This window comes from Streptomyces sp. NPDC093600 (assembly GCF_044764755.1).
In the GTDB taxonomy this organism is placed as follows: domain Bacteria; phylum Actinomycetota; class Actinomycetes; order Streptomycetales; family Streptomycetaceae; genus Streptomyces.
The window spans coordinates 1-451,409 of record NZ_JBIWIU010000002.1 but is presented as its reverse complement, the minus strand read 5'-3'; the positions used below and the strand labels follow the sequence as shown (position 1 = coordinate 451,409).

Below are 451,409 nucleotides of genomic sequence, written 5' to 3'. Positions count from 1 at the left end.
GAGGGGGCGGCGGGCCCGTCGGGGTCGGCGCAGACGGCTTCGGCCGCTTCCAGGTCGCAGCCGCCCGTGAAGACCGACAGGCGGCGCAGGACCGCGCGTTCGGCTTCGTCGAGGAGGTCCCAGGACCAGTCGACGACGGCGCGGAGGGTCTGTTGGCGGGGCAGGACCGTGCGGGCGCCCGAGGTGAGCAGACGGAAGCGGTCGTCGAGCCGGTCCGCGATCTGACGGGGGGTGAGCATCCGCAGCCGGGCGGCGGCCAGCTCGATGGCGAGGGGAAGGCCGTCGAGGCGGCGGCAGATCTCGTCCGCCGCGTCCGGGTCGTCCTCGGTCCGGAATCCGGGCCTGGCGGCCGCGCCACGGTCGGCGAGCAGCCGCAGCGCGGTCTCCGGGGACAGCGGGCCGACCGGGCGGACCGACTCCCCCGGTACGCCGAGGGGTTCACGGCTCGTCGCGAGGACCGTCAGGCCGGGGCAGCGGGTCAGCAGGGTCTCGGCGAGTCGCGCCGCCGCGCCGACGACGTGCTCGCAGTTGTCGAGCAGGAGGAGCATCCTCCGGTCGGCACAGTGCTCGACGAGCCGCTCCAACGGATCGTCGACACTGCGGAGTTCCTCCGCCCCGGCACCCCGCAACACGGTCTCGCGGGCCCCGACGGCCCCGAGCACGGCCTCGGGCACCGCCTCGGGGACGGTGACGGGAGCGAGCTCGACCATCCACACCCCGTCGGGCCACCCCCCGGCCCCGGCCACACGCTCGGCCGCTTCCTGCGAGAGCCGCGTCTTCCCGGCCCCACCGGGCCCGAGGAGAGTCACGAGCCGGCCACGACGCAGATCGTCGCGAACGGCGCCGATGTCCTCCTCGCGCCCAACGAAACTCGTGAGCCGCGCACGGAGATTGCCGGTGGCGGGGCGGGGGCCGGGGGGCACGGGGGCGGGGTCCCGGCGGGGCACGTCAGGGGTTGGCGCGGGCGCGGGGCCCGGTGCGCTGTCCCCGACCGCCGGGATCGGCGCCGGGGCGGGGGCGCGGTCCTCGACCGCCGAGGTCGGCGCGGGGGCGGGTGCGCTGGCGGGCACACCGGACGCCGGCGCGGAGGCGGGTGGGCGGTCCCCGACCGCCGGAGCCGGCGCGGCGGGAGCACCCGAGGCCGACGGCGAGGTAGGCGCGTCGTAGACCGGCGCGGGGCCGGACGTGCGGCCTCCGGCCGCCGCGGCCGGCGCGGAAGCGGGTGCCCGGTCGGGCATGCCAGGGGCGGACGCGGGCGCGGGGCCCGGTGCGCGGTCCTCGACCGCCGGAATCGGCGCGGCGGCGGGCACCCCCCGTGCCGGCGCCGCGGCCGGCACCCCCGCCGCCGGGGAGAGGAGCTCCGCGTGGAGTGCTCGCAGGGTGGGGGAAGGCGGCGTGCCCAGGCGGGTCGAGAGGGTGCGGCGGATCGTGTCGTACGCCAGGAGCGCCTCCGCCGACCGGCCCGTGTCCCGCAGCGCGCGGATGCGGAGCGCCTGGAGGGGTTCGTCGAGCGGGTGGGCCTCGCAGAGGGCGATCAGCTCCGGGAGCGCCGAGGCCGCCTCGCCCAGGGCCAGGGCGGCCCCGAGGCGGGCGCGGCGGGCGTCCAGGCGGCGGGCCTCCCAGCGCGCCGCCTCCGTCGCGCGGTCCGGCAGGTCGGCGAGCGCGGGCCCCCGCCACAGTCCGAGCGCCTCGTCGAGGAGGGCCGCCGCCCGGCCCGGGTCGCCCGTGTCGAGCGACCGTACGCCCTCCGTCACCAGCCGTTCGAAGCGGTGCGCGTCCACGTCGTCCGGGCCCCCGGCCAGCCGGTAGCCGCCCTCCGCCGAGACCACGGCCTCCCGTCCGAGCACCCGGCGCAGCCGCCCCACCAGCGCCTGGAGCGCCGCGGTCGCGTCGGCCGGCGGTTCGCCGTCCCAGACCTCGTCGACGAGTACGGCGACCGGGACGGTCCGGCCCGCCCGCAGCGCCAGTACGGTCAGCAGGGCCCGGAGCCGGGGCCCGCCGACCGCGACGGACGTGCCGTCGGCGGTGTGGACCCGGACCGGGCCGAGGACGGAATAGCGCACAGGCCCTATTCTCCGTGAGCCGGGGATCACCTCAGGAACTCACCCCCGCCCCGGCACGTTCCCCGCACACACCCGCCGCGCCCTCAGGGAGCCCCACCCATGTCCACGGCCACCACCCGCAGCCACGAGCGCAGGATCAGCCCGGTCTTCCTGGCGATCCTCGCCGTCATGGCGGTCACCGGCTGGGCCGTGTGGACCGACTTCGCGGCCTCACCCGGGCTCGCGATCTTCCTCTTCGTGACCTCGGCGTGGATCGTCTCGCTCTGTCTGCACGAGTACGCGCACGCCCGCACCGCCCTGCACGGCGGGGACATCACGGTCGGCGCGAAGGGCTACCTCACGCTCAACCCGCTCGCGTACACCCATGCCGTGCTCAGCATCGTCCTGCCGGTGCTCTTCGTGATCCTGGGCGGCATCGGCCTGCCGGGCGGCGCGGTCTTCATCGAGCAGGGCCGGATCCGGGGCCGCTGGAAGCACAGCCTCATCTCGGCGGCGGGCCCGCTCACCAACGTCCTGTTCGCGATCGTGTGCACGGCGCCGTTCTGGCTGGACGCGCTCGACGGCGTCCCGCCCGCGTTCCGTTACGCGCTCGCCTTCCTGGCGTTCCTCCAGGTGACCGCCGCGCTGCTGAACTTCCTGCCGGTGCCGGGCCTGGACGGCTACGGCGTGGTCGAGCCCTGGCTCTCGTACAAGGTGAAGCGGCAGATCGAGCCGTACGCGCCCTACGGCTTCTTCGTCGTGATCGCGCTGCTCTTCGTGCCGGCGGTCAACGGCGCGTTCTTCGACACGATCGACGCGCTGATGCGGGCGCTCGGTGTGCCGGAGCTCTCCCGCTACTGCGGCTCGAACCTCTTCCGCTTCTGGCAGGAGACGCCGGAGATCTGCCAGGTCGCCTAGGCCTGTCTCCTAAGCCTGCGCCCCGGTCCGGGTCTCGGCCTTGGCGCGGCGGATGTAGTACCAGGCCATGTTGGAGGAGAGACCGGCCAGGAGCACCCAGACGATCCCGAGCCAGCTGCCCGCGACGAAGGAGACGACGGCCGCGGCCGCGGAGAGGGCGCAGACGGCGAGGGCGTACAGAGCGAGGCGGGGCATGGGGGTCGGCTCCTGTCCGGGTACGGCTGATCGTGCCCGTCCAGTGTCCCCCATGCCCGGAACCGCTCGTACGGCCGCGTCGCTCAGACGTCGGTGACGCGCAGGCCCGCGTGGGCCTTGTACCGGCGGTTGACGGAGATCAGGTTGGCGACGAGCGCCTCGACCTGGTGCGCGTTGCGCAGCCGGCCGGCGAAGACGCCGCGCATGCCGGGGATGCGGCCGGCGAGCGCCTGGACGATCTCGACGTCGGCGCGCTCCTCGCCCAGGACCATCACGTCGGTGTCGATCTCGTCGATCGAGGCGTCCTGGAGCAGGACGGCGGAGAGGTGGTGGAAGGCGGCGGCGACCCGGGAGCCGGGCAGCAGCGCGGCGGCCTGCTCGGCGGCGGAGCCCTCCTCGGGCTTGAGGGCGTAGGCGCCCTTCTTGTCGAAGCCGAGCGGGTTGACGCAGTCGACGACCAGCTTGCCGGCGAGTTCTTCCCGCAGCGCCTCCAGGGTCTTGGCGTGCCCGTCCCACGGCACGGCGACGATCACGATGTCGCTGCGGCGGGCGCACTCGGCGTTGTCGGCGCCCTCGATGCCGAGACCGAGCTCGTCGGCGGCGGCCTGGGCGCGGTCGGCCGCGCGGGAGCCGATGATCACCTTCTGGCCGGCCTTGGCGAGCCGGTAGGCGAGGCCGCGGCCCTGGTCGCCGGTGCCGCCGAGGACGCCGACGACGAGTCCGGACACGTCGGGCAGGTCCCAGGGGTCCTTGGGCGCGGTGGTGGGGTTCGAGGAAGTCATGGCCCCGACATTACTGGCCGGTCGCCGCGGAGGACCGGCCGGTGGTTCCGCTCCGTGCACCCTTCCCGCCCCGCGTCCCCTCCCCGCCCCGCGTCCCCTCCCCGCCCCGTGTCCCCTCCCCGCCCCGTGTTCCTTACGGGGGAACCCTCGGCAACCGCCCGCGCGCGAGGCCCCGGCTGCGGCAGGATGCGGACCCATGGATGCCGTTCGCGTCGCGTTGCTGCGGGAAGTGCTCGCCGGGACCGAGTGGCCGAGGGCGGCCCGGCGGTTCGCGGCGTCGCTGCGGTCCTCCGTCGTGCCGCACGGCGGCGGACTGCTGCTGGTGGGCACCGAGGAGTACGAGCCGTGGCACCTGGCGGCGCACCTGGTGGACGAGGCCGCCTGGTCGGGGCTGCCGGAGCTGGCGCCGACGCTGGTACGGCATCGGGTACGGCCGGGGGACCCGCCCCACCTGGCGGTGGGTCTCGGGCGGCTGGAGTCGGCGGGCCGGGGGGCGACGCTGCTGATGGTGGCGCCGGAGCGGCCGGGCGCCCGGGTCCTGGAACGCGTCCACCACGCCCGCCGCGCCGGGGCGACGGTCCTGTCCCTGGACGACGGCGACCCGGAGGTGCACGGCCTGGCCCACGAGGCGCTGACGGTGGACGGGGCGGCGGAGGTCGATCTGGACACGGTCCAGCACCTGGTGAGCGCCGCGGCCGGCGAGAACAGCCTGCCCTCGCCCCGTGGCCGCAGCCGCTTCCGCGACCGGCTCTCCCGTCTGGCGGACCATCTGACGGCCCCGCCGCCGCCCCGCTGGTAGGCCGGCCGGTGACGGGCCCGTAATTCGATTGCCACCACCTCGGCGCCGCCCCGAGCATGGCCCTTCGTGACCTCGAAGCCCTCCCCGAAACGCACCCACAAGCTCTTCTCGAAGCTCTCGTCCGTGCTGCCCGATCCCGCTCCGTGGCGGTCGTCGGCCGACTTCCGGCTGCTGTGGGTCCAGGGCCTGGTGACGTACTTCAGCAGCTTCATGGCGCTGATCGCGCTGCCGCTGCAGGTGAAGGAGCTGACCGGTTCGCCGTTGGCCGTGGGGGCGATGGGGGCCGTCGAGCTGGTGCCGCTGGTGGTGTGCGGCCTTTACGGCGGTGCGCTCGCCGACGCGGTCGACCGGCGCAAGGTGATCGTCGCGACCGAGGCGGGTCTCGGCGTGCTCGCGCTGATCCTGCTGCTCAACGCGGTGCTGCCGTCCCCCGCGCTCTGGCCGCTGTACGTCGTGGCGGCCGGTGTGTCCGCCCTGGCCGGGCTGCAGCGGCCGGCCCTCGACTCGCTCATGGCGCGGATCGTGCCGCACGAGCAGCAGACGGCCGCGGCGGCGCTGAACTCCCTGCGCTGGCAGATGGGAGCGATCGCAGGCCCGGCGCTCGCGGGGCTCGTGGTGACCTATGCCGGACATGCGACGGCGTACGGGGTGACGCTCGTCGGCTTCGCCGTCTCCGTCCTGCTCTGCCGCCGCCTCTCCCCCGCGCCGCCCGCGCGCGACGCCGAGAAGCCCTCTCTGCGCGGCATCGCGGAGGGCGCGCGCTACGCCTGGTCACGGCCGGTGCTGCTCGGCACGTACGCGATCGACCTCGCGGCGATGTTCTTCGCCTTCCCGAACACGATCTTCCCGTTCCTCGCGGACGAGCTGGGGGCGCCGTGGTCGCTGGGCCTGATGTACGCGGCGGGGTCGGTCGGCTCGCTCGTGCTCGGTCTCACCAGCGGCTGGACGTCCAGGGTCCGCAGACACGGGCTGCTCGTGGTGTGCGGCGCGGCGGGCTGGGGCCTGGCGATCGCCGCCGCGGGCTGGTTCTCGAACGTGTGGCTGGTCCTGCTCTGCCTGGGCTTCGCGGGCGCCGGCGACATGCTGAGCGGCCTGGGCCGCTCGACGATCTGGAACCAGACGATCCCGGAGGAGCTGCGCGGCCGACTGGCCGGCATCGAGGTCCTCTCGTACAGCGTCGGGCCTCAGCTCGGCCAGGTCAGGGCGGGTGCCATGGCGGGCTGGACGGGCACGCGCGCGGCGGTCTGGTCGGGCGGTGCGGCCTGCGTGGCCTCGGTCGGCCTGCTCTGTGTGGTGCTGCCGAAGCTCCTCACCTACGACTCCGAGAAGGACGAGGACGCGCTGCGCCGCCGGGCCCTTCAGCGGGCCCGGCGCGCGGAGCAGGACGGAGCCGGGGCGGCCGGGGCGGGGGCGGCCGGAGCCGGGGCGGAGGGGAAGACGGAGTCCCCGGCCTGACACCCGGCTCCCGGCCCGTGCCCGGCTCGCCGGGCCGGCCCCCCTACTCCTCGGCCGCGTCCGGCTTCGGGGCGTCGTGCCACTTCGGGTCGTTCTCCCACTCCAGGTTGCGTTCCCGCGCGGTCTCCATCGCGTGGGACGCCTCCTCCCGGCTGGTGTACGGGCCGAAGCGGTTCTTGGCCGGGCACTCGGGGCCCTCCTCGACCTTCCTGTGCTCCAGGCAGTAGTACCACTCGCCCGGTTTGCCCGCCGTGCGCTTCTTGAACAGGGCCATCGTCGGCTCCTTCCTCTGTCGCCATGCTGCCCCAGACGCGGTCGTTAGACTCGCTGACATGTCTGGCCAGTCGCTTCTCGTACCCGGGGAACTCTCCCCCCACCGCTCCGTTCCGGGAGCCATCCGCCGTCCCGAGTACGTCGGAAAGCCGGCGCCCGCCCCGTACAAGGGGCCCGAGGTGCAGGATTCCGACACCATCGAGCGGATGCGGATCGCCGGCCGCATCGCCGCCCGGGCGATGGAGGAGGCCGCCAAGCACATCGCGCCCGGTGTGACCACGGACGAACTGGACCGGGTCGCGCACGAGTTCATGTGCGATCACGGGGCGTACCCGTCCACGCTCGGCTACCGCGGCTTCCCGAAGTCGCTCTGCTCCTCGGTCAACGAGGTCATCTGCCACGGCATCCCCGACTCGACCGTCCTGCGGGACGGCGACATCGTGAACCTCGACGTCACCGCGTACATCCACGGCGTCCACGGCGACAACAACGCCACCTACCTCTGCGGCGACGTCGACGAGGAGTCGCGGCTGCTCGTGGAGCGGACCCGGGAGTCCCTGAACCGCGCGATCAAGGCCGTCAAGCCGGGCCGCCAGATCAACATCATCGGCCGGGTCATCGAGTCGTACGCCAAGCGCTTCGGCTACGGCGTCGTGCGCGACTTCACCGGGCACGGCATCAACTCGTCCTTCCACTCCGGGCTGATCATCCCGCACTACGACTCCCCGCACGCCACCACCGTCATCCAGCCCGGCATGACGTTCACGATCGAGCCGATGCTGACGCTGGGCACGCACGAGTACGACATGTGGGACGACGGCTGGACCGTGGTGACCAAGGACCGGAAGCGGACCGCGCAGTTCGAGCACACGCTGGTCGTGACGGAGAGCGGGGCCGAGATCCTCACGTTGCCCTGACGCGTCCGCGGGGTAGCGTTTTTACCGACAGGCAGTCGGGAACCGTTGACTTAGGTAAGCCTAAGCAGCAGGATCGGAGTGAGGTTCCCGTCGCATCGGTCACCGGCCCCGGAGGCACGCCTTGGACACGCCCTTCTCGACGCTCATCCGCACGGCCTCGCACGAGCAGCACACCGAGGCCGAGACGTCGACCTTCATGAGCGACCTCCTCGGCGGACGGCTGGCCGTGGACGCCTACGCGCGGTACACGGAGCAGCTCTGGTTCGTCTACCGCGCCCTGGAGCACGGTGCCGAGGCGCTGAAGGACGACCCGGTCGCCGGGCCCTTCATCCAGCCGGAGCTGTTCCGCACCGCCGCCCTGGAGCGGGACCTCGCCCATCTGCGGGGCCCGCACTGGCGCGCCGGGCTCTCCCCGCTGCCCGCGACGGCCGCGTACGCCGAGCGGGTGGCGGAGTGCGCGCGCGAGTGGCCCGCCGGGTATGTGGCGCACCACTACACCCGGTATCTGGGCGACCTCTCCGGCGGCCAGATCATCCGCGACAAGGCGGAGCGGACCTGGGGCTTCGCGCGCAAGGGCGACGGGGTCCGCTTCTACGTCTTCGAGGAGATCGCCAATCCGGCGGCCTTCAAGCGGGGCTACCGCGAGCTGCTGGACCGGGTGAACGCGGACGATCTGGAGAAGCAGCGGATCATCGACGAGTGCAAGCGCGCGTTCGACTTCAACGGCGCGGTGTTCCGGGAGCTGGGCAGCGAGTTCCCGCTGACGGCGTGAGGGGGCGCGCGACCGGTTCAGCCGCGTGAGGACGCGCGGGCCGGTGCAGCCCGACAAGGGACGTGCTGGCTCAGCCGAGGGGGGTGAGGGTCCGCTCCAGGCGGACGCGGCCGCCGAGTTCGATCACGCCGTCGGGGCCGGGGGCGGTGAGGATCTGCGACCCGCGGCCCTGCGTGATGTTCAGGGCCCGGCCCAGCTCGGCCGTCAGCAGAAGCGCCGCCGCGCCCGTGGCCTCGTCCTCGTCGATGCCGTCCCCGCGCCCCGGGAAGCCCCGCGCCCTGACGCGGCCGGCCGCCTCGTCCTCCCAGGCCCAGGCGTAGACCCACGTGCCCGGCTCGGGCACCTCCAGCGCGTCGACCTCGGCGGCGGAGCCGTAACGCCGCAGGACGCGCGGCGGCGCCCATTCGGCTCGGGCCTCGATCCAGGTGAACTCGCCGTCCCCGCGCACCCACACCTCGCCCGCCGGCGGACGGACGACCTCCAGGTCGAGCAGCCAGGCGGCGCCGACCAGGGGGTGCCCGGCGAACGGCAGCCGCACGCCCGGCGTGTAGATGTCGACGCTCCCGCGCTCGGGGTCGTCCACGAACACGGTCTCGCTGAAGCCGAGTTCCTTGGTGAGCGCCTGCCGGGACGCCTCGTCGGGGTGGCCGCGACCGTCGCGTACGACACCGAGAGCGTTGCCGTACCGGCCGTCGCCGGCGCAGAAGACGCGCAGGACGTCGATATGAGGGGTGGCGGCGCGGTCACGGGCGGTCGTGTTCATGGCGGAATTCAAGCATCCGAGGCGTCTGTTCGTCGGCTCCGTCCCGAATCGGCCGTCGCGAGGTCACGGTGTGGGCGCACTGTCCGGTCCCGGCGCACACCCTGTTCGCGGCCCCGGTAGGGTCGGGTCGTCCGTGCAGGGCGAGCGGGTCGAGGGGCAGAAGACAACCGATGAGAAGGCTGGGGCGGCGGCGACCGCTGACGGCGGTCGTGGCGACGACGGTGCTGGCGCTGACGGCGAGCGGCTGCGTGACGGTGCACGGCGAGCTGGAGCTGCTGCCGGCGGCGACGAGAGCCGAGGCCGAGCGCGCGCTCGCGGACTTCACGGTCGCCTACAACAAGGCGGACAAGGCCAACGACCCCGCCCTCTCCGCGGGCCGCGTCACCGGTCCGCTCGGCGAGATCAACCAGGCGGGCCTGAGGTCCCGTTCGGTCATCAGTCCGGGGAACAACGCGCGGCACCGTCCGCTGGAGCTGACGGACGTGAAGTTCGTCCTGCCCAAGAAGGCCGGCTGGCCCCGCTGGTTCGTGGCGGACACCGACTCCAACCAGGACACCGACCAGGGCCGGGGGGACAACCGCTGGCTGCTGGTCTTCGTGCGCAACGGCGCCGACCAGCTGTGGGAGGCCGCCTATCTGGCGATCCTGACGCCGGACGAGATCCCCGTGTTCACGATGGACGGCAGCGGATACGCGGTGCCGGTCGCCGCGGACTCCGGCCAGCTCGCGGTCGCGCCGAAGGACCTGGGCGATAAGTACGCCGCCTTCCTCGCGGGCGGGGAACAGGGCGGGGCGCAGGGGCAGTTCGCGGCGGGCCCGCACACGACCGTGTGGCGGGAGCAGCGGCAGCGGGCGGCGAAGCGGGCGGGGCTGGCGACGCAGTACGTCGACCGGGCCGAGAACTCCGGGGACTTCGCGCCGCTGGCGCTCGCCACGCGGGACGGCGGGGCACTGGTGTTCTTCGCGACGCGGTACTTCGAGCGGCAGACGGCCGCCCAGGGCTACCGGCCGAAGGTCGGGCCGGAGGTGAAGGCCCTGATGACCGGTGAGGTGAAGAACACGGTCACCAAGGAGTGGGTGTCGAGCCAGACGGTCCTGGTGAAGCCGGCGGGCGCGGAGCGCGACGGGGTCACGATCGCGGGCCGGCTCCAGGGCGTGACGGCGGCGGTGGGTTCCTAGACCGGGCCGCGGGAGGCCCCGGGGGCCGGGAGCCAGGGCCGCGGCCAAGGAGCCGGGGCGGATGGCCAAGCCCCACGAGCCTCACCACCCGGCGGTCTCACCGCCGAGCGGCCTCAGCGGCTCAGCGGCCAGGCCGACTCCTCGTCGGAGCGGCGCTCCTCCTCGGCCTGGACGGCCGCGTGGCGGGCGCAGGCGTCGGTGAGGGCTTCCAGCAGGTTCAGCGGGTCGGGAAGGGCGTGTTCGGGGCCGCGGACCCAGGCGACGGCCGGCTGCGCGTCCTCGTCACCGAGGAGTCGCGCCGGCGGTACGAGCACGTAGCTGCCGCGGCAGTGCCAGCGCAGCCCCGGGTGCTCGTCCATGGTCTCGGGATGGCAGTCCAGCTCGCAGGGCCACCACTCGTCCTCGTCCTCGGGGGTGCCGCGGGTGGCGGTGAAGAAGAGCATCCGCCCGCCGTCGCCGGCGCTCTCCGCGGCCTCGGCGACCGGGCCGACCTCGACGTCCTCGGAGAGGAGCCGCCGCAGGGCGGCACGGCCCGCCTCCAGGGGGACGTCGAGGACGTCGTGGACCATGCCGGTGGCGGTGATGAAGTTCGCCGCGGGCTCCGCGTCGGCCCAGCGCTGGATCTGGGCGCGGTCCGTCGTGGACTGGGTCTGCCAGGCGAAGGAGACGGGGTGCCGGGCGGGGGTGGGACAGCCGACGCGTTCACAGGAACAGCGGTAGCCGACGGGGTACGCGGCGGGAGCGAGGGGCAGTCCGGCCGCGGCGGTGGCCAGGAGGAGCGTCTCGCGGCGGTTCTCGTCGTCGGCGGCCGCCGCGCGTTTGGGGCGCCTGCGCAGCCAGTGTGCGAGTTTGCTCTCCGTGCCGCGGTAGCGGCCGATACCGTCGCCCATCTATCCCCTCACACCTCATGCTCGCCCGTTCGGCTCTGCCCATCGTCCCACCATCCTGCGCTCCGGGTGACCGGACTCCGCAACCGGGGGCCGATCCGGGGCCCGATCCGGGGCTCAGCCCCGGGGTGCGAGTCCACGCAGCGCGTAGTCGACGACGGTGTCGGCGTAGGCGTGGGTCAGCGGAAGCGTGCGGTGCAGCCAGCGGTGGTTCAGGGGGCCGACGAGGAGTTCGAGGGCGATCCGCGGGTCGACGGCCGGGTCGATGTCCCCGGCGGCCTGGGCGGCCTCGATCCGGCGTACGTAGTACTGGAGCTGGGGTTCCAGGAGCCGCTCCACGAACGTGGCGCCCAGTTCGGGGTTGACGATGCCCTCGGCGGCCAGGGCGCGGGAGGGGGCGTCGTAGGTGGGGTTGTTCAGCTCGTCGACGGTCGCGCGGAGCACGTGCTTGAGGTCGGCGGCGAGGTCGCCGGTGTCGGGGATCTCACTCTCCCCCTCCCCGCCGGGGGCGTCGTCGCGCCGGGCCGCCTCGTGGGCCTGGGCGGCGAGGTCGAGGAAGGCGTCGAGGAGGACGGCGGCCTTGGAGGGCCACCAGCGGTAGATGGTCTGCTTGCCGACGCCGGCGCGGGCGGCGATGCCCTCGATGGTGGTCTTGGCGTAGCCGGTCTCGGAGACGAGGGCGAGGGCGGCGTCGAAGATGGCGCGGCGGGAGCGTTCGCTGCGGCGGGAGGCGTCGGGGGCCTTGGTGTCGGACATGGAGCCAATCTAGCAGCAGGCGAGACGCCACGTCTCGCCTGCTGGGGGTCGGGGCGCCCCGGGCCTGTCCGGCGGATCAGGACCGGTCCCGGACGAGCCCGTACGAGATCCGCCGGACGCGCCCGTACGCGACCCGGCGGCCCGGTCCGCGCCGGGAACCACCCGAACGGCCCACTGCGCGGACGCCGGAGAGGGCGGACCATGGGGTCCACCCGACCCACGTCCGTGAGGAGCCCTCATTGCGCCAGACTCCGCGCGAGGCTTCGCCCCGCCGTTATCTGATGTGCCCACCCACGCACTTCAAGGTGACGTACTCCATCAACCCCTGGATGGACCCCACCAAACCGGTCGACCTGCCGCTCGCCCTGGCGCAGTGGGAGGACCTGCTGGACCGCTACCGCTCGCTCGGCCACACCGTCGAACTGCTCGACCCGCGCCCCGGTCTGCCGGACATGGTCTTCGCCGCCAACGGCGCGACCGTGGTGGACGGGCGGGTGCTCGGCGCCCGGTTCGCCCACCCGGAGCGTACGGACGAGGCGGCGGCGCACCTGGACTGGTTCCGCGCGAACGGCTTCACGCGGGTGCGGGTGCCCGACCACGTGAACGAGGGCGAGGGCGACTTCGCGGTGACCTCGTCGTGGATCCTGGCCGGCCGCGGCTTCCGCTCCAGTCCGCTCTCGCACGACGAGGCACAGGAGTTCTTCGGCCGCCCCGTCATCGGCCTGGAGCTGGTGGACCCGCGCTACTACCACCTGGACACGGCCCTGTGCGTCCTGGACGCCGCGCGCGACGAGATCATGTACTACCCCGGCGCCTTCTCCCCCGGCAGCCAGGCCGTGCTGGCCCGCCTCTTCCCCGACGCGCTGCTCGCGACGGACGAGGACGCGGCCGCCCTGGGGCTGAACTCGGTGAGTGACGGGCGGCACGTGCTGCTGCCGCAGGCGGCGGTGGGACTCTTCGCCCCCCTGCGGGAGCGGGGCTTCGAGCCCCTGGGCATGGACCTCTCGGAGCTCCTCAAGGGCGGCGGCAGCGTCAAGTGCTGTACGCAGGAGCTGCGCTCCTGACACGCGACGGCGGCGCCCGGCCTCACTCCGGAGGCCAGGCGTCGCCCCACTCCGCGTCCCGCGCCGCCTTGTACAGGGGCCCGTGCCGCTTGGTGACCGTCTCCTTGGCGAGACCCTCGGGTCCACAGAGGTCCAGGAGGACCTGGCCCTTGCGGATCTGCGGCCTGCGGGTGACGCGGGAGACCGCCGGGACCACCGGAATCACCGGAGCCGCCGGGAACCTGGTCGCCGCGACGTAGCTGAACTTCTCGTCCTCGTACGGCAGCGTTCCGCCCTTCACCTGCCGGTGCAGCGACGACCTGCTCACCCGCGCCGCGAAGTGGCACCAGTCGGTGCCCGGCTGGATCGGGCAGGCTCCGCTGTGCGGGCAGGGCGCCGCCACGGTCAGTCCCGCCTCGACGAGCAGCGTGCGCGCCGCGATGATCCGTTCGTAGCCGTCGGGCGTGCCCGGCTCCACGATCACGACCGCCCGCGCCACCCGCGCCGCCTCGGCCACGACCGCCGCGCGGTCGGCCTCGGTCAGCTCCTTCAGGACGTACGACACCGTCACCAGGTCCGTGTCGTCGAGCCGCAGCGTGCCGCTGATCCTGGCCCGCCGCCACTCCGCGTCGAAGACGCCGTCCGCCAGCTCCCGCCCGAGGGCGAGGGCCGGCTCCGCCCAGTCGAGCACCGTGGTGCGCGCCGTTCCGTCCCAGGCCTCCGCGACCGCCCAGCTCGCCGCGCCCGTGCCGCCGCCGATGTCGGTGTGCGTGGCCGGCTCCCAGTCGGGCGCCGCGTCCCGCAGGGCGCCGAGCGCGGCCCGTACCGCCTCGAACGTCGCCGGCATCCGGTAGGCGGCGTACGCGGCGACGTCGGAGCGGTCGCGCAGGACCGGGGCGTCGGTCGGGGTGGTCCCCCGGTAGTTGGCGATCAGCCGCTCGACGGCCTGGGTGGCCTGGCGCGGCGGCAGCCCGTCGAGGAGCCCGGCGAGGGCGGCGCGCAGTGCGTCGGCGGAGGGGAGGGAGGTGGCGTTCACCTCCATATTTTAGGCGGGGTCACGCGGGCGGCGTGTGCGGCGGCATGCTCAGGCGGCGTCCCGGGCCCGCCACGGTCGGCACATTCCCAGGAAGCAGGCGACGGCGAGGGCCGCGCACACCAGCTGCACCACCGCCATCGGCACCGCCGTGGCCTCCCCGGCGATCCCCACGAGCGGCGAGGCGACCGCCCCGACCAGGAAGGAGGAGGCACCGAGCAGCGCGGAGGCCGAACCGGCCGCGTGCGGGGTGCGCATCAGCGCCTGCGCGTTGGTGTTGGGCAGAGCGAGACCCATCGCCGACATCAGGACGAACAGACCGGCGGCGACCGCCACCAGGCCCGGCTCGCCGAACACGCCGCTGGTCATCAGCACCAGCGCCACCGCCGCCAGCAGGATCACACCGAGACCGAGTCCCAGCGCCTTGTCCAGGCTGATCCGTCCGACGAGCAGCTTGCCGTTGATCTGGCCGACGGCGACGAGCCCGACGGAGTTCAGCCCGAAGAGGAGGCTGAAGGTCTGCGGCGAGGCGCCGTAGATCTCCTGGACGACGAACGGTGAGGCGGAGATGTACGCGAAGAGCGCGGCGAAGGCGAGTCCGCCGGAGAGCATGTAGCCGGTGAAGACACGGTCCGCGAGCAGGCCGCGCATGGTCCGCAGCGCCTGGCCGACGCCGCCCGCGTGTCGGCGCTCGGGCGGCAGTGTCTCGCCGAGGAACCTCCACACCACCAGGGTGAGCAGGATGCCGACGACGGTGAGGACGTGGAAGACGCCCCGCCAGTCCGTCGTGCGCAGGATCTGTCCGCCGATGAGGGGCGCGATGATCGGGGCGACGCCGGAGATCAGCATCAGGGTGGAGAAGAACCGGGCCATCTCGACGCCGTCGTACAGATCGCGGACCACGGCCCGGGCGATCACGATGCCGGCCGCGCCGGCCAGGCCCTGGAGCAGCCGGAAGGCGATCAGCAGCTCGGCGGAGGGCGCGAGCGCGCAGACCGCGGTGGCGGCGACGTACACGATCATGCCGATGAGCAGCGGGCGGCGGCGTCCCCACCGGTCGCTCATGGGGCCGACGACGAGCTGGCCGAGCGCCATGCCGGCGAGGCAGGCGGTGAGGGTGAGCTGGACGGTCGCGGCGGGGGAGGCCAGTGACTCGGTGACCTCCGGCAGGGCGGGGAGGTACATGTCCATGGAGAGCGGCGGCAGGGCCGTCAGACCGCCGAGGACGAGGGTGACGAGCAGCCCGGTGCGCCGAGCGGCGGTGACCGGGGCGGTGGCTATGTGTCCTTGCGTCGTGGTCTGGCCGCTCTCCGGCATCGACTGCCCTCCCTTTCGTTGAATCCTTGCCTATGCTCTCAGCTCGTCCGGAGTGGTCGAGACCTTTTGGGGTGGGGCATGAGCGGAACCGTGCGGTGGGGCGTGCTGGCGACGGGTGGGATCGCGGAGCGGTTCACCACCGATCTCCTGGCGATGGAGGACGCGGAGGTCGTCGCCGTGGCGTCCCGGACGGAGGCGTCGGCGCGGGCCTTCGCCGACCGCTTCGGGATAGCGCGGGCGTACGGCTCGTGGGCCGGGCTGGCCGCCGACCCGGACGTGGACGTGGTGTACGTGGCGACGCCGCACCACGCGCACCGGGCTGCGGCCGGGATCGCCCTGGAGGCGGGAAAGGCGGTCCTGTGCGAGAAGGCCTTCACGCTCCACGCGGGCGAGGCGGAGGAGCTGGTCCGGCTCTCCCGGGACCGTGGCCTCTTCCTCATGGAGGCCATGTGGATGTACTGCAATCCGCTGATCCGGCGGATGCGGGAGCTGGTCGCGGACGGGGCGATCGGTGAGATCCGCACCGTCCAGGCGGACTTCGGGCTGGCGGGCCCGTTCGCACCGGACCACCGGCTGCGCGACCCGGCGGTGGGCGGCGGGGCGCTCCTCGACCTCGGGGTCTATCCCGTCTCGTTCGCGCACCTGCTGCTCGGCGAGCCCGACTCCGTGCAGGCGCACGCCCTGCTCTCGCCGGAGGGCGTGGACCTGAACACGGCTGTGCTGCTCGGCTGGTCGGACTCGGGGGCGTCCGCGCTGCTGTCCTGCTCGATCGTCGCGGACACTCCGGTGACGGCCTCGGTGACGGGCACGCGCGGGCGGATCGACCTCCCGCGCGGCTTCTTCCACCCGGAGCGCTTCACGCTGCACAGGGACGGCCGGGACCCGGAGGAGTACGTGATCGAGGGCCACGGGCCCGCCGAACGGTACTCCTTCCGGTACGAGGCGGCGGAGGTCATGCGGTGTCTCCGGGCGGGCGAGACGGAGTCGCCGCTGGTGCCGCTCGACGGTTCGCTGGCGGTGATGCGGACGCTCGACGCGGTACGGGACCGCGTCGGCGTCCGCTACCCCGGCGAACACCGCGCCGAACTGGCGGCTACGCGGGCGTGAGGCCCGGGTTGCCCGCCTCGGTCACGAAGGACCCGGCGGTGGTGACCGGGGCGCCCGGGGTCGTCACCGCCGAGACCGTACGGAAGTCGGCGCGGGCGCTCTGCTGGCCGAGCGCGACCGTCACATAACCGCGCCGCCCGTTGTAGAACCGCATGTGCGGGTTGGCGGTGGTGAGGTCGTCGTAGTTGGGCGGCCGGTCGGTGCCGTCCCTGCCGCTGCTGATGGAGGTGGTGACGATCTCGGTGCCGACGGTCCGGGACGCCGGGTCGCGGAAGTCGGCCTTGATGTCGAGGCCGTAGCAGACGTGCACGTCGCCGGTGAGCACCATCAGGTTCTCGACGCCGGCGGCGGCCGCGCCGTCGAGGACGCGCTGCCGGGAGGCCGGGTAGCCGTCCCAGGTGTCCATGGAGACGGTGTAGCCGGCGGTCGGGTTGCTGCGGCGCTCGGAGAAGACGACCTGCTGGGGGACGACGTTCCATACGGCGTCCGAGGCTTGCCAGCCGTCGAGCAGCCAGCGCTCCTGGGTCGCACCGGTGAGGGTGCGGCTCGGGTCCTGGGACTCGGGACCTGGCGGCCGCCAGCCGTCGCCGTACGCCTGGTCGGAGCGGTACTGGCGGGTGTCGAGGATGTCGAACTGGGCGAGCCGGCCGAAGGTGAGGCGGCGGTAGAGCTGCATGTCGGGGCCCTGGGGCTGCTGCGCCGTGCGCAGCGGCTGGTTCTCCCAGTAGGCGCGGTAGGCGGACGCGCGGCGGAGCAGGAACTCCTCGGGCGGCACGCCGTTCTCGGGGATGTCGTCGGCGTAGTTGTTCTCGGTCTCGTGGTCGTCCCAGGTGACGACGAAGGGGTGCGCGGCGTGCGCGGCCATCAGGTCGGGGTCCGACTTGTAGAGGGCGTAGCGCAGCCGGTAGTCCTCCAGGGTGACGGTCTCCCGGTTGAAGACGGCGGGCAGCACGCGGTCGGTGTAGTTGCGGGCGCCGCCGGTGGCGTTGACGGCGTACTCGTAGAGGTAGTCGCCGAGGTGGAAGACGACGTCGACGTCCTCCTCCGCGAGGTGGCGGTAGGCGGTGTAGTAGCCGTCGTGGTACGCCTGGCAGGAGACGGCGGCGATCTTGAGTTCGGACGTCAGGGTGCCGGCGGCGGGTGCGGTGCGGGTGCGGCCGACGGGGCTGATCCAGGCGCCGGTGCGGAAGCGGTAGAAGTACACCCGGTCGTGGCCGAGGAGGCCGATCTCGACGCGCAGGCTGTGGTTGTACTCGGGGTGGGCGGTGGCGATGCCGCGTCGGACGATCTGGGTGAACGCCGCGTCGTGGGCGAGCTCCCACTGGACGAGGACCCTCTCGGCGGGCAGTCCGCCGCCGGGCTCGAAGGGCTTGGGCGCGAGCCGGGTCCAGAGGAGGACGGAGCCGGGCAGGGGGTCGCCGGATGCCACCCCCAGGGTGAACGGGTTCTCGGTGATCCGGCGGCCGCGGAGTTCGGCGGCGGCCGCCGTGCCGGTGGCGGGCAGGTTGACGGCGAAGGCGAGGGCGGCGGCGGCCGCCGTGCCGGTGAGGAATCGGCGGCGGCCGAAGTGTCGGGCCGCGGCGCGGAGTTCGGGTGCGTGCTGCGGTGCGGTGGTCATGTACCCCTCCCCAGACGGATGTGGTCCCCCCGGCATTGCAGCGGGGCGGCGAGGCCCCAGGTTGTCGGGTACAGAACATCCGCGTGTCGGACAGATGAGTTCCCTGTGCACCGATCTGCCGTACGCTGCCCGCCCATGAGCATCGCTGTAGTGACGGGAGCAGGTTCGGGCATCGGTCGGAGCGTGGCGCTGGCTCTCGCGGAGGCGGGCTGGTCGGTGGCGCTCGCGGGCCGGCGGGCGTCGGCCCTGGAGGAGACGGCCGCGTCCGTCCCGTCCGCGGACGTCCTGTGCGTCCCCACCGACGTGACGTCACCCGACGAGGTGGCGGCGCTGTTCGACGCGGTACGGGACCGGTTCGGCCGGGTCGACCTCCTCTTCAACAACGCGGGGACGTTCGCGGGCGGCGGGGTCCCGGTCGAGGACCTGCAGTACGAGACCTGGCGCTCGGTCGTGGACGTGAATCTGACGGGTGCTTTCCTCTGCGCCCAGGCCGCCTTCCGGGCGATGAAGGAGCAGGACCCGCAGGGCGGCCGGATCATCAACAACGGCTCCATCTCCGCCCATGTGCCGCGCCCGCACTCGATCGCGTACACGGCGACGAAGCACGCCATGACCGGGATGACGAAGTCCCTTTCGCTCGACGGGCGGCCGTACCGGATCGCCTGCGGGCAGATCGACATCGGCAACGCGGCGACGGAGATGACGGCGCGCATGCGGACAGGGATCCTCCAGGCCAACGGCGAGCTGGCGGTCGAGCCGGTGATGGACGCGGCGGACGTGGCGGCGACGGTGGTGCACATGGCGAGTCTGCCGCTGGAGGCGAACGTGCAGTTCGCGACGGTCATGGCGACGGCGATGCCGTACATCGGGCGGGGCTAGGGGGTCGGGCGGGGGCCGTGTTCCGCGGGCCCCGCCGCCACGCGCCGGTTATGCCTGGCCCGTCTCGAAGCGGACGACCTTCCCGCCCTCGACGACGAAGCGCCAGCGGGTACGCATCTCGCCCCACGTGTCGTTGCGGAAACGGGCGACGAGGACGTGCCCGTCCTCCTTCACGGACTCGATCTCCATATGGCCGCGCGAGGCGAAGATCTCCTTCTCGGTCCACTCGTCGAGGTCGCGGTCCGAGCCGTCGTCGGACATGGTGGCGCCGGGGGCCAGGGTGGCCATGAAGGCGTCGCGGTCGTTGGCGTTCAGCGCGCCCACGAAGGCGCGCACGGCGGGGTCGCTGAGCTTGTCCACGGGGATGGTCATGGGCTACCCGTACACCGGACGACGCCGATCCCCGTGGAGCCCGGCCGGAGTGTGGCGCGCGTCAGTGGACGGACTCGGCCACCTGGGCGAGCGGAGCGTCCGCATCGGGCCCCAGGCGGGCGCGCCCGCCTGGCACGCTGAGTCTCATGACCGACACCTGGGACACCGTCGACCGCCTGTACGCGTGGATCGCCGCGCACCGCGACCTTCCGCCGCAGCAGGACGTCCTGTTGCGCATCCTGAAGCTCTCCGAGGAGGTCGGCGAGGTGGCCCAGGCCGTCATCGGGGCGACGGGCCAGAACCCCCGCAAGGGCACCACGCACACCTGGCAGGACGTCGAGGCCGAACTTTGCGACGTGATCATCACGGCGATGGTGGCGCTGCGGACGCTGACACCGGAGCCGGCGGAGGTCTTCGCGGGGCATGTACGGCGGGTGGCGGAGCGGTCGCTGGAGCGGTGAGTGGCGAGACCGGTCGGGGCGGGGTGCGGCGGGGCAGCCGATTCACGCCGAATTCGCGCCGCGACCGGCATGCCGGGGTTGCACCGGCGGCCATCGGCACTCCATAAATGATCGCGAGCGCTATCTTTCTTATGCGGGGTCAGCGGGTTCCGCGCCCATCGAACGTGCGGAGGCCAGGAGTCAATGGTCAGTCAGGAGCGTGCCGAGCGGACGCGGCAGCGTCTGCTCCAGGCGGCTGCCACGGAGTTCGCGCAGCACGGGTACGGCGGCACGTCGCTCCAGCGGATCAGCAGCGCCGCGGGGGTCACCATGGGCGCGCTCACCTTCCACTTCCCCACCAAGATCGACCTGGCCGGGGCCGTGCACGCCCATGGGTCCGCACTCACGCGGGCGGCGGTGGAACACGTGGCGGCGGCCCAGGCCGACGCCACCGACGGCGACCACGACACCACCCCTGTGCTCCAGCGGGTCATCGGTGTCACGCACGCCCTGGCGCGCCTGCTCCACGAGGAGGCGACCGTCCGGGCGGCCGGCCGCCTCAGCCGGGAGCGGACGCTGGGGCAGGTCGACTGGAACGACTCCTGGCTGCCCTGTGTCGACGAACTGCTGGAGCGGGCGGGCAGGAAGAAGGAGTTGCGGGCCGGCGTGGACCCCGCGATCGTGGCGCTCCTGACGCGTTATCTGGTCTCGGGCCTGGAGGCGTCGGCACAGCCCGCAGGGGGCTGCCCGAGCCATCTGCGCAAACTCGGCGAGGTCTGGGACGTGGTGCTGTCGGGGGCCACCTGAACCGTCAGACCGCGCTGCAGCCGCCGTCCACCGGAACCGCCGCGCCCGTGACGAAGGACGAGTCGTCGCTCAGCAGCCAGGCGGCGGCGCGGGCGATCTCCAGCGGCTCGGCCATGCGCCGCTGGATGGTGCGGGCGACCGCCTGCTTCTCCACCTCGGGGTACCGCTCGATGACCCCCTCCATCAACTCCGTACGCGTCGTGCCCACCACGAGCGCGTTGACCCGGATGCCCTGCTCGCCGTACTCGGCCGCGGCCGCCTTCGTCATACCGATCACGGCGTGCTTGGCCGCGACATAGGGGGCCGCGGCACCGGTGGCGAACTGCCCCGCGATGCTGGAGGTGTTGACGATGGCGCCGCCCTTCCCGGCCAACATCACCGGGATCTGCTGACGCAGGCAGTTCCACGTGCCCCGTACGTTGACGTCCATGATCTGGTCGTAGACCTCCTCGGGCAACTCGTGCAGCCTGGCGCCCGCCGTCCCCCAGCCCGCGTTGTTGAACGCGGCGTCCAGGGAGCCGAAGGTGTCGACGGCGGCGGCGACCACGTCCCGTACGTCCCGCACCGATGTCACGTCCCCCGGGCGGGCCAGGGCCCGCCCGCCCGCGGCGGTTATCTCACCGGCCAGCGCCTTCAGCGCGTCCTCGCGGCGTGCCATCAGCACCACCGCCGCGCCCTGCGCGGCGACGTACCGGGCGGTGGCGGCGCCGATCCCGCTCGACGCCCCCGTGATCATGACGGTCCTGTCCTTCAGCACTGCGCATCCCCTCCCTGTCACTTCGGACCACCCCGCTCGGTACCGGCGCGGAACGCCGGTACCCCCCTAGGGAGTGTCCGGAAAGTCTCGCCGTCCGCCCGGAGGGCGGGGTCTGCGGCGTCCGGTGCGTGCGATCGCAAGGCGGCCGGAAGCCCTCGTAGCGGAGCTACTTGGGCTTGTGGCCAACGCAGCGTGGGGGCGCCTCCCGTGCCCGAAGGGCTACGGGGGAGTGCGTGCAGGGCGTCGCAGACCAGGCGAGACTCTCCGGACACGACCTAGGTCGTGGGTCAGCCGAAGAGTCCGGCGTGGTCCGCGGCCCATGCGGCGAAGGTCGCCGGGGGCCGTACGATCAGTCGCTCCAGTGTCCCGTCGCCGCGGCCGGCCGCTCCTCCGGCCCGCCGCCGGGCGCCCTCCAGCAAGGCCTGGGCGATCCGGTCGCCGTAACGCCGGCTCCATCCCGCCCTCGCCTCCTCCTCCGTGATCTCCTCGAACACCAGCCGTCGGCCGAGGACTTCGGCGAGGATGTCGGTCTGCTCGCGTGGCGAAAGCGCCTGAGGGCCCGTCAGCGCGTAGACCTGGGAGGCGTGCTCGGGTTCGGTCAGCGCCCGCACCGCCACCTCGGCGACGTCCCGGGGGTCCACGCAGGCGGTGCGAGCGTCGCCGCCGAGGGACCGCACCACGCCGTGCTCACCGATCGAGGGCGCCCAGGCGAGGGCGTTCGACATCGGCGTACGGATGCGCAACACGGTCCAGGACAGGCCGCTCTCGCGCAGCGCCTGCTCGCTCCGCAGGTTCCAGCGGGCGACCAGATCGTCGGCGCCCGGGTCCGCGACGCCGAGCCAGGAGAGTTTCACGGCGTGCCGTACCCCGCCGGCGCGGGCGGCGGCCAGGATGTTCTCGTCGTCCTCGGGGCGCAGCGGGTTCGCCGTCACGACGAAGACCGCGTCGGCCCCTTCGAGCGTCTCGCGCAGCCGGTCGCGGTCCTGGTAGTCGCCCTGGACGACCGTTCCGGCGAGTCCGAGCGCGGCGGCCTTGTCCGGGTCCCGCACGAACAGGGTCGGGGCCGCGGGCCCGGACGCCCGGGCCGCGAGGAGTCGTGCCACCTGGCGCCCGACGGCTCCGGTGGCGCCGGTGACGACGATCTTCGGATGCGCCGCGCCGGAGGACGTGGCGGGGGCGGGGGTCACTCGGACCTCCCTCGCGAGACGTCGAGTACGAGACGCTTCATCGCGCTCGGTGTGGCGATGGTGGGCAACAGCACGTTCCACATCTCTCTCACTCGCTCGGGCAGGTCCTCACGGCCGCTCTCCAGATGCGCGTGCATCTGCGCGCCCGTACAGGCGTTGACGACCAGCCGCGCCACCGGGAGGACATCGACGTTCGCGCGCACCTCGCGCTCGCGTTTCCCGACGGCGAGGTCCTCGGCCATCACCACGGTCCACTGCTGGTGCGAGTTCTCCGCGGGGCCGACGAAGGAGTCCTGCTCCATGACAAGACGGGCACCAGCCAACAGGAAGGGATCATCGAGGAGTCGGTGCGCCCAGGTCAACGTGATGTCGATCGCATGCTGGAGCCCCTGCGACTGATGGGGCGGTGCCACCCGGACGGGCTGGTCCCGCACGATCTCACGAGCGAGGGCTTCCTTGCTCTCGAAGTGGAAGTACATCGCACCGAGCGTCATCCCGGCCCGCTGCGTGATCTTCGTGACGCTCGCGCCGGAGAACCCGAACTCCGCGAACACCTCTGCGGCGGCACGGGCGATGACCGCCCTCGTGCGAGCGGCGCGCTCCTGCTTGATCTCCCGCTTGCCCATCAGGTCGGCCATGGACGGCTCCTTCTTCGCTCGAGAAAAAGAATAATCTCTCTTATGGTCATGGCGCCGACGGCCCTCGAGCCGTTCTGACGCCACGTCAACATCCTTACGGAGGAATCGGATGGCTTCGCGCACCCTGCACAGAATCGTCGATCTCGATCCCCGCTCCCCCGCCCCCGAGCCCGCCTCCGTACCTGACGTGGCGCGGTACGTGGGCAAGGTCGACCCCGCCGAGGTGCTCGTCACCGGGTGGCGTCGACTGGGCGACCTGACAGACTTGGTGACGGTTCACTGGCCACGTCACCACGATTTCTACGCGCCCGCGCCGCACGGTTACGGCCTCATGCTGTTCACCGAGAGCGTCCGCCAGGCCCTGGCCATGGCCAGCCACGCGGGGCTCGACATACCCCTGGGCCACCGGATGGGCTGGGAGACGCTGTCCTGCGCGGTCGCGCCGGACGCCTTGGGCGGCGGACCGGGCCAGGCCGCCGTGGAGTTGACCGTCACCCACGAGACCGTCGACCGCCGCAGGTCGGGCCTGGTCCGGCTGATCGCCCAGGTGCGGGCCACCCGGGGCGGCGGGCACCTGGGGACCGCCCGGGTGCGGTACACCGCCTATCCGCCGTCGCTGTACGACCGGCTGCGCGGCTCCCACGCCGACGCCAAGGAGGCCTTCGCCCGCGCTCTGCCGCCGGGTCCCGCGCTCGATCCCGCGCTGGTGGGCCGTACCCACGCACGCGACGTGACGCTGGCCCCGGACACCTCGCGGGGCGTGGACGGCGCGCGGCGACGGTGGATGCTGCGGGCCGACACCACCCACTCCGTCCTCTTCGACCACCCCCACGACCACATACCCGGCATGGTCCTGCTGGAGGCGGCGAGCCAGGCCGTCCAGGCCGACGCGGCACCGACGCGCGTGGTCCCGATCGCGCTCGACACCACGTTCTACCGCTACGTCGAGTTCGACCTGCCGTGCACGATCGTCGCGGACGAGGCCGAGACCGATAGCGGGAGCGAGAGCGACGGTGCGGAGCTCCGCCGCCAGGTCGTCAGCGGAATCCAGGACGGGGAGACGGTCTTCACGACTCAGGTCACCGGCCTCACGCTCGCCTGAAGTGCGCGTATGAGGGCGAGTTGAGTCGGCGGCGGCTCCGACGGGGGCACCCGGCGACCAGCCGGGTGCCGAGGGAGGCCCCTCAGCCACACCTGTAGCCCGACACGACACGGCGCCGGCCGGCGGGCCGCCGCCCGTGCGGGCGGCGGCGCGCCAGTCGGCGCCGTGTGGCTACGCGTTCCCGGTGAGCCCTCGGAAGGGCTCGGTCAGCGAAGGGCTTCGTTGTTGCGGGCGGTCCAGATCGCCAGGGCGGCGAGCAGGGCACAGGCACCGCCGAGCCACAGCACGCCGTGGAGGCTCAGCATGTCGACGATGACGCCGCCGACCAGTGCGCCGAGGCCGATGGAGAGGTTGAACACCGCCACCCACAGCGAGGAAGCCGCTTCCACCGCCCGCGGGGCGGCCTTGATCATCCACGTCTGGAGGCCCACGGACACACCGCCGTACGCCAGGCCCCAGACGATCAGCAGGATGATACCGCCGACCGCGGTCTGGCCCAGCAGCAGGAAGAGCGGCATCGCGACCGCGAGGGCCACGGAGATGGCCAGCACGCTCCGGTGCATACGGCGGGAGAGCGCCGAGCCGGCGGCGAAGTTTCCGATCATGCCGGCCACACCGAACCCGAACAGCAGCGGACCGACGTAGCGCTCGTCGATCCCCGACAGCTTCTGCAGGGCCGGGCTCACGAACGTGTAGGCGGCGAAGTGGCCGAACACGATGAGCACCGTCGCGATGATGCCGATGCGCACGCCCGGGTTGCGGAACTGCTCCATCAGCAGCTTCGGCCGGATGGCCTGCGAGGCGGCCAGCCCCGGCAGCACCGCCAGCAGGGCGATGAGCGTGATGAGCGCCAGAACGCTCAGCGAGGAGAAGGCGATGCGCCAGCCGGTGAGGTCACCGACCAGGGTGCCGAGCGGGACACCGAACACGTTCGCGGCTCCGACGCCGCCGAAGATGACGGCGGTGGCTCGCGGCACGTCCGCGGGGGCGACGAGCCGGACGGCCAGGCCGCTGGCGACGGCCCAGAAGCCGCCGATCGCGATACCGACCAGCACCCGGGAGCCCACCAGGACGGCGAAGTCGGGCGCCAGGGCGGAGGCCAGGTTGGAGACGGTCATCAGAGCCATCAGTCCGATGAGCAGGATGCGCCGGTCCATCTGCCCGACGAGCATCGGGACCAGCGGTGCCGCGAACGCGGCCACGATGCTGGGCACCGTCACCATCAGCCCCGCCGTGCCCTCGGAGATCGACAGCGCGGAACCCACGGAGGTCAGCAGACCGATCGGCAGTTGCTCGGCGGTCACCAGCAGGAAGGTACCCAGAGCCACCGCGGAGACCGCCATCCAGCGACTTCTCTCCGGGGCCTCTGGTTCCTGTACCTGGGTGGGGGTCTGTTCTGCGGTCGTCAACGGAGTCTCCTTCAATGATTCGGGAGCGCTCGCTCCCATACTGCCCGACATTAGTATGGGAGCGCTCGCTCCACAAGTTGGGTAAGGTGAACACATGGCACGCCCCCGGCAATTCGACGAGAAGAACGCGGTCACGTCGGCGACCGAGCTGTTCTGGCGGCGCGGTTACCACGCCACCTCGGTGCGCGACCTGGGCGACGAGCTGAAGCTCACGCCCAGCAGCCTGTACCGGACGTTCACGGACAAGCACACGCTGTTCCTGCGTGCGCTCGACCATTACCGGGCCACCGAGTCGGCCCAGGCCCGGCAGCGGCTGGACACGTCGGACCGCCCCGTGCGGGAGGTACTGAGAGAATGGATGCTGTGGCTGGTCAGCTGCCCGGCCGGCGGCAAGTCCGGCCGCGGGTGCTTCGTGGTCAACACCGCCACCGAGCTCGGCACCACCGACGAGAAGGCCCGTCAGCGGACCGAGGCCGCCTTCGAGGTCACCCGGCAGGCCCTGCGCTCCGCGCTCGCCGTGGGCCGTGACCGCGGCGAGCTCTCCGCCGACCTCGACCTCGACGCCGCCGTGGAGCTGCTGTTCACCACGGTGCTCGGCCTGCGGGTGCGGGAGCGCGCCGGCCATGACATCGAGCGTCTGACCGCCGCGATCGATCTCGCGATCCGCACCCTGGGGCCGCCGCCAGCGGAAACCGCCTGACGGCACCGCACCGGCCTCTCGTTCGGATCATGCCGGGCGCGCGGGGTCCGGCGTGATCCGAACGCAAGACCCTAGGTCGTGTCCGGAAAGTCTCGCCTGGTCTGCGGCGTCCTGCACGCGCGGTCGCTGCGTTGGCCACAAGCCCAAGTAGCTCCGCTACGAGGGCTTTCGGCCGCCTTGCGATCGCACGCACCGGACGCCGCAGACCCGCCCTCCGGGCGGACGGCGATACTTTCCGGACACTCCCTAGGCCGGCGCGCCCAGCCACGCGGTGGCCACCTCGGCCAGGCCCGGTGATCCCGCCCCTCGCGACCGCCCGCTCCAGAGCACATAGCCGTCGGGGCGGATCAGGAGCGCCGGGGCCGGCATCGCGGAGGCGGACTCCGGTACGACTTCGACGATGGAGAGCCGGCCGGACCAGGGGGCGGCCAGTTCGGCCTGGTCGGCCGCCTGGGCCGTGTGGATCAGCAGCGGACGTCCGTCGTGCAGCAGGGCGGCGAGGCTCGTCATGCCCTGGGCGGTCTTCAGCCGGGTGTCCGGGGCGAAGGTGCCGGCCAGGGGGTCGCCTGGCACCCGGACGTCGTAGCGGATGTCGGTGCCGCTGAGCATTCCGGTGAGGAACGTGTTCACCTGCGGCAGGTGCATCGCCTCGCGGAACAGCTCCCGCAGCGAGTCCGTGAGCACCCCCGGGTGCATGAGCGCCACCTGGGCCCGTACGTTGTACAGGACGCGCGCCGCCACGGGATGCCGCTCCGTGTGGTAGGTGTCGAGCAGACCGGCCGGCGCCCATCCCTTGACCTCGGCGGCGAGCTTCCAGCCCAGGTTGAGGGCGTCCTGCAGGCCCGTGTTCAGCCCCTGTCCGCCCATGGGGAAGTGGGCATGGGCGGCGTCGCCGGCCAGCAGCACGCGGCCGCTGCGGTACTGCTCGGCCTGGAGGGCGGCGTCGCTGAACCGGGTGAGGTCGCGGGGCTCCGCCATCGGCACGGGGCGGCCCGCGATGCGCTCCATCTCCTCCCGCAACTCCTCGAAGGTCACCGGCGCCTGCCGGTCCGGCGCGGGACCACGGAAGTCGTACGTGCACACCCGGCTGTGTCCGCCGGGGTTCAGCCACACCAGGGTCCAGCCCCGCGGTGTGCGCTGCCAGCCCGCGGGAGCGGTCCAGGGGTCGAGCAGGCGCACCTCCCCCATCAGCGCCGACACGGTGGCGGGCGTGCCGGTGAAGGGGATGCCGGCGGACTGACGGACGACGCTGCGCACTCCGTCGCAGCCGACCACCCACCGTGCGGTGACGTGGTTCCGGGTCCCGTCCGCGCCCTGGAGCTCCACGCGGACGCGGTCGCCCTCCTCATGGACGCCGGTGCACTCCTGGCCGCGCAGGATCCTCGCGCCCAGGCCGACGGCCCGCTCGGCGAAGACGTGCTCGGCGTAGGCCTGCGGACTGCCGACGATGACCGGGCCCTCCGCGCTCACGTCGGCGAGGTCGAGGTCGAACATCCCCGCGAAGTGGAAGGGGACGCTGGTCCGTCCGCCGCCCGCCGGACGCGGCTGGACCGCCTCGCGTAACCCGCGGCGGTGCAGGCTCTCCACCGTCCGGGCGTGCAGCGTCCCGGCCTTCGATAGTCCGGTGGGCACCGGGAGTTTCTCCACCACCAGCGGCTGGACGCCCTGCAGCGCCAGCTCGTGGGCGAGCAGCATCCCGACGGGACCACCGCCCACGATGACCACGTCACAGGTGACCGGCTCGTCCGCGGGGGCGGCTGACGGTTGCTTCACTGTGCTTTCCTCACCTTCGTGCCGAGCGGGTGGGTACGGGCGCGGAAGCCACGCCCGCACCCACCTCTGATCGCCGGGTACGGCTGGGGGTTTTACCGCACCCGGACGGCGGTGGATTGGTACGCATCTACTCGTACCATCGTATGCAAGCGCTCCGCAAGGCGAATCGCACGACCAAAGCCCTACGGTCCGCGTATCTTCGTAATATGGCTGTCATGGCACTCCGTCACCCGAAGACCGATGAGATCCGACTCGAAGACGTGTTCACCGCCTTGAGCAACCCGATGCGCCTCAAGGTCGTGCGCGCGCTCGCCGAGTCCGGCCCGACCCCGTGCGGAAGCCTGCTCGACGGCGTCCCCAAGTCCACGCTCACCCACCACTGGCGGGTCCTGCGCGAGGGTGGCCTCATCTGGCAGGAGGCGGTGGGACGCGAGTACACCCTGACGCTGCGCGCCGACGACCTCGAACAGCGTTTTCCCGGGCTGCTGCCGGCCGTGCTGCGGGCCGCCCGGATCCCGGCGCCGCGGTGAGCCGGACACCGCGGATGCCCCGGGCTCGGCTGAACCCGGGGCATCTGCGGTGTGGATGTGTCAGGGCAGGCGGACCGACTGGCCGTGCCGGAAGAAGTCGGTCGGATCCCAGTACGCCTTGGCCTGCTGGAGGCGGGCGTAGTTGCCGTCCCAGTAGAGGTCGTGCCAGGGCACCGAAGAGGTGTTGTACCGCGCGTCGCTGAGGTCGATGTCGCAGTAGTTCACGAAGCAGCCCGAGGTCTGCTGGTCCGGAACCGGTACGCCGCCCTTGTCGGCGTACGTCTCCCGGTACAGGGCGCGCAGCCAGGCCAGGTTGACCGCGTCGTCCTCGGCCTCCGTCCAGTTGGTCTGGTACAGCACCTTGAACGTGGAGTCACGGTGCGCCTGCGCGGTGTCCCCGGACGCCAGCGCGTTCACCTGCGCGCCGTAGGAACTCACCACCACCTGCGCCATCGGGTTGTCCAGCTGCCCGGCCCGCAGGTGCTTGTAGAGGGTGGCGATCTGGGCCGTGGTGAAGCCGCGCCGGTGATAGGCGGACTTCTGGTCGCCGCGCAGCGTGGGGTTGGTCATCACCTGGTTGCTGGTGCCGAGGTAGTGCGTGGCCTTGAGCCAGCTCCAGCGCCGCGGCACGAAGAAGTTGGCCAGCGGGCCGTGGTCGCTCGAGTTCTCCGAGGGCCGCACGGGGGAGATGGACATGCCCCGGGTGACGTGGGCGAGGAAGTCCCTGAGCACGGTGTCGGCGTTCGGGGTGTCTCCGGTGATGTGCGTGAGCAGCCCGATCTCCCCGCCGGATATGTGGTTCAGGTTGAGCAGGGAGACCAGGCCCGGCGTGTCGCCCGGTTCGGCGTGCATCTCGTGCCAGGTGCCGAAGTTGCGCACCAGCGTGGTGAAGTCCGCCTGCGTCATCTTCGCCCACGGCCAGGCGAGGGCGCTGACGAGGACCTCGGCCGGCGGCTTCGGCAGGAGAGCGGAGGGATCGGTCCCCGTGGCGTTCGGGGAGCGGAACCAGTAGCGGGTGACGATTCCGAAGGTCCCGCCGCCGCCACCGGTGTGTGCCCACCACAGGTCGTGGAGGTGACCGGTGTCGTCGCGGGTGGCGACCACCGCCCTTGCCTTCCCGAAGCTGTCCACCGTCACGACCTCGACCGCGTACAGATGGTCCACGATCAGGCCGTCGCGGCGGCACAGCAGCCCCCAGCCGCCTCCGGCGACATGGCCGCCCGCACCCACCGAGTAGCACATACCGCCGGGAACGGTCACGCCCCAGCCGCGGTACAGACGGTCGTAGACGTCACCGAGATTGGCGCCCGGCTCGACCGCGAACGCGTTCTTCTCCGCGTCGAAGTACACGCGGTTCATCTCCGACATGTCGACGATCACATCGACGTCGGAGTTGTAGACGAACTCCTCGTAGCAGTGGCCGCCGCTGCGGACCGTCACTCGTCTCCTCGCCGCCGCGGCCTGCGCGACGACGGCGACGACCTGCTCCGTGGTGGACACCAGGTGGACGCGGTCCGGCGACGACGTCCAGCGCTGGTTCAGGCCGACCGTGAGGTCCGCGTAGCGGGGGTCGCCGGGCTGGATCGCGGTGGCGGCGAAGGGGGGCGCCTCCGTCGTCGTACCGCCGGCGGAGGCCAGGGCCGGCGGGGCGAAGCCGAGTGCGGAGACGCCGGCCGCCCCGCCCGCGGCGGCGAGGACGGAACGGCGGCTGGGCTGTTTTCCGTTGCGTGACATGAGAACTCCCGAGATCAAGGGTGGGACAGACCGTGCGCGCGCCTGTACAGCACTTCGCGCCGCGGGCTACTCCAGGTACTCGTCGCCGAATTCGGGGCCTACCTCATAGCCGTAGGCCACATCCTTGAGGCGCTGTTCCTCCGAGGGCGGCGGCGTGTCCCCGTCCGCGGGGACGCCGACGTTCAGGAAGAACCTGTCCTTCCCTCCGGGAAGGGTCATGAAGAGCATCTTCGCGGGCTCCGCGGTGACGTTCTTGAAGGCGTGCTTCGTGCCTCGCGGGACGTAGATGAAGGTTCCCGCCGGGGCCTCGTGCTTGCCGTTCTTGTCCCGGAACTCGACGGTGCCCTCCAGGACGTAGAAGGCCTCCTCCTCCCAGTGGTGGACGTGCAGCGGCGGACCGCCGCCCTCCGGGACGAGCGCCTCGATGAGGGTGAGCGTCTTCCCGGTGTTGTGTTCACCGGACTTCACGGTGTACCGGTCGCCGAACGCCCACCGGCTCGGCCCTTCGCCCGGCGGGACGATGACGACCTCGTTCTTGTTCTGGCCCGCGAAGAAACCCAGGCTCACCGGCCCTCGCCTCCGTACAGCGCGTCCAGCTCCTTGACGTCGGTCTCCGAAAGGCGCAGGCCGGCCGCCGCGATGTTCTCCTCCAGGTGGTCCGGGCTGGAGGTGCCGGGGATGCAGCAGATGTTCGGCGAGTGCTGCAGCAGCCAGGCGAGCGCCACCTGATAGGGGGTGGCCTCGAGCCGCTGCGCCACGGCGTGGATGACCTGGGCGTCCAGCGGCACGTGCTGCGGCACCTTCGTGTCCGTCGCCGTGTCCTTCTCGTGCTGGAGGGTGAACGTGCCCAGCGGGAAGAACGGCATGAAGGCGATGCCCGCCTCGGCGCAGGTCTGCACGAGGTCCTCGTGGAGGCGGCGCACGACGTTGTACTCGTTCTGCACGCAGACGACGGGGGCGATCTCCCGGGCCTCGGCGAGCTGCCGGGCGGTGACGTTGCTGACCCCGAGGTGCCGGATGAGGCCCTGCTCGCGCAGTTCGGCGAGCGCGCCGAAGGGTTCGGCGATCGAGTCGTCGGGGCCGAGACCGCCGGCCTCCTCCACGATCCGCAGGTTCACCACGTCGAGATGGTCGCGGCCCAGCCCACGGAGGTTGTCGTACACGGCCCGGCGCAGCTGTTCCGGCTTCAGCGCCGACGGCCAGGCCTGGTCCGGGGTGCGGAAGGCGCCCACCTTCGTCACGATGACCAGGTCGTCGCCGTACGGGTGGAGGGCCTCACGGATGACCTCGTTGGCGACGTACGGGCCGTAGTAGTCGCTGGTGTCGATGTGGTTGACGCCCAGCTCCACCGCGCGCCGGACCACCGCCACCGCGCGCGCCCGGTCCTTCGGCGGGCCCCAGACGCCGGGCCCGGGAAGCTGCATGGCGCCGAACCCCATCCGGCGGATGACGAGTTCACCGCCCAGTGCGAACTCCCCCGCCGCCGCTGCGGGCTCGGTACCTGCGATGGCGTGACTGGTGGACATGATCTGCTCCTTGAAGAGGTGAGGATGTCGGCTGTGTCCGGGGGGACCGGTCAGCCGCGGATGACGGTCTTGCTGCGCATCAGGAACTCGCCGAGATAGCCGTCGTGCGGCACGCCCCGGTCCATCCAGTGGGTGGGGTGGTCACCGACGTACACGTTGGCGATCGTCCGGTCGGCGACCAGCTCGTCGATCAGCTCGCCGTCCGACGGCGTGATCTCGTCGTCGGTCAGCACACCGACGACGAGTGAGTCGCCCAGGACGGCGGCGCCGTCGGCGCGGTTCCAGGGCACCACCCATACGCAGGGGAAGGGCAGTTCGGCGGTGTGCCAGCCGCCCTTCAGGTCGGGCGCCTCGAACACCGCGGGGCGCAGCACCGCGCCGCCGCCGGCGAGTTCGTCCACGACGCCGTCGCCGCCGAGGTGTGCGGTGGTTCCCTTGGCGCGCTCCAGGAGATGCCGCTCCAGGGCCCGCGCCCGGTCGAGCGGCTGCACCGGCAGCCCCGCCTTCTCGTCCTCGGCCGGCAGACTGGGCAGCGCGCCGAGACGCTCGGCCAGCGCACGGGCCACCGGCGCCGGATCGCCCTCGACGAAGACCGCGGTCGCGTTGACGCACTTCATGCCGCCGTGGTGCGCGATGGAGTCCACCATCGTGTCCAGGTGCGCGCGCCAGTCCGACTCGGCCGTGACCAGGATCTTCGCCCGGCCGGGCCCCTGTACCAGCACGTCGGGGTCGTCTGCGTACTTGCGGACGACGTCGTCGCCGCCGTACACCAGCGCCAGATCGGCTCCGGTGAGCAGCTCGCCGGCCACCGCGTGGTCGGTGGGCAGCAGCACCACGTGGTCGTCGCCGAACCCGGCGGTGCGCAGGGCGGCGACCAGCCGGTGCGGGGTGAACGGTTCCCGGCGCGAGGGCCGGATCGCGACGCGGAAACCCAGCGCGAGGGCCTCCAGCCACAGCGCGTGCGGCGCCGGGTGGTTGCCCGCCGCGTTCACGGCGAGCACCTCGCCGCGCCGGGTCCACACCGCGCTGCCGGTGCGGGTGCGGGCGTCCTGCCAGTCGAGCACGGCGCCGCCGGGCAGCGCGCCGTAGGCCCCGGCCAGGGCGCGGCGCGCCGAGTCGGCGATCTCGTCGGCGGCGGAGCGTACGGCGGGCAGCGGGATCCCGGAGACCCGGGCGACGGTGCGCTCGTACGCGTCGTACGTCAGCCCGTGCACCTCCTCCTCGCGGAAGATGCGGGCCGCACGGGCGAGGGCCGCCAGGCGCCGCTCGCGCGGCAGCGGCGTCGCCTTGTGCAGGGCGGCCAGGGCCCGGCTGACGAACAGCCGGGGTACGAGGCTGAGTTCGGCGACCGCCGTCCCGGCGGTGTCGGTGACGGTCTCGCGGTTGCGTGCGCGGTACGGCCCCCCGGGGCCCAGCGCGTCCAGTGCGTACGGCTCGGTCGTGGGCATCAGTAGACCCCCTCGATCACCTTCTGGTCGTCGAACTCGCGCACGGGGGCGATGTCCGCCACCGAGTCGCCGACCTGGCCCGGCAGGGGCCGGATACGGGTGGCGACGTCCCGCTCCACGTTGTTGGGCAGGAACAGGCTCTTGCCGACGTAGTGCATCACCACGCGGCCGCGCTCGCCGTACTCGACCGGCCGGCGCTTCTCCAGGTCGACCACGTTGTAGGTCATGTACGGCGAGAACGGGTCGTAGACGCAGGGGTCGTCGTCGCCCAGGCCCGGGCGCTCGGTGACGTGGCCGAGCGTCATGGTGTTGCCGAAGCCGCTGCACAGCACGGTGTCGGGGAACAGCTCGGTGCGGTACAGGTTCCGCGTGTCGGGGTCGAGCTGGGTGCCCACCCACATGATGGCCTTGACCTTCTCGCGGACGAGGTCGACGAGTTCGTCGCGGCGGCACAGACGCTCCAGGACGGGCGGCGTCAGCATGAGCACGCCGATGTCCTGGGAGCGCAGCGGATGCTGGAGCTGGTCGATGAGGTGCTCGGTGTACTGGTCGGACTCGGCCTGGTCGCCCCGCGCGATGATCTTCTTCACCCAGCGCGGGTCGACGTCGACGGCGAAGGACAGGCCGCCGCGCTGCGCCACCAGCTGCTGGAAGGAGGCGCCGACCATGTGCGGCCCGGACGGGATGGCCAGCAGCCAGTTCACGTCGCGCGGCACGCCGTGCGCGTCCAGCTGGGCGTTGCTGTGGGCCAGCAGCATGTCCAGCCACTCCTGGAGCATGACGACGCGCTTGGGCGCGCCGGTGGTGCCGCCGCTGTCGAAGACGCCGACGATCTCGGGGCGGCCGCCGTACCCCCGCGGGATCAGGTCCTCGGCACGCACGTCCCGCAGGTCGTTGGCGAAGTTCGGGAAGAGCTTCAGGTCGTCGAAGGTGCGGATGTCCTCGACGGGGTCGAAGTCCAGCCGGCCGAGGCGGTCGAGCCAGAACGGCGCGCCGGTCTCCTTGGAGAAGTGCCAGCGGATCGCGGCGCGGAGGAATTCGTCGGGGTCGGGCGTGGTGCCGTAGGGCAGTTCGAGAAGGGGGTCTGCAGCGGACATCGGAGAGCTTCCTTTCGGCCAGGTCCGGCGGAGGGCGTGTCGGGGCCCCGGGTTCAGTCGGCCTGTGGTGCCTTGGCGATGCGGTCGAGGAGTTCGTCGGCCCAGTCGCGCGTGTAGGAACGGAAGTGGGGGAATCCGCCGTCGTACGGGTCGCCCGTCCACACGAAGTCGGCACCGGGGTTGTGCACGTCGGTGCCGGACGCGGTGAAGAGGTGCGGGCTGCCCTGCACGCGGGAGCCGCGTGCCACGGCGAAGTCACGGTGGATCGCCGCGCGGGCCGTGCCCTGTGCCAGGGCGTCGGCCAGCGCCGCCTCGTCCACGAGCGGGCACGCGGCGGCCACGGCGAGGATCTCGGAGGTGAGACTGATGCAGCGGCCCTGCCCGTAGAAGGCGTGGCGCAGGGCGGTGTCCAGCTGATCGCTCGCGGGCAGCCCGCCGACGGCCGGTGCCTTCGCGGCCTGGACGGCTTCCAGCGCCGGCAGCGTCGTCACCGGATAGCGCGAGTCCGGGCCGGGCCACAGGCGCCAGCCGAGCGTGGGCACCAGCGCGCCGATCGCCACCGTCTCGGCGTCGATGATGGGCTTGGGTGTGGGTTCGGAGTTGAACAGTTCCAGGGGGAAGGCCCTGTGGTCGACCAGGAGCTCCTGGCCGCGTTCGGCAGCGGCGGTGTGCAGCGTGGCCAGCGCCAGCGTCGCCCACGGGCAGCCGATGTCCGACCAGACGGTCACGACGGCCTCGTCGGTCGCGTGGAGCGCGGCGGTGTCGGCCTGGATGGTCATGGGCGGGAACACTCCTGCTGATCGGCGCAACGGGCGGGCGGACGGCCAGCATTCTGGTCACAGGGGTGGTCGCCGCCGCACGGCTCGGCCGCGGACTCTGTCACACGCCGCAGACTTCGTCAGAAGCGCTCGGGCAAGGTGACGGAGTCGGCCGCCGCCGGTCGACACCCGGCCGGTACGCGGCGGATCATGACGCACCCGGTGGCTCGCGCGTCAGGCCGCCGCGTGGCCCGTGCGAGCGCCGCCGCATGACCGCGTCTGAGCGTCACCGCGTGGCCCCGTTCTGAGCGCGCCGCATGACCGCGTTTGAGCGTCGCCGCGTAGCCCCGTTTGAGCGCCGCCGGGACTTCGACCGTGCCGCGGGTCGATCGTGCGGCGCGTCCGATGCTCCGTCGCGGCGAGGGTGGCCTCGTCGCCGGCGCCGTTGTCGTACGAGACATGGCCGGTGCCGTACGGACCGCCGTACCCGACGTGGAACCGGACCGAGCCCGGGTAGCCGGGACGGGACGATGATCGCGCCCCCGTGGACGTCCTCCGTCCGCGCGTCGTGCGCGGCCCCCGCCGGGTCGGATGCGATGGCGGCCCTGTCGGCCGGCTCGGCCACCCCGCGCCGCCGTACCTCGGCGCCGGCCTTCCTGGCGGCGTCGGCCGCCGGCCCGGGCGAGCGGGGCGGACGTGGCCGGTGCAGCGGTCATCGATGACGGCGACGCCCGTCGTCACGGGCATTCCTTCTGCGTCGTCGCAGGCCGGTGGCCGGTGACCGACATCCCGGCGTCATGACGGCAGCGGAGCCTTCCGGAACCGGCAAAGAAGCGGCAATCGCGGCCGCGCGACTTCGTCAGCTGTCCCCGGCAGCGCCCCCGTGTCGCGCCAAGTTGACGGATTAGGCACCTTCGCGACGGACTGAGCGCCATCACGACGGACTACCCGCCGGTGCGTTGCCGCTCCGGACGCCCGCTTCCACAGTGGAGTCCGCCCGGCCAAGCCCGGATGCGAACCCGCTGGAGGACGCACGCCGGTACACCCGCAGCCGCGGCCCCACCGGGCAGAGACCCTGCCGGCGCGCACGTACGACCGTGCCCGCTTCACACACGGCCATGCCCGCCATCAGCCGGAGTTGCTCCGGCATGCCCCCGCCGAGGGAATTCGATGACCGACATTGAGTCCTACCTTCGCTCCCTGCCCGCTCTCCAACAACCCGACTGGGCGCACCACCCCCGTCTGGACACCGCCCGCGCCCACCTGCGGCGCATGCCCGCCCTCGTGGACATCGAGGCGGTGCACCGCCTCAGGTCCCTGCTTGGCGAGGCCGCGGCCGGCCACCTGCAGATCGTCCAGGCCGGCGACTGCGCCGAGGACCCGGCCGAGGCGACCCCCGAGGACGTCGCCCGCAAGACGGCGCTGCTCGACGTGCTCTCCGGGACGATGAAGCTCGCGTCCGGAAAGCCGGTGCTGCGCGTGGGCCGCCTCGCCGGACAGTTCGGCAAGCCCCGCTCGCGCCCCACCGAGACCGTGAACGGCGTCGAACTGCCCGTCTACCGGGGCCACCTGGTCAACCGGCCCGAGCCCGACCCCGAGCTGCGCCGCCCCGACCCCGACCATCTGCTCTCCGGCTACCGGGCCGCCAGCGACACCATGCACTACCTGGGCTGGCGCGGCTCCGCGGGCCGCCGTTCGGAGTTCGGCGTGCCGGTGTGGACCAGCCACGAGGCACTGCTGCTCGACTACGAACTGCCCATGCTGCGCCGCGAACCCGACGGCTCGCTGCTGCTGGCCTCCACCCACTGGCCGTGGGTGGGCGAGCGCACCCGGCAGCCGGACGGCGCCCACATCGCCCTGCTCGCCGCCGTGTCCAACCCGGTCGCCGTCAAGGTCGGACCGAGCATGACGCCCGAGGAGCTGCTCGCGCTGTGCGAGCGTCTGGACCCCGAGCGCAGCCCCGGCCGGCTCACCCTGATCTCCCGGATGGGTGCGGAGAACGCCCCGCGCAAGCTGCCCGCCCTGGTGAAGGCCGTCGCCGCGGCCGGCCACCCGGTGCTGTGGCTGTCGGACCCGATGCACGGCAACACCGTGTCCGGCCCGGACGGGCTCAAGACCCGCCTGGTCGAGACCGTGGTGTGCGAGATCCAGGCGTTCCAGGAGGCGGTGTGCGCGGGCGGCGGCGTCGCGGCCGGCCTGCACCTGGAGACGACTCCCGAAGCGGTCACCGAGTGCGTCTCGGACGCGGTCGAGCTGGACCGCATCGGCGACAAGTACCTGAGCTTCTGCGACCCGCGGCTGAACCCGCAGCAGGCCGTCGAGGTGACCTCGGCCTGGCGGGGCTGACCCGTACGGCGTCACTCGACTCGCCGCTGACACAAGGAGGTTGGAGACGTGCAAGGAACACTCGCCCTGGTCACCGGGGCGGCCGGCGGTATCGGAGAGGCGGTCGCCCGGCTGCTGGCCGAGCGCGGAGCACGGGTGGCCGCCGTCGACCTGGACGCCGAACGGATCGCCGCCACGGCCGCCGAGCTCCGCGCGGACGGCCTCGATGTGACCGGCTTCGCCGCCGACGTCACATCGAGTTCCGCCGTTGAGCGGCTCGTCGACGACGTCGAGACCCGGCTCGGCCCGGTGCGGCACCTGGTGAACGCCGCCGGTGTGCTGCGTCTCGGCCAGGCACGCGCCCTGACCGACCAGGACTGGAACGCCACGTTCGCGGTGAACGCCACCGGCGTGTTCCATGTGTCGCGGGCCGTGGTCAACCGCATGATCCCCCGTGGCACCGGCGGGATCGTCACCGTCGCGTCGAACGCCGCGGGCACCGCACGCGCGGAGATGGCGGCCTACGCGGCCTCCAAGGCCGCCGCGACCGCGTTCACCAAGTGCCTGGGCCTCGAAGTGGCGCACACCGGCATCCGCTGCAACGTGGTGGCCCCCGGCTCCACCGACACCCCGATGCTGCGCGGCATGCACACCGCCGACACCGCCGCCAAGGCGTCGATCGCCGGCAGCCCGGAGCAGTACCGGGTCGGCATTCCGCTGGGCAAGGTCGCCCGTCCCGAGGACGTCGCCCGGACCGTCGCCTTCCTGCTGTCGGAGGACGCCGGGCACATCACGATGCACGAGCTGACCGTGGACGGCGGAGCCACCCTCGGTGTCTGAGAACGAAAGGAAACACCCCATGCCCGGCATCCCCCCGGTGGAGTCCTACCCCCTGCCCACCGCGGAGCAACTCCCCGAGAACACGGTCGACTGGCAGCTGTCCCCCCGGCGCGCGGTGCTGCTCCTGCACGACATGCAGGAGTACTTCCTCAGGCCGTTCCCGCGCACCACCGACCTCGGCCGGTCCCTGGTGGACAACACGGCGCGGCTGCGCGACCAGGCCAGGGCCCTGGGCATTCCCGTCGCCTACACCGCGCAGCCCGGCAGCATGACGCCGGAACAGCGCGGGCTCCTCAAGGACTTCTGGGGTCCGGGCATGCGGGCCACGCCCGAGCACCGCAAGGTGGTCGCCCCGCTGGAGCCGGAAGACGGCGACTGGACGTTCACCAAGTGGCGGTACAGCGCCTTCTTCAAGACCGACCTGCTGGCCCGGATGCGCGCGGAGGGCCGCGACCAGCTGATCATCTGCGGCGTGTACGCGCACGTGGGCGTACTGATGACCGCGGTGGAGGCTTACACCAACGACATCCAGCCCTTCCTGGTGGCCGACGCGGTGGCCGACTTCTCCGCCGACTACCACCGGCTGGCCCTCACCTATGCCGCCGAGCGTGCCGCGAAGGTCGTGACGGCCGAAGCGGCACTGACCGAGCTCGACGCGGCGACCGCGGCAGCGCACTGAGCGCGCCCCTCCCCGGCGAAAGGATTCCCATGACAAGGCAGGACGGCGCGCTGGCGCTGCTGTCGCGCATCCTGGACGGCTCGACGGAGGCGTTCGCCCTGCTGCACCGCCCGGAGGCGGCAGGCGACGACACCCTCGAGGTGCTGACCGGTGAGATGGCGCGGGTCGGCACGCTCGCCGACCTCGAGTTCGACGAGACGCAGGACGCCGATGCCGGCGCCGGCCAGGAACTGCTGGTGCTCATCCCCTATCGGCAGCTGGCCGAACGCGGCTTCGCGGCCCCGGACGACGGCAGTCCGCTGCTGGCGATGCGGGTGCGCGAACAGGCGTCCCTCTCGCTGCGCGAGAACCTGGGACTGCTGCCCAACGATCCGGTGAAGGTGACCGGCGGCCACTTCGACATCGACGACGACACGTACGCCGAGACGGTGCGCCGCGTCGTCGCCGACGAGATCGGTACGGGCGAGGGCGCCAACTTCGTGATGAAGCGGTCCTTCACCGCCCAGCTGCCGGACTTCGGCGTGCCGGCCGCGCTGTCGTTCTTCCGCCGCCTCGTCGAACGGGAGGCGGGCGCGTACTGGACGTTCCTCATCCACACCGGCGAGCGGACCTTCGTCGGGGCCACCCCCGAGCGGCACATCAGCGTCCGGGACGGCCGGGCGGTGATGAACCCCATCAGCGGCACCTACCGCTACCCCGCGTCCGGCCCGGACCTGGACGGAGTCCTCGCCTTCCTCGCCGACACGAAGGAGGCCGACGAGCTGTACATGGTCGTCGACGAGGAACTGAAGATGATGGGCCGGATCTGCCCCGGGGGCGGCCGCGTGGTGGGGCCGTACCTGAAGGAGATGGCACGCCTCGCGCACACCGAGTACTTCATCGAGGGCCGGACCGACCGCGATGTGCGCGACATCCTGCGCGAGACGCTGTTCGCCCCGACGGTGACGGGCTCCCCGCTGGAGAGCGCCGCCCGCGTCATCAGCCGCTACGAGCCGGCGGGGCGCGGCTACTACAGCGGCGTGGCCGCACTCATCGGGCGGGACGCCGCGGGCGGGCGCACCCTGGACTCGTCGATCCTGATCCGTACCGCCGACATCGACCCCGCCGGGGTGATGCGGATCGGCGTGGGTGCCACGCTGGTGCGCCACTCCGACCCGGCCTCGGAGGTGCAGGAGACCCGCGCCAAGGCCGCGGGGCTGCTCGCGGCGCTCGGCGGGGCCGAACCCACCCGGTTCGGTTCGCATCCGGCGGTGCGCGAGGCGCTGGACTCGCGCAACGACGACATCGCCCGGTTCTGGCTGCGGGACACCGCCGGTGCCGCCCGGCCCACCGGCCCGCTGGCCGGGCGCAGGGTCCTGGTGGTCGACGCCGAGGACACGTTCACCGAGATGATCGCCCACCAGATCCGCTCGCTGGGCTGCGAGGTGGACGTGCGCCGCTTCGACGAACCGTACGACTTCGACGCCCACGACCTGGTGGTCATGGGCCCGGGGCCGGGCGACCCGCGGGACACGTCCCACCCGAAGATCGCCCATCTGCGCTCGGCGGTGACCCAGCTCCTGGAGGAGCGCAGGCCGTTCCTCGCCGTCTGCCTGAGCCATCAGGTACTGAGCACGCTGCTCGGCCTGGACCTGGTACGCCGCCCGGTGCCCAACCAGGGCGCACAGCACGAGATCGACCTGTTCGGCAGGGCGGCGCGGGTGGGCTTCTACAACACGTTCGCCGCCCAGTGGGACGCGGACTCCTTCGAGCACCCGGTGCACGGCCGGGTCGAGGTGAGCCGGAACCCGGCGACGGGTGAGGTGCACGCGCTGCGGGCGGCCGGGTTCGCGTCGATGCAGTTCCACGCCGAGTCCGTGCTGACCGTGGACGGGCCGAGCATCATCGGCTCGCTGCTCGAGGAGGTGTCCGGCGCATGCACGCGGTGATCGTCTGGTGGGATCTGGCGGGCTCGCCGCAGACCATCGAGTCGCTGCGCGGTTTTCTGCGCGACGAGGCGGTGGAACGCTTCTCGCACGTGCCCGGCCTGCGGCTGAAGTTCTGGATCTCCGACGCGGCCACCGACCGGTGGGGAGCGGTACTGCTGTGGGAGTCGCGGCAGGCGGCGCAGGCCGTTCTGCCCCAGCTGGCCGCCTCACTGATCGGTTACCCGCCGACCGAGCGCCACGCCTTCGACGTGGAGGCCACGGTGGAGGGCGAGTTCGCCCTGGCCGCGCTCGCCGGCCGCGGCCTGGCGCTGGAACCGGCCGGTCCCTGAACCGGCGCTGCAACCGGCCGGTTCCTGGACCCAAGATTCCTGAACCCCCCGGCCTTGAACCGCCGGTCCCTGAACCCACCGCCGCGCCGGGCGTCCGGCCCGGGCGGCCGTACGCCGGATGTGCTGCCGGAGAACGGCGAGGCGGCCTTCCGGCCGCGGGAGCATCATGCGGTCGTCGCCGCACCGGCCGGACACACCGGTGTCATCGCGCCGGACGGCGGCGCCGTCCCCCACGCGGGCACGCGCGTACGGCCGGCCGGGTGCCGCGCGGTGCACCTGCGGGCCGCCTCGACACGACCGCTCGATACGGCCACCCGACGCCCGGCTTCCCGTGACCCACGTGGCGGCCGGCCCCTCGACGAAGGACAGTAATGATCACCGCCATCGCGCCGCCCCGGGCGTTCGACGCCCGTATCCCCGGCTCGAAGTCACTCACCAACAGGGCACTGCTGCTCGCCGCCGCGGCCGACGCGACCAGCGTTCTCAGCGCTCCGCTGGTCAGCGACGACACCCTGGCCTTCCGCGACGCGCTGACCCGGCTCGGCGCCCGTGTCGAGCCGTCGGCCGACGGCACCGCCTGGCGGGTCACCGGCCTGGGCCGCGGCCCGGTCGGCTCCGGCCGGATCTGGTGCGCGGACGCGGGCACGGCCGCGCGCTTCCTGCCGCCGCTCGCGGCCACGGGCCACGGCGAATTCGTGTTCGAGGGCAGTGCCCAGCTCACCGCCCGCCCCGTGGCCCCGCTCGCCGACGCGTTGCGCCGGCTCGGTGCCGAGGTCACCACCGCTCCCGGCGGGACGCTGCCCCTGCGGGTGGCGGCGCGAGGGCTCGACGGCGGCGAACTGGACGTCGACGGCAGGCTCAGCAGCCAGTTCCTCAGCGGGATGCTCATGGCGGGTCCCCTGCTCGGCACTCCCCTGCTGGTCCGGGTGCGCGACCTGGTCAGCCGCCCCTACATCGACATGACACTCGCGCTGATGCGGCACTTCGGTGCCGAGGTGACCGAGGACGCCCCGGACGAGTTCACCGTCCGTCCCACCGGCTACCGCGCCGCCGATCTGCGCATCGAGCCGGATGCCTCCACCGCGTCGTACTTCTTCGCCGCGGCGGCGGTCACCGGGTGCGGTGTGACGGTGGACGGCCTCGGCCGGGAGAGCCTGCAGGGCGACGTGCGCTTCGTCGACGTACTGGAACGCACCGGGGCCCGGGTGCGCCGCGGCCGGGAGGCGACCACGGTCACCGGGACCGGCGTGTTCAGGGGCGGCTTCACGGTCGACATGGGAGAGATCTCCGACACCTTCATGACGCTGGCGGCCATCGCGCCGCTGGCCGACGCCCCGATCACCGTGCGCGGCATCGGCCACGCGCGGCTGAAGGAGTCGGACCGGATCGAGGCGGTCGCGCGGAATCTGCTGGCGTCGGGCGTGCGCGTCGAGACCGGCCCGGACTGGATCACCGTGCACCCGGGCAGCACGTCACCGGCGCGCATCGCCTGCCACGGCGACCACCGGATCGCCATGGCGTTCTCCGTACTGAACCTGCGCACCGGGAACCTCACCCTCGACGATCCCGGCTGTGTCGCCAAGACGTTCCCCGGCTTCCACGAGGAACTGCACCGGCTCTTCCCGCAGCACCCGCTGCCGCCATCCACCGCGCGTGCGCGGCACTGACTCACGATCGCACCCATCTGATTTCCGAAGGGATTTGACGGACCATGGCACACATAGTGATCGCCGGGGGCGGCATCGGCGGGCTCGCCACGGCGATGTCGCTGGCTCAGGCGGGACACACCGCGACGGTGCTGGAGCGCAGCGACACCTTCGCCGAGATCGGGGCCGGCATCCAGCTCGGCCCCAACGCCTTCCACGCCCTGGACCGCCTCGGAGCCGGTGAGAGCGTGCGCGAACGTGCCGTGTTCATCGACGAGTTGCGGTTCATGGACGGCACCACGGACGAGAAGGTCGCCGCCATGTCGCTGACCGGCGCCTATCGGGAGCGCTTCGGCAACCCGTACGCGGTCGTGCACCGGGGGGACCTGTACCAGCCGCTGCTCACCGCCTGCCAGGAGCTGGACAGCGTCGAACTCGTCGGCGACGCCGCGGTGCGGAGCTACGAGCAGGACGCCGGTGGGGTCACCGTACGGACCGCCGACGGGCGGACGTTCCGTGGCGCGGCACTGATCGGCGCGGACGGCATCCGCTCCACCGTGCGCGCGGCGATGCTGGGCGACGGTGAACCCCGTGTGTCGGGTCACACGATCTACCGCTCGGTGATCCCGATCGAGAAGGTGCCGGAGGAGCTGCGCTGGAACACCGTCACGCTGTGGGCCGGCCCCAAGTGGCACTTCGTGCACTACATCATCGGCGGCGGCAAGTACCTCAACCTCGCGGTCACGCGTGACGACGGCGCGACCGTGCCCGTGGCCGGGCGGGAGACCGAACGCGCCCATGTCCTCGCCCAGTTCCCCGGCATCGGCGCCACCGCCCGCCGCCTGCTCGAACTCGGCGAGGGTTGGCGCGAGTGGGTGCTGTGCGACCGTGATCCGGTCCGGTCCTGGACCGACCGGCGCGTCGTCCTGGTCGGCGACGCCGCCCATCCGATGCTGCAGTACGCGGCCCAGGGTGCCTGCCAGGCGCTGGAGGACGCCGTGGTCCTCGGCGACCTGGTCGACGGCATGGGCGCGGACGACGTCGTACAGCGCCTGGAGAAGTTCAACGCCGTGCGCCACGAACGCGCGGGACGCACCCAGTTGATCGCCCGGCGCATGGGCAGCGAGCTGTACCACCCGGCGGGTGAGGAGGCCGAGGCGCGCAACGCCATGCTCTCCGCGCTGTCGCAGGACGAGATGTACGACAAGGTGTCCTGGCTGCACGGTGACCGCGACTTCACCGACAGCGGGCTCGGGGGGACCCGTTGAGCAGGTTGCGTTGGCTGACCGCTGGGGAGTCCCACGGACCCGCGCTGGTCGCGACGCTGGAGGGTCTTCCCGCCGGTGTCCCGGTCACCACCGAGCTGGTGGCGGACCACCTCGCGCGGCGGCGTCTGGGCTATGGGCGCGGTGCGCGGATGAAGTTCGAGCAGGACGAGATCACGTTCCTCGGCGGTGTCCGGCACGGTCTCTCGCTGGGCTCGCCGATCGCCGTCATGGTGGGCAACACCGAGTGGCCGAAGTGGGAGAAGGTGATGTCGGCCGATCCGGTCGACCCCGCCGAGCTGAAGGAGACGGGCCGCAACGCGCCGCTGACCCGGCCCCGTCCCGGCCATGCGGACCTGGCCGGGATGCAGAAGTACGGTTTCGACGAGGCCCGGCCGATCCTGGAGCGCGCCAGCGCCCGGGAGACGGCGGCCCGGGTGGCTCTCGGCGCCGTGGCCCGTTCGTTCCTCAAGGAGGCGGCGGGTATCGAGATCGTCTCCCATGTGGTGGAGCTGGCCGGCGCGAAGGCGCCGTACGGCGTGTATCCGGTCCCGGGCGATGTGGCGAAGCTGGACGCCGACCCGGTGCGCTGTCTGGACGCGGACGCGTCGAAGGCGATGGTCGCGGAGATCGACCAGGCCCACAAGGACGGTGACACCCTCGGTGGTGTCGTGGAGGTCCTCGCGTACGGGGTGCCGGTGGGGCTGGGTTCGCATGTGCACTGGGACCGGCGGCTCGACGCCCGGCTGGCGGCGGCGCTGATGGGCATTCAGGCGATCAAGGGGGTCGAGGTCGGTGACGGCTTCGAGCTGGCGCGTGTGCCCGGTTCGAAGGCGCACGACGAGATCGTCTCGACCCCTGAGGGCATCAAGCGCACGTCCGGCCGCTCGGGCGGTACGGAGGGTGGTCTGACCACCGGTGAACTGCTGCGGGTGCGGGCGGCGATGAAGCCGATCGCGACCGTGCCGCGTGCGCTGGCCACCGTCGACGTCGTCACGGGCGAGGCCGCGCAGGCCCACCACCAGCGCTCCGACGTGTGCGCGGTGCCGGCGGCCGGGATCGTCGCGGAGGCGATGGTCGCGCTGGTCCTGGCGGACGCGGTGGTGGAGAAGTTCGGCGGCGACAGCGTCCCGGAGACCCGCCGCAACGTCCGCTCCTACCTCGACGACCTGCGGATCCGGTGAGATCGCGGCGGGCCGGGGTGGCCGTACCCCACTCCGGCCCCTGATCCGCGGTTGTCCCGGCACCACCCGCCCCGGCGACGCGGTGCGCCGCACAGGCCCGTACGGAAGGGCGGAAACACGCCGTTCACGTACGCCTGCGGCATGTGACCGTCGGCGCGTCGAGCCGTGAAATCAGGTGCCCGGACCACCTCGTGAGATCACGGTCGCCCAGCCAAGGTGGACAGGCAACACCGACAGTGCCGCCCCCAACGGCTGGAGCATCGTGAACACATTCATCCTCGGGACGGACGACCCCGCCGACACACGGGCAGTGCCTCGCCAGGGCGGCATCGCCTCCGGTGCCGACGTGACCGACGACATCGTCGCCGAGCTGTGCACCGTCCTGTTCTCCCTGCTGAGCCGAAGGAACCACCGGCTGCGCGCGGAGCAGTACCTGCGCGGTCTGCTGTCCACGCCGGGCCGCAAGTCCATCCGCAACATCGCCGCCCATCTGGGCGGACCGGCCGTGGAGCAGAGCCTGCACCACTTCATCGCCAGCTCCACCTGGGACTGGCGACCGCTGCGCATCGCCCTGGCCGAATACCTCGAACACACCGCGGCACCGCAGGCATGGGTGATACGGCCGATCCACATACCCAAGGCGGGCAAGCACTCGGTGGGCGTGGACCAGCACTTCGCGCCTCACCTCGGTCAGGTCTTCCGCGGCCAGCAGGCGCTCGGCGTCTGGCTCGCCTCCCCCGAGCTGAGCGCGCCCGTCAACTGGCGGATGGTCCTTCCGGAACCGTGGATCAGCGATCCGGAGCGGCGTGAGCAGGCCGAAGTGCCCGAAGGGCTCGGGGCGGAGAGCACGGAGGAGTGCGCCGTGTCCGCCGTCGTGCGGATGCAGCAGCGGTGGAGCATTCCGCGCCGGCCGGTCCTGCTCGACCTGCGGTGCGGCGGGATCTCCGCGGCGATCGACCGGCTGGCCGCGGGCGGCGTGCCCTTCGTCGCCCGGATCAGCCCCCTGGCCCGGATGGCCGTCGCCGACCCGTCTCTGCCCGGCTACCGGACCGGTTCGCTGCCCGCCCCGCGGATACTCGAACTGGTCAAGGGCCTGCGGGTCCCCATCGCCTGGCGGGACGCGGCGCACGGCAACACCCTGCGCACGACCCTGACCGCGGCCGTGCCGGTCACGCTGCCGGGCACGGCAGGGGCCGCACCCCGGCGTCTGCTCCTGCTCGGCGAGTGGACCCACCCGGCGCAGCCCCCCGCCCAGCTGTGGATCACCGGCATGACGCATCTGCCGATCGGCTCGCTGCTGCGGATCGCCAAGCTGAACGACCGGGTGGAGGAGGACTTCACACGCATCGGCGACCGGGCCGGCCTGCGCGACTTCGTGGGCCGCTCCTTCCGCGGCTGGCACCGTCACATGACGCTGGCGTCCGTGGCGCACACGGCGATCGCCCTGGGGGCCTCGGAGTGAGCCTCCGGGGGCCGGAGAGAGGGGCCGGAAAGAGGGGCAGACGAGTCGGGCTGTACGCCGGGGACTGTCGGCGCAACGCTATGACCTGCATAAACGTGCAGGGATGGTGCTTCCGTGGCTACTTTGATGGCTACGTAACAAGACGTCCCCCGCCCGGATTGGCCCGGACGGGGACGTCTTCGCTCCTGAGATTCAGACGGTCCCCTCGATGCGTTCGAAGATGTCCGCGTCCGTCTCCCGCTGCCAGACCGGCAGGTCGGACCAGTCGGCGACATATCCGGGCTTCGGGTCTTCGAAATGCCGGAACATCTGGGCGGTCCAGCAGATCGCGACGAATCGCCCCTTCTGCTCGCGGGTGAGCCGGGCCGCGTGCCCGCCGCTGACCTCGATGAAGTCGCGCACCTGCCCGTACACGGCGGTGGCCGCTTCGCGCTCCCACGCGGGCGTGTCGTCCCAGGGCGTGACGTAGCCAGGCTTGGGCTCACCGGGGTAATGCTTGTTCACACCGTCGATCCACGCCTCGCGGAAGATCCGGCCGTCATTCATGCGCGTGTCCCTCTCGTCATGCGGTGCGCGGAAGCGCCGCGATTCGGTGATCAAGAGTCGAGACTCGGTCATCGGACATGAGCGGGGCAAGACGCCCCCGAAGCCCGTCCAGCTTCTTGCCGAGGAATCCCGAATTCGACCGGTCGGCCAGTCCGAGTGCCTGCTCCGCGTAGTGCATGACCTGATCGATGTCCCGCCTGTGCGCCCCGAGCACGGCGAGGTCGCTCAGAACAGCAGCTCGGCGACGCAAGGACAGGGGTTGGGCAAGGGCTGCGGTGAGCGCTTCCTCGGCGAGATCAGGGCGGCCCAGCTGGAGGTAGCAGGCCCCTCTCTCCTCTGCCAGGCGGGAGCCGTCGAAGCGGAGCCAGCCGCCGTTGTGGGAGTGAGCGCTGTCGAGGGCGTGCACTTTCTCAGCTTCGTCAAGAGCCCGGTTGCACGCGTCGAGATCGCCCACGGCCGCGTACGCCTGCGCCTGGACGGCCGCGACCCAGTGACGGGTGGAGAGAGTGGCGTCGCCCCTCCGGGCGATGCGGAAAGCTGCCGCGAGCAAGGGCTGGGCAGCGTGCGCGCGGCGCGCGTACAGCTCGACGTACGCGTGGCGCGTCATGGCACAGGCCCACAGGTCGTGGTCGCCACCGGCGTAGGCCGCGTTGGCGGCCAATGTGTAGCACTGCGCGGCGTCGGTGTACCGGTTGGCGTCGAAGAACAGCTCGCCGACGAGCTGGTAGAGGTCGGCCGTCATCCGACACAATCGGGACCGATCCACAGCAGTACGGGTCTCGGTCAGTCCCTTCGCCATCACATCGAGCTGTGCGCGCACCGCAGGGAAGACAACATGCTTGGCGTCCGATAGCGCGTAGACCTGCCAGAGGCTGCGATGCAAGGCGTCCCCTGTCTCCAAGAGCGTCGACGCTGCACGCCCTCGGGCGGCATCACCGGGATCGGGAAGTGCGACCAGCGCACCCGTAACGGCGAGCAGACCCAGGACTTCGCGGCGCTTCATGTCGTCATCATCACCATGGAAGAGGGGTGGAGCAGCGGAGAGCCCGGCTGTCTCAGCCGGCTGTTCGTCGGAGAGAAGGGCTTCCAGCTCGGGGAGGGTCACTCCCAACAGCCCTGCGATCTTAGGCCGTTGATGAGGACGCGGGGTGGCACGACCACTTTCCCAACGGACCACGGTGGACGCGGCCACCGAGAGCACTTCTGCGAATTCCTCCTGAGAGTAACCCCGGGCTGCGCGTCGTTCCGCAAAGTGCCTTCGCCTCGACGTCATAGGTCTCCCCTCACGAGAACCCTTTCACGCACTCATACCCGCCACGCGCCAACGCCTGGAAAACGCCCGGGAATTGCGCGAGGTCCGCTCTGGGGGAAGGTAACGGATCGTCGTTGACTGGTCACACGCTGCTCGGAGGTCGAAAAGACCCTCCGGCGGCTCCCACGACGGAGAGGAGCGACCGAGTGACAACCTCCGGACTGCCCCACAGGAACTCTGGCGCCAGTGGCCGTACGTACACGCCGCCGGAGCCCCGGCCGGGTGCGCCGAGCCGGGCTCTTCGGGTGCGAGCGGCCGGCGGCTGGGAGAAGTTCATGCGCCGCATCGAGGCCCGGCAGGAGCCGGAGGAGTGAACCCGGCCGGTTCCGACGGCTACGAGCACCACCCGCTCCTGGACACGCTTGTCCGTGACATCGCCTCGCGTGGGGAGGGTGTGCTCGTCGCCGTCACACACGAGCTCCACAGCCACGGCACGGTCCGCATCGCGCACATCCGGCCCGCGTCCGGAGTCGAGTGGACGACCGCGGCCGACAACATCCAGGCCGCTCGCCCCTGAGCCGCGGCCCGCAGATCGCCGTCCGCGCCCCCTGGCGCAGACGGATTCCCGCACCACACCCTTCAACCCAAGGAGTCTCATGACCACCTCTGTTGCACCCCCCTCCCCCACGCGGCCGTGGGGTGCGGGCCGACTCGCGCCCTACCCGACGGTCATCCGCCGACCCCACGCCACGGTCGCCATCGACCCCACGACGCAGCTCGGGGTGTTCCGCGACCGCGTCGGGCAGGTGGTCGAGATGGGCAAGCACGGCACCAGCTCGGGCACCGAGACCTCCACGACGACGAACTCGGACTCCCGGAACGACCAGGGTCACGATCAGGACAGCACGCAGGACTGATGACCATGACCGAGGAGAGGCCGGTTCTGGTGGCCACCGAGGCGGACGACATCACCGCCGACATGGTGATCACCGAACTCAACCGGCGAGATGTGCCGGTGGTCCGGTTCAACCCCGCCGACATCGGCGAGAACCTCACGGTCTCGGCTCGGTTCGGCACCTGCCCGGCCCCGGTGGTCGGGCAGGTACGCACCCCGTCGAGAACCGCTGATGTGTCCCACGTCCGGTCGGTGTACTGGCGCCGCCCGGAATGGCCCACGTTTCCCCACCTGTCCGCTGACGACTCCCGGTTCGCGGCGGCGCAGGTCCGCTACGGACTCGGTGGCACCCTCTTCGCCCTGGGCGGCCCTCTCTGGGTCAACCACCCCCTGCGTGTTACCGCAGCCGACTACAAGCCCGCGCAGCTCGTTCTCGCCCAGCAACTCGGCTTCACCATCCCTCCCACCCTTGTCACCAACGACCCGGACGAGGCCCGCGAGTTCGTCCGTGCTCAGGGGCAGGCGATCTTCAAGACGCTGCGATGGACCCCCTACACGCGTGACAGCGTGCCGATGACGGGATGGACCGCCCCCGTCACCCCCGACGAGATCGACGACAGCGTTCGGGTCGCGCCCCACCTGTTCCAGGCCCGCGTGGACAAAGTCGCCGACGTTCGCGTACTGCTCGTAGGCCGGCACACGTTCGCTGTACGCATCGACTCCGACCTCCTGGACTGGCGCAAGGACTACAGCGCCCTGACTTACACCGTGGAGCACCTTCCCGACCGGGTGGCCAAGGGGCTGCATGCCTACCTGGACCGGCTGGATCTGGTATCGGGAAGCTTCGACCTCGCGGTCGACCGGGCGGGGGGCTACTGGTGGCTGGAACTGAATCCCAACGGACAGTGGGGGTGGCTGGAGACCGAGACTGGCCTCCCGATGTCCGCTGCCTTCGCCGACCTGCTCGCACAAGGAGACCGCCGATGACCGACCCGGCATCCGAGCGACGCCGCATGGCGACCGTTCTCATGAATGAAGGGGTCCTGCAATCCCCCTGGCTGCGTGAGGCCATCGAGTCCGTCCCCCGCGAGCGGTTCCTCCGCCCGGGAGTCTTCCTGAACGAGGGGCGGACCTGGCGGCCCATCACCGCCACCGACACGAATCCGGACGAGTGGCTGAAGATCGCATACAGCGTCGACACCCTCACCACCCAGCTCGACGGCCACCTCACCGCCGACCAGGCCGGCGGACCCGTCGTGGGCGTGCCCACGTCCTCCTCGACCGACCCGGCCACCGTCGTCGGCATGATCGAGACCCTGGACCTCGCGACGGGCCACCGAGTCCTGGAGATCGGAACGGGCACCGGCTACTCCACAGCCCTGATGTGCCACTACCTCAGCGAGGACAACGTCGCCACGGTCGAGGTCGACGCACAGGTGGCCGCACGCGCCGATGCCGCTCTCGAAGCCGTCGGCTTCTCGACGTGGACGGTGACGGGCGACGGGCTCCTCGGCCACCCGCACCGGGCACCGTACGACCGGGTCATCGCCACCTGCGCGGTTCGCCGCATCCCATACACCTGGATCAGGCAGACGAACCCTGGAGGTATCGTCCTCGGCACGGTCGGCTCGTGGCCGTGGGGAACCGGCCTCGCGAAACTGACCGTCGGCGATGACGGCACCGCCGAGGGCTCGTTCGTCGGGCGCTCCTCCTTCATGCAGGCGCGTGCCCAGGCAGTGGCCCCCGCGGCTGGCGATCTCTCCGCCCGGACCGCGTACGCGGACAGTGAGCGGCGTACTCAGGTATCTCCTCTTGTCCTGGAGGAGTGGATGCCAGCCTTCCTTGCGCAGTTGGCGGCGCCCGGCGTTCAGTTCGTCCGCGCGACGGGCGGTGACGGCTCGCCCTTGCGGTACCTGTTCGATCCGGAGAAGGAGTCGTTCGCCGAGTTCCTCGCCGATGGCGAGAACTGGACCGTCCGCCAAGGCGGTCCGGTGGCCCTGTGGGACGACGTGGAACGTTCCCTCGTCGCCTGGCGGGACGCCGGGGCGCCGGAGATCGACTCCGTACGGCTCCGCGTGACGCCCATGTCCCACCAGTACTGGATCGACCATGCCCCCTCCCTACGCTGGGAGCACCGGATCGCCTGACCCACTACGCTCCGGACATGGACGACGAACCGCTCTCCCAGTGGGCCGAGCGTCGGGACGCGAGGATCGGGCAGCTCCGCGCCGTCCCCCTCGTGACCGGCGACGGCCCGAGGGCATCGCATCTGAACCCCGATGCGCCGCGCGCGATCCAGCGGTGGAACGGCCATCTGTGGGAACCGCACGGCTTCGCGGCGAACCTCGCGGAAGCACGACGCATCCTGTTTCCCCACACCGAGGCTTCCTCCACCCGTGAGGCAACACCGAAGCTCGGCCCCGGGACCGGCAGACATCGGAAGCCTCCGACTTCCTCATGATTCTCTGGCGTCCAAGCCATACCTCTGAAACCGGCCCCCAGCCGGTAGACCACCTGCGGCACACTGGCGCCCGTGAGCAACGGCATATCCGATGCCCCATGGGCACAGCGGGTGTATTTGACGTGGCTGGCCCGCGATACTCGCTACGCTCTGGCAACCCTGAACGCCCTCATTGGCTATGCGCAGACCACTCCCGTGCACCAGCCGCCTGGGTCTACTTCGAGGACTTCCTTTCCTACGTGGGAAAGGTCTCCCGGGCTCGGTGGCCTGCCACAGGAAAGAGCCCGAAAGGGACCGATGAGGGCCTGGAGCGGCGGACGAAGCGAGGTCCGTTTCTACGAAGGATTCTTGAGGGGGAGGACTCGCCCCCACTGAAGGCCCGCGAAGACCGTAACGGAAGCGAGCACTTCGACGAGCGCCGAGTGGATCGTCAGCATGCCTCGCCCCACCGTCGAGGAGTGGCAGGCGGGCACCAAGCCCACATTCCCAGCTCCCCCCATGCGCCTCATCAACGTAGAGGCGGGAACGATCCAAGTCGCCGGCGCGGACCTGGATCTGCGTTTCATGGCTGCAGAACTTCAGCGACTCCTGACCAAGATCGAGGAGCCTGAGTCCTCGGTGGCCGCACTCCCCGCTGACATGGCGGCTTTGCTGTCCACCTCGCCCCCGTTTCCGATCATCCCGTTCGACGCACCCGCGCAGAACCCTGGCGGCATTCAAGCCTGGCTTGACGAGCAGAATTCGACCGGCCCCAGGACCGCAACAGAGGACACCTAGGCGTAAACGCATCACGCGGGGGGCCTCGGCCCAGCCAACACCCACATCAAGCCGCCCAACGTGGCTACCTTCATGGCTACCTTCGTAGCGGCGAGGTTCGGTCTGAACCGGTACGGAACGGGGTGAGCCGACGCCCACGATTCCACGAGAAAAGGCCCCTGGCCTGCGATATCGCAGGCCAGGGGCCTGAGGGGCAGACGAGTCGGGCTGTACGCCGGGTTCTGTACCCCGGGACCTCGCGGTCGTCGGGGTGACGGCCATCCATCTAGGACCGGTGTCGCCACCGGTCTCGTGCGGTCTACCCGCGAACTCGGGCGGGCAGCCCTCAAGCGTTCGCGCAGAGCCGCCTGTTGCCAAGCGGCCCCTCTTGACCTTGCTCCGGGTGGGGTTTACCTAGCCGCCTGAGTCACCTCAGGCGCTGGTGGTCTCTTACACCACCGTTTCACCCTTACCGAGGACCGAGGTCCCCGGCGGTCTGTTTTCTGTGGCACTGTCCCGCGGGTCACCCCGGGTGGCCGTTAGCCACCACCCTGCCCTGTGGAGCCCGGACGTTCCTCGGGAGGATCCAGGATCCCCACGCGGCCGCCCGCCCGGCTCGTCTGCCGTGCCGACCATGCTACCTGGCGCCGAGGAGGGAGAACCGCCGCGCTTGACCTTGTCGTAGCGTCAGGGTCTGTACTGGGCTCATGCGAATCGGCGAGATCGCCGCGCTCGTCGGGGTCACCCCGCGGGCCGTGCGGCACTACCACCGTCTGGGGCTGCTGCCCGAACCCGCGCGGCGGGCCAACGGATACCGGGAGTACGGCCTCCGCGACGCCGTGCTGCTCGCACGGGTCCGGCGCCTTGCCGAGCTGGGACTCGGGCTCGACGAGGTACGGGACGTCCTCGCCGACGACGAGGGCCGCGAACTGGTCGAGGTCCTGGAGGAGCTGGACGCCGATCTCGGGCGGCAGGAGGCTGTGATCCGCGAGCGGCGGACACGCCTCGCCGAGCTGCTCGGGGAGGCACGGGCGGGCCGGATCACCGCCGAGGGGCCCGTCTCCGCCGAGCTGGCCGGGCTGCTCGCGGGTCTCGGCGAGATCCCCGCCTCCCCCATGGCCGCCAAGGACCGGGAGCTGCTCGCCCTGCTCGACACCGTCGCCCCGGAGGAGGAGCGGGGGCGGCTGATGGAGGCCATGCGCGGCATGACCGAGACCCCTGAGGCGCTGGAGCGCGCCCACGACGTGTACGCCCGGCTCGACGCGCTCGCCGAGGCCGATCCGGACGACCCACGGGTGGCGGCGGCGGCCCAGGCCCTCGCCGACTGCGTACCGGACGAGGCCGTGGCGTCGCTGGACGACGGGGATCTGCCGGAGGGCGGGTTCACGGACGTGTTCCTCGCCGACCTCTCCCCCGCCCAGGCCGCCGCCGTCCGCCGCGCCCTGCGGCTGGTCCAGGAGCGTGCCCGATGACCGGCCCCACCGCACCCGGCGCCGGGTCCTCGATCCCGCCCGGCGACGAGTCCCGGGTCCCGCCCGGCGCCCCGCCCGCCGGCCGGTTCCGGGTGCTGCGCGCCGCCGCGTACGCGCTCCTTCCCGGCGAGATCGTCCTCGTCGTCTGCCTCGTCGCCGGGGTCACCGTCCCCGGTCCCGTGCTCGTCGGCGCCGAGATCGCCGTACTCCTGCTCCTCGTCGCGGAAGCGGCCACGTACGTGCGTCTGCGGCGGCGCGGTCTCTCCCGGCGCGAGGTCTTCGCGGAGCTGGTGCCGGAGCCCGTCCGCCGGCTCGTCGGGCACGAGCTGCGGCTGATGGCGAGCCTCGGCCTGTGGGTCGCCCGCCGCCGGCACGGGGTGCGCGCCGGCGGGCGGGCGTTCCCGCACGCCCGCGACCAGGCCGCCCTGATGTACGGCTTCGCCTTCGTCTGCCTCGTCGAGACCGTCGGGATGTCGTACCTGCTCGCGGATCTGCCGGCGGTCCACGCCGTCGTCCTCGTCCTGGACGTCTACACGGTGCTGTTCGTGCTCGGTCTGCACGCCGCCTCCGTCACCCGCCCGCACGTCCTCACCTCCGGCGCGCTCCGGCTGCGGCAGGCCGCTCACATCGATCTGACGATCCCGCTCGGCACGATCGCCGCCGTCCGGCACGAGCTGCGCTTCACGCACGAGAAGGCCGACGGCGAGCTGAACCTCGCCGTCGGCTCCCAGACCTCTCTCTCCATCGAGCTCACCGAATCCGTCGACGTGCCCCGGCTCCTCGGCGGCACCCGACCGATCCACACGGTGCGCTGTCACGCGGACGACGCCCGGGCCCTCGTCCAGGCGCTCCGGCCAGCCCTGACGCAAGCCCTCACGCAAGCCCTCACGCGGGAGCGAACAGCACCTTCGCCCGCCCAGGATCCGCCTGCGTCAGCCTGACCCGCAGCCAATCGCCCAGCGGCAGCCGCCTGTCGCCGCCCTCGACGCGGGCCACGACCGCGGGGTCCTCCAGGTGGACGGTGCCGACGGACGGATCACGCTCCTTCACATCGATCACGTACGCGTCGAAGACCTCGCCGATCCGCCCGCTCATCAGCGCGGCCTCCACGATGTCGACGGTCTCGCGCTCGACGGCGTTCGCCCGCCGCGAGCCCTCGGCCATCTCCTGGGGGAGGGCGTCGAGCGCCGCCCGTACCCACTCCGGGGGCTCCTGCCCCGCCACGGCCGCGACGCACAGCTCGCCCGCGTACCGGTCGACGAGCCGCCGCAGCGGGGCGGTGCAGTGCGTGTACTCGTCGGCGACGGCGGCGTGGACGGCGGGCGAGGGCACGGCGCCGTCGGTGAAGACCGTGTAGCCCGCGCCGCGCAACAGGGTGGTGCACTCCTGGAGGAAGGCGGCGTGGCGGGGGTTGGTGGGGTCGACGGAGCGGACGACGTCCGCGTACGAGACGTGGTGCGGCCAGTCGACCCCGAGGGCGTGCGCGGAGCGGCGCAGCCGGGCCACCGCCCCGTCGGGGGCGGTGGGCAGCGTACGGAGGATCCCGGTGCCGGCGGCCGTCATGAGGTCGGCGGCGGCCATGCCGGTCAGGAGGGAGATCTGGGCGTTCCAGCCGTCGGCGGGGAGCGGGGCGCGGTAGGCCAGGGAGTACGAGTGGTCCCGGTCGACGATCTCCTGTTCGGGAACGGTGAGGGAGATCCCGCCGCGCTCGGTCTCCAGGGCTTCGCGGAGCTTCCCGATCTCGCGCAGCAGGGCGAGGGGTTCCTCGGCCGTTCCGGAGTCGATCCGCCGCTGCGCGCCCGCGTAGTCGAGCTTGGCGCGGCTGCGGACGAGGGCCCGGCGTACGTCGGTGGCGACGCGGCGGCCCTCCGCGTCGAGGTCGATCCGCCACAGCAGGGCGGGGCGGGTCTCGCCGGGCAGGAGGCTGGCGGCGCCCTCGGAGAGGACGGCGGGGTGGAGGGGCACTTTGCCGTCGGGGAAGTAGAGCGTGAGAACGCGGCGGTGGGCCTCGGCGTCGAGGGCGGAGCCGGGCGCGACGAAGGCGGCGACGTCGGCGATGGCGTAGTGGACGCGGTAGCCGCCGTCGGCCCGGCGGGCCAGGTGCATGGCCTGGTCGAGGTCGGTGGAGGTGGGCGGGTCGATGGTGAAGAAGGGGAGGTCGGTGGCGTCGTGGCCGGGAAGCGTCGGCGCGTTCGCCGCGGCCTCGGCCTCGGCGAGGACGGCGGGTGGGAATGCTTGCGGGATCGTGAGCTCGGTACGCAGTGCGCGCAGGGCGGCCCGCAGCGGAGCCTCGGCTGCGCCGGTCACGTGAATGTGGCGGCGGGGCATGGACCGAGCCTAGGACGGAAGTGCCCGGCCCGGCACGTTGTGGGGCCGGCGTGAGACTTCGGGGGGCGGACGGGGGTCGGCGCGGGCTCGGGCGGTGTTCGGGGGTTTGTAGGCTGAACAGCCGGGGCCGCACCCCCACCCCGTACGTACGAAGGAGAACCGCCGTGCTCGTGCTGTTGCCGCCCTCCGAAGGAAAGGCCTCCTCGGGCCGCGGTGCGCCGCTCAAGCCGGAGTCGCTGTCGCTGCCCGGTCTTGCCGGGGCGCGGGCGGCGGTCCTGGACGAGCTGGTCGAGCTGTGCGCCGGCGATGAGGAGAAGGCCCGCGAGGTGCTCGGTCTGAGCGAGGGGCTGCGCGGCGAGGTCGCGAAGAACGCCGAACTGCGGACCGCCGGGGCCCGGCCGGCCGGTGAGATCTACACCGGCGTGCTGTACGACGCCCTCGGCCTGGGCACGCTCGACGCGGCGGCGCGCGAGCGGGCGCGGCGGTCGCTGCTGGTGTTCTCGGGGCTGTGGGGTGCGGTGCGGGTGGACGACCGCATTCCGTCGTACCGCTGCTCGATGGGCGTGAAGCTGCCGGGCCTCGGGGCGCTCGGGGCGCACTGGCGCGGGGCGATGGCCTCGGTCCTGCCGGAGGCGGCGGGTGACGGTCTCGTCCTCGACCTGCGCTCGTCGGCGTACGCGTCGGCGTGGAAGCCCAAGGGCGAGGTGGCGGCGCGGACGGCGTCGGTGCGGGTGCTGCACGCGCCGACCCGGAAGGTGGTCAGCCACTTCAACAAGGCGACGAAGGGGCGGATCGTGCGGAGCCTGCTGACGTCGGGAGCGGAGCCGGAGGGGCGGGAGGAGCTCGTGGAGGCGCTCCGCGATCTGTCGTACGTGGTGGAGGAGGGCAAGGCGGGGGTGCTCGACGTCCTGGTGGACGAAATCCACTGATCGTCGTTGCATCACTTGCAACGCTCGTTGCGTATGACGCTCGCCCTCGACAGGATGGGGCCATGCCGAGCGTGCTTGACCTTGCCCCCGAAGCCCCCGTCGTCCCGGTCGTCGTGATCGAGGACACCGCCGATGCCGTACCCCTGGCCCGTGCCCTGGTCGCCGGGGGGCTCCCCGTGATCGAGGTGACGCTGCGGACCTCCGGCGCGCTCGACGCGATCCGCGCGATCGCCGCCGAGGTCCCGGGCGCGGTCGTCGGCGCGGGCACCGTCCTCTCGGCGGCCGGCGTCGCGGACGCCGTCGGGGCGGGGGCGCGCTTCCTGGTGAGCCCCGGCTGGACGGACGGCCTCCTGGACGCCATGCGGGCGTCGGAAGTGCCGTTCCTGCCCGGGGTCTCGACCGCTTCGGAGGTGGTCGCGCTGCTTGAGCGCGGGGTGCGCGAGATGAAGTTCTTCCCGGCGGAGGCGGCCGGCGGCGTTCCGTATCTGAAGTCGCTCGCGGGGCCGCTCCCCCAGGCCCGCTTCTGCCCCACCGGCGGCGTCTCGCTCGCCTCCGCGCCGTCCTACCTCGCCCTGCCCAACGTCGGCTGTGTCGGCGGTACGTGGATGCTGCCGGCGGACGCCCTCGCGGCCCGCGACTGGGCGCGCGTCGAGACCCTGGCACGTGAGGCGGCGGGCCTGCGGACGGTGTCCCCGGAAGCGCCCGGGGCGTGAAGGGGGGCCAGGCCACGCGACGGGCGGCGGCGGGCAAGGCCACCAACTCGCCTGGCCCGGCCCGCCGCCCCGTCGCGGGTCACCTCAGATGCGAGGTGTCGTTCAGGAGTCGTACGGAGGCGTTGCCGTCGGCGTAGTACGCCACCGCCGACAGCGAGGCGGCCGAGAGCTCCATCCGGAACAGCGACTCCGGCGGGGCGCCGAGCGCCAGTCGGACCAGGGTCTTGATCGGCGTGACGTGCGTGACGAGCAGGACCGTACGGCCCGCGTACGCGGTCGTGAGCCGGTCCCGGGTGGCCGCGACGCGCCGCGCGACGTTCGCGAAGCTCTCCCCGCCGCCGGTCGGCGCGGCCTTCGCGGAGGCGAGCCAGGCATCGAGGTCCTCGGCGTACCGCTCCCGTACCTCGGCGAAGGTCAGCCCCTCCCAGGCGCCGAAGTCGGTCTCGCGCAGCCCGTCCTCGACGCGTACGTCCAGGCCCAGGCGGGCGGCGACGGTCTCGGCGGTCTGGCGGCAGCGCTTGAGCGGGGAGCTGACGATCGCCTGCACCGTGCCGCGCGCGGCGAGCGCGGCGGCCACCGCGTCGGCCTGCCGCAATCCGGCGGCCGACAGTTCGGGGTCGGTCCCGCCGCTCCCCGAGAACCGCTTCTCGGGGGTCAGCGCCGTCTCCCCGTGCCGCAGCAGCACGAAGGTCGCGGGAACCCCCATGTCGGCCGCACCCCAGCCGGGCGCGGCCGCGGCGGTCTCCCCGCGCGGGGCCGCGGGGGCCTGGACGGCGCCCCGGCCCGGATGCGCCGAGGCGCCCGCCTCGGCCTCGAAGTCCCCGCTCGCCACGGCGGACCCGCCCGCCCGCGCAGTGTCCGTGGCCGTGTCCGTTTCCGTGGCCGGGGCGGCCGCCTCGCGGCGGGGCGCTGTGCGGTCGCCGGTGGCCGTGTCGGCCGTCTCGCGGCGGGGTGCCGTGCCGCCACCGCTCGCATCGCGCTCGGCGGTGCCGGCCGCGGCGAGCGAGGCACGCGCCTGCGCCGCGATCGCCTCGTCGGCGGCGAAGAGCCCACCGTCGGACGGGGAGCCCGCACCGCCGCCCGTGCCTGCGCCGAGCCCGGCCGCGCCGCCCCTCACACCTGCGCCCGTGCCCGCCGAGCCACCGCCCGTACCTGCGCTGGGCCCCGCCGCGCCGCCGCCCGCGAGGGCGGCCCGGGCGCGGGCCGCGCCCGCCGTCGCGTCGCCGGGCGGGCCCGACGGGGGCGGCGTCGCGGCGTTGCGGGCCGCGGCCGCGTCGAAGGCCGCCGAGGAGGCCGCGGGCTCCCACTGCCTGCCCCGCTTGCCCGCGTCCATCGCCTCGTTCGCGAGCCGGTCCGCGTGCTTGTTCTGCTCGCGCGGAATCCATTCGTAGCGGACGCGGCCCGCCGGGAAGACCCGGCCCGCCTCCGCCGCGAGCGGCTTCATGTCGGGATGCTTGATCTTCCAGCGGCCGGACATCTGCTCGACGACCAGCTTGGAGTCCATCCGGGCATGGATCAGCGCGTCCGGGAACAGCTCGCGCGCCGCTTTCAGGCCGGCGATCAGGCCCTTGTACTCGGCGACGTTGTTCGTGGCCACGCCGATGTAGGCGGCCGCCTCGGCGAGCGTCTCGCCCGTCACCGGGTCGAGGACCACGGCGCCGTAACCGGCGGGCCCCGGGTTGCCCCGCGAGCCCCCGTCGGCCTCGACGATCAGTTCCCTCACAGGCGTCATTACAGGCCGGACTCCGACGTACGGACGAGGATCCGGCGGCAGTTCTCGCACCGCACCACCGTGTCGGCCGCGGCCGCGCGGACCTCGTTCAGCTCGGTGATGTTCAGCTCGATGTGGCAGCCCTCGCACTTGCGCTGGTACAGGCGCGCGGCGCCCACCCCGCCCTGCTGCTCGCGCAGCTTCTCGTACAGCTTCAGCAGGTCGGCGGGGATCGTCGCCGCCACGAGCTCGCGCTCCTTGCCGACGGACGCGGCCTCGCTGTCCAGCTCGGCCTGGGCGGCGTCGCGCCGGGAGGTGGCGTCGTCGGCCTTGGTCTGGACGGCGGAGGCGCGCTCGGTCAGCTCGGCCACCCGCTCCTGAGCGGACTCGCGGCGCTCCATGACCTCCAGGACGATGTCCTCCAGGTCGCCCTGGCGCTTGGCGAGGGAGGCGATCTCCCGCTGGAGGCTCTCCAGGTCCTTCGGCGAGGAGACGGCGCCGGAGTCCAGGCGCTGCTGGTCCCGCGCGGCGCGCTGGCGCACCTGGTCGACGTCCTGCTCCGCCTTGGTCTGCTCGCGGGCGCAGTCGCTCTCCTCCGTCTGCGCGGCGACGAGCAGATCGCGCAGCTGGGTGAGGTCCTTGTTCAGCGACTCGATCTCGGCGTGCTCGGGCAGGGACCTGCGCTTGTGGGCGAGCTGCTGGAGACGAACGTCCAGGGCCTGGAGGTCGAGGAGTCGGATCTGGTCGGCGGGCGCGGCATTCAGTTGGGGGCTCCAGAAGTGTGGTGGGAGGACCATGGGTCGGTGACCGTCTTCGAGACGTGGACGCGGAGGTCCCAGCCGTGGCGGTCGGAAATCTCGTCGAGCTGGGCGGCGGCCTGCTCGCACCAGGGCCACTCGGTGGCCCAGTGGGCGGCGTCGACCAGGCCCAGCGGGGAGTGCTGGGTCGCCTCGGACACCGGGTGGTGACGCAGGTCCGCGGTGAGGAAGGCGTCCACGCCCGCGGCCCGTACGGCGTCGAAGAGGCTGTCGCCCGAGCCGCCGCTGACGGCGACCCGGTGCAGGATCATGGTGGGGTCGCCCGCGACGCGGATGCCCTGCGCGGTGGCGGGGAGCCGCTTCGCGGCGCGGGCGGCGAACTCGCCGAGCGTCTCGGGGTGGGTGAGCTCGCAGATCCGGCCGAGGTTGTTCTCGGGGACCAGGGGGCCGACGACCCGCAGGTCAAGGGCGCCGGCGAGGGCGTCGGACACGCCGGGATCGGCGGTGTCGGCGTTGGTGTGCGCCACGTGCAGGGCGATGTCGTGCTTGATCAGACCGTGCACGACCCGGCCCTTGAAGTGGGAGGCCGCGACCGTCGTCGTACCCCGCAGATAGAGCGGGTGGTGGGTGACGATCAGGTCGGCGCCCAGCTCGATCGCCTCGTCGGCGATCTCCTGGACGGGGTCGACGGCGAACAGGACGCGGGTGACCTCGGCGTCGGGGTCGCCGCAGACCGTGCCGACGGCGTCCCACTGCTCGGCCCGCTCGGGCGGCCAGAGGGCGTCGAGCTCGGCGATGACTTCAGACAGACGGGGCACGGAGGAAAGGCTACCTGCCCTCCGCGCCCCGCCGCCCTGCCTGTGGGCAGGGATGATTCCGCTTGGCTTCCGCTCGGCTTCCGCTTGGCTCGCGCGGCCCGGCCCGTGGCCCGCGCGGCGCCCCGTCCAGGTCCGTCCGCCCGCTCCCGGACTACTTCTTCACGGCTGCTTCTGCACGGCTACTTCTTCACGACTGCTTCTTCACGAGGTCGGCGCGCAGGTCGTCGAGGACGCTGTCGGCCGCCGTCACGCCGAGGCCGAGGTACCAGGTCTCGTCCGGGACGTCCTTGGCCTGGCCGGCCTTGACCGCCTTGAGGTTCTTCCACAGCGGGTTGGCCCGGGCGGTGTCGCGCTTGGTGGCCTTCGGGTCGCCGTAGACGCCGGTGAAGATCCAGTCGGCGTCGGCCTGGTCGATCTTCTCGGGGCTGATCTCGGCGGCGAGCTCGTCGACCTGCTGGTTCTTCGGCCGGGGCAGGCCCGCGTCCTGGAGGATCGTGCCGATGAAGGACGCCTTGGCGTAGAGGCGGATCTTGCCGGGGAGGTAGCGGACCATCGAGATGGTCGGCTTGTCCGGGCCGACGTCCGTGCCGAGCTGCTTCGCCTTGGTCTCGTAGGCGGCGAGCTTCTCCTTCGCGTCGGCGGCCTTGTCCAGCGCGGCGGCGTTGAGGAGGTAGTTCTCCTTCCAGGTGAAGCCGGGCCGGATGGAGAAGACGGTGGGGGCGATCTTCGAGAGCTCGTCGTACTTGTCCGCGGCGCGCAGCTGGCTGCCGAGGATCAGATCGGGCTGCAGGTTGGCGATCGCCTCGAGGTTGAGGTTGTTGATGGTGCCGACGGACTTCGGGTCGCCGGCGTCCTTCTTCAGGTACGCGGGGATGCCGTCGTCGCCCTCGGCGGGGGCGTAGCCGACCGGCTTGACGCCGAGCGAGACGACGTTGTCGAGCTCGCCGACGTCGAGGACGACGACCCGCTTGGGCGCGGCCTTGATCTCCGTCCTGCCCATCGCGTGGGTGAGGGTGCGCGGGAACCGGCCCGGCGCGGCGTCCGTCCCCATGGCCGCGGTCCTGGCCGCCGCGTCGCCGAAGTCCTTGCCGCCGGCGGCGACGTCCTTCTTGGCGCCGCCCTTCTTCTCGGCACTGTCCGAGGAGCCGTCGCCGCTTCCGCAGGCCGCGAGGGAGAGCGCGGCGGCGAGGGCGACGGCGGCGGCTGTGCCGCGGCGGCGGAGGGACATAAGGGTTCTCCTGTACGGGTACGGGGACGGCGGCTCGTCGACCGGCACGGGGTCCCGTACCCGGAGCCACAGCGCCAGGCACGGGCTCCCGTACCCGGAGCCACAGACTCCAGGCGCGGGGTCCCGTACCGGAGCCACAGACTCCACTTAGGGTCGCCTTACTTTAGGCGGCCCGCGTCCGCCCAGCACAACCGCCCCCCTCACCTCAGTCGAATCGCGGTACAGCCACCCTTATGTGTGAAGTGCCATGGCTCGTGTTGTTCGGCTGGAAGTGCGAAAACTAGCTTCGGTGGCCGGAGGTGACGAGTCGATGACAGCCTGTGCCATCGAGACCGCGACGGAGGACGGCGGCGCGGTGTGGCCGACGGGGTTCACGATCACGGCGAACGGGGCGTACGCGGCCCGGCTCGCGGGCGCCGGGGACGCGCTGTACGCGGAGCGGTGGACGCTGGACGGGCCGGAGCCGTACGCCGTACCGCTCCCTCTCGACCAGCCCGAGGACCCCGGCGCGCGGCTGCTTCCGCTGGCGGACGGCCGGGTGCTGATCGGGCGGCGGGTGGACGGCCGCCGGCACACGTTCTCGCTGCTGTACCCGACCGGCCCGGCGACGGGGCAACTGCCCTTGGGGGCCGTCGAGTCCGTCGATCCGTCCGGGGAGCTGACCCTGCTGCCGCCGTCGCCGGACGGCATCTGCGCGTACGCGATGTGCGTCGGCCCGGACACGACCACGCTCTGGCTGGTGGCGGGCGGGGCGTTCGGTCCCGAGCAGGTCGCGGAGGTCCGGGGGCGCTGTACGGGCGGGGTCTGGCTGGACCGCACCGGCCGGATGCTCGCGCTCGACCGGCGGCTGGACGGCGGCCCGGTGAAGGCGGTGGCGGTCGATCTGGAGCGGGGCGGGGAGGTGACGCCGCTGCTCCAGATCACCGAGGGGAGCGACGACCGGCTGCTGCTGGCGGACCCGGACAGCGGGCTGCTGCTGATCCGCTCCGACGCGCCGTCGCCGGGGCACGACCGGCTGGGGTGGGGTGTGCTCGGCAGCCGGCTGCCGATCCGCTTCCCGGAGTGCCTGCGTCTCGACGACGCGGCGGTGACGCCGTTCGCGGTGCAGCCGGGGCAGGTGCTGCTGCCGGAGCACTGCGCGGTGGCGCTGCGGATCGACGCGGCGGCGGGCAGCTGGGTGGGGATGTGGCGCCCCTCAGAGCGCCGGATGCACCAGGTGGCGGCGCCGGCGGGGTGGCTGGCCGGGGCCGGCCTCTGGACGCAGCAGGGGGTGCTGCGGCTGCCGTACGCGACCCCGGAGGTGCCGTGCGGCCTCGCGGAACTGGGGGTGCCCCCCGAACAGGTGCCGGAACCGGAACCGGAACAGTCGCCGGCACGGGAAGCGGAATCCGCTCCCCCGGCGCGGGCCGTGTGCCGGCCGGTCCCGCTGCAACAGGCACCCCTCGCTGACCGGAAAGCGGCTGGTTAAACTCTTGTTCGCAGCACAACAGCGAACAGTACGGGGTGAGTTCCAGCATGTCGGAGGCACGCACGGACGGGTCGGAGCCGCACGGCTCCGGAAGGCATCGCGGCGAGGCGGCGCCGTCGGAGGAGGACTCCACGTCCTCCCCCGGCGGCCGCCACCGCCGCGACCCGCAGGCGCGGTGACACCGCATGGGCCCCGGGAGACCCCCGGGGCCCGTGCGTTTCCCGGCCCGTACGGTCTTTCTTGCGGCCTACGCGTTTCCCGGCCCGCGCGTTCTCCGGCCCGCCCGCACTCCGGCCCGTGCGTTTCCCGACCCATCCGCACTCCGGCTCGTCCGTTTCCCGCCCCCGCGCCGTACGCGTCCGTCTCAGCCCTTCCTCAGGCCGAGCACCTCCGTCGCCGCGAACGTCTCCCCCGCCGGGCGGCCCGCGTAGTGCGGGGTCAGCAGCCCGTCCAGCTCCTCGTACGTGAACGCGTCCTTCGCCGTGTCGAACTTCGCCGCCACCTTCGGCCGGTCCACGATCGCGACCATCCCCCCGTGCACGACGAGCAGTTGGCCGTTGACACCGCCCGCCGCCGGAGAGGCCAGATAGCCGACCAGGGGCGCCACGTGTTCCGGCGCCAGCGGGTCCAGCTCCCCCGCGCCCGGCTCGGCGCCCCCCTTGGTCGCTGGAACGGCCGCGAAGACGTCCTCCGTCATCCGGGTCCGCGCCCGCGGGCAGATGGCGTTCGCCGTGACGCCGTACTTCGCCAGGGCCAGCGCCGTCGACGTCGTCAGGCCCACGATCCCGCCCTTCGCCGCCGCGTAGTTCGGCTGGCCGGCCGAGCCCGCGAGGAACGCCTCCGACGAGGTGTTCACGATGCGGCCGTACACCCCGCGCTCCCCCGCCTTCGCCCGGCCCCGCCAGTGCGCCGCCGCGAAGTGCGTGGTGTTGAAGTGGCCCTTGAGGTGGACCCGTATCACCGAGTCCCACTCGTCCTCGCTCATCGAGAAGACCATCCGGTCGCGCAGGATCCCCGCGTTGTTGACGAGGATGTCGAGCTTCCCGAACTCGCGCACCGCCAGGTCGACCAGCCCCCGCGCCGTCTCGAAATCGGCGACGTCGCCCTGATGCGGGACGGCCCGGCCGCCCGCCGCGCGGATCTCCTCGGCGACCGCCTCGGCCGGGGCGGACGAGGCGGCCCCGGAGCCGTCGCGGCCGGCCTGGCCGTAGTCGTTGACGACGACGGCGGCGCCCAGGCGGGCCAGTTCCAGCGCCTCGGCCCGGCCGAGGCCCCGCCCGGCCCCGGTCACGATCGCGGACAGGCCCTCAAGAGGGAGTGACATCGCGTGGAAGTCCTCTCAGATCTCGACGCAGGTACGCAGCGCCTCACCGGTACGCATCTGCTCCAGCGCCTCGTTGATCCCGGAGAGCGGCACCCGGTGGGTGATCAGCGACTCCAGGTCGATGCGGCCCGCCCGCCACAGCGCGATGGCCCGCTCGTACGAACGCATCACGTCGCCGCCGCCGTACATCGACGGCAGGATCCGCTTCTCGTCGAAGAACAGCTCGAACATGTTGAGCTTGAGGTGGTCGTCGAGGGCGCCCGCGCCGACGACGCACAGCGTGCCGCCGCGCCGGGTCGTCTCGTACGCCGTCCGCGCGGTCGCGGACCTGCCGACGACCTCGAAGACGTAGTCGAAGCCCTCGCCCGCCGTGATCCGCTGCTTGGCGTCGGCGAGCGCGTCGGGGGCGACGGCCTCGGTCGCGCCGAAGCGCAGGGCCGCCTCGCGGCGGGATTCGACCGGGTCGACGGCGACGATCTGGGCGGCGCCCTGGAGCCTGGCGCCCTGGATGGCGGAGATGCCGACGCCGCCGCAGCCGATGACGGCGACCGACGAACCGGCCTCCACCTTCGCCGTGTTGATGGCCGCGCCGAGGCCCGTGGTGACGCCGCAGCCGATGAGCGCGGCGATGTCGAAGGGCACGTCGTCGGGGATCGGGACGGCGCAGCCCGCGTCGACGACGACCTCCTCCGTGAAGGTCCCCGTCCCGGCGAAGCCGAAGACGTCGCCGCCGGGGCGGCGGAAGTTGGGGGTGCCGGCGTTCATGAACCCGGCCAGGCACAGCTGGGTCTGGCCGCGCTTGCAGGCGGGGCAGCCGCCGCAGGCCGGCAGCCAGCACAGCAGGACCCGCTGCCCCTCGGCGAGGCCGGTCACCCCGTCCCCGATGTCGGTGATCTCGCCGGCGCCCTCGTGGCCGGGGATGAACGGCGCGGGTTGCGGGAGCACGCCGCTCATGGCGGAGACGTCGGAGTGGCACAGGCCGGTGGCCCGCACCCGGATCCGCACCTTGCCGGGGCCGAAGCCCACCGCCTCGACGTCGTCGAGGACCTCCAGACTGTCCTGGCCGATCTCGTGCAGCACGGCTGCGCGCATGGTGCGGCTCCCTTCGGGATGGCTACGAGTGTTCGACGATCGTGTCGGCGAGGACGGGGGCGTCCTCCCGCTCCACGGCGGTCACGGACACCTGGACGCGGCCTTCCCCGGTCCACATGCGGATGCGCAGGGTCTCGCCGGGGAAGACGACCCCGGCGAAGCGCGTGCGGTACGAGCGGACCCGGGCGACGTCCCCGTCGAGCACCGTGTCGACCACCGCCTTGAGGGTCATGCCGTACGAGCAGAGTCCGTGCAGGATCGGCCGGTCGAAGCCGGCCAGCTCGGCGAACTCGGGGTCGGCGTGCAGCGGGTTCCAGTCGCCCGACAGGCGGTACAGCAGCGCCTGGTCCTCCCGTACGGCACGCTCCACGGTCCTGTCGGGCGCGCGGTCGGGCAGTTCGATCCGCTCGGAGGGGCCGCGGTCGCCGCCCCAGCCGCCCTCTCCCCGGACGAAGATCTGGGCGTCGCTGGTCCAGAGGGGGCCGTCGTCGTCCGCGGCCTCGGCGCGCAGGACGAGTACGGCGGCCTTGCCCTTGTCGTGGACGGCGGCGACGCGGGAGGTGGTGCGGGCCCTGCCCTTGACGGGGATGGGGCGGTGCAGGGTGATCGCCTGCCCGCCGTGCAGGACGGCGGCGAGGTCCACGTCGACACCGGGGGCCGAGAGCCCGCCGACGATGCCCATTCCGGCGCCGGCGACGGTGGCGAAGCTGGGCAGCACGTGGAGCTTCGATTCGAGGGTGTAGCGGAGCTCGCCGGGGTCCGTGGCGGGGACTCCCGCGCCGAGGCCGAGGTGGTAGAGCTGGACGTCCTTGTGATCCCAGACGATCTCGGCACTGCGGGGCTCGGCGGCGAGGGCCTTGGCGGCATCAATGGGCATCGGGATGCTGCTCCTTGGAGATCCGTCGTGGATCCGTGAAGGTTGGAAGACCTCGGCGCGACCGTCCGCACCGTCGACCGCACCGAGGCCGCGCGGGACCGTCCCGTACGCGCCCGCCGTTCTCCTGGTTCTAGAACGCGTTCTAGGTCGGTTGGTCCTCATGTATAGCCCAGAGGGGATCACTTGAGAACCCCTCTGACGCTATGTCAGATTGCCGTGTCGCGGGGCAGGCATGGTGCACGGAGACACCGAACGGCAGGGCCGCATCCTGAGGCAGGCGACGCAGGCGCTGCCGATGCGTCGCGGCATCCGTCGCCGCCTACGTCGCTGCTGCAGCTCGGTGGCGTGCAGATCGTCGTGGGAATCTCCGTGAACGCTCTGATCACGCTGGGCGCAGCACGGGTGTCGGGTTCTTGGCTGCCCGGCCCCCGCGCATACCGGCACCGCGAACTCGGCAGCTACGCAGTTTCCGCACCGCTCAGTGATCAGGTGGATCTTCGAGCCGTACGTGCCCCGGTCGACAGGATTCGGACCTGTCAGGTCCACCCTCACGCAGGCACCGAACGGCACATGAGCGTCCGTCGCTCTGGCCCGGCCCGAAAAGCAGAGCCCCGGACCTCGGGTCCGGGGCTCTGCTGCGGCCGGCTGACACGAGGGCTGGCGGAACGGCAGGCAACCACTCAAAACACGGGGCTCCAGCAGCGAGTCGCCGAGCTTGAGGAGGACCTCGCAGCCGCCCGCACAAGCCTTCGCCGCATGATCCGCAACGAAAATCGGCTGCCACCGGAGCCCTGAATCCCGCCGATCATCGGTCCTGGAATCATTCGCGCATGGAATTCGAACTCGCACCGCCCACCGGTCTCGGTGCCCTGGTCATCGGCATGCCGCGCGAGGCAGCGGACCAGGCACTCGCCTCGTTCCGCGATCCCTCAGCGATCTCGGAATCTGACCAGTCGGGCAGGTTCGTCTTCCGGCCAAGCGGCTTGATGGTCAGCATTCACTGCTCGCGCGGCGAGCTCGAAGCAATCGAGTGGGCCGACCCGCCACCGGCCAGGACACCGTCCGGTTCCGCGGCATCGACGTCTTCGGTCTGCCCGCTGCCGAGGTGGTCACCCTGCTGCGAGGACTCGCCACGATCACCGAGGCCGAGGACGACCCGGCCTCCTTCATCGCACCAGACCTTCTTCTCAGCTTCTGGCGCCCCTTCGAAGCGGACGACGAACCCGACGAAGAACAGGGCTACTACTTCAGCTCGGTCCTCCTGGCTCGACCCGGCTACTACGACACACCCGCTGAAGCCGCTGCCAGACTCCGCGCGGCTGGACACCAGGAGCCGTGACCTGACGAGAGCTCGGCTGGGTGGCGATCCACCCAATACCAGCGCCTATCAGAGTGGAAGGGCCTCATCAACCACGGTCTTCAGGTCTGTCGGCAGATCAGGTGAGTCCCGCCAGTTCTGGGCGATCAGCAAGGACGCGACCCATGCGTCACGCGCCTCAGCGTTCGACCGCCCGGAAAAACCCGCGCCGGATCGTGCCGAGGGCCGTCACGAGGCCGGTCCCCTCACTGTTGCGGAATGGCCAAGGTGCCCGGCGACCAGCCCCCACTCTCCACCTGCCACATCAGCCTCCAGAGCAGTGACCTCACCGATGGAGTCGCCACAGAGCACCCGCGTGTTGCAGGTGCACCGGTGTAACCCATACCCGCATACGTCCCCACAGGTGATCATGGTCACTACCCCCCGAAATACCAAAAAGCGGCCCTAACGCCCACCTCGCCCCGAAACGTCGGCGTGGGCACACCAATCACCCATTAGGCTCACATTTCCTCAACCGATCTCCTGACCAAAGGTCGCGCACAACAACATGCACATATCTCCATCCGCTCCGGGGGAGCGGAAGCTCCGACGATCCTCCAGGCGGCTGCCGCGCACTGCCGCGGTCGTCGCCCTGTCGGCGACCATGCTGGGCGGCTACGCCGTGGCCCTGCCCCAGCCGTCCGCGGCGCAGCCCGCCGCGGCGCGGCAGGCGGCGGGGGAAACCGCCGCCCCACGCACCGCGCCTGACGTTCCGTCCGCCCGCGCCGGGGCCAAGCGCTCCGGGCACCGCGTGGAGGCGCTCTCCGAACGCACCGAGACCTCCACCACCTGGGCCGAGCCGGGCGGTTCGCTGACCACCGAACTCACCGCCGGACCCGTCCGCTTCGACCGCGACGGCGCCTGGGTCGCCGTCGACACCGACCTCACCGAGCGCCGCGACGGCACCGTCGCGGCCAAGGCCCACCCCGCCTCCCTCACCCTCGCGGGCAAGGGCGGCAGCCCGGCCGCGTCCCTGGGCCAGGCGCGCACCGCCGGCGCCCGGGACCTCGTCACGCTGGGCGAGGGCGAGCAGCAGGTGACCCTCCAGTGGAAGGGCGGCCTGCCCCGCCCCGTACTGGACGGCAACCGCGCCACGTACCCGGAGGCCGTGCCCGGCGCCGACGTCGTCGTGGAGGCGACCCGTACCGGCTTCGAGCAGTACGTGCAGATCAAGAAGCGCCCCGCCAAGGGCGACTACACCTACACCCTCCCGCTCCGCGCCAAGGGCCTGAGGGCCCAGCGGCAGGCCGACGGCAGCGTCCTTTTCACGGACCGCAGGACCGGCGTGCAGCGGGCCGTGATGCCGGCGCCCGTCATGTGGGACGCCACCGTCGACGAGCGGTCCGGCGAGCACACCCGCCGGGTCCCGGTGTCCATGAAGGTCCGGCAGAAGGGTTCGTCGGTCGACCTGGTGGTCTCCCCGGACCCCGCCTTCCTGGCGGACCCGAAGACGCGCTACCCGGTGACCGTCGACCCGTCGACCTCCGCCCTGAGCAACGTGTTCGACACGTACGTCCAGCAGGGCGAGACACGCGACTGGTCCACCGACACCGAGCTGGACTTCGGCAACCCGGGCACCAAGAACGCCGACGGCACGCCGCGCACCGCCCGGTCGTACATCACCTGGGGTACGGCGCCGATCGCGGACGCACTGGTCAGCAGCGCCAAGCTCAGTCTGTGGAACTTCCACTCGGGCAACCCGGACTGCAAGCCGCAACCGTGGGAGGTGTGGTCCGCCGATCCCGCCGGCCTCTCCAGCCGCTGGACCAACCGCCCCAAGACACACACCAAGCACGCGACCTCCACCGAGACCAAGGGCAACCCGGGCTGCGGCGCGGACGGCTGGATCAACGCCGACGTCACGCAGCTCGTGCAGTCCTGGGCCTCCGCGAAGGCCCCGAAGTCGTCCATGGCCCTGACCGCCGCCGACGACACGGCGGTCGCGCAGTGGAAGCGGGTCAACTCCGCGAACGCCACCGCCAATCCGCCGAAGCTGACGGTCACGTACAACTTCCGGCCCCGCTCCGGCAACAACCGCCAGGCCGGCCCGCCGTTCGTGAAGGACGCCTCAGGCACCTGGCAGGTCAACACCACGACGCCGACGCTGCGCGACACGTTCTCCGACAAGGACGGCGACCGCGTCAACGGCACGTTCGAGGTCGTCGACGCCGCGACCGGCAAGCGCGTGGGCGACTACCTCGTCTCCCCGTACGTGGAGTCCGGGCGCGCCGCGGCCGTGACCCTGCCGGACGGGCTGCTCAAGGACGGAGGGACGTACCGCTTCCGCACCAGCCCCTACGACGGCTCGCACTTCAACCTCGCCTGGTCCGACTGGTCCACCTTCACGGTCGTCACCGGCCGCCGGCCGGGTGGGCTGCCCGACATGCCGCAGGCACTGGAGGCGGGCGCGACGCGGACCCTCACCCCGCTGCTGTCCGGCGTGGTCTCCAGCCCCGGACAGGGGCGGGTGCGCGCCGAGTTCGAGCTGCGTGACACCGACGGCAAGCCGCTGACGGGCGTGAAGATGCCCGAGGCGTGGGTGGACAGCGGCCTGCGCGCCGCCGCCCGTGTCCCCGAGGGGGTCCTGAAGGACGGGGCGGCCTACCTCTGGGCGATGCGCGCCTGCACCGACACCGGGTGTTCGGCCTGGTCGTACGAGCAGGAGTTCACCGCCGACGCCGGAACCGCGCCCAAGGTGCCCGAGACCTCGTCCGTCGTCCTCAGCGGTGCCTCCCTGGACGACGCCACCGTCGCCGTCGGCGCCGAGGCCTGCGCCTCGGGCGGCTGCGCGGCCGTGAAGGACACCCGGCTGACGCTCGGCGGCGGCTCCGGTGCCGAGCGGGTCGTCTGGCTCAAGCCGGACCTGACCAAGGTGCCTGCGGGCGCCCGCGTCACCCGCGCCCGGCTCGTCCTGCACCCCGCCGAGTGTGGCGGCTCGGCCGCCTGCGCGCAGCGCCCGGTCGAGACGTATCAGCTCTTCGAGCCCTGGGCCGCTCCGCAGACCGGCACCGGTCTGCTCGGCGTCCTGGACGACGCGCCCTTCGCGGACGCGGCGCTCCCCGACGCGCAGGACCTCGCCCCGCTCGTGCAGTCCTGGTTGGAACAGGGCTCGTCCGAGGGCGTCGCCCTGCGGTCGCCGTCCGCGCAGCGCGACGCGACCGTCTCGTACCACTCCAGCCGTACGCCGAAGGCCGCCGAGCGGCCCCAGCTGGTGATCGACTACGTGGCCCCGACCGCGCCCGGCGCCCCGCAGGACGTGCGGGTGACCCCGGGTGAGGGCGGGTTGCTGGCGACGTGGAACGCACCGCAGGACCTGGGTTCGGCGACCGATGGCCCGGAGTACACCGTGGTCGTGAGGAAGGACGACGGCAGCGAGGCCGCGAAGCTCACCAGCCGTACCCCGCACGTCGTGGTGAACGGGCTGGCGAACGGCACCGCCTACCGCGTCGCCGTGTCCGCGCGCACCGCCCACGGCACGAGCCCGGCGGCCACCTCCGAGCCCACCACCACCGCGGCGGTACCGGGCGGCGCGGCCGTCTACCGTGAGATCGTGCAGCAGTACACGGACGCCCGCGGAGCCCTGCTGCGGGGCGCCCACCCGACGGCCGCGGCCGCCCTGGCCGCAAGCTCGCGGGGGACCTCCTTCCAGGACCTGCTGGGCGCCCAGGCCCCCGACCTGATCGCGTCGCGCGAGGCGCTGGCCCGGCACGACAGCCGCTACACGCAGACGGCCGCCACGCTGTCGGACGTGCTGGTCGGCACCGACGAGAACGGCACGGTGTTCCTGCGTGCGGTCGTCGAGGAGAAGGCCGTACTGACCCGGGGCTCCACGCCCGAGCCGGAGGAGGGCACGCGCGAGCAGCGGTTCACCTTCAGCACGAACAGCGGTGCGCCGATCCTCCACCTGGAGGCCGACGCCCCCGCGGCGGAAACGGTTCTGTCGGCGTCGGCGTCCACTTCGGCGGAGAACGGCCTGGAGGTCGCCGAGGAGGTCCAGGGCCCGATCAGCGAGGTCCCCGACGAGCCGATCGAGCTCGACGCGGACGGCTTCCCGGTCGAGACGGCCCCCGCGGGGGTGACGCCCGCGTCCGCCACGCGTGTCAAGCGCGCGGCCGTCAACGGTTCCGGCACGGCGAACTGGGCCTCGCGCAACCTCGGCATCAAGTGGGAGTACGGCCAGGACTGCACGAACTTCGTGTCCAAAGCCCTCTACTACGGCGGCGGCATGAAGAGCCGCGGCGGCGGCCGGAAGCACGATCGTGCCTGGTGGCAGCAGTACTACCTGTTCGGCACGGTGAAGAACAAGAGCTACACCTGGGCCGGCGCCGAGAACTTCCGCCGGCACATGATCGGTTACCGCGGCGCCCGGTACGTCAAGGCGCACGCGGCCAGGGCCGGTGACATCGTGCTGTTCAAGTGGAAGAAGGAGCGGGTGTACAACCACGTCGCCGTCGTCTCCGGCAACCGGCACGGGGTCCAGCTCCTCCAGCACGGAGGCACGGGCCGGACCAGCCTCGCCGCTGCCCTCAACCGGTACCGCCACAAGGCCAACTACATCGAGCGGGTCATCATCCTCCGCCCGAAGTCGAGGAACTGAGCATGCCGCTGAAGAGAACCAAGCTCCCCAGGCGGGCCACGGCCGGCGCCGGCACCGCGCTCACCGCGCTCGCCGTACTCGCCGGAGGAACCCTGACGGCCTGCTCGCCGGACTCGGACGGGTCGCTCTCGTACAGCAGCGACTACGCCGCCCACGAGCCGCTGCGGGTCGTGGGCTACCCCTCCCGGGGCAGCCTCGAAGTGGTGCAGAAGACCGTGTGGCGGCTCTCCGACGGTGACGCCGAAGCGCTGGCGGCCCTCGCCGCGGAGAAGGGCGACACCGCGGAGCCGACGGCACGCAACTGGGTCAAGGCATTCGGCGCAGCGGCCAAGGGCGAGGTGACGGCCGACTTCTACGACGAAGGCTCCACCCGGCAGGTCGTGGTGCTGTACTTCGCCACCAGCGGCCAGATCAAGGAGATCGAGGTGCGCGTCGGCGAGGACGACGCCTGGGCCGTCACGATGAACGAACCCGACCCGTCCGAAGCCTCGGCCAAGCCCACTTGGGCCCCGCCGAAGCCCGGCGGCACGGGCTCCCGCTCGTCGACCCGATAACCGCACACCGCATCACGACACCGCGCCCCCGGCTCCCCAGCCGGGGGCGCGGTCCGGCTTCCGTCCCTGCCATCGCATGCTGCCCGGGCGACAGCAGGTCTTACGAGCGGTCCGCGACCGATACTCATACGCAGTGGACTGTGCGCCACTTCTCGCGGGCCGACCCCGCCGGCCCCGGCTGCGGTAGCGTTCCGGCCCTCTTGCGGCGGCAGGCGGATTCCATCGAGGCGTTGGGTCCCGCCGAGATCCAGGACGTGATCATCGCGTCGGAGCAGGCCTCGGCAGCCACAGCAGCATCAGGACCGCGCCCGCCAGCAGCACCCCCGTCGCCGTCCGGAACGCCAGTGCGTAGCCCGCCGTCAGGGCCTCGGGGCTGGTGGCGCCGTCCGTGCGGGCCGCCGCGATCGTCGAGAGGATGGCGAGGCCGAGTGCGCCGCCCATCGTGCGGGAGGTGTTGACCAGGCCCGAGACGAGGCCCGCGTCGCCCGGGCCGGCGGCGCTGGTGGCGAGGGTGGCCAGGGGGGTGATCAGCAGGCCCATGCCGGCCATCATCAGGATGCCGGGGCCGAGGATGGTCGTCAGGAAGGTCCCGTCGGCGGTCATCGTGGACTGCCAGCCGAAGCCGGTCGCCGCGACGAGGGCGCCGATGACGGCGAGGTTGCGGGCGCCGGTCACGGGCATCAGGCGCGGGCCCAGCTTGGAGCCGACGATGACGCTGACCGAGCTGGGTATCAGGGCGAGACCGGCCTGGAGCGGGGTGTAGCCGAGGACGTTCTGGGCGTAGACCGTCATGAAGAACCACATGCCGAACGAGGTGGAGGCGCAGAGCAGCAGGGTCACGTTGGCCGCCGTGACCGCCCGCGAGCGGAAGACCTTCAGCGGCACCAGCGGCTCCGCCGTGCGGGCTTCGACGGCGACGAAGACGCCGAGGAGCGCGAGGCCGCCGAGCAGCGGGACCAGGGTGGCCGGGTCGGCCCAGCCCGCCTCCTCCGTCTGCACGATGCCGTACGCGATGGCCGCGAGGCCGCCGGTGACGAGGACCGCGCCCGGCAGGTCGAGCCGCCGCCCTCCCGGGCCCCGGCTCTCGCTCAGCCACAGCACCGCGCCCACCAGGACCAGGGCGCCGACGGGCACGTTGATCAGGAGCACCCAGCGCCAGGAGAGGAGGTCGACCAGCACCCCGCCGACGAACCCGCCCGCCGCGCCACCGGCCGCGCCGACCGCCGTCCAGGTGCCGATGGCCCGGGTCCGCGCGGGCCCGGCGGGCACGGTGGCGGTGACGATGGTGAGCGTCGCGGGCGCGAGGACCGCCGCGCCGAGTCCCTGTACGGCCCGGGCGGCGACGAGCTGCCAGCCGTCCTCCGCGAGACCGCCCGCCGCCGAAGCGGCGGTGAAGAGCCCGAGACCGAGCAGGAACATCCGCTTCCGGCCGAAGAGGTCGGCCGCCCGGCCACCGAGCAGCATGAACCCGGCGAAGGTGATGGAGTACGCGTTGAGGACCCACTGCAGTCCGAGGGAGGACAGCCCGAGGTCGGTCCGCATCGACGGCAGCGCGACGTTCACCACCGAGACGTCGAGGACGACGAGGAACTGGCCGGCGCAGGCGGCCAGGACGACGAGCCAGGTGCGGCGGTCGGGTCGTACGGACGCGGGCTTCTCGGTGACCGACTCGGTGGATGGCATGCCTGTCATGGTCGCAGAGCTGCTGCGGCCCGTACATCGGGATTCGGTCCTAGGACGCGAGTCTGGGGAGGACCGTCTGCGCTACGGCCTCCGCAGCATCGTCACCACAGCCGCCCCGCCGAGCCCGATGTTGTGCGCGAGGCCCACGCGCGCCCCCGGCACCTGCCGCGCGCCCGCCTCGCCCCGGAGCTGCCAGACCAGTTCGGCGGCCTGCGCCAGGCCCGTCGCGCCGAGCGGGTGCCCCTTGGAGATCAGGCCGCCCGACGGGTTCACCACCCAGCGGCCGCCGTAGGTCGTCGCGCCCGACTCGACGAGTTTCCCGGACGCGCCCTCCTCGCACATGCCGAGGGCCTCGTACGTCAGCAACTCGTTGATGGAGAAGCAGTCGTGGAGTTCGACGACGTCCACGTCCTCGATGCCGAGCCCGGACTTCTCGTACGCCTGCCGGGCCGCGGCCCGTGACATCGGCCGGCCCACCGCGTCGACGCAGGACCCGGAGGCGAAGGACTCCGCCGTGTCCGTGGTCATCGCCTGGCCCGCGATCTCCACGGCCTTGTCGTGCAGGCCGTGCTCGACGACGAACCGTTCGGAGACGACCACGGCGGCGGCCGAGCCGTCGGAGGTCGGCGAGCACTGCAGCTTGGTCAGCGGGCGGTGGACGGCCCTGGCGGCGAGGACTTCCTCGACCGAGTACACGTCCTGGAACTGGGCGTTCGGGTTGTTCGCCGAGTGCCGGTGGTTCTTGGCACCGACGGCGGCGAGCTGCGCCTCCGTCGTCCCGTACCGCTCCATGTGCTCCCGGGCCGCGTTGCCGAAGATCTGCGCGGTGGGAGGGCTCGCCTCGAAGCCGTGGGCGGCGGCCATGATGCCGTAGTGCCGGGCCACGGGCGACAGCTTGAAGTCCCCTCCCTCCGCGCCTCCTCCCAGCGCCCCGCGCGCCATCTTCTCGAAGCCCAGCGCGAGCACGCAGTCCGCGACTCCGCCCTCCACGAACTGCCGGGCCATCATCAGCGCCGTCGACCCCGTGGCGCAGTTGTTGTTGACGTTGTACACGGGGACGCCCGTCAGGCCCAGTTCGTACGCGGCGCGCTGCCCGGCCGTCGACGCCTGGAAGCAGTAGCCGACCGGCACCTGCTCCACCCGCTCGTACGGGATCCCGGCGTCGGCCAGGGCGGCCGTCCCCGCCTCCTTCGCCATGTCCCAGTACTGCCAGTCCCGGGTCTCGGGCTTCTCGAACCTCGTCATCCCGACGCCGACGACGTACGCCTTCATCCGCGACAACCCCTCAGTCTCTCGGCAGGCCGAGCAGCCGCTCGGCGACGACATTGAGCTGGACCTGTGTGGTGCCGCCGGCGATGGTCAGGCAGCGGGACATCAGCAGCCCGTGGACGGCCCGCTCCCCCGCCCCCTCCCGCACCGCGCCGGCCGGCCCGAGCAGTTCGAGCGTGAGCTCGGCGACCTTCTGCTGGTGCGTGGTCTGGACGAGCTTGCGGACGCTGGCGCCCGCGCCCGGTTCGAGCCCCGACACCTGGAGCATCGTCGTGCGCAGTCCGATGCAGGCGAGGGCGTGCGCCTCGGCGGCGAGCGCGCCGATGCGTACGCGTACGGCGCTGTCGGCGCCGGCCGCCCGGTCGATCAGCGCTTCGAGGCCGGTGTCGAAGGCGACCTGGTCGGCCATGTGGACGCGCTCGTTGCCGAGAGTGTTGCGGGCGACCCGCCAGCCGTCGTTCACCTCGCCGACGACGGCGTCGGCCGGCAGCGGTACGTCGTCGAAGTACACCTCGTTGAAGAGCGAGTCACCGGTGATCTCCCTCAGCGGCCGGATGTCGATCCCCGGGGTGTTCTTCATGTCGACGACGAAGTAGGTCAGCCCCTGGTGCTTGGGGGCGTCGGGGTCGGTACGCGCGAGGAGGATGCCGAAGTCGGCCCACTGGGCGGCGCTCGTCCACACCTTCTGTCCGTTGACCCGCCAGCCGCCGTCGGCGGCGCGTTCGGCCCGGGTGCGCAGGGAGGCGAGGTCGGACCCGGCGTCCGGTTCGGAGAAGAGCTGGCACCACAGCAGGTCGCCCCGGAGGGTCGGTCCGAGGAAGCGGTCCCGCTGCTCGGGCGTCCCGTACGCGAGGAGGGAGGGGACGACCCAGGTGGCGATCCCGAGCCCGGCGATCTTCACCCCCGCGTCGGTGGTCTCGCGCTGGACGGCGAGCTGCTGGAGCGGCCCGGCGCCGAGGCCGTGGGGCGGCGGAAGGTGCGGGGCGGCGTAGCCGGTGGGGGCGAGGACGCGGCGGGCGGCGGCGGGGTCGAGTCCGACGGCGGGGGCGATCGCCTGCCGCGCCTCGGTACGGTACGCGTCCGCCTCCGGCGGGAGTTCGAGGCGCAGTCCGCGCCGGGCGCCGCCGAGAGCGAGCCGGACGGCGTGGGCGCGATGGGTGTCGCCCGGGCCGAGGAGCTGGCGGGCGACGAGTGCCCTGCGGAGGTAGAGGTGGGCGTGGTGCTCCCAGGTGAAGCCGATGCCGCCGAGGATCTGGACGCAGTCCTTGGCGCAGCTGTACGCGGCGTCGAGGGCGGTCGCGGCGGCGAGCGCGGCGGTGAGGGAGCGTACGTCGGCCTCCGTACGCTCCTCCGTACCGTCCTCCGCGGCCGCGCGGGCGGCGTCCCAGGTGAGGGCGCGGGCCTGCTCGACCCGTACGAGCATGTCGGCGCAGAGGTGCTTGACGCCTTGGAAGCGGCCGATGGGCCGTCCGAACTGCTCGCGTGTCCTGGCGTGTTCGGCGGCGGTCTCCAGGGCACGGGCGGCGGTGCCGCAGGCGTCGGCGGCGTGGAGCACGGCGGCGAGGTCCTGGACGAGGGCGGTGTCGACGCCGAGGATCCGGTCGGCGGGCACATGGGTGCCGGCGGCGGTGACCTCGGCGGTGGGCCGGGTGGGGTCGGCGCTGTCGTGGACCCGGACGGTCAGGGTGTCGGCGTCCACGGCGGCCCAGACAGGGCCGTGCGCGGTGGAGGCCGCGAGGATCAGCAGCCCGGCCTCGGCGCCGCCGAGCACGGGCGGTGCGGTGCCGTCGAGGAGGAGCCCGTCTCCGGTCTCGACGGCGGTCAGACCGCCGGGCCCGAGGGCGACGGCACCGACGCGGCGGCCGGTGGCGAGTTCGCGGGTGAGGTCGCGGGCCAGGTCCGTGGAGGGATCGGTGGCAAGTGCGCTCGTTCCGGCCCGCCGCAGGAGTTCGGCGGCGAGGACGGTCGGGAGGTACGGCCCCGGCAGCACCGCCCGCGCGGCCTCCTCCAGGACGACAGCGAGGTCGTCGAGTCCGCCGCCCCCGCCCCCGTACTCCTCGGGCAGATGGAGCCCGAGGAGGCCCTGTTCCGCGGCGGCGTCCCAGTAGCCGGGCCGGCCGGTGGCGGTGTCGAGGACGTCGAGGTGCTTGCGCACCTCCTCGGCGGGGACGACGCGGGCGAACCAGCCCCGGGCGGATCGGGCGAGCTCCCGCTGCTCTGGCGTGATGGCGATGCCCATGGCACGGCAGACTAGAACACGTTTCAATGTGACGGAAGGTCAGATGCAGTGCGAGATCCGGACCGGAAGGGAGGCGGCTCACGGAACCCCCGCGGCCCCCGCGATAATCGCGCACATGTTCCGTACCGCACGCACACTTCTGATGGCCTTCCTGATGGCCGTCGCGGCGACCGCCGCATCCGCCCTGCCCGCCCAGGCGGCCGCCGAGCTGCCCGGCGGCAAAGCCAATTTCGTCGTCTCCCTCGGCCACCTGAAGGACGGCGCCCGCAACAACTGGGTCCGCCTCGGCACGTACGAGTTCGACGCCGCCGCCGGCACGGTCTCGGCCCGCATGTACGTCTGGTCACACTCCGAGCCGAAGGCGCGGGAGGGCACCGGCACCGTGCCCGACAGCAGTTGCTCGTCCACGGACCTGAAGAGCACCACGCACGTGCTCGCCTGCCAGATCAAGACCGCGGGCGGCTTCACCGACTCCCCCACCGAGCTGCGCACCGGCATCTACACGCTGCAGAACGACACGATCGACGGCGTGTCCACGCCGACCGTGTGGATCAAGTGGAACCACGCCACCGCCTGGACCGAGAAGTGGGCCGTCGAGACCGGCACGAACCTCGCCCGCCTGTCGTTCCTGCACAACACGAAGGCCACCACGGGTTACGGCTACGGCAGCAACGCCGCCCTCACCACGCGCCGCGCCATGACGACCGTGCAGGCCCACCCGTCGACGATCCGCCTCCAGGGCACTTCCTGGGCCAAGGACGCGACCGCCCCCAGCAGCGGTGCCTTCCACCACGAGAACTTCCGCACCTGTGAGACCACGACGTGGTGCCTCACCTACCTCCAGCCGACGTCGTCGACCGCCTGCCAGAAGGAGGGCGGCTGCCCGAACTACGGCGGCGGCACGGCGTCGAACATCTCGTCCATCCAGTACTACCTGCAGAAGCTGAGCAACACCGATCGCCGCGACACGCTGTGGCACTGGTGCACCTGCCTGGCCGTGGAGCGGAACGAGCGCTGCTACACCGGCAACTCGCACGTGAAGCCGATGTACCAGATCATCGACGACACCGGCACCTTCCGCGGCTGGGTCGGCGTCGAGGCGTCGTACTACCCCGGCAACATCACGGACCCGCGCGGGAGCGACATGTTCAGCGTCTTCCGCCTGGCCGACTGGACGTAACCCCGCCGGGGCGCAGTGCCAGCGCGGCCCACGCGGCCGCCGCCACCCGCGCGGCCGCGACGACCGCGAGCAGTACGGGCGCCTCCGGACGCCAGCCCAGGGAGACCCGGGTGCCGAGGAGGGTGAGGACGACCGCGATCCGGCCGGGGGCGTAGACGGGAACGCGGGCGGCGGTGGCGCGCAGCACGGCCGCCACCGCGACGCCCGTCGCCGTCCACGCGGCCAGGTACGGCCAGACGTCCCCCGGAGCGGCGGGCGGCAGGCCGTACTCCTCGGGGCCGATACGGAACAGGGCGCCCGCCCAGCCGAGGCCGACCCCGAGCACGGCGATCGCCGCCACCCACCACGCGTGCCGCCACCAGGGGCCGGGCGCCAGCCTCTCTTCGTCGTCGGCGCTGGAGAAGTCGAGAAGTTCCATCACGCCCTGAAGGACGTGGCCGAGCGGGCGGACGTTGCCTCCGTCCGCCCGCTCGCCTCACCGGCCGCGAAGACGCCCTTCGGCGGCGGCGGTGACGAACGCGGTGAAGGCGGCGGGGGCGGCGAGGAAGACGGGACCGTCGGGGTTCTTGGAGTCGCGGACGGCGACGTGGGCGGCGAGATCGGCGACTTCCACGCAGTCGCCCCCGCTGGAACCGCTGTACGAGGACTTGCGCCACATGGCGGTGCCGACGGGGGCGCACTCGATGCACTCGCCGCCGTCAGAGCCGCTGTACGACGACTTACGCCACCGCAGGACCTGGCTGGTGCCCATACCGTTCCTCCATCACGCGTGCGATCAGCGCCGCCGAGTCCTCCCGGGAGAGGGCCGTGGCCTGCAGCCGAGCGTAGCCGACGGAACGCTCCCTGATCACTTGCGGATTGGCCGTCATATGACCGGCGTCGTAGCTCTCGGCGTAGAAGAGGTCGGGGTCGTCCTCGAACCGCAGCAGGTTGAACGAGCCCATCATTCCGGCGTGCTGGCCGACCGTGAACGGAAGCACCTGGATCTGCGTCCACTGGCGCCGCATACAGCCCAACAGGTGCTGGAGTTGGCGGCGCATGACCTCCGGGCCGCCGATCTCCAGCCGCAGCGCGGCCTCGTCGAGCACGACGCACGTCACGGGCGGGTGCTCGCGGTCCAGAATGCGCTGGCGCTCCATCCGAGCCGCCACCATCTCGTCGAGCCTGTCCGGGTGGTCGACGCTCAGCACCGCCCGCGCGTACTCCGGCGTCTGGAGCAGGCCGTAGACGAGCTGCGACTGGTACGTCGAGATGTACGTCGCCCTCGCCTCCAGCTCCGCGTACGGCTGGAACCACGTCGGCAACTGGCTCTTCAGCACCAGCCCCACCAGCCGCGAGAACAGCCCGCCCGTCATCAACCCCGCGTCCAGCCGCTCCGAGAACTGGCGCGTCGGCACCTTCTTCGCCGTCTCGATCTGGCCCACCAGCGATCCCGTGCAGAACAGGATCTTGCCCAACTGATCCTGGTTCAGCCCCGCCTCCTCCCTCAGGCGGCGGAGTTCGGAGCCGTAGTAGTCCAGCGGGGACGCGCTGGGGTCGAGGCTGCGGATGTTGACCACGAGGAGGTCACCCCCAAGTTCACGCGGTGAAGCGTTGTATTCGGTCCGTAGCCGAGCGTAACGACGGCGCTCCATTCTGGCGGCATGAATCAGGTAACTGACCTCTATCCGGCCGAACTTCCCACGAGCTACCGCATGGGTTTCACCGTCGGTGAGCACTCGGCCGGTCACATGCGCCGCATCCTGCGCGTGTTCCTCACCCGCTGGGGGATGGAGCGGGTCACCGACCCCGCCCAGCTCGCGCTGACCGAGCTGGTCGCCAATGTCGTACGGCACGTGCCCGGCCGGCGGTGCACGGTGCTGATCCTGCGGGAGCCGTTCGGTCTGCGGGTGGAGATCGCCGACGCGGTGCCGGGGACGGTGGTGGCGAAGCCCGCCGGGGTGCTGGACGAGGGCGGGCGCGGGCTGGTGCTGGTGGAGGCGGTGACGGACCGGTGGGGGGTCGTGGAGTCGGGCGAGGGGAAGACGGTGTGGTTCGAGTGTGACGAGTAGGGCACGATGGGCGCTCGCACACGCGTACCCGTCAGTAGGAGGACCCGCCCATGGCCGCCGAGCCCGCCGCCGCGCCGAAGCCCGAGATCCTTGCCGCCTTCGAGGCCGCCAAGGGCTTCATGCCCGTCAGGGAGGGGCTCGCGCTGTACGAGGCGGCTGCCGAGGCCGCAACGCTCGGGCTGCCCCTGCTGGAGGTGGGGACGTACTGCGGGCGCTCCACGATCCTGCTGGCGGACGCGGCCCGGGCGGCCGGGACGGTCGTCGTGACCGTGGACCACCACCGGGGCAGCGAGGAGCAGCAGCCGGGGTGGGAGTACCACGACCCGACGGTCGTCGACCCGGAGATCGGGCTGATGGACACGCTGCCCGCGTTCCGCCGGACCCTGCACAGGGCGGGCCTTGAGGAGCACGTGATCGCGGTCGTCGGGCGTTCACCGCAGGTGGCGAAGGTGTGGGCGGGCGCGCTGGGCCTCGTCTTCATCGACGGCGGCCACACGGACGAGCACGCGACGGCGGACTTCGAGGGCTGGGCGCCGAAGGTCGCCGCCGGCGGTCTGCTCGTCATCCACGACGTCTTCCCCGACCCGGCGGACGGCGGCCAGGCTCCGTACCGGATCTACCTGCGGGCGCTGGAGTCGGGCGACTTCGAGGAGACCTCGGTCACCGACTCCCTCCGCGTCCTGCGCCGCCGCGCCTAGGACCGCCTCTCATCGGACGCCGAATCCACGAAAGCAGGAGAATTCCGAAGTGCGTGTGCTGTTGTCGACGTATGGATCGCGTGGGGACGTCGAACCGCTGGTGGGGCTCGCGGTGCGGTTGCGGGAGCTCGGTGCGGAGGTGCGGGTGTGTGCGCCGCCGGACGAGGATTTCGCGGAGCGGCTGGCCGGGGTCGGCGTCGCCATGGTGGGTGTCGGGCGGTCGGCACGCGCGCTGACGACCGCTGCGCCACCGCCGTCGAAGGACAATCTGCCCCAGCGCGCCGCCGAATTGATCGCCAGTCAGTTCGAGGTGATACCGGCGGCTGCCGAGGGATGCGACGTGCTGATGGCGACGGGCGCGATGCCGGCCATCGCCGGGGCGCGGTCGGTGGCCGAGAAGCTGGGCATCGGGTACGTGTCCGCGATCTTCCAGCAGCTGACCCTCCCGTCGCCGCAGCGCCCGCCGCTGGCGTACCCGGGGCGGCCGTTCCCGCCGGAGGTGACCGACAACCGGGCGCTGTGGGACCTGGACGCCCAGAGCATCGATGCGCTGTTCGGTGAGGCGCTCAACACCAACCGGGCGTCGATCGGCCTGCCCCCGGTGCACAACGTCCGCGACTACGCCTTCGGTGACCGGCCGTGGCTGGCGACGGACCCGGTGCTGGACCCGTGGCTGGAGACGCCGGACCTCGACGTCGTACAGACCGGCGCGTGGGTGCTGCCCGACGAGCGGCCGCTCCCGGCGGAGCTGGTGGCCTTCCTGGACGCGGGCGAGCCGCCGGTGTACGTGGGCTTCGGCAGCATGGCCGTACGCGCCGGGGAGGACGCGGCCCGGGTCGCGATCGAGGCGGTTCGGGCGCACGGCCGCCGGGTGCTCGTCGGGCGCGGCTGGGCGGATCTGGGCCCGGTCGACGACCGGGACGACTGCTTCGCCGTCGGTGAGGTCAACCACCAGCGGTTGTTCGGGCGGGTGGCCGCCGTCGTGCACCACGGTGGCGCGGGGACGACGACGACGGCCGCCGGGGCCGGCGCTCCGCAGGTGGTGGTACCGCAGTTGGCGGACCAGCCGTACTGGGCGGGCCGGGTGGCCGAGCTGGGCATCGGCGTGGCCCACGACGGTCCCGTGCCGACCGTCGAGTCGCTGACGGACGCGCTCAGGACCGCCCTGGACCCCGAAACGGGCGCCCGGGCGAAGGCCGTGGCGGGCTCGGTCCGCACCGACGGCGCGATGGTGGCCGCGAAACTGCTGCTCGACGCCGTCGGCTGACAACGGTCGGGGCGAATCCGGACGGTCGGGGCGAGTCCGCGAGAACCACGCGGACCCGTCCTGCGCCGTCAGGTCGCCGAGCCGCCCAGGCGGATGACCCAGCGGCGGGAGTTGTCGTCATCGCAGGTGAACTGGACCATGCGCACGTTGTTCTCGGTCGACCGGCCACCGGCGACCGTCGCGCACTTGTTCGTCTGGACGTTCACCACCTGGTAGGAGGTGCCGCCCCAGTTGGTCAGGCGCCAGCGGCGCGAGGGGTCGGAGTCGCAGTTGAACTGGACGAGCGGGTGGTTGTTGGCGGTGGACCGGCCGCCGGCGACCGTCGCGCACTTCCCGCTGTGGAGGTTGACCAGCTGGAAGGAGTCGCCGTTCCAGTTGGTGATCCTCCAGCGGCGTGACCGGTCGGTGTCGCAGTTGAACTGGAGGAGTTCGAGGTTGTTCTCGGCGAGTGTGCCGCCGCTGAAGGTCATGCACTTGCCGGTCTGCAGGTTCCGGAACTGGAAGGCGGCCCCGGAGATCCGGGCTTCCGAGGTGGTGGTGTCCGCCGCGGGGCGGGCGACCGCGGGGAATGGCAGGAGCAGAGTGCCTCCGGCCAGGAGGATCGTCGACGTCGTCAGGAGACGACGGGACCGCGTTTCCTTGCGTAGTCGCATGGGACCGCTCCTCTCGTGTGGATGAGAAGGGAGGGGACGGCGGCCGCCTTAACCACTATCAGCGGGTCCCGTTCACCGCGCAAACGCGGGGCACCGACCGTTGCCCGCTCAACCAGTCGGTCTCCACCAGCCGGTCTCCACCAGTCGGCCCCAATCGGCCTCCACCAGTCGGTCTCAACCAGTCGGTCCGGGGCCGCCGATACGGGCAATCCGGCGCCGGAACGCCTACAGTCACGGGGTGCCGTACGACCACCGCAAGCTTCTCGCCCTCCCTCTCGCCCTTCCCGTCGCCCTGACCGCCTGTGCCGCCCTCGCGGCCTGCGGGGGCCCCGGGTCGGCCGCGCAGTCCCCCCGTAGCGCCGACGCCAAGGCCACGGCGCCGGGCACCGGCGAGGCGACCGCCAGCGGCACCGCCACCGACCCCGCCGGGACGCCGCCGAAGGCGCTGCCGCTGGCGGGGCGGACGGTCGTCATCGACCCCGGGCACAACCCCGGCAACTTCCGTCACCCGAAGGAAATCAACCAAAAGGTTGATATCGGGACGCATCGCAAGGAGTGCGACACCACCGGCACCTCCACGGACGCGGGGTACACCGAAGCCGCGTTCACCCTCGACGTCTCCCACCGCCTGCGCGACCTGCTCAAGGCCCAGGGCGCCGAGGTCGTCCTCACCCACGACGCCGACCGCCCCTTCGGGCCCTGCATCGACGAGCGCGCCCGGACCGGCAACGCCGCCCGCGCGGACGCCGTCGTCTCCGTGCACGCCGACGGCTCCGCGGCCGGCAACCGCGGGTTCCACGTGATCCTGCCCGCCCGCGTCCGGTCCGGCACCGCCGACACCACGGCGATCGTCGGACCCTCCCGTACCCTCGGCGAGGACATCGCCCGGCACTTCGCCCGGGCCACCGGGACCGCGCCCGCCAACTATCTGGGCTCCGGCACGGGGTTGGACGTCCGCGACGATCTCGGCGGACTCAATCTCTCAACCGTCCCCAAGGTCTTCGTCGAATGCGGCAATATGCGTGATCCGAAGGACGCCGCACTGCTGACCGATGCGGCGTGGCGCCAGAAAGCGGCGCGGGGAATCGCGGACGGCATCAGGACCTACCTCAAGGGGTAGAACCGGCGGGCGATAGATTCGCTCCGTACGATGGGGCCGCCCCCGTGCTTCGCGCCACCCCGACGAGACGACCCGACGAAGGATTTTTACGTGAATATCCGCTCCCTCACTCGAGGCGATGGCGTGGTGATCGGTGCAGCGGTGGTGCTGTTCATCGCCTCGTTCCTCGGCTACTCCAGCTGTGAAGGCCCGTACTGCGACACGGTCGGCTCCCCGTTCTCCTGGGAGTTCTCCCCCCTGGGCTGGGGCGCCTTCCTCCTCGGCATCGTGGGCGCCGCTCTGGTGATCCTGTCCCACGCGCTTCCCCAGCCCCGCAAGGTCGCCGGCCTGGAGCTCGGTCAGATCGGCGTCGCATTCACCGTGGCGGCGGCCTGGACCCTGCTGATGTGGATCTTCGAGTCGGAGAAAGCCGGTGTCGGCCTCATCCTCGGCCTGATCGCCTCCCTGGTCCTCGCCGGTGCGGCCATCGCCGCTCCGCTGGTGCCCGCCCTGAAGAGCCCGCTGCTCGGCGCCCCGAAGCCGCAGACCGCGCAGCCGTACGGCATGCACCCCGGCCAGCCGGGCCCGCAGGGCGTCGCCGGGGGCTACGGCTACCCGGGCGCCCAGCAGCAGCCCTACGGCGCCCAGCCCCACCAGTCGTACGGCGGCCAGCCGCAGCCCGACCCGCAGGCCGCCCAGGCGCAGCAGCCGGCCCCGGTGCAGGCCCAGCAGCACGCGCCGGCGCAGAGCGAGCAGCCCGCGGCGGACTTCGCGCCGTTCTGGTTCGCCGTCCCGGTCGCCCGCCCGCTGTACGCGGAGGACGGCTCCCCGACGCCGATCGCCGAACTGGCCCCCGGTACGTGGTACCTGGCGGTCGAGCAGCGCGGTCCCGGCCTGGTGGCCCAGACCCAGGACGGCCGCCGCGGCGTCCTCCAGGACACCACCGGCATCCAGCGCGGCTGATCGCTCACCCCGCATCACCGACGACGGCCCCCCGCCCGGAATCCCTTCCGGGCGGGGGGCCGTTGCCGTACAGTCCCCCCATCCGCACCTGACGTACCGTCAGAAAGGTTGGTGGGGGCCATGCGGCTCGGACTCGCGCTCGGCTACTGGGGGCGCGGCCCCTCCCCCGCCCACCTCGGCCTCGCCCGCGAGGCCGAGCGGCTCGGCTACGACTCCGTGTGGACCGCCGAAGCCTGGGGTTCGGACGCGTTCACCGCGCTGACCTGGATCGCCGCGCACACGAGCCGGATCCGGCTGGGCACCGCCGTCGCACAGGTGGCCGCCCGGACGCCGACCGCCACCGCCATGCACGCGCTCACGCTCGACCACCTCTCCGGCGGCCGGATGATGCTCGGGCTCGGCCTCTCGGGGCCGCAGGTCGTCGAGGGCTGGTACGGCCGCCCCTTCCCCCGCAGCCCGCTGACGGCGACCCGCGAGTACGTGGACGTGATCCGCCAGGTCCTGCGCCGCGAAGGGCCGGTCGCGCTCGACGGGCGGTTCCACTCCCTTCCGTACGCCGGGGAGGACGGCACAGGGCTCGGGAAGGCCCTGAAGCCGATCACCCACCCCTTGCGCCGCGACCTCCCGGTCCTCCTCGGCGCCGAAGGACCGAAGAACATCGCGCAGACGCTCCGGATCGCCGACGGCTGGCTTCCGCTCTACTGGTCGCCGACGCGCCACACCGAGGTGTACGCGCTGCCCGAGCGGCTCCCCGAGGGCTTCATGGTCGCCCCCCTGGTCCGCGCCCAGGTCTGCGACGACCCGGCCGAGGGCCTGCTGCCCGTCAAGGCGATGCTCGGGTTCTACATCGGCGGCATGGGCCACGCGGCCCGTAACTTCCACGCCGACCTGATGGGCCGCATGGGGTACGAGCCGGCGGCCCGGCGCGTCCAGGAACTGTTCGCGGCCGGCCGCCGCGAGGAGGCCGTGCTCGCCGTCCCGGACGCCTTCGCGGACGAGATCTCACTCGTCGGCCCGAGGGAACGGATCGCCGAACGGCTCACGGAATGGCGCAAGGGCCCGGTGACCGACCTCCTCGTCACGGCACCGGACCCGGCCACGCTGCGGGTGCTCGCGGAGCTGAATGCCTAGGGTTTCGCGCCATCTCGTGTCGGAGGTCACGACTCCCCGACTGACGGCCAGTGGCAGCCCGGCTTGAAGTAGCCGGGCTGCCAGGTGCTCTATCCGAAGGACTTGATGCTGTTCCAGTTCACCCACAGGACGGTCCTGGCGGGTGCGTTGGTGTTGGTGGTGGACGGGTAGTAGACCGTGAAATGACCGTTGGAGGCGGTCCGGGCCCAGATGTCGGGAACGCCGTCGCCGTTGACGTCGGGGATGCCGACTGCCGCGGAGATGGCTGCCTCGGTCCAGCCGGTGCCGTAGGAGACGTCTCCGTTGAGGGAGTTGGAGGCGAGCATCAGTGAAGGAAGGCTGACGCTGCCGGATCCGGAGGCGCCGGGCCTGCCGTGGCGGACGTTGATCGCGCCGCCGTCCAGGTCGCGCCACAGAAGGTCGGGGGTGCCGTCCTTGTTGATGTCGGCGACGTTGACGATGTCGCGTCGGCCCCATGCGCCGCCGTTCATCAGGGTGGCTTCCTGGAAGGTGCCGCCGCTGTATCCGGACAGGAACCAGAATGCGGTCCCGGCGCGCAGGAAGATGTCCGGGAGCTTGTCTCCGGTGACATCACCGACAGCCTTGATCTGGGTCCACGTCGACGGGGCGGGCGCGTTGGCCGGCAGCTCGACTTCCAAGCGGTTGTCGACGTTGAAGCTGCCGTAGCCGTCACCGGGGTACAGCCAGAAGCTTCCGTCCGGAGTACGGGCGAACAGGTCGGTCGAGCCGTCGCCGGGGTAGGCGTCCTGGTAGTGGGAGATCAGGGCTGCCTTGCCGGTTGCGGGGTCGTACCAGTGGCCGGCGGGATTGATCTCCTTGTCCTTGCCTCCGTAGGAACCGGGCATGCCGGCGTAGAGCTCACCGCCGGCAGATCCGGACATGGTCTGGAGGTTGCCACTGGCGTCGATGATCAACAGGTCGACGATGTCGTCGCCGCCGATGTCACCGGGGCCGTCGGCCCTGTCACGCGGCTGCACGTAGAACGTGTAGTCCGCGCGGCGGCTCTGGTTGCCGACCGCGTCGAGCGCGTAGACCTGGAGGCCGTTGGGGCCGGCGTGCGGCGGTTTGAGCGCGGCCACCGTGGCCGAGCCGTTCGAGGCTGCCACTTCCTGGTAGCTGAGACCCTCGAAGCCGTACTTGAACTTGGTGGCCTCGGGGGACGTGAAGGTGATCGAGCCGGTACCGCCGAACTTCACCGTGGCCCACGTCGCACCGTCAGGGGTGGCAGCCGGGAAGGCGTCGCTGCTGACCTTGGGTTGGGACGGCGCGGAGGCGTCGATCGTGATGCGGCAGGGCTCGGTGCCTGCGGGGAACCAGGTGGACACGCTGCCGGAGGTGTCTTCGGCTCGTACGTCCCAGGAGTAGACGGCTTTGTCCTCGAGCGTGGTCGAGGCGACGATGAAGGTGGCCTTGCCGCTGGACAGGTTCGTCACGAGCGTGCCGGCGGGGACGGTGCCGCCGGTCTTCCAGAACCTGAAGCGCAAGCCCTTGAGGTTGCCGTCGGGGTCGGTCGCCGTGGCGGAGAAGGTGATGTTGGTTCTGCCGATGGTGACGCCAGTGTCTGGACCGGGGTTGCACGCGCCGCCGGGCGATGACGTTCCGCCGGTCGGCTCTTTGGGAGGCCGGTTGTAGTCGACTTCAAGGGTCGCGGACGTGGCCTTGAACTTGCGCCATGTCTGCACGTCGGACTCGCTGGTGGCCCGCATGCCGAAGGTGAGCGAGGCCCATCCGCTGTCCGCGCCCTTCTGCGCGGCGGCTCTGACGTCGAAGGCCTCGTACTCGTCGGGGCAGGAGGTCGACCAGCCATGGGCGAACGACTTCTTCTGAAGAAGGGTCGACCAGCTGGGTTGTGCGTTCCAGGTGGTGCTGGAGGAGATGGCGCCGGTCAGATAGAACTGGAACTCACGTGCCGTGCAGGACCAGGAGTGGTTGTTGAGGACCTTGAAGGTCGCGCGGCTGATGGTGGCGCCCTTCAGGCTGCTGGAATAGCCCATGCGCCAGAACGAACGGGCCGTACCACCGGTGTCGCTCTCATGACCGACACGGGCGTCGGAGGTGCCCGAGCTGAAGTTCGTGCCGTTGTAGAAGCTGGTGTTCGGATAGGGCTTGTAGGCAGTGGTCCATGCCTGCCAGCCGCTGATGAGGGTCGGGTCGACGAAGACGGGGAACTGCGCGTCCTTGTCGGCCAACAGCCCAGCGGCTGCCACGTCCATTCTGAGGCGCGCGACACCGGTACCGTCACCGTCGAGCCGGAGCGTCATCGGTGCGTGACGGGAACCGGGCTCCATCCCTGAAAGCCCAGGCAGCTTCAGGACGTCCTCGGGTGTTTCCACGGATGGTGCCGGCTGGTGCGTCATGGTCTCGGGGTCCCGGCCACTGGAGTCCCAGGTGAAAGGCGTCGGGACCGAGCCGATCTGGTGGCCTTCCTTGTCCTGCACGATCACACGGTCGATCTCGGCATCGTGCCGGAAGATCGCCGTGTTGGAGTGCAGTCCGTAGGAGACGGTGGCCAGTGCTGCGTTCTTCGCCGCTTCGGGGGTCTTGACGATGAGGAGCTGGGCGAAGCCGCCCTCCTCACGGGCTACGACAAGCAGGTCGACGCCGGGCAGCACCTCTGCGTACAGAGCGCGGGGTCCGTCGAGCACCGGCTCGGGCAGCGCACCTGGCCAGGTGTAACTGATGGTGTGCCCATCGAGCTCCACCTCGGCGAGAACGCTGCCGGCCGGGGTTTCCTCGGCCTGAGGGTTGAGGGGCGCACGGGCGTAGGAGCGGGAGACGCGGGAGTTGTCCTGGGCGCCGTTCGAGAACCGGACAGGGTGGACGGCGTTGACCGGTTCGATACCCAGTACGTGCGAGCCCTTGCGTGTGCGCTTGAGCGTGGTGTCTATGGGAGCCCACTGGCCGTCGGCGGTCTTCGCCCGCTGGGGAAGGGCGTGGATCTGGGTGCGGAGCTGGCCATTGGGCAGCGCCCAGGTCATGTGTGTCGCGGTGGTCGCCGCGTCGACCCGTACCTTCTTGCCGCTGCGTACAGCTTCCGCCATGGCCACGGCCTCGTCGCGAGGTGCGGTGGAACCCTGCTTCGCCTTCGTCGGCGGTTTCCCACCGGCGACTGACGGCTGGCCAGCTTGCCACCAGGGCAGGAGGGCGGTCGTGACGGCGGCGAGTACGAGGCCGATGGTCACGGACAGCCGCGTGCGCGTGCGCACGAAAGGACTGAGAAGACGAGGCACGGTCACGGCGGTCTACTCCCGTGGGGACCAGAGGGATTGACGACAACACAGCCAGCCCCGGGTTGAGCGGTCTCGGGACACGGGCGCCCACACGATCACATGTCCTGCGCAAGTCGTCCACAAGTGAAGAGGTTGTTAATTCGTTATGTGAAGACGGGAGCTTCTGTACCCCAAAGCCACTTATGGCGGAATCGCCCAATCCGCTGAGACGGTTTGCGTCTCATGCGGCTCACTTCCCGATACGACCGGTAGATCACCAGCAATGCGATCTCGACGGGTTGGTTCAGTGATCACAATCACTTCTCTCCCGCAATGGCGCCTGCCGTGACCTTGAACTACGCCGCTTCAGTGACGGAGAGTTCACGCGCGTATGCACTGGGGGCAGGCGTGCGCGCCGTGGTGTCCAGCGCCGCATTTCCTTCTTTTTCGTTCCTTTTGCTGGGGTGGGAGTAGCCGCTTATGCGTGCTTCAGATCCGCCGTCATGGCTCGGGCGTGGACGCCTGGTGTTGACGGAGTCAGTTCGACGGCGTCGGCGGCGAAGCCGCATGGCGACCGTCCTTTTGTTGTCGTCGGCACTGACCGTGTCGACCCTCACGGGGCAGGCTTGGGCTGTCCCGGACGACGGGATGAGCCGGACGGAGTCGACCGCCCAGGTCGACCTGCCTGAATTGCCCGAGGCGGATCCGGTGCCTTCCGATCCCGCTGGTGAGACGAATTTGGTCACGCCACCGGATGAGTCGGTGGTGACCTATGAGCCGAAATCGGTTACTCCGTGGCCGTCGGGCTCCGGCACCGCGACGCTGACGCCGGACATGACACCGGGAGGGTCGACGACGCCGGCGACCAACAATCTGCCGGTTGAGCTGGGTGTACCGGAGGGCGGCGACCCAGCGGGCGTCGCCGGTACCTGGACGATCGACGTCAAGCCCTCGGAGGCGTCCCAAGACGCGGGCGTCTCAGGCCTGGTCATGAAGGTGACCCCGCCGGATACGGTCGACCCGGCCGCCGAGGTCGCCCTGGCCGTCGATACGAGTGGCTTCGCCGACCTCTACGGACCGCAGGCCGCCGATCGCTTCGGTCTGATGTTGCTGCCCGAGTGCGTCTATTCCTCACCGACCACCGGTGACTGCGCAGACGGTGACGGCACCGAGACCATGTCGCTCAACGACGGCGACAAGGACGTCAAGAACGGCAAGGCCCACTTCCAGCCACTGGAATCATCCGTAGAGGTCGTGGCAGCGAAGGGCGCCCCCAAGACCGACACCGCGAAGAACTCGTCTCCCCGTAAGGTCCTCACGGGCACCATTCCCGTCTCCAGCCTGCTCGGCGAGGGCTTCACCTCCCGGACGAGCAAGGCCTCCTACCAGGGCGGGGTTCAGCCTGTTACCAACGTCCCCAGCGGCGCTGCGGTCGGCATGCTCGACACCGGTTCGTCGGTGCAGGGTGACTTCACCGCCTCGCCGCTGCTGTCGTCGGGTTCGTGGTCGGCGGGTTCTTCTTCCGGCGCGTTCACCTACGGCTACCAGGTGCAGGTCCCGGAAACCGCCGGCGGCCTGGCGCCGAAGATCAACCTGGGCTACTCCTCGCAGTCGGTGGATGGTCGTACGTCTTCCACGAACAACCAGGCTTCCTGGGTCGGTGACGGTTGGGACTACAACGCGGGTTCCATCACCCGTACGTACGCCAACTGCCGTCAGGACTCCAAGAAGGCCGGCTCCAACAACGCCACGCACCGCACCGCGGACCTGTGCTACGGCTCGGAGAACGCCACCCTGTCGCTGGGTGGCATGACCACCGAGCTGGTGTGGGACGCGGCCAAGGGCACGTGGTTCACCGCCAACGGTGACGGCTCGAAGATCGAGCGGATCAAGGACACCAGCCGCGACCCGCGTTCGGGGATGAAGGACGCCGACGGTGAGTACTGGGTCGTCACCACCAAGGACGGCACCAAGTACCACTTCGGTCTGAACAAGCTCCCGGAGTGGTCGGACAACGGCACCGCCGCCGACGACCCGTACACCGACTCGGTTCTGGCCGTTCCGGTGTACGGCAACCACGCCGGTGAGCCGTGCTACAAGGCCGGTGACTGGAAGAACTCGGCCTGCAACCAGGCCTGGCGCTGGAACCTCGACTACGTCGAGGACATCCACGGCAACGCGATGTCGCTGTGGTGGAAGCGCGATGTCAACTACTACGCGAAGAACTTCAACTTCAAGGCCCCGGTCGAGTACCACCGCGACGGCTACCTGTCCCACATCGACTACGGCCAGCGCAAGGACAGCATCTTCTCCGCGTCCGCTCCGGCGCGGGTGAACTTCTCCGTCGAGGAGCGCTGCTTCACCGAGAACACCCTGACCTGCACGGACGCGAACTTCGCGGACAAGGACCCGGGCAAGTACCGCATCTGGTACGACACCCCCGCGAGCCTTCGCTGCGTGGCCGGCAAGAAGTGCTGGAACGCCGGTCCGACCTTCTGGACCCGCAAGCGTCTGGACAAGATCACCACCTCCGCCCAGCGCCGCACTGACACGACGGCCCGCCAGGCGGTGGACGAGTATCAGCTCAAGCAGAGCTTCGCCGAGCTGAAAACCGGCCCGAACACCGCCCTGTGGCTGGAGTCCATCCAGCGCACCGGCTACGGCCCCAAGGGGGTCACGGATCCCGGGTTGACACTGAACCCGGTCCGGTTCGAGCCCAACATCGATGACATGCCGAACCGCGTCAAGGCGTTCAACCCGAACCGGCCCGGCTTCTCCCGCCTGCGCATCACACGCGTGATCAACGAGTACGGCGGCGAGTCCGTCGTCACCTACAAGCCCATCGAGGGCGACTGCGCCACCGGCACCGGCCTGCCGACCAAGACGGACACGGCCGGACTGAAGGCCAACAACCGCCTGTGCTACCCGACGTACTGGAACCCCGACCCAGAAGTCGAGGAAATCGACTGGTTCCACAAGTACGTCGTGGCCAAGGTCGAGGAACTGCCGAACATCGACGGCACGACCGGTACCACCACCAACTACGTGTACAAGAACCCGGGCTGGAAGCTGGCGGAGCAGGAGTTCACGAAGAAGTCCCAGCGCACGTACTCGCAGTTCGCCGGCTTCGAACAGACCACCGTCATCACGGGTGAGGACAACCCCGACTTCAACGCCAAGCGGACCAAGGCAGTCACGCGCTACTTCCGTGGCATGGGCGACACCGTCCCCGTCAAGGACATCACCGGCGCCGAAATCGCCAAGGACGACGAGCCCTTCGCCGGCCGCATAGCCGAGGAGCTCACCTACACCGACGCCGCCAAGGCCGACACCGACTGGCTCACCCGAAGTGTCACGGTCCCGGCGGCGACCGAGCTCGGCAAGCGCGACCGTGACGACGGCCTGACCTCGCTGAAGGCCTGGCGCGTCACAGACGCCCGCACTGTCTCCCACACCAAGTCCTCCGGCACGAACACCGCCGACGATCGCACCGAGCGGGCCGTCGAGACGCGGACGACATACGACAGCGACTACGGCCTTCCCGTGCAGGTGGAGTCGTTCGGCGACACCGGCAGATCAGGTGACGAGTCGTGCACGAAGCTCGAGTACCTGCACCACACGCCGAAGCACCTCATCGGTCTGACGAAGCAGGTTCTCGTCTCACCGACGCTGTGCAAGGACGCGACATGGACGAGCCTCACCTCGTTGACGTCAGCGCTACGTACCGCCTACGACGGCGCGGCATACGGAGGGGCGCTCGCATGGGACTCCCGTGGTCTCGCCACCCAGACGTTCACGCTGAACGGCGAGGGCACCGACTTCCAGCCGGGCAACACGACCGACTTCGACGAGGTCGGCCGAGTCGTCCGAGTCACGGACCCCGACAAGAACGCCTCCACGATCACCTATGACCCGCCCACCGGGCAGGTGTTCAAGGTGACCCAGGCCAACGCCCTCGCTCACACCCAGGTCCAGGAACTGGAACCCGGCCGCGCCGTCGCGCTCAAGACGACCGACGCGAACGGCCATGTCAGTGAGGCCAAGTACGACCAGCTCGGCCGCCTCATAGAGGCATGGGCACCCGGCCGCACGCCATCGTCCTCGTCCGTAGCGGACTTCCGGGCTGTCTACACCATCTCGGGGGAGAAATTTGCCCCCGATCCGGAGGACGCCACCAAGACGGTTCAGATTCGCATCCCCGCCTACGTCACCACGTACACGCGCAAGGACAAGAACCGTGTCGAGCAGGCGGTCACGATCTACGACGGCCTCGGTCGTGAGCGCCAGACGCAGGAGGAGGCGACCAACGATGGCTGGCTGATCACCGATTCCCTGTACAACGGCTCCGGCGAGGTCTGGCAGACCAACAACGCCTACTACGCCGACGATGTGAAGCCGGGCGAGCTGTATCCGCTGCCGCCGGATACACGTGTCCCCAACCTCACGCGTTACGAATACGACGGTCTCGGCCGCGTCATTGTGGAGATGCCCTACTTCAACGCCGTCGTGGACCCCAAGACAGAGGGAGGATCCCAGTCGACGGGGGCTAAGGAGCGAGCCACGAAGTACGAGTACGGCCAGGACTGGTCGATGGTCATCCACCCGCAGGGAACGTCGTCTTCCCGGGTCTACACCGACGCGCTCGGTCGTACCGCTCGAGTCGAGACGCTCGTCGGCCAGGGGCCCGCGGTTCACACGTCGATGTCGTACGAGTACGACGCGCGCGGACAGATGGTGAAGGCCACCAGCTCGGCCGACCCGACACGCCCCTGGTCCTGGACGTTCGACCACCGCGGCCGCATGGTGACCGCGACCGACCCGGACTCGGGAACGACCCGAACCAGTTACGACCAGTACGACCGGCCTCTCACCGCCACCAACGCCCGCGGCGTCACCGTATGGAACGGCTATGACGCCCTGTCGCGTCCCACGCAACAGCGTCTGGATGACAGTGAGGGCAAGCTTCTGGCGGACTTCACCTACGACAGCGCACCAGGCGGCGCGGGCATGCCCGCCACCGCCACGCGTTACACCGACGACCTGGCGTACACCCAGAAGGTCGACGGCTACACCAAGGACTACCAGCCGACGTCCACCACTCTGTCCCTGCCACAGTCGATCGCCGACGACTGGGGTTTCGCCAAGGACTACACGCACACGTACAAGTACAGCGACACCGGCCAGCTGAAGGAGATGGGGCTCCCCGCAGTCGGCAGGTTCGACGCCGAGAAGCTCATCCTTCGCTACAACAAGGACGGTCTGCCGCTCTCGATCTCGGGCAAGGGCTGGTACGGCTCCGAGACCGCCTACGACCACCACGGTCAGGTCCTGCGCTCGACCCTGGGAGCCCAGCCCTACCGGGTGTGGACGCAGAGTGTGTTCGACGAAGGCGGTGGTGAGCTCAAGGAGCAGTCTGTCTACCGCGAGCAGACCGGCGACAAGAGCTTGGTCGGCGGCAACCTGGTCTCCAACCGGGCCTACACCTACGACCCGGCCGGCAACGTCACCTCGATCCAGGAGAAGTCCCTCGGGATCGAGGAGCGGCAGTGCTTCGACTACGACCCGATCGGTCAGCTGAAGAAGGCGTGGACCTCCGAGGACCAGGCGAACTGCACCACGCCGAAGAGCACCGACGGCACGCTCAACGTCACCGCGGGCAAGGACACGTCCGGCTACTGGCAGGAGTACGAGTACGACCTGCTCGGAAACCGCACCAAGCTCACCGAGAAGAACCTGACCGGTGACACCTCCAAGGACGCCGTCAGCACGTACACGTACGGCAAGGGCGACGGCACCCAGCCGCGCACGCTGACCAAGGTGACCAAGAGCTACGTCACCCCTGCAGGTGCGCAGGTGACCGCCGCGGCCCAGCGTGTGTACGAGCTGACCGGCGAGACCAAGTCGGTCGCCTCGATCCAGAACGGCGACAAGCAGGAGCTGACGTGGACGCATGACGGCCAGGTCGAGCGGATCACGGGCCAGGGCAGCGGCGGCAAGACCCCGTACGTGGGCCTCGGCCAGAAGTGCCTCGACCTCAAGTCCGGCCTCGCCGCGGCCAGCCAGCCGATCCAGCTGTACGCCTGCAACGCCTCAGTGGCGCAGAACTTCAAGTTCACACCCACCCCAGGCTCCGAAACGGCGCCGCAGAGCGACCCGAACCGCGGCACGCTCTCGGCGTACGACACCTGGTGCCTCCAGCCGGCCGCCAACACCGCGGGCTCAGCCCTTCAGATCCAGCGGTGCAGCGGCTCGGCCGCCCAGGAACTGAAGCGCACCGCCGCCGGCCAGCTCACCCACATCGCCTCCGGCCTGTGCCTCGCGGTCCAGGGCGCGGCGAATGTGAACGGCACCCCGATCGTGCTCGCCACCTGTGACGCCGCTTCCGCGGCCCAGCAGTGGCTGCCGCAGAACGACACCCGTCACATCTACGGCCCCGGCGGGCGCCTGCTGACCATCCAGGGCAAGCAGGCGACCCTGCACCTGGGGGAGGCCGAGGTCACCGTCCAGCAGGGCGGCGTCCTGGTGAACACCCAGCGCACCTACTCCGCCCCCGGTGGCGCGGTCATGCGTTACGCCAACGGGACGGGTGCGGAGACCTTGGTCGCCCAGACGGGTGACCACCAGGGCAGCATGTACACCGAGGTCTCACTCGACAGCACCATGAACGTCCGGATCCGCAAGCAGGATCCGTTCGGCAACGAGCGTGGCGCAGATGCCACCGCGAACAACCTTCAGTCCCACAAGGGCTTCCTGGGTAAGACGCGGGACGACGCCTCCGGCTACACACCGCTGGGCGCCCGTCTCTACGACCCGGGCGTCGGACGCTTCCTGTCCGCCGACCCGATCCTGGACCTGAACGACCCGCTGCAGTCCAACGGGTACGCCTACGCGCACAACAACCCGGTCACGCATGCCGACCCGACCGGTCTCGCCATCTCCCTGACCGCTTCGGAGAAGTCCGCGGCCCTCGCGGGTGCCGGCCTGTCCCCGGCGCAGGTCGCGCAGGCACAGGCCACCATGGGCAAGTCCCTGACCTCGGTGATCCTCGCCACGGCCTGGAACGTGATCGCTGAGTTCGTCGGCATCAACGACGTCCTGGGGTGCTTCGGCGGCGACATGTGGTCCTGCGTCGGCCTCATCACCAACGCGATCCCGGTCCTCAAGGTCTTCAAGCTGCCGGCCGTTCTGAAGGCCATCGGCCGCACCATTGACGCCATCCAGGCGTTCAGGACGGCGAAGAAGGCCGCGGAAGCCGTACTCAGGGCAGCCAAGGCCGCGGAGGCCGCTGCCCTCAAGGCCAAGATCGCGGCCATCGAGAAGGCCAAGAAGGCAGCGCAAGCGGCCAAGAAGAAGGCCGCTGAACAAGCCAAGAGAACAGCCGACAAGGCAGTCCAAAAGACAAAGAAGACCGGAAACCCCGTCCAGAAGCAGGCGCAGGCAAAGGCCGCTCCAAAGGCGTCCTCCGCAGGAAACGGCAGCAAGGGCAAGGCCAGTACCTCCAAGTCCGGCGGCAGCGCCGGCGCCTCCTCGCGCAACAAGGGCGGCAGCAGCGGCAGCGGCGACTCCGGCAAGGCCGAGGGTGGTGCGGTTTCCTGCACCAAGCCGGACAACAGCTTTGTGCCGGGCACGAAGGTCCTGATGGCCGACGGCTCCACCAAGCCGATCGAGGAAATCAAGACCGGCGACAAGGTCGTGGCGACCGACCCGAAGACCGGGGAGACCCGAATCGAGACGGTCACCGCGGAGATCAAAGGCCAGGGCCTCAAGCACCTGGTCAAGGTCACCATCGACACCGACGGCAAGGCGGGCACGAAGACGGCCGAGATCACCGCGACCGACGGCCACCCCTTCTGGGTCCCTGAACTCGCCAAGTGGATCGACGCCGCCGACCTCAAGTCGGGTCAGTGGCTCCAGACCGGCAGCGGCACCTTCGTCCAGGTCGCCGCGATCCAGCGCTGGACCACACAGGGCGCCACGGTCCACAACCTGACCGTCTCCGACCTCCACACGTACTATGTGCTGGCAGGGGCCACGCCGGTCCTGGTTCACAACTGTGGTGGAACGCAACCCGGACACTCCGATCTTTGCAGGTGCGACCCGGAGAAGCCCCGCAGCGAGGTTGTCCTGGACGCGGACTCGTTCGAACAGGCCAGAAACCAGGCCTTGGATACCGTGGGGCCCATCGACACCGGTTCGTGGCAGCGTCGGCAGGGGACGATGGAATCTGCGGTCGACACCTTCGGTAGGGATACCGGGTTCACTGCGACCAGCGGTGGGGAATATAGGTCGTTCCGCCTGGATACCGACGACCGAATCGGCCCGCACATCAATGTGATGACAGGTAAGGGCGCGTCGGTTCGAAAATGGGCGATAAGGTTCCCTGGCGGAAGCGGGGGTATTTCGACGTGGTTGAGGCGGAACGTATGACCGACGGTAGTTCTTATGGGAGTCATCCGGAATACCTTCCGGACTTCATGAATGACCCCCGCGACGATGACGGCCGGCAAGTGATGAAGCTGGATCTCGCCGAGAACCGCGCGCTGGCGGCAGCGACGCTGAGTAAATTTCCGGCTGCTACCGGCGACGTGATCGACTTCGAGTCCACTCCGTTCGAAGAGCGCGTCTGGTGGGACGATGAGGAGCACTGGACGAGGATGGCGGCGGAGCTGCTCTCCTCGTACGTACAGCGTGGTGAGCGGATCGCCGTCATCTGGGGCAACTATCTGATGCCGGCCGTGACCATGCCTGCGGATGTTGCGGTGCGACATGCGCGGGACATCCTGGACGCCGGGCCGCACTTTTGGATCCACCCGCTTGGCAGTTCGGTGCTCATCGAATGCCTAATGGATGGGCAAGTGACGGTCGTGACGATTCCGTCAAGCTGAGTGCAGAACCAGTGAGAACGCCCCGCCGGGGAATCGGTGGGGCGTTCTCACTGGTCTGCAATCGTTGTTCGCAGCCAGGCGGCCAAGCGGCAAGATTCGGAATTGCCTGAGTAGGTAACGCGGAGCCGAATACGGTCCGCGAATTGCGATCGGGAACCAAGCTGAGAGAGCGCGTGGCGCCCCTTCCTGCGCAACCTGAAGAGGGGGCGTTACGGGTTTGACGGCAACGGTGACGCTGAGGTTGAAAGGGTGGGGTGACAGGGGGCGTTGGCGGTGCTACATCCTCGTCATGAGGTATGCGGATGGCGGCGGTCTGACCGCTGCGGGGCGGGCGAAGCGTGAGGCGGTGCGCTTCGAGGCCGCGGAGATGTTCGGGCAGGGGGTACGGCCTCCTGAGGTGGCCCGCAGGTTGCGGGTGTCGCGGAAGTCGGCGTACGCCTGGCACGCCGCCTGGCGCCAGGGCGGCAGAGCGGCTCTGGTGTCCAAGGGGGCGGCGGCTTTCCGTGTCAGCTCAGCGATGATCAGGCAGAACGCCTGCAGGTCGAGCTGGAGGCCGGCCCGGTGGCGCACGGCTGGATGGAGGACCAGCGGTGGACCCTGGCGAGGGTAGCGGAGCTGATCCACCGCCTGTTCGGCTACCGGTACACCCCGCGTGGGGTGTCGTATCTGCTGCACCGGCTGGGCTGGTCGCCCCAGGTTCCCGTGCACCGGGCGGTCGAGCGGGATGAGCAGGCCGTCGCGCGGTGGCGGACGGAGCAGTGGTCACGGGTAAGAGGGCGGCCCAGCTCCTGGGCGCGTGGATCGTCTTCGAGGACGAGGCCGGGCAGGACCTGAAACCTGGCAAGGGCCGCACCTGGTCACGGCGAGGCCGGACGCCGCTGGTCAAATTGGTGGGCAAGGGTTCCGGCCGGGTCCTGATGGCCGGGCTGATCTGCGTCAGACCGGGCCGCGAAACCCGTCTGATCTACCGGACCCAGACCTACCGGGGCCGTACCGGCGAGAAGAAAGGCTTCCGGGCCCGCGAGTTCGCAGACCTCCTGACCGCTGCCCGTCGGCAACTCGGCGGTGCCCCGCTGATCGTGGTGTGGGACAACGCCAGCACCCATCACGCCAAACCCTTACGGGAGTTCTGCGACCGCAACAGCGACTGGCTCACCATCGTCAAGCTCCCGCCCTACGCACCCGACCTCAACCCCGTCGAAGGCGTATGGGCCCACCTGAAGAAGTCCCTGGCCAACCTCGCACCCCGCACGATCGACGACCTCACCCCACTCGTGAAGAACCGCCTACGAGACATCCAACGCCGACCCGAAGTCCTTGACGGCTTCATAGCCGAGACCGGACTCGGGCTGGAACCTCCGTAGCCCTGCCACCCCACCCTTTCAACCTCAGCGGCAACGTCAGCGGGCAGTGGCACCGCAGAGCGGCGGGTTGTCGCTGTGACGGGTCGGCTCGTGGCCAGCAAGGTCATCAAGGGCGGCGCTGAGAGTGTCGGGCGTCTCGATGACGTCAGGCACCTCGGTCGGGGGCGACGTGCCACAACCCGCGCCACTCCGAACGGGTTTCGAACGGCGATGCGCGGCAAGGCGAGCGGTATGACTTCCGGACGGAGTAACACCACGCAAGCGGCGCGGGTGATCGCGATCGTCGCCGATGTCTTCGCCGCGATCATCGGTCTCTGGATCCTGATGTATCTGCTGGACGCCAACCGGGGCAACGGGCTGGTGGAGTTCGTCCAGAGCGTGGCCCGCTGGCTGGCGGGCTGGTCGCACGATCTGTTCACCTTCGACGAGGCGTGGGCGCGGGTGGTGGCCGGTTACGGTCTCGCCGCCGTCGTCTACCTCGTCGTCGGCCACACGGTGGCGGGGCGCCTGCTGCGCCGCCACTGAACCGGCCATCGGGCCGCCCGGGGTCATCGGGCCCCGGACGGCCGGGCGTTCACCCGCAGCAGTCCGGCTGGAGGACACCGGGCGCCGGGGCGTTCACCCGCAGCGGTCCGGCCCCACGCTCCCGTACGGTCGGCCGTTCACCCGCAGCAGTCCGGTTCCAGGCCCCTCGGCAGGCGCTCGCCGCCGAAGACGGCGACCGTCGCCTCGTCGCCGCCCAGGGCCGCCACCGCGAGCAGCAGCGACCCGGCCGTCCAGGCGGTGAGTTCCTCGGGCCATACCGCCCGGTTGCCCTCGAAGACGTACCCCGTCCAGTACATGCCGCCCTCGGCGCGCAGGTGCTGGATGGACTGGAGGATCTCCAGAGCACGGTCGGACTCGCCCATCGCCCACAGGGCGAGGGCGAGTTCGCAGCTCTCGCCGCCGGTGACCCACGGGTTGGGCAGCACGCAGCGGACCCCGAGGCCGGGGACCACGAAGTCGTCCCAGTGCGCGTCGATCCGGGCCTTGGCCCCCGCGCCGGTCAGGGCGCCACCGAGGACGGGGTAGTACCAGTCCATGGAGTAGCGGGACTTGTCGAGGAAGCGCTCGGGGTGGCTGCGGATCGCGTGGCCGAGGGCGCCCGCCGCCAGCTCCCAGTCGGGCTGGGGCTCCTCTCGCTCCTCGGCGATGGCGAGCGCGCAGCGCAGCGCCTGGTGGATGGAGGAGCTGCCGGTGAGCAGGGCGTCCTCGACGGGGGTGCCGTCGGGCTCCCGCTTCCAGCCGATCTGGCCGCCGGGGCGCTGGAGGGCGAGGACGAACTCGACGGCGGCGTAGACGACGGGCCACATCCGGTCGAGGAAGGAGTCGTCGCCGGTCGAGAGGTAGTGGTGCCAGACGCCGACGGCGATGTACGCGACGAAGTTGGTCTCCCGGCCCCGGTCGGTGACGTCGGCCGGGTCGCCGTCCTGGTAGGCGGCGTACCAGGAGCCGTCGGAGTTCTGGTGGCGGGCGAGCCACTCGTAGGCCCGTGCGGCGGCGGCGTGTTCGCCGGCCGTGTCCAGGGCCATGGCGGCCTCGGTGTGGTCCCACGGATCGAGGTGGTGGCCCCGGAACCAGGGAATCGCCCCGTCCTCCCGCTGGACGGCGAGTATCCCGGCGACGGTCTCAGCGGCCTGCTCGGCGGTGAGGACCCCGGGCAGGAGGAGGTGTTCGGCGATGCGCTCCGGAGAGGTCACTTGGCGACGTCCGCGGAGGTCCCGGAGGCGGCCTTCGGCAGGTGCGGCTTGGTCGCGTACGCCACGAAGCTCTTGCCGACGACCGGGTTGAGCAGCTGCTCGGCGACCCGGGTCAGGGCGGGCTTCTTCATGATGTCCCAGACCAGGAGCTTGTGGTACGCGCGGACCGGCAGCGCTGCGTCTTTACCGTCCCTGCCCACTCCGAAGGCGCACTTCAGCCACCAGTACGGCGAGTGCAGGGCGTGCGCGTGGTGGGTGCCGTACGGCCTGAGGCCCGCCTGGCGGATCTTGGCGAGGAGTTCGTCGGCCTTGTAGATGCGGATGTGGCCGCCCTCGACCTCGTGGTACGCGTCGGACAGCGCCCAGCAGACCTTCTCGGGGCCGTAGCGCGGGACGGTGATCGCGATCCGGCCGCCGGGCTTCAGGACGCGGACCATCTCGGCGAGCACGCCCTTGTCGTCCGGGATGTGCTCCATGACCTCGGAGATGATGACGACGTCGAAGGACTCGTCGGGGAAGGGCAGGTTGAGCGCGTCGCCCTCCATCGCGGTGGCCGTCGCGCCGGCGGGGGCCTCGCCCGCCTCCTTCATCGCGGCGAACCACGTGGCGACCTCGCGGATCTCCTCGCCGTTCTGGTCGAGGGCCACCACCTGGGCGCCGCGCCGGTAGCACTCGAAGGCGTGCCGGCCCGCACCGCAGCCCAGATCGAGCACGCGGTCGCCGGGGGCGAGCGGGAAGCGGGTGAAGTCGACGGTCAGCACGGGGTCGTCCTGCTTTCGGTGTTGACGGGAGTTTGCGGGCGGTCGTCCCGCCGGGCGGGACCGGTGGGCACGACCGGACCACCGGGCCGCACCCGGCGAACGGGGCGAGGTGTCACCGGGCGCCCCCGCGCACCCGAGCGCCCCCGCGCGCCCCGGCACCCCGCGCGGCGATCGCCTCCCGGTACAGCTCGGCGGTGCCCTGGGCCGCGCGCGCCCAGGTGAAGCGGGCCAGGACCCGTGCGCGTCCGGCGGCGCCGAGCCGGGCGCGCAGCTCCGGGTCGTCGAGCATCCGGCCGAGGGCGGTGGCCAGCGCGTCCGCGTCGCCCGGGGGCACCGCGAGGCAGGTCTCGCCGTCGCGTCCCGCGACCTCGGGGATCGCGCCGCCGGTGGTGGCGACGAGCGGGGTCCCGGTGGCCATGGCCTCGGCGGCCGGCAGCGAGAACCCTTCGTACAGCGACGGCACGCAGGACACCTGGGCCGAGCGCACGAGGTCCACGAGTTCGGCGTCGGTGATGCCCTTGACGAACTCGACGGCGTCCGTGAGTCCGTACCGCTCGATGGCCTGGGCGACCGGCCCGTCCTCGGCGCGCCTGCCGACCACGACGAGGTGGGCGGCCGGGTTCTCCGTACGGAGTTTGGCGAGCGCCTCGACGAGGTGGACGAGGCCCTTGAGGGGCACGTCGGCACTGGACGTGGTGACGATCCGGCCGGGGAACTCGGCGACCGAGGGGTCCGGGGACCACAGGGCCGTGTCGGCGCCGATGTGGACGACCCGGATGCGGTCGTCGCGTACGCCGAGGTGGTCGACGATCTCCTGCCGGGAGGTGCCGGAGACGGTCAGCACGGACGGCAGTCGGCGGGCGACCCGCTTCTGCATCCGGGTGAAGGCGTACCAGCGGCGTACGGAGGCGCGGCGCTTCCAGTCGGCGGCGGCGTCGAGTTCGAGCTGCCGGTCGACGGTGATGGGGTGGTGGATCGTGGTGACGAGGGGCGCGCCGAGGTCGCCGAGCAGGCCGTAACCGAGCGTCTGGTTGTCGTGGACGACGTCGAAGTCGCCGCGGCGGGCGGCGAGCAGGCGCCGGGCGCGCAGGGAGAAGGTGAGGGGCTCCGGGAAACCGCCGGTCCACATGGTGGCGACTTCGAGGGCGTCGATCCAGTCGCGGTACTCGTCGCGCCCGGGGGTCCGGAAGGGGTCCGGCGAGCGGTAGAGGTCGAGGCTGGCGAGCTCGGTGAGCGGGACGCCCTCGTCCAGGACGGGGTACGGCTGCGAGCCGATGACCTCCACGCTGTGGCCGAGCCGGGCGAGCTCGCGGGAGAGGTGCCGGACGTAGACGCCCTGGCCGCCGCAGAACGGGTTTCCCTTGTACGTGAGCAGAGCGATCCGCAACGGACGGTCACCGCGGTCGGTGACGCCCTGGCGGGGGCCTGACTCTATGGCCTCAGCGGTCACTCGCTGCCCCCTTCGAGCGTGCGTTTCGCGGGAGCGTAACCGCTCGCGCTAATCTAGAACAAGTTACAGACTTGATCGCTCTTGATCGTTCAAGGTGCACTGAATCTACCGGCAGGTAGGCCCGCCGTAGGAGCCGCATCAGGTGATTCGCGCCACGGCGGGCGCCCCGCCATACTGTCGCTGCCCCACCGCCGCCGTCGCGCTCGGCGGTCCGCACGGAACGGGACTCCATGACCGCGGAAGACAGACCCGCCTCGCCGCCCCTGACAGAGCGCCAGGAGGCGCGTCGCCGCCGCATCCTGCACGCCAGCGCCCAGCTGGCCGGGCGGGGCGGCTTCGACGCCGTACAGATGCGCGAGGTCGCCGAGGCGGCCGGGGTGGCGCTCGGGACGCTGTACCGCTACTTCCCTTCCAAGATCCATCTGCTGGTCGCGACGATGCAGGACCAGCTCCAGCACATGCACACGACCCTGCGGAAGCGGCCGCCCGCGGGCGACAGCTCGGCGGAGCGGGTGGCGGAGACGCTGATGCGGGCGTTCCGGGCGCTGCAGCGGGAGCCACAGCTGGCGGACGCGATGGTCCGGGCGCTGACCTTCGCGGACCGGAGCGTGAGCGCCGAGGTGGACACGGTGTCGCGGCTGACGACGGCGATCATCCTGGACGCGATGGGTGCGGAGCACCCGACTCCGGAGCAGCTGTCCGCGGTGCGGGTGATCGAGCACACCTGGCACTCGGCGCTGATCACCTGGCTGTCGGGCCGCGCCTCGATCGCCCAGGTGAAGATAGACATCGAGACGGTCTGCCGGCTGATCGACCTGACGGCACCGGGCGGGCCCGGCGGACCGGCCGCGCCCGCCCGGTCCACGGCTGATCGACCCGCCGGCTGATCGACCCGGCGGCGCGGACCGGGCCCGCCGTCACTCCTCGGGCGGGAAGACCGGTTCCCCGCCGTCGAGCAGGGTGATCAGGATCGCCTCCACCGGGCAGCCCTCGGCCGCCGCGAGCACACTCTCGCCGGCGTCCGTCTCCGGGCGCGTGGGGTGCGACTGGCGGGCCGAGTCGAGGCGGAAGCCGTCCGGGGAATGGCTCACGCACATCCCCGAGCCGATACACACCCCCCGGTCGACCTCCACGTGCCACCGGTCGCCCATCACGCACCACCCGGCCCCTCGTACCCGGCCGGCAGGTGGATCATCTTGTGCTCCAGATACTCGCCGAATCCCTCCGGGCCGAACTCCCGCCCCAGACCGGAGTTCTTGTAGCCGCCGAACGGGCCCAGCATGTCCAGGCTGAAGGTGTTCACGTTGAAGGTGCCGGTGCGCACCTGGCGGGCGAAGTCGATGCCGTGCTCCACGTCCCCGGTCCAGACGCTGCCGCTGAGCCCGTAGTCGGAGTCGTCGGCGAGCCGGAGCGCCTCGCTCTCGTCCCCGTACGGCAGGAGGCAGACGACCGGTCCGAAGATCTCCTCGCGGGCGATCCGCATGGAGTTGTCGACCTCGCCGAAGAGGGTCGGTTCGACGTACCAGCCGCGCTCCAGGCCGGCGGGGCGGCCGCCGCCCGCGAGGATCTTGGCGCCTTCGGCCTGGCCGATCCCGATGTAGTCGAGGGAGCGCTGCCGCTGGCGCCGGGCGACCAGCGGGCCGACCTGGGTGGCCGGGTCGAGCGGGTCGCCGACGACCAGCGCTCCGGCGGCCGCGGCGAACGCCTCGGCGATCTCGTCGTACCGGGAGCGGGGGGCGAGGATACGGGTCTGGGCGACGCACGCCTGGCCGTTGTTCATCCAGGCGGCCGGGACGATCCCGGCGACGGCGGCCTCCAGGTCGGCGTCGGGCAGGATGACGGCCGCGGACTTGCCACCGAGTTCGAGGGTGACGCGGGTGAGGTTGCGGGCGGCGACCTCCATGACGCGCTTTCCCGCCGCGACCGATCCGGTGAAGGAGACCTTGTCGACGCCGGGGTGGCCGACCAGGTACTCGCTGACCTCGCGGTCGGCGGGCAGGATGCTCAGGACGCCCTCGGGCAGCCCGGCCTCGGCCGCGATCTCGGCGAGGATGTAGGAGTCGAGGGGGGATTCCGGCGACGGCTTCAGGACCACCGTGCAGCCGGCCAGGAGCGCAGGACCCAGCTTCGCCGCCGCGGTGAACTGCGGCACGTTCCACGGCACGACGGCCGCGACCACGCCCACCGGTTCGCGCCGCACCATGATCGGCCCGAGGACTCCGGTGCGCCGGCTCTCGTACGGGAAGTCGCGGGCGACGGTGATCGCCGCGTCCCAGACCATCATCGCGCCGAGCGCCTGAGCGAGGACGCTCCAGGAGTACGGGGAGCCGTTCTGGGAGCTGATGGAGCGGGCGATCTCCTGGGGGCGCACGGCGATGGCGTCCTTGATCCGGGTGACGACCTCGATCCGCTCCTGGAGCGTCGTCCGGGGCCAGGGCCCGCGGTCGAAGGCCTCGCGGGCGGCGGCGACGGCCCGGTCGACATCGGCCCGGGAGGCGTGCGGCACGCGGCCGATGACCTCCTCGGTGTGGGGAGACACCACCTCGATGACCTCGCTGCCGAGGGGATCGGTCAACTCGCCGCCGACGAACAGCTTTCCGTGCTCCACAAGCTCGGTCATGGCCGACTGCCTCCCGGAATCCCCGACGTTTCTGACTGTGCCTCAGAACTGATACCAGTTCTAGTTATAGTGGGCAATGGTCGAGCAGTCGCCGCCGTGCCGTCGGAGAGATGAGGGCCCATGAGCCAGGTGACCGAGCACGGCGGAGGCGTCTGGTCCCTCCGCGTCCCCATCCCGGACAACCCGCTCGGCCACACCCTGGTCCACGTCCTCGACACCGACCGGGGTCCCGTCCTGATCGACACCGGCTGGGACGACCCGGACTCCTGGACCGAACTCACCGGCGGGCTCGCCGCCCTGGGCATCTCCGTACGGGACGTCCACGGCGTCGTCATCACCCACCACCACCCCGACCACCACGGCCTCTCCGGCCGGGTCCGGGAGGAGTCCGGCGCGTGGGTCGCGATGCACGCCGCCGACACCGCCGTCGTACGCCGCACACGGGAGTCGGAGCCGGAGGCGTGGCTCGACTACCTCGCCCGCAAACTGGCCGCCGCCGGCGCCCCCGAGGAGCACACCGCCCCGCTCCTGGCCGCCCGCGCCAGCGGCCGGTCGCGGGCCCTGCCGGGGCTGCGCCCGGCCCTGCCCGACCGCGAGATCCTGCCCGGGGAGCTGCTGGACCTCGCGGGCCGGCGGCTGCGGGCGGTGTGGACGCCCGGTCACACACCGGGCCATGTCTGCCTGCACCTGGAGGAGCACCACCCCACGCACCTGCCGGGGCACGGGAGGCTGTTCTCCGGCGACCATCTGCTGCCCGAGATCTCCCCGCACATCGGCCTCTACGAGGACCCGGACGACCACACCGTCACCGACCCCCTCGGCGACTACCTGGACTCGCTGGAACGGATCGGCCGCCTCGGCGCCGCCGAGGTGCTCCCCGCCCACCAGTACGCCTTCACCGACGCGGCCGGCCGGGTCCGCGAACTCCTCGACCACCACGAGGAACGGCTGACGGGCCTCCTCAGCCTGCTGGCCACTCCCCTGACCCCGTGGCAGCTCGCCGAGCGGATGGAGTGGAACCGCCCGTGGGAGCGGATCCCGTACGGTTCGCGGAACATCGCGGTCAGCGAGGCCGAGGCGCATGTGCGCCGGCTGGTCAAGCTGGGCCGCGCGGAGGCCGTACCGGGCACGGACCCGGTGGCGTACGCGGCGGTCCGCTGACCGTGCCCGGGGGCCGCGCCCCCTCGCCGAGGCGCGGTGTGAGGCGCCTCGCACCCACCGGCCGTCCGGGGTACGGCCCGGTAGAGTGTGCGAGTCGTCATCATGCCCGTACGGGGGGAAGCCGGTGCGAATCCGGCACTGACCCGCAACCGTGAGCCACCTCCGCGTGGTGAGTCGGAATGCCCCGCCCGGGACGTGACCGCCGGCACCGTCGAGGAATACGGAGCCGAGCCTGGTGCCCCGAGCGTGCCTGTGCCCGGCCCGCAGGAGAGGCACAGCACGCATGACCACCGTCCGCCGCGGCGCCGCCGCGTTCGCAGCCGCCGCGCTGCTCTGCACCGGAACGGCTTCCGTCGCATCCGCCGCGCCCTCCCCGTCGCCCACCCCCGCGCCCGTGATCCCCTCCGGGCTCTATGGCACGAAGGACCCGACGTACGACGGCGTCTGGCGCCAGTCGCTCGCCTTCATCGCCCAGCGGACCAACGGCGTCCAGCCCGCCGAGAAGTCCGTCACCTGGCTGCTGGGGCAGCAGTGCGACAGCGGCGCCTTCCCCTCGTACCGCCCGGATCCCGCCAAGCCCTGCACCCCGGCCACGATGCTCGACACCAACGCCACCGCCGTCGCCGTGCAGGCCCTCTCCGGCGTCAAGCGCGACAGCGCCGACCCCGAGCGGCTGGCCAAGGCCGCCCGGGCGGGCGCCGGCTGGCTGAAGGGCGTCCAGAACAAGGACGGCGGCTGGGGCTACAACCCCGGCAGCCCCAGCGACGCCAACTCGACCTCCATCGTGATCGGCGCCCTCGCCGCCCTCGGCGAGAAGCCGGGCGAGGTGAAGTCCGCCGACGGCAGGACTCCGTACGACGCGCTGCTCGGCTTCGCCGCCCCCTGTACGACGAAGGACGGCGCGGGCGCGTTCGCCTACCAGCCCGACAAGTCCGGCAAACTGCTCGCGAACGCCGACGCCACCGCGGCCGCCACGCTCGCCGGACTCGGCAAGGGCCTCACCGCGCGCGGTGTGAAGCCCGCGCAGACCCCCACCTGCACCGACCTGCCCAAGCCCACGATCGAGCGGGCCGCCCTCAACGGCGCCTCCTATCTGGCGCGGGCGCTCGCGAAGACCGGCCACCTGAACACGCCGCCGATGCCCGGCGCCGCGAACCCGTCCGAGCTGCCCGACTTCGGCAACACGGCCGACGCCGTCGTCGCGCTCGCCGCGAGCGGCGCGACGAAGCAGGCGGCAGGGGCGCTGGCCTGGCTGCAGCAGAACTCCGCCGCCTGGGCGAAGGAGAACGGCCCGGCCGCCTACGCCCAGCTGATCTTCGCCTCCAACGCGATGGGCGTCGACCCGCGCGCCTTCGGCTCGGCCGACCTCCTCAAGCAGCTGGGCGCCACCGGCCCCACGCCGCAGTCCGTGCCCTCCGCCGCGCCGGCGGGGGACAAGGACGAGGAGAGCGCGGACTCCGGCTTCGACCTCTGGTGGATCATCGGCATCGGCATGGTCGTCGGTGTCGGCATCGGCTTCCTGCTGAGCGGCCGCAAGAAGTGAGGAAGCGGCTGCACTCGGCCGCGGCTTCCGTCACCACCGCCGTCGCGGCCGCCGTACTGACCCTGGCCGTCGCCGTCCCCGCCCAGGCCGCCGGATACCGCTACTGGTCGTTCTGGGAGAGCCAGGGCGGCGGCCGGTGGGCCTACGGCACGCAGGGCCCGGCGACCGCGGTCCCCGCCGACGGCGACGCGATCGGCTTCCGCTTCGCGGTCAGCGAGGACGCGAACGACGCCGCCCAGCCGTCCGCCGCCCCCGACTTCGCCGGGATCTGCGCCGGTACGGAGGGGAAGGCCGGCACCAAGCGGGTGGCGGTCGTCGTGGACTTCGGCGGTCCGCGGGACGCCCCGCCGGGCGAGACTCCGCCCGACCCGCCGGTCAGGACCGGCTGCGCGCAGGTACGGGACGACGCGACGAGCGCGGAGGCGCTGGCGGCGGTGGCGAAGCCGCTGCGGTACGACAGCGTGGCGCTGCTGTGCGGGATCTCCGGCTACCCCGCGAAGGGCTGCGGCGAGCAGGTGGCGGTGACGCCGCCGTCCGCCGGACCGGCACGGCCTTCCGCCTCCACGTCCACATCCGCGACCGCCCCGACCGCCCCGAGTGACGGGGAGGGCGGCGGCCCGTCCGTCGGGATCGTCGCGGGCGGAGCGGCCGTGCTCGTACTCGGTGGCGCGGCGATCTGGAAGGCCCGCCGCCGCACATGATCCGGGCCCCCGAGGCGAACCGTTCCAACGCCCTGCACGCGGGCGCCTGGTGGCTCTGGGCGCTCGGTCTGGCCGTGGCCGCCTCCCGTACCACCAACCCGCTGCTCCTCGGTCTGATCGTCGGCGTCGCGGGCTATGTCGTCGCGGCGCGCCGCACCGACGCGCCCTGGGCGCGCTCGTACGCGGCGTTCGTGAAGCTCGGCCTGTTCGTGGTGTTGCTGCGGGTGGTCTTCTCGGTCGTGCTCGGCTCTCCGATCCCCGGTACGCATGAGCTGTTCACGCTGCCCCGTGTACCGCTGCCGGAGTGGGCCCAAGGGGTACGGATCGGGGGCCGGGTCGCCGCCGAGCAGCTGGTCCACGCGGTGTACGACGGGGCGAAGCTGGCGACCCTGCTGATCTGTGTGGGCGCGGCGAACGCGCTGGCCAACCCGGCCCGGCTCCTCAAGTCGCTGCCCGGCGCGCTGTACGAGGCGGGGGTCGCCGTCGTGGTGGCGATGACGTTCGCGCCGAACATGGTCGCGGACGTGGCGCGGCTGCGCACGGCGCGGCGGCTGCGCGGCCGCCCGACAGGGGGCGTGAAGGCGGTGCTCCAGATCGGACTTCCGGTCCTGGAGGGGGCGTTGGAACGCTCGGTCGCGGTGGCGGCGTCGATGGACGCGCGCGGGTACGGCCGTACGGCGCGGGTCCCGGCGGCCGTACGGCGGACCACGAACGTCCTGACGCTGGGCGGACTGCTCGGCGTGTGCGCCGGTTCGTACGGTCTGCTGGCGGCGGAGGGCGCCGGGTACGGGCTGCCGCTCGTGGGCGCCGGTCTCGTCGCCGCCGTGGCAGGGCTGTGGCTCGGCGGGCGGCGGACGGTCCGGACCCGGTACCGGCCCGACCGGTGGGGGGTCCGGGCCTGGCTGGTCGCCGGCTCGGGGGTGGCGGTGGCGGCGCTCGTGATCGCGGCGAACGCGTACGCGCCCGAGGCGCTGCACCCCGGGGTCGTCCCGCTGGTGGCGCCCCAGCTGCCGGTATGGCCCGCCGCCTCCGTACTGGTGGGCCTGGTGCCCGCGTTCACAGCCCCCGCCCCCAAGGAGTCCTGAGACCCGTGATCCGCTTCGAGAACGTCTCGGTGACGTACGCGGACGCCGACGCGCCCACCCTTCGCGAGGTGGACCTGACCGTCCCCGAGGGCGAACTGGTCCTTCTCGTCGGCCCCTCCGGGGTCGGGAAGTCGACGCTGCTCGGCGCGGTGTCCGGGCTCGTCCCGCACTTCACGGGCGGGACGCTGACGGGCCGGGTCACGGTCGCGGGCCGCGACACACGGACGCACAAGCCGCGTGAACTGGCCGACGTCGTCGGCACGGTGGGCCAGGATCCGCTCGCGCACTTCGTCACGGACACGGTCGAGGACGAGCTGGCGTACGGGATGGAGTCCCTGGGCCTGGCGCCGGGGGTGATGCGTCGCCGGGTGGAGGAGACGCTGGACCTGCTGGGCCTGGCGGAGCTGCGCGACCGTCCGATCGCCACGCTGTCGGGCGGCCAGCGGCAGCGGGTCGCGATCGGCTCGGTGCTGACCCCGCACCCGAAGGTCCTGGTCCTCGACGAGCCGACGTCCGCCCTGGACCCGGCGGCTGCGGAGGACGTCCTCGCGGTGCTGCAGCGCCTGGTCCACGACCTGGGAACGACGGTCCTGATGGCCGAGCACCGCCTGGAGCGGGTGGTGCAGTACGCGGACCAGGTCCTTCTGCTGCCGGAGGGGGTGATGGGCCCGCCGGCGGACATCATGGCCGTCTCCCCGGTCTGCCCGCCGGTGGTCCAGCTGGGCCGCCTGGCGGGGTGGTCCCCGCTGCCCCTGACGGTCCGGGACGCGCGACGGCGTGCGAGCGCGCTGCGGGAGGCCCTGGCGGGCCGGGAGCCGGGGACGGGCCGGGAGCCGAGGACGGGCCGCGAGCCGAGGACGGGCCGCGAGCCGAGGACGGGCCGCGAGCCGAGGACGGGCCGCGAGCCGGGGACGGGGCGGGAGCCGGGGACGGGGCGGGAGCCGGGGACGGGCCGCGAGCCGGGGACGGGCCGCGAGCCGGGGACGGGGCGGGAGCCGGGGAGCGACCGGGGGCCGGGGACCGACCGCAAACCGAGCACGGACCAGAAGCCGGGGACCGACCGCGAGCCGGGGACCGACCAGAAGCCGGGGACCGACCGGGAGCCGGGGACCGACCGGGAGCCGGGGGCGGGCCCTGCGGGGCTTCTCCGCCGCCCCGTCCCGTCCCGTAACGGGGAGCTCCGGCCCCAGGCCCCCGTGCCTCGCACGCCGGCGTGGCTGAAGTCGCCCCGGCGGCGGCGCCCGGTCGGCGGCCCCGTCGCGGCCGGCCGTCTCGTCGCCGTCGACGCGCTCGGCGTCCGCCGTGGCCGCGTCGAGGCCCTCCGGCGCGTCGACCTGCGCCTCGACGCCGGAGAGACCGTCGCCCTCATGGGCCGTAACGGCGCCGGGAAGTCCACGCTCCTCGCCTCCCTCGTCGGCATGGTCACGCCGACCTCCGGGGCCGTGCTCGTCGGCGGGCGCGTCCCGCACCGGACCGACCCGCGCGAGCTGATCCGCCAGGTCGGTCTCGTACCGCAGGAGCCGCGTGACCTGCTGTACGCCGACACGGTCGCCGCCGAGTGCGCCGCCGCCGACGCGGACGCAGGCGCCCGGCCGGGGAGCTGCCGGGCGCTGGTGTCCGAGCTCCTTCCGGGGGTCGCGGACGACACGCACCCGCGCGACCTGTCCGAGGGGCAGCGTCTCGCGCTCGCCCTCGCCGTCGTCCTCACCGGGCGCCCCCCGCTCCTCCTCCTCGACGAGCCGACGCGGGGGCTCGACTACGCCGCCAAGGCCCGTCTCGTCGCGCACCTGCGCACCCTCGCCGCCGAGGGGCACGCCATCGTCCTCGCCACGCACGACGTGGAGCTGGCCGCCGAGCTGGCGCACCGGGTGGTGATCCTCGCGGGCGGCGAGGTCGTCGCGGACGGGCCGACCGCCGAGGTCGTCGTCTCCTCCCCCGCGTTCTCCCCGCAGGTGGCGAAGATCCTCGCCCCGCGCCCCTGGCTCACGGTCGAACAGGTCGCCCCGCACCTGGCGGAGCTGTGAGCACGTCGTCGCGGCCGATCCGCCTCGGCCCCCGCTCGATCGCCGCCCTCGTCCTGATCTCCGTCGTCGGCGTCATCGCCTTCGGCTGGCCGCTGCTCGCCGACTCCGGCTCGGCCGTCGGCTCGCACTCCGCCGACGCGCCCTGGCTCTTCGCCGCCCTGCTCCCGCTTCTCGTCGCCGTGGTCGTGGCGACCATCGCCGACGGCGGCCTGGACGCGAAGGCGGTCGCGATGCTGGGGGTGCTGGCCGCCGTCGGGGCGGCCCTGCGGCCCTTGGGCGCAGGGACCGCCGGTCTGGAGCCGATGTTCTTCCTGATGGTGCTCAGCGGCCGGGTCCTCGGCCCGGGCTTCGGCTTCGTCCTCGGCTCGGTGACGATGTTCGCGTCCGCCCTGCTCACGGGCGGTGTGGGGCCGTGGATGCCGTTCCAGATGCTGTCGATGGGGTGGTTCACGATGGGCGCCGGGCTGCTGCCGGGCGCGGACCGCCTCCGCGGCCGGGGCGAGCTGCTGATGCTGTCCCTGTACGGGTTCCTGGCGGCGTTCGCGTACGGCACGGTCATGAATCTGTACGGCTGGGTGATCGTGCCCGGCCTGGCGTCGGGCGTCTCGTTCCAGCCGGGCGATCCGGTGGGGGAGAACCTGGCGCGGTTCACCGCGTACGTCCTGGCGACCTCGCTCGGCTGGGACCTGGGCCGGGCCGCGCTGACCGTCGTCCTGACGCTGACCGTCGGCGGGCCGCTCCTCAAGGCGCTGCGGCGGGCCACTCGACGCGCGAACTTCGAGGCCCAGGTCACATTCGAGGCCGCTCGAAGGCCCCCGGACGGTGAGGCGCCCCACAGGACCTACGTCACGTACGGCCCGGAATAGGAGACGGACACCCCGCCCATATCACCCACATACGCACACGATCTGCGAAAACTCCCGGTCCATGGGTCCCGGGCCCTTCGCCGCGAGTGCGATGGGCGGTAGTACACGGGGTCGTTGCCACGGCCTGCCGAGCCTGCTTGTCTGGTGGACGTCGCCAGGCAGCCGGCGCTCAGCGCAGCTCCTCGGACAGGCCGATTCCCCACGGTTCCCGGATCCCCGGGCTCTGGTTCCGGCTTGCCTGAAACGCCCGGCGAAGACCATGTTCCCGACGTTAGGTGTCTACGTTGTTCCGCTCCATCGCCACTCGTGTCTCCGCCCGCAAGAAGACCGTCGCCGCCTCCGCAGCCGTGCTGCTGGGCGCCTCGGGCGCGGTGCTGGGCACGACGGCCTCGGCCTCGGCCGCGACCCCGCAGGAGATTGCCAAGCAGATCGTTCCTGCTTCGCAGTACCAGGCGTTCAGCAAGATCGTGTCGCACGAGTCCGGCTGGAACCACACCGCGACCAACTCCTCCAGCGGCGCCTACGGCCTGGTCCAGGCCCTGCCGGCCACGAAGATGGCCTCGGCCGGCTCCGACTGGAAGACCAACCCGGCCACGCAGATCAAGTGGGGCCTGAACTACATGAACGAGCGCTACGGCAGCCCGAACGCCGCCTGGGCGTTCTGGCAGGCCAACGGCTGGTACTAAGAAACAGCCGGCAGCCGCCTTCCGCACGGCCCCGCCCCTCCCTTCGGGAGGTGCGGGGCCTGCCGCGTTCTCCCCAGCCCCGGGTTTGAAGCCTCTCCAGCCCTTACAGCCCTTACAGCCCTTACAGCCCTTACAGCCCTTACAGCCCTTACAGCCGCTGGATGATGGTGCCAGTGGCCAGCGCCCCGCCCGCGCACATGGTGATCAGCGCGAACTCCTTGTCCGTACGCTCCAGTTCATGCAGGGCGGTCGTGATGAGCCGGGCCCCGGTCGCGCCGACGGGGTGACCGAGGGCGATCGCGCCGCCGTTGACGTTGACCTTCGTCAGCCCGTCCAGGTCGTCCTCGAAGACCTGCGCCCAGCTGAGCACGACCGAGGCGAAGGCTTCGTTGATCTCGACGAGGTCGATGTCCTTGAGCGACATCCCGGCCTTCCCGAGGACGGCGCGGGTGGCGTCGATGGGCCCGTCGAGGTGGAAGTGCGGTTCCGAGCCGACGAGGGCCTGGGCGACGATCCGGGCGCGGGGCCGCAGTTTGAGCGCGCGGGCCATGCGCTTGGACGCCCACATCAGGGCGCAGGCGCCGTCGGAGATCTGGGAGGAGTTCCCGGCGGTGTGGACGGCGGTCGGCATCACCGGCTTGAGCCGGCCGAGCGCCTCCATGCTGGTGTCCCGCAGCCCCTCGTCGCGGTCGACGAGCCGCCACATGCCCTGACCGGCGGCCTGCTCCTCCTCGGTGGTGGGGACCTGGACGGCGAAGGTCTCGCGCTTGAAACGCTCCTCGGACCAGGCGACGGCGGCGCGCTCCTGGGAGAGCAGGCCGAGCGAGTCGACCCGCTCACGGGTGAGCCCGCGCCGCCGGGCGATGCGCTCGGCGGCCTCGAACTGGTTGGGCAGGTCGACGTTCCACTCGTCGGGCCAGGGCTTTCCCGGGCCGTGCTTGGAACCGGAGCCGAGGGGGACGCGGGACATCGCCTCCACACCGCAGCTGATGCCGACGTCGATGACCCCGGACGCGATCATGTTGGCGACCATGTGGCTCGCCTGCTGCGAGGAGCCGCACTGGCAGTCGACGGTGGTGGCGGCGGTCTCGTAGGGCAGCCCCATGGCGAGCCAGGCGTTGCGGGCGGGGTTCATGGACTGCTCGCCGGCGTGGGTGACCGTACCGCCGACGATCTGCTCGACGCAGTCGGCTTGGATGCCGGTGCGTCCGAGGAGTTCGCGGTAGGTCTCCCCCAGGAGGTAGGCGGGGTGCAGATTGGCGAGCGCGCCTCCGCGCTTGCCGATGGGAGTGCGTACGGCTTCGACGATGACGGGTTCCGCGGCCATGAGCTCGTCCTCTCCTCGCCCTGGCGGGGTGTCCCGGCACTCCGCCACAGGGAACTAGTACGCGTTCTAGTTCTCTGTGCAGTCTTATGACTGCTACCGCCGGTACGCAAGGGTCGTGCACGCACCCTCGTGCGCCTCTTCCCGGCAACAGATCCCGCCGGGGCCCTTGCCACTTGTAGAACCCGTTACTACCTTTCCGGCACCTTCCGCCTTCTGATGGACCGTCAGTCATGCGCGTCCCGACATGGAGAGTGCTGCCGATGACCTGCCCTCACCTCCCCGAAGGTTTCGACGCCACCGACCCCGACCTGCTCCAGAGCCGCATCCCCCACCCGGAGTTCGCGCGGCTGCGGCAGACCGCCCCGGTCTGGTGGTGCCCCCAGCCGCGCGGCGTCACGGGCTTCGACGACGAGGGCTACTGGGCCGTCACCCGGCACGCGGACGTCAAGTACGTCTCCACCCGACCCGAGTTGTTCTCCTCCACCGAGAACACGGCCGTCATCCGCTTCAACGAGCACATCACCCGGGACCAGATCGAGGTCCAGAAGCTGATCATGCTCAACATGGATCCGCCGGAGCACACCCGCGTCCGCCAGATCGTCCAGCGCGGCTTCACCCCGCGCGCGATACGGAACCTGGAGACGGCGCTGCGCGAGCGAGCCCGGACGATCGTCGAGGAGGCGAAGCGGAACGCCGGCGCGGACGGCACCTTCGACTTCGTCACCCGGGTCGCCGTCGAGCTCCCGCTCCAGGCGATCGCCGAACTCATCGGCGTACCGCAGGAGGACCGCTCCCGGATCTTCGACTGGTCGAACAAGATGATCGCGTACGACGACCCCGAGTACGCCATCACCGAGGAGATCGGCGCCGAGGCCGCCATGGAGCTCATCGGGTACTCGATGAACCTGGCCGCGGCCCGCAAGGAGTGCCCGGCCAAGGACATCGTGTCCCAGCTGGTCGCCGCCGAGGGCCAGGGCAACCTCTCCTCCGACGAGTTCGGCTTCTTCGTCCTGCTCCTCGCGGTGGCCGGCAACGAGACCACCCGTAACGCCATCAGCCACGGCATGCACGCCTTCCTCACCCATCCCGACCAGTGGGAGCTCTTCAAACGCGAGCGGCCCGCCACCGCCGCCGAGGAGATCGTGCGCTGGGCGACCCCGGTGACCTCCTTCCAGCGGACGGCGACCCAGGACACCGAGCTCGGCGGGCAGAAGATCGGCAAGGGCGACCGGCTGGGGCTCTTCTACTCCTCCGCCAACAACGACCCCGAGGTCTTCGAACGCCCGGAGACCTTCGACATCACCCGCGACCCCAACCCGCACCTCGGCTTCGGCGGCGGAGGCCCGCACTTCTGCCTCGGCAAGTCCCTGGCCGTCAACGAGATCGAGCTGATCTTCAACGCCCTCGCGGACGAGCTGCCCGATCTGGCCCTGGCGGGCGAACCGCGCCGCCTGCGGGCGGCCTGGCTCAACGGCATCAAGGAGCTGCGGGTCCGGGTGACCGGCTGAGGCCGGGGGCGGGGGCCGGAGGCGGGGGCGGGGGCCGCCCCGGAACCGGAGCTGTGTGCGTCGCGTCTGACCTCGCATGCGGGGGAAACACAGAATTCTGGCCATGATCGTCGCGCTGCTCGCGCTCCAGCTCGGCTCGCTCGTGGCCCCGGCGTACGCCTGCGGCTGCGGAGCCATGGTCTCCGACCGCGACCAGCGGATCGGCGTGGACCGGGAGACCTCGGCCGTGCGCTGGGACGGCCGTACGGAAGAGATCGTCATGCGGTTCACCGTGCGCGGGAACGCCGAGCGGGCCGCCTGGATCATGCCCGTACCGAGCCGGGCCGAGGTCGCACTCGGCGACGGCGCGCTCTTCGACGAGCTCGAACGGCTCACCCGGCCCGAGTACAGGGACCGGTCCTACTTCTGGCCGCGCGGGGACGACTGGCCCTTCGCCGACCGCGACATGGACGGCGCGGGCGCCGCCCCGCCCAGCGCGAGCGCCACCGACGTCGGCGTCGTCGGACGCGAGCGGCTCGGCCCCTTCGACGTGGCGCGGCTGACCGCGACGGACCCGAAGGCGCTCAGCGGCTGGCTGGAACAGAACGGCTTCGAGCTGTCCGACCGGCTGGCGACCGAACTGAAGCCGTACGTCGAGAAGGAGTGGGAGTACGTCGCCGTGCGCCTCGCACCCGACGCCGAGGGAACGGTGCTGCGAGGCGAGCTCGACCCCTTGAAGATCCGTTTCACCAGCGACACGCTCGTCTACCCGATGCGGCTCTCGCGGCTGGCGAAGACGCCCCAGTCCCTCGGCCTGTACGTGCTCGCTGACCACCGCATGGAGCCGCGCGGCACCATCGGCGGGGCGCGGCCCGAGGTGCGGTTCGCGGGCCCGATCGCACCGGAGGGCGCGGTCGCCGGCCTGACCGGCGGCACGGACCGGGTCTATCTCACCGCCCTCGACCAGAAGTTCCCCGAGCCCTCGCGGATCGACGGCGACCACGAACTGAGGACCGTCTCCGACACCCCGTACCGGGAGATCGTTTACACGGACCGGCTGCTCACGGTCGGCGCCGTCCCGGTGTGGCTCCTGACGGTGTCCGGCGTCCTGGTGGCGGGTGTGGCGGCGACCGTGGCGGTACGGGTACGGCGGCAACGCGCCGGGGTACGTTCGGCCGTATGACCAACGACCAATGGACCAATGTCGACCGCTACTTCACCGATCTGCTCGCCCCGGCCGACGAGGCGCTCGCCGCCGCCCTCGCGGACTCCAAGGCCGCCGGGCTGCCCGAGATCGCGGTCGCGCCCAACCAGGGCAAGCTGCTGAACCTGCTCGCCACGACGATGGGCGCCCGCACGATCCTGGAGATCGGCACGCTCGGCGGCTACAGCACGATCTGGCTGGCCCGCGCGCTGCCCGCCGACGGCAGGCTGATCACCCTGGAGTACGACCCGGCCCACGCCGACGTGGCCCGCGCCAACATCGCCCGCGCCGGTCTCGACAAGAAGGTCGAGGTCCGCACGGGCGCGGCCCTGGACACCCTCCCGCGCCTGGAGGCGGAGGGCGCGGGCCCGTTCGACCTCGTCTTCATCGACGCCGACAAGGCGAACAACGCCCACTACGTGTCCTGGGCGCTGAAGCTCTCCCGCCCGGGCACGCTGATCATCGTCGACAACGTGGTGCGGGGCGGGAAGGTCGCCGTCGCGGACCCGGACGACGCGGCGATCACCGGCACGCGCGAAATGATCGAACTCGTCTCACGCGAGCCCCGCCTGGACGCGACCGCCGTCCAGACGGTGGGCACCAAGGGCTACGACGGCCTGCTCCTGGCCCGCGTGGTGGGGTAGGGCGCCGGGCCCGGGCCGAGACGGCGGTGGAGGCGGCGGCCGGATCGGGCGCCGGGCCCGGTCGGCAAGGGCCCCTCAGGGCCTCGTCGCGGCGGGCGGATCGGGCGCTGGGTCCGGTCGGCAAAGACCCCTCAGGGCCTCGTCGCGGTGGGAGCGCTCGATCGCCAGCCGGTGAAGAGCGGCACCTCGCCCGAGGCGTCGAGCACCACGACGCCGAAGGGGCGGTCGAAGGCGATCTCCTCGATCACCTCCCGCCGGGGCGAGGCGGCGCTGCGGGACATGGCGACGACCGTGACCGCAGAGGCCTCCACGCCCTGCTCCGCGACCTCGACGAGGGCCTCCTGAACGACCTTGGCGAGAAGGAGCCCGTGCGCCGAGAGCCCGGAGAAGTCGGCGTCCGGACGGACGGCCCGGGTGATGCCGAGCGCGGGCAACTGCTCGTACACATCGGTCCTGGTACGCAACGAGAAGCGCGGCAGGGCGAGTTCGACACCGTCGGCCCTCAGCCGCTCGCGCGCCCCGGCCCCCGCCCAGGCGGCCGCCAGCGCCTCGGCGGGTCCGTCGCCGTCCGCGCCGAGGACGAACCGCACCCGCACGGCGCCGCCTTCCTCGCCCGCGCACGGCAGCTCGACGACGGTCGCCCCGCCGACCCGCCATGCCCACGACGCCGGGATCCGCCGGTGCATGGTCGGTACGGAGGTGGTGGCGCCGCGCCCGTCCGTGAACGGCTCGTCCCGCGTCCCCGCGACCGGGAACGCCGTGAGCCAGGACGCCCGGAGCGCGAGGGCGTCGACCAGCACCAGGTCCTCGGAGCCGTCCAGGTCGAGCGGCAGCCGGTCGATCAGGCCGCCGGTGGCCCGCGCCACCCAGGAGTCGAGCGCGTTCTGCGCGGTCCCGTCGGCCAGGGTGCCGAAGCCGACGCCGGGCAGCCCCCGGCGGAAGGCGGGCAGCACCGGCACCCTGCTCCACACGCCGGTCGCCACCGTGAGCCCGTCGGTCCGCCCGAGCCGCCGTACCGCGGCGGTCACCGCCTCGGCGGCCGCCTCGCCCTCGACGCCGAGCAGCTCCCGCAGCTCCTCGGCAGTCCGCGTACGGGCGCCGGAGGCGACGGCCGCGAGGCCCAGCCACAGCCCGGCCGGCGAGCAGACGAAGTCGTCTTCGCCGAGCCGGGGCAGCCACCGCGCGGCGAGCGCCCGAATGGCATCCGTATGCGTCGCCAGTTCCGCGTCGGCCATATCCTGCCCCCCATGAGCATCGTGAAGATCAATGTCCTGACCGTGCCGGCCGAGCAGCGTGAGGTGCTGGAGCAGCGCTTCGCCTCGCGGGCCGGGGCCGTAGAGGGCTCCGACGGCTTCGAGTGGTTCGAGCTGCTGCGCCCCGTGGAGGGCACCGACCAGTACCTGGTGTACACCCGCTGGCGCAGCGAGGAGGACTTCCAGAACTGGATGAACGGTTCCATGAAGGCGGCCCACCAGGGCACTTCGGGTGGTGGCGAGGGCGGCGGCCGGGGCGAGGGCGGCGGGGAGCGTCCGAAGCCCGCGGCGACCGGCTCCACGCTGTGGTCGTTCGAGGTCGTCCAGCAGGCGTCTCCGAAGTAGCCCGCCCAGGCCATCGGCTGCGGCCGTAAAGGGGAGGCGCGGCCGGACCCGCACCACCCACAATGGCGCCATGACCTGGAACTTCTCCCCCGAGCGCGTCGACACCCCGGCCGCCACCGCCCTTCGCCGCGACTACTACGACGAGGTCGCGAGCCGCTACTGGAAGCGGCCCGCGACCGCGGCGGAGATCGACGAGGGCCTGACCGACGACGGAGCGGAGCTGCTGACCGCGCCGACCGGTGAATTCCTGGTCGGCACCTTCGCGGACGAGCCCGCGGCCTGCGGCGGCGTGCTGATGCTGGACGAGGAGCGCGCCGAGTTGACGCGCGTGTACATCCGGCCCCCGTTCCGCGGCAACGGCGGTGCGCGGCTTCTCCTCGACCGGCTGGAGACGGCCGCCCGCGAGCTCGGGGCGCGCCGGATGGTCCTCAACACCCGTCTTGATCTCATCGAGGCGCGCACGCTGTACACCCGGCACGGGTACTTGGAGATACCCGCTTACTGCGAGGGTCCGTACATGGAGATCTGGTACGGCAAGGAGCTGTAGACGGCCGCCGTGGGGGGCGCGGGCGCGGCGGCCCGGGCCCTGCGGCACGGCGCTCTCTGGGACAGGCGCCGTCAGACGTGGTGGTCGCGGGGCGGCTCGGGCGCGTGCGGCCGTTCCGCGTCGGAGCCGCTCAGTTCGGCCGTCAGCTCCTCCACCAGTTTCACGAGATCCGTGGGCCGCTCCGGCCCCCACCAGTCCCCGAGCAGCTCCGCCAGCGACTCCTCGCGCGCCGTGGCCAGCCTGGCCGCCGTCTCCACCCCCTCGTCCGTGAGCATCAGCTGCAGTCCCTCACGGCGGGCCAGCCGTCGCCCCTCGACCTCACGGGCCGCCTCGGTGATGAACCGCAGTGGTACGGGCGTGGTCTCGGCCAGCCGAGCGGGCTCGACGGTGCCGTGGCGGCGGATCCGCAGCAGCAGCCAGCTCGACGCGGGCAGCAGGTCGAGCCCCGCCTTCGCGGTGATCTTCTCGTAGATCGCCTTGCGTCCCTCGCGGGAGCCGAGCACCGACAGGGCGCGGGCGCACTCGTCGTACGAGGAGCGCTCCACCGGGTTGGAGGCGAGGGTCTGGCTGGGGTCGGGGGCTGTGACGGAACCGCGCAGCTTGTCCTCCTTCAGGAACCAGGCGACCACGAAGGCGAGGAGGACGACCGGGGCCGCGTACAGGAACACGTCGGTGATCGAGGTGGCGTACGCGTGCAGGACGGAGGGGCGCAGCCCGGGCGGCAGGGCGGCGATGGCGCGCGGATCGGCGGCCACTTGGTCGGGGCCGGTTCCGGGCGGCACGTTCTGTCCGGCGAGGGCGTCGTCGAGCTTGTGGGTGAGCCGGTTGGCGAAGATCGTGCCGAAGATGGCGACGCCGAACGAGGCTCCGATGGAGCGGAAGAACGTGGCGCCGGAGGTGGCGACGCCCAGGTCCCGGTAGGAGACGGCGTTCTGCACGACGAGCACGAGGACCTGCATGACCAGGCCGAGGCCGGCTCCGAAGACGAAGAAGTAGACGCTCATCGCCCAGGTGGAGCTGGTCTCGGTCAGCTCGTTGAGGAGGAGCAGTCCGAGGGCGGTGAGGGCCGTTCCGGCGATGGGGAAGACCTTCCAGCGGCCGGTGCGGGAGACGATCTGGCCGGACGCCGTGGAGGTGATGAGCATGCCGAGGACCATCGGCAGCATGTGGACACCGGACATCGTCGGGGTGACGCCCTGGACCACCTGGAGGAAGGTCGGCAGATAGGTCATCGCGCCGAACATCGCGAAGCCGATGACGAAGCTGATGACCGAGACGAGGGTGAAGGTCCTGATCCGGAACAGCTTCAGGGGCAGGACGGGCTCGACGGCCCGCTTCTCGACGTACACGAACCAGACCAGGAGTACGGCTCCGAGGACCGCGAGCCCGATGATCTGCGGGGAGCTCCACGCCCAGGTGGTGCCGCCGAGGGAGGCCACCAGGACCAGGCAGGTGGCCACGGAGGCGATGAGGAAGGTGCCGAGGTAGTCGATGGTGTGGCGGGTGCCGCGGACCGGGATGTGCAGGACGGCGGCGATCACGAAGAGGGCCACCACGCCGATGGGCAGGTTGATGTAGAAGACCCAGCGCCAGGAGAGGTGCTCGGTGAACAGCCCTCCGAGGAGGGGTCCGAGGACGCTCGTGGCACCGAAGACGGCGCCGAAGAGACCTTGGTACTTTCCGCGTTCGCGTGGGGAGACGAGGTCGCCGACGATCGCCATCGACAGGACCATGAGACCGCCGCCGCCGAGACCCTGGACGCCGCGGAAGGCGATGAGCTGCGGCATGTTCTGGGCGATGCCGCAGAGGGCGGAGCCGAGGAGGAAGATGACGATGGCGGCCTGGAAGAGCTTCTTGCGGCCGTACTGGTCGCCGAGCTTGCCCCACAGCGGGGTGGCGGCGGTCGACGCCAGCATGTAGGCGGTGACGACCCACGACAGATGTTCCATGCCGCCGAGTTCGCTGACGATCGTCGGCAGGGCGGTGGAGACGATGGTCTGGTCGAGCGCGGCGAGCAGCATGCCGAGCAGCAGCGCGCCGATCGCGACGACGACGGTGCGGTGACTCTGCCCCGCCCCCGGCGCGGGGCCGCCGCCGACGTCCGGCGTGCGTACTTCCTGGGCCATGGGCACTTACCTCCGAGGGTCCTCAGTACCCCCCATCCTGATCGCTATGTCCGGTTATGGCCTGCCGAGCAGAACGGCTGTTCAGGTGCAGGCGTGGGGCGGCCTGCATAATCGCTCGCAGTTGAACTGGGGAGGGAACCCACGGTGCTCGGACACGTCTGTCCTGAATGCGGTGCACGGAGACCGGGCTGCGCCTGCGCCCACGCGGAGATCGCGGCGGCGGAGGACTTCGACCCGCTGCGGATTCGCCCGTACGTGACGTTGGAGCCGCCGCCGGCACCACCGGCCGCGGGGACTGCGGCGGCGGCAGGGACAGGGGTTCCGGGGGCTGCGGGATACGGCGCCGCTCCGGTTCCGCCGCAGGGAGTACTGCCGCAGGGAGTCGTACGGGATACGGCGGCGGGCTGGGGGCCGCTCGCGGGCGCGGGGCTGGGGCCGGGCGGCACCGGGCCGGTCGGGGCGGGGCCGGGAGGTGCTGGGCCGGGAGGTGCTGGGCCGGGAGGTGCTGGGCCGGGAGGTGCTGGGCCGGTCGGGGCGGGGCCGCTCCCGCCGCAGCGGACGGGGCTGGGGGCGGGGGGCACCGGGCCGGTCGGGGCGGGGCCGCTCCCGCCGCAGCAGGCCGTGCCTGGGCCGGGCGGCCCGATACCGGGCGTGCCTGAGCAGTCCAGACCTGGACTGGTCGGACCGGCGCAGACCGTGCCGGCGCAGACCATGCCGGGGCAGTTCGGGCCGGGGCAGACCGTGCCGGGGCAGACCGTGCCGGGGCAGACCGTGCCGACGCCGGCTGGAGCGGGGCCGCTCCCGCCGCAGCAGGCCGTGGCTGCGCCGGGCGGTCCGATACCGGGCGGCGCCGGGCCACTCGGGGGCACGCCAGGCGCTTCGATGAGGCCAGGCCCGGAGACGCCGGAGTCGCCTTCGGAGCAGACCATGCCGCTTGCCGTGATCGTGCCGGCGCCGCCGCCCGCCCCCGGCCTCGTACCCGCCCCCGCGCCGCAGGACCCGTACCCCACCGGGGACGACCCGGCCGAGACGATGACGCTGCTGCTGGGCGGGGTGGTCGGTGATCCGGCCGCACATGGGCGGCTCGCGGGCGACTTCGGGGACGACGACCGGCCCGAGCTTCCCGCCACCCGTCGGCGCGGCGCGCTCGTCGCGCTGGCGGCGGTCGTCGCCGTCGCGGTGATCGGCACGGCGGCCCTCGCCGCCGGCCTCCTCGACGGTGACGGCGAGACCGAGGACCGGGCGGCCGTACCCACCGTCACCACGAGCGCGTCCGAGAACGTCGCCGTCTCCGAGGCGCCGTCCCCCTCCTCCTCCGCGTCCACCGCCACCACGCCCGCCACATCCCCCTCCTCCCCCACCACCTCACCGTCCGCGCGGACGACGGCCGCCTCGGTCTCGACCTCCACCTCGGGGACCGCGACGGCCGCCTCCACCGGTGCGGCCGGTCCACGGTCGCCGTCGCCGTCGACGAGCCGGAGCGGCTCCGCCCCCGCCGTCGCTCCGACCCGGACCGCCGACGAGCCGACCCTGCGCCGCGGGGACAGCGGAGCCGAGGTCAGGGAGCTCCAGAAGCGCCTGCGCCAAGTGGGCGTGTACGAAGGCCGGGCGGACGGCGTGTACGACAGGGACGTCGAGGTCGCGGTCGCGCGCTACCAGTCGTACAAGTACATCCCCGAGGACCCGGAAGGCGTGTACGGGCCCCACACGCGCCGCGCCCTGGAGGCTGACACTCGCGGGTGAGATCCGTCATGCGGGACGGGGTGGCGCCCGGCCACCTCGTTTTGTATCGTGAAGGAACAAAGTGGCCCCGCTCGCACTCCCTGACCGGTGAGCGGGTCCACTTCGTTTTCTCCCACCCCTTTCGGAGACCCCGATGCACGCCACCACCCCGGCAACGCTCACCGCTCGCGCCCTGCTCCTCGACATGGACGGCACCCTCGTCAACTCCGACGCGGTCGTGGAGCGCTGCTGGCGCCGGTGGGCGGTGCGCCACGGACTCGACCCCGAGCAGGCGCTCAAGGTCGTCCACGGCCGCCAGGGGTACGCGACGATGGCCGTCCTTCTTCCTGACCGGCCCATGGAGGAGAACTACGCGGACAACCGCGTGATGCTGGCCGAGGAGACCGCCGACCTGGACGGTGTCGTGCCGATCGCCGGCGCCCCCGCCTTCATGGACGCGATAGCCGCCCTGCCCCACGCGCTGGTGACCTCGGCCGACGCGGCTCTCGCCCGGGCCCGGATGGGCGCCGCGGCGCTGCGGATGCCGGAGACCCGGGTCACGGCGGAGTGTGTCGGCGCGAGCAAGCCGGATCCGGAGGGCTTCCTCAAGGGCGCGGCGGAGCTGGGCTTCGACCCGGCGGACTGCGTGGTCTTCGAGGACTCCGAGGCCGGAATCCAGGCGGGACGCGCGGCGGGCATGCGGGTGGTCGGCGTGGGCCCGCGAGCGGCCGCCTTCGCCCCGGACGTCCACGTCGAGGACCTGACCTCCCTGCGGGTCACCGCCGACCCGGCCGGCACGATCCGGCTGACGGTCCTGGCGTAGGAGCCGCCTCGCGGGCCGAGCCCGGCGCCCGCGCCCAGCCCCGCCCGTAACCGCCACAGCCCAGGCAGGCACCCGCCCGCCCACGACCGCCTGCCGCCGGCACGCGCCCGCCCACGACCGCCTGCCGCCGGCACGCGCGCCTGCCATCGCCTGGCGCCGGCACGCGTCCGCCCACGACCGCCCTGCCTCCGGCACGCGCCCCGCCCGTCACTCCCCCCGCGCCAGCCGCCCCCGAGCCACCAGCTCCAGGACCACCGCGGTCGCCACCGCCTGCACCACCATCAGGGCCACCAGGACGAACAGCTGCACCGCCCCCGCCTCCCACGGGGTCGCGCCGCCCAGCAGCATCCCCACGAACGCGCCCGGCAACGTCACCAGGCCCACCGTCCTCGTCTGGTCGAGCCCGGGGAGCAGCGCGTCCGAAGCCGCCTCCCGGGCCACCTCCAGACGGGCCTCCCGCGCCTGGAGCCCGAGCGCGAGCCCCGCCTCCACCTCGCCCCGCCGCGTCTCCAGTTCGTCGAGCGCGCGCCGCCCTCCGAGCACCGTGGCCGTCAGCGCCCCACCGATGAGGATGCCGGTCACCGGGATGAGCGCCACACCCCGTACCGGTACGAGCCCGGTGAGCACGAGCGCCCCCACGACCGGCGCCACACCCGCCGCGAGGGGCACCCCGGCCCACCACCAGCCACGCCCCGGCGAGGGGACGATCCGCCGCCCGGCCGTCCACACCGCGACGCCGTACATCAGCAGCAGGAACCCCAGCAGCAGCGGCAGATGGCGCATCACCCAACCGATCACCAAGGAGACGGCCAGGAGTTGAACGGCCGCACGCCCGCCTGCCACCAGGCTGTCTCGGGCCCTCCCGAGCCGGGCGACGGCGACCACCCCCGCGGCCACGACGAGCAGAACGGCGAGAACCACCGCGAAAGTGACATTGACGTCCAGAAGCACGCGCCAACCCTAGGCCGTGTCCAGGAACCTGTTGTTCCGTCACCCCCTCCCCACCCCTTGATGTGACGTGCTCATGTCGTCACGCTGTTACCTGGCGCACCCCCCACCGCAACCTGGCGCCGCCACGATGACCGGGCCGCCCGGCACCCGCCCGCGGACGGCACGGTCAAGGCCCCCCCCACATCAAGGGAGTTTGCATGCTCGCCGCCACCGTCTACGCGCGTCGCATAGCCCGCCGCGCGGGCGTTCTCACCGCCACCGCCGCCCTCGGTTTCACCGGCCTCCTGGCCACCGCCCCCGCCGCGCAGGCCGCCCCGCCCACCCCGGTCAGCGCCTCCACCGCCCGTTCGTACCTCGCCTCCCTCACCGTGAAGGCGGAAGGTTCCTCCACCGGCTACAGCCGGGATCTGTTCCCCCACTGGATCACCCAGTCGGGCGCGTGCAACACCCGCGAGGTCGTCCTCAAGCGGGACGGCGTGAACGTCGTGCAGGACTCCAGCTGCGCGGCCATCAGGGGAAGTTGGTACTCCGAGTACGACGGCGCCACCTGGACCGCCGCGTCCGACCTCGACATCGACCACGTCGTGGCGCTCGCCGAGGCCTGGCGCTCGGGCGCCAGCTCCTGGACGACCTCCCAGCGGCAGGCGTTCGCCAACGACCTGACCCGTCCGCAGCTCATCGCGGTCACCGACAACGTCAACCAGGCCAAGAGCGACCTCGATCCGGCGGAGTGGATGCCGCCGCGCACCGCGTACCGCTGCACGTACGCCCGTATGTGGGTGCACGTGAAGTACCACTGGAAGCTGAGCGTGGACTCGGCCGAGAAGAGCGCCCTCCAGTCGGTCCTCAACGGCTGCTGAGAAAACGGCCGCTGAGAACCGCCGAGAACACTGAGAGCAAGCGGAGATCGCTTCCCGCCCCCCTCCGTCGTTCCGTACCGTACGGCGGGACGACGGAGGGGGATCAACGATGGCGGCCGGACTCAGACTCGGACCACTGCTGCGGTACGTCGACGGGGTGACGGGCGACAGCGCGACGGTGTGGGTCGAGGCCGACCGCCCGTGCGGGGCGGAAGTCCGGTGCGAGGACGGCGCCGGCGGCCGGACGCGTACGTTCCAGATCGCCGGGCATCACTACGCCCTGATACCCGTGACCGGCCTGACGCCGGGCAAGGCGACACCGTACGAGGTCCTGCTCGACGGCCGCCGCGTCTGGCCCCTACCGGGCTCGCCCTTCCCGCCGAGCACCATCCGCACGCCCGCCCACGGCCCGGACGCCGATCTCCGGGTCGTCTTCGGCTCCTGCCGCTGGGCGGCGAAACCCGCGACCGGCCGCGACCCCGTCGGCCCGGACGCGCTCGACACCCTGGCGACGGCCTTGACGACGAGCCCGAGGACGACCGCGGCCACGGGGCCCTCGGCCGCCGAACTTCCCGACGTGCTGCTGCTTCTGGGCGACCAGGTGTACGCGGACGAGACCTCCGCTCCCACCCGCCGACGGCTCGCCGCCCGCCGCGATCCCCGCGACCCTCCGGGGGCGGAGGTCGGGGAGTACGAGGAGTACACCTGGCTCTACGACGAGTCCTGGCGAGACCCGGAGGTCCGCTGGCTGCTCTCCACCGTCCCCAGCTGCATGATCTTCGACGACCACGACATCATCGACGACTGGAACACCAGCGCCGCCTGGCTGGAGCGGACGCGCCGCACGCCCTGGTGGCGCGAGCGCGTACTGAGCGGGCTGATGTCGTACTGGGTGTACCAGCACCTCGGCAATCTCTCCCCGGCCGAACTGGCGGCGGACCCTCTGTACGCGGAGGTGTGCGCCGTGCCCGACGGCACCGAGCGGCTACGGCGGTTCGCGTCGGAGGCGGACGCCGATCCGGCGGGGGTGCGGTGGAGTTACCGCAGGGACTTCGGCCGGACCCGGCTGCTGATGATCGACACGCGGGCCGCGCGCGTCCTGCGGGAGGACGCGCGCGCGATGCTCGACCCGGCGGAGGCCGACTGGGTACGCGCTCAGGCGCTCGCCGACCCGGGGACGTACGACCATCTCCTCGTCGGCACCTCGCTGCCGTGGCTGCTGCCGCCGCTCGTCCATGACGCGGAGGCGTGGAGCACGGCGCTGTGCCGGGGCGAGCGTGGCGGACCCGACGGCCGCTGGGCGCGGTTCGCCGAGGCTCTGCGGCAGCGCGCGGACCTGGAGCACTGGGCGGCGTTCCCGTCGTCCTTCGAGGCGCTGACGGCGCTGCTGGCGGAGGCGGCGAGCGGGCCTCAGGCACCGGCGACGGTCTGCGTGCTGTCGGGGGACGTCCACCACGCGTACGTAGCGGAACCGCGGTGGGCGGCTGCGGCGACCGAGACGGCCCCGGGCCGGTGGGCCCGGGCGACTCAGGCGCCTCCGCTGTCTCCGGTGGCGCGTGTGGTGCAGCTGACCTGTTCCCCGCTGCACAACGCGGTCCCTGCCTCGATACGCCTCGGCTTCCGCTTCGGCTGGAGCGGCGCGGGACGGCTCCTGGGACGGGGGCTGACCCGGCACGGCCGGGTGGGACGGCCGGTGGTCGGCTGGCGCAGGACAGGCGGGCCGTGGTTCGGGAATCAGCTGATGACGCTGGCATTCCGGGGACGCCAGGCGCATCTGAGGCTGGATCAGGCGCGGCGCGGGGGCCGACTGGTGACCGTCGACGAGCGGTCACTCGGCATGGAGTGACGCTGGTCACACAAAGGGTCGCAGCCGAATGTTGAACTTGCAAGTACTAGTGAGGGGTGCCTAACCTGACGGCCTCATCGGTACCGTCCCCCGCGCTCCGTTCCCCGCGAACGGGCACGACCGAAGGAGTCCCACCCCCCATGAACACTCTGGTCAACCGCTTGGATCGGGCCCAGCCGTACGCGCTCGGGCTGTTCCGCGTCGTCATCGGCCTGCTCTTCGCCTGCCACGGCGCGGCCTCGCTCTTCGGCGTCCTCGGGGGTGCGATGGGCGGCGGCACCATAGAGGCCGGCGTCTGGCCGGGCTGGTACGCCGCCGCGATCCAGCTCGTCGCCGGTGTCCTGGTCCTGGCCGGCCTGGCCACCCGTACCGCCGCGTTCGTCGCGTCCGGCTCGATGGCGTACGCGTACTTCACGGTCCACCAGCCCGAGGCGCTCTTCCCGCTGCAGAACAGCGGCGAGACCGCGGCCCTCTTCTGCTGGGCGTTCCTGCTGCTGGTCTTCACGGGCCCGGGCGCGCTGGCGCTCGACCGGCTGTTCGGCGCGCGGGGCGCCGAGGCGCCCCGGAGCGAGGAGAAGCCCTCACCGGTCGCGGCGTAACCTTTCCGCACCGCCACAGGGGCCGGAGACCGCGCGAGCGGTTCCCGGCCTCTGTGCCGTACGGCGGGGGCGGGCGGTTCCGATCTCCCGATACCCGTGCCGTACGCGCGGCGCTGCGCCGACCCCGTCCCCCACCGCCCGCACGGCCCCGCGTACGCTCTCGCTCTGTGAACGTGCTCGACAGCATGGGGTCACTGAGGTCACTGACCGCGGGCCCGTGGATCTACGCGGCGGTGGCGACGTCGGTGCTTCTCGACGTCTTCCTGCCCGTGCTGCCGAGCGGGGTCCTGGTGATCACGGCCGCGACGGCGGCGGCGACCGCCACGGCGACGTCCCCGGACGTGCCCTCCATACTCCCGCTGCTGCTCTGCGCGGCCACGGCCTCGGTCCTCGGCGACTTCGTGGCGTACCGGCTGGCCTGGCGGGGCGGGGCCCGGCTCGACCGGGCCATCGCGCGGTCCCGGCGGCTTACCGTCGCGCAGGAACGTCTCGGCGCGGCGCTGGCGCGGGGCGGCGGCCTGCTCGTGGTGATCGCGCGGTTCGCCCCGGCGGGCCGGTCGGTGGTGTCCTTCGGCGCGGGCGCGACCAAGCGCCGGATCGAGGAGTTCCTTCCCTGGTCGGCGCTGGCGGGCGTGGCCTGGGCCGGTTACAGCGTGGGCCTCGGCTGGCTGGGCGGGCAGTTGCTGGGCGCGACCTGGTTCAGCGCGGGGGTCTCCGTCCTCGCGCTGTTCCTCGCCGGAACGCTGGCGGCCTATGTCATACAGCGTCCGGCTGCGGCTCCCGCTCCGGCTTCCTGAGCCCGGTCGCGTCGGCGGCGCGGTGGGCCCCATGGGCGCGGTGCGCGCCACGTACCTCGAGGCCGTCGAGGAGTCGAGCGGTGGCCCGGGTGATCTCGTCCACGGCCCGGTCGAAGACCTCGCGGTTGTGCGCGGCGGGCGCACGGAAGCCGGAGACCTTGCGGACGTACTGCAGGGCGGCGGCGTGGATGTCGTCCTCGGTGGCCTCTTCGGGCAGGACGGGCGGGCGGAGGGTCTTGATGCTGCGGCACATGTCTCCAGTGTGACGCGGCCCACTGACAACGGTCGGCTGCCGACGGACAACGGTCGACTGACCACGGCCGACCGACCGGCTACCGGCTGACCACGGTGACTGCCAGCCGAACAGCTGCCGCCCGGAGCCGCTCACGTGCCGAGAGCGCGCCTGCTGCGGGCGTTGACCTCCGCGGCGCGGGCGCGCAGCTCCCGGAGGGGCGTGGCGAGCTGCACGTCGACGGGCTCGGCCTCCCACGCGCGGCCGCCGCTGACGGGCCGGATGAGGAACCGGCCGGCGACGCTCTCCACGTAGAACCCGACCCGCCCGGTGGCGGTGTCGCGGACGAGGTCACCGACCTCGGGCAGTGGCTGCACGAAACCCCTCCGTCCCGGATCCCAGGTCTCTAGAGATACACCCAGAGAAACCCGGTGACCCCTCACTGTCAACGTATCTCTAGAGAAGTCCCCCGATGGGCGGATCGGCCGCTCAGGTCGGCGCACACGTGTGCTCCACCGCGAAGAAGCGCGCCGTAGGGTGTCCCGCAGACGAAGGGAGTGGTCCACCCATGACTGACCAGGACAGCGGTCGTCGGCCGAAGTACCAGCGCATCGCCGACGAGTTGAGAACCGCCATCCAGTCAGGCGCCTTCGCCCCCGGCGACCGGCTCCCGGGCGAGAACGATCTCATGACGCGGTACGAGGTGGCCCGGATGACGGCCCGCCAGGCGTTGTCCGTGCTGCGGAACGAGGGCCTGGCCGAGGCACGGAGGGGTGCGGGGGTCTTCGTCCGCGCCTTCCGTCCGCTGCGCCGCCGGGGCATCCCCCGGCTGGCGCGGGAGCACTGGGGTACGGGCAGCTCGGTCTGGTCGACGGACATCGAGGACCGCGCGCTCGCGGTGGACCAGATCGAGGTGGGCGAGGCAGTGGCGAGCGCCGGGGTCGCCGAGGCGCTGGCGCTGCCCCCGGAGTCACCGGTCTGCGTGCGCAGCCGCCGCTTCGTCCTGGACGACAAACCGGTGCTGCTCTCGGTGTCGTACCTCCCGGCCTCCCTCGCCCGGGGGACGCCGATCGCGGCGCCGGACACGGGGCCCGGCGGCACCTACGCGCGGCTCGCCGAACTCGGGCACCAGCCGGTCCACTTCCGCGAGGAGATCCGCTGCCGGATGCCGACGGCCGACGAATCGGCCCGGCTCGCGCTGGAGTTCGGGACGCCGGTGATCCTCATCCGGCGTACGGCCTTCACGGAGGCGGGGGTCGCGGTGGAGCTCAACGAGATGACGCTGGACTCGGCGTCGTACGTCCTGGAGTACGACTTCGACGCGTGACGGTGAAGACGCCGCCGGGCGCGGCGTACTCCACGCTGCCGGAGAACCGCTCGGCCGCCTCCCTCACCGCCCGCTCCGGCTCCGTACGGGGCCCGACATGGGTCAGCACGAGGCGTCCGGCACCGGCGTCGCGGGCGGACCGCCCGGCCTGCGCGGCGGAGTGGTGCCCGGGCCCCTCGCCGTCGGCCTCGCAGACGAACAGCTCGCAGTCGCGGGCGAGTTCGACGAGCGCGGGGCACGGCTCGCAGTCTCCGGAGTACGCGATCCGCCGCCCCGCCCGGTCCTCGACGCGCAGCCCGAAGGCGGGCATCCCGTGCTCGACGCTCCTGCTCCGCAGCACCAGACCGCCGACGCGGGCCTCGTGCCCGTCGTACAACTCCTCGACGGCGAAGGCATCTTCGACCGGGCTCCGGCGCGACCCGTTGGTCAGGAACCCGGCCAGCCGGTCGGCGATCCCCGGCGGCCCGTAGAGGGGGACGGGCGCGTCGAGGCGGATGTCGGCGTAGAGGAGCCCGTAGTAGGCGGTGAGCAGGTCGGCGCAGTGGTCGGCGTGCAGATGCGAGATCCACACGGCATCGACCTCCGCGAGCCCGGCGTACCGCCGCAACTCGCCGAGCGTCCCACTCCCGGCATCCACCCAGACCCGGACACCGCCCCCTTCGACGAGGTACCCGGAGCAGGCATTCCCGGCCTGGGGGCAGGGCGTGGCGGACCCGAGCACGGTGATCCGCAGGGAGTCATCGACCATCCACGGAGTTTACGGCTGGGGCGGATGGGCTTCCGGAGGCCGTTGACTGTAAGTCCCGCAAGTCTTTTCACACCTGAAAGCCGCTATGACCTGCGGCTACTAACCCACATCGAACCTTGACTGAAAACCTATGCAGAAACTTGCGCAAGGTCGTCCCGCGCCTCGATGATCCGGCCATGGGAAACCTCACGACGCGCATATCGCGCCCTGTCGCCCTCGCCGCTGGGGTCGCGGCCGGCCTCCTGACCGCCGTGACCGTCGCCCCGTCCGCTGCGGCGGCCGCCGAATCCGCGCCTCCGGAGTGCGTGCAGCACCACTCGGGCTGGCGCTACACCCATGTCGTCAACGGCTGCGACGTCCCCGTCGCCGTCACGGTCGAGTACACCGACAGTCAGGCCGCCCCGTGCCGCGTCATCGACCCCGGCGCGTGGGCGACCTTCGCCGGATACGGATCGCAGCTCAACTACGTCACGGGGCTGAGGACCTGCGATCCCACCACGACGAGCGGCGCCTGACCCCCACCGTCTCCGAAACCGCCTGCGGCGCCGGCCGACAGAGTCCGACGGGGCAAGTGGCCAGTCAGTGGCACGACGCCTCTCCTCCGCCTCCTCGGCCCGGGAACGAACAAGGCCCAGGTTCTCGGTTCAGTACCGGTGACCTGGGCCTTTGTCGTGCTACCTCCTGGTGGGCGCGGACGGTTTCGAACCGCCGACATCTGCTTTGTAAGAGCAGCGCTCTACCCCTGAGCTACGCACCCGTGGAATGAGGCAACAGCGTACATGGCCCATGGGTGGGTCCCGCAAACCGATACCCGTGCGTGCCGGGCGGGGGGGTAGCCCCACCATCAGGGCGGTGGGTCGCCGGATCGTCGTGGGGGTGGGGGCCGCCGTACGGTGAGGGGACAGTCAGCGCTTTACCTGGGGGTTTGTCGTCATGGCCGCTCGTCGTCGTATCCGTACGCTCCTCGCCGTCGGCGGGGCCGTCGTCGTCGCCCTCGGGGTCGCCGGTTGCGGGGGTGCGGATGTCGAGGGGGCGCCCGAGGAGCGGAAGAGCTTCGCGTTCTCCGGGGAGAGGCTCACGATCGACGCCGGGAACTCGCGGCTGGAGCTCGTGCCCGCCGACATCGATGACGTGCGGGTCAGCCGGCGGGTCGACGGGTGGGTGTTCGTGGGGTCCGGGCCCGACGCGACGTGGCGGATCGAGGGCGGGACGCTCACCTTGCGGGTCGAGTGCGACGGCCTGGCCGGCGACTGCGACTCCGTCCACCGGGTGCAGGTGCCGCGCGAGGCCGCCGTCACCGTGGAGAACGGCAACGGTGAGGTGACGGCCGACGGGTTCGACACCGCCCTGACGGTACGGGCCGACAACGGCTCCGTCCTCGTGCGCGACGCGTCCGGTCCGCTGGAGCTGACCAGCGACAACGGGGAGGTCGTCGTCGAGGGCCGGACCACCTCCCGGCAGATCGTCGCCCGCGCCGACAACGGGGCCGTACGGCTCGCGCTCAGCGCCGTACCGCGCCGGGTGGAGGCCACCAGTGACAACGGGGAGATCGACATCGCCCTGCCGAAGGCGACCTACGACGTCGACGGGCGCAGCGACAACGGCGAGGTCCGCGTCGACGTGCCGACCGCGAAGGGCAGCGGCCATGTCGTGACCGCGCGCAGCGACAACGGGGAAGTCGTCGTCCGCACCGCGAACTAAAGGACCCGTGTGTTCGTCCTTACCTGGTGGGAGAATGAACCGGACCGACCAGCGCGGCGATCACAGCACGGGAGAGGGACGTGGCGGCGACTCACGCAAGAGGCACGTCCACGCTGCGGCTCGCACTCGCGCTTCCGCTGCTCACGCTCGCACTCCTGCCCGCCGCCTTCGCCGGCGGCGGCACCCGCCGGTGGTTCGGTGGGCGCGGGGAGAGCCAGCGGGCCGAGGCGCAGGCCGCCAAGGACGCGGCGGCGGCCGCGTTCTACGAGCTCGACACCGCCCAGCGCGATCTGCGGATCTCCATCGAGACGATCACGGCCGTCGACAGCTCCCCCGGGGCCCGTAGCGCCGTCGACGGCTTCGCCGCGCTCGGGCGCCGGATCGACGAGGTCAGCCACGCCTACATCACCGCCGTCGACGCCCACGATCTCGACCGGGACGAGCTCGACACGGGGACAGCCCAGCGGGCCCGGACCGAGCTGACCCGGGCCAAGGACGAGCTCGTACGGGTCAAGGGTGAGCTCGACCGGTTCGAGCAGGGGCTCGGGCCGCTGCTCGACAAGGCCGAGACGCAGCTCGCCCGGCTCGCCCCCGCCGTCGAACGGGCGCGAGCGGCGCTCCGAGCCGCGAGCACCGCCCTGGACACGGCACGGAGCGCCGGTCTGCGCGCCGACGATCTCGCCGCGCGGCTCGCCGCCCTCGGCCCCGAGCTCACCAGGCTCAACGAAGGCGCCGGGCGGCACGGCGTCCCCGAGACCCTCCAGCGCGCCGACCGTGTCCTGCGGGACGCCGAGGCCGTACGCGTCGAGGCCGAACGGCTCCCCGAGCGCGCCGCCGAGACCGACAAGCGCCTGGTCTCCCTCCGTACCCGCGCCGAGGCGCTCACCACCCGGGCCGAGGCCGTCGAGCCCGTCCTGTCCGAGCTCCGCCGCCGTTTCTCGGCCGCCTGCTGGCAAGACCTCCAGTACGTCCCCGAGCAGGCCGCCGAGAGCGTCCGCCAGGCCGAGGAGAGGCTCAAGGAGGCCGCCGCGGCCCGTGCGGAGCAGCGCTGGCCCGACGCCACCAGCCTGCTGGCCACCGCCCGTGCCCTGCTCGACAACACCGCCGAGGCCGTCTCCGCCGCCGGGGAGCGGCTCCGCCGTCTCGACGCCGTCGCCAAGGACCCCCGGCAGGAGATCGAGCGCGCCCGCTTCGCCGTGCGCGACGCGCAGCGCCTCGCCATGGCGGGCCGCCACACCCCCGACCCACGCCACGCCCGCCCCCTCGACGACGCCGTCGCCCGCCTCGACCGGGCGGTCGCCGCCCTCGACAGCGGCCGCCACCCCGACTACTGGCACTTCCTCACCGAGCTCGAGGCCGTCCGCGCGACCGCCGCCCGGGTCGTGGAACTGATCAGGGAGGAACGGGGCGGGGGCGGTGGCGGCGGCCGTTAGCCTGGTCCGTATGCCTCGTTACGAATACCGCTGCCGGACCTGTGGCGACACGTTCGAACTCAGCCGGCCCATGGCCGAGTCCTCCGCCCCCGCCGCCTGCCCCGTAGGGCACGACGACACCGTGAAACTGCTGTCCGCCGTCGCGGTCGGCGGTACGGCGACGGGCGGCCCCGCGCCCTCCGGCGGTGGCGGCGGGGGCGGTGGCTGCTGCGGGGGCGGGTGCTGCGGCTGACCAGCCGTACGGTGTGCGGGGCCCTGACTGTGCAAGGCCCCGCACACCGCCGGGGCCTTTCCTCGCGCCCGCACCAGCTCGCGGCTGATCAGGCCGGGTCGGCGAGGGCGGCGGGGGCGGCCGTCTGCTGGGCGGGCAGGGTCGCGCGGTGGTCGCGGACAGCGGTGAGGAAGCGGCGCAGGATCTCCTCGCCCGCCGCCACTCCGCGCTCGGCGAGGACGTCGAGGTGGGGGGCGGTCCAGCCGGCGTCGGCGAGTTCGCCGTGGCCGGGCCGCCAGGCGCGGTCGGCGGCGAGCAGCAGATCGGCGTCGAGGAGGGAGTCCCCGGCGGCCAGGGTGAGGCCGGCGCCGGTGCGGCGGGCGACCTCGCGCATCGCCGCGCTCTTGGTGAGCGGCTTCGGTACGGCGTACACCTTGCGGCCCTGGAGGGAGACGGTCCAGCCGCGGTCGTCGGCCCAGTCGCCGAACCGCTTCAACCACTCCTCGGGCAGCCGCTCGCGCTCGACGACCAGGTACGCGAAGAGGTCTTCGGCGACCCGGTGCTTGCGCACCCAGGACAGGTCGGTGGTGGCGGTGAAGTAGGCGCGGATCTCGGAGAGCGGCGCGCACTCGTCGGCGAGCCGGCGCAGCACGCTCTCATGCCAGTCGAGGTCGGTGACGCCGTCGACGAGGAGGTGCCCGCCGTTGGCGCAGATGGCGTACTTCGGCGCGGGGCCGGGGAGTTGGATGCGCTGGTACTGCTTGCGGGTGCGGGTCGTCGTGGGGACGAAGACCGTTTCGGCGGACACCTCCGCCAGGAGAACCGCGGCGTCCTCGGTCATGTAGGACAGCGGCTTGGACTCGTGGACCTCGATGCTGAGCAGCCGGGGCGCCTGCGCGTCGGGCATGCCGAGGGCGAGGGCGGCGGAGGAGTAGATCAGCGTACGGTCGAGGTCGCTCGCGACCATCACAGTGGGCGTGGGGTCGTTCATCACCGTGGGCGCGGCGGGCGTGGCGGCCGCGGGGGCCACGGGGGTCTGAGGGACGCTCATCACCGTGGGCGTGGTGCCGTTCGTCGCGGTACTCACTGGGAGACCACCGCCTTCCCGTCGGCGCCGGTGGCGCCGCGCGTGTACTGGGGGTGGATCAGTCCGACACAGGTGTACGGGAGTTCGTCGACCTCCTCGACGGGCACCCCGCGCTGTGCGGCGAGGAGGCGGACGTGGTCCAGGTCGGCGCCCGCGCCGCGCTGGGCGAGGATCTTCCAGGGGACCCGGCGCAGCAGCACACGGGTGGTCTCGCCGACGCCCGGCTTGACCAGGTTCACGTCGTGGATGCCGTACTCCTCGCTGATCCGCTCGACGGCCGCCCAGCCCTCCCACGTGGGGTCGCGGTCGGCGCCCAGCAGCTCCTTGACCTCGGCGTCGACGGCGTCACCGACCTCGTCGAAGCGGGCGGCGACCGCGTCGAGGAAGGCGTTGGACACGTCGGCGCCGGCCAGCTCGCGGTAGAACTTGCCGCCGTGGAAGTCGTCGGGTCCGACCAGGTCGGCGCGGAGGACCGTGCGCGATATCAGCCCGGACACGGTGGAGTTGAGGCACGCGGACGGAATGAGGAAGTCCTCCCGGGTGCCGTACGTGCGCACACAGGAGCCGGGGTCGGCGAGGACCGCGATCTCCGGGTCGAAGCCGGGGAAGTCCTTCAGGGCTTCGGCGAGTTCGCGGGTGATGGCGCCCTTGCCGGTCCAGCCGTCGACGAAGACGACGTCGGCGGGGTCGTGGTGGGCGGCGAGCCAGCGCACCGCGTTGGCGTCGATGCCGCGGCCGCGCACGATGGAGACGGCGTAGTGCGGCAGTTCGAGGCCGTGGCGGGCCTGGGCCCAGCGGCGCATCAGCACCCCTACGGGCGTGCCGGCCCGGGCGAGCGAGACGAGCACGGGCCGCCCGGTGCCCCGGTCCGACCGCTCGGCGAGGACCGTCTCGGTGACGGTGCCGACGGCGCGGGCGATCCGGGTGGCGGACGTCTCCAGGGCCGCGTGGAAGAGCTCCTGGTACTGGGCGCTGGGCTGGTACTCCACGGGCAGCGACTCGGCGTAGTGCGCGCCGCCGCTCTGGATGGCCTCCTCGCGCTCCTCGGTCGGGGCCTCCAGCTCGACGTCCGAGAGGTCCTGGAGCAGCCAGCCGACCTCCTCGGGCGCGTACGAGGAGAAGGCGGGGCCGCGGAGGGGCTCGGGCAGCATGGAGGCCCTTTCGGAAGGCATGGACGCTTCGGGAGCCGTGGACGCTTCGGGAGGCGTCGACGGCGTGTAGGTCGGTACGACGGCGAGCACGACGTGCGGGATGTGCGCCGCGAGCTGGGCCAGCAGGCCGTCGGGAGCGTGGAGTTCGGAGGTGTCGGCGGCCGAGTCGACGACGGCGACGACAGCGTCGAAGCCGGCGCCAGCGACGTTGTACGCGTACCGCTCGCCGGGTCCGTCGGCGGGGGCGTCATGGGCGGGGAAGACAAGCCGGGTGCGTATGGCGTAGCCGGGGTCGTCGACGGCGAGGACCGGCGAGCGGGTGGTGGTGGAGTACGACACGTCGTGTCCGGCGCGCTCCAGCTCGACGGCCAGCCGCAGCGGCGCGTACATCAGCTCCTCGAAGCCGAGGACGAGTACGCGGCCGGGGCCGCGGACGCCTGTACGGCCCGCTCCGCCGAGGGCGGCGGACAGGCGCTCCGCCATGGCGGGCAGCGCGCCTCGCAGCGCGGCGGCGTGGGACGCGGTGAAGCCGTGGCGGCCGCCGTCCGGGACGCCTCCGGGCCATCCGAGGTCGACCCGTACGGGAGGGACGACGGAAGGGACGACGGGCGAGGCGCCACACGGACCACCGGCGGAGGCGACCGGCGCGGCTCCGCCCATACCGCCGGAGGAGACGTCGGCTGCGGCTCCCGGAAGTGCCTCCGCCGAGGCCCCCGGGGATGTCCCTGGCGCGCCCGCCCAGGACGTCCCGGCCGCGTCCCCTCCCCCGGACGTCCCCACCGGGGCCCCCGGTGCCACCCCTGGCCCTCGCGGCGCCGGCACCCGTGCCGGACCCCGCTCGTACTCCGCCACCAGCGCCTGGCCCTTCTCCAGGACGCCGTCGGGGAGCCGTACCGTGCCCGCCGCTCCGGCCACGAGATCGATGCGGGCGCCGATCTCCTCGGCGAAGGCGTCCAGACGGCCGAGATCGGCCGCCGAGCGCATGTCGACGAGGGCGACGACCACGTACCGGTCGCGGGCAGAGCGTTCGTGCAGGTCGCGGACGGTGTTGAGGACGGTGTTGCCGGTGGAGAACTCGTCGTCGACGAGGACCAGCGGCCCGTCGCCGGCCAGCAGCTTCGGGTCCTCGGGGAGGAGGAGGTGCGAGGTGGCGTGCGAGTGGGACTCCTCGAAGCCGCCCGCCGGTGCCACTCCGGCCACCGGGCGCCGGGTGGAGTGCAGGTACGGCGCGAAGCCGAGGCCGTCGGCGACGGAGTGACCGAGTGCGGTGGCCGTCTCCGCGTACCCGACGACCACGGCACGCGCCGCGTCCTCGGGGCCGAGGAGGTCCCGTACGCGCTCGCCGAGGGCGAAGCCCGCCTCGTACACGACGGTGGGGCGCTGAGGCACGTGCTTGCCCAGCACGTGGGAGACGAGCAGATGCGCCCGTTTGGGGTTGCGGCGCAGTGCGAGGCCCAACAGGCCCGGGAGCTTCTCGTCGCCGACCAGTTCGACACCGAGTCGCTCGGCGACCCATGTTCCCGACCACACCACGTCGTCAATCACCCTTCGTCAGCCGGCCAGTCCGGCGGTCAGCAGATCCACGAAGCCGATGTCCTCCTTGGCGACGCCGAACACCTCGGCACGCAGCAGGGTGCGCTCGGCCCACGCGCGATGCGGCTTCACTTCGTTCATCTTGTTCGTGTAGGCGGAGCGCATCACTCCGCCTCCGCCCCGCTCCGGCCGCAGGATGTCCTGGGCGTCGCTGAACTCCTCGTGGCTGACCACGGAGAGGGCGTGCACCGGCACCACGTGGGTGGGGTGGATGCAGGTCTTGCCGAGCAGGCCGTTGGCCCGGTCGAGTTCGATCTCACGCAGCAGCCCGTCGAGGTCGTGCTCGATGAGGGCGGTCCGCAGGTCCTCCGCCCGGCCCTCCAGGAAGGGGCTGCGGCGCAGCTGCGGCTTGAACATGCGTTCACCGAGCCGGAAGTACTCCCAGACGGGCCCGGTGATGGTGAAGCCGGTGCCGTCGGAGCGGCCGAGGACGTTGACCACGTCGGCGATGACATGGGCGACGAGCTGGACGTCGTACGCCGTCATGTCGGGCGAGCGGCGCAGCCCGTACGCGGAGCAGAAGTCGGTGACGCCGAGCCGTAGCGCGAGCACGCGCTCCCGGTACTTGTCGACGGTCGTGGCGATGCCGGCGAGGGTCTCGGCGCGCGTCTCGAGGTGGAGCAGTTCGGGGGACTCCAGGACGGGCATGGCGAAAAGTCGCCGTCCGCAGGCCGTCTCGGCGGCGGTGAGCGCCTCCAGGAAGGCGTGGCCCCGGGTCTCGGTGAACTTGGGCAGCACGAATCCGGACAGCAGGCGGACGGTGTCGCCGAGCCGTGCGACGAGGTCGGTGATCTGGCGGGGCTCACGGACCCGGATGAAGAGCAGGGGCCGCTCGTCCCCGCCCTCGCCCCCGGCCGCGTCGGCTCCCGCTTCCGCTTCGGCTTCCGCTTCCGCGAGGAGGCGGAAATGGCGGACCAGGTTCGCCTCGGCGGCCTCCACGTCCGCGTCGGCGATGGAGTCCTCCAGGCACAGCACCATGGAGACGACCCCGCGTGCGGCCTGTTTGCGCACGTCGTCGGCGAGCCGCGGCCGGGTGGCGGGGCTGTAGAGCGTGGCGCCCAAGGCCACGGCGAGCGTGCTCGCGGGTGAGTCGGCCGTGAACTCGGCCGGCTCCTGGTGGAACAGCCTGGCGCGCGAAGCGGCCGGGATGTGCCCGAAATGACGCATGTAACTCCCCCGACTGCCTTTGCGGGCCCTGATGACATGTGGCCGGTAATAGTACGTAGGTGCGGGTGTCCGTAGTTCCCTCCTCGCATGAAATCCAGGTAACTCGTCCGCATCCGATCGGTCTCTCCCCGATTGGCCGAGGCCCCCGCGTTGTCCGGCGGTCGGCCGGGAAGGCAGGATGACGGTCATGACGCACGCGATGCTGAAGGGCTCCAACGTCCCTCTCGACACCGCGGCCGTACGGGCCGTGCTCCGCTGGACCCCGGGCCCCGGGGTCCCCGACGTGGACGCCTCGGCCCTGCTCCTGGGGGTGGACGGGCGCGTGCGCTCCGACGAGGACTTCGTCTTCTACAACCAGCCGCGCCACCCCTCGGGTCTGGTGCGCCGGCTGCCGAAGAAGCGGGTGGCGGAGGGGCTGACCGACACGGTCGAGGCCGATCTCGGCGGGCTCGACCCGTCCGTGGACCAGGTGGTGATCGCGGCCTCCTCGGACGGCGACACCTTCCGGAGCGTCTCCGACCTGCGGATCCTGCTGTACGACGCGGGGGCGCCGGACCGGGAGCCGCTGGCGCTGTTCGACGTGACGGCGGAGACCGGCGAGGAGACGGCGATCATCTGCGGCGAGCTGTACCGGCGCGGCGACGCCTGGAAGTTCCGCGCGGTCGGCCAGGGCTACCCCACCGGGCTCGTCGGTCTCGCGACCGACTTCGGGATCTCGGTGGACGAGACCGCGGACGAGGACCAGGGCGCCGACGCCACCTCCGGCCCGGACGCCACGGCGAGCCAGGACGCGTCCGCCGGCCCGGACACCACCGCGGCCCCGGACACGACGGCGGCCCCGGACGCCGACGCGACGGTCGTCCACACGCCCGTGACCGCTCCCGTGCCTCCCGTGACGCCTCCCGCCGTACCGCCCCAGCCGACGGCTCCTCCGGCGTACGGCTATCCGCAGCCCGCGTACGGCTACCCCCAGCCGGCCTCTCCCCAGCCCGCGTACGGCTACCCGCAGCCGGCCTCGCCGCAGCCCGCGTACGGCTATCCGCAGCCGGCTGCGGCCGCCGCGCCCGCTCCGGACCCGAACTTCCGGCTGCCCCCCATGGGGCCGCAGTTCGTGCGCCCCTGAGGGGTTCTCCGGGGCCACCCGGTCACGCCTTCGTCTTGTAGCCGCGCCCCCACTGCAGGCCCCACCCGTACAGCCGGTCCAGCTCCGCCTGGAAGCCGTAGACGAACTTCACCTGGCGGCGGACGATCAGCTCGCCCTTCACGTTCTCGACGGTGAGGACGGCGCAGGAGCGCGCCTGCGGGGCGCGCTCGTCCAGTTCGATCTCGATCCGCGGGCCGTTGCTCGGGTAGAGCGTGACCTTGGCGTGAGTGCGGTCGAACGCCGGCGTCTGGTCGTAGATGTAGACGAAGAACAGCAGCCGCTTGATGGTGTCCTTGTGGTCGAGGTTGACGAAGATCGTCTCGCCCGACGATCCGCCGAACCGGTCGTCACCGCTCAGGTTCACGTACGGCGGCGCGTTCAGGGCACCGAAGAAGCCGCCCAGCGGCTGCACGACGCCCTTGCTGCCGTCGGTCAGCTCGTACATGCAGCCGAGGTCCAGGTCGACGTTGACGACGCCCTGGGTGTGCGCCTGGACGACCTCGGGCTTGAACAGCTGGGAGGGGTGGCGCAGCAGCCGGCCGCTCTGCCGGGAGCGGCCCTCGATGTCCGAGGTCCGCATCCGCCAGGAGAGGTTGACCCGCAGATTGCCGCTCGCGGCGCCCTGCTTGGTGAGCGAGACCGACGGACGTCTCTTCGTCAGGTCGATGGAGTTCGTCGAGGCGCTGCCCGAATCGAACGGCGCCGCCCTGCCCGGAATCAGGCTGTCCCAGAAGGCCATGGCCCTCCCACCCCCTTGTCCCCGGCCCCCCTGGGCCTGCCTATACGGCCTGTTGCCACGACCTACCGATGTGGCCTACCGATGTGGCCCGTCGATACGGCCTGCTCGATACGGCCTGTTCGATACGCCGAGGGGCGGCCGGGTGCACCGGCCGCCCCTCGGTGAAGCGTTCCTCATTGCCGCGGGTGTCACACCCCCGACGACACCTCGGTCTTGTCGTCCGGGGAGTCGGCCTTCCCTCCGGCCGCCGCCAGCCGGCGGTTGCGCTGGATGGAGGAGAGGAAGGAGGCCGCGATCAGGAAGACACCGATGGTGCCGGTGATGAGCTCGCTGATCTCGTGCTCGATGGTGATGAGCAGGATGACGGCGAGGGCGCCGATCGCGTAGTGCGCGCCGTGCTCCAGGTAGACGTAGTCGTCGAGGGTGCCCTGGCGGACCAGGTAGACCGTGAGCGAACGGACGTACATCGCGCCGATGCCGAGGCCGAGCGCCATCCAGAAGATGTGGTTGGTGATGGCGAAGGCGCCGATGACGCCGTCGAAGGAGAAGGACGCGTCGAGGACTTCCAGGTACAGGAAGAGGAAGAACGCCGCCTTTCCGGCCAGGCCGACCGCGGAGACCGGCTTGCCCTCGGCCTTGGCCTTCTCCTCCTCCTCGTGCTCGCGCTCCTCCTCTTCCTCGAGCTTGTTCTCGAAGAAGCCGGAGAGTCCGCCGACGATGAGGTACGTGATGAGTCCGGCGACGCCGGCGAGCAGTACGGTCGCCGACTTGTCCTGGTAACCGGTGCTGGTGTGCGCGTGGGTGGCGAAGCTCATCGCGGAGAAGAGCAGGGCGATGAGCGCGATGCAGACCGACAGCATGTCGACCTTGCCGAGCTTGGCCAGCGGACGCTCCAGCCAGCCGAGCCACTTGATGTCACGGTCCTCGAAGATGAAGTCGAGGAAGATCATGAGCAGGAACATGCCACCGAAGGCGGCGATCGCCGGGTGGGCGTCGGTGACCAGTGCCTCGTAACGCTCCGGCTGGTCCATCGCGAGCTCGATCGCCTCGATGGGTCCTACCTTGGCGCTGATGGCGACAATGGCGACGGGGAAGACCAGCCGCATGCCGAACACCGCGATGAGGATGCCGATCGTGAGGAAGATCTTCTGCCAGAAGGCGTTCATCTTCTTCAGGATTCCGGCGTTGACCACCGCGTTGTCGAAGGACAGCGAGATTTCGAGGATCGACAGGATCAGTACGACCCCGAACGCCTCCCACCCCCACTGCCACGCGGCGAAAGCGAGGCCGAGCGCCGTGATGGCGAACGACCACCCGAAGGTTTTCAGAACCACTGTCTACCCCATCGTGTAAGTACGCGGCTTTACGAAACGTTGACCCCGAAGTCTAGAGCGATGCCCCGAAGGCCGGACGCGTACCCCTGTCCGACCGCCCGGAACTTCCATTCACCGCCGTACCGGTAGAGCTCACCGAAGATCATCGCGGTCTCGGTGGAGGCGTCCTCGGAGAGGTCGTAGCGGGCGAGTTCCTGACCGTCTGCCTGATTCACCACGCGAATGAAAGCGTTGCTGACCTGGCCGAAGGTCTGGCCTCTGTTGTCGGCCTCGTGGATCGAGACCGGAAAAATGATCTTGTCACAGTGCGCCGGGACCTTGACCAGGTCCACGATGAGCGACTCGTCGTCGCCGTCGCCCTCGCCGGTGAGGTTGTCCCCGGTGTGCTCGACGGAGCCCTCGGGGCTCTTGAGGTTGTTGTAGAAGACGAAGTACTCGTCCCCGAGCACGCGTCCCGACTGGCACAGCAGGGCGCTGGCGTCGAGGTCGAAGGGGGCTCCGGTGGTGGAGCGCGCGTCCCAGCCGAGGCCGACCAGCACCTGGGTGAGATCGGGTGCGGCCTTGGAGAGGGAGACGTTGCCTCCCTTGGCGAGCGTGACGCCCATGATGTGGTTCCTCCCCGGTGAGTACCGCTGACGCTGCTGGTACCGCTGACGCTGCTGATGCTGCCGATGAGGCACGTCCGGCGCCGCACGGAGGGTGCGGCGCCGGACGGCTCGGTCACTGCTACTGCGTGCTGCGGACGGCTCAGACGTTGACGCCGAAGTCCGCCGCGATGCCGCGCAGGCCGGAGGCGTACCCCTGGCCGACCGCGCGGAACTTCCACTCGTCGCCGTTGCGGTACAGCTCGCCGAAGACCATGGCGGTCTCGGTCGAGGCGTCCTCGGAGAGGTCGTACCGGGCGATCTCAGCACCGCCGGCCTGGTTCACGACGCGGATGAACGCGTTGCGGACCTGGCCGAAGGACTGCTGGCGGTTCTCGGCGTCGTAGATCGACACCGGGAAGACGATCTTGGCGACATCGGCCGGCACGGTGGCCAGGCTGACCTTGACCTGCTCGTCGTCACCCTCGCCCTCGCCGGTGAGGTTGTCACCGGTGTGCTCGACCGAGCCGTCGGCGCTCTTCAGGTTGTTGAAGAACACGAAGTCCTGGTCGTTGCGGACCTTGCCCTCCGCGTTCACCAGAATGGCGCTGGCGTCCAGGTCGAAGTCCGTCCCGGTGGTGGTGCGGACGTCCCAGCCCAGACCGACCGTGACGGCGGTCAGGCCAGGGGCCTCCTTGGTCAGCGAGACGTTGCCGCCCTTGCTGAGGCTGACTCCCACGAGTCCCTCCATTGGTTTCCAGGGGCAGCGCCCCCGTCGTGCGTTGGCATCGGATCAACGACTGGATCCTAGTGACGGGTTCCCGGCCGGGACAGACGATTCGCGCCGGTGTCTAGGGTCTGTCATTTGGATCAGGCCGGATCAGGGAGCGGGGTCTGGTGCACGGGGCCTCCGCAGGCCCGCCAGGGCCGAGGGGACGGATCGCAAGGCGGAGGAGGGAGTCAACGCGGTGGGCGTACCTCCCGTGCCCGAAGGGCTACGGGGGAGCGGTGCCAGGGCACGCGAGCCCGGCATGGTCCAAACGACGGACCCTAGAGGGTGTCGAGCGCCTTGAGGTAGTCGTTGAGGTCGCGGGCGTCCGGGAGGGCGTTGACGACGCTCCAGCGGACGACGCCGTCCTTGTCGATGATGAAGGTGCCGCGCACGGCGCAGCCCTTGTCCTCGTCGAAGACGCCGTAGGCGCGCGAGGCCTCGCCGTGCTTCCAGAAGTCAGAGAGGAGCGGGTACTCCAGGCCCTCCTGCTCGGCGAAGATCCGCAGGGTGTGGATGGAGTCGTTGGAGACGGCCAGGAGCTGGGTGTCGTCGTTGACGAACTTCGGCAGGTTGTCGCGCAGCTCGCACAGCTCGCCCGTGCAGACGCCGGTGAAGGCGAAGGGGTAGAAGAGCAGCACCACGTTCTTCTTCCCCTGGTAGTCGGAGAGCCTCACGGTGCGCCCGTGGTTGTCCTTGAGCTCGAACTCCGGGGCCTTGGTGCCGACCTCGATCGCCATGGCGTACGCGTCCCTTTCGCTGGACCTTCATTGGACCGAACAGGTGAGGCCCCAGCTTAGACACCGCCACGCACAGAGCCCCCGCCGACGGGTGTCGGCGGGGGCTCCTGCTGCTTGGGGGGAGATCAGCGCTTGGGTGCCACCAGTCGGCTGCCCGACCAGTCCTTGGCCACGCTGATGCTCTTGGTCTGGGAGAAGCCGGCCGTCTGCGCGGCATCACTGATGTCGCTCGGCTCGACGTAACCGTCACGGCCTGTCTTGGGCGTCAGCAGCCATACGACTCCGCCGTCCTCCAGCAGGCCGATGGCATCGACCAGGGAGTCCGTCAGGTCTCCGTCCTCGTCGCGGAACCAGAGCACGACGGCGTCGGCGACGTCGTCGTAGTCCTCGTCAGCGAGGTCCGACCCGATGATGGACTCGATGCCTTCGCGGAGATCGAAGTCGACGTCGTCGTCGTAACCGATCTCCTGGACCACCTGTCCGGGCTCGAACCCCAGCCTCGCTGCCGGGTTGGTCCGCTCCTCCGCGTGGTCCGCGGTCGCGCTCACGGCTTGCCTCCTGATCGTGTATCGGAAAATGCTTGGGCCGCGCGCGTACGCGCGGCGCTGGCCGTAGTCCACACGGGCTGGGCGGATCGCGCAAGTACCCGGCCGTCGAGACCGCCGAAACGGTGACGTTTGGGGCCGTCTCGCCGAAACTTCCGGACTGGAACCACTCCGCTCCGTGATGCAGGGCACACGCTTCGTACCGGTTTATGGTCTTCCGCGGTTTCAGTCTGCCGAACGCGCTGACGAAACGCATGCGCGGGTTGGGCGTAAGGTTGCGATTTGACCCAACCAGGCGTCCCCGGGGGGTTACCCCTCGGTAGAGATGACGGGTGACACCGACGGGGTACACGATGGACGTCCCCGGCTCCCCCGTGGGCTCCATCGAAGCTCCACCGAACAGCGAAGGAACAGCGTGGCTTCCGGATCCGATCGCAACCCGATCATCATTGGCGGCCTTCCCAGCCAGGTCCCGGACTTCGATCCGGAGGAGACCCAGGAATGGCTCGACTCCCTCGATGCCGCCGTCGACGAGCGCGGCCGTGAGCGGGCCCGCTACCTCATGCTCCGCCTGATCGAGCGGGCCCGCGAGAAGCGCGTGGCCGTGCCCGAGATGCGCAGCACTGACTACGTCAACACCATCGCCACCAAGGACGAGCCGTTCTTCCCGGGCAACGAGGAGATCGAGCGGAAGGTCCTCAACGCGACCCGCTGGAACGCCGCCGTGATGGTCTCGCGCGCGCAGCGCCCGGGCATCGGGGTCGGCGGCCACATCGCCACCTTCGCCTCCTCCGCCTCGCTCTACGACGTCGGCTTCAACCACTTCTTCCGGGGCAAGGACGAGGGCGACGGCGGCGACCAGATCTTCTTCCAGGGCCACGCCTCCCCCGGCATCTACGCCCGCGCCTATCTGCTCGACCGGCTGAACGAGACGCAGCTCGACGCCTTCCGCCAGGAGAAGTCGAAGTTCCCGAACGGCCTGTCCTCCTATCCGCACCCGCGGCTGATGCCGGACTTCTGGGAGTTCCCGACCGTCTCGATGGGCCTCGGCCCGCTCGGCGCGATCTACCAGGCCCGGATGAACCGCTACATGGAGGCGCGCGGCATCGCCGACACCTCCAAGTCGCACGTCTGGGCCTTCCTGGGCGACGGGGAGATGGACGAGCCGGAGTCGCTCGGCCAGCTCACGATCGCCGCCCGCGAGAACCTCGACAACCTGACCTTCGTCGTCAACTGCAACCTGCAGCGGCTCGACGGCCCGGTGCGCGGCAACGGCAAGGTCATCCAGGAGCTGGAGTCGGTCTTCCGCGGCGCCGGCTGGAACGTGATCAAGCTGGTGTGGGACCGGTCGTGGGACCCGCTGCTCGCGCAGGACCGCGACGGTGTGCTCGTCAACAAGATGAACACCACGCCCGACGGCCAGTTCCAGACGTACGCCACCGAGACCGGCGCGTACATCCGCGACCACTTCTTCGGCGACGACCACCGGCTGCGGGCGATGGTCGAGAACATGACCGACGACCAGATCCTGCACCTGGGACGCGGCGGTCACGACCACAAGAAGATCTTCGCGGCGTTCTCGGCGGCCAAGGCGCACACGGGTCAGCCGACGGTGATCCTCGCCAAGACCATCAAGGGCTGGACGCTGGGCCCGAACTTCGAAGGCCGCAACGCCACCCACCAGATGAAGAAGCTGACGGTCGACGACCTCAAGCGCTTCCGCGACCGGCTGCACATCCCGATCACGGACAAGCAGCTGGAGGACGGCCTTCCGCCGTACTACCACCCTGGCCGGGACTCCGAGGAGATCCAGTACATGCACGACCGCCGCAAGGCGCTGGGCGGGTACGTCCCGACCCGTGTCGTGCGGGCGAAGCCGCTGCCCCTGCCGGAGGACAAGACCTACGCCGCGGTCAAGAAGGGCTCGGGCCAGCAGTCGATCGCCACCACGATGGCGTTCGTCCGGCTGCTCAAGGACCTGATGCGGGACAAGGAGATCGGCAAGCGCTTCGTGCTGATCGCGCCGGACGAGTACCGCACGTTCGGCATGGACTCGTTCTTCCCGAGCGCCAAGATCTACAACCCGCTGGGCCAGCAGTACGAGGCCGTGGACCGTGAGCTGCTGCTCGCGTACAAGGAGTCCCCGACCGGCCAGATGCTGCACGACGGCATCTCCGAGGCGGGCTGCACCGCCTCGCTGATCGCGGCGGGTTCGGCGTACGCCACGCACGGCGAGCCGCTGATCCCGGTCTACGTCTTCTACTCGATGTTCGGTTTCCAGCGGACCGGCGACCAGTTCTGGCAGATGGCCGACCAGTTGGCGCGCGGCTTCGTGCTGGGTGCCACCGCCGGCCGTACGACCCTGACCGGCGAGGGCCTCCAGCACGCGGACGGCCACTCGCAGCTGCTCGCCTCGACCAACCCGGGCTGTGTCGCCTACGATCCGGCCTTCGGCTTCGAGATCGCGCACATCGTCAGGGACGGCCTGAAGCGGATGTACGGCCCCGAGGCCGAGGACGTCTTCTACTACCTGACCGTCTACAACGAGCCGATCCAGCATCCGGCGGAGCCCGAGAACGTGGACGCCGAGGGCATCCTCAAGGGCATCTACCGCTTCAAGGCGGGCGAGTCGGGTGAGCTGCCCGCGCAGATCATGGCGTCCGGCGTCGCCGTGCCGTGGGCGGTCGAGGCACAGCGGATCCTCGCCGAGGAGTGGAACGTCCGCGCGGACGTCTGGTCGGCGACGTCGTGGAACGAGCTGCGCCGCGAGGCCGTGGAGGTCGACCGGCACAACCTCCTCCACCCGGAGGAGGAGCAGCGCGTCCCGTACGTGACGCGGAAGCTCTCCGACGCGCAGGGCCCGTTCGTGGCGGTCTCCGACTGGATGCGCTCGGTTCCGGACCAGATCTCCCGGTGGGTGCCGGGTCCGTACACCTCGCTGGGCGCGGACGGTTTCGGTTTCGCGGACACGCGGGGTGCGGCCCGGCGCTACTTCCACATCGACGCCCAGTCGATCGTCCTGGCCGTCCTGACCGAGCTCGCCCGCGCGGGCAAGGTCGACCGCTCGGTCCTGAAGCAGGCCGTGGACCGCTACCAGCTGCTCGACGTGGCCGCGGCGGACCCGGGCGCCGCGGGCGGCGACGCGTAGAAGGTCCTGGTGGGCCGGGTGCGGGGGCGTAGGCGTCCCCGCACCCGGCCTACGATGCCCGGCATGAAGGAACGCTGGGAGAAGCGCACCCAAACGCCACTGCTGGCTCTGGCAGTGGCGTTCGGCGTCGCGTACGCGATACCGATCGTGGCGCCGGATGCCGAGCGCTGGGTCCATGACCTGTGTCTGGCCGTGGAGTGGGTCGTGTGGGGTGCGTTCGCCGTCGACTACGTCGTCCGGCTGGCTCTGGCACCCGCCAGGTGGGCCTTCGTGCGCAGGCATCCGCTGGATCTGCTGGCGGTGCTGCTGCCGCTGGTTCAGCCGCTGCGGCTGCTGCGTGTGGTCTCGACGCTCCTCCTCGTGGGTCGGCGGTCCCGGATGGCCCCGCAGATCACGCTCACCACCTATGTGGCGGGCGCGGTGGTCGGGTTGATGATGTTCGGCTCCCTGGCCGTGCTCCATGTGGAGCGCTCGGCGCCGGACGGGAACATCAAGACGCTCGGTGACGCGGTGTGGTGGTCGTTCACCACGATGACGACGGTGGGCTACGGCGATCACGCGCCGACCACCGGTCTCGGCCGGGTCCTGGCGGTGGGTCTGATGCTGTCGGGGATCGCCCTGCTTGGTGTGGTCACCGCCAATATCGCCGCCTGGTTCATCTCCCGCTTCGAGCGGGACGACGCGGCCGAGCGCCGGCAGACGGAGCTCCTGGAGACGCTGGCGTGCGAGGTGCGGGAGCTGCGGGCCGAGGTGGCCCGCCTCTCAGCGCCCCCAGCCGTGACCCCCGCCGCGCCGGCCGCCGTGCCCCCCGCCCTGCCCGCCGTCGTGACTCCAGCGCCGCCCGCCGCCGTGCCCGAGCAGGCCGGACCGGCTACCGCTCCCAGATCTTGAAGGCTCTGACCTGGTACGGGGTCTGCGGCACCCACACCCCGCGGCCCGGGTAGGTCTCGAACTCGCCGGTCTCCGCGCACTCGGCCGACTGGTAGACGGTGACGGGCCGTCCGGTCCGGTTGGCCAGGGCCTGGGCCGTGGTGCCCGCGGCCAGGGGCACGCAGCTCTCGATGTCGGTGTCGGACAGCTCGTGCGTGTGCGCCTTCCCCTTGAACTCGGCCTTGGGCCACAGGCAGAGCTGGCCGGGCGCGCAGGCGCCGAGCCTGGGCGTCGGTGCGGCGGTGGCCGGTGCGACCGCTGTGAGCAGGGTGAGGAGGGCCGCCCCCAGGACGGCCGTGAGCAAGGTCTGCGTACGCATAATCGGTGTACCCCCCGTTTTCGTCACTCTCTGTGACCAAAACTCTGGATCACCTCCCCGCCCGCTGGGAAGGGGGTCGGGGCCGATTCACCCGGACAGGTGAATGCCCCCGTCGGACCGGGGCCGGCGGGGGCACACGTACGCGCAGTGGCTCAGATGTGGGCGCCGCCCGCGCCCGCGCCCGCGTTCTCGCCGCGCTTGGTCAGCGTGGCGACCAGCGCCGCGACGACGGCGACGACACCGGCCACGGTGAAGGCCAGGCCCATGCCCTGCATGAACGTGTCGTGGATGACGCCCCCGATGGTGTCGAACATGTCCGGGGTCATACCGGGCGCCTTGGCCAGCTCCGGCGGGACCATGCCGAACTCGGCCGCCTGCTCCAGCTGGGGGTCGGCCGGCACGGGGATGCCCGCGTCCTTCCAGTTCTCCTCGAAGGCGCTGGAGACCTTGGACGACATGACCGCTCCGAGCACCGCCGTACCGAGCGCGCCGCCGACCTGCATCGCGGCCTGCTGCAGACCGCCGGCGACGCCGGAGAGCTCCAGCGGGGCGTTGCCGACGATGACCTCGGTGGCGCCGACCATGACCGGGGCGAGGCCCAGACCGAGGAGGGCGAACCAGAGGGACATCGCGAAGGTGCCGGTCCCCTCGGAGAGGGTGATCATGCCGAACATCGCGGCGGCCGTGCAGACCATGCCGCCGACCAGCGGGATCCGCGGGCCGAACTTGGTGATGAGCGCCCCCGCCAGCGGCGACGAGACGATCATCATCGCGGTCAGCGGCAGCAGGTGCAGACCGCTGTCGACCGGGCTGAGGCCCTTGACGCCCTGGAGGTAGAAGGTCACGAAGAACAGGCCGCCCATGAAGGCGAAGGCCATCAGGACCATCAGCACGACACCCGCCGACAGCGGGACCGAGCGGAACATCGCCAGCGGGATCAGCGGCTCCTTGACCTTGGTCTCCCAGAGGGCGAAGAGCGCGAAGAGGACCACCGCGCCGCCCAGGAAGCCCCAGGTGTTGCCGCTCGCCCAGCCCCAGGACTCACCGGCCTTGATGATGCCCCAGATGAGGGACCCCATCGCCGCGGAGAGCAGCAGGATGCCGAGGACGTCGAAGGAGCGCGGGGCGTTCTCGGCCCGGTGGTCCCTGAGGATCACGGCGCCGAGGACGAGCGCGAGGACGCCGACCGGCACGTTGATGAAGAAGACGGACTGCCAGCTGACGTGCTCCACGAGCAGGCCACCGACGATCGGGCCGCCCGCGGTGGAGGCGCCGATGACCATGCCCCAGATGCCGATGGCCATGTTCAGCTTCTCGGAGGGGAAGGTGGCGCGGAGCAGACCGAGCGCCGCGGGCATCAGCAATGCGCCGAAGAGGCCCTGGAGGACGCGGAAGGCGACCACGAGCCCGATCGAGTCGGAGAGGCCGATCGCGCCGGAGGCGGCGGCGAAGCCGGCGATGCCGATGAGGAAGGTCTGACGGTGCCCGAAGCGGTCACCGAGCTTCCCGGCGGTGATGAGGGCGACGGCCAGCGCCAGCAGATAGCCGTTGGTGATCCACTGGACCTGGGCGAGCGAGGCGCCGAGGTCCGTCTTGATGGCGGGGTTGGCGATGGCGACGATCGTGCCGTCGAGCGCCACCATCATCACTCCGACAGCGACGGCGAACAGGGTCAGCCAGGGGTGGCCTCGCAGTCCCTTCGCCGGGGCCTGGGCGGGCTCCCTGGCACCCCCCTGACCCTGCGGGGCCTTTTCCACGGTGGTCTGACTAGTCATACCGGCGAGGCTAATGTCAGTCGCTGACAATTGACAAAGCAATTCATGCGTCGGTAACTGTCATGTAGCTCACAGGTACGCTGAGCTGCACACACAGCGTCGGAAAGCGGCGGAAAGAGGCGGAAAGAGGACCATGCGGTGACGGTTTCCGGGCTGCGGGAGCGAAAGAAGCAGCGCACGCGCGACGCGCTGCTGCGGGTGGCCCTGGAGCTGTTCACGACCCACGGGTACGAAGAGACCACCGTGGACGAGATCGCCGACGCGGTCGAGGTCTCCCAGCGCACCTTCTTCCGCTACTTCGCCTCCAAGGAGGACGCGGCCTTCGCCGTCCAGAAGATGGTGGAGGAACGCTTCGTCCGGGCCCTGGCCGAGCGGCCCGCCGAGGAGGGCCCGCTCGACGCGATGCGCAACGCCGTGCTCAGCTCCTGGGACACCATCGGCGAGGCAATCATGGAGGTCGTGCCCGTCGAGCTGTATCTGCGGACCTTCCAGATGATCGAGTCGACGCCCGCCCTGCTCGCCACCCATCTGCGCCGGGCCACCGAGATGGAGGAGAGCATCGCGCGGCTGATCGCCGAACGCGAGGGCCTGGACGTGGACGAGGACCCGCGCCCCCGCATCGCGGTGGCGGCGTTCAGCGGTGTGATGCGGGTGACGGGCCAGCTGTGGGGCCGCGGCACCGATCCGACCCTTGAGGCGATCCGCGCGCTGACCGAGCGCTACCTCGACCACCTCGGCCCGGCGCTCGAACCGCACTGGCGCGACTGACGGCCCATCAAAGCCCGTGAGGCGAGCGGGGCGTACGCCCGCGCACACGGAGCGTCACCCTCCACCGGACCGGCACTGTGATCCCCGTCACCGCCCGCACGGCGCCCTCCACGGGTCTTCTAGGGTGTGGCGCAGTGACTTCTTTCGACTCCTCCCCCGCACTCTCCCTCTGGCGCCTGCTGCTCGCGCTCGCCGTGGTGTTCGTCCTCCTGGCGACCACCGGCTGGACGACCCTGCGTGATCAGCGCGGGCCGGCGGGGATGCGGGAGACCGCGCTCGCCTCCTGGACACACGGCAGGATCGGCCACCGGGCACTGCCCGACCCCGCCGCCCCCGCCCGTACGATCGCCGCGTTCTTCCGGTCGATCGGCCCGGCCCAGGGCGCCCGGCTCGCCGACGCGCACCCCTTCGTCGTCGGCAACCTCAACGGCGCGCCCCTCACCCTCCGCTACCGCGCCAACCGGCTCTCCCTCGCCCGCGCCCTCGGCGCCGAGCGGGGCAGGATCGACGATCCCCGGCTCTCCGCGACCGGACGCCACGAGGCCCTGCGCCGGGTGCACCGCTTCACCTCGCTCATGCGGCAAGGCCGCCAGATCCTCGCCTTCGACCCGACCGGCCCCGGGCGTACGGCCGAGGTGCTGGGCGATCTGGAACGGGCGCAGCGGGTCTCGGTGATCGTGCCCGGAGTCGACACCAATCTGCTCACCTTCCAGAAGACCCACCGCAAGTACTCGGCGCCGGCCGGGATGGCGCAATCGCTGTACGCCGCCGAACGCCGGGCCGCGCCCCGTACGCGTACCGCCGTCATCGCCTGGGCCGACTACACCGCGCCCGTCGGGGTCGGCATCGACGCGGCGATCGGCCGGCTCGCCGCCATCGGCTCCCTACGCCTGGTGGACATGGTCACGGCCCTGCCCGGCGGCTCGCGCGTCAGCCTCTTCTGCCACAGCTACGGCTCCGTGCTGTGCGGGGTCGCCGCCCCCCGGCTGCCCGCCCGGGTGACGGACGTGGCGGTCGCCGGAAGCCCCGGCATGCGGGTGGAGAGCGCGGCCGAACTGGCCACCCGCGCGCGCGTGTGGGCGATGCGGGACACGGACGACTGGATCGGGGACGTGCCCAACCTTCACCTCGGCGGGGTGGGGCACGGGGCGGACCCGGCGGAGCCGGAGTTCGGGGCACGGCTGCTGTCGGCGGCCGGGGCGACCGGTCACGCGGGCTATTTCGAGCCGGGCACGGACAGCCTCGACAACTTCGCCGCGATAGGCGTCGGTTCGTACCGCGGACTCACCTGCGCGAGCGCCGACGGCGCCTGCCTCAGCGGAATCTCCGGTGCGGAAGGTGTCTGACGCGCGTAGAGCCCGCGAATTCCGGCCCACCGCTCAGGGGCGACGCGCGGGCGCCCGCCGCATACGATGAGGCACATGGGTGATGTGCTGGCCGGAATTCATGCCACCTGGGAGTTCGAGAGCGACGCCGTCGTCATCCGCTTCGAACGGGGGATCCGCACACCGAAACTGTTCCAGACGCTGCGCGAACGACGCATCCCGCACGAGGCGTTGGCGTCGGTGACGCTCGCCCCGGGCAAGCGGGGCACGGTCGTGCTGCACGCGGTGCCCAGACCGGGCGCCGATCCCCTGATGGAAGCGGCCGCGGGGCAGCTGAAGGAAGGGCGCGACCCGTACCGGCTGGTGCTGCCGGCCGAGCGGGAGACCTTGGCGGAGTACTACGGGGACGAGCTGAGAGCGCTGCTCACGCCCGACGCCGGCCCGGCGGACGGGTTCCTGGTCGCGGCGCCGGAAGGACCGCAGTCCTTCAAGGCCTTCGACGGGAAGGCGATCTTCGACGGTTCGTCGGAGGTCTCGTTCCGTTGGTTCGGCACGGGCGCGTCCTCGGAGAAGTGGAAGGCGGGCGACCAGACCTTCTCGGTACGGGAGCTCAGCGGGGTCGAGTGGCGCTCGCCGGACGTCTTCGACGGGTACCTGCGACTGCTCCCCCGGGGCTGCGGACCGCGCCACGCGCAGGCGGACCGGGACCCGGCGGCCGTCGTCTTCGGCCTCGGGTACGGCCTGGTCCACGAGTCCCTGCCGTTCGCGGCGGCGGTCCTCGCGGCGATCCGGGGCGCGGGGCGGGCGGCGGCACCACTGGAGGCGGAACGGTTCGACCCCGCGGGGGTGGCCGAACGGATCCGGCATCTGGGGGAGCTGCACGAGGCGGGCCTGGTGACGGACGAGGAGTTCACGGCGAAGAAGGCGGAGCTGCTGGCGCAGCTGTGAGGGGGCGGTGCGGGCGGGGGCGGGCTTGCGGCGAGCCGGGTCGGCTTACGGCGGGGGCGGCCTCCGCGCGGGGCGGGCGGGCTTACGGCGGGGGCGTCGCGGGCTCGCGTCGCGGGCGAGCGGGGGCGAGCGGCCTCCGCGCCGGGCGGGCGGTCGGCCTTCCCGGTGGGCGGTCGCCTTCGTCGCCTCATACTCCGGTACCCCCCCCCCGGGTCCAGCCCCTCGGTATGACGCTCCGCCGTGCCCCTTCTGCCTAACCTGAGCAGGCCATGCGTACAGACACCCCTGACACCGCGCCCCCCGAGCCCGCCCGGCCCCGGTCCCGCGCCGCGCGCGCCGCACGGCTGCTCGTCCCCGCCCGGGACACCATGCAGGCCTTCGGCCTGGCGCTCGCGACGCCCACCCAGCCGGGCGCCCCGCTGCTCGCCCAGGCGCGGAAGCGCTGGCTGCGGCAGCTCCCCTACGGTGTGGCCTTCGCCTTCGTCGCCACCCTGCTCCCCGTCACCATCACGGTCCTCGTCCAGGACTACCAGGTCAACGGCGCCCTCGCCGGTGCCCTCGCCACCGCCCAGGCCGCGCCGCTGCTGCTCGCCGTGACCCGCCCCCTCCAGGCGTGGTGGATCATCGGGACCGCCGACATCGCCGGCGCGCTGCTGATGCTCCCGGCCGACGGCCTCGACGGGCGCCCCTGGCCCTGGACGCCGATGGTCGTCATCGGCTACCTCGCCCTGATGCTCGCCCTCGGACTGCGCGAGTCGCGCCGGGCCCTGCTGGGCGTGTGGCTGGTCACCGGCGCCGCCGGGTTCCTCTTCGAGCTGCTCTCACAGCGGCACACCGACGGCATCCACATCCTGCTCTTCGTGCTGAGCGGGGTCGTCCTGCTCATCACGGCGACGCTCCGCGAGCGCGGTGACGCCGAGCGCCGGACGGCGGAGGAACGGGCCCGCACCACCCTCCTGGAGGAACGGGCCCGTATCGCACGGGAGTTGCACGACATCGTCGCCCACCACATGTCGGTGATCACGGTCCAGGCGGACTCGGCGCCGTACCGGATCCCCGACCTGCCGGAGGCGGCCCGGGAGGAGTTCACCTCCATCGCGGCGAGCGCGCGGGAGTCGCTGACCGAGATGCGGCGGCTCCTCGTGGTGCTGCGCAACGAGGGCACGGAGGGCGAGCGGGCCCCGCAACCGGGGCTCGACCGGGTGCAGCAGCTGATCGAGGCGACGGTACGGGCGGGGGTGCCGGCCGAGCTGTCGATGGCGGCGGACCTCCGGGACCTCGGCGCGGTGCCGCAGGCGGTGGACCTGTCGGCGTACCGGATCGTGCAGGAGGCGCTGGCCAACGTCGTACGGCACGCGCCGGGCGCGCGGACCCGGGTGTCGGTCCGCGTGGAGGACGGCTGGCTGGACGTCCTCGTCGTCAACGCCCCCGTACCCGGACGCACTTCACCGCTGGAGGGCGGGACCGGGACCGGCCACGGACTGGTGGGGATGCGGGAACGCGTACGGTTGACCGGCGGCACGCTGGACACCGGGCCGCTGCCGGACGGCGGCTTCCGGGTCGCGGCCCGGCTCCCGCTGCGTACGGAGGACGAACGACCGTGACCATCCGCGTGATCATCGTCGACGACCAGGCCATGGTGCGGGCGGGGTTCGCCGCGCTGCTCTCCGCGCAGGCCGACATCGACGTGGTGGGCGAGGCGCCGGACGGGCGCGCGGGCGTGGAGGTGGCCCGGTCGACGCACCCGGACGTGGTGCTGATGGACGTACGGATGCCGGAGATGGACGGGCTCGCGGCCGCGCGGGAGATCCTCTCGCCGCCGGTGGGTGTGGCGCACGTGCCGAAGGTGCTGATGCTGACCACGTTCGACGTCGACGACTACGTGTACGAGGCGCTGCGCGCGGGGGCGTCGGGCTTCCTGCTGAAGGACGCGCCGCCGGCGGACCTGATCGCGGCGGTGCGGGTGGTGGCGGCGGGCGAGGCGCTCCTCGCGCCGTCGGTGACGCGCCGCCTGATCGCCGACTTCGCCGCGTCGCGCCCGGCGCCGCGGGCGGACCGGGCGGCGCTGCGGCTCAACGGCCTGACGCCGCGCGAGACGGAGGTGCTGGAGCTGATCGCGCGGGGTCTTTCGAACCAGGAGATCGCGGCGCGTCTGGTGCTCGCCGAGCAGACGGTGAAGACGCACATCGGGCGGGTGCTGGCGAAGCTGGACCTGCGGGACCGGGCACAGGCGGTGATCTTCGCGTACGAGTCGGGGCTGGTGACGCCGGGGGGCGCGGGGCGCTGAGGCGACGGCCTCGCGCGGGGGCCCTTCCCCGTCCCACCCCTCTCCTCTTCGGGGGAAAACCCCACCCCCGCACGCGGGTTCCCGCCCCCTACACCCCCTACTCCGGTAGCAGCACGGAGTTGGCGCCCCGGTGTGACGTGCCGTCACCCCTCGTCTTCCTACCTTCCCCTCGCCACGAACGAGAGACAGGAAGAGGGAGGGCAGCCATATGCGCCGCTATGCGAGAACCCTGGTCACCGCCGCGCTCACCACCACGGTGGTGGCCGGGACGGCCGGGTGGGCGTCCGGGAGTGCGCAGCAGGCCGTGACCGGGGTGCCGGCCGGGACGGAGGCCTGGCGGGCGGAGGGGCTGCCCGATCCGGCCCGGATGACGGCCGCGCAGGTCGCCGCGTACTTCCGGGGGCTGAGCCCGGCCCGGCAGCGTCAGCTCGCCCGCGCGCACCCCTCCGTCGTCGGGAACCTCGACGGCGCCCCCCTCCCCCTCCGGTACGAGGCCAACGCCCTGACCGCCGGACCTCGGTACGCGGGGCGCCGGATCCTCGCCTACGACCCCCGCGGCCGGGGCCAGGTCGCCCTGGTGCACGGGGACCTGGCCAGGGCCCGGCACGTCGCCGTCGTCGTACCGGGGTCCGACGTCGACGCCGGGAACATCGCTCCTCTCACCGAGAAGGCCGACGCCCTGCGCCGCGCCGCGGGCGACGACACCGCCGTCGTCGCCTGGGCGGGCTACACCACCCCCGTCGGCGTCGGCGTCGACGCCGCCACCGGGAAGCTCGCCGAGGCCGGGGCGGAGCGGCTGACGCGGTTCGCCGACGGGCTCGACGCCGTCGGCGCCGCCGAGCCGGCCGTCTTCTGCCACAGCTACGGCTCCGTCGTCTGCGGCCTCGCCGCCCACGGCCTGAAGGCCAAGGACCTCGTCGTCCTCGCCTCCCCCGGCATGCGCGCCGACAACGTCCGCGAACTGCGCACCACCGCCCGGGTGTGGGCCGCCAAGGACCCCTCCGACTGGATCGGCAAGGTCCCGAACGTCCGCTTCGCGGGGCTCGGCCACGGCGAGGACCCCACCGACCCCGCCTTCGGTGCCCGCCGCGTCCCCGCCGACGACGCCCGGGGCCACGACGGCTACTTCGCCGCCGGCACCCGTTCCCTGCGTGCCTTCGCCGCCATCGCCCGGGGTGAGGTCCGATGAACCGTCTCGCCGAGAAGATCGAGGCCCGTACGCCGGCCCATCGCGACCGGGCCGTGGACGGCCTGCGCGCCCTCGCCCTGCTCGCCGTGCCGACCGGGCACTGGCTGCTCGGCGGCTTCACCCTCTCCCCGGACGGAGCTCTGCACAACGCCAGCCCGCTCTCGGCCTTCGGCGGACTCGCCCCGGTCAGCTGGATCCTGCAGATGCTGGGGATCTTCTTCCTTGTCGGCGGCTACGCCTCCGTCCTGTCGTACGCCGGGAGGAAGGGCTCCACCGGCGACTGGCTCAAGGCGCGCCTGGCCCGTCTGGGACGCCCCGTCCTCGGCGTCACCGCCGTCTGGGCGCTGCTGCTGCCGCTGCTGCACCACGGGTTCGGGGTTCCCGGCGACACCCTGCGGACGGCGTCCACGCTCGTCATCCAGCCGCTCTGGTTCGTCGGCGTGTACACGGTCGTCACCGCCCTCACCCCGCTCTGCGTCCGGGCCGCCCGCCGGGCGGGCGCCTGGGCGGCCGCCCCGCTGCTCGGCTCCGTCGCCGTCGTCGACCTCCTGCGCTACGGGCCGTACGCCGAGGCCGTGCCGTCCTGGCTGAGCGCGCTCAACATCCTCCCCGGCTGGCTCTTCGCCTACCAGCTCGGCGTCTGCTGGGCCGAGGGCCGGATCACCCGGCGGCACGCCTGGGGGCTGCTGGCCGGAGGCGCGGCGCTCTTCGCCGCCCTGCTCCTCGTCTTCGGCTACCCCGCCTCGATGGTCGGCGTCCCCGGCGAGGCCCGTACCAACTCCCACCCGCCGTCGCTGCTCGTCCTCGCCCTCGCCGCCACGCAGAGCGGCGCCGCGATCCTCCTGCGGGACCGGCTGGGGAGGCTGCTGAAGCGGCCCGCGCTGTGGGCGCCGGTCGTCGTGATCAACCTGTCGGCGATGACGATCCTGTGCTGGCACCAGACGGCGATGCTCGCCGCCGCGGTCCCCGCCTCCTTCGTGGGCGAGATCCCCGGCCTGATCGGCGCGCCCGACACCGTCGGCTGGATCGCCGCCCGGCTGGCCTGGATGCCGCTCTTCGCCGGGCTGCTCGTTCTCGTCGGGCGGTACGCGCGCGGCTTCGAGTCCCCGTGGACGCGGACCGGCCCGGTCCGGCGGGCGGCGGCGGGACTCCTCGCGGCGGGCTTCGCGGTCTTCGCCCTGGGCCTCGCGTGAGCCGACCGGGTCCCGGCCGACGTTACTCCCGCGCCGCCGAGGCACGGGCCCGCCGGCACTCCTCCCGCGCCGCCGAGGCGCGGGCCCCGGCCGACGTTACTCCCGCGCCGCCGAGGTGAAGCTCATGTCCGGGTACCGGTCCCCCGCCACCTCGGCGGCGATCGGCTCCAGTTCCGCGAGCTCCGCCTCCGTCAGCGTGATCCGGGTGGCCGCCGCGTTCTCCTCCAGACGGGCGCGCTTGCGGGTGCCGGGGATCGGGACGACCGCCAGGCCGTGCACCGAGGACCGCTGCTGCACCCAGGCGAGGGCGATCTGCGCCGCCGTCGCCCCGTGCGCCGCCGCGATCTTCAGGACCGGCGTGAGGAGGGCCGCGTTCCGCTCCGCGTTCTCGCCCGTGAAACGGGGCTGGTACTGGCGGAAGTCGCTGCCCGACAGATCCTTCGAGGCGTCCACGAAGGCACCGGTCAGAAAGCCCCGGCCGAGCGGGGAGTACGGCACGAAGGTGACGCCGAGGTCCGCCGCCGCGCCGACGGCGCTGCGCTCCACGTCCCGCGAGAACAGCGACCACTCCGACTGCAGCGCGGCGATCGGATGCACGGCGTACGCCTCGCGCAGCTCCGCGCCCGTGACCTCGCTCAGGCCGAGGTGGCGGACCTTGCCCTCCCGTACCAGCTCCGCCATCGCGCCGACCGACTCGGCGAGCGGGACGTCAGGGCTCCGCCGGTGCATGTAGTAGAGGTCGATGGTGTCGACGCCGAGACGGCGCAGGCTGTCCTCGGCGGACTTCCTGATGTACGCGGGGTCGTTGTTGATGCCCCGGTAGTGCGGGTCGTCGGCGCGGCGCTCGATGCCGAACTTGGTGGCGAGGACGATCTCGTCGCGGTGCGCGGCGACGAACGGGGCGAGGAACTCCTCGTTGGCGCCCTGCCCGTAGACGTCCGCGGTGTCGATCAGGGTGACCCCGGCCTCCAGGGCCGCGTCGAGGGTGTCGCGGGCGGCGGCCTCGTCGGTGTCGCCGTAGAACTCGCTGATGCCCATGGCACCGAATCCCTGGACGCCGATCTCCGGCCCGTCCGTGCCCAGCCGGACCGTGGAAATCCTGCTCATCGGGTCATGCCTTTCCGTAGTGACTGATCTTGAGGTCCAGAACGGCGAGCGTGTCGTGGAGTTCCTCGATCCGGGACAGCACGTCTCGCCGGGTGGACTCCAGGAGCTCGCGCCGTTCGGCGAAGGTGTGGTCGCCCTCGCGGACCAGCTCCGCGTACCGGACCATCGAGGCGACCGGCATCCCGGTCAGCCGGAGCTTGCCGACGAAGGTCAGCCAGCCCAGGTCACGGTTGGTGAAGCGCCGCTGGCCGGTGTGCGAACGGTCGACGTGCGGCATCAGCCCGATCCGCTCGTACCAGCGCAGGGTGTGCGCCGAGAGCCCGGTCCAGGCGGCCACCTCGCTGATCGTGTAGCGGTCCTGACCGTCCGGCCGCGGAAACGCGGGGTCCTGCGAGCTGGTGCCCGTGATCACGCTCATGGCCCCACGCTAGGACCTTGGAGTGCACTCCAAGCAAGTGGGCTCGGCCAGCAAGTAGGCTCGGCCGCATGCAGAGCCTGGCGTTGATCGAGAACTGGCCCGTCCCCACCGCGGCCGCCGCCGTCGTCCGCGCGGACGGCACGCTGGCCGGGTCCCACGGCCCCACCGGGCAGCGGTTCCCGCTCGCCTCCGTCACCAAGCCGCTCGCGGCGTACGCCGTCCTCGTCGCGTACGAGGAGGGGGCGATCGACCTCGACGAGCCGGCCGGGCCCGAGGGCGCGACCGTCCGGCACCTGCTGGCCCACACCTCGGGCCTCGCCTTCGACGAGCCGAAGGTCATGGCCGCGCCCGGTGCACGCCGGATCTACTCCAACAGCGGCTTCGAGGCGCTCGGCGACCATGTCGCCAAGGCCACGGACATCCCCTTCGCCGACTATCTCCACCAGGCGGTCCTGGAGCCGCTGGGCATGACGTCGACGACCCTGGAGGGCTCCCCCGCCAAGGACGCGGTGTCGACCGTCGACGACCTGACGCGGTTCGCGGCGGAGGTACAGGCGCCCCGGCTGCTCGACGCCCGCACGGTGCTCGACGCGATGACGGTGACGTACCCCGGTCTGACCGGCATCCTGCCGGGCTACGGCCATCAGAGGCCCAACGACTGGGGGCTCGGCTTCGAGATCCGGGACTCCAAGTCGCCGCACTGGACGGGGGCCTCGTCCTCCCCGCGTACGTTCGGGCACTTCGGCCAGTCGGGCACGTTCCTGTGGATCGACCCGGACGCGCGGGCCGCGTGCGTGGCGCTGACCGACCGGGCCTTCGGCCCCTGGGCGGTGGAGGCGTGGCCGCCGTTCACCGACGCGGTCCTGACGGAGCTGCGCGCGGCGAACCCCTCCTGAGGGCCCCTATTCGCAGCGGGTGGCCGGGAGTTCGCCGTCGGGGCCGACCAGGACGACCTCCGGTGGCGCGGTGGGGTCCTCGGCGTACGCGACCGTGCAGACGACCTGCTGAACGGCGGTCCCCTCCAGTTCCTTGACGGGCATCGACGTTCTGATCGTGGTCCTGCCGCCCTGGGTGCTCTGATCGACGATCGTGACCGGGGACTCGCCGTCGCCGGGCAGCCGGGAGCCGAGACCGGCGTCCCGTTCGGCGTCGGTCGGGCCGATGGACAGGACGACGAGCGCCTTGCCGGCCTTCGTACGGGCCTTGTCCAGGCCCGTCTCGGCGCCCGAGCCGCCCGGGCCTTCCGTTTCGGCAGGTGTCCACGGCGACTCGGTGCCGGTCCCGCTGCTGGGTCCGGTGTCCCAGTGCACCAGGGGGTTGCTCATCGCCCGGGCCACCGGCCGCACCCTGCCGTCCCGGTCGACGAGGAAGAGGAGCATCCGCTCCTCGCCGGGCGGGATGACGGTGACGGTCGCACCGGGGCCCGCCTCGACCACGTCGGTCTGCTGGATGCCGCAGCCGGTGGTGGCAAGGAGCAGTACGGCCGGGGCGAGGGCCCCGCGCAGCCGTCTCACGCGTCCTCCTCCCGTCCCGCCGTCAGCGGCATCTCGACCACGAACACGGCGCCGCCCGCGGGGTCGTTCACGGCGTGGACCGTGCCGCCGTGCAGCCGTACGTTCTCCAGGGTGATCGCGAGTCCCAGTCCGCTGCCCGCCGAGCGGGTACGGGCCTGATCGGCCTTGTAGAAGCGGTCGAAGACGTGCGGCAGCACCTCGGGGTGGATGCCCGGGCCCCGGTCGGCGACCTCGGTGACGAGCCAGGTGCTCGCGTCGTCCGCGCGGAAGGCGGTGGAGAGCCGGACGGTGACCGGCGGGCGGCCGTGGCGCAGGGCGTTGCCGACGAGGTTGGCGACCACCACGTCGAAGCGGCGCGGATCGAGGCGGGCGCGGATGCCGTCGGGCAGGTCGGTGACGATCTGCGCCGGGTCCGTCCACCGTCTGCTCAGCAGCGTGCGGCGGATGGTCTCGGCCACGTCCACCTCGTCGGTGTGGAGCTCGGCGGCGCGCGCGTCGAACCGGGAGATCTCCATCAGGTCCTCGACGAGGACGGCGAGTTTGCCGGTCTCCGAGCTGATCAGCCGGACGGCGGCGGCCGTGTCGGGGTCGAGTCCGTCCGCGTCCTCGTCGAGGACCTCGGTGACGGCGAGCATGCCCGCGAGCGGGGTGCGCAGCTCGTGGGAGACGTCGGAGGCGAAGCGGCGGGCGCGGGCCTCGGCCTGGCGCAGTTCGACGACGGAGCGTTCCAGCTCGGCGGCGGACTCGTTGAAGGTGTGGGCCAGGTCGGCGAGTTCGTCGCGGCCCTTCACCTGGATCCGGGTGTCGAGCCTGCCCTCCCCCATGTTGCGCGCGGCCCGCCGCAGGTCGCGTACGGGGCGCAGCACGCTGCGCGCCGCGAACAGGGCGGGGAACAGGGCGACGGCGAGGGCGGGCAGGAAGCCGTCGCGGGCGGCGGTGACCAGGGCCCGGATGTTGGCCTCCTCCACGTCCAGCTCCATCACGGCGTACAGGACGAGACCGGTGTGGCGGGTCCCGCCGCTCTCCTCGCCCGGCGTGTGGACGACCGGCAGGGCGACGGTGAGCCACGTCCTGCCGCCGCTGGCGACCCGCTGGAAGCTGCCGTGCTGTGCGCCGAGGGCGCTGCGGCGCAGGGCGGGGGTGACCACGGTGGAGGTGGGGCTGGTGGTGGAGGAGACACGGAGGGTGCCGTACTCGGCGAAGACCCGCCAGGGGCGCGGTTTTCCCTGGCGGGCGATCCGGCGGACCGCGTCCTGCAGCACCTCGCGGTCGACGGGCAGCCCGACCTGGACGGTCTCGGCCTGCTCCCGGAAGTGGGAGACGGCGATGTCCTGGGTCTGTTCGAGGATGGCGTTGCGAGCGGCCCGGTAGGTGAGCGCGGCGGTGGTGCCGCAGCCGGCGGCGGCGACGAGGAGGAAGGCGAGGACGAGGCGGGTGCGGAGCCCGAAGGGGCGGGGGCGGCCGCCCCGGCGGCTGGTGCGCGGCTTCGGAGCGGCGGTACGCGTCCCGCTCCCCGCCCCCTCGGGTATCGGCTCCCGGCTCACGCGGGCCCGCGCAGCGGTCCGAAGCGGTAGCCGAAGCCGCGCAGGGTCTGGATGTAGCGGGGCTCGCCGGGCGTGTCCTCGATCTTGTTCCGCAGTCGGCGGACGCAGGCGTCGACGAGGCGGGAGTCTCCGTGGAAGCTGTGCTCCCAGACGTGTTCGAGGAGTTGCTGGCGGCTGAAGACCTGCTCGGGGGCGGCCGTGAGGTGCAGGAGGAGCTTGAGCTCGGACGGCGCCAGGGCGAGCCGCTCGCCGTTCTTGGCGACGGTCAGCCCGGCCCGGTCGATGGTCAGCTCCCCGTGGCACTCGACCGCCGGCCGCCCGCCGCCCGGCTCCTCGATGCGGCGCAGGACGGCGCGGATGCGGGCCTCGATGACCTCGGTACGGGCCGGCTTGACGATGTAGTCGTCGGCCCCGGCCTCCAGGCCGACGACCACGTCGAAGTCGTCGCCGCGGGCGGTGAGCATGATGATCGGCAGCTGGCTGTCCTCGCGGACCCGGCGGCAGACCTGGACCCCGTTCATGCCGGGGAGCATCAGGTCGAGCAGCAGCAGATCCGGGCGGAAGTCTCCGAGCGCGGCGAGACCCGCCTCGCCGGTCGCGGCGGTACGGACCTCGTGCCCGCGGCGGCGCAGACCGAGCTCGACCCCTTCGCGGACGGAGGGGTCGTCTTCTATCAGGAGCACGCGTGGCATCTGTGGAGTATCCAAGGTCCTGGGGGCCGGCCGTCAGCGACGAGTTCGCAGGCGTCCGGCGGTGGTGGTCAGAAGGGTGTGGAGCTCGGTGAGGCGAAGGGGGCGGGCGAGGCCGGCGAAGACGGCGAGGATCGTCACCGCACCGGCCCCGCCGGCGGCGAGCGGACCCGCCGGCGCGACGGCGTCGACGACCCCGAGCGCGAAGCCGGCCGCCGGCACGGCCGCGACCAGCATCCGCACGAGCGCCCGCCCGTCGCCGACGCCCTGTGCCCCGGCCTCGGTCTCGGACGCTTTCGGCGCCGGGTGGACGGCGGGGGTCGCTGGGGCGGCGGGGGCGGCGCCCGCTGCCGTACCGGCGCCGGTCCCGGCCACCGGGCCGTCCGCCGCGCCGGGCCCGCTCAGCGCCACCGGGCCGTCCGCCGCGCCCGACCCGCTCGCCGCCGCTTCCTCCGAGGCCCCCGCCGGGCTCGCCGCGAGCCGGGCCAGGCGGCGGCGCAGGACGTACGTTGTGAGGGCCCAGCCCGCCCACAGGGCCGTGGAGTAGCCGAGGGACAGGCCCACCACCGTCCAGCGGGCGGGCAGGAGGGTCGCGGCCGTCAGGGAGAGGGTGGCGTTGAGGGCGGCGATGACGAGGTTCAGGAAGAAGGGGGTACGGGTGTCGCGCAGGGCGTAGAAGGCGCGGGTGCAGACGTACTGGCCGGACAGGGCGATCAGGCCGGGCGCGAGGGCCATCAGGATCCAGGCCATCGACCGGACCGCCTCCGCGTCGGTCCTGCCGTACTGGAAGACGACCGCCATCAGCGGCACCGCCAGCGCGAACAGGGCGCAGGCCGCCGGCACGACCGCCGCCGCGCTGGTGCGCTGCGCGTACGACACGTCCCGCCGCACGCGCGCGAGGTCGCCGTCCGCCGCCGCCGCGCTCATGCGGGGCAGCAGCGCGGTCACCAGCGCGACGGTGACGATGCCGTGCGGCACGGCCCACAGCAGGTAGGCGTTGTTGTACGCGGCGAGGCCCGCGCCCTCGGCGACGCGGCCCGCCGCGGTGGCCAGCCGGGTCGTCAGCCAGTACGCGGCCTGGTTGGTGAGGACGAGCAGCACCAGCCAGCCGGCCGACCGCAGCGGCGCCGCGAGCCCGCTGCCGCGCCAGTCGAGGCGGGGCCGCCAGCGGAAGCCGGCGGCACGCAGCGACGGCGCGAGCGCGAGGGCCTGGAGCGCGATGCCGGCGGTGGTGCCCCAGCCGAGCAGCGCCGTCTCGCCGGGCGTGAGTTCGCCGCCGTCGGTGACGGCGAGGTACAGCCCGAAGACGGCCACGACGACCACGTTGTTCAGGACGGGCGTCCACATCATCGCGCCGAACCGGCCGCGCGCGTTGAGCACCTGCCCGAGCAGGGTGAACAGCCCGAGGAAGAAGATCTGCGGCAGGCAGTAGCGGGCGAAGGCGACGGTCATGGACGCCTGCGCGCCGGTGTAGCCGGTGTACGCCTCGACGATCGCGGGAGCCGCGTACACCGCGCCCGCGGTGAGCGCGGCGAGCGCGAGGACGCAGACGGTCAGCAGCCGGTCGGTGTAGGCGGCGCCGCCGTCCTCGTGCTCCTTCGCGGCCTTGACCAGCTCAGGGACGAAGACCGCGTTGAGCGCGCCGCCGAGCAGCAGCATGTACACGATCGTGGGGACGGAGTTGCCGACGGAGTACCCGTCGGCGACGAGCCCGGTGCCGAGCGCGGCGGCGACGACCGCCGAGCGGACGAAGCCGGTGGCGCGGGAGACGAGCGAACCGGCGGCCATGAGCGCGCCGCTGCGGAGCACGGACGGGGCCCGGCGCTCCGTCGGGCGCTCCGCGAGGACGGCCGTCACCGGCGGGCCAGGTACGCCTGGAAGGCGCGGTACAGCGTGTGGTTGGTCGTGCCGTCCATCGGTGTCTCCCACTCCCCCAGCGTCTCGACGGCCTCCCCGCCCGTGCCGAGCTTCCAGCGCAGCAGTCCGTGGGCGCGGTCGTCCGGATCAAGGGTGGAGGGTATCCCGCGCATGTCGTAGACGTCGGCCCCGAGGGCGTGGGCGTCGAGCATCATCCGCCACTGCAGGGCGTTGGAGGGGCGGACCTCGCGGCGGTGGTCGGCGCTGGCACCGGTCTGGTACCAGACCCGGCGGCCGGCGGTGATCATCGTGTGGGCGGCGAGGATCTCGCCCTCGTGGCGGGCGAGGTAGAGCTTCATCCGGCCGGGTTCCTCGGCGTTCAGCACCGCGTACTGGCGTTCGTAGTACGCGAGGGAGCGCCCGAGCCGGAAGCCGTCGCGCTCCTCGGTGATCCGCAGGAGGCGGTAGAACTCGGGCAGGTCGGCGGCGGAGCCGACGACGACCTCGACGCCCGCCTTGCGCGCCTTGCGGACGTTGCGCCGCCACTCCTGGTTGAGGCCGTTCCACAGGTCGTCGGTGGTGCGGCCGGCGAGGGGCACCCGGTAGACGTGGCGGGGCTGGGCGTCGGTGCCGTCGGCGGAGTCCCCGCCGCAACGGCGCCAGCCCCGCGCCCGCAGCCGTTCGGCGACGGCGGTGCCGAGCGGGTCCACCTCGTCGGCGAGGACGTCGGCGAGACGGCGGCCGGGCCCGGTGTTCGCCTTGAGGGTGGCGGCGTTCCAGCGGCGGAAGGCGGGCGAGGGCCCGATGCGTACGGCGAAGGCGCCGGTGGCACGCAGATGGCCGAGCAGTGGGGTGAGCCAGCCGTCGATGTCCGGGTCGGTCCAGTCGGCGACGGGACCTTCGGGGAGGTAGGCGAAGTACTTGCGGGTGCCCGGGAAGGGGCGCAGCAGGACGAGGGCGACGCCGGTGAGTTCGCCGGACTCGGGTCGCCAGCCGATGAGTTGGTGGCGCCAGCCCTCCTTGACCTCGGCCCAGGAGGGCAGTTGGAGGAAGCCGGCGCCGGCGCCGGTCCTGGTGAGGAAGGCGCGGTACGCCTCGGCGGTGAGGAGCTCCGGGGTGAGGGGGGCGCGGTGCGGTGCGGCCGTCATGAGCAGAGCTGACACAACGTGAGCCTCCTGGTTCCGCCCCTCGGTCGGGGGCGCACAGGATGCTCACAGCCGTCCTTGACCGGTCCGCGCGGTGAATGTGACCGGACGATGACCGTTTTTCTGCAGCCCTTGTCACACGGCTCCGGGGGCGCGTACGGCGGCCTACAGTCCGGGCATCCCATGACTTTTTCGGAGGCTTCCGTGATTCCCGTACGCATGCGCCCGCGCACCCGGATACGCCCCGCCGTCGCGGCCGTCGCCCTGTGCTCGGCCCTGACCGCCTGTACGGCGGGGGCGGGGGCGGTGGAGTGGGAGGGCACGCCCTCCGCCACCGGGAGCCCGGCCCCTCCGGCGAAGGTGGCCGTGGCGTCCCCGGCGGCCGGCCGAGTGGTGACGGTCACCGCCTCGGGCGGCACCTTGACGGCGGTGAAGGTGGTCGACGCGGAGGGCGGGGTGCTCGCGGGCCGCACGGCCGCCGGCGGGACGTCCTGGGTCTCCGAACGCAAGGCGGCGCCCGGCACCTCCTACACCGTGGAGGCCACGGCCCGTACCGCCGACGGCAAGGAGTCGACGACCCGGTCGGCGTTCTCGACACCGGCGGCGACGCTCGTCAACAAGCTGACGCTGGCGCCCGGGAAGAACACCACGGTCGGGATCGGGCAGCCGCTGTCGATCGTCTTCGACCGGCCGGTGACGCACAAGGCGGAGGTGGAGAAGCAGCTGAAGGTGACCACCTCGAACGGCACGGCCGGTTCCTGGGGCTGGCTGAAGGACTGGTCGGGCAAGGACCGGGTGGACTGGCGGCCCAAGGAGTACTGGAAGCCGGGAACCCGGGTGACCCTCGACGCGCGGCTGGACGGGACGGACTCGGGCGGGGGCTGGTTCGTACGGGACTACCGCACGGGGTTCACCGTCGGGGCGGCGCAGGTCGTCGAGGTCGATCTCGACCGCAAGCGGCTCGCCCTGGTCCGGGACGGCCGGACGGTGCGCACGATCCCCGTCTCGGGCGGTACGCCGGGCGGCGACAAGCGGTCGTGGCGGGGGACGGCGGTCCTGATGGCCAAGGAGGGCACGATCAACATGAACTCCGAGACGGTCGGACTCGGGAACGCCTACGACAAGATGGTCGACCACGCGATGCGGCTGACGTGGTCGGGCATGTACGCCCACGCGGCACCGTGGAACGCGCGGTGGTTCGGGCGCGCCAACAAGAGCTCGGGGTGCATCGGGATGAGCGACGCCGACGCCGCCTCCTTCTACGCCGCCGTGCGGGTCGGCGACCCGTTCGAGATCACCGGCGCGGACACCAAGGGCACGGTGGCGCCGGGCAACGGCTACGGCGCGTGGAACCTGACCTGGGAGCAGTGGAAGGCGAAGAGCGCGCTCGGCTGATCCCGTACCTCAGGGCGCGCGCATCTCCCAGAGGAGGACCTCGGCGTCCGTCATCGCCCGCAGCTCCAGGTCCCGGGCGTCGGTGACGCGGGCCGCGTCGCCGGGGGACAGCTCCTCGCCGTCCAGCCGGACCGTGCCCCGCACGACGTGCGCGTACAGGAGGTCGGCGTCGGGGACCGCGGTCCGCTCGTCCGCCGCCAGGCGCCGGACGTGCAGCATCGCGGCCGCCTGCGGAAGCGCGTACGGGGTCGAGTCGGCGATGCCGGGGACGATCTCGTACGAGGGGTCGCCGCCCGGCTCCAGGGGGGCGAGCCACATCTGGACGAAGACCAGCGGCACGTCGGCGTCGTTGCGCTCCTCGTGCCGTACGCCCGCGGCGGAGCTGAGCCGCTGGACGTCCCCGGGGCGGACGACGGTGGTGTGGCCGGCCGAGTCGCGGTGGGTCAGCTCGCCCTCGACGACCCAGGTGACGATCTCGGTGTGACGGTGCGGGTGCTCGTCGAACCCGGCGCCGGGCGCGAGCCGCTCCTCGTTGCAGGCGAGGATCGCGCCGAAGCGGAGGTTGTCGGGGTCGTAGTGCGGCCCGAAGGAGAAGGCGTGCCGTGTCTCGATCCCGGAGCCGGGGTCCCCTCCGGGATAGCGGTCTCCCGCGCGCTGAATGCTCATCACGGCAGTCACGGTATCCGCTGCGCCCGCCCGTTCCGCCCCGGCGGAACGGGCGGAACAAAGGCCCCCAACACCCCAGGCCGCACATCGGCGTCCCGATAAGGCACCCTTGGTCCGTGCCTGAACCCACGAACGCCGCTCATCCGCACCCCGCGACCCTGAAGCGCCTCGAACAGTCCTCCGGGCGGCTCGCCGCCAACGCCATTGCCCGCATGGACGAGACGCTGCCCTGGTACCGCGCGATGCCGCCCGAGAACCGGTCGTGGATCGGGCTGGTCGCCCAGGCCGGTATCGCCGCGTTCACCGAGTGGTTCCGTCATCCCGAGACCCCGCAGGCCATCTCCACCGATGTCTTCGGCACCGCCCCGCGCGAACTGACGCGCGCGATCACCCTGCGCCAGACCGTCGAGATGGTCCGCACCACGATCGAGGTGATGGAGACCGCGATCGAGGAGGTCGCCGCCCCCGGCGACGAGTCCGTCCTCCGAGAGGCGCTCCTCGTCTACGCCCGCGAGATCGCCTTCGCGACCGCCCAGGTCTACGCCCAGGCCGCCGAGGCACGCGGCGCCTGGGACGCCCGCCTCGAATCGCTCGTCGTCAACGCCGTCCTCTCCGGCGAGGCCGACGAGGGCGCCGTCTCCCGCGCCGCCGCCCTCGGCTGGAACTCGCCCGACCACGTCTGCGTCGTCCTCGGCACGGCCCCCGACGGCGACAGCGAGCTGACCGTCGAGGCGATCCGCCGCGCCGCCCGGCACGCCAAGCTCCAGGTGCTGACCGGTGTCCTCGGCGACCGGCTCGTGGTCATCGCCGGCGGCAACGACAACCCGCTCCAGGTCGCCAAGGCGCTGATCGGACCGTACGCGGCGGGGCCGGTCGTCGCCGGGCCGGTCGTGCCCGACCTGCTCGCCGCGACCCGGTCCGCGCAGGCGGCCGCCGCCGGACTCAAGGCGTGCTCGGCCTGGCAGGACGCGCCCCGGCCGGTCCTTGCGGACGATCTGCTGCCGGAGCGCGCGATCGCCTCCGACCCCTCGGCCCGTGAGCAGCTGGTGGAGGAGATCTACAGACCGCTGGAGGAGGCGGGCTCGGCTCTCCTGGAAACACTGAGTGTCTATCTGGAGCAGGCGAGCAGCCTCGAAGGCGCCGCACGGATGCTCTTCGTCCACCCCAACACCGTGCGATACCGGCTCCGACGTGTGACCGACGTCACCGGTTGGTCACCCTCCGATGTCCGTTCGGCGTTCACGCTCCGGATCGCGCTGATCCTGGGGCGCTTGGCCGACGGAGATCCGCAGTCCTAGACTTTTGTCGAACACCAACAATTCCCCCGACGGTTCTTCGTCCTTGTCCCCACGGGCGCCCGGGACCGTCCCCAAGAGAGAGTGTGAGGGTGCTCGTACTCGTCGCTCCCGGCCAAGGCGCTCAGACGCCCGGCTTCCTGACCCCCTGGCTCGAACTGCCCGGCGCCGCCGACCGCGTCGAGGGCTGGTCCGAGGCCATCGGACTCGACCTCGCCCACTACGGCACGAAGGCCACCGCGGACGAGATCCGCGACACCGCCGTCGCCCAGCCGCTGCTGGTCGCGGCGGGCCTGCTCTCCGCCGCCGCGCTCGGTGCCGTGTCGCCCGGCGCCGTCGCCGGTCACAGCGTCGGTGAGATCACCGCCGCCGCGTTCGCCGGCGTCCTCGACGACACCGCCGCGCTGCGTCTCGTACGGACGCGCGGTCTGGCGATGGCCGAGGCCGCCGCCGTCACCGAGACCGGTATGTCGGCGCTGCTCGGCGGCGACCCCGAGGTGACCGTCCCGCACCTCGAGAAGCTCGGTCTGACCCCGGCCAACGTGAACGGCGCCGGCCAGATCGTGGCCGCCGGAACGCTGGAGCAGCTCGCCGCCCTCGCGGAGGACAAGCCCGAGGGCGTCCGCCGGGTCGTCCCGCTCCAGGTCGCCGGCGCGTTCCACACGCACCACATGGCTCCCGCGGTCGAGAAGCTGGAGGCGGCGGCGAAGGAGCTGACCGTCGCGGCCCCGACCGTGCGCTACGTCTCGAACAAGGACGGCCAGGTCGTCACCGAGGGCGCGGAGATCATCGCGCGTCTCGTCGGCCAGGTCGCCAACCCGGTCCGCTGGGACCTGTGCATGGAGACCTTCCAGGCGCTGGGCGCCACCGCGCTGATCGAGGTGTGCCCCGGCGGCACCCTGACCGGTCTCGCCAAGCGCGCGCTCCCGGGTGTCCGCACGGTCGCCCTGAAGACCCCCGACGACCTCGACGCGGCCCGCACGCTGATCGCCGAGACTGCAAGCGCAGCCTGAGAAGGAGCCGAGAAGCATGTCGAAGATCAAGCCCAGCAAGGGCGCCCCGTACGCGCGGATCCTGGGTGTCGGCGGCTACCGCCCGACCCGGGTCGTGCCCAACGAGGTGATCCTCGAGAAGATCGACTCGTCCGACGAGTGGATCCGCTCGCGCTCCGGTATCGCCACCCGCCACTGGGCCTCTCCCGAGGAGACCGTCGCCGCGATGTCGGTCGAGGCCTCGGGCAAGGCCCTCGCCGCCGCCGGGATCGACCCCGAGCGGATCGGCGCCGTGATCGTCTCGACGGTCTCGCACTTCAAGCAGACCCCGGCCGTCGCCACCGAGATCGCCGACCGGATCGGCGCCGGCAAGCCGGCCGCGTTCGACATCTCCGCCGGCTGCGCGGGCTTCGGCTACGGCCTGACGCTCGCCAAGGGCATGATCGTCGAGGGTTCCGCCGAGTACGTCCTCGTCATCGGTGTCGAGCGGCTCAGCGACCTGACCGACCTGGAGGACCGCGCGACGGCCTTCCTGTTCGGTGACGGCGCGGGCGCGGTCGTCGTCGGCCCCTCGGACGAGCCGCACATCGGCCCCTCGGTCTGGGGTTCGGAGGGCGACAAGTCGGAGACGATCAAGCAGACCGTGCCGTGGAACGAGTTCCACGTCGGCGACGTCTCGAAGCTGCCCCTCAACGAGCAGGGCGAGATCAAGTTCCCCGCCATCACGCAGGAGGGCCAGGCGGTCTTCCGCTGGGCCGTCTTCGAGATGGCGAAGGTCGCCCAGCAGGCGCTGGACGCCGCCGGCATCTCGGCGGACGACCTGGACGTCTTCATCCCGCACCAGGCGAACATGCGGATCATCGACTCGATGGTGAAGACTCTGAAGCTGCCGGAGCACGTGACGGTCGCCCGTGACGTCGAGACCACCGGCAACACCTCGGCCGCCTCGATTCCGCTCGCGATGGAGCGGCTTCTGGCGACCGGGCAGGCGAAGAGCGGCGACACCGCGCTCGTCATCGGCTTCGGGGCGGGTCTCGTGTACGCCGCGACGGTCGTTACCCTCCCCTAGGCACCCCGGATCTTCCGGAAGCCCTTTACCGAAGCAATCACAGAAGGAGCGCCAACATGGCCTTCACCCAGGAAGAGATCGTCGAAGGTCTCGCGGAGATCGTGAACGAGATCGCCGGCATCCCGGCCGAGGACGTCCAGCTGGACAAGTCCTTCACCGACGACCTGGACGTCGACTCGCTGTCCATGGTCGAGGTCGTTGTCGCCGCTGAAGAGCGCTTCGACGTCAAGATCCCGGACGAGGACGTCAAGAACCTCAAGACGGTCGGCGACGCGACCGACTACATCCTGAAGCACCAGGGCTGATCCGTCCCCTGCTGACTCGGTCTGCCACCCGGCGGTGGCGCCGTCATTCGACCATCACACACGTGGAGAAAGAATTCCTGTGAGCTCGACCAATCGCACCGTGGTCGTCACCGGTCTCGGCGCAACCACACCGCTGGGTGGCGACTCCGCATCGACCTGGGAAGGTCTGATCGCGGGACGCTCCGGCGTCAAGCCCCTTGAGGGTGAACGATTCGCCGAACTGCCCGTCCAGATCGCCGCGCCCGCCGCGGTCGACCCGGGTGAGGTTCTGCCCCGTCCGCTCGCCCGCAAGCTCGACCGCTCGGCGCAGTTCGCGCTGATCGCGGCCCGCGAGGCGTGGGCCGACGCGGGCTACACCGCTCCGGCCGGCGAGGACGAGAAGATCGCGCCCGAGCGGCTCGGCTCCGTCATCGCCTCCGGCATCGGCGGTGTCACGACGCTGCTCGACCAGTACGACGTGCTGAAGGAGAAGGGCGTCCGCCGCGTCTCCCCGCACACCGTTCCCATGCTGATGCCGAACGGCCCCTCCGCCAACGTCGGTCTGGAGGTGAACGCCCAGGCGGGCGTGCACACCCCGGTCTCCGCGTGCGCGTCGGGTGCCGAGGCGATCGGCTACGCCGTCGAGATGATCCGTACCGGCCGGGCCGACGTGGTCGTGGCCGGCGGCACGGAGGCGGCGATCCACCCGCTGCCGATCGCGGCCTTCGCCAACATGATGGCGATGTCCAAGAACAACGACGAGCCCACCAAGGCCTCGCGTCCGTACGACACCGCCCGTGACGGCTTCGTGCTCGGCGAGGGCGCGGGGGTCGTGGTCCTCGAGTCCGAGGAGCACGCGAAGGCGCGTGGCGCGCGGATCTACTGCGAGGTGCTGGGCCAGGGCCTGTCGGCCGACAGCCACCACATCGCGCAGCCCGAGCCGACGGGCCGGGGCATCGCGGCCGCGATGCAGAACCTGCTGGACACGACGGACCTGAAGCCGTCCGAGGTCGTCCACCTCAACGCGCACGCCACGTCGACGCCGCAGGGCGACGTCGCCGAGATCAAGGCGCTGCGGAAGGTCCTGGGCGACGACCTGGACCATGTCGCGATCTCCGCGACGAAGTCGATGACGGGTCACCTCCTGGGCGGCGCGGGCGGCATCGAGACCGTCGCGACGGTCCTGGCGCTGCACCACCGGGTCGCCCCGCCGACGATCAACGTCGACGACCTGGACGAGAGCGTCGACGCGGACATCGTCCGCGACGAGCCGCGCGACCTGCCGCAGGGCACGATCGCCGCGATCAACAACTCGTTCGGCTTCGGCGGCCACAACGTGGTCCTGGCGTTCCGCACGGTCTGACCCACACTCAGGTATGAGGCCCACTCCCCGCCCGGGGGTGGGCCTCCGCCACGTCCGCCGGACGGAGTCCGGCACAGCGCCCCGAAGCCGCGAAGCGTCGCGAGGGACGCACGAGGAAGAGGGTGGGCCTCCGCCATGTCCGCCGGACGGGTCGTCAGACAGCGGAACGGCGGCCGTGGTCGTGGCCGCCTTGTGCCGGGAGGGGGCGGTCAGACGACCTGGTGGAGCCAGCGGACCGGGGCGCCTTCGCCCGCGTAGCGGAAGGGCTCCAGTTCGTCGTCCCAGGGCTTGCCGAGGAGCTTGGCGATCTCCGCCTCAAGCTGCGTCTCGCCCTGCGCCGAGCGGGCCAGCGCGGCCCGCAGGCGGTCCTCCGGGATGAGGATGTCGCCGTGCATGCCCGTCACCGCGTGGAAGATGCCCAGTTCGGGGGTGGCGCTGTAGCGCTCGCCCTCCGCGGTGGGGCAGGGTTCCGCGGTGACCTCGAAGCGGAGCATCTGCCAGCCGCGCAGCGCCGAGGCGAGTTTGGAGGCGGTACCGGTCTCGCCCTGCCAGGAGAACTCGGCTCTCCAGGTGCCGGGGGACGCCGGCTGGCGGATCCAGTCGAGCTGGACCCTCGCACCGAGGACACCCGCGACCGCCCATTCGACGTGCGGGCACAGCGCGCGCGGTGCGGAGTGAACGTACAGAACTCCACGTGTCGTCACCGGGACCTCCAGTGTGGGACGAGGTTCGCCTTTCCCAGCGGCCTCAGTAAACAGCATCGGGAGTAAAACTTCGCAAACCCCCGAAAAAGGGACAGCATGTGACGTGATGTAATTTACCGGAGCCGATTGGCAAAGGTGCCTCTGGTTCGACGGGGAAAAGCTACCGTGCCGCACCGCCCTTGGGGTGACGTACGGTCGGTCCGAGGGCGGGTGAACACCAAGCTTTCACTCGCCAGGACGCCGAACGGACGCCGAAGGAGGGGCCAGGACATGCGCGGCCGACAACGTTTCCGTACCGCCGTCGCCTCCGCGGCGGCGCTGCTGCTGGCCGCGGGCGCGCTCTCCGGCTGCGACGCGGCGGCTCCCGAGGCGGCCGCGCCGTCCGTACGGGCGAAGCCGAGGCCCGCCGTCGTCTGGGACCCCTCCCCCTCCTCCGTGGCCGCCGTCGGCGACTCCATCACCCGCGCCTTCGACGCCTGTACGGTCCTGGCCGACTGCCCCGAGGTCTCCTGGGCGACCGGCACGGACGCGGCGGTCAACAGCCTCGCCCTGCGGCTCCTCGGCCCCGAGCGGGTCTCCGCGCGCAGCTGGAACCTGGCGCGGACCGGGGCGCGGATGGCGGAGCTGCCGGCCCAGATGGAGCAGGCAGCCGCCGCGAAGCCGGAGCTGGTGACGGTGATGATGGGCGCGAACGACGCCTGCCGGGACCGTACGGAACTGATGACCCCGGTCGCCGAGTTCCGCGCCTCGTTCGCGTCGGCGCTGGCCGCGCTGCGGACGGGCGCGCCCAAGGCGCAGGTGTACGTGGCGAGCGTGCCGGACCTGATGCGGCTGTGGTCGACGGGGCGGGTGAGCTCCATGGGCCGGGAGGTCTGGAAGCTGGGGCTCTGCGCCTCCATGCTGGCCGACCCCCTGGATCTGAGCGCGGCCGCCGAGCGGCGCCGGACGCTGGTGCGGGACCGGGTGGTGGCGTACAACACGGTCCTGCGGGAGGAGTGCGCGAAGGACGCCCGCTGCCGGTACGACGGCGGGGCGGTCTTCGCCTACCGTTTCGGCGGGGCGCAGCTCAGCCCCTGGGACTGGTTCCACCCGAGCAGGGACGGTCAGGCGCGGCTCGCGGAGATCGCGCACCGGCAGGTGACGGCCGCCGAGCCGCCCGCGTAGGGTTCCGGATCATGAGGATCACGGGTGAACCCTTCGGTTCGGTCGACGGTACGGACGTACAGCGCTGGACGCTCGAACGGGGCGCGGTGCGGGTGCGGGTGTTGACGTACGGCGGCATCGTGCAGTCGGTCACGACGCCGGACCGGGACGGCGTGCCGGGCGAGACGGTCCTCGGCTTCCCGGACCTGGGCGGCTATCTGAAGCGGCCGGAGCCGTACTTCGGCGCCCTGGTGGGGCGTTACGCCAACCGGATCGCGGGCGGCACCTTCACCCTGGACGGCCGGACGCACCGGCTGGCCCGCAACGGCGGCCCGCACAGCCTCCACGGCGGCGAGCGCGGCTTCGACAAGCGCCTGTGGGACGCGGAGGAGGTCACGGACGGGGTACGGCTGTCCCGGGTGAGCCCGGACGGCGAGGAGGGCTTCCCCGGCCGGCTGGAGGTCTCGGTGACGTACCGGCTGACGGCGGACGGGGCGCTGCGGATCGGCTACCGGGCGCGCACGGACGCCCCGACGGTGGTCGCGCTGACGAACCACTCGTACTGGGACCTGGGCGGGGAGCACGAACTGCGGGTCTCCGCCGGTCACTTCACCCCCACGGACGGGACGGGCATCCCGACCGGGGAGATCGCCCCGGTGGCGGGCACCCGGCTGGACTTCCGTACGTCCCGGGCCGTCGGCGCGGGGATCGACGACAACTTCGTGCTCGACGCGGGCGCCATGGACGCCTGCGAGCTGTACTCGCCGGCGACCGGGCGGGTGGTGACGGTGCGGACGACGGAGCCGGGGCTTCAGGTGTACGCGGACGCGATGTTCTCCGGGGTCGCGCTGGAGACGCAGCGTTTCCCGGACTCGCCGAACCGGCCGGAGTTTCCGTCCGCGGTGCTGCGTCCGGGCGAGGTGTACCAATCCACCACCTCCTTCGGCTTCGGCACGCGCTGAAGCCCCGGAGCGGTTGTCAGGTTCGGCCCCGGGGCCGGTCATGGGGGCTCCTAGACGTCCAGCGTGGCCGTCAGGCGGGTGTCGGTCAGTGAGTGCGCGGCCCTGACCTCGTACGTTCCGGGGACGAACGCCCAGGCGCCCTTCTCCTCGTCCCAGACCTCGAAGGCCCGGCGGCGCAGCGGGATCTCGACCTCGACGCTCGCGCCGGCGTCCGCCTCGACGCTCGCGAAACCGGCCAGCCAGCGGGCCGGCCGCTCGACCGTGTCCGCCGCCGGCGCCAGATAGATCTGGACGACCTCCCGGCCGGTGCGGGCGCCGGTGTTGGTGAGCCGGACCGTGGCCCTCTCCGGGGTCGTGGCCAGGGAGTCGTACGACCAGGTGGTGTAGCCGAGGCCGTGACCGAAGGGGTACGCGGGTACGGCGCCGGTCCTGTCCCAGGCGCGGTAGCCGATGAACAGCCCCTCTTCATAGGCGAGTTCGCCGTCGGTGGGGGTGGTCGCGGTGACCGGGGCGTCGGCGAGGGCGGCCGGCCAGGTGGTGGGGAGGCGTCCGCCGGGCTCGGCGGCGCCGGTCAGGACGTCGGCGAGCGCGGCGCCGCCCTCCTGGCCGGGGAACCAGCTGAGCAGGATCGCGGCGACGTGGTCGCGCCAGGGCATCTCGACCGGGGAGCCGGCGTTGACGACGACGACGGTGTTCGGGTTGGCGGCGGCCACGGCCCGTACGAGATCGTCCTGGCGGCCCGGGAGGGCGAGGTCGGCGCGGTCGAAGCCCTCGGACTCGACGCGCTCGGTGGTGGCGACGACCACGACGGCGGTCTCGGCGGCGCGGGCGGCCTCGACGGCTTCGGCGATCAGTTCGTCGGCGTCCCGGCGGGGACCGAGGTGGACGAAGGAGAACATGACCGCGGGCAGCGGGGGCGCGAACTCCTTGTCCAGGGTGTGGCGGAGGGAGACCTGGACGGGCTCGCCGGCCGTGAGCGGGACCTTGGCGCGCTCGACCGGGGAGCCGAAGAACGCCTCGAAGGGGTCGCTCTCCGGGCCCATCGTCTGCACGCCGTCGAAGACGGTCTCGTCCGCGACGCGGAGGGTGAAGGCGCCGAGGCCCCGGGTGCCGAAGGAGTGCTCGCCGCTCTCGCGCGGGGTGAACGTGCCGACGACCTCGACGGAGGCGAGGGCTTCGTGGGTGACGCCGGCCGGGAGGTCGTCGCCGATCCACTGGACCTGGCCGTTGGGCAGGCTGCCCTCGCCGAGGACGTTCCCCTCGGCGTCGCGGCAGACCGCGCGCAGGGTGAACCCCTGGTCGGCGGGGGCGAGTTCGTCGCTGGGGTCGGCGCCGAGGGAGAAGGTCACGGCGCCGTCGGGCAGGGCGGCGGTGAGGCCGTCGAGCGGGGAGACGGTGTGGTCGGGGAAGACCTGGGCGGAGCCGCCGCCGAGGACCCGGGCGTCGCGGGCGGCCGCGCCGGAGAGGGCGACCGTGCGGCCGGGGGCGAGCGGGAGCGGCGCCCGCCCGTCGCGTACCTCGTTGCGGACGAGGACGAAGCCTCGGTGGGCGATCTCGCGGGCCAGCGCGTCGCCGTCGACGGGGGCGGGCGGCTCGGTGACGACCGGCGGGGCGCCGTCGAGGGCGCCGACGCGGGCGGCGAGCCGCAGGACGTTGCGCACCGCCGTGTCGACGGCCGACTCCTCGACCTCGCCCGAGCGGACGGCGGCGGCGAGCGCCTCGCCGTAGACGGTGCGCGGGCCGGGCATGGCGACGTCGAGACCGCCCTCGATGCCGCCGGTGGTGGAGCGGGCGGCCATCCAGTCGGAGACGTTGAAGCCGTCGAAGCCCCACTCGCCGCGGAGCACCTCGTTGACGAGGTGGTGGTGCTCGGTCATCGTCACGCCGTTGACCTGGTTGTAGGCGGTCATGATGCCCCAGGGGCGGGCGTTGCCGACGATGGCCTCGAAGGGGGCGAGGTAGAGCTCGCGCAGCGGGCGCGCGGCGACCTTGTTGTCGACGGTGAAGCGGTCGGTCTCGGCGTCGTTGGCGACGAAGTGCTTGACGGTCGTGCCGACGCCGCCTTCCTGGACGCCCCGGACATAGCCGGTGCCGATCTCGCCGGTGAGGTACGGGTCCTCGCTGTACGCCTCGAAGTGGCGGCCGCCGAGCGGCGTGCGGTGCAGGTTGACGGTGGGGGCGAGAACGACGTGGACCCCCTTGCGGCGGGCCTCCTGGGCGAGGAGGCGGCCGGCGCGGCGGGCGAGGGCCGGGTCCCAGGCGGCGGCGAGGGCGGTCGGGGACGGCAGGGCGACGGACGGGTCGTCGGCGGTCCAGCGGACGCCGCGGACGCCGATCGGGCCGTCGGACATGACCACGGACTCCAGGCCGATCTCGGGCACGGCGGGCAGCGACCACATGTCCTGTCCGGCGAGCAGCCGGGTCTTGGTGTCCAGGTCGAGCCGGGCGAGCGCCGCCTCGACGGCTCGCTCCCGGACGGCGTCCCCGCCGGTCTCCGTACCGCCCTCCGCGCTGATCTCCACCACGGCCGTACCTCCTCGTCGAAGTGCTGAGGGGCCCCATGGTGACGCCGTACCTGTAGATCGGTAGGTTACGTTATTGTTTTGTTACTTCCGGATGACGTACGGTCCTCTGCGACGGGACCTGTGGAAGGGCCCACGAAAGGGGTCGGGGCGATGGTGCGGGCCAGGAGCGAGGAGCGGCGCGCGGACATCCTGCGGGCGGCCCTCGAAGTGATCGCCGAACGCGGCTACCGCGGCGCCTCGCTGGGCTCGGTCGCCGAACGGGTCGGCCTGACCCAGCAGGGGCTGCTGCACTACTTCCCGACGAAGGAGGCGCTGCTCGTCGCGGTCCTTGAGGAGCGCGACCGGTGGGACACCAGCGGCGGCCGTGGGCGGGAGGGCTGGCGGCTCGACCTGCTCGACTCCCTCGTGGAGTACAACGCGATGCGCCCGGGGATCGTGCAGACCTTCTCGGCGCTGCTCGGGGAGAGCGTGACCGACGGCCATCCGGCCCGGGAGTTCTTCACCGAGCGGTACGCCCAGGTCCGCGGGGAGATGGCGAAGGTCCTGCGGATGGAGTTCGGCGAGCGGCTGCCGGGCGGCCTCACCCCGGAGCGCGCCGCGCCCCTGCTCACGGCGGTGATGGACGGGCTGCAGTACCAATGGCTGCTGGATCCGGCCGCGGTGGACATGGCGGCGGCGTTCCGGGACTTCCTGGCGCTGCTGCGGGGCGACGGCGAGGCGTGAGGCGCCCGGGGACTGGGGCTTGAGACGACCGAGCCTTGAGGCGACCGAGGCGACGGTGACCGTGAGGCCGCCGGGGCCCCTGGGACACGTGAGCGCGGTAGCGGAAGTCGCGGACGGGGCGGGATACTTCGCGGGCCCGTTCCCGGTCCCCAGGAAGGCTCGCCCGTGCCCCGGATACGCACCGCCTCGCTCGGACTCGCCCTGCTCACCACCGCGCTCACCCTCCTCGCACCACCGGCCTCGGCCGACACGGGCGGCGGCGCGGGCGGCACCGCCGGCACGGTCGAGGAGGCCCGGCTCGACCGTGCCGCGCCCCAGGAGATCCTGCGGCGCAGCGGATTCCACACCGTGGCACCGGAGTTCGCCCGCGCGCTGGCGGGGACGGACTCCTACCGGGAGGCCGAACGGGCCGTCGCGCACCAGGGCGCCCGCCTGTGGCGGCGCGCGGTCGACCGCGCCCAGGGCCGGGGCCCCGCGCACGGGGACCTCAGCCGGGACGACGACCGGCCGCTGTACTGGGCGCGCCTCGGCATGACCCGCGAACTGCGCTCCTGGCAACCGGAGTTCCCGCTCACCCCGGCCGCTCGCGCGCGGCTGCTCGACCGGCTCGAACGCTCCTCGCGCGGCCAGGACTCGATCCACCACCCGGCGGGCAAGGGCGTCAAGCGGGTGCTGATGACCGGCTTCGACCCGTTCACGCTCGACCGTGACGTCCGGATCAGCAATCCGTCCGGGGCGACCGCGCTTGCCCTGGACGGCACCTGGATCCGTACCGCGGACGGCACCCCCGCCCGCGTCGAGACGGCCGTCTTCCCGGTCCGCTGGGCGGACTTCGGCGACGGCACGGTGGAGCGGACGCTGCGCGCGCACCTGCCGCGCGTGGACCTGTTCACCACCGTGAGCCAGGGGCGGGTGGGCCGCTTCGACATCGAGCGGTACAACGGGGCCTGGCGGGGCGGCTTCCCCGACAACGAGAACGTCTCGCGTACGGAGACGGTCCCGGTCGCGGACCCGGCGACGCAGCCGCAGTGGACGGCGACCACCCTGCCGTACCGGGCGATCGTGGCGGCGGACACCGGGCGCTTCCCGGTGTACGACAACACGGCGGTGACCGAGATCCCGGCCGGGTCGACCGTGCCGGTGACCCGCCCGGACGGGCCGACGGAGGGCTCCACCGCCCGGGCCGGCGGCGGCGGGGACTACCTCTCCAACGAGATCGCCTACCGGGCCACGCTCCTGCGCGACCGCCTCGGACTGACGCGGCTGCCCGGCGGCCATGTCCACACGCCGGTCCTCCGGTTCGGGGCGGGCAACACCGATCCGGCGACGGGCTCGGTCACCGATCCGGAGTTCGTACGGAACCGGCTCGACATCATCGCGCAGGTGCGGGCGGTCATCGGGGTGGCCGCCTCCTCCTCCTGACGGGGTTACCCCGGGGCCGGGCGGCGGAGATGATGGCGGCATGATCGTGGCAGCAGCGCAGTTCACCCCGGTCCCGGGGAACATCGACACCAACGTCCGCACCATGGCGGACCTCATCCGGTCGGCCGGCGCCGAGGGCGCCCGGCTCGTCCTCTTCCCCGAACTCTCCCTCACCGGCTACGAGCCGACCCTCGTCCACGGCGATCCCGGGCTCCACCTCGCCGAGGACGACGCCCGGCTCGCCCCGCTCCGGGACGCCTGCCGCGCCGTCGCCGCGGCGGCCGCCGTCAACGGGCCGGTACGGGCGGAGCACGGCCGGCCCGGCATCACCTCGCTGGTCATCGGGCCGGACGGCGGCCTCCTGACCCGCTACGACAAGCGGCATCTCTACGGCTTCGAGCAGGAGGTCTTCACCGCCGGCGACCGGGACGGCCGGTTCACCCTCGACGGCGTCCGGTTCGCTCTGGCCACCTGCTACGACAACCGCTTCCCCGAGGTGGCGGAGCGGGCCGCCGCCGACGGCTGTCGGGTCTATCTGGCGAGTTCGGTGCTGACGGTCGACAACGACTCGTTCGAGAAGGTCTATCCGGTACGGGCGCGGGACTTCGGGCTTCGGGTGGTGCTCGCCAACGTCCTGGGCCGCAGCGAGGCGGGGGTGTGCGCGGGCGCGAGCGGCGCCTGGGGCCCGGACGGCGAGCGGACCGCCGACGCGGGGACCGCGGACCCCGGGTACGCCCTCGCCGAGGTCTGACCCCGGGAGGAACGCGTGGGCGGGGGCCCGCCGGCCGCCGTCGGCGGGCCCCCGCTCCCCGTCACTCGTAGGAGAGGTCGGAGGCGGTGTAGCGGCAGGTGACACCGTCGGGGCCGGAGCCGATCTGCGTCGGCTCCTTGCCGGTGCTGTTGCCGGTGTAGCGGACGCACGGCTTGATCTTCTTCTTGGCGTCGCCGTGGATGCGGACCTCGCGCAGGGCCGCGGTGTCGCCGTAGTTGGCGTTGACGCCGGCGATCGTCCCACCGGGAGCGGTGACGTCCACGTCGTTGATGATGATCGAGCGCTTGTACTGCTTCTTGCAGTTGCCGCAGGAGCGGACCATCGTGCCGAAGTCCGAGGCCTGGAACTTGGTCACGACCAGCTTGCCCGCGCCGTTGAACTGGAAGACCTTGTCCGATGCCTTCCGGGCGCCGCCGCCGTACACCGTGTAGACCGCGGAGGCCGAGGTGCCCTTGAACGTGGCGGCGTCCTCGCCGACGTCCTCCCACCAGACGTTCTGCAGGGTGCAGCTGCCCAGGCAGTGGACGCCGTCGGCGGCCGGCGAGCCGATGATCACGTTCTTCAGGACGGCGCCGTCCTTGAGGACGAAGATCGGCCCCTGGTTCTCGTCCTGGCCGCCGGAACCGAGTTCGCCGGTGCCGTAGAACCGCTTCATTCCGCCGTCGTACGGGCCGGAGACTTCGATGCTGCTCGGGACCGGCTTGCTGCCCTTGGCCTGGGGCCAGGCCGTCGCGGCGCCCGCCGTGGTGAGCATGCCACTGGTGACGACGGCCGCACCGGTGACACCCAGCGCCGCCAGACCGCCGATCAGGGCCCGACGGCGACCCGTCCGCCGCCGGTGCCGTACGCGCTGTTCAGCTCGTGGACTCATGCTTTCTTCCTTCAGTGGGGGAGATCCTGCCTCTCCTTGTCGCCACCGGAAGAAGAAAGGTTGCCGCTGGTCCCGGCACCGTTCCCGTCGTCGCCGGGCGCCCGCTCCCCCGTCAGCTCGCGGGCCATCAGCGTCGCCCCGGCGACCGCACCGGGCATGAGGAAGACGGCGACGAACGGCACCACGAAGGAGACCGCGAGCGGGACCCCGAAGCCCAGGGTCATCGCCCGCCGGCCGCGCAACATCCGCAGCCGCTCCTTCAGTTCGACGCCCCGGCGCTGGAGGGCCACGGACGTCAGCTCATGGGCGAGGAAGAAGCCGGAGACACAGAAGCCGAGGACCGGGACCACCGTCTGGCCGACGACGGGGACGAAGCCGCAGGCGAAGAGGAGCACGCCGTAGAACGCGACCCGGAGCAGCACCTTGAGGCTGTCCCGGGCCGAGATCCACAGCTCGCGCCAGAGCGGCAGCCCGGACTCGGGGACGTCGCCGCCCTCCGTGCGGTCGACCTGCTCGGAGAGCGACTCGTAGAACGGCTGGCCGACCAGGAGCGTCACGGCGGTGAAGGTGACGACCGCGAGGAAGAGCCCGAAGACGAAGACGAGGGCGGTCAGGAAGCCGCGGAACGCGCCCTGCCAGGGGGAGGTCCAGTCATCGGCGAACGGGGTCGCCCAGGCCGTCAGGTCGTCGGCGCCGTAGGCGAGGCCGATGAGGGCGCCCGCGTACAGGACGAGGGTGACGAGCCCCGGCAGCAGGCCGAACCCGAACCACCGCCCGTGCCGGCCGACCCACTTCTGACCCGCCACCAGATAGCCGAACCCGGCCCCGAAATCGCGCATGCCCTCACCCTATCGGCCCTGCGGCGAAGGCCCCCTTGTTGTCCGGGGCACGACAGGGTAGACCCCTGCGTACTGATCACTCGGCTGATCACCTATGGAGGTTGCGTACGTATGGCGAAACCCGGACCCGTCCTGACCACCGCCGCCTGCACCGCCCTCGGAGCCCTTCTCCTCACGGCGCTGCCCGCGAACGCCGCACCGCCCGGACCGCGGGAACCCCGTCCCGTACGCGAAGGAGCCGGCCGTGACACGGCCGCACCGCCTCTCCTCGACCCGTCCGCCGCGCGTACGGACGGGCTTCGCGGGGACGCCCCGCTCGCGGGCGGCCCCACCGCCGTCCCGGGGGCGTCGCCGCACCAAGGCGGCGGGTATCCGCGCCGGACCGTCCTGACCGCCCCGCCCGCCGACCTCGCCGACAAGTCGATCAGACTGGGGCTGGCTCCGTACCACTCCCTCGCCCCGCGCCTCAACGCGCTGCAGAGACTGGGCGACCGGGTGAGCGTCGAGGTCGCCGGGCGCTCGGCCCGGGGGCACGAGCTGTATCTGGTCACCGTCACCGCCCCGGAGTCCGCCGCTCAGGCGCGCGAGCAGGAGCGGATGCGGGAACGGATCGAGAACGCTCCCGGCGCGGCCGCCAAGGACCCGCGCATCAAGGCCGCGTACAAGACGCCGGTCCTCATCAACAACAACATCCACGGCAACGAGTGGGAGGGTACGGACGCGGCCCTGGAACTCGTCGAGGAGCTGGCCCGCGCCACCGACCGCAAGACGGCGGGGCTGCTGGCGACGACCCGCGTCCATCTGAACGTGACCGCCAACCCGGACGGCCGGATCGCCGGCACCCGCGCCAACGGCAACGGCTTCGACCTCAACCGGGACTTCGTCACCGCCTCGCAGCCCGAGACACGCGCGATCCGGCGGATCGCCATCGACCGGCAGCCGGCCGTGATGCTCGATCTGCACGGGTACGTCAACGGCACGCTGATCGAGCCGACGACCCCGCCGCACGGCGAGAACTACGAGTACGACCTCTTTCTGAAGAACTCCTACGCCAACGCGCTCGGCATGGAGAAGGCGGTCAACGCGCTCGGCTACACGGCGGCGAAGGACGGTGTGGAACCGGCGGTCATCCCCTTCCGGGACTGGCCGGAGGGCTGGGACGACTGGCCGCCGATCTTCACCCCGCAGTACATGCCCTTCCAGGGGGCGGTCGCCTCGCACACCATCGAGTTCCCCCTGCCGGTGAACAACGCGGCCTACGAGTCGCTGCCGGTGGCCGAACTGCGCCGCAGGGCGGCGGTCAACGTCGACGTGGCGGGGGCGGCGATGCGCGCCACGCTCGACTGGGCGTACCGCAACCGCGCGTCGGTGATCGCCGACCAGATCGAGACCTTCCGGCGGGGCGCGGCGGGTGAGGCGCAGCGGCCGGTGTCCGAGGAGACGGTGCCGGGCGTGCCCGGGATCGGCCCCGAGGACGTGTACACGACCACCTTCCCGCGGGGGTACGTGATCCCGGTCGGCCGGTCGCAGCGGAGCGCGGTGGCGGCCGCCCGGCTCGTCGACCATCTGATCGCCAACGACGTACGGGTCGGGCGGGCGGCCGACGGCTCGTACGTCGTCGATCTGCGCCAGCCCAAGCGCGGGATGGCGAACGTGATCCTGGCCGAGGGCCGGGACATCAGCGCGGACGTGTCGACGATGTACGACATCTCGGGGTGGAGCCTCGGGCTGCTGTGGGGCGCGACGGTGCGGAAGGTCACCGACGGCCCGCTGCCCACCGCCGTGCGCACGGTCCGCTCCGCCGCTCCGACCGGCCGGGTGGCGCCCTTCGGCGATCTGCTGCTGTGGCTCGACGACCCGAGGGAGCTGGCGGCGGTCAACACGCTGCTGGCGCGGGGCGTGAAGGTGCGCCGGACGGCGGACGGCTCGGCGGTCGTGCCCGCGTCGGCGCGGAGTGCGGCGGGGGAGCTCGCGAACCGCTTGGGGGTGGTGTTCCGGGCGACGAAGGAGCGGGGCACCGCGCCGCTGGAGCGGACGAGGGTCGCGGCCTCGGTGACGGCCGGGGAGCTGTTCGCCCTGCGGGAGATGGGCTTCGAGGTGGTGCCGGTGTCGACGGAGTCGCTGAACGCGGGCTTCGACTGGTCGGCGGCGGACGTCCTGTTCGTGTCGCGGGGTCTGGACCACGGGCGGCTGACCCCGGCGGCGCGGGAGGCGCTGCGGGCCAGCGGCGTGGGGGTGGTGGGCATCGGCTCGGCCGGTGCGGCGTTCAACGCGGCGGCGGGGCTGCTGAAGGCCACGGCCGTGGAGGGCAACGGGGACGCCAACGGTGTGGTGGCGGTCCGCAACGCGGGCGGTGCGATCACCGGCGGCGCGCCGGGGCACACCTTCGTCTACTCCCCGCTGTGGTTCACGGGGCTCGGGACGGGGGTGCGCGCCGAGCAGTCGTACGGGACGGGCAGCCCCCTCGTCTCGGGCCACTGGCGCGGTTCGGGCGCCGACGGCCGGGGCGGCCCCGCCGACGCGGCGGGGCAGGCGTCGGTGGTGAGCGGGACGGCGGCCCACGGCGCGCCGGTGGTGCTTTTCGGCACGGAGCCGCTCTTCCGCGATCACCCGAAGGGCGTCTTCGCCCAGGTCGGGCGGGCTCTGCTGACGCGGTAGCGCGCCGGGGGAAGAAGAAGGCCGCACCCCGGTCGGTCGGGGTGCGGCCTCTCCCTAGGGTACGCGCAACTCAGACGGCCAGCTCGACCGTGATGTTGCCGCGCGTGGCCTTGGAGTACGGGCAGACCTGGTGGGCCTTCTCGATCAGGCTCTTCGCGGTCTCCACGTCGACGTTCGGGATGGTCGCCGAGATCTTGACGATGATGCCGAAGCCGTCGTCGTTCTTGCCGATGCCGACCTCGGCGGTGACCGTCGAGCCGGAGACGTCGGCGTTCTCGTTGCGGGCCACGACGCCCAGCGCACCCTGGAAGCAGGCGCTGTAGCCGGCCGCGAAGAGCTGCTCGGGGTTGGTGCCGGCGCCGGAGCCGCCCATGGCCTTGGGCGGGTTGACGACGACATCGAGCTGACCGTCGTCGGTGGCGACCCGGCCGTCGCGCCCGTTCTCGGCGGTGGCGATGGCCGTGTACAGGACGTCGGACTGCTGTATGGACATCTGAGTCTTCCTTCTGCTGTTTCGCCGCGACTCGCGCCCACGATCGCGACGGCTGAGGAGAGACTAGCCGGTCACCGAAACGATCATCTTCCCGGTGTTGTCTCCGCGGAGCACTCCGAGGAAGGCCTCCACGCCGTTCTCGATGCCCTCGGCGAAGGTCTCGCGGTACTTCAGCTCGCCGGAGCGCAGCCAGCCGCCGACCTCCTGGACGAACTGCTCCTGGAGGTCGTAGTGGTCGCCGACGAGGACGCCCTGGAGGCGCAGCCGCTTGCCGATGATCATGGCCATGTTGCGGGGGCCGGGCACCGGCTCGGTGTCGTTGTACTGGGCGATCATGCCGCAGATGGTGGCGCGGCCGTGCACGTTGAGCGAGGAGATCGCGGCCTCGAGGTGGTCGCCTCCGACGTTGTCGAAGTAGACGTCTATGCCGTCGGGGGCGGCCGCGCGGAGCTGGTCCTTCACCGGGCCGTTCTTGTAGTTGAAGGCGGCGTCGAAGCCGTACTCCTCGACCAGGAGCTTGACCTTCTCGTCCGAGCCGGCGGAGCCGATGACCCGGGAGGCGCCCTTGAGCTTCGCCATCTGGCCGACCTGGCTGCCGACGGCACCGGCCGCGCCGGAGACGAAGACGGCGTCGCCCTCCTTGAAGGAGGCGACCTCGAAGAGACCGGCGTAGGCGGTCAGGCCCGTCATGCCGAGGACACCGAGATAGGTGGAGAGGGGCGCCAGGCCGGGGTCGACCTTGGTGGCGTGCCGGGCCTGGACATCGGCGTACTCGCGCCAGCCGAGGCCGTGCAGGACGTGGTCGCCGACGGCGAAGCCCTCGGCGTTGGAGGCGATGACCTCGCCGACCGCGCCGCCGTCCATGGGGTGGTCGAGCTTGAACGGCGGGACGTACGACTTGACGTCGTTCATCCGGCCGCGCATGTACGGGTCGACGGAGAAGTGCAGGTTACGCACCAGGATCCGGCCCTCGGCGGGTGCGGCGACGGGCGTCTCGCGCAGGGCGAAGTCGGCCGGGGTCGGCCAGCCGTGCGGGCGGGCGACGAGGTGCCACTCACGGCTGGACGCGGGAAGTACGGACATGAGCACGGCCTCCTGGGAAACGTTCACAACGAGAAAGCTTCACGCTGTGGATACTTAACAACGTGAAACAACCATGCCCCTGGATATTTCATGTTGTCAAGTATCTGGGTACGATGCTGTGCATGGCCACCCCACGGACAGACCCCCTGACGCGCGAAGTCGTCGATCTGATCGCCGGCGTCGTCGCGCGGTACTACGAGGAGTACGAGCAGGTGGCCGGGCAGCACTCGCTGACCGGCGCGCAGGCCCGGGTCCTCGGACTGCTCGCGCTGGAACCGGTGCCGATGCGCAAGATCGCCCAGAAGCTCAGGTGCGAGCCGTCGAACGTCACCGGGATCGTCGACCGGCTCGAATCACGCGGCCTGGTGGAGCGGCGTCCCGACCCCGCCGACCGACGGGTCAAGCTGGCCGCGCCCACGCCGGAGGGGCTGGACACCGCTCGCCGGCTGAGGGAGTCCCTGGACTTCGCCCGCGAGCCGCTGGGACAGCTGACGGTGGTCGAACGCACGCTGCTGCGGGACCTGCTCAAGCGGATGCTGGGCGAGGACGCGGGGTAGGAAGCGTCCGCCCGCCACCAGCACCGCCCGCCTACCAGCGCCGCCCGGTACTGGCACCAGCCGCTACCAGCGTCCCCAGCTACCAGCACCAGAAGAGGACGCAGGTCGTCTTGGCGGGGGCGGGCGTCTGGGAGGGGGGCGGCGGCGTGGGCCCGTCGCCGGGGCGGCCCGTGGATGTCGGAGGGGGCGGCGAGGAGCTGTCCCCCGGGGTGGGCTCACCGGCCGAGGGCGAGTCCGACGCGGACGGCGAGTCGGACGGCGAGGCTTCGCCCGGCGGGCCGGTGGCGCCGCCGTCGGAGCCCTCCGAGCCGCCGTCGGAGCCCTCCGAGCCGCCGTCGCCGCCCGAGCCCTCCGAGCCTCCGGAGCCAGGACCGCCGGCCGGCCCGTCCGAGGGCGCGCCGGAGACGGGCGCGCGCGAACCCGCCGGGGAGACGGAGGCCGGGCTGTCGACCGGGCTCGGCCCGTCGGACGGCCCGGTGCTCAGCGAGGGCACCGGAGGCAGCGACGTCTCGACGGCGTCCTCCTCCTCCACCGCGGTGGCGACCCCGCCCTGCTCGGGCTCCAGGGCCAGCTTCGCCATGCTCAGCGTTCCGACCGCGAGCACGATCCCGAGGGTGCCCACCAGGACGTTGCGGCCCTTGCGACTCCGCCCGCGCCTGCCCTTGCGCGTGGCCGCCCGCCCGGCCGCCGCGGGCCCGGCGGCGCCCCGGCGCGCGGCACGACGGCCCGCCGGGGCCGCGCGCGGAGGCTCGACGACGTCCAGTTCGTAGACGTGCTCGGCCTCGGCCGCGTCCTCGGTGGCACGAGGGGCTTCGTACCGCAGCTCCTCGACGGGGGTTCCGCACCCCGCACAGGCGAGGGCGCCGTTGAGATGCCGTCGGCACTGTTGGCAGTAGTCCATGGCGCCCGCAGGCTACGTGCCCCGTGGACAACGCAGGTAGCCATGAACGTGAGGATCCTGTGAGGAAATCCCGATTCACCGGCGCGCAGTCACCAATCTCCCGCTTCGGGCAGGATGGACACATGGAGTCACCATCGAGCGGATCGGGCGGACCACCCGAATCGGTCACACCCTCCCGATCCACCCACTCCACCGGAGCACCGGACCCCGCCGAATCCACACGCTCCACCCCGCACACGCCGTCCACCCCGTCCGCCCCGTCCGCCGGAGCGCCGGACCCCGCCGATTCCGCCCGGTCCGCCTACTCCACCGGAGCGCCGGGCCCCGCCGAATCCACACGCTCCACCCCGCACACGCCGTCCACCCCGTCCGCCCCTTCCACGCCATCCCCCGGGCCCTTCGGACCGCGTGAGTTCCAGCTCGTCCTGCTGCGCCGGATGGCCGACCACCAGCCGGACCTGGCCGAGGACGCTCGGCGCGCGTTGGGCGCCTCCCGCACGGAGATGCGGGAGGCCAACCGGCGGTGGCAGGCGTGGAGCCGCGCCCGGAGCGGACCCGGTGAACTCCACCGGTACCGTTCGGCGCTCGGCGAGCCCGAGTCCCGCCATGTCGTCGAGGCGTACTCCGCCGAGATCCTGCGCTGGCCCCTGCCGCTCTGGTCCGACCTGCGCTGGGAGGTCGCGATCGGCCCGACCGGCCGCCGGACGCCCACCCAGGTCTGGGGCTGCGGCCTGGTTCGCGCGCCGGGCGCGCCCGCCCCGGAGCTGCGTTCGGAGGCCGATCTGCGGCCGTGGAGCTGCACGATCGCCGAAGTCGCGAACGCCTTCCCGCCGGCCCACCCCCGCGAGGGCAGCGCCCCCACCCGCCTCCAGCTCGACTTCACCCTCCCCGGCGGCACCCGGCGTACGGCCGAGTTCACCTGGGGCCTGTTCCAGCGACTCCTCTGACCTGGTGTCGGCCGCGGCCGCACCCCCGGGCGGCTCAGCCCAGCGCGCGCCGCGCCCGCCGGAAACGCACGATGCGAACAGAACGCCGAAGCACGATCGCGTACCACCTCGCTCCGTGCCAGCACCGCACTCCGGAGGATCCGCCGTGACCGTCAGTCTTGAGCAGCTGCGCCGCTGCCATGTCGCCGTCGACCTGGGCGCCGCCCGCACCCGGGTCTTCGTCAAGGGCGCCGGACTCGTCGTCGACGAGCCCAGTGTCGCCGCCGTGAACACCCGTACCGGCGCGCTGATCGCCGTCGGCGCGCTGGCCGAGAAGATGACCGGCCGGACCCCGGACTACATCCGGGTCACCCGGCCCGTCTCCGGCGGCACCGTCGTCGACATCGAGATGGCCCAGCGGATGCTCCGCCACCTCCTCGGCGAGAAGCTCCGCCGCCAGCTGCGCCGCAAGCCCCGGCTGCGCGCCGCCGCCTGCACCCCGCACGACAGCGACCCGCTCGCCCAGCGCGCCGCCGTCGAGACCCTGGTCGGCCTGGGAGCGCGACGCGTGGAGCTGGTCGACACCCTGATCGCGGCGGCCGTGGGCTGCGGACTCCCCGTCGAGCAGCCGACCGCCACCATGATCATGGTGTGCGGGGCGGCCACCACCCAGGTCGCGGTGTTGTCGCTGGGTTCGATCGTCACCGCCCAGCGCATCCCCGTCGGCGGCGACGCGATCGACCACGCCGTCATCCAGCACCTGCGCCACCAGCACGAGCTGATGCTGCCGAGCCAGTCGGTCCGGCCGCTGCAGCTGGCCCTCAGCGGCAACGGCCTGACCCTCCAGGGCCCCGCCTCCACCGAGATCCACGGCCGGGACGTCGCGACCGGCCTCGCCCGGTCGGTGACCGTCGACACCGCGGCCGTACGGGACGCCATCCACACCCCCCTCACGGCCGTCCTCGACGGCATCGGCAAGATCCTGCGCGAGTGCCCGCCCGACCTGGTGGCCGACCTCGCCGAGCGCGGCATCATGATGGTCGGCGGCAGTGCGCTGCTGCCGGGCCTGGACCAGATGCTCCGCGAGGCGACCGGGATGCCGGTGCACATCGCCGAACGGCCGGACGTGTGCGCGATCCTCGGGCTCGGCGCGATGCTGGAGGGCAGGATCCAGCCGATGGTCCTCGACCCGCTGGACCCGCTGGCGGACGCGAAGTGACCGCACCGACGTTCCGATTTCTTCCGCTCGTACGACAATGAACCCATGTCGATCAAGGGCGCGGACGAACCGGCTCCCCGGCTGCCGACTCTCCTCGAAGCGGTCCTCAGCGTCGGCACCGATCTCGAACTGCGGGCCACGCTCCAGCACATCGTGGACTCCGCGGCCGAGCTGACCGGAGCCCGCTACGCTGCGCTCGGGGTTGTCGACCCCGAGCGCCGCCGCGTCACCGAGCTGTTCACGGCCGGTATGACGGAGGCGGAACGGCAGCGGATCGGCCGCCTCCCCGACGGGCGCACCGGCGTCATCGGGGCCCTGCTCCAGGATCCCCGGCCGCTGCGGCTCGACGATCTGACGACCGATCCACGCTCCTGCGGGGTCCCGGCGGGGCATCCCGCGATGCACTCCTTCCTCGGCGTCCCGATCCGCGTGCACACCGAGGTGTTCGGCAATCTCTACCTGACCGAGAAGCGGGGCGGGCCGTTCACCGAGGAGGACCTTGCCCTGCTGCGGGTCCTCGCCTCCCAGGCCGGGATCGCGATCGGCAACGCCCGTCTCTACGAGACCGCCCGGCGACGCGAGCGCTGGATCGAGGGCGCGGCGGCGGTGACGACGGCCCTGCTCACCCTTGAGCCGGCCGAGGACGCGCTGATGACCGTCGCCGAGCGGGCGCGGCTGCTCGCGGACGCCTCGGCCGGGGTTGTCCTGCAGCCCACCGCCGAGGGCGGGATGGAGATCGTGGCCGCCTCGACGGTCGACGACCCCGGGGACCTGATCGGTACGACGATCGCACCCGGCTCTCCCGTACTCACGCAACTGCTCGGCGGGGAACCGGTGTTCGTCGAGGACTCGGCGACCGATCCCCGGATGACGACGCATGTACGGTCGCGCTTCGGGCCCTCGATGATGCTGCCGCTCCAGAGCGGCGGACGGCTCATCGGCACCCTCGCCCTGCCCCGGCGGCGCGGCGACGCCCCGTACTCGGCCGTGGACCGACTGCTCGCCTCGCAGTTCGCCTCCCAGGCCGCGCTCACGCTGGTCCTGGCGGACGCGCAGCACGACCGGGAACAGCTCGCGGTGTACGAGGACCGCGACCGGATCGCGCGCGACCTGCACGATCTGGTCGTCCAACGGCTCTTCGCGACGGAGATGATGCTGGAGTCGACCCGGCGGCGGGCGGCGGAGTCCTCCGAGGAGAACGCGCTCCTCGGCCGGGCGGTGGACGAACTCGACTCCACGATCCAGGAGGTACGGACCACCATCTTCGCCCTCCAGCAGCCACCGGCGGACGCGCCGGCCTCCTTCCGGGGCCGGGTGCTGCGCGAGACGGGCGGCGCGGCGGCCCTGCTCGGCTTCCAGCCGTCGGTCCACTTCTCCGGCGCCGTCGACACCCTCATCGAGCCCGGGGACGCCGACCGGCTCCTCGCCGCCCTGCGCGGCGCGCTGGCGGCGGCCCACCGGCGGCCGGGCGTCAGCGCCATCACGGTCGAGGTGGCGGTGACGCCGGCCGGCCCGCGTCTGACGGTGACGGACGACGCACGGCCGCCGACGACGGTGACCTGGCCCTGATCCCCCCTCCCGCACCGGCCAGCGCAGACCCCCGTACGGCCCAGTCCTGCGCGGCGAGCGCGGCAAGTGCGCGATGCGACCGGCCGAGGTGAGCAAGGTCGCAGCGCCCCGGACCGGAGGCGCGGGCAGAATGCTTTCGGCATCCCTCGACGCGAGGAGAACGACCGATGAGCGCGCTCTTCCCGGCCCTCGCGGCCGCCCCGGCCGGTCCGCCCGGCCCGGCTGCTTCGGCCGGCCAGGTTCCTTCGGCCGATCCGGTTGCTTCGGCCGGTCCGGTCGCTTCGGCCGGTGGTGGCCGGGCCGCGCTGTGGTGCGGCGCCGACGCACTGACGTACGACGAACTGGCCGCGGCCGCGGGTGCGCTGGTTCCCCGGCTGAGGGACGCGGGCCGGGTGGCCGTCTGGGCCACGCCCACGGCGCGGACGGCGGTCGCCGTCGTGGCGGCGCTCCTCGCCGGGGTTCCGGCGGTCCCGGTCAATCCGCGCACCGGCGCGCGGGAGCTGGCGCACATCGTCGGTGACAGCGCACCCGGCCTGGTCCTCGCCGGCGCGGAGGACGACCTGCCCCCGGGGCTCGCGGACCTGGACCGGATCGACGTGGACGTGCGGGCGCGGGGCCCGTTGGCGGTGGAGCCGGAGTCGGCCGAGTCGGCCGCCCTGATCGTCTACACCTCCGGCACCACCGGGCCGCCCAAGGGCGTGGTGCTCTCCCGCCGCGCGATCGCCGCCTCGCTGGACGCCCTGGAGGAGGCGTGGGCGTGGACCGCGGACGACGTCCTCGTCCACGCGCTGCCGCTGTTCCACGTCCACGGGCTGATCCTGGGCGTTCTGGGTCCGTTGCGCCGCGGCGGGTCGGTACGGCATCTGGGCACGTTCTCGGTGCGGGGCGTGGCCGAGGCGCTCGGGGAGGGCGGCGGCACGATGCTGTTCGGTGTGCCGACGATGTACCACCGGCTGGCGGACGCGCTGGACGAGGACCCGGCGCTGGTACGGGCGTTGCGCGGGGCGCGGCTGCTGGTCTCCGGCTCGGCGGCGCTCCCCGTCCGCGACCACGAGCGGATCGCGGCGGCGACGGGCCGTCAGGTCGTCGAGCGGTACGGAATGACGGAGACGCTCATGCTGACGAGCGTGCGCGTGGGCGCCGGCCCGCGCCCCGGGTCGGTGGGCCCGCCCCTGCGGGGCATGGAGCTGCGGCTCGTGGAGGAGGACGGGACGGAGATCGGGAAGGACGACGGGGAAACCGTGGGCGAGATCCAGGTCCGGGGCCCGAACCTCTTCACGGAGTACCTGAACCGGCCGGACGCCACGGCCGCCGCCTTCGACGGGGACTGGTTCCGTACGGGTGACATGGCGGTCCGGGATCCCGACGGGTCCGTGCGGATCGTGGGCCGCAAGGCGACCGATCTGATCAAGAGCGGCGGTTACAAGATCGGCGCGGGAGAGATCGAGAACGCGCTCCTCGACCACCCGGCAGTGCGCGAGGCGGCGGTGACCGGCGAGCCGGACCCGGACCTGGGCGAGCGGATCGTGGCCTGGGTGGTCCCGGCGGACACGGAGCGCCCCCCGGCCGCCGAGGAGCTCGCCGGCCATGTGGCGGCCCTCCTCGCCTCGCACAAACGCCCCCGGGTGGTGCGGTTCCTTCCCGCCCTGCCGCGCAACGACATGGGCAAGGTCCTGAAGAAGGCGCTCCCGGGGAGCGACCGTGGGTGAGCCGACGGGGGCGGTGGGGCGGCTCTCGGCCCGTCAGGCGATCGCACTGGTCACGGACGACTTCGCGGACGACTTCGCGGACGACTTCGCGGACGGCTTCGCGGACGGCTTCGGGCACGACGCCGGCGCTGACGCAGCGGATGACGCCGGGGCCTTCGGGCCCGACCTCGGGGGCGCGCCGGGTGGCATCCAGCGGCCGCCGGAACCGGACGGCCCTCTCGCCTGGGCCGGTTACGGCGCCGCACGCGCGCGTGCCCGCGAACTGACCGGGGAGGACGAGTCCGTCGTCCACGGCACGGCGACGATCGGCGGCCGCTCCTGCGTCCTGGTGGCGTTCGAGTTCGGCTTCCTGGGCGGCTCGCTGGGCCTGGCGGCCGGTGACCGGCTGGTCGCCGCCTACCGCACGGCCCGGGAGCGGCGGATTCCGCTGGTCTCGCTCGTGGCGACGGGCGGCAGCCGGATGCAGGAGGGCATGGTCGCCCTGACGCAGCTTCAGCGCGTGGCCGCCGAGACCGTACGTCTGAGGGAGTCCCGCGTCCCCCATGTCACGGTCCTCCGCGACCCCGCGACGGGCGGCGGCTGGGCCACCGTGGGCGCCGGCGCGGACGTGGTCCTCGCCCTCCCCACCGCGCAGGTCGCCTTCGCGGGCTCCCGGGTCCGCCCCCGTGACGCCGACCCGGCGGCCTACACGGCGGAGGACCAGGCGGCCCACGGCCATGTGGACGCGATCGTTCCGCCGGAGGAGCTGAGGGGCACGCTGTCGCGCTGGATCCGCCTCCTGGCGGGCGGCCACGACCCGGCCTCGGCGGACCCGCCCGCCCCCGCTCCCCCGCCTCGGGCTCTCGCCGGCGCGGTACCACCCGGGACCGGGTGGGAGGCGGTCGGGCGGGCGCGGGACCCGGAACGGCCCCGGGCCGGGGCGTATCTGGACGCGTACTTCGACGAGCGGGCGGTGATCCGCGGCGACCGCGCCGGTGGGGTGGACCCGGCCGTGGAGTGCGGGTTCGGGCTCCACCGGGGCCGGGTCGTCGCCTACGCCGCGCAGGACGGTACGGCGACCAGGCCCGCCGGTTTCCGGACCGTGGCCCGGCTCGTCCGGCTCGCGGCCCGGCTCGGGATCCCCGTGCTGACCCTGATCGACACACCCGGCGCCGCCAACGACGCCGAGGCCGAGCGGGCCGGGGCGGGCCCCGCCATCGCGGAGGCGTTCGCCGCGATCGCCGAGGCCCGCACCCCCGTCACCTCGCTCCTGATCGGCGAGGGCGGCTCCGGTGGCGCTCTCGCCCTGGCCGCTCCCGGCAACACCTGGGCCACACCCAGCGGCTACTTCTCGGTGATCGCGCCCGAGCTCGCCGCCGCGATCCTCAAACGCGACGCCACCCACGTCCCGGCGACCGCCGACCAGTTGCGGCTGCGCCCTCAGGACCTGGTGGAGCTGGGGGTGGTCCGGGGGATCGTCGGACACGGGGAAGCCCCCTCGATGTGAGGGGGCTTCCCGGCCGTGCGGCGAGGACTCAGCCCTCGTCGCCCTCGCACTCGCTGAAGTCGCCGCAGACGACGATCGTGTGATCCACACTCACGACGGTGACCTCGGTGCCGCCGAAGTCGGGGTCGTCGTAGGCGAGGGCCGTCCCGGAACCGGCGAACACGGCCGCGGCGGCGAGGGCGAACGTAGCGATGGTCTTACGCATGGAAACCTCCTGACGAGCGGGGTTGCTCACTCGGAGCCTCTCCGGGGCACAACTCGGCCGCAAACGCTGGCGGCTGATAGGGGCACAGGATGGTCCGTACGAGGGGTGTGGCCCGGTCGCGCCCTCTCCGGACGGGGCCTCCAGACCCACACCGGCCCGTATGTCCCCCCGTCAGGTCGAGGCCGTCAGGTGCGGATAGGCGCGGATGTGCGGAGAGGTACGGACAGCTGACCCGCGGTCAGCCATCCCCCGTTCAGGCCGTGGGGTTGACGGCGTCGTACCGGCGGAAGCCGCGCCCCCAGAGGGCGAGCAGACCGACGGCGAGGACGCAGGCGATTCCGCCACCGGTGATGGCGACGGCGGGCGAGGTCAGGTCGGCGACCGAGCCGGCCAGGAAGTCGCCGAGCCGCGGGCCGCCCGCGACGACCACGATGAAGACGCCCTGGAGCCGGCCGCGCATCTCGTCGGGGGCCGCCACCTGCATCATCGTGTTGCGGAAGATCATGGAGACGGTGTCGGAGTAGCCGGCCAGGGCGAGGAGGACCAGCCCGAGCCAGAGCTCGCGGGTGAGGCCGAAGACGGCGATGGCGGTGCCCCAGCAGGCGACGGCGAGCAGGATGGCCTGACCGTGGTGGCGGATGCGGCCCTGCCAGCCGGACAGGACTCCGCCGAGGAGCGCCCCGGCCGCGGGGGCGGCGGCGAGCAGTCCGGTGGTGCGTGCGTCGCCGTCGTACCAGACCACGGCGACGACCGGGAACAGCGCGCGCGGATGGGCGAGGATCATCGCGCAGAAGTCCGAGAAGAACGTCATCCGCAGGTTGGGGCGGGTGGCGAGGAAGCGCAGCCCGTCGAGGACGGAGGCCCTCCCCCAGCCTTCGGCCGGGGGTGCCCCCATGGCGCCGGTGCGGTCGGGGAGCATGGCGGGCAGCCGCCACATCGCGTAGAGCGCGGCGAAGAAGGCGACGGCGTCGATGAGGTACGCGGTCTGGTAGCCGGCGACGCCGACGATGAGGCCGCCGAGGCTCGGGCCGACGAGCGTGCCGAACGTCGTCGTCATGGAGTTGAGCGCGTTGGCGGCGCGCAACTGCTCGGGCGGCAGCAGCCGGGGGATCATCGAGGTGCGGGCGGGCGAGTTGAGCGCGGCGCAGACGGACTGCAGGGCCACGATCACGTACAGGAACCAGACCCGGTGGAACCCGGCGAACGCGGCCGTGGCGAGCGCTGCGGAGAGCACGGCGGAGCCGGTGGCACTGAACAGCCCGAGCTTGCGGCGGTCGACGGTGTCGGCGATGGCACCGCCGTACAGCCCGAAGACGATCAGCGGGACGAGGGAGAAGAGGCCCACGAGACCGACGGAGAACGGCGAGCGGGTGATGTCGTACACCTCGAGCGAGACCGCGAGGGCGGTCATGCCCTGGCCGACCCAGGAGATGGTGTTGCCGAACCAGAGGCGCCGGTAGTCGGCGGAGATCCGCAGGGGCGTGAGGTCGGCGAAGAGCCGTCGGCGCGCGGGTGCCGGGGCGGGGGCGGGGGCGCTCACGCGACGTCGAACCGGAGCTCGGGCCTGGCCCAGTAGATCCTGCCGGTGGGCTCGACGGTGCCGGTCCGGCGGGCGCCGGTGCGCAGATAGAAGTCCTCGGCGGGCGGATGGGCGACCACCTTGACGGAGCGGATCCCGGCCGCGCGGGCCTCCCCGGTCATGTGCTCCATGAGCATCCGGCCGATCCCGCGCCCCTGGGCGTCGTCGGCGACGAACGCGAGGTCGAGCTCGGCCTCGCCGTCGTCCCCGAGGACCAGGGCGTAGAACCCGAGCACCCGGTCGCGCTCGTCGACGGCGACGTGCACACGGTGGTGCTCGATGTACGTGCCGCCGACGGCGTACCCGTCGACCATCACGGCGTAGTCACCGCGGTAGGCGCCGGATTTCCGGACGAGCCGCGTGAGCCGCTGGGAGTCGTCGGCGGTGGCGCGCCGGAGGGAGAGGGAGGACATGGAAGGGAGTATAGGGGCGTATGCGACCTAAGGTCCTTACCTTTTTCTCGCTCTCGGACCCTCTGATCCACCTATCCGCAGGCGGTCAGGTCGTCCGGGTCGACGGTGTCGAGGCGGGCGGCCAGGTCGGCCAGTTGGGCGCGCAGCGCGCGGATCTCCTCCAGCGACATGCCCGTCGCGGCGGCGATCCGTCGCGGTACGCCGAGGGCCTTCTCCCGCAGCTCGGCTCCGCTCGCGGTGACGCGGGCGGTGACGGAGCGCTCGTCCTCGGCGCTGCGCCGCCGCTCGACGTACCCGGCCGCCTCCAGCCGCTTGAGGAGCGGGGACAGCGTGCCCGAGTCCAGCCTCAGACGCTCCCCGATCCCCTTCACCGGCAGCTCGCCGTACTCCCAGAGCACCAGCATCACCAGGTACTGGGGGTACGTGAGGCCGAGCTCCTTGAGGGCGCCGCGGTAGATCCCGTTGAACGCGCGGGTGGCGGCGTGCAGCGAGAAGCAGATCTGGTGGTCGAGCCGGAGGAAGTCCTCGTCCCGGGCCGTGTCGAGCGTCTCCATGCCTCCAGGTTACGCGATACCCGATTCAATTGCGCACAACTCAATTGTGCGCTATCAATGACAGGGCACCCCACCGCACACCCGTGGACAGAACCCACCTCACACCCGTGGACAGAAAGAGAAGTCACCGATGAACGCGATCTACACCGCCGTCGCCACCGCCAACGGCCGCGAGGGCCGCGCCGTCAGCTCCGACGGCCACATCGACCTCCCCCTCGCCCACCCCAAGGCCCTCGGCGGCAATGGCCAGGGCACCAACCCCGAGCAGCTCTTCGCCGCCGGCTACGCGGCCTGCTTCGCGAGCGCCATGGGTGCGATCGCCCGGCAGGAGAAGATCGACATCACGGACGCCTCGGTGACCGCCGAGGTCAGCATCGGAAAGGACGAGGCCGACAGCGGCTTCGGTCTCGCGGTCGTCATGCGCGCCGAGCTCCCCGACCACCTCCAGGGCGAGCCGGGCCGCGAGCTCCTGGAGAAGACCCACGCCTACTGCCCGTACTCCAAGGCCACCCGCGGCAACATCCAGGTGGAGCTCGTCATCGAGTGACCAGGGAGGTCAGGGAGGTCAGGAAGGTCAGGGAGATCAGCCGCCCGGCCGACGGCACGAAAGCCCCCGGCGTGCGTACGTACCGCGTACGCACGCCGGGGTCATCGCGTTCCCCTGACAGTCATCGGGCGCGACAGGCTCAGGCCGGCACCGAGCAGTTTGCGCAAGGCGATGATCGAGGCGGCGAGGAGGATGCTGTTCCAGGAGGGTTCGCCGGCCAGGCGGATCAGGCCGGCGGCGGTCAGGAAGTCGAGCAGGACAGCCAGCGCCTGGCGGGCCGTACGCGTGAGGCGGTAGGCCGCCGCGGCGGAGACCAGCCCTGCGGCGGTGATCAGTACGGCTGCCGTCTGGAGCCACGGAGTCATGTCGGCATGCCCTTGGCGCTCTGCGGCAGGGATGTGCCGCCTTGCTCGATCGCGGCCCGCTCCTTGTCGATCTCCCGGCCGAGGAAGTAGTTCAGGGCGGTCCGGATGGCGGCGATGGCCGCCAGCTGCCCGATCTCGGTGAAGCTGGGCGCCACCGCGGTGCGCAGCACGTCTCCCGCGAGCTGGAACTCCAGGCCGAGAACGAGAAATCGACCGAGGCTCAGACGGATGCGGTTGAAACCGGCCACCTGGCCGCGCCCGCGCACACCGGCCAGCACGAACTGGATGAAGGCCCAGACGGCGCCCACGAAGATGATCAGCGCGCCGGCGGACTCGATCAGCCGGACCAGAAGGCCGATCACGTCGCGCAGCGCCGACTCGGGCAACAGCTCCACCGACAAGGTCATGGATCAGCCGGTACCCCCCGCCGGCGCCCGTGACTCGCCGCATGCTCCAGGCAGCCCAGTCCGCCACCGGGCGGACCAGGCACCCGCCCCGGTCGCGGCCGGCGCCGGTGAGCGGTGCGGACCTCGTCGAGGGCGACCACCGCCCGCGCACCGGTCAGAGTCGCGCCCCACGCACGCCCAGCCCATCACGGGGCCCCATGCGCCGGTGAAGATCGATTCAGCACTGGAGCTGCGGTGAGCCGCCGCCATCCGGCCCACCGCCCCGAGAGTCCCCGGGCCACAACCGGTCCAGGTCGCGGCGGACGATGTCGGGCCAGAGGGTGTCGGCGAAGTAGGGCTCGGCTCGCCCTGCAAGGCCGGGCGTAGAGCGGTGGGGTGAGGAGGCTCCAGGCACTCCGGGTGTCGGGGGCCGCTCAGGTGGCCGGGTGCTCGCTGGGGACGCTGCTGTGGATCGAGAACAGCCCCAGCCATCTGGCCGAAGCCCTGACGACCGCGCGTCGCGACCAGTACACCGGTCGCGACGCGTGCTTGGCCTGCGTGACGCGGTTGTTCAGGCGGTGGTGCGGTTGCCCTGGCGTGCGGCGAGGGCGGCCTCAGTACTGGGGTAGGCGGGCAGGAAGGTGTCCATTCCGGTGACGCTGAGCATGCGGCTCAGCCGGTCGGGGATGGCCGCCAGGGTAAGGGAGCCGCCGGCGTCCTTGGCACAGCGCCAGATGCCCACGAGGGCTCCCAGTCCTGAGGAGTCGCAGAAGGTGACGCCCGACAGGTCGGCGAGCAGGTCCGGGTGGCCGTTCGCGATGAGTTCCAGGGCGCGGGTCCGCACGGCGGGCGCGGTGGTGATGTCGAATTCGCCGGACAGTGCGATCACGGCCAGGGCGCCGTCGGTGTGCGGGACGTCGATGTGGAGTGCGTAGGTCATGGGCGTCGGTTCTCCTGCCCGACGGGGGCGTCGGCGGTCGGGGCGGCGGCGCTGTGAGCGGTGGTGGTGATGCCCGCGGGAACGGCATCGATTGGGGGAACGGACAGGGCCAGCAGGGCCACGTCGTCGCGTTCGGTGTCGGGGAGGGTGTCCAGGAGCGCGACGGTGTCGTCGATCAGGGCGCCGGCACTGACCGGCGCAGGCCGCTGGGCCAGGAACTCCGTCAGTCCCGTATCGGCGAGCATGTCACCATCGGCGGTGCGTGCCTCGGTCAGACCATCGGTGTACAGCAGGAGTCCCTCGCCGGGTGCCAGGTGCAGCGTGCGCGAGGCGAAGGCGGCTTCGGCGAACGCGCCGACCAGCATGCCGCCCGTGGCACGGACCGCCTCGACGCGCACACCGCCGCTCTCGGCAGGGCTGAGGTGGTAGGCGGGCGGGTGGCCGCCGGTGGCCAGCGTGACCGTGAAACCCCCGTCTGGGGCGGGATCGAGCAGGCCGAAGACGGCGGTGCAGAAGCGGGTACCGACCGCCGCGTCCAGCAGCAGCGCCGTGTTCAGTGCCTCCAGCGCGGCCGTGGGTTCGGCATCGACGAGGGCTGCGGCCCGCAGCGTGTAGCGGGTCAGTGAGGTGACCGTAGCGGCTTCGGCGCCCTTTCCACAGACATCGCCCAGGAAGAACGCCCACCGGCCTCCGCCGATGGGGAAGACGTCGTAGAAGTCGCCGCCCACTTCCTGCGGGGAGGCGGTCTTGTAGTGGCAGGCCAGCTCCAGGCCTGGCACCGCGGGCAGAGCGGGAGGCACCAGAGTGCGCTGCAGGGTGGAGGCGAACGCGGCGATGGCCGCCTTGTCCTGCTCCGCACGCCGGCGGGCTTCTTCCTCCGCCTGGCGCTTTTCCTGTTCGACCTTGCGGCGCTCCTGCTCCGCGCGCACGACGTGCAACGCCGACAGCCGCAGCTCCAGCTGGTCACGGACCACCGCGGCCAGGTCCGCGAGCGTGGCCGAATCCGCCTCGCTGATCTCGCGGGGGCGAGTGTCCAGGACGTTGACCGTGCCCAGCCGGTACCCGTCGGCGGTGATGATCGGAGCGGCGGCGTAGAACCGTACCCCCATCGGGCCGGCGACCAGCGGGTTGGAGCAGGCGACCGGATCGAGCAGGGTGTCGGCGATGACGGTGGTGTCATCGGTGAGCACCGCCGAGGCGCACAGGCCCGGATCGCGTCCGATCTCGGTGACGCCTTCCAGGCCGTGCGTGGCCTTGAACCAGATCCGGTCCTCGTCCACGATCGTCACCGTCGCCACCGGAACCTCGAACAGACGCGCGGCCAGCGCCGCGACTCTGTCGTAGGCGCCGTCCGGAGGGGTGTCGAGAATGTCGTAACGGCGCACCGCCGCCATCCGCGCCGCCTCGACCGATGCGGCCACAGGCTCGCTCGGTGCTATCGCAGGCAGACTCGCTTGCTCCGGCATAACCCTCGTCTCGCTATTCCCCCCAGGAAGGCGCCGACCAGACAGTCAGCACCCTGGAACCCTACCGAACGCGGCCGGCGCACTCGCTCCGCCGACGAGCTTTGGAACGCCCCGCTCGGACGGAGCAGGCCCTCATCGCCCGGTATCCAACTGACCGACGACGGCCGCCTTCGGACTCGTTGCCGTCGAACTCGTCGACGTCAGTTTGTCCGATCGCCTCGGTCAACAGCGACTGGGCCTGGCGGATGGTCTCCGGGCGTGGGCAGATCACCGCGGGGCAAGTGTTCGGGCGAATGATTGGGCGGGAAGCACGTGCGTTGATGGTTCCAAGCCCTGCTGGCCTGTGCCCCTGACAGCCCGGTTCTGACGAGCCCGGCTCCGTCGGGCACCGATTCTCAGCCTCCTGATCAACGTACGCTGAATTCCGTACGGATCGGACTTGTTCCGGAGTGGGTGCATACCACGGTGTAGGTGCCGTCGTCGTTCATCTGGCTCTCGTTCGTCTCTTCGGCCGCTCCGGGCGAGATGCCCTGCTCGGTCAACTCTGTGTCGCCATTGGGCGCCAGGAGAGAGAAATCGGCAGCCTCAGTCCCGGTGTTCTTGACGGTGAAGGTCACCCTCGCGCCGGGCGACACCTCCTGGGGCCGTCGATTTCAATGTGTATGGCAGCAATGACCCTGCGGGCCGCTGGACCCCCGCCAGCCGGCGTCCCGCGAGACTCTGTGCAGCTGCCCCACCGCCATTGAATCGGGCACCCGTTCGACTTCTCAGACTCCATCGGCCGACAATACCGCCAGCCGACGTCCCAGCTCACAGCCGTATACGGGACAGCCGATAGCAGTAGTAAGTGTCCGGGATTGGGAACCACGTACTCCCGGTCCTTCTGTCCCCGTACATGACGTAACACGTCTCACCGGGATCACAGGTGGGTGCCGCCTGTGCCGTACGGGCCAGCCCGGGAATTCCCAGTGCACAACCCCAACTCTCACACCCCGGCCTCCCCACCTGAAGCCAGCCACCCCGCCTCTCAATGAATCAGCAACACACCGGCCAGCCGTCGCCCCCTACACCAACAAGCCCCTCCGAGCGTCACTGGTTCAGTAGTCCCTTGACGGACACATTCGAATTGACGAAGGTCCAGACGAGGCCGTACCTTTCGGCCTCTATGCTCACTTCTCTGGGGTCAAGGGCTTCATATATGTCGTAGATCGACTCAGTCTTCTTCTGGGTCTTGAAGTCGAACGAGGAGATAAAGACGTCTGGCTCCTGCTCCGGCGACCAGAAAGCCGCCACGTATCGCGGCTTTCTGGTCATGTTGATCAAGTTGCTGTTGTAGCGCACTTTGCCGTGGTGTATGACGTGCTCGCCGCATCCGTCGGGTGGGCAGTAGTATCTCCCTTCCGATTTCATCCAGGAGAGTTTGGGATAACTGAATTCTTCGTCGATCTTCCCACGGTCCTCCCTCAGGACGGCAAAGCTAAGATGGGCGTCCAGTGTCTCGTACTTGGTGTCCTTGGGGAGCGTGATCACCTTCTCCTTCTTGAACTCCTCCCCGACGTCCAGTGTCGACCCAGGGCCCTGAAACTGCCCGGATCCGATGATCTCGCCCTCGGCGTTGCTCACGAACTTTTCTGCCTCTGTGGCATACCACCCGCCATCCTCATCTCCTTTCCATTCCTTCATTCCCTGGCCTGAGTCGGAGAACTTGGCCGAGTGTCCGTAGACCGTGTAGTCGTCGACGACAAGGTAGACCGGGATCCCTCCGGCGTTCTTCGCGTAAAGTTTGAGAGGGACGTGGACGTAGGGAGAATCGGCGTCCGTCTGCGGTTTTCCGAATTCCACTTTCAGGACAAAGTGCAGGGGGGCGGCAATGGGCTGATAGAGAATCGAGTAACCCAAGCTGGTGGCTGTCAGGAGCGCGGTAAATGTAACCCCTGCCGCGAACTTCCTGGGGTGTGGAATCCCCCTCCATACCCTGTCGCGTATGAGGGTGTGGAGAGCCCACAGGGACCAGAGCCACAAGGCAAGAAAGGCCAGGACGCTGGGTATGAGTTCTCGCTCCTGAAGCCAAATGAAGAGGAGAAGGCTCGTGGTGGCGAGAGCCATGAGCACTCCGAGAAGGACCAGCGCTCCGGACAGCTTCACCTGTCGGCGGCCCCAGTAGTCGACGACCGCGGGCACGGCAATGCCCTGAACCGCGCCTGCCAGCAGGAACAGAACACCGACCAGACGTTGCGCGAAGGTGAGTGCTCCGAGGGCGTCCGACCAGCCGATGACGGCGTGCAGCGCCAGCGAGCCGAGCAGCCCCGAGAGCATGACGGCAACGACCGCACGCCGTCTCCAGCCCCTGTCGTCGGGCCACACTCCGCTGTCGCCGCCACGCCAGTGAACGCGCGCACGATCGTCCAGGTCCATGTCGTCCGGGTAGCCGAGGCCGTGGAGTACCTTCCGCAACTCGCGAAGGGACCAGGCGCTCCCCACGGTCTTGCCGTGGATGGTGATCCGGCGCAAGCCGCGTCGGTCAGGTGGCTCGACGACCACCCATGGTCGTATGCCCATGGGACGAGGCTGGACGTCCCGCCATCCATGTGCACGCCGAGCTACTGCGTTCGGTTGAAACAGAGGTATCGACGAAGGTGCGCCATCCCGTCGGGGGCACTGCGAAGAGGGGCCAAACAGCCGAACATCATCACGCCAACAGTGGCGTGCCACTGACCATTACACCGGGTGGAACCGAAACCGCCGCCGCAGTGGCTCTACTTCAATCCGCTAAAACAACCTGACCACCGACGAGTGAACCGGTCCGATAGCGAAGACCGCTTCCTGTGGTAGTCCGCTGCCGTGCTGGCCCTGCTCGACGAGCCCGGCGCCGCCTGAGCGTCATCCGCGACCGCCGTCACAGCTCCCTGCCCCCACCCGAAGACGACGATGCCGCCCAGTTCACCGCGACGAGGTGCCCCATGCCGTCGACGAGGGCGTCTGGCATCCGACGCCTCCAGGCTCCGCCCTCCGGGGCGGTGAACACCAGGTCGGTCGGCTTCTTCCCCCGGCAGAGCCGCTGGAACAGCTGCACCTGCTCCGGGGTGAGCACGCGGGTCCGGCGCGACTTCTTCGTCTTGGGGGGGCGCCGTGGAACGTCCCGCCCTCGCCCCGTCGCTTCCAGGCTCGCTGCACGCGGAGCGTCGGCCGCTCGGAGACGAAGGTGTAGCCCCGGGGCTGCAATGCCGTCACCTCGCCCCACCGGAGGCCGGTGCTCACCAGCGCGTCGATGATGTCGACGGCGTCAGCGCGTACGTGCTCGCACAGGAGGGCGTACTCCCCGGGCTCCAGGAAGACCTCATCGTCCTCCGTGTCGTTTTCCTTGGGCAGCTTGGTGTGAGTGCAGGGGTTCGAGTCACGCAGCGCCGGATCGGCGTCCACGGCTGACTGGAGGATGCTGTAGAGCATGCCGTGGAGGTCGGCGATCGTCTCCACCGCGTACGGGCAGCGCTTCGTGCCCGGAGGGTGCAGAGGGGCCGGGCCTGCCGTTCTGGAGGTCCAGGATCCACTGGCTGACCTGATCGCGGGTGAGCTTCTCCCCCAGCTCGGAGACGGACAGCTCTCCGAACCACGGGACCATGACATGGGCATAGTCCGGGAATCGCTCGCTGTCCGGGCGCCGGCGGCTCGCTCGGCTCGACCAAGCCCTCACCGTTGCCCCACCCCGGCGCCATTGCCGGCCGTGGCCGTTGACCAGGTCGCGGAAACGTTCCGCCTGCGTCTCGTCGTCGAAGGCTCGCGGCGCGAGCGGCCCGTCGTCGAAGGCCTCACGGGCGCCGCCGGCCCGCCGCACGACAGTGCAGCCATATGGGGGACCGTACGGCGTGTCGGTGTGGCGATCGTGGGGCGAACGCCTTGCCGGCGCTAGCGTGAAACCGGCGTTCTCGCAGGTCACGACGTTTCTGCTGTGGTGGGGCGGGTGGGACTCGAACCCACGGCCGACGGATTATGAGTCCGCTGCTCTAACCGGCTGAGCTACCGCCCCTTGACGGCGTGGCGCGTACATGTGTGCGCGCCGTCTGCCGCAGCATAGCCGCTCATACGATCTCCTGCTGTGGATGGTCGGCTACGCCCGACCATGAGGACTTCCCCCGGCGCGGCATGGTTCCCGGAGACGAGAAAGAGGACCCCGAAGGGTCCTCTTTCTCTCTGCTCCCCCGGCTGGACTCGAACCAGCAACCCTCCGGTTAACAGCCGAATGCTCTGCCAATTGAGCTACAGGGGATCGCGCTCCCCCGACTGGACTCGAACCAGTAACCTGCCGGTTAACAGCCGGCTGCTCTGCCAATTGAGCTACAGGGGATTGCTGCGGTTGCACCGAACGTACCCACTCCGGATCTTCCCGGGCGGCGCTCGTTCGCTGCGACACATACATTAGCGCAAGCAGGGGGGTGCTCCGCCAATCGGTATGCCGTGGGCCCTCGTGGGCACCAGTGAGACATCAGGGAAGCTCCAGGGAAGGGTGGTGCCGCCGTGCGGTACAAGCTGACGTTCGTCGTGGGACTGGCCCTCGGTTACGTCATCGGCACTCGGGCCGGTCGCGAGCGCTACGAGCAGATGAAGAAGACGGCGCGGGATCTCTCCCAGAACCCGGCCGTGCGCAACGCGGCCGAGTCGGCCGCCCAGACCGGGCGCGAGGTCGCGGGCAAGGCGATGCACGTCATGAGCGACAAGGTGCCCGCGTCGGTCAGCGACAGGGTCCACGCCCTGCGCCGGCACAACGGGCATGTCGACACCAGCGCCCCCGAGGACGACTGGGGGACCAGCAACACCTGAGGATCCGGTGATCACCCGGGCGGGCGGGTTCGGCGGCGCACTCGAAAACGCGTCCCTTACCCCCCGCTCGGTCCCCGTACTCCTCCACGTGCGGCAGAATCTCCCGCATGGGGATAGTCGCCGGTCTGGACAGCTCTGCAGGTTTCACACGCATCGTCGTCTGCGACGCGGACACGGGAGCCGTACTGCGGCAGGGGTACGCCCAGCATCCCGGTGAGCCGAAGGCCGCCGACGTCGACCCGCAGGCCTGGCTGCTCTCGCTCGGCGAGGCGGCGTCCGGCGGGCTCCTCGAAGGTGTGCAGGCCATCGGCGTCTCCGCCCAGCAGCACGGGCTGGTGCCGCTCGACGCGCAGGGCGGCCTGGTGCGGCCCGCCATGGTCGGTAACGACAAGCGGGCGCAGGTGGCCGCCGCCGACCTCGTCGAGGCCCTCGGCGGACGGCAGGCCTGGGCCGAGGCCGTCGGGTCGGTCCCGCAGGCCGGTCAGCCGGTCGCCAAGCTCCGCTGGCTGGCCCGCACCGAGCCGGAGAACGCCCAGCGCGTCGCGATGATCCTCCAGCCGCACGACTGGCTGGTCTGGCAGCTGCTCGGGCGGCCCGTGCGGCGCACCACCGACCGCGGCGCCGCCTCGGCGACCGGCTACTGGTCGGCCGGCTCCGGCTCCTACCGCCCCGACCTGGTCGAGCTGGCCCTCGGCCACCAGGCCGCGCTGCCGGAGGTGCTCGGCCCCTCCGACGCCGCCGGCACCACCCCCGAGGGGCTGCTGATCTCCGCCGGAACGGGCGAGACGATGGCCGCCGCGTTCGGGCTCGGCCTTGCGCCCGGCGACGCGGTCGTCTCCCTCGGCGCCTCCGGCTCCGTGATGGCGGTGCACCACCAGGCGCTCGCCGACCCCCAGGGCATGATCACCTCCTTCGCCGACGCGACCGGCATGCACCTGCCCGTGGTGCACACCTCCAACGCGGTACGGGCGCTGCGCGGCAGCGCCGAGATGCTGGGCACGGAGAGCCTGGAGGAGCTGTCGGCGCTCGCCCTGAAGTCGACGCCCGGCGCCTCCGGCCTGGTCCTCCTGCCCTATCTGGAGGGCGAGCGGACGCCGAGACTGCCGCACACCGCCGGCACGCTCAGCGGCCTGCGCCGCGAGTCCATGAAGCCCGAGCACTTCGCGCGGGCCGCCTTCGAGGGCATGCTCTGCTCGCTCGCCGACGCCATGGACGTGCTGCGCGGGCGGGGCGTCGAGGTGCGCCGGGTGTTCCTGCTCGGCGCGGCGGCCGAGCTGCCCGCCGTCCAGGCCCTCGCGCCGGCGATCTTCGGCGCGCAGGTCGTCGTACCCCAGCCGGCGGACTACACCGCGCTCGGCGCGGCCCGGCAGGCCGCGTGGGCGCTCGGGGTCTCGCACGGCACCCTCTCTCCGGCCGCTCCCCCGGCCTGGCAGGGGGCCGTCGCCCAGGTCTTCGAGCCGGGCGAGGAACTGGCCCTGGGTCAGGCGGTGCGGCAGCAGTACGCGGCGACCCGGGACCAGATCCACCCGGGGGCGTTCGACTCCTGAACACGCGCTTAAACGAGTCGTCACGTCCGGGGGGCGCGGGCGATAGTAGAGCCCGTGCTCATAAGACTTCTCCGAACCCGTCTCGGACCGTACAAGAAGCCCATCGCCCTGCTGGTGCTCCTGCAACTGCTGCAGACCTGCGCCTCCCTCTACCTGCCGACCCTGAACGCCGACATCATCGACAACGGTGTCGTGAACGGCGACACCGGCTACATCCTGCGCTTCGGCGCGCTGATGATCGCGGTCTCCGTGCTGCAGGTCGTCTGCAACGTCGGGGCGGTGTACTACGGAGCACGGACCGCCTCCGCGCTCGGCCGGGACGTGCGGGCCGCGGTCTTCGAGCGGGTGCAGTCGTTCTCGGCCCGGGAGGTCGGCCAGTTCGGCGCGCCCTCGCTGATCACCCGTACGACCAATGACGTCCAGCAGATCCAGATGCTGGTCCTGATGGCGTTCACCCTGATGGTGTCCGCGCCCATCATGTGTGTCGGCGGCATCATCATGGCGCTGGGGCAGGACGTGCCGCTGTCGGGGGTGCTGCTCGCCGTGGTGCCGGTCCTGGGCATCGCGGTGTCGCTGATCGTGAAGCGGATGCGGCCGCTGTTCCGGACCATGCAGGAGCGGCTCGACACGGTGAACCGGGTGCTGCGCGAGCAGATCACCGGCAACCGGGTGATCCGGGCGTTCGTGAAGGACGCGTACGAGCGCGAGCGGTTCAAGGGGTCGAACACCGAGCTGACCGATGTCTCGATGGCCACCGGGCGGCTGATGGCGCTGATGTTCCCGACCGTGATGACGGTCGTGAACGTCTCCAGCGTCGCGGTGGTGTGGTTCGGGGCGCACCGCATCGACAGCGGCGGGATGGAGATCGGCGCGCTGACCGCCTTCCTCGCCTATCTGATGCAGATCGTGATGGCCGTCATGATGGCCACCTTCATGTTCATGATGGTGCCGCGCGCCGAGGTGTGCGCCGAGCGCGTCCAGGAGGTGCTGTCCACCGACAGCAGTGTCGTACCGCCGGCGGAGCCGGTGCGCGAGCTGCGGCGGCGGGGGCATCTGGAGGTCCGGGGCGCCGACTTCCGCTACCCGGGTGCCGAGGAGTCCGTCCTCAAGGGGATCGAGCTGGTCGCCCGGCCGGGCGAGACGACCGCGATCATCGGCTCGACCGGCAGCGGCAAGTCCACGCTGCTGGGTCTGGTGCCGCGGCTGTTCGACGTGACCGGCGGTGAGGTCCTCGTCGACGGGGTGGATGTGCGCAGGCTCGATCCCGGGCTGATGGCGCGGACGGTCGGGCTCGTCCCGCAGAAGCCGTATCTGTTCTCCGGGACGGTGGCGACGAATCTGCGGTACGGAAATCCCGACGCGAGCGACGAGGAGCTGTGGCACGCGCTCGAGGTGGCCCAGGCTGCCTCGTTCGTGAAGAGGCTGGACGCCGGGCTGGACGCGCCGATCGCGCAGGGCGGGACCAATGTGTCCGGCGGGCAGCGGCAGCGGCTGGCTATCGCCCGGACGCTGGTGCAGCGGCCGGAGATCTATCTCTTCGACGACTCGTTCTCGGCGCTCGACTACGAGACGGACGCCCTGCTGCGGGCCGCGCTGGCCGAGGAGACGGCGGACTCGACCGTGGTGATCGTCGCCCAGCGGGTGTCGACCATCCGGGAGGCCGACCGGATCGTGGTCCTCGACGAGGGCCGGGTCGTCGGCACCGGGCGCCATCACGAACTGATGGCGGGCAATGACACGTACCGGGAGATCGTGCTCTCCCAGCTGACCGAGGCGGAGGCAGCCTGATGGCCGGTCCTGGCGGACGGATGATGGCCGGCGGCGGCCCCGACCAGCGGTCCATGGACTTCAAGGGCTCCGGCAGACGGCTGCTGAAGGCGCTGGCGCCCGAGCGCGGCGCGCTGTGGCTGATGCTGGTCGCCTGTTTGCTCAGCGTGGCCGGCGCGGTGGTCGGTCCGCTGATCCTCGGCAGGGCGACCGACCTGGTCTTCGCGGGCGTGGTCGGACGGCGGATGGCCGACGGCACCACCAAGGCGCAGGCGCTCGACGGGCTGCGGGCCCAGGGCGACCACGGGATGGCCGACATGCTGTCCGGGGTCGACTTCACCCCCGGCCGGGGCATCGACTTCACGGCGGTCGGCCATGTCCTGCTGTGGGCGCTGGCCATCTATGTGGCGGCCGGGCTGCTGATGCTGGTCTCCACCCGGATGTCGATCAGGGTGATCAACCGGACGGTCTACCGGATGCGGGAGGACGTCCAGGCGAAGCTGGCGCGGCTTCCGCTGTCGTACTTCGACAAGGCCAAGCGCGGCGAGGTGCTCAGCCGGGCGACCAACGACATCGACAACATCTCGCAGACGCTCCAGCAGTCGATGGGTCAGCTGATCAACTCGCTGCTCACCATCGTCGGCGTCCTCGCGATGATGTTCTGGATCTCGCCGCTGCTCGCGCTGGTGGCCCTTGTGACCGTGCCGGTGTCGGTGGTCGTGGCGACGCGGATCGGCAAGCGCTCGCAGCCGCACTTCGTGCAGCAGTGGAAGTCCACGGGCAAGCTCAACGCCCATGTGGAGGAGATGTACACCGGTCATGCGCTGGTGAAGGTCTTCGGGCGGCAGGAGGAGTCGGCCGCCGGGTTCCGGGAGCAGAACGAGGCGCTGTACGAGGCCGGGTTCAAGGCGCAGTTCAACAGCGGTGTCATGCAGCCGGTGATGTTCTTCATCTCGAACATCAACTATGTGCTGGTCGCCGTGGTCGGCGGGTTGCGGGTGGCCTCCGGCACGCTGTCGATCGGCGATGTGCAGGCGTTCATCCAGTACTCCCGGCAGTTCTCGATGCCGCTGACGCAGGTCGCGTCGATGGCGAACCTGGTCCAGTCGGGTGTCGCCTCGGCGGAGCGGATCTTCGAGCTCCTCGACGCCGAGGAGCAGACGCCGGACGCCCCGGTGAGCGGGCGGAGCGGGATCGGGACGGCCCCGGCCGGAGGCTGGGGGAAGGCGTCCGAGGTCAAGGGCAAGGTCGCCCTGGAGCGGGTCTCCTTCCGCTACGAGCCGGAGAAGCCGCTCATCGAGGATCTGTCGCTGACGGTGGAGCCGGGCCAGACGGTCGCGATCGTCGGCCCGACGGGCGCGGGCAAGACCACGCTGGTCAATCTGCTGATGCGGTTCTACGAGACGACCGGTGGCCGGATCACGCTCGACGGCGTCGACGTCGCCGAGATGTCCCGCGACGACCTGCGGTCCGCGATCGGGATGGTCCTCCAGGACACCTGGCTGTTCGGCGGGACGATCGCCGACAACATCGCCTACGGCGCGGCCGGGGACGTCACCCGGGAGCAGATCGAGGAGGCGGCGCGGGCGGCGCACGCCGACCGGTTCATCCGCACGCTGCCCGACGGGTACGACACGGTCCTGGACGACGAGGGCTCAGGTGTCAGCGCGGGCGAGAAGCAGCTGATCACGATCGCGCGGGCGTTCCTGTCGGACCCGGTGATCCTGGTCCTCGACGAGGCGACGAGCTCGGTCGACACCCGTACGGAGGTGCTGATCCAGAAGGCGATGGCGCGTCTGGCGCACGGCCGGACGAGCTTCGTCATCGCGCACCGGCTCTCCACTATCCGCGACGCGGACGTGATCCTGGTGATGGAGAACGGCTCGATCGTCGAACAGGGCACGCACGACGAGCTGTTGACGGCGGGCGGGGCCTACGCCCGGCTGTACGCCGCGCAGTTCGCCCAGGCGGTCGCCGAGGTCGACTGAGGCGCGTCAGTCGAGGTAGCCGCGCAGTTGGTCGGCGAAGGCGTGGTCCCGCAGTTTGCTGAGGGTCTTGGACTCGATCTGGCGGATGCGTTCGCGTGTCACGCCGAAGAGCCGTCCTATCTCCTCCAGGGTGCGGGGCCTGCCGTCGTCGAGGCCGTAGCGGAGCTGGACGACCTTGCGTTCGCGCTCGCCGAGGGTGGAGAGGACCGCCTCCAGGTGCTCGCGCAGCAGCAGGAAGGCGGCGGACTCGACGGGGGAAGCGGCGTCGCCGTCCTCGATCAGGTCGCCGAGCGCGACGTCGTCCTCCTCGCCCACGGGGGCGTGCAGGGAGACCGGTTCCTGGGCGAGGCGCAGCACTTCGCCGACCCGCTCGGGGGCCAGGTCGAGCTGGGCGGCGACCTCTTCCGCGGTGGGTTCGTAGCCGCGTTCCTGGAGCATCCGGCGCTGGACGCGGACGACCCGGTTGATGAGTTCGACGACGTGGACGGGGACGCGGATGGTCCGGGCCTGGTCGGCGAGGGCCCGGGACATCGCCTGGCGGATCCACCAGGTGGCGTACGTGGAGAACTTGAAGCCGCGGGCGTAGTCGAACTTCTCCACGGCTCTGATCAGGCCCAGATTGCCCTCCTGGACCAGGTCGAGCATGGTCAGACCGCGCCCGACGTACCGCTTGGCGACGGAGACGACCAGACGCAGATTGGCCTCGATGAGCCGCCGTTTGGCCATCCGGCCCATGACGACGAGCCGGTCCAGGTCGAGCGCCAGCTGGGAGTCCAGGTCGGCGGCCGAGGCGAGTCTCTCCTCGGCGAAGAGCCCGGCCTCCACCCGGCGGGCGAGTTCGACCTCCTCTGCGGCGGTGAGCAGCGGAATGCGGCCGATCTCCCGCAGGTACTGGCGGAAGAGGTCGGAGGAGGGCCCGCTCGCGCCGGGGTCGGCCTGTCGGGCGACGGGTGACTCGGGTGGCTCGGGGGCCTCGTCGACGAAGTCGTCGGGGGCGGCCGCCTCGGGGTGGTCGGCGGCCGGGTGTTCTTCGGGCACGACAGGGGCCGGGGGCAGGGTCCGGGTCTGCACGGGGGCGACCTCCAGGGTGATCGCTGCCGGGTCGGGGGCGTGCGGCAGCGGGACGGGGGCGGCCGGGCCGCTGTCTCCGTCCCGTACACGATGACCGGAACCGCGGGGGTGATCGGCCCATGGTCGATGGACCGGCCGCGCTCCGAGGCCTCGGGCACCGGACCCAGTGTGGGGTACGACACATCACTGCCACGAGGGGCGTGCGGTGACTTTTTGGGGCCGGACGACTACGAGGAGGAACTTCGTCCGAAGCTTCGCCTGGTGGGCGACCGGCGGGCTACAGCGCCGCGGCTCCGTTGGTGCGGAGCGACTGGCCGTACTGGGTGAGCACCCACAGCTCGTTCTGTACGGCCGCGACCCGCTCGGGGTCGCCGTTGGCGCCCAGGCGGGCCAGGGTGCCCTGGATGTCGCGGATGCGGCGGTCGACGGCGCGCAGGCGGACGGTGACGAGCTGGTCGCCGGCGTAGTTCTCGTCGACGGTCCTGGCGAAGATCGCCTCGACGGCGAGTTCGGTGACGAGCGCGCGGACGGTGTCGTTGGGCGCGGCCTCGCGGACGGCGGTCAGGTAGTCGGCGGGGGCGCCGGTGGCGCCGCCCGCGTCCTGGATGCACTGGCGGACGGCGGCGTAGGGCGGGGCCGTGAACTCGTCGATGCCGTACGCGTCGAAGGCCGGGGAGACCAGTTCGGGGCGCTGGAGGGCGAGCTTGAGCAGCTCGCGCTCGGTGCGGTGGGCGGGGCTGCGCAGATTGAGCGCGGGGCCCGCCTGGGCGGCGGGCGCCTGGATCGGCGGGGCCGCCTGGCGGTTGCGGTCGGCGGGGGCGGGGCCGCGTCCGCCGCGGTCGCGCGACCAGCGGGCGATCTGGGCGACGCGCTTGACGACGAACTGGGTGTCGAGGATGCCGAGCATGCCGGCGAGCTGGACGGCGACCTCGTGCTGCGAGGCGATGTTCTTGATCCGGGCGACGATCGGGGCGGCCTCGTCGAGGGCGGCGGCGCGGCCGGCCGGGGTCTCCAGGTCGTAGCGGTTCACGATCTGCCGCAGGGCGAACTCGAAGAGCGGGGTGCGCGGCTCGACGAGTTCGGCGACGGCCTGGTCGCCCTTGGCGAGGCGCAGATCGCAGGGGTCCATGCCGTCGGGGGCGATGGCGATGTAGGTCTCGGCGGCGAACTTCTGGTCGTCCTCGAAGGCGCGCAGGGCGGCCTTCTGGCCGGCGGCGTCGCCGTCGAAGGTGAAGATCACCCGGGCCGAGCCGTTGTCCATCAAGAGCCGGCGGAGGATCTTGATGTGGTCGCTGCCGAAGGCGGTGCCGCAGGTGGCGATGGCGGTGGTGACGCCGGCGAGGTGGCAGGCCATGACGTCGGTGTAGCCCTCGACGACGACGGCGCGGCTGACCTTGGCGATGTCCTTCTTGGCCAGGTCGATGCCGTAGAGGACCTGGGACTTCTTGTAGATCGGGGTCTCGGGGGTGTTGAGGTACTTCGGGCCGTTGTCGTCGTCGCGCAGCTTGCGCGCGCCGAAGCCGACGACCTCGCCGCCGACGTCCCGGATCGGCCACATGAGCCGGCCGCGGAAGCGGTCGATGGGGCCGCGGCGGCCGTCCTGGGAGAGTCCGGAGAGGATCAGCTCCTTGTCGGAGAAGCCCTTGCCGCGCAGATAGCGGGTGAGGTGGTCCCAGCCGGCCGGGGAGTAGCCGACGCCGAAGTGCTCGGCGGCGGCCTGGTCGAAGCCGCGCTCGGCGAGGAACTTGCGGCCGATCTCGGCCTCGGCGCCGCCGAGTTGGTCGGCATAGAACTGGGCGGCGGCCCGGTGGGCCTCGACGAGGCGGATCCGCTCGCCGCGCTGGTGGCCGGGGTTGTAGCCGCCCTCTTCGTACCGCAGGGTGATGCCCGCCTTGGCGGCGAGGCGCTCGACCGTCTCCGAGAAGGAGAGGTGGTCGATCTTCATCACGAAGGCGATCGTGTCGCCGCCCTCCTGGCAGCCGAAGCAGTGGAACAGGCCCTTGCTGGGGCTGACCTGGAAGGAGGGCGACTTCTCGTCGTGGAAGGGGCAGAGGCCCTTGAGGTTGCCGCCGCCGGCGTTGCGCAACTGGAGGTACTCGGACACGACGGCGTCGATCGGGACCGCGTCCCGGACCGCCTTCACGTCGTCATCGTTGATCCTGCCTGCCACGCGTGAAGTCTACGGCGGCGGCGGGGTGATCAGATCAGGCTCTCCAGGGGTACGGAGGGGTCGGCGAGGGCCTCGGTGTCCACCGGGGACTGGGCGCGGACGAGCCGCTGCACGGCCTCTGTGACGTCCCACACATTGACGTTCATCCCGGCGAGCACCTGGCGGTCCTTGAGCCAGAAGGCGATGAACTGCCGCTTGCCGACGTCGCCGCGCAGGACGACCTGGTCGTACGAGCCGGGCGGCGCCCAGCCCGAGTACTCCATGCCCAGGTCGTACTGGTCGGAGAAGAAGTACGGGACGCGGTCGTAGGAGACGGGCAGGCCCAGCATGGCGCGGGCGGCGGCGGGGCCGCCGTTGAGGGCGTTGGCCCAGTGCTCGACGCGCAGCCGGGTGTGCAGCAGCGGGTGGTGGGCGGCGGCGACGTCGCCGGCCGCGTAGATGTCCGGGTCGGAGGTGCGCAGCGAGGCGTCGACGGCGATGCCGCCGCCGTGGGCGCGGTCGACGAGGTTGAGGCCGGCGGTCTCGGCGAGGGTGGTGCGCGGGGCGGCGCCGATGGCGGCGAGGACGGCGTGGGCGGGGTGCTCCTCGCCGTCGTCGGTGCGGACGGCGAGGACCATGCCGTCCTGGCCGACGATCTCGGTGAGCCGGACGCCGAAGCGGAAGCGGACGCCGTGCTCGGCGTGCAGGTCGGCGAAGAGCTGGCCGAGCTCGGGGCCGAGGACGTGGTGGAGCGGGGTGGGCTCGGACTCGACGACGGTGACCTCGGCGCCGTAGCCGCGGGCCGCGGCGGCGACCTCCAGACCGATCCAGCCGCCGCCCGCGATCACGAGATGGCCGTTGTCACGGCCGAGGGCGGCCAGGACGTGGCGGAGCCGGTCGGCGTGGGCGAGCCGGCGCAGGTGGTGGACGCCGGCCAGTTCGGTGCCGGGGATGTCGAGGCGGCGCGGCTCGGCGCCGGTGGCGAGGAGGAGCCGGTCGTAACGGATGACGGTGTTGTCGCCGAGGCGTACGGTGCGGGCCTCGCGGTCGACGGCGGTGACGGGCTGGCCGAGGTGGAGCTCGATGTCGTTCTGCGCGTACCAGGCGGGTTCGTGGACGAAGACGGTGTCCCGCTCCTCCTTGCCGGTGAGGTAGCCCTTGGAGAGGGGTGGGCGCTCGTAGGGGTGGTCGCGTTCGTCTCCGATGAGGATCACCCGGCCGTTGAACCCCTCGTCGCGGAGAGTCTCCGCCGCCTTGGCCCCGGCGAGTCCTCCGCCGACGATGACGAAGGTCTGATCTGCGTCGACCACGTTGATTCCTCCTCGTTGCGACCGGTTCCACGCTACGCCTCCGGGCGTTCGGCGAGCCGTACCGCCCCGAGCCCCCGAACGAGCGTCCCGCACGCAGGGTGATGGCGGAAGGGGGCGAGTCGGGGACGTCCGGTCAAGATCCGGCGGACCCGGCGAGGCTTTTGGGACCCGCCCCGGACCCGGACCAGGACCCGCCCTCCTAGGGGTGGAGGCGGAGGCGGGCGTGGAGAGTGCGGGCGGAGGCGTCGGTCAGGGAGGAGATCTGGTCGACGATCACCCGCTTGCGGGCGCGATCGTCGCCCGCCGTGTCGAACAGGGCGCGGAACTGGGGGTCGAGGCCCTCGGGTGCGCGGGCGGTGAGCGCCTCGGCGAGTTCGGCGAGGACGATGCGCTGGTCGGCGCGGAGGGCTTCCTGCTCGGCGCGCTGCATGACGTACCGGTCGGCGACGGCCTTGAGGACGGCGCATTCGTTGCGGGTCTCGCGGGGGACGACGAGTTCGGCGTCGTACCGGGTGAGGCGGCCGCTGCCGTACCGCCGGCGGGTGGCGCCCTCGGCGGCGAGGCAGAAACGGCCGATCAGCTGGCTGGTGGCGTCCTTGAGGCGGGCCTGTGCGACGGCCGATCCGTCGTACCCGTGCGGCCACCACTCCTGTTCGACCAGGCGGTCGAGGGCGTCGGCGAGCTCCTGCGGGTCGGTGTCGCGCGGGACGTAGCGGCCGATGGCGACGGTCCAGATGTCGGCGCGCTCGGGCTCGGAGAAGAGCATGTTCGGGTCGATGTGTCCGGCGTGCAGGCCGTCCTCGAAGTCGTGGACGGAGTAGGCCACGTCGTCGGACCAGTCCATGACCTGGGCCTCGAAGCACTTGCGGTGGTCGGGGGCGCCGCGCCGGACCCAGTCGAAGACGGGCAGGTCGTCCTCGTACACACCGAACTTGGGCGAGTGGGGGTCGTCGGGGTGGCCGCCGCGCGGCCAGGGGTACTTGGTGGCGGCGTCCAGGGCGGCGCGGGTGAGGTTGAGGCCGACGCTGACGAGGTCTCCGCCGGCGTCCTGGACGAACCGCTTGGGTTCGATCCGGGTGAGGAGGCGGAGCGACTGGGCGTTGCCCTCGAAGCCGCCGCAGTCCTTGGCGAAGTCGTTGAGGGCCTGTTCGCCGTTGTGCCCGAAGGGCGGGTGGCCCATGTCGTGGGAGAGGCAGGCGGCTTCGACGAGGTCGGGGTCGCAGCCGAGGGCGGCGCCGAGTTCGCGGCCGATCTGGGCGCACTCCAGGGAGTGGGTGAGCCGGGTGCGGGGGCTGGCGTCCCAGGCGTGGCTGCGCGTGCCGGGGGTGACCACCTGGGTCTTGCCGGCGAGCCGTCGCAGGGCGCTGGAGTGCAGCACGCGCGCGCGGTCCCGCTGGAAGGCGGTGCGCCCGGGGCGCTTGTCGGGCTCCTCGGCCCAGCGTTCGGTCGCGGTGTCGTCATAGCCCGGGGTGTCCGTGATGCCTTCCATGCACCGAAGGTAACCGCCGGGACCGACAGACATGCCCTCAGGCGGAGGCGAGTTCCCGTGCGGAGGCGGGAGTGGGGGTGGGGGCGGGCGTGGCCAGGGAGCGGTCGTAGCGGTGGAGGACCAGGCGGGCCAGGGCGGGATGGGCGCCGAGGGGGGCGGCGGCGATCCAGGGGGCGTGGGCGGCGGTGCGGCCGGCGAAGAGGCCGGGGGCGGTGAAGCAGGAGGCGACGGCGATCCGGTGCCGGCCGCGGGCGGCGAGCAGGCGCAGGGCGTCGGGGACGGTGGGGGTGGCGGCGGAGGCGTACGCGGGGACGACGGGCACGCCGCCGAGGCGTTCGCCGAGGAGTGCGGCGGTGCGGCGGATGTCGGCGAGGGACTCGGGGTCGCGGGAGCCGGCGGCGGCGAGTACGACGGCGGCGGAGCGCGAGGCGCTGTCCTGCGGGGTCCAGCCCGCCTCTGCGAGCCGGTCCGCGAGAGCCTCGACGAGCAGCGGGTGCGGGCCGAGCGGGGCGGCGATCCGGGTCCGTACGGCGGGCGCGGTGGCCGCGGCCGCGGGCAGGTCGTGCTTGACGTGGTAGCCGCGTCCGAAGAGGAGCGGTACGAGTACGGCGTCCCGGCCGCCCTCCTCGGTGAGAGCGGCGAGGGCGTCGGTGAGGAGCGGGGCGTTCAGCTCGACGTGGGCGAGGCGGACGTCCAGGCCGGGGCGGAGCTCGCGGACCCGGTCGAGCAGCAGGGCGAGGGTGGCGCGGGCCCGGGGGTCGCGGCTGCCGTGTCCGACGGCTATGAGGGTGGGGGCGGTGGCGCTCATGAGCCGGCGCCTTTCGTCGGGGTGGCCCAGGGTGGCGTGCCCGGGGGCGGCGTGCTCGCGGGTGGCGTGCTCCCCGGTGGCGTCGGGGCGGCCGGTCGGGCGCATCTGGCTCAGCTGGACGCCGAGCTGCGCCGTGATCCGGCCGAGCAGGTCGGCGGTGCTGTCGAACGTGCTGTCCGGATCCGTCATGCACCGATCCTGACCGCCGCACGTTGCCTGCCCGTTGCGCGGGCGTCACGAGTGTTTACCGCGCCCTCACCCTCCCCCTCTCCGCCGCGTCAGGGGCGGGGTCGGGTCAGGCGCCGGTGTCCAGCCAGACGTGCAGCGGGCCGATCTCCGCGAAGCCGACGGAGAGGGCGGGCGCCAGATCGTCCCCCGACTCGTAGCCGACGGCGGGAACGCCGTCGGCCACCAGGCCCAGGCACCCGGTCCACACGTCGGCCGGGTCGGTCCCCTCGGCGGTGAAGACGTTGGAGAGGCCGGTCACGGGGCCGCTGTCGCTGAGCACCGCCCCGCCGACGATCCGGCCGTCCGCGCCGTACCCGGCGACCACGCGCGTCGCGGGGTCGGCGAGCAGTTCGGGGCGGAACAGGGCGACCTCGTCGGGGTCGTCGCCGCTCCAGGCGGCCGCCCAGGCGGTGAGTTCCTCCGGGGTGCGGACCGGCCGCCACGTCGCGGTGGGCGGCGGCAGGGCGAGTCCGGCGGGCCGGTGGATCCAACGGGCCTCGAACAGCAGCCGGAAGCCGTCGGCCGCCAGGTCGAGGCGGGCGAAGCCGTCCTTGACCGAGGCGCCGGGGGTGGAGCGGTCGATGCCGTCGAGGACGTCCCGTACCGACGCGTCGGCGGCGAGCGTCACGGCGTCGGGGTAGTACGGCGGGGTGCGGCGGCCGTTGGTCCAGGCCCGGGGGCCGAAGGCGCCGGGCCGGCCGTGGGCGCGGCACATCGTGTCGCACCACTCGGCGTTGTTGCGGACGGCTTCGATGATCATGCGCGGATCGTACGGCCGTCCTTCGAACCGCCACCCCTCCTTTTCACGCTTCCATATTACGGAATATATTTTCCACTATGAGAAGGTCTCCCTCCGCTCTCCCGACACTCCCCCGGCGCCTGGTCGCCGAACTCGTCGGCACCGCCGCCCTGGTGGCCGTCATCATCGGGTCCGGCATCCGCGCCGGCGATCTGAGCCAGGACATCGGCGTGCGGCTGCTCGCCAACTCGCTCGCCTCCGCCATCGGGCTCGGGCTGCTCATCACCCTCTTCGGCCCCCTGTCCGGCGGCCATCTCAACCCGGTCGTCACCCTCTCCGACTGGTGGTCCCGCCGGGGCGAGGACGGCGCCCCGGGCGGCCGGGAGGTCGGTCTCTACCTCGCCGCCCAGCTCGCCGGGGCCGTCACCGGCGCCCTGCTCGCCGAGGCGATGTTCGGGCGGACGCCGGGCGCCTGGTCCACCCAGGCGCGGTCGGAACCCCACCTCCTGCTCGGCGAGACGGTCGCCACCATGGGGCTCGTCCTGCTCATCGAGGGCCTGCGCCGCGCCGGCCGCACCGCGTTCGCCCCCGTCGCCGTGGCCGGGTACATCCTGGCGGCGATCTGGTTCACCTCCTCCGGCTCCTTCGCCAACCCGGCGGCCACCGTCGGCCGCGCGTTCTCCGACTCCTTCACCGGGATCGCCCCCGGCTCACTGCCCGGTTTCATCGGGGCGCAGCTCCTCGGCACCCTGCTCGGCATCGCCCTCGCGTCCGCGCTCCACGGCCCCGGGCACGGTCCCGGTCGCCACCCCGGCGAACCGAACGGTCCCGTTCTGCGTCGAACACGTCGGACGGGGTGACGGGGCGGGCGAGATCCACGGAGGTCGATCGATGCGAGGCGTACGGGTTCGGGCGCGGGTCCCCGCCCGACTGATCCGGGCCTTCGCCGGGCTGATCCGGGCCTTCGCCCGGCCGGGCGGAGCCGCCCGGCTGACGCGGGCGTGCGCCCGGCTGGTCCCGTTCGCCGCCCGGACGAGCGGAGCCGCCCGGCCGGGCCGGGCCGTTCGGCTGCCGCGCACGACCCGGGCCCGTCGACGGACCGTGCAGGCCCTCATGGTCGGCGCCGTCCTCGCGCTCGCCCCGGCCACCTGGACGCACGCCGTCGCCGACAGCCGGCTCCGTACCGCCGCCGACGTGCCCGCGCGGGACGTCGCCGTCGTCTTCGGCGCCGGCCTGTGGAAGGGCCGACCCACGCCGTACCTCGCGCACCGGCTCGACACCGCCGCCGAGCTCCACCGCTCGGGCAAGGTGAAGGTCGTCCTCGTCACCGGCGACAACAGCCGGGCCGAGTACGACGAGCCCGACGCCATGCGCGCGTACCTCACCGAACGCGGGGTGCCGGACGACCGGATCGTCAGCGACTACGCCGGCTTCGACACGTGGGACTCGTGCGTCCGAGCGAAGAGGATCTTCGGCGTCGACCGTGCCGTCCTCGTCACCCAGGACTTCCACGTGGAACGGGCCGTGGCCCTGTGCGGGGCGGCCGGTGTCGAGTCGTACGGCGTCGGGGTCGCCGAACCGCACGACGCCACCTGGTACTACGGCGGCGCCCGGGAGCTGTTCGCGGCCGGCAAGGCGGCCCTGGACGCCGCGCTGCGCCCGGACCCGCGCTTCCTCGGCGAACGGGAGCCCGGCGTGGCGGAGGCGCTGGCCTCGGCGGGGTAGCTCTCAAGCCCTCACCCCGGGGCGGGCCGCCGGCTGAGCACGATGCACCGTTCCCGTAATCCGGCGCGCCCCCGGCCGTAACACGCCCGTCGCACGCTCGGGTACATGTCCGAGGCTGTCACCATCCCCACGCACTGCCCCTACTGCGCCCTCCAGTGCGGTATGTCGCTGAGCCCCGCGGCGGGCTCCGTGGAGGTGGTCGAACGCACCGACTTCCCCGTCAACCGGGGCGCGCTCTGCGGCAAGGGCCGCACCGCCCCGGCCGTGCTCTCCTCCCGGGTCAGGCTGACCGAGCCCCTGGTCCGATGCCCTGACACGGGTGTTCTGAAGCCCGCCACCTGGGAGGAGGCCCTCTCCGCCGTCGCCGACGGTCTGCACCGGACCCGCGCCGACCACGGTCCCGACGCCGTGGGGGTCTTCGGCGGCGGCGGTCTCACCAACGAGAAGGCGTACGCCCTGGGCAAGTTCGCCCGGCTCGTCCTCGCCACCTCGCAGATCGACTACAACGGCCGCTTCTGCATGTCGTCGGCCGCGGCCGCGCACCACAGGGCGTTCGGGCTCGACCGTGGCCTGCCGTTCCCCCTGGAGGACATTCCGCGCACCGGCTGTGTGATCCTCGTCGGCTCCAACCTCGCCGAGACCATGCCGCCCGCGCTGCGCTACCTCACAGAGCTGAAGGAGAACGGCGGCAAGCTGATCGTCGTCGACCCGCGCCGCACCCGGACCGCCGAGCACGCCGATCTCCATCTCGCGCCGCGCCCCGGCACCGACCTGGCGCTCGCGCTCGGGCTGCTCCATCTGGTCGTGGCCGAGGGCCGCACCGACGAGGAGTTCATCCGGGAACGCACCGAGGGCTGGGAGGCCGCGCGGGCCGGGGCGATGGCCCACTGGCCCGAGCTGGTGGAGCGGATCACCGGGGTGCCGGTGCCGCTGCTCCGCGACGCGATGCGCATGTTCTGCGACGCGGAGACCGGCATGGTGCTCACGGCGCGCGGCCCCGAACAGCAGTCCAAGGGCACCGACACGGTCGGCGCGTGGATCAACCTCTGCCTGGCGACCGGGCGAGCGGGCCGGCCGCTGAGCGGGTACGGCTGCCTCACCGGACAGGGCAACGGCCAGGGCGGCCGCGAGCACGGCCAGAAGGCCGACCAGCTGCCGGGCTACCGGAAGCTGGACGACCCGGCCGCGCGGGCGCATGTGGCGAAGGTGTGGGGGGTGGCGCCGGAGTCGCTGCCGGGGCCGGGCCGCAGCGCGTACGAACTCCTCGACGCGCTCGGGCGCGATGTGCGGTCCCTGCTGCTCATGGGCTCCAACCCGGTCGTCTCCGCGCCACGCGCCGCGCATGTCGAGGAGCGGCTGCGCTCGCTCGACTTCCTGGCGGTCGCGGACGTGGTCCTGTCCGAGACGGCCGAACTGGCCGACGTGGTGCTGCCCGTCACCCAGTGGGCGGAGGAGACCGGCACCACCACCAACCTGGAGGGCAGGGTGCTGCTGCGGCAGCGGGCGCTCACCCCGCCGCCGGGGGTCCGCAGCGATCTGGAGGTGCTGCACTCCCTGGCCGGGCTGCTCGGCTGGGAGAAGGGCTTCCCGACGGACCCGGAGGAGGTCTTCGACGAACTCCGCCGTGCCTCGGCCGGCGGCCCCGCGGACTACTCCGGCATCAGCTACCGCCGCATCCGCGAGGAGAACGGCGTCTTCTGGCCGTGCCCGGAAGTCGTGGACCCGGCCGAGGCGGGGGCGCAGTTCGGGGACGGGGCTCAGGCCGGCGTCGCGGCCGGCACCGCGGCCCGCGTCGCCGGTGTCCATCCCGGGACCCCCCGGCTCTTTCTCGACCGGTTCGCCACGACCGATGGGCGGGCCCGGTTCGTCGCCGTCGTGCATCGGGAGGCGGCCGAGGAGACGGACGCCGAGTATCCGGTCGTGCTGACGACCGGGCGGGTCGTCTCGCAGTACCAGTCGGGGGCGCAGACCCGGCGGGTCGACGAGCTGAACGCGGCCGCTCCCGGCCCGTTCGTGGAGCTCCATCCGCGGCTCGCCGCCCGGCTGGGGGTGGCCGACGGCGAGCGGGTCGCGGTGGTCTCGCGGCGGGGACGGTCGGTGGCGCCCGCGCGGATCACCGCGACCATCCGGCCGGACACCGTCTTCATGCCGTTCCACTGGCCGGGCGAGGGCCGGGCCAACACGCTCACCAACCCCGCACTCGACCCCGTCTCGCGGATGCCGGAGTTCAAGGTGTGCGCGGTGCGCCTCGAAGCGGTGGAACCGACCGCGTGAACCAGTCGCCACCGGCGACGAGCGGCCCCAGCGGGACCCCCGGCGCGGCGAGGTAGACCCAGGCCCGTACGGCGGCCCCGTCCCGGGCCCGGACCACCTCCCGCTCCACCCGCTCGTACAGGTTGCGCGGATGGCCGGGCCCCCGGTACTCCTCCAGCCGGTCCAGTACGGCGAGCAGTTCGCCGTACGCGCCGGGCGCCGCGGTCACCAGGTCGCCCGCGATCCCGGCCCCGATCCCGCCCGCCGTGCCGGCAGTCCGGCCCTCGGCCGGTACGGCGTACGGATAGCCGGGCCCGTCGTACAGCAGCGCGCCCGTGAGCCGGGCGGATTCCTCGGCGACCGTGCGGCCGAGGAGGAACCGGTCGTGGTTGTACGCGCCCGGGCGCAGGGTGCCGTACACGAAGAACGGCAGCTCCCGCGCCGCGGTGCTCATGGTGCTCACGGTGCGACGGTCTCGGCCGCGAGCCACGCCAGATAGCCGGCGGAGCCGCGGACGACGGGGGTGGCGATGATCTCGGGGGTGTCGTAGTCGTGCGCGGCCAGGAGGTGGGCCTCCAGGGCGGCGTAGGCGGCCTCCGTCGTCTTGAACACGACCTGCCACTCCTCGCTCGTCTCGATCGCCTGCTGCCAGTGGTAGACGGAGGTCACCGGCCCGGAGACCTGGGCACAGGCCGCGAGGCGCGCTTCGACGGCGCCGCGGGCGAGCGCCTCGGCCTTCTCGGCGCTGTCGGTGGTGGTGAGTACGGTGAGTGCGAGGGTCACGCTCCTCACCGTACCCATCCGCGCGCCGGCTCCGCGCCCGTCAGCCCGTCAGGCCGTCAGGCCGTCAGGCCGTCGTCGGCCCGTCAGGCCGCGGGCGCGAACTGGGCGGCGTACAGCAGGGCGTAGGCCCCGCCCGCCGCCAGCAGCTCGTCGTGCGTGCCCTGTTCGACGATCGAGCCGTTCTCCATCGCCAGGATCACGTCCGCGTCGCGGATGGTGGAGAGCCGGTGCGCGATGACGAAGCTGGTCCTGCCCCGGCGCAGGGAGGACATGGCCCGCTGGATGAGGACCTCCGTGCGGGTGTCGACGGAGCTGGTCGCCTCGTCGAGGACCAGGATCACCGGCTCGGACAGGAACGCCCGGGCGATCGTGACGAGCTGCTTCTCGCCGGCGCTGAGACCGGCGCCGTCCTCGTCGAGGACGGTGTCGTACCCGTCGGGAAGCGTGCGGATGAACCGGTCGGCGTGGGTGGCCATGGCGGCCTCGACGATCCGTTCGCGGGGGACGTCACCGGGGACTCCGTAGGCGATGTTGTCGGCGATCGTCCCGCCGAACAGCCAGGTGTCCTGGAGGACCATGCCGATCCCGCTCCGCAGGTCGGCGCGGGACATCTCGGCGATGTCGACGCCGTCGAGCGTGATCCGGCCACCGGTCGTCTCGTAGAACCGCATCAGCAGATTGACCAGCGTGGTCTTGCCCGCGCCCGTCGGGCCGACGATCGCGACCGTCTGGCCCGGCTCCACCGTCAGCGACAGATCCTCGATGAGCGGCTTCTCCGGCTCGTAGCGGAAGGCCGCCTTCTCGAAGGAGACCCGGCCGGTGACCTGGTCGGGGCGCCGGGACACGGCCGGGCCTGCGGACTCCTCGTCGGCGTCGAGGAGGTCGAAGACGCGCTCGGCGGAGGCGACGCCGGACTGGAGCAGGTTGGCCATGGCGGCGACCTGGGTGACCGGTCCGTTGAAGTCGTACGAGTACTGGATGAACGCCTGGACGTCCCCGATCGACAGGGTGCCGGAGGCCACCCGCAGTCCGCCGACGACAGCGATGAGGACGTAGTTGAGGTTGCCGACGAACGTGAGGGCCGGCTGGATGAAGCCGGACATGAACTGGGCGCGGAAGCTCGCCGCGTACAGCTCGTCGCCGAGCTCGTCGAAGCGGGCCACGGCCTCCTCGCGCCGCCCGAAGGCGACGACCTCGGCGTGGCCGGTGAACATCTCCTCGACGTGGCTGTTGAGGCGGCCGGTGACGGCCCACTGCCGGACGAACTGCGGCTGGGCCCGCTTGCCGATCCTGGCCGCCACGACGACGGACAGCGGCACGGTCGCCAGCGCGACGAGGGCGAGCAGCGGCGAGATCCAGAACATCATCACCAGGACGCCGACCAGGGTGAGCAGCGCCCGGATCATCTGGCTGAACGCCTGCTGGAGGGTCTGGGTGATGTTGTCGATGTCGTTGGTGGTGCGGCTGAGGACCTCGCCGCGCGGCTGCTTGTCGAAGTAGGACAGGGGCAGCCGGGCGAGCTTTCCCTGGGCGCGCTCGCGCAGCCGGTGGCCGGCCCGCTGGACGACGGTCGTCGCGAGCCGCTGCTGCAGCCAGTTCAGCGCGGCGGAGCAGGCGACGAGCGAGAAGGCGAGGGCCAGGGCCCTGGCGAGCGCGGGGAAGTCGACGCCTGCCGGGCTGCCGGCGCCGGAGACGACGAGGTCGGTGGCGTGCCCGAGGATCAGGGGGCTGAGGACGGCGAGGGTGACGGCGGCCGTGGCGGCGACCAGCACGGCGAGGAGCCGGGCACGCTCGGGTGCCATGGTGCGCAGCAGCCGCAGTCCGGAGGAGCGGAAGTCCAGCGACCGTTCGAGGGCGGGGGTGCTCAGACCGGGCCCGCGCTGCGGGACGGCGGGGCCTCGGCGCTCGGGAGCGCGCCGCGGGACGGGGAGACCTCGGCGCTGGGAGCCGTACAGCTCCTTCCCGTGCCGCTCCTTCCCGTGCCCCTCCTTCCCGTGCCCCTCCTCCTCGTGCCGCTCCTCGCGGCGTGTGTCGCTCATGCCGCTTCCTCCTCGGTGAGCTGGGAGAGGACGATTTCCCGGTAGGTGGGGTTGTCGCGCATGAGTTCCTCGTGGGTGCCGCTGCCGACGGCGCGGCCCTGATCCAGGACGACGATCCGGTCGGCGCCGCGGATGGTGGAGACGCGCTGGGCGACGATGACGACGGTCGCCTGCGCCGTCTCCCGTGCGAGCGCCTCCCTGAGCCGTGCGTCGGTCGTGTGGTCGAGGGCGGAGAAGGAGTCGTCGAAGAGGTAGACCCGGGGGCGGGCGACCAGGACCCGGGCGATCGCGAGGCGCTGGCGCTGTCCGCCGGAGAGGTTGGTGCCGCCTTGCGCGACGGGCGCGTCGAGGCCTTCCGGGAGGGCCCGGACGAAGTCGGCGGCCTGGGCGACCTCCAGGGCGTGCCACAGCTCCGCGTCGCTCGCCTCGGGCCTTCCGTACCGCAGATTGGTCGCCACCGTGCCGGAGAAGAGGTACGGCTTCTGCGGGACGAGGCCGACGGTGCGGGCGAGCAGGGTCCGGTCCATGGCGCGTACGTCGACGCCGCCGACGCGGACCTCGCCGCCGGTCGCGTCGAAGAGGCGCGGGACGAGGCCGAGGAGGGTGCTCTTGCCGCTGCCGGTGGAGCCGATGACGGCGGTGGTGCGGCCGGGGAGGGCGGTGAGGTCCACTCCGCGCAGGACGGGTTCCTCGGCGCCGGGGTAGCTGAAGTCGGCGCCGGTGATGTCGAGCCGGCCGGGGCCGTGCAGTGCGCGGACGGGTGCGAGGGGCGGGGCGACGGAGGGCCGGGTGTCGAGGATCTCCTGGATGCGTTCGGCGCTGACCTCGGCGCGGGGCATGTGCATGAGCAGGAAGAGCACCATCATCACCGACATGAAGATCTGGAGCAGGTAGCCGAGGAAGGCGATCAGCGAACCGGCCTGCAGGGCACCGGAGTCGAGCCGGTGGGCGCCGACCCAGATGATGCCGATGGTGGCCAGCTCCCAGATGATCAGGACGATCGGGAACATCAGGGCCTGGAGGCGGCCGGAGCGCAGTCCGACCGCGAACAGTTCGTCGTTGGCGGCCGCGAACCGGCGCTGCTCGTGCCGGTCGCGGACGAAGGCGCGGACGACCCGGATGCCGGTGATCTGTTCGCGCATGATCCGGTTGACCCGGTCGACGCGCTCCTGCATGCCGCGGAAGAGGGGGCGCATGCGCAGGACGACCGCGCCGACGGCGCCGCCGATCAGCGGGACGAAGAGCAGCAGGAGCAGGGCGAGCGGGGTGTCCTGTTGGAAGGCCATGACGATGCCGCCGACGCACATCAGGGGCGCGGCCACGAGCATCGTCAGGACGAGGACGGTGAACGTCTGCACCTGCTGGACGTCGTTGGTGGTGCGGGTGATGAGGGAGGCGGTGCCGAAGCGGCTCATCTCCCGCGCGGAGAAGTCCTGGACGCGGCGGAAGGCGGTGGCGCGCAGGTCCCGGCCGATCCCCATGGCGATCCGGGCGCCGAAGTAGGTGGCGGCCGCCGCAGCGGCCGCCTGGAGGAGGGTGACGGCGGCCATCAGGCCGCCGCCGGACAGGACGTGGGCGGAGTCGCCGCGCAGGACGCCGTTGTCGATGACGTCGGCGTTGAGGGTGGGCAGGGTGAGGGAGGCGAGGGACTGCAGGAGCTGGAGGAGGACGACCAGGGCGAGGGTGCGCCGGTGGGGCCGCAGCCGGCCGGCGACGAGTCTCAGGAGCATGGGTGCGGATCCCTCTCAAGCCGCGTAGGCGCGGACGGCCTTGGCGTCCCGCAGGGCCCGCGCCCACCAGGCGATCTGGTCGAGCATCGTCTTGGCGGCGGCGTCGGCTCCGGTGGGGTCCTTGTGGCGGCCGTCCTCCCCGAACTGGCCGTGCACGTGGTGGAAGGAGACGGTGTCCCGGACGGTCGTGGCGTGCACCTCGGCGTAGACCTGGCGCAGCTGCTCGACGGCGCGCAGACCGCCGGAGATCCCTCCGTAGGAGACGAAGCCGACGGGCTTGGCCTGCCATTCGGTGAAGTGCCAGTCGATGAGGCTCTTGAGGGAGGCGGGGAAGGAGTGGTTGTACTCGGGGGTGAGGACGACGAAGGCGTCGGCGGCGGCGAGGACCGGGGAGACCTTGGCGAGTTCGGCGCGGACGGCGGCGTCGGGGTGGTGGGAGAGGGAGGTGGGCAGGTCGATCTCGGCCAGGTCGACGACGTCGACGGTGAAGTCGTCGCGGACGGCGGTCCGGCCGAGGAACCAGTCGGCGATGACGGGGCCGAACCGGCCCTCGCGGTTGGAGGCGACGATGAGGGCGAGCTTCAGCGGCGCGGAGGCACCGGCGGCGACGGGGTAGGCGGAAGGCGTGGAGTTCGCGGAGTTCGTGAGGTCCATGCCGATGATCGTGGTACCTCGACTTAACTTGAGGTCAAGCCCGGATTTCGGGGACGCGCCGCGGGCGTACGGTGGAGCCGTTTCGGTGACGCGCCGCGGGCATACCGTGGAGCCATGACGACGGCACCGCTCCATGTGGAGATCGACGGCTCCCCCGCCCCCGACCCCGAGCTGCTCGCCACCCTGACGGGCGGGTACGGCCACTTCACCGCGATGCAGGTACGCGACGGGCGGGTGCGGGGCCTGGGTCTCCATCTCGAACGGCTCGACCGCTCGACCCGCGAGCTCTTCGGCCGGGGGCTCGACCCTGGGCATGTCCGGTCGCTGCTCACCGGCGCCCTGGAGGCGGCGGGACGTCGGGACGCGGCGGCCCGCGCGTATGTGTACGAGGGTGTGCGCGTCGTCGTGTCCGTGCGGGAGCCGGCCTCGATGCCCTCCGCGCCGCAGAGCCTGAAGACCGTCGACTACTGGCGCCCGGCCGCCCACATCAAGCACGTGGGCGGCTTCGGCCAGAGCTACCACGGCGAGGCGGTCCGGCGGGCCGGATTCGACGAGGCCCTGCTGACCTCTCCGTACGGCGAGATCGCGGAGGGCGCGGTCACCAACATCGCCTTCTGGGACGGCGCTTCGGTGGTCTGGCCGTCCGCCCCGTGCCTGACCGGGGTCACGATGGCCCTGCTGGAGCCGCGCCTGCCGTCCGTGCGGCGCCGGGTCACGCTGGGGGACCTGCCAGGGTTCCGCGCCGCGTTCGTGACGAACTCCCGCGGGATCGCCCCAGTGGCCCGGATCGACGACGTCACCTTCGCCGGGGGCGAGGAGCTGATGGGGCGGGTGTACGGGGCGTACGAGTCGGTGCCCTGGGACGAGGTGTAGGACATGGGTGTGCGGGCAACTCCCCGGGGAGCCGCGGCCGTTCACCCGCTCCGGTACCATCGACCGCTCCAGGGGAGCGGCATGGGGGTCCGGAATGGTCGCGAGGTTCTTCGTCTCGCCGCACGGCGGTCGTCGCGCCCACCCCGACATCACGTCCGCTCTCCGCGCCACCGCCGGACGAGGCCGGGCGGCGCTGATCGAGATCGCCGCCGGCCGTTACGAGGAGGCGCTCACCGTCCAGGGCGAGGTCCGGTTGGTCGCGATCGAGGGCCCGGGCTCCGTGGTGGTGAGCCGGCCTCGCGGTGCCGCACTGGACACCTTCGGGTCGGTTCATGTCCACGGCCTCACACTGACCGGCCGGGACGGCGACGTCGTCGAGTGCCACGCGGGAACGCTCACTCTGGAGCACTGCGAGATCCGGGCGCACAACGGCGTCGCCCTGAACGCGAGGCCGAACACCTTCGTCACACTCCGGGACAGCGTGGTCCTGCACGGCCGCACCCTCTTCACCGGGAGCGGCGGGCTCGTCGAACGGTGCCGGTTCACCGGGGCCGCCGACAACGCGATCGCCGCGATCGACGGGGCCCACCTCACCGTCCGCGGCAGCCGGATCGAGGACAGCCGGATCCACGGAGTGCGGGTGCGCGACGCGCACGCCGAGGTCACCGGCTGCGAGCTGACAGGCACCGGGAAGGCGGCCCTCATGGCCGACACCCGGGCGGAGCTCATCGTGACGGAGTGCGCGATCGGCGGCGTGCACGGGGAGGGGATCATGTTCATCGAACAGTCCCGGGGATCCGTGGACGACACGCGTGTCACCGACGCGCAGCACGGGATCGGTGCGGCGAGCGGTGCCGACCCCGTGGTGCGCCGCTGCGTGTTCACCCAGTGCCGCGACACCGGCATCAACGTCCAGTCGTCGGCCCGGGGCAGGTTCGAGGACTGCCAGGTCGTCGACGCGGGCAACGTCGCCGTGTTCTCGACCAGGGGCGGCGCCCCCGAGGTCCACGGCGGCCGCATCACGGGAGGCAACGTCGGCATCGCCGTCACCGAGGGCGGCAGGGGCCGCTTCACCCGCATCGGGATCCAGGACCTGACGGGCACGGCGCTGCGGGTCCGGTCCGGATCCAGGGGCGTGTTCGAGCAGGTCCAGGTGGACCGCTGCCCGTCGGGCCTGGACACCGCCGGTGACGGCGGCACCACGGCCGACCTCTCCGACGTGGTGTTCCGCGACTTCGGCATCGCCGCGGTGACCGCCCTCGGCCAGTCCAGGGTCACCCTCAGGAACGTGACGGCGGAACGGGGGACGGCCGGCTTCGGTGTCGGCGAGGAGGCGCAGCTGCTGATCCACGACGGTCACGTCACAGCGGTCAGGGCCGGTGGGGCCGTCGCGTACGGCACGGCGCGGCTCGTCGCGAGGAACCTCACCGTGGACGGGACGGCGGGTACCGGCCTGTGCGGCTCCCACTCCGCATACCTGGACGTCACCGACGGCGCGTTCACCGACTGCGCGACCGCGGGAGCCGTCTTCGCCGACGAGAGCGCCGGGCGCCTGGTGGAGTGCTCCGTGAGCGGAACAGGGGGGACCGGCGTGCTGCACAACGGCCGCGTCGACCTCGTCTCGCTCCGTACGTCGCTGCCGGTCGTCAGGAAGACCGTACGCACGGTCGAGGTGGCCCCGACGATCATCCACCAGTACGACGGACCGGTCTTCCACGGCCCGGTCCACGGTGTCCAACTGGCGTGGAACAACGACCACGTCGTCCAGCAGCAGACCGAAGGGGACGGTTCCGGCTCATGAGCGATCCGCAGAACAGGCACAACCATGAGGGCCCGGTGTTCAACGCCGCCGTCTCCCATGCGCAGTTCGCGTGGAACAACGAGAACGTCACCCAGAACCAACAGGACAACAGCACGGTCGCGCCCGGCTACGAGGCGCTCGCCGCGCTGGTCACCGACCTGCTCCGGCAGCTGCCCCGGGCCGGTCTCACCGACCGGGACCGCGAGGACACCGAGGCGGCGGCCAACGAGGTCCTCGCGACGATCACCCGGCCGGACGACCCCGAGCCGGGCAGGGTGCGCCGCGCGGTCACCGCGCTCAAGGGAGCGCTGGCCCCGGTCGCGACGGGCGTCGTGGCCGGTACGGCGGTGGGGGCGCAGGAGTGGGCCCGGGCGGCGATCGAGGGTCTGACCGGCCTCGTCTGATCAGCGACCGCCAGGGGCCCCGGGGGGCACGCCCAGTGTCACCCGTTCGGCACGAGTCGCCGACCGACGCCCCGTAAACCGCGCTGACCTGCGTAAACAATGGTGAGGCAAGGCGACACACCGCACCGGACGGCGTAATTCTGACCGTCCATCAGCAGGCGCGTGGCGCGCCATGGCTCTTACCTCGGTCCTAGGAGACGGCTCGGAACGGCCGCTCGGAAGACCGCTCGCGCGCCACGGAGGACCCATGCGCAACCCTGCCCGCCCGCTCACCGGTACCGTGCTGTCGGTCGTCGCGATCGGCGCTCTCGCCGCGCCGACGGCGTACGCCGGGGACTACCAGACCCTGGAGGTCTATCCGTCCTCCGCGACACCGGGCACCACCGTCACCGTCAACACCCTCGCCTGCGGGCCGAAGGGGCACGGCATCGGTGACGCCCAGTCCCTGGGCGCGGGCGAGTTCCGGCTGAACCCGAGCACGCACAAGGAGGTCGTGGTCGGGCAGTTCACGGTGCCGCAGCACGCCAAGCCGGGCACCTACGGCATCAGTGTCGCCTGCGACAACGGCAAGACGGCCCGCGGCGACCTCGTCGTCAAGCACCGGGGCCCGAGCGGGCATGTGAAGACCGGTGTCGGGGGCAGCGTCGGCCCCGACACCGCCCAGATCACGGCGGGCGCGGCGGTGCTGGCCGCGGCTGCCGTCGGCGGTACGTGGCTCCTGCGTCGCCGGGCGAGCGGCACGTAGGCCCGCCGGGACCGACCGACGGATCAGGGCCGGACCGGCCCCTGGCCCCCGGCCCGAGATCCGCCGGACTCCCCCGGCCGTACCGCACGTCCTGCCCCCGCCGCGCGCCCGCATACGGCCCGGCGGGGGCAGGGCCACATCCTCGTACCCCGGAGCAGGGCCCCGTCCGGTCCTGTACCTCGTACCCCGGAGAAGGAGCCGCGTGAGCACCAAGAGCAAGGGCTGGGGCATAGCGGTCGCCGCGTGCGTCGGCATCTGGCTCGTCCAGAACGGCTCGGAGAACGTCACCCCGCCCGTCCCCTCCGCCGCCCAGGCGTTCGCCGCCGGGCCCAATCAGCACACCGACGCCGCCGCCGATCCGCTGCCGCCCTCGGCGCCGGTCCGGCTGCGGATCCCCGAGATCGACGTGGACGCCCCGGTGATGGGGCTCGGCCTGGGCGCGGGCGGTTCGCTCGACGTGCCGCCGGAGGGCGACCGCAACATCGCCGGCTGGTACGAGGAAGGCACCCCGCCCGGCGCCAAGGGCACCGCGATCGTCGCCGGCCACGTCGACAACGCACGGGGGCCCGCCGTCTTCTACGCGCTGGGCGCGCTCAAGAAGGGGAACAGGATCGAGGTGGACCGCCAGGACGGCCGCACCGCGGTCTTCACCATCGACGCCGTCGAGGTCTACGACAACAAGGACTTCCCTGACGAGAAGGTCTACGGGGAGCGGGACCGGGCCGAGCTGCGAGTGATCACCTGCGGCGGCGGGTTCTCCGCGAAGTCCGGTTACCAGGGGAACGTGGTGGCCTTCGGCCATCTCATCGGCGTACGCGAGGCGGCCTCATGACCACTGGTCGAAGGCGAGCTTCGCGACCAGTGAGAAGACCACGAACAGCAGCACCCCGCGGACGAACTCGGCGCCCTTGCGGAGCGCCATCCGCGCGCCGATCATCCCGCCCGCCAGATTGAACACGGCCATGATCGCGGCCAGCTGCCAGAGCACCGTGCCCTGGTAGGCGAACATCGCGAGCGCGCCCGCGTTGGTGCAGACGTTCACGATCTTGGCGGTGGCGGAGGCGGTCACCAGGTCGAGATGGAGTACGGCGGTGAGCGCCAGGACCAGGAAGGTGCCGGTCCCCGGGCCGAACAGGCCGTCGTAGAAGCCGATGCCCCCGCCGACGAGCACGATCGCGGCGACGATCCTGGCCCGGCCGACGGGCGCCCTGTTCTCGCCCTGGGTGCCGAAGGCGGGCCGCAGCATCACGAAGGCGGCCACGCCCAGCAGCACGACCATGATCACCGGGCGCAGGACGTCGCTGCTGATCCCGGCGGCGAAGAAGGCCCCGCCCATCGACCCGGCGAGCGCCGCGAGCCCGATCCGTACCGCCGTCGCCACCCGCACCGGCGCCTTGCGGACGTAGGTGACGGCGGCGCCGGACGTGCCGACGATCGCGACGGCCTTGTTGGTGCCGAGGATGTGCGCGGCCGGGACCTGCGGGAGCCCGAGCAGCAGCGCGGGCAGCAGGAGCAGCCCTCCTCCGCCGACCACGGCATCGATCCAGCCGGCCACGAGAGCGGCCGCGCAGAGCAGGACGAGAGTGGTCAGGGATATGTCAGGCATGGCCGCGAGCCTAAGGGAGGGGATGGTTGTGCCGTCCATCGATCCCTGGAGTGCTGAGCTACATCTGAGGTTGTGCCGTGATCGCCGGTATACGAGCGGCCGCCGCCGGCCGGCGGCCGGGCCTCACCTCCCGCCCCCGCCCCCGTGAGGGGCGCGCGCCTCACAGCGCGCTCCCGCCGGAGCTGAGATCAGCGTTCCGTACGGGAAACAGTCGGGATGCCGACGGGTAACACCCGCCCCGCACTCTTCGAGACATGAGTACACGGATCGTGGTGGTCGGAGGCGGAACGGCGGGCGCCCGGCTCGCCCAGCGCCTGCCGGTCACCCTCCTCGGCGAAGAGCCGCACGCGCCCTACAACAGGGTGCTGCTCGCGGACGTCCTCGCCGGGCGGTACGAGCCCGAGGTGATCGCGCTGCCCGCTCCCCTGGAGCCGGTGCGGCGCGGGGTGCGGGCGGTGCGGATCGACCGCGCGGCCCGGACCGTGGAGTGCGAGGACGGGACGGCGGTCGGCTACGACCGGCTGGTCCTGGCGACCGGCTCCAACCCGGTGCTGCCGCCGCTGCGCGGACTGCGCGGCTCGCGGCTGCCGTCGGGCGTCCACCCGTTCCGTACGCTCGACGACTGTCTGGAGCTGCGCGCGCTGGTACGGCCCGGTGTCCGCGCGGTCGTCATCGGCGGCGGGCTCCTCGGGGTCTCCGCCGCCCGCGCGCTGGCCGCGCTGGGCGCCGAGGTGGTGCTGACCCAGCAGGGCGAACGCCTGATGGAACGGCAGCTGGACGCCCACGCCTCCGAGCTCCTCCGCGAGCACGTGGAGTCCCTCGGGGTCGAGGTCCACACGGAGTGCCGGGTCAGCGGTCTGCGCCAGGAGGGCGGCGCGGTGACGGCCGTCGAACTCGCCGACGGCTTCGTGCTCGACGCCCAGGTCGTGGTGCTGGCCTGCGGGGTCAGGCCGCGCATCGGGCTCGCCCGGGACGCCGGCCTCAAGGTCCGTACCGGCATCGTCGTCGACGACGAGCTGCGGACCTCCGATCCGTTCATCCACGCCATCGGCGACTGCGCGGAGCACGACGGCCGGGTCTACGGCCTGGCGGGCCCGGCCCTGGAACAGGCGGACGCCCTGGCGGGCGTCCTGCACACGCAGGCCGCCGTGCCTTCCGTTGTGGGCAATCGTTCCGCTGGGGCGAGGGGGGTCCCCCCGGACGGAGTCTGGGGGAGGGTGGGCACAACGGACGGCGCCCTTGCGGGCGCCTCCGCCCCAGGCGGTTCGGTACCCACGACGACGGTCCCCGGATCTGCCCGGCCCCACTACACCGGCACCCGGGCCCTGACCCGGCTCACGCTCGGCGGTCCGGTCTCGCTCGACCTGGCGTCCTTCGGCGAGGCCACCCCCCGGCCGGGCGACGACGTCGTCCAGCTGACCGACGCCACCCGCCGCGCCTACCGCAAGGTCGTCGTCCGCGGCGACCGACTGGTCGGCGGCGTACTCCTCGGCGATCTCGCCGCGGTCGGGGCGCTCGCCCGGGCCTGGGAGGGCGACGAGGCCCTTCCGCCCGCTCCCCTGCTCCACCTGCTCACCCATGACGGAGGCTCCTGAGATGTCGACCAAGCCCGTGCACACCCCCACCGTCGTCCTGGTCGGCCACGGAATGGTCGGCCAGCGCTTCCTGGAGGCGCTGGCGGACCGGGGCGTCACCGAGCGCGCGCGTGTCGTGGTGCTCTGCGAGGAGCCCCGCCCCGCCTACGACCGGGTCCAGCTGACCTCCTACTTCAACGGCCGCACCCCCGACGATCTGTCGATGGTCGAGGACGGCTTCATGGCGAAGCACGGCATCGAGCTGTACGTCGGTGACCCGGCCGAGACGATCGACCGCGAGGCCCGTACGGTCACCGCGCGCTCCGGGCAGGTCTTCCCGTACGACACGCTGGTCCTGGCCACCGGCTCGTACCCGTTCGTCCCGCCCGTCCCCGGCAGGGACGCGCGTGGCTGCTTCGTCTACCGGACGATCGAGGACCTCCTCGCCATCGAGGAGTACGCCAAGACCTCGACGACCGGCGCGGTCGTCGGCGGCGGTCTGCTCGGTCTGGAGGCGGCCGGCGCGCTCAAGGGGCTCGGCCTCGACACCCACATCGTCGAGTTCGCGCCGCGGCTGATGCCGGTGCAGGTCGACGAGGGCGGCGGCGCCGCGCTGCTGCGCACGATCGAGCAGATGGGGCTGAGCGTCCACACGGGCACCGGCACCCAGGAGGTCGTGACCGAGGACGGCGCGGTCACCGGGATGCGCCTGTCGGACGGCTCCGAACTGGCCGTCGACATGGTGGTGTTCTCCGCGGGCGTACGGCCCCGGGACCAGCTCGCCCGCGACTGCGGCCTCGCGGTCGGCGAGCGCGGCGGTATCGCGGTCGACGAGCGGTGCCGTACCTCCGACCCCGCCGTGTACGCGATCGGTGAGTGCGCGCTGGCGTCGGACGGCAAGGTGTACGGCCTGGTGGCGCCCGGCTACGAGATGGCGCTGACGGCGGCGGCAACGATCGCCGAGGAAGCCGACGAGGACACGGCGGGCTTCACCGGCGCCGACATGTCGACGAAGCTGAAGCTGCTCGGTGTGGACGTGGCCTCGTTCGGCGACGCGCACGGCACCGCCGAGGGCTGTCTCGACGTGGTCTACTCCGACTCCCGCTCCGGCGTCTACAAGAAGCTCGTGGTCGACGGCGAGGGCGTGCTGCTCGGCGGTGTGCTGGTCGGCGACGCGGATTCGTACGGCATGCTGCGGCCGCTCACCGGCTCCGTGCCGCCCGTCTCCCCCGAGCAGCTGGTACTGCCGGCGGGCGCAGGGGCGCCGGTCGCGCTCGGCCCGTCGGCGCTGCCGGACGACGCCGTGATCTGCTCCTGCCACAACGTCACCAAGCACGCGATCACCCAGTGTTCGACGCTGCCCGAGGTGAAGAAGTGCACCAAGGCCGGTACGGGCTGCGGCAGTTGCGTGAAGCTGATCGGCCAGCTGCTGCCGGCCGCCACCGACAAGGGGCTGTGCGGCTGCTTCTCGTACACCCGCAGCGAGCTGTACGAGATCACCCGCACCCTGCGGCTGACCTCCTTCGCCGAGCTGATCGACTCGCACGGGCGGCCTGAGGCGCGCGGCGGTGACGGCTGCGAGGTCTGCAAGCCGACCGTCGCCTCGATCCTGGCGTCCCTCGCTCCGGCACTGGAGCTGGGCGGCTACATCCTCGACGGCGAGCAGGCCTCCCTCCAGGACACCAACGACCACTTCCTCGCCAACATGCAGCGCAACGGCTCGTACTCGGTGGTGCCCCGGATCCCGGGCGGCGAGGTGACGCCGGAGAAGCTGATCGTGATCGGCGAGGTGGCCCGGGACTTCGGGCTCTACACCAAGATCACCGGCGGGCAGCGGATCGACATGTTCGGCGCCCGCGTCGAGCAGCTCCCGGCGATCTGGACCCGGCTCGTCGACGCGGGCTTCGAGTCCGGTCACGCGTACGGCAAGTCGCTGCGGACGGTGAAGTCCTGCGTGGGGCAGACCTGGTGCCGCTACGGCGTCCAGGACTCGGTGAAGATGGCGATCCAGCTGGAGCTGCGCTACCGCGGCCTGCGCTCCCCGCACAAGCTGAAGTCGGCGGTCTCCGGCTGCGCCCGCGAGTGCGCGGAGGCGCAGTCGAAGGACTTCGGCGTCATCGCGACGGCGAGCGGCTGGAACCTGTACGTGGGCGGCAACGGCGGCGCGACCCCGCGCCACGCGGATCTGCTGGCCCAGGATCTCTCGGACGCCGAACTGGTGCGCCTGATCGACCGGTTCCTGATGTTCTACATCAGGACGGCCGACCGTCTGGAGCGCACCTCGACCTGGCTGGAGCGCCTGGAGGGCGGGCTCGACCACCTGAAGGACGTGGTGGTGCACGACTCGCTGGGGCTGTGCGACGAGCTGGAGTCCCTGATGGCCGCGCACGTCGAGGACTACCAGGACGAGTGGGCGCAGACCCTGGACGACCCGGAGCGGCTGCGCCGCTTCGTCTCCTTCGTCAACGCGCCGGACGCGCCGGACCCGTCGGTGAAGTTCGTACCGGAGCGCGACCAGATCAAGCCGGACCTGACGGTCCTCACCATCGGAACTCTGGAAGGGGTCTGAAGCCCGATGAAGCTCGAACTCTCCCACGACGTCGAGGCCGACGCCTGGACGGTGATCTGCGACGAGGCCCGGCTCACGCCCGGCCGGGGCGTGGCGGCGCTGCTGCCCGACGGCCGGCAGGCGGCGCTGTTCAAGGACCGCGCGGGCCGTGCGTACGCGATCGACAACCGTGATCCCTTCACCGGGGCGCAGGTGCTGTCCCGGGGGCTGCTCGGCTCGGCCGGCGGGCGGCCGTTCGTGGCCTCGCCGCTGCTGAAGCAGCGCTTCGACCTGGAGACGGGCCGGTGCCTGGACGACGACGAGGTGGCGGTGGCGGTGTATCCGGTCCGTACGACCCCCCGCGACTGACTCGGCCGTCGACTTGACCGTACGTTCCAGATCGCTCTAGGGTCCTGGTCGTGGCCAGGCCCAAGGAATTCGACCCGGAGGCCGCGCTCCAGTCAGCTCTCGACCTGTTCTGGCGGCGCGGCTACGAGGCGACGACGATGTCGGACCTCGTGGAGCATCTCGGGATCGGCCGCGCCAGCATCTACGCCACCTTCGGCAACAAGCGCCAGCTCTACATGAAGGCGCTGGAGCGCTACTCCACGACGCGCGACCCGCAGATGACCGAGGAGCTGTCCCAGCCGGGGCCGGCCCTGCCCGCCATACGCGCTCTCGTACGCCGGTTCGCGGTCGAGGCGGGGGCCGACGAGACCCGCCTGGCCGGGTGTTTCATCACCAACTCGGCGGCGGAGCTGGGTCCGCACGACGGCGCCGTGGCGCGCCGGGTGGAGCTGAACTGGGAGCAGATAGAGACCCTGCTGCACGCCGCGCTCGTCCGGGCGCGCGCCCAGGGCGAGCTGCCCGCGGACCGTGATCCGCGGGCGATGGCCCGGATGCTCCTGGTGCTGATGCAGGGCATCCGCCTGGTCGGCAAGGCCTCGTCGGACCCGACCAGGGTCAGGGACGCCGCGGAGCAGGCACTGGCTCTGCTGGACTGAGTCAGGGGCGGGACGGGCGCCGGTGGGCGCCCTTCTTTTCGGCCCAGATATTGGAACGTACGTTCAAGTATTTTCTTCTCAGGGAGTTGTCACCGCATGTCCGCACGCACGTCCCCGTCCCCGCGCACGTCCGCACGCTTCACCGACAGGACCGTCCTGGTCACCGGCGGCGGGACCGGTCTGGGGCGGGCCATCGCGCTCGCCTTCGCCGCCGAGGGGGCGAAGGTCGTCGTCTCGGGCCGCACCGCCGGCACCCTGGACGAGACCGTGTCCCTGATCAAGGCCGACGGCGGCACGGCGGCCGCCGTCACCGCCGATGTGTCCCGCGCGGAGGACGTCCGCGCGCTGGTGCGCCGGACCGTCGAGCTCTTCGGCGGCCTCGACGTCGCCGTGAACAACGCCGGCGTCTTCCGGGGCGGCCACGCGGCCGCCGACTTCCCCCTGGAGGACTGGCAGACGCTGATGGACATCAACGTCACCGGTGTCCTGCACTCCCTGCAAGCCGAGGTCGCCCACATGCGCGCCAACGGCGGCGGGGCCATCGTCAACATCTCGTCCAACCTCGGCCCGCACGTCCGTGTCCCGGGTGTCTTCGGCTACCAGGTCTCCAAGGCAGCGGTCTCGGCGCTCACCCGCGCCGCCGCCCGCGACCACATCGCCGACGGCGTCCGGATCAACGCGGTCAGCCCGGGCAGCTCGGACTCCACGATGTCGCTGCTGCCGGGCGAGACCGAGGCCGAGCGGGAGATCCGCATGAAGGAGCAGTCGCCGCTCGGCCGCATCTCGGCCGCCTCGGAGGTCGCGGCCGCGGTCCTCTACCTCGCCTCGGAGGAGTCGGGCTCGGTCGTCGGCACGGACCTCGTGATCGACGGGGGCGTCTCGGCCTGACGACACACCTGCCGGGGCGGGTCAGCCCTCCACGGCGGCGGGGTCCATCCAGATCAGCTCCCAGTGGTGGCCGTCGGGGTCCGTGAAGGAGCGGCCGTACATGAAGCCGTGGTCCTGCGGCTCCTTCGCCGGGGACCCGCCGGCGGCCAGGGCCGCGTCGGCCAGCTCGTCGACCTTCTCCCGGCTGTCGGCGCTCAGCGCGAGCAGCACCTCGGTGCTCTTCGTGGAGTCGGCGATCTCCTTGCCGGGCTTGGTGAACTCCCGGAAGCGGGGCTCGGTCAGCAGCATCGCGAAGATCGTGTCGCTGATGACCAGGCACGCTGTGCTCTCGTCGCTGAACTGCGGGTTGAAGGAGTAGCCGAGCTTGCTCCAGAAGCTCTTCGAGGTCTCCAGGTCCTTCACGGGCAGGTTCACGAAGATCATCTGAGTCATGGTCGTCTCTCCTCTGGCGTGCTCTCGGGGATGCGCTCCGTAGGGGCGCTTTCAAGAGGTAAGACGGCGGGGGCGCACGGAACTCATCGCCGCCGGAGGATTTTTCTCCGGCGGCATTCTCAAGGGCCTTACGTGGGGAAGCGCAGTTCCAGCGCCGCCAGCGGGACGAAGCCGGGGCCCTCGCCGCTGGTACCGGCGTCCCGGCCCGCGAGCCGGTGGAGCATCGCGAGGGCGATCCGCTCGCCCTGCGCCTTGGCCCGCTCGGCGACCGGCCCCCGGTGGAGGCCGTCGACGGCGGCGCGCCAGAGCTGGACCCAGCGCCCGAAGTGGGCGGCGGTGAGCGGGCGGGCCGCGTCCAGGGCCGCGTGCGGGGTGAACGCGTCACGGTCGTAGCCGGCCGTGCGGAAGAGCGCGCGTTCCCAGAAGTCGGCGATCCGGGGCAGATGGACCTCCGGGTCCGTGCCGGCGATCCGGGTGAAGTACGGGCCGATCAGCGGGTCCGCGAAGGCCGCCGTGTAGAAGCGCCGGAGGAGGACGTCGAGGTCGTGGCGGTCGCCGAGGTCCCGGGCGCGGATGGTGCTCATCTCCCCCAGTCTGCCCGCATGTGCGGCGTCCATCCAATGCCGAAGTTCTCCGCTCCGGATAGCGTCGGAGAATGAGCCCCGCAGGGAAGAAGATCACCGAGAAGCTGTCGGACGAGGCCCTGGCCGGTGCGACCGGCAAGGGCTGGGCCGAGTGGTTCGCCCTGCTCGACGCCTGGGGCGCGACGGAGCGCGGGCACACCGAGATCGCCCGCCACCTCGTCGACGCCGAGGGCGTCAGCGGCTGGCACGCGCAGTCGATCACGGTCGGCTACGAGCAGGAGCGCGGGATGCGCCAGGTCGGCCAGTCCAGCGGCGGCGACTGGCAGGCGAGCGCGAGCAGGACGGTGAACGCCCCGGCCGAGCGCTGCACGGCCGCCTTCGCCGACGAAGGTCTGCGCCGCCGCTGGCTCCCGGACGGCGAGCTGGAGGTGCGCACGCACCGTCCGGGAGTCTCGGTCACGGCGGACTGGGACGGCGGCACCAGCCGGATCGCGGTCTATCTCACCGCGAAGGGCCCGGCGAAGACCCAGGTCGGCATCGGCCACACCAGGCTCCCGGACGCGGACGCGGTGGCCGCCTACAAGGATTTCTGGCGCGAGCGCCTCGGTGCGCTCAAGACCCTGCTGGAGTCCGAGAGCCAGGACCCCGGTACGCCGCCGGAGCCCGACGACCGGGACCCCAGCGGCTGAGCGTCCGGCTCACCCTTGCCGTACCGGACTGACGTTCTCCGCCCCGGTCAGCGGTCGATGGAGAAGACCACCCGAACCCCTTCCGTGGAGTTGATCCGCTCGTTCAGTCCCCAGATCCGCCCGGTGGACGGCGAGTAGCCGAGGTTCTGCGTATAGACCGGCGAGGTCGTCAGGACGCGGGGTGCCGCGTCGGCCAGGGTTTTGTGGATGCAGGAGTAACGGGCGCCGGACGGGTCCCCCGAGCCGCCGCCGACCCCTGACGGGCAGTCGCCCGCGAGGTACCACGCGGTGCCGTCGGTCGCCGCGCCCTGCATGGCCCAGATCGGGGAGGAGTAGGCGACGGTGGCGTGCCCGTAGGGCAGCGCGGAGGTGGCGTCGAGCGCCCAGCGGATGACGCGGCCGCCCGCGGCTCCCGGCTTGAACTCGGCGGAGACCAGGCCGTCCTGGCCCGAGCGGTCGAGACTGAGGGAGTTGAGGCAGGGGCGGTCGCCGGTGCCGGTCGAGCAGGCGCCGCCGTCGGCGGTGGTGACGTACTGGCCGATCATCGGCAGGGCGTAGTTGCTCCAGCGGGCCGAGGAGGTGGTGCCGGTGATGCCGACGGCCTCGGTGCTGGAGTTGACCTTCCAGATGTGCCGGAGGTCGAAGACCTGGAGCCAGCGGCCGTTCGCGACGAAGACGCGGTTGCCGTACCAGACCACGCCGTCGGCGTGGCTGCTCACGCGCGTGAAACCGCCCTTGCCGTTCGCGTCGAGGGTCGGCTTGACCAGCAGCAGGTGGTTGTACCGGACCTGCCCGCCCTCGGTGTTGACCAGGCTGACCCGGGCGAACTCGTCACGGACGGGGTTGGGGCCCTGCAGGCCTCGGCTGAAGTGCCAGGAGGCGAGGTGGGCCGAGCGGCCGTCCACGGTGCCCCCGGGCTGGGCGTCGTACGAGCCGGTGATGCCCTGAGGGGTCCAGCCGCCCGCGTCGGTCCAGGAGTTGGAGGTGTCGTCGCCCTTGTCCCAGCAGAAGCCGTCGGGGTTGAGGCCGGTGGCGAGACCGGTGCGGTGGCACAGGCCGTCGATGCCGGTGCGGCCCCCGGAGGTGAGGACCTCGGTGGCGTTCCGTACGGAGACGGCGCCCTGGGACTCGACCGCCTTGATGGCCCTGTCGTGGTCGGCGAACGTGGTCCCGGCGTGGAGCTGGAACTCCGCGACGGCCGCCGGGTCGACGCGTCCGAACGGCATCGCCGCCTGCGCCTCCCCCGCCCCCGCCGTCACGACGGCGAGGCCACCGGCGAGGGTGGCGAGCGCGGAGCCGAGCACGGCGATCCGGATTCTCCAGCGAGTCATCCCTGTACGTGTCATGGCGCGAGAGCCTAGCCAGCCGCCCCGGCCGTCGGCAGCCCGGGAGCACCGCGGACCCACCGGCCGACGGCAGCCCGCAACCACCACGGACCCACCGGCCGACGGAGGGCCGGGACCACCACGGACGCAACCGGCCGACGGACCTGGGACCACCGCGGACCCGACGGCCGACGGACCTGAACCCACCGGCCGACGGGACCGGAAGGTCACCCGACCGGCCCCCGCCGCTTCCCCTTCATCGGCTGTTGCTGCACAGTCAACTCCGTAGTTCTAGGTTCCGGAAGCGCGCGACCCCGCCGCCGACCGGGCGGCGGGGCGGTCACCACCACCCCCTCTGGAGTGAGACGTGGAGCGACGCAGTTTCCTGCGTGGAGCGGTCATCGGCACGTCGGCCGCCGCCTTCGGCGGCACCCTGATGCGCGGTGCCGCCTACGCGGCACCCGCCCAGCCCGGCGCCGGCCCCTACGGGGCCCTGGGCGCGGCCGATGCCAACGGCATCCAGCTGCCCAGCGGCTTCACCAGCCGGGTGATCGCCCGGTCCGGCCAGAAGGTCGGCAGCACCTCGTACACCTGGCACAACGCCCCCGACGGAGGCGCCTGCTTCGTCGACGGCACCGGCTGGATCTACGTCTCCAACTCGGAGATCTCCTCGACCGGTGGCGCGAGCGCGGTGAAGTTCGACTCGTCCGGCACGATCACCGGCGCGTACCGCATCCTGTCCAACACCAACCGCAACTGCGCGGGCGGCAAGACGCCATGGAACACCTGGCTCTCCTGCGAGGAGGTCAGCCGCGGCTACGTCTACGAGACCGACCCGTACGGCGTGAACGCGGCCGTCCGCCGGGCCGCGATGGGCCGGTTCAACCACGAGGCCGCCGCCGCCGACCCGGTCCGCAAGGTGATCTACCTGACCGAGGACGAGTCGAACGGCTGCCTCTACCGGTTCGTCCCGTCCACCTGGGGCGACCTGTCCACCGGCACGCTCCAGGTGCTGAAGGCCGGCACCGCCACCTCCGGCAGCTTCACCTGGGCCAACGTCCCCGATCCGGACGGCTATCCCACCGCCACGCGCGACCAGGTGTCCGGCGCCAAGCGGTTCAGCGGCGGCGAGGGCTGCCACTACGCCAACGACACCGTCTGGTTCACCACCAAGGGCGACAACCGCCTCTGGCAGCTCAACCTGGCGAACAGCACCTACGAACTGGCCTATGACGACTCCCTGGTCAGCGGCGGCGGTGCCCCGCTGACCGGTGTCGACAACGTCACCGGCTCGTCCTCCGGCGACCTGTTCGTCGCCGAGGACGGCGGCAACATGGAGATCTGCGTCATCACGCCGGACGACGTCGTCGCCCCCTTCCTGCGGATCAACGGCCAGTCCGGCTCCGAGATCTGCGGACCGGCCTTCTCCCCCGACGGCAAGCGGCTGTACTTCTCCAGCCAGCGCGGCACGACCGGCAGCTCCTCGGGCGGTATCACCTACGAGGTGACCGGCCCGTTCCGCGCGTAACACGGCTCCTCCGCGCGCCGGTGGGCGCCGCCCAGCAGGGCGGCGCCCAGCGGCGTCAGCGTGTGCAGGACCGCGTTGCCGTGGCGCAGGGTGGCGACAAGCCCCGCCTCGCGCAGCACGCCCGCGTGCTGGCTGGCCGAGGCGAGGGACACCCCCGCCCTGCGGGCCAGTTCGCTGGTCGTGCCGCCGTCGCCGATGGCGTGCAGCACGGCGGAGCGGGTGTTGCCGACGAGCTTGGCCAGCGAGGAGCCGCCCGGAGCGTGGAGGGTCGGCGCCTCGCAGTGGGTGATCGGGTAGACGAGCACCGGCGGCAGGGCGGGGTCGCGCAGCACGACCGGCGTTCCGCGGCAGAAGTACGAGGGCTGGAGCAGCAGCCCCCTGCCGTCGAGACGCAGGTCGCGGTCGACGGGATAGTCCGCCTCCAGGACCGGGGCACGCCAGCGGAACATGCGCGGCAGCGAGGCGAGCAGCTCCTCGGCGCCGCCGTCGAGCAGCGCCCGGCCGCGCACGGCGCGGTCGGCCTCGACGCAGGCGCGGACGTGCGGCCAGTACGGCTCGATGGCCGCACGGTGGTAGCTGCGCAGCGCCCCGATGAGCCGGCTGAACGGTTCCGCGCCGCCGTCGGCGAGGGCGCGCAGCGAGTGGGGCACGGTCCGGCCGCCGACCCGGTCGGCGCCCAGCTGCGCCAGTTCCGTGTGGAGCCGGGCGGGCGGGGTCGCGCGGACCGCCTGGAGGCCCTCGTCGAGGCCGTGGACGCCCTCGGCGGGGGTCAGGAAGTCCGGGAAGTAGCCGCGGCTGGGAACGAGGGCGGCGAGCAGACGTGTCTCACCGTTGAGCCGCGTGCGGGTTTCCGAGCGCCATTCTCCGTAGACCACCGGACCGCGCCGGTCCCTTAAACGATGAAAACTGAGAATCGTTTCCCACAGAACGTCCGGCCGGGCGGCCATCCGCACCCCGGCCAAGTCGTTTCCTGTGAAATGAATCCGCAGCATGGAACCCCCACCTGTGCACCCGCAACCACCCCCTCCCGAAGAGTATGCACAGCATCACAGCACGTTACCAGGGTGTTTCAGCCACACTTGAAAAGCATCGCGGTGGACGGGGGCGAAACGAAAAGCTGTGCGTGTCGGGCAGGAAACCTTCAGGACCGAGGTGACGTGACGAAGACCGTGGGGGGCTTCTCACGTCCGGCGGCGGTCGGCGAGGGTTGCGGCTCACCTGCCCGGCATGGGTAATGGGCGCGGTCACCGGGTGGGGATCCGGTGGCCGCGCCCGCCTCGTTCTTTGCGGTCCCAATCGTGAAAAGGTTCAACGGCGAATAATTCAATCGCGCGAAATTGAACAGGAACTCACAGGGCGCCGACATCCGGGTGCGGGACGAACCGGCACCATGCGCACGGACGAAATACGACGGGGCGGACACCTCCGCACAAGGTGTCCGCCCCGTCTCTCTTGCGACCCGGAGCCGCCGCCCGTCGGTGAGGGTCGAGTTGACCGACGGCGGCTCCGGTGGTCTTTGCTACTGAACGGATGGTCAGCGGCTGTCGCTGCCGCTCGACTGCGCGGCCGCGCGGCCCGCCTCCAGGCGCGCCACCGGGATCCGGAACGGCGAGCAGGAGACGTAGTCGAGGCCGACCTCGTGGAAGAAGTGCACCGACTCCGGGTCGCCGCCGTGCTCACCGCAGACGCCGAGCTTGATGTCGGGGCGGGTGGCCCGGCCGGCCTCGACGGCGGTGCGTACGAGCGCGCCGACGCCGTCCTTGTCGATGGTCTCGAACGGGGAGACACCGAAGATGCCCTTCTCCAGGTACGCGGTGAAGAAGCTGGCCTCCACGTCGTCCCGGGAGAAGCCCCACACCGTCTGGGTGAGGTCGTTGGTGCCGAAGGAGAAGAACTCGGCGGCCTCGGCGATCTGACCGGCGGTCACGGCGGCGCGCGGCAGCTCGATCATGGTGCCGAGCGCGAGCTTCAGCTCGACGCCGGTCCGCGCCTGCACCTCGGCGATGACCTGCTCGGCCTCGTCGCGGACGATCTCCAGCTCCTGGACCGTGCCCACCAGCGGGATCATGATCTCGGCGCGCGGGTCGCCCTTGGCGTCGATGCGCTCGGCCGCGGCCTCGGCGATCGCCCGGACCTGCATGGTGAACAGGCCGGGGATGACCAGGCCGAGGCGGACACCGCGCAGACCCAGCATCGGGTTCTGCTCGTGCAGCCGGTGCACGGCCTGCAGCAGGCGCAGGTCGTTCTCGTTGGGGTCCTTGCGGGCCTCGGCGAGGGCGACGCGCACCGACAGCTCGGTGATGTCGGGGAGGAACTCGTGCAGCGGCGGGTCGAGCAGGCGGACCGTGACGGGCAGGCCGTCCATCGCCTCGAACAGCTCGACGAAGTCCTGCTTCTGCTGCGGCAGGAGGGCCTGGAGGGCCTCCTCGCGTTCCTCGTCGGTGTCGGCGAGGATCAGCTTCTCGACCATCTCGCGGCGCTCACCGAGGAACATGTGCTCGGTGCGGCACAGACCGATGCCCTGCGCGCCGAAGCGGCGGGCGCGCAGCGCGTCCTCGGCGTTGTCGGCGTTGGCGCGGACGCGCAGCCGGCGGACGCGGTCGGCGTAGGCCATGATCCGGTGCACGGCGGCGACCAGCTCGTCGGCGTCGTCGGCGCCGGCGTGCATCCGGCCCTCGAAGTACTCGACGACAGGCGACGGTACGACGGGTACCTCACCGAGGTACACCTTGCCGGTGGAGCCGTCGATGGAGACGACGTCGCCCTCCTCGATGACCTGGCCCGAGGTGGTGGTCATCCGGCGGCGCTTGGTGTCGACCTCGAGCTCCTCGGCGCCGCAGACACAGGTCTTGCCCATGCCGCGCGCGACCACGGCGGCGTGCGAGGTCTTGCCGCCGCGTGAGGTCAGGATGCCCTCGGAGGCGATCATGCCGTCCAGGTCGTCCGGGTTGGTCTCGCGGCGGATCAGGATGACCTTCTCGCCGGAGCGCGACCACTTGACGGCCGTGTACGAGTCGAAGACGGCCTTGCCGACGGCGGCGCCCGGGGAGGCGGCGATGCCGCGCCCGATCTGCTCGACCTTGGCGTTCTCGTCGAACTTGGGGAACATCAGCTGCGCGAGCTGGGCGCCGTTGACGCGCTGGAGCGCCTCGGCCTCGTCGATCAGGCCCTGGTCCACGAGCTGGGTGGCGATCCGGAAGGCGGCACCGGCGGTGCGCTTGCCGACGCGGGTCTGCAGCATCCACAGCTGGCCGCGCTCGATCGTGAACTCGATGTCGCAGAGGTCCTTGTAGTGGGTCTCCAGCGTCTCCATGATCTGCATCAGCTGGTCGTACGACTTCTTGTCGATCGACTCAAGCTCGGCGAGCGGCACGGTGTTGCGGATGCCCGCGACGACGTCCTCGCCCTGCGCGTTCTGCAGGTAGTCGCCGTAGACGCCCTGGTGGCCGGAGGCGGGGTCGCGGGTGAAGGCGACGCCGGTGCCGGAGTCCGGGCCGAGGTTGCCGAAGACCATCGAGCACACGTTGACGGCGGTGCCGAGGTCGTGCGGGATGCGCTCCTGGCGGCGGTACAGCTTGGCGCGGTCGGTGTTCCAGGAGTTGAAGACGGCCTCGATGGCGAGGTCCATCTGCTCGCGCGGGTCCTGCGGGAAGTCGCGGCCGGCGTGGGCCTTCACGATCTTCTTGAACTGCTTGACGAGCTTCTTCAGGTCGGCGGCGTCGAGGTCGGTGTCGACGGTGACCTTCTTGGCGGCCTTGGCCTCGTCGAGCGCGTCCTCGAAGAGCTCGCCCTCGACGCCGAGGACGGTCTTGCCGAACATCTGGATGAGACGGCGGTACGAGTCCCAGGCGAAGCGCTCGTCGCCGGCCTGGGTGGCGAGACCGGCGACGGACTCGTCGGACAGGCCGATGTTGAGAACCGTGTCCATCATGCCGGGCATGGAGAACTTGGCGCCGGAGCGTACGGAGACGAGCAGCGGGTTGTCGGCCTGGCCGAGCTTCTTGCCCATCTTCTGCTCAAGGGCGTCGAGGTGACGGCTCACCTCGTCGCGGAGCTCGACCGGCTCGGAGCCGCTGTCGAGGTAGACCTTGCACGCCTCGGTGGTGATCGTGAAGCCGGGAGGTACCGGCAGGCCGAGGTTGGTCATCTCGGCCAGGTTCGCGCCCTTACCGCCGAGGAGGTCCTTCAGGTCCCTGTTGCCCTCGGTGAAGTCGTACACGAACTTCTGATCTTTGTTTTCCGACACGGGTCTCGACTCCTCGACGACTCGGTGGCTGCCCTGACGGCGAGGAACATACCCAGATCGAAGGCTTCTGGGGAGGTACGCCTAGCGGTCGCCGGGGCTTAACCACCCGTCCGCCAGCAGATCGAAAGTAACCGACGAGTAGCTTCCGCTTTCAGACTCCGAAGCCCGCTTGACTCAAACCAGAGCTTACACGCTCACATGAGCGACTTGCAGAGCATTTGCGTTCAACTCTTGAACGCAAGAAGGGTGGCACCCAGTGCCACCCTTCCAGAAGTCCAATGCCTCGTAATCCGCTCATCTGAGCACACCCTCTATCAAGGGTGGTGAGGATCACGCTGCGAAAATGACTGGATTCCCACGATCCGGACCTGATCACGAGGGTCGGAACACTCCACCGGAGTCCGTCCGTCCGCTCCGTCCGGAGCCCCGTCAGCCGCCTGACGTGTCGAGTTCGGCTTCCTCGCCCACACCGGCGCAGTCGTACGGATCCTTGAGCCAGCCGTCCGGCAGCACGACCCGGTTGTTGCCCGACGTACGGCCGCGCGGGCCGTCCGCGCCCGTCGGCCACGGCTGGTCCAGATCAAGCTCGCTCAACTGAGCGCTCAGTTCGTCCAGGGACGAGGTGATCGCCAGCTTCTTGCGCATCTCCGAGCCGACCGAGAAGCCCTTCAGGTACCAGGCCACGTGCTTACGGAAGTCGATGACACCGCGCGACTCGTCCCCGAGCCATTCGCCGAGCAGCCGGGCGTGCCGCACCATCGCGTCCGCGACCTCGCGCAGCCCCGGCTGGGCGTAGGCGCCCGTGCCCTCGAAACCCGCCACCAGATCGGCGAAGAGCCACGGCCGGCCCAGACAGCCACGGCCCACGACCACGCCGTCGCAGCCGGTCTCGCGCATCATCCGCAGCGCGTCGTCCGCCGACCAGATGTCGCCGTTGCCCAGCACCGGGATCTCCGGCACATGCTCCTTGAGGCGCGCGATCGCGTCCCAGTCGGCCGTGCCGCCGTAGTGCTGGGCCGCCGTCCGCCCGTGCAGGGCTATCGCCGTGACGCCCTCCTCGACCGCGATCCGGCCCGCGTCGAGGAAGGTGATGTGGTCGTCGTCGATGCCCTTGCGCATCTTCATGGTGACCGGCAGGTCGCCCGCGTTCGTCACGGCCTCGTGCAGGATCGCCCGCAGCAGGGGCCGCTTGTACGGGAGGGCGGAGCCGCCGCCCTTGCGGGTGACCTTGGGGACGGGGCAGCCGAAGTTCAGGTCGATGTGGTCGGCCAGGTCCTCGTCCACGATCATCCGCACGGCCTTGCCGACCGTCACGGGGTCGACTCCGTACAGCTGGATCGACCGCGGCTTCTCGCTGTCGTCGAAGCGGATGAGCTGCATGGTCTTCTCGTTGCGCTCGACCAGCGCCCGCGTCGTGATCATCTCACTGACGAACAGTCCCTTGCCGCCGCTGAACTCGCGGCAGAGGGTGCGGAAGGGGGCGTTGGTGATGCCGGCCATCGGCGCGAGCACCACCGGCGGCTGCACGATGTGCGGCCCGATGGCGAGAGGGGAGAACGCGGTCATTGAGCTATTGTCCCGCACCGCGCCGACAGCCCGTCGACCCTTCCGCGGATCGCGTACGACGAAGGGCCCGGGTCACCGTGGTGACCCGGGCCCTTCGTCGTACGCGCCGGTGCTTACTCCTGGCCGGCCGTGGCGGTCTCGGCGCCTTCCGTGCCCTCGGTTCCCGCCGCGCGCTCGCGCATCTTCCTCAGCAGCTCCTGCTTCTGGTCGTCAGCGCTCCTGCGGTCGGCGTTGCTGCTCTGAACGGCGCCCTGCTGGTCGGCGCGGGACAGCTTCTTGCGCTGTCCGCCGACGCCGAGAAGGTTGTTGCGGCCCTTGGCCATGGGGTTCTCCCATCAGTGAGAAATGCGGTGGTGAGTCGGCTGGCGCTGCGCGGGAGTCGAACCCGCGGCGCTCTCACTCGTAGATCTGGAAGAACGAGGACATGGCGTAGACGCTACCCCGGCCGACCGGGCGTCGGCACACGGGTTTCCGGCCGCGCCCCCCTCGCGACTGACAGACATTGAAATCTGTCAGTCATCATGCCATGGTTGCCATGCGTCACTCTCCGACCCTTCTTCCGAGGAGACCCTCATGACCTCCCTCCCCGCCCGCCCCCTCCCGACCCGCTCCCTCGGCACCACCGGCCCCGAGGTCTCCGCCCTCGGCCTCGGCTGCATGGGCATGTCCGCGCTGTACGGCGAGAGCGACCGCGCCGAATCGATCGCGACCATCCACGCCGCGCTCGACGCGGGCGTCACGCTCCTGGACACCGGTGACTTCTACGGCATGGGGCACAACGAACTGCTGATCGACGAAGCCCTGCGCACCGCTCCCGCCGCAGCCCGCGAGAAGGTGCTGACCAGCGTGAAGTTCGGCGCCCTGCGCACGGTCGAGGGCGGCTTCACCGGCTATGACGGCCGTCCGGCGGCGGTGCGGAACTTCGCCGCGTACTCCCTGCAGCGCCTGGGCACGGACCACATCGACATCTACCGGATCGCCCGTGTCGACCCGGACGTCCCGATCGAGGAGACCGTCGGCGCCATCGCGGAGCTGGTCGAGGCCGGGCACGTCCGGCACATCGGCCTCTCCGAGGTCGGGGCGGACACCCTGCGGCGCGCGGCGGCGGTCGCCCCGATCGCCGACCTGCAGATCGAGTACTCCCTCATATCCCGGGGCATCGAGGAGAAGATCCTGCCGGCCGCCCGCGAGCTGGGCATCGGCGTCACGGCGTACGGCGTGCTCTCCCGCGGTCTGATCAGCGGCCACTTCACCCGGGACCGCGAGCTGGCGCCGGGCGACTTCCGGGGGATGAGCCCGCGCTTCCAGGGCGACAACCTCCACCGCAACCTGGACCTCGTGGACCAGCTGCGAGCCATAGCCGAGACCAAGGGTGCGACGGTCGCGCAGACCGCGATCGCCTGGGTGCTCGCCCAGGGCCCCCGGCACGGCGTCGACATCGTCCCGCTGATCGGCGCCCGCCGCCGGGACCGTCTCGCCGAGGCGCTCGGGGCCCTGGACGTGACGCTGGACGCGGCCGACCTCGCCGCGATCGAGCGGGCCGTGCCGGTGGGCGCGGCGGCCGGTGAGCGCTACCCCGCGGCCCAGATGGCGCACCTCGACAGCGAGCGCTGACCTGCCCGGCGACCTGTCGTTCGGCTGACAGGTACTGTCAACCCATGCCCACCGAGACCCTCACCGCAGAGCGCATCCTCGAAGCCACCGAAGAGGTGCTGCGGCGCTACGGCCCGGCGAAGGCCACCGTCGTCGACGTGGCCCGGGTGCTCGGCGTGAGCCACGGCAGCGTCTACCGCCATTTCCGTACGAAGGCGGCGCTGCGCGAGGCGGTCACCCACCGCTGGCTGACCCGCGCCGAGGTCGCCCTGGCCGAGCTGATCGAGGCACCGGACCGGCCGGCGGCGGAGCGGCTGCGCGCCTGGTTCGCCGGCCTCTTCGAGGCCAAGCGCCACAAGGCGGGCGACGACCCCGAGCTCTTCGCCACCTACGGCGTGCTGATCGACGAGAGCAGCGGCGTCGTGGAGCAGCACATCGACGTCCTGATCAGCCAGGTCCGTGCGATCGTCGAAGAGGGCGTCCGGGGCGGGGAGTTCACCGCCGCCGACGCCGACGCGACGGCTCGCGCGCTGTTCGACGCGACGTGCCGCTTCCACGACCCGGCCTACGCCCCCGAGTGGCGGCGCCCCACGATCGAGGCCGAGTTCGACGCGGTGCTGGACCTGCTGCTGCGCGGCCTGCGCGCCTGACGACGTACGCCGAAGCCCCCGGTTCCGCAGCGGGAACCGGGGGCTTCGGCGTGTCCGTGATCCGGGGGTCAGCAGCCCAGCAGGCGGCTGCCCAAGTAGCCCTGGATCTGGTCGAGGGAGACGCGCTCCTGCTTCATGGTGTCGCGCTCGCGCACGGTCACCGCGTTGTCGTCGAGGGTGTCGAAGTCGACGGTGACGCAGAACGGCGTACCGATCTCGTCCTGGCGACGGTAGCGGCGGCCGATGGCACCCGCGTCGTCGAACTCGATGTTCCAGTTCTGCCGCAGGTCGGCGGCGAGGCCCTTGGCCTTCGGCGACAGCTGCGGGTTCCGCGACAGCGGCAGGACGGCGACCTTGACCGGCGCGATGCGGTGGTCGAAGCGCATCACGGTGCGCTTCTCCATGACGCCCTTGGCGTTCGGGGCCTCGTCCTCGTTGAACGCGTCGAGCATGAACGCCAGCATCGTCCGGCCGACACCGGCCGCCGGCTCGATGACGTACGGAGTCCAGCGCTCGTTGGCCTCCTGGTCGAAGAAGAACAGCTCGTTGCCGGACGCCTTGGAGTGCGCCTTCAGGTCGTAGTCGGTGCGGTTGGCGACGCCCTCGAGCTCGCCCCACTCGCTGCCGCCGAACTGGAAGCGGTACTCGATGTCGGCGGTCCGCTTGGAGTAGTGGGAGAGCTTCTCCTTCGGGTGCTCGAACCAGCGCATGTTCTCCTCACGGAGACCCAGGCCGGTGTACCAGTTCCAGCGCTGCTCCATCCAGTACTCGTGCCACTGCTCGTCCTCGCCCGGCTTGACGAAGAACTCCATCTCCATCTGCTCGAACTCGCGGGTGCGGAAGATGAAGTTGCCCGGAGTGATCTCGTTCCGGAAGGACTTGCCCATCTGGGCGATGCCGAACGGCGGCTTCTTGCGCGAAGTCTGCTGCACCTGGCCGAAGTTGGTGAAGATGCCCTGGGCGGTCTCGGGGCGCAGGTAGGCGACGGAGCCGGAGTCCTGGGTCGGGCCGAGATGGGTGGAGAGCAGACCCGAGAACTGCTTGGGCTCGGTGAAGGTGCCCTTGTTGCCGCAGTTGGGGCAGTTGAGGTCGGCGAGGCCGTTCTCGGGGAGGCGGCCGTGCTTCTCCTCGTACGCCTCCTCCAGGTGGTCCGCGCGGTAGCGCTTGTGGCAGGAGGTGCACTCGGTCAGCGGGTCCGTGAACGTGGCGACGTGACCGGAGGCCTCCCAGACCTCGGTGGCCAGGATCACCGACGAGTCGATGCCGACGACGTCCTCGCGCGAGGTGACCATGTAACGCCACCACTGACGCTTGATGTTCTCCTTCAGCTCGACACCCAGCGGCCCGTAGTCCCAGGCGGCCTTCTGGCCGCCGTAGATCTCACTGCAGGGGTAGACGAAGCCACGGCGCTTGCTCAGGCTGACGATGGTGTCGATCTTGTCGGCGGCCACGGTGCTCTCTTCATTACGACGACGAAGTGCGAATGCCTCAGATTACCGGCGCGCGTGCCCCCCGTATCAAATCGGTCCGGCCGCGGCCCGCGCCGTACGGGCGTGGCCGGGAACACAAGTAGGACAATTGACAATCGTTTCCAATTTTGTTGAAAATGAGTGTCATGAACGTACGCCGCCTGATACCCACCGCCGCCGTCGCCGGAGCCGTCTCCCTCGGGCTCGTCACGCTGTCCGCCTGCTCCGGTACCTCCGACGCCGCCGACCGGCCGAGCGACGGCAAGCTGAGCGTGGTGGCGTCGTTCTACCCCATGCAGTACCTGGCCGAGCAGATCGGCGGCGACCACGTCTCCGTCAGCACGCTCACCAAGCCGGGCGTCGAGCCGCACGACCTGGAGCTCAAGCCCAAGCAGATAGGCGAGCTCGGCGAGGCCGACTACATCCTCTACCTCAAGGGCATCCAGCCCGCCGTCGACGAGGCGATCAAGCAGGCCGGCGTCAAGAACACGGTCGACGCCGCCACCCTCACGAAGCTCGAGGAACACGGTACCGAGACCGGCCACGACCACGCCGGCGAGACCGCCGAGGAGCACGCCGCCCACGAGGGCGAGGCACACGCCGACGAGCACGGCCACGAGGGCCACGAGTCCGAGGCCGGCGCCGACCCGCACATCTGGCTCGACCCCGTGAAGTACGCCGAGGTCGCCAAGGGCGTCGGCGCCTCCCTGGCGAAGGCCGACCCGGGCCACGCCGCCGACTACCGCAAGAACACCGACGCCCTGGTGAAGAAGCTCGGCGACCTGGACACCGCGTTCGAGACCGGCCTGAAGAACACCACCACCAAGACGTTCATCACCACCCACTCCGCCTTCGGCTACCTCGCCGAGCGCTACGGCCTGGACCAGGAGGGCATCTCCGGCATGGACCCCGAGTCCGAGCCGAGCCCCGCCCGGATCAAGGAGCTCCAGGACATCGCGGCGAAGGAGAAGGTCTCCACCGTCTTCTTCGAGACCCTCGCCAGCGACAAGACCGCGAAGACCCTCGCCACCGACACCGGTCTGAAGACCGACGTGCTCGACCCGCTGGAGGGAATCACGGACCGGTCCAAGGGCGATGACTACATCGAGGTCATGCGGTCCAACCTCACCGCGCTGAAGAAGGCCCTCGGCGCCAAGTGACACCCACGCACGTATCGGAGGCACGAGCCATGGCCATCGACCCCGTTCTTTCCGTCCGCGGAGCCACGGCGGCCCTCGGCTCGCGCCCCGTACTGCGCGGCGTCGACCTCACCGTCCAGCACGGTGAGGTCGTCGCGCTACTCGGCGCCAACGGCTCCGGCAAGTCGACCGCCGTCCGCGCCGTCATCGGCCAGGTGCCGCTGACCGACGGCTCCATATCCCTGTTCGGTACGGAGCAGAAGCGATTCCGCGCCTGGTCCCGGATCGGTTACGTACCGCAGCGCACCACCGCCGCGAGCGGCGTGCCCGCCACGATCCGCGAGGTCGTCTCCTCGGGCCGGCTCTCCCGGAAGCGGCTGGGCTGGCTGACCAAGGCCGACCGGGCCGCCGTCGAGCGGGCCATCGCGCTCGTCGGCCTGACCGACCGCGCCAAGGACTCCGTCTCCGCCCTCTCCGGCGGCCAGCACCAGCGCGTTCTGATCGCCCGCGCCCTCGCCTCGGATCCCGAGCTGCTGATCATGGACGAGCCGATGGCCGGCGTCGACCTCGCCAGCCAGGAGATCCTCGCCGCGACCCTGCGCGAGCAGGTCGCGGGCGGCACCTCCGTCCTCCTCGTCCTGCACGAGCTGGGCCCGCTGGAGCCGCTGATCGACCGGGCCGTGGTGCTCCGTGACGGCTGCGTGGTGCACGACGGCCCGCCGCCGAAGGCCGTCGGCCAGCACGCGCTGCCCGGCCACGACCACGTACATCCGCACGCGGCCGACGAGCCGCTCCGCACGGGACTGCTGACCTGAGGAAGTTGATCTGATCATGGAATTCCTCGAGCCCGCCTTCATGCAGCGATCGCTTCTCGCGGCCGTCCTCGTCGGCATCACCGCCCCCGCCGTCGGGATCTACCTCGTCCAGCGCCGCCAGGCGCTGATGGGCGACGGCATCGGCCATGTCGCCATGACCGGCGTGGGCCTCGGCTTCCTGCTGAGCTCCAGCCCGGTGTGGATGGCGACCCTGGTCGCCGTGGTCGGCGCCGTCCTGATGGAACTGATCCGGGCCTACGGCAGGACCCGCGGCGACATCGCGCTGGCGCTCCTCTTCTACGGAGGCATGGCGGGCGGCGTCATGCTGATGAGCATCGCCGACGGCTCCAACGCAAACCTGCTCTCCTACCTCTTCGGATCGCTGTCGACCGTGTCGGACGCGGACGTCACCGCGATCGCCGTCCTGGCGGCCTTCGTGATCCTCGTCACGGTGGGCCTGCGCCGCCAGCTGTTCGCGGTCAGCCAGGACGAGGAGTTCGCCCGCGTCACCGGTCTTCCGGTGCGCGCCCTGAACCTGCTCGTCGCGGTCACCGCCGCGGTGACCGTCACGGTCGCCATGCGCGTCGTCGGCCTGCTGCTGGTCAGTGCGCTGATGGTGGTGCCGGTGGCAGCGGCCCAGCAGTTGTCCAAGTCGTTCCGTACGACGTTCGTGCTCGCGGTCGTGATCGGCGTCGGCGTCACCCTGTCCGGCACCATCACGACGTACTACCAGGACGTGCCGCCGGGCGCGACGATCGTGCTGCTCGCGATCGGCGTCTTCATCGCCCTCACGCTCCTCGCGACGCCGCTGGCGAGACGGCGGGCCCGGGCGGCGGAGGCGGCCTCCGCGGAGTGCGACATGGCCGTCCCGGCCACCCGGCGGCCGACGGACGACGTCCCGGTCTAGGGGCCTGGCAGAATGGCGGGGGCAACGAAGATTCCAAGGAGGCCCCTGTGGCGACGGCAGGACCCCCCGTACGCGGCCGCTCGACCAAACAGCGGGCCGCTGTCTCGGCCGCACTGAACGAGGTGGACGAGTTCCGCAGCGCCCAGGAGCTGCACGACATGCTCAAGCACCGCGGCGACTCGGTCGGCCTGACCACGGTCTACCGCACGCTGCAGTCCCTGGCGGACGCGGGCGAGGTCGACGCGCTGCGCACCAGCGACGGCGAGACGGTCTACCGCCGCTGCTCGACCGGCGACCACCACCACCACCTCGTCTGCCGCGTCTGCGGCAAGGCGGTCGAGGTCGAGGGCCCGGCGGTGGAGAAATGGGCGGACACGATCGCGGCGGAACACGGCTTCGTGAACGTGGCCCACACGGTCGAGATCTTCGGCACCTGCGCGGAGTGCGCGCTGAAGTGACCTGAAACGCCAGAAGGGCCCGCCCCCGGCAAGGGGGGCGGGCCCTTTCACGTGCGCGTGCGTCAGACGCGGTGCGGCAGACGCGCGGGTCTCAGACGCGAGTGAGGCGCCGGTCGAGCAGCTCCCGCAGACGGTCGACGTCGGCGGGGTCGACCAGGCCACGCTTGGGCAGGAGGGCGACCGAGTCGGCCGTCAGGAGAGCGAAGAACGAGCCGGTCTCCGCGTACCTGAGCACCGTCGACCACGGACGGAAGCTCTCGTGATCCCGGCCGGTCCAGCGGACCCCACGGTCGTTCACGACGGCCCACAACTCCCCCTGCGGCCTGGACGCCCGGTACATCCGCCGCCCGGCCCACCACGGCTGGAGCGGCCCCAGGAGCAGGGCGTACACGAGCAGGCCGCCCAGCAACGGCACGGTGATCCCGTCCGACGCCACCGAACCCGTCAGCTTCAGCACGATGACGAGGAAGGCCACGACGGCGGTGGCCGACATCAGCCACCGCATGCGACGACCGGAGGGGCTGTCCCGCAGCCGGAACCGGACGGCCTCTCTCGCGTCGGCGGGCGTCGGTTCGTAGAACAGCTGGACTCTCTCGTCCGCCCCCACGTCCCTCACATCACGCCTTGGGGGAAGCCGCGGCATCCGCCGGGCCCTGGGGTGGCACCGTGCCGTTGCCCATCGCCGCGCGGTCCTCGGCCGGGATCGCGCCGAAGCGGCGGTCGCGGGAGGCGTACTCGACGCACGCCCGCCACAGGTCCCGGCGGTCGAAGTCCGGCCACAGCACGTCCTGGAAGACCATCTCCGCGTAGCTGCTCTGCCAGATCAGGTAGTTGGAGGTGCGCTGCTCGCCGCTGGGGCGCAGGAAGAGGTCGACGTCCGGCATGTCCGGGTAGTAGAGGTACTTCTGGAAGGTCTTCTCGTTGACCTTCGACGGGTCCAGCCGCCCCGCCGCCACATCCTCCGCGATCTTCTTCGCCGCGTCGGCGACCTCCGCGCGGCCGCCGTAGTTCACGCAGAAGTACAGCGTCATCGCGTCGTTGTCGACCGTCTGCTCCTGCGCGACCTGCAGCTCCTGGACGACCGACTTCCACATCTTCGGCATGCGGCCGACCCAGCGGATACGGATGCCCAGCTCGTCCATCTCGTCACGCCGGCGACGGATCACGTCCCGGTTGAAGTTCATCAGGAAGCGGACCTCCTCCGGCGACCGCTTCCAGTTCTCCGTGGAGAAGGCGTAGAGCGACAGGTTCTTCACCCCGAGCTCCAGGCAGCCCTTCAGCACGTCCAGGACCACGCCCTCGCCGACCTTGTGCCCCTCGGTGCGCGGCAGCCCGCGCTCCTGTGCCCAGCGGCCGTTGCCGTCCATGACGCACGCGACGTGGTTCGGCACCAGCTCACCGGGGAGCTTCGGCGGGCGGGCACCGGACGGGTGCGGCTCGGGGACCTTGTACTCACGCCGGTTCCGTCCGAGGATTCCGCGTCGTGCGATGGCCATGCGATGGATTCTCCTAGCTCTTCTCTACGTACCGCAGCGAGCGCAGACCGCGCTCCAGGTGCCAGTGCAGATAGGCGGACACCAGTCCGCTGCCCTCCCTGACGTGACGCGGCTCGCACGCGTCCGCCGTCGCCCAGTCGCCGGTCAGCAGCGCGCTGAGCAGGCCGATGGCCTCCGGAGAGGGTACGACGCTGCCCGGCACACGGCAGTCGCCGCATATGACTCCACCCGCCGCGACCGAGAAGAAACGGTTGGGCCCGTGGAGGCCGCACTTCGCGCAGTCCTGGAAACTGGGCGCGTACCCGTTGACGGCGAGGGAGCGCAGCAGGAAGGCGTCGAGGATCAGGTGGGGGGCGTGCTCCGCGTTCGCGAGCGTGCGCAGGCCCCCGACGAGCAGCAGATACTGCTGCACGGCCGGCTCGCCCTCGTTGTCCGTGAACCGCTCGGCGGTCTCCAGCATCGCCGTACCGGCGGTGTAGCGGGCGTAGTCGGTGACGATCCCGCTCCCGTACGCGGCGATGGTCTCGCTCTGGGTGCAGAGCGGCAGGCCGCGCCCGACGAGATCGCTCCCCCGCGCGAAGAACTGCACATCGACGTGGGAGAAGGGCTCCAGCCTGGCCCCGAACTTCGACTTCGTCCGCCGCACCCCGCGCGCCACGGCGCGTACGCGTCCGTGACCGCGCGTGAGCAGCGTGATGATGCGGTCCGCTTCACCCAGCTTCTGGGTGCGCAGCACGATGCCGTCGTCGCGGAACAGGCTCATGGGCCCATTCTCCCGTACTGGCGGGGGCGCCAGGGCCGGGAGACGGGACTCACTCCTTGTGATGAAGGCCCGCCGGACGCCTGGCGGCGGGCATATGCCGTCAGTAACACTCATCGTATGAGCCTTGAGCGAGTCACCATCACGATCCCGGGCGAGACGCTGGAAGCGGCCAAGATCGCGGCCGAACGGGAGGGACTGAGCGTATCCGCGTGGCTGTCCCGTGCAGCCGAGAGAGCGGCGAAGATCGAGGCGGGCCTGGCGGCGGCGGAGGAGGCGATGGCGGGGTTCCCGCCCCCGACCCCGGAGGAGCAGGCCGTTGTGGACGAGTTCATGGAGCTGGTGACCCGCCCGATCCCCGAGATCCCTGCGGATGACGCGGCCTCCACCGGAAGGGCGGCGTAACTATGGGCACCCTCCGAACCGTGGTGTACGACGCAGGCGCGCTGATCGCGGCAGAACAGAACCGGACGACGTTCTGGCGGGCTCACCGCTCCTACCTCACGGCGGGCGGAGTGCCGGTCGTTCCAGCACCTGTCGTCGCGCAGGTGTGGCGCAACGGCGGCCGCCAGGCGATGGTGGCGCGGGTCCTGAACGGCTGCGCGATCGCCGCCCTGGACGACAGGCTCGCCCGGTCCGTCGGAGAGTTGCTGGGACGCGCCGGCACGTCGGACCCGGTGGATGGTGCGGTTGCCGCGCTTGCCGCCGAGTCCGCTGCCGTCATCGTGACGTCCGACCCCGACGACATCCGCCAACTGCTGGACCAGCTGGGCGCGCCCGGCAAGCGTGTGCGGGTGGATGCTTCACTGGTCCAGTAGGCCCCTCACGGCACCTCGCCGCGACTGCGCGCGTTCGCGTGCGCAGTCGCCGCGCTGATCCGCTCCGCCGAGGTCGCCTCCCGGACCCCGTCCGGCTCCGCGTCCCACTCCCGCCCGCCGCCGAGCGGCCGCAGCTGGACGTAGGGGCCCTCGTGACCCATGACCGTTCCCACACGCCCGGTGCGGATCTCGATGACGTACGACCCGATGGGCAGTTTCATGACCGGCCCCCTTCTTCCACCGGCAGTACGGCGGCGGCCAGCCGGCGCGCCGTTTCCACCGTGCAGCGTCCCAATTCGATGAGCGGCCGGGGGTTGTCGGAGGCGAGGGTGACGGCGTCGAGCCCGAGGGACGGCAGCACGATTCCCGCCCGTACGAGCGCCTCGCGCAATTCCGCCACCGCCTCGCTCGCTTCTTCGACTGACCCCTTGATCGACCGCATGTCGTGTTCCTTCACCAACGCATCCTTTTCCGAATCCATTTCCCGCTTACCGCACCCAGGGTGGTACCGGATCCGTAGCATCGGGAGATGCGCAGGTCCTACAACTGCGGCGTAGCGAGGGGGAGTTAATCTATGGCCAAAGCTCGACGGCTGGACACGTGGCGGTTCTTCGGCCAGGAGCTGAAGGCCCAGCGGGAAGAGAAGGGGATGACGCAAGGGGAACTGGGCGAGCGGGTGTTCGTTTCCGGCGGATACATCGGCCAGTTCGAACAGGGAATTCGGAAGCCGCAGCCGGATGTGGCCCGGCGAATCGACGAGGTCCTACAAACCGGCGGTTTTTCGAACGGACGTGTAGGCGACTGATCAACGCATCACCGTACGCGTCCTACTTCGAGCCGGTGGTGGAACTGGAGGCGCTGGCGACGAAGATCTGCGAGTTCGCGCCGACGGTGATGCCGGGGCTGCTGCAGACGGCGGAGTACGCGCGGGCGCAGACGCTCGCGTTGTACCCGTTCGCCACGGAGGAGTACGTCGAGGAGAAGCTCACCGCCCGCCTCCAAAGGGCAAGAATCCTCAAGGACGCTACACGGCCCGAATATTGGGTGATCGTGCACGAGAACGCCCTGCTGACGCCGGTAGGTGGCGCGCCGGTGATGGCGGCGCAGCTGGAGCACCTGACGGCGCTGGCGCGCGAGCGGGTGGTGCTGGTCATGGTGCTCCCCCGCGCTGTGGGTGCGCACGCGCACATGAGCGGCACGCACAAGCTCATGGATTTCGAGGACGCGCCTCCAACCGCCTATACAGAGACGGAGTTTTCGGGGACGTTGCTTGATGATCCGGCAGCGGTGAAGCACGCACAGCGCGCCTACGATCTGCTCAGGGTCGCCACGCTGTCGCCGGAGGCGTCCCTGGCCCTGATCGAGTCGGCGGCGGAGGACTACAGACGATGCGCGAGTACGACCTGAGCAAGGCATGCTGGTTCAAGAGCTCGTACAGCAACGCTTCGGGCGGCGACTGCGTCGAAGTCCTCGACGACATCCCCGGCGTCGTCCCCGTCCGCGACTCCAAGAACCCCGCCGGCCCCGCCCTCATCCTCCCCGCCGCCGCCTGGGCTTCCTTCGTCTCCGCGCTCAAGGGCTGAGGACGAGGCCCACGATCGCGAGGGCGCACACGGCGGCGGACACGGACGTGAACCCGTACGCGAGCTTCACTGAGCTCTCGCGGCTCTTGCGCTCCTTGCGGACGACCGCCTTCGTCCCCATGTGAAGGCTCTTGGTGTTCCGGGGGTGGTGGACGAGCGGGAAGGTGGCGCCCACCACGTGCAGGGGGGCGAGGCTGTCGGGCTTCTCGTACCGGACGGTCTCACCGTCCGGTACGTCGAACTCGTACAGCACCCGGCCGTAGCCCTTCGTGCCGACCGGCATGACGCGTGTCAGGCGCGCCTGGACCTCGATGCCGGTCTCGTCCAGCTCCCTCATCCTCTTCAGCTCCCGCCGCTCGCCGCTGATCAGCAGGAGGCTGAAGGCGAGAGCCGGCACGGACAGGACGACGAAGCCGATGAGCACTGAAATGACCATGGGCGGACCGTACGGCAGCACAGGACCCGCCCGTAACCCCCGCCGCCCCCTTCACCGGCCCCCGGTCCGCCCCTACGATCACGCCATGTCGATCACTTCGCCCATACCCGTTCTCCAGAACAACGAGGGCAGCGAACTCCGCTCCGAGGGCGAAGAACTGCTGCTGCGCCACCCCTACGAGGAGGTGCGCATCCCGCTCGCGGCCATCGCGCGCATCCGGGCCGAAGGGCGCCGGGTGGCCGTCGAGTTGACGGCCCCGGCGGGCAACGAGCCGACCGTGTACCGGATCGCGGACGTGAGCGGTGCCGCCGCCACCGTCTTCGCCGACACGGTGAACGGCTCTCTGCCGGCCCGCACAGAGGGAGCGGAAGCGGTCGACGGATCGGCGCTCGTCATCACCCGTGACCTGAGGAATCCGGGTGAGGAGGTCGAGGAGGAGGAAGACGAGGCCCGGGACCCGGGCCCGGGGCTGACCTTCGCCAAGTGGGCGGGGATCGTCATCGGCATCGCACTTCTCGCCTTCTCCGGGGCCGTCGGCATCGAGATCCATGTGAGCCGCGGGATCGCGACGCTGCTGCTCGGTGGCCTCGGCCTGGCGATCGCCCTCGCCGCGTACGCGATGATGTGGACGGCGTGGGAGAACTGGTACCTGCCCCGCTACGGCGTCACCGTCGAGGCGCGGCAGGTCTTCCTTGAGGGCAGGACCACGTACGCGTACGCGGACAGCAGCGGCAAGCTGCACGCCGTCTCCAGCTCGCCCGCGGGCGACGTGATCCGGGTCGCCTACCACCCGCGCAGGCCCGACAGCGCGGTCCGCTGCATGGGGTGGGGCCAGCCGGTCAAGGAGCTGATCGGCGGCGTGGTCATCCTCGCCATCGCGGCTCCCGTCCTCTACGGGGCGATCCAGCTCGGGCTCCCCGCCTTCGGCCGCTAGGGCGTGTCTTTCGGATCTTGCCGGGCACCAAGTCACTTAGGCGCGCTTATGGACCTCATAAGCCTGGCTTATGAGGTCATAGACCGGGGGCGGGTACCGCTTCCCGAAGGGCGTTAATTAGGGTGGCCTAAGTGACGGCAGCATTCGCCGTCACGTCGCTTGCGAAGGGAACCCAGACATGCCCCGCCCTCTCCGGGTCGCGATCGTCGGCGCCGGCCCCGCCGGAATCTATGCCGCCGATGCGCTGCTGAAGTCCGAGGCCGCCGCCGAGCCGGGCGTGTCGATCGACATCTTCGAGCGGATGCCGGCTCCCTTCGGCCTGATCCGGTACGGCGTGGCGCCCGACCACCCCCGGATCAAGGGCATCATCACCGCCCTGCACCAGGTGCTCGACAAGCCGCAGGTCCGCCTCTTCGGCAACGTCGAGTACGGCGCCGACATCCACCTGGACGATCTGCGCGCCTTCTACGACGCCGTCGTCTTCTCCACCGGCGCCATGGCCGACCGCGAGCTCCGCATCCCCGGCGTCGAGCTCGACGGCTCGTACGGCGCCGCCGACTTCGCCTCCTGGTACGACGGGCACCCCGACGTGCCCCGCACCTGGCCGCTGCACGCCGAGAAGGTCGCCGTGCTCGGCGTCGGCAACGTGGCCCTCGACATCGCGCGCATCCTCGCCAAGACGGCGGACGAGCTGCTGCCGACCGAGATCCCGCCGAACGTCTACGACGGCCTCAAGGCCAACAAGGCCGTGGAGATCCACGTCTTCGGCCGCCGCGGCCCGGCGCAGGCGAAGTTCAGCCCCATGGAGCTGCGCGAGCTGGACCACTCGCCGACGATCGAGGTCATCGTCAACCCCGAGGACATCGACTACGACGAGGGCTCGATCGCCGAGCGCCGCAAGAACAAGCAGACCGACATGGTCGCCAAGACCCTGGAGAACTGGGCGATCCGCGATGTCGGCGACCGCCCGCACAAGCTCTTCCTGCACTTCTTCGAGTCGCCGGCCGAGATCCTCGGCGAGGACGGCAAGGTCGTCGGCCTGCGCACCGAGCGCACCGAGCTCGACGGCACCGGGAACGTCAACGGCACCGGCAAGACCACCGACTGGGACGTGCAGGCCGTCTACCGCGCCGTCGGCTACCTCTCCGACGAACTGCCCAAGCTGCCCTGGGACACCGCCTCCGGCACCGTCCCCGACCAGGGCGGCCGCGTGATCGAGGAGAGCGGCGAGCACCTGGCCTCGACGTACGTCACCGGCTGGATCCGGCGCGGTCCGGTCGGCCTCATCGGCCACACCAAGGGCGACGCCAACGAGACCGTCGCCAACCTCCTCGACGACTTCGCCCACGGCCGGCTGCTGACGCCCGAGACCCCGGAGACCGAGGCCGTCGTCTCCTTCCTGGAGTCCAAGGGCGTCACGTACACGACCTGGGAGGGCTGGTACGCCCTGGACGCCGCCGAGAAGGCGCTGGGCGAGCCGCAGGGCCGTGAGCGGGTGAAGATCGTCGAGCGTGACGAGATGCTGAAGGCCAGCAACGCGGTCACTCCGAGCTAGCACCCACGGCCGACGGCCCGGGCCCGATGCGTACGCAGCGGCGTACGAGTCGGGCCCGGCCCGTTCCCCGCGCCGCACCGCACCGCACCGCACCGCTTCGACGGCTGCCTCCCGCGCTCATATTCTGGAAGGGCCGGGAAGGGAAGTGAGCCGCCATGGCCGTCCCCGTCGAAGAGGCTGCCCCTGCCGTGCGGCGGGCACGGGACGCGGCTTCACGTGAGTCCTGGGCCGAGGCGTACTTCCTGCTGCGCGACTTCGACCTGCATCCCTCGCACGCCCTCACGCCCGAAGACCTGGACATCCTCGCCGACGCCGCCTGGTGGGCGGGCCACATCGACGAGTCGGTCGCCGCCCGGCTGCGCTCCCACGCCGCGCACGCGGCGGCCGACGACCACCGGGGGGCCGGACACGCCGCGTGGTGGCTGGCCTTCGAGTACCGCTGCATGGGGCGGCCGGCGGCCGCGTCGGGCTGGCTGCACCGGGCCCGCCACCACCTGGAGCGGGAGCCCGAGTGCCCCGAGCAGTGCTACCTCGCCTGGAGCAACGCGGAGGAGGCCCTGGAGCACCGCGACCCGGACGCGGCCCTCGCCGCCGTGCTGCGCATGAACCGCATCGCCCGCCACTCCGGCAACCCGGACCTCGTCGCCCTGAGCCGCCAGGCGCACGCGGCCGTCCTGCTGGCGAACGGGCGCCGGGCGGAGGGGCTCGCCCTCCTCGACGACGCGATGTGCGCGGTGACGGCGGGCGAACTGAGCGGCATGTTCACCGGCTGGCTCTACTGCCTGGCGCTCACCGAGTGCATGGAGGCCGCGGACCTCGGCCGGGCGGTCGAATGGACCTCCGCGGCGATGACCTGGTGCGAGGCTCCCTGGGCACAGCACGTCCGCCGACCCGACGCCCCGGGGACGCCGGTCGATGACGGCACCATGGGCGGGACGCGCTCCGCCGGGCCCGCGCCCGGTGGCGCACCGTCGCCTCTCCCGGCGGGCGCGCCCGCGCCGGTCACCGACAACCCCTTCCGGGGGCTGTGCCGGATCCACCACGTCGAGGTCCTCGATCTGCTCGGGGTGTGGGAGCTCGCCGAGGCAGAGGCCGCCCGCGTCTGCGAGGAGGTCCTTCCGGACAGCCTGGAGGCCGCCGCCGAGGCGCACTACAAGGCCGGGGAGATCCGGCGCAGGCAGGGGCGGCTCGACGCCGCCGCCGTCTCGTACGGACACGCCCACGAACTCGGCAGGATCCCGCAGCCCGGCCTCGCGCTGCTACGGCTGGCCCAGGGCAAGGCCGACGCCGCCGTGGCCGGGCTGAAGCTGGCCCTGGCCTGTCAGAGCGACCGCCACGACCTTCTGGGCCGGGCGCGGCTGCTCGCCGCGCAGAGCGAGGTGGCCCTGGCCGTCCGGGACGTGGACGGTGCCGCGGCGGCGGTCGCGGAGCTGGAGACTCTGGCCCCCGGGGCGCCCCTCCTGGGCGCCATGGCCGACACCGCCCGCGGCGCCCTCGCGCTGGCCCGGCACGAACCGGCGCACCGCCCCCTGCGCCGGGCGCTGGCCGGCTGGCTGGCGCTGCGCGTGCCGTACGAGGCCGCGCAGGTACGGATGCTGCTCGCCGCCGCCGACCGGGCCGAGGGCGACGACGAGGCGGCCCGGCTGGAACTCGCCGCCGCACGGTCCACGTTCGAACGGCTCGGCGCGCTGCCCGACGCCCGGCGGGCGACCGCCCTGCTGGCCGGCAACCGCCGCCGTACCCTGCCCGGCGGGCTGACCGAACGGGAGGCCGAGGTGCTGCGGCTGGTCGCGGCGGGCGGCTCCAACCGGGACATCGCGCGGGCGCTGACCATCAGCGAGCACACGGTCGCCCGCCACCTCAACAACATCTTCGCCAAGCTGGACGTGGCCTCCCGCACCGCCGCCACGGCGTACGCCTACGCCCACGGCCTGGCGTAGACCCCGCCGAGCAGATCAGGCCCCCCGGCTCCCCCTGGGCAGATCCACCCACTGGCGGCCCACGCCCGATATGGGCGGTTCGACCGATGCCCGTGCCGGGCCCGCCGGCCTACAACGGGTCCATGAACACCCTGACCGCTGATCTCTCGCTCGACCTGCTGCGCGGTGCCGTCCGCGGCGACGTCGTCGCCCCCGGCGACCCGTCGTACGACGAGGCCCGCCGCGTCTACAACGCCCTGCACGACCGCCGTCCGGCCGTCGTCGTACGGGCCGTCGACGCCGGCGACGTGATCGCCGGCCTCCTCTTCGCCCGTGACAACGGACTGCCCCTCGCGGTCCGCGGCGGCAGCCACTCCGTCGCCGGTCACGGCACCGTCGACGACGGTCTCGTCGTCGACCTGTCCCGGATGCGCGGGGTGCGGGTGGACCCCGCGGCCCGCACCGCCCGCGTCGAGGGCGGCTGCACCTGGGGCGACTTCGACCACGCCACGCACGCCTTCGGCCTCGCCACCACCGGCGGCGTCATCTCCACCACCGGCGTCGGCGGTCTCACCCTCGGCGGCGGCATGGGCCACCTCACCCGCCGCTACGGCCTGAGCTGCGACAACCTCCTGTCGGCCGATGTCGTCACCGCCGACGGCACGCTGATCACCTGCGACGCCGAGCGGCACCCCGACCTGTTCTGGGCGCTGCGCGGCGGCGGCGGCAACTACGGCGTCGTCACCTCGTTCGAGTTCCGGCTGCACCCGGTCTCGGACGTCCTCGGCGGAGTCGTGCTCTTCCCGCCGAACGCCGAGGTCGCCCGCCGCTGGCGGGAGATGAACGCCGAGGCGCCGGAGGAGCTGAACACGCTCCTCGTGACGATGCTCGGGCCGCAGCTCCCGTTCCTGCCGGAGCGCTGGCAGGGCCGCCCGGTCTGCGGCGTCGCCGTCTGCTTCAGCGGCCCCGCCGAGGAGGACGAGAAGGTCCGCGCCCGTCTCGCCGCGCTCGGGCCGGTCCTCGGGCAGGCCGTCGACCGGGTGCCGTACCCGGCGATCAACACGCTCTTCGACGAGGACCTGCCACCGGGCCTCTACCACTACTGGAAGGGCAACTTCAGCCGTGAACTGACCGACGGCGCCATCGACGTCCACATGGAGTTCGGGCAGACGATGCCGTCGATGCAGTCCGACACCGCGATCTTCCCGATCGACGGGGCGTGCCACCGGGTCGGCGCCGAGGACACGGCGTTCGCCTACCGCGACGCGGCCTTCTCCGCCTCGTTCGGCGCCAGCTACACCGATCCCGCCGACACGGAGCGGAACATCGCCTGGACCCGGGCGTACGACGCCGCGCTGCGCCCGCACACCCAGGAGGCCGGCTACGTCAACTTCATGGACACCGACGACCAGAGCCGGGTACGCGTCAACTACCGGCAGAACTACGACCGCTTGCGGGCGGTCAAGCGACGCTACGACCCCGACAACGTCTTCCGCCTCAACCACAACATCGCGCCGTAGGGGCACGCGCCGTAGGGGGTACGGCTCAGAGCAGCGTCCTCGCGGTGGTGAGCAGCCGGGCGGTGTCGTCGGCGCAGAGCGCCAGGGCGTTGCCGACGGTGCTCAGCACGTCCCGCTCGGCCGCGCTGTACGGACCGTCGGCGAGGGCGATCCGGGCTCCCTGGAGCAGGATCGACTCCCGTCCGGAGGCGGCCAGGTGCGGGGTGAGCGGCTCCAGGGCCTCGTGCAGCTCGATGGCGAGGGCGGCGCCGCCGCCGCCCACGTCGGGAAGGAAGCGGCCGGTGTCGGCCGCCAGCGCCTCGACGAGGTCGGTCAACTGGGTGGCGGTGCACTCGGCGAAGCCGGCCGCCCGGACCGCCGTGACCGCGGTGTCCACCGCCGTACGGGAGGAGGCGCCGCCCGCCGCGAGCACGGCGAGGGCGACGGTGTGCACGGCGTCCCGCAGCATCGCGGAGAAACGGCTCGTCGTCGGGTGGTCGAGCACGTCCGTACCGAAGTGGGTGTGGCACGCGGCGCATTCGATGACCGGCCCGGCGGCTCCGCGGGGCAGGACCGGCACTCCCAGGACGGCGAACCGCCGGCGGCCGGTCCGGCGCCGGTAGTTGCGGTCGCCGCCGCACTCCTCGCAGAAGAACTCACCGTCTCCGACGGTGTTCCAGGAAGTACGAATGCCGCAGACGCCCACTTTTCGACAACGTGACTCTCGGGCAGACCGCACGTCGCACCTCCCTTAACGACACGGCAACACTGCCGACGTGGGCGTGATGTTAACCACATCTGTGATGTGGCGTCAGCACCTCGTCGTCAGATCGCCATCGACATGGCCGAGACCCGCCACGGCCCCCAGTCGCCTCATCGAGGCGGCCGGGGGCCGAAAGACGCGGTCAGCGCGTCAGAAGGGGCGGGTGCGGCGGTGGTGAACCATGTGGGTGACGGGTTCGTCACCGACCGGAACCGATGCCCGTACGGAGCGTCAGCGTGCGGCCCGGTTGACGGCCGAGATGACGGCCTTCAGCGAGGCGCGGGTGGTGTTGGCGTCGATGCCGATGCCCCACAGGACCTTGCCGTCGATGGCGCACTCGATGTACGAGGCGGCCTGCGCGGAGGCGCCCTCGCTCATCGTGTGCTCCTGGTAGTCCAGCAGCCGCGCGTCGACGCCGATGGACTGCAGGGCGTCGAAGAAGGCCGAGATCGGGCCGTTGCCGGTACCGCTCAGCACGGTCTCGACGCCGTCCACGACCGCCTCGACGGTCAGGGTGTCGGTGCCGTCCGTGTCGGAGGTGGTCTGGCCGGAACGCAGCTGGATGCGTCCCCAGGCGTTCTCCGGGTTCGGCAGGTACTCGTCCTGGAAGACGGACCAGATCGCGGCCGGGGTGACCTCGCCGCCCTCGGTGTCCGTCTTCTGCTGGATGATCTTCGAGAACTCGATCTGCATCCGGCGCGGCAGGTCCAGCTTGTGGTCGTTCTTCAGGACGTAGGCGATACCGCCCTTGCCGGACTGGGAGTTGACCCGGATCACGGCCTCGTAGGAGCGGCCGACGTCCTTCGGGTCGATCGGCAGGTACGGAACGGCCCACTCGATCTCGTCGACGGTCTTGCCCGCGGCGGCCGCGTCGGCCTCCATGGCGTCGAAGCCCTTCTTGATGGCGTCCTGGTGGGAGCCGGAGAAGGCGGTGTAGACCAGGTCGCCCGCGTAGGGGTGGCGCGGGTGGACCTCCATCTGGTTGCAGTACTCGGAGGTGCGGCGGATCTCGTCGATCTGCGAGAAGTCGATCTGCGGGTCCACGCCCTGCGAGAACAGGTTCATGCCCAGGGTCACCAGGTCGACGTTGCCGGTCCGCTCGCCCTGCCCGAACAGGCAGCCCTCGATACGGTCGGCGCCGGCCATGATGGCCAGCTCGGCGGCCGCCACCGCCGTACCGCGGTCGTTGTGCGGGTGCACGGACAGGCAGATGTACTCGCGGCGGGTCAGGTGGCGGGACATCCACTCGAACCGGTCCGCGTGCGTGGACGGCGTCGAACGCTCCACGGTGGCGGGCAGGTTGAGGATGATCTCGCGGCCCTCCTCGGGCTGCCAGACGTCGCAGACCGCCTCGCAGACCTCCAGGGCGAAGTCCAGCTCGGTGTCGGTGAAGATCTCCGGGCTGTACTGGTAGCCGAAGATCGTCTCGTCGCCCAGCAGCTTGTCCGCGTACTCCATGACCAGCCGCGTGCCGTCGACGGCGATCTGCTTGATGTCCTCCTTCGAGCCGCGGAAGACGACCCGGCGGAAGGTGGGTGCGGTGGCGTTGTACAGGTGGACGGTGGCGCGCTTGGCGCCGACCAGGGACTCCACGGTCCGCTCGATCAGGTCCTCGCGGGCCTGGGTCAGTACGGAGATGGTGACGTCGTCCGGGACCGCGCCCTCTTCGATGATGGAGCGCACGAAGTTGAAGTCGGTCTCGCCGGAGGAGGGGAAGCCGACCTCGATCTCCTTGTAGCCCATGCGCACCAGCAGGTCGAACATCTCGCGCTTGCGGGCGGGGCTCATCGGGTCGATCAGGGCCTGGTTGCCGTCGCGCAGGTCCGTGGACAGCCAGCGGGGCGCCTTGGTGATGCGCTGCTCGGGCCAGGTCCGGTCGGGGATGTGCACGGCCTCGTACCGGCCGTACTTGTGGATCGGCATCCCGGACGGCTTCTGCATCTGGGTGGCGTTGGTGATGGGCGTGGGGCGGCCAACGGGCTGGGACATTGCGTAGGGCTCCTCGGGTCCAGCTGGGGAGGGACGGCCGACTGTCGAACGCAACACCAGGTCCCGCGGGGAGGGGGTCGGCCTACGACTACAGGCCCTCGCCGCGGCAGCTAAGGAGAAGCAGCCCGAAACGCATGATGTGCCGCAGCCTAGCTCAGGACGGCGGAGTCCGGACGTCCTGTTTCAGTATGCGGGACGACCAACTCACCAATGTGAAAAAGTGACGAATCACTCCATTTCGCGGATCCTCGTCGCATCTCGTGACAGCCCCATGACTCAGTGCGACATTGCTGGGATGACCTCCCCCGCGCACCACCCTGTCTTCTGCTCGATCGTGCCGCCTCACCTGCTGGAGCACCTGGCCCGGTCCGCCGACCCGGCGATCGCGGCCGTGGCCCGCCGGACCCTGGTCGCGGACGCCGCCACCCGGACGGCCCGCACGCTCCCGCACGCCGCCTCCACCTCCGCCACGGCTCCGGCGCCCGCCGACCCGGCCCGCCCGCGGCGCACCGTGTACGACGCCCAGCGCCGGACCGAGCTGCCGGGCGTCGAGGTCCGCGGCGAGGGCGACGAGGCGACCGGCGACGCCACCGTCAACCGCGCCTACGCCGGGCTCGGCGCCACCTTCGACCTCTTCCTGAACGCCTACGGCCGCGACTCGATCGACGGCGCCGGCCTGCCGCTCCTGGCGACCGTCCACTACGACGAGAACTACGGCAACGCCTTCTGGAACGGCGAGCAGATGGTGTTCGGCGACGGCGACGACGAGATCTTCCTCGACTTCACCCTCCCCGTGGACGTCATCGGCCACGAGCTGACGCACGGCTTCACACAGCACACCGCGAACCTGGAGTACTTCAGCCAGTCCGGCGCCCTCAACGAGTCCGTCTCGGACGTCTTCGGCTCGCTGGTGAAGCAGTACGCGCTGGGCCAGAGCGCCGCGGACGCCGACTGGCTGATCGGCGAGGGCCTGTTCCACCCGAACGTCCAGGGGACGGCGCTGCGCTCGATGAAGGCTCCGGGCACGGCGTACGACGACGACGTCCTGGGCAAGGACCCGCAGCCCGGCCACATGGACGACTACGTCCGCACCAGCCAGGACAACGGCGGCGTGCACATCAACTCCGGCATCCCCAACCACGCGTTCTATCTGGCGGCGACCGAGCTGGGCGGCAACGCCTGGGAGCGGCCGGGGCAGATCTGGTACGACGTGATGACCGGGGGGACGCTCACCCCCGGGACCCGGTTCGACGAGTTCGCCAAGGCCACGGTGGCGGCGGCGAAGGCGCGGTACGGCGACGGGGCGGAGATCCAGGCCGTGATGAAGGCCTGGGCGACCGTGGGCCTACCGACGGACTGACGGACGGCGGACTGGTAGACAGGGCCCATGCGTATTCGAGTGCGGCGCACCGGCGGCTTCGCGGGCATCGAACGGTCGGCCGAGGTGGAGACCTCCGACCAGGAGGACGCCGTGGAATGGCACACCCTGGCCGACGCCGTCCTCAGAGACGGCGAGGACGACGGCCCGGAGGTGCCGGACGGCTTCTCGTACGAGATCACGATCGACGGCGCGACGGTCCACTGCGCGGACCCTCGCCTGACGCGGGTACAGCGGGCCCTGATCAGAAAGGTCCTCAAGGAGGGCGCCTAGGCGCCCTCCCGAAAGAGCCTAGAAGCCGAGCTTGCGGAGCTGCTTGGGGTCCCGCTGCCAGTCCTTCGCGACCTTCACGTGCAGGTCGAGGAAGACCGGGGTGCCGAGCAGCGCCTCGATGTGCTTGCGGGACTTCATCCCGACCTCCTTCAGGCGGCTGCCCTTCGGGCCGATGATGATCCCCTTCTGGCTGGGGCGCTCGATGTAGACGTTCGCGTGGATGTCGAGCAGCGGCCGGTCCGCCGGGCGGCCCTCGCGGGGCAGCATCTCCTCGACCACCACGGCGATCGAGTGCGGCAGCTCGTCGCGTACGCCTTCCAGCGCGGCCTCGCGGATCAGCTCCGCGACCATGACCTGCTCCGGCTCGTCGGTGAGGTCGCCCTCCGGGTAGAGCGGCGGGGACTCGGGCAGGAGCGGGATCAGCAGGTCCGCGACGAGCTGGACCTGCTGGCCGCCGACGGCCGAGACCGGGACGATCTCCTGCCACTCGAAGCCCAGCTCCTTGCCGAGCTGATCGATGGCGATGAGCTGCTCGGCGAGGGTCTTGGAGTCGACGAGGTCCGTCTTGGTGACGATCGCGACCTTCGGGGTCTTCTTGATCCCGGCGAGCTCCTTGGCGATGAAGCGGTCGCCGGGGCCGAGCTTCTGGTCGGCGGGCAGGCAGAAGCCGATCACGTCGACCTCGGCCCACGTCGTGCGCACGACGTCGTTGAGCCGCTCACCGAGGAGCGTGCGCGGCTTGTGGAGGCCCGGCGTGTCCACCAGGATCAGCTGCGCCTCCGGGCGGTGCACGATGCCTCGGACGGTGTGCCGGGTGGTCTGGGGCCGGTTGGAGGTGATCGCCACCTTCTGGCCGACCAGAGCGTTCGTGAGAGTGGACTTGCCCGCGTTGGGGCGGCCGACGAAGCAGGCGAAGCCGGCCCGGTGGACGGCTTCGGAATCTTGGTTACGAGCGCTCATGGGGGCCATTCTCCCCGATGCGGGACCCCGTCACGTACTCAGTGCCCCGCGGCGCCGTACGCGCGGCCCGCTCGGCGGCCGGCCGGGGTGGGCGCGCGAAGGGGGCCCGGCACATGGCCGGGCCCCCTTCGTGCTGCTCGGACGGGTTCAGCCCGCCGTGACCGCCGCCCGCAGCTGCCCGTCGGGGCCGGCGAGCAGGACCGGGGTCTCGGGGCCGCCGAGGTCCCGTACCGCGGCGCGGTCCGCGTCCGACGCCGCGTCGGCGGTGGAGACGACGGCCGCCGCCTCCAGCGACCGGGCGCCGCTGGCGACGGCCATGGCGACCGCGGTCTGCAGCGCGCTCAGCCGGAGCGACTCCAGGGCCACGGTCCCGGCCACGTACGTCCGCCCGGTCTCGTCCCGTACCGCCGCGCCCTCCGGCACACCGTTGCGGGCGCGGGCGCTGCGCGCCAGCGTGATGATCTTGAGGTCCTCGGCGCCGAGGTCGCCGTGCTCGCGGTTGAGTGTCATGCCCCGAGCATAGGTCGGGGCACGGATCAGCTCTGCGCGCCCTTGACGAACTTGTCGGCGGCGAGCTTGGCGAGGGCGTCGAAGTCCTTGTGGCCGGAGGCGTTCGCCGGCACGTGGACGATCTTGGCGACACCGGTGCCCTGCCGCACGACCATCATGTTCGACTCGATGTTCATGGACATCTGCGCCAGCTTCATCTTCAGCCGGAAGGCGTGCGACTCCTCGCCCGCCTTCGGGCCGGTGAGCCTCTCGGCCGTGACGGTCATCTTCATGCCCTGGAGGTCGGCGGCGAACCCCTTGCAGGTGTCCAGCGAGGTGCCCAGCGCCTTGACGAAGTCCGTGGCGCCGGCGGCCGGGTAGGTGAAGACGTCCGTGCTGAGCACGCTCTCGGCGTTGCCGCGCTCGAAGTGCGCGGACGGGCCCATGGTCGCGCCGTTGATCTTCTTGGCGACGATGCCGGCGAGCGGCTGGCACTCGGGCTTGTCGGCCGTCGGATTCGGGGTGTCCGGCCCGGTGGAGGTCTTCCAGCCGGAGGGCAGGTCCTTCAGCTCCAGCGTGGCCGCCTTCATCTGAGCCGCCGTCAGCGGCGTCGCCGGCGCCGGGGCCGCCGACGTCGTCTGCCCGGCGGCCGGCTTGTCGGCGCCCTTCTTCGTGGTGTCGGCGGCGTCGCCGCCACCGCACGCGGCGGTCAGGGAGAGCGCGGAGACGGTGACGACGGCGGCCAGGCCGTGACGAACGCGGGTACGCATGATGAATGAGCCCTTTGCGGTACGAGGGTGGGGAACTGCCCGGTACCGGTGGGGGACGGCCCGATCGCGAGGAGCCTATACGGGCCCACTGACAACGTCGTAGGGGATTTGAGCCTTGTTCATCCGGCCACCGGGAACATCGCTCCCCGCCGCCCCTCCGGGGAGACCAGCCACTCCAGCTTCGCCGCCGTGTCCGCCTCCGCCAGCGGCGTGTGCAGCACGATCACCAGGTCCGGCCGGGCGGGGACCCTGAGCTGCGTCGCTTCGAGCACCAGCGGGCCCGCCACCGGGTGTTCCACGGTCTTGCGGTGCTGGCCGCCCGGCTTGATGTCCCGTCGCTCCCACAGCGCGGCGAACTCCGGGCTGGCCGCCTTCGCCTCCTCGACCACCGCGCGGAAGCCCTCGTCGTCCGGGCACTCCGAGCAGGCGGCCCGGAACTGGGCGACGACCTGGGGCGCGAGCTCCTCCCAGTCCCCGGCCCGGGAGCGGTAGAGCGGGTCGGTGAAGAAGGAGAGGAGGCAGTTCCGGGGGGCCTCGGGCCGCATGCCCAGCACGATCGACGCCGACTCGTTGTACATGACCGTGTTCCAGTACGCGTCCATGATGTGCGCGGGGAACGGCATCCAGGCGTCGATCAGCCGGCGCAGCCCCGCGCACATGTCGAGCGCCTCGGGGTCGACTTCGGGTGCGGGCGGGTTGAGGCCGGCGAGCACGTACAGATGGCGCCGCTCGGCCGGGCTGAGCCGCAGCACCCGCGTCACCGAGTCGAGCACCTGCGGGGAGACCTTGATGTCCCGGCCCTGCTCAAGCCACTGGTACCAGGAGACGCCGACACCGGCCAGGACCGCGACCTCCTCGCGGCGCAGTCCGGGGGTGCGGCGGCGTGCCCCGCCGTCGGGAAGGCCCGCCTCTGCGGGGGTGACCCGGGCCCGACGGCTCATCAGGAACTCGCGCAGTTCGGCCAGTCGATGCGCCTTGGCGTCGGTGTTCTCGACCGCAGTGGCCACGTGCGCTCCTCCCCCGGGGATGTCTGGTGGTACGACCAACAGGATAAGTACCCGCTCCCCAGGCTTGTTCCCGTGCGCCGAGGGTGGGGCCATGGCAACCCTGACCTCTCCTCCGACCACCCCCGCCGCTCCCCCGGCGCTGACCGGCCGTGCCCGGCTGGTCCTCTTCGTGCTGTGCGCGGCCCAGTTCATGGTGGCGCTCGACTTCTCCGTCCTGAACGTGGCGCTGCCGGTGCTCGGCGCGGACCTCGGCCTCGGGCACTCGGCGCTCCAGTGGGCGGTCACGGCCTTCGCGCTGCCCTCGGGCGGCTTCCTGCTGCTTTTCGGGCGGATCGGCGACCTGTACGGGCGCAGGAAGCTCTTCCTCGCCGGACTGGCGCTCTTCGGGACGGCCTCCGTGCTCGCGACCTTCGCCTGGGATCCGGCGTCCTTCCTCGCGGCGCGGGCCCTGCAGGGCGTCGGCGCGGCGGCGATCGTGCCGACCGGGATGTCCCTGCTGACCACCACCTTCCCCGAGGGGCCGCAGCGCGACCGGGCGCTGGGCATCTCCGGCACCCTGCTCTCCCTGGGCTTCACCATCGGCATGGTGCTCGGCGGTGTCATGACCGACACGCTCGGCTGGCGCTCCACCATGGGCCTGCTGGCGCTCTTCAGCCTGATCGTGCTGCCGCTGGCGCCGGGCCTGCTGCCGGAGTCCAGGACCCCGGACCGGCCACGGCTGGACGTGCCGGGCGCGGTGACGGTGACCGGCGGGCTGCTCGCGGTGATCTACGCCCTGTCGACGGCGGCCGAGCGCGGCTTCGGCGGCGCGGACGTGCTGGTGTCCCTGGTGGCGGGCGTGGTGCTGCTCGTGGTCTTCGCGATCGTGGAGTCGCGGCACCGGGCGCCGCTGGTCTCCCTGCCGATGCTGCGGCGGCGTACGGTCGCCCTCGGCAACCTGGGCGGGCTCGTGACGTTCTCCATGATGTCCACGGTCGTCTTCGTGCTGACCCTGTACCTGCAGGAGACGCTCCGCCTGTCCGCGCTCGCCACCGGTCTGGTCTTCGGTGTGCAGGGCGTCGTGTCCGTCTTCGCGGGGTCGGTCGCGCCCCGGCTGATCGGCCGGTTCGGCGCCCGCCGCACGCTGGTGTACGCGCTCGCGGGGCAGGGCCTGTTCGTCGCCGCGCTGCTCGGCATCGGAGAGGAGTCGGGCGCGCTCCTGGCGGGAGTCGCCGTCTCGCTGGCGTCCATGTGCCACCTGGGCGCGATCATCTCGTACGGTCTGACCGTCACGTCCGGCGTCCCGGACTCCGAACAGGGCCTGGCCACCGGTCTGGTGACGACGACCCAGCAGGTCGGCATCACCGTCGGCATCCCGCTGCTCGGGGTCCTCGCGACCACCGGCGGGGAGCTGTACGGCGGTGTGCGCACCGTTCTCGCCGTCGATGCGGCGATCGTGCTGGCGACGGCCCTGCTCCTCGCCGTCGGGCTGCGCGAGCGCAGCCCTAAGGGTGGTCGAGCCTGAGGCGCACGGCGCGGGGGAGGCCGGCGACCACCAGGTCGTACGAGTCCTCGATGAGCTCCCGGACCATCCGGTCCGGGAGCCCGGCGACCGTCACCGTGTTCCAGTGGCGCTTGTTCATGTGGTAGCCGGGGGCGACGGCCGGGTGTTCCTCCCGGAGCCGTACCGCCTCCTGCGGTTCGCACTTGAGGTTGATCCGCAGCGGCTCGGCGTCCAGCGCCGAGAGCGCGAACATCTTCCCGGCGACCTTGAAGACGGAGGTCTCCGGGCCGAACGGGAACTCCTCCGTCGCGTCGTTGAAGTCCAGGCAGAAGGCGCGCAGCTCGTCGGGGGTCATTCCGGTGCCTCCTCCGGTCGCGCGACCGGTTCCACGAGGACGGTGACGATCTTGTTCCGGCGGCCGGCCGGGGACTCGGCCGTCAGGCGCAGCGCGCGCCCGTCCGGGAGCTCCACGGCCGCCTCGGCGCCCGCGATCGGCACCCGGCCGAGCGCCTTGGCGAGCAGTCCGCCGACGGTCTCGACGTCCTCGTCGTCGTACTCGTCGGCGCCGAGGCCGTACAGCTCGCCGAGGTCGCCGATGTCCAGGCGGGCCGTGACGCGGTAGCGGTCCTCGCCGAGCTCCTGGACCGGGGGCAGCTCGCGGTCGTACTCGTCGGTGATCTCGCCGACGATCTCCTCCAGGATGTCCTCGATGGTGACGATCCCGGCCGTGCCGCCGTACTCGTCGATGACGACGGCGACGTGGTTGCGCTCCCGCTGCATCTCCCGCAGCAGGTCGCCGGCGTTCTTGGTGTCCGGTACGAACGCGGCCGCCCGCATCGCCGTCGAGACCAGGTCGTTCTCGGCGTCCCGGTTGATGTGCGTCCTGCGGACCAGGTCCTTCAGATAGACGATGCCGACGATGTCGTCCTCGTTCTCGCCCGTGACCGGGATGCGCGAGAAGCCGGAGCGCAGCGCCAGGGTGAGGGCCTGGCGCACGGTCTTGAACCGCTCGATGCAGACCAGGTCGGTCCGGGGCACCATCACCTCCCGTACGAGCGTGTCGCCGAGCTCGAAGACGGAGTGCACCATACGGCGCTCCTCGTCCTCGATCAGCGACTCCTGCTCGGCGAGGTCGACCATGGCGCGCAGCTCGGCCTCGGAGGCGAAGGGGCCCTTGCGGAAGCCCTTGCCGGGGGTGAGGGCGTTGCCGATGAGGATCAGCAGCTGCGGGATCGGGCCCATGACCCGGGCCAGCGGCAGCAGGACGTACGCGGCGACGGTGGCCGTGTTCAGCGGGTGCTGGCGGCCGATGGTGCGCGGGGAGACGCCGACGGCGACGTAGCTGACGAGCACCATCACCGCGATGGCGATGAGGAGCGCCTCCCAGGTCTCCGGGAACTCCTCCAGGCAGGCGTAGGTGACGAGGACCCCGGCCGCCGTCTCGCAGGAGACGCGGACGAGCAGCGCCAGGTTGAGGTAGCGGGTCGGGTCGGAGGCGACCTGGACCAGCCTGTCGGCGCCGCGCCGCCCCGACCGTACGGCCTCGGCGGCGCGGAAGCTGGAGACGCGGGCGATGCCGGCCTCGGCGCAGGCGCCGAGCCAGGCGACGACGACGAGGGCGACCACGCCGAAGATCAGCGATGCGTTCATCGGCTGCTGCGGGGGTTCAGGAGACGGTCGGCGCCGGGGAGGGGCCGGTCAGGCCCTTCTCCGCGCGCCAGCCGTCGACGATGGCCGCCTGGAGGCCGAACATCTCGGCCTTCTCGTCCGGCTCCTCGTGGTCGTAGCCGAGGAGGTGCAGCACGCCGTGGACGGTCAGGAGCTGGAGCTCCTCGTCCATGGAGTGCTGCGTGGGCGCGTCCTCGCCCTGCTTCTTGGCGACCTCGGGGCAGAGCACGATGTCGCCGAGGAGCCCCTGCGGGGGCTCCTCGGTGTCCTTCGCCGGCGGACGCAGCTCGTCCATCGGGAAGGACATGACGTCCGTCGGGCCGGGCAGGTCCATCCACTGGATGTGCAGCTGCTCCATGGCCTCCTCGTCCACGACGATCACCGACAGCTCGGAGAGCGGGTGGATGCGCATCCGCGCGAGGGCGTAGCGGGCGATGTCGAGGATCGCCTGCTCGTCGACCTCGGTTCCGGACTCGTTGTTGACGTCGATCGACATGGTGCGGCTGGTCTACTTCCCGTTGCGGCTGTCGTACTTCTCGTACGCGTCGACGATACGGCCGACGAGCTTGTGCCGTACGACATCGTGGGACGTGAGCCGGGAGAAGTGGACGTCGTCCAGGCCCTCCAGGATCTCCTGGACCTGGCGCAGGCCGCTCTTGGTGCCGCCGGGGAGGTCGACCTGGGTGATGTCACCGGTGATGACGATCTTCGAGTCGAAGCCGAGCCTCGTCAGGAACATCTTCATCTGCTCCGGACTGGTGTTCTGCGCCTCGTCGAGGATGATGAACGCGTCGTTCAGCGTCCGTCCCCGCATGTACGCGAGCGGCGCGACCTCGATCGTGCCCGAGGCCATCAGCTTCGGGATCGAGTCCGGGTCGAGCATGTCGTGCAGCGCGTCGTACAGCGGCCGCAGATACGGGTCGATCTTCTCGTACAGGGTGCCCGGCAGGAAGCCGAGCCGCTCACCCGCCTCGACGGCCGGCCGGGTCAGGATGATCCGGGTGACCTGCTTGGACTGCAGGGCCTGGACCGCCTTGGCCATGGCCAGATACGTCTTGCCGGTACCGGCGGGGCCGATGCCGAAGACGACCGTGTGCTTGTCGATCGCGTCGACATAGCGCTTCTGGTTGAGGGTCTTGGGGCGGATGGTGCGGCCCCGGCTGGAGAGGATGTTCTGGGTGAGCACCTCGGCCGGGGTCTCCTGGCCTGCCTCCGCCTTGCCGTTCTCGCTCGCCCTGAGCATGGCGATCGAGCGTTCCACTGCGTCCTCCGTCATCGGCTGCCCGGTGCGGAGCACCAGCATCATCTCGTCGAACAAGCGCTGGATCAGTGCGACTTCCGTCGCCTCGCCCACCGCGCTGACCTGGTTCCCCCGGACATGGATGTCGGTCGCGGGGAACGCCTTCTCGATCACGCGCAGCAACGCGTCACCGGAACCGAGAACGGTCACCATCGGGTGCTTGGCGGGGACGGTGAAGTGGGCGCGGGTCTCGCCCGGTGCGCCATTGGGGGCTGTGGGTGTCTGAGTCATGGGCCGGCACTTGGCCTGCACATACCTCCCGTTGCAGGGTTCTCGCCGCTCGACAACCTCTGGATACAAGCCTACGACCTGGCGGTGACAAGGCCGAAGCCTTTTACGAGCGCGGTGCTCCGAAGCCGATCGTGGGCACGGCCCGGCGCAGCGGCCAGGGCCGGGCCTCGGCCGGGAGCAGCGGCTCCAGGAAGGCGTAGCGGCCGCGCAGGGCCTCCGGGTCCTGGCAGACGTGCCCCTGGACGTGCTGCCACCAGGCGGCGACCTCACCCCAGCCTGGGGCGGAGAGCGAGCCGCCGAACTCCTGCACCGACAGTGCGGCCGTCAGCCCGGCGAAGGCCAGCCGGTCGGCGAGCGGCCAGTCGGCGAGGGTTCCGGTGACGAATCCGGCCACGAACACGTCCCCGGCGCCGGTGGGGTCCAGGGCGGAGACCTGGATGGCCGGGACCTCGGCGGTCTCGCCGGTGCCGCCGTCGACCGCGTAGGCCCCCTCGGAACCCAGCGTGACCACGGCGTAACGGACCTTGTCGGCGAGGGCGCGGGCGGCGGCGCGGGGGCAGTCGGTACGGGTGTAGCGCATCGCCTCCTGCGCGTTGGGCAGGAACGCCTCGCAGTGCTCCAGGTCGGCAAGCCCGGCCAGGTCCCAGCGTCCGGTGTCGTCCCAGCCGACGTCGGCGAAGACCTTGGCCCCGCCCCGCGCGGCCCGGGCCACCCACTCCTCGCGGCGCCCGGGCACGAGGGAGGCGACGGCGGCGCGCGCGTGCGGGGGGTAGGCGGGCAGGGCGCCGTCCAGGGGCGGGGCCTCGTGGCCGTGGGAGACCATCGTGCGCTCACCCTCGTACGCCATGGAGACGGTGACCGGGGAGTGCCAGCCGGGCACGGTCCGGGAGAGCGAGAGGTCGATGCCCTCGCCCTGTTCGAGGGCGTCCCAGCAGTACTCGCCGTAGTGGTCGTCGCCGAAGGCGGCGGCGAGCGAGGTGCGCAGCCCGAGGCGGGCGAGCGCGGTGGCCATGTTGGCGACGCCGCCGGGGCTGGAGCCCATGCCCCGCGCCCAGGACTCGGTGCCGCGCACGGGGGCGCTGTCGAGTCCGGTGAAGATGATGTCGAGGAAGACCGTGCCGGTGAGGAAGACGTCGCAGCGGGGGTCGGTCGGCTCCCGGAGGCGCACCAAAGGGTCGACCCCGGCGTCGTGTTGCTGGTCTCCCCTTGCTGTGGTCACGGCGGCCTCCCCGAACGTGGTGCGGATCAGCTCAGTGTGCCTGATGGGGGTGGCGTGACGGGGTTGGCGCAGCTGGGAGACGAGCGGTGTTACCCGGCGATTCCGATCCCAAACCAAAAGTGTCCTAGATCACAGTCGCAGAGAGGGGTAGCGGCTTCTCCGAGGGCTCCATGCCTTGATTACATATGACCGCGATCCCGTGCAACACCGGGCGCTCCACCCCCTCTTCTTCCTTTCCCTGGAACGCCCATGTCGTCGCGCCCGCGCGCCCTGGCGCCTCTCGTCGCCCTGTTCACGGCCGGTTATGTCGCCCCGTACCTGCTGCCGACCGTCGTCGGCCGGCTCTCCGCCGGACTCGGCCTCACCCCCGCCCAGGCGGGTCTGGTGGGCTCGGTCCTGCTGCTCGCCTCCGCCTCCGCCGGTTTCACGCTGGCCGCGCGCGTGGAGCGGCTCGGCCCGCGCCGGGTCGCGCGGATCGGTCTGCTGGCCATGTGCGCCGGTTACGGCACGGCGGCGCTGACCGCGGCCGTGCCGCTGGTCGTCGGCGGCGCGGTGGTCGGCGGTTTCGGCTCCGGTACCGCGACGGCGGTGGCCGCGACCGGCATCGCCGCGCAGCGCGATCCGCACCGGGCCTCGACGCTCGGCCTCCTGTCGGTCTCGGCGGCCGCCGGCGCGCTGTATCTGACGCTGCCGCACCTCGGCGGGGGCCACGCGCTGCCGTTCGCCGCGATCGCCCTGACGGCGGCGCTGGTGTGGCCGCTGACGGCCGGCCTGCCGGACGGGCGGGGCGGTCACCGGGCCGGCTCGACGATCCACCGGGGCCGCATCGGCCGCATCGGCCGGGCCGCCGCCGCCTCGGCGGCGCGGACGTCGGACGCCGGTTCCTCCTCGGCGGCGCGCACGCCGGACATCGGCGCCTCCTCGCTGCCGGACGGTCCAGCCGCCGGGTCGTCCCCGATGCCCCACCGGCGCTCGGGCATCGTGCTCGCCGCGGCGATCCTCCTCTGGTCGATGGCCCAGAACGCCCTGTGGGGCGTGAGCGGCCGGATCGGTCTGACCCAGGCCGGGCTGACCGAGGTCACCGTCGGCGCCGTCTTCGCCGCGGCGCTCGGCGCCGGTCTCCTCGGGGTCACCGCGGCGGGCGCGCTCGGCGCCCGCCTGGGCCGGGCCGTGCCGATCGGGGCCGGCACGGCGGTCATCGCCTGCTGCGTGCTGCTGAGTTCGGCGGCCGGGAGCCTGCCCGCCTTCGCGACCGGCGAGATCCTCTGGAACCTCTGCTACCCGGTGGTGCTGTCGTACCTGCTGGGCCTCGCCGCCTCCCTCGACCCCCGCGGCCGCTGGGCCGTCCTGGTCGGCTCGGCGTCCTCCCTCGGCGTGGCCTGCGGCCCGGTCGTCGGCAGCGTCCTCTCGGAGGCCGCCGGGTACCCGGGCATGGGCCTGGTCCTGTGCGCCGTGCTCCTGGTGCTCGCGGTCCCGATGACCGCGGTCGCCCTGCACACCTCCGGCCGCCCCCTGGTCCCGGGCTCCGTCCGCCGCCGCGGCGGCGCCCCGGCGGCGGTGGTCGCGGGCACCACGACCGCCTCCACGGGCCTGCTCCCCCAGATGGGCGCCCCGGAACAGCAGGTCACAGAGGTCCCGGTGCCCGCCAACCCCCGCGTCGCGCAGCGCTCCTTCCGCCTCGCCCGCCCCAACGACCGCGGTTAGGCCGTGTGTCCCGGTCTGTCTCCCGGAACGGGGCCGGTCTTTGTGTGACGAGATGGGATAGGGGACATTCGGGTGGTGAACGGGACGTACCGCAACCGCCGCCGGGTGCCGCGCCCTCTTCCTGTTCAGTCGCACGACAACTGAGGAGGCACCCATGACCGCGCTCCAGACGTTCACCACGGTCCCGACCGCGCTGTCGGACCTCGACCCCTACCGCTTCCCCGCCATGTTCGACCACGACCTTCCCGAGGAGCCGCGCACGGCCCACGGAGACATGGACATGGACTCCGGCGACTACACGCTGCCCGCGCCCGCACCGGCCAGCCGGCTGCCGCTGCCGCTGGAGCCGGAGGACCGCCGGCGCCTGGATCTGCACGCCGCGCTCACCACGGCGGGCATCGCGCCCCTGCCGGGCGACCTCGCCGCCATCGAGGCGCTGTGCAGGCTGGACGACGCCACCCACATCGCGCTCCAGCGGTGGATCACCCGGATCGTCTGATCCGGTTCCGGGTGATCCGGTGCCGGATGATCCACCGCGGACGCGGGCCGACCGCTCAGAAGTCGTCGGCGCCGTTGCGCAGCTGGGGCGTCCAGTAGCCGGTCGCCCACTTCGCCGGATCGACGGCGATGCCGCCCTCGCCGGGAGCACGCACCGCGATCACCTCGTCGCTGCCCCGGAGCGTCACCGCGAAGTCCGTCACCGGCTCGGTGTGCTCGTCCACTCCGCCGTCCGAGAGCTTCACCCGTGCGTACGCGGGGGCGCCCGCGGCCAGGACGACGGGTGCGGCGGGCCTGCTCTTGGCGACCGCCGGCACGTTCTCCCGGTGGCTCTCCAGGAACTGGATCTCCGGGAAGCCCGTCAGCCGGCAGCTGTGCCGCGAGGTGTTCTTCGCCGTCAGGACGATGTGGGTGTAGGGCGGCCCGTCCTGCCGGGCGGCGCTGATGGCGATGGACTTCGGAGTGCAGACCGGGGTGCTCGCGGCCGTGGGCGAGGTGGCTGCCTTCCCGGTGCCGGCGCCCCGCGTGGCGCCGGCGTTCTTCCCCGTGCCGGTGCCGGTGCCGGTGCTCCCCGGCGTACCGGTGCTCGGTGACGCCGACTCCGCAGACTCCGCGGCGGGCGCCGACGAGGCCGGAGCCGGTGCGGAGCTGTCGGCCGCGGAGCCCGCCGACCTGACGCCGGAACCATCCCCGCCGCAGGCGGTGACGGTCAGGGTGAGCACGGCGGTGGCGGCCGCGGCGAGGACGGTGGTGCGGTTGCGGAACGTACGCATGGGTGTTTCCCCCGTGAGTGTCGGTGGTTCTGTCGGTGCGCCGCCAGGTGGCCCGGCGGTGCTGGACACGACACTGACCGGAGCCCGGCGGCCGCCGCCAGGGCCGGCCGCCGACGCGGGAAGCCGGAACGTTCCAGGGCATCTGACCTGCGCAGACGCGCCGCCCTGGAAGGGTGGAACGGGACGGCCGGGCAGCCGGGAACGGACAGGTCGGGGCCGGTGCCGGCTGCGCGAAAACCCGACGGGGCCGGGACGGGCCATGCCCCGCCCAGCCCCGTACGCACGCCGTCGGACCGTCCTCGCCCCGCGCTACTCCGCGTCGAAGTCGTACGCCTCGACCTCGGCGAGGTACCGCGCCCTGCGCCCCTCGTCGTCGTCGAGGAACGACGCCTCGAAGGAGTTGCGCGCCAGCGTCCGCAGCCGGTCGCGGCTCAGCCCGAGCGCGCCGCGCACCGCCTCGAACGTGTCGCCGACGTAGCCGCCGAAGTAGGCGGGGTCGTCGGAGTTGACCGTCACCATCAGGCCCGCGTCCATCATCGGAACCAGCGGATGGTCCTCCAGGACGTCGATCGCCCTCAGCCGTACGTTCGACAGCGGGCACAGCGTGAGCGGCACCCGCTCGCGGGCGAGCCGCTCCACCAGCTCCGGGTCCTCCATCGCGCGCAGGCCGTGGTCGATCCGCTCCACGCCGAGCACGTCCAGGGCCTCGCGGATGTAGGCCGGCGGGCCCTCCTCGCCCGCGTGGGCGACCTTGCGCAGGCCGAGCGCCTCGGCCGCCGCGTACACCTCGCGGAACTTCGACGGCGGGTGCCCCACCTCCGCCGAGTCCAGGCCGACGCCCGTGATCCGGTGCAGATACGGCTTGGCCGCCTCCAGGGTCGCCATCGCCGACTCGGCGGGCTCGTCGCGCAGGAAGCACATGATCAGCCGGGTGGAGACGCCGTACCGCTCCTCGGCCCCGTCCAGCGCCCGGGCCAGGCCCTCGATCACGGTGCCGATGGCCACCCCGCGTGCCGTGTGCGCCTGCGGGTCGAAGAAGATCTCCGCGTGCCGGACGCCCTGTTCGGCGGCCCGTGCCAGATACGCGTCGGTGAGCTCGGTGAAGTCCTCCGCCGTGCGCAGGACGGCCATGAGGCCGTAGTACAGGTCGAGGAAGGACTGCAGATCGCTGAAGAGGTACGCCTCGCGCAGCTCCTCGGTGTCCGCGAACGGCAGGGTGACGCCGTTGCGGGCGGCGAGCGCGAAGGCGAGCTCGGGCTCGAGGGTGCCCTCGATGTGGAGGTGAAGTTCGGCCTTGGGGAGAGGCTGGGGCATGGCTCTATCTTTTCGGTAGGGGGACCCTCATGAGGTCCTGGGCGATGCTCAGCTCGCCCTCGAACCCGGCCGCCCGCGCCTGGCGCTCGAACTCCGCCGGGTCGCTGTAGCGCTGCGAGAAGTGCGTCAGCACGAGATGCCGTACGCCCGCGTCGCGCGCTACCGACGCCGCCTGTCCGGCCGTCAGATGGCCGTGGTCCACGGCGAGCCGGACGTCCTCGTCGAGGAAGGTCGACTCGATGACGAGCATGTCGGCGCCGTCGGCGAGCGCGTGCACGCCGTCGCAGAGCCGGGTGTCCATGACGAACGCGAACCGCTGCCCGCGCCGGATCTCGCTGACCTCGTCGAGCGTGACCCCGTCGAGGACGCCCTCGCGCTGGAGCCGGCCGACGTCCGGGCCCTTGATCCCGTAGGCGGCGAGCTTCTCGGGGAGGATGCGGCGCCCGTCGGGCTCGGTCAGCCGGTAGCCGAACGACTCGACGGGGTGCGAGAGCCGGTACGCGTCGAGGGTGTACGCGTCGGTGACGGCGAGGGGGCCGTCGGCGGCGACCGGGGCCTCCGTCAGCCGTACGGTCTCGCGGTAGGCCGTCGCGTACCGCAGCCGCTCGAAGAAGCGCTGTCCGCTCGCCGGATAGTGCGCGGTGACCGGGTGCGGGACCTGGTCGAGGTTGATCCGCTGGATCACCCCGGCCAGGCCGAGCGAGTGGTCGCCGTGGAAGTGCGTGACACATATCCGGTCGAGGTCGTGGGCCGCGACACCGGCCCGCAGCATCTGGCGCTGGGTGCCCTCGCCGGGGTCGAAGAGGATGCCCTGGCCGTCCCAGCGCAGCAGATAGCCGTTGTGGTTGCGGTGCCGGGTGGGCACCTGGCTGGCGGTGCCGAGGACGACCAGTTCACGTACGGACACGACCGGTTCTTTCCTCTTATCCAGGGGGCCAGTTGAGGCCGCGGCCGCCCAGCACGTGCGCGTGGGCGTGGAAGACGGTCTGGCCCGCGCCGGCGCCCGTGTTGAAGATGATCCGGAAGCCGCTGTCGTCGACCTTCTCCTGCGCGGCGATCTCGCCGGCCTCGCGCAGCACGTCGGCGGCGACGGTCGGCGCGGCGGCGGCGAGGGAGGAGGCGTCGGGGTAGTGGAGGCGCGGGATGACGAGGACGTGCGTGGGCGCCTGCGGGTTGATGTCCCGGAAGGCGAGGGTCGTCTCCGTCTCGCGGACGATCGTCGCCGGGACCTCCCCCTCCGCGATCTTGCAGAACAGGCAGTCGCTCTGCGGCTCTCCGGCCATGGCCCGGGCCTCCTCGCCTTCGATGATCAGTACACGGGCATCGTATCGGCCACGCCGGGGCCGGGAGTCGCCGTGTGCGGGCGCGGCGCCTCGGACAGGAAGCTCAGGACCAGCGGCCCGTGCGGCCGAGCAGCAGCGCGGTCGCCGCCGTGCCGGCCGTGGAGGTGCGCAGGACGCTGTGGCCAAGCCGGTACGGCTTCGCGCCCGCCTCCTCGAAGAGCGCCAACTCCTCCGGGGCCACTCCCCCTTCCGGCCCCACGACCAGCACGATCTCGCCCTCCGCGGGGAGTGGCGCGTCGGCGAGCGCGCCGCTGGGATGGGCCCGGTCCTCGTGCAGGACGGCCGCGAAGTCCGCCCCCGCGAGGAGCGCCGCCACCTGCTTGGTGGTCATCGCGTCGGCGACGTCGGGGAAGCGCGTACGACGCGACTGCTTGCCGGCCTCGCGCGCGGTGGCCCGCCATTTGGCGAGCGCCTTCAGGCCCCGGTCGCCCTTCCACTGGGTGATGCAGCGGGACGCGGCCCACGGCACGATCGCGTCGACACCGGTCTCGGTCATGATCTCGACGGCGAGTTCGCCCCGGTCGCCCTTGGGCAGCGCCTGGACGACGGTGATACGGGGCGTGGGCTCCGGCTCCTCGTACGTCCCCGAGACCTCGACGGTCAGCCGGTCCTTGCCCTCGGCGGCGAGGACGACGCAGTCGGCCCAGGTGCCGCGCCCGTCCGTGAGGACGAGCTCCTCCCCCGCGCGCAGGCGCTTCACGGAGACGGCGTGGCGGCCCTCGGAGCCGTCCAGGACGAAGCTCCCGGTGCCGGGGACGGCGTCGACGACGAAGACGGGTGCGGTCATGTCAGGTTCCTCTGGGCGAGCGCGGAGAGCGCGGTGTCGAGTTCGGCGGCCAGCACCTCGACGAGCTGTCCCGCCGGGAGTTCGCGGGCGAGCCGGTGCCCCTGGCCGGCCCACAGGGCCATGCCCTGTGCGTCGCCCGCGGTGGCGGCGGCCTTGCGCAGCGGGGCCGTGAGGTGGTGGATCTCGGGGTATCCGGCGGGGGCGTACGGGCCGTGCTCGCGCATGAAGCGGTTGACGAGGCCGCGCGCCGGGCGGCCGGAGAAGGCCCGGGTGAGTTCGGTGCGGGTGAAGAGCGGCTGGGTCATGGCCCGCTTGTGCAGCGGATGGGCGCCCGATTCCGGGGTGACGAGGAAGGCGGTGCCGAGCTGGGCGGCGTCCGCCCCGGCGGCGAGCACGGCGGCGATCTGCGCCCCGCGCATGAGCCCGCCGGTCGCGACGATCGGCAGCTGCACGGCCTCCCGGACCTGGGTGACCAGCGTCAGGAGCCCGGTCCCGTCGCCGGCCTCCTGGTCGTCGCGGTGGGTCCCCTGGTGCCCGCCGGCCTCGACGCCCTGGGTGCAGACGGCGTCGGCCCCTGCCCGCTGGGCGGCCTGGGCCTCCTCGGCGGAGGTGACGGTGACGACGGTGAACGTACCGGCGCGGGCGAAGGCTTCGAGGGTGTCGCGGCCGGGGCAGCCGAAGGTGAAGGAGACGACGGGGACCGGGTCCTCCAGCAGGATGGCGACCTTGGCGTCGAAGGCGTCGTCGCGTCCGCTGTCCGGGTCGCCGAGGGCGGTGTCGTACCAGGTGGCTTCGCCGGCGAGCTGGTGACCGTACATCTCGACGGCGGCGGGGTCGGCGGGCTGCCCGCTCTGCGGCATGAAGAGGTTGACGCCGAAGGGCTGCCCGGTCAGCCCGCGGACCTGCTTGATCTCCTGGTACATGCCGCCGGCGGTCTTGTAGCCGCCGGCCAGGAAACCGAGGCCTCCGGCCTCGCAGACGGCTCCGACGAGCTGCGGACAGGAGGCGCCACCCGCCATGGGGGCCTGCACGATCGGGTATCGGGAGAGATCGTTCAGTGCGGTGGACATGCAGGCATCGTGTCATGAGCGGGTACCGCGTCCGAAACGCCGAGGGCGCCCTCCGCGGTCGGCGGAGGGCGCCCTCGTACGGGCTTCTGCGGGCCGGCGTCTACCGGCCGTTGAACGCGTCCTTGAGACGGGAGAACAGGCCCTGCTGCCCCGGCTGGAACTGGCCGGTCGGCCGTTCCTCGCCGCGCAGCTTCGCCAGCTCCCGCAGCAGGCGCTCCTGCTCCGGGTCCAGCTTCGACGGCGTCATGACCTCGACGTGCACGATCAGGTCACCGCGCCCGCCACCGCGCAGATGCGTGATGCCGCGCCCGTGCAGCGGGATCGACTGGCCCGACTGCGTGCCCGGACGGATGTCGACCTCCTCGACGCCGTCGAGCGTCTGCAGCGGCACCTTGGTGCCGAGCGCGCCCGCCGTCATCGGGATCGTGACCGTGCAGTGCAGGTCGTCGCCGCGCCGCTGGAAGGTCTCGTGCGGGACCTCGTGGATCTCGACGTACAGGTCGCCCGCCGGACCGCCGCCCGGGCCGACCTCGCCCTCGCCGGCGAGCTGGATGCGGGTGCCGTTGTCGACACCGGCCGGGATCTTCACGGTCAGCGTGCGACGCGAGCGGACCCGGCCGTCGCCCGCGCACTCGGGGCACGGGGTCGGGACGACGGTTCCGAAGCCCTGGCACTGGGGGCAGGGGCGGGAGGTCATGACCTGGCCCAGGAAGGACCGCGTCACCTGGGACACCTCGCCGCGGCCGCGGCACATGTCACAGGTCTGCGCGGAGGTGCCGGGTGCGGCGCCCTCTCCGGAGCAGGTGGTGCAGACGACGGCCGTGTCGACCTGGATGTCCTTGGTCGTACCGAAGGCGGCCTCGTTGAGGTCGATCTCCAGCCGGATCATCGCGTCCTGGCCGCGGCGCGTCCGCGAGCGGGGCCCGCGCTGCGACGCCGTACCGAAGAACGCGTCCATGATGTCCGAGAAGTTCCCGAAGCCGCCCTGGCCGAAGCCACCGGCGCCACCGGCACCGCCGGAGGCCGAGAGCGGGTCGCCGCCGAGGTCGTAGACCTGCTTCTTCTGCGGGTCCGACAACACCTCGTAGGCGGCGTTGATCTCCTTGAACCGCTCCTGCGTCTTCGGATCGGGATTGACATCCGGGTGCAGCTCGCGGGCGAGCCGCCGGAATGCCTTCTTGATCTCGTCCTGGGACGCGTCGCGGCGCACGCCGAGTACGGCGTAGTAGTCCGTGGCCACTTACGACTCCGCCAGGATCTGTCCGACGTAACGTGCCACTGCGCGTACCGCTCCCATCGTTCCGGGGTAGTCCATGCGGGTCGGTCCGACCACGCCGAGTTTGGCGACTGCCTCGTCGCCCGAACCGTAGCCGACCGCGACGACGGACGTGGAGGTGAGTCCCTCGTGGGCGTTCTCGTGCCCGATCCGTACGGTCATGCCCGAGTCCTTGGCCTCGCCGAGCAGCTTGAGGAGCACGACCTGCTCCTCCAGAGCCTCCAGGACGGGCCTGATCGTGAGGGGGAAGTCGTGCCCGAAGCGGGTGAGATTGGCGGTGCCGCCGATCATCAGCCGTTCCTCGTGCTCTTCCACCAGGGTTTCCAGCAGGGTCGCGAGAACCGTCGAGACCGTGCCGCGGTCCTCCGTCTCGAAGGACTCCGGGAGATCCTGCACCAGCTGGGGCACGTCCGCGAAACGGCGGCCGACGACCCGGCTGTTCAGCCGGGCCCGCAGATCCGCCAGCGAGGTCTCGCCGAACGGCGCCGGGCAGTCGATCATCCGCTGCTCGACCCGGCCGGTGTCCGTGATCAGGACGAGCATCAGCCGGGCGGGGGCCAGTGAGAGCAGCTCCACGTGACGGACCGTCGAGCGGGTCAGCGACGGGTACTGCACGACGGCGACCTGGCGGGTCAGCTGCGCGAGCAGCCGGACCGTACGCCCGACGACGTCGTCGAGGTCCACGGCACCGTCGAGGAAGTTGTGGATGGCACGCCGCTCGGGCGTCGACAGCGGCTTGACACCGGCCAGCCGGTCGACGAACAGGCGGTAGCCCTTGTCGGTCGGGATTCGTCCGGCGCTGGTGTGGGGCTGGGCGATATAGCCCTCGTCCTCGAGGACGGCCATGTCGTTGCGAACGGTGGCGGGCGAGACGCCGAGCTGGTGACGCTCCGTGAGCGCCTTGGAGCCCACGGGCTCCTCCGTCCCCACATAGTCCTGGACGATGGCGCGCAGCACCTCGAGTCTGCGTTCGCTGAGCATGGGCGCACACCTCCAGCTGTCGTTCCGGTTGCTCCGTGTTTGGCACTCGCCCTGTCCGAGTGCCAGGAAACCCCCGGCCAGTGTACGGCGGTGGTCGTCGTTCCTGGCAAGGCGGAGGCGAGGGAGTCGCTCCTCACCCCCGCGTCAGCGGATAGCGTCGCCGCATGGATGTCGCTTGGGAAGAGTTCGGCTGGGAGCGGCTCGCGGACGGGGTCGGGCGGCGGCGACTGCCCGGCTGGGACGCCACGGTGGGCCTGGTGCTCGGTGAGAGGGCGGTGCTGCTGTACGACACGGGCGCCACGCTCCGCGAGGGCGCCGAGCTCCGGACGCAGGTGGAGGCGATGACCGGCCGCAAGGTGACGCACATCGCACTGAGCCACCCGCACTTCGACCATGTGCTGGGCACGGCGGCGTTCTCGGGGGCGGAGGTGTACGGCGCGGTGGGCGTCGACGAGCTGATGCGCCGGGAGCGGCACGCGTTGCGGGCGGACGCGGTACGGCACGGGGTCGACGAGGCCGCCGCGACGGAGGCGACCGACGTGCTGGTGGCGCCGCGCCACACGGTGTCCGGCGAGTGGACGCTGGAGCTGGGCGGCCGGCAGGTGCTGCTCGCCAATGTGGGGCCCGGTCACACGGGTCACGACCTGGTGCTTCTGGTACCCGGCGCCCCGGAGGTCGTCTTCTGCGGCGATCTGGTCGAGGAGTCCGGGGAGCCGCAGGCCGGGCCGGACGCGATCGGCACGCACTGGCCGGCGGCGCTCGACCGGCTGGTGGCGCTGGGCGGCGAGGACGCGGTGTACGTGCCGGGGCACGGGGCGGTCGTCGACGCCACGTTCGTACGGAGGCAGCGGGAAGAGCTGGCACGGCGCTTCGGAGTGTCATAACGTCGCGCGAATGCGGAGCTACAACCCGGACCTGACGCCCCCTTGGAAGAAGTCGGCCCCGGTGCCCGAGGTCCCGGCGGACGCCGACCTCGTGGTGGAGGAGGTCTCGACGGGCTTCTGCGGGGCGGTGATCCGCTGTGAGGCGGGCACGGTGACCCTGGAGGACCGATTCGGCAAGCACCGGGTCTTCCCGATGGAGCCGCGGGGCTTCCTCCTGGAGGGCCGTGTGGTGACCCTGGTGCGTCCCGCGGCGGCGGCGCCCTCCCGCCCCGCCCGTACGGCCTCGGGCTCGATCGCGGTCCCTGGCGCGCGGGCCCGGGTCGCCCGGGCGGGCCGCATCTATGTGGAGGGCCGCCACGACGCCGAGCTGGTGGAGCGGGTGTGGGGCGACGACCTGCGCATCGAGGGCGTCGTGGTGGAGTACCTGGAGGGCGTCGACGACCTGCCGTCCATCGTGGCCGACTTCGCCCCGGCGCCGGACGCGCGGCTCGGTGTGCTGGTCGACCACCTGGTGGAGGGGTCGAAGGAGTCCCGCATCGCGGCCCGGATCTCCTCCCCGGACGTCCTGGTCGTCGGCCACCCCTACATCGACGTGTGGGAGGCGGTGAAGCCGTCCTCCGTCGGCATCCCGGCCTGGCCGACCGTCCCGCGCGGCCAGGACTGGAAGACGGGCGTCTGCCGCGCGCTCGGCTGGCCGGAGAACACGGGCGCGGCCTGGCAGCACATCCTGTCGAAGGTCCGCTCCTACAAGGACCTGGAACCGGCCCTGCTGGGCCGGGTGGAAGAACTGATCGACTTCGTGACGGCGCCGTAGGGACCTGACCGGCGGAAGCCCCTTGTGGGCATCTGTTCCGCTGGGGCGGAACGGGTGGGCACAACCCACGGGGGCGGTGCCCTTCCAGGCCCCGCCCCGGGGAGCGGCGCCTTTTCCCCCGGCGGGGGCCGGTCCTAGTCCACCAGCTCCCTCACCACCGCGTCCGCCAGCAGGCGCCCCCGGAGCGTCAGGACGGCGCGCCCCGCCGCGTACGCGGCCGGGTCGAGGAGCCCCTCGTCGCGGGCGCGCAGCGACGCGGACAGGCCCTCGGGGCGCAGGAGGTCCAGCGGGCAGCCCTCACGGAGCCGGAGTTCGAGGAGCACCCGCTCCACGCGCCGGTCCTCCGCCGACAGGATCTCCCGCCCCGCGCCCGGCGACCTCCCCGACGCCAGCGCCGCCGCGTACGCCCCCGGATGCTTCACGTTCCACCAGCGCACACCGCCCACGTGGCTGTGCGCGCCCGGCCCCGCGCCCCACCAGTCGGCGCCGCGCCAGTACAGCTCGTTGTGCAGGCAGCGCCCGGCCTCCGTGGTGGCCCAGTTCGACACCTCGTACCACTCGAAGCCGGCCTCCGCGAAGACGGAGTCGGCGATCAGATACCGGTCCGCGTGCACGTCGTCGTCGGTCATCGGCACCTCGCCCCGCCGGATCCGCCGCGCCAGCTGCGTCCCCTCCTCCACGATCAGCGCGTACGCGCTGACATGGTCGGGGCCGGCGCCGATCGCCGCGTCGAGCGAGGCCCGCCAGTCGTCGTCGGACTCCCCCGGCGTGCCGTAGATGAGGTCCAGGTTGACGTGGTCGAAGCCCGCAGCCCGCGCCTCCGCCACGCACGCCTCGGGGCGCCCCGGCGTGTGCGTGCGGTCCAGGACCTTCAGGACGTGCTGCCGCGCGCTCTGCATCCCGAACGAGATCCGGTTGAACCCGCCCGCCCGCAGCTCCGCGAGGTACGCCGGGTCCACCGACTCCGGGTTCGCCTCCGTCGTCACCTCGGCGTCGTCCGCGAGCCCGAACTCGTCCCGGATCGCCGCCAGCATGCGTACGAGATCCCCGGCGGCGAGCAGGGTCGGCGTCCCGCCGCCCACGAACACGGTCCGCACCGGCCGAGGGTCGTCGCCGAGCACCTTCCGGGCGAGCCGGATCTCCTCGGCGACCTGCTCGGCGTAGTTGTCCCGGGAGGCGAGCACGCCTCCGCTGCCGCGCAGCTCGCTCGCGGTGTACGTGTTGAAGTCGCAGTAGCCGCAGCGCGTCGCGCAGTACGGCACGTGCAGATAGAACCCGAGGGGCCGCTCGGCCGCCCCTTCCAGGGCGTGCGCGGGCAGCGCCCCGGTCTCGGGCATGGGCTCACCATCGGGCAGTACGGAAGGCATGAGCCCATTGTCCCGTACCGCCCGAGGTGACCGTCCTGCCTGTGGAAAACCCGGCCGCGCCGCGCATCACACCTCGCGCGCCCCCGTCCGTCACGCCTCGCGCGCGCCTGCGTACATCTCGTCGATCAGGTGCTTGTACGTCCGCTCGACCACCGGCCGCTTCAGCTTCAGGGACGGGGTCAGCTCGCCGTGCTCGATGTCGAGGTCGCGCGGCAGGAGGCGGAACTTCTTGATCGTCTGCCAGCGCTGGAGGCCCTCGTTGAGGCGGTCGACGTACCCCTGGATCAGCTTCTCGACCTGCGGGGAGGCGACGACCTCGGCGTAGCTCCTGCCTTCGAGGCCGTTGTCGGCGGCCCAGCCGAGGATGGTGGGCTCGTCGAGGGCGATCAGCGCCGTGCAGTAGTTCCGGTCGGCGCCGTGGACGAGGATGTTGGAGACGAACGGGCAGACGGCCTTGAACTGCCCCTCGACCTCGGCGGGGGCGATGTACTTGCCGCCCGAGGTCTTGATCAGGTCCTTCTTGCGGTCGGTGATGCGGAGGTAGCCGTCGGCGGAGAGCTCGCCGATGTCGCCGGTGTGGAACCAGCCGTCGGACTCCAGGACCTCCGCCGTCTTCTCGGGCAGGCCGTGGTAACCCTCCATGACACCGGGGCCGCGCAGCAGGATCTCGCCGTCGTCGGCGATGCGCACCTCGCAGCCGGGGAGCGGCTTGCCGACGGTGCCGGTGCGGTACGCCTCGCCCGGATTGACGAAGGAGGCCGCGCTGGTCTCCGTCAGGCCGTACCCCTCCAGGATGTGGATGCCGGCACCGGCGAAGAAGTAGCCGATCTCCGGCGAGAGGGCGGCGGAGCCGGAGACGGCGGCGCGCAGCCGGCCGCCGAACGCCTCGCGGAGCTTGGAGTAGACGAGCGCGTCGGCGACCTTGTGCTTGGCGGTGAGGCCGAAGGGGGCCGAGGCGGTGCCGGTGCGCCGGAAGTTGTCCTGGGTGACCTTGGCGTACTCCCGGGCGACGCCCGCCGCCCACTGGAAGATCTTGTACTTGGCGCCGCCGCCGGCCCGGGCCTTGGCGGCGACTCCGTTGTAGACCTTCTCGAAGATGCGGGGCACGGCGGCCATGTAGGTCGGCTGGACCACCGGCAGATTCTCGATGATCTTGTCGACGCGGCCGTCGACGGCGGTGACGTGCCCGACCTCGATCTGGCCGGAGGTCAGCACCTTGCCGAAGACGTGGGCGAGCGGCAGCCAGAGGTACTGGACGTCGTCCTTGGTGACCAGGCCGGTCGCGGCGATGGCCTTGGCCATGTACGACCAGTTGTCGTGCGGGAGGCGGACGCCCTTGGGGCGGCCGGTGGTGCCCGAGGTGTAGATGAGGGTGGCGAGCTGGCGGGAGGTGATGGCCGCGACGCGCTCCTTGACCGCGTCGGGGTTCTTCTCCAGGTACGCCTTGCCGCGCGCCTCCAGGTCGGCCAGGGTCAGCACCCACTCGTCGGTCTCGACGCCCGTGGGGTCGATGACGACGACATGGTGGAGTCCCGGCAGGTCGGCGCGGCGCTCGCGGGCCTTGGCCAGCTGGGCCGCGTCCTCCGCGATCAGGACCTTCGAGTCGGAGTCGGAGAGGATGAACGCCGACTCCTCGGCGTTGGTCTGCGGGTAGACGGTGGTGGTCGCGGCGCCCGCGCACATCACACCGAGGTCGGCGAGGATCCACTCGACCCGGGTGGACGAGGCCAGGGCGACCCGCTCCTCGGGCTGGACGCCGAGGTCGATCAGACCGGCGGCGATGGCGTAGACCCGTTCGGCCGCCTGCCCCCAGCTGAGCGACTTCCAGTCGTCGGGGCCCTGGCCGGAGGCGGCCGGGACCGGGTAGCGATAGGCCTCCGCGTCGGGAGTCCGCTCCACGCGCTCAAGGAAGAGGGCTGCCACGGAGGGCGGCCGGTTCTCGATCAGGGTCTGTGTGTCGCTCACGACGTCCTCCGGGCGGCGGCGGTGCCTGCTGGTGGTGCGATCTTGGCGTGCGTTTCTAACTGATCAGGCGTGTCTAACTGATCCGGCGTGCGTTTCTAACTGGCGAGTAACCTTCGAGCCGGGATCAGAGTAGATGGCCGAAGTCCACCGCGTAAGGCCCTGCGGGCCGCCGCTTGATACCCGGTTGATAACAGAACGAACGCCGAACGGGCCCGCGCACAGTCCGTGCGGGGGCCCGTTCGGTGTATCAGTCAGCTACGCGTCCGCCGACTGGCGGATCACTTCTTGCCCTTGCCGCCCGCGGAGTCGTCACTCGACAGGACGGCGATGAAGGCCTCCTGGGGGACCTCCACGGAGCCGACCATCTTCATCCGCTTCTTGCCTTCCTTCTGCTTCTCCAGCAGCTTCCGCTTACGGGAGATGTCACCGCCGTAGCACTTGGCGAGGACGTCCTTGCGGATGGCGCGGATGGTCTCACGGGCGATGACCCGCGAGCCGATGGCTGCCTGGATCGGGACCTCGAACGCCTGCCGCGGGATCAGCTCGCGCAGCTTGGCGACGAGCCGCACGCCGTACGCGTACGCCGCGTCCTTGTGGGTGACGGCGGAGAACGCGTCGACCTTGTCGCCGTGCAGCAGGATGTCGACCTTGACCAGGCTGGAGGCCTGCTCGCCGGTGGGCTCGTAGTCGAGGGAGGCGTAACCGCGCGTCTTGGACTTCAGCTGGTCGAAGAAGTCGAAGACGATCTCGGCGAGGGGGAGGGTGTAACGGATCTCCACCCGGTCCTCGGAGAGGTAGTCCATGCCGAGGAGGGTGCCGCGGCGGGTCTGGCACAGCTCCATGATCGCGCCGATGAACTCGCTGGGGGCGAGGATCGTGGCGCGTACGACGGGCTCGTACACGTCGCTGATCTTGCCCTCGGGGAACTCGCTCGGGTTGGTGACCGTGTGCTCGCTGCCGTCCTCCATGACCACGCGGTAGACCACGTTGGGGGCGGTGGCGATCAGGTCGAGGCCGAACTCGCGCTCCAGGCGCTCCCGGATCACGTCCAGGTGCAGCAGACCGAGGAAGCCGACGCGGAAGCCGAAGCCGAGGGCGGCGGAGGTCTCCGGCTCGTAGACCAGCGCGGCGTCGTTGAGCTGCAGCTTGTCGAGGGCCTCGCGGAGGTCCGGGTACTCCGACCCGTCCAGCGGGTAGAGGCCCGAGAACACCATCGGCTTGGGGTCCTTGTAACCGCCGAGGGCCTCGGTGGCGCCCTTGTGCAGCGAGGTGATCGTGTCACCGACCTTGGACTGACGGACGTCCTTCACGCCGGTGATGATGTAGCCGACCTCGCCGACGCCGATGCCGTCGGCGGGGGTCATCTCCGGGGACGAGACGCCGATCTCCAGCAGCTCGTGGGTGGCGCCGGTCGACATCATCTTGATGCGCTCGCGCTTGTTGAGCTGGCCGTCGACGACTCGTACGTACGTCACGACACCGCGGTAGGAGTCGTAGACCGAGTCGAAGATCATCGCGCGGGCGGGCGCGTCGGCCACACCGACGGGAGCCGGCACGTTCTCCACGACCCGGTCGAGCAGCGCCTCGACGCCGAGACCCGTCTTGGCGGAGACCTTGAGCACGTCCTCGGGCTGGCAGCCGATGAGGTTGGCGAGCTCCTCGGAGAACTTCTCCGGCTGTGCGGCCGGCAGGTCGATCTTGTTCAGTACGGGAACGATGGTGAGGTCGTTCTCCATCGCCAGGTAGAGGTTGGCCAGGGTCTGCGCCTCGATGCCCTGGGCCGCGTCCACGAGCAGGATCGTGCCTTCACAGGCGGCGAGGGAGCGCGACACCTCGTAGGTGAAGTCGACGTGCCCGGGGGTGTCGATCATGTTCAGGATGTGGGTCTTGCCCTGGCCCGTGCCCTCGGTGGGCGCCCAGGGCAGCCGGACCGCCTGGGACTTGATCGTGATGCCGCGCTCGCGCTCGATGTCCATCCGGTCGAGGTACTGGGCGCGCATCTGCCGTTGGTCGACGACACCGGTCAGCTGGAGCATCCGGTCGGCAAGGGTCGACTTGCCGTGGTCGATGTGCGCGATGATGCAGAAGTTGCGGATCAGCGCCGGGTCGGTACGGCTCGGCTCGGGCACGTGGGTAGGAGTCGCGGGCACGCAGGGTCTCGTCTCGGGGCGATGTCGGATCGATACGTAGGCTCCATGGTCCCACGACCGCGGCGCTGTGCTCGGTTTGGGCGGCACTGAGAGCGCCTGATACCGTGGACAGCTGTGTCTCGTGTGCCCTCTCAGCTACGGGACGCACCCTCTGAAACATCATCGAACCTGAAAAGGCTCTTTTCGTGGCGAACATCAAGTCCCAGATCAAGCGGAACAAGACGAACGAGAAGGCGCGCCTGCGCAACAAGGCCGTCAAGTCCTCGCTCAAGACCGCGATCCGCAAGGCCCGCGAGGCCGTCGCCGCGGGTGACGTCGAGAAGGCCGTCGTGGCTTCTCGCGCCGCCTCCCGCGCGCTCGACAAGGCTGTCTCGAAGGGTGTCATCCACAAGAACGCCGCCGCCAACAAGAAGTCGGCGCTGGCCACCAAGGTTGCCGCTCTGCAGGGCTGAGCTCTGATGTAACGCCGGACGGGACCCAGCGGGCCCTCTCTTCCGCTCCCACCCGGCACCCCGGACTCGCGCGCGACACGCGTTCGCCACGCGTGCGCGAGCCCACCAGCCTCACGCCGAAGGCCCCGCCACTCTCCTTCCCCAGGAGAAGGGCGGGGCCTTCGCCGTTCTCCTGGGGCATGCGGCGCGAGAACGGCGGGGCCTTCGCCGTCCTCGTGGTGCATGCTTCGCGCAAGCTGCCGCAGCCGGCACACAACCCGCGGCGCGAAGCCGCCGCACCCGGCACAGGACCCGCGGCGCGAAGCCGCCGCACCCGGCACAGGACCCGCGGCGCGAAGCCGCCGCACTGGCACGGGGGCGAGGGGCCGCGCCCCGCACGTCTCCTCGCAGCCCCCACCGCCCCCACCGCCCCCGGCAGGGTTCCGGGAAGGGGTGGGGTGGGGGAATGCAACCGCCCCTCAGCCCAGCCGCCCGCGCAGCGCGCCCCGCTTACCGTCGCAGCCGCGCCGCCCTCGCCACCGCGACCACCGCCTTCTCCAAGGCGTACTCCGGGTCGTCCCCGCCGCCCTTCACGCCCGCGTCCGCCTCCGCCACCGCCCGCAGCGCCAGCGACACCCCGTCCGGTGTCCAGCCCCGCATCTGCTGACGCACCCGGTCGATCTTCCACGGCGGCATCCCCAGCTCCCGCGCCAGATCCGCCGGCCGCCCGCCCCGCGCCGCCGACAGCTTGCCGATCGCCCGGACGCCCTGCGCCAGCGCGCTGGTGATCAGGACCGCGGGGACGCCGGTCGAGAGCGACCAGCGCAGCGCCTCCAACGCCTCCGCGGCACGTCCCTCCACCGCGCGGTCCGCGACGTTGAACGAGGACGCCTCCGCGCGGCCCGTGTAGTACCGCCCGACGATCGCCTCGTCGATCGTGCCCTCCACGTCCGCGGTCAGCTGCGACACCGCCGAGGCGAGCTCCCGCAGATCGCTGCCGATCGAGTCGACCAGCGCCTGGCACGCCTCGGGCGTGGCCGACCGCCCCAGCGAGCGGAACTCCTGCCGTACGAACGTCAGGCGCTCCGCCGGCTTCGTCGTCTTCGGGCAGGCCACCTCCCGCGCGCCCGCCTTGCGCGCCGCGTCGAGCAGACCCTTGCCCTTGGCGCCGCCCGCGTGGAGCAGGACGAGCGAGATGTCCTCGATGGGCGCGTCGACGTACGCCTTGAGGTCCTTGATCGTCTCCGCGGACAGGTCCTGGGCATTGCGCACGACGAGGACCTTGCGCTCGGCGAAGAGCGACGGACTGGTCAGCTCCGCCAGCGTGCCGGGCTGGAGCTGCTCGGGGGTGAGATCGCGCACGTCCGTGTCGGCGTCGGCGGCGCGGGCGGCCGCCACCACCTCCTGGACCACGCGGTCGAGGAGCAGGTCCTCCTGGCCCACGGCGAGCGTGACGGGGGCGAGCAGGTCGTCGGTCGAAGTCTTTCTGGTGGCCATCGCGTCCCAGCATCCCACGGGCCACCGACACTCCCTCCCGTACCGGAGAATGTCCTGGTGAGCGAACGACACGTACTCGTACTGCCGGACCGCGACGCCGCCGAGGAGGTCGCCGAGGAACTGCCCGCCCGCTTCGGCGTCACCGAGGAGCCCAAGCTCGTCAGGGACGCCCTGGCGGGCGAGGACGACGCGGAGGACGCCCAGTGGCTGGTCGTCGTGGAGGACCCGGAGGGCCGGCTCGACTCAGCGGCGCTCGACGCGCTCGCCGCCGAGCACGAGGGCTGGCTGGAAGCGCCGTAGGGGCGGCGGGGCGCGGGTCGCGGGCGGCCTACGAGGCCGGTACGGGTTCCTCGGCGGGCGCGGGCAGTTCGCGGGTGCGGGGCAGTGGCGAGGGCAGCAGCCACAGGACGGCGAACACCGCTCCGGCGGTCGCGATCCACAGCGTCGGGCGCAGCCCGATCGCGGTGCCGAGGGCACCTCCGGCCAGCGCTCCGAGGGGGCGGAAGCCGTGGTTCAGGGTGCGGAACGCGCCCATCACGCGGGCCCGGATGCCCTCGGGTATCAGCGCCATCTGGAAGGAACCCGCGGCGATGTCCAGGACCATCACGCCCACGCAGGAGAGGAACTCCGCGCCGAAAAGCAGGGCGACGACCAGGGCTGTCGGGCCTTCGGCGAGCGGGATCAGCAGCAGGGGCAGGGTGAACCCCAGGGAGCCGGCGACGATGGAGGGGCCGATGCCGAACCGGCGCACGACGCGACCCGCGCACATGGCGCCGATCAGTCCCCCGACGGCTCCGGCGCCGAGCACCGCGCCCAGAACGCCCGCGCTCAGACCGAGTTCGGCCGTGGCGTACAGCACGAACAACGTGTGGAACATGTAGTTGAAGAACTGGATCGTCCCGGCGGCAGAGAACAGCGCCCGCATGGACGAGTTCCGCACGACCCAGCGCAGGCCCTCGGTGAAGTGGCCCTTGCCGACCGGGGAGGGCGGGGGTTCGACGGGTCTGATCCGGGCCAGGAAGCCGGCCGAGAGCAGATAGGTGAGGGCGTCGGCGAGCAGCGCGAAGGGGGCGGTGAGCAACTGCACCAGCACGCCGCCGACACCGGGGCCGGCCAGCCAGGACATCGAACGGCTGCCGTTGACCAGCGAGTTGGCCTGAACGTAGCGCTCGGTCGGGACCATCGCCACGAACAGCGTGGCGTTGCACGCCTCGAAGAGCACGGTCAGCGCGCCGACGCCGAAGGCGACCGCGTAGAGCTGCCCGAGGGTGAGGGCGTCGAGGACATACGCGACCGGGAGGGTCACCAGCAGCGCCGCGCGGCCCAGATCGGCGGCGATCATGGCGCGGCGGCGGCGGGCCTGCCGGTCGGCCCAGGCGCCGAGGGGAAGGTTGAGCAGCAACGCGGGCAGCAGTTCGGCGGTCTTGAGCCACCCCATCTCGGCGGCGTCGGCCCCGAGGACGAGGACGGCGGCGAGCGGGATCGCGATGAGGGAGATCTGGTCCCCGACGGGGGAGACGGTCTGTCCGGTCCAGTAGCGCCGGAAGGGCCGCTCACGCAGGAGCGCGGGTATGCGTTCCACGGCCCTCACCCCTCACCCCTCTCGTCGTCGGAACTCTCGTCGGAGCTCTCGGTGGAGCTCTCGCCGAAGCCCGCGTCGGGGACCTCGCGGTCCAGGTACGCGATCCGGAACACGCTGACGGGCCTCGCCCCCTCCGGCCGCAGCGACGGATCGGACTGGCGGTTCTCGTAGGGCCGCAGCAGTTCTTCGATCCGCTCCCCGAAGGCGGTCAGCTCGGCCGGGGTGAGGTAGAGGAGGGAGTCGGCGAACTGCTCCGCCTCCCGCCACTCCCTGGGCAGCCGGTGCCGGTCCTTCATGGCACGCAGCACCCGCTCGAAGTACCGCTCGGCGACGGCGACGCTCAGCGCGTCCGCCGCCTCCGCGACCGACGCGTCCTCGCTGTGCCCGGGCCAGTCCGTGTACCGGGCCGTGGCCCGCCAGGGCTTCTCCCGGCCCCGCCCGCCCGGCGCCTCCTCCACCAGTCCGTACTTCGCGAGTATCCGCAGGTGGTACGAGCAACTGGCCACCGATTCCCCGGTGAGCTCGGCGGCCCGGGTGGCGGTGAACGGTCCGCTGCTCCGCAGCAGGCCGACGAGGGCGATCCGTGTCGGGTGGGCGTACGCCCGCAGGGCCCGGGGGTCCGTGAGGTGAATGCTGCGGGGCTGAGGGTGCTCCTTCTCCTCCATGATGGAAAGCTATCTTTAGAAAGACTCCTTTACAAGGCTGGCGGCTCCTCCCAAAGCCTCTCGTTCAGGGCGCTCACCAGCCGTCTCCTCTCGGCAGCGCCCGGAGGCTCGGGCCCGCCCCTGCCACCGCGATCGCTCCGTCCCGGTCCGTCCTGAGCACCTCCGCTCCCCCGGCCCGCAGCGCTTCGACGGTCCGGGCCGACGGGTGCCCGTACGGGTTGTCACGACCGGTCGACACCAGCGCCAGCCTCGGCCGCACGGCGCGTATCAGCCCGGGATCCTGGTGGGCGGAGCCGTGGTGGGCGACCTTGAGCACGTCCACCGGCCGCAGGGCGGGGTAGGCCCGCGCCAGGCCCTGCTGGGCGGGAGGTTCGAGGTCCCCGAGGAGGAGCAGGGTCATCCCGCCCGCCGTCCGGACGAGCAGGGTGACGCTGGCGTCGTTCGGCCCGGACTCCGCCGCCTCCACCGCCCCGGGCGCCGCCCGGGGCCACAGCACCTGCCACTCCAGCGGCCCCAGGCGCCGTCGCTCCCCGGGCCACGCCCGGACGACGGGGATCCCGGCCGCCGCCGCCTGCCACCGTACGAACGCCGCCTGCCCGGGCGGCTCTTCCAGCCCTGTCGTCTGGATCGCACCGACGGCCCGCCCGCGCAGCACGCCCGCGAGACCGGCGACATGGTCCGCGTGGAAATGCGTGAGCACCACCAGGGGGACCCGTCGGACCCCGAGGTCGCGCAGGCAGCGGTCCACCAGCGCCGGATCGGGCCCGGCGTCCACCACGACGGCCGCGTCCCCTCCGGCCGCGAGCACGGTCGCGTCCCCCTGCCCGACCTGGCACATGGCGAACGCCCAGCCCGGTGGCGGCCATCCGGTGACCAGCCGGGTCAGCGGCGCGGGCCGCACCACCGCGAGCAGCAGCAGGACGGCACACCCGGCACCGATCACCCGCCGGCCGGGCAGCTTCCGGGCACCGAGCACCAGCAGACCGAAGAGGACCGCGAGGAACAGCCCGCCCCACCAGCCACCGGGCCACACCGCCTCCGCCCCCGGCAGCGCCGCCCCGGCGCGGGCGACTTCGGCGACCCACTCGGCGGGCCAGGCCGCGATCCGGGCGACAAGCTCGGCGGCCGGGAGAGAGACCGGCGCCAGGGCGAGCACGGCGAACCCGAGAACCGTCGCTGGAGCGACCGCCGGCTCGGCGAGAAGATTGCACGGGATCGCGACCAGGCTCACCCGGGCCGCGAAGACCGCCACCACCGGCGCGCACACCGCCTGCGCCGCCAGCGCGGCGGCCAGCGCCTCGGCCGGCCTCTCCGGCATGCCGCGCCGCCGCAGCGCCTCGCTCCAGCGCGGCGCGATCGTGAGCAGCGCCCCGGTCGCGAGCACGGAGAGCAGGAACCCATGGCTTCGCGCCAGCCACGGGTCGTACAGCACCAGCAGCAGCACCGCCGCGGCGAGCGCGGGCAGCAGCGATCTGCGCCGCCCGGTGCCGATGGCGAGCAGGGCCACCAGGCCGCAGGCCGCCGCTCGCAGCACGCTCGGATCGGGCCGGCAGACGATGACGAAGGCCAGGGTGAGACCGCCCCCGATCAGCGCGGTGGACCGCAGCGGAATACCGAGGCGCGGAGCGAGCCCGCCGCGCTCCGCGCGCAGCGCGTTGCCCGGCCTGCCGACCAGGAGCAGCAGGACGATGGTGAGGTTGGAACCCGAGACCGCGAGAAGGTGGGTGAGATCGGTGGCCCGGAAGGCGTCGCTCAACTCGGGGTCGATCCGGGAGGTGTCCCCGACGACCAGCCCCGGCAGCAGCGCCCGGGCGTCCGGCCCGAGATCCTCGGTCGCGCGCCGTAGCCCGGCGCGGAGGTCTCCCGCCGTCCGCTGCAGGGCACTCGGCGGTCCGGTGATCCGTGGTGGCAGCTCCCGGTCGACCCGGAGCACCGCCGCGAACGGGTCGCCCTGACGGGTCGTCGGGGCGAGCCGTCCGTCGACCCACAGCCGGGTGGAGGGCAGCAGACCCAGCCACCGCGCCTGGGAGCCGCCCGCCGGCACGATCACGAGCACCGGCGTCCTGGTGCGGTGTGCCGAACCGTCGGTCGCCTCGACGCGAGTGACCTCGCCGTGCAGGACGACGGAGACCGGGGCCGCGTGGTCGCCTCGGATCCGGGGCCGGGTGAGCCGTGGATCGGAGGTGACCGTCACCTCCGCGCTCGCCCGGGCGTACTTCGCGGCGAGTCCCGGTACCGGCCCTCGGCCCAGGTCGGCCGCGTGCAGTCCGCCCGACGCCGCGCCGGCCCCGGCGCAGAGCAGCGCCGCCGCCCCGGCCGTGACCCTGAGCCGCCAGGCCCTCCCCCGCCCCGCCCGCGCCACCACGGGAAGCAACAGCAACCCCGCCCCCGCGACACACAGCAGCACCCCCGTGAACGTCCACCGCCCGGGGACGCCCACGGCGATCGCCGCCGCCCCCCAGGCGGCCAACGCCGGTGGCACCAGCCGGAGATCGACCGGCCCCTCGTCGCTCGGGTTCATGGCCGGACCAGCGGTTCGAGGTCCGCGAACCTGCGTTCGCCGATGCCGTTGACCTCACGCAGCTCGGCGACCGACCGGAACCCGCCGTGCTCGGTGCGATGGTCCACGATGTGCTGGGCCAGGACCGGCCCGACGCCGGGCAGGGTGTCGAGCTGCTCCACGGTCGCCGCGTTGAGGCTGAGCGGCATCGCCCGCCCGCCTGCCGCCGCGCCTCCACCGATGCCCGAGCCGCTGCCGGACGCGCTGCTGGCCGCGGCCGGCATCGGCAGGCCGACGAGCACCTGTTCGCCGTCCATGAGGACCCTGGCCCGGTTGAGGCCGGTCACGTCCGTACCCGGCCGGACCCCTCCGGCCGCGCGCAGGGCGTCCGCCACCCTCGATCCCGGCGGCAGCGTCAGCACCCCGGGCCGCCGTACCTTGCCGCTCACGTCGACCACCACCGCCGGTGGCGGCGTTCCCGTGGCCGGAGCGAGCGGTTGCGGGGCCGACGGGGAGGCCCCGCTCTCCGGCGACGGCGCGGCGCGCACGATCTCCGGTGCCCGCACCGCCTCCGGCCGCCCGGTCCAGAAGTAGCGTCCGGCGAAGCCCGCCGCCACCACCAGGATCACGGCGAGTGCGGCCAGCGTCCTCGGTTCGAGACCGCACCTCGACTGCACCCACATCGGCAGCCGTTCCCTGAGCGCGAGCCCCAGCCGCTCCCACCGCCGGGGCCCGGACCCCTCTTCCCGTACCCGGTCGCCCGGTGGTTCTGGCCCGGCGGCGGACCTGCCGGAAGTGACGGGTGTGCCGTAAGCAGCGGACGTAACGGCCGCGATGCCGGCGTCGGCGGGTGGGAAGAGGGCGTCGCCCCGGCGCCTGACGGTGGCGCGGGTCGCCGCGACCGCGTGTCGCCCCCGGGACCGCCGCCGGGCGCGCCCGTCCGATCCCGGCGCGCGACCGGGGCCGCTGGTCGCCCTCGGTGTCCTCACCGGGGCCACGGTCGTCTCGGCGGGGGATGAGTCGGAGGCGGATGAGTGGAGTGCCTGACGTGACGCGGAACGTGTGTGAAGAGCCATGCACGAGACGGTAGGCACATCGGCGGGAACCCGCTGAGACGCCTCAATTCCGGTGGAATACTGACCGGTTGTGGAAAAACCCGTCACTCACACGGGGGACAGAACACCTCAGCGGGGCGAGACGACGACCGCGAGCAAGCCGGGGCCCGTGTGCGCGCCGATCACCGCTCCCACCTCACTGACCTGCAACGCCTCCACGCCCGTCAGGCGCTCGCGCAGGCGCTCGGCCAGCACGGCGGCCCGCTCGGGCGCGGAGAGGTGGTGCACGGCGACATCCACCGGTCCGGAGCCCGCCCGCTCGACGGCGATCTCCTCCAGCCGGGCGATGGCCCTCGACGCCGTGCGCACCTTCTCGCGCAGTTCGATCCGGCCCCCCTCCAGTTCGAGGAGCGGCTTCACAGCGAGCGCGGAGCCCAGCAGAGCCTGCGCCGCCCCGATGCGCCCGCCCCTGCGGAGGTACTCGAGCGTGTCGACGTAGAAGAAGGCGGAGGTGCCCGCGGCTTTCTTCTCGGCCGCGGCGACCGCCTCGTCGAGCGATCCACCCGCCTCCGCGACCTCGGCCGCCGCCAGTGCGCAGAACCCGAGCGCCATCCCCATCATCCGGGTGTCCACCACCCGTACGGGCACGGGCGCGTCCTTCGCCGCCAGCACGGCGGCGTCGTACGTGCCGGAGACCTCGGCGGAGAGGTGGAGCGAGACGATGCTCCGCGCGCCGGCCTCGGCCGCGGCACGATAGGTCGCCGCGAACACCTCGGGGCTGGGACGCGAGGTGGTCACCGGCCGCCGTTTCTGGAGCGCCTGTGCCAGGGACCGCGCCGAGATCTCGGTGCCCTCTTCAAGGGCCTGGTCGCCGATGACGACGGTCAGCGGTACCGCTGTGATGCCGTGCCGCTCCATCGTCTGCGGTGGCAGGTAGGCCGTGGAATCGGTGACGATCGCGACATGCCGGGACATGAGCGGGAGGTTACCCGCCAAGACCGCCCCGCGGCAGCCCGGCCCCCGCACGGAAACGGCCCATGTCACCGCGCCGGACGGGTCTCCGGTCCTGGCTCCCGGTCAACGCGTGTCAGCAGAGCGTCAGTTGGTGGTCTCGGGCCGGGCGGACTTCTCCCAGGGATAGGCCGTCTGCCGAGGATCGCGGGGCGTGATCGCGGGCGGAGTCCGCTTCCCTTCATCACCCTTGGGGGCGGTGGCCCCGGAAGCGCCCGAGGCCCTCTCCGGCTCCGCATCGGCTTCCGCCGGCCACACCTGCCCCGGGTCGGCACCGGGCGCGGCGGCGCCTGCCTCGGGCCACGAGAAGTCGGCCGTGTCACGTCCCTGGGTGTCGGTCACCGCCCAGTGGCGCAGCGCGCCCGCCTCCAGGTCGATCTGCGCGCTCAGCGAGGACAGGTCGTCCTCGGCGAATCGGCGTGCCCGGTCCCGGGCGGCCCAGCGCAGCGAGTCCGCCGACCGCGTGATCTGTTCCGTACGCTGCCGCAGCTCGGGAAGATGACCGGACACCCTGGCCCGGTCCGGCTCCCGCTCCAGCCGCTTGAGCTCCTCGTCCAGCTCCTGGCCGTGGGCGCTCAGCCGGTGGAAGAGGTCCAGGGTCTCCTTCAGCGACGCGTCCTCGGCGACACCTGCCCGCAGGGCCTCCTGCGTGGCCCGCATCGAGGTGCGCAGCGACAGCCTCAGCTGGGCCAGTTCGCCGGCGACCCCGATCTGGCCGTAGCTCTTGGCGCGGAGTGTGGTGTCCTCGACCGTGCGCCGGGCCTGTGTGATCGTGCGGTCGACACCGCGCTTGGCGGCCTTGGCGACCTTCACGGTGGCGTACACCCCCAGCGCCACGAAGGCGAAGAAGAGCAGCGCCATGATCACAATCGCGGCTTCCATGTGCGCCCCTCCGGCGTCGGTCGAGTTCCTCGGCTCGCGAGTCGCCTCGCGCGCCGGATCTCCTCAGCTGTCGTTCTCCACGGTAAACGGAGCGGGCAGGCTGTGGGTTCCATCGGAACCCCCAACCTGCCCGTAGGGGAAAGTCCCCATGCCTCGTCGTCAGCCGGCCACGATGTTGACCAGCTTCGGCGCGCGCACGATCACCTTGCGGATCTGCGCGCCGCCCAGCGCCGCGACCACGGTCGCGTCACCCAGGGCCAGCGCCTCCAGCTCCGCGTCGCTGATCGACGGCGACACCTCCAGACGCGCCTTGACCTTGCCCTTGATCTGCACGACGCAGGTCACCGTCTCGTCGACGACGTACGCCGGGTCGGCGACGGGGAAGTCCTGGTGGACGACCGAGTCGGTGTGGCCCAGCTTGCGCCACAGCTCCTCGGCGATGTGCGGGGCCAGCGGGGCGACCAGCAGCACCAGCTGCTCGGCGACCGGCCGCGACACCGCTCCGCCCGCCTTGGTCAGGTGGTTGTTCAGCTCGGTGACCTTGGCGATGGCGGTGTTGAAGCGCATGGCCGCCATGTCCTGCGAGACGCCGTCGATCGCCTTGTGCAGGGCGCGCAGCGTGTCCTCGTCGGGGGCGGTGTCGACGACCGTGACCTCGCCGGTCGACTCGTCGACGATGTTGCGCCACAGCCGCTGCAGCAGCCGGTACTGGCCGACCACCGCGCGCGTGTCCCAGGGGCGGGAGACGTCCAGCGGGCCCATCGCCATCTCGTACAGGCGCAGGGTGTCGGCGCCGTACTCGGCGCAGATCTCGTCGGGGGTGACCGCGTTCTTCAGCGACTTGCCCATCTTGCCCAGAACGCGGCTGACCTTCTCGCCCTGGTACCAGAAGCCGCCGTCGCGCTCCTCGACCTCGGCCGCCGGCACCGCGATCCCGCGCGCGTCGCGGTAGACGAAGGCCTGGATCATGCCCTGGTTGTACAGCTTGTGGAACGGCTCGGCGGAGGAGATGTGGCCCAGGTCGAACAGCACCTTGGACCAGAACCGCGCGTACAGCAGGTGCAGTACGGCGTGCTCGGCGCCGCCGACGTACAGGTCGACGCCACCGGTCGGCATGCCCTCGCGGGGGCCCATCCAGTACTGCTCGATGGCGGGGTCGACCAGCTTCTGGTCGTTGTGCGGGTCCAGATAGCGCAGCTCGTACCAGCAGGAACCGGCCCAGTTGGGCATGGTGTTGGTCTCGCGGCGGTACTTCTTCGGCCCGTCGCCCAGGTCCAGGGTGACGTTGACCCAGTCCTCGTTGCGCGACAGCGGCGTCTCCGGCTCGGTGTCGGCGTCGTCCGGGTCGAAGGTGCGCGGCGAGTAGTCGTCGACCTCCGGCAGTTCCAGCGGCAGCATCGACTCGGGCAGCGGGTGCGCGACGCCGTCCTCGTCGTACACGATCGGGAAGGGCTCACCCCAGTAGCGCTGGCGGCTGAACAGCCAGTCGCGCAGCCGGAAGTTGACGGTGCCCTCGCCGATGCCGCGGTCGGCCAGCCAGGCGGTGATCCTCGCCTTGGCCTCGACGACGCCCAGGCCGTCCAGCGTGACGTCGTCGTTCGAGGAGTTGATCAGCTTCGCCTCGTACGAGGAGAAGGCGTCGTCCCAGGTGGACGGGTCGGTGCCGCGGCCGTCGCTCGGCTCGACGACGCAGCGCATCGGCAGCTCGAAGGCGCGCGCGAAGGCGAAGTCCCGGGAGTCGTGCGCCGGGACGGCCATGATCGCGCCGGTGCCGTAGCCCATCAGGACGTAGTCGGCGATGAAGACGGGGACCCGCTCGCCGCTGACCGGGTTGGTGGCGAACACACCGGTGAAGACGCCGGTCTTGTCCTTGGCCTCGGCCTGCCGCTCGACGTCGGACTTGGAGGCGGCCTGCTTGCGGTAGGCGTCGACGGCCTCGGCGGGGGTGGCGTGGCCGCCGGTCCACACGTCGTGGGTGCCCTCGGGCCAGGCGGCCGGGATGATCTTCGCGGCGCCGTCGACCAGGGGGTGCTCGGGGGCCAGGACCATGTAGGTGGCGCCGAACAGGGTGTCCTGGCGGGTGGTGAAGACGGTGATGGCGTCGGAGTCGCCGACCTGGAAGTCGACGCGGGCGCCCTCGGAGCGGCCGATCCAGTTCCGCTGCTGCAGCTTGATGGCCTCGGGCCAGTCCAGCGCGTCCAGGTCGTCCAGCAGGCGGTCCGCGTAGGCGGTGATGCGCATGTTCCACTGGCGCAGCTTGGCCTTGAAGACGGGGAAGTTGCCGCGCTCGGAGCGTCCGTCGGCGGTGACCTCCTCGTTGGCCAGGACCGTGCCCAGGCCGGGGCACCAGTTCACGGGCGCGTCGGAGGCGTACGCCAGGCGGAAGTCGCCCAGGACGTCGGCGCGCTCGGCGGCCGTCAGCTCGCTCCACGCGCGCGTGCCGGGGACCTCACGCGTGCCGTTCTCGAACTGCTCGACCAGTTCGGCGATCGGGCGGGCCCTACCGGCCTCGTCGTCGTACCAGGAGTTGAAGATCTGCAGGAAGATCCACTGGGTCCACTTGTAGTACTCCGGGTCGATCGTGGCGAACGACCGGCGCTTGTCGTGGCCCAGGCCCAGCCGGCGCAGCTGGACCTTCATGTTCTCCATGTTGGCCTCGGTGGACACGCGCGGGTGCGTGCCCGTCTGCACGGCGTACTGCTCGGCCGGCAGCCCGAAGGCGTCGAAGCCCAGGGTGTGCAGCACGTTGTGCCCGGTCATGCGCTGGTGGCGGGCGAAGACATCGGTGGCGATGTAGCCCAGCGGGTGACCGACGTGCAGACCCGCACCCGAGGGGTACGGGAACATGTCCATGATGAACTTCTTGGGCCGGGCGGCGATCTCGGGATCGCCCGCCAGGTCACCGGTGGGGTTCGGTGCCTCGTACGTGCCTTCGGCGTCCCAGAAGTCCTGCCAGCGTGCCTCGATGTCGGCGGCCATCGCCGCCGTATAACGATGCGGGGCCGCCGTCTCGGCAGCCGAATTCATCTCGCTCATGATCCTTGAAGCTCCATCGATCGTCTCTGCCCACTGCCACGAAATGCCACGAAATGAAAAATCCCCTCGCACAGGAGGGGACGCCGCGCCGATTCCGACCGGATCTTTCATCCGTCGGGACTGATCAGCGCGGCTCGCTAAGCAGAAGGCGTACGGCACGCATGGCGTCAGGGTACCGCAGGGCCCGAGCGACCCGCACCGACGTTCCGCCCGCTGGGCCGCGGGGCGCCCGAGCCGCCCGGGTTACTCCGCGTATCGCCCCTATCCAGGGCAACCCCAGAGTCAGTTACGCGTTGCGCCCCGCGTAAACGAGCAAACCACCTACCGGTCGGTATGCAGCGACTTAGCATGCGGCAACGGGACCGCTTATCCGCACCATTCCGGAGTCGCCCCCATGAACCCTCATCGCAAGATCCGTTCTTCTCCCGCCCTGCGCACCGGTTTGAGCCGGCCGGTCCGGGGCGGGCTTTCGATCGCGGGACTGGTGATCATTCCGCTGCTCGCGATAGGCGGCAGTGACGGTTTCCGGGCCGCGCTCGACTTCACCACCGGTGTGCTGGCGCTGGTGGCGCTGACCGCCTCGGTCGCGTGGGGCCTGGTCGCCACCGACCGGCTGCTGCTCTCCGCGCGTCACCGGCTGCTCGCCCAGGGCGTCCACCGCGCCACCGCCGTCGCCTCCCTCGGCTTTCTGCTGCTGCACGGCACGATCAAGGTCTCCCTCGGCCATGTCGAGCCGATCGGGGCGCTGATCCCCTTCGGCCTCGGCATCACCGGCGCCGCCGGTCTCATCGGCTTCGGCTCGCTCGCCGGTCTGCTGATGGTGATCACCGCCGCGACCGGTGCCCTGCGCTCCACCCTGGCCTGCCGGAGCCGGTTCGCCGCCCACTGGCGCCCGCTGCACATGCTGGCCTACCCCGCGTGGTGCTTCGCCCTGATCCACGGCCTGTACGCGGGCCGGCCGGCGGCCGACTGGGTCGTGGTCATGTACTGCCTGGCGCTCGCGGCGGTGGCCGCGGCCGTCGCGCTGCGCCAGTTGCCCGCCCCCGCACAGCGCGAGTTCGCCGACCGGCTGGCCGCGTTCCTGACCTCCCTGGAGGGCCGCGGCCGCCGGGGCCGCCGCGGTCGACCGGCCGCCGGGCGGACCGCCGGGCCCCAGCGGCGGGACGAGGAGGAGCCGCCGCCGCCCCCCGACGAGCCCCCCACGCTGTCCGCCGAATGGCTGGATCGACCCGTCGCCCGGCCCCCGATGAACGCGCCGCCGCCTCCCCCCGTACCCCAGTTGTACGAGACGGCGCCACCGCCCCCGCGCCCCGGCGCGGGTTTCTCCGCCGCCTATCGCGCCGTCTCACGCAGCCCGTTTCCCGCCCCGAACCCGCCCGCCCCCGTCGATCCCGGCGCCCCGCTCGCCGAGCGCGTCCCCATGACCGAGGAGCTTCCCGTCGTCCCCGACCCCTCTCCCCGTCCGCCTTCGTCCCGACCCGGCTACTGGCCCACACCCTCGCCCCCGATGCCGATACCGACCCACGCGAGCCCGCCGCCCGCGGGTGAGCCCTGGACCGCGCCCGGAGGGGACCGCCCGTGAACCGACCCCTCCCCGACGTCCCCGAGGTCCGCGTGGTCGGTCTGCCGCAGCTCACCCAGGGCTTCGACCTGGTGGAGCGGCTGGGCCTCGCCATGCACCTGAAGGTGCACGGACCGCTGGAGCCGATGAGCGGCGAGCGGCTCGCCCAGCTCACGGACGAGATATCCCTGCACGGGCGCGGTGGCGCCGGTTTTCCCTTCGGCCGCAAGCTGAGGGCGGTCGCGCAGGCGGCGATCCGCCGCGGTGTGCGCCCCGTCGTGGTGATCAACGGCAGCGAGGGGGAGCCGGCCTGCCGCAAGGACACGGTGCTCCTCAACCGCGCTCCGCACCTGATCCTGGACGGCGCCCTGCTGGCCGCCGAGGCGCTCGGCGCCCGGACCCTGGTTGTCGCCGTCACCCGTAACTCCACGGAGATCTCCGTCCGGGCCGCCCTGGCCGAACGCGGTCTCTCCGACCGGCGCGGGCAGGCACTACGCGCGCGTGTCGTCCGTACTCCCGAGCGGATGGTCTCCGGCGAGGCGTCGGCGGTCGTCCGCGCGGCGGGCGGGGGCCCCGCTCTGCCCCTCGGCCGCCGTGAGCGCGCGGCGGAGTCGGGGGTGGGCGGCGCGCCGACCCTGCTCTCCAACGCCGAGACGTTCGCCCAGCTGGCCGTCGCCGCCCGGATCGGCCCGCGCCGCTTCGGCCACACCGGCCTGGACTCCGAGCCCGGCACGGTCCTCCTGACGATCTCGGGGGCGGTCGCGCGCCCCATGGTGGTCGAGGTCCCGACGGGCGTCCCCCTGCGGTACGTGCTCCAGCTGGCAGGTGCCCCGCCGCTGCCGCAGGGCGTTCTCACCGGCGGCTACCACGGCAACTGGATCGACTCGACCGCCGTCCACAACGCCGTCGTCTCGCGCGCATCCCTGGCGGCCGTCGGCGGCGCCCTGGGCGCCGGGGCGATCCTGCCGATCGGTCCCGAGACGTGTCCGCTCGGCGAATCGCTGCGGGTGGCGAACTGGCTGGCGGCGGAGACGGCCGGCCAGTGCGGACCGTGCCGGCTCGGTCTGCCCGCGGCGGCCGGCGGTCTTTCGGACGTGCTGAACGGCGGCGGCCCGGCCGCGCTGGAGGCGCTGCGGGCGGTGACGCAGGCGGTGAAGGGACGCGGCGCGTGCAAGCATCCCGACGGCTCGGCCCGCTTCCTCGCCTCCACGCTGTCGGCGTTCACGGACGATCTGGCCGCCCATGTCCTCGACGGCGGCTGCGGCCGCCCGACGACAGGGGTGCTGCCGCTGCCCGGCCCCGGCTACCAGGACCAGGAGGAGTCGATCCCGAGCGGCGAGAAGCTGGCCGTGGACTGGACCCTGTGCCAGGGGCACGGACTGTGCGCCGACATCGTGCCGGAGCTGATCAGGCTGGGCCCGGACGGTTATCCGGCCCTGGCCGACGCTTCCGTACCGGTGCATCTGCGAGGACGCGCGCAGCGGGCCGTACGCCGCTGTCCCGCGCTGGCGCTCCGGGTGGAGGCGCCGCCCGCGGAACGGCCCGTCCTGCCGCCGGTCACGGGCCGCAAGGCGCTGGGAACCGGCCTGGGTTGACGCCGGCACACCCGGCACGGCACACCCCGACACACGAAGAAGCGGGTCATCCGATCCGGATGACCCGCTTCTCTTCTGTGGAGCTAAGGAGAATTGAACTCCTGACCTCCTGCATGCCATGCAGGCGCTCTACCAACTGAGCTATAGCCCCGTACTGTCCGCCCCGTTCCGGGTTTCCCCCGCGGCGACAGACAGAACATTAACCGGCCCTCCGGGGGATCACCAAATCGTTTCCCTGGCGGCCGGAGGACGGCAGGTAGGGTCCCCCTCTGTGACCGTGTCCGTCCTCGCCCGAGCCCGCGCCCGCCAGTGGCCCCTCGCCACCGCCGCGGCGGTGTGCCTGCTCTCCTTCATCGCCTTCTGGGTGGCCCAGCGCCTCGCCCACGTGAACATGCTCGACGTGATGGTCTACCGGGCCGAGGGCGAGACGGTCCGGGCCGGCGGCGATCTCTACGCGATGCGCGCCACCTCGGCGAACCTCGCCATGACCTACCCGCCGTTCGCCGGGCTGCTGTTCGTCCCGCTGACGCTGGTCGGGGTCCCGCTGATGCGGACGCTGGCCACCGCGGGGAACCTCCTCCTGGTGATCGCGCTGGTCCAGCTCTCGCTCCAACTGGTCCGCCCGGCCCTGGCGCGCGAGGAGTTGTGGCGCAGGACGTTCTGGGTGGCCGCCGTCGTGGTCTGGTGCGAGCCGGTGTGGACGACGCTGCGGTACGGCCAGATCAATCTGCTCATCGCCGTCGCCGTGCTCTGGGACCTCACCCGGCGTACGGGACACCGCTGGGCCGGTGTCGGCATCGGTCTCGCCACTGCGGTGAAGCTCACACCCGGACTCTTCGTCGTCCTCCTCCTCGCCGCCGGTCTGCTGATCCTCCGGCGCGACAAGGGCTGGAACCCGTGGCTGCGCACGGCCGCCACGGCGACAGCGACGTTCCTCACCGCGACCCTGCTCAGCGCCCTGGTCCTGCCGTACGACTCCCGGCGCTTCTGGACCGGGACGCTCTTCGAGAGCGGCCGGGTGGGCTTCGCCGAGGAGACCGCCAACCAGTCCCTGCGCGGGGTGCTCGCCCGGCTGATGCACACCGACGATCCGGGCATGTGGTGGGCGGTCACCGCGGCCGTCTGCGGCGGTGCGGCGATGGTGCTCGCGATACGGGCCGCGCTGCGCGGGGACAAGGCCCTGGCGGTGGTGGTCTGCGCGGTCACGGCGCTGATGATCAGCCCCATCTCCTGGTCGCACCACTGGGTGTGGTGCGTGCCGCTGCTGCTCCTGATCGCGGACCGGGTGAAGCCGGTGTGGCCGGTGCTGGTGCCGGTGGCGCTGGCGTTCGCCTCGTTCGCGCTGTGGTGGGTGCCGCACGACCCGGGTCGCCCCGAACTCGACCAGAACGCCGGTCAGATGGTGCTCTCGGCCGTCTATCCGCTGACGGTGACGGCGCTGTTCGTCGGGTACGGCGTCAGGCGGTGGCGAAGGAGTAGAACCGCTTGAGGGTGCAGTGCTCGTCGAGGAGCCGTCCGTAGATCGGCTCGCCCTCGAGCTCGCGGTAGGTCTCGATGGGGTCGCCTTTTATGATCAGCGCCCGCGCGCACTCCTCGCACCAGTACTGGTACTCGGTGTTGACCGGGTCCATGTCGCGGACGATGGGCGTACCACTGCCGCACCAGTCGCACTTCCGCCTGTGTGCACCCATCACTCAGCTCCAGCTGTGGCCGCAGGACGTGCACACATAGGACACTCCGCCGTTGTCGCCGAGCACTTGGGCGACCCGGGCGGAGCCGCACGAGGGGCAGTCGAGCCGGGCCCGGGCGCCGTCCTCGGCCCCGGGGTGGTCCTCGACGGGCTCCGCGACGGTATCGACCTCGGCACACTCGGCACCTTCGGAACCGCTCGCGGCCATGCGCACACTCCCTCCCGTCCGGACCCTCGTCCCCTCCGGCCGTGCCGATTCTGCCATGGCGCCGCAAGAGGGGGCAGCGCGCTGGGCCGATACGGAGGAGGAGGGCGCGCAGGGGAGGGGAACGACGAATCCCGCCCCCTGCTGGGGACGGGATTCGGTGACTGTGGAGCTAAGGAGAATTGAACTCCTGACCTCCTGCATGCCATGCAGGCGCTCTACCAACTGAGCTATAGCCCCTCGTGTTCTTCGCGCTCCGCGCTGCGAACAAGAAGAACTTTAGCCTGTGACCTGCCGGAAAGTGAAATCCGGGCTTCGGGGGGTGCCGCGGCCGGTCGGTCGTCGTCGGTCAGTCGTCGTCGCCGAGGACGGGTTCGGGCAGCGTGCCGGCGTTGTGCTCGAGCAGACGCCAGCCGCGGGCCCCCTCGCCGAGGACCGACCAGCAGCAGTTGGAGAGCCCGCCCAGGCTCTCCCAGTGGCGCGCCTCCAGGTCGAGGAGACGGCCGATGGTGGTGCGGATGGTGCCGCCGTGGCTGACGACGACCAGCGTGCCGTCCTCGGGCAGCTTGTCGACGTGCTCCAGGACCACCGGGGCGGCACGGTCGGCCACCTCGGTCTCCAGTTCGCCGCCGCCCCGGCGCACGGGCTCGCCGCGCTTCCAGGCGGCGTACTGCTCGCCGTACCGCGCGACGATCTCGTCGTGGGTCAGGCCCTGCCACTCCCCCGCGTACGTCTCGCGCAGCGCGGAGTCGTACGCGACGGGGTGGCCGGTGAGGGAGGCCAGCTCGCCCGCGGTGGCCGCCGCCCGCTTCAGGTCGGAGGCGATGATCGCGTCCGGCTTCAGCGAGGCGAGGAGGCGGGCGGCCCGGCGGGCCTGGGCGACACCGGTCTCGGTCAGCTCGATGTCCGTGGAGCCCTGGAAACGGCGCTCCAGGTTCCATGAGGTCTGGCCGTGGCGCCACAGGACGATACGGCGGCCCCTGCCGCCCTTGGTGCCGTTCAGCTCAGCTCACCGTCCGGTCCCTCGGCGCCGGTGAGGCGGGCGTGCTCCGCCGCCTTGCCGCGCGTCTTCAGGGCGTCCTCGGGCAGGGACAGCTCGGGACAGTCCTTCCAGAGCCGCTCCAGGGCGTAGAAGACCCGCTCCTCGCTGTGCTGGACGTGGACGACGATGTCGACGTAGTCCAGGAGGATCCAGCGGGCGTCGCGGTCGCCCTCCCGGCGCACCGGCTTGGCGCCGAGCTCCTTGTTCAGGCGCTCCTCGATCTCGTCGACGATCGACTTGACCTGGCGGTCGTTGGGAGCGGAGGCGACCAGGAAGGCGTCGGTGATCGACAGCACATCACTGACGTCGTACGCGATGATGTCGTGCGCGAGCCGGTCGGCCGCCGCCTGGGCGGCGGCGTTGACGAGCTCGATGGAGCGATCTGTGGCGGTCACAAGCAGGCTTTCGTCGGCGGTCAGAGACACCTCAAGGGTCTCACGTACCACCGACCGCCCCGTAAACCTTTACGGGGCGGTACGGCGAGGGGAAGGTCACCCGCCGGTCAGCCCTTGCTGCCGGGGATCTTGTAGTCCTCGCCCAGCACCACCGTGACCTCAGCGTTTCCGGCGGCCTTGCCCTTCTTCACCGAGCCGGCCGGCAGCCCGAGCGTCTTGGCGACCTCGACCGCGGTCGCCTTCTGGGCGTCGTCGGTGTAGAGGACCTCGGACCTGTTCTCGGTGTCCGTCCCGGAGCCGCCGGCGAAGGCGAAGCCGCCGTTGATCAGGACGATCCGGGCGGCCTCGGTGGCGCCGTCGTCTCCGGTCGCGTTGCGGATCGAGACGCGTGCCGCCGCTCCCTTCTCGGGGGCGCTGACCTTGCCGCCGAGGATGTCCTTGACCACGCTGTCGGCGGCGTCCTCGCTCAGCGAGCCGTCCTGCTCCACCGGGAGGAGCGCCGTCTTGTGGTCGCCGACCTTGGCGTGCTCGGCCAGCTTGGCCAGGGAGGCGCCGAGGTCCTTCTCCGGCAACGAGGGGTCGAGGATCTGGGCGAGCGTCTCGATCGTGACCGTGGCGGCCTTCGGGTCGTCGGAGAGCTTCCGCAGCACGCCGTACATGACCTGGCCGAAGCGCTGCAGCTGCTTGGCCTCGGCCTCGCCGGGCGCGCGGTAGGTGGCGTAGGCGACGGCGGCACGGCCGTTGAGTGTCTGGTTCTCGCCCTTGAGGACGAGCGGCGCGTCGCCCTTCTTCTCGCCGGGCACCTCGGTGTCGGTGCTGACCTCGATGTTGCTGACCAGCTCGACGAGGTTCTCCAGGTACGGGGTGTCGAGCCGCCATGTTCCGGTGATCCGGGTGCCGAGGAGGTTGCCGATCGCCTCACGGGTGCCGCTGGAGCCGTCGTCCTCGACGGATTTGCCGAGCGTGGTGGTGGTGCCCTCGGCGTCGGCGACGGAGAGGGCGTTGGGGAGGAGGACGGTGGTGCCCTGCTTGGTCGTGGTGTTGTCCACCAGCAGGGCGGTGGAGGTGCCGCCGCCCTTGGTGTCGTGGAGGTGGACGACGATCGTGTCGCGTTTCTGCGGGCCGGTGGCGGTGTTCTGCGGCTGTCCGTCGTCGGACGTGCCGGGGAGCATGCCCGCGGACCAGAGGTAGCCGACACCGCCGACGGCGGCGAGGACGAGGACGACGACCAGGGCGACGATCCGGTTGCGGCCGCGGCGCCTGGCCTCCTCGCGCCGCTCGGAGCGGCTCTCGGTGAACTTCAGCCAGTCGATGACGTCCTCGGAGTCCTCGTCGGGCTCCTCGATGAACGAGAACTGCTCGGTGCGGTAGGCGCGCTCGTCACCGCCGTCGCCGTCGCCGTCGCGGTCCTCCTGGGGCGCCGGGCGCTGGCCGGGGACCCCGGCGGGCGCGGCGACGGGGGCCGCCACCGGGGCGGGGGCGGCGGCGGGCTCGGCCTGGGCGGCCCACTGCTGGCCCGTCTGCTGCGGGCCGGTGTCGTAGTCGTAGGGGGTGTAGCCGTAGCTCTGAGGCTGCTGTGACTGCTGCTGGGGTTCCTGCGACTGCTGGGCCTGATGGGACTGCTGGGCCTGCTGCGCGTACGGGTCGTACTGCTGCTCCTGCGCCTGGAGCGGCTGGCCGTAGGCGTCATAGCCTTCGTAGCCGTAGCCGTAGCCCGGCTGCGGCGCCTGCTGCTGGGCGTGCGGGTCGTACTGCTGCTGCGCCTGCGGCGGAACCTGCTGGTAGACCGGCTGCCCGTACTCGTCATAGCCGATGATCTGCGGCTGCGACGGTGGGTAGTACGGGTCGTACGGGTTGTGCTGATCGTTCACCGGTGCCCCTCTCCGAGGCTCACTCGCCGCGGTACAACTGGCGCTTGTCGATGTAGCGCACCACGCCGTCCGGCACCAGGTACCAGACCGGGTCGCCCTGGGCGACCCTGGCCCGGCAGTCCGTGGAGGAGATCGCCAGCGCCGGCACCTCGACCAGCGACACCCCGCCCTTGGGCAGGCCGTCGTCCGTCAGGTCGTGGCCCGGGCGGGTGACGCCGATGAAGTGGGCGAGTGAGAAGAGTTCCTCGGCGTCACGCCAGGTGAGGATCTGCGACAGCGCGTCGGCCCCGGTGATGAAGAAGAGGTCCGAGTCGCTGTTGAGGGAGCGCAGGTCCCGCAGGGTGTCGATGGTGTACGTCGGTCCGCCGCGGTCGATCTCGATCCGGCTGACCGAGAACTGCGGGTTGGACGCGGTGGCGATGACCGTCATCAGATAGCGGTCCTCGGCCGCCGAGACGGCCTTGTGGCTCTTCTGCCACGGCTGCCCGGTCGGTACGAACACCACCTCGTCGAGGTGGAACAGGGCGGCCACCTCACTGGCGGCCACCAGGTGTCCGTGGTGGATCGGGTCGAACGTCCCGCCCATCACGCCGAGTCGGCGCTTGCCGCGGCTGCCAGTAGGCACTTCCTGCTCTCCCATGCGTGCAGAGCCTACTGGCACGGCAGCGGCCGCCGGATCCGCGGTCCCCGGCTCAGCGGTCGCGGTTGAAGCGGGTGGTGATCCACAGCAGGAGGAGGAGCGCACCGAGCGCGCCGAAACCGGTGAGGTAAGGGCTGAGGCTTTCGTGGTTGCCGCCGTGCTCGCCCTGGGCGAGCGTGACCAGGTTGGCGGCGGTGCTGTGGAGGCTCATCTTCGACAGGACCTATCGATCGGGAATGGGAGCGGAGACTTCGCCCACATCGTATGCGGGCCCTTCGGGCACGCTCACGCCGACTCAGTCGTTGGCGACGGTGTCGTCCCGACGATATCCACAGGCCCGGCGATATCCACAGGCTCGGGCGCACCGCGGGCCCAGCGCCTAGGCTGTGATGCGTCAGGGGGACGAGCAAGGTCTCGTACGAGCAGGGGGCACACCATGACCGAGAAGTCCGACAACCACCAGGGGAACGTGCCGAGCAGGCAGCGCAAACGCTTCCCCGGCATCTCCTCACGAGCCTACGAGCATCCCGCCGACCGCTCCGCCCTCGTCGCCCTGCGCAGGCTGACCGGCTTCGACACCGTCTTCAAGGCCCTCAGCGGGCTGCTGCCGGAGCGCAGCCTGCGGCTGCTGTTCCTCTCCGACTCCGTACGGGTGAGCGACGCCCAGTTCACGCACCTCAACGACATGTTGAGGGACGCCTGTTACATCCTGGACCTGGAGAAGGTCCCGCCGATGTACGTCACCCAGGACCCGCAGCCGAACGCTATGTGCGTCGGCCTCGACGAGCCGGTCATCGTGGTCACCACCGGGCTCGTGGAGCTCCTCGACGAGGAGGAGATGCGGGCGGTCGTGGGCCACGAGGTGGGCCACGCGCTCTCCGGGCACTCGGTGTACCGCACGATCCTGCTGTTCCTCACCAGCCTGGCGCTGAAGGTGGCCTGGATCCCGCTGGGCAATGTCGCGATCATGGCGATCGTGACCGCGCTGCGGGAGTGGTTCCGCAAGTCGGAGCTGTCGGCGGACCGGGCGGGGCTGCTGGTCGGCCAGGACCTGCAGGCGTCGATGCGCGGTCTGATGAAGATCGCCGGCGGCAACCATCTGCACGAGATGAACGTGGACGCGTTCCTCGCCCAGGCGGACGAGTACGAGAAGGCCGGCGATCTGCGCGACTCCGTGCTGAAGATCATGAACGTGCTGCCGCGCTCGCACCCCTTCGCCACCGTCCGGGCCGCCGAGCTGAAGAAGTGGTCCGAGTCCCGTGACTATCAGCGGATCATGGACGGGCACTACCCGCGGCGCTCGGAGGACAAGGACACCTCGGTGAGCGACTCCTTCCGCGAGTCCGCCGGGCACTACGCCGAGTCGGTCCGCACCAGCAAGGATCCGCTGATGAAGCTGGTCGGCGACATCGCGGGCGGCGCGGGCGACCTGGCCGGTGATCTGGGCGGGAAGCTGCGCAGCCGGTTCGGCGGCGGGGCCCCGCGCGGCGGAGCGGCGGACGGCGAGGGCCCGACGCCCGGCGAGACCGGCGGTGGCGCGGGCGGCGGCAGCGGAGAGGGCGGCACCCCGAAGGACGGGAAGGGCGGTCAGAGCGAGGGCTGAGCGCCGGGCGCCAGCGCCCCGCAGAGCGATGCGACGGCGGGCCGGCCCGTGGCGTACGGGTCGGTGACCGCCGGACCGCCGGAGGCGGAGACCCGCTCGCCGGCCAGGAGCGGCTTCAGGGCTCCGGCGGCCGCGGCGTCGCATGCCTGCGGGCCGGCCTGGACGACGCTGGTCACCAGCTCGGCGCGGTGCATCCGCAGATTTTCCCGGTCGAAGCGGAAGTGCAGCTCGCGATGGACCGCGAAGAGGGACGCCTGAGCCGTGGGACCGGCGCCGGAGGTGGCCGGGCGTACGGCATAGGTGAAGGTGTGGTCGGCGGTCACCTCCAGCATGTCCGTCGTCGTCTCCGCGAAGCGGAGGGTGCCCTGGACCCGGGGGGTCGGGTCGGCCAGCTCGACCTTCTTGGGGTCGAAGCGCACCAGCCAGCCGGAGACGGCGTGCCGGCCGTCGTCCCTCGACGACTCGACGCTCCGGTCGAACTGCTCCAGCTGGTCCGGGTCGAGCAGCAGACGGACGGGCCGCACCGTCACCCCGGTCAGCACGTCGGCTTCGAGCGAGGAGGCGACGAGATAGTCCTTGGCGATGCTGAGGGCCGTGACCACCTGGCTCTCCGAGAAATGGCCGGTGCGCCCGGTGTCCGGGAGGTTGATCCCGGCGGGGCCGCCGCGGTACTCGGCGGCGGGGCTGCGGGCGAACAGCCGAGCCGGTTCGCCGCCGACCACGGGGCCCTGCGGGGCCAGGGGGACCACGGTGGTCCGCAGCGGTTCGGCCCGCTGGTCGCCGGGTGGCATGTAGGGGTTGCGGACGCCGAGGTAGATGGCGGTTCCGAAGGCCAGGAGGATCAGCAGCACCAGCAGGACGGCCTGACGGGAGCCGCTCCTGGTCTCCCGGACGCCGGAGAGGGTGCGGACCGGCTGTGCGTGCTCGCCCATCCGCTCCGCGGCGGAGAACTCCTGCAGCCGGGCAGCGCGGACGAACGATTCGTCGAAGACGACGGATCGGTACTCGTCCTCACCACCGCCGGGGTCTGGTGCCGTCCCCTCAGGCGGGTCGCCACGCCCTGCCATACCTTCAGGGTAGGTCCGCCGGAGCTCCGGTAAACGCCCAGGTACACGACAAGTGCGAACGATCAGGGCGTCCGGGGGGCGGCCGGGACCGGGGGCGGGGAGTAGGCGGCGGAGGCGGAGGGCGCCGTGACGGCAGGGGGCACGGCGCGCGGCTTGTCGATGCCGGTGGTGGCCGGGGCGGGGATCCGGTCCTGGCGGTTGGCCGAGGCTCCGCGGTAGACGGCGGTGAAGGCGAGGGCGACCATGCCGACGCCCATTACGAGGGCGAGGACCCAGGCGACCGGCCGGTGCCAGCGGGCGCTGCCCCGATAGGGGCGCAGGGCGCCGCCGTGCGGGCCGTACGGCCCGCAGTCGTCGTCGGCGTCGTCGGCGTCCTCGGAGTTCCAGCTGTCGGCGTAGCGGCCGCCGTAGGGGTCGTCGGGGTCGTCGCCGCGGAGCTCGTCCGGGACGCCGACCGTCCTGGCGCGGGCGGCCTCGGCCTCGGCACGCGCCTGCGCGGCCGCGAGCAGCCGCTCGACGGCGGTCGGTTCATGGATCTCGGCGGCCCGGACGAAGTCCTCGTCGAAGACCACGGTGGCGTGGTCCTCGTCCGCGCCCCCGCGGTCGTCAGCATCGTCAGGGTCCACGCCGTCCGGGAACGGCTTGCCCCCCACGTCGTCCGGCACGTTTTTCAGAGTAGACCTGGGAGGTGGTTTTGGGCAGGGAGAGTGCGAACCGTCCCCGCCCGTCCGGCCCTCTTTCCGGCCTCGTTCGGCGCCGCGCGGGTGGCGCCGAACGGGCGAAATCGGGGTTACCGCGTGTGGCCATCGCCGGTGACGATGTACTTCGTCGAGGTCAGCTCCGGCAGGCCCATCGGCCCGCGCGCGTGGAGCTTCTGGGTCGAGATCCCGATCTCGGCGCCGAAGCCGAACTGGCCGCCGTCGGTGAAACGGGTGGAGGCGTTGACGGCGACGGTGGTGGAGTCGACCAGCTGGGTGAAGCGGCGGGCCGCCGCCTGCGAGGTGGTGACGATCGCCTCGGTGTGGCCCGAGGACCAGAGCCGGATGTGGGAGACGGCCGCGTCCAGCGAGTCGACGACGGCGGCGGCGATGTCGTACGAGAGGTACTCGGCCTCCCAGTCCTCGGTGGTCGCGGGGACGACGGTGGCCTTGGAGCCCTCGGCGTGGGCGAGGACCCGCTCGTCGGCGTGGACGGTCACCCCGGCGTCGGCGAGGGCGGCGAGAGCCTTGGGCAGGAAGGCTTCGGCGATGTCCTGATGGACCAGGAGGGTCTCGGCGGCGTTGCAGACGCTGACCCGCTGGGCCTTGGAGTTGACCAGGATGTCGACGGCCATGTCGAGGTCGGCCTGGGCGTCGACGTAGACGTGGCAGTTTCCGGTGCCGGTCTCGATGACCGGGACGGTCGACTCCTCGACGACCGTACGGATGAGGGAGGCGCCGCCGCGCGGGATCAGGACGTCGACCAGGCCGCGGGCGCGCATCAGCTCGCGTACCGAGTCGCGGGACTCGCCGGGGACGAGCTGGATGGCGTCGGCGGGCAGGCCCGCCCCTCCGACGGCGTCGCGCAGGACCTTCACCAGGGCGGTGTTGGAGGAGTACGCGGAGGACGAGCCGCGCAGCAGGACGGCGTTGCCGGACTTCAGGCAGAGGGCGGCCGCGTCGACCGTCACGTTCGGGCGGGCTTCGTAGATGATGCCGACGACACCGAGCGGGACGCGGACCTGACGCAGGTCGATGCCGTTGGGCAGGGTCGAGCCGCGGACGACCTCACCGACCGGGTCGGGCAGGGCCGCGACGTCGCGGACGTCGGCGGCGATGGCCCGTACGCGCTCGGGGGTGAGGGTGAGCCGGTCGATGACGGACTCGCTGGTGCCGGCCTCGCGGGCGCGCTCGACGTCCTCGGCGTTGGCCTCGACGATCTCGGCGGTGCGGACCTCGAGCGCGTCCGCGATCGCCAGCAGGGCGTCGTCCTTGGCCGCGCGCGGAAGTGGCGCGATTTCGGCGGCGGCGGAGCGGGCACGGTAGGCGGCCTGGGCGACCGGGGACAGATTGTCGAGGGGCGTGAGCGAGGTCATGTCCGCAGGGTACTGGCACCGCTGCGGACATCCCTCACGTTTCCCGTCCGTATCCCGCACTCCGAGACATCTCTCGAAAGACCCCGGACACCCGGGGAGGGCTCCGTACCCCCGGACACCCAGGAAGGGCTCAGTAGGGGTGGACCCCCACCGGGGCGGCGGGCGGCGGGCCGTAGCCCTCGGCGATCCGCTGGTGGTAGGTCTCGCGGTCGATGACCTCCAGGCCGACGATCTCCCAGGGCGGCAGCTTGGCGCTCTGCCGGTGCTCGCCCCACAGCCGGAGCGCGACCGCGGCGGCGTCGTGCAGGTCGCGGGCCTCTTCCCAGTACCGGATCTCCGCGTGATCATTGGCGTAGCGGCTGGTCAGCAGGAAGGGGTGGTCGTGGGCCAGCTGCTCGAGACCTCTCCTGACCTCCGTCAGCGGGGCCTCGGCCCCGGAGACGGAGAGGGTGATGTGCCAGAGCTTCGACACGACCACCTCCCGCTCCTCGGCGCGCGTCTCACGGGCCGCGGCGGCCCGTGTCTCGGCGCCGGTTCCGTTCTCCTCGACGTCGAAGTCGGCTCCGGCCTCGACACTCGTCAGGGCGCGTTCGGCCGTCCCGCGGGGCACTGCCCCTGGGCGCGCTCGTCTCACCGGCGGCCTCCTGTTTGATGCGTGTGGTGCTGTACCCCGACTTGTCTTGCCCCCGAGACAAAGTTGACCAGCCCGAGGCCGCACATGGGGCGGTTTTGGTGAAGGTCTCTACCGGATGACCGGACTTTCGGCCGTTTCCTCGCAAGATCCCCACGGAATCAGGGGCGGACCACCTGGGAATCAGGGGCGGACGACCACGAGGTCGTCGCGGTGGACGACCTCCCGCTCGTACTCCGGTCCGAGCTCCTTGGCGAGTTCGGGGGTGGAGCGGCCGAGCATCCGGGGGATCTCCTTGGCGTCGAAGTTGACCAGCCCGCGGGCGACCGGCCGGCCTTCGGTGTCCCTCAGCTCCACCGGGTCGCCGGCGACGAACTCGCCCTCGACGGCGGCGATTCCGGCGGCAAGCAGCGACTTCTTGCCCTCGACGACGGCCCGTACGGCTCCGTCGTCCAGGGTCAGGGAGCCCTGCGGGGTGGAGGCGTGGGCGAGCCAGAGCAGCCGGTCGGCCGAGCGGCGGCCGGTGCGGTGGAAGTACGTGCCGGTGTCCCGGCCGCTCAGGGCGTCGGCGGCGCGGCTGGCGGAGGTGAGGACGACCGGGATGCCGGCGGCGGCCGCGATCCGGGCCGCCTCGACCTTGGTGACCATGCCGCCGGTGCCGACCCCGGCCTTGCCGGCCGAGCCGATCTCGACGTGGGCGATGTCGGCGGGCCCGGTGACCTCGGCGATCCTCGACGTGCCGGGCTTGGACGGGTCCCCGTCGTAGAGCCCGTCGACGTCGGAGAGCAGCACCAGCAGGTCGGCCCGGACGAGGTGGGCGACCAGGGCGGCGAGCCGGTCGTTGTCGCCGAAGCGGATCTCGTCCGTGGCGACGGTGTCGTTCTCGTTGACGATCGGCAGGGCGCCCATGGCGAGCAGCTGGTCGAGGGTGCGGTAGGCGTTGCGGTAGTGGGCGCGGCGGCTGGTGTCGTCGGTGGTGAGCAGCACCTGTCCGACGCGGACGCCGTAGCGGGCGAAGGAGGCGGTGTAGCGGGCGACGAGGAGGCCCTGGCCGACGCTGGCGGCGGCCTGCTGGCGGGCGAGGTCCTTCGGGCGGCGGGTGAGGCCGAGCGGGGCGAGACCGGCGGCGATGGCACCGGAGGAGACGAGCACGATCTCCTTCTCGCCGCCGCTGCGGACCTTGGCGAGGACGTCGACGAGGGCGTCGACCCGGTCGGCGTCGAGCCCGCCGGACGCGGTGGTCAGCGAGGACGACCCGACCTTGACGACGATCCTGCGGGCTTCCGTCACGTACTGCCTGGCCACTGTCACCTGCGTCGTCCTCACTCGGTTCTCCCCGCGGCGCCGGGCGCGTCCGGCCCCGCACGCCTGCCGCGCCCACCTGCCGCGACTGCCAGGCAATCTACGCGAGCGGCGACGGCCTCCGCCCGGCTATTCCGCTGGGTGGACGCGGCTCCGCCAGGCCGAGGCGATCATGGAACGGACGTCGTGGCGGGCCTTCCAGCCCAGCTCGGCGGAGATCCGCTCGCTGGAGGCGACGACCTTGGCCGGGTCGCCGGGGCGGCGCTCGACGATGTCGGGGGTGACGTCGAGTCCGGTGATCTCGCCGATGAGGTCGATCATCTCCCGTACCGAAACCCCTTCGCCGCGGCCGACGTTGAGGGTGAGGTCGCCGGACTCGCCGGCCGCGGCGCGCTCGTCGAGCCTGCGGGCGACGGCCAGATGCGCGTCGGCGATGTCGGCGACATGGATGTAGTCGCGGACGCAGGTGCCGTCGGGCGTCGCGTAGTCGTCGCCGAAGACCAGAGGCGGCAGACCGGTGTCGAGCCGCTGGAAGACCATCGGGACCAGGTTGTGGACGCCGGTGTCGGCGAGTTCGGGCGCGGCCGTGCCGGCGACGTTGAAGTAGCGCAGGCAGGAGGTGGCGATGCCGTGGGCGCGGCCCGCCGCGCGGACCAGCCATTCGCCGGCCAGCTTGGTCTCGCCGTACGGGCTCAGCGGCAGGCACGGCGTCTCCTCGGTGACGAGTTCGACGTCGGGCGTGCCGTAGACGGAGGCCGAGGAGGAGAAGACGAAGCGGCGGACGTCCGCGTCGACGGCGGCGTCGAGCAGGACCTGAAGACCCGTCACGTTCTGCTCGTAGTAGAAGAGGGGGCGTTCGACGGACTCGCCGACGGCCTTCTTCGCGGCGAGGTGGACGATGCCGCGGACGCCGTGCTCGCGCAGGACGCGGTCGAGGAAGGGGCGGTCGAGGACGGTGCCCCGCTCCAGCGGGACACCGTCGGGCACCCGGGCGGCGTCGCCGCCGCTGAGGTCGTCCACGACGACGACCCGCTCGCCGGCGTCCTTCATGGCCGAGACGACATGGGAACCGATGTAACCGGCACCGCCGGTGATGAGCCACGTCATCCGGGCAGCCTAACCCGTGCGCCGACGGCCCGGCGGTCCCTCGCGGGGACCTCCGGGCCGTCGGCGGACACGTAATCGATCAGCGGTACCGGGCTCAGCCGGCGGTGGTGCCGAGCGAGCGGCGGAACGCCAGGCAGTCCTCGTAGACGGGCAGGATGCCGGCCTCGCGGGCCTCGGCCAGCGTGGGCCCCTGGGCGTCCTTGGCGGACAGCTCGGGCTCGCCCGTCACCGGCCACTCGATGCCGATCGCCGGGTCGAGCGGGTACACGGTCCGCTCCCGCTCGGGGGCGTACCCCTCGGAGCAGAGGTAGGCGACGGTCGCGTCGTCGGTGAGCGCGCAGAAGCCGTGGCCGAGCCCCTCGGAGAGGTAGACGGCGTTGCGCTCCTTCTCGTCGAGGCGCACCGCCTCCCACTGCCCGAAGGTCGGCGAGCCGACCCGGACGTCGACGATCACGTCGAGCACGGCACCGCGCACACAGGTCACGTACTTGGCCTGCCCCGGCGGGACGTCGGCGAAGTGGATGCCGCGCAGGACGCCCGCCGCGGAGACCGACATGTTGGCCTGCTTCAGACCGAGCGGGTGGCCGACGGCCTCGGCGAGCCTGTCCGCCTTGTACCACTCGAGGAAGAGACCACGGGCGTCCCCGTGCTGCTGCGGGACGAATTCCCAGGCACCCTCGATACCAAGGGGATTGACCTTCATTGCGGAGTCCTTATATCGGTGCGATATCAGTGCGGTGACGCCTCGAATACGGAGCGGCTATGCCTCGTACGCGAGGAGATTCAGCAGATAGTCGCCGTAACCGCTCTTGGTCAGCGGTTCCGCGAGGGCGCGCAGCTGGTCGTCGTCGATGAATCCGGCCCGCCAGGCGGCCTCTTCGAGGCAGCCGATCTTCATGCCCTGGCGCTCCTCGACGACCCGCACGTACTCGGACGCCTGGACGAGGGACTGGAAGGTCCCGGTGTCCAGCCAGACGGTGCCGCGGTCCAGGACGGAGACCTGGAGCTCGCCGCGGTCGAGGTAGTACTTGTTGACGTCGGTGATCTCCAGCTCGCCCCGGTCGCTCGGCTTGAGGCCCTTGGCGATCTCCACGACACGGCTGTCATAGAAGTAGAGGCCGGGGACGGCGTAACGGGACTTGGGGTTCTTCGGCTTCTCCTCGATGGAGCGGGCGCGGCCCTGCTCGTCGAAGTCGACCACGCCGTAGGCCGTCGGGTCGGAGACCGCGTGGGCGAAGACCACACCGCCGTCCGGGCGCTGGAAGTCGGCCAGCTGCCGGCCGAGGCCGACGCCGTGGAAGATGTTGTCGCCGAGGATCAGCGCGACGGGCTCGTCGCCGATGAACTCCTCACCGATGACGAACGCCTCGGCGATGCCCGCGGGGCGCTCCTGCGTGGCGAACTGGATGTTCAGCCCGAAGTCCGAGCCGTCGCCGAGCAGCCGCTCGAACTGGGGGCGCTCCTCCGGGCCGGTGATGACCAGGATGTCCCGCAGCCCGGCCATCACGAGGGTCGAGAGCGGGTAGTAGATCATCGGCTTGTCGAAGACCGGCATCAGCTGCTTCGACACGGCACGGGTGATCGGCCAGAGCCGGGAGCCGGTACCACCGGCAAGCAAAATTCCACGCATGGTCCTGCACCCTACGACAGCCCCGGGGTACCCGCCGCCACCGCACGGGTGACACCCGCCACTGAACGGCGGGCAACGGGGAGACCATAGAATGGCGCCCCTTATGAAGATTCTCGTCACCGGCGGCGCCGGCTTCATCGGTTCTCAATTCGTACGGGCACTCCTTCTGGGAGAACTGCCCTCGGGCCAGGACGCCCACGTCACGGTCCTGGACAACCTGACCTATTCGGGCAACGAGGCGAACCTCCTGCCGGTGGCCGACAAGGCGGGTTACACCTTCGTCCACGGCGACATCCGCGACTTCGCGACGGTCGACGACGTGATGCGCGGCCAGGACGCCGTCGTGCACTTCGCCGCCGAGTCCCACGTGGACCGCTCGATCATGGACGCCTCCCCGTTCGTGACCACGAACGTGCTGGGCACCCAGGTCCTCCTCGACGCCGCGAAGCGCCACGGCGTCGGCCGCTTCGTGCACGTCTCCACGGACGAGGTCTACGGCTCCATCGCCGAGGGCTCGTGGACCGAGGACTGGCCCCTCGCCCCGAACTCCCCGTACTCGGCCTCGAAGGCCGGCTCGGACCTGCTGGCGCTCTCGTACCACCGCACGCACGGCATGGACGTCGTCGTCACGCGCTGCTCCAACAACTACGGGCAGTACCACTTCCCCGAGAAGATGATCCCGCTGTTCACCACGAACCTGCTGGACGGGAAGAAGGTGCCGCTGTACGGCGAGGGCCTGAACATCCGTGACTGGCTGCACGTCTCGGACCACTGCCGCGGCATCGAGATGGTGCTGCGCGGCGGCCGGGCCGGTGAGGTCTACCACATCGGCGGCGGCACCGAGGTGACCAACAAGGAGCTCACCGGCATGCTGCTCGACGCCTGCGGCGCCGGGTGGGACATGGTCGAGCACGTCGCCGACCGCAAGGGCCACGACCTTCGCTACTCCCTGTCGATCGCCAAGATCCAGGAGGAGCTCGGCTACACCCCGCTCGTCTCCTTCGAGCAGGGCCTGGCCGACACGGTCGCCTGGTACCGCGACAACCGCGACTGGTGGGAGCCGCTCAAGGCGAAGGCGGCGCTGTCCGCATGACGCGCTGGCTGATCACGGGTGCGGCCGGCATGCTCGGCCGCGACCTGACCGAGGTCCTGCGGGAGAGCGGGGCGTCCGTCACGGCGCTGACCCGCCAGGACCTGGACATCACCGACCCGGAGGCGGTCCGCGCGGCGGTCGCCGGTCATGAGGTCGTGGTCAACGCGGCCGCGTGGACCGATGTCGACGGCGCGGAGGCCGACGAGGCCGCGGCGACCCGGATCAACGGCGAGGGCGTGCGCGTCCTGGCCGGGGCCTGCGCCGAGCACGGCGCGGTCCTGCTGCAGGTCTCCACGGACTACGTCTTCCCGGGCGACGCCGACCGGCCGTACCCGCACGACGCCCCGACCGCGCCGGTGAACGCCTACGGCCGCAGCAAGCTGGCCGGCGAGCGGGCGGTGACCGAGCTGCTGCCCGAGCGCGGCTATGTGGTGCGTACGGCGTGGCTGTACGGCGCGCACGGCCGCAACTTCGTCTCGACGATGCTGAAGCTCGCCGAGCAGCGCGAGACCGTCGACGTCGTCGACGACCAGCGCGGCCAGCCGACCTGGACCGGCGCGCTCGCCCGTCAGCTGCGCGATCTCGGTGAGGCGGCGGTGGCGGGCAGGGCCCCGGCCGGCGTCTACCACGGCACGGCGACGTCCACGGCGACCTGGTTCGACCTGGCGCGGGCCGCCTTCGAGCTGTCCGGCCTCGACCCGGAGCGGGTGCGGCCGACCACGTCGGAGAAGTTCGTCCGTCCGGCGCGCCGCCCCTCGTACAGCGTTCTGGCGCACGAGCGGTGGGCCGAGGCGGGCATCGCCGAGCAGCCGCACTGGCGCGACCAGCTCACCGAGGCGCTGCGCGTCATGTCCTCCGGCGGGCGGCCGAACGCGTGAGCTTGCTCGATCGCATCACCACCGCACTGCCCCAGGGCACGGCGTTCGTCGGCGCCGGAACCGCGGTCCTCGGCGTTGCCAGCTACGTCCATCTCGCCGCGGCGGGCCACACGCTCGCCGTCGACGACATGGCGAGCTTCTCCGTCCTGTGGACCGTGGTGTTCTCCATCGGTCTGGGCCTCTTCTTCCCGGTCGAGCAGGAGATCACCCGGGTCGTGGCCTCGCGGGTCGTGGCCGGTGACGGGGCGCTGCCGGTGCTGCGCCGCGGTGCGGCGCTGTCGTTCGGGCTGCTCGCGGCGGTGCTGCTGCCGATGGCGCTGTTCGGGCGACAGCTGGCGGATCTCTTCTTCCACGGTGATGTCGGTCTGGTGGTCGCGATGGGCGGCGCCTTCGCGGCGCTGGCCCTGGCGCATGTGACCCGCGGCGTGCTCGCGGGTCTGGGCCGGTTCCAGGCGTACGGGCTGCAGCTCGGGCTCGACGGCGGCCTGCGGATCGTGATGTCGCTGGCGCTCGCGCTGGCGGGTGTCCGCTCCTCCTTCGCGTTCGCGGCGGTGCTGACGGTGGCTCCGCTGATCGCGGTGCTCGTCACGCTGCGGCCGGTGTTCCGGGGGGCCCACCAGGGCTCGGCGGCGCACTGGCGCGAGCTGATAGAGCACCTGGGCCTGCTTGTGGGTTCGACGCTGCTCGCCCAACTCCTGGTCAACATCGCGGTGATCAGTACGAAGCTGATCGCGACGGACGACAACGAGCTGGTCACCGCGCTGCTGGCGGCGCTGGTGCTCGCCCGTGTCCCGTTGTTCGTCTTCGGGGCGTTCCAGGTGTCGCTGCTCGCCGGCCTCTCCTCGGCCGCGGCCGAGGGCGACACGCAGGGTTACCGACGGCTGCTCCTGCGGGCGGCGTCGGTAACGGGTGGCCTGGGGGTGGCCGGGGGGCTCTGCGCGGTGGCGGTGGGACCGCTCCTGCTGCCCGTCTTCTTCGGTGCCCCGGACGTGCTCGGACCGGTCGATTTCGCATGGCTCTCGCTCGGGACGACGCTGTACATGCTGGCCATGGTGCTGGGGCAGGCACTGCTCACGAGCGGTGGCGCGCGGCAGCAGTTGCTGGCGTGGATCGTGGGTACGGTCGTGCTGGTGGCGGTTACTCTCAGTCCGCTCGAACTGCGTACCAGGGTCGAGATCGCTTACGCCGTGGGGTCGCTCGCGGTCGTCACCAGCATGATTCTCGCCCTTCGCTCTCGTGTAGGCTACCGTTCGGTGCACTCATAGGAATGATCACCATTCCCTCACTCTCCGTAACCATCGCGGCGGACAGTGGACTGCAATTCAAGCGGCTCATTTCTCCCAGCCGCTCAGCCCGGAAGAGTAGACAGGCCCTTTCCATGAGTCGTCCGATACACCGGAGTCCGGCATGAAGTTGTGGATGCTGACTTCGGTCACCGGAGTCATTCTGGTCGCGTGCATCGTCGAGCTCCTGCGTCGGCGCAAGCTCAAGGAGAAGTACGCGTTCCTCTGGGTGGTCACCGGTCTGGTGATCATCCCGCTCGGGTTCTTCCCCTCCCTGCTCGACTCGGTCGCGCGTGCGGTGGGGGTCGCCTCGGGCGTCAGCCTCATTCTGTTCCTCAGTGTGGCGTTCCTCTTCATCGTCTGCCTCCAGCTGAGCTGGGAGGTCGGCCACCTCGAGGAGGAGGGCCGGACGCTGTCGGAGGAGGTCGCCCTGCTGCGGATAGACGTACAGGAACTGCGGGCGCAGGCATCGGCCGCCGAGCGGGAACCGGCCGGTGAGATGGCCGACTCGGCCGAACAAGGGGGCGGCAAGTGATCGACGGCAAGCGCGTACTGATCATCATGCCCGCGTGGAACGAGGCCGACGGCGTCGCCGACGTCATCAAGGAGGTCCACACCACGCTGCCGGGCGTCGACGTCCTCGTCGTCGACGACGGCTCCGCCGACGGCACGTCCCGGGTGGCCAAGGCCGCCGGCGCGACCGTGATGACCCTCCCGTACAACCTCGGGGTCGGCGGCGCGATGCGGGCCGGTTACCGCTACGCCCACGACCGCGGCTACGACGTCGCCATCCAGGTCGACGCGGACGGGCAGCACGACCCGCGCAACGTTCCCGAACTCCTCGCCCGCCTGGGCCACTCGGACCTGGTCATCGGCGCGCGCTTCGCCGGCACCGGCGACTACGAGACCCGCGGCCCGCGCAAGTGGGCCATGCTCGTCCTCGCCTTCTGGCTCTCGCGCATGGCCAAGTCCAAGCTCACCGACGTGACCTCCGGCTTCCGTGCCTGCAACCGCGACCTGATCGACGTGTTCGCGCACTGGTACCCCGTCGAGTACCTCGGCGACACCGTGGAGAGCACCATCGCCGTCGTCCGGGCGGGCTACCGCATCGAGCAGGTCCCGGTGGCCATGCGGCCCCGCGCGACCGGTACGCCCAGCCAGTCGCCCTGGAAGGCCACGCTCTACCTCGGCCGCATCGGCATGATCCTGCTGCTCGCCCTGAGCCGACGGTCCGCCCTCGGCCCGGCGCGGAAGGGCAAGTGACCGCGGTGGACACGCTCGACATCATGCTGCCGCACTACGGCGACACCGGTCTGCTCCAGGCCGCCGTACGCAGCGTGCTCGACCAGACCGACAAGGACTGGCGGCTGACCGTCGTCGACGACGGCCGCGAGGAGGGCGTACCCGAGTGGTTCGCCTCCCTCGGCGACAGCCGGGTGCGCTACATGCGCAACGAGCGGAACCTCGGCATCACCAAGAACTTCCGCAAGTGCGTGGAGCTGGTGGAGTCCACCCACTTCACCATGCTCGGCAGCGACGACCTGCTGCTGCCCGACTATGTGGCGACGATCCGCGCCGCGATCGAGGCGGTCCCCGACGCGGCGATCTACCAGCCGGGCGTCGAGGTCATCGACGAGCACGGCAACCCATCCACCACGCTGGGCGACGAGGTCAAGAAGCGGCTGTACGCGCCGAAGGACAAGAGCCGCCGGCTGGTCCTGTCCGGCGAGCCGCTGGCCGCGAACCTGCTCGGCGGCAACTGGCTGTACTTTCCCTCGATCGCCTGGCGTGCCGACGCCGTCAAGGAGATCAGCTTCCGCGAGGACCTCTCGGTCATCCAGGACCTGGCTCTGATCATCGAGTTGATCCGGCGCGGGGAGAAGCTGGTGGTGGAGCCGGTGACGGCGTTCCGCTACCGGCGCCACTCCGGCAGCCTCTCCTCGGCCGAGGCCGTGACCGGCGCCCGCTTCGGCGAGGCCGTGCGGTTCTTCAACGAGGTGGCCGTGGAGCTCGACCGGCACGGCTGGCCGAAGGCCGCACGGGCCGCGCGTCGGCACCTGTCCATGCGACTCCACGCGCTGACCCTGCTGCCCGGAGCGCTGCGGCAGCGCCGGACCGACACGATACGCACCCTCCTCGGCTATGCCCTGTCCTCGAGTCAGCGCTGATCAGGTTGTCAACGCCCTGTCTCCCACGTCAGATTCCACGGTATTGAGATGACACAGACGCATTCTTCCTTCAGCTCCGCGACGCCGCGGTTCAGCATCATCGTGCCCACCTTCAAGGTCGAGGCGTTCCTCCGGGACTGCCTGGACTCGGTGTTGGAGCAGTCGTTCCGGGACTACGAGCTGATCGTCGTCAACGACTGCTCTCCGGACGGGTGCGGGGAGATCATCGACGAGTACGCGCGGGCGGACTCCCGCGTGGTCGCGATGCACCTGGAGAAGAACGTCGGTCTCGGCAAGGCCCGCAACGCCGGCATGGCCCAGGCGAAGGGCACGTACCTGCTCTTCCTCGACAGCGACGACACGATGCTGCCCGGTTCGCTGGCCGCCATCGCCCAGCGCATCGAGGAGACCGGCGACCCGGACCTGGTCGTCTTCGACTACTCCCGCACCCACTGGGACGGCCGCGTCGCGCCCAACAGCCTGGCCCACGTGCTGGCCGAGGCCGCGAAGCACGGCTCCTTCACCCTGAAGGAGCAGCCGGAGCTGCTGATGCTGCTCCAGGTGGCCTGGAACAAGGCGTACCGCCGTGAGTTCATCGAGCAGTGGGGCTTCCAGTACCCGAGCGGTTACTACGAGGACACCCCCTGGACCTACCCGGTGATGATCGCGGCGGAGTCGATCTCCGTCCTCGACCGGGTCTGCGTCTACTACCGCCAGCGGCGCCAGGGCAGCATCCTGCACTCCACCAGCCGCAAGCACTTCGACGTGTTCGACCAGTACGACCTCGTCTTCGAGTTCCTCGCCCAGAACCCCCGGTTCGACGAGTGGCGGGCGACGATGTACGAGCGGATGATCAACCACTTCCGGGCGGTCGAGTCCTCCCCCGGCCGTCTCCCGGACGACGCCCGCGCCGAGTTCCGCGAGCGCTGGCAGGTCGCGGACCGCACCCACCGCCCGGAGGGGCTGGCCGAGATCAAGCCCAAGGGCGCGCTGATCCCGGCCAAGCACCGGGCGAAGGCCCGCAAGACCGTCCACGCGCTGCGCAAGCAGAAGTCCCTGGGCGCGCGGCTGAAGCGGAAGCTCCGCAAGCGGGTGCTCTCCGCCTACTACCGCGCCCAGCGGATGCTGCCGATCCAGAAGGACGTCGCGGTCTTCTCCGCGTACTGGGGTGCCCGCTACGCCTGCAACCCGGCGGCCATCGACGAGAAGATGCGTGAGCTCGTCCCGGGCATGCGTGCCGTGTGGGTCATCAAGGACGGCTCCGACGCCCTCCCGCCGAAGGGCACCGTCACCGTCCACCCGGGCTCGCTCGGCTTCTGGAAGGCGATGGCCCGCGGCAAGTACTTCGTCAACAACGTCAACTTCGCGCCCTCCGTGGTCAAGCGCCCCGGTCAGGTCCACCTCCAGACGCACCACGGCACCCCGCTCAAGCGGATGGGCGTCGACCTGGCGGAGTACCCGGTCGGCCGTCGCGGCATGAACCTGCAGCGTCTGATGGACCGCGTGGACCGCTGGGACTACAGCCTGACGTCCAACAGCTTCTCCACCGCCATCTGGGACCGCGCGTACCCCTCGTACTACGAGCCGCTCGGCTACGGCTACCCGCGCAACGACATCCTGGTGAACGCCACCGCCGAGGACGTGGCCGCGGCCCGCAAGAAGGTCGGCCTCGCCGAGGGCGCCAAGGCGGTCCTCTACACGCCGACGCACCGCGACTACCACGACGGCCCCCAGCAGATGCTGGACCTGGACCGGTTCGCCGGGGCCCTGGGCGAGGAGTGGACCGTCCTGGTCCGGGCGCACTACTTCTACTCCCAGCAGAGCCTGCTCGCCGGGGGGACCAGCGGCAGTGCCCGGCTGGTGGACGTCAGCGCGTACCCGTCCGTCGAGGAGCTGTACCTCGCGTCCGACTGCCTGCTGACCGACTACTCCTCGGTGATGTTCGACTACGCCAACCTCGACCGGCCGATCGTGATCTACGCAAACGACTGGGAGGTGTACCGCACCACCCGCGGCAGCTACTTCGACATCACGGTCGAGTCCCCCGGTCTGACGCTGCGGACCGAGGAGGAGCTCACCGAGGCCTTCACCTCCGGCCGCTGGGACAGCGAGGAGTCCGACAAGGCCCGCGCCGAGTTCCGCAAGAAGTTCTGCGAGTTCGACGACGGACGAGCGGCCGAGCGGGTCGTGCGCAAGGTGTTCCTCGGCCAGGACGGAGTCCCGCCGATGCTGCCCCTGGGCGAGCGTCCGGTGCCGCCGCGCCCGGGCCAGGAGCAGCCCGCGCCGCCGCAGCCCCGGGACCGCGAGACCGTCTAGACCGATTAACCTGTTCGACTGGTCCATCCGTCCGCCCTCGATCAGCCCTGCGGAGCCGAGTTGAAACTCCCGCGCATCCCCTACCTCAGCAAGCAATGGGAGAGGGTCCCGCAACAGCGCCGACTGCCCCTCGCCGTCTACGCGACGACCCAGGCGCTGTTCCTGCTGTGGTGGGCCGCGTTCTACCCCGGCGCCCTGAGCTACGACTCGATCACCTACGTCTGGCACGTCACCACCGACAACTGGATGTCGAACCACTCCGTGGCCTACGACGGCCTGGTGTGGCTGTCGCTCAACGTCACGGGTGATCTGGCGGTCCTGACGCTGGCCCAGACGATCGCCATATCGGCGACGCTCGCCTACTGCGCCGGCACCCTGCGGGAGTTCGGGGTGCGCCAGAGGTGGGCGGCCATAGCCGCGGTGGTGCCCGCGCTGGCTCCGCCGACGGCCGTCTTCGTGATCTTCGTGTGGAAGGACGTGCCGTTCGTCATCGGCGCGATCCTCGCCTTCGGTGCGGCGGGCCGCCTCGCGGCGCGCCGCGCCCGCGGCGAGCAGGCCGAGCGGGACCGCGTGTTCTACCGCGACGTCGCGCTGCTCTTCCTGGGCTTCCTTGCCCTGGCCGTGTTCCGGAACAACGGCCTGCTCGTCGCCGTGGTCGCCGCGCCGATCCTGCTGCTCGCGCTGCCGAAGATGCGCCGGTGGGTGGTGGCCGCGACGGCGGTCCCGGTGATGATCATGCTCACGCTCACCACCGTGATCTACCCGGCGGCCGGTGTGAAGTCCCCGCCGAAGGACGCCGTGTACGCGTTCTTCTACGCGGACATCGCGGTCGCGTACAAGCAGCGCCCCGGCTTCTTCACCAAGGAGGACAAGGCGCTGATGTCGGACATCGCGCCGCTGTCCCACTGGGGCGGCCGGGCCGGCAACTGCTACAACGCCGACTGGGCGATGGAGTCGCCGCCGATGGACCGGCCGCTGGCGGCGAAGCGCAACGACGAGCTGATGGCCCTGTGGCAGCGCGTCATGAAGCGGACGCCGGACCTGGTCATCGGCGCGCGGGTGTGCCGGGCGCACATCGCGTGGGCGGTCTTCCCCGGCCCCAAGGAGCTGCGGGCGAACACGCTGCTGAGTGACCCGCAGACGTCGAAGACGCTGTTCAGCTACCTCAAGTGGAACGAGGAGATCAAGAACAGCGAGTACCGCCCGATCCTGAAGATCCGCCCGCTGTCGGAGCCGCTCCACAAGGTCGCCGACTTCTCGTGGCGGGCGAGCAAGGTCCCGCAGCTGCAGTGGCTGCTCTTCCGCGGGGCGATCTGGTGCTACGCCACGTACGCGATCGTGCTGCTGTTCCGGCGCCGTACGAAGCTGCCCGGAACGTTCGCGCTGCTGTCGATCTCGCTGGGCCTCCAGCTGACGGTGCTCGCGGCCAACCCGGCGCCGCTATGGCGCTACATGATCGGCCCGATCTTCATCGGCATCCTGCTCCTGCCGCTGCTGGGCGCGAAGCCCCGCTTCGGCAAGCAGACGGACCCGAAGACCCGGAACACGCCGAACCGTGAGAGCGAGCCGGAGCCCGAAGCGGTTCCGGCACCGGTCGCCTGACGCCGGCGGCACACATGTGAAGGGCCCGGCCCGACCCCACGAGGGGTCGGGCCGGGCCCTTTCGTCACTCCCGCGGCTACTGGTAGGCGGGGACGGCCCACGTGGCCTTGTAGTGCCGGTCCGACGTGGTGGAGGCGACGCTGATCGTCTCGGCGCTCGTGTCCGGGGCGCCGGGGTCGACGAACCGCAGATACGCCGTGGTCCACACGGGGTAGGTCGTCTGCGCCTCGGGGCACCCGGCGGTGTCCTGCGCGCAGGTGGAGAGGACGGCCCCCGACGACGGGTCGTTGCCGATGCTCTTCACCAAGCCACGGTTGTTGACCAAGCGCTCCTTGGCATAGTCCGTGCACCAGCGGTTCTTCTCGGTGACAAGCCCGGACTCGGGCCAGCGGCCCGGGTTGGTGCCCGTGTGGCAGAGGGCCGCGCCGCTCTTCGAGAACTGGGTGATGCCACCGTTGCCGCCGATCCAGAAGCGGTCGGTGTTGCCGTAGACCGGGCTGAGGTCGTGCCCGTACGCCGGCTTGCTTCCCGCCTGCTTCGGGAGAGGGTAGGACGTCCCCCACCTGAGGTGCCCGTCGACGTAGTCGTACCTGACGAGCAACTCGGTGCCGATCGCCCACAGCGAGTTGGTGCTCGGGTCGAAGACGACCTCGTGCGCGCCGAGGAGTGAGGTCTCCTGGACGGGAGTGGAGCTCCAGGCGCCCGGCCTCCCCTGCGCCTTGGAGTAGACCGCCAGCCCGCCGTGGATCCCCTCGCCGCCGAAGACCCTGTCGGCGAACGCGGCGACGACGGTGCCGTCGGGCAGCATCTCGACGCCGTGCAGGTCCTTCGTGGTGTTGCCCACATTGATGGCCCAGTGGTAGCCCGCGAGCGAGGGGTACGGGATCACCCCGAGGAAGCCGCTGGCGCCGTCACCGGTGACCAGGACGGTCTCGGTGCCGTACGGGCCACCGGGACGCAGCTTGTGCGAGGTGCCGCCCTCCCAGCTGTCGCCCTTCAGCGTCGTGTCGAAGACCGAGTGGTACGCGTCGGGGATCCAGCGCTGGTACGGCCCGGAGCTCGGCCACACGGACGGCTTGGTCGAGTCGTAGAACTCGAGCGCCGGGTGCGCGGTGGGGTAGTTGTTCGGGTACGCCGGGCCGTGGTCGTTGCCGGTGATGACCGGGGTGGAGCCCTCGTTGAACTCGACTTCGAGTGTGGGCGCGTTGTACGCGGCGTGGCAGGCGTAGTCACCGCCGACCGGGTTCATGGAGCAGAACTCCTTGTAACCCGTGCTCTTGTCCTCGACGGCGCTCAGGCGGATGCCGTGGTTGGCCAGGGTGCCGTTCGCCCAGCCGTGGACCCAGTCGGTGACATCGACGCGCTGGATGCCGTTGGACGCGGCGGGGTTCGTCCTGTTGGGGACGTCGGGGCAGTCCGCGTGGCCGAGACCGAACCAGGTGGCCTTGCCGGCCCCGACCGCGGGCTGGTTCGCCCAGGTGAGGGTGGACTGGTTCCACGCGGACGTCACGGGATACACGCCCATCCACGCCTTCGCGGCGCAGTCGGACACGTACGAGTTGTAGAGGCGCAGGCTAGCGCGCTTGATCGGCGCGCCCCGGAGCTTGGAGACGTCGAAGCTCAGGAAACCGCGGTACTTCGTCGCTCCGTTGTCGGGGGTGCCGACGCGCAGGATGTGCCCCTGGGAGTGGTCCGCGCCGCTGGTGCTGCTGACGTAGGTGTCCTGCAGTCGCTTGATGATGTTGCGGGGGCCGGTCTGCGTCATGGGCGAGACCGTGGGCGTCGCCGCCGCGGCGGCCGGCTGCGCGTCCAGTCGGCCGGACACGACGGCCGGCGTCGGCGGCGCGAGCAGGGAGGCGGCGAGAATCACGCCGCCTCCCGCGATGAGACATCTTCGAAGGAACCGTCCGGGCAAGGACCGGTGCACGAGGAGGCCCCCCTCTTTCTGTCGTGTTGCGCGATGTGATCAACGCACGACAGCCTCGCACCCGCTTCTGATCGTTGTCCACGGCACCGATCGCATCGGTGCTGCTAGAACGGGTTGAACTCGTCGAACTCCTGCTGTGCCTCGTCCCGCTCCGCATCGCGGTCGCGGCGGCGCTGCGCCGCCGGGCGCGGGGCTTCGAGGCGGTGGTCCTCGCCGCGGCGGCCGAGCATCTCGGCGCCGGCCATCATCGTGGGCTCCCAGTCGAAGACGACCGCGTTGTCCTCGGAGCCGATCGCGACGCCGTCGCCCGCGCGGGCGCCCGCCTTCATCAGGGCGTCCTCGACGCCGAGGCGGTTGAGGCGGTCGGCGAGGTAGCCGACGGCCTCGTCGTTGTTGAAGTCGGTCTGGCGGACCCAGCGCTCCGGCTTCTCGCCGCGCACGCGGTAGACCTCCTCGTCCGCGTCGTACGTGACGGTGAAGCCCGTGTCGTCGACCGCCTTCGGGCGGATGACGATCCGGGTCGCCTCCTCCTTCGGCTTGGCCGCGCGCGCCTGCGCCACGATCTCGGCGAGGGCGAAGGACAGCTCCTTCAGGCCCGTACGCGCCACGGCGGACACCTCGAAGACCTTGTAGCCGCGCGCCTCCAGGTCCGGGCGGATCATGTCCGCGAGGTCCTGGCCGTCCGGGATGTCGATCTTGTTGAGGACGACGATCCGGGGACGGTCGTCGAGCCCGCCGTACTGCTTGAGCTCCTCCTCGATCACGTCGAGGTCGGTGACCGGGTCGCGCTCGGACTCCAGCGTCGCCGTGTCCAGGACGTGGACGAGGACCGAGCAGCGCTCCACATGGCGCAGGAACTCCAGGCCCAGGCCGCGGCCCTGGCTGGCGCCCGGGATCAGGCCCGGCACGTCGGCGATCGTGTACACGGTCGAGCCGGCGGTGACGACGCCCAGGTTCGGGACGAGGGTGGTGAAGGGGTAGTCCGCGATCTTCGGCTTGGCGGCCGACAGGACGGAGATGAGCGAGGACTTGCCCGCGCTCGGGTAGCCCACCAGCGCCACGTCGGCGACGGTCTTCAGCTCCAGGACGATGTCCCGCGCCTCGCCGGGCTCGCCGAGGAGCGCGAAGCCGGGGGCCTTGCGCCGGGCGGAGGAGAGCGCGGCGTTGCCGAGGCCGCCGCGGCCGCCCTGGCCCGCGATGAAGGTGGTGCCCTGCCCGACGAGGTCGGCCAGCACGTTGCCCTGCTTGTCGAGGACGACGGTGCCGTCGGGCACGGTCAGGACGAGGTCCTGGCCGTCCTTGCCGGAGCGGTGGTCGCCGGCGCCGGGCTGACCGTTGGTCGCCTTGCGGTGCGGGGAGTGGTGGTATTCGAGCAGCGTCGTGATCGACTGGTCGACGACCAGGATCACATCGCCGCCACGGCCGCCGTTGCCGCCGTCCGGGCCGCCGAGCGGCTTGAACTTCTCCCGGTGGACGGAGGCGCAGCCGTGGCCTCCGTTACCCGCGGCGACATGCAGTTCGACGCGGTCCACGAAGGTGGTCATGGGTGTGCCTCCATCTACTTACGTGCGGAATGTCTATCTAGTAACACGCGAAAGGCGGACCCGCTTCCCGTTACGGGAAGTGAGGTCCGCCTCCGCAAAAGAACCGATCAGGCGACCGGAACGATGTTCACGACCTTGCGGCCACGGTGGGTGCCGAACTGCACCGCACCGGCGTCGAGCGCGAACAGCGTGTCGTCGCCGCCACGGCCGACGCCCGCGCCCGGGTGGAAGTGGGTGCCACGCTGGCGGACCAGGATCTCACCGGCGCTGACGACCTGACCGCCGAAGCGCTTCACGCCGAGCCGCTGAGCATTGGAGTCGCGACCGTTCCGAGTGGACGATGCGCCCTTCTTGTGTGCCATCTCTCCTCAGTCCCTTACTTCGCAGCCGTGGGGATGCCGGTGACCTTGATCGCCGTGTACTGCTGGCGGTGGCCCTGGCGACGGCGGTAGCCGGTCTTGTTCTTGTAGCGAAGGATGTCGATCTTCGCGCCCTTGTGGTGGTCCACGACCTCGGCCGTGACCTTGATACCGGCCAGGACCCACGGGTCGCTGGTCACGGCGTCGCCGTCGACAACGAGCAGGGTCGAGAGCTCGACCGTGTCGCCAACCTTGGCAGTGGAAATCTTGTCAACCTCAACGATGTCGCCGACAGCAACCTTGTGCTGGCGACCACCGCTGCGCACGATGGCGTACACGCGGATCTCTCTCTCACTCGGGAACGGTCCCCTGATGCCAGCCGCTCACACGGGCCGGGGCCCGCGGTGATCCGGAAGTGGACGAGCGGCCTCTCCCGGCGGACCGGGAGGAGGGTGCTCAGGGGGGTGGCGTGCCATACGACACGCCGACGGTCAAGGTTACGGGCCGGTGCGGCGGGGGGTCAAATTCGGGTGACCGTCACGCTTCGGCGGTCTCCGCGACGAAAGCGCGCAGCCAGGTGCGGAACTCGGGGCCCAGGTCCTCACGCTCGCACGCGAGACGCACGATCGCCCGCAGATAGTCGCCGCGGTCGCCCGTGTCGTAGCGCCGCCCCTTGAAGACGACACCGTGCACCGGGCCGCCCACGGCCTCGTCCCGCGCCAGCGTCTCCAGGGCGTCGGTGAGCTGGATCTCCCCGCCCCGGCCCGGCTCGGTCTCGCGCAGCACGCCGAAGACGGCCGGGTCGAGGACATAGCGGCCGATCACGGCGTAGCTGCTCGGCGCCTCGGCCGGGTCCGGCTTCTCCACCAGGCCGGTGATCCGTACGACGTCGGCGTCCTCGGTCGGCTCGACGGCGGCGCACCCGTACAGATGGATCTGCGCCGGGTCCACCTCCATCAGGGCGATGACGCTGCCGCCGCGCTGCGTCAGGACCTCCAGCATCCGGGCGAGCAGCGGGTCGCGCGGGTCGATCAGGTCGTCGCCCAGGAGGACGGCGAACGGCTCGTCGCCGACGTGCGGGGCGGCGCAGAGCACCGCGTGCCCGAGGCCGCGGGGGTCGCCCTGCCGGACGTAGTGCATGGTGGCGAGCTCGCTCGACTCCTGCACCTTCGCCAGCCGCTCCTCGTCGCCCTTGCGGGTGAGCGCGGACTCCAGCTCGTGGTTCCGGTCGAAGTGGTCCTCAAGGGGGCGCTTGTTGCGCCCGGTCACCATGAGGACGTCCGACAGACCCGCCGACACCGCCTCCTCCACCACGTACTGGATGGCGGGCTTGTCGACGACGGGCAGCATCTCCTTGGGAGTGGCCTTCGTCGCCGGCAAGAACCTCGTGCCCAGGCCGGCGGCGGGGATGACCGCCTTGCGGACACGCGTGGTGGGGATGTTGTTCATCGGGCTGGTTCCTGTTTTCCGAATCTCGTGTCAAAGCCGTGTGGGCCGTCCTCGGGCGAGGACGGCCCACACGGGCCGGCTGCGTCGGGGCCCCGTCAGTCCTGCGCGGGGGCCGCGGTCTTCTTGGCAGCCTTCTTGGCGGTCGTCGTCTTCTTCGCCGCCGTCTTCTTGGCGGCCGCCGTCTTCTTCGTGGCGGCCTTCTTGGCGGTGGCCTTCTTGGCCGTCTTGCGCGCCGTCTTCTTGGCCGGGGCGGCTGCCTCGGCCTCGGACGCCTCCTCGGACACCTCGCTCGCGGGCTCGGCGGCGACCGGGGTCTCGACCACCACGACGGCGGCCTCCTCGGCACCGGCCGGGGATCCGGCGGGAGCGGTGACCTTGCGGACCACACGGCGGCGGGCCTTCGGCGGGGCGGCCACGGGGGCCTCCTCGACGACCGGCGCCGGCTCCGGCTCCGCGACGGGCTCGGGCGCGGCGACCGGCTCGGGCGCGGTCACCACGACCGGCTCGGGCTCGACGACGGGCGCCGGGGCCGGGGAACCGGCCGGGGCCGTGGCCTTGCGGGTGGCACGGCGGCGGGCCCTCGGCGGGGCGGCCACGGGGGCCTCCTCGACGACCGGCGCCGGCTCCGGCTCCACGACGGGCTCGGGCGCGGCGACGGGCTCCGGCGCGGCCTCGACGACCGGCTCGGGCTCCACGACGGGCTGCGGCTCGACGACCGCCGGGCCGGCGGGCGCGGAGACCTTGCGGGTCGCCCGGCGACGACCACGTCCGCGCGTCGCGGCGGCCTCGGCCTCGGCGGCGCTGCTGTAGAGCTCCTCGTCCGGGCGGAAGGGCTCCTCCACGGCGACCGGAGCGGCGACCTCCGCGGCCAGCTCGGCCTCGGTCTCGCCGGCCTCTTCCTCGGTCTCCACCGCCACGGCGTCCTCGACGTGCTCGTGCTCGACGCCGCCGCGGCCACGCTTCTTCGCGCGCTTGCCGCCACCGCCGCCACCCGGCGCGGTCGGCTGCTCCATGTGCACGATCACGCCGCGGCCGTTGCAGTGGACGCAGGTCTCGGAGAACGACTCCAGGAGGCCCTGGCCGACCCGCTTGCGGGTCATCTGGACCAGGCCCAGCGAGGTGACCTCCGCCACCTGGTGCTTGGTCCGGTCCCGGCCCAGGCACTCCAGGAGGCGGCGCAGCACCAGGTCGCGGTTGGACTCCAGGACCATGTCGATGAAGTCGATGACGACGATGCCGCCGAGGTCGCGCAGGCGCAGCTGGCGCACGATCTCCTCGGCCGCCTCGAGGTTGTTCCTCGTGACGGTCTCTTCGAGGTTGCCGCCCTGACCGGTGAACTTGCCGGTGTTGACGTCGACGACGATCATCGCCTCGGTCTTGTCGATCACCAGCGAGCCACCGCTCGGCAGCCAGACCTTGCGGTCCAGCGCCTTCATCAGCTGCTCGTCGATCCGGTACGTCGCGAAGACGTCGACCTCGCTCGTCCACCTGGACAGGCGGTCGGACAGGTCCGGCGCGACATGGGAGACGTATCCGTGGATGGTCTCCCAGGCGTCGTCGCCGCTGACGATGACCTTCGAGAAGTCCTCGTTGAAGATGTCGCGGACGACGCGGACGGTCATGTCCGGCTCGCCGTAGAGAAGGGTCGGCGCGTTGCCGCTCTTCGCCTTCTTCTGGATCTCCTCCCACTGCGCCTGCAGACGCTCGACGTCACGGCGCAGCTCGTCCTCGCTCGCGCCCTCGGCGGCGGTGCGCACGATGACGCCCGCGTCCTCGGGGACGATCTTCTTGAGGATGGTCTTCAGACGGGCGCGCTCGGTGTCCGGGAGCTTGCGGCTGATGCCGGTCATCGAGCCCTCGGGGACGTACACGAGGTAGCGGCCCGGCAGGGAGACCTGGCTGGTGAGGCGCGCGCCCTTGTGGCCGATCGGGTCCTTCGTCACCTGGACGAGGACGGACTGGCCGGACTTGAGGGCGGTCTCGATGCGGCGCGGCCCGTTGGCCATGCCGAGCGCCTCGAAGTTGACCTCACCGGCGTACAGGACGGCGTTGCGGCCCTTGCCGATGTCGACGAAGGCGGCCTCCATCGACGGCAGGACGTTCTGGACCTTGCCCAGGTAGACGTTGCCGACGTACGAGGTGGCCTGCTCCTTGTTGACGTAGTGCTCGACGAGCACGTTGTCTTCCAGGACGCCGATCTGGGTGCGCTCGCCGTTCTGGCGGACGACCATCACGCGCTCGACGGCCTCGCGGCGCGCCAGGAACTCGGCCTCGGTGATGATCGGCACACGGCGACGGCCCTGCTCGCGGCCCTCGCGACGACGCTGCTTCTTCGCCTCCAGACGCGTGGAGCCCTTGATGGACTGCACCTCGTCGGACGGCTCGGCCTTCTCGCGGGCGGGGCGCGGCTCGCGGACCTTGACGACCGTACGGACGCCCTCCTCCTCGCCGGCCTCGGTGTCGGTGTCGGCGGAGGCGTCACCGCTGCGGCGGCGACGGCGACGGCGGCGCCGGGAGCTGCTGGTGCCGGCGGCGGACGGGGTGCCGCCCTCGTACTCGTCGGACTCCTCGCCCTCCTCCTCGGACTCCTCGTCCTCGGCGTGGGCGACTCCCGGCTTCTCGGCCTCCTCGGACTCCTCGTCCTCGGCCTCCTCCGCCTCGGTGAGCTCACCGCGGCGACGGCGACGGCCGCCACGGCGGCGTCGGCGGGACGGCCGGTCCTCGTACTCGTCGGACTCCTCGGCCTCCACGGCCTCGGGCTCCTCCGCCTCGACCTCGGGCTCGTCGGCCACGGTGGCCGGGACGGGCTCGACGGCGACGGGCTCGGCGGCCTCGCCACGACGGCGACGGCGACGGCGGCCGGTGGGCTCGGCCTGCTCTGCGGGCCGGACGGCCTCGACCGTCTCGACGGTCTCCTCTTCCTCGTCCGGCTCCTGGACCTCGGCGGCAGCGGCGGCGGCCGCGGTCTCCGGGGTCTGGAACATGGGCTCGGTGAAGACCGGGGCCTGGAAGACGGCGACGGCGGGGCGCGTGGCGCGGCGGCGGCGCGGCGGCTCCTCGGCGGCCGGGGCCGTGGGGGCGACGGTCGGCTCGGAGGTGAACTGCGGCGAGGTGGCGCGGCGGCGGGTACGGCCGCGGGTGGCGGCCTTCTCGGCGGCGGCGACCTCGGGCTCGCTCTCGTCGGCGGTGATCTGCGCGACGGTCTCCTCCGGCAGGCTCTCACCGGCCGGAGCGGCCTCGGGCGAGGTGGCCTTGCGGGTGGCACGACGACGGGTACGCGGCGCGGGCGCGGCCGGCTCCTCCGCCGGAGCGGCCTCGGCGGGGGCCGCCTCCACGGGCGCCTCCGCGGCCGGGGCCTCCGCAGCCTGCTCGGCCGGGGCCTCCGGCGACGTGGCCTTACGGGTCGCACGACGACGAGTACGCGGCGCGGGCGCGGCCGACTCCTCGGCGGGGGCCGCCTCCACGGGCGTCTCCACGGCCGGGGCCTCCGCAGCCTGCTCGGCCGGAGCCTCCGGCGACGTGGCCTTACGGGTCGCACGACGACGAGTACGCGGCGCGGGCGCGGCCGACTCCTCCGCCGGAGCGGCCTCGGCGGGGGCAGCCTCTACAGGCGCCTCCGCGGCCGGGGCCTCCGCAGCCTGCTCGGCCGGAGCCTCCGGCGACGTGGCCTTACGGGTCGCACGACGACGAGTACGCGGCGCGGGCGCGGCCGACTCCTCCGCCGGAGCGGCCTCTACGGGCGCTTCGGCGACGGGCGTCTCCACGACGACCTCGGCGGCGGTGTCTGCGGCGACCGGGGGTCCGGCCGGGCGGGAGGCCGCGCGGCGCCTGCGGCGGGGCGGCAGCCTGTCACCAGGAGCGTTGTTGTTCTCTGTGTCTTCTTCGTGCTGCTCGAGCATGCGGGGTTCTCCCGTCACGCTCCCGGGCGCCGCGCCTTGTTCCGGTCCGGCGGCACGATCGCGCGCGATGCGCGGTACCGCCGTCCGGGGCGCGGGCGCCGCACGGGAGCTGATGTCTGGCTCGCCGGTTCCGTACGCCCTGTGCATACGGCCTGGCGAAAGTCTTCTGGTCAGTGCGCTGCCCGACCCAGGTGGCTCCCGAGTGCCAGGGCTGCGCTACAACGACCGCTCCCTACGCGGTACCGGCACCCGGCGCCGTCGCTGAGGCGGTCGCGGCGGCCGTGGGTGGAGCGGCCGTGATCGCCTCGCGGTCGGGCGCGAGCGGGTCGGTCACCGTGCCGGACTCCTCGTCGAAGAGCCCCTGCGCCAGCCTGGTCACCGCAGCGGGGACCGGCGGCGCCAGGTCGGCCACAGCTCGGAGACCGGACAGGACGTCGTCGGGTCGTACGGCAGGTGTCACGTGCCGAACAACCAGCCGCAGTATCGCACAGGCATTGTCCAGCGGCCTATCAGCTTCGGATCGTGCCTGTGGACGGTCGGCGACGAGGTCGGCGACGGCGGAACGGGCGTCGAAGGTGCGGATGCCGTTCTTGGTCTTGCGCCGCACTTCCACGGTCTCGGCCGCGAGGAAGGTTTCGACGGCCTTCCGCGCGTCCTCGACGGTGACGCCGTCGAGCCGCAGCTCCCACACGGAGGCGGTGAGCCGGTCGGCGAGCCCGGAGGTCCGGGCCTCGACGGCATCGGTGATGTCGAGGCCTGCCGGGAGCGACTCGTCGAGCAGGACCCGCAGGGTCTCCGGATCCCGCGCCTCGGTGAGGGCGATCTCCAGGTACTCGGCCTCGGATCCCGTACCCGTAGGGGCGGCGTTGGCGTACGACACCTTGGGGTGCGGGGTGAAGCCGGCCGAGTACGCCATGGGCACCTCGGCTCGGCGCAGCGCCCGCTCGAACGCGCGCTGGAAGTCACGGTGGCTGGTGAACCGGAGGCGGCCGCGCTTGGTGTAGCGCAGTCGGATGCGCTGCACCGCCGGTGCGGGCGGCGGGCCTTCGGGCTGTCGCTTGCCCAGTGGTTCTTCTCCTCGGTGCGGGGCGGGCGCGGGTGGCGCACCGCCCACGAAATGCGGGTGGCCCCTGGGGGTCCCGACCGGCTCACCCCCGCCGGAACGGGGAGATCTCGGGTGCGGGCGCCACGCCGGAGGCGGTTGTTGTACTACCCAGAGTACGCGTAGAGGCCGCCACCGGTTCCCCAGGCTCGGTCGGGCGGGCTCCGCCGACCAGGGCGTGCCAGGCGTCCCGCCTGGCCTGTCGCACGGTGGCGCGGGCGGAGGCGAGGGCGGCGCGGGCGGCGCGCCCCGCTTCGAGGGCGGCCTTCCGGGCCGGGGCCCAGACCTGGTCGCGGACCCAGTGGCCGACGGGGACGCACACGCTTCGGTAGATCCAGACGGCGGGCCGGCCGACCAGCTGCCAGGCCACCCACCTGAGCGCCCGCCCGACGGCCCGGGAGACGAAACCGGCGATCCGCCAGCAGACCTGGAAGGCGTCACCGATCTCCCGGCAGACGGGAACGATCACCCGCCGCCACAGCCAGCGGGCCGGTGCCACCACCCCGTAATGGACGACCGGCACGACGACGTACCGCCAGAGCGCCACCCACGGCCACACGAAAACAGCCCGGCCCACCCAGGCCAGACCACGCCCGAGCCCGGTGAACAGCCAGGCGAGTCCGCGCCCGAGGCCGGCGAGCACCCGGGCGAGTCCGCGCCCGAGGGGCGCGAGGACGGTGCCGTACAGCCAGAGGGCGGGGAGCGCGAAGGCGTAGCGGACCACCGGCAGGACGCCGTACCGCCACAAGGCGTCGGCCAGGAGGGTGAGCGTGCGGCCGATCGGGGTGAGGATCCACCGGTACGCCCAGAGGGCGGGGACGACGATCCCGTAGCGGACGGCCGGTACCAGCAGATAGCGCCAGAGCCCGACCCACGGCCACACGAACACGGCCCGGCCCAGCCATCCGGCGGCGACGGCCAGTCCTCGGAAGAGCGGCGCCAGAACGTTCCTGCCCAGCCAGACCAGAGGGGCGGCCACCTGTCGGCCGAGCCGGCCGAGCCATCGCGCCAGCGGCCGCAGCAGCACCCGCTCGGCGAACCGGCCGCAGACGACCAGGACGTCCCAGACCATCCGGACCGGCACGACGACCACCAGCACCACGATCCGGACCGGGACCCTGATGAACGCCGTGAGGCAGCCCTCGGGCCGGGGCGGCCGCGACTTCTCCATGCTCATGCAGGACATGACGCGACGGCCCGGCCGAAGGTTTCCCCTCGGCCGGGCCGTCGTCGGAGTGTGACGGAGAAGGCGCTACTTGACGACCGTCAGCGGCAGCAGCTTCTTGCCCGTCGGGCCGACCTGGATCTCGGTCTGCATGGCGGGGCAGACACCGCAGTCGAAGCACGGCGTCCAGCGGCAGTCCTCGACCTCGGTCTCGTCCAGCGCGTCCTGCCAGTCCTCCCAGAGCCAGTCCTTGTCGAGACCGGAGTCCAGGTGGTCCCAGGGCAGGACCTCCTCGTACGTGCGCTCGCGCGTGGTGTACCAGTCGACGTCGACGCCCATGGACGGCAGGGTCTTCTCGGCGCACGCCATCCAGCGGTCGTAGCTGAAGTGCTCGCGCCAGCCGTCGAAGCGGCCGCCGTCCTCGTACACCGCGCGGATGACCGCGCCGACGCGGCGGTCGCCGCGCGAGAGGAGGCCCTCGACGATGCCGGGCTTGCCGTCGTGGTAGCGGAAGCCGATCGAGCGGCCGTACTTCTTGTCGCCGCGGATCTTGTCCCGGAGCTTCTCCAGGCGCGCGTCGGTCTCCTCGGCGGAGAGCTGCGGCGCCCACTGGAACGGCGTGTGCGGCTTGGGCACGAAGCCGCCGATGGAGACCGTGCAGCGGATGTCGTTCTGCCCGGAGACCTTACGGCCCTCGGCGATGACCTTGACCGCCATGTCGCCGATCTGGAGGACGTCCTCGTCCGTCTCGGTCGGCAGGCCGCACATGAAGTACAGCTTCACCTGGCGCCAGCCGTTGCCGTACGCCGTGGAGACGGTCCGGATCAGGTCCTCCTCCGAGACCATCTTGTTGATGACCTTGCGCATGCGCTCGGAGCCGCCCTCGGGGGCGAACGTGAGACCGGAGCGGCGCCCGTTCCTGGTCAGCTCGTTGGCGAGGTCGACGTTGAAGGCGTCCACGCGGGTCGAGGGGAGGGACAGACCGATCTTGTCCTCCTCGTACCGGTCGGCGAGCCCCTTGGCGATGTCACCGATCTCGCTGTGGTCCGCGGAGGACAGCGAGAGGAGGCCGACCTCCTCGAAGCCGGTCGCCTTGAGACCCTTCTCGACCATCTCGCCGATGCCGGTGATGCTTCGCTCCCGCACGGGGCGCGTGATCATGCCGGCCTGGCAGAAACGGCAGCCGCGGGTGCAGCCGCGGAAGATCTCGACGGACATCCGCTCGTGGACGGTCTCGGCGAGCGGGACCAGCGGCTGCTTGGGGTAGGGCCACTCGTCGAGGTCCATGACGGTGTGCTTGGACACGCGCCACGGAACGCCGGAGCGGTTGGGGACGACGCGGGCGATACGGCCGTCGGGGAGGTACTCGACGTCGTAGAAGCCCGGGATGTAGACCGAGCCGGTCTTCGCCAGCCGGAGGAGGACCTCCTCGCGGCCGCCGGGGCGGCCCTCGGCCTTCCAGCCGCGGATGATCTCGGTCATGTCGAGGACGGCCTGCTCGCCGTCGCCGATGATCGCCGCGTCGATGAAGTCCGCGATCGGCTCGGGGTTGAAGGCGGCGTGGCCGCCGGCGAGCACGATCGGGTGGTCGACGGTGCGGTCCTTCGACTCCAGCGGGATGCCCGCGAGGTCGAGGGCGGTGAGCATGTTGGTGTAGCCGAGCTCGGTGGAGAAGCTCAGGCCGAAGACGTCGAAGGCGCCGACGGGGCGGTGGCTGTCCACGGTGAACTGCGGGACGCCGTGCTCGCGCATCAGCTCTTCGAGGTCCGGCCAGACGCTGTAGGTGCGCTCGGCGAGGACGCCCTCCCGCTCGTTCAGCACCTCGTAGAGGATCATGACGCCCTGGTTGGGCAGACCGACCTCGTACGCGTCGGGGTACATCAGCGCCCAGCGCACGTCGGCGGACTCCCACGGCTTGACCGTGGAGTTCAGCTCTCCACCGACGTACTGGATCGGCTTCTGCACGTGCGGGAGCAGGGCTTCGAGCTGCGGGAAGACAGACTCGGCAGCAGACATCTCGAACCTTCGTGAGCTGGCAGGGGGCGACTCTCAAGCGTACCCGGTGCTCAGCGGGTGAGTGCCGCCCTCTTCTTCGGCGCGGAGGCCCGCTCCCAGGCGTCGGGGAAGGCGCGTTCCCGGGCCGCCCCTTCCGCTTCCTCGCGGCCGTGCAGGAGTCCCCAGGTGAAGGCGGACTCCCCCGCCGCGTGGGCCTGGATGCCGAGGGTGCGCAGGGTCTCGCGGGCGACGACGCTGTCCTGGTGGTCGCCGAGGACCGACTGGACGGCCTTGAGGTGCCGGGCGAAGCGCTTGGCGGGCTTGCCGAGCGCGGGGACGGCGGCCTCGGCGGCATAGCGGGCCCGCTTGGCGGCCTTGCGGGCCTCGTGCATGGCGCGGTCGCGCTCGGGCCCCGGAGGGAAGGTGAGGGCCCGGTCGACGCGGCCGGCGAGGCGGTCGTAGTCCTTCAGGACGGCCTTGGCGACGACCGGCGGCGCGGCCCGGTGGGCGGCCTTGCGCAGCGGCGGGTCGGCGAGGAGCCGGTCGAGGGTCTTCAGGAGCACCAGATGGCGGTCGGAGTCCAGGGCGGCGAGGACCGTGCGCCGGGCGTCGGTGCGCCGCGAGGCGTCCCAGACCTGCAGGCGGGCGCGGACGGGGCCGAGGAGCAGGGTGTCGGGGAGGTCGTCGATCCGGCGGCTCAGGCGGGCGGCGAGGACCTCCTGGTCGCGGGCGACGCCGAGCTCTCCCGCGAGCCACTTGAGCTCGTCGCCGATGGGGTCGGTGACGGTCCGGTCGAGGATCCCGCGGTACGTCTTGAAGGCGCTGCGGAGCCGTCGGGTGGCGACGCGCATCTTGTGGACGGAGCCGGGCAGGTCGCGGCGGACGGCGGGGTCGAACCGGACGATGGTCTCGATCTGCTCCCGTACGTACGCGAGGACGCCGGCGCCCGCGGTGGTCCCGTCCAGGGGCTCCGGCCGGACCGGGCCGGGCTCGGGTGCCGTCTCGGCCAGGGCCCTGGCCAGCTTGGACGGTGAGGCGGAGGGCCGTACGCCGGCCTTCTTCAGGCGCTTCTCGACCGCGTCGAGGAGGCCGGGGTCGGTGCCGTCCGCCAGCTCGACCTCGATCTCCTTCCAGGAGGCGGTCGCCCCCGGGTCGTTGTCCAGCCGCTCCGCGAGGACCGTGTCGACCGACACCTCGGCCAGCAGGGTGCCCTCGCCGTCCACGAGGTGGCGGACGTCCCGGGAGGAGAGGAGGCGTACGACGGGGACGACGTCCTCGTCCAGGGTGTGGGAGCGCAGGAGTTCCGCCAGGGGCGCCGGGAGGGTGTCGGCCAGCGGCGCCCTGACCTCGTCGCGGATCCCGGCGGCGACCGGGAACTTGAGGTGCCAGCCGGCGTCCTGGCCGCCGGTGCGGCGGCGCAGGGTGAGCGAGTCGGCGGCCAGGCGCAGGTCGGCGGTGTCGTAGTAGACGGCGTCCAGTTCGGCGACGCCCCGGTCGAGGACGGCGGCCACGCCGGGGGCCTTGGTGAGGTCCGGCAGGGTCGTCTCGTCGGTGGCTTCGTACTTCCGCTCGATCTCGCGCTTCGTCTCCGCCATCATTCGAATCTCATTGCCCGCGGAGCGCCGGTCCATGCCGTCATGCCGTCATCGGCCGCTGGACCCTGATGGACTGGAGCAGTCCGATCGCCACCCAGACCGCGAACATCGACGAGCCGCCGTAGGAGACGAACGGCAGCGGGAGTCCCGCGACCGGCATGATGCCGAGCGTCATGCCGATGTTCTCGAAGGACTGGAAGGCGAACCAGGCGATGATGCCGGCGGCGACGATCGTGCCGTACAGCTCCGTGGTCTCGCGGGCGATCCGGCAGGCCCGCCAGAGGATGAGGCCGAGCAGCGCGAGGATCAGTCCGGCGCCGAGGAAGCCGAGCTCCTCGCCCGCGACGGTGAAGATGAAGTCGGTCTGCTGTTCGGGCACGAACTGGCCGCTGGTCTGGTGGCCGTTGAAGAGTCCCGCGCCGTACAGGCCGCCGGAGCCGATCGCGATGCGGGCCTGGTTGGTGTTGTAGCCGACGCCCGCCGGGTCGAGTTCGGGGTTGGCGAAGGCGGCGAAGCGGTTGATCTGGTACTCGTCGAGGACGCCGAGCGCGGCGACGAGGAGGGCGCCGGTGACTCCGGCGGCGATGAGGCCGAAGACCCAGCGGTTGGAGGCGCCGGAGGCGAGGAGCACCCCGAGCACGATCACCACCATGACCATCACCGAGCCGAGGTCGGGCATCAGCATGACGATGCCCATCGGGAGCGCGGCCAGGACGAGCGCCTTGGCGACGGTGCCGTGGTCGGGGTGGATCTGGTCGCCGGCGTCGACCTTGGCCGCCAGCAGCACCGCCATGATCAGGATGATCGTGATCTTGACGAACTCGCTGGGCTGGAGGGAGAAGCCGCCACCGATGACGATCCACGCGTGCGCGCCGTTGATGGTCGCGCCGAGCGGGGTGAGGACGGCGAGGATCAGCAGGAGGGAGATGCCGTAGAGCACCGGCACCGCGCCGCGCAGGGCGCGGTGGCCGAGCCAGACCGTGCCGAGCATGAGGACCAGGCCGATGCCGGTGTTGAGCAGGTGCCGCCAGAGGAAGTACTCCGGGTCGCCCTGGTTGAGCTCGGTGCGGTTCCGGGTGGCGGACCAGACGAGCAGCGCGCCGAGCAGGGACAGGGCGAGGCTGGAGAGCAGGATCGGCCAGTCGAGCCGGCGCAGCACCGAGTCGCGGGCGGTGAGTCTGGCGAGCGGCCCGCGCTCGGGGGCGTACCGGGAGACGGAGAAGCCGTGGGCTGCGGTCATCGGGTCAGTCCCTCCAGACGGGAGGCGGCCCCGCGAGTGGCTCCTGCCCGCCTTCCCTCTTCTTGTTCGGGTCGACCAGCTGCGACTTGGGGTCGTACGGCTTGACCTCGGGCGCGTCGATGGAACCGTCGGGCTGGATCTTCGGCAGCGTCTGCTGCGGCTTGGGCAGCAGGGCGCGCTTGAGGTCCTGGTTGCCCTCGTCGTCGAGGCCGTAGAGGGCGTCGTAGATGTTGCGCACGGCGGGGCCGGAGGCGCCGGAGCCGGTGCCACCCTGGGAGATCGTCATGACGATGGTGTAGTCGTCGGTGTAGGTCGCGAACCACGAGGTGGTCTGCTTGCCGTAGACCTGGGCGGTGCCGGTCTTGGCCCGCATCGGGATCTTGTCCTGCGGCCAGCCGCCGAACCGCCAGGCGGCGGTGCCGCCGGGCTCGACGACGGAGCGCAGGCCCTTGTCGAGGTCGCTGATGGTCTGGGCGTCGACCGGCAGCCGGCCGTGCGCCTTGGGCTTGATCTCGATGATCCTCTTGCCGTCGGGGCTGATGACGGCCTTGCCGATGGTGGGGTTGTAGAGGGTGCCGCCGTTGCTGATGGCGGCGTAGGCGGTGGCCAGCTGGACGGGGGTGATGAGGACGTCACCCTGGCCGATGGCGAAGTTGATGCTGTCGAACGCCTTCAGCTGGTTGCCTTCGAGGCAGCTCTCGTACGCGATCTGCTCGACGTAGCTGCCGCCCTTCTTGCCCTGCTTGCACCAGGAGTCCTTGTTGGCCTCCCAGAAGCTCTGCTTCCACTGGCGGTCCGGGATGCGGCCGGTGACCTCGTTCGGCAGGTCGATACCGGTCTCGGAGCCGAAGCCGTAGTCACGGGCGGTCCGGTAGAACCAGTCGTTGGCGTCCTTCTTCGGCTTTATTCCGCCGTCACGCTGCCACTCCTGGTGGCCGAGGCGGTAGAAGACGGTGTTGCAGGAGAACTTGAGTGCGTCCCCGAGGGTGATGGGGCCGTGGCCCTTGGACTCGAAGTTCGCGAAGCTGCGGTTGCCCATGCTGTACGAGCTGCTGCAGTTGTAGCGGTCGTTGAAGGGGTAGCCGGCGCGCACGGCGGCGCTCGCGGACACCACCTTGAAGACGGAGCCGGCCGGTGCCTGGCCCTGGATGGCCCGGTTGAGCAGCGGATAGTTGGAGTTCTTGTCGGTGAGCCGGGTGTAGTCCTTGGCGGAGATGCCGCCGATCCAGGCGTTGGGGTCGTAGTCGGGCTGGGAGGCCATCGCGACGACCCGGCCGGTCTTGGACTCCATGACGACGACGGCGCCCGCGTCGGCCTCGTACGGGCGGCCGGTGATCTTGTCGGTCTCCTGCCGGACGGCCTTCATCGCCGCGTGGAGCTCGTACTCGGCGACCGACTGGACCCGGGCGTCGATGCTGGTGACGACGTGGGAGCCGGGCACACCCGGGTCGGACTGCGTCTGGCCCATGACCCGGCCGAGCTTGTCGACCTCGTACGAGGTGACACCCGCCTTGCCGCGCAACTGCTTGTCGTACGTACGTTCCAGGCCCGAGCGGCCGACCTGGTCGGAGCGCAGATGCGGCGAGTCGGTGTCCTTGGCCTTCTCGATCTCCTCGTCGGTGACCGGCGAGAGGTAGCCGAGCACCTGCGCGGTGCGGGCCTTGGCGGGCGCCGGGTAGCGGCGTACGGCGGTGGGTTCGGCGGTGATGCCGGGGAAGTCCTCGGCGCGCTCGCGGATCTGGAGGGCCTGCTGCGGGGTGGCCTCGTCGGTGACCGGGATCGGCTGGTAGGGCGAGCCGTTCCAGCAGGGCTGCGGGGTCTCGGAGTCGCAGAGCCGGACCTTGTCCATGACGTCCTTGGGCTTCATGCCCAGGACGCCGGCGAGGCGGGTGAGGACGCCCTTGCCGTCGTCCTTCATCTTCATCAGGGCGGTGCGGGACGCGGAGACGACGAGGCGGGTCTCGTTGTCGGCGAGCGGGACACCGCGGGCGTCGAGGATGGAGCCGCGGACGGCGGGCTGGACGACCCGCTGGACGTGGTTGCTCCTCGCCTCGTCGGTGTACTCCTTGCCGTTGCGGACCTGGAGGTACCAGAGGCGTCCACCGAGGGTGAGGAGGAGGGAGAAGACGAGGACCTGGATGATGACGAGCCGGATCTGGACCCTGGGAGTCCGCCCGGTCTCCGGGATGTTGCTCATACTGCCGGTGCCCCCTCGGTCACAGTCGCTTGACTCCCTTGATGCGTCCGGCGCGTGAGGCTCTGGTGCGGGCCGCCTTGACGAGCAGTCCGCCGCGCTGGGATCCGATCCGCAGGCCGGTGCCGGAGGCGAGCCAGCCGGAGGCGACGTCGGTGCCTCCGGTGGTCTCGGCGAGCGGGTCGTTGTCCACACGCCGGGCCAGCGCCATGATCAGCGGCACGGTGAAGGGCGCGAGGAGCAGGTCGTAGACGACCGCGGTGAAGAGCAGGGAGCCCAGGCCGACATGGCGGGCGGCGGTGTCCCCGACGAGCGCGCCGACCCCCGCGTACAGCAGGGTGGTGCCGATCGCGGCGGCGACGACGACGGCCATCGGGCCGCTGGCGGACTTGAGCCGGCCGTTCTCGGGGCGGGCGAGTCCGGCGAGGTAGCCGATGAGGCAGAGCACCAGGGCGTAGCGGCCGGCGGCGTGGTCGGCGGGCGGGGCGAGGTCGGCGATCAGGCCGGCCCCGAAGCCGACGAGGCAGCCGCTGACGGGCCCGTACACGAGGGCGAGAGCGACGACGGTCAGCAGGACGAGGTCCGGTACGGCGCCGGGGAGCTGGAGGCGGGCGAGGACGGAGACCTGGATGACGAGGGCGACCACGACGAGCGCCGTGGAGAGCAGGATGCGGTTGAACTTCATGGTGTCAGTCCCCCTGCAGCTGGTTCTGTCCGTCGTCCTGCGGTTCCGGCGGCACCGGCGGCCGGCTCGCCTGCTGTTCCGGCTGCTGACCGTCCGGCTGCTGTCCCGGCTGCTGTCCGTCCTGCGTCTGCTGCCCGGGCTGCTGTCCCGCCTGTTCACCCTGGGGTGCGGGTGGGGTGACCGTGACGGTGACGGTCGGCGCGGGCTTGGGCTTGGGCGGCAGGACCATGTCGCGCGGGTCGGTGCGCGGCGCCTGGACGACGATGCCCACGATGTCGAGCTTGGTGAAGCCGACGTACGGGCGGACGTAGACGTTGCGGGTGAGGCCGCCGCCCGCCGGGTCGACGCGGACGACCTCGCCGACCGGGACGCCGGGCACGAAGGGCCGGTTGGCCTGCGAGCCGAAGGTGACGAGCCGGTCCCCCGGCTTGACCTTGGCCTTGCCGTTGAGGAGCTGTACGAGCAGCGGGCGGTCGCCCTGGCCGGTGGCGAAGCCGAGTTCGTCCGTCTTCTCCATGCGCGTACCCACGGTGAAGTCGGGGTCGTTGGCGAGCAGCACGGTCGAGGTGGAGGGGCCGACCGTGGTGACGCGGCCGACGAGACCGGAGCCGTTGAGCACGGTCATGTCGCGCCTGATGCCGTCGTCGGCGCCGGCGTCGATGGTGACGGTCCAGGAGAAGCCCTGGGCCGCTCCTATGGCGACGACCTCGGCGGCCTTGATGCCGTACTGCCCGGCACCGGCCGTCTTCAGCATGGTGTCGAGCTCGCGGAGGCGGCTGCGGTTGCGGTCGTCGCTGCCGAGCTTGGCCTTGAGGGCGGCGTTCTCGCGCTCCAGGGCGGCGATCCGGGTGTGCCGCTCGCCGGAGTCGCGTACGGCTCCTATGGCGTTGCCGATCGGGTCGACGGCGGCCGCGACGCCGTTCTCGACCGGTCCGAAGACCGCGGCCGCGGCCTGCCGGGCGCCGTCGACCGGTGACTCCTCGCCGCCGCGGATGTCCACCGTGATCAGTGCGAACGCGATGGCGATCAGCAGCACCAGGAGCAGCCGGCTCTCTCGTGTGTCCCTCACGTGCGGCGGCCGTGCCTTTCCTCTTGGTTCGGTTGTTCCGAGCGGTGTGAGCCGTGGTGTCGACGATCCGCTGTACGGGTGGCGGTGTCGCCACCCGTACAGCGGATGTCCCTTGGTCCCCTACCGGCGGGGCTGGGCGTCCAGGACCTGCTGGAGCGCCTCGAACTCCTCCACGCACTTGCCCGAGCCGAGGGCCACCGAGTCCAGCGGGTCCTCGGCGATGTGGATGGGCATCCCGGTCTCGCGGCGCAGCCGCTCGTCCAGGCCGCGCAGCAACGCACCGCCACCCGTGAGAACGATGCCGCGGTCCATCACGTCACCGGAGAGTTCCGGCGGACACTTGTCGAGCGTGGTCTTCACGGCGTCGACGATCGCGTTGACGGGCTCCTCGATCGCCTTGCGGACCTCCGCGGCGGAGATGACCACGGTCTTGGGCAGACCGGAGACGAGGTCGCGGCCGCGGATCTCGGTGTGCTCGTCCTTGTCGAGGTCGTACGCCGAACCGATGGTGATCTTGATCTGCTCGGCGGTGCGCTCACCGAGGAGGAGCGAGTACTCCTTCTTGATGTGCTGGATGATCGCGTTGTCGAGCTCGTCGCCGGCCACCCGGATGGACTGTGCCGTGACGATTCCTCCGAGCGAGATCACGGCGACCTCGGTCGTGCCGCCGCCGATGTCGACGACCATGTTGCCGGTCGCCTCGTGCACGGGGAGGCCCGCGCCGATGGCGGCGGCCATCGGCTCCTCGATGATGTGCACCTGTCGGGCGCCGGCCTGGGTCGATGCCTCGATGACGGCGCGGCGCTCGACTCCGGTGATGCCGGAGGGAACGCACACGACGACCCGGGGGCGGGCCAGATAGCGGCGCTTGTGGATCTTGAGGATGAAGTAGCGGAGCATCCGCTCGGTGATCTCGAAGTCGGCGATCACGCCGTCCTTCAGCGGCCGGACGGCGACGATGTTGCCGGGCGTCCGGCCGATCATCTTCTTCGCCTCGGCACCGACCGCGAGGATCCCGCCGGTGTTGGTGTTGATCGCGACGACGGACGGCTCGTTCAGAACGATCCCTCGACCCCTGACGTACACCAGCGTGTTGGCGGTCCCGAGGTCGACAGCCATGTCACGGCCGATGAACGACATAGAGTTCCCCTTGTTTCCCATGAGGATGCGTCGGGCCTTCCCAATTGGAGCTTGACGGCTTCTCAGGTCGGCGAGGTGGTGAGTGCGGTGGTGCGGCGTGGATTTTGCCATCGTAGTGCCGCCCGCACGGATACCGCGCGGTGGTCCACCTCTGTATAGGTGACGGTAGGACGCAGCGATGCGTTCCCGGTTGCGTCGTTCATATGCCCGGGGGCGACCGAAATTCCATCGGTCGCCCCAGGTCGTTGCGGTGGATGGCTGACACGCGGTCAGCCTCGGGTCACGCCCCGGGGAAGAAAATCTTCATTTCCCGAATGGCGGACTCCTCGGAGTCCGAGGCGTGAATCAGGTTCTCCCGGACGATGGTCCCGAAGTCCCCCCGAATGGAGCCGGGGGCCGCGGCGATCGGGTCGGTCGGGCCGGCCAGGGTCCGCAGGCCCTCGATGACCCGCTCGCCCTCGACGACCATGGCGACGACGGGGCCGGACTGCATGAAGCCCATCAGCGGCTCGTAGAAGGGCTTGCCCTTGTGCTCGCCGTAGTGCTGCTCCAGCGTGTCCTCGCTCAGCTCGCGCAGTTCGAGGGCGGTGATGGTCCAGCCGGCCTTCCGCTCGATACGGCCGATGATCTCGCCGATCAGCCCACGGCGGACGGCGTCGGGCTTGAGCAGGACGAGCGTGCGCTGGCTCACGGTGGAGACTCCTTACGAATGCGGTGTGCGGACCTCAGAGGCTACAGGGCCCCCACGGCCGTCGATTACGCAGCGTCAGGCCCTACGGAGACCCGGGCGCCGAGCCCGGATCGCCGCGGTCCCGGGGGCGGTCAGCCGGGCTGACCGGCCTCCGCTTCCGCCGCCCGCGCCTGCGCCTGTGCGGCCCAGCGCGCCTTGGCCTCGTCGATCTTCCGGCCGTAGTGGAGGGAGGCCCACCAGAGCACGGCGAAGGTCGCGCCGAGGAAGAACATCACCGGCACCACGAAGCCGCTGGCGATCAGGGCGATCTGCAGCGCCCAGCCGAGCTGGAGGCCGCCCGGGCGGGTGATCAGCCCGCACAGCAGCACCGACAGCAGCATCGCGACACCGCAGACCGTCCAGACCGTGGTCAGGGAGAGGCTGTCGTCCTTCATCGCGACGAGCCCGGCGAACCCGATCACGAAGAACTCGCCGATCAGCGTCGAGGCACAGAGCGTACGCATCGGATTCAGCGCCTTCCGAGGAGCAGCCGGGCGTCCCCGACCGTGAAGATCGAACCGGTCACCAGCACACCCGCGCCGGCGTACTCGCCCTCTTCCTCGGCGAGCGTGATCGCCGCCTCGATGGCGTCGTCCAGGCGCGGCTCGACGACCACCCGGTCGTCCCCGAAGACCTCGACCGCGATCGCGGCCAGCGCGTCCACGTCCGTGGCGCGCGGGCTGGAGTTCGCCGTGACGACGACCTCCGCGAAGATCGGCTCGAACGCCTCCAGGAGCCCCCTGGCGTCCTTGTCCGAGCTGGTGGAGACCACACCGATGAGCCGCGAGAAGCCGAAGGACTCACTGACGCCCTCCGCCGTGGCCCGGGCGCCCGCCGGGTTGTGGGCGGCGTCCAGGAGGACCGTCGGGGAGTTGCGCACGACCTCCAGCCGGCCCGGCGAGGACGCCGCGGCGAAGGCCCGGCGGACCGTGTCGATGTCCAGCGTGCGGGCGTGGTCGGCGCCGATGCCGAAGAACGCCTCGACCGCCGCGAGGGCGACGGCCGCGTTGTGCGCCTGGTGCGCACCGTGGAGCGGCAGGAAGACGTCGTCGTAGACGCCGCCGAGGCCGCGCAGGGTCAGCAGCTGGCCGCCGACGGCGACCTCCCGCTCCACGACACCGAACTCCATGCCCTCGCGGGCCACCGTGGCGTCCACCTCGACGGCCTTCTTGAGCATGACCTGCGCCGCGTCCACCGGCTGCTGCGCCAGGACGACCGTCGCGCCCTGCTTGATGATCCCGGACTTCTCGCCCGCGATGGCGCCGGGTGTCTCGCCGAGGCGGTCGGTGTGGTCGAGGTCGATCGGGGTGACGACGGCGACCGAGGCGTCGATGACGTTGGTGGCGTCCCAGGTCCCGCCCATGCCGACCTCGACGACGGCCACGTCCACGGGGGCGTCGGCGAAGGCGGCGTACGCCATCCCCGTCATGACCTCGAAGAAGGAGAGCCGGAACTCCTCGCGGGCGTCCACCAGCTCCACGTACGGCTTGATGTCCTGGTACGTCTCGATGAACCGCTCCGCGGAGATCGGGGCGCCGTCCAGGCTGATCCGCTCGGTGATCGTCTGCACATGCGGCGAGGTGTACCGCCCGGTGCGCAGGTCGAAGGCGGTGAGCAGGGACTCGATCATCCGGGCCGTGGACGTCTTGCCGTTCGTGCCCGTGATGTGGATCGAGGGGTAGGCGCGCTGCGGCTCGCCGAGCACGTCCATCAGGGCGGCGATCCGCCGCACCGACGGCTCCAGCTTGGTCTCGCCCCAGCGGGAGGCGAGCTCTGTCTCGACCTCGCGCAGCGCCTTGTCGACCTCCGGATCGGAGGGCCGGGCGGGCACGGGGTCGCCCTGGGGCGGGCCGGCCTGCGCGCGCAGCGTGCGGCTGCCGGCCTCGATCACCGCCAGGTCGGGGTCACGGTCGGTCTCGGCGTCGACGATGTCGTCGAACTGGTCGAACTCGTCGCGGGGCTCACTCACGGACCCAGTCTACGGAGGGGGACCGACAGGACCCGGGACCACCCCTTTCGGGACTTTCGCCCCACGCGGTACGCGATCCACCGGGCGCCCCGATCCGGCGGGCGCCCCGACGGCAAGAGGCCCGGAACCGACCGGTTCCGGGCCCCTCACCAGTGCTCACGCCTGCGGCAGCCGCTCCAGCTGGGCCTGGATGCGGGCGATGTCCTCGTCCGCCTTGGCGAGCCGCGTCCGGATCTTCTCGACCACGTTGTCCGGCGCCTTGGCCAGGAACGCCTCGTTGCCGAGCTTCCCGTTGGCCTGCGCCTTCTCCTTCTCGGCGGCGGCGAGGTCCTTGGCGAGCCGCTTGCGCTCCGCCGCCACGTCGATCGTGCCGGACAGGTCCAGCGCGACCGTGGCGCCGGCGACCGGCAGGGAGGCGGTGGGCGAGAAGCCCTCGCCCTCCGGCTGCAGACGCAGCAGCTGGCGGATGGCGGCCTCGTGCGGGGCGAGCGCGGTGCCGGTCAGCTCCAGGCGGGCCGGGACCTTCTGGCCGGGCTGCAGGCCCTGGTCGGAGCGGAACCGGCGGACCTCGGTGACGACCTGCTGGACCAGCTCGATCTCCTTCTCGGCGGCCTCGTCGCGGAAGCCCGAGTCGGCCGGCCAGTCCGCGATGACGACGGACTCCTTGCCGGTGAGCGTGGTCCAGAGCGTCTCGGTGACGAACGGGACGATCGGGTGCAGCAGCCGCAGCATGACGTCCAGGACCTCACCGAGGACCCGGCCGGAGACCTTGGCCTGCTCGCCGCCCGCGAAGAACGTGGTCTTCGACAGCTCGACGTACCAGTCGAAGACCTCGTCCCACGCGAAGTGGTAGAGGGCGTCGGCGAGCTTCGCGAACTGGTAGTCGTCGTAGTACGCGTCGACCTCGGCGACCGTCTTGTTGAGACGGGAGAGGATCCACCGGTCCGTGGCGGACATCTCCGACGGGTCCGGCAGCGGGCCCTCGACCGTCGCGCCGTTCATCAGCGCGAAGCGGGTCGCGTTCCAGATCTTGTTGGCGAAGTTACGGGACGCCTTGACCCAGTCCTCGCCGATCGGGACGTCGACACCCGGGTTGGCGCCGTTGGCCAGGGTGAAGCGGACGGCGTCGGAGCCGTACTCGTCCATCCAGTCCAGCGGGTTGACCGCGTTGCCGAAGGACTTCGACATCTTCTTGCCGAACTGGTCGCGGACCATGCCGTGCAGGGCGATGGTGTGGAACGGCGGGGTGCCGTCCATCGCGTACAGGCCGAACATCATCATCCGGGCGACCCAGAAGAAGAGGATGTCGTAGCCGGTGACCAGGACGGAGTTCGGATAGAACTTCGCGAGGCTGTCGGTCCGCTCCGGCCAGCCGAGCGTGGAGAACGGCCACAGGCCCGAGGAGAACCAGGTGTCCAGGACGTCCGTGTCCTGGTGCCAGCCCTCGCCCGACGGCGGCTGCTCGTCCGGTCCGACGCAGACGACCTCGCCGTTCGGGCCGTACCAGACCGGGATGCGGTGGCCCCACCACAGCTGGCGCGAGATGCACCAGTCGTGGAGGTTGTCGACCCAGTCGAAGTACCGCTTCTCCATCTCCTGCGGGTGGATCTTGACCTTGCCGTCGCGGACCGCGTCACCGGCGGCCTTGGCGAGCGGGCCGACCTTGACCCACCACTGCATCGACAGGCGCGGCTCGATGGTCGTCTTGCAGCGCGAGCAGTGCCCGACGGAGTGGACGTACGGGCGCTTCTCGGCGACGATCCGGCCGTCGGCGCGCAGGGCGGCGACGATGGCGGAACGGGCTTCGAGGCGGTCCAGGCCCTGGAAGGGGCCGTGGGCGGTGATGACCGCGCGCTCGTCCATGATCGCGAGGTTCGGCAGGTTGTGGCGCTGACCGATCTCGAAGTCGTTCGGGTCGTGCGCCGGGGTGACCTTGACGGCACCGGTGCCGAACTCGGGGTCGACGTGCTCGTCGGCGACGACCGGGATCCGGCGGCCGGTCAGCGGCAGCTCGATCTCGGTCCCGACCAGGTGCTTGTACCGCTCGTCGTCCGGGTGGACGGCGACGGCCGTGTCACCGAGCATCGTCTCGGCGCGGGTCGTGGCGACGACGATCGCCGTGTCCCCGGAGCCGTACCGGATGGAGACGAGCTCGCCGTCGTCGTCCTGGTACTCCACCTCGATGTCCGAGATGGCCGTCAGACAGCGCGGGCACCAGTTGATGATGCGCTCGGCGCGGTAGATCAGCTCGTCGTCGTAGAGCTTCTTGAAGAGCGTCTTCACCGCCTGCGAGAGGCCCTCGTCCATGGTGAAGCGCTCACGGGACCAGGCGACACCGTCACCCAGGCGCTTCATCTGGCCGGAGATCTGGCCCCCGGACTCGGCCTTCCACTTCCAGACACGCTCGACGAACGCCTCACGGCCCAGGTCGTGGCGGGACTTGCCCTCCTTGGCGAGCTCGCGCTCGACGACGTTCTGGGTGGCGATACCGGCGTGGTCCATGCCCGGCTGCCACAGCGTCTCGTACCCCTGCATGCGCTTGCGGCGGGTGAGGGCGTCGATCAGCGTGTGCTCGAAGGCGTGGCCCAGGTGGAGCGAGCCGGTGACGTTCGGCGGGGGGATGACGATGGTGTACGGAGGCTTCTCGCTCTTCTCGTCGGCCTCGAAGTAACCACGCTCTACCCAGCGCTCGTACAGCTTCCCCTCTACTTCGGCCGGCGCGTACTGGGTCGGCAGTTCGGGGTTGGTTGCTGGCTGCTGCTGAGTGTTCTCGGTCACGGGGTCAGTTTAGGGGTGCGGCGGGGTGCTCCCGAAACTCGATTGTTCGGTAACGGTGTGGGCCCCGCCGCCCCGGGCGGGCGGCCGTTCCGTCAGGATGTTCGCTACGCATAAACGTCCTGTGAGGGGAACCTGTCCATGAGCTACAACCAGCCGGGCCCGTACGGCGGCCAGCCGCCGCAGCAGCCGGGTCCCTACGGCCAGCCCGGCCCGTACGGCGGCCAGCCGCCGCAGCAGCCGGGCCCGTACGGTGCCCAGCCCGGCTACGGCTACCCCCAGCAGGCCCCGCAGGGCGTCCCGCCGCAGCAGCAGCCGTACGGCTACCCGCAGCAGCAGCCCCAGCAGCCCGCCCCCTACGGACAGCCTCCCCAGCAGCCCCCCTACGGCCAGCAGCCCCCGTACGGCGCCCCCCAGGGCCCCGGCGGCTACCCGCCGCCCCCGCCGGGCGCCCCGAAGAAGAAGACGGGCCTCGTCGTCGTCGGCGCGATCGTGGCGCTCGCGCTGGTCGGCGGCGGCGCGTGGTACTTCACGGTGGGGGGCGGTGGCTCCTCGATCGCTGACGACGGCCCGCACAAGTTGATCACCCCGGAGACGGTGCTCGGCGAGTACAAGAAGAACCCTGGCAGCGACGGTTCGGGCAGCAAGGACTCCCTCAAGGAGGCCCAGCAGAACGGTGTCAAGAACGCCACGAACGTCAGCGCCGGGTACCAGGTGAAGGATGCGACCAACCCACTCGGCACCAAGATGATCTCCTTCAGTGGCCTCTACGGCGAGATCGACGACCCAGAGAAGGTGGTCGACAGCGTTTTCGCCAACATCAAGGCGGAGGCCGAGAAGGACAAGGGCAAGGCCGACGAGCCGGAACTGGTCGGCAGCCCGCAGGAGTACAAGCCGGCGGAACTCGACGGCGCGGTCCTCAAGTGCCAGCAGGCCAAGACCAAGGGCGACGCCGCCACCTCCACTCCGGCGTTCACCATGACGTTCTGCGTGTGGGCCGACCACAGCACGGTCGGCTTCGTGACGCCGATGGACATGGCCTCCGTGGCTACGGGCAAGGCCGGCTCCGCCGACGAGGCCGCCGCCATCACCGCCAAGCTCCGCAAGGAAGTCCGCGTCAAGCTCTGATCCGCCCTACGGCGGCATAGGTGACTCGCACCTATGCCGCCGTGGGCCTATCTCACGCCGGCCTCGCAGCTTGCTGGCACGCGGTATTCGCGTGGTCATTCCTCACCCCGGCCCACATCAGCACAGGCGGACACAAATGCGCATGTATGCCTGCGCCCTGGGAACATCCGGACGAGACCTTCGGCCCCACGATGTAGCCCATGTTGCGCAAGTAGATCGTGCAGTCCATGTACGTAGCCTGCGCAGGTGAAGCAGCAGCCATAGGGATGGCCAAGCCGGCCATCACCGTTGCTGCCATGATCCCCACTGAGCGCTTGATCCTGGACAATTGAGTCCCTCCCGGTCAAGCACAGTTGCCGAGACCAAGGCAATCACGAGTGAAGCGACTCCATTCCGCAACTTTCGATCACTTGACCGAATATCGTTCGGAACTGGCTGGTCGGCGCAACAGGGCGCCCGGCGCGGTTGTCGTCAACCGGCCGGGCGCCCCTGGGTGTTCTCGTACCTACGCCGACTTCTCGTGCCGGCCGTCGTTCTTCACGATCCGCGGCACCAGCGTCGGGTTCACGTTGTTGTGCACCACGTCCGCCGTGATGACCACGCGGGCCACGTCCTTGCGGGACGGGACCTCGTACATCACCGACATCAGGACCTCTTCCATGATGGCCCGCAGGCCACGCGCGCCCGTGCCGCGCAGGATCGCCTGGTCGGCGATGGCCTCCAGGGCCGGGCGGTCGAAGTCCAGCTCGACGCCGTCGAGTTCGAAGAGGCGCTGGTACTGCTTCACCAGCGCGTTGCGCGGCTCGACGAGGATCTTGAGCAGGGCCTCGCGGTCGAGGTTGTGGACCGAGGTGATGACCGGGAGGCGGCCGATGAACTCGGGGATCATCCCGAACTTCACCAGGTCCTCGGGCATGACCTCCTGGAACTGGTCGCTCGCCTCGATCTCGCGCTTGGAGCGGATGGTCGCCCCGAAGCCGATGCCCTTCGCGCCCGCCCGCGACTCGATGATCTTCTCCAGGCCGGCGAAGGCGCCGCCCACGATGAAGAGCACGTTCGTCGTGTCGATCTGGATGAACTCCTGGTGCGGGTGCTTCCGGCCGCCCTGCGGCGGTACGGAGGCGGTGGTGCCCTCCAGGATCTTCAGCAGGGCCTGCTGCACGCCCTCACCGGAGACGTCGCGCGTGATCGACGGGTTTTCGCTCTTACGGGCGACCTTGTCGATCTCGTCGATGTAGATGATCCCGGTCTCGGCCTTCTTGACGTCGTAGTCGGCCGCCTGGATCAGCTTGAGCAGGATGTTCTCGACGTCCTCGCCGACATAGCCGGCCTCCGTCAGCGCCGTCGCGTCGGCGATGGCGAACGGGACGTTGAGCATCCGGGCCAGGGTCTGCGCGAGCAGCGTCTTGCCGGACCCGGTGGGCCCCAGCAGCAGGATGTTGGACTTCGCCAGCTCGATGGCGTCGTCACGGCCCGCCCCGCCGCCGTTCTCGCCGGCCTGGACGCGCTTGTAGTGGTTGTACACCGCGACCGAGAGGGCCTTCTTCGCGGGCTCCTGCCCGACGACGTACCCCTCGAGGAACTCGTAGATCTCGCGGGGCTTGGGGAGTTCCTCCCACCGCACCTCGCTCGTCTCCGCGAGTTCTTCCTCGATGATCTCGTTGCAGAGGTCGATGCACTCATCGCAGATGTACACACCGGGTCCTGCGATGAGCTTCTTCACCTGCTTCTGGCTCTTTCCGCAGAACGAGCACTTGAGCAGGTCGCCGCCATCACCGATGCGTGCCACGAGGTGCTTCCCCTTCGCCTGGGAGCGCTTGGTTCAGCGACTCCTGGTGCCTCATATTCGACGGTACCTTGCCGGGCCCCCCGTTCGGGCCCCCCTTGGCACGGTTCACATGGTCGGGATTCGGCCACACGGACCGTGCCAGGGGAAGGTCGAGCGTCAGGCTGCCGCGGCGGCCGTGCTCTTGCGGGTCGAGACGATCTGGTCGACCAGGCCGTACGCCAGGGCGTCCTCGGCGGTCAGGATCTTGTCGCGCTCGATGTCGTCGCGGATCTTCTCGATCGGCGTCGAGGAGTGCTTGGCCAGCATCTCCTCCAGCTGCGTGCGCATGCGCAGGATCTCGTTGGCCGCGATCTCCAGGTCGGAGAGCTGCTCACGGCCGGTGCCGCCGGACGGCTGGTGGATCAGCACGCGGGCGTTCGGCAGGGCCATCCGCTTGCCGGGCGTGCCGGCGGCGAGCAGCACGGCCGCGGCGGAGGCCGCCTGGCCCATGCAGACCGTCTGGATGTCCGGCTTCACGAACTGCATCGTGTCGTAGATGGCCGTCAGCGCGGTGAAGGAGCCACCGGGGCTGTTGATGTAGATGGAGATGTCGCGGTCGGGGTCCATCGACTCCAGGCACAGCAGCTGCGCCATGACGTCGTTGGCCGACGCGTCGTCGATCTGGACGCCGAGGAAGATCACGCGCTCTTCGAAGAGCTTCGCGTACGGGTCGTACTCGCGCACGCCCTGCGAGGTGCGCTCGACGAAGCGCGGGACGACATACCGGTTGTCCACCTGGGGGCCGGTGTAGAGGCCGCTCGCGGAGAAGTTCGGGGGCATCGCGTTCATGGGATTGTTCACCATCCTGGTGGCGTTCAGCGGGCTGGGATCGATGCGGTAGCGCGGGGGGCGCTCAGGCGCCCGTGCCGCCGCCGCCCGGAACGCCCGAAGCGGCGGAGATGATCTCGTCGATGAGGCCGTAGTCCTTGGCCTCCTCCGCGGTGAACCAGCGGTCGCGGTCGCCGTCGCGGATGATCGTCTCGACGGTCTGGCCGGAATGCAGCGCGGTGATCTCGGCCATGCGCCTCTTCGTACGAAGGAGGTACTCGGCCTGGATCTTGATGTCCGAGGCCGTACCGCCGATGCCGGCGGAGCCCTGGTGCATCAGGATGTCGGTGTTCGGCAGCGCGAAGCGCTTGCCGTCGGCGCCGCCGGTGAGCAGGAACTGGCCCATGGAGGCCGCCATGCCCATACCGATGGTGACGACGTCGTTGGGGATGTACTGCATGGTGTCGTAGATGGCCATGCCGGCCGTCACCGAGCCACCGGGGCTGTTGATGTACAGGTAGATGTCCTTGTCCGGGTCGGCGGCAAGGAGCAGCATCTGCGCCGTGATCTTGTTGGCGATCTCGTCGTCGACCTGCTGGCCGAGGAAGATGATGCGCTCGCCGAGCAGCCGGTTGTAGACATGGTCGCCGAGGCCACCACCGATGGACGGCTCACCCGCGGCGTAAGGCATCAGATTCGTCACGTATCCACCTGCTCGTCTCTGACGGCTCCGGCCGTCTCAGCGTCTCTCGTACCGAGGACGGGGTAGGACCCTGCCCTCGTATTCATGGACCCTAACGCGCAGGTCGGACAAGACCATCCCGCTTCCCGAACTGTTCGCTGGGAGCGCAAGGTAGTTGGACGCACCGCGCATACGTTCCGCATACGGTCACGGGCCCGGGCGCACCGCAGTGCGTCCGGGCCCGTGGACCGGTTCAGCGCGAGGCTCAGGCCTCGTTCTTCTCCTCGGCGGCCTCGGTCGCCTCGACCGCGGCGGCGGCGGCCTCGGTCTCGTCCTCGTCCTCGAGGTCGACGGTCTCGCCGTTGGTGTCGACGACCTTGGCGGCCTCGACGACGACCGCGAGGGCCTTGCCGCGGGCGACCTCGCCGACGAGCATCGGCACCTGGCCGCCCTCGACGACGGCCTGGGCGAACTGGTCGGGGCTCATGCCGGAGGAGGCGGCGCGGCGCATGAGGTGCTCGGTGAGCTCCTCCTGGCTGACGTTGAGCTTCTCCTTGTTGACGAGCTCATCGAGGATGAACTGCGTCTTGATGCCCTTCTCGGCCTGCTCCTTGGTCTCCGCCAGGAACTCCTCCTCGGTCTTGCCCTGGATCTCCAGGTACTTCTCGAGGGTGAGGCCCATCTGGCCGAGCTGGTGGTGCTCCAGGTTGTGCTTGCGGGTGTTGATCTCGTCCTCGAGGAGCTTCTCGGGGATCGGGACCTCCGCCAGCTTCAGCAGCTCGTCGAGGACGCGCTCCTGGGCCTGGGTGGCCTGGTCGAACTGCTTCATGTTCTCGAGGCGCTTGCGGCTGTCGGCCTTGAGCTCGTCGAGGGTGTCGAACTCCGACGCCATCTGCGCGAACTCGTCGTCCAGCTCGGGGAGCTCACGGGCGGAGACGGCGGTGACCTTGACGGTGACCTCGGCGTCCTTGCCCTCGGCGGAGCCGCCCTTCAGCTGCGAGGTGAAGGTGGCCTCGCCGCCGGCCTCCAGGCCGGTGACGGCCTCGTCGATGCCGTCGAGGAGCTCGCCGGAACCGATGGTGTACGAGACGCCCTCGGCGACACCGTCGGGCAGGACCTCGCCGTCGACCTTGGCCTCGAGGTCGATGGTGACGACGTCACCGTCGGCGGCGGCGCGCTCGACCGGGTTGGTGGAGGCGAAGCGCTCGCGCAGCTGCTGCACGGACTTCTCGACGTCCTCGTCGGTGACCTCGACCGCGTCGACGGTGACCTCGATGCCGGAGTAGTCCGGGATCTCGATCGTCGGGCGGATGTCGACCTCGGCGGTGAAGGCCAGCAGCTCGCCGTCCTTCAGCTCGGTGATGTCGACCTCGGGCTGACCCAGCGGGTTGACCTCGGCCTCGTTGACGGCCTCGGTGTAGAACTTCGGGAGCGCGTCGTTGACGGCCTCCTCCAGCACCGCACCACGGCCGAACCGCTGGTCGATCACACGAGCCGGGATCTTGCCCTTACGGAAGCCCTTGACCGTGACCTGCTGGTTGATCTTCTTGTACGCCGCGTCGAGGCTGTCCTTGAGCTCCTCGAAGGGCACCTCGACAGTGAGCCGAACCCGAGTCGGGTTCAGGGTCTCCACGGCGCTCTTCACGGTTCGGTCTCCTTGGTGGCTGATTCTTGGTCTCTGCCGATGCCGCTTGAGGGCGGGTCCCGGCCGATCGGCCCGGTCAGAGAGACACACGGGCACGCAGCTTGCATAGTAACCGCAAGCGGGATGAGGCCCACAACGCGATCTTGTGCGGGGCGGTGCGCCCGGCTTGATCTTGCTATCGCGTGATGTTGGTCGGGGTGGCGGGATTTGAACCCACGGCCTTCCGCTCCCAAAGCGGACGCGCTACCAAGCTGCGCCACACCCCGTCGGTGCGACACGTAGGGTACATGCACGGAGACAGTGCGACGCCCCCTCCGGAAGGGGCGTGCGGGGACCGCCCGGGACCCGCTACGATGCTGTCCGTGCCGCGGCCCTCGTGACCTGCGGCGCGATCTGTGCGGGCGTAGCTCAATGGTAGAGCCCTAGTCTTCCAAACTAGCTACGCGGGTTCGATTCCCGTCGCCCGCTCCATACGCCGCCGGCCCGGCCCCCTCCGAGGGGCCGGGCCGGCGGCGTTCTCGCGTCCGGTCAGAACCTGATCGAGCTGACCGTCTGCGTTATCGAGTCCAGGAAGCGCTGGATGTCGTCGGCCATGCCCGTGGAGGCAAGGAAGAAGCCGAAGAGCACCGCGACGACGGCCGGGCCGGCCTTCAGGTTTCCGCCGCGGATCAGCACCACCAGGATGATCGCCAACAGCAGCACCACAGACAGTGAAATGGCCACAACTGATCACACCCTCGGTCGGTCCCACCTTGCCGCCCGGGAGCGCGCGTCACAGAACACCCCCGCTGCATCCATCGTGCCACCAACTTCCTGCCCCGGAACGCCGGGTGAGGAATCGTCGACGTACGAATCGAGCCAACCCGCGAGATTTCGTCTTGATCGTTACGGGGTGGGGAGCCCGAGCAGCGCGCGGACATGGGCGTATTTGGCGGTCAGCCGGGCCCGGGTCGGTGCGTCGAGGGCGGCGAGGCGGGTGGGGTCGGCGTTGTGGGCGAGGTCGGCCTCCTTGACCAGGAGGGCGCCCGGGGTGGCGAGAATACGCCGGGTGTACGCCTCCGGTGCCTCGCCCGGGTGCCTGGTGAGCGCGAGGACCATGTCCTTGACGGCGCGGGGGAGTTCGGCGCGCTCCAGCCAGTCGGCGGAGAGCGCGTCGTCCTCCACGGCGTCGTGCAGCCACGCCGCGGCGATCTGTTCCTCGCTGCCGCCCCGGGCGCGCACGCCGTCGGCGACTGCCCGCAGATGTTCGGCGTACGGGCGCCCCGCCTTGTCGGTCTGGCCCTCATGGGCCGCGACGGCGAGGGATTCGACCTGGGCGAGCGTGAGGTGCGGCATGCGCCGACTGTACGGGGCGGGTGCGGGCTCGGGCCCGGTTCTCAGGTTTCTCAGGTCTTGCGGCTGATCAGCAGGAGCGCCCGGTCGTCGTTGACGTCCTTGGCGCAGGCCTCGATGAGGTGCCAGGCGGCGCCCTCGAAGCCGGAGGCGACATAGCGGTCGGCCTCGCCCGTCAGCCGGTCGATGCCCTCGGCGATGTCCCGGTCCGCCGCCTCGACCAGACCGTCGGTGAACAGCATCAGGACGTCGCCGGGCCGGAGCGAGCCCTTGACCGGGTGGAACTCGGCGCCGTCGTAGACGCCGAGGAGCGGGCCCTCGCCGGTCTTCTCCTCCCAGCGGCCGCTGCCCGCGTGCAGCTGGAGCGCGGGCAGATGGCCGGCGGAGAGGAGTTCGTAGTCCCCGGAGTCCAGGTCGAGCACGAGATGGATGGAGGTGGCGAAGCCCTCGTCCCAGTCCTGGCGGAGCAGGTAGCCGTTGGCGGCCGGCAGGAAGGCGTGCGGGGGCAGCGAGCCGAGGAGCCCGCCGAAGGCGCCGGAGAGCAGCAGGGCGCGGGAGCCCGCGTCCATGCCCTTGCCCGAGACGTCGGTGAGCAGCACTTCGAGGGTGCGGCCGCCGTTGGTGCGGGCCGCGACGACGAAGTCGCCGGAGAACGACTGGCCGCCTGCCGGGCGCAGCGCCATCTCGCGGTGCCAGCCCTGGGGGAGCCGGGGCAGGGCGCTCTGGACCCGGATGCGTTCGCGCAGGTCGAAGAGCATGGTCCCGCCGCGCCGCCAGGGCACGCCGACCCGGGCCCGGAACTGCGCGATCAGCAGCCCGAAGAGGCCGCAGGCCGCGACGACCAGCACCGTTCCCGGGGTGACCCGGGCGGGGCCCTCGGTGTACGGGCCGAGCACGAAGGACTCGACGATCAGGGCGCCGGCCGCCGCCGCGTACAGGCCGAGCAGGCTCGCCGGGCGCAGCAGCAGTCCGCCCGCCACGATCGGCAGGACGAGGGCGGCGGGCGCGCACCAGACCGGATTGGTGAGCGTGCCGAGCGTGATCGCGGGAATGGTGAGCAGCAGGCCGGCCAGCGCCACCCAGTCGGAACCGTCGCCGCGGAAGTAGTCGACGCCGGATTTGCGCAGCGCGACGCGGACCCGGTGGGCGCTCTTGCGCATCCGGGCCGCGTACGCGTCCACTTCCCCGCGACCTCTCATTGGCCTGGACCCTATCCACCCGCCCGGACCTCGCGCAGGGGGACCCCGAAGACATTGCGCGTGAAATCGGGTCGCCCCGGGCGGGTGCGCGCTGATATCGATGGCATATGACTTATGAACTCCGGGTGCTGGACCCGGCCGAGTGGGACGACTGGTTCGGGAAGCTGGAGCTCGCGTTCGGTGGTGTTCCGGAGTCACCGGAGGAGCGGGCCCTGTGGCAGGAGTTGACCGAGTGCGACCGCTCCATCGGGGTCTGGGACGGCGAGGAGTGCGTGGGCACGGCGGGGGCGTTCAGCTTCCGGCTGTCCGTACCGGGTGGGGCGGTGGTGCCGGCGGCGGGCGTCACGATGGTCGGGGTGGCCCCGACGCACCGGCGGCGCGGGATCCTCACCTCGATGATGCGGCGCCAGCTCGACGACGTCCGGGCGGGTGGCGAGTCCCTGGCCGTGCTGACGGCCTCGGAGCCGGAGATCTACGGGCGGTTCGGCTACGGCATCGCCACGTACACGACGCGGGCGGTGATCGACACGACCCGGGTGCGGCTCTCGGTGCCGGAGGGCACGGACGCGGTGAGGCTGCGGCTGGCCGATCCGGCGAAGGCGGCGGAGGCGTGTGAGTCGGTGTACGCGCGGCGGGTCGCGGCCCGGCCGGGGATGCTCGCCCGGCAGCCGGGGTGGGAGCGGCTGCCGCTGCTCGACCCGCCGGGTGAGCGGGGCGACGCGTCGGCGCGGCAGTGCGTGCTGGCGGAGCGGGACGGGGAGGTCGTCGGGTACGCGCTGTACGCGGTCAAGCCGGAGTGGACGCACGCCGGGGCCGACGGCACGGTCGTGCTCAAGGACCTGGAGGCGCTGGACCCGGTGGCGGAGGCGGCGCTGTGGCGGTTCCTGTGCTCGATCGACCTGACGTCGTCGGTCCAGATCAACAGCCGGCCGGTGGACAGTGCCTGGCAGCATCTGGTGAGCGATGTCCGGCGCTGTGCGCCGACGCAGCGGGACGCGCTGCATGTGCGTCTGGTGGAGCTGGGCGCGGCGCTGGAGGCGCGGGCGTATCAGGCGCCGGTGGACGTGGTGTTCGAGGTCGCGGACGCGTTCTGCCCGTGGAACGAGGGGCGTTGGCGGCTCACGGGGGACCGCAAGGGGGCGGTGTGCGCGCGTACGGAGGAGGCGGCGGACGTCGCTCTGTCCGTACGGGAGTTGGGGGCGGCGTACCTGGGCGGCGTGAGCCTGACGTCGCTGGCCGCGGCGGGGCGGGTGCGCGAGCTTCGGGAAGGGGCGCTGACGGAGGCGTCCGTGGCCTTCGGGTGGCCCGTGGCGCCGTGGTTGCCGCACGGCTTCTAGGGAGTGTCCGGCGCTGACGGCCGCGGGCCGGGCGCCTCGGGCGGCCCGCGGAGACGCGGTCCCGGGCCTCTACGCCGTCTGGCAGGTCGGGCACCAGAAGAGGTTGCGGGCGGCGAGGGTGGCCGTGCGGATCTCGCCGGCGCAGATGTGGCAGGGGCCGGGGGCCCGGCGGTAGACGTAGACCTCGCCGCCGTGGTCGTCGACGCGCGGCGGGCGGCCCATCGCCTCGGGGGTGTGCTCGGGGCGGACGGTGTCGATGCGGTTGTGGCGGACGCCTTCGCGCATCAGGTGGACGAGGTCCGTCCAGATCGCCCGCCACTCCCCCGCCGTCAGGTCCCTGCCCGCGCGGTACGGGTCGATGCCGTGGCGGAAGAGGACCTCGGCGCGGTAGACGTTGCCGACGCCCGCGACGACCTTCTGGTCCATGAGCAGGGCCGCGATCGTCGTGCGCGAGGTCGAGATCCGGCGCCACGCCTTGTCGGCTCCGTCGGTGACGTCGCCGTCCCGGAGCGGGTCGGGGCCGAGGCGGTCGTGTATGGCGCGCTTCTCGGCGTCCGTGATCAGGGCGCAGGTGGTGGGGCCGCGCAGGTCGACGTACGCGCCGTCGTGGGCCAGGCGCAGGCGGACGGTGTCGGTGGGCGGCGGCGCGGGGGCGTCCCCGAAGTTCACCTTGCCGAAGAGGCCAAGGTGGATGTGGACCCACTCGCCGCCCAGGCCGCCGAAGCCGAGGAAGAGGTGCTTGCCGTGGGCCTCGGTGGTCTCCAGGACCGTGCCGTCCAGGAGGGCCGCGGAGTCCGCGAACTTGCCCTGGGGGCTGGAGACGCGCACGGACCGGCCGCCGAACCGTTCGCGGTAGTCGGCGGCCAGTCGGTGGATCGTGTGCCCTTCGGGCATCAGGCGGTGGGCTCCTGCGGGTGGTGGGCCGGGATCGGGGGCAGCTCGCCGGTCGTCTCGTACGCCGAGAGCATGTCGATACGGCGGGTGTGACGCTCGTCACCCGAGTACGGCGTGTTCAGGAAGATCTCGACGAACTTCGTCGCCTCTTCCCGGGTGTGCATCCGGCCGCCGATGGAGACGACGTTGGCGTTGTTGTGCTCGCGGCCGAGGGCGGCGGTCTGCTCGCTCCAGGCGAGGGCCGCGCGCACCCCCTTCACCTTGTTCGCGGCGATCTGCTCGCCGTTGCCGGAGCCGCCGATGACGATGCCCAGGCTGTCCGGGTCCGCGGCCGTCTTCTCGGCGGCACGCAGGCAGAACGGCGGGTAGTCGTCCAGGGCGTCGTAGATGTGGGGACCGCAGTCGACGGGCTCGTGGCCATGGGCCTTCAGCCACTCGACGAGGTGGTTCTTCAGTTCGAAGCCGGCATGGTCGGAGCCGAGGTACACGCGCATGGGTCCGAGTGTGGCACGGCCGTGGCGGGGTAGCGGTCAGCGGGGTCGGGACCGTCCACCCGGGAGGGTCCGGACCCTCACCTCTGGCGCAACGATCCGGAATAGGGTCTTCCGATCACCCGGGCTCACAGGTTTCAATGCTCGTTGCTCGCGACCCGAGCGCCCCCAGACCTAAGGAAGCGTTCATGACTACGCAGCCGACCCTTGCGAAGGAAGGCGGCACCACCGGCAACCCCGGTGATTCCCAGCATTCCGACGGGCTCAAGGCCGGTCTCAAGAACCGCCACCTCTCGATGATCGCCATCGGTGGCGTCATCGGTGCCGGTCTCTTCGTCGGCTCCGGCTCCGGCATCGCCGCGGCCGGTCCCGCCATCCTTCTCTCGTACGCGCTCGTCGGCACGATGGTCGTGTTCGTGATGCGGATGCTCGGCGAGATGGCGGCCGCCCGGCCCTCCTCCGGTTCCTTCTCCGCCTACGCCGACCAGGCGCTGGGCCGCTGGGCCGGCTTCACGATCGGCTGGCTGTACTGGTTCTTCTGGGTCGTCGTGCTGGCCGTCGAGGCGACGGCGGGCGCGGTCATCCTGGAGTCGTGGATACCGGCCGTGCCGCAGTGGGCCTGGGCGCTGATCGTGATGGTCGTGCTGACCGCCACCAACCTCGCCTCCGTCTCCTCGTACGGCGAGTTCGAGTTCTGGTTCGCCGGGATCAAGGTCGTCGCGATTGCCGCGTTCGTCGTCGTCGGCCTGCTCGCCGTCTTCGGCGTGCTGCCGGGCTCGGACAACCCGGGCGCGGGCTTCGCCCACCTCACCGACACCGGGGGCTTCTTCCCGATGGGCGCGGGCGCGATCCTCACCGGTGTGCTGATGGTCGTCTTCTCCTTCATGGGCAGCGAGATCGTCACGCTCGCCGCCGGCGAGTCCGAGAACCCGCAGAAGGCCGTCACCAAGGCCACCAACAGCGTGATCTGGCGGATCGGCGTCTTCTACCTCGGCTCGATCTTCGTCGTCCTGACGCTGCTGCCTTGGAACGACAAGTCGATCGTCGACAAGGGCTCGTACGTCGCCGCGCTCGACACGATCGGCCTGCCGCACGCCGGCCAGATCATGAACGTGATCGTGCTGACCGCCGTGCTGTCCTGCCTGAACTCGGGCCTCTACACCGCCTCCCGCATGGCGTTCTCGCTGGGCCGGCGCGGTGACGCGCCGAAGTCGTTCGCCCGCACCAACGCGCGGGGCGTGCCGACGGCGGCGATCCTCGCCTCGGTGGTCTTCGGTTTCGTCGCGGTGTTCTTCAACTACTGGCGGCCGGACGACGTCTTCGCCTTCCTGCTCAACTCCTCCGGTGCGGTCGCGCTCTTCGTCTGGCTGGTCATCTGTGTGACCCAGCTGCGGATGCGCGGGATCATCCTGCGCGAGACGCCGGAGAAGCTGGTCGTACGGATGTGGCTCTTCCCGTACCTGACCTGGGCGACCATCGCGATGATCGTCTTCGTCCTCGGCTACATGGTCTACGACGGCGGCAGCGCGCGGGAGCAGGTCGTGCTCTCGCTCCTGGTGGCCGCCCTGGTGCTGGTGATCGCGCTGGTCAAGGACCGGTTCGCGAAGGCCGCGCACGAGGAGCGCGAGGAGATCGGGCACTGATCCGGATCGTCCCCGCCTGACGGAACGGTCAGGAACGACGGAAGGCTCTCCGTACGCCGATCAGCTCGGCGACGGAGAGCCTTCCCATGTCCGCTCGGGCTCAGCCCTTGTGGCCGAGGAGCTTCCACGCGGTGGGGAGCACTCCCATCGCGAGGGCCGCCTTGAGCGCGTCGCCGATGAGGAACGGGGTCACGCCGGCCGCGATCGCCTGCGGCAGCGTCATGCCGGTGGCGAGGGCGAGGTACGGCGCGCCCACCGCGTAGATGACCAGGGAGCCGAGCGCCATCGTGCCCGCCGTGCGGAGCACGGAGCGGTCGGCGCCGCGGCGGGCCAGGGCGCCGACGACGGTCGCCGCGAGCAGCATGCCGAGGATGTAGCCGAAGGACGGCATGCCGTAGCCGGAGGTGGCCTGGGCGAACCACGGCACGCCCGCCATGCCGGCGACCGCGTACACGGCCAGGGCGAGGAAGCCGCGGCGGGCGCCCAGCGAGGTGCCGACGAGCAGGGCGGCGAAGGTCTGGCCGGAGACCGGGACCGGGGAGCCGGGGACCGGGACGGCGATCTGCGCGGCGATGCCGGTGAGGGCGGCGCCGCCGACGACCAGCGCGATGTCGCGGGCGCGGCTGGCCGGCAGCAGGTCGGCCAGGACCGTTCCGGCGCGGAGGGAACGGACAGGGGCGGCGGCGGTGCTCATCGGTACTCCGCGAGGGTGAGGACGGGAGGGACAGGTTGACCGTAGTCGAGGAGTGAACGCTCGATCACCGTCAGCCGCCCACAAAGCGGAGGGGGAACGCTTCATGGAGATCACACAAAGGCGGGCGGCCAATCCTCGCGCCGCGTGATGCTTGTCACTGGGCACTCTCGCCGAGAGGCCCCTTTTGCGTCAGGGGACGATCACCGGAGAGACTGTGGGGTCTCCATAAACGCTTTCGAGAGCACGGCCCCTCATATGCACGACGCACCGCCCGCCGCCCCGGCTCCCCTCGCTCCCGAACCGGGGCCGCTCTCCCATGGGCTGAAGCAGCGTCATCTGACGATGCTCGGGCTCGGCGGTGTGATCGGCGCCGGGCTCTTCGTCGGTTCGGGGGCGGGCATCGCCGTCGCCGGGCCCGGCATCGTGCTCTCGTACCTGATCGCGGGCACGCTGGCGATGCTGGTCATGCGGATGCTCGGCGAGATGTCGGCGGCGATGCCCGCCTCCGGCGCCTTCTCCGTCCACGCCGAGCGGGCCCTCGGCCGCTGGGCGGGCTTCTCGGTCGGCTGGCTGTACTGGTTCCTGCTGGTGGTGGTGCTCGCCGTCGAGGCGACGGGCGCGGCGCGGATCGCGCACGGCTGGGTGCCGGGGATCCCGCAGTGGGGCTGGGTGCTGCTCTTCATGGTCGTGTTCACCGCGGCCAACCTCGCGGCGGTGCGCAACTTCGGCGAGTTCGAGTTCTGGTTCGCCGCGCTCAAGGTCGGCGCGATCGTCCTCTTCCTCGCCCTGGGGGTCCTCGCGATCACCGGACTGCTTCCGGACACCGACCCGGTCGGCGTGGTGAATCTGACGGGGCAGGGCGGATTCCTGCCGGGCGGCTGGGAGGGCGTGGTCTCCGGCGTCCTCGCCGTCGTCTTCGCCTTCGGCGGTCTGGAGGTCGTCACGATCGCGGCCGCCGAGTCGGACGACCCCGCCCGCAACGTGGCGCGGGCTGTGCGCAGCGCGGTCTGGCGGATCCTCTTCTTCTACGTCGGTTCGATGCTGGTCATCGTGACCCTGCTGCCGTGGACGTCGATGGAGCCGGGGCAGTCGCCGTACGTCGCCGTCCTGGACGCGATCGGGGTTCCGTCGGCCGGCCAGATCATGAACGTCGTGGTGTTCGTGGCGCTGCTCTCGGCGCTCAACGCGAATCTGTACGGGTCGTCCCGGATGGTCTTCTCGCTGGCCGAGCGCGGGGAGGCGCCGAAGGGGCTGCTGAGGGTCTCGGCGGGCGGGGTGCCGCGGCGCGCCGTGCTCGCCTCGGTGGCGTTCGGGTTCGTCTCCGTCCTGCTCAATCTGAAGTGGCCGGATTCGGTCTTCCTCTACATGCTCAACGCGGTCGGCGCCGTCCTCCTCTTCGTCTGGGGACTGATCGCGGTCTCGCAGCTGAGGCTGCGCCGCCGGATCGAGCGCGAGGCACCGGAGACCCTGACGCTGCGCATGTGGGGTTTCCCGTGGCTGACCTGGGCGGCCCTGGCCGCCATGGGAGCCGTACTGGTGCTGATGCTGACCGACGACGGAGCGCGGCCGCAGGTGCTCTGGTCGGGTGCGGCCACCGGCGCCGTCCTGCTGGTGGCGTGGGTGCGGGAGTCGCGCACGAAGCGGAAGTGAATCTTCACCTTGTGTGAAGGTCGTGCCCGTATAGCGGACATCCGTTCCCTGTAAGCGGTGCCCACACCCAGACTGTGGCGCGTTCCCCCGTACCGGCCAATGAACAGGGCGGCCCATGTCCCGGACCACCGCGCCCACGCCCGTCGACCGCAAGGACGACGGAGCGACTGCCTCGCACGGCCTCTCGCACGGCCTCAAGCAGCGCCACCTCTCGATGATCGCCCTGGGCGGCGTCATCGGGGCCGGCCTCTTCGTCGGTTCCGGTGCGGGCATCGCCGCCGCCGGGCCCTCGATCGTGGTCGCCTACGCGATCTCCGGGCTGCTCGTCATGCTCGTGATGCGCATGCTCGGCGAGATGTCGGCGGCCAACCCCGCCTCCGGCTCCTTCTCCGTCCACGCCGAGCGGGCCATCGGCCCCTGGGCCGGTTTCACCGCGGGCTGGGCCTTCTGGTTCCTGCTCTGCGTGGCCGTCGGCCTGGAGGGCATCGGCGCCGCCAAGATCATGACGGGCTGGTTCCCGGGCACCCCGGAGTGGGCCTGGGTGGCCCTCTTCATGCTGGTGTTCTGCGGCACCAACCTGGCGGCGGTGAAGAACTTCGGCGAGTTCGAGTTCTGGTTCGCCGCGCTCAAGGTCGGCGCGATCGTCCTCTTCCTCGGCATCGGCGTGCTCGCCATCGTCGGCGTGCTGCCCGGTGCGGACGCCCCCGGCGCCACGAACCTCACCGGGGACGGCGGCTTCTTCCCCAACGGCTCCGAGGGCCTGATCGTCGGCCTGCTCGCCTCCGTCTTCGCGTACGGCGGTCTGGAGACCGTCACCATCGCCGCGGCCGAGTCCGAGCACCCCGTCCAGGGCGTCGCCAAGGCGGTCCGTACGGCGATGTGGCGCATCGCGCTCTTCTACATCGGCTCGATGGCCGTCATCGTCACCCTCGTCCCGTGGGACGACAAGGCGGTGGTCGAGAAGGGCCCGTACGTCGCCACCCTCGACCACCTGGGCATCCCGGCGGCCGGCCAGATCATGAACGTGGTCGTGCTGATCGCCCTGCTGTCCGCCATGAACGCCAACATCTACGGCGCCTCCCGGATGGCCTGCTCGCTGGTCGACCGCGGCCAGGGCCCGAAGGCGCTGGGCCGTAAGTTCGGCGGCGTCCCGCGCCCGGCGGTGCTCGTCTCCTCGGTCTTCGGCTTCGTCTGCGTGCTGCTGAGCTACTGGCGTCCGGACGACATCTTCATCTGGCTCCTGAACACCATCGGCGCGATCATCCTCGTCGTCTGGTTCTTCATCGCCGTCTCGCAGCTGCTGCTGCGCCGCCGGACCGAGCGCGAGGCGCCGGAGAAGCTGGTCGTGAAGATGTGGGCCTACCCGGTGCTGACCTGGGTGGCGCTGGCCGGCATGGCGGCGATCTTCTTCCTGATGGCCCGCGACGAGGGCACCCGGGTGCAGCTGTACTGGACGGGCGGCCTGACCGTGCTGCTCGCCGCGATCGGCTTCGCGCTCCAGAAGGCGCGGCGGCCGGTGTCGCCGGACGCCTGAACAACCGGCGCGCGACCCACCCGTACGACGAGAACCCCCGGACCCGGTCGGTCCGGGGGTTCTCGCGTTCTCGCGTTCCCGTCACGGTTTCGCGACGCGAGACCTAGGCCCAAGGACTGATCAACTTCGCCCACTCCTGCTGCTAGCCTGCACTTGCATAGAGGTTGCAATAAGCACCAGCAGCGAGAGGCTCGGCACATGGCGATCTACACCCTTCCGGAACTGCCGTACGACTACGCGGCGCTGGAGCCGGTGATCAACCCGCAGATCATCGAGCTGCACCACGACAAGCACCACGCCGCCTACGTCAAGGGGGCGAACGACACCCTGGAGCAGCTGGCAGAGGCGCGCGACAAGGAGCAGTGGGGCGCGATCAACGGCCTGGAGAAGAACCTGGCCTTCCACCTCTCCGGCCACATCCTGCACTCCATCTACTGGAACAACATGGACAGCCCGAAGGACGGCGGCGGCGGCGAGCCGCTCGCCGCCGACGGTGTCGGTGAGCTCGCGGACGCGATCGCCGAGTCCTTCGGCTCCTTCGCCAAGTTCAAGTCGCAGCTGACCAAGGCCTCCGCGACCACCCAGGGCTCGGGCTGGGGTGTGCTCGCCTACGAGCCGATCAGCGGCCGGCTCATCGTCGAGCAGGTCTACGACCACCAGGGCAACGTCGGCCAGGGCTCGGTCCCGATCCTGGTCTTCGACGCCTGGGAGCACGCCTTCTACCTCCAGTACAAGAACCAGAAGGTCGACTTCATCGAGGCCATGTGGCAGGTCGTCAACTGGCAGGACGTGAACCGGCGCTACCAGGCGGCCAAGAACTCCGTACCGCTGATCTCCATCTGATCAGCCCCCCGTCGCCCTGCTCGTGATCGTCTTCTCAACCTTCACCGGCAGGCGGAAGAAGGACGACCCCCGCGAGGACGTGACTCGCGGGGGTCGTCTGCATCAGCGGAGGGCGTGTCAGCGAAGGTGCATCGCGACTACTCGAAGCTAGGCTCCGCCGTCCGGGTGCGCTTGATCTCGTAGAAGCCCGGCGTCGAGGCCACCAGGAGCGTGCCGTCCCACAGCCGGGCCGCCGCCTCGCCGCGCGGCGTCGGGGTCACCACCGGGCCGAAGAAGGCGACCTCCTCGCCGTCCGCGCCCGGTACGGAGATCACCGGGGTGCCGACGTCCTGACCGACCTTGTCGATGCCCTCCTTGTGGGAGGTGCGCAGCTCGGTGTCGTACGTGTCCTTGTCGGCGTACTCGACCAGGTCGGCCGGCAGGCCCACCTCGCTGAGGGCCGCGGCGATCGCCTCGCGCGTGGGGCCCTCGCCGTTGTTGTGGAAACGGGTGCCGAGCGCGGTGTAGAGCTTGCCGACGACCTCGTCGCCGTGCAGCTGCTGGGCGGCTATCACCACGCGGACCGGGCCCCACGCCTGGGTCTCCAGCATCTCGCGGTACTGCGGAGGGACCTCGTCGAGACGGTTCTCGTTGAGGACCGCCAGGCTCATGACCTTCCAGCGCACGTCGACCGGGCGCACCTTCTCCACCTCCAGCATCCAGCGGGAGGTCATCCAGGCCCAGGGGCACAGCGGGTCGAACCAGAAGTCGGCGGTGGTCCTGCTCTCGGACATGTCACTCCTCATGGACGTGCGTCTGTAGTGGATGTGGTGCGCCAGACGGAGCAACGTCACGGCGGGGGCGAGCCATTCCCGAGTGCCGGGCGTCAGCGGCACATGGGAGGATCGGTGCTGTTTCCAACGAGCCACGAAGGAGTGACCGTGCCCGGAGAGAATCTGTCCCGCGACGAGGCCCGCGAGCGGGCCGAGCTGCTGACCGTCGACGGGTACCAGGTCGCCCTCGATCTGCGCTCCGCGGTCGGCGAGTCCGGGGAGGGCGTGCGCACCTTCCGCTCGGTGACCACGATCCGCTTCCGCCGTACGGGCACGGGCTCGGCCACCTTCGTCGACCTGATCGCCCCGGCCGTGAACTCGGTGGAGCTGAACGGCCGCGCGCTGGACCCGGCCGTCGTCTTCGACGGCTCGCGGATCGCGCTGGACGGGCTGGCGGACGAGAACGTTCTGGTGGTGGACGCCCAGTGCGCCTACAGCCGGACCGGCGAGGGCATGCACCGCTTCGTCGACCCGGAGGACGACGAGGTCTACCTCTACACGCAGTACGAACCGGCTGACGCCCGGCGCGTTCACGCCAACTTCGAGCAACCGGACCTCAAGGCTCCGTACCGCTTCGAGGTGACGGCGCCCGAGGGCTGGACCGTCTGGTCGAACGGTGTGGGCGAGCGGGGCGCGGACGGTGTGTGGCGCTTCGCGGAGACGGCGCCCATCTCGACGTACATCACCTGTGTCGTCGCGGGGCCGTACCACTACGTCACCGACACGTACAAGCGCACGCTGGACGACGGGACCGAGCTGGAGATCCCGCTCGGCGCGATGTGCCGCAAGGGGCTCGCGAAGCACTTCGACGCGGACGACGTCTTCCTGATCACCAAGCAGGGCTTCGACTTCTTCCACGACAACTTCGACTACCCGTACCCCTTCGGGAAGTACGACCAGGCCTTCGTCCCCGAGTACAACCTCGGCGCGATGGAGAACCCCGGCATGGTGACCTTCCGCGAGGAGTACATCTACCGCGGCAAGGTGACGCAGGCAGCGTACGAGCGCCGGGCGAACGTCATCCTGCACGAGATGGCGCACATGTGGTTCGGCGACCTGGTCACCATGGTGTGGTGGGACGACCTGTGGCTGAAGGAGTCCTTCGCCGACTTCATGGGCTCGTTCTCGCTGGCGGAGGCGACCCGCTTCACCAACAGCTGGGTGACCTTCGCCAACAACCGCAAGGCGTGGGCCTACCGCGCCGACCAGCTGCCCTCCACGCACCCGATCACGGCCGACATCCGTGATCTGGAGGACGCCAAGCTGAACTTCGACGGCATCACGTACGCCAAGGGCGCGTCCGTCCTCAAGCAGCTGGTGGCGTACGCCGGACGGGACGCGTTCCTGGAGGGCGCGCGGCGCTACTTCAAGCGGCACGCGTACGGCAACACGCGCCTCGCCGATCTGCTGTCCGTACTGGAGGAGACCTCCGGCCGTGACATGAAGGCGTGGTCCCGCTCCTGGCTGCAGACCTCCGGCGTCAACGCGCTGACGCCGGTGGTGACGTACGACGCGGAGGGCCGGATCACCGAGCTGGCCGTCGTCCAGGACGGCGACGAGCTGCGCCCGCACCGGGCCGCCGTGGGTCTCTACCGGCTGTCGGTCGCGGGTGAACTGGTGCGGTACGCGCGGGCCGAGGCGGACGTCACCGGGGCTCGGACCGTCGTCGCCGAACTGGCGGGCGCCGAGCGGCCGGACCTCGTCCTCGTCAACGACGACGACCTCACGTACTGCAAGATCCGCTTCGACGAGCGGTCGCTGACCACGCTCCGGGCGCATCTGGGCGACATCACCGACCCGCTGGCGCGCGCGCTGTGCTGGTCGGCGCTGTGGAACCTGACGCGGGACGGTCTGATGCCGGCCCGGGACTTCGTGGCGGTGGTGCTGGAGTTCGCGGGCCGCGAGACGGACATCGGTGTGCTGCAGATGGTGCACGCCTGGACGCAGGCGGCGGTCACGCACTACGCGGCGGTGGAGTGGCGCGAGGAGGGCGGCCGGCTGCTCGCGGAGGGCGGGCTGCGCGAGCTGCGGCTGGCCGAGCCGGGCAGTGAACACCAGCTGACCTGGGCGCGGTTCTTCGCGGCGGTCTCCTCGTCGGACGCCGACTTCCAGCTCCTGGAGGGGCTCCTCGACGGCACGGCGAAGATCGACGGGCTGGACGTCGACCAGGAGCTGCGCTGGTCGTTCCTGGCACCGCTGGCCGCGCACGGCCGTGCGGACGAGGCGCGGATCGACGCGGAGCTGGCCCGGGACGACACCGCCACGGGCAAGCGCCACCAGGTCCGCTGCCTGGCGGCCCGGCCCTCCGCCGCCGTCAAGGCGCAGGCGTGGGCGCAGGTCGTCGAGTCGGACGCGCTGTCGAACGCGCTGGTGGAGGCGACGATCGCGGGGTTCGTCCAGCCCTCGCAGCGCGAGCTGATCGCGCCGTACGCGGAGAAGTACTTCGCGGTGATCGAACGGCTGTGGGCGGACCGGTCGATCCAGATCGCGATGGACGTGGTGCGGGGTCTGTTCCCCGGCCTGCAGGACAGCGAGGAGACGCTGGCGGCGACGGACGCGTGGCTCTCCGCGCACGCGTCGGCCCCGCCGGCGCTGCGCCGGCTGGTCCTGGAGTCACGGGACGACCTGGCGCGGGCGCTGCGCGCCCAGGCGTGCGATCGCGCGGCGGCGTAGGGAGGGCGCCGCACACCAGGCGAGACTTTCCGGACACGACCTAAGGCCTGCCCGGTCGGCGGATCGGCCCCGGCGACGAGCTCGGCTCGTGGCCGGGGCCGATCCATGGCGGCCCAGGTCCGGACTCGCGAGTGCCGGGACTGATCGGCAGTCGAACGTGCGTACTTTAGGACGAGCTTGTCCCTGAATGTCTACGGCTTTGTAACAGCGGTTAGCTGAAGCGCGGGCGGCGGAAGACCTTCCGCATGAACCACAACACCCCCATCACCCCCCGCCCCCTCCCCCGCACCGGCGACGACCGGATCCAGGAGGCGCTCCAGTACACCCGACGTCGCGGCGGTGTGCCGGCCCAGAGTGCCGAGGCGATGGTCACCGGCCTCGCCGCGCTCGTCCTGCACCGCTTCGCCTCCGCTCCCCCGCTGCTCTCGCTCGACCGGATCGACGTGCTGGTGCCCCGCACCCGCCGACTGCGGTCCACCGGCCGGGTGCGGGTCGTGCGCGCCCAGGACCTCCCCGAGCCGCTGGAGATCGGCGGGGTGCCCGTCGCGCCGGTCGCCCGGGCCCTGGCCGACGCGGTCTCGGCGCTCAGCGACGCGGGCGTGGTGCGCCGGCTGCTCACCGAGGCCGTACGCGCCGGTCACTGCGAACCCGGCGTGGTGGTACGCGAGCTGAGCCGCGAGCGGCTGCTGAACCGGCCGCATGTGGTGGACGCCGTCGACTCGCTGCTCGCCGAGGGCCGGGCCATCGCCGAGGAACGGCTCTACGAGATGGTGCGGGAGTTCGCCCTGCCCGACCCGATGTGGAACGTCGATCTGCGGCTGCCGGGCGGCCCGCATCTCGGCGGCCTCGACGCCTACTGGCCGGACCAGGCGGTGGCGGTGGAGCTGGACACCCGGGCGCCGAGACAGGACGACGACGCGCTGTGGTCCGAGTACACCCGTAAGCGCGAGCATCTGGAGCGGCTCGGCATCACGGTCGTCCACATCACCCCGCGCAAGCTGCGCGAGGCGATGGACCAGCAGGCCACGGTGGTCCGCACGGCCCTGATGGCCGCTACGCACCGGCAGCCCGCCGCCTACGTCGTCGTCCTCCCCCGGTAGCGGTTACTTCTTCGGCACCGTGCCGCAGAACTCGGCCTCGACGACGGTGTGGCTCTCGCCGGCCCAGTCGGCGTTGAAGTTCATGGCGAGCGTGTGCTCGCCGTCCCGGGTGGTGACGGCCTGCGAGGAGGAACCGTGGATGCCGCCGCCGTGGCCCCAGACCTCCTTGCCGCAGCTCAGCTTGACCTGCATGAGCCCGAGGCCGTAACGGAGCTCGGGAGCGCTCGGGTCGGTGGCGACCGTGTCGGTCAGCTCCCGCTGTTCCGCCTTCGGCAGGAGCTTGCCCTTGAGCAGGGCCCGGTAGAACGTCTGCAGATCACTGGAGTTGGAGATCATCTCGCCCGCCGCGTGGGCGAGGGACGGGTTCAGCTCGGTCACGTCGTGGACCCGGGTGGCGTTCGGATCGAGGGAGAGCTTCGAGTACGCCCGTGAGCTCGGCTTCGGCATCGTCACGTCGGTGCCGGGGACGCTGGTGGCACGCAGCTTCAGCGGCTTGATGATCCGGCGCTCGATCTCCTTGCCGTACGGACGGCCGGTGGCCTTCTCGATCACCAGGCCGGCCAGAACGTAGTTGGTGTTGGAGTAGTTCCAGCCGGTGCCGGGGGCGAAGTCCGGCTCGTGCGTCATCGCGACGGCGACGATCCGCTCCGGGGTCCAGGTGTCGTAGCGGTGCTCCAGGAACGCGGGCCCGAAGACCTTCTCCTGGAATCCCGGGTCCGAGGTGAAGCTGTAGACGCCGCTGGTGTGGTTGAGGAGCTGGCGGACGGTGATCTTCCGGCCGTCGTGGCCGTTGCCCCGGACCATGCCGGGCAGCCACTTCTCGACGGGGTCGTCGAGGTCGAGGCGGCCTTCGGCCTGGAGCTGCAGGAGGACGGTGGCGACGAAGGTCTTGGTGATGGAGCCGACGCGGTAGTGGTCCTTGCCACGGCGCTCGCCCGCGGTCCCGGTCCAGCCGGCGCGGCCGGTGCGTGCCTGCGCGACGGCTCCGGGAACGCCCGCCTCGACCGCCGCGTCGAGGGCCTGCTGGGTGGCGTGGTGGTCCTGCTTCTTCGGCGCGGTGGGCGCCGTCGCCGCGGCGGCGGGCGCGGCGAGGGCGGTGGCGGTGAGCGCGGCCACGGCGGTGGCTGCGAGAACGGTGCGGGTCATGGTGCGGTTCATGGTGCGTACGGCCGGCATGCGCGGGCTCCCCTGTCGTGCGTACTGCGGTCACGGGAGGGGACCGCGGTACGGGCGGTGACGGTTGAGCGGGGCCCGAACGGTTGAGCGGAAATCAGCCGTTCGCGGGATCGGCGCGCCGGGAGCGGCCGACCGGGGGGCGTTCGCGCCACAACTCAAGGCCGATGTCGACCAGTTCGACGCGTGCGAGGCCGGGGACGGCGGCGAGGGGATGCCAGGCGGCGAGATCGGTGGAGCCGTTGACCTCGTTGCGCAGGGAGCCGCCGGTGACGCGGGCCTCGTAGATGATCCGCAGCCCCTGGAAGTCGCCGGGGACGCCGAGCCGGCGCAGCCAGGAGCGGCGGATCGAGTCGATGCCGAGCAGGGCCGTGGGTTCGGTGAGGTACCCGGTCTCCTCCTCGACCTCGCGGACGACGGTTCGGACCGGTTCCTCGCCGTGGTCCATGCCGCCGCCGGGCAGCGTCCACTTCTTGGTGCCGTCGCCGGCCACCCAGCGGGCGAGCAGTATCTCGTCGTCGCGTACGCATACGGCGTAGGCCGCCACCCTCAACTCCGTCTTCATGCGCAGAGATTAGAACCAGTACGCCGGATACGCGCGCCCGGTGGCGCGGGCGCCGGCCAGGCCGACGGCGACGAGGAGGAGGCCGGCCAGGGCGAGCAGTCCGAGGAAGGCGAGGAACGGCGGATTCTCGACGGTGACGATCACGGCGGTCGCGGCGGCGGGCGAGTGCGGGGTGCGCGCCATCATCATCACGCCGAGCGCGAGCCCTCCGGCGACGGCGCCGCCCCAGACCCCCGGCCCGGCGACGGCGAGGACGGCGAAGCCGGTGAGCGCGGAGAGCAGTTGCCCGCCGACGACGGAGCGCGGCTGGGAGAGCGGCAGATCGGGCGCGCCGGCCACGAGTGCCATGCTCGCCGCGAGCGGCGGGATGAGCAGGGGCTCGTGGAGGACGGCGCCGACGGCGACGAGCACGAGCAGGGCGACGACGCTGACGGCGGTGGCCAGGGCCACGACCTGGGGGCGGGGCCGTGCGGGCGGTCGGGCGGGGACGGGCGCCGGGGCCGGGGCGGTCGTCATGAAGGGTCCTGGGTCAGAGGGTCCTGGGTCAGGGGCGGGTTGGCCGGGGAGTAGACGGGGGCGGACCAGCGCAGGGGGCTGGCGGACGGGGTCTCGACCGCCTGGGCGATACGGAAGCGGGTGCGCCGGCCGTCGGGGCCGTACTGGGTGTGGGCGACGCCGGTCAGCCGGAGCGTCGTGCCGGTGCTCCAGTCCAGGAAGAGCAGGCCGGCCCGGTCGTCGCCCTCCAGGTTGCCGAGGGTCAGGAACATCGCGTTGCCGGGGTAGTCCGGCCAGCTCAGCTCGGTCGGCGAGTCGACCCGGACGAAGCCGGGGTTGCCGCCCCGGTGGCTGGCGTCCGCGCCGTCCGGGGCGACGGTCGCGACGAAGAAGGTGTCTGCGGCGCGGACGAACCGCTCCTGGTCGGGGGTGAGCGCCCCGCCGCGCCGCTCGGCACCGGCGGGGGTGGTGAGGTCGGGTGCGTACAGGTCCCGCTTCTGGAGGTACTTCGGGCAGTTGGAGAAGACCTGGTCCGCCTCGACGACGAACCCGCGCCGGCTGGGGCGGGCGATGCCGTTCAGGCGCATCCGGCGGCGGGTGCGCGGGTCGAGGGCGATCGTGCCGACGGGGGTTCCGGCGGCGGTGCCCTCGGGGAGGGCGGCCGCCACGGAGATGGTGTGCGGGCCGGTCGCCCGCACGAAACCGGGCTCACCGGTGAGCAGCGAGCTCCAGACCCGCCCGGCGCCGTCCGCCGCGCCGATCACCAGCATCGGCTGCTGTCCGAGGAACGCGGCGGCGATGGTGGGGACGCCGTCGCGGATGGAGCGGGCGGCGTGGGCGGCGCGGTCGCGGACGCCTACGCGGTCCTGTACGGCGAGGGCGCCGGAGTTGTAGGGGTCCATGTCCTTCGAGGGGTCCTTCCCGGTCCGGGCGGGGTGGTGCGGGTGACAGGTGCCGCCGTGGTTGGTCAGAAGAATCCGCAGGTGGGGGCCGTCTCGTTCGGCGCCGTCGCGCCCTCCGCGCCCTTGCGCGCGTAGATCTCCAGACGGGTGCCGTCCGGGTCGTGGAAGAAGATGCCGCCGGACGCCGCGCCCTCGGCGTGGGCGACCACGCCCTCGTACGCGAACGAGGCGCCACGCGCCTTCAGTTCCGCCTCGGCCGCCGCGACCCGTTCGATCGACTCGGCCTCGAAGGCGAGGTGGTGCAGGCCCGCGCGGCCGCGGTCGTACGCACCCTCCGCCTGCTCCCAGAGCGTCACGACGAGCTGTCCGTCCTGACCGAGGAAGGCGTACCGCCTGCCCTCCTCCTTGCCCTCCCGCAGCACCTCGAAGCCGAGGACGTCGGCGTAGAAGCCGATCGAGCGCTCCAGGTCCGTCACGTTGAGCCCGACGTGGCCGGTGCGCAGCGTTCCGATCGCCGACATGGCGGTCCCCTTTTCGTCGATGGCCGGCCCGAGGCGGGCTAACCGCTGAATGGGACTTTAGGGGTTAGCCGCCGGGAGCGTCAACCGGTCACGTAAACTTGAAGGGTTAGCACGACGAGGAGGGCGTCCGCCATGACCGTTTCCGACCCCCGGCCGCTCACCGGCGAGCCCGTCTCCCTCGATCTGCTCAACACCCGCTGGAACGAGGACGGCACCGGCCAGGACCTGCTCACCGGCACCGACGGCCTCGCCGTCTGGCTCGCCGCCAACGGGCTGGACGACCGCTTCGCCGCCGACGCGGCCACCCTCCGCCACACCCTCGCCGCCCGTGACGCACTCGCCGGCCTCGTGGACCGGCCCGGCGACCCGGCCGCCGTCGCCCGCGTCGACGCGGTTCTGGGGCACGGCCGGATCCGGGCCACCCTCACCCCGGAGGGGCCGGGCGAGGAGGCCGAGTTCGAGGACGCCGCCTGGGGGCCCGGCTGGACCGCCGCCCGGGACTACCTCGACCTGCTGCGCACGGCGCCCGACCGGATCCGGGCCTGCGCCCACGAGGCGTGCGTCCTGCACTTCTTCGACACCTCGCGGAACGGGACCCGGCGCTGGTGCTCCATGGCCGTCTGCGGCAACCGGGCCAAGGCCTCGCGGCACTATGCCCGTACAAAAGACAACTAGTCCCCCCGCAGACAACCGGTCCCCCCGCCCGAGCCCTTCGGCTCGCCCCGGTTGAGGACGATTCATCCCTCGTGGCGCATGTCCCGCAGTGGCGGATGTGCGCCACACGCGCATCCCGCCACCGCTGGACTCTCCCCAAACCCCTGTCACTTACGAAAGGCTGAGCGGTCATCCGGTACCGAAATCCGGACCCTCTCTTTCACCACCAGGGATGTAAATGACCACCCCCGAAACTCAGAGCTCCATACCCGGGCGCTCGGCCCCCGGGCACAGACGCGCGGCACGCATCGCCGCCGCCGCCGGACTCGTGACCGCGCTCATCGCGGCCGGTGCCGCCCCGGTCCTGGCCGCCGATGACCCGGCGGCCACTCCGCCGGTCAAGTCCTCCGACTCCGCCGACAAGCTCGGCGCGACCGACGCGCAGCGCCTCTCCGAGGCCGAGGCCACCGGCGAGAAGAACGTCACCCTCCTCGTCGCCACCGCCCCCGGCGCCACCGAGCAGGTCGCCGGCCAGCTCGACGCCGTCCAGGGCGCCTCGGTCGGCAAGCGGGAGGACGGGCTCGGCTACGTCCGCGCCACCGTCCCCACCGCCAAGGCGGAGGCCGCCATCCAGGCGGCCGCCAAGCTCTCCTCCGTCCAGTCGATCGACCTCCAGGCCGAGATCAAGCTGGACGACCCCACCCCGGACGCGGGTGTCGCGGGCTCCGTCGAGGGCACGACCGTCACCTCGACGTACCCGGCCCCCGGCAAGAAGACCCCGGCGAAGAACCCGTACAACCCGGCCCACGAGACCGGCGCCGTGGAGTTCGTCGAGGAGCACCCCAAGGCCGACGGCCGCGGTGTGACCATCGGCATCCTCGACTCCGGTGTCGACCTCGGCCACCCGGCCCTGCAGAAGACCACCACCGGCGAGCGCAAGATCGTCGACTGGGTCACCGCCACCGACCCGCTGACCGAGGGCGACGCCACCTGGCGTGCCCAGGTCACCCCGGTCGCGGGCCCCGTCTTCACCGCCGCGAGCCAGAGCTGGAAGGCCCCCGAGGGCTCGTACCAGTGGAGCCGCTTCAGCGAGTCGATCACCGCGGGCGGCGACCCGGCCGGTGACATCAACCGCGACGGCGACAAGACCGACGTCTTCGGCATGCTGTACGACCCGGCCGCCGGGACCGTCCGCGTGGACTCCGACCAGAACAACGACTTCACGGACAACGCGCCGATGAAGCCGTACAAGGACGGGTACCAGATCGGCTACTTCGGTACCGACAACCCGGCCACCGAGGTCGTCGAGCGCACCCCGTTCGTCGTGGAGATCCGCAAGGACGTCGCGATGGACCCGCTCGGCGGCAGCTGGGTGGGCCAGAAGCGGGACTTCGTCAACATCGGCATCGTCGAGTCCTCCCACGGCACGCACGTCGCCGGCATCACCGCCGCCCACGGCCTGTTCGGCGGCAGGATGAACGGCGCCGCGCCCGGCGCGAAGCTCGTCTCCTCGCGCGCCTGCACCTGGACCGGCGGCTGCACCAACACCGCCCTCATGGAGGGCATGACGGACCTCGTCGTCAACCGCGGCGTCGACATCGTCAACATGTCGATCGGCGGCCTGCCCGCGCAGAACGACGGCGACAACGTCCGCGCCCGCCTCTACACCCGTCTGATCGACGAGCACGGTGTCCAGCTGGTCATCTCGGCCGGCAACTCCGGCCCGGGCATCAACACGATCGGCGACCCCGGCCTGGCCGACAAGGTCATCTCGGTCGGCGCGGCCATCTCCAAGGAGACCTGGGCCGCCAACTACGGCTCGGCCGTCGAGAAGAAGTACGCCATGTTCCCCTTCTCCTCGCGCGGCCCGCGTGAGGACGGCGGCTTCACCCCGACCATCTCCGGTCCCGGTTCGGCCGTGAACACCATCCCGACCTGGCAGGCGGGCTCGGGCGTGGCCGAGGCCGGCTACACGCTGCCCGCCGGTTACGGGATGCTCAACGGCACCTCGATGTCCTCCCCGCAGGTCGCGGGCGCGAGCGCGCTGCTGCTCTCCGCCGCGAAGCAGAAGGGCGTGGAGCTCTCCCCGCTCACCCTGCGCACGGCGCTCACCTCGACCGCCAAGCGGATCTCCGGTGTCGCGGCCCACGAGCAGGGCTCCGGCCTGATCGACATCAACGAGGCCTGGGAGTCGATCGAGGACGGCGCCACGGCGCACGACTACAAGGTCCAGGCCCCGGTCGACACGACGATCTTCCCGGCCCCGCGCACCGGCACCGGTGTGTACGACCGTGAGGGCGGCCTCAAGGTCGGCCAGAAGAAGGTCTACGACGTCACCATCACGCGCACGAGCGGCCCGAACCGGACCATCGAGCACGAGCTGGACCTGAAGTACAACGACGGCACCTTCCGGATCCTCGGCGACGACGAGGTCGACCTGCCGCTGAACAAGCCGGTCACCGTCAAGGTCCAGGCCCGGCCCACCACGGCCGGTGTGCACAGCGTGATCCTGGAGGCCGACGACGAGCGCACCGAGGGCGTCGACAAGCAGATCCTGTCGACCGTCGTCGTCGCGAACGACCTGGTCGCACCCGGCTTCGGCGCCTCCGCCACCGGCTCGGTGCAGCGCAACAGCCACAAGTCGTACTTCGTGACCGTCCCGGCGGGCGCCAAGTCCCTGGAGGTCGCCCTCGGCGGTCTCAAGGACAAGAGCCAGACCCGGTTCATCGCGATCCACCCGTACGGCGTGGCGATCGAGTCCACCGCGTCCACCGCGTGCTACCCGCACTACAACCCGGCCAACACCTGCCGTCCGGACCTGCGTTCGTACGCCAACCCGACGCCGGGCGTCTGGGAGATCGAGGTCGAGTCGCGCCGCACCTCGCCCGACCTGGACAACCCGTTCAAGCTGGACGTCCAGGTGCTCGGCGCCGCCTTCGACCCGGCGGTGCAGACCGTCGCCGAGGCGAAGGTCGGGACCCCGGCGCCGGTCGAGTGGAAGGTCACCAACAAGTTCGCCGCGATCAACGGCGCGCTGAAGGGTGGCTCGCTCGGCTCGGCCAAGGTCGAGACCCCGACCATCAAGCACCACGAGCAGCAGACGAAGACCGTCACCATCGGTGAGGGTGTCGAGCGGCTCGATGTCGTGATCGGCAACACCTCGGACAAGGCCGCCGACCTGGACCTGACGGTCCTGCTCGACGGCAAGCAGGTGGGCCAGGCCGCGGACGGCGACTCGGAGGAGGCCGTCTCGCTGGTCAAGCCGGCCGCCGGTACCTACACCATCGTGATCGACGGCTACTCGGTGCAGGCCGAGGGCGGCACGACCTTCGACTACAAGGACGTGTACTACTCGTCCTCGCTCGGCAGCGTCCGGGTCGACGCGTCGAAGCCGGTGACGCTGGCCAACGGCGCGAGCGCCCAGGTCGGCGCCGAGGTGCTGGTCGCCGGTGCCGCGCCCGAGGGCCGGCAGTTCTTCGGCGAGGTCCAGCTGCTGAACGCGCGCGGCACGGTCGCGGGCTCCGGCAGCGTCGTGATCGGCAAGGTCACGCCGTGATCGTCTAGGTCACGCCGTGGTCGCCCAGGCCACGACGTGACACACGCCGCACCAGCGGTGAACACCCGCTGAGCGGGTAGGGGGCGGGCGCCGGAACCGGCGCCCGCCCTTCCTATGTCCCGACCCTTGGACAATGGATTGGACAAGGCGCCCGGTGCCATACGCATCATGGACCGGCAGCACCCTGCACAAACGTACGGAGGAGTCCCCGTGAAGGTCGGAATCGTCGGAGCCACCGGTCAGGTCGGCACAGTCATGCGCAAGATCCTGACCGAGCGCAACTTCCCGGTCGACGAGCTGCGGCTCTTCGCCTCCGCCCGCTCCGCGGGCACGGTCCTCGACGGGGTGACGGTCGAGGACGCCTCCACCGCCGACTACACCGGCCTGGACATCGTGCTGTTCTCCGCCGGCGGCGCCACCTCCAAGGCGCTCGCGGAGAAGGTCGCCTCCCAGGGTGCCGTGGTGATCGACAACTCCTCCGCCTGGCGGCGCGACCCCGAGGTGCCGCTGGTGGTCTCCGAGGTCAACCCGCACGCGATCAAGGACCGCCCCAAGGGGATCATCGCCAACCCGAACTGCACCACGATGGCCGCGATGCCGGTCCTCAAGCCGCTCCACCAGGAGGCCGGCCTGACCGCGCTCGTCGCCACCACCTACCAGGCCGTCTCCGGCTCGGGTGTGGCGGGCGTGGCCGAGCTGCGCACGCAGGCGTGCGCCGTGGCGGAGAACGCCGACCAGCTGGCCTTCGACGGCGAGGCCGTCGAGTTCCCCGAGCCCGCCGTCTACAAGCGTCCGATCGCCTTCAACGTCGTCCCGCTGGCCGGCTCGATCGTCGACGACGGCACCTTCGAGACCGACGAGGAGCAGAAGCTCCGCAACGAGTCCCGCAAGATCCTGGAGATCCCGGAGCTCAAGGTCTCCGGCACCTGCGTCCGGGTCCCGGTCTTCTCCGGCCACTCCCTCCAGGTGAACGCCCGCTTCGACCGCCCGATCAGCGTCGAGCGCGCGTACGAGCTGCTCAAGGACGCCGAGGGCGTCGAGCTCTCCGAGATCCCCACCCCGCTCCAGGCGGCCGGCAAGGACGCGTCGTACGTCGGCCGGATCCGCGTGGACGAGACGGTGGAGAACGGTCTCGCGCTCTTCCTCTCCAACGACAACCTGCGCAAGGGGGCCGCCCTGAACGCGGTGCAGATCGCGGAGCTGGTGGCCCAGGAGCTCAAGGGCGCCTGATCCTCCTCGCGGCCGACCGGCCCGGAACCTGGCCGACCGGCCTGGAACCTGCCTCCGGCGGAATTCGGACAACGCGTTCGAATACCCTCCGCCGGGTGGCAGGATCCGACCATGACCCACTTACCGAAGGGCGCCGACATCCCGGTGCCGGAGCGGGCCCTCCAGGTCGCGGTCGCCTGGCGGACCGGGCCCGGAGTGCCCGACGTGGACATCTCGGCCCTGCTGCTCGACGCGGGCGGACGGGTGCGGGGTGACACCGACCTCGTCTTCTACAACCACGGCAAGCACGCCTCGGGCGCCGTACGGCACCTGGGCAGGTCCGCGCCCGGGGAGCCGGGCTCCCCGGCCGCGGACTGGCTGTGGCTGGATCTCGCGCGGGTGGAGCCGTCCGTCGAGCGGATCCTGATCGCCGCCTCCGCCGACGGCGGCGTCTTCGGCCAGGTGCCGGCCCTGGACATCCGGGTCACGGACACGGCGGGCGCCCCGGCCGCGTACTTCGCCCTCGGCGGCGCGACGACGGAGACGGCGTTCCTCTTCGGCGAGTTCCTCCGCCGGGACGGCGGCTGGAGGTTCCGCGCCGTGGGCCAGGGGTACGTGTCGGGGCTCGCGGGCCTGGTGACGGACTTCGGCATCGTGGTGGAGGCCCCGCCGGAACCCCTCCCCGGCCCCGGCTACGTCCCGCCCCCTCCCCCGGCCGCCGGTGACGACCCGCCCGCCGTGCCCGCCGCCCCCGTCGATCCCTTCTCCGTCCCCTTCCGCCCCTCCACCCACCAGGGCCGCGGCAAGGAGACCGTGCGCTGCGACCCCGCCATCCCGCCCGGCTGGGCGCTCCTGGAGATCCAGACCTCCCACTCGATCTCCACCACCATCGAGTCCTGCGACGAGCACGGCCGCGCCGCGGAGTTCCTGCTCACCGCGTACGAGGACGACGTCCGGGCGCGCACCGTCGCCGTCGTCCCCCGCGGCCGGCCCCTGACCCTGCGGGTCGAGGCCGACACCCCCTGGAACCTGCGGGTCCTGCCGCTCACCCACGCACGCCGTTTCGACGGCCGCATCGAGGGCGTCGCGCACGATCTCGTCGTCTACGACGGGCCGCCGGCCGTCCTCGACTTCGTCCACCACGGCCGGTCCGACTTCACCGTCCACCAGCACACCCCGCCCGCCGAGCCCGCCTACGACGCCGAGGACCAGGAGCTCCTGGTCAAGGAGGTCGGGCAGGTCCGGGTCAGCGCTCCCGTGTCCGGGCCGGCACTGCTGCGCATCAGCGGGGACGGGCCCTGGAAATGCTCGGTGCGCCGGTGAGTACGCCGTGGAAGGATGGGCCAAACGTCACGAAACCGAGGAGTTGACCGGGTGCCTGGCACAAACCTGACCCGTGAAGAGGCGCGGCAGCGGGCGAAGCTGCTGACCGTGGACGCGTACGAGGTCGCACTGGACCTGTCCGGTGCGCAGGAGGGCGGCATCTACCGGTCCGTCACCACCGTCCGCTTCGACTGCGCCGAGGCCGGCGCCGAGACCTTCATCGACCTCGTCGCCCCCGCCGTGCACGAGGTCGTGCTGAACGGCCGCGAGCTCGACGTGGCCGCCGTCTTCCGGGACTCGCGGATCAAACTGGCCCATCTCCACCAGGGCGCGAACGAACTGCACGTCGTCGCCGACTGCGCGTACACCAACACCGGTGAGGGCCTGCACCGGTTCGTCGACCCGGTCGACGACCAGGCCTATCTGTACACGCAGTTCGAGGTGCCGGACGCCCGCCGGGTCTTCGCGGCCTTCGAGCAGCCGGACCTGAAGGCGACCTTCCAGTTCACCGTGAAGGCGCCGAGCGGCTGGACGGTGATCTCGAACTCGCCGACGCCAGAGCCCAAGGACGACCTCTGGGTCTTCGAGCCGACCCCGCGCATCTCGACGTACATCACCGCGCTGATCGTCGGCCCGTACCACTCGGTGCACTCCTCCTACGAGAAGGACGGGCAGACGGTCCCGCTGGGCATCTACTGCCGCCCGTCGCTGGCCGAGTACCTCGACTCGGACCACATCTTCGACGTCACGCGCCAGGGCTTCGACTGGTTCCAGGAGAAGTTCGCGTACGACTACCCCTTCGCCAAGTACGACCAGCTCTTCGTGCCCGAGTTCAACGCGGGCGCGATGGAGAACGCGGGCGCGGTCACCATCCGCGACCAGTACGTCTTCCGCTCGAAGGTGACGGACGCGGCGTACGAGCGCCGGGCCGAGACGATCCTGCACGAGCTCGCGCACATGTGGTTCGGCGACCTGGTCACCATGGAGTGGTGGAACGACCTGTGGCTGAACGAGTCGTTCGCCACCTACACCTCGGTCGCCTGCCAGGCCTCGGTGCCGGGCACCCGCTGGCCGAACGCCTGGACCACCTTCGCCAACGCGGAGAAGACCTGGGCGTACCGCCAGGACCAGCTGCCCTCCACGCACCCGATCATGGCCGAGATCAACGATCTGGAGGACGTGCTCGTCAACTTCGACGGCATCACGTACGCCAAGGGCGCCAGCGTGCTGAAGCAGCTGGTCGCGTACGTCGGTGAGGACGAGTTCTTCAAGGGCGTGCAGGCGTACTTCAAGGCGCACGCCTTCGGCAACACGCGCCTGTCGGATCTGCTGGGCGCGCTGGAGAAGACCTCCGGCCGTGACCTCAAGGCCTGGTCGAAGGCGTGGCTGGAGACGGCCGGCATCAACATCCTGCGCCCGGAGATCGAGACGGACGCCTCCGGTGTCATCACCTCGTTCGCGGTCAGGCAGGAGGCGCCCGCGCTTCCCGCCGGCGCCAAGGGCGAGTCGATCCTGCGTCCGCACCGGATCGCGATCGGCTTCTACGACCTGGACGAGGCCGGCAAGCTGGTCCGTACGGAGCGGGTCGAGCTGGACGTCACCGCCACCGAGCTGACCTCCGTGCCGCAGCTGGCGGGCAAGGCCCGACCGGCGGTCGTGCTGCTCAACGACGACGACCTGTCGTACGCCAAGGTCCGGCTCGACGAGGTGTCGCTGAAGAACGTCACCGCGCACCTCGGGGACTTCACCGAGTCGCTGCCGCGCGCCCTGTGCTGGGCCTCGGCCTGGGACATGACCCGCGACGGCGAACTCGCCACGCGCGACTACCTGGAGCTGGTGCTCTCCGGCATCGGCAAGGAGAGCGACATCGGCGTCGTCCAGTCGCTCCAGGGGCAGACGAAGGCGGCCCTGGACCTGTACGCGGCGCCGGAGTGGCGCGAGACGGGCCTGAACCGGTGGACCGAGGCGACGCTGGCGCATCTGCGCGCGGCCGAGCCGGGCAGCGACCACCAGCTGGCCTGGGCGCGGGCGTTCGCGGCGACCGCCCGCACGCCGCAGCAGCTCGACCTGCTCGCCGGTCTTCTGGAGGGCCGGGAGACGATCGAGGGCCTGGCCGTCGACACGGAGCTGCGCTGGGTGTTCGTGCAGCGGCTCGCGGCGGCCGGGGTGTACGACGAGCCCGAGATCGCCGGCGAGCTGGCGCGCGACAGGACGGCGGCGGGCGAGCGCCACGCGGCGACCGCCCGGGCGGCCCGTCCGACGGAGGCGGCGAAGGCCGAGGCGTGGGCGTCGGTCGTGGAGTCCGACAAGCTGGCGAACGCCGTGCAGGAGGCGGTGATCGGCGGCTTCGTCCAGACCGACCAGCGCGAGCTGCTGGCGCCGTACACGGTGAAGTACTTCGCCTCCATCAAGGGCGTCTCGGAGACCCGCAGCCACGAGATGGTCCAGCAGATCGTGGTGGGCCTCTACCCGACGATCCAGGTATCGCGGGAGACCCTGGACGCCACCGACGCGTGGATCGAGGCGAACGACCCGTCCCCGGCGCTGCGCCGGCTGGTGACGGAGTGCCGCGCGGGCGTGGAACGCGCCCTGAAGGCCCAGGCGGCGGACGCGGCCGCGGCTCGCTAGGGACTGGTGAAGACGCCGACAGGGGCGCCCTCCCCCGCGGGGCGCCCCTGTCGGTGTGCTCTCGGTGTGCCTTCGGTGGGCTTGAGGTCCGCCCGGCGGGCGGGCGTCGGCACGCGGCCGCGCCGCCGGGCGGAAACCGGTGTCAGCCGCTCAGCTGCTGGTGGCGGCGGCGCAGGTCGGCCGCGCCCTGCTCCGTGAGGGTGCCGTGGAGCCGCATGCGGGCCACGCCCCCGTCGGGGAAGGCGTCGAGGCGGACATGGGTGACGACGGCCTGGGCCGGGAGCTTGAAGCGGTGCAACGTGTCGGGCTGGAGCCTGGTCCGGGGGATGATCTCGAACCATTCGCCGGCCTCGCCGTCGCGGCCTTGGAGGGCGATCCAGCCGGCCGAGTTGCCCTTGAGGTAGGCGGTGTCGATCTCGACGGCGCGCACGGCGCCCTGGGCGGCGAGCCGGAAGCGGACCCAGTCGTTGGTGCCGCGGACCCGGCGGCGGCGGTTCTCCCAGCCGTCGTCCATCTTGCGGGAGGTGCCGGGCAGGATGATCTGGGTCGGTGAGGAGTAGAACCTGTCCGACGCGTCCTCGTACACCCCGCCGTTGAGTACGGAGACAAGGTCGAGGGTGCCGAGCAGCTCCAGCCACTCGGGGTCGGGCACGACCTCGCCGTGGACCCGGAGCCGGGCGATGCCGCCGTCGGGGTGCTGGCAGAGGCGGATGTGGGTCCAGCGTCGTTCGCTGTCGATCGCGAAGCCGTTGGCGGCGTGGCCGCGGACGGGGGTGGGCGGGACGATCTCCTCCCACTTCACGTCGTCGGCGAGGAGCTGCTCGGGGCTGGGCGAGCCTTCGACGGCCGTGGCCTGGACGGAGACGCGCTGGGGGTAGTTGCCGCGGAAGTGGGCGGTGTCGACGACGATGCCCCGGATGACGCCGGGGGCGCCGAGGCGGACGATCGCCCAGTCGTGGTCCTCGGGGGCGGGGAAGACGTTCTCGGCGTCGGCGCCACGGCGGCGGCGGGTCTCCCAGCCGTCCATGATCTTGCCCTTGTGACCGAAGTGCTCCGGGTCGAAGACGGCGCGCTCGCGGACGAGGAGGTTCTCCCGCTCGGCGAAGAACTCGTCGTTGGCGGCGACGACACCGGCGCCGAGACGGCGGTCGGCCAGGTCGACCAGCTCGGTGAAGGGGAAGTCACCGGTGCGGTAGTCGGCGTACGGGTCGCCGCCGCCGTAGGGGGCGGCGTCGTTGGCGTGCGGATCCTGGTCCTGGCTCGTCTGGAAGGTCATGCCCCGACCTTCCCGCGCCGGGAGCCCTCAGGTCCATCGAATGTTTTCGATGGACGTTTTCAGTTCTACTGAACGGTCTCGCGCGCTGCCGCGGCCTGCCGGAGCGCCGTGAGGACCCGGGCGACGGCGGGGCCCTCCTCCGCCCCGCGCCGTACCGCCGCGACGACATGGCGGCGCGGCTGGTCGGCGGAGAGGACGCGCATCACGACGCCCGCGCGCCGTTCGGCGGAGGCCATGCGGGGCACGAGGGCGATCCCCATGCCGGCCTCGACCATGGCGAGGATCGCGGTCCAGCCCGCCGCGCTGTGGGCCTGCTCGGGCACGAAGCCGGCGGCCTCGCAGGCGGCGGTGGTGATCTCGGACCAGGGGCCGGAGCCGCCGAAGATCCAGGGCTCGGCGGAGAGGTCCGCGAGCCGCAGCCCGGGTGCGCCGGCGAGCGCGTGCCCGCTGGGCAGGGCGACGTCGAGCGGGTCGGCGAGCAGGGGGACGCGGCTGAACTTGGGGTCGCGTACGGAGGGGGCGTGGGCGGCGAGCGAGAGTGCCAGGTCGACCTCGCCCGCGGTGAGCAGTTCGTACGCCTCCGCCGCCTCGGCCTCGCGGACGCGGACGCCGAGCCCGGGGTGGGCGGTCCGAAGCTGCTGGACGGCGGGGACGACGAGCGCGGGCACGGCCGTGGAGAACGCCGCGACCCGCACCTCGCCCGCCTCACCGCGCAGATACCCGTCGAGTTCGGCGTCAGCCCGCTCGAGTTGGGCGAAGACGGCCTCCGCGTGCCGGAGCACCAGATGGGCGGCGTCGGTGAGCCGGACCCGGCGGCCCTGTGCCTCCAGGAGCTGGACGCCGAGTTGCCTGGCGAGGTTGGTCAGCTGCTGGGAGACGGCCGAGGGGGTCATGAGCAGAGCCTCCGCGGTCGCGGTGACGGTGCCGCGATCACGGAGGGTACGGAGGATCTGGAGCTTCTTGATGTCCCACTCGGTCATGGGGCGCAACCTATCGGGCGGTTCGTTTCCGGTGGGCCGAGGCCAGGGCGACTCCGCCGAGGATGAGGGCCATGCACGCCCCGCCGAGCAGTCCCAGCTCCTCGCCGAGGAGCACGTACGAGAGCAGGGCGACGCAGACCGGCTGGAGGTAGTACACGGCTCCGGCGCGGGCGGCGCCGATCAGGGCGATGGCCTTGTTCCAGGCGAAGAAGGCGACGGCGGAGGAGAGGACGCCGACGTAGAGCAGGGGGCCCACGGTGCCGGTGGCCGGCTCGAAGCCGCCTTGGACGGCGAGGCTGATCGCGTACGCGGGCAGCAGCATCAGCGCGCCGAGCACGAAGGTGGTGAGGAGGAAGGCGAGGGGGTCGATCTCGGTGGGCTTGCGCTTGAGCAGGGCGCTGTAGGAGGCGAAGGAGAGGGCGGCCGCGAACATCCACAGGTCGCCGGCGGTGAGGTCGATCGTGAGCGAACCCCTGCCGACGAGCAGCAGCACCCCGAGGGCGGCGAGCAGCATCCCGGCGGTGCGGCGCGCGCCGAGACGTTCGCCGCCGAGGCGGGAGAAGAGCGCCATGATCACCGGCGACGCGGCCATGATCATGCCCATGTTGGAGGCGGAGGTGGTCAGTCCGGCCTGGTGCACGAGGGTGTTGTAGAGGGCGATGCCGAACAGCGAGGCGAGGGCGACGAAGCCGAAGTGGCGGCGGATGAGGGCTCGTTGGCTCCAGGTCCGCCGGGCGGCGAGCGGGGCGACGGCGAGGAGGGCGATGATCCAGCGCCAGAAGACGGCCTGCACGGGCGGGACGGAGTCGGCCATGTCCCGGGTGGCGACGAAGCTGCCGGACCAGACGACCGTGGCGACGAGCGCGAGGAGAAGGCCGAGGCCGGCTCCCCGCGCGAGGTTCTCCGCGGTGGCCGGCTCGTCGGTCGTCCTCGGTGCGGTCCGGACGCGGTCCAGGAGTGCCACGGTGGTCCTTTCTGTTGCGTGGCCCTACCGTCGCACCCTCGGACCATCCAGGTCCATCGAAAGTTTTTCACTTATTATTTCAGCAGAACTGAATGGTCCACGCTTCGGCGTACGGGGGCTCAGCTGGCCCGTCACCGTGGCACTGAAGGCGATCACCATGCCGAGCAGTTGCACCGGGCCGAGGGCCTGGCCGAGCGCCGCCCAGCCGATGACGGCCGCGGTGATCGGCGAGAGCGGGCCGAGGAGGGTGGCGGAGGAGGCGCCCAGCCGCTCGATGCCCCGGAACCAGAGGACGTAGGAGATCGCGGTGTTGCCGAGCGCGAGGTAGACGTAGCCGCCGAGGTTGGTCCCGGTGAGGGCGGGCGGGGCGCCCTCGATCAGGAGCGCGATCGGCAGGATCATCAGGCCGCCCGCGGTGAGCTGCCAGCCGGTGAGCGCGAGGGCGCCGATCCCCTCGGGGCGGCCCCAGCGCTTGGTGAGGACGACGCCCGCGGACATCGAGAGGGCGGAGAGGAGCCCGGCGGCCACGCCGACGAGGTCGAGGGCGGCGCCCGCCTTGAGCACGACGAGACTGACGCCGAAGGCGGCGGCAACGGCCGTGAGCAGGGAGCGCACGGTGGGCCTGTCACCCAGGAGGAGGGCGGCGAGGCCGACGACGAAGAGGGGGCCGACGGAGGCGACGACCGCGGCGACGCCGCCGGGGAGCCGGTACGCGGCGAGGAAGAGCAGTGGGAAGAAGGCGCCGATGTTGAGGCCGCCGAGGACCGCCGCCTTCCACCACCACGCACCCCTCGGGAGCTTGCGGGTGACCGCCAGGAGCAGGAGCCCGGCGGGCAGGGCGCGCATCAGTCCGGTGAAGAGCGGCCGGTCGGGCGGCAGGAACTCGGTGGTGACGACATAGGTGGAGCCCCAGGAGATCGGGGCGAGGGCGGTGAGTGCGACGACGGCGGCCTTGCGGGACATGACGGTTCCCCCTGATCCGGAATGCCGGGGCTCGCGCCCCTGCGGGACCCGGACCACTTGGCTTGACGGTAATTAACTTAGCAATAAGCTACTTACTTGCAAGTGGCTTTCTTGTCATCGAGCGGAGAGAGGGAGGAGACTGACGCCATGGAGAAGCACACCCCGGGCCCCGGCCCCGCCCACGACCCCGTCGACGCGATCATCGACCAGTGGGCTGCTGTCCGGCCCGATCTGGAGACCCTCCCGATGGCCGTCTTCGGGCGGATCTACCGGCTGGCCGCCGCCATGCGCGGCCGGGTGGAGAAGGCGTACGCGCCGTACGGCATGGGGCTCGGCGAGTTCGACGTGCTGGGGACCCTGCGCAGGTCCGGGGAGCCGTACACGCTCTCACCGCGTGAGCTGGCCGCCACGCTGATGATCACCACCGGCGGGATGACCGGCCGGCTGGACAAGCTGGAGAAGGCGGGACTGCTCAGCCGCAGCCCCGACCCGAACGACCGGCGCGGGCTGCGGGTCACCCTGAGCGAGCACGCCCGGGAGCTGGTGGACCAGGCCGTCGGGGCCGGTCTCGCCCAGCAGCGGGCGGCCCTGGAGTCCGCGCTCACCGAGGAGGAGGCGGAGCAGCTGGCCGGACTGCTGCGCAAGCTGCTGGCGACCACGGCCTGAACGCACGTGCGGGGCGCCACGGCCGTGAACGCACGCGAGGGCGCCGCGGCCCGGACGCGCACGACGGCGCCGCACGGCCGGAAAGCACGCGAGGGCGCCGCACGGTATCGCGTACCGTGCGGCGCCCTCGCGGGGAACGTCGAGGAGGCGGTCAGGCCTTCTTGGACTTGTCGAGCACCATGACCAGACCGGCGATCACCAGGAACAGCACGATCGGTGCCGCCACGTACAGGCCGAGCGTCTCGACGACACTCAGCTTGGGGGCCGGGTCGTCACCGTCGTCGCGGGTGAGCGCGAGCGCGGGGGACGACATGAGCAGCATCATCAGCGTCGTACCGGCCGCGACAGCACCGGCGCGCAGGGCGTTCTTCTTGTCCACGGTGCAAACGTAGCGAACGCCTAAACGGGCCGCGCGCCCGGGGGTGCCGTACGGGGCCCGAACACGCTCAGCAGCCGGTGCAGCCGCGGCGAGGCGGCGAGCTGCTCCAGGCTGAGCGGCTGGCCGTCCGGACCGGCGACCGGCAGCCGCCAGTTGGGGTACTGGTCCCAGGTCCCCGGCAGGTTCTGCGGGCGCCGGTCCCCCACCGCGTCCGGCAGCCACACCCCCACCATCCGGGCCGGGGTGCGCAGCAGGAACCGGTGCACCGCCCTGATCTCCGCCTCCTCGTCCCCCGGACCCTCCGGGAGCAGCCCGAGCCGCTCCAGCAGGCGGAGCCAGTCGCGGGTCTCGGCCGCGTCCCTGCTCCGTTCTCGCTGCAGGTCCCCGGTGAGCAGACCGAGCCGGTGGCGCAGCGCCACATGGTCGCCGCTGAGGCGGGCGGCGGTCGAGGGGAGGTCGTGCGTGGTGGCGGTGGCCACACAGTCGGCGCGCCAGGCCTCGGGCGGCAGCGGGCGGCCCGTGCCGGCCCAGTCCCGCTCGAACCAGAGCACGGACGTGCCGAGGACCCCGCGCCGGGACAGTTGCTCGCGCACGCCCGGCTCGACCGTGCCGAGATCCTCGCCGATCACGACGGCGCCGGCCCGATGGGCCTCCAGGCAGAGGACGGCGAGCATGGCCTCGGCGTCGTAGCGGACGTAGGTGCCCTCGGTGGGCTCGCGCCCCTCGGGGACCCACCAGAGCCGGAACAGGCCCATCACATGGTCGATGCGCAGGGCGCCCGCGTGGCGCAGCAGCTCCTTCAGGAGTCCGCGGTAGGGGGCGTGGCCGGAGGCGGCCAGGGCGTCGGGACGCCAGGGCGGCAGCCCCCAGTCCTGGCCCAGGGCGTTGAAGGCGTCGGGCGGGGCGCCGACCGACATGCCCGCGGCGAAGGCGTCCTGCTGGGCCCAGGCGTCGGAACCGTCGGGATGGACGCCCACCGCGAGGTCGTGGACGACGCCGATGTCCATGCCGGCCTCGCTCGCCGCCGCGCCCGCGGCGGCGAGCTGGCGGTCCGTCAGCCAGGCGAGCCAGCAGTGGAAGTCGATCCGGTCGGGCAGCCCGTCGCCCGGCCCCGCGCCCGCGCGGACCGCCGCCTCGGCGGAGCGCGGCTCCCGCAGCTCCTCCGGCCAGGTGCGCCAGTGGTGACCGTGGCGCTCGGCGAGCGCGCAATAGGTCGCGTGGTCCTCCAGGGCCCGGCCGCGCTCGGCCAGGAAGTCGCGGTAGTCGGCGCGTCTGCCGGGGCCGAGCTCCACGGTCCTGATGAGCTCCAGGGCGCGCCGCTTGACCTCCCATACCGCGTCCCGGTCGATCAGGGCCCCCTTGCGCAGGACCCGTTCGCGCAGCTCGGCGGCGTCGGTGAGGACGGAGTCCAGTTCGGCCCGGTATTCGGGGGCCACGTGCGCGTACTCCGGGATGTCCTCGATCCGCAGATGGACGGGGTCGGGGAAGCGGCGCGAGGACGGGCGGTACGGGGAGGGGTCGGTGGGCGCCCCGGGCACGGCCGCGTGCAGCGGGTTGACCTGGACGAACCCGGCGCCGTGCGTCCGGCCCGCCCAGGTGGCGAGCTCCCGCAGGTCGCCGAGGTCGCCCATGCCCCAGGAGCGGGTGGACAGCACGGAGTACAGCTGGACGAGCAGGCCGAAGGACCGCCGCTCCGGGCGGGGCACGCGCGCGGGGGCGACGATCAGCGTGCTCCGTCCGCCGCGCCCCTCGGGGGCGACGGCGTCGACCGTGTGGACGCCGGGCGGCAGCCCGTCCCAGTCCTCGCCCTCCACCACGTCGCCCGACTCGGTCGTGACCCGCAGCCGGGTGCCGGGCGGCAGGTCCTCCGGCGGGCGCACCGGGCCCGCGGGGTCCTCCCGCCAGCGCACCAGGGTGGCGGGCAGCAGGCGCTCCCGCTCGGCCCGCAGGGCCGTCTCGAGCGCGGCGTCGAGCGCCTCCGGCGTGGAGGCGTCGACGTCCAAAGCGCCGAGCACGGCCACGACCGTGGCGTCGGGCACCCGGACGGTGACGCCCTCGGAGGGCTCGTACTCGGTGGCGACGCCGTGGAGGGCGGCGAGGCGGGCCAGGGTCACTTCACGCTCCGGGGGCTCTGGGGCCACGAGGCCCAGGGGGAGTCACACTCCGGGGGACTCCGTGCCGCCCGCGGTGCCGGGGGCGGTGGGTTCGCTGGTCAGGGGGGCCGCGTCGGTCAGGGGCGGCTCGCTGGTGAGGGGTGCGGCGTCGGCGAGCGGGGGTTCGCTGGTCAGCGGACCCGGGATCAGGAGGGGTATCTGTTTGGAGCGGACGATCGTCAGGCGGGGGTGGGGGGTGGACACGGACATGTGGGCTCCCGTTGCGTCTCGACAGGTGGGACAACGACTGAGCCCTACCCAGCCCGTCCCGTTTTACCGGCCCGACTTGGCGAAGGGGTGCCACCCCGCCGGGCAAAGCAGACACATCGACCATGCGCATTGACACCTCAGCCGGACGGGTGGTGGGCTCGTAACCCACTCGTGACCAAAGGAGTCCCACGTGCACCTCGGGCGCAGGAAGCGGACCGCGTCGGCCGTGGCCGCCGCGGTGATCGGTGGTCTCCTCGGCGGCGGCATGCCGGGTCTCGCCCAGGCCGCGCCGGTCTCCCCCCTCACCGCCCCCGACGAGCGGCGGGCCGTGCCCCCGGTGTGGCCGCGTCCGCAGTCGCTCAAGGGCGCGGGGCCCGCGGTGCCGCTGGGCGAGCAGGTGACGCTGATCACGGACGCGGACGCCGATCCGTACGCCGTCGCGGCGCTGCGCGAGGTGCTGCGGGCGGCGGGGGTACGGACCGTCCACACGTCCCTGCCCGGCGGCGGGACCGTGATCCGCGCCGGCGCGGCCTCCTCCGGCGAGGCCTTGCGGGCGCTGCGCGTGCCCGAGCGGGCCGATCTGCCGCGCGGCGGCTACCGGCTCGCGACCGGGCGGGTCCAGGGCCGGGACACGGTCGCGCTCGACGGTGTCGGCGAGGACGGCCTCTTCCACGCCGTCCAGACGCTGCGTCAGCTCGTCGGCGAGGGGCGCGAGGTCCCGGGCGTGGTCGTCCGCGACTGGCCCGGCACCGCCGTACGCGGGCTCACCGAGGGCTTCTACGGGCGCCCGTGGAGCCTGGACCAGCGCCTGGCCCACCTCGATTTCATGGGCCGCACCAAGCAGAACCGCTACCTCTACGCCCCGGGGGACGACCCCTACCGCCAGACGCAGTGGCGCGACCCCTACCCGGCCGACCAGCGCGCCGGGTTCCGCGCGCTCGCCGAGCGGGCCCGCGCCAACCATGTGACCCTCGCCTGGGCCGTGGCGCCCGCCCAGTCCATGTGCCTGGCGTCGGACGACGACGTCGCGGCGCTGCTGCGCAAGATCGACGCGATGTGGGCGCTCGGTGTCCGCTCCTTCCAGCTCCAGTTCCAGGACGTCAGCTACAGCGAGTGGCACTGCGGGAAGGACGCGGACACCTTCGGACGCGGGCCCCGGGCGGCCGCCACCGCCCACGCGCGCGTGGCGGGGGCCGTGGACCGGCATCTGGCCGCGCGGTACCCGGACGCCGAGCCGCTGACCCTGATGCCGACCGAGTACTACCAGGACGGCGCCACGGAGTACCGCACGGCCCTCGCGGCCGCGCTGGACGACCGGGTACGCGTGGCCTGGACGGGCGTGGGGGTCGTCCCGCGCACGATCACCGGGCGCGAACTGGCCGGTGCGCGCGGGGTGTTCCGTCATCCGCTGGTGACCATGGACAACTACCCGGTGAACGACTACGCCCAGGACCGGCTCTTCCTCGGCCCCTACACGGGACGCGAGCCGGCCGTGGCGGCCGGTTCCGCCGCGCTCCTCACCAACGCCATGGAGCAGGCCGCGGTCTCCCGCATCCCGCTGTTCACGGCCGCCGACTACGCCTGGAACCCGAAGGGCTACCGGCCGCAGGAGTCCTGGCGGGCCGCCGTCGCGGAGCTGGCCGGGCCGGACCCGGCGGCGCGCGCCGCGCTGTGGGCGCTGGCCGGGAACGACGCCTCCTCGCTCCTCGATCCGGAGGGCGAGTCGGCGTATCTCAAGCCGCTGATGGCCGCGTTCTGGAGCAGCCGGACAGCCTCCGACCCGGCGGCGCGGGAGAAGGCGGCGCGGGAACTGCGGGCGGCGTTCACGGTGATGCGGGAGGCCCCCGGGCGGTTGGCCTCGACGGCCGGCGGCACGCTGGACGACGAGGCGCGGCCGTGGCTGGAGCAGCTGTCGCGGTACGGCCTGGCCGGCGAGGCGGCGGTCGACATGCTGCTTGCCCAGGCCCGTGGCGACGGGGCGACGGCCTGGCGGTCCCAGCTGCGCCTGGAACCGCTGCGCGAGGCTCTGAGGTCGAGCGAGGTGACGGTCGGCAAGGGTGTCCTCGATCCCTTCCTCACGCGCGCGGTGGCGGAGTCGGCGGCCTGGACCGGCGCGGACCGGGCGGGGCGCGCCGGGCGGCCGGCGGACCGGGCGCCGGACTCGTACACCGTCCGGCTCGACCGTTCCCGGCCCCTGGAGACCGTGACCGCGATGACCGAGCCGGGCGCGGCCGCGGGGCGGGACGCGCGCGTGGAGGCGCACGTCCCCGGCGAGGGCTGGCGGACGCTCGGCCCGCTGTCCGCGTCCGGCTACACGCAGACGGAGCCCAAGGGGCTGCGGGCGGACGCGGTGCGGATCGCGTGGAGCGGTACGGCTCCGCGGGTCCGGTCCCTGGTGCCGTGGTTCGCCGACGAACCGCGCGCCGAACTGGAGCTCGCCCGCGCCGAGACGGACGCCGAGATCGGCGGTCCCGCGCAGCGGGTCGACATCCGGCTGGCTCCCCGGCGGGCCGGGGAGGTGCGCGGGGCGCTGACCGCGAAGGCGCCGAAGGGCGTCGAGGTGCGGCTGCCGAAGGAGATCCGGGTGCCGCGCGGCACGCGCGCGACGGTGCCGGTGCGGGTGTCGGTGGCGGCGGACGTGCCGGCGGGCTCCTACCGGGTGCCGGTGAGTTTCGCCGGCGAGGAGCGGGTCCTCACGGTCCGCGCCTTCCCGCGCACGACGGGACCCGATCTGGCGCGGACGGCGAAGGCGTCGTCCTCGGGCGACGAGACGCCCGACTTCCCGGCGGCCTCGGCCGTGGACGGCGACCCGGCCACCCGCTGGTCCTCCGAAGCGGAGGACGGAGCCTGGTGGCAGCTGGAGCTGCCGCGGCCCGCCCGGATAGGACAGGTGGTCCTGCACTGGCAGGACGCGTACGCCTCCCGCTACCGCGTCCAGGTCTCCACCGACGGCCGGAGCTGGCGCACCGCCGCCACGGTCGCCGACGGGCGCGGGGGCCGCGAGTCGGTCCGCATGGACGCGGCGGACACCCGCTTCCTGCGCGTGCAGGGCGACGCGCGGGCGACGGAGTACGGCTACTCCCTCTGGACGGTGGAGACCTACGCGGTCGCCCCGCCGAAGCCGGCCGGGAAGCCGGCGGTCCCCGGCGGGGCGGAACAGCCGGGGCAGCCGGAACAGCCGAAGGAGCCGCGGCAGCCCGACGAGCCGCCGCGGCCCGGGGAGTAGCCCCCGCACGCCGACCGCCCGACCTCGCGCCGACCGCCCCTCTCAGCCCGTCCGTACCGCCCCCGTGGGAGCGTGCGAGACGGCGTCGATGCGGGCCATCACGTCGTCGGCACCGTACGGCTGGAGGTAGGGCAGCCAGCGCGGGTCCCGGTGCCCGGTGCCGATGATCCGCCACGCCAGGCCCGTCGGCGGCGCCGGTTGATGGCGCAGGCGCCAGCCCAGCTCCCGCAGATGCCGGTCGGCCTTCACGTGGTTGCAGCGGCGGCAGGCCGCCACCACGTTGTCCCAGGCGTGCGTGCCCCCGCGGCTGCGCGGCACGACGTGGTCGACGCTGGTTGCGACTCCACCGCAGTACATGCAGCGTCCGCCGTCGCGGGCGAAGAGCGCTCTGCGGGTCAGAGGAACGGGCCCCCGGTAGGGGACCCGTACGAACCGCTTCAGCCGGACCACGCTGGGTGCCGGGATCACGCGGGTCTCGCTGTGCAGGAAGGCGCCGGACTCCTCGAGGCACAGTGCCTTGTTCTCGAGGACGAGGACGAGCGCGCGGCGGAGCGGTACGACGCCGAGGGGCTCGTACGACGCGTTGAGGACCAGGACATGCGGCACGGATGCCTCCTAATACGCCGGCGGCGCGTGGCTCGCGCCGGGACGAACTGCTCTCAGTCTCTCCTCATGCCTGGTCGGAACGCCACCATGCGGCCGTAACGGGCTTGGGGTGTTCTCGACCACAACGGCATCGTCCCCGGAGTATTTCCCGCGTGAGCTCGGTCTCTCCCTCGAACAGGGCAAGGGGAGCACTCGGATGCCCCGTTAGTGTGGATGGTCTGTACGTGATGCCTGGAGGTCTCTGTCGTGTCCTGGTCCGCCCTGGCGGCCGCCGCCGATCCGCAGCCTGTTCCGGTGACCCTGGACGAGGCCGCGCAGAAGGCGACGAACGCCGCAGGCTGGGTGGAGGAGAACTGGTCCACCTGGCTCAACACCGGTCTGCGCATTCTCCTCATCCTCGTCGTCGCCCTTCTGCTTCGGATGGCGATCCGCCGCGCCCTGACCAAGCTGATAGAGCGGATGAACCGCTCCGCCCAGGCGGTGGAGGGCACCGCGCTCGGCGGGCTGCTCGTCAACGCCGAGCGGCGCCGACAGCGCTCGGAGGCGATCGGCTCGGTGCTGCGCTCGGTCGCGTCCTTCGTGATCCTGGGCACGGCCGGCCTGATGATCCTGGGCGCCTTCCAGATCGATCTGGCCCCGCTGCTCGCGTCGGCCGGTGTCGCGGGTGTGGCGATCGGTTTCGGTGCCAGGAACCTGGTGACGGACTTCCTCTCCGGTGTCTTCATGATCCTGGAGGACCAGTACGGCGTCGGTGACTCGGTCGACGCGGGCGTGGCCTCCGGCGAGGTCATCGAGGTCGGTCTGCGGGTGACGAAGCTGCGCGGCGACAACGGCGAGATCTGGTACGTGCGCAACGGCGAGATCAAGCGGATCGGCAACCTCAGCCAGGGCTGGGCGACGGCGGCGGTCGACGTCACCGTCCGCTCGACCGAGGACCTGGACCGGGTCCGCGCGGTGATCACCGGGGCCGGTGAGGCCATGGCCAAGGAAGAGCCGTGGAACGAGCGCCTGTGGGGTCCGGTCGAGATCCTCGGCCTCGACGAGGTGCTGCTGGAGTCGATGACGATCCGGGTCTCGGCGAAGACGATGCCGGGCAAGGCCCTGGGGGTCGAGCGCGAGCTGCGCTGGCGGATCAAGCGGGCCCTGGACGAGGCCGGCATCCGTATCGTCGGCGGCGTCCCGGCGCAGGGCGAGGACGCCGCGGCGGACCCGACCGCGGGCATGGCGGCGCCGTCGGCGTTCGCCTCCGCGACCTCCCCGCAGTCCGTGGCGGCCACGCCGATCCCGCCGTCCTCGCCGAACCTCTCGAAGTAGCGCTCGCTCCGTCCGGACGCCCCCGCAGGTAACGCTTTGGTTGCCTTCGGGGGCGTCGTGCGTTCCGGGGTATTGACGCCCCGGCGACGCCCGTCCTACGGTCCTCCCACCGAATAGGAAACTTTCCTAACAGAGCCCCTTGGCCCAGTTGGGAGACCGGGCCACGGGGCAGCAGAATGGGCCCCCGACCAGAGCCGAAGGGCAGGTGCATCCGTCATGGCCGGCACGACCCCGGGTACCCCCGGCACCCCACGCGTGCTGCGCGCCATGAACGACCGTGCCGCCCTCGATCTCCTGCTTGAGCACGGCACCCTGTCCCGGACCCGGATCGGCAAACTCACCGGGCTCTCCAAGCCGACCGCCTCGCAGCTGCTCGCCCGCCTCGAAGCCGCCGGACTCGTCGTCGCCACCGGCACCACCGCGGGCCGCCCGGGCCCCAGCGCCCAGCTGTACGCGGTCAACGCCCGGGCCGCCTTCGCCGCCGGACTCGACGTGACCCCGCACCGCGTCCGCGCCGCCGTCGCCGACATCACCGGCGAGGTCGTCGGCGAGTTCGAGCTGGCGACCCCGGGCCGGGCCGCCGAAGGCGTCGTACGGCAGGTCACCACCGCCCTCGACGGCGCCGCCAAGGACGCCGGGATCACCCGGTCCGAAGTGCACCGGCTCGTCATCGGCACCCCCGGCGCCTTCGACCCGGCCACCGGACGGCTGCGGTACGCCTCCCATCTGCCCGGCTGGCACTCCCCCACCCTCCTGGAGGAGCTGGCCGCCGTCCTGCCGATGCCGTTCGAGTACGAGAACGACGTCAACCTCGCCGCCGTCGCCGAACAGCGCGTGGGTGCCGCCCGCGGCCACGACGACTTCGTGCTGCTGTGGAACGAGGAGGGCCTCGGCGCCGCCCTCGTCCTCGGCGGCCGCCTCCACCGCGGCTTCACCGGCGGCGCCGGCGAGGTCGGCTTCCTGCCCGTGCCGGGCACCCCGCTCGTACGGAAGGTGACCAAGGCCAACTCCGGCGGCTTCCAGGAGCTCGCGGGCGTCCAAGCGGTCCCCCGGATCGCCCGGGCCCTCGGCATCGACACCGCCGAGCAGCCGTACGTCCCCACCGCGTCCGCGCTGCTCTCCCACGCCGCCGCCCACCACGCCACCGACCCGCGGCACGCCGCGCTCCTCGACCGGTACGCCGAGCGGCTGGCCACCGGTCTCGCCTCGCTCGTCGCCGTACTCGACCCCGAACTCATCGTCCTCTCCGGCGCCGTGACCGTCGCCGGCGGGGAGCCCCTGCGCGAGCGCGTCCAGTCCGAACTGGCCGAACTCGCCGCGTCCCGGCCCCGGCTCGTCCTCGGAGCCGTACACCGCCACCCCGTGCTGCGCGGCGCGCTCGAACGCGCCCTCGCCGCCACCCGCGACGAGGTCTTCGACACCTCGCGCTAGCCCCGCCCGGTCCCGTCCCGTCGGCCCCTCCGCCACCGCCCTTCGCCACGGCCCTCCGCCCCAGGGAGACTTCGCCATGCCCGTACGCCCCCGCAGAGCCGCGATCGCGCTCGCCGCCACCGCCTCCATAGCCGTCCTCGCCTCCGCCTGCACGGGCTCCGCGAGCAACGGCGCGAGCGACGACCCGAACGCGAAGACGACGATCACCTTCTGGCACGGCTGGTCGGCTCCGGCCGAGGTGAAGGCGATCCAGGACAACGTCGACCGCTTCGAGAAGGCCCACCCGAACATCACGGTGAAGGTCGTCGGCAACATCAACGACGACAAGCTCAACCAGGCGCTGCGCGCGGGCGGTTCGAACGGTCCTGACGTCGTCTCCTCCTTCACCACGGCCAACGTCGGCAAGTTCTGCGCCTCGGGCGCGCTCGCCGACCTCAAGCCGTTCATCGAGAAGGACAGGCTCGACCTCGACAAGATCTTCCCGAAGGTGCTGCAGCAATACACCCAGTTCGAGGGCGTGCGCTGCGCCCTGCCGCTGCTCTCCGACGCGTACGGGCTCTACTACAACAAGGACGCGTTCAGGGCGGCCGGCCTCGACCCCGACGCCCCGCCGAAGACCTGGACGGAGTTCACCCAGGTCGCCAAGAAACTGACGAAGCCCAAGGGCGACTCGTACGAGCAGCTCGGCTTCATGCCGAACTACCTCGGCTACGAGACGGCCGTCAGCCACTACATGTCGCAGTGGGACCACCGCTACTTCGACGCGGACGGCAAGTCGAACATCGCCAAGGACCCGGCGTTCGCGGAGATGATGACGTACCAGAAGTCGCTGGTCGACGCGCTCGGCGGCTTCCGGAAGCTGGACAGGTACCGCACGACCTTCGGTGACGAGTGGGGCGCCAAGCACCCCTTCCACACCGGTCAGGTCGCCATGCAGCTCGACGGCGAGTGGCGGCTGAACTTCATCGAGGACGCCAAGGTCGGCTTCGAGGTCGGCGTCGCGCCGCTGCCGGTCGCCGACGACGAGGTGGCCGAGTACGGCAAGGGCTACCTCTCCGGCACGATCATGGGCATCGCCCCGCGGAGCACGAAGCAGAACGCCGCCTGGCAGCTGGTGAAGTACATGACCACCGACACCGAGGCCGTGGTGGCCTTCGCCAACGACATCGGCAACGTGCCCTCCACCCTGGAGGCGCTGAAGTCCCCGAAGCTGAAGTTCGACCCGCGCTTCAAGACCTTCCTGGACATCGCCCAGCACCCCGCGTCGACCACGTCGGACGGCGCGGTGAACGGCTCCACGTACCAGGACACCCTCCAGGACTTCGCCCAGAAGTACGAGAAGGGCCAGGTCACGGACTTGAGGAAGGGCCTTGAGGAGACCGCGGCCCAGATCGACCGCGACATCGCCCAGGCGAAGTGAGAGCGGGACCGGTACCTCATGTCCTCCGACACCCTCGACCCGCGCCGGGCGGCGCTGCGGTCGAAGCGCGTGCGCCACGCGCTGCGCACCGCGGCGTTCATGTCGCCCTGGCTGATCGGATTCGGCGTCTTCTTCGCCTATCCGCTCCTGTCGACCGTCTACTTCTCGTTCATGAAGTACGACGGTCTGAACCCGCCGACGTGGCGGGGCCTGGACAACTGGACGTACGTCTTCTCGGACCTGCCGAAGTTCTGGCCGGCGATGGCGAACACCCTCTGGCTGGCCGTCGTCATGGTCGCCTGCCGGGTGGTGTTCGGCCTCGGCGTCGGCATGCTGATCACCAAGATCAAGACGGGGGTCGGAGTCTTCCGCACCCTCTTCTACCTGCCGTACCTGGCCCCGCCGGTGGCCGCCACGCTGGCCTTCGTCTTCCTCCTCAACCCCGGCACGGGACCGGTCAACTCGCTCCTGGAGGCGGTCGGCATCCCCGCCCCCTCCTGGTTCAACGACGCCGACTGGGCCAAGCCGGCCCTGACCGTCCTCGCCGTGTGGGGCGTCGGCGACCTCATGGTCATCTTCATGGCGGCGCTGCTCGACGTACCGAAGGAGCAGTACGAGGCCGCGGAGCTGGACGGGGCCTCGGCCTGGCAGCGGTTCCGCTACGTCACGCTGCCGAACATCTCCCCCATCGTGCTGTTCGCGGTCGTCACCGGGGTCATCGGCGCGATGCAGTACTACACCCAGCCGATCGTGGCGGCGAAGGTCGCCTCCGGCAACATGGGCGGCTCCGGCCAGACCTTCGAGCCGGGCTATCCGGACGACTCCACGCTGACGCTGCCGCAGCTGGTCTACAACCTCGGCTTCGGCCGCTTCGACTACGGCGCCGCCTGCGTCGTGGCCCTCGTCCTCTTCGCCTTCTCCATGGCCTTCACCGCGCTGCTGATGCGCCGGCGCGGCGGCCTGATCGGCTCGGGTGACTGATCCATGACGACCACCTCCACCCTCCCCGCCCGGCCCGCCCGGCCCGTGGCGAGCCCGGCCGAGAAGCGCGCCCGCCGCAGGTCGCTGCTGCACTGGATCGCCGTGCACTCCCTCGGGATCGCCGCCGCCCTCTTCTTCGTGCTGCCGTTCGTCTTCGTCTTCCTGACGTCCCTGATGAGCGACCAGCAGGCGCTGACCCGGGACCTGACCCCGGACACCTGGCACTGGGACAACTACCTCCGGGTCCTCGACACCCCCGGCTTCCTCACCTGGTGGCGGAACTCCCTGCTGTACGCGGGCGCCGGCACCGCGCTCGTCGTCGTCTCCTCGATCCCGGTGGCGTACGCGCTCGCCAAGTTCCGCTTCCGCGGCCGGCATCTGTCGCTGCTGCTGGTCATCTCGATGATGATGCTGCCGCCGCAGGTCGTCATCATCCCGATGTACCTGTTCTGGGCCAAGCAGATGGACCTCTCCGGCACCCTGTGGCCGCTGATCGTCCCGATGGCGTTCGGTGACGCCTTCGCCGTCTTCCTGCTGCGCCAGTTCCTGCTGACCATCCCCGACGAGTACATCGAGGCCGCCAGGATCGACGGGTGCGGTGAACTGCGCACCCTCGTCAAGGTCGTGCTCCCGATGGCCAGGCCCGGCATCGCCGCAGTGGCGCTGTTCCAGTTCTTCTACTGCTGGAACGACTACTTCGGACCGCAGATCTACGCCTCCGAGAACCCGGGCGCGTGGACGCTGAGCTACGGCCTGGAGTCGTTCAAGGGGGCGCACCACACCGACTGGAATCTGACCATGGCCGCGACCGTCCTGGTCATGGCCCCTGTGATCCTCGTGTTCTTCTTCGCCCAGAAGGCGTTCGTCGAGGGAGTCACACTGACCGGAGTGAAGGGCTAGCTGACCGATATGAAGCTCGCTGTCGTGGGGGGCGGCTCCACCTACACCCCCGAACTGATCGACGGATTCGCGCGGTTGCGCGCCACCCTGCCCATCACCGAACTCGTCCTCGTCGACCCGGCCGCCGACCGTCTGGAGCTGGTCGGCGGGCTCGCCCGGCGGATCTTCGCCAAGCAGGGCCACGACGGGAGGATCGTCACCACGCCGCACCTCGACGCGGGCGTCGAGGGCGCCGACGCCGTCCTGCTCCAGCTACGGGTCGGCGGACAGGCCGCGCGCCTCCAGGACGAGACGTGGCCGCTGGAGTGCGGCTGCGTCGGCCAGGAGACGACGGGGGCCGGCGGCCTCGCCAAGGCGCTGCGGACCGTCCCCGTGATCCTCGACATCGCCGAGCGCGTCCGGCGCGCCGCCCCGGACGCCTGGATCATCGACTTCACCAACCCCGTCGGCATCGTCACCCGCGCGCTGCTCCAGGCCGGCCACAAGGCCGTCGGCCTGTGCAACGTCGCCATCGGCTTCCAGCGGAAGTTCGCCAAGCTGCTCGGCGTCGCACCGGCCGAGGTCCATCTCGACCACGTCGGCCTGAACCACCTGACCTGGGAGACCGCGGTCCGCCTCGGGGGACCCGAGGGCGAGAACGTGCTGCCACGGCTGCTCGCGGAGCACGGTGACGCGATCGCCGACGACCTGCGCATGGAGCGGGCGATCGTGGACCGGCTGGGCGTCGTCCCCTCGTACTACCTGCGGTACTTCTACGCGCACGACGAGGTCGTACGCGAGCTCGGCGAGAAGCCCTCGCGGGCCGCCGAGGTGGCCGCGATGGAGAAGGAGCTCCTGGAGCTGTACGGGAATCCGGAGCTCGACGAGAAGCCCGCCCTGCTCGGCAAGCGCGGCGGCGCCTTCTACTCGGAGGCCGCGGTGGACCTGGCCGCCGCGCTGCTGGGAGGGGGCGGCTCGCCGTACCAGGTGGTGAACACGTACAACAACGGCACGCTGCCCTTCCTGCCGGACGACGCCGTGATCGAGGTGCAGGCGGCGGTGGGCGCGCAGGGCGCCTCGCCGCTGCCGGTCGCCGAGGTCGACCCGCTGTACGCCGGGCTGATGGCGCACGTGACGGCGTACGAGGACCTGGCCCTGGAGGCGGCCCTGCGGGGCGGCCGCGACCGGGTGTTCAGGGCGCTGCTCGCGCACCCGCTGGTCGGGCAGTTCGCGCGGGCCGAGGGGCTCACGGACCGGCTGATCGAGCACAACCGGGAGCACCTCGCGTGGGCGTGACCGGAGTCCTGCTGGCGATCGACGCCGGGAACAGCAAGACGGACGTGGCGGTCGTCAGCCCGGGCGGTGAGGTCCTCGGTGCGGCGCGCGGGGCAGGGTTCCAGCCGCCGGTCGTGGGGGTCGAGGCGGCGCTCGACGGGATCGCGGAGACGGTGGGACGCGCGGTCTCCGAAGCGGGGCTCCCGCTGTCGTTCGCGCATGTCTCCGCCTGCCTCGCCAACGCCGATCTGCCGGTGGAGGAGCGGGAGTTGACCTCCACCCTGGAGGCGCGGGGCTGGAGCCGCTCGGTCCAGGTGCACAACGACACCTTCGCCGTCCTGCGCGCCGGCGTCGACGAGCCCCGGGGTGTCGCGGTGGTGTGCGGCGCCGGGATCAACTGCGTCGGCATGCTGCCGGACGGCCGGACCGCCCGCTTCCCCGCCATCGGGCGGATCTCCGGCGACTGGGGCGGCGGCAGCGGACTGGCCGAGGAGGCCCTGTGGTTCGCGGCCCGCGCCGAGGACGGGCGGGGCGAGCCCACCGAGCTGGCCCGCGCCCTGCCCGCGCACTTCGGCCTGGAGACGATGTACGCGCTGATCGAGGCGCTGCATCTGGGCCGCATCCCCTTCGAGCGGCGGCACGAGCTGACGCCCGTGCTGTTCCGTACGAGCGCCGGGGGCGACGCCGTCGCCCGTGCGCTGGTGCACCGGCTCGCCGAGGAGGTCGTCGCCCTGTCGTCGGTCGCGCTCGGGCGGCTCGGACTCCTCGACGAGGAGGCCCCGGTGGTGCTGGGCGGCAGCGTGCTGGCCGCCCGCCACCCGGAGCTGGACGACCGGATCGCCGAACTGCTGGCCGTGAAGGCGCCGAAGGCGGCGATCGGGGTGGTGACCGCGCCGCCGGTCCTGGGCGCGGCGCTCTTCGCGCTCGACGCGTGCGGGGCGGGCCCGGGCGCCGCGGCCCGGCTGCGGGCGCACTACTCCTGAGCTCCCTCCCCTCCGGGTGAACGGGGCGTTCCCGCCGTAGGGGAACGCCCCGTTCACCCTTTCGTGGTGGAACCGATCCCGGCCGGGCGACGTGTTCCACGAAGGGGGTTCGCCCGTGGGGGCGGCCGGGCATGGGGCACGATAGGAACAAGATCGCGTCATTTCCGGTGTGCGGGTGGGGCTCCTGAGGTCATACTGCTGGCCGGGCAGCCGTCGTCGACCATGGGGGAGGTCACGTGACATACCCGCCGAACGCGCCCGCCGCGGCGGCGCCGGGCACCGCGCCCGCGCGCCCGAGCGGCGGTGTGCCCGCGCAGCCGTCCCCGCTGCCCACTCAGCCGTCGCCCGCGCCCGCCGCGGTCCCGCCCGCCGGGCGGGGCGCCTGGGACGAGGGCAGGGAGTGGCTGCGCAAGGCCGCGACCACCGAACCCGGCCGGTTGCGGGTCCTCGGTGCCGTACTGGCCCTGCTGGTCGTCGCGTTCGGGACGGTCACCGCCTTCGAGGTCGCCGACCGGGCCGCCTCCGCCGACGACGTGGTGAGCCGCAGCCAGCCCCTGAGCGCCGACGCCGCCGACATCTACCGCTCGCTCGCCGACGCCGACACCGCCGCCGCGAGCGCGTTCCTGGCGGGCGCGGAGGAGCCCCCGGACGTGCTGAAGCGGTACGCCGACGACATCACCACGGCCTCCCGGCTGCTGGTCAAGGCGGCGGCGAGCACCGAGGGTTCGACGGAGTCGGCCCGCGAGATCGCCACGCTCAACGAGTTCCTGCCCCGCTACACCGGCCTGATCGAGCGCGCCCGGGCCGCGAACCGGCAGGGTCTGCCGCTGGGCGGCGCCTATCTGCGGTACGCCAACCAGCAGATGACCACCGAACTGCTCCCGGCGGCCGAGCGGCTGTACGAGGCGGAGACGGCCAGGCTGGACCGGGACGAGGAGGACGCGCGGGAGTGGCCGCTGCTCTCCCTCGCCCTGGGGATCGTCGCCCTCGCCGCCCTCCTGTGGGCCCAGCGCCGCGACTACGCCCGGACGAACCGGGTGTTCAACCACGGACTGCTCGCCGCGACGGCCGCCTCCGTGATCATGCTGCTCTGGCTGGCGGCCGGACACACGGTCGCCCGGGCCGGGCTGAGCGAGGCCCGCGAGCACGGGCAGAGCTCGCTGCAGGTCCTCAACACCGCGCGGATCAACTCCCTGAAGGCCCGCGCCAACGAGAACCTGGCGATGGTCTCGCGGGGCGCGGTCCTCACCGACGACGGCAAGAACGACAAGTACGAGACGGACTACGCCACGGGGATGCGGGCGCTGACGGACGCGCTCGCCCGGGCCCGGGAGCTGGCCGACGACGACGCCGGGCGCGATCCGGTGAGCGAGGCCGCGGACCGTACGGCCGAGTGGCGGCAGCGCCACACCGTCGTCCGCGAGAAGGACGACGCGGGAGACTTCGAGGGCGCGCTGGCGCGGGTCATCGGGTCGAAGGAGTCCACCGGGCAGTCCTTCGACCAGGTCGACGCGGCCCTGGAGAAGGCCCTGGAGCACGAGCAGCGGGAGTTCACCCGCGCCGCCGACGGCGGGCGGGGCGCGCTGACCGGACTCCCGCTCGGCGCGGCCGCGCTCGGAGTCCTCGGCGCGGCCGGTGCGATCCTGGGGATCAACCGCAGGCTGTCGGAGTACCGGTGAGAGGGGGCGGGATGCACAACGGCGTCGACGGCACGGGAACGCACCACCAGCCTCCCCGGGGTCCCCTGGCGCGGCTGCGCGGCTGGGGCGGGGTCGCCGCCATGGCCGTCGCCTGCGGACTCACCGCCTCCCTCACGCTGTTGCCGCTCGCGCACGGCGGAGCCGGCCGGGCGGACCCGCCCCGCGTCTCCGGCCCCGGCGCCGGTGTCGCGACCGGCCTGCCGGTCAGGGCGGACACCTGCGAGAACCCGGAGTCCTCGCTCACCCCGTCCGGCGCCGACGGCCCCTCGATCGCCGCCATCAAGCAGCGCGGCAGACTCGTCGTGGGAGTCGACCAGTCCAGCTACCGCTGGGGATACCGCAACCCCAGCACGCGCGCGCTGGAGGGCTTCGACATCGACCTGGCCCGGGCCATCGCCACGGACATCCTGGGCAGCGACCAGAAGATCGTCTTCCGGGCCATTCCGACCAACCAGCGGATCGCCGCCCTGGAGAGCGACGAGGTCGACCTCGTCGTCCGCACGATGACGATCAACTGCAAGCGGATCCGGCAGGTCGCCTTCTCCACCGCCTACTTCCAGGCCGGGCAGCAGGTCCTCGCGCCCAAGGCGTCCCCCATCACCGGGTACGACTCCTCGCTGCGCGGCAAGCGGGTCTGCACGGCCGAGGGCTCCACCGCCTACGAGGCCCTGGAGCACGACTCCTTCGGTGCCCTGTACAAGGACGAGGGCGACGGCACCAGGCACGACAAGGACCTGCTCACCGTCCCCAACCAGCTGGACTGTCTGGCCCGGCTGCAGATGGGCGAGGTCGACGCCGTCGTCACCGACAACGCCCTGGCGGCCGGCCAGGCCGCCCAGGACCCGGCGGTCGAGCTCAAGGGCAGCCCGTTCACCACCGAGTACTACGGCGTCGCCGCCAAGCTCGGCAACGACGACCTGGTCCGCCGGGTCAACCAGGTCCTCGTCCAGTACCGGCAGGGCGCCTGGACGGCGGCGTACGCCAAGTGGCTGAAGGCGGACCTGCCCGGGATATCCGGGCCCCCCGCACCGAAGTACAAGTAGAGCGAGAGGTGATCGATGGGCGTCGCGGGACCCCCCGGGCCGGTAATGGACCGGGACGAGGTGGACCGTGCGCTGGCGCGGCTCGGCGCGGAGCACAAGGCGGTCGAGGACTCGCTCCTCGCGCTCCAGGACCACGCGGGCCGCAGGCTGCTCGAAGGCGCCGAGCTGACCGGCACGACCCGGGAGCGCTGGGAGACCACCGAGAGGACGATCACCCGGCTCTGGACGTACTTCGACGCGTACACCGCCGCCCTGGACGACGTCCGTGAGCTGCGCTCCCGCCGCCGCTGGCCCGGCCCGGCCGAACTGGCCGAACTGACCGAGCGGCTGCGGGGCGAGAGCGTGCACGTGGCCGACGGGCAGCAGGGGCTCCCGGCATCGCTCGACGGCCCGCCACGGCTCTCCGAGAGTTTCACCCTGGAGCGTCTGGTGAGCCGGATGAACGAGCTGTACGCGGCCTCGCTCGACGTGGTGGTGACCGCCGACGCCGTCTGGTCGGCGCTGCCCGCGCGGATAGACCTGCTCGCCGCCGAACTGCGGCGTACCCGCTCGCTCGCGCACTCGGTCGGCGTCCGGCCCGGGGAGCACCCGGCCGGCGACGAGCTGGAGTCGATCACGGCCGAGCTGACCGCGCTGCGCGCGCAGGTCGTCACCGACCCGCTGGCCTTCTGGCGCCCGGCGATGGGCAGTTCGGCGCCCGGCGGCGGCCGGCCCGACACCACCCGGTACGACCGGGCGGCGCTCGCCCTGGAGGACGTGCGGCGGGAGATCGAGGCGGTGCTCGCGGTCCGGCAGGACTCCGAGGAGCGGCTGCTGCGGCTGCGCGACGTGCTCTCGCGCGCCGACCGCACCCTCGCCGAGGCACGGGCCGCGCGCGGCGAGGTCCTCGCCAAGATCGCCGCCTCCGAGGTGCCTGCCGTCAGCGGCCCGCCGACCGCCCTCCAGGAACGGCTCGCGACCGCCGCCGAGTACCGCAGACACGCCCAGTGGCACCGGCTCTCCCCGCTCCTGGAGTCCCTGGAACGGGAGGCCGAGGACGAGCTGATGCGCGCCCGCGAGTCCCTGACCGCCGTCACCGCGCCGCTCGCCGTCCGCGCCGAGCTGCGCGGCCGGCTGGACGCGTACCGGGCGAAGGTGGCCCGGCTGGGCGCGGCGGAGGACCCGCTGCTGATCGAGCGGTACGACGTGGCGCGCCGGATGCTGTGGAGCGCGCCGTGCGACCTGCGGGTCGCCGAGCAGGCGGTGCTGCGCTACCAGCAGGCCGCGGCGGAGGTCCTGTCCGGGCCCAGAGACGCCAGGGGGAGTAAGTGGTGAGCACCTGTCAGCGTCCCTCGTGCGAGGGCTCCTACGAGGACATGGGCGGCGGCGAGCTGTACTGCGACACCTGCGGGCTCGCCCCGGTGCTCCCGCCCGGCGGGCTGCTGCAGTCCACCCCGACCGGGATGGCCGTGCCGGGCAGGAGCGGCGCGGACACCGGTTCGTCCCGCAGCGGTTCGCGCGCCTCCTCCCGCGCCTCCTCGCGCTCCTCGACCTCCCGGCGCTCGGTCTCGGGCCGTCTGTCGCGGTCGCTGTCGGGGACGAGCACCGCCCGTTCGGTCTCGGTGCGCAGCTCCGGCTCGTCGACCGGCCAGTCCGGGCGCAACCGGCTCGGCGCGGGCCTGGTGACGATTCCCGAGGTGCCGCGCCCCGATCCGCGCGGCGCGGTGATGAAGAACCCCGAGGTTCCCGAGAGGAAGCGATTCTGCTCGCGCTCGGACTGCGGCGCCCCGGTGGGCCGTTCGCGCGGCGACCGGCCGGGTCGCACGGAGGGCTTCTGCACCAAGTGCGGGCATCCGTACTCCTTCGTGCCGAAGCTCCGCGGCGGGGACATCGTGCACGGGCAGTACGAGGTCGCCGGCTGCCTCGCCCACGGCGGTCTCGGCTGGGTCTATCTCGCCGTCGACCGGGCCGTCTCGGACCGCTGGGTGGTGCTCAAGGGCCTGCTGGACACCGGCGACCAGGACGCGATGGCGGCGGCGATCTCCGAGCGCCGTTTCCTCGCGGAGATCGAGCACTCCAACATCGTCCGGATCTACAACTTCGTCGAGCACCTCGACCAGCGCACGGGCTCCCTGGACGGCTACATCGTCATGGAGTACGTCGGCGGCAAGTCGCTCAAGGAGATCGCCAACGACCGGCGCACGCCGGAGGGCCGGCGCGATCCGCTGCCGGTCGAGCAGGCGTGCGCGTACGGCATCGAGGCGCTTGAGGCGCTCGGGCACCTCCACAGCCGCAACCTGCTGTACTGCGACTTCAAGGTCGACAACGCCATCCAGACCGAGGACCAGCTGAAGCTGATCGACATGGGCGCGGTGCGGCGGATGGACGACGACGAGTCGGCGATCTACGGCACGGTCGGCTACCAGGCGCCGGAGGTGGCGGCGGTCGGGCCCTCGGTCGCGAGCGACCTGTACACGGTGGCGCGCACGCTGGCGGTCCTGACCTTCGACTTCCAGGGGTACACCAACGTCTTCGCCGACTCGCTGCCCGAGCCCGACCACATCGAGGTCTTCCGGACGTACGAGTCCTTCTACCGGCTCCTCGTCCGCGCGACGGATCCGGACCCGGCCCGCCGGTTCGCCTCCGCGCAGGAGATGGCGGAGCAGCTGACGGGTGTGCTGCGCGAGGTCGTGGCCCTGCAGTCGGGCCGGCCACGGCCGGCGCTTTCGACGCTGTTCGGCACGGAGGTCCGGGTCACGGACACGGAACTGTTCGCCGAACCGGCGGACGACGTCTCGGTCCTGGGCGCCCGGGGGCCGCGCGGCGGACGGGGGCGCGCGAGGGCAGCGGGTGGGCCTTCAGGCGGTCTGCCCGGGGCGCCGACGGCGGGCGGGTCTTCCGGCGGTGTGGCGGGCGGGCCTTCCAGCGGTTTGCCCGGGGCGCCGACGGCGGGTGGGGTTTCCGGCGGTGTGGCGGGAGCGCCCGCGGCAGGTGGGCCGTCCGGCGCGCTGGCGGGAGCGCCCGCGGCAGGTGGCGGGGTTCAGGTCGGTGGGCCGTTCCTCATCCCGCTGGACGGGCGGGCCGCCGCGCTCGCGCTGCCCGTGCCCCGGGTCGACCCCGGCGATCCCAACGCCGGTTTCCTGGCGGGCCTGACGGCCGCCGCGCCCGTCGAGCTGCTCGGCGCCCTGCACACCGCGCCCGCGCCCTCCCTGGAGCTGCGGCTGCGCGAACTGCGCGCCCGGCTGGAGATGGGTGATCCCGGCTCGGCCGGGCGCGCCCTGGCCACGCTGGAGGAGCGGCACCCGGACGACTGGCGGGTGGTCTGGTACCGGGGCGTCACGTCCCTGGTGACCGGCGACCACGAGAACGCCGCGCTCTCCTTCGACGCGGTCTACGACGCCTTCCCCGGCGAGCCCGCGCCGAAGCTCGCCCTCGGCATCTGCGCCGAGGTGCTCGGCCAGCTGGACAACGCCGCGGAGTACTACCGCCTGGTGTGGGCGACCGACCCGAGCTTCGTCAGCTCGGCGTTCGGGCTCGCCCGCGTCCGGTTGGCGGCCGGCGACCGGGCCGGGGCCGTACGCACCCTGGAGTCCGTACCGGAGGCCTCCATCCACTACACCGCGGCCCGGGTGGCCGCGGTGCGGGCGCGGCTGCGGCGGCGCGCGGCGCACGAGCCGCTGGGCGAGGACCTGACGGCGGCCGCGGCGCAGGTCTCCGCGCTCCAGGGCTTCGGCCTGGACGCGGTGCGCCGGGAGCGGTTGTCGACGGAGGTGCTCGGGACCGCGCTCGACTGGGTACTCTCCGGGAGTCCCGGAGCGGGGCCCGGCGGCACGCGGCTGCTCGGCAGTGAACTGGACGAGCGCGGTCTGCGCTTCGGCCTCGAACGCTCGTACCGGGTGCTCGCCCGGCTCGCTCAGCAGGGCGAGGAGAGGATCGAACTGGTGGAGCGGGCCAACCGTTTCCGTCCCCGGACGTGGGTGTGAGTATGTCCCAGAAGCCCCAGCACCAACTCTCCGCCTGCCCCGGCTGCGCGGAACCACTGGACTCGGGTGACCGGTTCTGCGGGGCGTGCGGATACGACCTGACGGCCGTACCCGCACCGCAGCCGGGGTCCGACCGCCCGACGGTGGCGATCGGCACCCCCGTCGACTGGCCCGAGGCGCCGCCCCGGGACCCGTACGCGCTGTCCACCTCGACCCAGCACCCGGGCGACCTGCCGGTCATGGACTCGGGCGGCCACGACCTGCCCCCGCGGACACCCGCGCACGGCACCCCGGGCCAGGAGGCGCCGGCGGTCGGTGAAGCGGGCCCGGCGCCCGCGCGGGACCTGCCGACGATCCCGGTCCGCACCGACGGGCCGCACGCGGCGGCGACGTCCGGGGACGGCCTCGCGGCGCTCGCGGAAGCCGGCCCCGTACCCTCCCCGCCACCCGCGCCGCCTTCCTCCCCGCCCCCTTCTACGGAGGGGGACTTCACCCTGGCCGCGCCCGACCCGCGGGCCGCCGCCTCCCAGCCGGTCGCGCCGCAGCCGGTCGCCGGGCCCAAGGTGTGTGTGGCGTGCCGGGCCGGGCGGGTGGACGCCGACGGGTACTGCGAGAACTGCGGGCACGCGCAGCCGCGCGAGCGCGACCACATGGAGCAGGAGCTCTCCACGGTCGCCGCCGTCAGCGACCGCGGCCTGCGCCACCACCGCAACGAGGACGCGTTCGCCGTCTCCGCCACCGCGCTGCCCGACGGCTCCCCCGCCACCCTCGCGATCGTCTGCGACGGCGTCTCCTCGGCGACCCGCCCCGACGAGGCCTCCGCCGCCGCCGCGGACGCCGCCGGCCGCTCGCTGCTCGCCGCCCTGCCCCGTGGCACGCACCCCCAGCAGGCCATGCACGAGGCGATCGTCGCCGCCGCCGAGGCGGTCAACGCGCTGGCCGAGCAGCCCGGCCAGGACGCCATGGAGCACGATCCGCACCGCCACCAGAACGCTCCGGCCTGCACCATCGTCGGCGCGATCGTCGCCGACGGGCTGCTGATCGTCGGCTGGATCGGCGACAGCCGGGCCTACTGGGTGCCGGACGACCGCACCGCGCCGCCCGCCCGGCTCACCGAGGACGACTCCTGGGCCGCGCAGATGGTCGCGGCCGGCCTCATGAGCGAGGCGGAGGCGTACGCCGACGAGCGCGCCCACGCGATCACCGGCTGGCTGGGCGCCGACGCGTACGAACTGGCCCCGCACACGGCCGCGTTCAAGCCGGACCGTTCCGGCGTGGTCGTGGTCTGCACGGACGGGCTGTGGAACTACGCCGAGGCCGCCGAGGACATGGCCCGGGTCGTGCCGCCGGACTCCGCCGGGCGGCTGCTGCACGGGGCCCAGGTCCTGGTCGGGCACGCGCTGGACGGCGGCGGCCACGACAACGTAACGGTGGCGCTGCTGCCGTTCACCGCGGGACCCCGGGGGGCAGGATCGGCCTGAGCCGTCGCCGGCCGCCGGCCCGGCGTCCGCGCCCCCGCCCCCGCCCCCTCACGCTGTTGTTGTTCCCGCTGTTGTCGAGGAGCCCGATCAGATGGCGAACTTCTCCAAGTCGACCGTGCCGCAGTTCTCGGTGGACGTGTACCAGAACGAGTTCCTGCCGGAGGGCGGCCGCGACGTCAGCGCCATCGTCACGGTCACCTCGACCGGCGGCGGCACCAGCGACGGCGCGCTCACCGACGCACGGCCGGGCACGGGGACCGGCGCCGCCGTCGTGATCATGGTCGACTGCTCCGGTTCGATGGAGTACCCGCCGACCAAGATGCGCGGCGCGCGGGACGCGACCGTCGCCGCCATCGACGCCCTGCGCGACGGAACGTCCTTCGCCGTCGTCGCCGGTACGCACGTGGCGCAGGAGGTCTATCCCGGCGACGGCCGGCTCGCCGTCGCCGACGCCACGACCCGTGACGGGGCCAAGGAGGCGCTGCGCCGCCTGAGCGCGGGCGGCGGTACGGCGATCGGCACCTGGCTGGGGCTCGCGGACCGGCTGCTCGGTTCCGCCGACGCGTCCATCCGGCACGGCATCCTGCTCACCGACGGCCGTAACGAGCACGAGTCGCCGGCGGACCTGCGGGCCGCGCTGGAGGCCTGCGCCGGACGGTTCACCTGCGACGCGCGCGGTGTGGGGACCGACTGGGAGGTCAAGGAGGTCACCGGCATCGCCTCGGCGCTGCTCGGCACGGCCGACATCGTGGCCGATCCGGCCGGCCTGGCGGCGGACTTCACCGCGATGATGGAGCGGGCCATGGGCAAGGAGGTCGCGGACGTGGCCCTGCGCCTGTGGACCCCGGTCGGCGTGGAGATCACGTTCGTGAAGCAGGTGGCGCCGACGGTCGAGGAGCTGACCGGCCGGCGCACCGAGGCGGGCCCGCGGGCCGGCGACTACCCCACCGGCTCGTGGGGCGACGAGTCCCGCGACTACCACATCCGCGTGCGGGTCCCGCAGGCGCAGATCGGGCAGGAGATGCTCGCCGCCCGCGTCTCCTTGGTCATCCCGGACCCGGCGGGCGGCGCTCCGCGGACCCTGTCCCAGGGACTCGTACGGGCGGTGTGGACCGACGACATGGCCATGTCCACGTCCATCAATCCCCAGGTGGCGCACTACACCGGCCAGGTCGAACTGGCCCAGGTCATCCAGCAGGGCCTGAACGCCCGCAAGTCCGGCGACCACGACGGCGCCACCGCCAAGCTGGGCCGCGCGGTGCAGCTGGCGGCCGCCTCCGGCAACGAGGGTACGGCGAAACTCCTTTCGAAGGTGGTGGACGTCGTCGACGCGGCGACGGGTACTGTGCGTTTGAAGGCGAAGGTCGCGGAGGCGGACGAGATGACTCTCGAGACGCGCTCCACCAAGACCGTTCGCGTGAAGAAGTAGCCCGCCGGCCAAGGAGCCGGACGACGAGAGGGGGAAGCACCGACATGCCGACCTGCCCGAACGGACACCAGTCGGTCTCCGACGACTGGTGCGAGGTCTGCGGCCATCGCATGGCCGGGGCGGGTGCGCCTGCGGGTGCCGTACCGCCGCCTCCCCCGCCGCCGCCTCCCGCCTACGGCTACCCCGGGCCTGGTGGGCCCGGTGGCCCCGGTCATCCGGCCGGTCCTGGCGGCCCTGGTCATCCGGCCGGTCCCGGTGGCCCGCCGCCCGCCTCCGCCGGCTTCGGTCCCGGCGGCGACCCGAACGCGACCGCCCAGGCGGAGCTCTGCCCGCAGTGCCGCACGCCGCGCGAGCACATGGCGCCGTTCTGCGAGGAGTGCCGCTGGAACTTCCTCACGAACACGGCCACTTCCTACACTCCGACGGCCCCGCCGGCTCCGCAGCAGGGCCCGCCCCCGGGCCTCAGCCTGCCGCCGGGCTTCCAGTCCCCGCCGCGGCAGCCCGACCCGTACGAGTACCAGGGCTCGCGGCCCTCGCAGATGAACCGGCCCGCGGAGCCGCTGCCGGCCGATCCCACGCACCACCAGGCGCCCCCGCAGCGTCCCCCGGGGCAGCAGCCCCCTCAGGGGTTCCAGCAGGGGCCGCCGCCCGCGCCGCCGTCGTTCCCGCAGGGCCCCCCGCCGTCCGCGCCCCCGCAGCCGGCGCCCAGCAGGGCGGACGACGACTGGATGCTGCCGCCGCCCTCGCAGGCGCAGGGACGGCAGGCACCTCCTCCGCCGCCGCCCCCGCAGCAGCAACAGCAACAGCAACAGCCGTACCAGTCTCAGCAGTCACAGCCCCAGCAGTCACCGCCGCAGCCGCAGTCCCAGCAGCCGCAACAGCAACCCCCGCCGCAGCGCCCGCAGCCGATGGGCTGGTCGGCGTACATCGGCCCGGACCGCGAGTACTTCCTGGCGATGATGCAGCGCAGCGGCCCGGAGGCGACGGGTCTGAACCTGCCCGCGTACTCCCCCGAGCAGCATCTGCCGCTCCAGGGCAACCAGGTCAGCATCGGCCGCCGCCGGCAGTCCACCGGTGAGTCGCCGGACATCGACCTGTCCGTGCCGCCGGAGGACCCGGGTGTCTCGCACCAGCACGCGGTACTGGTGCAACAGCCGGACGGTTCGTGGGCGGTGGTGGACCAGAACTCCACCAACGGCACCACGATCAACGGCGCCGAGGAGCCGATCCAGCCCTACGTCCCCGTCCCGCTCCAGGACGGCGACCGGGTGCATGTCGGCGCCTGGACGACGATCACCGTCCGCCGCGGCTGACACCGGCCGACCCGGACGCCCGGATCACCCGAGCACCCGGGTCACGGGCTCGGCAGCGGCCAGGCGTACGGCCCGCCGGGGTCGTCCAGCCACGCCCACTGCCGGCCCTCGCTCACCGTCACCCCGAAGCGCTCCCGCTCAGGCCGCCCCTCGCGCTGCCAGAGCGAGAGCGCTTCGCGTGCGTCCAGGCTCTCCTCGGCCAGCGTGAACAGGAACCGGAACCCGTCGTCCTCGTACGCCTGCCTGGGCAGCCCCACCGGCCGCCCGCGGCCGAAGCGCGCGTTGCCGCCGCGCAGCGCGACGAAGTACGCGGAGGTGGGCAGGAACCGTCCTTCCGCGTGGGCGCCTTCGCGGACCCGCAGCAGCACGAGCCCCGTGGACAGCGGCGTCAGCACGAGGGCGCCGGGGCGGCACTGGGCGAGCCAGGCGTACGGGATCGAGGGCAGAGTACAGGTGGCGATCACCCGGTCGTAGGGCGCGCGCTCGGGGCAGCCGCGCGCGCCGTCGCCGGTGAACACGGCCGGCCTGTAGCCGGCGACGGTGAGATGGGCGCGGGCGGACTCGGTGATCTCCTCGTCCAGGTCGACGGTGGTGACGTGCTCGTCGCCGAGCCGGTGACAGAGCAGGGCGGCGTTGTAGCCGGTGCCGGCGCCGATCTCCAGGACGTCGTGCCCGTCCCGTATCTCCAGCGCCTCCAGCATCTGCGCCATCAGGGAGGGCTGGCTGGAGGAGGAGACCAGCTCCCCGTCCCGTACGCGGGTGGCGAGCGGTTCGTCCCGGTAGGCGCCGCGCAGCCAGCGGACGCGGCGGGCGGGGTCGGGGTGGCCGGACCAGAGGCGTTCGTAGCCGGTGACCCCGGAGACGTAGTAATAGGGGACGAACAGATGGCGGGGCACCTCGGAGAAGGCCGCGTGCCAGGCGGGGTCGCGCAGTGCTCCGTACGCCTCGACCTCCCGTACGAGAGCCTGCCGCGCCCGCTCGCCTTCCTCGGCGAAGACATCCACCTGTGCGCCCATGCCTCCACTGTCCTGCGCGACGGCCCCGGAGGCGAGCACCCGGCCGGTGTCCTAGGGAGCGTTCCCAGGGGGCGTTCCCGGGGGCGTCCTAGTCCTCCGGTACTCGGCCGGGGCATCTGAGACCATGGAGCGGTGAACGAGATTCCGCGCGGCACGCTTCAGGAGCAGACCTTCTACGAGCAGGTGGGTGGCGAAGACACCTTCCGTCGCCTCGTCCGCCGTTTCTACCAGGGTGTCGCCGAGGACCCCCTGCTGCGCCCGATGTACCCCGAGGAGGACCTCGGACCGGCGGAGGAGCGGCTCGTGCTCTTCCTGATCCAGTACTGGGGCGGGCCCCGCACCTACAGCGACCACCGCGGCCACCCCCGGCTGCGGATGCGGCACGCGCCGTTCACGGTCGACAGGGCGGCGCACGACGCCTGGCTGAAGCACATGCGCGACGCCGTGGACGAGCTCGGCCTGGCCCCCGAGCACGAGCGGCAGCTGTGGAACTACCTCACGTACGCGGCGGCCTCGATGGTGAACGCGGCGGAGTGAACCCCTGAGCAGGCGCGACGACGGCGCGATGACGGCCAGGGCCTCTGGACCGGTGAGTGGATCAGTGGCGTGACGCCGGGGAGACCGTCAGCGACGGCGTGACCGTGCGCAGCGCGATCGAGCCGTACGGCGTACGCAGCCGAAGCCAGGGGCCGGCTGCCAGCAGGGCGACCGGCACCTCGTGCGGCGGGAGGAAACCCAGCGACTGGGCGGCGTGGACGGCACGCAGCGGGAGCTCCGTACCCGCCACCGTCCGCGACCAGATCTCGCGACCGATCCGGTCACGCTCCGCCCGCGTCCGCCGCTCCTCGGGCAGCTCCTCGTCCCGTGCCCGGAACTCGGCGACCGCCGCCGCGACGGCGGCGCGCAGCTCCGCGCCGCCCGGGACTCCGGTGACCGGCTCCCAGCCGCCCCGGGGCGGCAGGACACCGGCCCACGGCGGTCCCGTGACGGCGTCCGGGACGACCGCCTTGCCGGCGGACTCCTCGATCCCCTCCAGGAGTTCACCGGCGGAGACCGTGATGTCCAGATCCACCGCGTCGACGAGGCGTGCCGTACGGATGGCGAGCACCTCGAACGACGGCGGCCGTCCGAACACGGCCAGCGCCCCGCCCCCCGCCTGGAGGCGGACGGCGGCGGCGCGGTCGTAGTGGATCAGCCGGGCCAGGAAGGCGGCGAGGTCCGCCGCCTCCCGGGCGTCGGCGAAGTGCAGCGGCGCGATCATGCGGCGGACGTCATCCCGTCGTCGACGTACTCCTCCAGGAAGGAGCGCTCCTCCGCGGAGATCCTGCGCGGCCGCTGCGCCTCCAGGTCGAAGGGCACGACGATCGTCGAGGCCCGTACGTACACGACGTCCGGGTCCTTGATCTCGTACGCGATCGTCAGCGACGCCGCGCCTATCTTCGTGACCCACGACTCGATGGTGACCGGCTCGTGCCGGTGCACCAGCGGCCGTACGTAGTCGATCTCGTGCCGGGCCACGACGGAGCCGCCGGAGAACGACGGCGAACCGTCGCCCGGCGCCAGCCGGAACATGAAGTCGATCCGCGCCTCTTCCAGATACCGCAGGAAGACGACGTTGTTGACGTGCCCGAAGGCGTCCATGTCCGACCAGCGCAGGGGACAGCTGTAGATATGGCGCACGCTCAGCCTCGGGTCAGCTTCTTGTACGTGGCACGGTGCGGACGGGCCGCGTCCGGGCCGAGGCGCTCGATCTTGTTCTTCTCGTACGACTCGAAGTTGCCCTCGAACCAGTACCACTTCGAGTCGCCCTCGTACGCCAGGATGTGCGTGGCGACCCGGTCCAGGAACCAACGGTCGTGGGAGATGACCACGGCCGCGCCGGGGAACTCGAGGAGCGCGTTCTCCAGCGAGGACAGGGTCTCGACGTCGAGGTCGTTGGTGGGCTCGTCGAGGAGCAGCAGGTTGCCGCCCTCCTTGAGCGTGAGCGCGAGGTTGAGGCGGTTGCGCTCACCACCGGAGAGGACACCGGCGGGCTTCTGCTGGTCCGGCCCCTTGAAGCCGAAGGCGCTGACGTACGCGCGCGACGGCATCTCGACCTGGCCGACGTTGATGTAGTCCAGCTCGTCCGACACGACGGCCCAGAGGGTCTTCTTGGGGTCGATGTTGGCGCGGGTCTGGTCGACGTAGCTGATCTTGACGGTCTCGCCGATCTTGACCGTGCCGGAGTCCGGGGCCTCCAGGCCCTGGATCATCTTGAACAGCGTGGTCTTGCCGGCGCCGTTCGGGCCGATGATGCCGACGATGCCGTTACGGGGCAGGGTGAAGGACAGGTCGTCGACGAGGACCTTGTCACCGAACGCCTTGGAGAGGTTGTTGACCTCGACGACGACGGAGCCCAGACGCGGGCCCGGCGGGATCTGGATCTCCTCGAAGTCCAGCTTCCGCATCTTGTCGGCCTCGGCCGCCATCTCCTCGTAACGGGCGAGGCGCGCCTTGGACTTGGTCTGCCGGCCCTTGGCGTTGGAGCGGACCCACTCCAGCTCTTCCTTGAGGCGCTTGGCGCGCTTCTCGTCCTTGCGGCCCTCGACCTTGAGACGGGTGGCCTTCTTCTCCAGATACGTGGAGTAGTTGCCCTCGTAGGGGATCGCTCGGCCGCGGTCGAGCTCGAGGATCCACTCGGCGACGTTGTTCAGGAAGTACCGGTCGTGCGTGACGGCGACGACGGCGCCCGCGTACTTCGAGAGGTGCTGCTCCAGCCAGTTCACCGACTCGGCGTCGAGGTGGTTGGTGGGCTCGTCGAGGAGGAGCAGGTCCGGGGCCTCGATCAGCAGCTTGCAGAGCGCGACGCGGCGCTTCTCGCCACCGGAGAGGTTGGTGACCGGCCAGTCGCCGGGCGGGCAGCCCAGCGCGTCCATGGCCTGCTCGAGCTGCGCGTCGAGGTCCCAGGCGTTGGCGTGGTCCAGGTCCTCCTGAAGCTTGCCCATCTCGTCCATCAGCGCGTCCGAGTAGTCGGTCGCCATGAGCTCGGCGACCTCGTTGAAGCGCTTGAGCTTGCCCATGATCTCGGCGGCGCCGTCCTGGACGTTCTCCAGAACGGTCTTGGCCTCGTCCAGCTTCGGCTCCTGCATGAGGATGCCGACGCTGTAGCCGGGCGACAGGAACGCGTCACCGTTGGACGGCTGCTCAAGGCCCGCCATGATCTTCAGAACGGTGGACTTACCGGCACCGTTCGGGCCGACCACACCGATCTTCGCACCGGGCAGGAAGCTCAGCGTCACGTCATCGAGGATGACCTTGTCGCCGTGCGCCTTGCGCGTCTTGCGCATCGTGTAGATGTACTCAGCCAAGAGAAACCGTCCGGCAAAGAGTGAGTGGGCAGATACACCCCATCTTGCCTGACGTCCACCCCGCGATGGAAACCCGTACTTCTCCGGGTACGGCGACGGCCCCGGTGCGCGTGGTGCGCACCGGGGCCGTCGGTGACTATGGGTTGCCCCATGTCACTCGGTGTTCACGGTCCTACTGGCCGGCCGCGTTCTTCCTGCGGAGGAAGAAGACCGCGCCGCCGCCGAGGACCACGAGGACGACGGCGATGCCGGCGATCATCGGGGTGGCGCTGGAGCTGCCGGTCTCGGCCAGGTCGCCCGAGGTGGTGCCGGTGCCCGTGCCCGTGCCGCCGGTGGTGCCCGCCGGGGTGGTCGGGGACGGCTCGGTGGACGGGGTCTCCGACGGCGTCGGGGCCGGGGTGGCCGTCTTGCAGTCGAAGACGCCCTTGAAGGTCTTCTCGAAGCCGTTCGGGCCGGTGATCGTGAAGTCGTACGCCTGGTCCTCGGCCAGCGGGACCGTCACGGTCTTGGAGGCACCGGCGGCGATCGTGTACTTCATGCCCTTGAGCTCGAAGGTGAAGTCCTCGTCACCCTCGTTGGAGGCCGTGACCTCCAGGCCGCCCTTGGCGCAGTTCTTCACGGCCGAGACGGCCGGGATCGCGCCCTTCTTCGCCCAGGTCGCGGTGGCCTTGGCGTTGACCGTGGAGGTGCTGGTGCCGGCCAGGATCAGGGTCTGGCTCTTCACCTTGGTGGCGACGAAGGCGCGGCCGATCGGCACGGTGGTGTCGGCCTGGACGGTCAGCTCGGCGGCACCGTCGGCGGAGCCGGCGGGGACGTCGAAGAAGACCTGGCCGCCGTTGGCGACGTTGGTGACGACCTTGCCGTCCTTGTCGACCAGCTTGACGCCCTCGGGGGCGCCGGGGGCGAGCGAGACGGCGGCCGAGGCGGCGTTGGTGCTCACCGTGATCGGACCGAGGCGCTCACCGGTCTTACCGGCGACGGACGACGGCGACAGGCTGAGGGACGCCTTCGGCTCCTCCAGGTTCTGCGCGTTCTTCTCCAGGTACTCGGTGAGCGCCTTGGCGTTGGCGTCGACCGGCACGGCGTCGATGTCGTCGGAGAAGTGCCAGATCGCGGCCTGGGTGGCGGCGGCGGCGGTCTTCTCGGTGAGGTTCGCGACGCCGGCCTTCTTGGCCAGGCCGGCCAGGTCGTTCACCTGGGGGTAGGAGTTCTGCAGGATCCAGCGGATCTTGCCGGCGTCCTTGTTGTTGTGCAGGGACGACTGGTCCCAGCCGACCTCCTTGTACTCCTGGCCCTTCAGCGCGTCGGTGTGGAAGTCGATGCAGTAGGTCTGCAGCGCCCCGCCCGGCGTGACCTTCATCTCGAAGAGACCGGCGGAGACCTGTCCCTTGCCCGCGACGTTCACGGTGTCGTAGACGGCGAGCTTGCCGAGCGTGGCGGTGGCGCCGCCGGAGCTCTGCGGCCCCTCGTCCGCCAGCGCCGGTCCTGCGACGGCTATCGCACCCGCAGCGACGAGGCCCGAGACCACGGTCGCGGCGGCAAGGCGGGCGGTGCCGCGCCTCCGAACAGAAAACATGAATTTCCCCTCCGGGCGAGCTGCTCCGCGTCGATGGTCGATCCGCGTGGGGGGAGCGCTTCGCCAGCAGACTCACAGACCCAACAGGCTTGAGACTGGCTCTGGTGCAGACTCAAGTCCCGTATGAGTACCCGGGAATCCTAGGGACGGGGAAGCCTCCGATGCCCGCCCGTACGGTCTGATAACCATTCCGTCTCGGAATCGTTATGACCGGGGTCCGATTCGCGTAGAAGCGCTGGTCGCGGTGTCGATATATCCCCTCAACTCGCGGTCATGGAGCGGGCTCCAGGACCTGCGGCTCCCGCACCGCCGGTGACTCTGCGGGCCCCGCCGAGGGAGCCGGCGCCTCCGCCACCGGCTCCGGGCGGGTGTCCCACGGGTCGCGGGGCGGGCCGGAGGCGCTGTTCTCCTGCCGTTCCGTCAGTCGCGGTTCCCCCTTCACCACGCGCCGGAACGCCGCCGTACCGCGCGACAGATCGTGGCCCACCGACAGCGCGTCGATGTCGACGAACGTCTTGCGCTGGCCGTCTCTTTCCTCCTCACGCACTTTCAGCCGACCGTGCACGACCAGCGGTTCGCCCACCGACACTGAGGCGGCGAGGTTGGCGCCCAGAGCCCGCCAGGCGAAGACCGTGTAGAAACTGGTGTGTCCGTCGGACCAGGTGCCCCGCTCCCGGTCCCAGCGCCGCGCGGTCACCGCGAAGCGGAACCTGGCCACCCCTCCCGTCGCCGTGTCCCGGTACTCCACGCCCGTCGCCACGTTCCCGATCAATGTCACCGTCGTGTCGTTCATGGCCCTCCCCCTGTCCAAGTCGTCGGCCTGGTCTTCAGGGTGGACCCGTCGAGCGGAACCCGTCGGCGGCTGTGGACAGCCGAGCGCCTGGGGACAACTTCGTCATCCGACCGGGTGACACCGGGCCCTCACATCGTGATCCGGGCACGGGGCCGGAGACGCCTCCCCTCATGCGTGGCGGGGCCGCCGACGCCTCGCCCGCCGGGCCGGGACACCCTCGCCTGAACCGCGCGCCGGGCCGGACGCTCGCCTGAACCGCGCACCGGGCCGCCCCGCACCACAACCGCGCACCCCGCCCGGCCGCCTCACCGCATCCGGGCCCCGGACCGGATGCCGCCCCACCGCCCGCCGCCGAGGCGGGTGACCCGGGCGCCGGACCGGGTCCCGGACACCGTCACGTACTGCTCGCGAACCTCCCGGTAGCGCATCAGCTCCGCCGAGATCGGGTCGAGCACGCGGGCCCGCCCGCAGGCGGCCGCCGCCTCGCGCAGCTTGCGCTCGGCCTCCTGCCCGTACCGCCGCGCCGGCCCCTTGACGGCGGCCGCGCACGCCCACTCCACCAGCGGCCCGCCGACGATGCCGGCGGTCATGATCAGGACGGGCGGCAGGAGGCCCGGCTCCACGACGCCGATGATCTGGCCGACCAGCCACAGCGCACCGAAGAACTGCAGAAGCGTCATGAGCACCTGGGCCAGTACGGCGGCGGGCCACCAGGCCGGGCGGGGCGGGCGGGCCGCCGGGTCCCCGACGCGCGCCGCGAGCTCGTCGAGGGCCTCGGGCAGCCCCTCCGCTCCGCGTACCGCCGCCTCGCGCACCGCCTGCGCCCACGGCGCCGGCAGCCCCCGCGAGGCGTCCTCGGCGACGAGCCGTACGGCCTGCTCCACGCGCTGGCGCGCCGTCAGCTCCTCCTCGGTCGGCGGCTGGAGGCGCGGGTCGGTGGAGCCGTGCTCGCGGATCCGCTCGTACCAGCGGTAGAGCCGCAGCCAGGGGGTGCCGCAGGCGCGGATGGCGCTGCGGCGCCAGACGCGTTCGGCGGCCTCGCCGGCCGCCGTGGCGCCGACGGCTACGGCGAGACGGGCCGAGAAGGCCTCCCTGGCGCGTTCACCGAGACCGGTGGTGCCGTCGGCGACGTACACCGGGCGGAGCCGGTTCGCCGCCGCGTCGACATCGGCGGAGAGGCGGAGGGCAGGCGCGGACCGCTCCTGCACGAACCGTCCGAGCAGCTCGCGCAGTTCGCCCACGCCCTCCCCGGTGAGCGCGGAGAGGGCGAGGACGGTGGCGCCGGGTTCGCCGTGCTCGCCGAGGGCCACGCCGTCCTCGTCGAGCAGGCGCCGCAGATCGTCCAGGACGAGATCGGTGGCCTCGGTGTTCAGCCGGTCGATCTGGTTGAGGACGACGAAGGTGACCTCGGCGTGACCCGCGAGCGGCCGCAGATAGCGTTCGTGGAGGGAGGCGTCGGCGTACTTCTCGGGGTCCACGACCCAGATGACGGCGTCGACGAGGCCGAGGACGCGGTCGACCTGGTCGCGGTGGGTGGTGACGGCCGAGTCGTGGTCGGGGAGGTCGATGAGGACAAGTCCCTGCAGGTCCTCGTCGGCGGCGCCGCCCGCGAGGGGGCGGCGGCGCAGCCGGCTGGGCACGGCCAGCCGGTCGAGGAGCCCGGCGGAGCCCTCGGACCAGCTGAGCGCGATGGGCGCGGCGGTGGTGGGGCGGCGCAGGCCGGTCTCGGAGACGGGAACTCCGGCGAGGGCGTTGAAGAGGGTGGACTTGCCGCTGCCGGTGGAGCCGGCGATGGCGACGACGGTGTGGCGGGCGGAGAGCCGCTGCCGGGCCGCGGCCTCGTCGAGCACGCGTCCGGCCTCGGCGAGTGTCTCGTTGTCGAGTCGCGTACGGGAGAGGCCGACGAGTTCGTGGAGGGCGTCGAGGCGGGCGCGCAGGGAGCCGCCGTACCGGCCTCCCAGGGCCGGCAGGCCGTCCTGCTCCGCCGCCCGCTCCCCGTCCTCGGTGAGCGTGCTCTCGCCGCCCCGCTCGGCCGCTCTGCGCGCGATCAAACCGTCGTCCCACCGGTCGTCCACCGTGCTGCTGCTCACCGGTCCTCACTTCTCCTTCTGCAGTACGGAGAGCGCGGCGATCAGCTCCGCCTGCGGCTCGGGGGTCACGTCGAGGGCGTCGAGGGGGGCGAGGAGCCGGTCGCGTTCGGCGTGCAGGGCGCGGTCGAGGTACGTGGTGACCAGTTCGCCGCCCTTGTCCCGCAGGTGGAGGGCGCCCTGGGCGCCGAGGAGTTCGGCGAGCCGTTCGCCGGCGCCCCGGGCGCGGCGGCCGCCGAGGAGGGCGGCGGCGAGCAGGGCGGCGACGGTTTCGGCGTCGGGGACGGCGGTACGGGGGGCGGTGGCGCGCTCCAGGCCCCGTACCTCGTCCTCGGCCAGCTCTTCGAGGACGCGCCGCCAGCGCCGTACCACCACGCCGATCCGCTCGGCGGCCTCCCGGTCGGGGACGGTGTGGGCGGCGACGAGCGCCGCGGCGGCCGGCTCGCGGCGCCAGGCGTCCCGTACCCGCTCGTCGGCGGCGTCGACGGCGCACTGGACGAGGGCGGCGAGGGATTCGGCGAGGGCGTCGAGGAGCTCTTCGGCGGAGCTGTCGCGGGGATAGGCGCGCCAGCGGGTGCGGGCGTCGCCGGCGAGGACGGCGCCGTGCTGCAGCTGGCGGCGGACCCGTTCGCCCTGTTCCTCGTACGCCGCCTCGACGGCGCCGCCGAGGCGGACGGCGGCGGCGTACTGGGCGGCGACCGCCGCGGCCAGCTCGGGCATCCGGCTGTCGAGGGAGTCGATGACGCCCGAGGCGGTGCGGGCGACGGCCTGCTGGCGGGCGGCGGGGTCCTGGGCGCGGTGGGCGAGCCAGGCGCGCAGCGGGGCGACGGCGTTGTCGGGCAGCAGGCCGCTGCCGCCGCCGGTCGACTCGGGCAGCTCGGGGATGGTGAACCGGGGTACGTCTCCCAGTCCGGCCTTGTCGAGGAGGGCCTCGTACTGCCGGGAGACCTCGCCGATGACCTGGTGGGGGACGCGGTCGAGGACGGTGACGAGGGTGGCGTCGTACTCCTTCGCGGTGCGCAGGAGGTGCCAGGGGACGGCGTCGGCGTAGCGGGAGGCGGTCGTGACCATCACCCAGATGTCGGCGGCGCACATCAACTCGGCGGCGAGCAGCCGGTTCTCCACGACGAGGGAGTCGATGTCGGGCGCGTCGAGCAGGGCGATGCCGCGGGCGAGGGCGGAGGAGGTCTCGACGCGCAGGGCGTTGTCCTCCGGGGGGTCCTCGGCCGGGTTGTCGTCGTCCTGCTGGGGCAGCCAGACGCGGGTGAGCTGCGGGAGGACGCGGAGCCCGGCGAACCAGTGGTGGTCCTCCGGGTGACAGACGAGGACGGGGGTGCGGGTGGTGGGCCTGAGGACTCCGGCCTCGCTGACCCGCCTCCCCACAAGGGAGTTGACGAGGGTGGACTTCCCGGCTCCGGTGGAACCGCCGACGACGGCGAGGAGGGGGGCGTCGGGGTCCTTGAGCCGGGGGACGAGGTAGTCGTCGAGCTGGGCGAGCAGCTCGGCACGGGTCTGCCGGGCGCGGGGGGCGCCTGGAAGGGGGAGGGGTAGACGCACGGCGGCGACACAGTCGCGCAGGGCGGAGAGTGCGTCGATCAGCTGAGGCCGTTCGTCCAAGGTCACCACATGCGAAGAATGCCCAATTTTGGAGCCTTTTTGAAGCGTATAACGGTCCTACGCGCCGACCGAACAACCGATGACGCGCGCCTCAGGCATAACGAGTGCACAACACCCGGGCCAAGTGGCGCGAAAAGCGCTGCGGGAATCGCACCTGCCTGCGATTATCGTTCCGCTTCACTGAACCTCCACATCGTGCCACGCAGGTGAAGCAACCGGGCCAAGGCGATCGGAGCCCTATCCTTGACCCGGCAGGCCAGACCCCACCCACCAGGGGGCTCCGGCCACCGGGCCACCACCCGGCCCCCGTAGCTCAGTGGATAGAGCAGGTGCCTTCTAAGCACTTGGCCGCAGGTTCGAGTCCTGCCGGGGGCGCAAGATCGGGACCCTCCCTTCGGGAGGGTCTTTTTTGCTGGTCAGGACACCCTCGCCGCGCCGGTCGGCCCGTGGCATCGGGTCAGGAGGCGCCACGTCCCCCTTCAACCGGCCTGTGGGGCCAAGTGCTTCAACGGTCGGCCGAGTGCTGCTGCCGGAGGGAGTAGCAGCCCACAGCCGGCCAGTCCAGTGACCATCGACAACGCGTGGCGTCTCGTCCGGCCTGCCCCAGCCCCCCCAGCGGCGTACCGTCTGGAGCCAGAACGAATGAGCCGCCGACGCCCACGCAAACCAGGTCGATCCGCGCGTGCGCGGCTGGCAGGACACGCCGTGGGGGAACGGGTGCTGGTCTCCGTTCCCTTGGGGTCGCTCGGCTGTCAGCGGGAGGTCGTGGGGGGAGACCTAGAGCACAGTGGCCGCCTCGGCTCCCAGCCATACGGCTGCCAGGCCGGCGGCCACGCTCCCCGTGACGTTCGCCAGGGCGTAGCCGCGGGCGCCGCTCTCGTAGAGCTTCAGCGTCTCGTACGAGAACGTGGAGTACGTCGTCAGCGCCCCGCACAGGCCCGTGCCGAGGAGGAGGTGGGTCTGGGCCGAGGAGACGCCGGTGAGCAGGCCCAGGACCAGGGAGCCGGCCACGTTCACCGTGAAGGTGCCCCAGGGGAAGAGGGAGTCGTGGCGGGACTGGATCGCGCGGTCGGTGAGATAGCGCAGGGGGGCGCCGACAGCCGCGCCGGCGATCACCAGGAGCCAGTTCACTCAGGCCGTTCCCGGCCGGCGTAGCGGATGACCTCGCAGTCGTCGAGGATCACCAGGCCCTCGTGCACCAGCGCGTCCAGTTGGGGCAGGAACGCCCGGACGCGGTCCTCGGTGTCCACGATCAGGATCGCGACCGGCAGGTCCTCGCTCAGGGAGAGGAGCCGCGAGGTGTGGATGAGGGACGAGGCGCCGTAGCCCTCGATGCCGCGGAAGACGGACGCCCCGGCGAGACCGGCCTCGTGCGCCCGGTGCACGATCTCGGAGTACAGCGGCCGGTGGTGCCAGGTGTCGCTCTCCCCGACGAGGATCGTCACCCTCAGGGCCCTGCCCGCCAGTCTCGTCATCGCGTTCTCCTCGCCAGAGCGCCACGGGTCGCCGTGGTCGCGGCCCAGACGGCGGCCAGGGCCACGACCACCGTCGATCCCAGATAGAGGATGCCCCGGGTCGCCTCCCCGGCGCTCAGCAGGAAGTGCGTGTCGAGCGCGTACGTGGAGAAGGTGGTGAAGCCGCCGAGCACCCCCGTACCGAGGAACGGACGCACCAGCCGGTGGGGCGCGGCGGCGACCTCCGTGACCAGGACCATCAGGACGCCGATCGCCGCACAGCCGGCCGCGTTGACGGTGAGGATCGTCCAGGGGAAGGCGCCCGGCGGGGTGGGCCAGGCCAGTACCGCGGCGTAGCGCGCGGCCGCGCCGAGCGCGCCGCCGGCCGCCACGGCCGCGACGACCGGCAGCTGCCCGCGGAATTCCATTCCGCCAGGCTAAACGGCCAGGGAGTCCAGCAGCGCGGCCGCCCAGCCCGCGTCGTAATGATCGAGCCGGGGAAAGCCTCCGTCGTACGGATCGCCGGTGAAGACGTAGGTGGCGCCCGGATTGTGCGCGTCGTAGCCGCCGGCGGCGAAGAAGTGCGGGCTGCCCTGGATGTGTGGCCCCCGCGCCTCGTGCCACTGCTCGTACACCTCGCGGCGTCCCGCGCCCTGGGACAGGGCCTTCTCCAGGGCGCCGGCGTCGACGTCCGGGCAGTTTTCGGCGATGTCGAGGATGACGGAGTGGACGGCTATGCAGCGGTGTTCGGCGTAGAAGGCGCGCCGCAGTCCGGCGTCGAGCTGGTCCGAGCCGCGCACTCCGCCCACCTCGGGGGACTTTGCGGCCTGTACGGCCTCGAGGGCGGGCAGGATGCTCGACGGGTACTCCCACATCGGCGCGTCCCACAGCCGCCAGCCCAGCTCCGGGCGGTGGGCGCCGAGCATCACGATCTCCGCGTCGACGATGTGCTTGGGCGTGGGCTGGCGGTTGAACAGCTCCAGGGGGAAGGCGCGGTGGTCGATCAGGAGGTCCTGGCCGCGTTCGGCGGCGGTGGCCCGCAGGGTGTTCAGGGCGAGCGTGGCCCAGGGACAGCCGATGTCCGACCAGACGGTGACGACGGGCTGCTGCGCTTCTCGTACGGGTGTCATGGCCACGAGCCTGGGTGCCACAAGGCGGGCCGTCCAGCCCGCGCCGCGGACTTCGTCACGACGACGGCGGGAGGCGGGAAGCGCGGCGGACGGCGGGAGGCGGAGGCGTGCGTCGGGCGTCGGGCGTCGGGCGTCGGGCAGCCGAGCGCCGGAGGCTTATCGGATAGGTTTCCGGTTCTTCCTCCGAGTCGTGCACTATGGAAGAGGACGGACTTCCTGGGGCGGCTTGGAGTGTTGTGTCATGCAGTTCGGAATCTTCACCGTCGGGGATCGGACCACCGATCCCACCGACGGCACCACGCCGGGCGACCACGAGCGGATCAAGAACACCGTCGCCATCGCGCTGAAGGCGGAGGAGGTCGGGCTCGACGTCTTCGCGACCGGTGAGCACCACAACCCGCCGTT

General features: G+C 71.7%; 405 protein-coding genes, 9 tRNA genes, 1 other RNA gene, 2 pseudogenes and 1 riboswitch (1 of these 418 running past the window's edge). Of the genes and pseudogenes, 194 read left to right on the top strand and 223 right to left on the bottom strand.

What is annotated here, in order from left to right; translation table 11 throughout:
• Window positions 1–2,063 carry the 5' portion of an AfsR/SARP family transcriptional regulator gene (locus ACIRB4_RS07735; RefSeq protein WP_403289136.1) on the bottom strand. The gene continues 1,657 nt to the left of window position 1, outside the view, so the window shows 2,063 of its 3,720 coding nt (coding positions 1–2,063); the start codon lies at window positions 2,061–2,063; the stop codon falls past the left edge of the window.
• 99 nt (window positions 2,064–2,162) lie between these two features.
• On the opposite strand from ACIRB4_RS07735, the gene ACIRB4_RS07730 reads away from it, so the two are divergent.
• Window positions 2,163–2,960, top strand: a complete 798-nt coding sequence (locus tag ACIRB4_RS07730) for a site-2 protease family protein (protein WP_403289135.1) — start codon at window positions 2,163–2,165, stop codon at window positions 2,958–2,960.
• Between the two features lie 9 nt (window positions 2,961–2,969).
• On the opposite strand, the gene ACIRB4_RS07725 is transcribed toward ACIRB4_RS07730, so the two are convergent.
• On the bottom strand, window positions 2,970–3,209 hold the full coding sequence (locus ACIRB4_RS07725; protein ID WP_403289134.1) for a hypothetical protein: 240 nt from the start codon (window positions 3,207–3,209) through the stop codon (window positions 2,970–2,972).
• A gap of 29 nt (window positions 3,210–3,238) precedes the next feature.
• Window positions 3,239–3,937, bottom strand: coding sequence for an NADPH-dependent F420 reductase (gene npdG, locus ACIRB4_RS07720; protein ID WP_403289133.1), 699 nt, complete (start codon window positions 3,935–3,937; stop codon window positions 3,239–3,241).
• A gap of 196 nt (window positions 3,938–4,133) precedes the next feature.
• On the opposite strand from npdG, the gene ACIRB4_RS07715 reads away from it, so the two are divergent.
• Together ACIRB4_RS07715 and ACIRB4_RS07710 are read left to right on the top strand one after the other, a co-directional pair.
• A complete protein-coding gene (locus ACIRB4_RS07715; protein WP_403289132.1) occupies window positions 4,134–4,736 on the top strand; it encodes a hypothetical protein in 603 nt (200 codons plus the stop codon).
• Window positions 4,737–4,802: 66 nt separating this feature from the next.
• Window positions 4,803–6,191: an MFS transporter gene (locus tag ACIRB4_RS07710; RefSeq protein WP_403289131.1), complete on the top strand. Its 1,389-nt coding sequence runs from the start codon at window positions 4,803–4,805 to the stop codon at window positions 6,189–6,191.
• A 43-nt stretch (window positions 6,192–6,234) separates the two neighbouring features.
• Here the strand turns inward: ACIRB4_RS07710 and ACIRB4_RS07705 are convergent, their stop codons facing one another.
• Window positions 6,235–6,465: a hypothetical protein gene (locus tag ACIRB4_RS07705; RefSeq protein WP_403289130.1), complete on the bottom strand. Its 231-nt coding sequence runs from the start codon at window positions 6,463–6,465 to the stop codon at window positions 6,235–6,237.
• Window positions 6,466–6,523: 58 nt separating this feature from the next.
• Here ACIRB4_RS07705 and map point away from each other — a divergent pair, with 58 nt between their 5' ends.
• Window positions 6,524–7,381, top strand: a complete 858-nt coding sequence (map, locus tag ACIRB4_RS07700; RefSeq protein ID WP_403289128.1) for a type I methionyl aminopeptidase — start codon at window positions 6,524–6,526, stop codon at window positions 7,379–7,381.
• A gap of 121 nt (window positions 7,382–7,502) precedes the next feature.
• Window positions 7,503–8,153, top strand: a complete 651-nt coding sequence (locus ACIRB4_RS07695; RefSeq protein ID WP_403289127.1) for a heme oxygenase (biliverdin-producing) — start codon at window positions 7,503–7,505, stop codon at window positions 8,151–8,153.
• A gap of 70 nt (window positions 8,154–8,223) precedes the next feature.
• Here ACIRB4_RS07695 and ACIRB4_RS07690 read toward each other — a convergent pair whose 3' ends face one another.
• Entirely contained in the window at window positions 8,224–8,916 is a 693-nt protein-coding gene (locus ACIRB4_RS07690) for a PhzF family phenazine biosynthesis protein (protein WP_403289126.1), read from the bottom strand.
• 170 nt (window positions 8,917–9,086) lie between these two features.
• Between ACIRB4_RS07690 and ACIRB4_RS07685 the strand changes: the two genes are divergently transcribed.
• Window positions 9,087–10,094 (top strand): hypothetical protein, encoded by a 1,008-nt coding sequence (locus ACIRB4_RS07685; RefSeq protein ID WP_403289125.1) that lies wholly within the window; start codon window positions 9,087–9,089, stop codon window positions 10,092–10,094.
• A gap of 113 nt (window positions 10,095–10,207) precedes the next feature.
• On the opposite strand, the gene ACIRB4_RS07680 is transcribed toward ACIRB4_RS07685, so the two are convergent.
• Entirely contained in the window at window positions 10,208–10,984 is a 777-nt protein-coding gene (locus ACIRB4_RS07680) for a bifunctional DNA primase/polymerase (protein ID WP_403289123.1), read from the bottom strand.
• A 114-nt stretch (window positions 10,985–11,098) separates the two neighbouring features.
• The gene (locus ACIRB4_RS07675) at window positions 11,099–11,737 is read right to left on the bottom strand and encodes a TetR/AcrR family transcriptional regulator (RefSeq protein WP_403289122.1); all 639 of its coding nucleotides are present in this window, start codon (window positions 11,735–11,737) and stop codon (window positions 11,099–11,101) included.
• A 239-nt stretch (window positions 11,738–11,976) separates the two neighbouring features.
• Between ACIRB4_RS07675 and ddaH the strand changes: the two genes are divergently transcribed.
• Window positions 11,977–12,801 carry a dimethylargininase gene (ddaH, locus tag ACIRB4_RS07670; RefSeq protein WP_403289120.1) on the top strand — a complete coding sequence of 275 codons (825 nt, stop codon included), beginning with the start codon at window positions 11,977–11,979 and terminating at the stop codon, window positions 12,799–12,801.
• Between the two features lie 22 nt (window positions 12,802–12,823).
• Here ddaH and ACIRB4_RS07665 read toward each other — a convergent pair whose 3' ends face one another.
• Both ACIRB4_RS07665 and ACIRB4_RS07660 read right to left on the bottom strand, forming a co-directional pair.
• Window positions 12,824–13,816, bottom strand: coding sequence for a small ribosomal subunit Rsm22 family protein (locus tag ACIRB4_RS07665; RefSeq protein ID WP_403289118.1), 993 nt, complete (start codon window positions 13,814–13,816; stop codon window positions 12,824–12,826).
• 48 nt (window positions 13,817–13,864) lie between these two features.
• On the bottom strand, window positions 13,865–15,130 hold the full coding sequence (locus tag ACIRB4_RS07660) for a Bcr/CflA family multidrug efflux MFS transporter (protein WP_403289117.1): 1,266 nt from the start codon (window positions 15,128–15,130) through the stop codon (window positions 13,865–13,867).
• 78 nt (window positions 15,131–15,208) lie between these two features.
• On the opposite strand from ACIRB4_RS07660, the gene ACIRB4_RS07655 reads away from it, so the two are divergent.
• On the top strand, window positions 15,209–16,237 hold the full coding sequence (locus ACIRB4_RS07655; protein WP_403289116.1) for a Gfo/Idh/MocA family protein: 1,029 nt from the start codon (window positions 15,209–15,211) through the stop codon (window positions 16,235–16,237).
• Here the strand turns inward: ACIRB4_RS07655 and ACIRB4_RS07650 are convergent.
• Complete coding sequence (locus ACIRB4_RS07650) at window positions 16,224–17,855, bottom strand: alkaline phosphatase D family protein (RefSeq protein WP_403289114.1); 1,632 nt, start codon at window positions 17,853–17,855, stop codon at window positions 16,224–16,226. The two genes, ACIRB4_RS07655 and ACIRB4_RS07650, sit on opposite strands and share 14 nt — an antisense overlap.
• Before the next feature lie 135 nt (window positions 17,856–17,990).
• Here ACIRB4_RS07650 and ACIRB4_RS07645 point away from each other — a divergent pair, with 135 nt between their 5' ends.
• A complete protein-coding gene (locus ACIRB4_RS07645; RefSeq protein ID WP_403289113.1) occupies window positions 17,991–18,734 on the top strand; it encodes an SDR family oxidoreductase in 744 nt (247 codons plus the stop codon).
• A 48-nt stretch (window positions 18,735–18,782) separates the two neighbouring features.
• Here ACIRB4_RS07645 and ACIRB4_RS07640 read toward each other — a convergent pair whose 3' ends face one another.
• Entirely contained in the window at window positions 18,783–19,106 is a 324-nt protein-coding gene (locus ACIRB4_RS07640; RefSeq protein WP_403289111.1) for a nuclear transport factor 2 family protein, read from the bottom strand.
• Window positions 19,107–19,252: 146 nt separating this feature from the next.
• Between ACIRB4_RS07640 and ACIRB4_RS07635 the strand changes: the two genes are divergently transcribed.
• Entirely contained in the window at window positions 19,253–19,567 is a 315-nt protein-coding gene (locus tag ACIRB4_RS07635) for a MazG-like family protein (RefSeq protein ID WP_403289109.1), read from the top strand.
• A 183-nt stretch (window positions 19,568–19,750) separates the two neighbouring features.
• A complete protein-coding gene (locus ACIRB4_RS07630; protein ID WP_403289108.1) occupies window positions 19,751–20,353 on the top strand; it encodes a TetR family transcriptional regulator in 603 nt (200 codons plus the stop codon).
• A gap of 4 nt (window positions 20,354–20,357) precedes the next feature.
• Here the strand turns inward: ACIRB4_RS07630 and ACIRB4_RS07625 are convergent, their stop codons facing one another.
• From ACIRB4_RS07625 to ACIRB4_RS07615, 3 genes are all read right to left on the bottom strand, one after another.
• Window positions 20,358–21,089: an SDR family NAD(P)-dependent oxidoreductase gene (locus tag ACIRB4_RS07625; RefSeq protein ID WP_403289640.1), complete on the bottom strand. Its 732-nt coding sequence runs from the start codon at window positions 21,087–21,089 to the stop codon at window positions 20,358–20,360.
• Window positions 21,090–21,397: 308 nt separating this feature from the next.
• Window positions 21,398–22,297, bottom strand: coding sequence for an NAD(P)H-binding protein (locus ACIRB4_RS07620; protein WP_403289107.1), 900 nt, complete (start codon window positions 22,295–22,297; stop codon window positions 21,398–21,400).
• Entirely contained in the window at window positions 22,294–22,923 is a 630-nt protein-coding gene (locus tag ACIRB4_RS07615; protein WP_403289638.1) for a ScbR family autoregulator-binding transcription factor, read from the bottom strand. Before ACIRB4_RS07615 ends, ACIRB4_RS07620 begins: the two co-directional genes overlap by 4 nt.
• A 121-nt stretch (window positions 22,924–23,044) precedes the next feature.
• Here ACIRB4_RS07615 and ACIRB4_RS07610 point away from each other — a divergent pair, with 121 nt between their 5' ends.
• Window positions 23,045–24,037: a ScbA/BarX family gamma-butyrolactone biosynthesis protein gene (locus ACIRB4_RS07610; RefSeq protein ID WP_403289106.1), complete on the top strand. Its 993-nt coding sequence runs from the start codon at window positions 23,045–23,047 to the stop codon at window positions 24,035–24,037.
• 206 nt (window positions 24,038–24,243) lie between these two features.
• On the opposite strand, the gene ACIRB4_RS07605 is transcribed toward ACIRB4_RS07610, so the two are convergent.
• A complete protein-coding gene (locus ACIRB4_RS07605; RefSeq protein WP_403289105.1) occupies window positions 24,244–25,380 on the bottom strand; it encodes an MFS transporter in 1,137 nt (378 codons plus the stop codon).
• A 160-nt stretch (window positions 25,381–25,540) separates the two neighbouring features.
• Here ACIRB4_RS07605 and ACIRB4_RS07600 point away from each other — a divergent pair, with 160 nt between their 5' ends.
• Window positions 25,541–26,146 carry a TetR/AcrR family transcriptional regulator gene (locus tag ACIRB4_RS07600; RefSeq protein WP_403289104.1) on the top strand — a complete coding sequence of 202 codons (606 nt, stop codon included), beginning with the start codon at window positions 25,541–25,543 and terminating at the stop codon, window positions 26,144–26,146.
• 246 nt (window positions 26,147–26,392) lie between these two features.
• Here ACIRB4_RS07600 and ACIRB4_RS07595 read toward each other — a convergent pair whose 3' ends face one another.
• Window positions 26,393–27,919 carry an FAD-dependent monooxygenase gene (locus ACIRB4_RS07595; protein ID WP_403289103.1) on the bottom strand — a complete coding sequence of 509 codons (1,527 nt, stop codon included), beginning with the start codon at window positions 27,917–27,919 and terminating at the stop codon, window positions 26,393–26,395.
• 215 nt (window positions 27,920–28,134) lie between these two features.
• Here ACIRB4_RS07595 and ACIRB4_RS07590 point away from each other — a divergent pair, with 215 nt between their 5' ends.
• On the top strand, window positions 28,135–28,449 hold the full coding sequence (locus ACIRB4_RS07590; protein WP_403289102.1) for an ArsR/SmtB family transcription factor: 315 nt from the start codon (window positions 28,135–28,137) through the stop codon (window positions 28,447–28,449).
• A gap of 60 nt (window positions 28,450–28,509) precedes the next feature.
• Here ACIRB4_RS07590 and ACIRB4_RS07585 read toward each other — a convergent pair whose 3' ends face one another.
• The 6 genes from ACIRB4_RS07585 to ACIRB4_RS07560 all read right to left on the bottom strand — a co-directional run bounded on the left by ACIRB4_RS07585 (window position 28,510) and on the right by ACIRB4_RS07560 (window position 35,033).
• A complete protein-coding gene (locus tag ACIRB4_RS07585) occupies window positions 28,510–30,183 on the bottom strand; it encodes an FAD-binding protein (RefSeq protein WP_403289101.1) in 1,674 nt (557 codons plus the stop codon).
• A gap of 66 nt (window positions 30,184–30,249) precedes the next feature.
• The gene (locus tag ACIRB4_RS07580; protein WP_403289100.1) at window positions 30,250–30,750 is read right to left on the bottom strand and encodes a cupin domain-containing protein; all 501 of its coding nucleotides are present in this window, start codon (window positions 30,748–30,750) and stop codon (window positions 30,250–30,252) included.
• Window positions 30,747–31,709: an oxidoreductase gene (locus ACIRB4_RS07575; protein ID WP_403289099.1), complete on the bottom strand. Its 963-nt coding sequence runs from the start codon at window positions 31,707–31,709 to the stop codon at window positions 30,747–30,749. The genes ACIRB4_RS07580 and ACIRB4_RS07575 overlap by 4 nt, the downstream gene beginning before the upstream one ends.
• Before the next feature lie 50 nt (window positions 31,710–31,759).
• Complete coding sequence (locus tag ACIRB4_RS07570) at window positions 31,760–33,157, bottom strand: aldehyde dehydrogenase family protein (protein ID WP_403289098.1); 1,398 nt, start codon at window positions 33,155–33,157, stop codon at window positions 31,760–31,762.
• A complete protein-coding gene (locus ACIRB4_RS07565) occupies window positions 33,157–34,254 on the bottom strand; it encodes a phenazine antibiotic biosynthesis protein (protein WP_403289097.1) in 1,098 nt (365 codons plus the stop codon). Before ACIRB4_RS07565 ends, ACIRB4_RS07570 begins: the two co-directional genes overlap by 1 nt.
• 53 nt (window positions 34,255–34,307) lie before the next feature.
• Window positions 34,308–35,033, bottom strand: a complete 726-nt coding sequence (locus ACIRB4_RS07560; RefSeq protein WP_403289095.1) for a DsbA family protein — start codon at window positions 35,031–35,033, stop codon at window positions 34,308–34,310.
• 1,149 nt (window positions 35,034–36,182) lie between these two features.
• Here ACIRB4_RS07560 and ACIRB4_RS07555 point away from each other — a divergent pair.
• The 10 genes from ACIRB4_RS07555 (at window position 36,183) to ACIRB4_RS07510 (ending at window position 46,670) form a co-directional block, all read left to right on the top strand.
• A complete protein-coding gene (locus ACIRB4_RS07555) occupies window positions 36,183–37,358 on the top strand; it encodes a 3-deoxy-7-phosphoheptulonate synthase (protein WP_403289094.1) in 1,176 nt (391 codons plus the stop codon).
• Between the two features lie 48 nt (window positions 37,359–37,406).
• Window positions 37,407–38,177 carry a 2,3-dihydro-2,3-dihydroxybenzoate dehydrogenase gene (locus ACIRB4_RS07550; protein ID WP_403289093.1) on the top strand — a complete coding sequence of 257 codons (771 nt, stop codon included), beginning with the start codon at window positions 37,407–37,409 and terminating at the stop codon, window positions 38,175–38,177.
• Between the two features lie 19 nt (window positions 38,178–38,196).
• On the top strand, window positions 38,197–38,856 hold the full coding sequence (locus ACIRB4_RS07545; RefSeq protein WP_403289092.1) for an isochorismatase family protein: 660 nt from the start codon (window positions 38,197–38,199) through the stop codon (window positions 38,854–38,856).
• A gap of 29 nt (window positions 38,857–38,885) precedes the next feature.
• The gene (locus tag ACIRB4_RS07540; protein WP_403289091.1) at window positions 38,886–40,784 is read left to right on the top strand and encodes an anthranilate synthase family protein; all 1,899 of its coding nucleotides are present in this window, start codon (window positions 38,886–38,888) and stop codon (window positions 40,782–40,784) included.
• Window positions 40,772–41,113: a hypothetical protein gene (locus ACIRB4_RS07535; RefSeq protein WP_403289090.1), complete on the top strand. Its 342-nt coding sequence runs from the start codon at window positions 40,772–40,774 to the stop codon at window positions 41,111–41,113. Before ACIRB4_RS07540 ends, ACIRB4_RS07535 begins: the two co-directional genes overlap by 13 nt.
• 120 nt (window positions 41,114–41,233) lie before the next feature.
• Complete coding sequence (locus ACIRB4_RS07530; RefSeq protein ID WP_403289636.1) at window positions 41,234–41,485, top strand: hypothetical protein; 252 nt, start codon at window positions 41,234–41,236, stop codon at window positions 41,483–41,485.
• Window positions 41,485–42,780 (top strand): 3-phosphoshikimate 1-carboxyvinyltransferase, encoded by a 1,296-nt coding sequence (gene aroA / locus ACIRB4_RS07525; RefSeq protein WP_403289088.1) that lies wholly within the window; start codon window positions 41,485–41,487, stop codon window positions 42,778–42,780. The genes ACIRB4_RS07530 and aroA overlap by 1 nt, the downstream gene beginning before the upstream one ends.
• Window positions 42,781–42,824: 44 nt before the next feature.
• Entirely contained in the window at window positions 42,825–44,027 is a 1,203-nt protein-coding gene (locus ACIRB4_RS07520; RefSeq protein ID WP_403289087.1) for a 3-hydroxybenzoate 6-monooxygenase, read from the top strand.
• Window positions 44,024–45,208, top strand: a complete 1,185-nt coding sequence (gene aroC / locus ACIRB4_RS07515) for a chorismate synthase (protein ID WP_403289086.1) — start codon at window positions 44,024–44,026, stop codon at window positions 45,206–45,208. Before ACIRB4_RS07520 ends, aroC begins: the two co-directional genes overlap by 4 nt.
• A gap of 262 nt (window positions 45,209–45,470) precedes the next feature.
• Complete coding sequence (locus tag ACIRB4_RS07510; RefSeq protein WP_403289084.1) at window positions 45,471–46,670, top strand: IS701 family transposase; 1,200 nt, start codon at window positions 45,471–45,473, stop codon at window positions 46,668–46,670.
• 192 nt (window positions 46,671–46,862) lie between these two features.
• Here ACIRB4_RS07510 and ACIRB4_RS07505 read toward each other — a convergent pair whose 3' ends face one another.
• On the bottom strand, window positions 46,863–47,216 hold the full coding sequence (locus ACIRB4_RS07505; RefSeq protein ID WP_128983462.1) for a hypothetical protein: 354 nt from the start codon (window positions 47,214–47,216) through the stop codon (window positions 46,863–46,865).
• 16 nt (window positions 47,217–47,232) lie between these two features.
• Entirely contained in the window at window positions 47,233–48,489 is a 1,257-nt protein-coding gene (locus tag ACIRB4_RS07500; RefSeq protein WP_403289082.1) for a multiprotein-bridging factor 1 family protein, read from the bottom strand.
• Between the two features lie 349 nt (window positions 48,490–48,838).
• On the opposite strand from ACIRB4_RS07500, the gene ACIRB4_RS07495 reads away from it, so the two are divergent.
• From ACIRB4_RS07495 to ACIRB4_RS07470, 6 genes are all read left to right on the top strand, one after another.
• Window positions 48,839–49,045 carry a hypothetical protein gene (locus ACIRB4_RS07495; RefSeq protein WP_403289081.1) on the top strand — a complete coding sequence of 69 codons (207 nt, stop codon included), beginning with the start codon at window positions 48,839–48,841 and terminating at the stop codon, window positions 49,043–49,045.
• 79 nt (window positions 49,046–49,124) lie between these two features.
• Entirely contained in the window at window positions 49,125–49,385 is a 261-nt protein-coding gene (gene tgmA / locus ACIRB4_RS07490; RefSeq protein WP_403289080.1) for a putative ATP-grasp-modified RiPP, read from the top strand.
• Between the two features lie 5 nt (window positions 49,386–49,390).
• Window positions 49,391–50,350, top strand: coding sequence for an ATP-grasp ribosomal peptide maturase (gene tgmB / locus ACIRB4_RS07485; protein ID WP_359048996.1), 960 nt, complete (start codon window positions 49,391–49,393; stop codon window positions 50,348–50,350).
• Window positions 50,347–51,510, top strand: a complete 1,164-nt coding sequence (gene tgmC, locus ACIRB4_RS07480; protein ID WP_403289079.1) for an ATP-grasp peptide maturase system methyltransferase — start codon at window positions 50,347–50,349, stop codon at window positions 51,508–51,510. Before tgmB ends, tgmC begins: the two co-directional genes overlap by 4 nt.
• A 17-nt stretch (window positions 51,511–51,527) precedes the next feature.
• Window positions 51,528–51,824, top strand: coding sequence for a DUF6087 family protein (locus ACIRB4_RS07475; RefSeq protein WP_403289078.1), 297 nt, complete (start codon window positions 51,528–51,530; stop codon window positions 51,822–51,824).
• A 498-nt stretch (window positions 51,825–52,322) separates the two neighbouring features.
• Entirely contained in the window at window positions 52,323–52,601 is a 279-nt protein-coding gene (locus ACIRB4_RS07470) for a hypothetical protein (RefSeq protein ID WP_403289077.1), read from the top strand.
• A 194-nt stretch (window positions 52,602–52,795) separates the two neighbouring features.
• Here the strand turns inward: ACIRB4_RS07470 and rnpB are convergent.
• Window positions 52,796–53,199, bottom strand: an RNA gene (gene rnpB / locus ACIRB4_RS07465) — RNase P RNA component class A.
• Window positions 53,200–53,287: 88 nt separating this feature from the next.
• On the opposite strand from rnpB, the gene ACIRB4_RS07460 reads away from it, so the two are divergent.
• A complete protein-coding gene (locus ACIRB4_RS07460; protein ID WP_403289076.1) occupies window positions 53,288–54,052 on the top strand; it encodes a MerR family transcriptional regulator in 765 nt (254 codons plus the stop codon).
• The gene (locus ACIRB4_RS07455) at window positions 54,049–54,993 is read left to right on the top strand and encodes a hypothetical protein (RefSeq protein ID WP_403289075.1); all 945 of its coding nucleotides are present in this window, start codon (window positions 54,049–54,051) and stop codon (window positions 54,991–54,993) included. Before ACIRB4_RS07460 ends, ACIRB4_RS07455 begins: the two co-directional genes overlap by 4 nt.
• Here ACIRB4_RS07455 and ACIRB4_RS07450 read toward each other — a convergent pair.
• Window positions 54,938–56,380, bottom strand: coding sequence for an RNB domain-containing ribonuclease (locus tag ACIRB4_RS07450; protein ID WP_403289074.1), 1,443 nt, complete (start codon window positions 56,378–56,380; stop codon window positions 54,938–54,940). The two genes, ACIRB4_RS07455 and ACIRB4_RS07450, sit on opposite strands and share 56 nt — an antisense overlap.
• A gap of 164 nt (window positions 56,381–56,544) precedes the next feature.
• On the opposite strand from ACIRB4_RS07450, the gene yaaA reads away from it, so the two are divergent.
• Complete coding sequence (gene yaaA / locus ACIRB4_RS07445; RefSeq protein ID WP_403289073.1) at window positions 56,545–57,309, top strand: peroxide stress protein YaaA; 765 nt, start codon at window positions 56,545–56,547, stop codon at window positions 57,307–57,309.
• Between the two features lie 62 nt (window positions 57,310–57,371).
• Window positions 57,372–58,022, top strand: a complete 651-nt coding sequence (gene eda / locus ACIRB4_RS07440) for a bifunctional 4-hydroxy-2-oxoglutarate aldolase/2-dehydro-3-deoxy-phosphogluconate aldolase (protein ID WP_403289072.1) — start codon at window positions 57,372–57,374, stop codon at window positions 58,020–58,022.
• A gap of 79 nt (window positions 58,023–58,101) precedes the next feature.
• Here the strand turns inward: eda and ACIRB4_RS07435 are convergent, their stop codons facing one another.
• From ACIRB4_RS07435 to ACIRB4_RS07420, 4 genes are all read right to left on the bottom strand, one after another.
• Window positions 58,102–59,754, bottom strand: coding sequence for a bifunctional RNase H/acid phosphatase (locus tag ACIRB4_RS07435; protein WP_403289071.1), 1,653 nt, complete (start codon window positions 59,752–59,754; stop codon window positions 58,102–58,104).
• Window positions 59,754–60,497, bottom strand: a complete 744-nt coding sequence (locus ACIRB4_RS07430) for a zinc ribbon domain-containing protein (protein ID WP_403289634.1) — start codon at window positions 60,495–60,497, stop codon at window positions 59,754–59,756. Before ACIRB4_RS07430 ends, ACIRB4_RS07435 begins: the two co-directional genes overlap by 1 nt.
• Window positions 60,494–61,309 (bottom strand): Nif3-like dinuclear metal center hexameric protein, encoded by an 816-nt coding sequence (locus ACIRB4_RS07425; RefSeq protein WP_403289070.1) that lies wholly within the window; start codon window positions 61,307–61,309, stop codon window positions 60,494–60,496. The genes ACIRB4_RS07430 and ACIRB4_RS07425 overlap by 4 nt, the downstream gene beginning before the upstream one ends.
• Before the next feature lie 187 nt (window positions 61,310–61,496).
• Window positions 61,497–62,537 (bottom strand): ABC transporter substrate-binding protein, encoded by a 1,041-nt coding sequence (locus ACIRB4_RS07420; RefSeq protein WP_403289069.1) that lies wholly within the window; start codon window positions 62,535–62,537, stop codon window positions 61,497–61,499.
• Window positions 62,538–62,847: 310 nt separating this feature from the next.
• On the opposite strand from ACIRB4_RS07420, the gene ACIRB4_RS07415 reads away from it, so the two are divergent.
• Together ACIRB4_RS07415 and ACIRB4_RS07410 are read left to right on the top strand one after the other, a co-directional pair.
• The gene (locus tag ACIRB4_RS07415; protein WP_403289068.1) at window positions 62,848–64,005 is read left to right on the top strand and encodes a hypothetical protein; all 1,158 of its coding nucleotides are present in this window, start codon (window positions 62,848–62,850) and stop codon (window positions 64,003–64,005) included.
• A gap of 47 nt (window positions 64,006–64,052) precedes the next feature.
• Window positions 64,053–64,184 (top strand): hypothetical protein, encoded by a 132-nt coding sequence (locus tag ACIRB4_RS07410; protein ID WP_403289067.1) that lies wholly within the window; start codon window positions 64,053–64,055, stop codon window positions 64,182–64,184.
• A 185-nt stretch (window positions 64,185–64,369) separates the two neighbouring features.
• Here ACIRB4_RS07410 and ACIRB4_RS07405 read toward each other — a convergent pair whose 3' ends face one another.
• Genes ACIRB4_RS07405 through ACIRB4_RS07395 form a run of 3 tightly spaced genes read right to left on the bottom strand, consistent with a single transcriptional unit; the run spans window position 64,370 to window position 67,298 of the window.
• Window positions 64,370–65,329 carry a 3-oxoacyl-ACP reductase gene (locus ACIRB4_RS07405; RefSeq protein WP_403289066.1) on the bottom strand — a complete coding sequence of 320 codons (960 nt, stop codon included), beginning with the start codon at window positions 65,327–65,329 and terminating at the stop codon, window positions 64,370–64,372.
• A 15-nt stretch (window positions 65,330–65,344) separates the two neighbouring features.
• The gene (locus ACIRB4_RS07400) at window positions 65,345–66,421 is read right to left on the bottom strand and encodes a Zn-dependent alcohol dehydrogenase (RefSeq protein ID WP_403289065.1); all 1,077 of its coding nucleotides are present in this window, start codon (window positions 66,419–66,421) and stop codon (window positions 65,345–65,347) included.
• Between the two features lie 22 nt (window positions 66,422–66,443).
• A complete protein-coding gene (locus ACIRB4_RS07395) occupies window positions 66,444–67,298 on the bottom strand; it encodes a MaoC/PaaZ C-terminal domain-containing protein (protein WP_403289064.1) in 855 nt (284 codons plus the stop codon).
• 1,030 nt (window positions 67,299–68,328) lie between these two features.
• On the opposite strand from ACIRB4_RS07395, the gene ACIRB4_RS07390 reads away from it, so the two are divergent.
• From ACIRB4_RS07390 to ACIRB4_RS07375, 4 genes and pseudogenes are all read left to right on the top strand, one after another.
• Window positions 68,329–68,637 carry a hypothetical protein gene (locus tag ACIRB4_RS07390; protein WP_403289063.1) on the top strand — a complete coding sequence of 103 codons (309 nt, stop codon included), beginning with the start codon at window positions 68,329–68,331 and terminating at the stop codon, window positions 68,635–68,637.
• A gap of 610 nt (window positions 68,638–69,247) precedes the next feature.
• A pseudogene (locus ACIRB4_RS07385) lies at window positions 69,248–71,011 on the top strand (DNRLRE domain-containing protein); the annotation flags it as partial.
• A gap of 27 nt (window positions 71,012–71,038) precedes the next feature.
• Window positions 71,039–73,252 (top strand): amidase domain-containing protein, encoded by a 2,214-nt coding sequence (locus tag ACIRB4_RS07380; RefSeq protein ID WP_403289632.1) that lies wholly within the window; start codon window positions 71,039–71,041, stop codon window positions 73,250–73,252.
• Between the two features lie 2 nt (window positions 73,253–73,254).
• A complete protein-coding gene (locus tag ACIRB4_RS07375) occupies window positions 73,255–73,806 on the top strand; it encodes a hypothetical protein (protein ID WP_403289062.1) in 552 nt (183 codons plus the stop codon).
• A 258-nt stretch (window positions 73,807–74,064) separates the two neighbouring features.
• Here the strand turns inward: ACIRB4_RS07375 and ACIRB4_RS07370 are convergent, their stop codons facing one another.
• From ACIRB4_RS07370 to ACIRB4_RS07360, 3 genes are all read right to left on the bottom strand, one after another.
• Window positions 74,065–75,498 carry an MFS transporter gene (locus tag ACIRB4_RS07370; protein ID WP_403289060.1) on the bottom strand — a complete coding sequence of 478 codons (1,434 nt, stop codon included), beginning with the start codon at window positions 75,496–75,498 and terminating at the stop codon, window positions 74,065–74,067.
• 72 nt (window positions 75,499–75,570) lie between these two features.
• Window positions 75,571–76,761 (bottom strand): lipid-transfer protein, encoded by a 1,191-nt coding sequence (locus ACIRB4_RS07365; RefSeq protein ID WP_403289058.1) that lies wholly within the window; start codon window positions 76,759–76,761, stop codon window positions 75,571–75,573.
• A gap of 13 nt (window positions 76,762–76,774) precedes the next feature.
• Window positions 76,775–78,997 carry an acyl-CoA dehydrogenase gene (locus ACIRB4_RS07360; RefSeq protein WP_403289057.1) on the bottom strand — a complete coding sequence of 741 codons (2,223 nt, stop codon included), beginning with the start codon at window positions 78,995–78,997 and terminating at the stop codon, window positions 76,775–76,777.
• 115 nt (window positions 78,998–79,112) lie between these two features.
• On the opposite strand from ACIRB4_RS07360, the gene ACIRB4_RS07355 reads away from it, so the two are divergent.
• Window positions 79,113–80,177, top strand: coding sequence for a hypothetical protein (locus ACIRB4_RS07355; protein ID WP_403289056.1), 1,065 nt, complete (start codon window positions 79,113–79,115; stop codon window positions 80,175–80,177).
• Here ACIRB4_RS07355 and ACIRB4_RS07350 read toward each other — a convergent pair.
• From ACIRB4_RS07350 to ACIRB4_RS07340, 3 genes are read right to left on the bottom strand one after another with little or no spacing between them, the layout of a single operon-like run.
• The gene (locus ACIRB4_RS07350; protein WP_403289055.1) at window positions 80,146–80,595 is read right to left on the bottom strand and encodes a hypothetical protein; all 450 of its coding nucleotides are present in this window, start codon (window positions 80,593–80,595) and stop codon (window positions 80,146–80,148) included. The genes ACIRB4_RS07355 and ACIRB4_RS07350 overlap by 32 nt on opposite strands.
• 57 nt (window positions 80,596–80,652) lie before the next feature.
• Window positions 80,653–80,928, bottom strand: coding sequence for a DUF397 domain-containing protein (locus ACIRB4_RS07345; RefSeq protein ID WP_403289053.1), 276 nt, complete (start codon window positions 80,926–80,928; stop codon window positions 80,653–80,655).
• Window positions 80,897–81,736 carry a Scr1 family TA system antitoxin-like transcriptional regulator gene (locus ACIRB4_RS07340; protein ID WP_403289052.1) on the bottom strand — a complete coding sequence of 280 codons (840 nt, stop codon included), beginning with the start codon at window positions 81,734–81,736 and terminating at the stop codon, window positions 80,897–80,899. Before ACIRB4_RS07340 ends, ACIRB4_RS07345 begins: the two co-directional genes overlap by 32 nt.
• A gap of 84 nt (window positions 81,737–81,820) precedes the next feature.
• Here ACIRB4_RS07340 and ACIRB4_RS07335 point away from each other — a divergent pair, with 84 nt between their 5' ends.
• The 3 genes from ACIRB4_RS07335 to ACIRB4_RS07325 are packed head-to-tail and all read left to right on the top strand — an operon-like array spanning window position 81,821 to window position 84,193.
• Complete coding sequence (locus ACIRB4_RS07335; RefSeq protein ID WP_403289051.1) at window positions 81,821–82,228, top strand: ATP-binding protein; 408 nt, start codon at window positions 81,821–81,823, stop codon at window positions 82,226–82,228.
• Window positions 82,229–82,278: 50 nt separating this feature from the next.
• Window positions 82,279–82,926, top strand: coding sequence for a class I SAM-dependent methyltransferase (locus ACIRB4_RS07330; RefSeq protein ID WP_403289049.1), 648 nt, complete (start codon window positions 82,279–82,281; stop codon window positions 82,924–82,926).
• 49 nt (window positions 82,927–82,975) lie between these two features.
• Complete coding sequence (locus ACIRB4_RS07325) at window positions 82,976–84,193, top strand: glycosyltransferase (RefSeq protein ID WP_403289048.1); 1,218 nt, start codon at window positions 82,976–82,978, stop codon at window positions 84,191–84,193.
• Window positions 84,194–84,261: 68 nt separating this feature from the next.
• Here ACIRB4_RS07325 and ACIRB4_RS07320 read toward each other — a convergent pair whose 3' ends face one another.
• Complete coding sequence (locus ACIRB4_RS07320; protein ID WP_403289047.1) at window positions 84,262–84,846, bottom strand: RICIN domain-containing protein; 585 nt, start codon at window positions 84,844–84,846, stop codon at window positions 84,262–84,264.
• A 238-nt stretch (window positions 84,847–85,084) separates the two neighbouring features.
• Between ACIRB4_RS07320 and ACIRB4_RS07315 the strand changes: the two genes are divergently transcribed.
• From ACIRB4_RS07315 to ACIRB4_RS07305, 3 genes are all read left to right on the top strand, one after another.
• Window positions 85,085–85,966 carry an N-acetylmuramoyl-L-alanine amidase gene (locus ACIRB4_RS07315; protein WP_403289045.1) on the top strand — a complete coding sequence of 294 codons (882 nt, stop codon included), beginning with the start codon at window positions 85,085–85,087 and terminating at the stop codon, window positions 85,964–85,966.
• Between the two features lie 90 nt (window positions 85,967–86,056).
• Window positions 86,057–86,908 carry a DUF5336 domain-containing protein gene (locus tag ACIRB4_RS07310; RefSeq protein ID WP_403289044.1) on the top strand — a complete coding sequence of 284 codons (852 nt, stop codon included), beginning with the start codon at window positions 86,057–86,059 and terminating at the stop codon, window positions 86,906–86,908.
• A 120-nt stretch (window positions 86,909–87,028) separates the two neighbouring features.
• Entirely contained in the window at window positions 87,029–88,039 is a 1,011-nt protein-coding gene (locus ACIRB4_RS07305; protein ID WP_403289043.1) for an LLM class F420-dependent oxidoreductase, read from the top strand.
• Between the two features lie 89 nt (window positions 88,040–88,128).
• Here ACIRB4_RS07305 and ACIRB4_RS07300 read toward each other — a convergent pair whose 3' ends face one another.
• Window positions 88,129–91,296: an FG-GAP-like repeat-containing protein gene (locus ACIRB4_RS07300; RefSeq protein ID WP_403289041.1), complete on the bottom strand. Its 3,168-nt coding sequence runs from the start codon at window positions 91,294–91,296 to the stop codon at window positions 88,129–88,131.
• A gap of 540 nt (window positions 91,297–91,836) precedes the next feature.
• Between ACIRB4_RS07300 and ACIRB4_RS07295 the strand changes: the two genes are divergently transcribed.
• The 6 genes from ACIRB4_RS07295 (at window position 91,837) to ACIRB4_RS07270 (ending at window position 102,043) form a co-directional block, all read left to right on the top strand.
• The gene (locus ACIRB4_RS07295; RefSeq protein WP_403289040.1) at window positions 91,837–99,696 is read left to right on the top strand and encodes a ricin-type beta-trefoil lectin domain protein; all 7,860 of its coding nucleotides are present in this window, start codon (window positions 91,837–91,839) and stop codon (window positions 99,694–99,696) included.
• Window positions 99,693–100,154: a hypothetical protein gene (locus ACIRB4_RS07290; RefSeq protein ID WP_403289039.1), complete on the top strand. Its 462-nt coding sequence runs from the start codon at window positions 99,693–99,695 to the stop codon at window positions 100,152–100,154. Before ACIRB4_RS07295 ends, ACIRB4_RS07290 begins: the two co-directional genes overlap by 4 nt.
• 289 nt (window positions 100,155–100,443) lie before the next feature.
• The gene (locus tag ACIRB4_RS07285; protein ID WP_403289038.1) at window positions 100,444–100,764 is read left to right on the top strand and encodes a helix-turn-helix domain-containing protein; all 321 of its coding nucleotides are present in this window, start codon (window positions 100,444–100,446) and stop codon (window positions 100,762–100,764) included.
• On the top strand, window positions 100,731–100,988 hold the full coding sequence (locus ACIRB4_RS07280; RefSeq protein ID WP_403289036.1) for a winged helix-turn-helix domain-containing protein: 258 nt from the start codon (window positions 100,731–100,733) through the stop codon (window positions 100,986–100,988). The genes ACIRB4_RS07285 and ACIRB4_RS07280 overlap by 34 nt, the downstream gene beginning before the upstream one ends.
• Entirely contained in the window at window positions 100,913–101,518 is a 606-nt protein-coding gene (locus tag ACIRB4_RS07275) for an IS630 family transposase (RefSeq protein WP_403289035.1), read from the top strand. The genes ACIRB4_RS07280 and ACIRB4_RS07275 overlap by 76 nt, the downstream gene beginning before the upstream one ends.
• Window positions 101,519–101,749: 231 nt before the next feature.
• Window positions 101,750–102,043, top strand: coding sequence for a hypothetical protein (locus tag ACIRB4_RS07270; protein ID WP_356895709.1), 294 nt, complete (start codon window positions 101,750–101,752; stop codon window positions 102,041–102,043).
• A 137-nt stretch (window positions 102,044–102,180) separates the two neighbouring features.
• On the opposite strand, the gene ACIRB4_RS07265 is transcribed toward ACIRB4_RS07270, so the two are convergent.
• The 3 genes from ACIRB4_RS07265 to ACIRB4_RS07255 form a co-directional block, all read right to left on the bottom strand.
• Window positions 102,181–103,257, bottom strand: a complete 1,077-nt coding sequence (locus ACIRB4_RS07265) for a prenyltransferase (RefSeq protein WP_403289033.1) — start codon at window positions 103,255–103,257, stop codon at window positions 102,181–102,183.
• Window positions 103,254–104,018, bottom strand: a complete 765-nt coding sequence (locus ACIRB4_RS07260; protein ID WP_403289032.1) for a class I SAM-dependent methyltransferase — start codon at window positions 104,016–104,018, stop codon at window positions 103,254–103,256. The genes ACIRB4_RS07265 and ACIRB4_RS07260 overlap by 4 nt, the downstream gene beginning before the upstream one ends.
• A 112-nt stretch (window positions 104,019–104,130) precedes the next feature.
• A complete protein-coding gene (locus tag ACIRB4_RS07255) occupies window positions 104,131–105,468 on the bottom strand; it encodes a glycosyltransferase family 4 protein (protein ID WP_403289031.1) in 1,338 nt (445 codons plus the stop codon).
• 230 nt (window positions 105,469–105,698) lie between these two features.
• Here ACIRB4_RS07255 and ACIRB4_RS07250 point away from each other — a divergent pair, with 230 nt between their 5' ends.
• Complete coding sequence (locus ACIRB4_RS07250) at window positions 105,699–106,355, top strand: TetR family transcriptional regulator (protein WP_403289030.1); 657 nt, start codon at window positions 105,699–105,701, stop codon at window positions 106,353–106,355.
• A gap of 30 nt (window positions 106,356–106,385) precedes the next feature.
• Here ACIRB4_RS07250 and ACIRB4_RS07245 read toward each other — a convergent pair whose 3' ends face one another.
• Both ACIRB4_RS07245 and ACIRB4_RS07240 read right to left on the bottom strand, forming a co-directional pair.
• The gene (locus tag ACIRB4_RS07245) at window positions 106,386–106,619 is read right to left on the bottom strand and encodes a ferredoxin (RefSeq protein WP_403289029.1); all 234 of its coding nucleotides are present in this window, start codon (window positions 106,617–106,619) and stop codon (window positions 106,386–106,388) included.
• A complete protein-coding gene (locus ACIRB4_RS07240) occupies window positions 106,619–108,088 on the bottom strand; it encodes an aldehyde dehydrogenase (RefSeq protein WP_403289028.1) in 1,470 nt (489 codons plus the stop codon). The genes ACIRB4_RS07245 and ACIRB4_RS07240 overlap by 1 nt, the downstream gene beginning before the upstream one ends.
• 120 nt (window positions 108,089–108,208) lie before the next feature.
• Here ACIRB4_RS07240 and ACIRB4_RS07235 point away from each other — a divergent pair, with 120 nt between their 5' ends.
• From ACIRB4_RS07235 to ACIRB4_RS07205, 7 genes are all read left to right on the top strand, one after another.
• Window positions 108,209–109,249 carry an MBL fold metallo-hydrolase gene (locus ACIRB4_RS07235; RefSeq protein WP_403289027.1) on the top strand — a complete coding sequence of 347 codons (1,041 nt, stop codon included), beginning with the start codon at window positions 108,209–108,211 and terminating at the stop codon, window positions 109,247–109,249.
• 74 nt (window positions 109,250–109,323) lie between these two features.
• Window positions 109,324–109,456, top strand: a riboswitch (cobalamin riboswitch).
• Between the two features lie 76 nt (window positions 109,457–109,532).
• On the top strand, window positions 109,533–110,792 hold the full coding sequence (locus ACIRB4_RS07230; protein WP_403289025.1) for a prenyltransferase/squalene oxidase repeat-containing protein: 1,260 nt from the start codon (window positions 109,533–109,535) through the stop codon (window positions 110,790–110,792).
• Entirely contained in the window at window positions 110,789–111,493 is a 705-nt protein-coding gene (locus ACIRB4_RS07225) for an SCO2322 family protein (protein ID WP_403289024.1), read from the top strand. Before ACIRB4_RS07230 ends, ACIRB4_RS07225 begins: the two co-directional genes overlap by 4 nt.
• On the top strand, window positions 111,490–112,578 hold the full coding sequence (locus ACIRB4_RS07220) for an energy-coupling factor transporter transmembrane protein EcfT (RefSeq protein ID WP_403289023.1): 1,089 nt from the start codon (window positions 111,490–111,492) through the stop codon (window positions 112,576–112,578). Before ACIRB4_RS07225 ends, ACIRB4_RS07220 begins: the two co-directional genes overlap by 4 nt.
• Before the next feature lie 5 nt (window positions 112,579–112,583).
• Complete coding sequence (locus ACIRB4_RS07215) at window positions 112,584–114,602, top strand: ATP-binding cassette domain-containing protein (protein ID WP_403289021.1); 2,019 nt, start codon at window positions 112,584–112,586, stop codon at window positions 114,600–114,602.
• Window positions 114,599–115,468: an ECF transporter S component gene (locus ACIRB4_RS07210; protein ID WP_403289020.1), complete on the top strand. Its 870-nt coding sequence runs from the start codon at window positions 114,599–114,601 to the stop codon at window positions 115,466–115,468. Before ACIRB4_RS07215 ends, ACIRB4_RS07210 begins: the two co-directional genes overlap by 4 nt.
• A gap of 284 nt (window positions 115,469–115,752) precedes the next feature.
• A complete protein-coding gene (locus ACIRB4_RS07205) occupies window positions 115,753–116,154 on the top strand; it encodes a transglycosylase SLT domain-containing protein (RefSeq protein WP_403289630.1) in 402 nt (133 codons plus the stop codon).
• Between the two features lie 148 nt (window positions 116,155–116,302).
• Here the strand turns inward: ACIRB4_RS07205 and ACIRB4_RS07200 are convergent, their stop codons facing one another.
• The gene (locus ACIRB4_RS07200; RefSeq protein ID WP_403289019.1) at window positions 116,303–117,481 is read right to left on the bottom strand and encodes a steroid 3-ketoacyl-CoA thiolase; all 1,179 of its coding nucleotides are present in this window, start codon (window positions 117,479–117,481) and stop codon (window positions 116,303–116,305) included.
• Window positions 117,482–117,741: 260 nt separating this feature from the next.
• On the opposite strand from ACIRB4_RS07200, the gene ACIRB4_RS07195 reads away from it, so the two are divergent.
• From ACIRB4_RS07195 to ACIRB4_RS07185, 3 genes are all read left to right on the top strand, one after another.
• Entirely contained in the window at window positions 117,742–118,989 is a 1,248-nt protein-coding gene (locus ACIRB4_RS07195; RefSeq protein WP_403289017.1) for a cytochrome P450, read from the top strand.
• 103 nt (window positions 118,990–119,092) lie between these two features.
• The gene (locus ACIRB4_RS07190; RefSeq protein ID WP_403289016.1) at window positions 119,093–120,151 is read left to right on the top strand and encodes a DUF2330 domain-containing protein; all 1,059 of its coding nucleotides are present in this window, start codon (window positions 119,093–119,095) and stop codon (window positions 120,149–120,151) included.
• The gene (locus tag ACIRB4_RS07185; RefSeq protein WP_403289015.1) at window positions 120,148–120,816 is read left to right on the top strand and encodes an O-methyltransferase; all 669 of its coding nucleotides are present in this window, start codon (window positions 120,148–120,150) and stop codon (window positions 120,814–120,816) included. The genes ACIRB4_RS07190 and ACIRB4_RS07185 overlap by 4 nt, the downstream gene beginning before the upstream one ends.
• Before the next feature lie 131 nt (window positions 120,817–120,947).
• On the opposite strand, the gene ACIRB4_RS07180 is transcribed toward ACIRB4_RS07185, so the two are convergent.
• Window positions 120,948–122,051, bottom strand: a complete 1,104-nt coding sequence (locus ACIRB4_RS07180) for a serpin family protein (RefSeq protein ID WP_403289014.1) — start codon at window positions 122,049–122,051, stop codon at window positions 120,948–120,950.
• A gap of 12 nt (window positions 122,052–122,063) precedes the next feature.
• On the opposite strand from ACIRB4_RS07180, the gene ACIRB4_RS07175 reads away from it, so the two are divergent.
• Window positions 122,064–122,414, top strand: a complete 351-nt coding sequence (locus ACIRB4_RS07175) for an antibiotic biosynthesis monooxygenase family protein (RefSeq protein ID WP_403289013.1) — start codon at window positions 122,064–122,066, stop codon at window positions 122,412–122,414.
• Between the two features lie 70 nt (window positions 122,415–122,484).
• Window positions 122,485–122,961, top strand: coding sequence for a GNAT family N-acetyltransferase (locus ACIRB4_RS07170; RefSeq protein WP_403289012.1), 477 nt, complete (start codon window positions 122,485–122,487; stop codon window positions 122,959–122,961).
• A 71-nt stretch (window positions 122,962–123,032) separates the two neighbouring features.
• On the opposite strand, the gene ACIRB4_RS07165 is transcribed toward ACIRB4_RS07170, so the two are convergent.
• On the bottom strand, window positions 123,033–125,087 hold the full coding sequence (locus ACIRB4_RS07165; protein WP_403289011.1) for a DHA2 family efflux MFS transporter permease subunit: 2,055 nt from the start codon (window positions 125,085–125,087) through the stop codon (window positions 123,033–123,035).
• Between the two features lie 927 nt (window positions 125,088–126,014).
• Between ACIRB4_RS07165 and ACIRB4_RS07160 the strand changes: the two genes are divergently transcribed.
• Both ACIRB4_RS07160 and ACIRB4_RS07155 read left to right on the top strand, forming a co-directional pair.
• Complete coding sequence (locus tag ACIRB4_RS07160) at window positions 126,015–126,830, top strand: peptidoglycan-binding protein (protein ID WP_403289010.1); 816 nt, start codon at window positions 126,015–126,017, stop codon at window positions 126,828–126,830.
• Window positions 126,831–126,963: 133 nt separating this feature from the next.
• A complete protein-coding gene (locus ACIRB4_RS07155; protein WP_403289008.1) occupies window positions 126,964–127,632 on the top strand; it encodes an HAD-IA family hydrolase in 669 nt (222 codons plus the stop codon).
• Window positions 127,633–127,839: 207 nt separating this feature from the next.
• Here the strand turns inward: ACIRB4_RS07155 and ACIRB4_RS07150 are convergent, their stop codons facing one another.
• Window positions 127,840–128,583, bottom strand: coding sequence for an ABC transporter permease (locus ACIRB4_RS07150; protein WP_403289007.1), 744 nt, complete (start codon window positions 128,581–128,583; stop codon window positions 127,840–127,842).
• A gap of 197 nt (window positions 128,584–128,780) precedes the next feature.
• Between ACIRB4_RS07150 and ACIRB4_RS07145 the strand changes: the two genes are divergently transcribed.
• From ACIRB4_RS07145 to ACIRB4_RS07130, 4 genes are all read left to right on the top strand, one after another.
• The gene (locus ACIRB4_RS07145) at window positions 128,781–129,443 is read left to right on the top strand and encodes an HNH endonuclease family protein (RefSeq protein WP_403289006.1); all 663 of its coding nucleotides are present in this window, start codon (window positions 128,781–128,783) and stop codon (window positions 129,441–129,443) included.
• A 109-nt stretch (window positions 129,444–129,552) separates the two neighbouring features.
• On the top strand, window positions 129,553–131,289 hold the full coding sequence (locus ACIRB4_RS07140) for an alkaline phosphatase D family protein (RefSeq protein ID WP_403289005.1): 1,737 nt from the start codon (window positions 129,553–129,555) through the stop codon (window positions 131,287–131,289).
• 149 nt (window positions 131,290–131,438) lie between these two features.
• Entirely contained in the window at window positions 131,439–131,888 is a 450-nt protein-coding gene (locus ACIRB4_RS07135) for a DoxX family protein (RefSeq protein WP_403289629.1), read from the top strand.
• Window positions 131,889–132,073: 185 nt separating this feature from the next.
• Window positions 132,074–132,685, top strand: a complete 612-nt coding sequence (locus tag ACIRB4_RS07130; protein WP_403289627.1) for a DedA family protein — start codon at window positions 132,074–132,076, stop codon at window positions 132,683–132,685.
• Here the strand turns inward: ACIRB4_RS07130 and ACIRB4_RS07125 are convergent.
• Together ACIRB4_RS07125 and ACIRB4_RS07120 are read right to left on the bottom strand one after the other, a co-directional pair.
• Entirely contained in the window at window positions 132,645–132,938 is a 294-nt protein-coding gene (locus ACIRB4_RS07125; protein WP_403289004.1) for a DUF2277 domain-containing protein, read from the bottom strand. The two genes, ACIRB4_RS07130 and ACIRB4_RS07125, sit on opposite strands and share 41 nt — an antisense overlap.
• Before the next feature lie 131 nt (window positions 132,939–133,069).
• The gene (locus ACIRB4_RS07120; RefSeq protein ID WP_403289003.1) at window positions 133,070–133,294 is read right to left on the bottom strand and encodes a hypothetical protein; all 225 of its coding nucleotides are present in this window, start codon (window positions 133,292–133,294) and stop codon (window positions 133,070–133,072) included.
• Window positions 133,295–133,485: 191 nt separating this feature from the next.
• Between ACIRB4_RS07120 and ACIRB4_RS07115 the strand changes: the two genes are divergently transcribed.
• On the top strand, window positions 133,486–134,244 hold the full coding sequence (locus ACIRB4_RS07115) for a GntR family transcriptional regulator (protein ID WP_403289002.1): 759 nt from the start codon (window positions 133,486–133,488) through the stop codon (window positions 134,242–134,244).
• Here ACIRB4_RS07115 and ACIRB4_RS07110 read toward each other — a convergent pair.
• Complete coding sequence (locus tag ACIRB4_RS07110) at window positions 134,186–134,992, bottom strand: MBL fold metallo-hydrolase (protein WP_403289001.1); 807 nt, start codon at window positions 134,990–134,992, stop codon at window positions 134,186–134,188. The genes ACIRB4_RS07115 and ACIRB4_RS07110 overlap by 59 nt on opposite strands.
• Before the next feature lie 176 nt (window positions 134,993–135,168).
• On the opposite strand from ACIRB4_RS07110, the gene ACIRB4_RS07105 reads away from it, so the two are divergent.
• Window positions 135,169–135,507, top strand: coding sequence for an alpha-amylase (locus ACIRB4_RS07105; protein ID WP_403289000.1), 339 nt, complete (start codon window positions 135,169–135,171; stop codon window positions 135,505–135,507).
• A 167-nt stretch (window positions 135,508–135,674) separates the two neighbouring features.
• Here the strand turns inward: ACIRB4_RS07105 and ACIRB4_RS07100 are convergent.
• Window positions 135,675–135,749, bottom strand: a tRNA-Val gene (locus ACIRB4_RS07100).
• Window positions 135,750–135,925: 176 nt separating this feature from the next.
• Between ACIRB4_RS07100 and ACIRB4_RS07095 the strand changes: the two genes are divergently transcribed.
• The 3 genes from ACIRB4_RS07095 to ACIRB4_RS07085 all read left to right on the top strand — a co-directional run bounded on the left by ACIRB4_RS07095 (window position 135,926) and on the right by ACIRB4_RS07085 (window position 138,358).
• Entirely contained in the window at window positions 135,926–136,693 is a 768-nt protein-coding gene (locus ACIRB4_RS07095; protein WP_403288999.1) for a DUF4097 family beta strand repeat-containing protein, read from the top strand.
• 80 nt (window positions 136,694–136,773) lie between these two features.
• Window positions 136,774–138,126 (top strand): hypothetical protein, encoded by a 1,353-nt coding sequence (locus tag ACIRB4_RS07090; RefSeq protein ID WP_403288998.1) that lies wholly within the window; start codon window positions 136,774–136,776, stop codon window positions 138,124–138,126.
• 10 nt (window positions 138,127–138,136) lie between these two features.
• Entirely contained in the window at window positions 138,137–138,358 is a 222-nt protein-coding gene (locus ACIRB4_RS07085; protein WP_403288996.1) for a zinc ribbon domain-containing protein, read from the top strand.
• An 88-nt stretch (window positions 138,359–138,446) separates the two neighbouring features.
• Here ACIRB4_RS07085 and ACIRB4_RS07080 read toward each other — a convergent pair whose 3' ends face one another.
• The 3 genes from ACIRB4_RS07080 to ACIRB4_RS07070 all read right to left on the bottom strand — a co-directional run bounded on the left by ACIRB4_RS07080 (window position 138,447) and on the right by ACIRB4_RS07070 (window position 143,335).
• On the bottom strand, window positions 138,447–139,328 hold the full coding sequence (locus ACIRB4_RS07080; RefSeq protein ID WP_403289626.1) for an HAD family hydrolase: 882 nt from the start codon (window positions 139,326–139,328) through the stop codon (window positions 138,447–138,449).
• A gap of 92 nt (window positions 139,329–139,420) precedes the next feature.
• Window positions 139,421–142,117: a phosphoribosyltransferase domain-containing protein gene (locus tag ACIRB4_RS07075; RefSeq protein WP_403289625.1), complete on the bottom strand. Its 2,697-nt coding sequence runs from the start codon at window positions 142,115–142,117 to the stop codon at window positions 139,421–139,423.
• A 9-nt stretch (window positions 142,118–142,126) separates the two neighbouring features.
• Window positions 142,127–143,335, bottom strand: a complete 1,209-nt coding sequence (locus tag ACIRB4_RS07070; protein ID WP_403288995.1) for an HpcH/HpaI aldolase/citrate lyase family protein — start codon at window positions 143,333–143,335, stop codon at window positions 142,127–142,129.
• A gap of 178 nt (window positions 143,336–143,513) precedes the next feature.
• On the opposite strand from ACIRB4_RS07070, the gene ACIRB4_RS07065 reads away from it, so the two are divergent.
• Window positions 143,514–144,458, top strand: a complete 945-nt coding sequence (locus tag ACIRB4_RS07065; RefSeq protein WP_403288994.1) for a TerD family protein — start codon at window positions 143,514–143,516, stop codon at window positions 144,456–144,458.
• A 22-nt stretch (window positions 144,459–144,480) separates the two neighbouring features.
• Here ACIRB4_RS07065 and ACIRB4_RS07060 read toward each other — a convergent pair whose 3' ends face one another.
• The 6 genes from ACIRB4_RS07060 to ACIRB4_RS07035 form a co-directional block, all read right to left on the bottom strand.
• Window positions 144,481–145,218: a Tellurium resistance gene (locus ACIRB4_RS07060; RefSeq protein ID WP_403288993.1), complete on the bottom strand. Its 738-nt coding sequence runs from the start codon at window positions 145,216–145,218 to the stop codon at window positions 144,481–144,483.
• A gap of 188 nt (window positions 145,219–145,406) precedes the next feature.
• Window positions 145,407–146,552, bottom strand: a complete 1,146-nt coding sequence (locus ACIRB4_RS07055) for a DUF475 domain-containing protein (protein WP_403288991.1) — start codon at window positions 146,550–146,552, stop codon at window positions 145,407–145,409.
• A gap of 29 nt (window positions 146,553–146,581) precedes the next feature.
• Window positions 146,582–147,157 carry a TerD family protein gene (locus tag ACIRB4_RS07050; RefSeq protein ID WP_403288990.1) on the bottom strand — a complete coding sequence of 192 codons (576 nt, stop codon included), beginning with the start codon at window positions 147,155–147,157 and terminating at the stop codon, window positions 146,582–146,584.
• A 142-nt stretch (window positions 147,158–147,299) separates the two neighbouring features.
• Window positions 147,300–147,875, bottom strand: coding sequence for a TerD family protein (locus ACIRB4_RS07045; protein WP_403288989.1), 576 nt, complete (start codon window positions 147,873–147,875; stop codon window positions 147,300–147,302).
• Window positions 147,876–148,186: 311 nt separating this feature from the next.
• The gene (locus ACIRB4_RS07040) at window positions 148,187–148,645 is read right to left on the bottom strand and encodes a peroxiredoxin (protein WP_403288987.1); all 459 of its coding nucleotides are present in this window, start codon (window positions 148,643–148,645) and stop codon (window positions 148,187–148,189) included.
• Between the two features lie 125 nt (window positions 148,646–148,770).
• Entirely contained in the window at window positions 148,771–149,193 is a 423-nt protein-coding gene (locus ACIRB4_RS07035) for a DUF3052 domain-containing protein (RefSeq protein ID WP_137989507.1), read from the bottom strand.
• A gap of 412 nt (window positions 149,194–149,605) precedes the next feature.
• Here ACIRB4_RS07035 and aceE point away from each other — a divergent pair, with 412 nt between their 5' ends.
• Together aceE and ACIRB4_RS07025 are read left to right on the top strand one after the other, a co-directional pair.
• The gene (gene aceE, locus ACIRB4_RS07030; protein ID WP_403288986.1) at window positions 149,606–152,338 is read left to right on the top strand and encodes a pyruvate dehydrogenase (acetyl-transferring), homodimeric type; all 2,733 of its coding nucleotides are present in this window, start codon (window positions 149,606–149,608) and stop codon (window positions 152,336–152,338) included.
• A 54-nt stretch (window positions 152,339–152,392) separates the two neighbouring features.
• Window positions 152,393–153,229 carry a potassium channel family protein gene (locus tag ACIRB4_RS07025; protein WP_403288985.1) on the top strand — a complete coding sequence of 279 codons (837 nt, stop codon included), beginning with the start codon at window positions 152,393–152,395 and terminating at the stop codon, window positions 153,227–153,229.
• Here the strand turns inward: ACIRB4_RS07025 and ACIRB4_RS07020 are convergent.
• Both ACIRB4_RS07020 and ACIRB4_RS07015 read right to left on the bottom strand, forming a co-directional pair.
• Window positions 153,210–153,587, bottom strand: coding sequence for a peptidase inhibitor family I36 protein (locus ACIRB4_RS07020; RefSeq protein WP_403288984.1), 378 nt, complete (start codon window positions 153,585–153,587; stop codon window positions 153,210–153,212). The genes ACIRB4_RS07025 and ACIRB4_RS07020 overlap by 20 nt on opposite strands.
• 152 nt (window positions 153,588–153,739) lie before the next feature.
• Window positions 153,740–155,362: an MFS transporter gene (locus ACIRB4_RS07015; RefSeq protein ID WP_403288982.1), complete on the bottom strand. Its 1,623-nt coding sequence runs from the start codon at window positions 155,360–155,362 to the stop codon at window positions 153,740–153,742.
• Between the two features lie 138 nt (window positions 155,363–155,500).
• Here ACIRB4_RS07015 and ACIRB4_RS07010 point away from each other — a divergent pair, with 138 nt between their 5' ends.
• From ACIRB4_RS07010 to ACIRB4_RS06980, 7 genes are all read left to right on the top strand, one after another.
• The gene (locus ACIRB4_RS07010; RefSeq protein ID WP_403288981.1) at window positions 155,501–156,130 is read left to right on the top strand and encodes a TetR family transcriptional regulator; all 630 of its coding nucleotides are present in this window, start codon (window positions 155,501–155,503) and stop codon (window positions 156,128–156,130) included.
• 134 nt (window positions 156,131–156,264) lie between these two features.
• Window positions 156,265–157,476 (top strand): alpha/beta hydrolase, encoded by a 1,212-nt coding sequence (locus tag ACIRB4_RS07005; RefSeq protein ID WP_403288980.1) that lies wholly within the window; start codon window positions 156,265–156,267, stop codon window positions 157,474–157,476.
• A 75-nt stretch (window positions 157,477–157,551) separates the two neighbouring features.
• Window positions 157,552–158,403: a DUF4429 domain-containing protein gene (locus tag ACIRB4_RS07000; RefSeq protein WP_403288979.1), complete on the top strand. Its 852-nt coding sequence runs from the start codon at window positions 157,552–157,554 to the stop codon at window positions 158,401–158,403.
• Window positions 158,404–158,672: 269 nt separating this feature from the next.
• Window positions 158,673–160,007, top strand: coding sequence for a sensor histidine kinase (locus ACIRB4_RS06995; RefSeq protein WP_403288978.1), 1,335 nt, complete (start codon window positions 158,673–158,675; stop codon window positions 160,005–160,007).
• Window positions 160,004–160,690 (top strand): response regulator, encoded by a 687-nt coding sequence (locus ACIRB4_RS06990; RefSeq protein ID WP_403288977.1) that lies wholly within the window; start codon window positions 160,004–160,006, stop codon window positions 160,688–160,690. Before ACIRB4_RS06995 ends, ACIRB4_RS06990 begins: the two co-directional genes overlap by 4 nt.
• Before the next feature lie 208 nt (window positions 160,691–160,898).
• Complete coding sequence (locus ACIRB4_RS06985) at window positions 160,899–161,879, top strand: alpha/beta hydrolase (RefSeq protein ID WP_403288975.1); 981 nt, start codon at window positions 160,899–160,901, stop codon at window positions 161,877–161,879.
• Complete coding sequence (locus tag ACIRB4_RS06980; RefSeq protein WP_403288974.1) at window positions 161,876–163,072, top strand: acyltransferase; 1,197 nt, start codon at window positions 161,876–161,878, stop codon at window positions 163,070–163,072. The genes ACIRB4_RS06985 and ACIRB4_RS06980 overlap by 4 nt, the downstream gene beginning before the upstream one ends.
• Window positions 163,073–163,168: 96 nt before the next feature.
• On the opposite strand, the gene ACIRB4_RS06975 is transcribed toward ACIRB4_RS06980, so the two are convergent.
• Both ACIRB4_RS06975 and ACIRB4_RS06970 read right to left on the bottom strand, forming a co-directional pair.
• Window positions 163,169–164,179, bottom strand: a complete 1,011-nt coding sequence (locus ACIRB4_RS06975) for an aldo/keto reductase (protein WP_403288973.1) — start codon at window positions 164,177–164,179, stop codon at window positions 163,169–163,171.
• A gap of 4 nt (window positions 164,180–164,183) precedes the next feature.
• A complete protein-coding gene (locus tag ACIRB4_RS06970; RefSeq protein WP_403288972.1) occupies window positions 164,184–164,597 on the bottom strand; it encodes a MerR family transcriptional regulator in 414 nt (137 codons plus the stop codon).
• A gap of 68 nt (window positions 164,598–164,665) precedes the next feature.
• Here ACIRB4_RS06970 and ACIRB4_RS06965 point away from each other — a divergent pair, with 68 nt between their 5' ends.
• Window positions 164,666–165,493 carry a serine hydrolase domain-containing protein gene (locus ACIRB4_RS06965; RefSeq protein WP_403288970.1) on the top strand — a complete coding sequence of 276 codons (828 nt, stop codon included), beginning with the start codon at window positions 164,666–164,668 and terminating at the stop codon, window positions 165,491–165,493.
• A gap of 6 nt (window positions 165,494–165,499) precedes the next feature.
• On the opposite strand, the gene ACIRB4_RS06960 is transcribed toward ACIRB4_RS06965, so the two are convergent.
• The 5 genes from ACIRB4_RS06960 to ACIRB4_RS06940 form a co-directional block, all read right to left on the bottom strand.
• The gene (locus ACIRB4_RS06960; RefSeq protein WP_403288968.1) at window positions 165,500–166,111 is read right to left on the bottom strand and encodes a hypothetical protein; all 612 of its coding nucleotides are present in this window, start codon (window positions 166,109–166,111) and stop codon (window positions 165,500–165,502) included.
• On the bottom strand, window positions 166,108–167,655 hold the full coding sequence (locus ACIRB4_RS06955; RefSeq protein ID WP_403288967.1) for an ATP-binding protein: 1,548 nt from the start codon (window positions 167,653–167,655) through the stop codon (window positions 166,108–166,110). Before ACIRB4_RS06955 ends, ACIRB4_RS06960 begins: the two co-directional genes overlap by 4 nt.
• Window positions 167,652–168,347 carry a response regulator gene (locus ACIRB4_RS06950; protein WP_403288966.1) on the bottom strand — a complete coding sequence of 232 codons (696 nt, stop codon included), beginning with the start codon at window positions 168,345–168,347 and terminating at the stop codon, window positions 167,652–167,654. The genes ACIRB4_RS06955 and ACIRB4_RS06950 overlap by 4 nt, the downstream gene beginning before the upstream one ends.
• 33 nt (window positions 168,348–168,380) lie before the next feature.
• Window positions 168,381–170,132, bottom strand: coding sequence for a murein biosynthesis integral membrane protein MurJ (gene murJ, locus ACIRB4_RS06945; protein WP_403289624.1), 1,752 nt, complete (start codon window positions 170,130–170,132; stop codon window positions 168,381–168,383).
• A gap of 65 nt (window positions 170,133–170,197) precedes the next feature.
• On the bottom strand, window positions 170,198–171,364 hold the full coding sequence (locus tag ACIRB4_RS06940) for a lipid II:glycine glycyltransferase FemX (protein WP_403288965.1): 1,167 nt from the start codon (window positions 171,362–171,364) through the stop codon (window positions 170,198–170,200).
• A gap of 186 nt (window positions 171,365–171,550) precedes the next feature.
• On the opposite strand from ACIRB4_RS06940, the gene ACIRB4_RS06935 reads away from it, so the two are divergent.
• Window positions 171,551–172,741: an Ig-like domain-containing protein gene (locus ACIRB4_RS06935; RefSeq protein ID WP_403288964.1), complete on the top strand. Its 1,191-nt coding sequence runs from the start codon at window positions 171,551–171,553 to the stop codon at window positions 172,739–172,741.
• Between the two features lie 9 nt (window positions 172,742–172,750).
• Here ACIRB4_RS06935 and ACIRB4_RS06930 read toward each other — a convergent pair whose 3' ends face one another.
• On the bottom strand, window positions 172,751–173,407 hold the full coding sequence (locus tag ACIRB4_RS06930; protein ID WP_403288963.1) for a pirin family protein: 657 nt from the start codon (window positions 173,405–173,407) through the stop codon (window positions 172,751–172,753).
• A 116-nt stretch (window positions 173,408–173,523) separates the two neighbouring features.
• Between ACIRB4_RS06930 and fasR the strand changes: the two genes are divergently transcribed.
• The 5 genes from fasR (at window position 173,524) to fabF (ending at window position 178,410) form a co-directional block, all read left to right on the top strand.
• A complete protein-coding gene (gene fasR / locus ACIRB4_RS06925) occupies window positions 173,524–174,705 on the top strand; it encodes a fatty acid biosynthesis transcriptional regulator FasR (protein WP_356888707.1) in 1,182 nt (393 codons plus the stop codon).
• Window positions 174,706–174,794: 89 nt separating this feature from the next.
• Window positions 174,795–175,715 carry an ACP S-malonyltransferase gene (locus ACIRB4_RS06920; RefSeq protein ID WP_403288961.1) on the top strand — a complete coding sequence of 307 codons (921 nt, stop codon included), beginning with the start codon at window positions 174,795–174,797 and terminating at the stop codon, window positions 175,713–175,715.
• Between the two features lie 16 nt (window positions 175,716–175,731).
• A complete protein-coding gene (locus ACIRB4_RS06915; protein WP_403288960.1) occupies window positions 175,732–176,763 on the top strand; it encodes a ketoacyl-ACP synthase III in 1,032 nt (343 codons plus the stop codon).
• Window positions 176,764–176,819: 56 nt separating this feature from the next.
• Entirely contained in the window at window positions 176,820–177,068 is a 249-nt protein-coding gene (locus ACIRB4_RS06910; protein WP_215067269.1) for an acyl carrier protein, read from the top strand.
• A 79-nt stretch (window positions 177,069–177,147) separates the two neighbouring features.
• Complete coding sequence (fabF, locus tag ACIRB4_RS06905) at window positions 177,148–178,410, top strand: beta-ketoacyl-ACP synthase II (protein ID WP_403288958.1); 1,263 nt, start codon at window positions 177,148–177,150, stop codon at window positions 178,408–178,410.
• 209 nt (window positions 178,411–178,619) lie between these two features.
• On the opposite strand, the gene ACIRB4_RS06900 is transcribed toward fabF, so the two are convergent.
• Window positions 178,620–179,114, bottom strand: a complete 495-nt coding sequence (locus ACIRB4_RS06900; RefSeq protein WP_356888703.1) for a DUF3145 domain-containing protein — start codon at window positions 179,112–179,114, stop codon at window positions 178,620–178,622.
• 270 nt (window positions 179,115–179,384) lie between these two features.
• On the opposite strand from ACIRB4_RS06900, the gene ACIRB4_RS06895 reads away from it, so the two are divergent.
• Together ACIRB4_RS06895 and ACIRB4_RS06890 are read left to right on the top strand one after the other, a co-directional pair.
• Complete coding sequence (locus ACIRB4_RS06895) at window positions 179,385–180,278, top strand: SGNH/GDSL hydrolase family protein (RefSeq protein WP_403288957.1); 894 nt, start codon at window positions 179,385–179,387, stop codon at window positions 180,276–180,278.
• Window positions 180,279–180,289: 11 nt separating this feature from the next.
• A complete protein-coding gene (locus ACIRB4_RS06890; RefSeq protein WP_403288956.1) occupies window positions 180,290–181,219 on the top strand; it encodes an aldose epimerase family protein in 930 nt (309 codons plus the stop codon).
• A 50-nt stretch (window positions 181,220–181,269) separates the two neighbouring features.
• On the opposite strand, the gene ACIRB4_RS06885 is transcribed toward ACIRB4_RS06890, so the two are convergent.
• Window positions 181,270–183,735, bottom strand: coding sequence for a glycoside hydrolase family 3 protein (locus ACIRB4_RS06885; protein WP_403289623.1), 2,466 nt, complete (start codon window positions 183,733–183,735; stop codon window positions 181,270–181,272).
• 159 nt (window positions 183,736–183,894) lie between these two features.
• Here ACIRB4_RS06885 and ACIRB4_RS06880 point away from each other — a divergent pair, with 159 nt between their 5' ends.
• The 3 genes from ACIRB4_RS06880 (at window position 183,895) to ACIRB4_RS06870 (ending at window position 186,640) form a co-directional block, all read left to right on the top strand.
• A complete protein-coding gene (locus tag ACIRB4_RS06880; protein ID WP_403288955.1) occupies window positions 183,895–184,467 on the top strand; it encodes a TetR/AcrR family transcriptional regulator in 573 nt (190 codons plus the stop codon).
• Window positions 184,468–184,632: 165 nt separating this feature from the next.
• Window positions 184,633–185,889 carry a pyroglutamyl peptidase gene (locus ACIRB4_RS06875; protein ID WP_403288954.1) on the top strand — a complete coding sequence of 419 codons (1,257 nt, stop codon included), beginning with the start codon at window positions 184,633–184,635 and terminating at the stop codon, window positions 185,887–185,889.
• Between the two features lie 40 nt (window positions 185,890–185,929).
• Complete coding sequence (locus ACIRB4_RS06870; RefSeq protein WP_403288953.1) at window positions 185,930–186,640, top strand: carbon-nitrogen hydrolase family protein; 711 nt, start codon at window positions 185,930–185,932, stop codon at window positions 186,638–186,640.
• A 61-nt stretch (window positions 186,641–186,701) separates the two neighbouring features.
• Here the strand turns inward: ACIRB4_RS06870 and ACIRB4_RS06865 are convergent, their stop codons facing one another.
• Together ACIRB4_RS06865 and ACIRB4_RS06860 are read right to left on the bottom strand one after the other, a co-directional pair.
• A complete protein-coding gene (locus tag ACIRB4_RS06865; protein WP_403288952.1) occupies window positions 186,702–187,532 on the bottom strand; it encodes a pectate lyase in 831 nt (276 codons plus the stop codon).
• Between the two features lie 11 nt (window positions 187,533–187,543).
• Entirely contained in the window at window positions 187,544–188,371 is an 828-nt protein-coding gene (locus ACIRB4_RS06860; protein WP_403288951.1) for an EI24 domain-containing protein, read from the bottom strand.
• Window positions 188,372–188,482: 111 nt separating this feature from the next.
• Here ACIRB4_RS06860 and ACIRB4_RS06855 point away from each other — a divergent pair, with 111 nt between their 5' ends.
• Window positions 188,483–191,029 carry a M14 family zinc carboxypeptidase gene (locus tag ACIRB4_RS06855; RefSeq protein WP_403288949.1) on the top strand — a complete coding sequence of 849 codons (2,547 nt, stop codon included), beginning with the start codon at window positions 188,483–188,485 and terminating at the stop codon, window positions 191,027–191,029.
• A 70-nt stretch (window positions 191,030–191,099) separates the two neighbouring features.
• On the opposite strand, the gene ACIRB4_RS06850 is transcribed toward ACIRB4_RS06855, so the two are convergent.
• Window positions 191,100–191,522 (bottom strand): organic hydroperoxide resistance protein, encoded by a 423-nt coding sequence (locus ACIRB4_RS06850; protein WP_403288948.1) that lies wholly within the window; start codon window positions 191,520–191,522, stop codon window positions 191,100–191,102.
• A 63-nt stretch (window positions 191,523–191,585) separates the two neighbouring features.
• On the bottom strand, window positions 191,586–192,605 hold the full coding sequence (locus ACIRB4_RS06845) for an NADP-dependent oxidoreductase (RefSeq protein WP_403288946.1): 1,020 nt from the start codon (window positions 192,603–192,605) through the stop codon (window positions 191,586–191,588).
• Between the two features lie 122 nt (window positions 192,606–192,727).
• Between ACIRB4_RS06845 and ACIRB4_RS06840 the strand changes: the two genes are divergently transcribed.
• Complete coding sequence (locus tag ACIRB4_RS06840) at window positions 192,728–193,162, top strand: MarR family winged helix-turn-helix transcriptional regulator (RefSeq protein ID WP_403288945.1); 435 nt, start codon at window positions 192,728–192,730, stop codon at window positions 193,160–193,162.
• Between the two features lie 79 nt (window positions 193,163–193,241).
• Here the strand turns inward: ACIRB4_RS06840 and ACIRB4_RS06835 are convergent, their stop codons facing one another.
• Window positions 193,242–194,063, bottom strand: a complete 822-nt coding sequence (locus tag ACIRB4_RS06835; RefSeq protein ID WP_403288944.1) for a hypothetical protein — start codon at window positions 194,061–194,063, stop codon at window positions 193,242–193,244.
• A 437-nt stretch (window positions 194,064–194,500) separates the two neighbouring features.
• Here ACIRB4_RS06835 and ACIRB4_RS06830 point away from each other — a divergent pair, with 437 nt between their 5' ends.
• The 5 genes from ACIRB4_RS06830 (at window position 194,501) to ACIRB4_RS06810 (ending at window position 200,972) form a co-directional block, all read left to right on the top strand.
• A complete protein-coding gene (locus ACIRB4_RS06830; RefSeq protein ID WP_403289622.1) occupies window positions 194,501–195,010 on the top strand; it encodes a hypothetical protein in 510 nt (169 codons plus the stop codon).
• Between the two features lie 145 nt (window positions 195,011–195,155).
• Window positions 195,156–196,208 (top strand): rod shape-determining protein, encoded by a 1,053-nt coding sequence (locus ACIRB4_RS06825; protein ID WP_403288943.1) that lies wholly within the window; start codon window positions 195,156–195,158, stop codon window positions 196,206–196,208.
• 45 nt (window positions 196,209–196,253) lie between these two features.
• Window positions 196,254–197,777 carry a GAF domain-containing protein gene (locus ACIRB4_RS06820; RefSeq protein ID WP_403288942.1) on the top strand — a complete coding sequence of 508 codons (1,524 nt, stop codon included), beginning with the start codon at window positions 196,254–196,256 and terminating at the stop codon, window positions 197,775–197,777.
• Between the two features lie 167 nt (window positions 197,778–197,944).
• Window positions 197,945–199,486: an acyl-CoA synthetase gene (locus tag ACIRB4_RS06815; protein ID WP_403288941.1), complete on the top strand. Its 1,542-nt coding sequence runs from the start codon at window positions 197,945–197,947 to the stop codon at window positions 199,484–199,486.
• Window positions 199,479–200,972 (top strand): carboxyl transferase domain-containing protein, encoded by a 1,494-nt coding sequence (locus ACIRB4_RS06810; protein WP_403288940.1) that lies wholly within the window; start codon window positions 199,479–199,481, stop codon window positions 200,970–200,972. The genes ACIRB4_RS06815 and ACIRB4_RS06810 overlap by 8 nt, the downstream gene beginning before the upstream one ends.
• Window positions 200,973–201,000: 28 nt before the next feature.
• On the opposite strand, the gene ACIRB4_RS06805 is transcribed toward ACIRB4_RS06810, so the two are convergent.
• From ACIRB4_RS06805 to ACIRB4_RS06790, 4 genes are all read right to left on the bottom strand, one after another.
• The gene (locus tag ACIRB4_RS06805) at window positions 201,001–201,177 is read right to left on the bottom strand and encodes a hypothetical protein (RefSeq protein WP_403288939.1); all 177 of its coding nucleotides are present in this window, start codon (window positions 201,175–201,177) and stop codon (window positions 201,001–201,003) included.
• Between the two features lie 253 nt (window positions 201,178–201,430).
• The gene (locus ACIRB4_RS06800) at window positions 201,431–202,717 is read right to left on the bottom strand and encodes an MFS transporter (protein ID WP_403288938.1); all 1,287 of its coding nucleotides are present in this window, start codon (window positions 202,715–202,717) and stop codon (window positions 201,431–201,433) included.
• On the bottom strand, window positions 202,714–203,169 hold the full coding sequence (locus ACIRB4_RS06795) for a GNAT family N-acetyltransferase (protein WP_403288937.1): 456 nt from the start codon (window positions 203,167–203,169) through the stop codon (window positions 202,714–202,716). The genes ACIRB4_RS06800 and ACIRB4_RS06795 overlap by 4 nt, the downstream gene beginning before the upstream one ends.
• Window positions 203,170–203,240: 71 nt before the next feature.
• Window positions 203,241–203,723, bottom strand: a complete 483-nt coding sequence (locus ACIRB4_RS06790; RefSeq protein ID WP_403288936.1) for a MarR family winged helix-turn-helix transcriptional regulator — start codon at window positions 203,721–203,723, stop codon at window positions 203,241–203,243.
• 130 nt (window positions 203,724–203,853) lie between these two features.
• Between ACIRB4_RS06790 and ACIRB4_RS06785 the strand changes: the two genes are divergently transcribed.
• Window positions 203,854–204,270, top strand: a complete 417-nt coding sequence (locus ACIRB4_RS06785) for an organic hydroperoxide resistance protein (protein ID WP_403288935.1) — start codon at window positions 203,854–203,856, stop codon at window positions 204,268–204,270.
• A gap of 101 nt (window positions 204,271–204,371) precedes the next feature.
• Here the strand turns inward: ACIRB4_RS06785 and ACIRB4_RS06780 are convergent, their stop codons facing one another.
• The 10 genes from ACIRB4_RS06780 to ACIRB4_RS06735 all read right to left on the bottom strand — a co-directional run bounded on the left by ACIRB4_RS06780 (window position 204,372) and on the right by ACIRB4_RS06735 (window position 211,769).
• Window positions 204,372–204,635, bottom strand: coding sequence for a hypothetical protein (locus tag ACIRB4_RS06780; RefSeq protein ID WP_403288934.1), 264 nt, complete (start codon window positions 204,633–204,635; stop codon window positions 204,372–204,374).
• The gene (locus ACIRB4_RS06775; RefSeq protein WP_403288932.1) at window positions 204,632–205,042 is read right to left on the bottom strand and encodes a DUF1622 domain-containing protein; all 411 of its coding nucleotides are present in this window, start codon (window positions 205,040–205,042) and stop codon (window positions 204,632–204,634) included. The genes ACIRB4_RS06780 and ACIRB4_RS06775 overlap by 4 nt, the downstream gene beginning before the upstream one ends.
• Before the next feature lie 550 nt (window positions 205,043–205,592).
• Window positions 205,593–205,961, bottom strand: a complete 369-nt coding sequence (locus tag ACIRB4_RS06770; RefSeq protein ID WP_403288931.1) for an STAS domain-containing protein — start codon at window positions 205,959–205,961, stop codon at window positions 205,593–205,595.
• Window positions 205,958–207,382 carry a PP2C family protein-serine/threonine phosphatase gene (locus tag ACIRB4_RS06765; RefSeq protein ID WP_403288930.1) on the bottom strand — a complete coding sequence of 475 codons (1,425 nt, stop codon included), beginning with the start codon at window positions 207,380–207,382 and terminating at the stop codon, window positions 205,958–205,960. Before ACIRB4_RS06765 ends, ACIRB4_RS06770 begins: the two co-directional genes overlap by 4 nt.
• A gap of 452 nt (window positions 207,383–207,834) precedes the next feature.
• A complete protein-coding gene (locus ACIRB4_RS06760) occupies window positions 207,835–208,044 on the bottom strand; it encodes a hypothetical protein (protein WP_403288929.1) in 210 nt (69 codons plus the stop codon).
• A 472-nt stretch (window positions 208,045–208,516) separates the two neighbouring features.
• Window positions 208,517–209,986, bottom strand: a complete 1,470-nt coding sequence (locus ACIRB4_RS06755) for a hypothetical protein (protein ID WP_403288928.1) — start codon at window positions 209,984–209,986, stop codon at window positions 208,517–208,519.
• Window positions 209,987–210,323: 337 nt separating this feature from the next.
• Window positions 210,324–210,500 (bottom strand): hypothetical protein, encoded by a 177-nt coding sequence (locus ACIRB4_RS06750; RefSeq protein WP_403288927.1) that lies wholly within the window; start codon window positions 210,498–210,500, stop codon window positions 210,324–210,326.
• 874 nt (window positions 210,501–211,374) lie between these two features.
• A tRNA-Ile gene (locus ACIRB4_RS06745) sits at window positions 211,375–211,451 on the bottom strand.
• 167 nt (window positions 211,452–211,618) lie between these two features.
• Window positions 211,619–211,691: transfer RNA gene (locus tag ACIRB4_RS06740), tRNA-Asn, on the bottom strand.
• Between the two features lie 5 nt (window positions 211,692–211,696).
• A tRNA-Asn gene (locus ACIRB4_RS06735) sits at window positions 211,697–211,769 on the bottom strand.
• Between the two features lie 170 nt (window positions 211,770–211,939).
• Here ACIRB4_RS06735 and ACIRB4_RS06730 point away from each other — a divergent pair.
• The 4 genes from ACIRB4_RS06730 (at window position 211,940) to ACIRB4_RS06715 (ending at window position 217,544) form a co-directional block, all read left to right on the top strand.
• Window positions 211,940–212,242 (top strand): YtxH domain-containing protein, encoded by a 303-nt coding sequence (locus ACIRB4_RS06730; RefSeq protein WP_403288926.1) that lies wholly within the window; start codon window positions 211,940–211,942, stop codon window positions 212,240–212,242.
• A gap of 107 nt (window positions 212,243–212,349) precedes the next feature.
• Window positions 212,350–213,789 (top strand): FGGY family carbohydrate kinase, encoded by a 1,440-nt coding sequence (locus ACIRB4_RS06725; RefSeq protein ID WP_403288925.1) that lies wholly within the window; start codon window positions 212,350–212,352, stop codon window positions 213,787–213,789.
• A 54-nt stretch (window positions 213,790–213,843) separates the two neighbouring features.
• A complete protein-coding gene (locus ACIRB4_RS06720; RefSeq protein WP_403288923.1) occupies window positions 213,844–215,577 on the top strand; it encodes an ABC transporter ATP-binding protein in 1,734 nt (577 codons plus the stop codon).
• A complete protein-coding gene (locus ACIRB4_RS06715) occupies window positions 215,577–217,544 on the top strand; it encodes an ABC transporter ATP-binding protein (protein ID WP_403288922.1) in 1,968 nt (655 codons plus the stop codon). The genes ACIRB4_RS06720 and ACIRB4_RS06715 overlap by 1 nt, the downstream gene beginning before the upstream one ends.
• A gap of 6 nt (window positions 217,545–217,550) precedes the next feature.
• Here the strand turns inward: ACIRB4_RS06715 and ACIRB4_RS06710 are convergent, their stop codons facing one another.
• The 6 genes from ACIRB4_RS06710 to ACIRB4_RS06685 all read right to left on the bottom strand — a co-directional run bounded on the left by ACIRB4_RS06710 (window position 217,551) and on the right by ACIRB4_RS06685 (window position 225,359).
• Complete coding sequence (locus ACIRB4_RS06710) at window positions 217,551–218,615, bottom strand: RNA polymerase sigma factor (RefSeq protein ID WP_403288921.1); 1,065 nt, start codon at window positions 218,613–218,615, stop codon at window positions 217,551–217,553.
• Window positions 218,616–218,892: 277 nt separating this feature from the next.
• Window positions 218,893–220,785 carry a DNA primase gene (dnaG, locus tag ACIRB4_RS06705; protein WP_403288920.1) on the bottom strand — a complete coding sequence of 631 codons (1,893 nt, stop codon included), beginning with the start codon at window positions 220,783–220,785 and terminating at the stop codon, window positions 218,893–218,895.
• A gap of 29 nt (window positions 220,786–220,814) precedes the next feature.
• The gene (locus ACIRB4_RS06700; protein WP_403288918.1) at window positions 220,815–222,074 is read right to left on the bottom strand and encodes an NAD(P)/FAD-dependent oxidoreductase; all 1,260 of its coding nucleotides are present in this window, start codon (window positions 222,072–222,074) and stop codon (window positions 220,815–220,817) included.
• Window positions 222,075–222,273: 199 nt separating this feature from the next.
• The gene (locus ACIRB4_RS06695; protein WP_403288917.1) at window positions 222,274–223,563 is read right to left on the bottom strand and encodes a deoxyguanosinetriphosphate triphosphohydrolase; all 1,290 of its coding nucleotides are present in this window, start codon (window positions 223,561–223,563) and stop codon (window positions 222,274–222,276) included.
• 37 nt (window positions 223,564–223,600) lie between these two features.
• The gene (locus ACIRB4_RS06690; RefSeq protein ID WP_403288915.1) at window positions 223,601–224,560 is read right to left on the bottom strand and encodes a sirohydrochlorin chelatase; all 960 of its coding nucleotides are present in this window, start codon (window positions 224,558–224,560) and stop codon (window positions 223,601–223,603) included.
• A 106-nt stretch (window positions 224,561–224,666) separates the two neighbouring features.
• On the bottom strand, window positions 224,667–225,359 hold the full coding sequence (locus ACIRB4_RS06685; RefSeq protein WP_403288914.1) for a hypothetical protein: 693 nt from the start codon (window positions 225,357–225,359) through the stop codon (window positions 224,667–224,669).
• Between the two features lie 77 nt (window positions 225,360–225,436).
• Here ACIRB4_RS06685 and ACIRB4_RS06680 point away from each other — a divergent pair, with 77 nt between their 5' ends.
• The 3 genes from ACIRB4_RS06680 (at window position 225,437) to ACIRB4_RS06670 (ending at window position 229,337) form a co-directional block, all read left to right on the top strand.
• On the top strand, window positions 225,437–226,198 hold the full coding sequence (locus ACIRB4_RS06680; RefSeq protein WP_403288913.1) for an aquaporin: 762 nt from the start codon (window positions 225,437–225,439) through the stop codon (window positions 226,196–226,198).
• A 31-nt stretch (window positions 226,199–226,229) separates the two neighbouring features.
• The gene (locus ACIRB4_RS06675; RefSeq protein ID WP_403288912.1) at window positions 226,230–227,063 is read left to right on the top strand and encodes a vancomycin high temperature exclusion protein; all 834 of its coding nucleotides are present in this window, start codon (window positions 226,230–226,232) and stop codon (window positions 227,061–227,063) included.
• Window positions 227,064–227,168: 105 nt separating this feature from the next.
• On the top strand, window positions 227,169–229,337 hold the full coding sequence (locus ACIRB4_RS06670; protein WP_403288911.1) for a molybdopterin oxidoreductase family protein: 2,169 nt from the start codon (window positions 227,169–227,171) through the stop codon (window positions 229,335–229,337).
• Here ACIRB4_RS06670 and ACIRB4_RS06665 read toward each other — a convergent pair.
• The 5 genes from ACIRB4_RS06665 to ACIRB4_RS06645 all read right to left on the bottom strand — a co-directional run bounded on the left by ACIRB4_RS06665 (window position 229,291) and on the right by ACIRB4_RS06645 (window position 234,522).
• Window positions 229,291–229,770: a gamma-glutamylcyclotransferase family protein gene (locus ACIRB4_RS06665; RefSeq protein ID WP_403289621.1), complete on the bottom strand. Its 480-nt coding sequence runs from the start codon at window positions 229,768–229,770 to the stop codon at window positions 229,291–229,293. The genes ACIRB4_RS06670 and ACIRB4_RS06665 overlap by 47 nt on opposite strands.
• A 5-nt stretch (window positions 229,771–229,775) precedes the next feature.
• Window positions 229,776–230,099 carry a divalent-cation tolerance protein CutA gene (cutA, locus tag ACIRB4_RS06660; protein WP_403288910.1) on the bottom strand — a complete coding sequence of 108 codons (324 nt, stop codon included), beginning with the start codon at window positions 230,097–230,099 and terminating at the stop codon, window positions 229,776–229,778.
• A gap of 83 nt (window positions 230,100–230,182) precedes the next feature.
• Window positions 230,183–232,138 (bottom strand): ABC transporter ATP-binding protein, encoded by a 1,956-nt coding sequence (locus ACIRB4_RS06655; protein WP_403288909.1) that lies wholly within the window; start codon window positions 232,136–232,138, stop codon window positions 230,183–230,185.
• On the bottom strand, window positions 232,135–233,868 hold the full coding sequence (locus ACIRB4_RS06650) for an ABC transporter ATP-binding protein (protein WP_403288908.1): 1,734 nt from the start codon (window positions 233,866–233,868) through the stop codon (window positions 232,135–232,137). The genes ACIRB4_RS06655 and ACIRB4_RS06650 overlap by 4 nt, the downstream gene beginning before the upstream one ends.
• A 15-nt stretch (window positions 233,869–233,883) precedes the next feature.
• Window positions 233,884–234,522, bottom strand: a complete 639-nt coding sequence (locus ACIRB4_RS06645) for an NADPH-dependent FMN reductase (RefSeq protein ID WP_403288907.1) — start codon at window positions 234,520–234,522, stop codon at window positions 233,884–233,886.
• A gap of 114 nt (window positions 234,523–234,636) precedes the next feature.
• Between ACIRB4_RS06645 and ACIRB4_RS06640 the strand changes: the two genes are divergently transcribed.
• The 5 genes from ACIRB4_RS06640 to ACIRB4_RS06620 all read left to right on the top strand — a co-directional run bounded on the left by ACIRB4_RS06640 (window position 234,637) and on the right by ACIRB4_RS06620 (window position 239,177).
• Window positions 234,637–235,395: an aminotransferase class IV gene (locus ACIRB4_RS06640; RefSeq protein ID WP_403288906.1), complete on the top strand. Its 759-nt coding sequence runs from the start codon at window positions 234,637–234,639 to the stop codon at window positions 235,393–235,395.
• A gap of 94 nt (window positions 235,396–235,489) precedes the next feature.
• Window positions 235,490–237,196 (top strand): right-handed parallel beta-helix repeat-containing protein, encoded by a 1,707-nt coding sequence (locus ACIRB4_RS06635; RefSeq protein WP_403288904.1) that lies wholly within the window; start codon window positions 235,490–235,492, stop codon window positions 237,194–237,196.
• Window positions 237,193–237,600: a hypothetical protein gene (locus ACIRB4_RS06630; protein WP_403288903.1), complete on the top strand. Its 408-nt coding sequence runs from the start codon at window positions 237,193–237,195 to the stop codon at window positions 237,598–237,600. The genes ACIRB4_RS06635 and ACIRB4_RS06630 overlap by 4 nt, the downstream gene beginning before the upstream one ends.
• 247 nt (window positions 237,601–237,847) lie before the next feature.
• Window positions 237,848–238,345 (top strand): hypothetical protein, encoded by a 498-nt coding sequence (locus ACIRB4_RS06625; RefSeq protein ID WP_403288901.1) that lies wholly within the window; start codon window positions 237,848–237,850, stop codon window positions 238,343–238,345.
• A gap of 202 nt (window positions 238,346–238,547) precedes the next feature.
• The gene (locus tag ACIRB4_RS06620) at window positions 238,548–239,177 is read left to right on the top strand and encodes a class F sortase (RefSeq protein WP_403288900.1); all 630 of its coding nucleotides are present in this window, start codon (window positions 238,548–238,550) and stop codon (window positions 239,175–239,177) included.
• Here the strand turns inward: ACIRB4_RS06620 and ACIRB4_RS06615 are convergent.
• Window positions 239,172–239,951 (bottom strand): sulfite exporter TauE/SafE family protein, encoded by a 780-nt coding sequence (locus tag ACIRB4_RS06615; RefSeq protein ID WP_403288898.1) that lies wholly within the window; start codon window positions 239,949–239,951, stop codon window positions 239,172–239,174. The genes ACIRB4_RS06620 and ACIRB4_RS06615 overlap by 6 nt on opposite strands.
• Window positions 239,952–240,205: 254 nt before the next feature.
• Here ACIRB4_RS06615 and ACIRB4_RS06610 point away from each other — a divergent pair, with 254 nt between their 5' ends.
• The 5 genes from ACIRB4_RS06610 (at window position 240,206) to ACIRB4_RS06590 (ending at window position 245,965) form a co-directional block, all read left to right on the top strand.
• Window positions 240,206–241,546: an NAD(P)/FAD-dependent oxidoreductase gene (locus ACIRB4_RS06610; RefSeq protein ID WP_403288897.1), complete on the top strand. Its 1,341-nt coding sequence runs from the start codon at window positions 240,206–240,208 to the stop codon at window positions 241,544–241,546.
• A 1-nt stretch (window position 241,547) separates the two neighbouring features.
• Window positions 241,548–244,094 (top strand): nitrite reductase large subunit NirB, encoded by a 2,547-nt coding sequence (nirB, locus tag ACIRB4_RS06605; RefSeq protein ID WP_403288896.1) that lies wholly within the window; start codon window positions 241,548–241,550, stop codon window positions 244,092–244,094.
• Window positions 244,095–244,100: 6 nt separating this feature from the next.
• Window positions 244,101–244,442, top strand: a complete 342-nt coding sequence (gene nirD / locus ACIRB4_RS06600; protein WP_403288895.1) for a nitrite reductase small subunit NirD — start codon at window positions 244,101–244,103, stop codon at window positions 244,440–244,442.
• A 50-nt stretch (window positions 244,443–244,492) separates the two neighbouring features.
• Complete coding sequence (locus tag ACIRB4_RS06595) at window positions 244,493–245,077, top strand: TetR/AcrR family transcriptional regulator (RefSeq protein ID WP_403288894.1); 585 nt, start codon at window positions 244,493–244,495, stop codon at window positions 245,075–245,077.
• Between the two features lie 96 nt (window positions 245,078–245,173).
• The gene (locus tag ACIRB4_RS06590; protein WP_403288893.1) at window positions 245,174–245,965 is read left to right on the top strand and encodes an SDR family NAD(P)-dependent oxidoreductase; all 792 of its coding nucleotides are present in this window, start codon (window positions 245,174–245,176) and stop codon (window positions 245,963–245,965) included.
• A gap of 21 nt (window positions 245,966–245,986) precedes the next feature.
• On the opposite strand, the gene ACIRB4_RS06585 is transcribed toward ACIRB4_RS06590, so the two are convergent.
• Both ACIRB4_RS06585 and ACIRB4_RS06580 read right to left on the bottom strand, forming a co-directional pair.
• Window positions 245,987–246,397, bottom strand: a complete 411-nt coding sequence (locus ACIRB4_RS06585; RefSeq protein ID WP_403288892.1) for a VOC family protein — start codon at window positions 246,395–246,397, stop codon at window positions 245,987–245,989.
• 128 nt (window positions 246,398–246,525) lie between these two features.
• On the bottom strand, window positions 246,526–246,981 hold the full coding sequence (locus ACIRB4_RS06580) for a group III truncated hemoglobin (RefSeq protein WP_403288891.1): 456 nt from the start codon (window positions 246,979–246,981) through the stop codon (window positions 246,526–246,528).
• 71 nt (window positions 246,982–247,052) lie between these two features.
• Between ACIRB4_RS06580 and ACIRB4_RS06575 the strand changes: the two genes are divergently transcribed.
• Entirely contained in the window at window positions 247,053–247,670 is a 618-nt protein-coding gene (locus ACIRB4_RS06575) for a hypothetical protein (RefSeq protein ID WP_403288889.1), read from the top strand.
• A gap of 47 nt (window positions 247,671–247,717) precedes the next feature.
• Here ACIRB4_RS06575 and ACIRB4_RS06570 read toward each other — a convergent pair whose 3' ends face one another.
• The gene (locus ACIRB4_RS06570; RefSeq protein ID WP_403288888.1) at window positions 247,718–249,016 is read right to left on the bottom strand and encodes a hypothetical protein; all 1,299 of its coding nucleotides are present in this window, start codon (window positions 249,014–249,016) and stop codon (window positions 247,718–247,720) included.
• 346 nt (window positions 249,017–249,362) lie between these two features.
• Between ACIRB4_RS06570 and ACIRB4_RS06565 the strand changes: the two genes are divergently transcribed.
• On the top strand, window positions 249,363–250,523 hold the full coding sequence (locus ACIRB4_RS06565; protein WP_403288886.1) for a PhoX family protein: 1,161 nt from the start codon (window positions 249,363–249,365) through the stop codon (window positions 250,521–250,523).
• Here ACIRB4_RS06565 and ACIRB4_RS06560 read toward each other — a convergent pair.
• The 4 genes from ACIRB4_RS06560 to ACIRB4_RS06545 form a co-directional block, all read right to left on the bottom strand.
• Window positions 250,493–251,515 carry an ArsR/SmtB family transcription factor gene (locus ACIRB4_RS06560; RefSeq protein WP_403288885.1) on the bottom strand — a complete coding sequence of 341 codons (1,023 nt, stop codon included), beginning with the start codon at window positions 251,513–251,515 and terminating at the stop codon, window positions 250,493–250,495. The two genes, ACIRB4_RS06565 and ACIRB4_RS06560, sit on opposite strands and share 31 nt — an antisense overlap.
• Before the next feature lie 542 nt (window positions 251,516–252,057).
• Window positions 252,058–254,769 carry a pyruvate, phosphate dikinase gene (gene ppdK / locus ACIRB4_RS06555; protein WP_403288884.1) on the bottom strand — a complete coding sequence of 904 codons (2,712 nt, stop codon included), beginning with the start codon at window positions 254,767–254,769 and terminating at the stop codon, window positions 252,058–252,060.
• A 429-nt stretch (window positions 254,770–255,198) separates the two neighbouring features.
• Window positions 255,199–256,335, bottom strand: coding sequence for a tRNA dihydrouridine synthase DusB (gene dusB / locus ACIRB4_RS06550; protein ID WP_403288883.1), 1,137 nt, complete (start codon window positions 256,333–256,335; stop codon window positions 255,199–255,201).
• 113 nt (window positions 256,336–256,448) lie between these two features.
• The gene (locus ACIRB4_RS06545; protein WP_403288882.1) at window positions 256,449–256,658 is read right to left on the bottom strand and encodes a DUF6243 family protein; all 210 of its coding nucleotides are present in this window, start codon (window positions 256,656–256,658) and stop codon (window positions 256,449–256,451) included.
• 250 nt (window positions 256,659–256,908) lie between these two features.
• On the opposite strand from ACIRB4_RS06545, the gene ACIRB4_RS06540 reads away from it, so the two are divergent.
• Window positions 256,909–257,949 carry an aldo/keto reductase gene (locus ACIRB4_RS06540; RefSeq protein WP_403288881.1) on the top strand — a complete coding sequence of 347 codons (1,041 nt, stop codon included), beginning with the start codon at window positions 256,909–256,911 and terminating at the stop codon, window positions 257,947–257,949.
• Window positions 257,950–257,993: 44 nt separating this feature from the next.
• On the top strand, window positions 257,994–258,578 hold the full coding sequence (locus ACIRB4_RS06535) for a TetR/AcrR family transcriptional regulator (protein ID WP_403288880.1): 585 nt from the start codon (window positions 257,994–257,996) through the stop codon (window positions 258,576–258,578).
• 68 nt (window positions 258,579–258,646) lie between these two features.
• Here the strand turns inward: ACIRB4_RS06535 and ACIRB4_RS06530 are convergent, their stop codons facing one another.
• Window positions 258,647–260,029, bottom strand: coding sequence for a glycine--tRNA ligase (locus ACIRB4_RS06530; RefSeq protein ID WP_403288879.1), 1,383 nt, complete (start codon window positions 260,027–260,029; stop codon window positions 258,647–258,649).
• Window positions 260,030–260,193: 164 nt separating this feature from the next.
• On the opposite strand from ACIRB4_RS06530, the gene ACIRB4_RS06525 reads away from it, so the two are divergent.
• Genes ACIRB4_RS06525 through ACIRB4_RS06510 form a run of 4 tightly spaced genes read left to right on the top strand, consistent with a single transcriptional unit; the run spans window position 260,194 to window position 263,366 of the window.
• Window positions 260,194–261,207 carry a metal ABC transporter substrate-binding protein gene (locus ACIRB4_RS06525; RefSeq protein ID WP_403288878.1) on the top strand — a complete coding sequence of 338 codons (1,014 nt, stop codon included), beginning with the start codon at window positions 260,194–260,196 and terminating at the stop codon, window positions 261,205–261,207.
• Window positions 261,208–261,236: 29 nt separating this feature from the next.
• A complete protein-coding gene (locus ACIRB4_RS06520; protein WP_403288877.1) occupies window positions 261,237–262,001 on the top strand; it encodes a metal ABC transporter ATP-binding protein in 765 nt (254 codons plus the stop codon).
• Between the two features lie 16 nt (window positions 262,002–262,017).
• Window positions 262,018–262,908 (top strand): metal ABC transporter permease, encoded by an 891-nt coding sequence (locus tag ACIRB4_RS06515; protein WP_403288876.1) that lies wholly within the window; start codon window positions 262,018–262,020, stop codon window positions 262,906–262,908.
• Between the two features lie 47 nt (window positions 262,909–262,955).
• Complete coding sequence (locus ACIRB4_RS06510) at window positions 262,956–263,366, top strand: Fur family transcriptional regulator (protein WP_403288874.1); 411 nt, start codon at window positions 262,956–262,958, stop codon at window positions 263,364–263,366.
• Between the two features lie 91 nt (window positions 263,367–263,457).
• On the opposite strand, the gene ACIRB4_RS06505 is transcribed toward ACIRB4_RS06510, so the two are convergent.
• The 3 genes from ACIRB4_RS06505 to recO are packed head-to-tail and all read right to left on the bottom strand — an operon-like array spanning window position 263,458 to window position 265,625.
• A complete protein-coding gene (locus ACIRB4_RS06505) occupies window positions 263,458–263,973 on the bottom strand; it encodes a YcxB family protein (protein ID WP_403288873.1) in 516 nt (171 codons plus the stop codon).
• Between the two features lie 10 nt (window positions 263,974–263,983).
• Window positions 263,984–264,856 carry an isoprenyl transferase gene (locus tag ACIRB4_RS06500; protein ID WP_403289620.1) on the bottom strand — a complete coding sequence of 291 codons (873 nt, stop codon included), beginning with the start codon at window positions 264,854–264,856 and terminating at the stop codon, window positions 263,984–263,986.
• Between the two features lie 19 nt (window positions 264,857–264,875).
• The gene (gene recO, locus ACIRB4_RS06495) at window positions 264,876–265,625 is read right to left on the bottom strand and encodes a DNA repair protein RecO (protein WP_403288872.1); all 750 of its coding nucleotides are present in this window, start codon (window positions 265,623–265,625) and stop codon (window positions 264,876–264,878) included.
• Between the two features lie 117 nt (window positions 265,626–265,742).
• Between recO and ACIRB4_RS06490 the strand changes: the two genes are divergently transcribed.
• Window positions 265,743–266,027 carry a hypothetical protein gene (locus tag ACIRB4_RS06490; RefSeq protein ID WP_403288871.1) on the top strand — a complete coding sequence of 95 codons (285 nt, stop codon included), beginning with the start codon at window positions 265,743–265,745 and terminating at the stop codon, window positions 266,025–266,027.
• 20 nt (window positions 266,028–266,047) lie between these two features.
• The gene (locus ACIRB4_RS06485) at window positions 266,048–266,440 is read left to right on the top strand and encodes a PIN domain-containing protein (RefSeq protein WP_403288870.1); all 393 of its coding nucleotides are present in this window, start codon (window positions 266,048–266,050) and stop codon (window positions 266,438–266,440) included.
• Between the two features lie 5 nt (window positions 266,441–266,445).
• Here the strand turns inward: ACIRB4_RS06485 and ACIRB4_RS06480 are convergent, their stop codons facing one another.
• On the bottom strand, window positions 266,446–266,661 hold the full coding sequence (locus ACIRB4_RS06480; RefSeq protein WP_403288868.1) for a hypothetical protein: 216 nt from the start codon (window positions 266,659–266,661) through the stop codon (window positions 266,446–266,448).
• Complete coding sequence (locus tag ACIRB4_RS06475; RefSeq protein ID WP_403289619.1) at window positions 266,658–266,882, bottom strand: hypothetical protein; 225 nt, start codon at window positions 266,880–266,882, stop codon at window positions 266,658–266,660. Before ACIRB4_RS06475 ends, ACIRB4_RS06480 begins: the two co-directional genes overlap by 4 nt.
• A gap of 132 nt (window positions 266,883–267,014) precedes the next feature.
• On the opposite strand from ACIRB4_RS06475, the pseudogene ACIRB4_RS06470 reads away from it, so the two are divergent.
• Both ACIRB4_RS06470 and ACIRB4_RS06465 read left to right on the top strand, forming a co-directional pair.
• Window positions 267,015–267,847, top strand: a pseudogene (locus tag ACIRB4_RS06470) (Scr1 family TA system antitoxin-like transcriptional regulator).
• Window positions 267,829–268,023: a DUF397 domain-containing protein gene (locus tag ACIRB4_RS06465; RefSeq protein ID WP_403288867.1), complete on the top strand. Its 195-nt coding sequence runs from the start codon at window positions 267,829–267,831 to the stop codon at window positions 268,021–268,023. Before ACIRB4_RS06470 ends, ACIRB4_RS06465 begins: the two are co-directional and overlap by 19 nt.
• Here ACIRB4_RS06465 and ACIRB4_RS06460 read toward each other — a convergent pair.
• Window positions 268,013–268,459, bottom strand: a complete 447-nt coding sequence (locus tag ACIRB4_RS06460) for a hypothetical protein (protein ID WP_403288866.1) — start codon at window positions 268,457–268,459, stop codon at window positions 268,013–268,015. The genes ACIRB4_RS06465 and ACIRB4_RS06460 overlap by 11 nt on opposite strands.
• Before the next feature lie 85 nt (window positions 268,460–268,544).
• On the opposite strand from ACIRB4_RS06460, the gene ACIRB4_RS06455 reads away from it, so the two are divergent.
• The 4 genes from ACIRB4_RS06455 to ACIRB4_RS06440 all read left to right on the top strand — a co-directional run bounded on the left by ACIRB4_RS06455 (window position 268,545) and on the right by ACIRB4_RS06440 (window position 274,387).
• On the top strand, window positions 268,545–269,393 hold the full coding sequence (locus tag ACIRB4_RS06455) for a hypothetical protein (protein WP_403288865.1): 849 nt from the start codon (window positions 268,545–268,547) through the stop codon (window positions 269,391–269,393).
• 178 nt (window positions 269,394–269,571) lie between these two features.
• The gene (locus ACIRB4_RS06450; protein WP_403288864.1) at window positions 269,572–270,948 is read left to right on the top strand and encodes an FAD-dependent oxidoreductase; all 1,377 of its coding nucleotides are present in this window, start codon (window positions 269,572–269,574) and stop codon (window positions 270,946–270,948) included.
• Window positions 270,949–271,103: 155 nt separating this feature from the next.
• Complete coding sequence (locus ACIRB4_RS06445) at window positions 271,104–272,888, top strand: LuxR C-terminal-related transcriptional regulator (RefSeq protein WP_403288863.1); 1,785 nt, start codon at window positions 271,104–271,106, stop codon at window positions 272,886–272,888.
• Between the two features lie 122 nt (window positions 272,889–273,010).
• Complete coding sequence (locus ACIRB4_RS06440; RefSeq protein WP_403288862.1) at window positions 273,011–274,387, top strand: FAD-binding oxidoreductase; 1,377 nt, start codon at window positions 273,011–273,013, stop codon at window positions 274,385–274,387.
• Window positions 274,388–274,412: 25 nt separating this feature from the next.
• Here ACIRB4_RS06440 and ACIRB4_RS06435 read toward each other — a convergent pair whose 3' ends face one another.
• On the bottom strand, window positions 274,413–275,105 hold the full coding sequence (locus ACIRB4_RS06435; protein WP_403288861.1) for a TerB family tellurite resistance protein: 693 nt from the start codon (window positions 275,103–275,105) through the stop codon (window positions 274,413–274,415).
• A 255-nt stretch (window positions 275,106–275,360) separates the two neighbouring features.
• Window positions 275,361–277,118 (bottom strand): 2-isopropylmalate synthase, encoded by a 1,758-nt coding sequence (gene leuA, locus ACIRB4_RS06430; RefSeq protein WP_403288860.1) that lies wholly within the window; start codon window positions 277,116–277,118, stop codon window positions 275,361–275,363.
• A gap of 295 nt (window positions 277,119–277,413) precedes the next feature.
• On the opposite strand from leuA, the gene ACIRB4_RS06425 reads away from it, so the two are divergent.
• Window positions 277,414–278,478, top strand: coding sequence for a M4 family metallopeptidase (locus ACIRB4_RS06425; RefSeq protein ID WP_403288858.1), 1,065 nt, complete (start codon window positions 277,414–277,416; stop codon window positions 278,476–278,478).
• Between the two features lie 27 nt (window positions 278,479–278,505).
• Window positions 278,506–278,769, top strand: coding sequence for a protealysin inhibitor emfourin (locus tag ACIRB4_RS06420; protein WP_403288857.1), 264 nt, complete (start codon window positions 278,506–278,508; stop codon window positions 278,767–278,769).
• Window positions 278,770–278,787: 18 nt separating this feature from the next.
• Here ACIRB4_RS06420 and era read toward each other — a convergent pair whose 3' ends face one another.
• The 4 genes from era to ACIRB4_RS06400 all read right to left on the bottom strand — a co-directional run bounded on the left by era (window position 278,788) and on the right by ACIRB4_RS06400 (window position 281,995).
• Complete coding sequence (gene era / locus ACIRB4_RS06415; RefSeq protein WP_403288856.1) at window positions 278,788–279,729, bottom strand: GTPase Era; 942 nt, start codon at window positions 279,727–279,729, stop codon at window positions 278,788–278,790.
• A 147-nt stretch (window positions 279,730–279,876) separates the two neighbouring features.
• Entirely contained in the window at window positions 279,877–280,239 is a 363-nt protein-coding gene (locus ACIRB4_RS06410; protein WP_403288855.1) for a cytidine deaminase, read from the bottom strand.
• Between the two features lie 26 nt (window positions 280,240–280,265).
• Window positions 280,266–280,988, bottom strand: a complete 723-nt coding sequence (locus ACIRB4_RS06405) for a hypothetical protein (protein WP_403288854.1) — start codon at window positions 280,986–280,988, stop codon at window positions 280,266–280,268.
• A gap of 119 nt (window positions 280,989–281,107) precedes the next feature.
• A complete protein-coding gene (locus tag ACIRB4_RS06400; RefSeq protein ID WP_403288853.1) occupies window positions 281,108–281,995 on the bottom strand; it encodes a helix-turn-helix transcriptional regulator in 888 nt (295 codons plus the stop codon).
• 91 nt (window positions 281,996–282,086) lie between these two features.
• Between ACIRB4_RS06400 and ACIRB4_RS06395 the strand changes: the two genes are divergently transcribed.
• Window positions 282,087–283,499: an MFS transporter gene (locus ACIRB4_RS06395; protein WP_403288851.1), complete on the top strand. Its 1,413-nt coding sequence runs from the start codon at window positions 282,087–282,089 to the stop codon at window positions 283,497–283,499.
• On the opposite strand, the gene ACIRB4_RS06390 is transcribed toward ACIRB4_RS06395, so the two are convergent.
• From ACIRB4_RS06390 to ACIRB4_RS06370, 5 genes are all read right to left on the bottom strand, one after another.
• Window positions 283,480–283,833, bottom strand: a complete 354-nt coding sequence (locus tag ACIRB4_RS06390) for an MmcQ/YjbR family DNA-binding protein (RefSeq protein WP_403288849.1) — start codon at window positions 283,831–283,833, stop codon at window positions 283,480–283,482. The two genes, ACIRB4_RS06395 and ACIRB4_RS06390, sit on opposite strands and share 20 nt — an antisense overlap.
• On the bottom strand, window positions 283,830–285,128 hold the full coding sequence (locus tag ACIRB4_RS06385) for a hemolysin family protein (RefSeq protein ID WP_403288847.1): 1,299 nt from the start codon (window positions 285,126–285,128) through the stop codon (window positions 283,830–283,832). The genes ACIRB4_RS06390 and ACIRB4_RS06385 overlap by 4 nt, the downstream gene beginning before the upstream one ends.
• Window positions 285,129–285,144: 16 nt before the next feature.
• Window positions 285,145–285,642, bottom strand: coding sequence for an rRNA maturation RNase YbeY (ybeY, locus tag ACIRB4_RS06380; RefSeq protein ID WP_356888617.1), 498 nt, complete (start codon window positions 285,640–285,642; stop codon window positions 285,145–285,147).
• A gap of 12 nt (window positions 285,643–285,654) precedes the next feature.
• Window positions 285,655–286,677, bottom strand: a complete 1,023-nt coding sequence (locus ACIRB4_RS06375; RefSeq protein WP_403288845.1) for a PhoH family protein — start codon at window positions 286,675–286,677, stop codon at window positions 285,655–285,657.
• A 103-nt stretch (window positions 286,678–286,780) separates the two neighbouring features.
• On the bottom strand, window positions 286,781–287,896 hold the full coding sequence (locus ACIRB4_RS06370) for a carbohydrate kinase family protein (RefSeq protein ID WP_403288843.1): 1,116 nt from the start codon (window positions 287,894–287,896) through the stop codon (window positions 286,781–286,783).
• A gap of 249 nt (window positions 287,897–288,145) precedes the next feature.
• Between ACIRB4_RS06370 and ACIRB4_RS06365 the strand changes: the two genes are divergently transcribed.
• Together ACIRB4_RS06365 and ACIRB4_RS06360 are read left to right on the top strand one after the other, a co-directional pair.
• Entirely contained in the window at window positions 288,146–289,600 is a 1,455-nt protein-coding gene (locus tag ACIRB4_RS06365) for an MFS transporter (protein ID WP_403288841.1), read from the top strand.
• A 154-nt stretch (window positions 289,601–289,754) separates the two neighbouring features.
• On the top strand, window positions 289,755–290,099 hold the full coding sequence (locus ACIRB4_RS06360) for a hypothetical protein (RefSeq protein ID WP_403288840.1): 345 nt from the start codon (window positions 289,755–289,757) through the stop codon (window positions 290,097–290,099).
• 55 nt (window positions 290,100–290,154) lie between these two features.
• Here the strand turns inward: ACIRB4_RS06360 and ACIRB4_RS06355 are convergent, their stop codons facing one another.
• The 8 genes from ACIRB4_RS06355 to hrcA all read right to left on the bottom strand — a co-directional run bounded on the left by ACIRB4_RS06355 (window position 290,155) and on the right by hrcA (window position 297,642).
• Window positions 290,155–290,871 carry a DUF4232 domain-containing protein gene (locus tag ACIRB4_RS06355; protein WP_403288839.1) on the bottom strand — a complete coding sequence of 239 codons (717 nt, stop codon included), beginning with the start codon at window positions 290,869–290,871 and terminating at the stop codon, window positions 290,155–290,157.
• Between the two features lie 309 nt (window positions 290,872–291,180).
• Complete coding sequence (locus ACIRB4_RS06350) at window positions 291,181–292,185, bottom strand: adenosine deaminase (RefSeq protein ID WP_403288838.1); 1,005 nt, start codon at window positions 292,183–292,185, stop codon at window positions 291,181–291,183.
• A 4-nt stretch (window positions 292,186–292,189) separates the two neighbouring features.
• The gene (locus ACIRB4_RS06345; RefSeq protein ID WP_403288837.1) at window positions 292,190–293,092 is read right to left on the bottom strand and encodes a ribonuclease Z; all 903 of its coding nucleotides are present in this window, start codon (window positions 293,090–293,092) and stop codon (window positions 292,190–292,192) included.
• A 16-nt stretch (window positions 293,093–293,108) separates the two neighbouring features.
• On the bottom strand, window positions 293,109–293,468 hold the full coding sequence (locus tag ACIRB4_RS06340) for a histidine triad nucleotide-binding protein (RefSeq protein WP_403288836.1): 360 nt from the start codon (window positions 293,466–293,468) through the stop codon (window positions 293,109–293,111).
• A 103-nt stretch (window positions 293,469–293,571) separates the two neighbouring features.
• A complete protein-coding gene (locus ACIRB4_RS06335) occupies window positions 293,572–294,315 on the bottom strand; it encodes a 16S rRNA (uracil(1498)-N(3))-methyltransferase (RefSeq protein ID WP_403288835.1) in 744 nt (247 codons plus the stop codon).
• Complete coding sequence (locus ACIRB4_RS06330; protein ID WP_403288833.1) at window positions 294,312–295,385, bottom strand: nitronate monooxygenase; 1,074 nt, start codon at window positions 295,383–295,385, stop codon at window positions 294,312–294,314. The genes ACIRB4_RS06335 and ACIRB4_RS06330 overlap by 4 nt, the downstream gene beginning before the upstream one ends.
• 100 nt (window positions 295,386–295,485) lie before the next feature.
• Window positions 295,486–296,625, bottom strand: a complete 1,140-nt coding sequence (gene dnaJ, locus ACIRB4_RS06325) for a molecular chaperone DnaJ (protein ID WP_403288832.1) — start codon at window positions 296,623–296,625, stop codon at window positions 295,486–295,488.
• On the bottom strand, window positions 296,626–297,642 hold the full coding sequence (hrcA, locus tag ACIRB4_RS06320; RefSeq protein WP_403288831.1) for a heat-inducible transcriptional repressor HrcA: 1,017 nt from the start codon (window positions 297,640–297,642) through the stop codon (window positions 296,626–296,628).
• Window positions 297,643–297,806: 164 nt separating this feature from the next.
• Between hrcA and ACIRB4_RS06315 the strand changes: the two genes are divergently transcribed.
• Both ACIRB4_RS06315 and ACIRB4_RS06310 read left to right on the top strand, forming a co-directional pair.
• Window positions 297,807–298,526 carry an MBL fold metallo-hydrolase gene (locus ACIRB4_RS06315; RefSeq protein ID WP_403288830.1) on the top strand — a complete coding sequence of 240 codons (720 nt, stop codon included), beginning with the start codon at window positions 297,807–297,809 and terminating at the stop codon, window positions 298,524–298,526.
• Window positions 298,527–298,536: 10 nt separating this feature from the next.
• On the top strand, window positions 298,537–299,340 hold the full coding sequence (locus tag ACIRB4_RS06310) for a DUF3097 domain-containing protein (protein WP_403288828.1): 804 nt from the start codon (window positions 298,537–298,539) through the stop codon (window positions 299,338–299,340).
• A gap of 134 nt (window positions 299,341–299,474) precedes the next feature.
• On the opposite strand, the gene hemW is transcribed toward ACIRB4_RS06310, so the two are convergent.
• From hemW to lepA, 3 genes are all read right to left on the bottom strand, one after another.
• Window positions 299,475–300,707 carry a radical SAM family heme chaperone HemW gene (hemW, locus tag ACIRB4_RS06305; RefSeq protein WP_403288827.1) on the bottom strand — a complete coding sequence of 411 codons (1,233 nt, stop codon included), beginning with the start codon at window positions 300,705–300,707 and terminating at the stop codon, window positions 299,475–299,477.
• 90 nt (window positions 300,708–300,797) lie between these two features.
• Complete coding sequence (locus tag ACIRB4_RS06300) at window positions 300,798–302,672, bottom strand: AMP-dependent synthetase/ligase (protein ID WP_403288826.1); 1,875 nt, start codon at window positions 302,670–302,672, stop codon at window positions 300,798–300,800.
• 278 nt (window positions 302,673–302,950) lie between these two features.
• Window positions 302,951–304,822: a translation elongation factor 4 gene (gene lepA / locus ACIRB4_RS06295; protein WP_403288824.1), complete on the bottom strand. Its 1,872-nt coding sequence runs from the start codon at window positions 304,820–304,822 to the stop codon at window positions 302,951–302,953.
• Window positions 304,823–305,007: 185 nt separating this feature from the next.
• On the opposite strand from lepA, the gene rpsT reads away from it, so the two are divergent.
• Entirely contained in the window at window positions 305,008–305,274 is a 267-nt protein-coding gene (rpsT, locus tag ACIRB4_RS06290) for a 30S ribosomal protein S20 (RefSeq protein ID WP_137989361.1), read from the top strand.
• A 489-nt stretch (window positions 305,275–305,763) separates the two neighbouring features.
• On the opposite strand, the gene holA is transcribed toward rpsT, so the two are convergent.
• Window positions 305,764–306,750, bottom strand: a complete 987-nt coding sequence (gene holA / locus ACIRB4_RS06285) for a DNA polymerase III subunit delta (protein ID WP_403288822.1) — start codon at window positions 306,748–306,750, stop codon at window positions 305,764–305,766.
• Between the two features lie 54 nt (window positions 306,751–306,804).
• Between holA and ACIRB4_RS06280 the strand changes: the two genes are divergently transcribed.
• Window positions 306,805–307,050, top strand: coding sequence for a hypothetical protein (locus ACIRB4_RS06280; RefSeq protein WP_403289618.1), 246 nt, complete (start codon window positions 306,805–306,807; stop codon window positions 307,048–307,050).
• 28 nt (window positions 307,051–307,078) lie between these two features.
• Here the strand turns inward: ACIRB4_RS06280 and ACIRB4_RS06275 are convergent, their stop codons facing one another.
• The 7 genes from ACIRB4_RS06275 to leuS form a co-directional block, all read right to left on the bottom strand.
• Complete coding sequence (locus ACIRB4_RS06275; RefSeq protein ID WP_403288820.1) at window positions 307,079–308,332, bottom strand: MFS transporter; 1,254 nt, start codon at window positions 308,330–308,332, stop codon at window positions 307,079–307,081.
• 5 nt (window positions 308,333–308,337) lie between these two features.
• Window positions 308,338–308,997, bottom strand: a complete 660-nt coding sequence (locus tag ACIRB4_RS06270) for a helix-turn-helix domain-containing protein (protein ID WP_403288819.1) — start codon at window positions 308,995–308,997, stop codon at window positions 308,338–308,340.
• 73 nt (window positions 308,998–309,070) lie between these two features.
• A complete protein-coding gene (locus ACIRB4_RS06265; protein WP_403288818.1) occupies window positions 309,071–311,518 on the bottom strand; it encodes a ComEC/Rec2 family competence protein in 2,448 nt (815 codons plus the stop codon).
• Window positions 311,515–312,180, bottom strand: coding sequence for a helix-hairpin-helix domain-containing protein (locus ACIRB4_RS06260; RefSeq protein ID WP_403288817.1), 666 nt, complete (start codon window positions 312,178–312,180; stop codon window positions 311,515–311,517). Before ACIRB4_RS06260 ends, ACIRB4_RS06265 begins: the two co-directional genes overlap by 4 nt.
• A gap of 501 nt (window positions 312,181–312,681) precedes the next feature.
• Window positions 312,682–313,527: a DegV family protein gene (locus tag ACIRB4_RS06255; RefSeq protein WP_403288815.1), complete on the bottom strand. Its 846-nt coding sequence runs from the start codon at window positions 313,525–313,527 to the stop codon at window positions 312,682–312,684.
• Window positions 313,528–313,650: 123 nt separating this feature from the next.
• Complete coding sequence (locus ACIRB4_RS06250; protein WP_403288813.1) at window positions 313,651–314,445, bottom strand: hypothetical protein; 795 nt, start codon at window positions 314,443–314,445, stop codon at window positions 313,651–313,653.
• Between the two features lie 159 nt (window positions 314,446–314,604).
• Window positions 314,605–317,481, bottom strand: coding sequence for a leucine--tRNA ligase (leuS, locus tag ACIRB4_RS06245; protein WP_403288812.1), 2,877 nt, complete (start codon window positions 317,479–317,481; stop codon window positions 314,605–314,607).
• A gap of 394 nt (window positions 317,482–317,875) precedes the next feature.
• On the opposite strand from leuS, the gene ACIRB4_RS06240 reads away from it, so the two are divergent.
• Both ACIRB4_RS06240 and ACIRB4_RS06235 read left to right on the top strand, forming a co-directional pair.
• On the top strand, window positions 317,876–319,063 hold the full coding sequence (locus tag ACIRB4_RS06240) for a hypothetical protein (RefSeq protein ID WP_403288811.1): 1,188 nt from the start codon (window positions 317,876–317,878) through the stop codon (window positions 319,061–319,063).
• Window positions 319,060–320,637 (top strand): NADH-ubiquinone oxidoreductase-F iron-sulfur binding region domain-containing protein, encoded by a 1,578-nt coding sequence (locus ACIRB4_RS06235; RefSeq protein ID WP_403288810.1) that lies wholly within the window; start codon window positions 319,060–319,062, stop codon window positions 320,635–320,637. Before ACIRB4_RS06240 ends, ACIRB4_RS06235 begins: the two co-directional genes overlap by 4 nt.
• A gap of 78 nt (window positions 320,638–320,715) precedes the next feature.
• On the opposite strand, the gene ACIRB4_RS06230 is transcribed toward ACIRB4_RS06235, so the two are convergent.
• Window positions 320,716–320,788: transfer RNA gene (locus ACIRB4_RS06230), tRNA-Ala, on the bottom strand.
• A gap of 120 nt (window positions 320,789–320,908) precedes the next feature.
• Here ACIRB4_RS06230 and ACIRB4_RS06225 point away from each other — a divergent pair.
• Window positions 320,909–322,126 (top strand): glycosyltransferase 87 family protein, encoded by a 1,218-nt coding sequence (locus ACIRB4_RS06225; RefSeq protein WP_403288809.1) that lies wholly within the window; start codon window positions 320,909–320,911, stop codon window positions 322,124–322,126.
• Here ACIRB4_RS06225 and ACIRB4_RS06220 read toward each other — a convergent pair.
• The 8 genes from ACIRB4_RS06220 to ACIRB4_RS06185 form a co-directional block, all read right to left on the bottom strand.
• Window positions 322,095–322,328, bottom strand: coding sequence for a hypothetical protein (locus ACIRB4_RS06220; protein WP_137989347.1), 234 nt, complete (start codon window positions 322,326–322,328; stop codon window positions 322,095–322,097). The genes ACIRB4_RS06225 and ACIRB4_RS06220 overlap by 32 nt on opposite strands.
• A gap of 3 nt (window positions 322,329–322,331) precedes the next feature.
• Window positions 322,332–322,535 (bottom strand): hypothetical protein, encoded by a 204-nt coding sequence (locus tag ACIRB4_RS06215; protein WP_403288807.1) that lies wholly within the window; start codon window positions 322,533–322,535, stop codon window positions 322,332–322,334.
• 164 nt (window positions 322,536–322,699) lie between these two features.
• Window positions 322,700–322,772: transfer RNA gene (locus ACIRB4_RS06210), tRNA-Ala, on the bottom strand.
• A gap of 109 nt (window positions 322,773–322,881) precedes the next feature.
• Window positions 322,882–323,535, bottom strand: coding sequence for a histidine phosphatase family protein (locus ACIRB4_RS06205; protein WP_403289617.1), 654 nt, complete (start codon window positions 323,533–323,535; stop codon window positions 322,882–322,884).
• On the bottom strand, window positions 323,532–323,969 hold the full coding sequence (rsfS, locus tag ACIRB4_RS06200) for a ribosome silencing factor (protein WP_403288806.1): 438 nt from the start codon (window positions 323,967–323,969) through the stop codon (window positions 323,532–323,534). Before rsfS ends, ACIRB4_RS06205 begins: the two co-directional genes overlap by 4 nt.
• 107 nt (window positions 323,970–324,076) lie before the next feature.
• Window positions 324,077–325,840, bottom strand: coding sequence for an LCP family protein (locus ACIRB4_RS06195; protein ID WP_403288805.1), 1,764 nt, complete (start codon window positions 325,838–325,840; stop codon window positions 324,077–324,079).
• 19 nt (window positions 325,841–325,859) lie between these two features.
• Complete coding sequence (nadD, locus tag ACIRB4_RS06190; RefSeq protein ID WP_356890438.1) at window positions 325,860–326,480, bottom strand: nicotinate-nucleotide adenylyltransferase; 621 nt, start codon at window positions 326,478–326,480, stop codon at window positions 325,860–325,862.
• A gap of 52 nt (window positions 326,481–326,532) precedes the next feature.
• Window positions 326,533–326,691, bottom strand: a complete 159-nt coding sequence (locus ACIRB4_RS06185) for a hypothetical protein (RefSeq protein WP_403288804.1) — start codon at window positions 326,689–326,691, stop codon at window positions 326,533–326,535.
• A gap of 225 nt (window positions 326,692–326,916) precedes the next feature.
• On the opposite strand from ACIRB4_RS06185, the gene ACIRB4_RS06180 reads away from it, so the two are divergent.
• Window positions 326,917–328,083, top strand: coding sequence for a M48 family metallopeptidase (locus ACIRB4_RS06180; protein ID WP_403288803.1), 1,167 nt, complete (start codon window positions 326,917–326,919; stop codon window positions 328,081–328,083).
• Here the strand turns inward: ACIRB4_RS06180 and ACIRB4_RS06175 are convergent.
• From ACIRB4_RS06175 to rfbA, 8 genes are all read right to left on the bottom strand, one after another.
• Window positions 328,068–329,150: a hypothetical protein gene (locus ACIRB4_RS06175; RefSeq protein ID WP_403288802.1), complete on the bottom strand. Its 1,083-nt coding sequence runs from the start codon at window positions 329,148–329,150 to the stop codon at window positions 328,068–328,070. The genes ACIRB4_RS06180 and ACIRB4_RS06175 overlap by 16 nt on opposite strands.
• A 62-nt stretch (window positions 329,151–329,212) precedes the next feature.
• On the bottom strand, window positions 329,213–329,815 hold the full coding sequence (locus ACIRB4_RS06170) for a hypothetical protein (RefSeq protein ID WP_403288801.1): 603 nt from the start codon (window positions 329,813–329,815) through the stop codon (window positions 329,213–329,215).
• A gap of 125 nt (window positions 329,816–329,940) precedes the next feature.
• Window positions 329,941–331,224, bottom strand: a complete 1,284-nt coding sequence (locus tag ACIRB4_RS06165) for a glutamate-5-semialdehyde dehydrogenase (protein WP_403288800.1) — start codon at window positions 331,222–331,224, stop codon at window positions 329,941–329,943.
• A 130-nt stretch (window positions 331,225–331,354) separates the two neighbouring features.
• Window positions 331,355–331,858 carry a hypothetical protein gene (locus ACIRB4_RS06160; protein WP_403288798.1) on the bottom strand — a complete coding sequence of 168 codons (504 nt, stop codon included), beginning with the start codon at window positions 331,856–331,858 and terminating at the stop codon, window positions 331,355–331,357.
• Between the two features lie 180 nt (window positions 331,859–332,038).
• Window positions 332,039–333,166, bottom strand: a complete 1,128-nt coding sequence (gene proB / locus ACIRB4_RS06155; protein ID WP_403289616.1) for a glutamate 5-kinase — start codon at window positions 333,164–333,166, stop codon at window positions 332,039–332,041.
• A gap of 120 nt (window positions 333,167–333,286) precedes the next feature.
• Window positions 333,287–334,264: a UDP-glucose 4-epimerase GalE gene (gene galE / locus ACIRB4_RS06150; protein ID WP_403288797.1), complete on the bottom strand. Its 978-nt coding sequence runs from the start codon at window positions 334,262–334,264 to the stop codon at window positions 333,287–333,289.
• Between the two features lie 94 nt (window positions 334,265–334,358).
• Window positions 334,359–334,967: a dTDP-4-dehydrorhamnose 3,5-epimerase gene (gene rfbC / locus ACIRB4_RS06145; protein ID WP_403288795.1), complete on the bottom strand. Its 609-nt coding sequence runs from the start codon at window positions 334,965–334,967 to the stop codon at window positions 334,359–334,361.
• A gap of 57 nt (window positions 334,968–335,024) precedes the next feature.
• Window positions 335,025–335,894 carry a glucose-1-phosphate thymidylyltransferase RfbA gene (gene rfbA / locus ACIRB4_RS06140; RefSeq protein ID WP_403288793.1) on the bottom strand — a complete coding sequence of 290 codons (870 nt, stop codon included), beginning with the start codon at window positions 335,892–335,894 and terminating at the stop codon, window positions 335,025–335,027.
• A 103-nt stretch (window positions 335,895–335,997) separates the two neighbouring features.
• Between rfbA and rfbB the strand changes: the two genes are divergently transcribed.
• From rfbB to ACIRB4_RS06100, 8 genes are all read left to right on the top strand, one after another.
• A complete protein-coding gene (gene rfbB / locus ACIRB4_RS06135) occupies window positions 335,998–336,987 on the top strand; it encodes a dTDP-glucose 4,6-dehydratase (RefSeq protein ID WP_403288792.1) in 990 nt (329 codons plus the stop codon).
• Window positions 336,984–337,865, top strand: coding sequence for a dTDP-4-dehydrorhamnose reductase (rfbD, locus tag ACIRB4_RS06130; protein WP_403288790.1), 882 nt, complete (start codon window positions 336,984–336,986; stop codon window positions 337,863–337,865). The genes rfbB and rfbD overlap by 4 nt, the downstream gene beginning before the upstream one ends.
• A complete protein-coding gene (locus ACIRB4_RS06125) occupies window positions 337,862–339,130 on the top strand; it encodes a hypothetical protein (protein WP_403288788.1) in 1,269 nt (422 codons plus the stop codon). Before rfbD ends, ACIRB4_RS06125 begins: the two co-directional genes overlap by 4 nt.
• Before the next feature lie 154 nt (window positions 339,131–339,284).
• Window positions 339,285–339,683, top strand: coding sequence for a DUF2304 domain-containing protein (locus tag ACIRB4_RS06120; protein WP_403288786.1), 399 nt, complete (start codon window positions 339,285–339,287; stop codon window positions 339,681–339,683).
• Window positions 339,680–340,411 (top strand): glycosyltransferase family 2 protein, encoded by a 732-nt coding sequence (locus ACIRB4_RS06115; protein ID WP_356890468.1) that lies wholly within the window; start codon window positions 339,680–339,682, stop codon window positions 340,409–340,411. Before ACIRB4_RS06120 ends, ACIRB4_RS06115 begins: the two co-directional genes overlap by 4 nt.
• Window positions 340,408–341,316, top strand: coding sequence for a glycosyltransferase family 2 protein (locus tag ACIRB4_RS06110; RefSeq protein WP_403288784.1), 909 nt, complete (start codon window positions 340,408–340,410; stop codon window positions 341,314–341,316). Before ACIRB4_RS06115 ends, ACIRB4_RS06110 begins: the two co-directional genes overlap by 4 nt.
• A 48-nt stretch (window positions 341,317–341,364) precedes the next feature.
• Window positions 341,365–343,632, top strand: a complete 2,268-nt coding sequence (locus tag ACIRB4_RS06105) for a CDP-glycerol glycerophosphotransferase family protein (RefSeq protein ID WP_403288783.1) — start codon at window positions 341,365–341,367, stop codon at window positions 343,630–343,632.
• A gap of 60 nt (window positions 343,633–343,692) precedes the next feature.
• Window positions 343,693–345,234: a hypothetical protein gene (locus tag ACIRB4_RS06100; RefSeq protein ID WP_403288781.1), complete on the top strand. Its 1,542-nt coding sequence runs from the start codon at window positions 343,693–343,695 to the stop codon at window positions 345,232–345,234.
• A gap of 76 nt (window positions 345,235–345,310) precedes the next feature.
• Here the strand turns inward: ACIRB4_RS06100 and ACIRB4_RS06095 are convergent, their stop codons facing one another.
• The 19 genes from ACIRB4_RS06095 to ACIRB4_RS06005 all read right to left on the bottom strand — a co-directional run bounded on the left by ACIRB4_RS06095 (window position 345,311) and on the right by ACIRB4_RS06005 (window position 372,074).
• A complete protein-coding gene (locus tag ACIRB4_RS06095; protein ID WP_403288779.1) occupies window positions 345,311–347,104 on the bottom strand; it encodes a DNRLRE domain-containing protein in 1,794 nt (597 codons plus the stop codon).
• Window positions 347,105–347,265: 161 nt separating this feature from the next.
• A complete protein-coding gene (obgE, locus tag ACIRB4_RS06090) occupies window positions 347,266–348,705 on the bottom strand; it encodes a GTPase ObgE (protein WP_403288777.1) in 1,440 nt (479 codons plus the stop codon).
• A 107-nt stretch (window positions 348,706–348,812) separates the two neighbouring features.
• A complete protein-coding gene (gene rpmA / locus ACIRB4_RS06085; RefSeq protein ID WP_403288776.1) occupies window positions 348,813–349,067 on the bottom strand; it encodes a 50S ribosomal protein L27 in 255 nt (84 codons plus the stop codon).
• Between the two features lie 14 nt (window positions 349,068–349,081).
• Window positions 349,082–349,402 (bottom strand): 50S ribosomal protein L21, encoded by a 321-nt coding sequence (gene rplU / locus ACIRB4_RS06080; protein WP_114036861.1) that lies wholly within the window; start codon window positions 349,400–349,402, stop codon window positions 349,082–349,084.
• Between the two features lie 199 nt (window positions 349,403–349,601).
• Entirely contained in the window at window positions 349,602–350,513 is a 912-nt protein-coding gene (gene galU, locus ACIRB4_RS06075; protein WP_403288775.1) for a UTP--glucose-1-phosphate uridylyltransferase GalU, read from the bottom strand.
• Between the two features lie 95 nt (window positions 350,514–350,608).
• A complete protein-coding gene (locus ACIRB4_RS06070) occupies window positions 350,609–354,559 on the bottom strand; it encodes a ribonuclease E/G (protein ID WP_403288774.1) in 3,951 nt (1,316 codons plus the stop codon).
• An 85-nt stretch (window positions 354,560–354,644) separates the two neighbouring features.
• The gene (locus tag ACIRB4_RS06065) at window positions 354,645–355,436 is read right to left on the bottom strand and encodes a TIGR03936 family radical SAM-associated protein (RefSeq protein ID WP_403288772.1); all 792 of its coding nucleotides are present in this window, start codon (window positions 355,434–355,436) and stop codon (window positions 354,645–354,647) included.
• A gap of 124 nt (window positions 355,437–355,560) precedes the next feature.
• A complete protein-coding gene (locus ACIRB4_RS06060) occupies window positions 355,561–356,691 on the bottom strand; it encodes a hypothetical protein (RefSeq protein WP_403288771.1) in 1,131 nt (376 codons plus the stop codon).
• 75 nt (window positions 356,692–356,766) lie between these two features.
• Window positions 356,767–358,695: a TIGR03960 family B12-binding radical SAM protein gene (locus ACIRB4_RS06055; protein ID WP_403288769.1), complete on the bottom strand. Its 1,929-nt coding sequence runs from the start codon at window positions 358,693–358,695 to the stop codon at window positions 356,767–356,769.
• A gap of 50 nt (window positions 358,696–358,745) precedes the next feature.
• The gene (locus ACIRB4_RS06050; RefSeq protein WP_403288768.1) at window positions 358,746–360,269 is read right to left on the bottom strand and encodes a CHAD domain-containing protein; all 1,524 of its coding nucleotides are present in this window, start codon (window positions 360,267–360,269) and stop codon (window positions 358,746–358,748) included.
• 40 nt (window positions 360,270–360,309) lie between these two features.
• On the bottom strand, window positions 360,310–361,509 hold the full coding sequence (gene rodA / locus ACIRB4_RS06045) for a rod shape-determining protein RodA (RefSeq protein WP_403288767.1): 1,200 nt from the start codon (window positions 361,507–361,509) through the stop codon (window positions 360,310–360,312).
• Window positions 361,510–361,513: 4 nt separating this feature from the next.
• Window positions 361,514–363,706, bottom strand: coding sequence for a penicillin-binding protein 2 (mrdA, locus tag ACIRB4_RS06040; RefSeq protein ID WP_403288766.1), 2,193 nt, complete (start codon window positions 363,704–363,706; stop codon window positions 361,514–361,516).
• Window positions 363,707–363,725: 19 nt separating this feature from the next.
• The gene (gene mreD, locus ACIRB4_RS06035; RefSeq protein WP_403288765.1) at window positions 363,726–364,388 is read right to left on the bottom strand and encodes a rod shape-determining protein MreD; all 663 of its coding nucleotides are present in this window, start codon (window positions 364,386–364,388) and stop codon (window positions 363,726–363,728) included.
• A 4-nt stretch (window positions 364,389–364,392) separates the two neighbouring features.
• Window positions 364,393–365,457, bottom strand: coding sequence for a rod shape-determining protein MreC (gene mreC / locus ACIRB4_RS06030; RefSeq protein WP_403288764.1), 1,065 nt, complete (start codon window positions 365,455–365,457; stop codon window positions 364,393–364,395).
• A 120-nt stretch (window positions 365,458–365,577) separates the two neighbouring features.
• Window positions 365,578–366,597, bottom strand: a complete 1,020-nt coding sequence (locus ACIRB4_RS06025) for a rod shape-determining protein (protein WP_093876113.1) — start codon at window positions 366,595–366,597, stop codon at window positions 365,578–365,580.
• A gap of 280 nt (window positions 366,598–366,877) precedes the next feature.
• Window positions 366,878–367,288, bottom strand: a complete 411-nt coding sequence (gene ndk / locus ACIRB4_RS06020) for a nucleoside-diphosphate kinase (RefSeq protein ID WP_403288763.1) — start codon at window positions 367,286–367,288, stop codon at window positions 366,878–366,880.
• A 131-nt stretch (window positions 367,289–367,419) separates the two neighbouring features.
• On the bottom strand, window positions 367,420–367,791 hold the full coding sequence (locus tag ACIRB4_RS06015) for a DUF4233 domain-containing protein (protein WP_403288762.1): 372 nt from the start codon (window positions 367,789–367,791) through the stop codon (window positions 367,420–367,422).
• A gap of 5 nt (window positions 367,792–367,796) precedes the next feature.
• The gene (locus ACIRB4_RS06010; protein WP_403288761.1) at window positions 367,797–369,296 is read right to left on the bottom strand and encodes a glutamate ligase domain-containing protein; all 1,500 of its coding nucleotides are present in this window, start codon (window positions 369,294–369,296) and stop codon (window positions 367,797–367,799) included.
• 156 nt (window positions 369,297–369,452) lie between these two features.
• The gene (locus tag ACIRB4_RS06005; RefSeq protein ID WP_403288759.1) at window positions 369,453–372,074 is read right to left on the bottom strand and encodes a valine--tRNA ligase; all 2,622 of its coding nucleotides are present in this window, start codon (window positions 372,072–372,074) and stop codon (window positions 369,453–369,455) included.
• Window positions 372,075–372,212: 138 nt separating this feature from the next.
• On the opposite strand from ACIRB4_RS06005, the gene ACIRB4_RS06000 reads away from it, so the two are divergent.
• Window positions 372,213–373,199, top strand: a complete 987-nt coding sequence (locus ACIRB4_RS06000) for a hypothetical protein (RefSeq protein ID WP_403288758.1) — start codon at window positions 372,213–372,215, stop codon at window positions 373,197–373,199.
• A 505-nt stretch (window positions 373,200–373,704) separates the two neighbouring features.
• On the opposite strand, the gene clpX is transcribed toward ACIRB4_RS06000, so the two are convergent.
• The 5 genes from clpX to ACIRB4_RS05975 form a co-directional block, all read right to left on the bottom strand.
• Window positions 373,705–374,988 carry an ATP-dependent Clp protease ATP-binding subunit ClpX gene (gene clpX, locus ACIRB4_RS05995; protein WP_137989313.1) on the bottom strand — a complete coding sequence of 428 codons (1,284 nt, stop codon included), beginning with the start codon at window positions 374,986–374,988 and terminating at the stop codon, window positions 373,705–373,707.
• Between the two features lie 156 nt (window positions 374,989–375,144).
• Window positions 375,145–375,831 (bottom strand): ATP-dependent Clp protease proteolytic subunit, encoded by a 687-nt coding sequence (locus ACIRB4_RS05990; RefSeq protein ID WP_403288756.1) that lies wholly within the window; start codon window positions 375,829–375,831, stop codon window positions 375,145–375,147.
• Window positions 375,832–375,880: 49 nt separating this feature from the next.
• Entirely contained in the window at window positions 375,881–376,486 is a 606-nt protein-coding gene (locus ACIRB4_RS05985; RefSeq protein ID WP_403289615.1) for an ATP-dependent Clp protease proteolytic subunit, read from the bottom strand.
• 256 nt (window positions 376,487–376,742) lie between these two features.
• Window positions 376,743–378,122 carry a trigger factor gene (tig, locus tag ACIRB4_RS05980; RefSeq protein ID WP_403288755.1) on the bottom strand — a complete coding sequence of 460 codons (1,380 nt, stop codon included), beginning with the start codon at window positions 378,120–378,122 and terminating at the stop codon, window positions 376,743–376,745.
• Between the two features lie 189 nt (window positions 378,123–378,311).
• Window positions 378,312–378,388, bottom strand: a tRNA-Pro gene (locus ACIRB4_RS05975).
• Between the two features lie 131 nt (window positions 378,389–378,519).
• On the opposite strand from ACIRB4_RS05975, the gene ACIRB4_RS05970 reads away from it, so the two are divergent.
• Window positions 378,520–378,593, top strand: a tRNA-Gly gene (locus ACIRB4_RS05970).
• Between the two features lie 57 nt (window positions 378,594–378,650).
• On the opposite strand, the gene ACIRB4_RS05965 is transcribed toward ACIRB4_RS05970, so the two are convergent.
• From ACIRB4_RS05965 to ACIRB4_RS05955, 3 genes are all read right to left on the bottom strand, one after another.
• Complete coding sequence (locus tag ACIRB4_RS05965) at window positions 378,651–378,845, bottom strand: hypothetical protein (protein ID WP_403288754.1); 195 nt, start codon at window positions 378,843–378,845, stop codon at window positions 378,651–378,653.
• A gap of 162 nt (window positions 378,846–379,007) precedes the next feature.
• Window positions 379,008–379,457, bottom strand: a complete 450-nt coding sequence (locus tag ACIRB4_RS05960) for an HD domain-containing protein (RefSeq protein WP_403288753.1) — start codon at window positions 379,455–379,457, stop codon at window positions 379,008–379,010.
• A 50-nt stretch (window positions 379,458–379,507) separates the two neighbouring features.
• Window positions 379,508–380,653, bottom strand: a complete 1,146-nt coding sequence (locus ACIRB4_RS05955; RefSeq protein ID WP_403288751.1) for a PP2C family protein-serine/threonine phosphatase — start codon at window positions 380,651–380,653, stop codon at window positions 379,508–379,510.
• A gap of 107 nt (window positions 380,654–380,760) precedes the next feature.
• Here ACIRB4_RS05955 and ACIRB4_RS05950 point away from each other — a divergent pair, with 107 nt between their 5' ends.
• Window positions 380,761–381,990 (top strand): GNAT family N-acetyltransferase, encoded by a 1,230-nt coding sequence (locus ACIRB4_RS05950; protein ID WP_403288749.1) that lies wholly within the window; start codon window positions 380,761–380,763, stop codon window positions 381,988–381,990.
• A 69-nt stretch (window positions 381,991–382,059) separates the two neighbouring features.
• Here the strand turns inward: ACIRB4_RS05950 and ACIRB4_RS05945 are convergent, their stop codons facing one another.
• The gene (locus tag ACIRB4_RS05945) at window positions 382,060–382,884 is read right to left on the bottom strand and encodes an Fpg/Nei family DNA glycosylase (RefSeq protein ID WP_403288748.1); all 825 of its coding nucleotides are present in this window, start codon (window positions 382,882–382,884) and stop codon (window positions 382,060–382,062) included.
• Window positions 382,884–383,378: a ribose-5-phosphate isomerase gene (locus ACIRB4_RS05940; protein ID WP_403288747.1), complete on the bottom strand. Its 495-nt coding sequence runs from the start codon at window positions 383,376–383,378 to the stop codon at window positions 382,884–382,886. The genes ACIRB4_RS05945 and ACIRB4_RS05940 overlap by 1 nt, the downstream gene beginning before the upstream one ends.
• Before the next feature lie 185 nt (window positions 383,379–383,563).
• On the opposite strand from ACIRB4_RS05940, the gene ACIRB4_RS05935 reads away from it, so the two are divergent.
• Window positions 383,564–385,018 (top strand): amino acid permease, encoded by a 1,455-nt coding sequence (locus ACIRB4_RS05935; protein ID WP_403288746.1) that lies wholly within the window; start codon window positions 383,564–383,566, stop codon window positions 385,016–385,018.
• Window positions 385,019–385,118: 100 nt separating this feature from the next.
• Here ACIRB4_RS05935 and ACIRB4_RS05930 read toward each other — a convergent pair whose 3' ends face one another.
• The gene (locus ACIRB4_RS05930; RefSeq protein ID WP_403288745.1) at window positions 385,119–385,712 is read right to left on the bottom strand and encodes a biotin transporter BioY; all 594 of its coding nucleotides are present in this window, start codon (window positions 385,710–385,712) and stop codon (window positions 385,119–385,121) included.
• A 255-nt stretch (window positions 385,713–385,967) separates the two neighbouring features.
• On the opposite strand from ACIRB4_RS05930, the gene ACIRB4_RS05925 reads away from it, so the two are divergent.
• From ACIRB4_RS05925 to ACIRB4_RS05915, 3 genes are all read left to right on the top strand, one after another.
• Window positions 385,968–387,362 (top strand): amino acid permease, encoded by a 1,395-nt coding sequence (locus ACIRB4_RS05925; RefSeq protein WP_403288744.1) that lies wholly within the window; start codon window positions 385,968–385,970, stop codon window positions 387,360–387,362.
• A gap of 115 nt (window positions 387,363–387,477) precedes the next feature.
• Window positions 387,478–388,896 (top strand): amino acid permease, encoded by a 1,419-nt coding sequence (locus ACIRB4_RS05920; RefSeq protein ID WP_403288743.1) that lies wholly within the window; start codon window positions 387,478–387,480, stop codon window positions 388,894–388,896.
• Window positions 388,897–389,094: 198 nt separating this feature from the next.
• Window positions 389,095–389,739, top strand: a complete 645-nt coding sequence (locus ACIRB4_RS05915; RefSeq protein ID WP_403288742.1) for a superoxide dismutase — start codon at window positions 389,095–389,097, stop codon at window positions 389,737–389,739.
• A 137-nt stretch (window positions 389,740–389,876) separates the two neighbouring features.
• Here the strand turns inward: ACIRB4_RS05915 and ACIRB4_RS05910 are convergent, their stop codons facing one another.
• Window positions 389,877–390,512, bottom strand: coding sequence for a DsbA family protein (locus ACIRB4_RS05910; RefSeq protein WP_403288741.1), 636 nt, complete (start codon window positions 390,510–390,512; stop codon window positions 389,877–389,879).
• 147 nt (window positions 390,513–390,659) lie between these two features.
• Between ACIRB4_RS05910 and pepN (ACIRB4_RS05905) the strand changes: the two genes are divergently transcribed.
• Window positions 390,660–393,224 carry an aminopeptidase N gene (pepN, locus tag ACIRB4_RS05905; protein WP_403288739.1) on the top strand — a complete coding sequence of 855 codons (2,565 nt, stop codon included), beginning with the start codon at window positions 390,660–390,662 and terminating at the stop codon, window positions 393,222–393,224.
• A gap of 245 nt (window positions 393,225–393,469) precedes the next feature.
• Complete coding sequence (locus tag ACIRB4_RS05900; protein ID WP_403288737.1) at window positions 393,470–394,324, top strand: hypothetical protein; 855 nt, start codon at window positions 393,470–393,472, stop codon at window positions 394,322–394,324.
• A gap of 3 nt (window positions 394,325–394,327) precedes the next feature.
• Here the strand turns inward: ACIRB4_RS05900 and ACIRB4_RS05895 are convergent, their stop codons facing one another.
• From ACIRB4_RS05895 to ACIRB4_RS05875, 5 genes are all read right to left on the bottom strand, one after another.
• Window positions 394,328–395,500: a serine hydrolase domain-containing protein gene (locus ACIRB4_RS05895; RefSeq protein WP_403288736.1), complete on the bottom strand. Its 1,173-nt coding sequence runs from the start codon at window positions 395,498–395,500 to the stop codon at window positions 394,328–394,330.
• Window positions 395,501–395,594: 94 nt separating this feature from the next.
• Window positions 395,595–396,062, bottom strand: coding sequence for an NUDIX hydrolase (locus ACIRB4_RS05890; RefSeq protein WP_403288735.1), 468 nt, complete (start codon window positions 396,060–396,062; stop codon window positions 395,595–395,597).
• Window positions 396,063–396,071: 9 nt separating this feature from the next.
• Window positions 396,072–396,578 carry an HPP family protein gene (locus ACIRB4_RS05885; protein ID WP_403288734.1) on the bottom strand — a complete coding sequence of 169 codons (507 nt, stop codon included), beginning with the start codon at window positions 396,576–396,578 and terminating at the stop codon, window positions 396,072–396,074.
• Window positions 396,575–397,459, bottom strand: a complete 885-nt coding sequence (locus ACIRB4_RS05880; RefSeq protein WP_403288733.1) for a pyridoxamine 5'-phosphate oxidase family protein — start codon at window positions 397,457–397,459, stop codon at window positions 396,575–396,577. The genes ACIRB4_RS05885 and ACIRB4_RS05880 overlap by 4 nt, the downstream gene beginning before the upstream one ends.
• A gap of 65 nt (window positions 397,460–397,524) precedes the next feature.
• Entirely contained in the window at window positions 397,525–397,980 is a 456-nt protein-coding gene (locus ACIRB4_RS05875) for a VOC family protein (protein WP_403288731.1), read from the bottom strand.
• Window positions 397,981–398,112: 132 nt separating this feature from the next.
• Here ACIRB4_RS05875 and ACIRB4_RS05870 point away from each other — a divergent pair, with 132 nt between their 5' ends.
• The 5 genes from ACIRB4_RS05870 (at window position 398,113) to pepN (ACIRB4_RS05850) (ending at window position 407,350) form a co-directional block, all read left to right on the top strand.
• Window positions 398,113–398,655 carry a CGNR zinc finger domain-containing protein gene (locus ACIRB4_RS05870; protein WP_403288729.1) on the top strand — a complete coding sequence of 181 codons (543 nt, stop codon included), beginning with the start codon at window positions 398,113–398,115 and terminating at the stop codon, window positions 398,653–398,655.
• Window positions 398,656–398,872: 217 nt separating this feature from the next.
• A complete protein-coding gene (locus tag ACIRB4_RS05865) occupies window positions 398,873–402,190 on the top strand; it encodes a S8 family serine peptidase (protein WP_403288728.1) in 3,318 nt (1,105 codons plus the stop codon).
• Between the two features lie 210 nt (window positions 402,191–402,400).
• Window positions 402,401–403,420, top strand: coding sequence for an aspartate-semialdehyde dehydrogenase (locus tag ACIRB4_RS05860; RefSeq protein WP_403288726.1), 1,020 nt, complete (start codon window positions 402,401–402,403; stop codon window positions 403,418–403,420).
• A gap of 111 nt (window positions 403,421–403,531) precedes the next feature.
• A complete protein-coding gene (locus ACIRB4_RS05855) occupies window positions 403,532–404,722 on the top strand; it encodes a TerD family protein (protein ID WP_403288725.1) in 1,191 nt (396 codons plus the stop codon).
• Window positions 404,723–404,773: 51 nt separating this feature from the next.
• The gene (gene pepN / locus ACIRB4_RS05850) at window positions 404,774–407,350 is read left to right on the top strand and encodes an aminopeptidase N (protein WP_403288723.1); all 2,577 of its coding nucleotides are present in this window, start codon (window positions 404,774–404,776) and stop codon (window positions 407,348–407,350) included.
• Window positions 407,351–407,492: 142 nt separating this feature from the next.
• Here pepN (ACIRB4_RS05850) and alc read toward each other — a convergent pair whose 3' ends face one another.
• The 4 genes from alc to ACIRB4_RS05830 form a co-directional block, all read right to left on the bottom strand.
• Complete coding sequence (alc, locus tag ACIRB4_RS05845) at window positions 407,493–408,626, bottom strand: allantoicase (protein ID WP_403288722.1); 1,134 nt, start codon at window positions 408,624–408,626, stop codon at window positions 407,493–407,495.
• A gap of 65 nt (window positions 408,627–408,691) precedes the next feature.
• Complete coding sequence (locus ACIRB4_RS05840; protein WP_403288721.1) at window positions 408,692–409,606, bottom strand: LysR family transcriptional regulator; 915 nt, start codon at window positions 409,604–409,606, stop codon at window positions 408,692–408,694.
• Between the two features lie 10 nt (window positions 409,607–409,616).
• The gene (locus tag ACIRB4_RS05835) at window positions 409,617–410,570 is read right to left on the bottom strand and encodes a DMT family transporter (protein WP_403288719.1); all 954 of its coding nucleotides are present in this window, start codon (window positions 410,568–410,570) and stop codon (window positions 409,617–409,619) included.
• A gap of 24 nt (window positions 410,571–410,594) precedes the next feature.
• Entirely contained in the window at window positions 410,595–411,533 is a 939-nt protein-coding gene (locus ACIRB4_RS05830; protein ID WP_403288718.1) for an EamA family transporter, read from the bottom strand.
• Window positions 411,534–411,680: 147 nt separating this feature from the next.
• Here ACIRB4_RS05830 and ACIRB4_RS05825 point away from each other — a divergent pair, with 147 nt between their 5' ends.
• Window positions 411,681–412,199: a MarR family winged helix-turn-helix transcriptional regulator gene (locus ACIRB4_RS05825; protein WP_403288717.1), complete on the top strand. Its 519-nt coding sequence runs from the start codon at window positions 411,681–411,683 to the stop codon at window positions 412,197–412,199.
• Between the two features lie 151 nt (window positions 412,200–412,350).
• On the opposite strand, the gene ACIRB4_RS05820 is transcribed toward ACIRB4_RS05825, so the two are convergent.
• The 3 genes from ACIRB4_RS05820 to ACIRB4_RS05810 are packed head-to-tail and all read right to left on the bottom strand — an operon-like array spanning window position 412,351 to window position 414,941.
• The gene (locus tag ACIRB4_RS05820) at window positions 412,351–412,578 is read right to left on the bottom strand and encodes a hypothetical protein (protein ID WP_315893271.1); all 228 of its coding nucleotides are present in this window, start codon (window positions 412,576–412,578) and stop codon (window positions 412,351–412,353) included.
• Between the two features lie 20 nt (window positions 412,579–412,598).
• Window positions 412,599–414,692, bottom strand: coding sequence for a 4-alpha-glucanotransferase (gene malQ, locus ACIRB4_RS05815; protein WP_403288716.1), 2,094 nt, complete (start codon window positions 414,690–414,692; stop codon window positions 412,599–412,601).
• A 42-nt stretch (window positions 414,693–414,734) separates the two neighbouring features.
• Window positions 414,735–414,941, bottom strand: coding sequence for a hypothetical protein (locus ACIRB4_RS05810; RefSeq protein WP_403288715.1), 207 nt, complete (start codon window positions 414,939–414,941; stop codon window positions 414,735–414,737).
• 190 nt (window positions 414,942–415,131) lie between these two features.
• Here ACIRB4_RS05810 and ACIRB4_RS05805 point away from each other — a divergent pair, with 190 nt between their 5' ends.
• Window positions 415,132–418,167: a beta-N-acetylglucosaminidase domain-containing protein gene (locus tag ACIRB4_RS05805; RefSeq protein WP_403288714.1), complete on the top strand. Its 3,036-nt coding sequence runs from the start codon at window positions 415,132–415,134 to the stop codon at window positions 418,165–418,167.
• 42 nt (window positions 418,168–418,209) lie between these two features.
• Here ACIRB4_RS05805 and ACIRB4_RS05800 read toward each other — a convergent pair whose 3' ends face one another.
• Window positions 418,210–418,773 (bottom strand): HNH endonuclease, encoded by a 564-nt coding sequence (locus ACIRB4_RS05800; RefSeq protein WP_403288713.1) that lies wholly within the window; start codon window positions 418,771–418,773, stop codon window positions 418,210–418,212.
• Window positions 418,774–419,019: 246 nt separating this feature from the next.
• Between ACIRB4_RS05800 and ACIRB4_RS05795 the strand changes: the two genes are divergently transcribed.
• The 14 genes from ACIRB4_RS05795 to ACIRB4_RS05730 all read left to right on the top strand — a co-directional run bounded on the left by ACIRB4_RS05795 (window position 419,020) and on the right by ACIRB4_RS05730 (window position 437,984).
• On the top strand, window positions 419,020–420,087 hold the full coding sequence (locus ACIRB4_RS05795) for a mechanosensitive ion channel family protein (RefSeq protein WP_403288712.1): 1,068 nt from the start codon (window positions 419,020–419,022) through the stop codon (window positions 420,085–420,087).
• A 216-nt stretch (window positions 420,088–420,303) separates the two neighbouring features.
• Window positions 420,304–421,518 carry an ROK family protein gene (locus ACIRB4_RS05790; RefSeq protein WP_403288710.1) on the top strand — a complete coding sequence of 405 codons (1,215 nt, stop codon included), beginning with the start codon at window positions 420,304–420,306 and terminating at the stop codon, window positions 421,516–421,518.
• A gap of 76 nt (window positions 421,519–421,594) precedes the next feature.
• Window positions 421,595–422,938, top strand: coding sequence for an ABC transporter substrate-binding protein (locus ACIRB4_RS05785; protein WP_403288709.1), 1,344 nt, complete (start codon window positions 421,595–421,597; stop codon window positions 422,936–422,938).
• A gap of 18 nt (window positions 422,939–422,956) precedes the next feature.
• Window positions 422,957–423,919, top strand: a complete 963-nt coding sequence (locus ACIRB4_RS05780; RefSeq protein ID WP_403288708.1) for a carbohydrate ABC transporter permease — start codon at window positions 422,957–422,959, stop codon at window positions 423,917–423,919.
• A 3-nt stretch (window positions 423,920–423,922) separates the two neighbouring features.
• Entirely contained in the window at window positions 423,923–424,819 is an 897-nt protein-coding gene (locus tag ACIRB4_RS05775; RefSeq protein ID WP_403288707.1) for a carbohydrate ABC transporter permease, read from the top strand.
• Window positions 424,820–424,828: 9 nt separating this feature from the next.
• Entirely contained in the window at window positions 424,829–426,094 is a 1,266-nt protein-coding gene (locus ACIRB4_RS05770; protein ID WP_403288706.1) for a 6-phospho-beta-glucosidase, read from the top strand.
• Complete coding sequence (locus tag ACIRB4_RS05765) at window positions 426,085–427,056, top strand: N-acetylglucosamine kinase (protein WP_403288705.1); 972 nt, start codon at window positions 426,085–426,087, stop codon at window positions 427,054–427,056. The genes ACIRB4_RS05770 and ACIRB4_RS05765 overlap by 10 nt, the downstream gene beginning before the upstream one ends.
• Before the next feature lie 236 nt (window positions 427,057–427,292).
• Complete coding sequence (locus tag ACIRB4_RS05760) at window positions 427,293–428,735, top strand: hypothetical protein (protein ID WP_403288704.1); 1,443 nt, start codon at window positions 427,293–427,295, stop codon at window positions 428,733–428,735.
• 11 nt (window positions 428,736–428,746) lie between these two features.
• Window positions 428,747–429,799: a glutamate ABC transporter substrate-binding protein gene (locus ACIRB4_RS05755; RefSeq protein WP_403288703.1), complete on the top strand. Its 1,053-nt coding sequence runs from the start codon at window positions 428,747–428,749 to the stop codon at window positions 429,797–429,799.
• A gap of 15 nt (window positions 429,800–429,814) precedes the next feature.
• A complete protein-coding gene (locus ACIRB4_RS05750; protein WP_403288702.1) occupies window positions 429,815–431,113 on the top strand; it encodes a hypothetical protein in 1,299 nt (432 codons plus the stop codon).
• Window positions 431,107–433,761: a tetratricopeptide repeat protein gene (locus ACIRB4_RS05745; RefSeq protein WP_403288701.1), complete on the top strand. Its 2,655-nt coding sequence runs from the start codon at window positions 431,107–431,109 to the stop codon at window positions 433,759–433,761. The genes ACIRB4_RS05750 and ACIRB4_RS05745 overlap by 7 nt, the downstream gene beginning before the upstream one ends.
• Window positions 433,762–433,763: 2 nt before the next feature.
• Entirely contained in the window at window positions 433,764–435,242 is a 1,479-nt protein-coding gene (locus tag ACIRB4_RS05740; RefSeq protein WP_403288699.1) for a protein phosphatase 2C domain-containing protein, read from the top strand.
• 91 nt (window positions 435,243–435,333) lie between these two features.
• Window positions 435,334–436,671 carry a VWA domain-containing protein gene (locus tag ACIRB4_RS05735; RefSeq protein ID WP_403288698.1) on the top strand — a complete coding sequence of 446 codons (1,338 nt, stop codon included), beginning with the start codon at window positions 435,334–435,336 and terminating at the stop codon, window positions 436,669–436,671.
• A gap of 44 nt (window positions 436,672–436,715) precedes the next feature.
• Window positions 436,716–437,984 (top strand): FHA domain-containing protein, encoded by a 1,269-nt coding sequence (locus tag ACIRB4_RS05730; RefSeq protein ID WP_403288696.1) that lies wholly within the window; start codon window positions 436,716–436,718, stop codon window positions 437,982–437,984.
• Window positions 437,985–438,025: 41 nt separating this feature from the next.
• Here ACIRB4_RS05730 and ACIRB4_RS05725 read toward each other — a convergent pair whose 3' ends face one another.
• On the bottom strand, window positions 438,026–439,000 hold the full coding sequence (locus tag ACIRB4_RS05725; protein ID WP_403288695.1) for a methyltransferase domain-containing protein: 975 nt from the start codon (window positions 438,998–439,000) through the stop codon (window positions 438,026–438,028).
• A gap of 132 nt (window positions 439,001–439,132) precedes the next feature.
• Here ACIRB4_RS05725 and ACIRB4_RS05720 point away from each other — a divergent pair, with 132 nt between their 5' ends.
• Window positions 439,133–439,537, top strand: coding sequence for a globin (locus ACIRB4_RS05720; protein ID WP_403288694.1), 405 nt, complete (start codon window positions 439,133–439,135; stop codon window positions 439,535–439,537).
• A 61-nt stretch (window positions 439,538–439,598) separates the two neighbouring features.
• Here the strand turns inward: ACIRB4_RS05720 and ACIRB4_RS05715 are convergent, their stop codons facing one another.
• From ACIRB4_RS05715 to ACIRB4_RS05685, 7 genes are all read right to left on the bottom strand, one after another.
• Window positions 439,599–440,261 (bottom strand): hypothetical protein, encoded by a 663-nt coding sequence (locus ACIRB4_RS05715; RefSeq protein ID WP_403288693.1) that lies wholly within the window; start codon window positions 440,259–440,261, stop codon window positions 439,599–439,601.
• Window positions 440,258–440,680 (bottom strand): thioesterase family protein, encoded by a 423-nt coding sequence (locus tag ACIRB4_RS05710; protein ID WP_356890620.1) that lies wholly within the window; start codon window positions 440,678–440,680, stop codon window positions 440,258–440,260. Before ACIRB4_RS05710 ends, ACIRB4_RS05715 begins: the two co-directional genes overlap by 4 nt.
• A gap of 2 nt (window positions 440,681–440,682) precedes the next feature.
• A complete protein-coding gene (gene ettA / locus ACIRB4_RS05705) occupies window positions 440,683–442,347 on the bottom strand; it encodes an energy-dependent translational throttle protein EttA (RefSeq protein WP_403288692.1) in 1,665 nt (554 codons plus the stop codon).
• Between the two features lie 172 nt (window positions 442,348–442,519).
• The gene (locus ACIRB4_RS05700; RefSeq protein WP_403288690.1) at window positions 442,520–443,923 is read right to left on the bottom strand and encodes a Cys-Gln thioester bond-forming surface protein; all 1,404 of its coding nucleotides are present in this window, start codon (window positions 443,921–443,923) and stop codon (window positions 442,520–442,522) included.
• A 271-nt stretch (window positions 443,924–444,194) separates the two neighbouring features.
• Window positions 444,195–444,716: a single-stranded DNA-binding protein gene (locus ACIRB4_RS05695; protein ID WP_403288689.1), complete on the bottom strand. Its 522-nt coding sequence runs from the start codon at window positions 444,714–444,716 to the stop codon at window positions 444,195–444,197.
• Between the two features lie 305 nt (window positions 444,717–445,021).
• Entirely contained in the window at window positions 445,022–446,806 is a 1,785-nt protein-coding gene (locus ACIRB4_RS05690) for a GTPase (RefSeq protein WP_403288688.1), read from the bottom strand.
• Window positions 446,807–446,812: 6 nt separating this feature from the next.
• On the bottom strand, window positions 446,813–448,420 hold the full coding sequence (locus tag ACIRB4_RS05685) for a dynamin family protein (RefSeq protein WP_403288687.1): 1,608 nt from the start codon (window positions 448,418–448,420) through the stop codon (window positions 446,813–446,815).
• A gap of 302 nt (window positions 448,421–448,722) precedes the next feature.
• On the opposite strand from ACIRB4_RS05685, the gene ACIRB4_RS05680 reads away from it, so the two are divergent.
• Window positions 448,723–448,795 (top strand) — tRNA-Arg (locus tag ACIRB4_RS05680).
• A 402-nt stretch (window positions 448,796–449,197) separates the two neighbouring features.
• Here ACIRB4_RS05680 and crcB (ACIRB4_RS05675) read toward each other — a convergent pair.
• From crcB (ACIRB4_RS05675) to ACIRB4_RS05660, 4 genes are read right to left on the bottom strand one after another with little or no spacing between them, the layout of a single operon-like run.
• Complete coding sequence (gene crcB, locus ACIRB4_RS05675; RefSeq protein ID WP_403288686.1) at window positions 449,198–449,551, bottom strand: fluoride efflux transporter CrcB; 354 nt, start codon at window positions 449,549–449,551, stop codon at window positions 449,198–449,200.
• On the bottom strand, window positions 449,548–449,895 hold the full coding sequence (locus ACIRB4_RS05670) for a DUF190 domain-containing protein (RefSeq protein WP_403288685.1): 348 nt from the start codon (window positions 449,893–449,895) through the stop codon (window positions 449,548–449,550). Before ACIRB4_RS05670 ends, crcB (ACIRB4_RS05675) begins: the two co-directional genes overlap by 4 nt.
• On the bottom strand, window positions 449,892–450,302 hold the full coding sequence (crcB, locus tag ACIRB4_RS05665) for a fluoride efflux transporter CrcB (RefSeq protein ID WP_403288684.1): 411 nt from the start codon (window positions 450,300–450,302) through the stop codon (window positions 449,892–449,894). Before crcB (ACIRB4_RS05665) ends, ACIRB4_RS05670 begins: the two co-directional genes overlap by 4 nt.
• A 9-nt stretch (window positions 450,303–450,311) precedes the next feature.
• Window positions 450,312–451,004 carry a DsbA family protein gene (locus tag ACIRB4_RS05660; protein ID WP_403288683.1) on the bottom strand — a complete coding sequence of 231 codons (693 nt, stop codon included), beginning with the start codon at window positions 451,002–451,004 and terminating at the stop codon, window positions 450,312–450,314.
• A 241-nt stretch (window positions 451,005–451,245) separates the two neighbouring features.
• Here ACIRB4_RS05660 and ACIRB4_RS05655 point away from each other — a divergent pair.
• A partial coding sequence (locus ACIRB4_RS05655) for an LLM class flavin-dependent oxidoreductase (RefSeq protein WP_403289614.1) occupies window positions 451,246–451,409 on the top strand: 164 nt, incomplete at its 3' end.

Excerpts from the sequence above, each read along its gene's own strand:
- ACIRB4_RS07160 (WP_403289010.1), top strand. The coding sequence starts at position 126,015 with ATGCCGCTTGCCGTGATCGTGCCGGCGCCGCCGCCCGCCCCCGGCCTC.
- ACIRB4_RS05935 (WP_403288746.1), top strand. The coding sequence starts at position 383,564 with ATGACTACGCAGCCGACCCTTGCGAAGGAAGGCGGCACCACCGGCAAC.
- ACIRB4_RS06060 (WP_403288771.1), bottom strand. The coding sequence starts at position 356,691 with ATGAGCATGGAGAAGTCGCGGCCGCCCCGGCCCGAGGGCTGCCTCACG.
- ACIRB4_RS06665 (WP_403289621.1), bottom strand. The coding sequence starts at position 229,770 with ATGAGCACCGCGGCGCGGGAGCTGCCGTTCTTCGTGTACGGCACCCTG.
- ACIRB4_RS07410 (WP_403289067.1), top strand. The coding sequence starts at position 64,053 with ATGTCGGAGGCACGCACGGACGGGTCGGAGCCGCACGGCTCCGGAAGG.
- murJ (WP_403289624.1), bottom strand. The coding sequence starts at position 170,132 with ATGGCCGCCGGTTCGCTCGTCTCCCGCGCCACCGGCTTCGTCCGCTCG.
- map (WP_403289128.1), top strand. The coding sequence starts at position 6,524 with ATGTCTGGCCAGTCGCTTCTCGTACCCGGGGAACTCTCCCCCCACCGC.
- ACIRB4_RS07185 (WP_403289015.1), top strand. The coding sequence starts at position 120,148 with ATGACCAACGACCAATGGACCAATGTCGACCGCTACTTCACCGATCTG.
- ACIRB4_RS06695 (WP_403288917.1), bottom strand. The coding sequence starts at position 223,563 with ATGGAAGGCATCACGGACACCCCGGGCTATGACGACACCGCGACCGAA.
- ACIRB4_RS07195 (WP_403289017.1), top strand. The coding sequence starts at position 117,742 with ATGACCTGCCCTCACCTCCCCGAAGGTTTCGACGCCACCGACCCCGAC.
- mrdA (WP_403288766.1), bottom strand. The coding sequence starts at position 363,706 with ATGAGCAACATCCCGGAGACCGGGCGGACTCCCAGGGTCCAGATCCGG.
- ACIRB4_RS05960 (WP_403288753.1), bottom strand. The coding sequence starts at position 379,457 with ATGCCGCACCTCACGCTCGCCCAGGTCGAATCCCTCGCCGTCGCGGCC.
- ACIRB4_RS06965 (WP_403288970.1), top strand. The coding sequence starts at position 164,666 with ATGCAGAGCCTGGCGTTGATCGAGAACTGGCCCGTCCCCACCGCGGCC.
- ACIRB4_RS06490 (WP_403288871.1), top strand. The coding sequence starts at position 265,743 with ATGAGCCTTGAGCGAGTCACCATCACGATCCCGGGCGAGACGCTGGAA.
- ACIRB4_RS05670 (WP_403288685.1), bottom strand. The coding sequence starts at position 449,895 with ATGACGAGACTGGCGGGCAGGGCCCTGAGGGTGACGATCCTCGTCGGG.
- ACIRB4_RS07570 (WP_403289098.1), bottom strand. The coding sequence starts at position 33,157 with ATGCCCACGACCGAGCCGTACGCACTGGACGCGCTGGGCCCCGGGGGG.
- ACIRB4_RS05875 (WP_403288731.1), bottom strand. The coding sequence starts at position 397,980 with ATGTCGGCGATCGGAACGCTGCGCACCGGCCACGTCGGGCTCAACGTG.
- ACIRB4_RS06580 (WP_403288891.1), bottom strand. The coding sequence starts at position 246,981 with ATGAGCACCATCCGCGCCCGGGACCTCGGCGACCGCCACGACCTCGAC.
- ACIRB4_RS05750 (WP_403288702.1), top strand. The coding sequence starts at position 429,815 with ATGGGCGTCGCGGGACCCCCCGGGCCGGTAATGGACCGGGACGAGGTG.
- ACIRB4_RS07060 (WP_403288993.1), bottom strand. The coding sequence starts at position 145,218 with ATGGCCTTCTGGGACAGCCTGATTCCGGGCAGGGCGGCGCCGTTCGAT.
- ACIRB4_RS06540 (WP_403288881.1), top strand. The coding sequence starts at position 256,909 with ATGACCTCCCTCCCCGCCCGCCCCCTCCCGACCCGCTCCCTCGGCACC.
- ACIRB4_RS07675 (WP_403289122.1), bottom strand. The coding sequence starts at position 11,737 with ATGTCCGACACCAAGGCCCCCGACGCCTCCCGCCGCAGCGAACGCTCC.
- ACIRB4_RS06215 (WP_403288807.1), bottom strand. The coding sequence starts at position 322,535 with ATGGCCGCGAGCGGTTCCGAAGGTGCCGAGTGTGCCGAGGTCGATACC.
- hrcA (WP_403288831.1), bottom strand. The coding sequence starts at position 297,642 with ATGCTCAGCGAACGCAGACTCGAGGTGCTGCGCGCCATCGTCCAGGAC.
- nirB (WP_403288896.1), top strand. The coding sequence starts at position 241,548 with ATGTCGACCAAGCCCGTGCACACCCCCACCGTCGTCCTGGTCGGCCAC.
- eda (WP_403289072.1), top strand. The coding sequence starts at position 57,372 with ATGCCGAGCGTGCTTGACCTTGCCCCCGAAGCCCCCGTCGTCCCGGTC.
- ACIRB4_RS06545 (WP_403288882.1), bottom strand. The coding sequence starts at position 256,658 with ATGGCCAAGGGCCGCAACAACCTTCTCGGCGTCGGCGGACAGCGCAAG.
- ACIRB4_RS07370 (WP_403289060.1), bottom strand. The coding sequence starts at position 75,498 with ATGACAGGCATGCCATCCACCGAGTCGGTCACCGAGAAGCCCGCGTCC.
- ACIRB4_RS06050 (WP_403288768.1), bottom strand. The coding sequence starts at position 360,269 with ATGGCGGAGACGAAGCGCGAGATCGAGCGGAAGTACGAAGCCACCGAC.
- ACIRB4_RS07540 (WP_403289091.1), top strand. The coding sequence starts at position 38,886 with ATGACAAGGCAGGACGGCGCGCTGGCGCTGCTGTCGCGCATCCTGGAC.
- ACIRB4_RS07025 (WP_403288985.1), top strand. The coding sequence starts at position 152,393 with ATGCCCGGCATGAAGGAACGCTGGGAGAAGCGCACCCAAACGCCACTG.
- ACIRB4_RS05985 (WP_403289615.1), bottom strand. The coding sequence starts at position 376,486 with ATGCCTTACGCCGCGGGTGAGCCGTCCATCGGTGGTGGCCTCGGCGAC.
- ACIRB4_RS06120 (WP_403288786.1), top strand. The coding sequence starts at position 339,285 with ATGCTGACTTCGGTCACCGGAGTCATTCTGGTCGCGTGCATCGTCGAG.
- galU (WP_403288775.1), bottom strand. The coding sequence starts at position 350,513 with ATGAACAACATCCCCACCACGCGTGTCCGCAAGGCGGTCATCCCCGCC.
- ACIRB4_RS07085 (WP_403288996.1), top strand. The coding sequence starts at position 138,137 with ATGCCTCGTTACGAATACCGCTGCCGGACCTGTGGCGACACGTTCGAA.
- ACIRB4_RS07500 (WP_403289082.1), bottom strand. The coding sequence starts at position 48,489 with ATGACGTCGAGGCGAAGGCACTTTGCGGAACGACGCGCAGCCCGGGGT.
- ACIRB4_RS06795 (WP_403288937.1), bottom strand. The coding sequence starts at position 203,169 with ATGTCCTCCCTCTCCCTCCGGCGCGCCACCGCCGACGACTCCCAGCGG.
- ACIRB4_RS07130 (WP_403289627.1), top strand. The coding sequence starts at position 132,074 with ATGGGGTCACTGAGGTCACTGACCGCGGGCCCGTGGATCTACGCGGCG.
- ACIRB4_RS05990 (WP_403288756.1), bottom strand. The coding sequence starts at position 375,831 with ATGGTGAACAATCCCATGAACGCGATGCCCCCGAACTTCTCCGCGAGC.
- alc (WP_403288722.1), bottom strand. The coding sequence starts at position 408,626 with ATGACCTTCCAGACGAGCCAGGACCAGGATCCGCACGCCAACGACGCC.
- ACIRB4_RS06815 (WP_403288941.1), top strand. The coding sequence starts at position 197,945 with ATGAGCGCGCTCTTCCCGGCCCTCGCGGCCGCCCCGGCCGGTCCGCCC.
- leuA (WP_403288860.1), bottom strand. The coding sequence starts at position 277,118 with ATGTCCCAGCCCGTTGGCCGCCCCACGCCCATCACCAACGCCACCCAG.
- ACIRB4_RS06845 (WP_403288946.1), bottom strand. The coding sequence starts at position 192,605 with ATGTCCGTACTTCCCGCGTCCAGCCGTGAGTGGCACCTCGTCGCCCGC.
- ACIRB4_RS06185 (WP_403288804.1), bottom strand. The coding sequence starts at position 326,691 with ATGAGCCTCCACAGCACCGCCGCCAACCTGGTCACGCTCGCCCAGGGC.
- ACIRB4_RS06575 (WP_403288889.1), top strand. The coding sequence starts at position 247,053 with ATGAGCCCCGCAGGGAAGAAGATCACCGAGAAGCTGTCGGACGAGGCC.
- ACIRB4_RS05715 (WP_403288693.1), bottom strand. The coding sequence starts at position 440,261 with ATGATCGCGCCGCTGCACTTCGCCGACGCCCGGGAGGCGGCGGACCTC.
- ACIRB4_RS05920 (WP_403288743.1), top strand. The coding sequence starts at position 387,478 with ATGTCCCGGACCACCGCGCCCACGCCCGTCGACCGCAAGGACGACGGA.
- ACIRB4_RS06250 (WP_403288813.1), bottom strand. The coding sequence starts at position 314,445 with ATGGAAGCCGCGATTGTGATCATGGCGCTGCTCTTCTTCGCCTTCGTG.
- ACIRB4_RS05770 (WP_403288706.1), top strand. The coding sequence starts at position 424,829 with ATGAAGCTCGCTGTCGTGGGGGGCGGCTCCACCTACACCCCCGAACTG.
- ACIRB4_RS06455 (WP_403288865.1), top strand. The coding sequence starts at position 268,545 with ATGTCGATCACTTCGCCCATACCCGTTCTCCAGAACAACGAGGGCAGC.
- aroA (WP_403289088.1), top strand. The coding sequence starts at position 41,485 with ATGATCACCGCCATCGCGCCGCCCCGGGCGTTCGACGCCCGTATCCCC.
- ACIRB4_RS06315 (WP_403288830.1), top strand. The coding sequence starts at position 297,807 with ATGGATGTCGCTTGGGAAGAGTTCGGCTGGGAGCGGCTCGCGGACGGG.
- npdG (WP_403289133.1), bottom strand. The coding sequence starts at position 3,937 with ATGACTTCCTCGAACCCCACCACCGCGCCCAAGGACCCCTGGGACCTG.
- ACIRB4_RS07460 (WP_403289076.1), top strand. The coding sequence starts at position 53,288 with ATGCGAATCGGCGAGATCGCCGCGCTCGTCGGGGTCACCCCGCGGGCC.
- ACIRB4_RS07350 (WP_403289055.1), bottom strand. The coding sequence starts at position 80,595 with ATGGAACTTCTCGACTTCTCCAGCGCCGACGACGAAGAGAGGCTGGCG.
- ACIRB4_RS06330 (WP_403288833.1), bottom strand. The coding sequence starts at position 295,385 with ATGTCCACCGCACTGAACGATCTCTCCCGATACCCGATCGTGCAGGCC.
- ACIRB4_RS06655 (WP_403288909.1), bottom strand. The coding sequence starts at position 232,138 with ATGAGCGACACACGCCGCGAGGAGCGGCACGAGGAGGAGGGGCACGGG.
- ACIRB4_RS06105 (WP_403288783.1), top strand. The coding sequence starts at position 341,365 with ATGACACAGACGCATTCTTCCTTCAGCTCCGCGACGCCGCGGTTCAGC.
- ACIRB4_RS06520 (WP_403288877.1), top strand. The coding sequence starts at position 261,237 with ATGGCCATCGACCCCGTTCTTTCCGTCCGCGGAGCCACGGCGGCCCTC.
- mreD (WP_403288765.1), bottom strand. The coding sequence starts at position 364,388 with ATGAAGTTCAACCGCATCCTGCTCTCCACGGCGCTCGTCGTGGTCGCC.
- ACIRB4_RS06790 (WP_403288936.1), bottom strand. The coding sequence starts at position 203,723 with ATGGAGACGCTCGACACGGCCCGGGACGAGGACTTCCTCCGGCTCGAC.
- ACIRB4_RS07115 (WP_403289002.1), top strand. The coding sequence starts at position 133,486 with ATGACTGACCAGGACAGCGGTCGTCGGCCGAAGTACCAGCGCATCGCC.
- ACIRB4_RS07280 (WP_403289036.1), top strand. The coding sequence starts at position 100,731 with ATGGAGGACCAGCGGTGGACCCTGGCGAGGGTAGCGGAGCTGATCCAC.
- ACIRB4_RS05915 (WP_403288742.1), top strand. The coding sequence starts at position 389,095 with ATGGCGATCTACACCCTTCCGGAACTGCCGTACGACTACGCGGCGCTG.
- ACIRB4_RS07640 (WP_403289111.1), bottom strand. The coding sequence starts at position 19,106 with ATGACCATCCCCGTGGACAAGCTCAGCGACCCCGCCGTGCGCGCCTTC.
- ACIRB4_RS06420 (WP_403288857.1), top strand. The coding sequence starts at position 278,506 with ATGCGTATTCGAGTGCGGCGCACCGGCGGCTTCGCGGGCATCGAACGG.
- ACIRB4_RS06715 (WP_403288922.1), top strand. The coding sequence starts at position 215,577 with ATGGCCGGTCCTGGCGGACGGATGATGGCCGGCGGCGGCCCCGACCAG.
- ACIRB4_RS05855 (WP_403288725.1), top strand. The coding sequence starts at position 403,532 with ATGACCCACTTACCGAAGGGCGCCGACATCCCGGTGCCGGAGCGGGCC.
- dusB (WP_403288883.1), bottom strand. The coding sequence starts at position 256,335 with ATGACCGCGTTCTCCCCTCTCGCCATCGGGCCGCACATCGTGCAGCCG.
- ACIRB4_RS06335 (WP_403288835.1), bottom strand. The coding sequence starts at position 294,315 with ATGACCGCACCCGTCTTCGTCGTCGACGCCGTCCCCGGCACCGGGAGC.
- ACIRB4_RS06390 (WP_403288849.1), bottom strand. The coding sequence starts at position 283,833 with ATGACCCCCGACGAGCTGCGCGCCTTCTGCCTGGACTTCAACGACGCG.
- ACIRB4_RS05885 (WP_403288734.1), bottom strand. The coding sequence starts at position 396,578 with ATGACGACCGCCCCGGCCCCGGCGCCCGTCCCCGCCCGACCGCCCGCA.
- ACIRB4_RS06930 (WP_403288963.1), bottom strand. The coding sequence starts at position 173,407 with ATGAGCATTCAGCGCGCGGGAGACCGCTATCCCGGAGGGGACCCCGGC.
- ACIRB4_RS07080 (WP_403289626.1), bottom strand. The coding sequence starts at position 139,328 with ATGAACGACCCCACGCCCACTGTGATGGTCGCGAGCGACCTCGACCGT.
- ACIRB4_RS06650 (WP_403288908.1), bottom strand. The coding sequence starts at position 233,868 with ATGCTCCTGAGACTCGTCGCCGGCCGGCTGCGGCCCCACCGGCGCACC.
- ACIRB4_RS05865 (WP_403288728.1), top strand. The coding sequence starts at position 398,873 with ATGACCACCCCCGAAACTCAGAGCTCCATACCCGGGCGCTCGGCCCCC.
- ACIRB4_RS07470 (WP_403289077.1), top strand. The coding sequence starts at position 52,323 with ATGCGCCTCATCAACGTAGAGGCGGGAACGATCCAAGTCGCCGGCGCG.
- ACIRB4_RS05780 (WP_403288708.1), top strand. The coding sequence starts at position 422,957 with ATGTCCTCCGACACCCTCGACCCGCGCCGGGCGGCGCTGCGGTCGAAG.
- ACIRB4_RS07725 (WP_403289134.1), bottom strand. The coding sequence starts at position 3,209 with ATGGGGGACACTGGACGGGCACGATCAGCCGTACCCGGACAGGAGCCG.
- ACIRB4_RS06785 (WP_403288935.1), top strand. The coding sequence starts at position 203,854 with ATGAACGCGATCTACACCGCCGTCGCCACCGCCAACGGCCGCGAGGGC.
- ACIRB4_RS06805 (WP_403288939.1), bottom strand. The coding sequence starts at position 201,177 with ATGCGTAAGACCATCGCTACGTTCGCCCTCGCCGCCGCGGCCGTGTTC.
- ACIRB4_RS05940 (WP_403288747.1), bottom strand. The coding sequence starts at position 383,378 with ATGCGCGTGTACCTCGGCTCCGACCATGCCGGCTTCGAACTGAAGAAC.
- ACIRB4_RS07105 (WP_403289000.1), top strand. The coding sequence starts at position 135,169 with ATGGGAAACCTCACGACGCGCATATCGCGCCCTGTCGCCCTCGCCGCT.
- ACIRB4_RS07095 (WP_403288999.1), top strand. The coding sequence starts at position 135,926 with ATGGCCGCTCGTCGTCGTATCCGTACGCTCCTCGCCGTCGGCGGGGCC.
- ACIRB4_RS07220 (WP_403289023.1), top strand. The coding sequence starts at position 111,490 with ATGATCCGGGCCCCCGAGGCGAACCGTTCCAACGCCCTGCACGCGGGC.
- ACIRB4_RS07560 (WP_403289095.1), bottom strand. The coding sequence starts at position 35,033 with ATGACCATCCAGGCCGACACCGCCGCGCTCCACGCGACCGACGAGGCC.
- ACIRB4_RS06340 (WP_403288836.1), bottom strand. The coding sequence starts at position 293,468 with ATGGCCGGAGAGCCGCAGAGCGACTGCCTGTTCTGCAAGATCGCGGAG.
- ACIRB4_RS05930 (WP_403288745.1), bottom strand. The coding sequence starts at position 385,712 with ATGAGCACCGCCGCCGCCCCTGTCCGTTCCCTCCGCGCCGGAACGGTC.
- ACIRB4_RS07505 (WP_128983462.1), bottom strand. The coding sequence starts at position 47,216 with ATGAATGACGGCCGGATCTTCCGCGAGGCGTGGATCGACGGTGTGAAC.
- ACIRB4_RS07285 (WP_403289038.1), top strand. The coding sequence starts at position 100,444 with ATGAGGTATGCGGATGGCGGCGGTCTGACCGCTGCGGGGCGGGCGAAG.
- ACIRB4_RS07020 (WP_403288984.1), bottom strand. The coding sequence starts at position 153,587 with ATGCGTACGCAGACCTTGCTCACGGCCGTCCTGGGGGCGGCCCTCCTC.
- ACIRB4_RS05830 (WP_403288718.1), bottom strand. The coding sequence starts at position 411,533 with ATGTCCCGCAAGGCCGCCGTCGTCGCACTCACCGCCCTCGCCCCGATC.
- ACIRB4_RS07070 (WP_403288995.1), bottom strand. The coding sequence starts at position 143,335 with ATGCGTCATTTCGGGCACATCCCGGCCGCTTCGCGCGCCAGGCTGTTC.
- ACIRB4_RS05775 (WP_403288707.1), top strand. The coding sequence starts at position 423,923 with ATGACGACCACCTCCACCCTCCCCGCCCGGCCCGCCCGGCCCGTGGCG.
- ACIRB4_RS06465 (WP_403288867.1), top strand. The coding sequence starts at position 267,829 with ATGCGCGAGTACGACCTGAGCAAGGCATGCTGGTTCAAGAGCTCGTAC.
- ACIRB4_RS05890 (WP_403288735.1), bottom strand. The coding sequence starts at position 396,062 with ATGAAGACGGAGTTGAGGGTGGCGGCCTACGCCGTATGCGTACGCGAC.
- ACIRB4_RS07375 (WP_403289062.1), top strand. The coding sequence starts at position 73,255 with ATGCCGCTGAAGAGAACCAAGCTCCCCAGGCGGGCCACGGCCGGCGCC.
- ACIRB4_RS06260 (WP_403288817.1), bottom strand. The coding sequence starts at position 312,180 with ATGTGGGTGCAGTCGAGGTGCGGTCTCGAACCGAGGACGCTGGCCGCA.
- ACIRB4_RS07190 (WP_403289016.1), top strand. The coding sequence starts at position 119,093 with ATGATCGTCGCGCTGCTCGCGCTCCAGCTCGGCTCGCTCGTGGCCCCG.
- rfbC (WP_403288795.1), bottom strand. The coding sequence starts at position 334,967 with ATGAAGGTCAATCCCCTTGGTATCGAGGGTGCCTGGGAATTCGTCCCG.
- ACIRB4_RS06480 (WP_403288868.1), bottom strand. The coding sequence starts at position 266,661 with ATGAAACTGCCCATCGGGTCGTACGTCATCGAGATCCGCACCGGGCGT.
- ACIRB4_RS07630 (WP_403289108.1), top strand. The coding sequence starts at position 19,751 with ATGGTCAGTCAGGAGCGTGCCGAGCGGACGCGGCAGCGTCTGCTCCAG.
- ACIRB4_RS07245 (WP_403289029.1), bottom strand. The coding sequence starts at position 106,619 with ATGGGCGACCGGTGGCACGTGGAGGTCGACCGGGGGGTGTGTATCGGC.
- ACIRB4_RS07590 (WP_403289102.1), top strand. The coding sequence starts at position 28,135 with ATGGCACTCCGTCACCCGAAGACCGATGAGATCCGACTCGAAGACGTG.
- ACIRB4_RS06365 (WP_403288841.1), top strand. The coding sequence starts at position 288,146 with ATGTCGTCGCGCCCGCGCGCCCTGGCGCCTCTCGTCGCCCTGTTCACG.
- ACIRB4_RS05880 (WP_403288733.1), bottom strand. The coding sequence starts at position 397,459 with ATGGACCCCTACAACTCCGGCGCCCTCGCCGTACAGGACCGCGTAGGC.
- ACIRB4_RS06560 (WP_403288885.1), bottom strand. The coding sequence starts at position 251,515 with ATGCTGCGGATTCATTTCACAGGAAACGACTTGGCCGGGGTGCGGATG.
- ACIRB4_RS07365 (WP_403289058.1), bottom strand. The coding sequence starts at position 76,761 with ATGAAGGCGTACGTCGTCGGCGTCGGGATGACGAGGTTCGAGAAGCCC.
- holA (WP_403288822.1), bottom strand. The coding sequence starts at position 306,750 with ATGGCCACCAGAAAGACTTCGACCGACGACCTGCTCGCCCCCGTCACG.
- ACIRB4_RS07270 (WP_356895709.1), top strand. The coding sequence starts at position 101,750 with ATGACTTCCGGACGGAGTAACACCACGCAAGCGGCGCGGGTGATCGCG.
- ACIRB4_RS06670 (WP_403288911.1), top strand. The coding sequence starts at position 227,169 with ATGTCCGAGGCTGTCACCATCCCCACGCACTGCCCCTACTGCGCCCTC.
- ACIRB4_RS05910 (WP_403288741.1), bottom strand. The coding sequence starts at position 390,512 with ATGTCCGAGAGCAGGACCACCGCCGACTTCTGGTTCGACCCGCTGTGC.
- ACIRB4_RS06270 (WP_403288819.1), bottom strand. The coding sequence starts at position 308,997 with ATGGAGGAGAAGGAGCACCCTCAGCCCCGCAGCATTCACCTCACGGAC.
- ACIRB4_RS06165 (WP_403288800.1), bottom strand. The coding sequence starts at position 331,224 with ATGACCTCGCTCACGCCCCTCGACAATCTGTCCCCGGTCGCCCAGGCC.
- ACIRB4_RS06570 (WP_403288888.1), bottom strand. The coding sequence starts at position 249,016 with ATGACACGTACAGGGATGACTCGCTGGAGAATCCGGATCGCCGTGCTC.
- rfbA (WP_403288793.1), bottom strand. The coding sequence starts at position 335,894 with ATGCGTGGAATTTTGCTTGCCGGTGGTACCGGCTCCCGGCTCTGGCCG.
- ACIRB4_RS06025 (WP_093876113.1), bottom strand. The coding sequence starts at position 366,597 with ATGTCGTTCATCGGCCGTGACATGGCTGTCGACCTCGGGACCGCCAAC.
- ACIRB4_RS06685 (WP_403288914.1), bottom strand. The coding sequence starts at position 225,359 with ATGATCATCGAAGCCGTCCGCAACAACGCCGAGTGGTGCGACACGATG.
- ACIRB4_RS06865 (WP_403288952.1), bottom strand. The coding sequence starts at position 187,532 with ATGAGTCCACGAGCTGAACAGCGCGTACGGCACCGGCGGCGGACGGGT.
- ACIRB4_RS06265 (WP_403288818.1), bottom strand. The coding sequence starts at position 311,518 with ATGAACCCGAGCGACGAGGGGCCGGTCGATCTCCGGCTGGTGCCACCG.
- ACIRB4_RS06830 (WP_403289622.1), top strand. The coding sequence starts at position 194,501 with ATGGCCGACCACCAGCCGGACCTGGCCGAGGACGCTCGGCGCGCGTTG.
- ACIRB4_RS07685 (WP_403289125.1), top strand. The coding sequence starts at position 9,087 with ATGAGAAGGCTGGGGCGGCGGCGACCGCTGACGGCGGTCGTGGCGACG.
- ACIRB4_RS07290 (WP_403289039.1), top strand. The coding sequence starts at position 99,693 with ATGACCGACGGTAGTTCTTATGGGAGTCATCCGGAATACCTTCCGGAC.
- ACIRB4_RS06240 (WP_403288811.1), top strand. The coding sequence starts at position 317,876 with ATGAACCCTCATCGCAAGATCCGTTCTTCTCCCGCCCTGCGCACCGGT.
- ACIRB4_RS06950 (WP_403288966.1), bottom strand. The coding sequence starts at position 168,347 with ATGCCACGCGTGCTCCTGATAGAAGACGACCCCTCCGTCCGCGAAGGG.
- nirD (WP_403288895.1), top strand. The coding sequence starts at position 244,101 with ATGAAGCTCGAACTCTCCCACGACGTCGAGGCCGACGCCTGGACGGTG.
- ACIRB4_RS07660 (WP_403289117.1), bottom strand. The coding sequence starts at position 15,130 with ATGCCGGAGAGCGGCCAGACCACGACGCAAGGACACATAGCCACCGCC.
- ACIRB4_RS07455 (WP_403289075.1), top strand. The coding sequence starts at position 54,049 with ATGACCGGCCCCACCGCACCCGGCGCCGGGTCCTCGATCCCGCCCGGC.
- ACIRB4_RS06835 (WP_403288944.1), bottom strand. The coding sequence starts at position 194,063 with ATGGACTACTGCCAACAGTGCCGACGGCATCTCAACGGCGCCCTCGCC.
- rfbB (WP_403288792.1), top strand. The coding sequence starts at position 335,998 with ATGAAGATTCTCGTCACCGGCGGCGCCGGCTTCATCGGTTCTCAATTC.
- ACIRB4_RS05955 (WP_403288751.1), bottom strand. The coding sequence starts at position 380,653 with ATGAGAGGTCGCGGGGAAGTGGACGCGTACGCGGCCCGGATGCGCAAG.
- ACIRB4_RS07730 (WP_403289135.1), top strand. The coding sequence starts at position 2,163 with ATGTCCACGGCCACCACCCGCAGCCACGAGCGCAGGATCAGCCCGGTC.
- ACIRB4_RS06995 (WP_403288978.1), top strand. The coding sequence starts at position 158,673 with ATGCGTACAGACACCCCTGACACCGCGCCCCCCGAGCCCGCCCGGCCC.
- ACIRB4_RS06640 (WP_403288906.1), top strand. The coding sequence starts at position 234,637 with ATGACGACGGCACCGCTCCATGTGGAGATCGACGGCTCCCCCGCCCCC.
- rfbD (WP_403288790.1), top strand. The coding sequence starts at position 336,984 with ATGACGCGCTGGCTGATCACGGGTGCGGCCGGCATGCTCGGCCGCGAC.
- ACIRB4_RS06015 (WP_403288762.1), bottom strand. The coding sequence starts at position 367,791 with ATGCGTACGCTCTGTGCCTCGACGCTGATCGGCGAGTTCTTCGTGATC.
- ACIRB4_RS07420 (WP_403289069.1), bottom strand. The coding sequence starts at position 62,537 with ATGTCCCTCCGCCGCCGCGGCACAGCCGCCGCCGTCGCCCTCGCCGCC.
- ACIRB4_RS06350 (WP_403288838.1), bottom strand. The coding sequence starts at position 292,185 with ATGCCCCAGCCTCTCCCCAAGGCCGAACTTCACCTCCACATCGAGGGC.
- ACIRB4_RS07615 (WP_403289638.1), bottom strand. The coding sequence starts at position 22,923 with ATGGGCAAGCGGGAGATCAAGCAGGAGCGCGCCGCTCGCACGAGGGCG.
- ACIRB4_RS07355 (WP_403289056.1), top strand. The coding sequence starts at position 79,113 with ATGTTCCGTACCGCACGCACACTTCTGATGGCCTTCCTGATGGCCGTC.
- ACIRB4_RS06585 (WP_403288892.1), bottom strand. The coding sequence starts at position 246,397 with ATGACTCAGATGATCTTCGTGAACCTGCCCGTGAAGGACCTGGAGACC.
- ACIRB4_RS06180 (WP_403288803.1), top strand. The coding sequence starts at position 326,917 with ATGACCGAGAAGTCCGACAACCACCAGGGGAACGTGCCGAGCAGGCAG.
- ACIRB4_RS07235 (WP_403289027.1), top strand. The coding sequence starts at position 108,209 with ATGAGCCAGGTGACCGAGCACGGCGGAGGCGTCTGGTCCCTCCGCGTC.
- ACIRB4_RS07360 (WP_403289057.1), bottom strand. The coding sequence starts at position 78,997 with ATGGGCATCGCCATCACGCCAGAGCAGCGGGAGCTCGCCCGATCCGCC.
- ACIRB4_RS05925 (WP_403288744.1), top strand. The coding sequence starts at position 385,968 with ATGCACGACGCACCGCCCGCCGCCCCGGCTCCCCTCGCTCCCGAACCG.
- ACIRB4_RS06175 (WP_403288802.1), bottom strand. The coding sequence starts at position 329,150 with ATGGCAGGGCGTGGCGACCCGCCTGAGGGGACGGCACCAGACCCCGGC.
- ACIRB4_RS07565 (WP_403289097.1), bottom strand. The coding sequence starts at position 34,254 with ATGTCCGCTGCAGACCCCCTTCTCGAACTGCCCTACGGCACCACGCCC.
- ACIRB4_RS06395 (WP_403288851.1), top strand. The coding sequence starts at position 282,087 with ATGGCAACCCTGACCTCTCCTCCGACCACCCCCGCCGCTCCCCCGGCG.
- obgE (WP_403288777.1), bottom strand. The coding sequence starts at position 348,705 with ATGACCACCTTCGTGGACCGCGTCGAACTGCATGTCGCCGCGGGTAAC.
- ACIRB4_RS07610 (WP_403289106.1), top strand. The coding sequence starts at position 23,045 with ATGGCTTCGCGCACCCTGCACAGAATCGTCGATCTCGATCCCCGCTCC.
- ACIRB4_RS06850 (WP_403288948.1), bottom strand. The coding sequence starts at position 191,522 with ATGTCCATACAGCAGTCCGACGTCCTGTACACGGCCATCGCCACCGCC.
- ybeY (WP_356888617.1), bottom strand. The coding sequence starts at position 285,642 with ATGTCGATCGACGTCAACAACGAGTCCGGAACCGAGGTCGACGAGCAG.
- ACIRB4_RS06910 (WP_215067269.1), top strand. The coding sequence starts at position 176,820 with ATGGCCTTCACCCAGGAAGAGATCGTCGAAGGTCTCGCGGAGATCGTG.
- ACIRB4_RS07125 (WP_403289004.1), bottom strand. The coding sequence starts at position 132,938 with ATGTGCCGCAGCATCAAGACCCTCCGCCCGCCCGTCCTGCCCGAAGAG.
- ACIRB4_RS07230 (WP_403289025.1), top strand. The coding sequence starts at position 109,533 with ATGACCACCGTCCGCCGCGGCGCCGCCGCGTTCGCAGCCGCCGCGCTG.
- ACIRB4_RS06770 (WP_403288931.1), bottom strand. The coding sequence starts at position 205,961 with ATGACCTACGCACTCCACATCGACGTCCCGCACACCGACGGCGCCCTG.
- ACIRB4_RS07650 (WP_403289114.1), bottom strand. The coding sequence starts at position 17,855 with ATGACCACCGCACCGCAGCACGCACCCGAACTCCGCGCCGCGGCCCGA.
- ACIRB4_RS05755 (WP_403288703.1), top strand. The coding sequence starts at position 428,747 with ATGCACAACGGCGTCGACGGCACGGGAACGCACCACCAGCCTCCCCGG.
- ACIRB4_RS05810 (WP_403288715.1), bottom strand. The coding sequence starts at position 414,941 with ATGTCCGTGTCCACCCCCCACCCCCGCCTGACGATCGTCCGCTCCAAA.
- tgmA (WP_403289080.1), top strand. The coding sequence starts at position 49,125 with ATGACCACCTCTGTTGCACCCCCCTCCCCCACGCGGCCGTGGGGTGCG.
- ACIRB4_RS06385 (WP_403288847.1), bottom strand. The coding sequence starts at position 285,128 with ATGAACGCATCGCTGATCTTCGGCGTGGTCGCCCTCGTCGTCGTCGCC.
- ACIRB4_RS06460 (WP_403288866.1), bottom strand. The coding sequence starts at position 268,459 with ATGGTCATTTCAGTGCTCATCGGCTTCGTCGTCCTGTCCGTGCCGGCT.
- ACIRB4_RS07320 (WP_403289047.1), bottom strand. The coding sequence starts at position 84,846 with ATGCGACTACGCAAGGAAACGCGGTCCCGTCGTCTCCTGACGACGTCG.
- ACIRB4_RS06975 (WP_403288973.1), bottom strand. The coding sequence starts at position 164,179 with ATGAGCAGGATTTCCACGGTCCGGCTGGGCACGGACGGGCCGGAGATC.
- ACIRB4_RS07380 (WP_403289632.1), top strand. The coding sequence starts at position 71,039 with ATGCCGCAGGCACTGGAGGCGGGCGCGACGCGGACCCTCACCCCGCTG.
- ACIRB4_RS07715 (WP_403289132.1), top strand. The coding sequence starts at position 4,134 with ATGGATGCCGTTCGCGTCGCGTTGCTGCGGGAAGTGCTCGCCGGGACC.
- recO (WP_403288872.1), bottom strand. The coding sequence starts at position 265,625 with ATGAGCCTGTTCCGCGACGACGGCATCGTGCTGCGCACCCAGAAGCTG.
- ACIRB4_RS07575 (WP_403289099.1), bottom strand. The coding sequence starts at position 31,709 with ATGTCCACCAGTCACGCCATCGCAGGTACCGAGCCCGCAGCGGCGGCG.
- ACIRB4_RS07600 (WP_403289104.1), top strand. The coding sequence starts at position 25,541 with ATGGCACGCCCCCGGCAATTCGACGAGAAGAACGCGGTCACGTCGGCG.
- ACIRB4_RS05950 (WP_403288749.1), top strand. The coding sequence starts at position 380,761 with ATGACTTATGAACTCCGGGTGCTGGACCCGGCCGAGTGGGACGACTGG.
- ACIRB4_RS06475 (WP_403289619.1), bottom strand. The coding sequence starts at position 266,882 with ATGCGGTCGATCAAGGGGTCAGTCGAAGAAGCGAGCGAGGCGGTGGCG.
- ACIRB4_RS07415 (WP_403289068.1), top strand. The coding sequence starts at position 62,848 with ATGACAGCCTGTGCCATCGAGACCGCGACGGAGGACGGCGGCGCGGTG.
- nadD (WP_356890438.1), bottom strand. The coding sequence starts at position 326,480 with ATGGGAGAGCAGGAAGTGCCTACTGGCAGCCGCGGCAAGCGCCGACTC.
- ACIRB4_RS06625 (WP_403288901.1), top strand. The coding sequence starts at position 237,848 with ATGCGCAACCCTGCCCGCCCGCTCACCGGTACCGTGCTGTCGGTCGTC.
- ACIRB4_RS06070 (WP_403288774.1), bottom strand. The coding sequence starts at position 354,559 with ATGCACAGGGCGTACGGAACCGGCGAGCCAGACATCAGCTCCCGTGCG.
- ACIRB4_RS06355 (WP_403288839.1), bottom strand. The coding sequence starts at position 290,871 with ATGCGTACGTTCCGCAACCGCACCACCGTCCTCGCCGCGGCCGCCACC.
- ACIRB4_RS06970 (WP_403288972.1), bottom strand. The coding sequence starts at position 164,597 with ATGAGCGTGATCACGGGCACCAGCTCGCAGGACCCCGCGTTTCCGCGG.
- ACIRB4_RS06615 (WP_403288898.1), bottom strand. The coding sequence starts at position 239,951 with ATGCCTGACATATCCCTGACCACTCTCGTCCTGCTCTGCGCGGCCGCT.
- ACIRB4_RS06680 (WP_403288913.1), top strand. The coding sequence starts at position 225,437 with ATGAGAAGGTCTCCCTCCGCTCTCCCGACACTCCCCCGGCGCCTGGTC.
- ACIRB4_RS07065 (WP_403288994.1), top strand. The coding sequence starts at position 143,514 with ATGACGGTCATGACGCACGCGATGCTGAAGGGCTCCAACGTCCCTCTC.
- rodA (WP_403288767.1), bottom strand. The coding sequence starts at position 361,509 with ATGACCGCAGCCCACGGCTTCTCCGTCTCCCGGTACGCCCCCGAGCGC.
- ACIRB4_RS07240 (WP_403289028.1), bottom strand. The coding sequence starts at position 108,088 with ATGACCGAGCTTGTGGAGCACGGAAAGCTGTTCGTCGGCGGCGAGTTG.
- rpmA (WP_403288776.1), bottom strand. The coding sequence starts at position 349,067 with ATGGCACACAAGAAGGGCGCATCGTCCACTCGGAACGGTCGCGACTCC.
- ACIRB4_RS05700 (WP_403288690.1), bottom strand. The coding sequence starts at position 443,923 with ATGTTTTCTGTTCGGAGGCGCGGCACCGCCCGCCTTGCCGCCGCGACC.
- ACIRB4_RS07400 (WP_403289065.1), bottom strand. The coding sequence starts at position 66,421 with ATGCGCGCAGCCGTGCTGCACGAGATCGGCCAGGACAGTCTGGAGGTC.
- ACIRB4_RS06450 (WP_403288864.1), top strand. The coding sequence starts at position 269,572 with ATGCCCCGCCCTCTCCGGGTCGCGATCGTCGGCGCCGGCCCCGCCGGA.
- ACIRB4_RS06820 (WP_403288942.1), top strand. The coding sequence starts at position 196,254 with ATGTCGATCAAGGGCGCGGACGAACCGGCTCCCCGGCTGCCGACTCTC.
- ACIRB4_RS06000 (WP_403288758.1), top strand. The coding sequence starts at position 372,213 with ATGAGCTACAACCAGCCGGGCCCGTACGGCGGCCAGCCGCCGCAGCAG.
- ACIRB4_RS07335 (WP_403289051.1), top strand. The coding sequence starts at position 81,821 with ATGAATCAGGTAACTGACCTCTATCCGGCCGAACTTCCCACGAGCTAC.
- ACIRB4_RS06775 (WP_403288932.1), bottom strand. The coding sequence starts at position 205,042 with ATGACCTTGTCGGTGGAGCTGTTGCCCGAGTCGGCGCTGCGCGACGTG.
- ACIRB4_RS06870 (WP_403288953.1), top strand. The coding sequence starts at position 185,930 with ATGATCGTGGCAGCAGCGCAGTTCACCCCGGTCCCGGGGAACATCGAC.
- ACIRB4_RS07145 (WP_403289006.1), top strand. The coding sequence starts at position 128,781 with ATGCTCGCCGCCACCGTCTACGCGCGTCGCATAGCCCGCCGCGCGGGC.
- ACIRB4_RS05785 (WP_403288709.1), top strand. The coding sequence starts at position 421,595 with ATGCCCGTACGCCCCCGCAGAGCCGCGATCGCGCTCGCCGCCACCGCC.
- ACIRB4_RS07585 (WP_403289101.1), bottom strand. The coding sequence starts at position 30,183 with ATGTCACGCAACGGAAAACAGCCCAGCCGCCGTTCCGTCCTCGCCGCC.
- crcB (WP_403288684.1), bottom strand. The coding sequence starts at position 450,302 with ATGGAATTCCGCGGGCAGCTGCCGGTCGTCGCGGCCGTGGCGGCCGGC.
- ACIRB4_RS06645 (WP_403288907.1), bottom strand. The coding sequence starts at position 234,522 with ATGGACCTCACGAACTCCGCGAACTCCACGCCTTCCGCCTACCCCGTC.
- ACIRB4_RS05945 (WP_403288748.1), bottom strand. The coding sequence starts at position 382,884 with ATGCCCGAAGGGCACACGATCCACCGACTGGCCGCCGACTACCGCGAA.
- ACIRB4_RS06840 (WP_403288945.1), top strand. The coding sequence starts at position 192,728 with ATGGCCACCCCACGGACAGACCCCCTGACGCGCGAAGTCGTCGATCTG.
- ACIRB4_RS06630 (WP_403288903.1), top strand. The coding sequence starts at position 237,193 with ATGAGCGATCCGCAGAACAGGCACAACCATGAGGGCCCGGTGTTCAAC.
- ACIRB4_RS05725 (WP_403288695.1), bottom strand. The coding sequence starts at position 439,000 with ATGGGCGCACAGGTGGATGTCTTCGCCGAGGAAGGCGAGCGGGCGCGG.
- ACIRB4_RS07705 (WP_403289130.1), bottom strand. The coding sequence starts at position 6,465 with ATGGCCCTGTTCAAGAAGCGCACGGCGGGCAAACCGGGCGAGTGGTAC.
- ACIRB4_RS07050 (WP_403288990.1), bottom strand. The coding sequence starts at position 147,157 with ATGGGCGTCACGCTCGCCAAGGGAGGCAACGTCTCCCTCTCCAAGGCC.
- ACIRB4_RS07170 (WP_403289012.1), top strand. The coding sequence starts at position 122,485 with ATGACCTGGAACTTCTCCCCCGAGCGCGTCGACACCCCGGCCGCCACC.
- ACIRB4_RS07520 (WP_403289087.1), top strand. The coding sequence starts at position 42,825 with ATGGCACACATAGTGATCGCCGGGGGCGGCATCGGCGGGCTCGCCACG.
- ACIRB4_RS06690 (WP_403288915.1), bottom strand. The coding sequence starts at position 224,560 with ATGACGGATCCGGACAGCACGTTCGACAGCACCGCCGACCTGCTCGGC.
- ACIRB4_RS07475 (WP_403289078.1), top strand. The coding sequence starts at position 51,528 with ATGGACGACGAACCGCTCTCCCAGTGGGCCGAGCGTCGGGACGCGAGG.
- ACIRB4_RS06255 (WP_403288815.1), bottom strand. The coding sequence starts at position 313,527 with ATGTCCCGGCATGTCGCGATCGTCACCGATTCCACGGCCTACCTGCCA.
- ACIRB4_RS07395 (WP_403289064.1), bottom strand. The coding sequence starts at position 67,298 with ATGCCCATTGATGCCGCCAAGGCCCTCGCCGCCGAGCCCCGCAGTGCC.
- era (WP_403288856.1), bottom strand. The coding sequence starts at position 279,729 with ATGAGCGCTCGTAACCAAGATTCCGAAGCCGTCCACCGGGCCGGCTTC.
- ACIRB4_RS07040 (WP_403288987.1), bottom strand. The coding sequence starts at position 148,645 with ATGGCGATCGAGGTCGGCACCAAGGCCCCGGAGTTCGAGCTCAAGGAC.
- ACIRB4_RS05840 (WP_403288721.1), bottom strand. The coding sequence starts at position 409,606 with ATGACCGAGTGGGACATCAAGAAGCTCCAGATCCTCCGTACCCTCCGT.
- ACIRB4_RS07605 (WP_403289105.1), bottom strand. The coding sequence starts at position 25,380 with ATGGCGGTCTCCGCGGTGGCTCTGGGTACCTTCCTGCTGGTGACCGCC.
- ACIRB4_RS07330 (WP_403289049.1), top strand. The coding sequence starts at position 82,279 with ATGGCCGCCGAGCCCGCCGCCGCGCCGAAGCCCGAGATCCTTGCCGCC.
- ACIRB4_RS05695 (WP_403288689.1), bottom strand. The coding sequence starts at position 444,716 with ATGAACGACACGACGGTGACATTGATCGGGAACGTGGCGACGGGCGTG.
- ACIRB4_RS06590 (WP_403288893.1), top strand. The coding sequence starts at position 245,174 with ATGTCCGCACGCACGTCCCCGTCCCCGCGCACGTCCGCACGCTTCACC.
- ACIRB4_RS05790 (WP_403288710.1), top strand. The coding sequence starts at position 420,304 with ATGGCCGGCACGACCCCGGGTACCCCCGGCACCCCACGCGTGCTGCGC.
- ACIRB4_RS07175 (WP_403289013.1), top strand. The coding sequence starts at position 122,064 with ATGAGCATCGTGAAGATCAATGTCCTGACCGTGCCGGCCGAGCAGCGT.
- ACIRB4_RS07450 (WP_403289074.1), bottom strand. The coding sequence starts at position 56,380 with ATGCCCCGCCGCCACATTCACGTGACCGGCGCAGCCGAGGCTCCGCTG.
- ACIRB4_RS06725 (WP_403288925.1), top strand. The coding sequence starts at position 212,350 with ATGGGGATAGTCGCCGGTCTGGACAGCTCTGCAGGTTTCACACGCATC.
- ACIRB4_RS06755 (WP_403288928.1), bottom strand. The coding sequence starts at position 209,986 with ATGGGCATACGACCATGGGTGGTCGTCGAGCCACCTGACCGACGCGGC.
- ACIRB4_RS07545 (WP_403289092.1), top strand. The coding sequence starts at position 38,197 with ATGCCCGGCATCCCCCCGGTGGAGTCCTACCCCCTGCCCACCGCGGAG.
- ACIRB4_RS05895 (WP_403288736.1), bottom strand. The coding sequence starts at position 395,500 with ATGCCGGCCGTACGCACCATGAACCGCACCATGACCCGCACCGTTCTC.
- ACIRB4_RS06445 (WP_403288863.1), top strand. The coding sequence starts at position 271,104 with ATGGCCGTCCCCGTCGAAGAGGCTGCCCCTGCCGTGCGGCGGGCACGG.
- ACIRB4_RS06360 (WP_403288840.1), top strand. The coding sequence starts at position 289,755 with ATGACCGCGCTCCAGACGTTCACCACGGTCCCGACCGCGCTGTCGGAC.
- tgmC (WP_403289079.1), top strand. The coding sequence starts at position 50,347 with ATGACCGACCCGGCATCCGAGCGACGCCGCATGGCGACCGTTCTCATG.
- ACIRB4_RS06780 (WP_403288934.1), bottom strand. The coding sequence starts at position 204,635 with ATGACTCCGTGGCTCCAGACGGCAGCCGTACTGATCACCGCCGCAGGG.
- ACIRB4_RS07535 (WP_403289090.1), top strand. The coding sequence starts at position 40,772 with ATGCACGCGGTGATCGTCTGGTGGGATCTGGCGGGCTCGCCGCAGACC.
- ACIRB4_RS06410 (WP_403288855.1), bottom strand. The coding sequence starts at position 280,239 with ATGACACTCAACCGCGAGCACGGCGACCTCGGCGCCGAGGACCTCAAG.
- ACIRB4_RS05730 (WP_403288696.1), top strand. The coding sequence starts at position 436,716 with ATGCCGACCTGCCCGAACGGACACCAGTCGGTCTCCGACGACTGGTGC.
- ACIRB4_RS07140 (WP_403289005.1), top strand. The coding sequence starts at position 129,553 with ATGGCGGCCGGACTCAGACTCGGACCACTGCTGCGGTACGTCGACGGG.
- ACIRB4_RS06895 (WP_403288957.1), top strand. The coding sequence starts at position 179,385 with ATGCGCGGCCGACAACGTTTCCGTACCGCCGTCGCCTCCGCGGCGGCG.
- tgmB (WP_359048996.1), top strand. The coding sequence starts at position 49,391 with ATGACCGAGGAGAGGCCGGTTCTGGTGGCCACCGAGGCGGACGACATC.
- ACIRB4_RS07680 (WP_403289123.1), bottom strand. The coding sequence starts at position 10,984 with ATGGGCGACGGTATCGGCCGCTACCGCGGCACGGAGAGCAAACTCGCA.
- ACIRB4_RS06515 (WP_403288876.1), top strand. The coding sequence starts at position 262,018 with ATGGAATTCCTCGAGCCCGCCTTCATGCAGCGATCGCTTCTCGCGGCC.
- ACIRB4_RS05740 (WP_403288699.1), top strand. The coding sequence starts at position 433,764 with ATGTCCCAGAAGCCCCAGCACCAACTCTCCGCCTGCCCCGGCTGCGCG.
- ACIRB4_RS06535 (WP_403288880.1), top strand. The coding sequence starts at position 257,994 with ATGCCCACCGAGACCCTCACCGCAGAGCGCATCCTCGAAGCCACCGAA.
- ACIRB4_RS07655 (WP_403289116.1), top strand. The coding sequence starts at position 15,209 with ATGAGCGGAACCGTGCGGTGGGGCGTGCTGGCGACGGGTGGGATCGCG.
- ACIRB4_RS06860 (WP_403288951.1), bottom strand. The coding sequence starts at position 188,371 with ATGCGCGATTTCGGGGCCGGGTTCGGCTATCTGGTGGCGGGTCAGAAG.
- ACIRB4_RS07155 (WP_403289008.1), top strand. The coding sequence starts at position 126,964 with ATGCACGCCACCACCCCGGCAACGCTCACCGCTCGCGCCCTGCTCCTC.
- ACIRB4_RS06425 (WP_403288858.1), top strand. The coding sequence starts at position 277,414 with ATGACCTCCCCCGCGCACCACCCTGTCTTCTGCTCGATCGTGCCGCCT.
- ACIRB4_RS05900 (WP_403288737.1), top strand. The coding sequence starts at position 393,470 with ATGAACCACAACACCCCCATCACCCCCCGCCCCCTCCCCCGCACCGGC.
- ACIRB4_RS05825 (WP_403288717.1), top strand. The coding sequence starts at position 411,681 with ATGGAGAAGCACACCCCGGGCCCCGGCCCCGCCCACGACCCCGTCGAC.
- leuS (WP_403288812.1), bottom strand. The coding sequence starts at position 317,481 with ATGAGCGAGATGAATTCGGCTGCCGAGACGGCGGCCCCGCATCGTTAT.
- ACIRB4_RS07625 (WP_403289640.1), bottom strand. The coding sequence starts at position 21,089 with ATGATCACGGGGGCGTCGAGCGGGATCGGCGCCGCCACCGCCCGGTAC.
- ACIRB4_RS06440 (WP_403288862.1), top strand. The coding sequence starts at position 273,011 with ATGAACACCCTGACCGCTGATCTCTCGCTCGACCTGCTGCGCGGTGCC.
- ACIRB4_RS07405 (WP_403289066.1), bottom strand. The coding sequence starts at position 65,329 with ATGTCACTCCCTCTTGAGGGCCTGTCCGCGATCGTGACCGGGGCCGGG.
- ACIRB4_RS05660 (WP_403288683.1), bottom strand. The coding sequence starts at position 451,004 with ATGACACCCGTACGAGAAGCGCAGCAGCCCGTCGTCACCGTCTGGTCG.
- ACIRB4_RS06985 (WP_403288975.1), top strand. The coding sequence starts at position 160,899 with ATGCGCCGCTATGCGAGAACCCTGGTCACCGCCGCGCTCACCACCACG.
- ACIRB4_RS07000 (WP_403288979.1), top strand. The coding sequence starts at position 157,552 with ATGGGTGATGTGCTGGCCGGAATTCATGCCACCTGGGAGTTCGAGAGC.
- ACIRB4_RS07250 (WP_403289030.1), top strand. The coding sequence starts at position 105,699 with ATGACCGCGGAAGACAGACCCGCCTCGCCGCCCCTGACAGAGCGCCAG.
- ACIRB4_RS06405 (WP_403288854.1), bottom strand. The coding sequence starts at position 280,988 with ATGCGTACCCGCGTTCGTCACGGCCTGGCCGCCGTCGTCACCGTCTCC.
- ACIRB4_RS07180 (WP_403289014.1), bottom strand. The coding sequence starts at position 122,051 with ATGGCCGACGCGGAACTGGCGACGCATACGGATGCCATTCGGGCGCTC.
- ACIRB4_RS07635 (WP_403289109.1), top strand. The coding sequence starts at position 19,253 with ATGACCGACACCTGGGACACCGTCGACCGCCTGTACGCGTGGATCGCC.
- ACIRB4_RS06055 (WP_403288769.1), bottom strand. The coding sequence starts at position 358,695 with ATGTCTGCTGCCGAGTCTGTCTTCCCGCAGCTCGAAGCCCTGCTCCCG.
- ACIRB4_RS06980 (WP_403288974.1), top strand. The coding sequence starts at position 161,876 with ATGAACCGTCTCGCCGAGAAGATCGAGGCCCGTACGCCGGCCCATCGC.
- ACIRB4_RS07165 (WP_403289011.1), bottom strand. The coding sequence starts at position 125,087 with ATGGCCCAGGAAGTACGCACGCCGGACGTCGGCGGCGGCCCCGCGCCG.
- ACIRB4_RS07200 (WP_403289019.1), bottom strand. The coding sequence starts at position 117,481 with ATGGCCGCGGAACCCGTCATCGTCGAAGCCGTACGCACTCCCATCGGC.
- hemW (WP_403288827.1), bottom strand. The coding sequence starts at position 300,707 with ATGCCTTCCGTACTGCCCGATGGTGAGCCCATGCCCGAGACCGGGGCG.
- ACIRB4_RS07690 (WP_403289126.1), bottom strand. The coding sequence starts at position 8,916 with ATGAACACGACCGCCCGTGACCGCGCCGCCACCCCTCATATCGACGTC.
- ACIRB4_RS06525 (WP_403288878.1), top strand. The coding sequence starts at position 260,194 with ATGAACGTACGCCGCCTGATACCCACCGCCGCCGTCGCCGGAGCCGTC.
- ACIRB4_RS06635 (WP_403288904.1), top strand. The coding sequence starts at position 235,490 with ATGGTCGCGAGGTTCTTCGTCTCGCCGCACGGCGGTCGTCGCGCCCAC.
- ACIRB4_RS06880 (WP_403288955.1), top strand. The coding sequence starts at position 183,895 with ATGGTGCGGGCCAGGAGCGAGGAGCGGCGCGCGGACATCCTGCGGGCG.
- ACIRB4_RS06890 (WP_403288956.1), top strand. The coding sequence starts at position 180,290 with ATGAGGATCACGGGTGAACCCTTCGGTTCGGTCGACGGTACGGACGTA.
- galE (WP_403288797.1), bottom strand. The coding sequence starts at position 334,264 with ATGACGTGGCTCATCACCGGCGGTGCCGGTTACATCGGTTCCCATGTC.
- ACIRB4_RS07555 (WP_403289094.1), top strand. The coding sequence starts at position 36,183 with ATGACCGACATTGAGTCCTACCTTCGCTCCCTGCCCGCTCTCCAACAA.
- ACIRB4_RS07295 (WP_403289040.1), top strand. The coding sequence starts at position 91,837 with ATGGCGACCGTCCTTTTGTTGTCGTCGGCACTGACCGTGTCGACCCTC.
- ACIRB4_RS06375 (WP_403288845.1), bottom strand. The coding sequence starts at position 286,677 with ATGACTCAGACACCCACAGCCCCCAATGGCGCACCGGGCGAGACCCGC.
- ACIRB4_RS07645 (WP_403289113.1), top strand. The coding sequence starts at position 17,991 with ATGAGCATCGCTGTAGTGACGGGAGCAGGTTCGGGCATCGGTCGGAGC.
- ACIRB4_RS06310 (WP_403288828.1), top strand. The coding sequence starts at position 298,537 with ATGCGGAGCTACAACCCGGACCTGACGCCCCCTTGGAAGAAGTCGGCC.
- ACIRB4_RS06220 (WP_137989347.1), bottom strand. The coding sequence starts at position 322,328 with ATGGGTGCACACAGGCGGAAGTGCGACTGGTGCGGCAGTGGTACGCCC.
- ACIRB4_RS05735 (WP_403288698.1), top strand. The coding sequence starts at position 435,334 with ATGGCGAACTTCTCCAAGTCGACCGTGCCGCAGTTCTCGGTGGACGTG.
- ACIRB4_RS06915 (WP_403288960.1), top strand. The coding sequence starts at position 175,732 with ATGTCGAAGATCAAGCCCAGCAAGGGCGCCCCGTACGCGCGGATCCTG.
- ACIRB4_RS06610 (WP_403288897.1), top strand. The coding sequence starts at position 240,206 with ATGAGTACACGGATCGTGGTGGTCGGAGGCGGAACGGCGGGCGCCCGG.
- ACIRB4_RS06675 (WP_403288912.1), top strand. The coding sequence starts at position 226,230 with ATGCGAGGCGTACGGGTTCGGGCGCGGGTCCCCGCCCGACTGATCCGG.
- ACIRB4_RS07305 (WP_403289043.1), top strand. The coding sequence starts at position 87,029 with ATGCGGCTCGGACTCGCGCTCGGCTACTGGGGGCGCGGCCCCTCCCCC.
- ACIRB4_RS06855 (WP_403288949.1), top strand. The coding sequence starts at position 188,483 with ATGGCGAAACCCGGACCCGTCCTGACCACCGCCGCCTGCACCGCCCTC.
- ACIRB4_RS07110 (WP_403289001.1), bottom strand. The coding sequence starts at position 134,992 with ATGGTCGATGACTCCCTGCGGATCACCGTGCTCGGGTCCGCCACGCCC.
- ACIRB4_RS07015 (WP_403288982.1), bottom strand. The coding sequence starts at position 155,362 with ATGACTAGTCAGACCACCGTGGAAAAGGCCCCGCAGGGTCAGGGGGGT.
- ACIRB4_RS07345 (WP_403289053.1), bottom strand. The coding sequence starts at position 80,928 with ATGGGCACCAGCCAGGTCCTGCGGTGGCGTAAGTCGTCGTACAGCGGC.
- ACIRB4_RS05870 (WP_403288729.1), top strand. The coding sequence starts at position 398,113 with ATGACCGTTTCCGACCCCCGGCCGCTCACCGGCGAGCCCGTCTCCCTC.
- ACIRB4_RS07435 (WP_403289071.1), bottom strand. The coding sequence starts at position 59,754 with ATGACGCCTGTGAGGGAACTGATCGTCGAGGCCGACGGGGGCTCGCGG.